Below are 461,373 nucleotides of genomic sequence, written 5' to 3'. Positions count from 1 at the left end.
CTCATGCCCAAATCGTACCACAAGGTAACTTGATTGCGGGGCGTTCAAGCTTATTGCAAACCGATGGCTGGACTTATGAAGATGCTGCTGAAGCACTCGATGTGGGCGTGCATGTGAATTGGCCACGAGCAGGGCTTAATAATGCTTGGTGGGAGCGCCGTTCAGCTGATGAGCAGCGTAAAGCCAATGCCGAGGCACTAAAAAAATTAAAGCGTGCCTTTACCGACGCGCGGGCTTATTTTGAAGCGAAAAAGGCCGGTCAGCTGAATGGCACAGATGTACGTTGGGAGGCTATGCTTGGGTTGTTTGCTGGTAGCAGCAAACTGTTTGTGCATGCCCATGACAAGCGCCAAATGGAACAAGCACTTGAATTTGCTAAAGAGCAAGGCTTTGACTTGGTATTGGTGGGCGCTCGTGATGCGTGGCGTATCGCAGACCAACTAGCGGCAGCTGACGTGACTGTTGTTTACGGCGAACCCTATGGTTTACCAAGCCGTCATGATGAAGCTTATGACCAGGCCTATAGTACGCCTGCATTATTAGCAGCAGCTGGCGTTGATTTTGCCTTGGCTTATTCTACGGGCTTCTGGGATGTGCGTAATTTAGCATTTGCCGCAGGTAATGCGGTAGCTTACGGTCTTGATAAAGAACAGGCGTTAGCAGCTATTACGATAAAACCAGCAGAAGTCATGGGCGTTGCGGATAAAATCGGCTCGTTGGAAGTTGGAAAACAAGCGTCATTGATTATTTCGCAGGGCGATGTCATGGATCATTTGGGGCAAAAAATTCAGCATATGTTTATTGATGGTGCTGAAGTAGATCTAAACAATCGACATAGACAGTTGTATCAGAAATATCAGCAAAAGCCTTGATTTTAAAGGGCTGATGCATAAAAAAGAGCTCCATCTCTAAAGCTGGAGCTCTTTTTATTTAAATAGCTGTTATGGGTGCGATAAAGTATTGTAATGTGCTGCGCAAGTTGGCAGTATCTTGCTATTCATAACAGTTGAAGAGGACGTGCAGATGCCTTTACATCGCCAATTTGCCAATGACGGCAAAGAACTCATTATTGCCATCAAAGGTAAATTTGACTTCAGTTTAGTGCAAGAATTTCGCCAATCCTATAGCGATATAGGTGACCAACAGCCCACCGTATTTATAGACCTGCGTGAAACTGAATATTTAGATAGCTCAGCGTTAGGAATGCTACTGAATATGCGCAAATCCCTTGGCAAGTCAGTCAAGTCTATCCATGTGATTAACTGTCGACCAGAAGTGCGTAATATTCTTGATATTTCGCGTTTTGATAAGCTTTTTGTAATTGAGTAAGCTCCTTGTATACCAAGGTTATGGCACCGTCCTTGTCAGCAACGAGTGAAATGAATAGCCGCACGAACTCAGCTGCAGCAGCTCCTTTGTGGGTACTGCAGGATGGGTCGGCTAATGCTCAGACCTTATTGCAGCGTTTACAGCAGTTGGGTTACCACGTGGAGGTCATTCAGCCAGCGCAGTTGTTAACAACAGAGGTTACTGTGGTTCCTTTGGTTGTTATCGTTAATGAAACGCACGAAGCATTGCTATCTGAGTGGTGGCAACAGGTATCCAGTTACCTGCGTAACTCGGCTTTATTAGTGTCAGATAGCCAGGCCTTGGTACAGAATCATGCACACAAATTTGCGTATGTAGCCTCTTATCACGATCTTGATGACGTGTTGCGGTTGAAAATTCAGTTATTAACTAACCAGAGTTGTTACCGCCAGCAAATAGTGGAGCTCAAACAGGCACTGTCTTGGCATAAGGCGCGGGTAGACCGAGAACATCAACTGGTTGAGCATATCTTTCAGAATGCTCTTAGTCGTAACTACCTAGATTATCCTCACGTAAATACTTATTTAACGCCGGTGTCCAAATTCAATGGCGATCTTTGCTTAATAGCTCCGGGGCCGTTGGGGAATTTGTACATGTTAATGGCGGATTTTACCGGTCATGGTTTAGCACCAGCAACAGGAGCCTTACCGTTGTCGCAGGCGTTTTTTGCGATGTCAGATCGCGGTGTTTCGGTCGCAGAGATGGTGACTGAATTTAACTTTCGGTTAAACCGGTTACTCCCTAATGACATGTTTTGTGCCGCAATTTTACTAGAATTATCAGCCAATGGTGAACGCGTCACTTATTGGAATGGTGGCATGCCAGCAGCCTTGGTCTGTGATCAAGCAGGAACCGTGTTACGGCGCCTAGATCCGCAGCATATGGCGCTAGGGGTGTTAGATGATGATGATTTTGATAGCCGTGTCACCACATTTAGAGCGGCACCACATAGTTCCATCGCCATGTTCACTGACGGTGTGATAGAGTTACTTGGCCATCAGCAAGAGTTTCTTGGGGCTGATGCGCTTGAAAAAATGCTAAGCCAGTATCCTAACACAGATCGCTTTAATGAGCTGGTCAACGAACTTGAACATTTTCGTGGCGAAACGCCATTACGCGATGACCTATCGTTAGCTATTCTTTATTGCCGTCCCACCGGTTTAGGTGAAGTTAAGCCAGAGCCGGATGTGCAAAGTTTACCTTTCAAATTAACTAGTGAGCTCCACCCTGAGCAGTTACGAAGCATTGATCCGGTCAGTAATTTAATGGCGGCGCTAAGCCAATTACCCCTATTACGACGGCATCGTACCACTATCTATCTGTTGTTAGCGGAAGCCTTTAATAACGCATTAGAGCATGGCTTATTGGGGTTAGACTCGGCACTGAAGAGCCAGCCAGAAGGGTTTGCTGAGTACTATCAACAACGTGCCGATAGGCTCAATGCACTTCAGCATGGCCGTATCATGGTCACTATAGAGCTTCAAGCGAGTACTAAGCAGCTCAAAATCACCGTGGCTGACAGTGGTGATGGCTTTATCGCACCCCCAAGTGAGCCCTGCGTTAGGGTGGCAACGGAACAGAGTTACGGGCGAGGATTAGAGCTATTACGACAGATGACAACTGATTTACAATGGAACCAGGCGCAGCGCGAAGTCTCTTTTACCTACAGCATGTAGTCGACAAGTTTGCATGGCTTTGGCAGTACATCTTATCCAAACTTAACCACCAGCGAATTTAACCTTGTAGCCCTGTTGTTCTAACCACTGTTTGGCGCGCTCACGCTGATCGCCTTGCAGTTCTATCGTGTCCTGCTTTACAGCACCGCCAACGCCGCAATGCTTCCGTAAGGCAGAAGCCATATTGGCCAACAATTCTGGCTGCTTGGGAAGATCTAGAATAACGGTTACCCCTTTACCTTTACGTCCTTTTGTTTGACGTTGCAAACGTAACGGATAATCGCTCGGTTGTACGCTAGTTTCATCGGCTTCTGGATTACTTTCAGCGGCTGTGTCCGTGAGTTTAAACCCCAGCCCCTGTAACTGATCTTGTAAACTACTCACCTTCACCTCGAACTTGTTACTAGTGAAAACTGCCAAGTTGATATATATTTTAGTTATAACGAATGCGGTTATAAAACCTTAAATGCTATGAGGTGTCTATGAAGTTACAACAGCTCCGCTATATTGTGGAGATATTAAACCACAACTTAAATGTTTCAGCGACCGCAGAAAGTTTGTATACCTCTCAGCCGGGTATTAGTAAACAGGTAAGAATGTTAGAAGACGAACTAGGAATTCAAATATTTGCCCGCAATGGCAAGCTGCTAGATGCCGTCACCCCAGCGGGCCAAGAAATTATCAAAATTGCACAGCAAATGTTAGCTCATACGGATGCCATCAAGGCAATTGCGGCAGAATACACCTTACCTAATCAAGGTAAGCTCCATATTGCCACAACCCATACCCAAGCTCGATATGCTCTGCCAACCATGATCAAAGCTTTTACCAAACGCTATCCGCAGGTAACTTTGCACATGCACCAAGGGTCGCCAGAACAAATTAGCGAGGCGGCAGCCAAGGGTAAAGCGGATTTTGCTATTGCGACCGAGGCGTTACACCTCTATCAAGACCTGATCATGTTGCCGTGTTATCACTGGAATCGCTCGATTATTGCCCCACCAGATCATCCTCTAGGGCAACTAGCAGAAGTGACCCTTACTGATTTAGGCAACTATCCCATCATTACCTATGTGCATGGTTTTACTGGGCGCTCCGAGTTGGATAAAGCATTTAATCAAGCGGGTATCAGACCCAACGTGGTATTCACGGCAACCGATGCCGACGTGATTAAAACCTACGTACGAATGGGCTTAGGAGTAGGCGTGGTAGCAAGTATGGCGGTAACTAAAGAGCAAGATAGTGATCTGATATGTTTACCAGCACAGCATTTATTTGCGCCTAGCACCACTAAAATAGGCTTTCGTAAAGGGACTTTTTTACGTAGCTACATGTACGATTTTTTGGAAGGTTTTGCGCCCCATTTGAGTCGCAGTAAAGTGGATGAGGCCATGCAAAAACGTTCACAAGAAGAAATAGATAGAATGTTTTTGCATACCCAGTTACCTACTTGGTAAAGCGTCTGTGCGCAGCATTAAGTGAATTCATGCTGCGCACTATTGAGCTAGTTAGGTTTGGTCATTAGCACTCGATGATATTTACCGCCAAACCGCCGCGAGCCGTCTCTTTGTATTTGGTTTTCATATCATTCCCAGTATCCCACATGGTTTTGATGACTTTATCCAAGGACACTTTATGATCACCGCTACCACGCAATGCCAACCGCGCCGCATTTATCGCTTTTATCGATCCCATTGCATTACGTTCAATACAAGGAACCTGCACTAAACCGCCGACCGGGTCACAGGTAAGCCCGAGGTTATGTTCCATGCCTATTTCTGCAGCATTTTCTACGGCACTTACGCCGCCACCCATGAGCTCGGCCAAAGCTCCGGCTGCCATCGAACATGCAACACCAACCTCGCCTTGGCAGCCCACCTCAGCGCCAGAAATAGAAGCGTTTTTCTTGTATAGAATGCCAATTGCCGCAGAAGTGAGTAAAAAGCGCACCACGGTTTCTTCATCCAAAGGGGTAATGAACTTGTCGGCATACTTCATCACCGCCGGAATAATTCCAGCTGCGCCATTGGTGGGCGCAGTCACGACTCGTCCGCCTGCTGCGTTTTCTTCATTCACCGCTAACGCAAATAAATCCACCCAGTCCATCGCTTGCATGGGGTCTGTTGATTTTTCATTCTTCAGACGTTGGTAGAGGCCCGGTGCACGCCGACGTACTTTCAAGCCCCCGGGTAAAATGCCTTCGGTGCGGATGCCGCGGTCGATGCAGGCATCCATGGTATGCCAAATGTGCATCAAGCCACTACGAATATCGGCCTCACTGCGAAATACTTTTTCGTTTGCCAACATCAGCGAACTAATCCTTAGCCCGTGTTCATGACATAGCTTGAGTAATTCATCACAACTATCAAATGGATACGGAATAGGTTTGCTTGATTGCTCAATAGCTTCTTCTAAGCTGTCGTCAAAGTCAGCATCTCGGACAATAAAACCACCACCAATAGAGTAGTAGAGATCTTTGTAGATCACCTCGTCTGCGCGATACAGCCGTAGTTCCATTGCGTTAGCATGACGTGGCATGGTTTTGCGACGATGGAAAACAATCGCCCCGGTAGCAGGGAACTTCACCGGATATTTGCCTAGTAAAGCCAATTCTTGAGTGGTTTCAGTTTGTTGTAAAAACTCATCAACTTTGGTGGTATCTACGGTTTCAGGTTGCTCTCCGGCTAAGCCAAGGATCACGGCTTTACCTGTGCCATGGCCTTTTCCGGTTTGCCCGAGTGAGCCAAATAGTTCCACCACAATGCCATCCGCTTGTTCGAGGCCTACGGCTTGTTCTGCAGCTAATAAAAACTCGTAAGCAGCCCGCATGGGGCCCACAGTATGAGAACTTGACGGGCCGATGCCAACTTTGTAGATATCAAACACGCTAATCATAAATAGGTTCCATTTTTAAAATTCAATCATTTAAAGGGCGATAGAATAACTTACGTTCAGGGTAAATGTGGTCTGCTAACTCACGTAACATACCTGCCGTGGCGCCCCAAATATTTCTTTGTTGATAGGGGATAAAGTATACCTGATCGTAAATAAAACGCTGTAGCCGATACACATAATGTTGATGTTGATGCAGTACATCTTGTAGCGGCACGGTAAAAATTTCCGCAACTTCGCGTTGCTCAGGTACAAAGGGTCGTTGGGGCGTGATCAAGCCAACATAGGGGCGGATCAGAAAATTACTAATGACTGGATAATCTTGTAGTTGCCCCACAATCGTTACATCGTCTGGGTGTAAGCCTATCTCTTCGTGACTTTCGCGTAAGGCGGTGGCCAATAAATCTTGGTCTTGAGGGTCTTGGCGGCCGCCAGGAAAGCTAATTTGTCCCGCGTGATTACGCAATTGCGCACTGCGCTGAGTTAAAACTACATGCAATTGGCCATGCTGTTCTAACAAGGGAATCAGCACCGCTGCCGGGCGCAGTCGTTTGAGCACGGGCCGCTGCACGGGCTGCCGGTGATGGAGCTGGAAACGCTGCAAAAACTGTTGCCGATTCATGCCTGTGCCTCTGGTTTTGGGAGAGCGCTTAAGACTGGCAAAATTCGCGCAACCTTATCAAAGGTTTCTTGATATTCGCTGGCGCATTCAGAGTCGGCAACTAAGCCGCCGCCGGCCCAGCAATGGATGGTACCGCTATGACTAATACCGGGCTGTGTATGAGTTGCTACTAAGGTGCGTATAGCAATACTGGTGTCAGCTTGGCCATGTTGTGAAAAATAACCAAAGCTACCGCAATAGTAACTGCGCCGATGAGGCTCTAACTCTTCAATAACTTCCATGGCGCGGATTTTGGGCGCGCCAGTAATAGAACCACCAGGAAAGCATTGTCCCAGTAGTTGCAGGCCTTGATTTGCCTGCGCTAACTTACCAACCACGGTGCTGACTAAGTGATGCACAGCAGGGTAAGACTCAATGGCGAATAAGCGAGGCACTTTGACCGAGCCTGGCAAACAACAGCGACTTAAATCGTTACGCAATAAATCGACAATCATGACGTTTTCTGCTCGATCTTTACTGGCTTGCTGTAGCTGGTCAGCTAAGAGCTGATCTTGAGCAGGGTCTGGATGACGTGGCCGAGTGCCTTTGATCGGTTTAGTCTCTACGTCACCCGCAGGTGAAATAGCTAAAAATCGCTCAGGCGATAGTGAGAGTAGAGCTCCCTCAGGCAACTGCATATAGGCAGAATAGGGAGCATTATTGTGGCTTCTTAAGGCTTGGTACGCAGCCCAAGTCGAGCCTTGAAAAGAAGCGCTAAAACGCTGAGCTAAATTCACCTGATAGCAGTCGCCAGCACGTAGATAAGCTTGTACTTGAGCAAATTTTGTCGCATAGCTAGTGGCGTCCATATTGGCTTGCCAGTCACCCGCCAACCAGAATGATGCTGGAGTTTGCTGTTGGCAATGTTGCTGTGCCGTTAGCCAGAAGTCGGTTAATTGCTGTACTTGGGCGGCTGGCGCTAGCAAGTAAGTATCACCACTACTGCGCTGTTGCATCAGGGCTTGGTGATAAACGCCAACACTCAGATCTGGTAGTTCAATATCTGCCGTTGCTAAGCTGGGCAACTGTTCTAAAGCGCGGCCACAGTCATAACTCCAGGCCCCAGCAAGGCCCCCTTGAAAGGGTAAAAAATCAGGACCAATATAGGCTGGTACTTGGGCTAGCGCTTGCGCCAATTGCTGCGGCCAAGCCTGGCTATTGGTTACAGTGGTCACCGGTTGACGAAAGATCATATCCCATTGCGCCTGAGCATTATCACAACTATCTAGCAAGAGTGCCCAAGGCTCGCTGGCGCAGTAGCTAAAAAGCTGCGCTAAGGTTAGTTTAATCGGAATTTTTACGGCAACTAACTTCAAACTGATAACTCCTGTAACTTATTCGCCGCTAGCATAGCATAAAGTCGTAGTCTGCAAGCATTAGCAAAACTGGTCAGAGCCGTGACAAAAGGCTATCATACCGTCAACTTTACGTTACCTGCCGCAACTCCGAAGAGTTCCTTGCCCGCGTTCTATTAAGCTAGCTCGAGCAAGGATCAGAGAGGTGGCTATTAGGTATCCCATCTAAGTGACAACCTGAGGTATCCATGGCTATTATTCGTCAGTCTGATTTTATTGAAAGCATTGAAGATGCGTTGCAATACATTTCTTATTACCATCCACTTGATTTTGTTCAGGCATTAGAAAAAGCCTATCACCGCGAACAAAGCGAAGCTGCCAAAAATGCCATCGCACAGGTGTTAACGAACTCCAGAATGTCAGCCCAAGGGCACCGTCCAATTTGCCAAGATACTGGTATTGTCACTTGCTTTGTGAAAGTTGGCATGGGAGTGCAATGGGACAAGACTGATATGACAGTACAGCAGATGGTGGATGAAGGCACACGCCGCGCTTACACTAATCCAGATAACCCATTACGTGCATCGATTGTGGCGGACCCAGCAGGCAAACGAAAAAATACTGGCGATAACACCCCGGCCGTAGTGCATATTGATATGGTTGCTGGCGATCACATCGAAGTGATGATTGCCGCCAAAGGGGGCGGTTCGGAAAACAAATCCAAAATGGTCATGCTCAATCCTAGCGATAACATCGCTGACTGGGTAGTGGAGACCATGCCTAAATTAGGCGCAGGTTGGTGTCCACCGGGTATGATTGGGCTAGGAATCGGTGGTACGGCAGAGAAATCTGCGGTGCTAGCTAAAGAAGCTCTGATGGATCCTGTTGATATTCAAGAGCTATTAGATCGCGGTGCGCAAACTGCCGAAGAAGAACTGCGCTTAGAAATTTATCATCGCGTGAACAAGTTAGGGATTGGTGCCCAAGGTTTAGGCGGTGTCACCACAGTGATGGATGTGAAGATTAAATCTGCACCAACTCATGCCGCATCAAAACCGGTGACCTTGATTCCGAACTGTGCAGCTACACGGCACGCACACTTTGTTTTAGATGGTTCTGGTCCGGCGGACTTACAACCACCTAAATTAGAAGACTGGCCAGATATTACCTTTGAGCTAGGTGATAACGTACGTCGCGTTAACTTAGATACCGTAACCCAAGCGGATATCGAAACATGGAAGACCGGTGAGACTGTGCTGTTGTCGGGTAAAATGTTAACTGGCCGCGACGCAGCACATAAGCGAATCAAAGATATGCTGGATCGCGGTGAGCAGCTACCCGTGGATTTCCGTAATAAGTTTATCTATTACGTGGGCCCTGTTGATCCGGTAGGTGATGAAGTAGTGGGGCCGGCTGGCCCAACTACAGCAACTCGCATGGATAAATTTACCGACATGATGCTAGAGCAGACCGGTATTCTAGGCATGATTGGTAAGGCTGAGCGTGGGCCAGCAACGGTTGCAAGTATTAAACAACACAAGGCAGTGTATTTGATGGCCGTGGGTGGTGCAGCTTACCTTGTTGCTAAGGCGATTAAAAAAGCAAGGGTAGTAGGCTTTGAAGATTTAGGAATGGAAGCCATTTATGAGTTTGACGTAGAAGATATGCCAGTGACGGTGGCAGTGGATAGTACCGGTGAAAATGCCCACGAGACTGGGCCAGCCATTTGGCGGGTAAAATTGGAAGCTGCCGATGCTTAACTTGCCGTTATGGCAGATACTAGCGAGTGTTGCTGGTATCGCGGCGATTGGCATGTTGTTAGCTTGGTTCGTCTGGGTGCCGCGTTTGCGCACCCAGCTGCGGCATCAACAACAGCACGCGCAGCAACAACTGGACTTTGCCCAGCAACAGTTGGCTCAACTGCAACAGCAGTTACAACAGCAACAAAGTGATGCGGAGCAGCGGTTAGCCAAGGCTGAGCAACAGCGTGAGTTAGCTCAGCAACAGGCTCATACTGCGCAAGCTGAGCTGGCCGCCTTAACGGCCGAGTTGCAAGCAAAACTTGCTAGTGCAAAAGAAAAGCAACAGCTGCTAGAAGACAGTGAAGAGCGCTTAAAACAGCAATTTGAGCGTTTGGCACAACAGATTTTTGAGCAAAAATCTGAGCGTTTACAGCACACAAGTAAGCAAACGCTAGAAACGACTCTGGCACCTTTTAAGCAGCAACTTGAGGCTTTTAAAACTCAGGTGAGCCAGCAATACGCTGATGAAATAAAGCAACGTTCTGCGTTATCAGAGCAGGTGAACTCGTTGCGTGAACTCAATCAGCAGATGGCGGCCGAAGCTGAGGCCTTAACTAAAGCATTAAAAGGTGATGTAAAAACTCAGGGTAACTGGGGCGAGGTTGTGCTTGAACGTATACTTACCCAATCAGGTTTACGCGAAGGCCATGAGTATGAAACCCAAAGTCATTATCGTGATGACGATGGTAAAAGTTTTAAACCTGATGTGATTGTGCACTTACCTCATGCCAAAGACGTAGTGATCGATTCAAAGGTCTCACTAGTTGCCTACGAGCGTTATTTTAACAGTGATGACGAGTTAGCCCGCGAACAGGCGCTGAACGAGCATGTCACGTCGCTACGAAATCACATTAAAGGCTTGGGTAAGAAGAATTATCAACAGTTAGACGGGGTTCGAACTCTTGATTACGTGTTGATGTTTATACCTATTGAACCTGCTTTTCTATTGGCTGTTGATAGAGATCCTGAGCTGATTCGACTGGCGCTAGACAACAATATTATGTTGGTAAGTCCAACCAATCTGTTGGTGGCATTAAGAACGGTTAACAATATTTGGCAATACGAGTATCAGAATCAAAATGCTCAGAAGATAGCTACAGATGCAGCAAAATTATACGACAAGTTTGTCGGTTTTATTGATGATATGCAGCGAATTGAAGGTAGTTTAGATGCTCTTCGTAAGCATTACGATGGAGCTATGAACAAACTTTCTACGGGGCGTGGCAACTTAGTAGGTAGGGTTGAACAATTCCGTAAGATGGGAGTGCAAACCAGTAAGCAACTTGATCCTAAATTACTACAAAACGAAACTACCGACGATAATGAGTGATGGTTCTATTTGTTGGATGTACAAAAAAGCCCGCTATAAGTAGCGGGCTTTTTATTTGTGACCGTATTAACGGTTAAACCAGAGAACCCCACAAATCGTACTCGTCTGCATGCTCAATGAGCACCTCAACACGGTCGCCAGGTTGTACGTTGTGTTCGCCATTGAGGTAGACCAAACCATCAATTTCAGGGGCGTCTGCATAACTACGGCCAATAGCACCTTCGTTATCAACCTCATCAATCAAAACGGTTAAAGTACGACCAATTTTAGCCTGTAACCTAGCTGCACTGATTTCTTGTTGCACTTGCATAAAACGTTCATAACGCTCTTGCTTAATATGTTCTGGCACTGGGTCAGGTAGATCATTAGCTTTGGCGCCTTCGACATCAGAGTAGGTGAAACAGCCCACTCGATCCAACTGTGCATCGCGCAAAAATTGGAGTAGCTCTTCAAATTCTTCGTCAGTTTCACCCGGAAAGCCAACGATAAAAGTGCTACGAATGGTTAAGTCTGGGCAGATTTTTCGCCAGTTTTGAATACGTTCAAGCGTGCGTTCTGCTGAACCTGGGCGCTTCATTAAGCGTAAAATACGCTTATTGGCATGTTGTAACGGAATATCCAAGTAAGGCAAAATTTTGCCCGCCGCCATCAGTGGAATCACATCGTCTACAGAAGGGTAGGGGTAGACGTAGTGCAACCGTACCCAGATGCCGAGTTTACCAAGGGCTTCGCACAGAGCAAGCATGCTGGTTTTAACCGGTTGGCCATCCCAAAAACCGGTCTTATGTTTTACATCCACGCCGTAAGCACTGGTATCTTGAGAGATCACCAGTAATTCTTTTACACCAGCATTTGCCAGTCGTTGGGCTTCGCTTAGTACATCACCGATAGGACGGCTGACTAAATCGCCACGCATGGATGGGATGATGCAGAAAGTGCAGCGATGATTACAGCCTTCTGAAATTTTTAAATAGGCGTAATGACGGGGAGTTAGCTTAACTCCAGTATCTGGAACTAAGTTCTCAAACGGAACTCGCTCAGGTGTTGGCACGTATTTATGCACATGCCCCATCACTTCTTCATAAGCATGCGGGCCGGTAATAGCTAGCACGTTAGGATGAACTTCACGAATCTCGTCATCTTTGGCACCGAGGCATCCGGTGACAATTACTTTGCCATTTTCAGCCAAGGCTTCACCGATAGCATCTAACGATTCTTGTACGGCTGAATCGATAAAGCCACAGGTATTAACGATAACAAGGTTGGCATTATTATAGCTGTTAACGATATCGTAGCCTTCGGTACGCAGCTGCGTAAGAATGCGCTCTGAATCGACCAAGTTTTTTGGACAGCCGAGGCTAACAAAGCCAATTTTTGCGCCAATATCATTGGCTGTTTCAGGGGTAAAGGTTTCAACACTCATGCCAACACTCTGCAAGTTTCATAAAATAGCCGCAGATTATAGCACCCACGGCTATTTGTTGCCTATGGCTACGAACTGATCCGATTAAACTTAATATGATCTACCCACAATGCAGTGGCACCACAGACTGCGACTGGAATCATGATTAAGTTAACTAGCGGAATGGTCGCTAAAAAAGCAACTATACAGCCAAAAGACAGGCTTTTTCCTTGGCGCGCACCCAGTTCTTGGCGCATTGCTTTGAAGCTTATCTTATGATTATCGAACGGGTAATCAGCGTATTGAATGGTCATCATCCAACCACTAAACAAAAACCAAAGAACCTGACCAATAATAGGCACAAATAGAAGCAGTAAGCCAAAGGCTAATGCTCGAGGTATAAAATAAATGATTTTCTGAAACTCGCGACCAATAATGCGCGGGATATCTTTAATCATACCGCTAACGCCGCCATCGACAGGGACAATCCCGGTAAGTTTATATTCTACTTTTTCAGCCAACAGGCTGTTAAAAGGAGAGGCGATAATATTAGCGACACTGGTAAAGGTGAGAGCAAAAATCAAGACCACGCCAATCACGATGAGTGGCCATAGTAAAATTTCTAACCAACGTAACCATTCGGGTAGCCAAGCCACCAATTGCGTAACACCGATACTGGTGTAGTGAAAGGTAGCGTAAATGGCCACAGAAAATAAGAGAATGTTAATGATTAGAGGAATAAGCACATAACGTCTTACTCCCGGCTGAAAAGCTAATTCAAATCCGCGCGCCACGTAGCTGGCACCAAAATCGCTGTAGGCAGTCATTCTTGATCCTTGAGTTGAATTATCCATTGCAGTATATCTTGCCCAATGGCCGTTCTATAGGTCAAATTGTAAGGTTAAGTTACAAGCTTGAAAATAAGTAAATAGATTACAAATAACAGGAATATTTGCTAAGGTTTTGCCTGTATCTTTAACGGGGCTATGTGCACTCATATGAGCTCACAATATAACGACAATAAATGCGCTTAAAATACATAAAACTAGTTGGTTTTAAATCTTTTGTTGATGCCACTAAAGTTCCTTTCCCACACCAGATGACTTGTGTGGTTGGCCCTAATGGTTGTGGCAAATCAAATGTCATCGATGCGGTGCGTTGGGTGCTGGGCGAGAGTTCGGCCAAAAATTTGCGTGGCGATGCCATGACGGACGTCATTTTCAATGGCTCAACGGCACGTAAACCGGTATCACAAGCTAGCGTTGAGTTGGTATTTGATAACAGCGCCGGACGGATACAAGGCGAATATGCAAATTACGCCGAGATTTCTGTTAAACGTCTAGTGACTCGCGATGGCCGCTCTGATTATTTTTTAAATGGGAGCAAATGTCGCCGTCGTGATATCACTGATTTATTTCTTGGTACCGGATTAGGTCCGCGTAGTTACGCGATTATTGAACAGGGCATGATTTCGCGCCTGATTGAGTCTAAGCCGCAAGAATTACGTGTTTTTCTTGAAGAAGCCGCCGGTATCTCTAAGTACAAAGAACGGCGTCGAGAGACTGAAACGCGCATGCAGCATACTCGCGACAATTTAGATCGCTTAAACGATGTCCGTGAAGAACTGGGCAGTCAATTAGACAAGCTGCAACGACAAGCCGCAGCAGCCCGCCGTTATAAAGAACTTAAACAGCAAGAGCGACGTTATAAAAGTGAGCTACAAGCATTACGTTGGTTAGCAACGGAGCGTCAAGCCGAACAGTTGCGTCTACAACAAGCTGAACAAACCACAGAATTAGAGCGCTGGTTAGCTGAGCAACGAGGTAGTGAGCGAGGCAGTACTGAGTTACGCGAGCAAACGGCACAGAGTAAACAGCAGTTAGAACAGGTACAACATCAGTTTTATCAACTAGGCAATGAGGTAACTCGGCTCGAGCAGCAGTTGCAACATCACCAGTTACAACGACAGCAACGACAACGTCAGCAACAACAGTTACAACAAGAATTAACGCAACTTTCAGAAACGCTGGCGCAGGATAACGATCAACAGCAGGTATTGGCCGCGCAATTACTTGAACTTGAACCTGAGCAAGCGCTAACTGACGAACAAGTAGTTGAAGCTCAGCTCCGATTTGAACAACATGAAGAAGCTTGGTTAGCTTGGCAAGATGATTATCAAGCAGCATTGAATCAGGCGCAGCACCAGCTGCAGCAACAACAGCAATTACATTTGCAACACGAACGCCAACGAGACCAAGTAGCTAAGTGTGCAGAAGCGATTGATGCGAATCAGCAGCAACAACAGCAACTGCTAGCTGAACTTGAGCACTATAACCTAGCCGCTATGGATCAACAGCGACAGCAGTTACAGCAGCAGATTAATGCAGCACAACAACAGGTTGCAGCATTATCAGAACAACTGAATGTGCACCAACAACAGTTTGAGCAAGTTGAACAGCAACGCCAGCAGCAGCAAACTCAGCAGCAACAAAACTTAGGCCTGCAAAGTGCCTTGCAACAAGCCCTCAAACAAGGCACGCATGAAGCGACCACCATGGACGTGCAACATTGGTTGCAGCAGCACCAATGCCCAGCGTTGGGGCAAGTACAACAATTACTGAAGGTTGAACAGAGCTGGCAGTTAGCGCTAGAACAACTGGTACAGCCCTGGCTGGGGGCATGGGTCATCACGCAGCCGTTGCCAGAGTGGCCTCTCTTCGCTGGTGCTCAAGTGGTACAGTTACAAGTAAAGCAGCCCCCAAAGGGGAGTGTGGCAGCGCTAGTAAGCGGACCTTTGCAACAATGGAGCTGGTTGCATTGCATTGCTGCCGTTGATGATGCGGCACAAGCGCAACAGTTGCTACAGCAAAACCAGTGGCTAGGTGCTATCAATCAAGCTGGGCAACTATGGTTAGCTGGAGGGTATCAAGCCAGCACAATGGATGCTGCTGCTAGTAAGCTCTTGCAGCAGCAACAGTTATTGCAGGTAGAAGCAGATCTAACTCAGTTACAACAGCAGTTACAAGATTCCAGCCTTCGTAAACAGCAACTTCAGGAGGAGTTAAAGCTCCGGCATCAGGAATTGGATCAGGCCAAACAGAATTTGCACCTCTATCAAGCGGATTTACGTTCGATAGACGAGCGTTTTCAATGGCAACAACATCAGCAGCAGCAATTAGAGCAACGTCTACAGCAAGCCAAACAGCAGCACCAACAGTTGCTACAACAGCTCGTTACCGGCCAGCAGCAACAGCAGCAATTAGCTGAGCAGTGTGAGCAAGCAAAGGAGCAGTTGCAGCCACTTGATGAGCAGCATTGGTTAACGCAACGCAATCACTTGCAACAACAACGTCAGCATTTACGTGAGACATTAACAGCCCTACAACAAAGGCAAATGACGCAAGCAAGTGAGGTACAACAACTGCGCCAACAATTAACGCATTATCAGCAGTTAGCTCAACGAGCACGACAGCAACAGCAACATCTCCAAGCGCAGTTACAGCAATTGAAGCACCCAGAACAGGATGACGATACTGACGTAGAAGTGTTAGCGCTAACGTTAGAAGAAACCTTAGCGCAACGCGAGTTGATTGACGAGCAACGACGGGACTTAGCTAATAAAGTGCATGAATACGAAGAGCAATTACGCCAGTTGACCAGCGGTGCTCAAGGAGTGCAGGCAAAGATTGAGCAAGTAAGGATGCGAGTACAAAGCACGCAAATGGAGCTAGCTGCAGTGCAAGAGCGTAGTCGCAGTATTTTAGCTGTATTAGCTGACTTGCAACAGTCACTTAAACCTATTCTTGAGGGGTTAGCTGAGGATGCTAATGAAACCGAGTGGCAAAGTAAGTTGGAACGCATCCAACAGGCTATCAGTCGCTTAGGTGCAATTAACTTGGCAGCTATCGAAGAAGCTGAGACACTAGCTGAGCGTAAGCAGTATTTGGATCAGCAGAATGATGACTTAGCGGCATCATTAGCAACGCTCGAGGGAGCTATTCGTACCATAGATAAAGAAACCCGACAACGATTTAAGGCAACCTATGATGCCGTGAATCATGGTTTACAAGAGCTGTTCCCAAAAGTGTTTGGCGGCGGGAATGCGTATCTTGAACTTACTGATGATGATTTACTTGAAACCGGAGTGACTATTATGGCGCGTCCCCCCGGTAAGAAAAATAGTACAATTCACCTGCTTTCTGGTGGTGAAAAGGCGTTAACAGCTTTATCATTAGTGTTTGCCATTTTTAGACTAAATCCAGCGCCATTTTGCTTGTTGGATGAAGTTGATGCACCTTTGGATGACGCCAACGTGGGACGCTTTTGTCGGTTGGTAGAAGAAATGTCGCAAAGTGTGCAGTTTATTTATATCAGTCATAATAAAGTCGCGATGGAAATGGCCTCGCATCTAGCCGGTGTTACCATGCAAGAACCCGGCGTATCGCGCTTAGTTGCTGTAGATATTGAACAAGCTGTAGCATTAACAGAGGCTTAGAGTACGATCCAATGCACCTGAGTGCGAGCAACATACAACAGGAATATCGACATAAATGAGTCACATGTTATGAATACAGTGCTGATTATTGGTGGTTCGTTATTAATTATTGCCATTATTGCTCATGGTATGTGGACCATTCGTAAGAATGAAAAACGCCAGCGTGAGCAAGTAGATGCTATTGCCAACAAACGGCGACAGGTGGATTCAGGGGGCTTTGATGATGATGGCGTAGGAGCGGTTCGGGTTATTGCTAGTGCTAGTGCTAACAAGAGCAAGACTACTGCGCCAACAAGCGGCGCCAAAGCGCGCCCCAGCGAAGCTAATAAACCAGCTCAAACCAATGAAACCACGCCGACTGTAACTCAGTCAGCAGCCGTGGTAGCGACGGCTGCCGAGGATGCGGCTATCCCTGCGATGGCGTCCGATACCTCGGCAATTCGTGCTACGGATGATGGATTACCTGAAGAGCTGCCTTTGGCGCCGATTCGGGCTGAACATGATGATTTGTTTGCGCGAGGTCAACAGCCAGCGAGCTCGGTTGCGGACAAAGCAACAGCCGCGGTTAAAAAATCCCGAGATTCAGCGCCGGCCGAAATACCGCAAAGTATGGAACTACCGTTACAACATAGTGAGCAGGAGCCGGTCCTAACTGAAGAACCAGAAGAAGTTATTGTGCTGCATGTGGTCGGTCATATTGAAGGCAGCGTGTTGTTGCAACAAATGACCGAGCTTGGATTTAAATATGGAGATTTCGATATTTTCCATCGGCACGTAGATACTGCTGGTACTGGCCCTGTGCTGTTTAGTTTGGCTAATATGTATAATCCCGGCACGTTTAACATAGACACCATAGAAACCTTTACCACAGGCGGGGTTGCCCTGTTCTTAGCGTTGCCGATAAAGAGTAATTCGATGACGGCCTTTACCATGATGCATAACGCCGCAGTCAAATTGGCAGCAGCTATCGATCAAGGCCAAGTGTTAGACGAGCACCGTAATCCGCTCACTCGTCAAGCGACACAGCACATTCATCAGCGCATTCGAGAGTTTGAACGCAAGCGCCTGATAAGTGGTAAAGCTTAAGCCAAATCAGCCCAAGACAGTGAGTTATGACCAACGATTTATTTGCTGACCAAGATGCTAGCAACCAGACTAGCGCAACCCATACACAACTGCGCTATCAGCAGCTGGTGCAACTTATCATGCGTTACAATCAAGAATACTATGAGTTGGATCAGCCGAGTGTTCCTGATGCTGAATACGATCGTCTATTTCGTGAGTTACAGCAATTAGAGGAGCTCCATCCAGAGCTAGCTAGCCCCAGTTCACCCACCCAAAAAGTAGGTGGAAAGGCCTTAACGGCTTTCACCCAAGTGACTCACGAAGTACCCATGTTAAGTTTGGATAATGCATTTGATAGCACCGAATTTATCGCTTTCGCTGAACGTGTGGCTGAACGATTAGATAGTGCAGAGGCAATCAGCTTTTGCTGCGAACCTAAACTTGATGGCGCTGCAGTAAGTATTTTATACGAGCAGGGCCAATTAGTTAGGGCCGCAACTCGTGGCGATGGTCAAACGGGTGAAGACATTACTGAAAACGTTAAAACCATCCGTAATGTACCGCTGCAACTACAAGGGGATTTTCCGCAGCGCTTAGAGGTACGTGGTGAAGTCTTTATGCCGCTAAAAGGCTTTAATTCATATAACCAGCAAGCGGCAGCTGCCAGTGAGAAAGTGTTTGCGAATCCGCGTAATGCGGCAGCTGGTAGTTTGCGGCAATTAGATTCCACTATTACGGCAAAGCGGCCACTCCATTTTTATGCCTATAGTATGGGTGTGGTCAGTGATGAGACACAACTCGCAGGCACTCACTTTGGGCGATTGCAGCAACTGCAGCAATGGGGTTTACCCATCAGTAATGAGATTAGAGTGGTTGCTGATGCCCATGGTGTTAATGCTTACTATCAAGATATTTTGCAACGTCGAGCTGAATTGAGATACGAAATTGATGGGGTTGTGATCAAGGTTGATGATATTGGTCAACAACAAAATTTAGGCTTTGTATCGCGCGCACCTCGTTGGGCAATTGCATGGAAATTTCCGGCTCAAGAAGAGCTGACGCAACTGTTAGGGGTGGATTTTCAAGTCGGGCGTACTGGTGCAATAACGCCGGTAGCAAGGCTTGAGCCTGTTACCGTGGCCGGCGTAGTGGTCGCCAATGCCACCCTGCATAACGCCGATGAAATAGCTCGACTTGATATCCATATTGGCGACACAGTGATTATTCGCCGAGCTGGTGATGTCATCCCGCAAGTGGTACAGGTGGTGTTAGATAGGCGTCCAGCCTCTGCCCAGTCAATTCAATTTCCACAGCACTGCCCGGTGTGCGGATCGCATATTGAACGTGCAGAAGGCGAAGCAGTTGCCCGTTGTACAGGTGGACTTATTTGTGCAGCACAGAGGCGTGAAGCCTTGAAACATTTTGCCTCCCGAAAAGCAATGGATATCGATGGACTTGGTGATAAGCTAATTGAGCAACTGGTCGACAAAGAGTGGGTGAAATCGCCCGCTGATTTGTACCGTTTAAATACTCGTGAATTAGCTTTCTTACCACGTATGGGAGAAAAATCGGCTGATAAAATAGTAGCCGCTATTGCCGCAAGTAAACTTACGACCTTAGCTCGATTTATTTATGCCCTTGGTATTAGAGAGGTAGGCGAGGCTACTGCGGCTAATTTAGTGGCTCACTTTGCGTCACTCGAGGCCTTGCAACAGGCTAGTTTAGAAGAGTTAGAGCAGGTTAGTGATGTTGGCCACGTGGTAGCAAACCATATTTTTCAGTTCTTTCGAGAGCCGCATAATCAAAAGGTGATTGACGAATTGCTTGAACTTGGCATTCATTGGCCGGCGGTGACTAAACTGAGTAGCAGCGAGGCTACATTGGCAGGTCATACTTACGTGTTAACTGGCACTTTGACCCAATTAACGCGTGACCAAGCTAAGCAAGCTTTGCAGGCGCGAGGAGCTAAAGTTGCGGGAAGTGTATCAGCAAAAACGACGGCAGTGATTGCAGGCGATAATGCGGGTTCAAAATTAACCAAAGCTGAGCAACTCGGTGTGAGTGTACTCAGCGAAGATGATTTAATTCAGTTAATACAGCCAGATTAACTTTGTGAGCTTAGCCGGGTGACATCAACAAACAGTTTAAGTTGTTGTCCCGGCTGAAGGTATTTACTGCGACTAATTTGGTTCCATTTTTCAATATCCTGAATACTGACATTAAAGCGCGAGGCAATGCGAGCAAGGGAATCACCGGCCCGAACTTTATATTGTACACTGCGGACTACACCGCTAGCTTTTTGTTGTTGCGGTAACCATACCACCAACGTTTTACCTGGGCGCAAAGGGTCGGTTGGCGCCATACCATTCCAGCTCGCCAACGAGCGTAAATTCACTTCGTATTCACGGCTGATATCCCACAAAGTATCTCCGCTGACCACAGTATGCTCTATTTTATAAGCTCCGCGTGTTTGTGCTTGGGTACTTGCTAAACGCTGATCTGCGGACAAGCTGTAATCGTCTAAATCGCGAGTGGCCACCGGCACTAATAAATGATCACCAGCGCGAATAATATGACCATTAATATTATTGGCTTGTTGAATGGCTTGGGCAGTGGTGTGATAACGTTTTGCAATCACCAATAAGCTCTCACCCTGCTTTACCTTGTGGCGTGTCCACTGCACTAGCTCACTAGCATCTGCGCTGTTTAGCCATTGTTGTAACGTTTCTGCTTGTGGTAGCGGTAATAATAAGCGATGCGGGCCGTTAGGGTCCGTGGCCCAACGATTATAGGCTGAGTTATAGTGATGGAGGGTGTCTAAATCTATACCGGCTTGCTCAGCTGCTTTGGCTAAATCGATTTGAGCGTTTGCTTCAACCACCGCCAAAAATGGCATGTTGGCAATCGGTAACCAGTGCTGTGCATACTCATCGTGATTGCGCAAAATATCAGCTAAGGCTAACAATTTGGGTACGTAAGCACGAGTTTCGCGAGGTAAGTCAAGGGCCCAAAAGTCAGTTGGTAAGCCTTGTTGTTTATTGCGACGAATAGCGCCCGCGACACGCCCTTCACCAGAATTGTAGGCGGCTAAAGCATGCAACCAGTCGCCATCAAAACGTTTTTGTAGTGCATCTAAATAATCTAAAGCAGCGTGGGTTGCAGCATAAACATCACGTCGACCGTCGTACCACCAATTGATCTCCAAGCCATAGTGGCGTGCAGTTCCTGGAATAAATTGCCAAATTCCAGCAGCTCGACCATGGGAGTATGCAAAGGGATCAAAGGCGCTTTCCACAATAGGGAGCAAAGCCAATTCTAATGGCATGCCACGCTTTTCAATTTCTTCCACAATCATGTACATAAAAGGTTCAGCGCGCTTAGCCACTCGCTCCATATACTGTGGATTATTCATGTACCAGTTGCGTTGGCTAATGAGTCGCTGATTTTCTGGAGCTTGCATGGTTAGCTGGCGGCGAATGCGCTGCCACAAATCGGCCTCTTGTTGTGGGCTTAGTTGCTCTAACTCAAACGTTGGCTGATCGGTAAATACCATCTGGGAACTTGTGGTGGTGACAGGCTCTGCAGGTTCTGCTACCTCATTGGCTAGGTCTGTGCTTACATTCACAGCAGAGCTAGCTGTTTTGTTATCAGCGGTAAGGCTACAACCTACAGTACTTACTGAGGTTAACGCGCAGAGTGTTAAGACCAGCCATTTATTCATCTTGTAGTTATTTCCATTGTTAATGCAGATTGCAGTTTACGGTATTAAAAGTTGTCTTTCCAGCGCCTTAATCGAGCAAATTCTGCGGCCGACTGAGCTCGCAGAAATGGATTGATTTCCAATTCTTTCCCTAGTTGGCTTGGTAAGCTGCTTAATCCTTGCTGGCGTTGCTGTTTAACCCATCGTTGGTGCATGAGCACTGCTTGATTCTCTGGTTCAGCTGCTCGCGCGAAGCGCAAATTTGCCTCGGTATATTCATGTGCACAATAGACGTTGGTACTAGCTGGTAGTTCAGCTAAAGACTGTAAAGATTGCTGAAATTGCTCAGCGGTACCTTCGAACATGCGTCCGCAACCAGCTGAGAAAAGGGTATCACCGCAGAATAAGTAACCTGGAGTATAAAAGCATAGGTGATCTAACGTATGGCCAGGTGTGGCAAAGACTTGCCATTGGTTATCAAGCTCAGGGAGACGGAAGAGCTCACCATCATGCAAAGGATCGGTAATGCAGGCAATTGGTGTGGTTAAAGGTGCTGCCATGGCTGGATCTGGGCCGAAGACTGGTATGGGCTGTCGCGGATAAGCCTCCAGCAAAGCTGCGATGCCATCGGTATGATCCCAATGATGATGGGTGATTAATATGGCTGCCAATGCCACTTGTTGTTCTGCAAGCCACGCAAGGACAGGCTCAGCGTCACCAGGGTCAACAATAACCGCAGCCGACCCCACCCGTGCTTGAATAGCCCAAATATAGTTATCATTAAAGGCTGGGATAGCTGAAACTAACATAAAGAATCTCCATCAGGTAAGTCGCATTAGATTACGCTTTCACCAGATTATCGCTTGAATAACTGTTTGATTAAAGTCTACTCTGAATGGAGCCTAACTTAGGAGTATCAATATGTGGTTTGAACCGGCGTTGCGACCTGATATCGCAGCAGGCCCGACTGATTGGCAGCAGCTTGTTCATGGCATTTGGCTGCGCGAACAAATCGAACAGCAACTAGATCCTCATTTGACCAAAATGTTTGGTTACCATTTTGTTCGTGTCGGCCAGTTAGCGCAGCAATTACAACTGACCCAAATACGCATCGGACACGAACTCCAAGTCGCTAAACAGTTGCCAGCAGAAGTACTGGCTGACACCAATCATTGGCCTTTTGCCGAACATAGTCTGGATGCCATTCTCATGGTTGCAGAGCTTGAATTTGAGCGTGATCCGCATCAAGTACTGCGAGAGATGAGTCGTAGTTTAATTGCAGATGGGTATCTGATATTGGTAGGGTTCAATCCTTTTAGTCCCGCATTATTGCCAGGTCTTTGGCCTGGGCGAGGTGATCGTTTTCCGTGGTGTGGACGTTATTTTAGCAAAGCGCGAATTAATGACTGGCTTGCGCTGTTAAACTTTGAAATAATCACCAGCGAGTATTTTGCTCCAAGTTTATTTATTGACCGTTTAAACCCAGCTAATAGTGTCTTGCAGCGTCTTTATCAGTGGTTTCCGCAACTGGGTAGCATGTATCTGGTGGTGGCGCGTAAGCGTGAAATGCCTTTGACGCTAACCCGCCAACGGGCACCCTTAAAAGCGAAACTTAAGCAGATGCCAGTGGCAAATAGAGTGGAGTAGTAATGGCAATTTTAGCGGCACTAATTATCGGTTTGAGTTTGGGATTGTTTGGTTCAGGCGGCTCTATCCTTACCGTCCCTGTGTTGTTGTATTTACTTGGTTTTGCTCCAGATATGGCGATTGCCGCATCTTTATTAATCGTTGGAGCGATCAGTTTGGGGGCATCGATACCGAACTTAACCAAACGTATTATTAGCTGGCGTCATGTGGCCTTTTTTGGTATCCCAGGAATGGTAGGAACCTATGCCGGTGCTTGGCTAGGCGGTTTGTTAAACCCAACCATTCAGTTGGTTACTTTTGCGATACTAATGCTGCTAGCAGCGGTCATGATGTGGCGTAAACGAGCTGTCGTAAATCCTGCGCCAGTAGCAATCAATCCTGTAAAAATCATCATTGAAGGCACCGTGGTTGGTATTATTACTGGCTTCGTCGGAGTAGGCGGTGGTTTCTTAATTGTGCCAGCCTTGGTCTTACTTGGCGGACTTAATTTAGTTGCTGCAGTGGCAACAAGCTTGGTGATTATTGCGCTAAAATCTTTTGTAGGCTTTTTCAAATATTACGAAATCCTAATAGCTAAGGGTTTTGAGTTCGATTGGCCAGCTATTACTGTGGTGATTATTGGCGGTATTGTTGGTAGTTATGCTGGCGGTTGGTTAGGAAAACGGATTGCCACTGCACCATTGCAAAAGGGGTTTGCTGTGTTTCTAGTGATCATGGCGGCTTTTGTGCTCTGGCAAAGTTTGTAGGTGACTGAAGCAACTGCTGTTTAGCAAAGATAACAGGGTTCAAAAGAACTCCAAAATAGCTGGTTAAACAATGTACATTATGGAGAAATGATCATGATTAATTCCCAAGATTTGTGTGCACAAGCTCGTGCTAATGTTAAAGAAATCGATGTCCATACCTTGCAACAAAAAATTGCCGAAGGTGCCCGAGTGATTGATGTGCGGGAACCTGCTGAGTATGCCGTTGGCCATATTCGCCAAGCGGTAAACATGCCACGAGGCGTGTTGGAAATGCAAATTAACCAGCATCCGGCTGTAGCTGGCTACGATGATGCCTTACAACGTATTGCAGCTGAACCCTTGTATTTAATTTGTCGTAGTGGTGGACGTTCGGCGCTGGCAGCAGAATCTTTGTTACGGATGGGATTTGATGCCGATAAGGTGATTTCAGTAGCAGGTGGCATGAATGCATGGGAGGAAGCTAAATATCCGCAAGTTGCTGGAGAGTAATAAACGTGAAGGCTTAGCAAAACCCGCGTAAACCCTCGCCCAATCGGGCGGGGATATAAGCGGGAAACGCGAAGCGTTTCTAGTCAGGTGTGGCCTGACTTTGTACATATTCTTTCAGCGTTTCAATCGTTGCACCACCTGCGCTACAGGCAAAATAGGAGCGCGACCAGAGCGCTGCGCTCTTGCTTTGCCGGGGTACGTGGGTATTGAGTCTACGTATCCGGCGAGATGAAACCGATTTCAGGTTGTTCACCATAACGCTGATCGCCAGTTTCGGTGGGTAGGCCATCAACAGATGAACATGATCTTCTTCACCGTCCATTTCCAGCAGGTTACATTCCAGTTTCTCGCAAGCAGACTCAAATGCTTCACGCAGCTGCTCAATCATAAAGCCATCGAACAGTTTTCGTCGGTACTTGGTGGTAAAGACCAGATGAACAACCAGCTTGGTGACGCTGTGACGTTTTCTAAGGTAATCTGATAGTAATTCTTTATGATGCACACTCACTTGAAGAATGACCTTACTCGCTTATAATAATTGAATCATATCAATGAGCGCTGAAATGTTAAAGGCCACGAAAGTACGCATTTATCCCACACCTGAGCAGGCGGAATTTTTAAACCGCCAGTTCGGTGCTGTGCGCTTTGCGTACAACAAGGCTTTGCACGTCATTAGCAGCCAGTACAAGCGTCACGGCCTGAAATTGAAGGCCAAAAAAGACCTCAAGCCGCTGTTGGCTGTTGCGAAGAAATCTCGCAAGTATCACTGGCTCAAAGATTTTGATTCGATTGCACTCCAGCAGGCATGTATCAATCTGGATAAAGCCTTTCAACATTTCTTTGATCCCAAACTGCCTTCTCGTTATCCCAAGTTCAAGCGTAAGCACGGCAGGCAGTCCAGCTATCATTGCATGAGCGTTGATTGTGGTGATGACTGGATTAAAGTGCCGAAGTTAAAGCAGCCCATTAAAGCGCGTATTCATCGCAAGGTTGAGGGAAAACTGAAAAGCATCACCCTGTCCCGCACCGTGACAGGTAAATACTATGCCTCGCTACTGCATGAAGATGGGCAAGAAGCTCCTGCGCCCATTCAAAGCCTGAATGCTGTTCAAGTTCTCGGATTGGATATGGGTTTAACACATATTGCCATAGATTCAAACGGCACGAAAAAACCGAATCCACGCTTTTTGAAGAAAGCCAGTGCCAATCTGCGCCTTAAACAAAAAGCCTTATCACGCTGCAAAAAAGGCAGCAAAGGTCGTGCAAAAGCCCGACTTAAACTCGCTAAGGCGCATCAGCGTCTGGCGAATGCTCGTGCTGATTTTCAGCACAAGCTGTCTCGACACGTTATTGACGAAAACCAAGCGGTAATTGTCGAGACACTGAAAGTCAAAAACATGCTGAAGAACAGGAAATTGTCCAAGCACATTGCCGATGCGAGTTGGTCAGGCTTGATCCAAAAGCTGGAATACAAGGCCAAAGAGCAAGGCAAGCATCTGGTTAAAATTGATCAATGGTTTGCCAGCTCAAAAACCTGCTCTTGCTGTGGACACAAGCTGGAATGCTTGTCACTGAACGTGCGTGACTGGCAGTGTCCATCCTGCTCAACACAGCGTGATCGGGACATCAATGCAGCCTTAAATATCAAGGCGCAAGGTATTTTAAAATTAAAGGCCGCAGGACTGTCGGTTTCTGCCAATGGAGGCAAGCGTCAATCTGGTCACGTACCAGTTGCTGCCTGAGAAGTTGGAAGCCTCGCCCGTGGCGCTTTAGCGCTTAGGGCGGGGAGCAGTCACCAATATAGGTTGCCAGCAGTGGGCAGAGCTACGCCTACGACGGCCACAACCGCCGTGTTAAGGTGGCGGGCGATGGTGATACCCGCTACTATCTCTACAGCCAGTCGGGGCAGCTGTTATTGAGCGAAGACAACGGCGTTCAAACGAACTACATTTACCTTGGCAATAGGCTTATCGCTGAGGACCGCCAGGCAACAACCACCTTTATCCATACAGATAGGTTGGGCAGCCCGGTCGCACGAACCAACAGCGCAGGAGGGGTAGAGAGTCGCCGGCATTACCAACCTTTTGGTGACACTTACGAAGCGCCAAGCGACGACATCGGCTACACTGGCCATAAGTACGATAATGACTTAGGCCTGAGTTATATGCAGGCACGATACTATGATCCAGTCATAGGGCGGTTTTACTCCAACGATCCGGTTGATGCGTTAGATCACTTAAGCACTCCAAATGGCATACACGGTTTTAACAGATATGCTTACGCCAACAATAATCCATACAAATATAAAGACCCCACAGGTAAGTCTTCGGAAGAAGCTAATATGTGGGCTAAGATGCTCGGTTTTTCATCTGCTGATCACGCTACAACAAAAATAAATGAATCGATTGAGTCAGGCCGACAGGCTATCGCGGATGTTACGCCTTCAAGAGGCACTGTTCATAATGTTGCAAACGGTGCATCTCTTACGCTGGTAGTGGCTGCTGCAACAACACCATGTAAAGCATTATGTGCAGGAGGATCATTATCTATTGATGTGGCAGTTGCCGCTGACCATTTAAGTCAAGGAGATATTAAAAGCGCTACTTTGACAATGTTGCCGGGGGTAACTGGTGAAGCTGTATCTGTGGCTCATAAAGCTACAAAAACAGCTGTTAATGTAGCAGAATCTGCTAAGCGAGGTGCTGCTACAAATATATTAACAAATCAAGCGGTAGGTGATACACAAGAACATCAAAATAAGAAAAAGGAAGATAAATAAATTGAAAGCACTAGTACTAATTACCATTTCATTTTTACTCTTTTTCTTGGGAGGTGTGTATGTTGCTGAAAGGACAATGTCAGAGGACTGGGTCTGGGCTGCAATATTGTTCTTGATTGGCTATCAGTGGGTTCATTTATTTATACTTAATAAGAATATGTACACTCTATATGTTGGAGAGCCATTATATGCTGACAGTCATAAATACAAATCATTACGAGTTTTTCACTTCGTAATAGGACTGATTATTTGCATACCCTCTTCATTAGTTTGAATCCAACGCCTCGCACTCGCGGGGCTTTGTTTTTTGCTCACATCAAGACAAGTCGTAGCTGTTCACGATCTTGCCCTGCTTACCGATATTCTTAGATTTTTGTATGCGTATCGTAGTTCATAGGTATTGTAAGCGAAAAACGATTCATCCATAGTATAGATGGATCTTTGAATTCACAGCCTCGCCCTTGCGAGGCTTTGGATTCAAAAACTATTTAGCTAGCATATACGTCAAAGGAAATACCATTAACAAACCAATAAAAACAACTCTTAAAGAAGTGCAAACCCAGAGTTTATCGCTCTGATAATATTCATATTTGAATATCCTAAAACCACCGTATATTGCATTTTTGCCACCATAGAAATTTTCAAACATTTCTTTCTTAACATAGCTTCTCGCCAAAACGAATAAAGTAGCACCAGTTACAATTAGAAGAAATGAAATTACTAAAAGCGCGATTTCTAAATAGTGCATTAGTTACCTCCTGTTTTGGCAAAGCCTTTGTCCTCCTCGATAGCGAATCCAACTATAGGCTTTTCAACTACTGCACCTGCATTTATACCAGCTCCAGCTTTAATACCAAACCCAGTTACATCACCATTGTTGTTTACTGATACTTGACCACCACCAACACCAGCCATTGCAGATATCTGATTGTCACTCAACCCATTTTGAACTCAAAGCGCAGAAAGTCAGTAAACCTAAATTCAGGTCAGTTGACTCAAATTTGAACTGTTTCGAAACCCTCATCAACAGCTAAATCGCTACCACTTGCGGCAGTGCGCGCTAATTCATCACAGCGTTCATTTTGTGGATGACCAGCGTGGCCCTTAACCCAGTTCCAGCGCACGTTATGACGAGCTGCCGCAGCATCTATTAAACGCCATAAATCAGCGTTTTTGACGGGTTTGCGATTGGCGGTTCGCCACCCATTGTTTTTCCACTTGTGAATCCACTCTTCAATGCCTTGTTTAAGGTATTGGCTATCCGTGGTTAGTACCACATCGCACGGTCGCTTTAACGCGTCTAAGCCGATAATCGCGGCTAACATTTCCATTCTATTGTTCGTGGTTAACCGAAATCCAGCAGCAAACTCTTTGCGATGTTTACCGTATTCAATAACCACGCCATAACCGCCAGGGCCAGGGTTACCTAAGCAGGAGCCATCCGTATATATATGCACTGTTTGCATGCTAAAACGTTATCTCTAAGTAATGATTTGAGGCGCAGTTTAGCAGACTTGACAAATAAATGCGTCATAGCAAAGTCAGTATACAGTTGTTAAACTCTAACGATTATTGTTGGTGTGCAGGATTGCTAGCAGTCTTCCACAGGTAAACGTCAGGTTTATCACTGGACAAGTGATATCAATTTAATTTGGAAAGAAGCACAAACTCTTATGCGGCAAATCGTTTTAGATACAGAAACTACTGGGTTACGCCCAGAAGAAGGCCACCGAATTATAGAAATTGGCGCCGTTGAAGTCATCAAGCGCAAGCTAACGGGGCGTACCTTTCATGTCTATATCAATCCGCAGCGGGTAGTTGAGCAAGAAGCGATTGATGTACACGGTATCACCAATGACTTTTTACAAGATAAACCGGTTTTTGCACAAATTGCGGAAGAGTTTATTGATTTCATCCAAGGTGCAGAATTGGTTATCCATAATGCCCCATTCGATGTGGGCTTTATGGATCATGAGTTTGCTTTATTGCGCAACGGCACGGGGAAAACTATCGACTATTGTAGCGTGCTCGATACCCTCAAGTTATCGCAACAGATGCGTCCTGGCCAACGCCACACTCTAGATGCTTTATGTCGTGCCTACGGGGTAGATAACTCAAACCGGACTTTTCACGGCGCTTTATTAGATGCTGAATTATTAGCGGATGTGTATTTGCTTATGACGGGTGGGCAAACCGCATTAGAGTTGCCCGGTAACCGAGCGAACGGAGAACTCAGTAGTGGTTGGACACCAGTGCTAAATAAACCCGCACTTAAGGTAGTGCAAGCATCAGCAGCAGAGCAACGGGCTCATCAACAAAGGTTAGCGTTAATCAATGACGCATTGTGGCAAGAATAGGCCATAGCAGAAGTAAGTGGTAGGGTAAATTGAACAAATTTTGCGGCTTTTGCATTTTTTTTAAGCAAACGATTCAAAAACACAAAAAAAGGGTTGACGGAACATTCCAGCACTCGTAATATTCGCTCCGCATTCAGGGGGACCCAGTCGGGTTGCCCAGAGTTAGGAAAGCGGAGCGGTAGTTCAGTTGGTTAGAATACCGGCCTGTCACGCCGGGGGTCGCGGGTTCGAGTCCCGTCCGCTCCGCCACTTTCCTGAAATTGGTTTTATACCGCTGCGGAGCGGTAGTTCAGTTGGTTAGAATACCGGCCTGTCACGCCGGGGGTCGCGGGTTCGAGTCCCGTCCGCTCCGCCATTTCAGACAAATTTCTTATTTTCTTTTGGAGTGTCGTGCGATGAGTTTGGCTGATGCCTGCTTGACGTGTGGGGCTTGCTGCGCGTCTTATCGTGTGTCTTTTTATTGGGGCGAAGCAACAGGCGCACCCCAAGGTCATGTTCCAAGCGAACTAACCGAATCTTTTCATCCTCATCTTCTTTGCATGCAAGGCACGAATCAACGTGAACCTCGTTGTATTGCCTTAGTTGGCGCTATCGGGGAGCAGGTTAGCTGCAGCATTTACCCTGATCGACCCAGTCCATGTCGAGAATTTGCTATGTCGATAGACGGTAGTAATCCCTACTGTGATAAAGCCCGCGCGAAGTATGGCCTGTTACCACTCATTTCGGTGCATGAAGTAGCCTAACAGGTTAAAACGCAAAGATTGTGCCACGAATAGCTCTTGAGCCTTACTCCTTAGGCAGGTACATTAGTACGGTTAAAGCATTTAACCACAAGGGAGATAAGATTATGCGCAAGAGCCTTATTGCTGTTGCTATCGGTGCGGCCATTTCAGTTGCCGCTTGTTCTGATAAAGACGCTAGCCAAACCACCGTTGAGTCAGCTAAAACTGAGCAGGTTGCGGCTAGTTCACTAAGCCAAAGCAATCCATTCTACGCTGCAAGTACACTTCCATATCAGGCTCCAGATTTTACCAAAATCCGTTTTGAGCATTATCAACCAGCATTTGAAGCTGGTATGGCAGAGCATAGTAAGGAAATTGAGGCTATTGCTAACAACAGCGCAGCACCAACTTTTGAAAACACCATCGTAGCTATGGAAAAAGCAGGTGCTTTATTAAGCCGAGTTTCTTCAGTTTTTTATAACGTTGCTGGATCGAATGGGAACGATGACACTCGGGCTTTGCAAGGCGAGCTCGCACCAAAAATGGCACAGCATCGCGACAATATTATGCTTAATCCAGCCTTGTTTGCTCGGGTTAAAGCAGTGTACGACAATCGAGCTGAACTAGAAGGCGAAGCGTTGCGCTTGGTTGAAGATACGTACAAAGGTTTCGTTCGTGCTGGTGCTGAACTAGACGCTGAGGCGCAAACCAAGATCCGTGCAATTAACTCTGAAATGTCTTCATTAACCACAGAGTTTCAGCGTAACCTGATGACGCTAGCTAACGAAAACTTGATCGTTGTTGATAGTGCTGACGAATTAGCTGGACTTAGCGAGAGTGAGATTCAAAGTCTGGCCGACGCTGCTGCGGCTGCTGGTCATGAAGGTAAATATGCCATTCGGATTACCAACACGACCCGTCAACCAGTGTTGGCATCATTAGAGAATCGTGAACTACGTCAGCGTATTTGGGAAGCTTCCGCTTATCGTGGTACTGGTAACACAGCGACAGATAACCGTCCTTTAGTAAAACGCTTGGCCGAATTACGTGCTCAAAAAGCTGAGCTACTTGGTTACGACACTTGGGGTGATTACGTATTAGAAACTAGCATGGCCGCTAAGCCAGCAGCAGCACAAGCTATGTTACGTGATTTGGTACCAGCAGTAGTGAGTAACGTGGCCGCTGAACAAGCTGCAATTCAAGAGATGATTGAGGCAGAAGGTGGCGATTTCGAAGTGCAGCCATGGGATTGGGCATATTATGCCGAAAAAGTTCGGGCAGAAAAATATGCTTTAGATGCTAACGAAGTGAAGCAATACTTTGAGTTTAATCGAGTGGTTGAAGATGGCGTGTTCTATGCTATGAATCAATTATTTGGTATTACTTTCGAAAAACTAGATAACATCCCAACTTATGGTGATGACATCATGGTTTACGAGGTTAAAGACGTTAATGGTGAAACATTAGGCCTGTTCTATGGCGACTGGTTTACTCGTGATGGCAAGCGCGGCGGAGCTTGGATGAGCTCATTCGTGTCTCAGTCACACTTATTAGATAGCAAGCCGGTTATTTTAAATAACCAGAACATCAAAAAAGCAGCCGAAGGCCCAACGCTGTTGAGTTTTGACGAAGTAAGCACCATGTTCCACGAAATGGGACACGCTTTGCACGGAATGTTCTCTGATGTCATGTATCCATCGTTGGCAGGTACGTCAGTATCACGTGACTACGTTGAATTTCCTTCAACTTTCCAAGAAGATTGGATGTTGAACGAGCAAGTATTAAATAACTTTGCTAAACATTACGAAACCGGTGAACCGATTCCTGCTGAATTACTTGATAAAGTGTTGGCTGCGAAAAACTTCAACATGGGTTATGACACCTTAGAATATATTGCGTCAGCCTTGTTGGATTTGGAATACCACACGCTATCAGCTGATGCTGCTAGCAGCATTGACGATGTGGCGGCGTTTGAAGCAGCCGCGCTTGAACGCAATGGTGTAGCAGTAGCTGCAGTACCACCGCGTTATAAGTCGACTTTCTTTGCGCACGTTTTTGCCGGTGGCTATTCAGCTGGTTACTACGCTTATATGTGGTCTGAAGTGTTAGCCGCTGATGCCTTTGCCTTTATGCAGCAAAACGGTGGTTTGACCCTAGAAAACGGTCAAGCATTCCGTGACACTATCCTTTCTAAAGGGAATAGCAAAGAGCCGATGCAGCAATACATCGATTTCCGTGGTCAAGAGCCTACCGTTGAAGCCTTATTACAACGCCGTGGCTTAACTGCTCCGAAAATTGATTAATAGCTGATTTCGTACAATAAAAGAGGACAGAGCTAGCTCTGTCCTCTTTTTTTTGGTATATAAGCAGGTAAATATTTTGTAACAGCGAGTTTTTGAATGCCTGATGTTTTGTTCGCCTCTCAGCCTATCTACGATCGCCAAGGCAAGGTTTATGCGCATGAGTTACTTTACCGTCACGAACATGGCATTACTGCCTTTGAAGTTGGCGACAGTGTGGCTACCAGTGAGGTGTTATTTAACCTTTGTACTGGCGTCTTAGACTATGTAGAACATCACAAGCAACCAGTTTGTATAAATGTATCCACGGATTTTCTGCTCTCTGGGCAATTTCTGCCGATTGCACCAGAACATGTCATTATTGAACTCGTAGAACGGTTAGAGCCAACAGCAGAAATTATTGAGGCAATAAAAAATTGGGTCGCTAAAGGGTTTCGGTTTGCTTTAGATGATTTTGAATTTCAACAAAGCTGGGATCCACTGCTTGAATTTGCTGCAATCATCAAGGTTGATATCGAGCGAACAGGATTAGAGCTGGCGCAGCAACGGTTGCAGCAGTTGCAGCATCTTGATGTATTGTGGCTAGCCGAGCGGATTGAAGATGAACTTACGCTTAATCAGTATCGTGAGCTTGGCTTTGATTTGTTTCAGGGATACTTCTTAGCTAGACCCAAACTGATTGAGGGCACAAAAGTGCCTTCGCCTGCAGCACAGCAATTAACCTTGTTGATTAATCAGCTGTTTGTCGATGAACCCGAGCTTTATGAGATCGTGGCAGCCTTACAAACCGACCCGGTGTTGGTCGTTAACTTGCTCCGAATCGCCAATAGTCCTTATTATGGTTTGACTCGCAAAATTGAATCACTTAAAGAAGTCGTCATGCTCTTGGGTTTAGAGCCGTTGCGAAAGTGGGTGTTGTTGATTTTATCCGTGCAAGGACATACGCCTGAACAAGCGAAATTAGTATTGACTCGGGCCTATATGTGTAGCGAGTTAGTTCGTGCTAAAGACCCTTTTAATCGACTTTCTGGGCCTGCTTTTTTAGCCGGTTTACTGTCTGGCTCTGATATTCTATTAGGGTTAGATAAAACTCAGTTTATTGAAGGTCTTAATATTGCTGATAATGTCCGCGATGCTGTCCTAAAAGGCAAAGGTGAGTTAGGCGTGGTGCTGGCGGCAGTAGAGCGCTTCGAGTACGACCTAGCGATGAAACGACCTTTGCAAAGGCAAGAACAACTGTTTGAAATTTATCAACAATGTCATTTCTTAGTAGAGCAGCTGCTAAGCCACGTTGGAGCTAGTCAATAACTCTATACTGGCAATATTCCCTACCAGTTACGACCCTTGTATAAGATGCAGGCGCTAGTGCACGGCGCCTGATCCTGCTATAATCCGCATCACTTTTTAGACCTGAACTGATGAATAGGAATCACTATGTCGATTGATAGTTCAAAGATTATCTACACAGAAACAGATGAAGCTCCTCGTTTAGCAACGTATTCGTTACTGCCGATTATTCGTGCGTTTACTGATGCTGCAGGAGTCGTGGTGGAAACTCGTGATATTTCTTTAGCGGGTCGAATCATTGCTAATTTTTCAGAATACTTAAAGCCAGAGCAGCGCATCAATGATGCTTTGGCAGAATTAGGCGAGTTAGCCAAAACTCCTGAAGCCAATATTATTAAATTGCCTAATATCAGTGCTTCTATTCCACAGTTAACTGCAGCTATTAAAGAATTACAAAGCCAAGGTTATGCGTTGCCGAATTACCCATTTGAGCCACAAACGGATGAAGAACGCGATATTAAAGCGCGTTATGACAAAATTAAAGGCTCAGCAGTAAATCCTGTCTTGCGTGAAGGTAATTCAGATCGTCGTGCTCCAGCATCGGTAAAAAACTATGCTAAAAAACATCCGCACCGCATGGGAAGTTGGAGTAAAGACTCCAAAACTCACGTGGCGCATATGCATGATGGTGATTTTTACAGTAGTGAGCAATCAACCACCTTTGCTGCCGCAGATGATTTGAAAATTATTCTAAATACTCCAGCTGGCCCAACAGTACTGAAAGAATCCGTTAAAGTGATGGCAGGCGAAGTTGTCGATGCGGCATGTATGAACGTGCAGGCATTACGCGAGTTTTTTGCCACTGAAACAGCAGCAGCAAAAGAACAAGGTGTGCTGTTATCTTTGCATTTGAAAGCGACCATGATGAAGGTGTCAGATCCCATCATGTTTGGCCATGCCGTAACTGTATTCTTCCAAGATGTGTTTGCTAAGCATGCGGATACCTTCAAGCAGCTAGGCGTAGATGCAACGAATGGCTTTGGTGATGTGTTAGCCAAGATCGCAGATTTACCAGCCGACCAACGCAGCGCTATAGAAGCGGATATCGCGGCAGTGTACAGCGAACAACCTAAGCTAGCTATGGTGAACTCAGATAAGGGTATTACTAACCTTCATGTGCCTAGTGATGTGATTATTGATGCATCGATGCCAGCGATGATTCGTGATGGCGGCAAGATGTGGGATGCGGATGGTAAAACCCAAGATACAAAAGCGATGATTCCTGATCGCTGTTATGCGGGTGTGTATCAAGCAACGATTGAATTCTGTCAGCAACATGGCGCATTTGATCCAGCCACTATGGGTACCGTTCCGAACGTAGGCCTGATGGCTCAAAAAGCGGAAGAGTACGGTTCACATGATAAAACTTTTGAAATTCCTGCCGACGGTACCGTTGTCGTAGTGAACCAAGCCGGTGAGCAAGTGTTTTCTCATGACGTGCAGAAAGGCGATATTTGGCGGATGTGCCAAGTAAAAGACGCGCCCATTCGTGACTGGGTTAAGTTGGCAGTCAATCGTTCACGCTTAAGTGGTATGCCTGCGGTATTCTGGTTGGATGCTGCACGAGCTCACGATGCTGAATTAATTAAAAAGGTAAATCAGTACCTGCAAGAGCATGATACAGATGGCCTCGATTTACGCATTATGGCACCTACAGAAGCGACCTTGCACACGCTGGCGCGTATGAAAGAAGGCAAGGACACGATTTCTGTTACTGGGAACGTATTGCGCGATTATTTGACTGACTTATTCCCGATTCTTGAGTTGGGAACCTCAGCTAAAATGTTGTCGATTGTACCCTTGATGAACGGCGGTGGTTTATTCGAAACTGGTGCAGGCGGATCAGCACCTAAACATGTGCAGCAGTTTGTAGAAGAAAACTACTTACGTTGGGATTCGCTAGGCGAGTTCTTGGCATTAGCAGCATCGTTAGAGCATTTAGCACAGCGTACTAACAATGATCGCGCGCAAGTGCTGGCTGATGCGTTGGATGCAGCAACTGCTAAGTTCTTAGAGAACGATAAATCACCAGCGCGTAAGTTAGGGCAGATTGATAATCGTGGTAGTCACTTCTATCTTGGCATGTATTGGGCTGAGGCATTAGCTGCACAAACCAAGGATGCAGCGTTAGCTGAGCGATTTGGTAAGTTGGCCGCGTTTTTAACTGAAAACGAAGCAACTATCGTGGCTGAATTAAATCAAGTGCAAGGTACACCGGTAGAAATCGGTGGCTACTATGAACCAAATGCTGATTTAGTTGCGAAGGCGATGCGCCCATCTGCAACGTTAAATGAAGCACTTGAGCGCTTGTAAGTCATAGCAAATAAGAGTCATGAAGAGCCCCGCACTAGTGTTTAGTGCGGGGCTTTTTTTATGGCTAAACATAGATTAATTTGTGATTATTGCGAGGCAAGGTGTTAATCTTGGTGCAAATCAATGACTAACAATGATAAGAGATATTGATTCATGAGCCTGTATCAACACCCTGTACTTGAGGCCTTTCTACGCCAGTTATACATTGCGAACTTAGTTGACGCTGAAGCAGTGATGCAATACACCAAGCAGCCAGGAGGGCATCGTGATCCCTCTACCTGGGATGTCATAGGCATCGAAGATGTGCAGGTGTTAAGTGCGTTGTTAAGCACTCCTGTATTAGCTGAACTCTGGGCAAAGCGGTTACGCCGAACGCCCGCTACCTTAGCTTACCCTGCTGTCGTGTATCGCTTTCGCGAAACCATGGATACTATCATTCCGCAGCGCAGCTTTCAGGACAAAACCGATACCACCAAGGATTGGTTTCGTTGTGCGTTTGAGGTGGCCGAGCGTTTTAAAAGAGTGTTTGAGCCCTTTGTGGAGTTTAAGTTAGGCTGTAAATTTAACGCAGTGACCAGCCCAGAGCACTTTATTGATCTACTTATCCAGTATGCAAGCTCGGGCGACAGTAACTTATTCGCAGAGTTTATAGCGCTTAATCCGCCTCGTAGCTTAGCTGATATAAAAGCTCACATTGAACAACTGGAGCACTACCTCCAAGGGCGTGTATTGGGGCAATCCCATGCTGTACGAACCGTAGTGAGACATGAGTTAGCAAGCGGCTGTATCGATAATGGCCGACAACGAGCTATTTTCACGTTTGTGGGGCCCAGTGGGGTAGGAAAAACAGAGTTAGCACGCAGCTACGCCCATGCATTGAGTGATGCTACCGGCTCGGGGTATCGCTTTCGTGAGTTTAGTATGGAAGCCTACGCTGACGACAAAGCATACATGAAATTGACAGGGTCTGGCTCGTATTATACTGACTCAGCGTTAGGTGACTTAACTCGCCACGTACAGTGTTATCCGCGTTCCGTGATTTTATTTGATGAAATCGAGAAAGCTCATCCTAGTGTGATTCAATCCATGCTTAGCATGTTAGATAGTGGTCGCATGACGGATATCACCTCGAATGAAGTGGCTGACTTTTCGCAGACGATTGTTATTTTTACTTCTAACCTAGGCCAAGCAGAATTTAATAAAGCCACTGGGATGGGAGAGTTAGATGTCTTTGATGTTCTGCGTCAAGCCAAACGTCCGGGCGATAGTCAGCCGGCCTTAACACCAGAATTAGTTGACCGATTAAAAAGCGGGGCAGCAATACGATTTAAGCCGCTCAGTGCCAGTACGCTCTTAGCCATTGCCGAACTGCGTGTGCGGGACTATTTGCAAGCAGGCTTCTCAGTGGTTGATTTAGATTTTACTGTGGATTTTTATGCGGCTTTACTGTTTGCGCAACTACCTAAACCCTCTGCTCGAGGTATTCAGGGTGTTGCCAATAATCTTTTGGCGGGTGCTAAGCGTGACATGTTTAGGCAGTTAACGAGCGCACAGTTACAACAGATTACTCAGTTGCAATTGCATTTAGATGAGAGCTGTTACGAACGTGTGCGCGGCAGCCACAAAGTATTATTAATCAATTGTCCAGCGGCACTGGTTGCACACCTTCAACAGCAGCTGCCGCGTTATGAATGGCAAGCGATATCACTGGTGGCTGCGTTAGAATTAAAACATCAAGTGAGTCAGTACGCTGCGGTATTAATTGCCGCCGGTGTGAGTGCTGATAGTTCTAGTGCCACACCCGAGCTGGCCGAGTTGGCTGCTGCTATTCGTCAATTACACAGATTTGCTGCTGGCGTACCCTTATTGATGGTGGCGGAACACACGATTGATGATGATGAATTTGACTTGCTCGATGAGGTGATTTCTGCTGCAAGCTTATTGGCAACCCCGACCCGATTGCAACGCCTGATTGAAGTTAATGCAAGGTTGCAGATTGGCCGACGGCAAGAACAGCGATTTGATTATGACTACCACCTGCAACTCGATGGTAGCCAACTAAAGATAAGTTTAGTAAATCCCAAGTTCACTACCAATGTTAGTTCTTCACGAGTTATCGCTGGGGTGCCAGGCTTGCTGCGCGAGCGGCCGGGCGTACGTTTAGCTGATGTGGTGGGATTGCAACGTGCTAAAGCCGAGTTACAACGGGTTTTAGGTTGGCTAAAACAACCCGAGTTGTTACAACGACGCCAGTTAGCTATGCCAGCAGGCATTGTGTTAACCGGCCCTCCAGGTACCGGAAAAACCATGTTAGCCAAGGCGGTAGCTGGCGAAACGGAATTACCATTTTTGAATATTAATACTCACGATTTAGTGAGTTCAGTACAACATGGTACCGCCACTAAAATTCAGCAGATTTTTGCTGCTGCGCGTGATATTGCGCCCTGCATTATCTTTATCGATGAGATAGATATGATTGCTGGCCGTCGTGACCGTGCTGGCGCAGACACCTCGGCGGTGAATACGTTACTGACCAATTTAGATGGCCTACAAGCTGCAGCAGAGCCGGTTTTTGTGATTGCTGCCACTAATTATCCCGAGCGTCTAGATCCAGCACTCCTGCGAGCTGGCAGATTAGATGAGCCAGTGCACTGTGATTTGCCAGATAGAGCTGCTCGGCAGGCTTTTTTTGAAATGTTTGCTCATCGTTATGGGGTGCAATTGAGCAGCGAGCAATTGGCCGATTTTGCTGAAATGACACAAGGTATGAGTGGAGCGCAGCTAGAAAAAGCAATGCGCTTATGTATGCTCACCGAACAGGTAGAACAACATGGCGCTGCTGGTCTTACTATTGCTCAACTGCGTAAGGCTGTAACTGCTGCACATTATGGGGCGCCGCTTACAAGCCTAGGTCAATCACCGCAAGAGAAAAAATTAGTCGCCTATCATGAGGCTGGTCATTTACTCGTATCCCGTCTATTGATGCCGCATTATGACGTGCCTTTTGCCACCATTGAACCGCGTAACAATGCGCTTGGTTTTGTTGTTACCCATAAAGATGCAACTTTAGCGGCAACTACCATGGCAGAGATCAAAGCGAAAATAGCCATGAGTATGGCTGGACGAGAAGCGGAAGCTTACGCTGATTTAGGTGGTGAAGCTAACACTGGAGCAGCGAGTGATATCAGTTATGCCACCCAATTAGCCGAAGCGGCAGTATGTCAATACGGTTTAGATGAGGTATTCGGACCGGTGACACCTGCGGCTTTGCAACAAGTGAAATTAACCGGAGCACAGGCTGACTTGGTAGCCGAACGGATTAAGTTTTGGGTGACCGAAGGGCAACAGCAAGCGGCTGCCCTATTAGCACAACAGCAAGAGTTGTTACATAAAATTGCCGCTGCGTTATATCGCAATGAGTCACTTTATGGCGATGAAATAGATGAGCTATTTGCTGATGCCTAGGTATAATAACCAACTACCCTTCATGGTATTTCAGCCCAGCATAGAGAGAACAGCATGAGCACAACTGAAGATAACATTGAGCAAAGTCCGTTAACGCAAACTTACTCAGCTAATGAGCAGACAGTTACTATTGATATTTATAAAGGTGAGAGTGGTTGGATTCTTGAAATTGTTGATGCCGACAATAATTCAACCCTGTGGGAAGATGAATTTGCAACAGATCAAGAAGCCCTTGATGAAGCCTTAGCCGCTTTGTCTGAAGAAGGTATCGACTGTTTTATTGGCCCAGCGTAAGCAGGCTTAAGTGCAGTAGCGCAAGAGGATGTTGACATGACATTAGCTTGCGCATACGGCACAATACCCCCCTTGTTTTTGTTTCGCAGCGGAATATGCCACCAGATATGACAGCACCTAGCTTTATTCATTTACGAGTTCACAGTGATTTTTCAATGATTGATGGGTTGGCTAAGGTCAAACCTATCTGTGAAGCTACCGTGGCTAAAGGAATGCCAGCTTTGGCATTAACCGATCAAATGAATATGTGTGGGCTAGTTCGCTTTTATCGTGCAGCCCACGATAAGGGATTAAAACCTATCGTTGGTTGCGATTTATGGGTATTGCCAGCCGGTTGGACTCCAGACAGCAAAGAACAGCCGTTCAGATTAACCGCTTTAGCAATGACGAATGAAGGGTATCAGCAACTGACTGTCTTAATTAGTCGTGGCTATTTGGCTGGGCATCGCTGCGGCAAGCCTTGTATTAATAAAGAATGGTTGGCTGATCATCAGCAGGGAATTTTGTTACTCTCGGGCGGCCGAGATGGCGATATTGGCCGTGCCTTGCTGGCCAATAAGCCGGCAGAGGCTGTCCAGCTGCTGGAGTTTTATTCGCAGCATTTTGCCGATCGTTTTTATCTAGAACTGGTACGAACTGGGCGTGCTGGCGAGAATGACTACATTCATGCCGCGGTTAATCTCGCAGCGCAGCACCAGGTGCCGGTGGTAGCCACCAACGAAGTCGTGTTTTTGCGAGCAGAAGATTTTAACGCACATGAAATCAGAGTTGCTGTATCTGACGGCTATGTACTGAACGACAAGCGTCGACCACGTAATTACAGTGCTGAGCAATACCTCAAGAGCCCAGCAGAAATGGCCGAACTATTTGCCGACATACCGGAAGCGTTAGCTAATACGGTGGAAATTGCAAAACGCTGTAATGTGACGGTAAAGCTTGATGAATATGTATTGCCTGAGTTTCCAACGGGTGGTATGGCCCCAGAAGATTTTTTAGTAAAAAAATCGCAGGAAGGTTTAGAACAACGTCTTATCGATTTGTTTCCGGATGAGCAAGAACGTGCAGTTAAACGCGTGGAATATGACCAGCGCTTAGAAACTGAACTTAAAGTTATCAATGATATGGGCTTTCCTGGTTACTTCTTGATCGTGATGGAGTTTATCCAGTGGTCTAAAGACAACAATATTCCGGTTGGCCCCGGCCGAGGTTCAGGCGCAGGCTCGTTAGTTGCCTATGCCTTAAAAATCACTGATTTAGACCCACTTGAATTAGATTTGCTGTTCGAACGATTTTTGAATCCAGAACGGGTATCCATGCCCGATTTTGATATTGACTTCTGTATGGATCGGCGTGATGAAGTTATTGATCATGTTGCTGATCTTTACGGACGTGAAGCCGTTTCTCAGATCATTACTTTTGGCACTATGGCCGCTAAGGCATCGATTCGAGACGTCGGTCGGGTGTTAGGTCATCCCTATGGTTTTGTTGATAAAATCACCAAGTTAGTACCTGGCGACCCGGGGATGACCCTAGCTAAAGCATTTGAAATTGAGCCGCGTTTAGCTGAAATGTATCAGCAAGATAATGATGTTCGCGACATCATTGATATGGCTAGGATTTTAGAAGGGGTCACCCGTAATGCCGGTAAGCATGCCGGTGGGGTTGTGATAGCGCCCAATAAAATCACCGATTTTGCACCATTATATTGCGATGAAGAGGGTAAACAGCCGGTTACTCAGTTTGATAAGAATGATGTAGAAGCAGCAGGTCTGGTTAAGTTCGACTTTTTAGGCTTGCGCACGCTAACCATTATTCAATGGGCATTAGATATGGTGAATGCCAATCGTGCTAAAGCTGGTCTTGAACCCATTGATATTGCTAAAATTCCGTTGGAAGATCCTGCTTGCTTCGCCTTGCTCAAGAAAGCCCAAACCACAGCGGTGTTTCAATTAGAATCAGCTGGCATGAAGCAACTGATCAAGAAGTTGTTGCCCGATAGCTTTGAAGACATTATTGCTTTGGTTGCGCTATTTCGGCCAGGCCCGTTACAGTCAGGCATGGTGGACAACTTTATTGACCGTAAACATGGCCGAGAAGAACTATCTTATCCTGACAAAGACTATCAGCACGAATCTCTGATTCCTATCTTGGAACCTACGTACGGGGTTATCCTTTATCAAGAGCAAGTGATGCAGATAGCGCAGGTGTTAGCCGGTTATTCACTAGGTGGTGCGGATTTACTACGCCGTGCTATGGGTAAGAAAAAACCAGAAGAAATGGCCAAACAACGTGCGGTGTTTGAAGAAGGCGCACGTAAAAATGGTATTGATGGTGAGCTAGCGATTAAGATCTTTGACTTGGTAGAAAAATTTGCCGGTTACGGTTTTAACAAATCGCACTCGGCCGCTTACGCCTTGGTTTCTTACCAAACGCTATGGATGAAAACCCATTATCCAGCAGAATTTATGGCCGCAGTGATGTCGGCCGATATGGATAATACCGACAAAATAGTAACGCTAGTAGATGAATGTGAAAACATGGGGCTCACCATTTTACCGCCCGATGTTAATGCTGGTCAGTACAAGTTTACGGTCGATCACGAGCAGCGTATTGTGTACGGCATTGGTGCCATAAAAGGGGTGGGTGAGGCTCCTATTGAAGCCATTTTACAGGCGCGCAATGAAGGTGGCGCCTTTACTGATCTGTTTGATTTTTGCTGCCGGGTTGATTTAAAAAAGCTGAATCGCCGAGTGCTCGAAAAACTTATTAAAGCTGGTGCAATGGATTCGCTTGGGCCTCATCGTGCAGCGCTGATGGCAACCTTAGAAAAAGCGATGCGTCAGGCTGAACAGCATGCGCGTGCCGAAGCCCAGGGGCAGGCCGATTTATTTGGGGTGCTAACCTCAGCTGTTGATGATGTGACCATTGAGCACGAGTTCGTGCAAGTACCGCCATGGCGTGAAGTGATTTGGTTGGAGGGCGAACGTGAGACTCTTGGACTATACTTAACTGGCCACCCGATTAATCGTTATCGGCGTGAGTTGCGTCATTACGTGCCCTGCGCATTAGCTGATGTGAAGCCAACTGGGCGAGATCAAACCACCACAGTAGCCGGGTTAGTAGTAGATGTGCGTACCATGTTAAATCGTCAGCAACAGCGTTGGGCTATTGTTACCTTACATGATAAAACCGCACGCTTTGATTTTCGGGTGTATGCGAAAGATTACGAAATTTATCAACACTTGCTCGAAAAAGATCAAATATTGGTGGTAAAAGGAGAGGTCAGCTTTGATGATTACTCGTCTGCCAATACAATGACAGCACGTGAAATTATGACCTTGGTAGGCATGCGCGAGCAGTATGCTAAGGCTTTGAAGCTAACGGTTCGGCAAGAACAGTTAGCTGGCGCTGGTTTGCAACGTCTAGTGGAATTGATTGAGCCTTATAAACAAGGTAGTTGCCCGCTATTGTTGCAATATCAGCAGCCTCAAGTGCAGGCGCAGTTTCATGCTGCCACTGAGTGGTATGTAACGCCCACGGACGAATTATTATACGAGTTGCAGCAGCAGCTTGGTAAGGATCATGTTGAACTCGAGTTTTAATGGCAAATAGGAGCCATAATGAGTCTTAAATTTTTAGATTTTGAACAGCCTATCGCTGAGCTACAAGCACAAATTGAAGAGCTGAAGGCGGTTGGCGCCAAGGGCGATTTTGATATTTCTATTGAAGAAGAAATTGCTAAATTACAAGAAAAGCGCGAACAGCTGGTAGCTAAAATCTTTGGCGATTTAGGTGCTTGGCAAGTAGCTCAATTAGCTCGGCATCCGTTACGGCCCTACACGTTGGATTATATTCAGCATATTTTTGAAGACTTTGATGAGCTTGCTGGCGATCGTACTTTTGCGAACGATGAGGCCATTGTTGGTGGTACAGCGCGTCTTAATGGTCAACCAGTGATGGTTATTGGTCATCAAAAAGGTCGTGAAACCAAAGAAAAAATCCGCCGTAATTTTGGTATGCCTAAGCCTGAAGGTTATCGTAAAGCATTGCGCTTAATGGAGATGGCTGAGCGCTTTAAAATGCCCATCATTACCTTCATTGATACCCCAGGTGCTTATCCTGGCATCGGTGCTGAAGAGCGCGGGCAGTCTGAAGCGATCGCTCGTAATCTAAAAGTCATGGCCAGATTAAATACTCCAATCATTTGTACCGTTATTGGTGAAGGTGGTTCTGGTGGCGCGTTAGCCATTGGTGTGGGTGATAAAGTAAATATGCTGCAATACTCTACTTATTCAGTGATTTCGCCAGAGGGGTGTGCTTCTATTTTGTGGAAGAGTGCAGAGAAAGCTCCACTAGCCGCTGAAGCTATGGGTGTCACAGCCCAACGGTCAAAAGAGTTAGGCTTAATCGACACTATTATTGAAGAACCTATCGGTGGCGCTCATCGTGACCATGTGCAAATGGCAGAGCGTTTAAAGCAACGCTTAGCAGACGATCTGCAAGCATTGCTAAATCTTGATAGTGCCGAGCGGTTAGAACAGCGTTATCAGAAGTTAATGTCATTTGGATACTGTTAAGCATAACCTATCGGATAGCTGGGCAGAGCAACTCTTCCAGCAGTTTAGCCACCAGTTAGTTGAATTGGCTTTAGAGCCAGGACAACAGCTGGTGGTTTGCCTTGGTGGCGGAGCTGATTCGCAAACCTTATTAGACCTCACCGATCGTTTTCGGCAAACGCATCCGGAATACACCTACCTAGCTATTCATTTAGATCATAGTTTTCATGAAAAATCAGCCGCTTGGGCCGCTGGTTTGGTGGCAGACTGCCAACAGCGGCAATTTCCGTTTATTTGCGAACCGCTTCAGGTTGATCTGGGGGCGCGTATTAGCAAAGAGGCAGCCGGCCGCAATGCACGTTATCAACGTCTGGTTGAATTAACTCAACCTGACGCAGTGCTGTTGTTGGGACAGCATCGCAATGACCAAATTGAAACCTTGTTCTTGCAGCTAAAACGAGGTGCCGGACCGAAAGGGCTGGCGGCCATGGCTAAATTCATGCAACGGCATCAACGCTATTGGTGGCGGCCACTGTTGGACATCAGTAAAGCCGAAATCTACCAGTATGCGCACGCTCGGCAATTGTTCTGGATTGAAGATGATACCAACTACGATGTGAGTATTGAGCGCAATTTTTTACGTCATCAAGTAGTGCCATTATTAGAACAGCGTTGGCCCCATTTTGGCGATGCTGTGCTCCGCAGCACTCAACTTTGTGCAGAAAACCAGCAACTGTTAGAACTATTACTAGCAGATCGGGTGGCACCTCATATAGATGCTCAAGGACGTTTAGCTAGTCGTTGGATGGTAGGGCAGAGCGCTGAGTTACAACGTGGTATTTTGCGCTTTTGGTTGCAACAACAACAAGCACCACTACCTTCTTTTGCACAGCTAGAACAGTTGCGTGAACAGATGCTTAACACAGATAATAATGCACGCCCTAAGGTGGGTTGGGCCGATTGTTTGGTGAGTCGTCACACTGCCGATACCAAAGATCGTTTATTAATTCTTACGCGGGTTAGCAAAAAACGCTAAGCAATCCCCGCAGCACAAGGATAGAGATGAACCAGCGCAAGGCTATTTATCTTGCTTTGATGGCCGTACTGTTATGGTCAACTGTGGCGACTGCGTTTAAATTAGCACTACGGGACTTGTCGCCGTTGCAGCTACTGACCATAGCCAGTATCACTAGTGTGGTTACCTTTGCGGCTATTTTAAGCATGCAAGGGCGTTGGCGAGAAACCTTGCGTTTAGGCCGACAACGTTGGTTATTCTATTTGGGCCTAGGGCTGATAAACCCAACAGCCTATTACTGGGTGTTATTTGCTGCCTATGACCAACTTCCTGCACAACAAGCACAAGCAATTAATTATACTTGGGCTATTACCATGAGCCTGCTTGCGGTGCCTTTCTTGCAACAACGTCTCACTCGCAAAGAACTGATTGCCATGTTATTGGCTTACGCTGGAGTCTTTCTAATTGCCACGGGTGGCCATTGGGATTTGCGTCAAACCAACTGGCTTGGCATCGGTTTAGCGTTAGCCAGCACCTTGTTGTGGGCTAGTTACTGGTTAATTAATACCAAAAATACCGATAAACCAGTACCAGCTTTATTTTGGTGTTTTGCGTTCGGTAGTCTATGGTTAGCCTTATTACATGTGGGCCAATGGTGGTGGCAACCGGCTACCAATAGTGTCGTTTGGCCTTGGTTTAGCACGGGCTTTTGGGCCGGAATATATGTCGGCTTATTTGAAATGGGAATCACCTTCTTCTTGTGGTTAACGGCCATGCGGTTAGCTACAAAAACCGCACAAATCTCAACTTTAATTTTTCTCAGTCCATTTGTTTCGTTAATATTAATTTACTTTGTGTTACACGAGACCATTCAAGTGACCACGCTTATCGGCTTGTCGTTAATTTGTGTGGGACTTTATCGCTTACGGGAGAGCTAAGTTTGGATATTTATGCGGAGTTTACGCTATTACTCGTGATTGCTTGCGGGTTCGGCTTAGTGGGAATGTTGTTAAAGCAACCGCTTATTGTCGCCTTTATCGTTGCAGGCATTGTGGTGGGGCCATCAGCTTTAGATTTGGTTCATCACCATGACCCGATTGCGTTGTTGGCAAGTGTAGGTATCACAGTTTTGTTATTTGTGGTGGGGTTAAAGCTCGATCTACATTTGATTAGGCATTTGGGACCAGTTGCATTAGCGACAGGGTTAGGACAGTTACTTTTTACTATCGTATTTGGTTGGGGGTTAGGAGTAGCCTTAGGTTTAGGCATACTAGAAGCCACATATGTTGCCGTAGCCCTGACATTTTCTAGCACCATCATTGTGGTAAAGCTATTAGCAGATAAGCGTGAAATTGACTCCCTTCATGGCCGAATTGCCATGGGTTTTTTGATTGTACAAGATATTGCCGTAGTGATTGCAATGATGGCCATGGGCAGCGGTGGTGCTGCTGATGCCGATATTGGTGTTGTATATATCATTGCGGAAATCGCCATAAAACTTGTCGTTGCTGTGATTGTCGTTGCCCTCGCAATGAAGTTTTTGTTGCCGCGTTTACTGCAACAAGTGGGTAAGTCACAAGAGTTATTGCTGCTATTTGCTATTGCTTGGGGCACTCTTCTAGCTGCAAGTGGCGAATACTTTGGATTTTCTAAAGAAGTTGGTGCCTTTCTAGCTGGGTTTTCATTAGCATCAACGTCCTACCGAGAAGCGATAGGAGCTAGATTAACGAGCATTCGTGATTTTCTACTACTGTTTTTCTTTATTGAATTAGGTAGTGCTTTAGATATGACAACACTTGGTGATGCTATTGTTCCGGCTATTGTGTTGTCACTTTTCGTGTTGATAGGAAATCCGCTCATCGTCATGGCTATCATGGGGTATATGGGGTATCGCAAGCGTACTGGGTTTATGGCTGGTCTAACTGTTGCTCAAATCAGTGAGTTTTCGATTATTTTCATTGCTATGGGAATTTCATTAGGGCACATCAATCAATCAGCTTTGGGCTTAGTGACCTTGGTTGGATTAGTGACCATCGCTGCGTCTACCTATATGATTTTGTATTCACGGCAGTTGTACTCAGTCTTTGAACCCTACTTAGGAGTGTTTGAGCGGGTAACGCCACATAGAGAGTTAGCTGATTCACAAGAAGACTTAGCCACGGGTAAGCAAGGCAAAGTTATTGTCTTCGGCGCCGGTCGTTACGGAGAAAAGTACGCTCTGAAGCTAGCTGAAAGCGGTATTGATGTGATTGCAGTGGACTTTGATCCTGAAGTGACTCGTTCGGTGAAACATCCCAACATAACTATGCGATATGGTGACGCTGCCGACCAAGAATTTATTGATTCGCTGCCATTGAAGACGACTCATGCGGTGGTTTGCACTATCCCTGATATTGAAACTCAACTGATGTTGATCGATGCTCTAAAGCAGCATCATTTTACAGGTAAAATTGTTATCGCTGCGCATCAACCCGGTACTCGGAGAGAGCTAGAACAGGCTGGGGTGAGCGAAATTTTCGTACCCTTGCATGATGCTGCAGAACACGCAGCAGAGAAAATGTTAACTGAACTAAAATAGCTCGAAGTAGGGCAAAGGGATATGCCCACCGACTCACACCAGCACATTGTTAACAACTGCTAACACATTGTTACTAACAGCTTAATAAATGATGCTTCATACTATATAGGTCGATAATTTCTTAATACGGAAGCAACATTCCATGGCATTTAAAAAACGAGCGCTGTTACCCCCGCTGATTATCATCATCGCTATTTTGTTGTTAGTGGCTTTAAGTATGCTGCGCCCGCAGCCGCCGCAACGCTCTATGGAGCGTCCTGCGGTATTGGTGGAGGTACTTGAAGCAAAACCTGAAACCATTAACTTTCAAGTGGCTGGGCAGGGCAATGTGATGCCCAAGCATATGACTAATATTGTCAGCCAAGTAAGTGGTCAAGTGGTTGAGGTTTCACCTAAGTTTGTCAATGGCGGCTTTTTTACCGCTGGCGAAGTGTTGATCAAGATAGACCCTGCCGATTACCAAGTAGCCTTACAAACAGCCCAAGCTAATTTAGCTCAAGCAAAAGCAGCTTTGGCAGAAGAAAGTGCACGTGCGAAAGTGGCTAAAGAAGAATGGGAATCGCTGCAAATGGGTGAAATCCCGGCACTAGGTATTCGTGAGCCGCAAGTAGCCAGTGCAGTAGCTGCCGTGCAATCAGCTGAAGCTGCGGTGGCAAAAGCCAAACGCGATTTAGAGCGGACCCAGATTAAAGCGCCTTTTGCAGGCATTATGCAAAATAAAGGGGTGGATATGGGGCAGTTCGTTAGCATGAACAGTCAAGTAGCTACGCTTTATGGTTCTGAAGTTGCCGAAATTCGAGTTCCTTTGAGCGATCGCGATCTTGCCTACTTAGATTTACCTGAAGCTAACCATAGTGGCGCTTATCCCGAAGTTTTACTTACTAGTAATGTAGCTGGTGAAGAATTCAATTGGCGCGGTTCCTTGGTGCGAAGCGAAGGTATCTTAGATAGTAATAGCCGAGTGATTTATGGTGTGGTAGAAGTGCCAGATCCATACAATCAAAGTGGCAATAGCCATGCAACGCCTTTGCGTTTTGGTCGTTTCGTACAGTTGAAAATTCAAGGTCTATCGGCTGAACAAGTGTTTGTGATACCGCGCCATGCCATGACTGTGAATGGCAAGATTTGGGTGGTTGATGACGAGCGACGGTTACAGTCGCGAACCGTTAACGTGCTTCGTAGTGAAGAAAACTCGCTGATTATCAATGAAGGTTTAGAAACCGGCGACCGAGTCATGCTCACGCAGGTACCTAATGCTTTGCCAAGTATGAAAGTACGCTTAGCGGGTGACCCGTTACCGGCACAGCAAGAAGCTCCGGTGGCTGAAACTGCTCAGGTAAAGGAGTAACACCATGAGTAGTCATTATGATGTAGACCCCAAGAAGGGCTTTATTGCTTGGTGGGCGAATAATAGTGTCGCCGCCAACTTATTGATGGCGCTGATTATCATCACCGGCTTATTTATGGTGGGGCAAGTGCGCAAGCAAATGTTCCCCGAAATTGAACTCAATATAATTAGTGTACAAGTACCCTTTCCTGGTGCGGCTCCGCAAGAAGTAGAGCAAGGCGTATTAGTGCGTATTGAAGATGCCATCGAAGATGTTAACGGCATTGAGCGTGTCACCTCTACGGCCCGTGAAGGTAGTGGTTCGGTCTCGATTGAAGTTGAAAGTGGCTACGATGTGCAGGTGGTTATGGATGAGGTGAAAATGCTCATCGATGCCATTCCAAGCTTTCCTCAACAGATTGAAAAACCAAATATTTATCGTATTCGTCCGCAACGCCAAGTGATCTGGATGAGTATCTATGGTGCTATGGATGAATATTCTCAGAAAGAGTTAGCCAAATCGATTCGTGACGAGCTCAAAGATATTGGTGGTATCACCAAGGTTGAGGTAGTGGGTGCACGCGATTATGAAATATCGATTGAAATTTCTGAGGCTGATTTACAACGTTATAACTTAACCTTCCAGGATGTTGTACAGGCGGTTAGAGGCACCTCGATTGATGTGGCTGGGGGCTCAATTCGTACTCCCAATGGCGATATTCTATTACGTGCTAATAACCAAGCCTACGTCGGAGATGAGTTTGAACGAATTACCTTAATTAATCGCCCTGATGGAACTCGCTTAACTCTTGGCGACATAGCTACCGTAAACGATGCTTTTATTGAAAGTAGACGTTTCACTCAATTCGATGGTGGCCCCGCAACCTTTATCCGGGTCGATTCAGTAGGTAATCAAAACGATTTAAAAATAGCTGAGGTGGTGCGCAACTACGCCGAACGTAAACAGAAAGAGTTACCACCCGATGTCAATATTGCACATTGGGGAGATGCCTCTTATTACCTACAGGATCGTTTAGATCTGATGATTGGTAATATGATTTCTGGCGGCTTTTTGGTGTTCATTATGCTGTCACTGTTTTTGCAACTGCGTCTCGCTTTTTGGGTGATGATTGGCATTCCCTTGTGTTTCTTAGGTACCATCGCACTAATGCCGTTACCCATGTTCGATATTTCTATCAACATGATTTCGTTGTTCGGTTTTATCTTAGTGCTGGGGATAGTGGTGGATGACGCCATTGTCATAGGCGAAAGTGCCTATTCGGAAATAGAAGCCAATGGGAAATCGATTGATAACGTGGTGGTAGGAGCCAAGAAAGTAGCTATGCCTGCAACCTTCGGGGTGCTCACAACTATGGTCGCTTTTATTCCGATGTTGATGGTAGAAGGCGGGATGGGGGCTATTTGGGAATCCATCGCTTGGGTCGTTATTCTGTGTCTAGCGTTTTCGTTAGTCGAATCTAAGCTGATTTTGCCAGCTCACATTGCCCATATGAAGTTTTCTAAAACGGCGACAGACAAGCAAAATGGTTTTCAGCGGGTACGAAATAAGATCTCAAACGGCTTAAAAGTGTTTGTAGATAAATACTATCGCCCGTTTTTAGCCAAGTGCCTTCATTATCGCTACACCACCTTAGCTAGTTTTATTGCTATGTTTATTTTGGCGATTGGCCTGATCTCAGGTGGCGTGGTGCGCTGGGTATTCTTCCCGAATATTCCGGGCGATTTCATTCAAGCACAAGTGCAGATGCAACCTGGCTCGTCTGAAGAAGCTACCATCAGCGCTTTACAACAAGTTGAGCAGGCGCTGCGCGCAGTTGATGCTCGTGCCGAGGATGAAGGTGGCATGGCTCTTGTTAAACACGTCAATACTTGGATGTCGGGAACCACTGGTGGTACCGTCATGACCGAGTTGGTGAAGGGCGATGACATTAACATTGATGGCTTTAAGTTCATTAATGACTGGCGCCAACAGGTACCAGAAATTGCTGGAGTTAAATCACTCAACTTTCAAGGTAGTGTTGGCGGTGGCGGTGGTTTTGATGTGGAATTTCAGCTAACTGGCGAAAATCTACAAGACTTATCGGCGGCTGCAACCCTACTTAAGCAAGAGTTGGGGCAGTTTGATGGGGTGTTCGACATTGAAGACACCTTTGGTGAGGGCAACGACGAAATCATTCTCGAGTTAAAGCCACTTGCGACAGCTATGGGTATCAGTCTGCAAGAACTAGCAGGACAGGTGCGCTATGCTTTCTATGGTGCTGAAGCGCAACGGATTCAGCGGGGCGATGAGGAAGTTCGAGTCATGGTTCGTTATCCGTTAGATGAACGTCAGTCGGTGGGTAATTTAGAGGACATGAAACTGCGCACCGCTGATGGGTCGTTAATTCCGTTCACTGAATTAGCCAACGTACGTTTTGCTAAAGGCTACAACACGATTACACGTATCAACCGTGAGCGGTCTGTAAACGTTCGAGCTCGTGTCGATAAAGACCGTGTAGAGCCGTTTCAGATTGTACGCCAAGTGATGGCCGAAAAACTGCCTCCGATTTTAGATCAATACCCAAGTGTGGGATATAAGCTAGAGGGGGCATCGCAAGATGAAGCCGAAGCAACTAATTCACTAGCAATTGGCTTTGCTCTAGCTCTATTTGCTATTTATGCCTTGATGGCAATTCCGTTGCGCTCATACAGTCAGCCGATGATCATCATGTCGGTGATTCCGTTTGGTATGGTCGGTGCGGTGGTGGGCCACTGGGTTATTGGCATGCCTATTTCGATTTTGAGCCTATTCGGTATCATTGCCTTGGCTGGGGTTGTGGTGAATGACTCCTTGGTTATGGTTGATTATGTGAACCGCGCGCGAGCGGATGGCGTGGCGTTGCGTAAGGCCGTTGCGGAAGCTGGCGCAGCGCGCTTCAGAGCGATTATCCTAACCTCGTTAACCACCTTCTTTGGTCTGTTACCTATTGTGTTAGAAACCAGTATGCAAGCTAAGCTGGTAATTCCAATGGCGATTTCATTGGCGTTCGGTATTTTGTTCGCTACCGTGATCACGCTTTTGTTAATTCCATGCTTGTACCTGATTCTTGATGATACCAAGCGTAACATGAGGACTATGTTGAGCTGGTATGGCTTGGCCAAACCACCGGCCCCAAAATCAGCACAACACAATAGTGTCACATAATGTTAAACTATTGGCCGTAAACTGATTCTTGTGCTGGCAACCGTTGTTGCCAGCACTTCAGCACAGGAAAGCCGGTCATGAACCTAGCGATTATTGATCTCGTCGCATTGTTGTTTTTTGTGTCGGTATGGGTAGGCTACACCCAGTTTGCCCGTATTCGCGCACGCAGTACCTATAGTCTTTCGCATATTCTGCGTCAACTCCGAGTTGACTGGATGCGCACCTTAACCCGTAAAGAACACCAAATCGCTGATGCTGCGCTGCTAGGTAATGTGGAGCGTACGGTGACTTTCTTTGCGTCCTCGACGGTACTGGTGTTGGCCGGTGTGCTGACCTTGTTAGCATCCGCTGACAAGGTGGTTGAGGTGATGCAATCCATTCCCTTTACGGCGCCAACTGCGCCTGACAAAGTTCAGTTTAAGCTGGCAACGCTGTCGTTAATTTTTGTCTGGGCATTTTTTAAGTTCACTTGGTCGATTAGGCAATTTGGCTTTGTCTCAGTACTGCTTGGTGCCGCGCCACAATATCGCAGCACTGAGTTTACTGACGAGCAACGTGAAACCTTTGCCCGCCAGGCCGCTAAGGTTTTAGATCAAGCCGGGCATGAATACAATAATGGGCTGCGTGCTTATTATTTTTCGTTAGCCTTTCTGTGTTGGTTTTTGCATCCCTACTTATTCATTGGGGCCACCACCGTGGTGATTTTTGTCTTGTACCGTCGCGAATATCGTTCACGCGTATTGCGGGCGTTATTAGCAACCAAAGGTTTAGAGCCAGGCCCCATTACGACAGATGGAGAATCATCGTGAGTTTTGACGTATTACGTTGGAGTGTGAGCGCCGCCTTAGCGGAGCGCCCAGATGCCCCGTTAGCAGCACTGTTTCAGGGGCCTGCGCAGGCGGATCCTATTCAGACCACTCAAACCCTAAGCAATGGCACTGACGTAGCCTTTTGGGATTATGGCGTGATTGCCGTGACCCCTCCAGCATCGGTAGCAGCAACTAAAGATGTGGTGATTTCTTGTGCGGTACATGGTGATGAAACTGCACCCATAGAAATGGTGCGGGATATGCTGCAGGATATCTTGTCTGAGCGTTTAGTGCCTAGCCAACGTGTCCTTTTTTTAATCGCCAACCCGGCGGCTATTTTAAATGACTCACGCTTTGTGGACGTCAATATGAACCGCTTATTCAGCGGTGCTCATAGCCAAGGTGATACAGCCGAGCATCAACGTGCCAGCGACATTGAGCGTTACGTGAGTCAGTTTTTTAAACTACAGCAACGTTATCACTACGATTTGCATACGGCTATCCGTGATTCAAAACATGAACAATTTGCGGTATATCCCTTTACCCATGGTGAGCCCTATAGCAAACAGCAACTGACCTTCTTGGCAGAGTGTGGCGTGGATACCATTTTGCTTAATCGGGCACCAACCACTACTTTTAGTTACTACAGTGTGCAGGCCCACAAGGCCCATGCGTTTACCGTGGAGTTAGGTAAGGTGCGTCCGTTTGGGCAGAACGATATGAGTAGATTTGCACAAGCTGATAGCGGTTTGCGTAAACTAATAAGTACAGAGGCGTTAGAACTCCCTGAATTTAGCCCGAGCCGACATCATGTTTATGACGTATGTAGAACCATTAATCGGCAAGCAGAACAGTTTGCTTTAAATTTTCCAGATAACGTAGCTAACTTTACTGAGTTTGCGCAGGGTCACCTGTTGGCTACCGATGGCGAGATAGAATACCGAGTGGAGCAGCCTGGCGAACGGATTATTTTTCCAAATGCGAACGTGGCGATTGGGCAACGGGCCTTACTTACCGTCGTTCCTATCGCTTTAGAGCAATTGAAACTGGTCTGATTTTGCAGTTTTCTGACGTCTCTTGTTTGCATGTCAGTTAACGTAAAGGTAAAGTGAGCGCAATTTTTCTTACAACGAGAAAGTTATGGCTAAAGATAACCAACATCAGTTAGATATTGTCACCCAACCGAAATTTATTGACGGTTCGGCGTTAACAATTCCAATGCTACAGATCTTGAAAGAAGATGGTAGCGTGCAAGCTGGGGCCGACGTGCCAGACATGAGCCAGGAACTAGCACTGAAGATTTTTGACACCATGCAGTTTATCCGCATTCTGGATGAGCGCATGATTGCAGCGCAACGCCAAGGACGTATCAGCTTCTATTTGTCGTCGCTAGGCGAAGAAGCTGCCAGCATTGGCTCGGCTGCGGCGCTGAGCGATAGCGACATGATCATGGGGCAATACCGTGAGCAGGGCGCGCTAGCGTTTCGAGGCTTTACTGTAGAGCAGTTTATGAATCAGCTGTTCTCGAACGAGCGAGACCTAGGCAAAGGGCGTCAGATGCCAGTGCATTATGGTACCGCCGCATTAAACTTTATGACCATTGCGTCCCCATTAGCCACTCAAATTCCACAGGCAACGGGTTATGCCTATGGCCAAAAAATGGATAAGAGCGGTAACTGCACCATTTGTTACTTTGGTGAAGGTGCTGCCTCAGAAGGTGATTTTCACGCTGCTTTAAACATGGCTGCCGTGTATAAAGTACCGGTTATCTTCTTCTGTCGTAACAATGGTTATGCGATTTCTACTCCGTCACAGGGCGAACAATATGCTGGCGATGGTATTGCACCGCGTGGTGTGGCCTATGGCATGAAGACCATCCGTGTGGATGGCAACGATTTGTTTGCAGTCTACCAAGCGACTAAGTTAGCGCGTGAACTAGCAGTTGAACACAACGAACCTGTGTTAATTGAGGGGATGAGCTATCGTATGGCCGGCCACTCAACGTCAGATGACCCAACCGGCTATCGTACTCGCGAAGAAGAGAACGCTTGGCGGGCGAAAGACCCGGTAGTGCGTTTCCAAAAATGGTTAGAGCAGCAGGGTTGGATCACCACCGAGCAGGCGCAGTCGAACTACGATGAGAAAAAAGCCGCGGTGTTGGCTGCATTGAAGGCTGCTGAAACTGTGCCAGTGCCGCATATCGATGAAATTATCGAAGATGTCTATGATACTCCTCCGAAACATTTGCAAGAGCAGCTAAAAGCGTTAAAAGCGCACATTCGCAAATACCCAGAGGCCTACCCAAAAACCGCATCGCGTATGGATGGAGGAGATAAGTAATGGCAAAAATGAACTTATTACAGGCCATTAATAATGCGCTTGATATTGCGATGGCTAGCAGCGATAAGGTTTACAGTTTTGGTGAAGATACCGGGGCCTTTGGTGGGGTATTCCGAGCTACTTCTGGCTTGACCGAGAAGTATGGCCGTCATCGCAACTTTAATACGCCGCTGGTGGAGCAAGGTATTATTGGTTTTGCCAACGGTCTTGCCTCGCAAGGCAGCTATGCCGTTGCTGAAATTCAGTTTGGTGATTATATTTTCCCAGCCTTTGATCAAATTGTGAACGAAGCAGCTAAGTTCCGCTATCGTTCAGGTAACGAGTTTAACGTGGGCGGTTTAACCATTCGTACGCCATACGGCGGCGGTATTGCCGGTGGTCATTACCATTCACAGTCTCCAGAAGCTTACTTTGCGCATACGCCGGGCCTGAAAATTGTTATGCCGCGTAACCCATACATGGCCAAAGGCTTATTACTGAGCGCTATTTTTGATCCTAATCCCGTCTTGTTCATGGAACCCAAACGGGTTTATCGTGCCTCTGTTGGCGAGGTGCCAGAAGAAGATTACCGGCTAGAATTAGGTAAAGCGGACGTTGTCAAAGAGGGTAAAGACATCACCCTGTTAGCTTGGGGTGCGCAAGTTGAAATGGCCGAGAAAGCTGCGGAAATGGCAGCTCAAGACGGTATTGATTGCGAAGTTATCGATTTGGTTAGCTTATTACCATGGGATGTTGACACAGTGGCAGCATCAGTGCGCAAAACCGGCCGGTTAGTGATCACCCAAGAGGCGCCTTTGACGGGTGGTTTTGCGAGTGAGGTAGCGGCCACGATTCAAGATCAGTGCTTCTTGTATTTGGAATCACCCATTGCGCGTGTCTGCGGATTGGATACTCCTTATCCGCTAAGCCATGAAAAAGAATACTTTGTCGATCACCTAAAAGTTTACGAAGCGATCAAAGCTTCGATGACCTATTAAGAGGCCCATGCTATGAGTAAAGATTTTATCTTACCAGACATCGGCGAAGGGATTGTCGAGTGCGAAATCGTTGAATGGTTGGTACAAGAAGGCGATAGCATCAAAGAAGATCAGCCGGTGGTTGATGTGATGACCGATAAAGCCTTGGTACAAATTCCCGCCAAAGAAGATGGCGTGGTGGCTAAGTTGTATTACGCCAAAGGTGATATTGCTAAGGTTCATGAACCATTGTTTGCCATTGCAGGCCATGCTGATAGTGAGTCAGCTAGTGCCGCTGAACCAGCGGTAGCAACAGAAGCACCAGAAGCAGCAGCATCTGCGACTGATAGCAGCAGCGTGACGGACTTTATTTTACCGGATATTGGTGAAGGTATTGTTGAGTGCGAAATCGTTGAATGGCAAGTGCAAGAGGGCGATGTCATTGAAGAAGATCAACCTGTGGTTGATGTGATGACAGATAAAGCTTTGGTACAAATTCCAGCGAAAGAATCAGGAGTGGTTGAGAAACTTTATTATCAACAAGGTGATATTGCTAAGGTACATCAGCCCTTGTTTGCTATTCGAGTAGCGGGCGGCGCAGCTGCACCAGTAGGCGCAAAGGCAGTAACTGCAGCGACCGCTGAGCTTGGTACTTCAGAGCAAAGCACTTCAGAACGCAGCACGACTGACAATAATGCGCCGGCACAACGTCCAGGCAAGGCTATCGCCAGCCCTGCTGTGCGACGTCGGGCCCGTGAGTTAGATATTGATATTAGCCAAGTGAAGGGCTCCGGCGCTAAAGGCCGAGTACTTAAGCAAGATGTAGAGGCCTTTGCCCAAGGTACTGAAAATGCTGCTGCCAGTGCAACAGTAAATGCAACCGCACAGCCAACAGCAACCTCGAGTCAGGCTGTAGGTGGTAAGCGAGTAGAAGCTATTCGAGGCGTTAAAGCCGCAATGGCTAAACAAATGATGCGTTCAGTGAGTACTATTCCGCACTTTACTTATGCGGATGAGTTTGACCTAACTGCAGTCATGGCGCTGCAAAAACAGTTAAAAGAGCGCTACGCTGATCAGGGTATTCGCATCACCATGATGCCGTTCTTCATTAAAGCTTTATCGCTGGCGTTAAAAGAGTTTCCGGTGATGAATGCCCAGGTCAACGATGACTGTACCGAAATCACTTATTTTGACGACCATAATATTGGCATGGCAGTAGATACTAAAATCGGTTTGCTGGTGCCTAATATTAAACAAGTACAGAATAAGAGCATCATTGATATTGCTAACGAAGTAACTCGATTAACCCAAGCCGCTCGTGAGGGCCGCGTCGCCCAAGAAGATATGAAAGGTGGAACTATCTCTATCTCAAATATCGGGGTGATTGGGGGCACAGTTGCAACGCCTATTATCAACAAGCCAGAAGCAGCAATTGTGGCCTTAGGTAAGGTGCAAGAATTGCCACGCTTTGATGCGCAAGGGCAAGTGGTTGCACGTAAAATCATGACGGCAAGTTGGTCAGGCGATCACCGTATTATCGATGGTGGAACTATTGCACGCTTTAATAAGCGTTGGCAGGAGTTTTTGGAAGATCCAACCAGCATGTTAGTGCATATGATCTAGCTGGTAGCGCCAGCTTATTCTGAAGACCTTTCCTAAAGGATAAGAGCCGGCCTAAAAGCCGGCTTTTATTTGGATAAAAATTAAACTAGAGTTAGCCAGGAAAGCTTGTGATAACTTATATTGGTTGTCAGCAATTAAAGATTTTGTCATCGTTGCCGATAACTCGCCATTAGATAATTAACCTTGTAACGGAATTCAAAAAAGGCGGACTATGGAATTTCCTGAGTCGATAAAGCAACAAACCTGCCGGGATTGTTTAAGCGGTAAAACGCTTGGTTTTGAAATCAAAATGGCATTTCAGCCGATTGTAGACTGGCACAAGCAGGCTATTGTAGCTTATGAAGCTTTAGTGCGAGGTCCTGAAGGGCAAGGTGCTGGCTGGGTGTTTGAACGCGTCAACGATGATAACCGCTATTACTTTGACCAAGCCTGTCGGGTTAAAGCTATTGAAACAGCTGCACGCTTAGGGTGCCAAGCCTATCTTAATATTAATTTCTTACCAAATGCCGTTTATAGTCCCGAGACCTGTATTAAAGCGACGATAGAAGCCGCCGATTTGTATGGTTTTGATTTAACTAAGCTGGTGTTTGAAGTCACCGAAAGCGAACAGATCATCGATAAAAATCATTTGCAGCGAATTTTTAATAGCTATTCTAAACGAGGCTTTAAGACGGCCATAGATGATTACGGTTCAGGCTATGCACGGATGGACTGGCTAGTGGATTTGCGGCCTGATATTCTAAAACTGGATATGCAGCTTATACGCGATATTGAACAGCATCCGGACAAACAAAAGATGGTCAAACAAGTGGTGCAACAATGCCTGCTACAAGGGACACAAGTGTTGGCGGAAGGTATTGAAACACGAGCGGAACTCGATTGTATTTTAGCTTTAGGGATTCACTTGGTGCAGGGCTATTATTTTGCGAAACCAGAGCTGGAACATTTAGCTAGCGTGCCTTTTTCTAGTCTTTAACTTGTCGAGTTATTCTCCATGAATCCAGTTCAGTTTTCTGGTTGGCGCCTAGGTTTAAAGCTGCTTAGCTTTGGCGTGCTTGGTTTAGTTGCTATGGCCGGCGCGCATGCCGCCTCGCTCAGTTCGACATCAACCTCACCATCGACACCATCAGCAGCGTTATTAGAACAGCCCCTAACAGCTAGCGCCATTGCCGAAAAGGCACTGGGGCAGTATGCGGTGCGTACGTGGAACACCCGTAATGGGCTCCCTCATAACTCAGTCAATAAAATAGCCCAAGCTAAAGATGGCAGTATCTGGCTTGCCACGTGGGAAGGCCCGGTACGCTATAACGGCCAGACTTTTCAAATCTATGCTGACACCGCAGAAACTAAGATGCCCGAAGCAGGCGCTCTTGATGTATCTATGTCACCTAACCAGCAGCTGATTCAAGTAGCGGGAACTCGCGGTGCGGTCGTGCGATTTGATGGGCAACGTTGGGATTACGTCAAAGTTGGTGATGGTTATATTTTTGAAACCTTGATCGATCAGCAACAACACTTTTGGGCAGCCTCGACCGCAGGTCTTTATCAGGTAGATAGTAGTGACCAAGGGCAACATAAATTGTATACCCAAACCGAAGGGCTACCAGCTGACTTTACCTTTCGTATTCACCAAGCCCCTCGTAGTTATCGCGAAAACGCCGGCGTATGGGCCGGAACGCGCTTAGGCCTCGCCTATTATCATGCTGCTACTGACAGCTTTGTCCAAGAGCCAAGTGTACCGGCTACTCAGGTGCGAGCCATGCTAACTTTGGCCAATGGGACGTTAGTGGTGGCAACTGATGAGGGCGTCTTTTTTCAACGTGCCTTAGGCGAGCCGTTTCAACCTTGGCCCGTGCCGATTAAAGATCGCGTCACCAGTTTAGTTGAAGGCCCCAATGGTTGCCTTTGGGTCGGTACCTTTACGCAGGGTTTAGGCAGGTTTTGTCTTAATTCTGAGCAGTGGTTATCGGTAGAAGATGGCTTACCGAACTCACACATCAACGATCTTTTTAAAGATCGAGATAATAATCTATGGATTGCTAGCCATGGTGGCTTGGTGCAGTTGCGCAATACTTTGTTCAGCAGCTATACCCAAACTGATGGTATCAAGGGTAATAATGTTCGCGCTATTGCCGAAGATGCGCAGGGGGCGATTTGGATTGGTACCAATGACGGTATCAGTCGGCAGCAGGGCGACCGCTTTGTCGCTGTTGCGGGGCAATCAGATACCAACAAAGTTTCAGTGTTAAGCCTGGCGCGTGGTTCGGAACAGTTGATGTATGTTGGTTCTTATACCAGCGGTTTGTTGCAATTAAGCCAGCAAGGATTGAGTGCCAGCTTAACCGCAGCAAATGGGCTTGATAGCAACGAAGTTAGAATCGTTAAGGTGTTACCTAGTGGACATCTGTTGTTGGGCACCCCAGAAGGACTCAAGTTAGTTGCCGCAGAGTTCGGCAAGTTAACTGTCTTGGATAGTTTAAATTCCGCGAACGGTTTGCCAGGTGATTTTATCTCATCTATTACCATCGACCCTAACGGTGGAATTTGGCTGGGTTCAACGCTCACACTCATGTATTTACGCCCACAGGTGGCCGATCCACTAGCCCAGCTAGCGACTACGCCATCGTTTAATTTGTGGCAGCCCGAGGCAGTAGATCTACCAGCTTTTACTGGTGCGCGTAACGTCTTTGCTGGCGTGGTCCACCAACAACGTTTATGGTTTGCGACAGATCATGGTTTAATCACGCGACCCTTAGCGAGTGACGACTGGCGCTGGTTGTCGCGTCGTGATGGGCTGCCCTTTGATAAGGCTTTTTCGATTAACTTTGATAGTAACCATCATCTTTGGTTAGGGAGTTCTCAGGGGATCGCACGCTTAAGCCGCCAGACCCTTGATGGTTGGTTGAATAGACGTATCACCAACATAAGTTACCAGCGCTTTTCAGAAGCTGATGGCATGGTTACGCGGCAACTGACTACCGGTGGGCCTGCCTCTTTAGTGAGTGACAGCAATCAGTTGTGGTTTGCCTCTGCACTTGGTGTGATTGCTGTGAATCCAGCCCAGGCGCAAGCGAATGATGCTGAGGGTAATAAGCCTGAGCCTGTATTGCTAGAAGCTATTAACGCGGATAAGCAACTGCTGCTAGCTCCGCAATACGATGCAGCGCAGTCTGTGGACGACCTACAATTAACCCCAACCACGAAGCGTATTACCTTTTCCTACGTCAGCATGACCTATGCTATGCCGGAGCAGTTAGAATATCAAACGCGCTTGGTTGGTTTTGATGATGACTGGATAAATCGTGGCAGCGCTACCGCAGTGGAATACACCTCGTTACCTCCGGGTAATTATCGCTTTGAGGTGCGTGCACGCTATCTAGGTGGGCAATGGAATGAACCCACGGGTATCAAGTTTAGCCAACAAGGGCGATTCTTTGATCAACGTAATGTGTGGTACGCATTGGTGGTACTGGCATTACTACTTGGTGGGGTATTAGGCTGGCGCTTGACCAGCAAGCGCTGAAGCTTGCTGGTTCATCAAGCTAATTATCGATTGGCAACCATACGACGCACTAGCCCGGGAGCAAAGCGTTGTAACCATGGCGCCAGTTTGGATACGCCTGAGCCCACCACCACCTCAGCTTGTTGCTTAGCGATGGCGGCTAACGAGCGTTTGGCACATTCTGCTGCTGAAATGCCCCCAGCATTATCAGGGTCAGCATGACCCAACGCTGAGCCGTCACCAGTAAGGGAATTGTGCGCCACTTGGGTGTTGATAAAACCAGGTAAAATAGAAGTGACCACCAAACCATGGCTGGTCATTTCAGCCCTTAACGAGTCCATAAAGCCAATCACCCCAAACTTAGCACCATTATAACCACTGCGGAGTTTGGTTCCGACTTTGCCGGCAACGCTAGATACCGTAACTATGTGTCCAGCCCGCCGTTCCACCATCCGCGGTAACACCAATTTGGTTAGCGCAATCACGGCAAAATAGTCAATTTCCATTAATTGCCGATAGACTTTTAAGTCGGTGTCTAGAATCAACGAACGTTGCGAAACACCGGCATTATTGATGAGGATATCGATAACTTGATCACCCAAGGCCGCCTGTGCTTGTGCCGCCGCATGCTCCGGCTGATTCAAATCAAGAGCCAAGATTTGGTGGCGCTCTGGATGAGCAAGTTGTTGCCGTACTTGCTCTAATACCTCAGCGCGACGCGAGGTTAAGATTAAATGAGCCCCAGCGTCGGCTAGCTGTTCAGCCATGGCTAAGCCGATGCCTGAGGAGGCACCGGTTAGCCACACGGTTTTACCTTGAAAGTAACTCATATCAGTTAGCCTGCAGGGTAAATGTAGTTAGCTTGAATACCTAGTGGGAAACCAATCATCCAGTAAATGATTAAAAAGGCGGACCATAGAATCAACAAAGTAAAGGTAAAGGGTAGCATCATAGCTACTAACGAACCGATACCAGTACCCTTCACATAGCGCTGACAATACAGCACCACTAACGGGAAGTAAGGCAATAACGGGGTAATAATATTACTAACCGAGTCACCTACACGATAGGCAGCCTGCGTTAAATCAGGTGAGTAACCTAATTGCATCAGCATAGGTACAAAAATTGGCGATAACAGCGCCCACTTCGCAGATGATGAGCCCAAGAATAGATTGATAAATGCTACCAGCATGATCAAGCCAACCATGGTGACTCCACCAGATAACTGCAGTGAACTTAAGAACTGGGCACCTTTGATAGAGAGCAGAGTTCCTAGGTTAGAATCGCCAAAGGCTTTAATGAATAACGCACAGAAGAATGCCATGACCATGTAGTAGGCCATGTCTTCCATCGATTTACTCATGGCTTTAATGACATCTTGTGAGTTTTTAAAGTTACCAGAGATATAGCCGTGCACTATGCCTGGTACGATAAAGAGCAAGAAAATCAACGGGACTATCATTTGCATCAGCGGTGCCGCAAAAGATGCTAACTCGCCAGTTGGATCTGCTAATGGAGTATTTTCTGCCGTGGCGGCAAAGAACAGGGCAACTAAGCCCAAAACCATGGTCAAGGTAGCAGCATAAAAAGCTTTACGGTCACGAGGCGTAACATCGTCTAGCACTGGCATATCTTCTTGATCACCATCAATTGTGGCGGTCTTCTTTAACCGTGGTTCAATCACTTTATCGGTTAAAAACCAACCCACAGCAACCACCACCAGCGATGATGCAGCGGTAAAGAAGTAGTTATTGAGCGGATTTAACTGAATAGAAGGGTCGTAAATTTGCGCAGCCGCTAAGGTATATCCCTGCAAGAGCGGATCGATAGCGGAAGGTACAAAGTTTGCGCTAAAGCCACCGGAAACCCCGGCAAAAGCTGCTGCAATACCAGCAAGAGGATGGCGTCCTGCAGCGTAGTAAATCACCCCGCCTAACGGAATAACCAACACATAACCGGCATCTACGGCGGTATGGCTGACAATTGCAATAAGAATGAGGACCGGTGTGAGCAGCATTTTTGGCGTGACATTAAGCATCAGTTTAATGGCTACGTTAATAAAACCACTGCGCTCAGCTACACCCACCCCAAGCATCGCAACCAAAACGACGCCTAAGGGCGCGAAACCCATAAAGGTATTGACCATGTTGGCGAGGAAGTCAGCCATTTTGTCGCCCGCCAGCAAGTTTGTGATTTCCACATTATTGCCCGTAAGCGGGTGGATAGCATTAAAGTTAATGCCAGCGAGCAGGTAACTGAGTACCCACACAATCACCAATAAGCCAAAAAACATGACGGCAGGATCAGGTAGTTTATTACCTACCCGTTCAACTTTGTCGAGAATGCGATTAAGCAAGGTAGACGATTCTTGCGAACCAGACATGAGAAAACCCCTTGTTGTATTGTTATTATGATTAAGACGAAAGTATCATACCCCATGTTCCTTCAACAACAAGATGAAAGTTATGATTTGTGGTACTGATGAGGCAGGGCGCGGCCCTATTGCCGGGCCTGTGGTGGCAGCAGCGGTTATTCTAGACCCTGCCAAGCCGATTGTGGGCATTAATGATTCGAAAAAGCTCTCGGAAAAAAAACGTGCAGCTTTGAGTCTCGAGATCAAAGAAAAAGCTTTGTATTGGGCGATAGCGCAATGTAGTGCTAGTGAAATTGATGACCTTAACATTTTGCAGGCTTCGCTGTTGGCGATGCAACGAGCCGTGGCAGGGCTGCCAGTTGCGCCAAGTATGGTGTTAGTGGATGGCAACCATGTACCGCAGTTACAGGTGCCAGCCCAGGCAGTGATTGGTGGGGATGGCTTACATGAATGTATTGGCGCTGCTTCGATTTTGGCCAAAGTAGAGCGCGACCGACAAATGTTGGAGTGGCACCAGCAGTTTCCTCACTATGATTTTGCCAAACATAAGGGCTACCCAACCCCTGCACATCTGGCAATCTTGCGTGAACAGGGGGCCTGCGTCATCCACCGTCGCAGCTTTGCGCCAGTAAAGCGCGTTTTGGGTAGTGTTAGTTAGACAAATTCTTACATTAAAAGAAATGCTTATAAAAAATCTATCGGCTTTTATTTACACAATACTAACACTTGACTATGTTTAATTTAGCTTCGGCTACATAAACTAAGGAGAGTGTGATGAAAATATCTGCAACTTATCAAGGGCTGCAGCAATCGTTAAAAGTGATGGCATGGGTTGCCTCTTTAACGTTACTTGCTGCGTGCTCTAGCGATAGCAAAGATGATGACCCAGTAACCCCACCACCGCCGCCGCCGCCACCACCGGCCAGTTATACTCTGGCTGGCACGGCAACGGGCTTGGCGGGCGCAGTTGAGCTCAGTGCTAACGACGAGAGTCTAACCGTAAGTGAAGATGGCGATTTTGCTTTTACCACCGAATGGGACGATGAAACTACAGTAGACCTAGCGGTAGTAGCAGCCCCAGACGGGCAAGTTTGTACGATTGATCCTGAACAAGTGACCTTTGCCGGAGAGGACATCACCGATTTAGCCTTAACCTGTGAAGACGAGGTGGTGGCTCCAACCTTTGCCATGCAATGTACAGTTGCTGGTAATAGTCGTGAACTAACACTCAACTACAGCATTAATGGAGAAGCCTACAGTCAAGCGCTTACTACCGGAGATGTGCAGTTAGAGCAGCCGGTCAGCCCAGGTGATCAGGTGCAATTAAGTGTGGATGAATTAGTTGGCCATACCTGTAGCGTTACGCCAGCGGAATTTACTGTAGGTGAAACAGCGCCTTCCATAGAGGTAACTTGTTCGACCTTTGGCTCTGTCTCCGTGTTGGTCACCGACTATCAAACAGCGATGCCAATTGCTGATGCTTCGGTAGAAGCTTATGTATTCAGCGGCGAGGCTGGTGCTGCAATTGAAGACGATAGCGCCTATTTGTTACTCGACAATGTGCAAACGAACAGCGAAGGACGAGTTACTATAAGTGGTGTCGGCTACCAAGAGCGCCTCGTGTTGCGCGCTGTTGCTGATGGTTTTGCTAGCCGTTCAGATGTAGCGCGCACCAGTACTGAAAACCCTATTACCAGTACCTCGGTAGCGATGATAGCCGTGGATGCTCAAGTTAATTTTGACGCCGCCGCAGCTACCATGGTGACGGTTACTGATTCACCGATGGCGGTTGATTTGCCAGCTAATGCGTTTGTTAATGCTGCCGGTGAAGTGGTGACCGGCGAGGTGACGGCGAAGTTGACTAATATCGATGCTTCATCGGATCCAGACATCATGCCCGGCGAGTATGAAGCCTATGATCCAGAGCAAGATGTGGTGCAACTGATTGAGTCGTTTGGTGCTATTGACGCTAGTTTTACTGATAGCAGTGGCGGGGCTATTAACCTTGCTGAGGGTACCCAAGCTACTATCCGCATCCCACTAGCGCAACGGGCGACAGCACCGCCGGCAACGATTCCGCTTATTCACTTCAATGAAGTCACGGGTATCTGGGAAGTTGAAGGCGAAGCAACCTTGCAAACCGATAGTAGTAGCGGCGATCAGTATTATGAAGGTGTGGTTGGACATTTCTCCACTTGGAATGCAGATGTGCTGTTTGATTCGATTCGAGTGAATGGTTGTGTTTTTGAAGAAGATGGTGTGACACCGCGTCGTAACGTTCGGATCCGTGCGGAAGGGGTGAATTATATCGGTCGCTCTTCGGCTTATACTAATGCTGAGGGTGATTATTCGATTCGGGTACGCCCCAATAGTCAAATCCTAATCTCAGTGGATGACGCCAGTGGCATCAGTACCACCTTCCCGTTAGTTACGGGTAGTGAAGATATGACCTTGCCAGAGTGCGTAGTCGCGGTGCCAGGAGCCATGCGGGTTACTTTAACTTGGGGCGAAAATCCACGTGATTTAGACACTCATTTTATGGGACCTACCGTGCCGAATGGCGAGGCCAGCACTGAACGTTTTCGTATCTACTACAGTAATCGTAATCAAACCATCAATGGTGTCACCATAGATTTAGATGTTGATGATACTTCGAGTTACGGGCCTGAAGTTACTACGGTACCAGCTTTCCCGTATCCTGGTATTTATCGCTATGCCGTGCATCATTACAGCGGCAGTGGCACTGTGTTCCAATCGCCTACGCGGGTAGAACTACAGGTGAACGGTGAGAACTACGTTTTCGCACCCAGCCAAGATGAAGATACCGATGGTACTAATGATACCTGGATCGCGTTTGATCTAGAGGTTGCTGAGGATGGCAGTGTTAGCGTGATTCGAGTGGACCAGTATGTACCTCGTGCTAACTCAGATATTGGCAATGATGGTGCTAATAGCATGATGTTGTTTCCTGAAAAGTCAGTAGACTAAGCGCTATTCTTTAGCACACAGAAAAGCCCGCATGCAGCCTTAATGGTGTATGCGGGCTTTGTTAATTGTGAGAACGGCTCTATAAACAGATGCGTTGAATTAACTCGCGCAATTGATTTTGTGCCGGAGCAATTTCATCAATGCGAATGTATTCATCAGGCTGATGGGCTTGGGCAATGCTGCCGGGGCCCATAATAATGGTCTGACAGCCTAACTCTTGCACAAACGGCGCTTCAGTACAGTAATTAGCTGGCTCCGCTTGGTTGCCAGTAAGTTGTTGTGCGAGCTGCACAATCTTTGAATCAGGCTCACAGCGATAGCCAGGAATCGGCTCATGCATGTGTTCTAAACAAATTGCGCCAGGATACTTAGCTTTTACTTCGGTTAAACGTTGGTCGATGATGCCGTATAAATCGCTGATATTCATGCCTGGCAGGGGGCGCATGTCGAGGTGTAATTCGCAACAAGCACAAATACGGTTAGCCGCATCACCGCCATGAATAGCGCCAAAATTTAGGGTCGGATAGGGCACCACAAAAGTACTATCATGATAGCGTTCGCGAAATTCTTGCTGTACGACACGTAATTCCGTGATCACATCGTGCATCACTTCAATGGCATTGATGCCCGCGGCAGGATTGGAACTATGTCCGGATTTGCCGGTAACCCTGATGGCCTCGGTTAGATGGCCTTTGTGGGCGGTGACTGGCACCATATTGGTCGGCTCACCAATCACCGCATAAGCGGGTTTTAAGTGGCCAAATGCATCGAGCTCACGAGCCCCGGCCATGGTGGTCTCTTCATCTGCCGTGGCGATAATATAGAGGGGCTGACGAAGCTTGGTTAAATCGATACCTCGTAGTGCTTCTAATACAAAAGCGAAAAAACCTTTCATATCAGCACTACCAAGCCCATATAAACGGCCGTCGGCTTCACGAAGTTTAAAAGGATCGTGAGTCCACCGACCTTCGTCCCAGGGCACTGTATCAGTATGACCAGCGAGCAGTAAGCCGCCGCTGTCGCAGCCGTCGGGTACGTAATGAGCCAACAAGTTAAATTTACCGGCCTGATGGTCGAGTTCATGCACATCGATTTGAAAACCAAGAGCTTCAAACCAACGGGCTAATTTTTCGATAACGGGCTTATTGCTGGTGTCCCAGCTGGTATCAAGACAGGAAACAGAAGGGATCGCAATAAGATCGCGATACATTTCTAAAAAACTAGGAAGCTGTGCCATAAATTGCTCCGTACGTCAGCATCATTCATGGACACAGCATACCTCATATTCTTAAAAAGGGTAGGGGCTAGGCTTAGAAGTGGTAGCTTGCTCGCAAGCGTAAGCCATCACCAAATTCATCATCCTGATAGCCGACACCAACCGACAGATTATTTTGGAGATAATAGTTCACCCCAACTTGATACTGATTGTCGGTACCAGCATCGCTGTAATCTACCCAACCCGCGCCAGCATAAACTTCAAATTGGTCAATACGTTGACGCAGAATGCCTTCAACGCCCCAAAAACTGCTATCTACGGGGCCCCAATCGACGTTACCAGCGCGTACGCCAAGATCAGCTGTTAAGCCTTGGCTTAACCAAAAATAACGGGCTAATTTGATGCCGAAGGCATCGTTGCTTCCGGCAGTATCGCTATCAAAATTACGGTAGTAACCACTCACGTAATAAGGACTGCTAAATTCATAACTACCTTGGGCAATGATGCTATCACCACCATCATGATTGGTGATACCAATGCTGCCATAGTTGTATGCCGAATAACGAGGACTCGTTTGGGCATTATTACTGCTCTGCGCAAAGCTAGCTGAGCTGGCCATAAGAGCCCCCGTTGCGACCATAGAAAGCATGATTTTATTTAGCAATTTCATCGTGATTCTCCTCACTTTTTTACTGCATTTTTGCTACACTACGAGCCTAACATTAGCAAGCGTAAGGTAACTTACCTAGTGGGTTTACTGAACCTTTACCCAGCCAGCCCCTTGGTTTTAAGTACTTTATTCGTTTAAATCTTGATGACACACCGCTTTGGATAAACAACCGATGAATTCAATACCGCACATTGATATGAGCCTGTATGGGCAAGACTTTGATGCATTTGCACAGCATGTTGGCGCTGGCTACGAGCAACATGGTTTTGTAGCTTTAACTAAACATGGTATCGAGCAACAGTTGATTGATGATGCACTCGATATTTGCCGTGATTTATTTGCGTTACCTGAAGCGGTGAAAAAACAGTACCATATTCCTGGCGGTGGCGGCGCACGTGGTTACACTCCATTTGGAACTGAGATTGCAAAAGATGCTAAACATGTAGATTTAAAAGAGTTCTGGCATGTTGGCCGGGAAATCGAAGGGGTTGCACCGTACAAGCAATTAACGCCGAACGTATGGCCACAAGAGCTTCCTGCTTTCAAAACCAAAATTTTAAAGCTTTATGAAGCACTCGATGCGTTGGGTTTACAGGTACTTGAAGCTTTAGCTGTGTATCTAAAACAGCCTCGAGATTTCTTTCACGATAAAGTAAATTTTGGTAACTCCATTTTACGTCCGTTGCACTACCCACCCATCATCGATGAGGGCACACCATCAGTGCGTGCAGGTGCTCATGAAGACATTAACGTGTTAACGCTACTGGTTGGCTCACGTGAACCTGGGTTAGAAGTCTTAGCCAAAGACGGTAGTTGGATTCCGGTGACCATCATCGAAGGCGCTATTATCTGTAACGTGGGTGATATGTTACAGCGTTTAACCAACGGGGTGTTGCCATCAACTACCCATCGCGTGGTGAATCCACCGGCACCATTCAGTGCAAAATCGCGTTACTCCATTCCATTCTTCTTGCACTTTAATCCGGATGTGATGATCACTCCGTTAGCAAGTTGTATTAGCGATGAAAACCCACAGCGATTTGAACCTATCAGCGCCGATGATTATTTGCTTGAGCGGCTGCGTGAAATTGGTTTAATTAAGTAAGCTAAATCTTAACGCTTGGGCATGAGTTGTGGTGTGAGTTTAATCTTAAATGGGAGTGGTAAGTTGATGTTGAAACGTATTGGAATAGGCTTAGTTGGGTTGCTCTTAGCAAGTTGTGCGCAGGTACAACAACCGCAGCCGTTTCAGTTGGCCGTAGCCCATATTAACGACCACCACTCGCACCTGGTGCCAAGACAGCGAACGGCTATCAGTTACAAAGGCGAAGACCACCGCTTGCAAAGTGGTGGTTTTGCCGCTGTGGCAGCTGCTATTGAAGACATTCGGAATAAACATCAGCATGTGTTAACCCTGCATGCGGGAGATGCTATTACCGGCACTTTGTTCTATACCCTGTTTAATGGTGAAGCAGATGCGGCACTCATGAACCATGTGTGCTTTGATGCTTTTGCCTTGGGTAACCACGAGTTTGATAGTGGTGACAAGGGCTTGAAAACCTTCTTGGATTTTTTAGCGATGAGCGACTGCAGCACGGTGGTGCTAGGTGCTAATGTTGAGCCAGAAGTAGGCGTCTCACCGCTTACGCCAAAAACGCGCTGGGACAGCTTTCAGCCTTATACGATTTTCAATGTTGGCGGCGAAAAAGTAGGTCTGATCGGGCTAGATATCGCTATCAAGACGAAAAACTCATCGCAACCCGATGCAACCACTACGTTTGCTGATGAATATACTACAGCCGCTTACTATGTTGCTGAATTGCAGCGGCTGGGGGTTGAAAAGATTGGCTTGTTAACTCACATTCAATATCGCAACGATTTGACCTTAGCTGAGAAGTTACCTGCTATTGATTTTATTGTCGGTGGTGATTCACACACCTTGCTTGGCGATTACGCACGTTTTGGTTTACCTAGTGTTGGCCCCTATCCGATGCAAACAGTGAATCTTGATGGTGACCCTGTGTGTGTCGTTCATGCGTGGGAATATAGCCAAGTGGTGGGTGAGTTAGTGATAGACTTTAACGGTGATCAAGTAGCGAGCTGTGGCGGTCAATCACACCTTTTATTAAGCCCAGATGCGCCCCATGCATTAGCCCAATTACCGCAATTTTGGGCAAAAGCAGGGGATAGCGAAGTAACTGAGCTGTTAAGCGGCTATCAGGTTCAGTTAGAAGAATTAACCATGCAGGTTATCGCTGACGTACCTGAACGCTTGTGTCTTAAGCGGATGGGTCCAGTACCCGCGCAATGTGGGTCAGGAACTTATTCAGATGCTCACCGCGTTGTCGCTGAGGCTTTTCTAGCAAGTGCGCCACAAGCTGATTTCGCTCTACAAAATGGCGGTGGCGTGCGTAACGAAATTAAATCGGGCCGTTTTACCGTTGCCGATGCCTATGGTCTTTTACCCTTCTCCAACACTTTGGTAGAAGTGCAGATTAGCGGGGCAGAACTGCATCAGGTACTCGAGCAAGCATTGGCTTATGCCGTCTCCGCTGGCGGCTCTGATGGTGCTTATCCGCATGGTGCGGGGGTAAGATTTGCGGTTGATATGAAGCAACCCGAAGGGCAGCGTGTTAGTCAGCTCGCTGTGCAAAATCGCCGCAGTAAGGCTTGGCAGCCAGTACAGCCAGAGCAAACTTATATCATGATCACCAACAGCTTTTTAGCCGGTGGTAATGATGGTTGGAAGTTGCTGGCTGATTTGCAAGCACAAGGCCGCGTTAACGATACTTACGTAAATTATGCGCAGTCTTTTGTAGACTGGGCGCGAGCACAACAAACCATTAAACGACCTAGCGAGCATAGTACTCTTAGCTACCAGCCGGTGCAGTAACATGCCGGTAACCGTATCTAATACAGCACGCTTTGATATTGTGGTGGTGGTGCTGGCGCTACTCACTGCTTTTGGTCCGCTCTCTATTGATATGTATTTACCAGCTTTCGGTGCTATCGCCGAAAGCTACAATACACCTACGAATCGTGTTGAGTTATCGCTAACGTCATTTTTTCTCGGCCTCTTTATTGGCCAGTTACTGTACGGAACAGCATCGGATCGGTTTGGTCGAAAACCGCCTCTTTATTTTGGCTTGGCGTTGTATATTGTTACCTCCCTTGCTTGTGCTTATGCGCCCAATCTTGAAAGCCTCATTGTGTTGCGATTTTTACAGGCGATAGGCTCTTGTGCAGGCATGGTTATTGCGCGAGCTATGGTGCGAGATTTGTATACGCCACAAGCTTCAGCCCAGGTGTTTTCGTTTTTGATTTTGGTGATGGGGATAGCACCGATCTTAGCGCCCTTGATGGGCGCTTATGTTACTGCTGCGTTTGGTTGGCAAGCTATTTTTATTATTGTGGCCGCGCTAGCGGTAGCGTGTTTGGCGATAGTTCATATTCGCTTGCCAGAAACACGTTTACCCAACCAAGCCGTACGAATTAGATCAAGTTTGCCCATTTATTGGGGCGTTCTGCGCGACCGCAGCTTTTTGCGTTATTCGTTAAGTGGTGGCATAGCCCAATCAGGCATGTTTGCCTACATCACCGCATCCCCCTTGGTGTTTATTGAACACTTTGGTTTGTCGCCCACCCATTATAGTTGGCTCTTTGGCTTAAATGCTGTAGGCATTATTGGGCTATCGCAATTGAATGCGTGGTTATTACGACGTCATGATTCTCGCAAAATTCTGAATAAATCACTGCCAGTATTGGGTTTGATTGCCTTAGTACTGTTTATCGCCGGGCATTATAACTGGGGCTTTTGGGGCGTTATTATCCCACTCTTTATGTACATCAGCACGCTAGGTATGGTGTTTCCAAATGCCATGGCAGGAGCGTTAGCAGAGCAGCAAGAGCGAGCCGGTTCGGCTTCTGCAGTAACCGGAAGTCTGCAATTCTTGATTGCTGGCATTATTTCTGCGTTGGTGAATGTGCTGGGACACTACGACCCGTTAGCTATGCTTTATATGATGGGAGCCTGCGGTCTTACTGCGGTGGTCATGTATCGAGTCTTACGCCGTCCAGCCTAAGGCTCTAGATAGGGATTGAAGCTATAGTTATCCAACGAAAAAGCCGCTCGAAAGTTCGCGCGGCTTTTTTATGGCTGGGTTGATATTTTCCCGACAACTTAAGGCGTGTAATAAGTAGGTGTTCCCCACCAGCCCACCGGTAGCTCTAAGCCAAATACCCAGATAAAGAAGAAACTTGCCCAACCTAATAAGAAAACAATCGTGTAAGGCAGCATCATCGCAATCATGGTCCCAATCCCGGTATCCTTTTTGTAGCGTACCGCGACCGCTAAAATAAGCCCGAAATAGCTCATCATAGGGGTGATGATGTTGGTGACCGAGTCACCAATTCGATAAGCTGCTTGAATGACCTCTGGAGCGTAGCCAATCAACATCAGCATAGGGACAAAAATCGGTGCTGTAATGGCCCACTGTGCCGATGCCGAGCCTAGCATCAGGTTGACGAACGCACACATCAGAATAAACAGAATAAACACCGCAGGGCCGGTTAATCCCACATCCTGTAAGAAGGTGGCACCTTTAATGGCAAGAATGCTACCAAAGTTAGTCCACCCGAAGAAGGCTACAAACTGCGCCGCAAAAAACACCAGCACAATGTACATGCCCATGGTACTCATGCTATCAGACATCGCATCAATCACATCGCGGTCTGTGCGCATGACGTTGGTGATACGGCCGTAAACAAAGCCAGGAATAGCAAAAGTGATAAAAATAAAGGTCACTATGCCTTTTAAGAAAGGTGAGCCAGCTACTTCGCCCGTTTCAGGGTGACGTAAAATGCCCCACTCAGGCACTATGGTTAAGGCCAACAAGCCGCCCAGTGCTAAAAAGCTTAAACCGGCTCCAATCAAACCACGTTTTTCTAGCTTAGAGAGTGGTTCAATCGTTTGTTCTTTAAGGTTGATAGTCGCTTCTTTCGGATCGTATTTACCTAGTTTAGGTTCGACGATTCTCTCAGTAACTAAGGTACCCATAATGGCAATTAAAAAGGTAGAAGCGAACATAAACATCCAGTTAGCTTCAGGGCCTACATAATAGTCAGGATCAATCAGGTTGGCAGCTTTGGTGGTGATACCAGCTAAGAGCGGGTCGACGGTACCAATCAGCAAGTTAGCGCTATAACCGGCAGATACGCCAGAGAAAGCTGCAGCCATACCAGCTAATGGATGGCGCCCGAGGGAATGGAAAATCATTGCGGCAAGCGGTACCAAGACCACGTAACCTAGCTCGGCTGCGGTATTAGAAATAACCCCAGAAAAGACCACAGCGACGGTAACGACGCGCGGATGAGCGTTCATGACGAGCCCTCGCATTGCTGCTGATAACAAGCCTGAACGTTCAGCAATACCTACCCCTAGTAATGCCACTAATACCGTACCTAATGGGGTAAAACCGGTAAAGTTGGTCACCAAACCAGTAACAATGCGTTGAATACCTTCGGCATTGAGTAAGCTCACCACCTCAATCTCGGCACCACCTGGACGGGGATCAAGAGCACTTAAGCCAAAATAACTGGCAATGCCGCTCAACAGCACAATACCAATGGCAAATAATGCAAAAAGGGTAATGGGGTGGGGCAGTAGGTTGCCCAAATATTCTACTGTATCGAGAAAACGCGTAAAGGCGCCTCTTTTAGTTGCTGTCGAGGATGCTTGCGGCATGCAATAAAAGCTCCTGTTGTTTGTACTTATAGTAGGTTTCGAATCGTTTCAAGCGCTGAATTGTACACATAAAAAAGGCCAATCGCGAGGATTGGCCTTTGATTGGTGCTATTTAAAGCACTCTGACCCTAATCAAGATTAGGCAGCGTCAGCGGCTTTATTCGCTTGAGCTAGGGCATAGTCACGTGCTGCTTTGCCGGCTAATAGGTCTTCGTGAGCAAAATCGTCCACGTTGATCACTCGTAAGCGACCTGCTTCAGCACGTTGTAGCAAGGCTACTTCATCGTCGTTTAATACGCCAAGCTGTTTACCTTGTTCAGCCACTTTATCCAAGAACATGAATGGCAGGCGGCGGTTATCCGCAGCTTTGCGTACTCGATCAAACAACTCTTCAGCAGCAATGATGTCACGCAAGGTTTGCTCTAAATAGCCAAACTGACCCTCTGGTGATAAGAACTGACCTGCGCCAAGACGTTCACGGCTTTCGTTTGGCTTCAGCAAGATTTTCGCCACTTTGCTATCCAGCTTATCCGATGGACGTTTCACCATGCGACCAAATGGATACATGACAGCTTTCATGACCGCACCAACACCACCAAAATTATCTAATAGCGCTAATTGGCTTTCTTGAAGCTTGTACAAGGTATCTTGCAGTGCCCAATGTAACAAAGGTAAATCAGCTTGCTGACGGCCTTCGTCTTCAAAACGCTTGAGTGTGGCAGACGCAATAAACAAGTAGCTCAACATATCGCCTAAGCGTGCAGAAATGCGTTGCTTACGCTTCAATGAACCACCTAAGACACCCATAGCTACGTCAGAAAGCAGCGCTAAGTTGGCACTGAAACGGTTCATTTGCTTGTAGTATTGAGCAGTACTATCACCGTATGGTGCGTTACTGAAGCGCCAGAAACCTAAACCAAGTACCAAAGAACGAACAAAGTTACTCATGCCAAAGCCAATGTGACCCCAGATAGCTTTATCAAAGCGTTCTAGACCAGCTTTGCCGGTCTCAGCTGAGGCTAGCATTTCTTCTAGTACATAAGGATGGCAGCGAATTGCACCTTGACCATAGATCATCAGGTTACGGGTAAGGATGTTTGCACCTTCTACCGTAATAGCTACCGGTACGCCTTGGTAACCGCGGCCTAAGTAGTTATTCGGACCTAAACAGATGGCTTTACCACCATGGACATCCATGGCGTCGTCCATACAGGCACGCAGTTTTTCTGTCATGTGATATTTAGCGATGGCTGAGATCACCGACGGCTTCTCGCCTAAATCAATACCCTTGGTAGAGAAACTGGTGACTGCATCCATCAAGTAGGCGTTACCAGCTAAACGAGCTAGTGCTTCTTGTACACCTTCCATTTTACCAACAGGTAAGCGGAATTGGCGGCGAATGTATGAATAAGCACCGGTTGCTAACGCGATAGATTTAACCCCACCAGCACTATTAGAAGGTAAAGTAATAGCACGGCCTACCGACAGACATTCAACCAACATGCGCCAGCCTTTACCGGCCATTTTTGGACCACCGATAATATAATCTAAGGGTACAAACACGTCTTCACCACGAATCGGACCATTCATGAATGGTACGTTGAGTGGGAAGTGACGGCGACCGATATCAACGCCAGCGGTATCACGCGGAATCAGAGCGGCAGTGATACCTAGCTCTTCTTTATCACCTAATAAATGCTCAGGGTCATACAGTTTGAACGCTAAGCCTAACACGGTAGCTACTGGAGCTAACGTAATGTAACGCTTATTAAAGTTAAGCTTAATACCAACGATTTCTTCACCGTTCCACTGGCCTTTACAGATAACTCCAGTGTCTGGAATAGATCCAGCATCTGAACCAGCCTCTGGGCTTGTTAGCGCAAAACATGGAATTTCTTGGCCATTCGCTAAGCGCGGCAAGTAATGGTCTTTTTGCTCCTTGGTGCCGTAATGTTGCAACAACTCACCTGGACCTAACGAGTTAGGAACACCTACGGTTGAAGCCAAGATAGTACTTACCCCAGCCAGTTTTTGTAACACTCGAGATTGCGCATAAGCTGAAAACTCTAAACCACCGTATTCTTTCTTGATGATCATCGCGAAGAATTTGTGATCTTTAAGATATTGCCACACATCTTCAGGCATGTCGGCTAGCTCATGAGTGGCTTCCCAGTCATTCAGCATTTTGCAAACTTCTTCACAAGGACCGTCAAGAAAAGCTTGTTCTTCTGCTGACAGTTCGGCTTTTTGAATGCTGTGCAGGTTCTTCCACTTTGGAGCACCACGGAATAATTCACCTTCCCACCAAGTAGTACCGGCATCGATAGCATCTTTCTCGGTTTCGGAGATTTCCGGCATCACTTTGCGGTACGCACCTAATAAGGCTTTTGACAAGACGCCACGACGAAACGCCGTAAAGTTAAGCGGAATTAAGATAATAGCTAGTAGCGTCCATAGCACTGGGCCGACAATATCGAACCAACTACCAATGGCAAACATACCCACCAAGCCTAAGCTGGTGGCTAGCAATGAACTGCGAAAATATAAAAAACCACCTAGTACCACTAGGGTGGCTATAACCCATAAGGCGACACTCATGTTTCGACTCCGTTATAATGTTAGAGGTCTGACCAGTAATGATACGACGAGGGTAGTCAATTTGATCACTATTTTCAAGTGAAATTAATGCCTGGCAGCGAACAAGCAGTTAAACTATTTAGTCAAGTATGGGTCTGATTGACTGTTAACAGCAGCCACTAGTTAAGCTACAGTGGGTAAACTGCTAGCAAGCAACGATGGGGAACACAACGATGGCGATTTTGCGCAAGCTGGGCTTACCGATTCACAGCAGCACTTTGAGCTACCTCTCTGCAGTTACTAGTATCGCTCTGTTGTTGTCGCTCTCGATGAGCGAGGCAGTGGCGGCAGAGCCAGACCTGTTGCAGCCTTACGAGGCTAGGTACGAGGTACATCGTGGCGGTAGTCAATATGGTGAAGCAGTGCGCGAACTCAGTTACGATGCTAATAAAAACACCTACAGTCTCTACACAGAAACTGAGATAAGTTTATTGTTTTTATCTGATCGGCGCCGGTTTTGGAGCGAATTTGTGCTGCACGAAGGCAAAGTGCAATCGCAATCCATGCAATACAAACGCACAGGTACCGGGCGCGATAAAGGCTTTGCTGGAACCTTTGATTGGTCGCAACAACAGATTATCGATCAGGCTACACAGCAGCCTCTAAGTCTGCCTTGGTTGGCGCAACGGATTGACGAAGCCTCACATATTGAGCAATTACGGTTAGATGTAGCCGAGGCTGATAATGGGGCTGAATTAACTTACCACGTATTGGATGAAAAAGGCCAAGCGGATGAGCTTATCTATGCAGTGCAGGCGCGTGAAACCTTGCGTTTACCCTACGGTGATATCGAGGCCATAAAAGTGGTGCGCGTGCGCGAGAACTCGCGGCGCGAAACGGACTATTGGTTAGCGCCTGAGTTGGATTATATGCTAGTGAAGATGACACAGCGCAAAGATGGTGACGAAGTTGCCTCGCTATTACTGAGGCAACTACTGAGGCAGTAAGAGAGATAGTAAGAAAGACAGTAAGAGAGGCAATCAGCTCTGTAAGCCATAAGCAACAGGGCAGATTAGTCTTCAGCGTAACCAGCCGGGCCTAATAACTGCCCATCCAGCACCGCACCTTCAGCGCTCAGATGCAACCTGCCGCTACAAAACCAATGCACCACTAACGGATAAATCGCATGCTCTTGCGTATGCACACGAGCTTGCAAATCAGCGGCGGTGTCATCAGCAAAAATAGGCACTTTTGCCTGCAAGATCACGGGTCCGCCATCTAACTCTTCAGTAACAAAGTGCACACTCACACCGTGTTCTTCATCACCAGCATCGAGCGCCCGTTGATGGGTGTTTACGCCCTTGTATTTAGGCAACAAAGAGGGATGAATATTAAGCATGCGACCATGGTAATGACGGGTAAAGTCAGCGGTAAGAATTCGCATAAAGCCAGCTAAAACCACTAAATCAGGCTGATAGCTATCTACCAACTGCTGTAACTGGGCATCGTAGAGTTCGCGCGTCGCAAACTCTCGATGAGATAGCACCGCCGTTGCAATGCCAGCAGCAGCGGCTTTTTCTAAGCCTGCCACTTCTGCTTTGTTGCTGATCACAGCGACCACTTGGCCAGCCACTTTGCCGGCCTGACAGGCCTCAACCAAGGCCTGCATGTTGGTGCCAGAACCACTGATTAAAACAACAATGCGCTTCATGAATTAATTTCTACTTGCGCTTCGTTGCCAACGCGAGCTGCAACTTCACCAATCTGCCAGGCATCTTCGCCATGCTCACGTAATAGTTGAATCGCTAACTCTGCTTGATCAGCCGCTACAGCAATGATTAAACCCACGCCGCAGTTAAAGGTACGATACATTTCTTTGGTGGTCACGTTACCTTGCTCTTGTAACCAGTTAAATACCAACGGCCACTGCCAGCTGCTACCATCGATGACCGCCTTCGCAGCATCTGGTAAGACGCGTGGGATATTCTCCCAGAAACCACCGCCCGTAATATGCGAAATAGCGTGAGCGTCAACCTGCTCCAACATGGCTAGTACAGATTTGACGTAGATTTTGGTAGGGGCTAATAAGTGCTCTGCTAATGGCTTGCCATCAAGCATGGTGGTGCTTGGGTCAGTCTCGCTTACAGCTAGAATTTTACGTACTAACGAGTAGCCATTGGAGTGGGCGCCAGAAGAAGCCAAGGCAATTAATGCATCACCTGGTGCGACTTTAGTGCCGTCAATAATACGGTCTTTTTCGACAACACCTACACAAAAGCCTGCAATGTCATAATCGCCATGCTCGTACATGCCAGGCATTTCCGCGGTTTCACCGCCAATCAAGGCACAACCAGCTTGCACACAGCCTTCACCAATACCAGTCACCACATCGGCTGCTACGTCTACATCGAGTTTACCGGTGGCATAATAGTCGAGGAAGAAGAGGGGCTCAGCACCTTGCACAATCAAATCGTTTACACACATAGCGACCAAATCGATACCTACGGTGTCATGCTTTTTAAGGTCGATAGCTAACCGTAATTTAGTGCCTACGCCATCGGTACCAGAAACTAAAACCGGCTGTTTGTATTTGGTGGGTAATTCGCACAAAGCCCCAAAACCACCAATGTTACCCATCACTTCTGGGCGCTTGGTACGTTTGGTGACGCCTTTAATGCGCTCAACTAAAGCATTACCTGCATCAATATCAACACCAGCATCTTTGTAACTTAAAGAAGGTTTTGTAGTACTCACGGGCGGTCCTCAGCGTAGCAGAATGAGCAACGGCTTGTTACTAGCCCTGAGCATAGCGCTCTCGAGCAGCAACAAGCGTTGCTAAAAATTTGCGCGTTAGTTTATCACTTTCGCCCGGAGGGTGCGACAGGATTATTGCGCGGTGATGGGCACCAAACGCTGTTTTTCAGCCGGGGTTAGGTCTTCCATAAAACCAATTTTAACCACCTGACCCTTGTTGTTATTGCTGGCATCAAGAGGCACATGAACATGTTCAGGCAGATTGAACATAGCCCCAGTAAGTGGATCTACAATCAACATGCCGGGTAAACCACCAAACAATAAATTACCAAAATACCAACCATCTAAACTTGCAGTGAACGTATAATCGCGACTGCTATAGCCTTGCATACTTACACTTAAGGTGTATTTTTCGCCTTGAAAATAGCCGGCTGATGAAGGCAGAGTTACAGTTGCTGGCGTAATACCTGAGTCGACGCGGATACCCTTGCTGTTAGTTAACACATAGGCAGCGCCACTTGGGGTTGAGTCGAAACTAACGGGGTAATCTGATTTACTTACAATACTTGAACAACCGGAAGCCATTACAGCCGCCAACATTGCCACCATCCACTTACTTTGATTCATTGCAAATATCCTTATTTTACTTATTTTTTTTGTTTGTTTATTGAGTGATTGTATTAGCGCTAACTTAAAGCGGATAATAGCGTTAACCAGACACTTAGTCGTGCTTCATTAAAAGCGCCGAGAATTTATCAGGTCGGCGTGTTTAATACAATAAGCCATATGAGCTAAATTGATGAAAAATATACAGAAATACAGTGTCGTTTTACGCCAAGCGACACGCGCCGATGTCGCACAACTGAGTCAGATAGAAACGTTGAGTTATACTACTGACCGAATCAGTGCGCGCAGTTTTAAGCGTTTTATCGACCAAGGTGTGGGCGATTTTCAGGTGCTTTGTGTCGATGACCAAGTGGTCGGTTACTTCATTGTGTTGTATCGCCAAGCTACCGAGCTTGCTCGCTTGTATTCCTTAGCGGTGCATCCAGAATTCCGTCGTCGTGGCTACGGTCGGCAGCTGTTGCAGGCAGCAGAAGATGCTGCCGATGAGCGCTTCTGCTTGTTTATGCGTCTGGAAGTAAAAGTAGACAACATGGCGGCTTTGCAGATGTATCACGCAGCCGGCTACTACGATATGGAAATCCGTGCTGAATATTACGAAGATGATAGCGATGCGGTGGTGCTACAAAAATTGTTACCGCAATTTAAGCGAAGTGATTTAGATCAAGAGCAGGCCCGCTTAGTCCCTTATCGCACCCAAACCACCGATTTTACCTGTGGCCCTGCTAGTCTTTTGATGGCTATGGCTTACTTTGATATCGCGTGTGCAGATGCTCATCATGAAGAGTTAGAAATCTGGCGCGAAGCAACGACCATTTTTATGACATCTGGGCATGGCGGTTGCGGTCCACATGGGCTGGCGCGGGCAGCGTTAAAGCGCGGTTTACAAGTAGAACTGCATGTTAGCGAAGCTGGCCCTTTGCTGTTAGATTCGGTGCGTAGTAGCGATAAGAAGCAAATCATGGCACGTATTCAAGAAGCCGATATCGCCGCTTTAGAACGAGAGCAAGTACCTATTGTTATTGGTGAATACCCAGTCGCACAACTCATGGCAGATTTACAGCAGGGTAAGTTAGTCATTGCTCTGATAAGTACTTATGTGTTCGATGAAAGCAAGGCCCCACACTGGGTGCTTATATGTGCCGCCGACGAGCATTATGTTTACATTAATGACCCAGACCAAGATACCTTTGCCTGGCAATCGCCCGCAGAACGGCAATACATTCCCATTCCTATCGCTACCTTTAAACGAGCCTTTGGTTTTGGTAAGCGTAAGCAGCGCGCAGCTGTGGTGCTGAGCCGCGCGCCGGGTTAATTGGGAGAGTAGTGATAAAGCTTAAGATTTGCTGCTAGCTTTGGGCTTTTTAACCGTCGCGTTTTTCATGGTTAAACTGTCATCAAGTGGCAGCGATATTAAGCCAGCGCCAGAGCGCAAGGTGACACGGTCGCTATGGCGCTCAAGTACCTTACCGTTAACTTCAAGCTTAAACCGAGGTGATAAAAACGTTGACGAAATCACCACATGGTCAGACTCGATATAGTTACCCATGCGATCGTTAAGGTAGAGTGCTAGGATCTCTTCAAAGCTCTGTTCTAGCGCGCCATGAACGGTGGTATGTTCGGTGTCGTTCATACCATCGGCGATATCGGCAAGAGGCAGGTGTAACGAGGTTTGATGAGTATAACGACCGCCCCAAACGCTGCCATCAGCTTGCGCAACCTCAACAATTAACGCCGTACCCATACGAAGCATTTCATCCTCATCGCGAACAACCAAAACAAAGGGATGAAAGCGTACCTCTGAGTTTGCATTGTGTTGCATGGCTTGCTTGGTCGCGGCTTGACTAAACATATCCGCCACTGGCAAGGGCAATTTGCCATAGAGCTGCTCAAGGTCAGCGTCGGTTTCAGCTTGGATCATGCCAATGTTAGCTAGCACACCCAGTGGCCCGAAGGCGACGCCAACCGCCACGCCGCCACCGCCAAAGCTCTGCACGTAGGCAATGTCTTTAGCTTCGTCGAGATGAACCTGCATATGGCTTGCAGTTTTTATGCTTTCATTGGTAAACAGCTGATAACTGATTTCTTGATTTGCATTTAAAGCAGGTGCCGGTGCTTGAAAGTAGGGAGCTGCAGTACAGCCAGCTAAAAATAATAGGCTGCTAAGCAATAAAAAGTGACGCACAAAGTTATCCTTTATTGTTGTTATTATCGACGGCGGCTAGAATACGAGAAAACAAATATCTAACGCAATATGGCGCAGATTTTTATTTACGTTGCTAGCACTTGAAATTGCTGACAGCAGCACCATATCAGTGATAGACTTTGACAAGTTAACCTTAGGGGCTGATCTGGATTCGACGGGATACACGAAACCCAAGGTGCATGCCGAGGTGAGGCTGGCCTCGTAAAAAGCCTCAACATAATAGTTGCAAACGACGACAACTACGCTTTAGCGGCTTAATAACCCGCTGAGTCCGACCCCTAGCGCTTTGTCTGTGAGACTAGGATCAGTCGGTTCACCCCAAAGCAGACTCGCGTGGAGGCTTCGCCCGTAGCCAAAGCGTTAAAACCAATCGGGATCGTCACCTTAAGTAGCCTGTTTGTCGGCGACTTGGTGATTAACTAAATGACAAACTAAGCATGTAGGACCGAGGATGTAGGTATTGCGGACGCGGGTTCAACTCCCGCCAGCTCCACCAATTCCAATAAAAAGCCGCTCATTCGAGCGGCTTTTTTGTTTTCGAGCGGCGGCAGCGCTCTGAGCAATAGATAACTTCCTCCCAGCAGCGTTCCCATTTTTTGCGCCAATTGAATGGGCGTTGGCAAACGGGGCAGACTTTGCTGGGTAAATGTTGCTTCTTAGTCACGAGCCAGCTCTATCAGGTAATCGGCGAGGGCGCCCATACCCGTAGCGGCAACACCGGCGCGCTGTTCAGCGGCTTGGTTATAATTGGTGTTGGTGTTTACGTCGTAGACAAACAACTCACCGGTAGCATTTTCTATGAACTCAATACCAGCCACGTCTATTTGATTCGCTTCTAAGAAGCCTTCAAGCTTGGCAATAATGTCGTGGTTGTTGAAGCGCTCGGTAATCGAGAACTTATGGGCTTGCTCGCCGGTTGGACAGAACTGATCTTCAATAGAGCAGTTATCCGCCGGGCAGAGTTCAAAGCCATCTTCGGTATTGACTTGAACTGTGTATAAAAACTTGCGGCCAATAAATTCGGCGCGGGTAATAAAGGGCTGTTGGGGCTGAATGTATTCTTGCAACAGCCAAATACCATCAAGGGGTTCATCAAGATCGGTACGGGCCAAATAGTTCTTCAGCGTTTCAACAGACTCAAACCGCTGTACGCCCAAACCTTTACCACCGCGGTTCGGTTTGATAATAAGCGGCCATTGGTTGAATGCTTGTGCTGCGGCAACAAGATGCTGTTTGCCAACCACAGCATGTGTTCGTGGCACCTTGAGACCGGCGCGTTGCAAGGCGGCATACTGTGATAATTTGCACACTTCAAACGCTAACACTTGGCTATTGTTAACAACAGTGCGGCCAAAGCTTTCCAGTCGTGTCAGTACCGCACGCGTTAACTCAGGGGCAAAGCGGTGACCACGGGTGTGTGAGGATGCACTCATACGGTTGTAATAAACCGCATCAGCAGGGGCTTCATCAAAAGCGACCGTGCCGGTATCTAAAAACCATTCCATGGCCGTGACTTCGCGCTTGGCAAATTCAGCTCGCAGCGGTACTAACCACTCGTCGTTTTCGTGCAGTATAACTATGTTGCGCATTTGGCTCCCGGTTACTCAATCTGGTGACATTTTGATGTGCTTATTACAGCTTATACCCGGGAAAACGATCAATTCGAAAAAGCTATAAGCCAGACCAAAGAGTTCTAGGTAAGCCAAGTTGCGCAATATAGCTGCAACAACTGGCCTGTTAGTAGGCTCAAGGCACAACAAGTCGCAGCATTATTTGGTCATAGCTTTCGTGGCGTTCCAATTCACGGCGCGCCATTGGCCGTGTTGCTTTTGCAAGACGCCGGTATTGTAGAATCGCTGGGTGGGTTCGGTGCTATCTACGGGAGTAAGAACCAAGGTGAAATTCACCAAGATGGCGTCGCCAAAGCGTTTAAATTCAAAGTCTTCACCGGTGTACCAAGCAGTAACTTCGCTTTCTGTAAGCGGCGGTGCTTCGCTGAAGCCTTGCGCGAGTTCAGGCCAGCCAAAACGTGTGCCGCTTGAACTGGTGTAGGTTAATTGTTCTGACCAAAAGGCACGGTGCGCAGCGCTATCATTCACACTGGCGCCATACAAAAAGGTTTCAATGGCTTCTTGCACTTCCTGTTGCACTTGCTCAGTTGCATTCGCTTGCGCTGTTGTTTGAGCAAACAGGGGCTGACTATACAAACAACCAAATACTAGGCTAATTATGAGCAGTTTTTTCATGATCTTGGTCCGATGATAGTGAATAAGGGTGGTTTTACTCTAATAGTTTTACACAAGTAACACTATCTTTTGCTCTCGATTTCCTTTCTGCGCTTTCTTTTGATGCACAAGAAGCGCTATGATCAGGCTACTCTTATCTGCCTAATTAAAAGAAGTAAAATTATGAGCCTACCCAATTGCCCAAAATGTAATTCAAGTTATGTTTACGAAGACCAAGCATTGTTGATTTGCCCCGAGTGTGCCTATGAGTGGAACCCGAATGAAGTGGCTGAAGAGACTACCGTTCAAGTGAAAGACGCCAATGGCACGCCGTTGGCCGAAGGCGACAAAGTGACGTTAATTAAAGACTTAAAAGTTAAAGGTTCGTCGTTGGTGTTGAAAGTGGGTACCAAGGCAACAATTAAGCGCTTTGCCGATGGCGACCATGACATCGATTGCAAGGTAGATGGCGCCGGCGACATGATGTTGAAATCGCAGTTTGTAAAACGCCAAAGCAGCTAGTAATCAATGAAGAGAAAACCATGAAAGTAGGCGTGTTTGACAGTGGGGTTGGCGGTTTAACCGTGGCTAAGTCGTTGCAGCAAAGTGGCTTGTTCAGCGAAATCACTTATTTTGGTGATACCGCTCGTGTTCCCTATGGCAACAAAGATAAGGCGACTGTCACGCGCTACGCACTTGAGGCTGTTGAGTTTTTTAACGGGGCCGATGTGGATTGCGTGGTGGTGGCCTGTAATACTGTCAGTGTAACAGCGCTAGAAGCTATGCAGCAGTTTTCTAATAAGCCTGTGTATGGGGTGCTAGAACCTGGTGTGATGGCATTGCAGCAATTAGGGACGGTGACCGAGCAGACCCGGGTATTAATTATTGCGACTCGTTCAACCATAGCCTCAGGTGCCTATCAACATCGTATTCAGGCGCTTGGGGTGGAGCAGATGGATGCTATTGCGACCCCGTTGTTTGTGCCGATTGTAGAAGAAGCTTTATTTGATGGGCCAATTTTGCAGGAGACCATGCGTCATTACTTCAGCTCTTTGACGAAGCCTGATGTGGTGTTATTGGGTTGCACGCATTTTCCGTTAATTGCTGAGCAAATTGCTCAGTACTTTGGTGGCGTGACCACCATTCACTCGGGTGAAGCTATGGTGGCTTGGTTACAACAACACCTTGAACTACCCAAACAGTACGCACAAACTCCCATCCGCATTTTAGCGTCAGAAAACGTTGAAGCAGTGAAGCGTACGGCCAAACATTGGGGCTTAATACTCTAGCTGGAAGCTGACCATTGAAAAGGGCTGTTAACCAAAGCGATAAAGTCATGCTCGGCGAGGGGGCGAGCAATCACGTAGCCCTGGGCTTTTTCACAGCCTAGCTGTTTTAACAAAGTAATGGCAGCGAAATCCTCAACTCCTTCTGCGGTCACCTTTAGCCCTAACGCATGCGCTAAGTCGATACTAGATTTAACAATTTTTAAGTTGCGGTCGTTGTTATTGATATCGAACACATAACTGCGATCGAGTTTGAGTTCGGCCACCGGAAATTTACTTAAATAGGAAATGGATGAATTGCCGGTACCAAAATCATCCACCGCACATTTGATTCCCAACTCGCTTAGTTGTGTGAGTACCTCTAGGGCCCGTTCAGAGTCGTCAATCAAGCCGGTTTCAGTGATTTCAAATTGCAAGCAATGGGCATCAATATCTTGCACTGCCTGTTTTACAAAACTAACAAAGCCTGCTTCAGTTAAATCGCGGGTGGATACATTGACACTCACATGCAGGCCACGCTGACAAAGTTGATGACGTTGCATACTGGCCACCGTTTGTCGAATCACCCAGCGAGTCACTTGTTTAATTAATCCAGATTCTTCAAACAGCGGAATAAACTTGGTGGGCGCAATGAGGCCAAGGGTTGGATGATTCCAACGTAGTAAAACTTCAACCCCAGTGATTTGCTCACTACTTAAATCAAGTTTGGGTTGATAAACCAGATAAAAATCGCGCATGCCATGTTCGTGAAATTCTTTAAGCAGACGTAAATCATCGGCATTAGGCTCAATCTCTGGCTGATATTCTAGCCAAGTATGGCCGGCTTTTCGTGCGATCGAAACCGCAGTTAGCGCTTGTCGTAACAGTTCATCGGCAGTTGGCGGTTTGACTAACATTTGTGCGGCGAGGCTTTGGGTGAAGTTGCTTGGATAGCGCGTAATACCAAATGCTAAAACCGGCTCAAAATCTAATGATTTGAATTGTAGCGGTTGCATGGCTAATTCAACGAGCCGTTCGTTGGTCAGCTCAGCCTCTGCTACAGCCGCAAATAAGCCAACGCCAAAATGAGCCGCAAAAATAAATCCTTGTTTTCGTAACCGTTCAGAAAATTCAATCAGGAGATCGTTGGCTACGGGGTAACTAAACACTGTGGTAATGGACTCTAAATTTGCAATTTTTATGACTACCACAGCAAAGGCAGCCGGTGATTCTTGGTGCAACCGCTGCTGCACTTTTTTACTGAAAGCCAAGCGGTTATATAAGCCGGTTACGATATCGTGTTCTGCATGATATTGTAATTTTAGATTGAGTTTGCGCCTAGCGTTAAGCTCTTTCTGGATGCGTAAGGTTTTAAAGCGAACTTGGCTTTTCAGTGAATAGCTCCATGCCCAACCAGCCCCAGCCAGCAGCAGTAATGCTCCGAGCAACCAAGCGACAGCTTTCAAATTATCTGTAAAAGTGCGGGGTTGCCATTCTAGTTGCGGTTGCCAGCGCTGGTAAATCTCGCGGTAGCGCCCGTCAATTTGTAATACCCCTAGTTGCTGATTGATAAAAGTCAGCATCTGTTGGTTGCCTTTTTTAACCCCAAAACTATAAGCGAGAGGCCAGAAGGGCGGGCTAGTTTGCTGCACGGGGAGCTGGTGATTGGCAATCAAATGTTTTGAGGTGGTAGTGACTTCAACGCAGGCATCGGCGCGCTGTTTAACCACTAATTGCAAGCAGTGAAGCTCATCTTCAGCGCGCACAAGGGTGAATGAATAATTAGTATCACGCAATTGTTGTTCGGCATAGGCACCCGCGGCAACCGCGACTCGTTTTCCTTCAAGTTGGGCAAAGCTACCGTAGCTGGCTGTTTCAGCGCCTGTACTAGCGCCTGAAAAAATGGCGTGAGCGACGTAATAAAAAGGCTCAGAAAAATCAAAGGTACTAGCACGAGCTGCTGATGGAATGAGGGCAACCACGTCGGCATCGCCTTGTTGCACTGCCGCTAGAGCATCTTCCCATTGCATTAAGTGTTGCTCGACAAGGATTCCTGTGTTCGCTACCAAGGCTTGCTCTAAATCAACAATAAAGCCTTGCGCCCCTTGTTCGGGGTGTTGCCATTGCAGCGGTGGGTAGTTTTCTGAGCCCACGAAGCGGATGGTGTGTAAGGGCTGCTCAGCAGCTGCTTGGACATAACTTGCGTGGATACCCAGCAAGCTTAAGCAGAAGCAGTAAAAGCAACCTTTGTGCATCGCTGTAGCCCATGGCCGCCTGCGGCCGAAAGTTAAGTAAGTGTTTCATTTAGAATGGCATAATTTTGATATTTTGCAATATCTTGTCAGGATGATTGTGGAATGAATGCGATGAGAGTTCAATGTGTAGATAGTTACAATCGCAATACGGTTGTTACTTGAAAGAAAGGTCTAACAGGGTTAAAACATGATCTATATCTTATGTATTAAACGTACTTTTGTTAATATGTGTACATACCTCGTATGTGTACTTCCGAGTATGTGCAATGAACAACATAGGCACCCAACAAAATATCCTGTATAAACGTTAAGCCGATAGCATTCGAAGTTGTAAAGCTATTCCTCTCTTTAGCTAAGGACCATGCATGCCACTTGATGACGATAAAGCCGCCCATATCTATGATTTGATAGCTGCCAAAGCAGCCCTGCCAGATATTTTGCAGGCTATCAGTGGCTATGTAGAGCAGCGCTTAGATCAGGCGATTGTGTCGATCATGCAATATGATGAAAGTGACGACAGTTTAAGTTTAATTGCAGGGGCGCAACTCACCACAGATTATTGGCAGGCGTTGCAGCATGTGAAAATTGGGCCTGAAGTTGGCACCTGTGGTAGTGCTGCATACTTACGTCGGCCGATAGTGACTGCAAATATCGCCAAAGATAAGCGTTGGATAGCTTTTGCTGGTTATGCGGCTGCTGAGGGGTTGCAGGCCTGCTGGTCGATTCCAGTGCTGAGTAATAGTGGTACTTTATTTGGTACTTTAGCAACCTATTATCGACAGCCGCGCGAACCTCAGCAAGCAGAGCTCGAGCTGATGCAGCGTGCCGCAGCCTTGGTGAGTTTAGCCTTTGAGCACCATTATCAAACACTGCAACACGAGTTAACCGATAAACGTTTCCGGTCGTTATTCACGCAGCATCCGGGAGCGGTATTTGAAGTAGATACGGACGGTTTTATTCTGGCTGCAAATCATCCGGTCGGGGGCATTAATCAGCAATCGTCACAACAAGCTATTGGTAAGCATTTTTTAGATTTAATTGATGCGAGCCAGCATGAAGCCGCAAAGCAGTCGTTTGCGCAAACCTTGCAAGGCAAAGCCAATAGTTATGAGCTGATGAATCCAAGCGAAGGTCAGCCGCAGTGGTTTGATATCACCAATTTACCCATCACTATTGCGGGTGCAGTGACTGGGGTGTTTTCGATTGTGCAAGATATCAGCCAACGTAAACACCAAGAACAGCAGTTAAATGTGTTGCAACGAGGTATTGCAAGCAGCCCCAATGGAGTGGTGTTAGCAGACGCACAAGCGCCTGGTATGCCACTGATTTATGTTAATCCAGCGTTTTGTAAATTAACGGGTTACACCGAAGCTGAGGTGTTAGGGCGTAATTGCCGGTTTTTACAAGGCAAGGATACCGACCCTGACAGCGTTAGCGCTATTCGCGATGCGATCCAACAGCATCGGGAGATACAGGTGACGTTACGTAATTATCGTAAAGACGGCACTGCATTTTGGAACCAACTATTGATTGGTCCGGTGTTTGATGTGAATGATCAATGCACTCATTACATAGGTATTCAGCAAGATATTACCCTCATTCGCGAGCAAGAAGACCTCATAGCTAGTCAGCGCACCCATGACTTCTTAACCGGTAGCGCCAATCGACAAACCTTTGAGGGTCGTTTAATTCAGGCTTGTAAGCTTAGTCAGAACGGGCGGTTACCGTTAGTTGTGATGTCTGTAGATCTTGACGGGTTCAGGCCTATTAATGATGCGTTAGGGCATGTTGTGGGGGATCAATTGTTATGTGCCGTGGCTGATAGAATACGGGGGTTATTAACCAAGGAAGACGTGTTAGCCCGCTTAGCCAGTGACGAGTTTGCCATCTTACTCACCGATGACGGTGCGCTAGAACGTGGTATTGAGCTGGCCGAAAAGTTACTTGAATTGTTATCTCAGCCGTTTGAGTTAGGCCCTCACAATGTGCACGTGAGCGCCAGTATTGGTATCGCTGATAATCAGGGGGTGACTGGCAAAGCGATAGAAATGATGCATCATGCTGACATGGCGATGTACGAGGCTAAGCGCCAAGGGCGTAACACCTGGCATTGGTATGATGGTAGCGATGCGCAACATGGTGCTGATTATGCACAATTGCGCCATGATCTGATGGAAGCTATTACTCAACAACAGTTTGTTCTGCATTACCAACCGATTTTGGCAGCGCAAAGTCAGACCGTAAGCTCTTACGAAGCCTTAATCAGGTGGCAGCATCCACGCCGTGGTTTGCTTTATCCGGGTGATTTTATTCCGCTCGCTGAACAAACCGGACAAATTGTTGCGATTGGACAGTGGGTGTTAGAGCAGGCAGCCAAAGATATTGCCGCTTTTAATCAGCAGTCGGTAGCGCAGCAGCCGGTAACAGTGGCGGTGAATATTTCGCCATTGCAGTTCCGCCGTCAGGGGTTCTATGAAGAACTCAAACGGGTACTTCGAGTATCTGGGCTGGCTCCAGAGTTGCTCGAATTAGAAGTGACAGAAAGTGTGTTAATGATGGGGGCTGACCGAACACGCGGTATTTTGAATGAAATATGCGAGCTTGGAGTACAGGTGTCTATTGATGATTTTGGTACGGGTTATTCAAGTTTCAGTTATTTACGTGATTTACCGGTGCACACGTTGAAGATTGATCGCAGCTTTATTCGTGATATTCCAGCTAATCAGCGCGATAGCGCTTTGGTGCAAGGGATGATTCAGATGGCTCATCAACTCAGCTTAAAGGTGGTGGTAGAGGGTATTGAAACGCTTGAACAATATGAATTTATGCGCCAACATGGCGCCGATTATTTACAAGGGTTTTATTTTGCGCGGCCAGCCCCGTTAACTTGGTAGCCTTGAGTTGGTCGTGATGGCTAGGGATTAACGTGCAGCTCAATGACTTTTATCAGGTGCTACAAGAGTACCGTGAATTTTGGCAATTCAAACCTTTCGCCTATCAACAATGGCCCTGGCAACACACTGATTTGACCGCCAGTTTAGCCCGGCTGCAGTTGCCAGAGATCGAGCTGATTGACAGTGACAAAGAGCGGCAACGGCAGTTTTTTAGTCCTTATTTTCCAGCAGTCTTCAGTTTACCTGAGCTCAGTCAAATACCTGCTCCGGTGGAAACGCCACCGTTACCATTTTGGTTAACCAACGGCATTGGTGGGCGCAAATTAGCGCAAATTGAAGCCTTTATCAGCCATTTGCCGCAATCTCAGTTACCTTTGCTAGAGTGGTGTGCAGGCAAGGGCCATTTGGGACGACTGGCTAGTTTTGTACAACAACGCCAAGTTGTCAGTGCCGAGTGGCAACAGAACCTGTGTGAGCAGGGGCAGAAGTTAGCGCAGCAATGGCAGTTACCCCAGCAATTTGTCCCAATTGATGTGCTGTCTGCGGCAGCGGCACAACTCTTGCAGCCGAACCAACATGCGGTAGCACTGCATGCATGCGGGCAACTCCATCTCAGCCTATTGCAACAGGCTGTTGCTCGCGAGACCGAGTTCATTAGCCTAGCACCTTGTTGTTACCATCTTATTCATGATTCACACTATCAGCCGCTATCGACGCAAGCCCAGAAGCAAAACCTGCACCTAGCTAAGTTTGATCTGCAACTCGCAGTGCAAGGGCAGGTTACCGCTGGGCAACGCATTACGCAGCTACGGCATACCGAAATGCAGTGGCGGATGGCTTACCATGCGCTCTACCAGGATCTGCAGCAGCAAGTTAACTATCGTCCGCTGGCCTCGGTGGGTAAGCATTGGTTTAGCGGCGAGTTTGCTGATTTTGCGCAGTGGGCGGCGGCTCAGCATCAGTGGCAGCTACCAGCTAAGGTCGATTGGCCATTCTATTTAGATCGTGGTCGACAGTTAGCTTTACATGTAGCCCGGTTAGATTTAGTGCGGCACGTATTTCGACGTCCGTTAGAGTTATGGCTGTTGCTAGATAGACTGGAATTCTTGCGTGAGCATGGCTATCAGGCTGAATTAAGCGCCTTTTGTGACTATCAGACAACGCCGCGTAACGGTTTAATCACGGCGCAAAAAATAGCTGCGAGTTAACTCGGAAAAATACTTGATGTAGATCAATATTTACTCTGCCAATTACTTCTATCATGACCTTAATAAAACCCCACAAGGAGTATGGTCATGAACCTTTTAAAAGAATTTTTTACTGATCCCGTTATCTTTTTCAGCTTTACTGGCTTAGCGATAGTGATTGGTATGTGTATATTTTATGCCATCTTCTTTATTACCAAAGCTGCAGCAGCCGAGGCTGAGCAAAACAAAAATCTTAAGCCAAAAGTTTAAGGCCCCAAAGATTGTCTTGTTGCTTGAGCCAGTGGTAGCCGTGCGCTAACGGATACCGCTGGCTTTTTTTATCTAAATGACGTTGTTACTTGCATCGCAGCGACTCGCACTGTATAAATAAACAGTATTCTATATAACGAGGAATTTCTTCAATGGCTGTAGTCACTCAATTTGTGGTTGTACGCGATGGGGCTGAGAAAATGACGTTTACTTCAAAAGCTGAAGCCGATGCTTATGACAAAATGCTAGATATGGTGGATCGTCTGATGCCGTTATTGGCAGCAAGCGGTGTTGTTACCGAAGAACAGCAACAAGAAGATTTAGCACTTTATATTGCGCAGCAGCGCGAACAAATGCTGGTGGCCTTAGGTGCTAAGAAACCGACCAAGCCTAAAGCTGTGAAAAAGTCCGAAGCAGCGTGATCTCCTGCTAGTCAAGTTACGTAGTGAGGTCTATAGTGCTCTTATCATGCAATGTTAAAAGGCCTTTCTATGTTAACTCGAGTTTCTTTCATTGCTGCAGCTGTTGCTGCGGCCTTTGCTACCCTATCAGTGGGCGCCATAGCGGCCGATCAACCAGCTCAAGCTAATCCTTATGCAGCACCGCAAAGCGCCTCTGCCACAGACTTTATTGAAGTTTTCGCAAAACTAAATGGCAAAACACCAGGCTATCGCAAAGGACATGCGCGCGGAGTCTGTGCTGCTGGTGAGTTTGTCCCAAGTGCAGCGGCCCGCCAACGTTTTGCTACCCCTCTATTTGCAGTGGATAAAGCACCACTCATCATGCGTTTTTCGATGGGCGGAGGCAATCCTAATGCTGATGAGCGTCGTGGTGCGCGTGGATTAGGTATTCAATTTCAATTAGATGATAATCAATTTCATCACATTGCAGGATTAACGGTACCACTCTTTGCGGGTAAGAACCCTCAGCAATTTTTAGGGCTATTGCAGTGGAGTGCCAAGATTCAAGCGGGTGAAGCAACCCCAGCTGATCTTCAAAAATACTTTGCAGCCAATCCAGAAATGCAAGCACAACGCGAGTGGTCGCAAGGTCGCCAGGCTTCTGCTGAGTATACCTCATCCAATTATTATGGCATTCATGCCTTTTTCGCCGATCAACCCAATGCCGCTGCGCAAGCGTTCCGCTGGCAACTAGAGCCGGTTGCGGGTGAGCAGCAATTAACGGCAGCAGAAGTTGAATCGCTCCCACCAAGCTTTCTTGATGAACGCTTAACCGAACGGCTGAAAAAAGATGGCAAGGTAGTATTTAATTGGGTTTGGACCTTAGCCGAACCGGGTGATGCGACCAATAACCCAGCGCAGCTTTGGCCGGCCGATAGAGAGCAGGTCACGGTAGGTACCATCACTGTAACTAGTAGTGGTTCTGATCAATGTGAACCGGTTAATTTTGATCCTATGCGGGTTGCTCTTGGCATCAGTCCTAGCGACGATCCTGTGCTACCGATCCGTTCAGTTGCTTACGCTATCTCGCAAGGGATGCGTCTAAATAATCAGTAACTTGGATTAGTCTTGGTTGCTTGAAGGTTGTTGCAAATCTTCAAGCAACTGCTTAAATACAGGGTCATAGCGCAGTAACTCACTCCCGACATGAATCAGTGTATCAGCTTGTTCTTTATTGAGTGATAAGCTGGTTGGGATCTGATTAATAAAGCCCCGCCGTTGCTCTTGTTGTACGCCATCAAAACTAATTTCGATAAAGTAAGGTTTAACCTGTTGGCCAGAGCTGGATAACTCATGACTCCAGCGGTCTATCGTGCGGCGCATTAAACTGATAGTAGCAGCGTTGTAGCGGTGCAATTGGGTGTCGGTTACAGCACCTATGGTAGGCTCAATATCGGGAATCTTGTTGGATTGTTCAATGTCATATTGCGGCTTAGTGGATGCATTCACTGAGATCACAACCAGATGTTTGGAAGGCTGGGCACCAAGGCGAGCTAAGAACTTCTCGATACCACCACCAATTTCAACCATTTCATAGAATGCCATGAGCCCTAAATTATCAGTGATACCACCATCAACAAGGTGAATATACTGACGTTCATCTTTGGCGGCATAACTGCGCATAGCTGTGATGGTGTCGTGCAGGTGGGGCGATAGTTTGGCCTCAGCAATATCTTCTTCATTAAGTTCGCGCAGGTAGTTCTGGATAGGGTTGAGGCAACCTTTGTGATTTTTCAAAACAACAGGGTTTAGCATCACAGGTACTGCAGATGAAGCAGTAACTGCTCGAGCAATAGGATAGTCAGCGATGTTAGAGCACAGCAGATCAAAATATTCTTGAATAAAAGAAAAGCGAATACCAGCGCCTAAATCACTCGCATTGATAACGATAAAAGGGGCATCTTGACGCTGTTGCAAATCAGCAAAGGTGGCGCCGCGGAACAACCGTTGTTCATAGATGCCCGTAGCAATATCAGTGCGTCCTCTATTGGAAAACCATAGCAATGGGCTAAGCACGCCATACACCCACTCGGTGACATAATCGCGGCGCAGAAAATCGTCTTCAAAATCGCTAAAGATTCGTTCGCCATGCAAGCCATAATAGGCTGCAGTAAAGCTGCCACCGGAGACGGAACTGATCATGTCAACTTCACTCAACAATGAGTGTTGTTGACCATCGAGTTCTAATGGGGTGTCGCGGAGGGCTTGTAACACCCCATAGGACAAAGCGGCGGCACGGCTACCGCCGCCAGAGAAAGACATAATGACTGTGACATCATCACGGCCTTTGTGACCACTGTTGTAGTCCAACATCGAATAGTTCTGTTGTCCATCACTGCTGGTTTGTGAGCTATTGTCGATGATGCCGTACGTCGCACAGCCGGAAGTCACCAAGCTTATCCCTAAAGCTAAGGTGATTTTAAAGCGAGAAGGAAACCTCAATCTGTGCACGTGATGTCCTTTGGCTAGATCCAATAATAAACAACTGTAAACTTAAGTTATAGCTAAATGTGAACAATATCTGTTCTATCTGGCAGCTACTGGTTATAATGCCACCTAAGGCAAAGCCTGGTAAAGCACCCAAAGCCAAACTAACGGCATAAATAAGAACAAAGAGGCAGCTGTGTTAAGTACCCGTTTTCAGCGAGGAACCTTTATGGTAGCAGTGAGTTGTTCACTGTTATTAGCTTTCTTTGCGATTGAGCACTTTCATAGCTTGCATTATCAACAACTCCGCCAACAGCAATTAAGTCAGGCGCAAACTCAATTAGTGAAGTTCCGAGCTAATTTAGAGGCTGAACTTAATGCCGCCTTGTATGCGAGTTGGGGCTTAGTTAATTACCTTACCTTAAATCCGCGCACTAGTCCGCAGCAATGGCAGCCGTTAGCCCAAGGTATAATAGAAAACCATCAGAATATCCGTAACCTAGCCATCGCTCCAGATAATATTGTCAACTTTGTCTATCCTCTAGCAGGCAACGAAGCTGTGCTTGGCGTTGATTACAGTAAACTTCCTGAGCAATTGGCGATGATTGACGCAGCTCGACAACAACGGCAAATGTTAATTGCGGGTCCCGTTGACTTGGTGCAAGGAGGACGTGGCGTTATTGCTCGAATTCCTGTTTTTTATCGCGCTGAGGATGGTACTGGCGAGCAATATTGGGGTAGTGTAGCCGTGGTTCTTGATTTAGATCAGTTGTTGCAGCGGCAGCAGCTGACGGAGTTAACCGCGCAGTATAAAATAGCCATGCGGGGTACCGATGGTAAAGGCGCTACTGGCGATATTTTTATGGGTAGTGAAGCCATCTATGCGCAGGCAGACTTTTATGATGCGGTGCAATTTTTAAATGGCTCTTGGTCGATTGCTATCCAGCTTGACTCGCAGCAATTGGGTTCGGTGTGGCAACAGCAGCGGGTTCGCCTAATCGGCTATCCGTATGTAACAGCTTTGTTTTTAATGCTGATGGCATTATTTAGATGGTACCGGCGCACCTACCAAGAGGCTATGTTAGATCCACTCACCGGGGTGGCTAATCGTCGCGCTTTAGATGAGCGTATGCAGGTACTCATGCAAGTGTATGAGCGGCACCAAATTAAGTTTGCCGTGATTGTGGTTGATCTTAATGGCTTTAAGTACGTAAACGATAGCTTCGGCCATCATGCTGGTGATTTGGTGTTACAGCACACCGCACAACGCTTGTTAGTCAATACCCGTGCCACAGATACGGTAGCGCGATTAGGTGGTGATGAGTTTGTACTGGTGTTGATGGGGATTGATAACGAACGTGTTGTTAGTCGGCAAGTCGATAAATTACGTGCAGCATTGAATCAACCCGTGGTGGTTAAAGAACAACAGATTGCGGTTTCTGCTAGTTTGGGATGTGCGTTGTTTCCTATGCACGGACAAACAGTAGAGGCCTTGCTGCAACATGCTGATAGTCAGATGTATAAAAATAAGCGGAAAGAATGACCTTAAGAACCCCATTGCGTACCGATAAAACCTTAGCCGAGCTTATTGAAGTTATCCCTGATGCAGCATTAATTGTTGATACTAGCGGGTGTATCGTGCTGGTTAATCGGATGCTAGTTAACATGTTTGGTTATCGGCGTCGTAAAGACATGGTGGGTCGGTCTATGAATATACTGCTGCCTGACCAAGTGCGCCAACATCATGATCAACACATGCGCTATTTTTTCGAACAGGGAAAAAATAGACCCATGGGGAAAGGCTTTAAATTTGCAGGCATCAAGGCAAATGGCGACACCATTTATGTTGATATTATGCTCAGCCATGTCGAGTTTGATGGTAAAGATTTTGCGATAGCTTTTATTCGCGATACCACCAGCAATAAAATCGTTGAAGATAGAATTAGACGAGAGCTTGAGCGCGAACGAAAGCTGGCTATGACTGACCATCTCACAGGGTTGGAAAATCGGCGCGCTTTTGTTGAGGAGCTCGAAGGCAACATTCAAAGCTTAGCAGAGCATGGCTGGCAATTTGCAGTCTGTTTTATTGACCTTGATGACTTTAAGTTGGTGAACGATAACTTAGGCCATCAGATTGGCGATGACGTTTTGCAAAAAGTTGCACATATTCTGAAAGCCAATTGTCGTGGCTCCGATTTAGTAGCACGTATTGGCGGTGATGAATTTGCCACGATTCATGCCGGTGCTAATTTGCAAGATGCTATGCACGTGTTAGAGCGGGTTCGCAGTAGCATAGTGCAGGAGTTATCAGCCGATAAAATACCTGTAACCTTGTCTATGGGGCTTTGCCATTGCTATGAGCAACAGCGCCATTACAGTGTGTCTGGTATTCTTAGCGCGGCTGATCAAGCTATGTACGAAGCCAAACAACAAGGCAAGAATCAAATCAAGATTGCATGCGTTGACGCTGATTTAGATTCTCAATAAAAGTGACTAAGTTTTTTACTGGCATAGGTCGCGCATACAAATAGCCTTGAAACTCTTCGCAGCCCTCACGTTTTAAGTAAGTAGCCTGTGCATGAGTTTCAACCCCCTCTGCTACAACACGCAGATGAAGCGCTTTGGCCATAGCTAGAATGGTGCGTACCAGCTTGGCATCTTGGCTATTGTTGGTAATATCTTGCACAAAGCTTTGATCAATTTTTACTTCTTTAATCGGTAGTAAACGCAACGTATTCAGTGATGAGTAGCCGGTACCAAAGTCATCTAGAGATACTTGTACGCCTTTGTCATGCAACACTTCAATCACCCGTTTAACCCCCTCTAAATTTATCAGTGCTGCGGTTTCGGTCAGTTCTAACTCAATCACCGACCAATCTCCGGGTAATTCAGCGAGGTTTTTGATAAAACGGTCACAGCTGCCACTGCCATTAAAATCAGTGGCTGATACGTTAAAAGAAACCCTTGGGATATGTTTGTAGAGGAGCTGATGCTCAAGTAACTCGCGGATGCCTGTTTGCATGACAAAATCGGTGATCTGACAAATTAAACCATGCTGCTCGGCCAGCGGGATGAATTGATCCGGCGGAACTAAGCCACGTTGTGGATGATGCCAGCGAACTAGCACTTCAACGCCGGTGATAGCTTGGGCATCGGTGCAAAATTGTGGCTGATAAACCAAACTTAATTGCCGCTGGCTAATGGCATGGCGTAAATCGTAGAGCAGGAGACTACGTTGATTAGCTAATTCGCCGTAGCTTGGGTCATACACCTTATATCGACCGGGGCCACGACTCTTGGCTTCATCCAGAGCTTTTCCTGCATGGTCGATTAACGCATCGCTATGCTCGCCGTCGCGCGGAAACAAGGCTACACCGACACTGCAACTAAGGCGCAAATCTGGCAGTGCGGCCAACTGAATGGTGGCAATCCGTTGTTGCAAATTATGGATGAGCGGCTCAACGGCATGGGGCCATAAGGCTTCAGGCAGGGCAATAGCAAATTCGTCACCATTAAAACGTGCAATAAAGGCCTGTTGATGACAACTGTCACGCAAAATTGCAGCAACTTCTTGCAGGTACTTGTCGCCCGCAGCCAAACCGGCATGAACATTAATTTGTTTAAAACCGTCAATATTCACCAACAGCACTGCTAGTACCAGTTCATGCTCACGAGCGTAGCTTAATTCGGTATTAAGTTCTTGGCCAAACATGTGGCGATTCAGTAACTTGGTGAGTTCATCGCGTTGGCTAATATTGCGTTCGCGTTGTAAGGCTTTGTAGGCAAGAAAATAGAGTAGCAACGCAGTGACGATAACATAGCCAAACCCTTTAAAGGTTTGTAACTCGGTAATGTAATCGCTGGCACCGGCTAGCGAAAAAACGAATTGGTCAGAAAAGCGAATCCATACCAAACCTAACACCAAGTAGATGGCAGCAATAACCCCAGCGGTTTGGCGTGGTGACATAGACGTCTCCTTGCGATGACGTGAACACAGCTATAGTGTGTTCTTTCAACATAGCAAGGAGTACGTTATTTTGCCAGTTAGATGAGCGAATAATCGCTTGTTTTTTAAGCGGCTATCGGTTTAAGTACTGCGCATGAAAGCGAAGATGATCCGCAATAAAGCTGGCGATAAAATAATAGCTATGATCGTAGCCTGCTTGATAACGCAAACTAGCCACGGCATCCTTAGGTAGGAGCTGTAAGGCTTGCGCTAAGGTTTCTGGAAGCAATTGCTCGGCTAAAAAATTATCGGCGCTGCCTTGATCCACCAAGAGCGGAGGGCAGTGTTTATAATGTTGTAATAGCTGCACAGCATCGTATTCGGCCCAGCTTTGGGTATCCTCACCTAAATACCCGCGCAGGGCTTTCTTACCCCATGGGCATTGGCTAGGATGACTAATAGGAGCAAATGCCGACACACTCTGATAACGTTCAGGGTTGCGCAGAGCAATCACCAATGCGCCATGGCCGCCCATAGAGTGGCCACTAATACTGCGTTGGCTGGTAAGCGGTAGGTGCTGCTCAAGCAAAGCTGGCAGTTCATCCACAATGTAATCGTACATCTGATAGTGTTGCTGCCAAGGAGCTTGGGTGGCGTTCACATAAAATCCTGCGCCTTTACCGAAGTCGTAAGCACCGTCAGGATCATCGGGCACCTCATCACCACGTGGGCTGGTATCTGGAATAATCAGAGCTATGCCAAGTTCAGCCGCAACGCGTTGGGCACCGGCTTTACTGCTAAAGTTCTCATCGGTACAAGTGAGCCCAGATAGCCAATAGAGTGCAGGTACGGCTTGGTGTTCTGCTTGCGGTGGTAAAAATACACTGAACTGCATCGCGCAGTTGAGCACCTTAGATTGGTGCTCAAAGCGTAATTGACGGCCACCGAAGCTTTTAACTTCGTTGACTTTATTTATCATAGTGAATAACCGTCCGAATCGATTTACCTTCATGCATCAAGTCAAAAGCTTCGTTGATATCTTCTAAGCCCATGGTATGGGTGATGAAAGTACTCAGCTCAAACTCGCCTTTAAGGTATCTTTCTACGTAATCAGGTAATTGACTACGACCTTTTACGCCACCAAAGGCGCTACCACGCCAGACCCGACCGGTAACTAACTGGAACGGGCGGGTGGAAATTTCTTCACCAGCACCAGCCACCCCAATAATCACTGATTCGCCCCAGCCTTTATGGCAGCATTCTAGCGCTGAGCGCATGACTTTGACGTTACCAATACATTCAAACGAGAAATCCACGCCGCCATCAGTCATTTCGACAATCACTTCTTGAATTGGACGGTCGTAGTCGCTTGGATTAATACAATCTGTGGCACCTAGCTTGCGCGCAATATCAAACTTAGATTCGTTAATATCAATGGCAATAATACGGCTGGCTTTCGCCATCACTGCGCCAATGATCACTGACAAACCAATCCCACCTAGACCAAACACAGCAACGGTATCGCCAGCTTGTACTTTGGCTGTATTCATTACTGCACCCATACCTGTGGTGACGCCGCAACCTAACAAACAAACCTCTTCGAGTGGGGCCTCTTTGTTTACTTTGGCTAACGCGATTTCTGGAACAACGGTGTACTCAGAAAACGTTGAAGTGCCCATATAGTGATAAATGGGTTGACCATCTTTAGAAAAACGAGTGGTGCCATCCGGCATTAAGCCTTTACCTTGGGTAGTACGAATGGCTTGGCAAAGATTGGTTTTACCTGATTTACAGAACTTACACTCACCGCACTCGGGGGTGTAAAGTGGAATCACGTGGTCACCCACAGCAACTGAGGTCACGCCTTCACCCACGGCTTCAACAACACCGCCACCCTCATGGCCTAAAATAGCAGGGAAAACGCCTTCAGGATCGGCTCCCGACAGGGTATAGGCATCCGTATGACAAACCCCAGTGGCAACAATGCGTACTAAAACTTCGCCTTTTTGTGGCGGCATTAAATCTACTTCTTCAATTTTTAATGGCTCGCCTGGTGCCCATGCAACCGCGGCGCGAGTTTTTATCATGTCCATACATCATCCTTTTGGGTAGAAAGTAAGTAACTGGTGTCACTATTGTAACGGCTACGCAGCAAAAAAGAAAAAGGCTCAAAAAAAAAGCCGCTCACAGAGAGCGGCTAAACACACTTACAACGCAGAACTTAATCAGCTAACGCCTTATAAAGGGTTGCCGTCAGCATCAAGTTTAGTTACTTCGCCTAAGTTAAGCGCACGTACATCGGCTTCGATTTTGCTTAAGTCACCCACGATGACCCAAGTTAAACCTTCTGGACGAATCACGTCTTTGGCTACTTGGCGAATGTTGTTCACCTCTAGGCTGTTAACACGCTCACCGTAGTTTTCCAACCACTGCATGTCTTTGCCTTTTTCTAGAGTGCTTACGATAGAGCCTAATAAAGCGCCTTTGGTTTCATAAGCTCCAGGCAATTTTGCCGTTTTGTTAGCTTTAACTTTAGCTAACTCTTCAGCCGTTGCTGGTTTGTCACCTTCGTATTGCTTCAGTTCTTTCACGATTTCTTGAATAGACTCTTTGGTCTTATCGGTCTGTACTGGAGCAATGGCTAGGAACATACCCGCCTCGTTATTGCCAATCCATGAGCTACGCGCACCGTACGACCAACCTTTGTCTTCACGAAGGTTCATGTTCAAACGGCTGGTGAAGCTACCACCGATGATGGTGTTCATCACGTCAATGGCTTCGGCATTATCAACTTTGTCTGATGGTGCTACATGACCAGCAAAGATGGTTGATTGTGGTGTGCCAGGTTGGTCAATCAAGAACACTCGATTCACTGATTGTGGCGCCACATCGCTAAATTGCTTGGTTGGCTTAGCCGTAGCTGGAGCCTGCCATGCAGCTAAATACTGCTCTAGCAAAGGTTTGATTTCAGCTTCAGTAGTAGCACCAACAATCACTAAACGAGCATTGTCAGGACGTAACCAAGTGCTGTGGTGAGCGACTAAATCATCTCGCGTGAGCGAGTTGATTGATTGCTCAGTACCAGAACCTGTAAGCGGTTGGCTGTAGGCATGGTTATCACCGAACAACAAGCTTGGCATGATACGTAGAGCTTGGCTGTTTGGTTGCGCTTTCTCACGTTTGATGGTTTCTAACCAGTTGCTGCGCTTACGATCGATTTCATCTTGGGCGAAGGTTGGGTTAAGTAGCATATCTGCGAACATATCTAAGCTTGGTGCTAAGTTCGAAGTTAATGCATCCATGCTGATGCGAGACGTATCTAAGCTAGCGCTTGCATAAAGGCTAGTACCTAGGCTTTCTAGCTGACGCGAAAACTCTAGCGCGTCACGGTTACTGGTGCCTTCACGCATCATACTCATGGCAAAGCTTGCAGTACCTACTTTATTACCAAAGTCAGAGGCATAGCCACTGTCAAAAATCAGGCTCATTTGTACGGTCGGGATGTCGTGACGTTCCGCCAGTGCAACTTCTAAGCCGTTAGACAAAGTGAAGGTGTTGAGTTCTGGCAAATCAAGCTCTGGCAATTCGCCAACTTCTGGTAATTTAGAACGATCAGCAATCTGTGCACCTGGGGTGTAACGAGGTTGTGGTACAACGTTTAACACAAAGGCACCATCAGTTAGCCAGCGCTGCATTGCACCTTGGATATCGGCTGCAGTAGCAGCTTGAATGGTTGCTAAGGACTTTTCAAATGCGCCTGGGTTGCCGTGGTAGACTTCACCAGCTGCCAAGATATCTGATTTACCGCCAAAGCCGCCAATACGCTCAGCACCGCGAACAAAGCCAGCTACTTGGCTAAACTTAACCCGCGCCAATTCTTCGGCGGTTGGGCCTTCAGTCATTAATTTGTTGAGTTCTTCATCGATGATAGCTTCGATTTTAGCTAATTCAACACCGGGCTTAGCATCGGCAATCAACATAATTTGACCGGCTAATAAGCGCTCGTAGTTAAAACCAGAAGCCATGCTCGCGATCTGCTCATCATACACAAGGCGTTGATACAAACGTGAGTTTTTGCCGCCGGCTAAAATATCTACCATCAGGCTCAGGTATTCTGAGTCATCAGTGCCCATTTCAGCAGTATTCCAAACTTTGTACAGGCGTGCAGCTGGCACGTTGTCTTCCATGGTGGCACGTTTGATACCTTCACGCTTTGCGACCCAGCTTTCTAGTTTCTGTAGTGGTTTACCGGCTGGAATATGGCCGAAAAATTCTTCCATTTTTTCTTTTGCGGTCGCTACATCGATATCACCAGCTAACACAACCACGGCGTTAGCAGCACCGTAATAGTCATTAAACCATTGGTGGACATCTTCTAAAGATGCGGCATTCAAGTCTTCCATCGAGCCAATCACTGACCACGAATAAGGGTGACCTTGAGGGAAAGTTTGTTCAGCTAAGAAACCAAAGACTTTGCCATACGGCTGTGCTTCGCCTTGGCGTTTTTCGTTTTGTACCACACCGCGTTGCTCATCAAGCTTCTCTTGGGTTACTGCACCTAACAGGTGCCCCATGCGGTCTGACTCCATCCATAATGCCATATCTAAAGCAGGCGTAGGCACGTTTTGGAAATAGTTGGTACGATCGTTGTTGGTGGTACCGTTCATGTCGGTAGCGCCAGCACGTTCAAATGGACCGAAATACTCATCATCGTAGTTTTCAGTACCGTTAAACATTAAATGCTCAAACAAGTGAGCAAACCCAGTTTGGCCTTGTTTTTCATCTTTTGAGCCAACTGCATACCAAACGTTAACAGCAACAATCGGTGCTTTACGATCGGTGTGTACAACCACCCGCAAACCATTGTCGAGCGTAAATGATTCGTAAGCGATATCTAAGTCAGGCAGATTTTGTTGCGCAGCTGCAACAGCTTGCTGACGGTTATTTTGAGTTTCAGCAGTAGTTTGACAGCCAGCTAACAATACTGTGGCTACCGCAACTGCAGTGAGGGTTTTGGTAAAACGCATAAGTTAATGTTCCCTGTTTGAGTCTATTGACCAGCCTATCATAGTCAACTTAGCAGGCAGTTGTAATCCATCAGCAGTGGGAAAAATGTAACAAGATTGGTCAAATTCTCTTAATTCAGTTACAACTTGCTAGGTTACAGCGCTTCCAATTAGCTGCCGAATCAAGGATAATTGCCGGCTGTGGTCGGGCAAAAAGAAAGAAAAACGCGTGGGAAAAACTACTATCATCGCCATCGCTGGCGCTTCTGCTTCAGGGAAAAGCCTCTTTGCATCAACAGTTTATCAAGAGTTGGTGGCAGAGTTAGGCGGTCAAGGTATTGCTATCTTAGCTGAAGATGCGTATTACCGTGACCAGAGTCATTTGAGCTTTGAGCAACGCCAACTAACCAACTATGACCATCCGTCGGCGTTTGAGCATGAATTGCTCGTTAAGCATCTAGAGCAATTGCGTGATGGTGAAGCGGTTCAAATGCCGCAGTATAGCTATAAAACCCACACCCGGGTGCCCGACACCATTAAAGTTAATCCGGGTAAAGTCATTATGGTAGAAGGTATTTTACTCCTAAATGACCCGAACTTACGGAAGTTGTTCGATATTTCAGTGTTTATGGATACCCCCCTTGATGTATGCCTACTGCGGCGCATGATTCGTGACGTAGAAGAGCGTGGCCGGACTATCCAGTCTGTTGCTGACCAGTACCAAGAAACCGTACGACCAGCCTTTTTCGAGTTTATTTTACCGTCGAAGCAGTTTGCTGATTTAGTCGTGACTCGCGGCGGTCAAAATGAAATCGCAATCGACCTAATTAAATCTAAAATTCGCCAGCTTTTGGCTGAATAAAAAACCACGGTCCTGATATTTATGAATAGTTTTCTCGGCATCGCCATCATTCTTTTTATTGCCTACTTATTCTCGTCTAATCGTAAACAGATCCGCTGGCGCACCGTGGGTGGAGCCTTTGCGATTCAATTAGCCTTAGGTGCTTTTGTGCTTTACGTGCCCTTCGGTCAAGACGTGCTGTATGCGGTGGCATCTGGGGTAGCTAACATCATTGCCTTTACCGATGCCGGTATAGACTTTATGTTTGGCGGTTTAGCCTCAGCTGATTTTGGCTTTGTATTCGCCATTCGAGTGTTGAGCGTGATTGTTTTCTTCTCCTCACTGATTTCAGTGCTCTATTACGTGGGCATCATGAAATGGATTATCAAAATTCTCGGCGGTAGCTTGCAGAAGATCATCGGCAGCAGCCGTCCCGAATCTATGTCGGCGGCGGCAAACGTGTTTGTCGGACAAACTGAAGCGCCGATGATGGTGCGCCCATTTATTGCCAGCATGACTAAATCTGAATTGTTTGCGGTGATGGTAGGCGGCATGGCCTCGGTATCAGGTTCGGTGCTAGCTGGTTATGCGGGGGTTGGGGTTGAGTTGAAATACTTGATTGCAGCGAGCTTCATGGCAGCGCCGGCGGGCTTGCTGATGGCAAAGATGATCATCCCAGAAACCGAGAAACCCCGTGAAGATCTCGATAGCATCATTGAAGGCGCTGACATTGAATGTGCCGATGATGAGGTTGAACAGCGTTCGGTTAACGTGATTGATGCAGCTGCTGCAGGTGCTTCTAGTGGTGTTCAGCTAGCTATAAACGTGGGCGCTATGTTGATTGCCTTTGTGGCATTAATTGCTTTAATCAATGGTCTGTTTGGTTGGGTTGGTGGCTGGTTCGGCTACCCTGAACTGTCGTTACAGCTAATCTTTGGTTATGTGTTTCAACCGGTGGCTTATATTTTAGGAGTAAGCTGGGATGAAGCCCAGTTGGCTGGTAGTTTTATTGGGCAAAAGTTAGTCATTAATGAATTTGTGGCTTATCTTGATTTTGTGAATTACCAAGATCAGTTAAGTGAGCATAGCCAAGTGATCATCACCTTTGTGCTTTGTGGCTTTGCTAACTTTAGCTCGATTGCGATTTTATTAGGTGGCTTGGGCGGTATGGCGCCCAGTCGTCGTCATGATATTGCACGCTTAGGCATGAAAGCACTGTTGGCCGCTACACTAGCGAACATGATGAGTGCAGCCATTGCTGGTTTCTTCTTTACCTTAGGCGCAGCTTAAGCAATTGCTGCGCTAGAGACGATAAGCTAGTACCAAAAAAGACCGCGAATAGCGGTCTTTTTTTATGGTCGTAACCCAGGTTTAGCCTATTTTTGTGGGTGCTTACGCATCACACCTTCTTGCATGGTAGATGCTACTAGCAACCCCTCACGCGTGAAAATCTGACCTCTTACTAACCCCCGAGCACCACAGGCACGAGGGCTATCAATGGCGTACAACAACCATTCATCCATCCGAAAATCTTGGTGAAACCACATGGAGTGGTCAATCGTTGCCATCTGTATGTAGGGCTGAGCAAAGCTATGGCCGTGTGGCTGCAATGCCGTAGGTAAGAAATTGAAATCAGAAGCATAGGCCAATAAGTATTTGTGCACCCGTGGGTCGTTTGGCATGTCGCCGTTAGCTTTCAGCCAAACATAGCGGCGCGGTTCGTCGACATGAGGTTTGAATGGATTATTGGCGGTGACAAAGCGCATTTCTATTGGCTTTTCACAAATAAATTTGTTGCGAATACTAGCTGGAATCAAGTCAGCGTGTTCACGATAAATATCTATATCAGATACTAACCCTTCAGGGCCTGGCACCTGCGGCATCGCATCTTGATGCTCAAAGCCAGGTTCGTCTATTTGAAATGACGCTGTCATATAAAAAATAGGTTTGCCAAACTGGATGGCTTGTACCCGCCGCGTGGAAAAACTCTTACCGTCACGAATGGCTTCGACATCATATACGATAGGTTTGTGCGCATCGCCTGGACGCAAAAAATAGCTATGTAAAGAATGGATTTTTCGGTCTTCAGGTAAGGTTTCTTTTGCTGCGGACAAAGCCTGCCCAATCACCTGACCGCCAAACACAGCACCAAATCCTAAATCTTGGCTTTGCCCCCGGTAAATGCCTTGTTCAATAGTTTCTAAACGTAAGAGGTTAAGCAAATCACTTAATACTTGGCTCATGGTTGGTTCTCTTCCTTAGCGAACTTGTTTAGCGCTTGATCACGAGATAGCTACCGCAACAACATCGGCCTGGCTATCAATCAAAGCGGGTGATTATAGCCCGCAGGGCAACAGGGTAAAAGTAGCTAATAAGCTAATTGAATGCTTTTGTCCGTGCGCTGTTTAGCTTGATACATGGCATTATCGGCATGCTGCAAGAGGTCTTCAAGAGTTTCGCCATGGTGGCCGTACAACGCAATCCCAATACTTGGAGTTACTAGAACGTGCTGTTGCGCTAGGACAAACGGCGAACCAAAGGCTTGATAAAGATGCTCAGCGACACTTTGAGCCGCACTGGCATGTTGAATACGATCAGCTAACACCACAAATTCATCACCGCCCATCCGCGCAACTAAATCGTGACTGCGTAAACTCTGCTGGAGGCGTTGGGCAGCTTGCTGGATCAGTCTATCGCCCCCAGCATGACCAAATCTATCGTTGATTTGTTTAAAATGATTTAAATCGAGGTACATCACTGCCAGTTGCGCATTAGTACGCAGGCGCTGCTGGGCTTGTTCAAAAAATGCACGGCGATTGGCAATACCAGTAAGGGCATCGGTAGAGGCTAACAGCTCAAGCTGTTGCAGCAGTCGTTCGCGTTCTTCTTCCATCTGTCGCTGCGCAGTAATATCACGTGCCACTGCAAGGCGCAGATCACGATCGACAAAATACCGAGCTGACCATTGAATCCATGCCACACTCTGGTCGGCGCGCAGGTAGCGATTAACAAAATGAGTTTGGGCTTCACCACCCATAATTTTCTGCGCCGCCGCGCGGGTGCGTTCATGGTCATCCGGATGAATAAAGTTAAACATGGATTGTCCCAACATGTGTTGGGGCGTTCGGCCAAACACGCGTTCAGCACCTTGGCTTAAGTAGACGAATTCACCGGCTCGATTTACCACACAAATGGCATCGAGTAACAAATCCATGTGTTCACTGAGTGCTTGAAACGCTTTGATATCGGTAGCCATAAATTCCTTTGTGAGGCATGCAAAGTAAGTGTGCACCAGTGTTCACACAAGTTACATGTTTATAGGGTATATTTTAGTCGAAGGCAACAGGGTGGTGGTTGATCTTTGTATGAGAAGGTTTCATAGTGAATATCAGTAGCTTAGTTTAAGTGCTTGCGCACTGACGTCGACTAGCGTATTTAATCATTTCAAGCTAGGCTTTTAGGATGTTGCAAAAATAACCAGCGAAGCCAACTGAATCGGGGCTTAGCGGTTTCTACAGATAAGGAGTGCCTCATGTCGAGTAACGACAGTTTTAACACCTTAAGTACCTTAGAAGTTAACGGTAAAACCTATCATTATCACAGTCTACCAAAGGCGGCAGCGCAACTCAGCGAGCTCGCAGATATCGACAAGTTACCTAACTCCATGAAGGTTTTGTTAGAGAACTTGTTACGCAATGAAGATGGCGAAACCGTAACTAAAACTGATATTGAAGCCATTGCTAAGTGGTTACATGAACGCAGCTCAGATCGTGAGATTCAGTACCGGCCAGCGCGGGTGCTCATGCAAGATTTTACTGGGGTACCAGCGGTGGTTGATTTGGCAGCAATGCGTGATGCTGTTGCTAAAGCGGGGCAGAACCCGAATCAGATCAATCCATTATCGGCGGTAGATTTGGTTATTGACCATTCGGTGATGGTAGATAAGTACGCCTCAGCAGAAGCCTTCAAACAGAACGTAAAAATAGAAATGGAACGCAACTTTGAGCGCTATCAGTTTTTACGTTGGGGCCAGCATGCGTTTGAGAATTTCCGTGTGGTACCGCCTGGCACCGGTATTTGCCATCAGGTGAATTTAGAATATTTAGCTAAAGTAGCTTGGACCAAGCAACAAGGCGATAAGACCTATGTGATGCCTGACACCCTAGTCGGAACCGACTCTCACACGACCATGATTAATGGTTTGGGGGTACTCGGTTGGGGCGTTGGTGGTATTGAAGCTGAAGCAGCTATGTTAGGTCAGCCTGTATCTATGCTGATTCCTGAGGTGGTTGGGTTTAAATTAACCGGACGCTTACCGGAAGGCGTTACCGCTACCGATTTAGTTCTTACCGTGACGCAAATGCTACGTAAACATGGCGTGGTCGGTAAGTTTGTTGAATTCTATGGTCCCGGTTTGGATCATTTGCCACTGGCTGACCGCGCGACTATTGGCAACATGGCGCCTGAATATGGTGCAACTTGTGGCTTTTTCCCGGTCGATCAAGAAACCTTGCGCTACTTGGAATTGTCAGGGCGTGATGCCGATACGATTGCTTTGGTTGAAGCTTATGCTAAAGCGCAAGGCATGTGGCGTGAAAGTGGTGATGAACCAAGTTTTACCGCCTCTTTGGAACTTGATTTAAGCACGGTAGCAGCGTCTTTAGCAGGGCCTAAACGGCCACAAGATAGAGTTGCTTTACCACAATTAGGTGCGGCTTTTGATTTGTTCTTAGAAAGTAATGGGCAAGCGAGCGAAACGGAAAAATCCCAACCTGTGGCAGGTACCGATTATGAACTTAGCCATGGCGATGTGGTGATTGCTGCTATTACATCTTGTACGAACACCTCTAACCCAAGTGTGATGATGGCGGCCGGTTTGGTGGCTAAAAAAGCCAGAGAGAAAGGTCTGCAACGCAAACCTTGGGTCAAATCATCGTTAGCGCCAGGCTCTAAAGTGGTCACTGACTACATTGCCAAAGCGGGATTAACCCAATATCTTGATGAACTTGGATTCAATTTGGTAGGCTACGGTTGTACCACTTGTATCGGTAACTCAGGTCCGTTACCAGATAATATTACTGATGCCATCCGTGCTGGCAATTTAACCGTAAGTTCGGTGCTATCGGGTAACCGAAACTTTGAAGGTCGGATCCACCAAGATGTAAAAGCAAACTGGTTAGCGTCACCACCTTTGGTGGTTGCTTATGCGCTAGCAGGCACTACCCGCATCGATTTAAGCAGTGAGCCCTTAGGGACAGATAACGACGGAAACCCAGTTTATCTGAAAGATATTTGGCCAACCAATCATGAAATTGCGCAGGCGGTGCAGTTAGTTGATGGTGATATGTTCCGCAAAGAATACGGCGAGGTATTCAAAGGTGATGAAGAGTGGCGTGCCATTCCTATTGGTGAGGGCGAAACTTATCAATGGAGCGATGATTCAACTTACGTGAAAAATCCGCCGTACTTTACTGCGATTGACCAGCCGTTGGCGGCTATTACGGACATCAACAAAGCGCGAGTTCTCGCTTTGTTTGGTGACTCTATTACTACGGATCATATTTCACCCGCGGGTTCAATTAAAGCTGATTCCCCGGCAGGTAAGTATTTACAAGAGCATGGCGTAAAACCAGCAGACTTTAACTCGTACGGTTCACGTCGCGGTAACCATGAGGTAATGATGCGCGGTACTTTTGCAAATATCCGCATTAAAAACCGTATGCTAGATGGCGTTGAAGGCGGATATACTCGTCATATTCCATCGGGCGAACAATTATCGATTTATGATGCTGCTATGCGTTATCAACAAGAACAGACACCTTTGGTGGTGCTAGCTGGCAAGGAATATGGAACCGGCTCTAGCCGTGACTGGGCTGCTAAAGGTACCACCTTGTTGGGCGTCAAAGCCGTTATTGCTGAGAGCTTTGAGCGTATTCATCGCTCTAACTTGGTTGGTATGGGCGTGTTACCCTTGCAGTTTGTAGATGGTGAAGGAGCGCAAGCTCACGGTTTAGATGGTACTGAGCAAATCAGCATCTTGGGCCTGAGCGATGAGCTAAAAGCCGGACAAATGCTAACTGTGCAAGCAGCAAAAGAAGATGGCAGCACGGTTGAGTTTAAGGTGAAATGTCGCATCGATACCAGTAACGAGCTGCAATACTATCGCAGTGGCGGTATTTTGCATTATGTTTTACGGCAGATGCTAGCGGCATAATAGCTAGCACCTGCAGTTAAGAAAGACGGTGGTAAGCGGCTCAAATATTGAGCGCGCGACCGCCGTCTACTTTTATGGATTCGCCAGTAACATAGGGGTTGTCGCGTAAAAAACGGACCGCTGCAAGCATGGGTTCGAGACCACCTTCAACGTTCAAAGGCGTTTGCGCCAATACTTTACGACGATGTTCTGAATCATGCTCGGGTAAAAATAAAATAGGCCCAGGCTGAATAGCATTGACTCGTATGTGCGGGGCTAAATGCTTGGCGAATGCCTGCGTGAGGTTGGCTAAACCAGCTTTTGCTGCACAGTAAGCAATATAGTCGGTGGCGGGGCTATCCACATAGATGTCGGTGATATTCAGCACCATAGCTTGCTGAGTTTGTCCCTGTCGTAATAATGGTGCTAGCTCACGTATAAGCAAATAGGGCGCTGCTGTGTGTACATTTAACACCGCCGTTAAATGATCTAACTGGTCATCCACAGTGGCGTTGTTGAAAAAGCACGACGCATTATTGACGAGCAAATCAAGTCGCTGGGTGTGTTGCTTAAGTTGCTCAGCTAACGCCAATACTTGGTTTAAGTCTGCTAAGTTGGCGGCTAAACCAACAGCTCCTAATTGTTCGAGCTCGGCAATACCGTCGCGCGAGGTATGATAGTGGGCGAAAACTTGGTAGCCCTCGGCAAGTAATGCTTTGGCTAAAGTAAAACCAAAGCGCCGGCCGGCCCCGGTAATCAAAGCAACGGGTGCTTGAGGAGGAGAGTTAGCTGGCATGGCGTTTTCCTTCATATAATTGCTGCCATTGGCGTTGTAAGTCTGGCACCACATCGGCTAGATAAGCCGGCACTTGTTGCCATACTTGCTGATGCGTTGCTGTGGTTGGTGCTTGCAGTTCACCTAATATATCTAAATCCATCGGCCGATCTTTATGGCTACAGTTTGGGTCGGTGCGGTCTCGACCTAAACTGGTTTCAATCGCATTAAACTGCTGCTTAAGTTGTTCGGGGTTATAACTGGTGCGTAATAGCAGCAACGCATTTAAGAATTCATGGTCGGTTTCAATCGCCACCGGCTGGGTATACAAGGCTGCCGAATACCAAGCCTCGCCTAGGGTGGTTAGCTGCTGCTTGGCTAATTTAAAATTCTGCTCAGGAGCTAAATTAGCCCCCATACTACAAAGATAGATTCGATTCATGCTAATCCTTACGTCACGATTGCTGTGAGCATACCCCAAGTTGCAATGATTTTCTGCACTTGCTAGCCTGTAACAAAGAGCTACGGGAAGGACGAGTGCCGCAACCAACAACCAAGCGCTTTATTATTGAGTTATTTTTCTCTATCACGCTGCTAGCGCTACTATTGTCGCTGATGCAGGCGGGACCCGCCAGTGCTAACTCCAAAGCTAGCCTGCTCGCTGAACCTAACGCCCTTGAGCTCACCAGTGTAGAGATGAGCAAAGAAGGTTATTTTGTGTTGCGTAGTAATACCGCTCCTGCAGCCACAACCTGGCAGTTAGAGCGGTGGTCCGCAGCACCTACCGCAACCCAGTTAAACAACCAACAACCGCTAACACTTTACCCTTGGCCGGCTAACACCCAACAACTGACCCTGTCTGGCTTTGCCAACGGCACTTACTATTTTCGCTTGCGAGCTAGCAATAACACCTACAGTAACGTGGTGAAGGTACAAGTAGATCACTATCCGTTATGGCAAGCCCTGAGCTTATTCAGTTTGGGATTAGGTTTGTTTGTGATAGTGGTGGTGGTGATTGCAAAGGGAGCCTATCGCTCCGCTAACGCTACCGAGGAGCCTTTATGAGCAGTGCTTATGCGCTCACTCCGCAACTCGGCTTAACTCTGGTAGTGCTATTTGGTTTGGGTTGGATAGCTTTCGGCTATTGGTTGGGGCGCAGCAATCATAGCCATGAAGATTTTGCCTTGGCCGGGCGACAAGTAGGGCTGGCTTTGGCTGCTGCTACCGCCATGGCTACTTGGGTGACTAGTAACACCACTCTGGTAGCACCGCAGTTAACCTATCAGTTTGGGGTGTGGGGCATGGTTGGCTATTCTTTTGCAGCGCTGGGCCTGTTGCTGTTTGCGCCCTTAGCAAAACGGATAAAGCAGCTCATGCCTGGTGGTTATACCGCTGGAGATTTTGTCCGCAGCCGCTACGGCAAGCCGGCTTGGTATCTATTCTTAGTCATTTCAGCAGTTTATGCTCTTGCCTGGTTGGTCAGTTTGGGCATGGCCGGAGGCATCCTGCTACAGGCCCTCAGCGGTCTTGATTACCATCTGGGGATGACAGCTATTTTGGTGATCTGCGTCGGTTACACCCTGTTTGGCGGTTTTAAAGCGGTGATAGCTACAGATTTTGTGCAAGCAGTCATCATTATTATCGGTGTGGTGGTGGTAGCAGGGCTATTGCTAACCCAAGTGAGCGTTACTAGCGTGCACGAACAGTTAACGCAGCAGCACCCGCAATTATTAGATCTGCTGTTCCCCGCAGCAATCATGTTTTTGTTTAATAATATTTTTTTCGGTTTGGGCGAGATTTTTCACTCAAACGTCTGGTGGACACGGGCACTATCATTCAAGAGTCAGGTTGGCGCTAAGGCGTTCCTATTGGGTGGCTTATTGTGGCTACCGATCCCCATAGTCACTGGCTTTATTGCCTTAGCGGCGCCACAGCTGGGCATTTTCCCGCCATCGGCCGATATGGTAGGCCCGATGGTAGCAGCGGCAGTATTGGGCAAAGTAGGGGCCGTGGTGGTATTTGTGGTGGTCTTTTCAGCCCTGGCCTCGAGCTTAGACTCCTTGCTTGCCGCTAGCGCAGATTTACTTACTCGTGATATCTATCAACAGCAGCTGCGCCCACAAGCCAATGATCAGCAATTATTAAAGTTTAATCGCTACAGTATTGTGGCCTTGGGTATTTTAACTTGGCTGCTTTGCTTACCTCAGCTAGCTACGTTGGGAGCACTGCTGAATTTTGCTGGCGCTTTTGTTGCCAGCACCATCATGCCGATTATTTTAGGGTTATATCAACCCAAGTTAACGGGCAGCTACGCTACTGCGGCCATGCTCCTTGGCACCTGTGCTGGTTTAGTAGGTTACCTGCTGATTGGTTTCTATGTGGCGGCGTTACTATCCTGTTTGATATCTAGCAGTATTTGTATGATTGGCGTGATACGCAGCCGCAGCCGATTTGATTGGCAGTTATTACAACAACGACAGGACTAAAGCATCATGTTGATAAGCGCAGAATGGTTACAAGGACTCATTTTAAGTTGCTTGGTGTTAGCCGCTGTGGCGCCCCTAGTACTCTTGTTGCTGTGGGTGCGCGATTGGCGTCAGCAAGGCCTGTGGTAGCCCCAGATTATCTTAAGTTAGGAAGCTAAATTTATGAATACAAATGATATTTCGTTTGAGCGTAAGCGGCCGGATGTGTACGGAGACGCTCATCCCAAGGCCTTGCTGAGGGCGATTCAAGAAGATGGCGATTATCTCTTGCAACTAGCCAACCAACACATAGTGACGGGCGATCAGCTCGATCAGAACACCATGAAGCAACTGTTTCGGCTGGCGGCAAAAATAGAAAGTAATCCGAAGCGGTTTAGCTCACCTTTGCAAAATAAGATCCTGATTAGTGCCTTTTATGAGCCTAGCACTCGTACGCGGTTAAGCTTTGAAAGCGCTTGGCACCGATTAGGTGGCGATATCATGTCGATTACCGATCGTTCTACAACGGGGATTGCCAAAGGTGAGGCTTTAGCTGACGTGGCTGAGATGTTTAATAACTACGGGGATTGTGTGGTGCTTAGAGACAACCAGCAATCGTCCTTGTATGAAATGATGGATGCGTTGCGCATCCCCATTATTAACGCTGGCAATGGCTTAGACGAGCATCCCACCCAAGCATTGGCTGATTTGTATGCCATCTTCAAGTGGCGCCCCGAGCTGTTGGATGCCAGTTCGGGGGCCCAAATTAAGATCGGTGTGATTGGGGTTCCTAATAAAATGCGCACGGTGCGTAGTTTGCTGAAAGGCCTCTCCGTATTTGCTCATGTGGTGAGTGAGTTGGTGATTATTCATGATGCCGCCAGCAGCGCTGAGCTTTTTGCGCCGGGGCAACGAGAGCAATTATCGCAACGTGGCATTAAGGTGACCACGAGTACCGAGCTCAACGATTGTTTACCTAGTCTCGATGTGGTTTACATCAATGCTATCTCGTGGGAGGGCGATACCTTTCATACCTACGGTGATGCTTTTCATTTACATGCTAAGTCGCCACTTAAAGCAGATGCGATTATTTTACATCCGTTAGCCCGCGGCGAAGAGCTTTCAACGGAGTTAGATCATACCCCGCACAATTGGTACTTTAGCCAAGCTCGAGGGGCAGTATTTTTACGTATGGCGTTGCTGACCTGTATGGTAGAGCGTGCTGAGCGAGTGATTGATGTTGTCTAACGCAAGGAGAGTTGTATGTGTGGAATAGCCGGAATTTTTAATCAGCATGGCCAAGCACCACAGCCGCAAACCTTGGTCAATATGGCAGCCATCATGCACCATCGTGGTCCTGATGGCTTTGGTTACCAAATTTTAAAAGATACGGGCGTAGGTTTTAGCCATGCGCGGTTGTCTATTATCGACCTCAATGAACAGCGTGGGCGCCAGCCATTTGTCTCTACAGACGGTAACTTGCTATTGGCTCATAATGGTGAATTCTATGATTTTAAAAGAATTCGAGCGGAATTAACTGCAGCAGGGGCTCGTTTTCAGAGTAAAAGTGATTCAGAAATTGTACTGCATCTCTACCAAGCCTATGGTTTAGCTGAAACGCTGACGCATTTGCGGGGCGAGTTTGCTTTTAGTTTGTACGATCAAACCGAAGATTGTCTCTATCTTGTGCGCGACCGCTTTGGCATCAAACCCTTGTATTACACCATGACAGAAACCGGTGTAGTGTTTGGATCTGAGTTAAAAGTGCTGTTTGCCCATCCTGAAGTAACTCGAGAGTTTTCCGACGAAGGCCTATATCACCAGTTAATTCAAGTGATGGTGCCAGGCACTACGGCCTTTCAAGGGGTCTATCAAGTGCCTCCGGGGCATGTGGTAAAAATCAAACGACGCCATGGGCAACTGGATATTTCTTCGCACTGCTATTGGGATGTGAATTTTCCGCTAGAGAGTGATTATCCTGGCGCTGAGGTGAACGAACAAGAATACATTGATGGGGTTCGCAAGCACTTGCTCGAGGCGGTTCAGCATCGTTTAACGGCAGATGTGCCGGTGGGATGCTATTTGTCAGGCGGGATTGATAGCTGTGCTATTTTAGGCTTATCAGCAGCCGCCAGTCAGCATCCGATTAAAGCTTTTACCATTGGGTTTGATGCCGACGCTTACGATGAAACGCCTATTGCTGAAGAAATGGCTGCAGCGACCGGTGCCGAACATCATATTATGCGGCTAAATAGCGATGATTTGTATGACCATTTTGTCGCCACCATCTGGCATACCGAACGTACCATTTATAATACCCTTGGGGTGGCTAAGTATCTTATGAGCCAGCAAGTTAATCAGGTGGGCTATAAGGTGGTATTAACAGGTGAGGGCTCTGATGAGTTGTTTGCCGGATATCCGGCGTTTCGTAAAGATATGTTCTTGCACGGGCTCGACCATCTCCCTGAGTCGGAGCGGCAAGCCTGGCAGCAGTTGTTAGAGAAAAATAATCAACTCTTTAAGGGTGCTATGTTAGCGCGTGAAGAATTCATTAGCCCTGCTTTCAACGCTAAAATGGGATTTACTCCGAGTTGTGTGCAGCCTTGGCTGAGTTGTGGTGAACAAGCTTTGCCATTAATCGCGGCTAAGAGAAGGCAGTACTTAGAAGATTATGACGCTGGTAAAGCTATTGCTGAGACCTTAGATGAAACCATGTTACAAGGTCGTCATCCACTGGATAGAGCACAATATGTGTGGATCAAGACCATGTTAGAAGGGCAGATTTTAACTTGGGGCGGAGACCGAGTTGATATGGCTCACTCGATGGAAGCACGGCCAGCGTTCTTAGATCATCATTTGGCGGAGTATGCATTCAAGGTACCGCCGCATTTGCGTATCAAAGGCAATAAAGAAAAGTATGTGTTGCGTGAAGCAATGAGGGGACTCCTGCCCGAGGTATTGTATAAGCGCGAGAAATTTGCCTTTATGGCGCCGCCGGCCCACACAGATCCAGCTAAATGGCAGGCGGTATTGAAGTTGGCGCAGCACTATTTATCAGCTGAAGCTATTGCGGAAGCAGGATTACTGGATTATCAACAGGTACAAGAAGTGTTTCAGCGACACGAATCAGAGCAGGTGCCTATCGATGAAAAAGTACAGTTAGATGCACTTATTAATCATCTGCTCGGGGTGCAGATCATGCATCATCACTTTATAAAAACTGATGTGCCAGCCCTAGCTCAGCAACGGGCAGATGAGCTAGGCTGGCATGCTTAAGCAGTTAGATTAGCGTACCAGTTGCAGCAATGCTTGAGCTAACTCGGTGTTGTCTAAATAGCCACGGAAGGCCTCCGCACCAGGGCCGGTTGCCATCACCGGAACATCAACCGCGGTGTGACCGGTGGTGGTCCAGCCGGTGCGAGTGTGTTCGCTAATGATTTGTACCAATACCTTACCTAGCGGATATTGCCGATCGCGGCCACGCAATGAGTCGTCAATCTGCACTTGCTCTAGCTGCTGCCATTGTTGTTCCGTTACCGGTAAGTTCAGGATTGGGGCTAGATAATCACGCCATTGCTCACGCGGTAGTTGCAATAATTGCTTGGTCATTTGCTCTAACGAAGCAGTAATGCCCATAACCTGTTCTGAATGCCATGCGTATTCACCGCCTTGGCCTAGGGTTAAACCACCGGTTGAATGGTCGGCAGTGATCACTAATAGGGTATTTGGGTGCTGCGCTAGGTACTCACGCACAACCTGCACTGCGGCAGCAAAATCGGCCATCTCATGCACCGCACAAGCGATATCGTTGGCATGCCCACACCAGTCAATCATGCTGCCTTCTACCATCAAGGCAAACGGCTTGTTGGTTTGCTGGCTTTGCTCGGTGAGTAAGCGTAATGCTTGGCTGGTCATGTGAGCAAGGCGGCCAGGCTTATCATCGATGGCGAAAGGTAAGGCTTTGTCAGCAAACAAGCCTAATACCGGCAGTTGCTGTTGTTGATCCAGTTCAGTGGCATCGGTAAGGATGCTCAAACCTTGCTGCTGCAACTGCGGCAGCCAGTTTTTATCATCCCGATGAAAATACTGATAGCCGCCACCTAATAACACATCAAAGCTCCAGCCACCGTTAGTGACTTGGCTGGCATAGCTATCGGCAATCTCGTTATATTGATTTCGTGAAGGGTGATGGGTAAAAAAGCTTGCTGGAGTGGCATGGTTGACTTGAACGGTAGCTACAGCACCTGTGCCCCAGCCATGTTCACGAGCTTTTTCCATCAGCGTTTGTTGTGGATTTTTTTTCGCATCAATTCCAATCGCGCCGTTGTAGCTTTTCACACCTGTAGCAAGGGCAGTTGCGCTTGCAGCTGAGTCGGTTACCCAAGTATCGTCATCAGGATAGGTAGTTGCCGCGCCAGTTAACAGGTCATCAAAAGGAGTTGCTGCTAGCTCACCGGCGCCAAGTTCACTCATGGCATAGCGATAGGCTGAAATGTATTCAAACCCCATACCATCACCAATCATGAAAATAATATTAGGTGCACCGGAGCTTGTAGCCGTTGCATTAGCTGCTGCGCTATTGCCGTCAGCTGCTGGCTGGTTAGCACATGCGCTGAGTACCAGGGCAGCGGCAATACTGCTGGCAAGGCGACCAAATTTAACCGCGGGGGCCGAAAACTTCATAACAACTCCTAAAAATAAAGCAGGTTTAATAGCAAAGCTTAAAACTTAGCTATGACAGCTTAATGACAAGCTAAGGTTCAATTACTGGGCGGTGCACTGGCGCTGCGTTCGCTTCCACACTTTCGGCAGCCAATCGTGGCTGTTATCGTCTATTACTGCTAACGGATACTGCGCACCGAGATGGTAGGTGGTATTGGCAGCCACCTCTAAACTAAAGGTCTGCGTGCGTGGTTGTTGCCGATAACGACGAAAGTCTTTGCTGGCAATCAATTCCATCAGCTCGATTTGATAGGTACCAGGACTTAATTGCACCACTGCCGTTTGTGCATCAATGCTACGGTTATTAATACGAGTAATTAGCACAGCATACAAGTCGTGTGCGGCTGGTGGTTGTTGAAATACGCTAATGCGTCCACACACCTTGCTTTGGTTAGTGGTAAGGTTGAGCTCATTAAACTGATGATCAACAATCAACCGCCAGCCGGGTATCAAGGTAGCTTGGGCTGGACCCGAGAGGGTGATACTTTGTTGTTGGCGCAGCACTTGTAGGGTGACCTGCTGCTGATGCTCCAAACTTTCGAGATAACCTAACACCGCGTCTAAACCAACCTCCGTCAACACTAAATCATCGACCTGTTGTACGACATCGCCTTGTTGCAAACCTAATTGAGCGGCCGTGCTGTTGCTACGCACCACCAACACGGTACCGTTGGTGCGCAACACCGCACCCCAATCAATATAGCTACGCGGCGGCTCCTGCAATAATACGGCTGGCTGTGAACCATAGAGCTTACTGGCGGCAATAGCGGCATCTCGTGCCTGTTGGCGAATCTGCTCTTCAGTTTGCTGCGCCGCTACAGCGCTAAAGCAAACTGCAAGTAACAAAGTGAGGGTAACTACAACCCAGCGATAATAAGCAGTCATCTTACCAAGCGTCCCTAGTCAACATGCTGTTACGAGCGGCTAAAAGTTGCTCAATGGTGGCGCTGTCGGCCTCTGCCAACACCGCTTGTTGAATTTGCCGATCCATGGTTTCTAGTTGATAGTCGGCAGCCAGCAGCATCGGTTGTTGTGAGCTTGCTGGAGCGGTCGCTGGGATCATTTGTTGATGGTAGGGTCCGGCTAACCAAAACCAGGCCAGTGTAGCCGCAGTCGGCAACAATAACCAGGGCCAGCGAGCTAAGGTAAGTTGGCGCCGGCGTGGCTTAGGCCAAGTCAGGTGCAAATCTGCGGTTTGCTGGGCCGACCATTGGCGCAGTTGTTGTTTCAGCTGTTGCTCTTCACGAGACGTCATCGGGGCCTCCTGTGGGTGCATCGGATTGTTGTGCTTGCCGCAATTTGTCTAGGGCGCGTTGATACCTTTTACGCACAGTAGCAGCAGTGGTATCAAACATGTCAGCTAATTCATTATGATTATAGTCTTCTACTAAGTATAACCATACTAAGCTGCGTTCGGCAGCAGTTAATACTGGCAGAATGTTTTCTAACTCACCAAAACTGTGCCAGTCGGCGGTTTGGCTGGGGTCTGAGTTAGTATCAAGCAGTTGCTGATAATCGCTGTCGAGGTCTAGATCAAGATGCTGCTTTCTGAGTTGTGCGAGGGCATAGTTTATTGCAGACTTTTTCAACCAGCCGCCAAAAGCTTGTGGCTCACGTAGTTGGGGTAGCTTTGCAAAGGCTTGCAGAAAGACTTCTTGCGCCCAATCTTTGGCTTGCTCACGGTCATGACACAAGCCAAACAGGGTTTGCAGTACGGGCCGTTGAAATTGCTCAAATAATCGCCGTTGGGCTTTGCTTTGGCCACGCTGGGCTGCTTGCACCAGCGTGACACTTACCGGTTGACCAAACCCTGTTGCGCTCATGGTTGTTACTTAAAATTGAATATCAGCATACACAGGGTCATGGTCAGAAGCTCGATAAGCAGATGGCGCATACCAATGAGCTTGGGTATCAGCGTAACTGTACTGCAGCGCAGTTGGCTCATCAGCGTTGATCGACCAGATACCTTGCATAACTACCCGCGGGTTCAATGCTGCTGATACCAGCAAATGATCAAGACTGCCTGCTTGAGCGTCATACACATAGCTGTATGCTGCTGCGTCAAAGCTATCCAAACGATTGTAGTAACCTTTGCTAAGCAGGGTGGTGATAGGGTCTTCTTTGGCGTATGCGTTAAAGTCACCGAGCAGCACTCGTAAGCTATGCCGGCTCAGCTCGGGGTGCTGGTCTAACGTATCAGCTAAGAGTTCAGCCGATTGGGTGCGCGTGGCATTCCAACAGGCTTGGCCATCGTCTTGATTCGCATCCGGGTGGCTACTATCTTTCGGGCAACTGCCCTTAGATTTAAAGTGGTTAACGGCAACTACTAGATTTTCGACCGTATTAAGTGGTGCAAAACGTTGAATCAGTGGTAACCGGCTACGGCTATCAAACGGAGCCTGATTGATGCTTACAACGGCTCCTTGAGGCTCTACTTTGTCGCTGCGGTAAAGCAAGCCATTGGTGATGGTATCGCTACCAAAACGCTCGTCACCTGCCTGAATAAAACGCCAAGGCTGACCTGTTTTAACTGCTAGCGCCTGGGTTAACTCAACAATAGCGCTGTGCTCAGCGTAGCCATCGTTCTCAATTTCCATTAAACCTATGATGTCAGCATTCATCGCTGCCAAGGCGGCCACAATTTTATCGTGTTGGCGTTTAAATTGTGCGGCAGTTTTAGCACCCCGTTGGGTAGGGAAAGTTTTTGCGTCGCCTTCGCCGTTAAAATAATTAAGGACGTTAAAAGCCGCCACTCGAATGGTGTTTTGGGCCGGTTGTGGCAGTGCCGCAGGGCGCGGATTACTAGCCTCAAACGTTAACTGAGTGGTTGGTTGCAAGCGGTACTGACGCTGATATTGGCTCATAATACCTACGGCACCCTTCAGAGTATCACCGCTGCGCAAGGTATTATCTGCACTTAACTCAGGCGCAGGGAAAGGTACTTGAGTAGGGTTCGGTGCCTGATTGTCATCAATCAGTAATTTCGCCAGTTGGTTTTGCTGTGCAAGTTGCTGGGCATCGGCTCCAGGAGCAACCACTTGGGTTGGGGTATAGAGGCGTTCATGGGCAACTTCAAATTGGCCATGGCGCGCTAACTGATAGTGTCCGTTAACTACTAAATCTTGGGCAAAGGCAACTAACATGCCCTCGTATTGCTCAAAACTATTCGCCTCAGCCTGAGGCAGCTGCAGAGCGATCGGTTCAGGTAACGTTTGTGGCGTACTACAGATGCTGACGTTGCTAACTTGCTGCAGTTGCGTTAATTGTTGCGCTTCAGCAACCACCCCGGTCACATAAACGAAACTACCTGCTGCAGCCGTTGCCGGTAACTCTTCAGTGGCAATAAAAAGTCCTTCAGCAGTAGCTGGGTCTTGATCTTGGTCGGCACTGATACTTTGGATAAAAAAACCACCCAGTTGCTCCGTTGCAGTCCAATCAGCGGTAATAATGCCCCGCGTGGTAACCATTTGACCAACCAGCGCAGAGCTGTCGCTGGACCCCTGAATGGTCGCAATGGGGGTGGTGTCAGCAAGGCAGGCAGGATTGGTTTCAGTATTGGCACAACTGGCCAGCATCAAGGCTAGTGGCGCAAGTGCAACCGCACGGATTAACTTCTTGGTTGGAATGTTAGCGCGAATTGAATTTTTGTTGTTCATAGCTTCCTACTTCAAGTATCTCGGCTGCATCTAGTTTTTCTGCATCCATCATGGTGGCAATTCGTTGCATCGCTGCCACCAATTGGGATTGTTCCCAATCAGCGAGCGCTTGAAACTTACCGATAAAGTTTTCTTGCAAAGGTCGCGGGGCATCAGCTAAACGGGCCTGACCTGCCGCTGTTAATGTTAATACCACGCGACGTTTATCTAACGTACTGCGTTCGCGGTGAATCAACTGCCGGTGTTCAAGACGGTCAATCACGTTACTTACGGTGGCTGGGCTTAAGGTAATATTCTGTGCAACTGAGCTGGCAGTTATCCCGGCGGGGCAGGCTGCTATCTCACGTAAAATCAGCAGTTGTGGCGCGGTCAGCCCGGTTGTTTTATTCAACTGCTTTGAATACAAATCAGTCGCGCGAATCACCTTGCGCAAAGCTAATAATAATTCTTCGTATTTTTCCATAGATATCTCTCCCTGACTAGCGTCTAGCGGAGCGATCGGTCCGTCTAATTTGTACCACTAAGCCTAATTTAGGATGATCAAAGTAATGGGTTTCGTGACTAATCACTCGGCGTAACTGTTCTAAGCGGTAACTTCGTAAGAACCAATCACTAGTACTTTCAGTTGCTGTTAGCTGTTGCAGTGCCTGCTCAACTTGCGCACTTAATTGACGTTGATTGAAGCGCACTGCTTGGGGTTCGCGCAGCTCTAACTGGCTGTCGATATGTAAATAGTTGCCTACCAAATAAATATGAAGCAAGCCATCAAGCTCCCACACCGCCTCAGTGCGTTGGTTGTCTGGCCGGGGCTGGCGCAATGGTGGCGGATTCGGCGTGCCCGTATCACTGTAATTTAATTGCAATTGTTGCTGGTTGGCTTGTTCTAGTAACCAGTTAAGTTCGGTGAATAATTGCTCGCTCGCCGGCGCAGTTGCTTCGCTTTCAGTCAGCGCGGCTTTAGGTTGCGATGGTAGGTCAGTAGCACTGACTACCGGTGGTAGTTGATAGCCCGAAGGTGCATACTCATGACCGTAATTTTTGCCACCAAACAGGCGTAGGCTGTAATTCTGATTACGAGTAAAGACCGGGGTGCGGTAGGTGACATGGAGTAAAGGTGTCCCCACTCGCCGACGTTCTAGTTGCTCACGCATCTCAGTTAACTGATGTTGGCTTGCATCGAGCAAAAAGGGGCGCGTTGCCGTATTGATATCGCCGTTATAACCGCTGATCACCTTGGTTGGTGCCTGCGCTAGGCTGCGGAGCATCAGCTCGGGCTGATACCAAGGCCGGCGCTGCTCTAAATCTAATTCAGCTTGCTGGGCACACCAGAGGCTTGGAGCGCGAATCGCAGAGCTTTCAGCTTCAGTTCCAGCTTCTGGGCAAACGGGCAAATCGAACAAGAGTGCCCAAAAATCAGGTGCGTAGTAGCTGCTTAACAAGTCATGCGTGGGGCGCAATTGGCGTGGTGCTAGCCACGGGAAGTTTTCACTGGTATCAGCATCGAGGTGTTTAAAAACTAAAACTTCGACTTCAAACCAGCGCCAGCTTTCGGGGTCACTTAGTTTACTTTGGGCAACCGCAGTGGGAGCTAACATGCTACTGGTGATCATGACCGCCAACGGCACCAGCCATGCTGCTACTGAGCCTAAGAGTTTTGCTTGGGGGCGAAGTGAATGGCTGCTACTTAGCCTAGTTAAAAGCCTCATTCTGTGCCTCGTAATAATTGCTCCAACAGAGACTCTACCAGTTTCAACCGTGCTTGAGTATCTTCAGTTTTCATAAGAATGCGTAAACGATTAGGACCGTCTAGTTTATAGACATTCGGTTGGCTTTGGATAAGCTCAATCAGTTGTGCTGGTTGTACCTTATTATCTGGGCCAAACTCCAAGCTAATTCCCTGTTGACTACCTTCTACTTTGCGCAGCCCCAGCAACGCAGCTTGGTTACGAATAGCCGTTACTCGTACTAAGTTTTTAACGGGTTCGGGCAGTAAACCAAAGCGGTCGATTAACTCAACTTGAATTTCATCTAACTCGCGTGAGCCGTTGGCGCTAGCAATACGCTTGTACAGGCTTAATCGAATATTCACATCGCCGATATAATCTTCTGGCAGCAACGCAGGAACACGTAACTCAATCTCTGCTTGGGCTTTTAACAATTGCTCAAGTGCTGGTTCTTTACCATCACGCATGGCTTGCACGGCCTGCTCGAGCATCTCCATGTATAAGGTAAAGCCGATGCTTTCAATTTGGCCACTTTGCTCGTCACCTAATAGTTCACCAGCGCCACGAATTTCCAAATCATGAGTAGCTAGCATAAAGCCAGCACCAAGATCTTCCAGCTGCGAAATAGCCTCTAGCCGTTTCAAGGCATCTTTGGTCATGCGTTTTGGATGCGGCGTTAACAAATAGGCATAAGCTTGATGATGGGAGCGCCCGACGCGACCACGTAACTGGTGCATCTGCGCCAAGCCCAAATGATCAGCGCGGTCCATAATGATGGTATTGGCCGTAGGCACATCAATGCCTGTTTCAACAATAGTGGTACAAACCAAGACATTGAAACGCTGATGATAAAAATCAGACATGATACGTTCAAGTTCACGCTCACGCATCTGTCCATGCGCCACAGTGATGCGTGCTTCGGGCACTAATTCTGCCAATTCGCGTGCAGTTTTTTCAATGGTTTCAACATTGTTGTGGAGGAAATATACTTGGCCTCCGCGCAAAATTTCGCGTAACACAGCCTCACGAATAGTGGGTTCATCATACTCGCGTACGAAGGTCTTAACGGCCAAACGTTTGGCGGGTGGGGTCGCAATAATGGATAAATCTCGCACCCCATGCATGGCCATATTTAAAGTTCTTGGAATTGGCGTTGCGGTTAAGGTAAGAATATCAACATCAGCACGTAAACGCTTAATCGCTTCTTTTTGCCGAACACCAAAGCGATGTTCTTCATCGACAATCAGCAAGCCAAGATCGTGAAAGGCCACATCGGCGCTCAGTAATTTGTGAGTGCCAATCACCAAATCAATCTTACCAGCGGCGAGGTCTGCTAGGATTTGTTTGGTTTGTTTGCTGGTTTTAAAACGTGACAGTACTTCTACGCGGATGGGCCAATCAGCAAAGCGATCTTTAAAGTTCTCAAAATGCTGTTGTGCCAACAGGGTCGTCGGCACTAATACTGCCACTTGCTTGCCATCGTTAACCGCAACAAAAGCAGCGCGCATGGCTACTTCTGTTTTACCGAAACCTACATCGCCACACACTAGACGATCCATAGCTCGGTCACTTTGCATGTCATCGAGCACGCCAGCGATCGCCTGTTGTTGATCGTCCGTTTCTTCAAACGGAAAACTCGCCGCAAACCGGCGATAATCGTCTTGGTTAAGCTGAAAAGCATAGCCTGGCTTGGCTTCGCGTCTAGCATAGACATCAAGCAACTCTGCGGCCACATCACGAATTTTTTCTGCCGCTTTGCGTTTGGCTTTTTCCCACTGGTCGTTGCCTAATTTGTGCAGTGGAGCTGACGCTTCTTCACCTCCGCTGTAACGGCTCAGAACATGGAGTGAGGCTACCGGAACATATAAAATGCTTTGTTGGGCATACTCAATAGTCACAAACTCGGTTGTGATACCACCAGCCTCTAGGGTTTTCAGCCCCTGATAACGACCTACACCATGATCAATGTGCACCACCGGTTGGCCGATACGTAACTCAGCTAAGTTACGCACCATATTCTCGGCGTTGATGCCAGTTTGTGACTCTTTGCGGCGACGCTGGCTAATGCGGTGCCCTAGCAACTCAGTTTCAGTAATAATGGCAAGTTGTTGGGCCGGGAGAAGAAACGAGTGCACGACCGGAGCAATGCTAATAGCTGTCTGCGCGCTGCCATCGACAAATTGTTGCAGATCGTCTACTTCCGCGAGCGCCAACTTAAGTGGTGCCAGTAGTTCTCGTAGGCTTTCACGGCGACCTGCAGATTCAACTAAAAATAGCACGCGGTACTGTTGCTGCTGTAGCTGGGTGAGCTTGTTGCGTAAGTTTTGCAGCGGGTCTTTGAGCTGGTGATTAACTGCGATATCGGCAAGGGCTTCGGTAGCAAAGTGCTGCGGCCCCGGCTGAGCTTTATCGCTGGGTACCATGGCACGCACCCGCGGCAATTGCTTAAATCTAGCATGTAGTTGATCGACCGTCATGAACACTTGATGCGGTGCCAACAATGGACGCAAGGGATCATAGCGGCGTTGTTCATAACGTTGCTGAATGTCATGCCAGAGGCTGTCTAAACTGCCTTGGATATCACCAAAAGTAACCAGCAGGGCATTGTCCGGTAGATAATCAAATAAGGTCGCCATCTGCTCAAAAAACAGCGGTTGGTAATACTCGATACCGCCCGGGAATTGTTTATTAGAGACCTGGTAATACACTGAATCGCGCTCATTTGAGGCATTAAACAAGTCGCGGTAGCGAGCCCGAAACCCCTCAATTGCGGTCTCGTTAGTAGGAAACTCGTGAGCCGGCAGTAAATTGATTGCGTCTATTTCGGTTGCCGACAGTTGGGTATCTGGATCAAACAGTCGAATAGAGTCTAATTCGTCGTCAAAAAAATCAAGCCGGTAGGGCTCATCACAGCCCATCGGGAATAAATCAAGGAGCGAGCCGCGCACGCAAAACTCACCATGCTCCATGACTTGCGCCACATGGCGGTATCCAGCCCGCTCTAAGCGTTGTCGTAGCTGGTGAATATCTAGCTGCTGCCCTTTGCCCAACTGCAATGTCTGACCGCTGACAAAATCTTTCGGTGCCACCCGGTGCAGCAAGGTATTGAGTGATACAATCAAAGCTCCGCGTTTGAGATCTGGCAATTGCGCGAGCACTTTGAGACGCTCAGAAATAATATCTTGGTGCGGTGAAAAGCTATCGTAAGGTAGGGTTTCCCAATCAGGAAACACCCACAAGTGATCACGCCAAGTTGGCGTAAAGTAGGCTATTTCTTGCTCGAGACGGTGCGCTTGTGGCGCATCAGGCGTCACTATCAAGACTGGACCGGGATGATTTTCAATAGTTTGGCCTAGGGCCATAGCAACGCTACTGCCATGTAACTCTTGCCAGGTAAGATCAATACTTGCTGAAGTTGGAGTAGGAGGGCTGAAAATTGATACCTGAGTCATGAATAAAATACGTCCGGATAGCCAACAATATAGGTTGTGATGAAGTATACCTGAACTTGCCGCTTGGATCAGTGGCGAGTTTTCTTTATGCTTGCATCGCGTTAATTTTTAGGAACATGCATGGGCCAGTCAGCAGCAATATACCTTGGGCTTCGTTATAGTCGTGCCAAGCACGGCAGTAAGTTCACCCGTTTTATTAATCGGTTTGCGTTTGCCGGGATTGTCGTGGGCGTCGCGGCACTCATCGTGGTGAGCTCGGTCATGAATGGTTTTGAACAGCAACTGAAACAACGTATTTTAGGTGTGGTGCCGCAACTCACAGTGAGCAGTGCTAATACTGCCGGCCTCTCCGCAACCGATGCTTTTATTCGGCAATTGCCAACACTACCGGGCGAGCGCGCGAAAGTGCCTCAGGTAAGTAGTGCTGGGGTGGTGCAAAGTGGCGGTCAACTGCGTCCGGTGCTTATTCAAGGGTTATTTCCTGAGGTGGATGGCGCCGCCGTGCAATGGCAACCGCTGCAACAGCACCTACAGTTCGGCGAGATAGAACGCTTGCAAGCAGGCAGTTATGGCGTTCTGATTGGTCAAGCCTTAGCGCAACAATTGGATGTCTGGCCCGGTGATAGTATCCGCGTGATTGCAGCGGCGGGTGGGGTATATACGCCCCTAGGCTTAATGCCAGCGCAACGGCAATTTACCATTGTTGGCATTGTAGCCATGCAATCAGAAGCCGATGGTCAGCTACTGGTGATGCACGGTAGCGATGCCGCACGGCTACTGCGTTTACCTGATTCACAGGTATCTAATGTGCGTTATTATTTCACCGATCCGTTTCAGGCGATTAACGCTGCCGAATACTTGCAGCAGCAGTTGGGGCCTGACTTTAATGTGCGAAGCTGGCGCTCTCAATACGGTGAACTGTTTGATGCCGTAAACATGGAAAAACGCATGGTCGGCTTGATGCTTGGGCTGATTATCGCCGTGGCTGCGTTTAATATTGTGTCAGCGCTGATGATGCTCATTCAAGATAAGCAGACCGATATTGCCATTCTGCAAACCATGGGCATGCGCAAAAGTGGTATCTATCAGATGTTCCTTATGCAGGGCCTTACCAATGGCGTGATTGGCAGCCTGCTGGGGCTTACAGCGGGGGTATTGCTGGCTGGTAATTTAAACCAAGTGTTGAGTTTATTACAGGTAGATTTGAGTTTTACCGGGCAAGCCGGCTTACCTGTGCTAATGCAACCGGAGCAAATTGTCACGATAGTGCTGGCTGCGTTGTTATTGACCTTGTTAGCAACGTTATATCCAGCTTGGCGCGCTAGCCAAACTCAACCAGCACGGGCGTTAACCTATGAATAACCAAGCCGATACCGCAGCTGCGGCGCTTAGAGAGGAAGTACAGATGTTAATGGAATGCCGTCAAGTAAGTCGCCATTATCAAGATGGAGACCGGCAATTACAGGTGTTGCAAGAGGTAGACTTAAAGATAGCTGCCGGTGATATGCTGGCCATTGTGGGTAGCTCAGGCTCTGGTAAATCTACCTTATTGCATTGTATGGGCGGCCTCGATCAAGTGAGTTCGGGCGAGATCCTCTATAAAAACCAAGCCATTCAGCAGTGGTCGAGTGCGCAACTAGCCGATTGGCGCAATCAGCAATTGGGCTTTATTTACCAGTTTCATCATTTGTTGCCAGAGTTTAATGCCCAAGAAAATGTGGCGATGCCACTGTTTATTGCTGGGGTGAAACGTGCCGAGGCACTCAAACAGGCCGCAGAATTGCTCGAACGAGTAGGGCTGCAGGCCCGTGCACGCCATCGTCCTAGCGAGCTATCGGGCGGTGAACGCCAGCGGGTAGCCATCGCGCGGGCGCTGGTGAATCGCCCCCAATTAGTTCTCGCTGATGAGCCCACAGGTAATTTGGATGATGCTACTGCAGCGAGTGTTTTTGCTTTGCTACAACAGCTTAATAAAGAGCTGGCAACGGCTTTTGTGTTGGTCACACATGATCAAAGTTTAGCGGCACAACTGCCACGCACTCTCCATTTGCAGCATGGTAAATTGGTCACGGCTAGCGCTTATGCTGCAGCGCAGCGAGAGACAAACTGATGCGAGCTTGGCAGTTAGCTTGGTTATTGGCGCGACGTTTTCGTGGTAAGCGTGAGCGCAGTGGTTTTGTTAGTTTTATCTCGGCGTCTTCGACGTTAGGGATAGCCCTTGGCTGTATGGTGTTTATCACTGGTCTAAGCGTGATGAACGGCTTTGAAGAGGTGTTACAGAAGCGTTTTTTGAGCTTGGTACCGCAAGTTGAATTTAGTGCGGTTAAGGGCCAGCTTAAAGACCCTCAGGGGATTATTGATTTAGCGCTAGCTCACCCTCAGGTAGCAAGTGCGCGAGCCGTTATTCGTAGCCAAGCATTGATCCAGCAAGGCACCGAGTTTGTCGGCGTGCAACTAGAAGGTATCGCTACGGAACAGCCCCATGCCATTGCGGATTACATGCCAGCTGCAACCTGGCAACAATTACAACAACAACCTCGTGGTGTCGTATTAGGTAGTCAACTAGCAGCTCGCTTAGGCGTCCAAACGGGCGATAAATTAGCCTTGATGGTGGCTCAGCAGGGCAGTTTCAAACAGCCTAAACGCCAAGCTTTAACCGTGGTGGGTACTTTTACCTTCGGTGGCCAAGTGGATCACCAATACGCCTATGTTGATTTAACCACTGCGCAAGCCCTGATGGGCTTCAGTGAGGGGGCACAAGCGGTTGAGTTAACGGTTACGGATATTTTTGCGGTGCAGCAAATCGCCACGCAGTTAGGCTATCAGATTGACGATTATGTGTATCTTGACCACTGGATGCGCTCGCAAGGGCATTTGTATCGCGATATTCAATTGGTGCGCTTGGTGATGTATTTGGTGTTGGTGTTAGTGTTAGCGGTGGCCTGCTTTAATATCGTCTCAACTCTGGTGATGACGGTGCAAGAAAAACAGCGCCACATAGGTATTTTACGGACCATGGGATTGCGCCGCGTGCGCATCATGCAGGTATTCATTTGGCAAGGCCTGCAAAATGGGGTGTTGGGGGTTAGCTTAGGCGTGCTGGCTGGGGTTGTACTGACGAGCTCATTACCCTACTTATTGCAGTGGTTTCAGCAGCTAACGGGGGATACCTTGCTGGCAAGTGACGTTTATTTTGTCACTAGTATTCCAGTGCAACTGCAAGGGATAGATATTGCCCTCGTGGCCTTGGTTGCTTTGCTGATGAGTGGTTTAGCAACGCTTTATCCGGCTTGGCAAGCATCGCGTACAGACATCGTTAAAGCTATTAGCGCAACTTAGTCTTCGCGCTAAGTCAAACAAGTTAATCAGGAGCGTTGGAATTATCCTGTTTGTCTTGTTTGTGCGTGCGCTCATGGGGACGCTGTGCGTGCGGTAAATGCTCAATTGCTCGCTCTTTGGCTGTTGCTAACATGCGTGCAGCACGAGCGCGCCACGCATTTACCACGGACTGTCGCCAAAGCAAACTGATACTAATATAACCGATAATACTGACCAGCACAGCCACAATAAAGCAGCCCAACAAAAAGGCCGGGCCAATAGTTCCTATGCTTTGCGCCAGCCAACCCCAGGACAATTCAAACGCAAAAGGCTGATTGCCTTGATCCAAAATCCAAGCCCCAAGCAAGTAGCAAAAGTAAAACAGCACCGGCATGGTGATTGGATTCGACACCCACACCAAAGCTACTGAAAGTGGTAAATTAACTCGCAATGGAATGGCCGCAGCAGCAGCTAGCAGCATTTGAAACGGCACCGGGATAAAGGCAAAGAATAAGCCCACTGCAAAAGCCCCGGCGGCGGAGCGTCGGTTTAAGTGCCAGAGGTTGGCATCATGCAGCAGACTTCCAAATATCTTCAAGCTACGACTATTCCGAATAGACTCATGGCTTGGCATGATGCGTTGAATAAATTTCTTCGGCATTTTTTCTCGTTCAGACCTGTTGGATCACCAACTAAGGTACAACATCCATGGATAGGTGGTTGTGCGCCGGGCTGTTTGGGTTTGCGATAAGCTTTACTTTAGGCAAACCGATAGCATTCTGGCAATGGTTATTAGCCTCAACTTTAGTCGTAGTGGCTACATTCTATTGGCCTGCACAGCGCCGGCATAGCATCTTGTTAGGGTGCCTATTGTGCGGTATTGGATGGGGCTCTGGCAATGCCTATTTCAGTCAAAACTGGCAAATACCCCCAAAGTGGCAGGGGCAACATGTAACCATAAACTTAGTGATTGAAGAGCTCCCACAACATGCTGAGGATTATTGGCGTTTGGCTGGAACCCTGACCGCGATTGATGGTGAAGCAGTACCATCAGGCTGGCTACAACCGAGTGTAAAAGTGCGTTTGAATTGGTATGAACCTACTGCAGAGCGTCTGCCTCAAGCTGGAGAAACTTGGCAATTGCAAGTCAAGCTGAGAGCTCCGCAAGGAGTTCGCAATGAAGGTGGTTTTCTTTACCATCGTTATTTACTGAGCCATGGTATTGTGGCGCTTGGCAGCATCAAGCAAGGCCACTATGTAGCTGGTAGAGCAAATTTACGACAACGCCTCTTTAATCGAATCGCACAGTTACAGTTAAGCCAAGGGGGCATTTTGGCTGCATTGTTGGTAGGCGAGCGGCAACTTATTCCTATCGAACAGTGGCAGGCTTATCAGCGCACCGGGTTAGCGCACCTGATTGCTATCTCAGGATTACATCTAAGTTTAGTTGCCGGATTTGTGCTGCTTAGTGCCAAGCAACTGGGGCGGCGGCTGGGGCAGCAGCGCAGTAGGCGTGAACGCTTGAGCTTAGTGTTACCGAGTGCTTGGTTGGCCTTATTAGTGGCGTTGGGCTATGCCTATTTGGCGGGGTTTGCTACCGCTACTACGCGCGCCTTTGCGATGTTGCTGGTGGTGTTATTACACAAACAAGCAGGCCTTTACACGCCGCCCTCGCGAGTGCTGCTGCGCGCGGTGGCGCTGGTATGTTTGGTGGAGCCATTAGCACCGTTGCAGCCTGGCTTTTGGTTATCGGTGCTGGCCGTTGCGAGTATTCTATTCATGCAGTGGCGCTGGCTGCCGGCTCAAGGTAAAGGTCGGGCAATAAGAATGCTCTGGCGGTTAGAGTGGGTGTTAACCTTGTTACTCTGGCCGCTTACTTTGGTCTGGTTTGGTGGTTTGCCGCTATTAGCTCCAGTAACAAACTTACTTTTGGTGCCTGTGTTCTCCTTGTGGGTGTTACCGTTAGCTTTACTGGCTCTGTTGGCGATGTTGCTACAACTTAGTTGGCTGAGCGAGTTGCTGTTGCGAATTGCGCAGTGGCCGATAGAGCTGGTTGAACCGGTACTTCTGTGGCTAGCACAGCAACCATGGCAATGGTTAGCAGCCGAACATTCCGCACCCCTGGAACTCTTGTTAGTGGGGTTAGTCTGTTGGTTTTTACCGTTAGCTTGGTATTGGCGTTTAACCAGTCTAGCCGCACTGCTATTGGTGTTAGCTATCCAACAGCAGTTGGTGCAGTACCAACAGCATTTGTGGGTGCATGTGTTGGATGTAGAGCAAGGCAGCGCCGTGGTTATCGAACGCCAAGGTTTTGCGCTCTTGGTTGACGTGGGCGCGCGCTGGCCTAGTGGTGGTGATATGGCAGAGCGGGTGCTACTGCCTTTTTTACAGCAGCGTAGATTAACCCCCGAACTGGCTTTTATCAGCCACACGGATAGTGATCATCGCGGCGGCAGCGCTACGGTCAAAGCTCGTTATCCGCAGGTGCGTTGGTTCGGCAGCAATGAAGGCAGTGCTTGTGTGGCTGGCCAACAGGGCCATTGGCGTGGTGTGCATTGGCAAGTACTGCACCCGCGCCAGCTGTCGGATAATCAACACAACGATCAGTCCTGCGTGTTGAAAATATCATACGGCGCTTTACAGATGTTACTCCCAGGGGATATCTCCACCCGTGCCGAACGCCAATTGCTAGCCCAGCTAGCACCAGTAGAAGCCGAGGTACTGGTGTTGGCCCATCATGGCAGCAATAGCTCCAGTGAGAGCTACTTTTTGCAGGCGGTTAAACCAAGTATCAGTATAGCCAGTAGAGGTCGAAATAACGCCTATGGGATGGTTAGCCCAGCGGTAAAAGAGCGGTTGCAGCAGTTACAGATCCCGTTGCTAGATACGGCCATGGGTGGGCAGATAAGCATCTATGCAGATAGTCAGCAGTGGTATGTACAACAGCCCTATGCCGCAGCTGTCAGGCCATGGTTTGACGCAGACAACTAGCCAGTTACTAGGTAAAACGGTTAGAATGGCGCTAATCTATGGCTAAATGATGGCTAAACTGTATATTACATGAGCACAGAAACTATCCCAGACGCTGTTAAACAGCGCACTTTTAAGCGCTTGTTAGCGTACATAAAACCTTATCGTGCAGCCTTTGCACTGTCGATTTTTGGCATGTTAGGTTACGCGGCAGTTGATACTTTTTTCTTCTCCCAGATAGAAACCCTGATTGATGATGGTTTAACCGAGCATAACCCTAAAATTTTGCTTTACGGTGCAATTTTTGTACCTTTGGTTTTTATAGGTCGTGGCTTATTTAACTTTATTTCGACCTACTTCCTGAATTGGGTTGGTTTTCGGGTTGTGACAACCATGCGACAACAGCTGTTTGACCATATGGTGAAGTTACCCGTTAGCTTTCACGACAACCACTCAACCGGCGAACTGCTGTCCAAAATTACTTACACGTCACAACAAGTCGCTGAGGCTAGTAGCCGTGCGGTGCTTGTCTTGATCCGTGATGGAGCCTTTGTGATCGGCTTGTTGAGCTTGATGTTTTATCATAGCTGGCAGCTTAGTTTAGTGTTTTTGGTGGTAGGACCGCTTATTGCTAAAGTGGTGTCCGTGGTTTCTAAACGTTTTCGGCAAGTATCGCGCCGTATTCAAACGGCGATGGGCAATGTCACCACCACGGCAGAACAGATGCTAAATGGGCATAAAGTGGTGGTGATGTACGAAGGCCAAAAACGCGAATCTAAACGCTTCAGTGATATTAATAATGTCACTCGTAATCAAAATATGAAGCTGATCACCTCGCAATCTCTAAGCACCTCGGTGATTCAGCTGATCGCCTCTTTTAGTTTGTCGATGGTGTTGGTGTTGGCCAGCTTTCCAGAGATGCTCACAGAGCTCTCGGCAGGTGCCTTTACTACTTTGTTAACGTCGATGATCATGCTACTGCGTCCGCTCAAACAATTAACCACTGTCAATAGTGATTTTCAACGAGGCATTGCTGCGGCGCAGAGTATCTTTGAAGTATTAGATGAGCGTCCAGAGCAAGATACCGGCAAGTTGGTGATAGAGCGAGCGCAAGGCAATATTCGTTTTGACGATGTACAGTTTGCATATGGCGATAGCGATGCGCCGGCCTTGGATCACGTTAGCTTTGAAGTGACGGCGGGTAAAACCTTGGCCCTGGTAGGGCGTTCGGGCAGTGGTAAGTCGACCATCTCGAACTTGCTGACACGTTTCTATACCCCGCAAGGGGGTAGGATCTTGCTCGATGGCGTGGATATTTACGACTACAAACTCAAATGTTTGCGGCGTCAGTTTGCGTTGGTATCTCAGCATGTGACTTTGTTTAACGATACCATCGCCAATAACATTGCCTATGGTGCGCGTAGTGAGGTAACCCCAGAACGTATCCGCGAAGTAGCAGAACAAGCCTTTATCACCGAATTTACGGATAACTTGCCACTTGGGTTAGATACCATGGTTGGTGAGAATGGCGTGATGTTATCTGGTGGTCAGCGTCAACGGATCGCTATAGCCCGCGCTTTGTTGCGTGATGCGCCGATTTTAATTTTAGATGAAGCGACATCGGCGTTAGATACCGAATCAGAACGACACATCCAAAAAGCACTGAGCCGGTTACAGCAGAATCGTACCTCGATCGTGATTGCACATCGGCTATCAACCATCGAAAATGCCGATGAGATTTTAGTGATGGAAGACGGCAAAGTTCTAGAGCGTGGCAGCCATGCCGAGCTTATTGAACGTCAAGGCGCTTATTATCAATTGCACAGCCTGCAGTTTAATGGAGGCGAGTTGTAATGGCGTTGCAGCGGGCCTGGTACCGGCCCCGCTTAACTTGGTGGCTCGTTTTGCTGCTGCCGTTACAGGCCTTATTTGTGCTTCTCAGTAACCTGCGCCGATGGAGCTATAAAATTGGCTTAAAGCGCGCTTATCGAGCGCCAGTTCCTGTCATTGTGGTAGGTAATATTAGTGTCGGCGGCACGGGTAAAACGCCCGTCACCCAAGCGCTAATTGCCTGGCTAAAAGACCAAGGCTGGCAGCCCGCGATCATTTCACGCGGTTACGGCGGACAAGGGCCGTTTCCCTTATTGCTGGATAGCAATATTGACCCCGCTATCAATGCTCGCAATAGTGGTGATGAGCCTTGGTTGTTAGCGCAGCGCTGCCAGGTACCGGTAGCCGTTGGCAGCAACCGTGAGCAGAGTATCAAGCTGTTACTTCAACAGCATCCCCAGATTAATCTTATCGTCAGCGATGATGGCTTGCAGCATTACGCCTTAGCTCGTGATCTTGAACTGGCTGTGATTGATGCTGAGCGCGGCCTTGGTAATGGTTGGCGCTTACCCATGGGGCCGTTACGGGAGCCACAGCACCGCTTACAGCAAGTAGATTTAGTGGTGCAGAATGGCACGGGTGAACATTGTTGGGGGTGGCCGTTTTCCTTACAAGCTGGTATCTGGCATCAAGTAGCGACTCAGCAGCCGATGCCATTACCGCCGCCACCTTACGTGGCTGTTGCTGGTATTGGTCATCCGCAACGCTTTTTTACCACCTTAAGGCAGCTTCGTATCGAGCCTGCAGCTTGCTATCCTTTTGCCGATCATTATGCTTATCAAGCTAGCGATTTTGCGTCCATGCCAGCTAACCATACGGTTTTAATGACGGAAAAGGATGCCGCTAAATGTCGCTCTTTCGCCACCGAGAATTGGTATTATTTGCCGGTACAAGCGAAGTTCGAACACGAGTTCTGGCTGCAATTGCAGCAGCTGCTAGCGCCTCTAGCAGCTCAACAGCAAGTCGCCATATCAACGGAAGCGAATGGATAGTTTGTAGGTTTTTGAGGAGTAGAGAATGGCTGTAGATGATAAGACATTAGCAATCTTGGCTTGCCCCTTGTGTAAGGGGCGCTTGGTTTGGCATGCGCCAAGCCAAGAATTGATTTGCCGTGGTGATAAATTAGCATTTCCTATTCGTAACAATATTCCCATGCTGTTGACGACCGCAGCACGCGAATTAACAGCGACTGATTTGGAGCAACTTCCCTCATGAGCTTTACAGTGATTATTCCGGCGCGGTACGCCTCCACTAGGTTACCGGGTAAGCCGTTGGCGATGATTGGTAATAAATTGATGATTCAGCGGGTATATGAGCGCGCTGCAGCAGCCGGTGCTGCGGAAGTGATTGTTGCCACCGATGATCAACGTATTGTGGATGCGGTTGAAGCGTTTGGTGGTCGCGCTATGTTAACCTCAAGTGCCCACAATTCGGGCACTGAGCGCATTGCTGAAGTGATCGAATATTTAGCGATTGCGGATGATCATGTGGTGGTTAATGTGCAAGGTGATGAGCCTTTTATACCGCCTGAGATAATCCGCCAAGTAGCAGACAATTTAGCCAACCAAAAGCAAGCACAGATGGCGACCTTAGCCGTGCCTATTCATAACTTGGAAGAAGTTACCAGCCCTCATGCAGTAAAGGTGGTCACTGATGTGAACGGTTATGCTTTGTACTTCAGTCGGGCACCAATTCCATACGAGCGCGATGGCTTATGCCGCGCACGCTTAGGTGAGCTTGCTGACTATCGTCGCCATATTGGCATTTATGCCTACCGGGCAGGCTTTGTTTGGCGTTATGTTGAGTGGGAGCCAAGCCCGCTTGAACAAATCGAGTCGTTAGAGCAATTACGAGTGCTTTGGTACGGTGAACGCATTCATGTTGCGGAAGCCATTGCGTCGCCGCCGGCTGGTATTGATACACCAGCCGACTTAGCACGAGCTAATCAGGAAGTAACTGACTAACTTTTATCTGCGCATGCTGGCACAAACGTTGCCAGCGCGCTCGCATACCTATCAAACGTGCATAGGCGTAAGGTACCAAGAACAAACTAGTGAGAGTCGAGAAGACCAAACCACCGATGATGGCGATCGCCATAGGTGCATAAGGAGGACCATCGCCACCAATTTGAGTGGTGCCGAAGGCTAACGGCAACAAACCTAATACCGTGGTTGAAACCGTCATTAATATGGGCCGCAAGCGGCTGACACTTCCCTCAATGATGGCTTCTTGCAGGCTTGCTCCGCTAGCCAGTAATTGGTTGATGCGGTCGACTAAGACAATGCCATTATTCACCACAATTCCCATCAGGATCAAAATCCCGATCATGGCCATCACGGAAATCGACTCTCCGGTGATGAGTAGCGCCCAAAACACTCCAACAATAGAGAATAAGAGCGAGGTTATGACCGCTGTCGGGAGCAGGATTGACTCGAACAACGCAGCCATAACAATGTAGATCAGAGCTACGGCAAGTAGGGTATTCACCAGCATAACGCTTTCGTTTTCACGTTGCCGTTCAAAGCTACCATCTAAACTCCACAAATAACCCTGCGGTAACTGCAACTGACTCAGAGCCGCCGTGATTTCATCACGTGCTTCGTTGGTGGTAAGGTCGGTTAGGTTTGCATCAATCGTTAATGACGTGCGGCGATCGGTACGACGAATTTGACCAAGTCGTGGCTGCTTCACCAAGGTTGCTATATCTTGCAAGGTGATAATCTTATTCTCGGTTTGTAAGATCGGCAGGTTGTAAAGCGCCGGTAGCGAATGCTCGAGTTCTTTGTCAAAGGCCACACGCATATCAATTTCGCCATTAGGATCGCCCCGATAGGAGCGTAGACGTTGTCCACGGAGGGCTGTTGCGACTGTCCTAGCAACCTCAGCAGAGCTTAATCCTAAATGATGTACCCGCTCGCGATCGATGGTAATCATCAATTCAAATTGGCCGGTTTCAAGTTCCGTTTGCACATCAGTTAACCCCTCAATAGCTCGCAGTTTTGGAACCATATCGGCGGCTAATCGTTGTAGTATCTCGGTGGATTGTCCGCTTAAGGTAACGCGTACCCCATCGCGACCACCACCAAAACCGAAGGTTGGTTCGCTGCGCAGTAATTTCGGCATGTCTTGACGAATTCGTGCCATTAAGTCAACCAGCTTTTCGTCCCGATTTTCTTTTAATAACAACGTAGAGACAGCGTAATCAGGGGTGTAATAACTGTAGACTGCATCAATATCAAAATCATTTTGATGAGCATAAAGATAGCTTTCTAATTGCGATACTTCGTCTTCAACTTCGCTAAGACTATACTGAGTATGGAGATTGTAATTAATAAACAAACGGTCATTAAAACCTTGAGGTCCTTCATCACCACTGACACCTGCAAACGGAATCAACACACTCACGAGTAATAAGACTGCCAATAACCCGGTCCAGATCGGGTGACGCCAACTCCACTCAAGTGCTTGGCGGTACCGTCGCGGTGGCTGGTGAGGTTTTACTTTGTTACGACTAAAGCGCCGCAACTTGGTAATCATTAACGGCACGAGCGTTTGCGAAAGTAATAATGAAGCCAGCAGCGATAGACAAATCGCAATAGCCGTGTGCTCTAGAAAAATGGTGATATCGGTTTTTTTGCCAAAGATATTGGGTAAAAACACAATAGCGGTGGTAAGTGTGCCAGCCACCACAGCTAAGGACACTTGTCCGACGCCATTGATGGTGGCTTGCTCGGCATCAGCTCCCTGTTCGTGTTCATGCTGAATGCTTTCGGTGATGACCACGGCGTTATCGACGAGCATCCCTACGGCTAACATAAGCCCCATCAAAGACAGAACGTTGAGTGAATAACCTAGAAAATACATACCGCCTAATGCAATACAGATGGCAATAGGCACACTCAAGACCACCACCAGGGTAGTTAAGAGATGACGTAAAAACGCGTAGAGCACCAGTAATGACAAAAAGGCGCCAAGTAGGCCAGCACTCACTAAATCGCTTAACGAGGTCGTGACACCTTTTGCGGTGTCGTCCATGACAAACAGGTTAATGCCATTAAATTGGGGGTCTTGGCGAATCTCATTAACAACCTTCATCACGCGGGCCGATACTTCAACTAAATTGGCATTGGATTCTTTAAAGACCTCCATGCCAATAGCATAACGTTGGTCAAGATGACGACCATCCACTTTACGAGGCATTTCGCGACCTATTTCAGCGATATCACGAAGCTTTAATCCTGGCCGAATCGGGAAATTGCCGATATCGTATTCGGTCTGAAATTCGCCAACTGGATTGACCAAAATGCGTTGGTGGTCAGTTTCGATAAAGCCAGCAGTGAGCGAGAAGTTAGCCCGTTGCAAGGCTGCTGTAATTTCTGCTGGATCAAGTTGATGAGCCAGTAATGATGACTGCTTCAAGCGAATAACAAGCTGCTGTGGATCAACCCCATAGAGAGTGACGCGCGATACCCCATCCACCCGCTCGATAGGCTTTCGTAGGCTACGGTCAAGCAGATCGTAAGCGTTGGAGAGGTCGCGGTGACTGCTGATACGCAACTGAAATACTGGCATATCTTCAGTATTGAATTGGAACACCACCACCCGGTCAACGTCTGCGGGAAACAGATGCTTGATGGCGTCGACTTTTTCGCGCGCCTCAATACTTTTAGTACGAAGGTCTTGCCCCCATTCAAACTGCAATAAAATTTGGGCGTTGTCCGACGTCGACGTTGAGCGCATGCGACTGACATTGCTGAGCGTTGCCAATGCCTCCTCGAGCGGACGAGTGATTAATCGTTCGACCTCTGCTGGGGTAGAGTTAGGATACGCCACTTGCACCACCACTTCGGGTATTTCGATGCCAGGAAATTTTTCCAAGGGTAACAGGCGTGAGCTTATCGCACCAAGAAGTAGCATGGATAGAAAGATCATACAGGTGGTAACGGGGCGCCGCAGCGCCCAACGAGCTAGTGCTGAACCTAGTTGGGCGGCAGTCATAAGTTAGCCTCCGCTGGCACTGATTTGCGCTCAACAAGGAGATAGAGGCAGGGAATAAATAGCAGAGTTAGAAGCGTTGAAAATAGCAAGCCGGCTATGACACTAATCGCCATGGGTGCACGAATCTCGGCGCCTTCACCTAATCCCAGAGCCAAGGGGAGTAACCCCAATACTGTGGTGAGCATGGTCATCAGAATAGGGCGAAGACGTTGCAGTGCAGCCGTATATACAGCTTCATAATGGGGCACACCAGCAGCACGTAACTGGTTGATACGGTCAACCAAGACAATCGCATTGTTGACCACAATACCGGCAAGCATGATTAAGCCAATAAAAACAAGGATACTTAATTCGGTTCCCATCATATATAAGCCAAGTACTGAGCCTGCGCCAGCGAGTGGTACAGTGAATAAGATAAACAATGGGTGTAATAATGACTCAAACTGCGAGGCCATCACTAAATACACCAAGAATACCGCTAGCACTAAAGCGAATTGTAATGAGGTAAAGGAGCGTTGCATGTCCTCGTTTTGTCCGGCAACGCGAGCCGTAATGGTGGGCGGCAGTTGTGAGTTACTCAACAGTTGCTGTGCTTGGGCGACAGCACTGCCAAGGTCGCCACCGTTTAGATTGGCTTCAACCAGTGCCGTGCGTTGCTGACCAATGCGGGTGATCTCGCTCGGACCTACTACTGGAACAATTTCGGCCACGGCTTGTAAGGTAGTTTCACGCTCGGCGCCGGGATTGATGATGAGTTGCTGCAAATCTTGCATCGAATTACGATCGGCGGATTGGCTGCGCACTAAGATATCAATTTTACGATCATCCAAGCTAAACTGACTGGCCACCCGTCCACCGATTTTGGTCGCTAGTAATTCTGACACTTCGGCGCTGGTTAGGCCGTATTGGCTGAGCTTGGCATGGTCAAAATAGATCGCAAGTTCTGGTTGACCATCGGTCATGTTGACTCGGATATCAGTAAATTGAGGATGCTGCTCTAAACGGCTCCCGAATTGTTGCGCGGCTTGCTGTAACAAAGCTAAGTCGTAACCGACAAACTCAATAGTGATGGGGCTTGCGAAGCTAAACAACTCAGGTGTACCGAATTTAGCCATCACCCCAGGCATGGCTTGAATTGCTTGGCGTAATTGCTGCTGCACTTGGTCTGTGTCACCAACATGTTGGTCAGCCATAACCACATTAAGTCGCCCCCACTGATTGCCACTTTGTCCGGGAGCAGCATTGAGTAGGCTCCCTGTACCGGCAATACTGTAGTAACGGTCAACCTTGCTATTGAGCGCTGTGGAGCTGGCAATCACTTGGCCAAGCTGTACTAGAACCTTGTCGGTTTCATAAATGGTTGCTCCGGGTGGTAATTCAACTTCAACAAAGAACTCACCTTGTGCCATTTTCGGTAATAATGCCACGGGTAAGCTAGGTATAAGGGTGTAGCAAGCACCGGCGCTGACAAGAATTAGGCCTAAGGTGATGCCTGTGCGCTTTAAAGCTAGCCCAAGAAGTTTTTGATAGCTACTTTCAAGTGCTCGATAGCTAGCATTGAATAATTGGAGTAAGGGGGTGGTGATAACCTTAAACATTTTGGCGATAGCCCGTGCAAAAACAACAGCTATGGTGATTAAGGCTAAGGGGACCCAGCGGAACAATAAATATATGGGTGTTTTGAGCCAAAAGCGCCAGCCCGTTGCATAGACAAAAGGCTCCGTCTTGAGGTTGGTTGCTGCTCGGTTGCGGCTTGATAACATGGGGATTAGAGTCAATGCTACCAATAACGATGCAGCCAACGAGAATGTCACCGTGAGAGCTTGATCACGAAATAGTTGGCCGGCAATGCCTTCAACGAATACCAGCGGGAAAAATACCGCCATGGTGGTTAAGGTGGACGCCACTATGGCACCTGCAACTTCTTGTGTACCTGTCTCTGCAGCAGTTTCCATATCGGTGTTTTGTTGGTGACGAGCAATGTTTTCCAGCACCACAATGGCGTTATCTACTAACATCCCAACCGCCAGGGCAATACCACCTAAGGACATCATGTTCAGTGATACTTGATATCCATAGAGTAAATTAAAGGTGGCAATAATAGAGATGGGAATGGCTAAACTAAGGACAATGGTTGGCCAAACCCGCTGCAGAAAGAGATAAATAATAACCATCGCGAGTAAACCACCAAACACTGCGGCAGTTTGAACTTCTGTAATGGCGGCGCTGATAAACACGGCTTGATCATAGATGGGCTTAATGCTGTATTGCTCGGGGATTAATTTAGCTTCTTTAAGCTGTTGTAGGTGAGCCTGAATGGCCTTTGATACTTGAACAGTATTAGCATCGCCTTCTTTATACAGCGACACTTCAACTGCTTCCTGGCCAGCAACTCGGCTGATGGCGTCACGCTCTTGGTAGCTGTTCTCAACCAGCGCAACATCCTTGAGGAGAATAGGGCGGTTATTGCGGGTGGTTAGGTAAATAGAGCGAATATCATCTAAGCTTCTGAATTGATTCAAAGTGCGTACTAAATATTCGGCCCGGTCGGCTTCGATCCGGCCTCCCGATAAGTTGATATTTTCTTCTCTTAAGCGTTGTGTGATCAATGTCATCGGGATCTGCATGGCGGCGGCTTGTCGCTCGTTCACAAGCACCTGTATTTCATCTTCTAAACCGCCACCTAGGCGTACCGATGCAACACCTTCAATGCCCTCTAATTGACGCTTTAAATCTTCTTCAGCATAGGTGCGCAGCTGCTTTAATGCAGATATGCTGGGTTCATCAGCAGTGCGACTCAAAGCTAGACGATAAACGGGCTCTTCACTTGGGTTGAAGCGCAACAATACTGGTTTGTCTAAATCGAGTGGTAAATCGACCCAGTCAAGCTTTTCGCGTACATCAAGACTCGCCATTTCCATGTCGGTGCCCCAACTAAACTCAAGCAAAACATCACTTTGACCGGCTCGCGAGATGGACTCAATTCGGCGGATTCCCTTGACCGTGCCAAGGGTTTCTTCAATCGGTTTACTCACCAATTGCTCAACTTCACTAGGTGCTCCGCCGGGGTAGTCGGTGCGGACAGTTAACGTTGGATAGGATAAATCTGGTAATAAGGTGACTGGAATTCGTCCCAGCGACACTAAGCCAAATAGCATCACCGCTAGGGTCAGCATGGTCATAGTAACAGGACGTTTTACCGCAAGTTTAACAAGACTCATGATTGTTGCTCGCTCCGAATCACTTCCACTAAGGCGGCATCTTTTAGGTTAGCTTGACCACTGATTACAATGGCTTCGCCTACCTCCAAGCCGTGGGTGATTTCAAAGTGAGTTTCATCTTCAAAACCAATTTGTACATCAACTTTATGAGCAATGCCATCCGTATCCACGGTAAACACACTATGTTGATTATCCAAGCTTTGTACCGCATAACGAGGCACAGTCACGGTGTTTTGCCGCGTTGCATAATTGAGATTAACATGGGCAAACATGCCTGGCTTTAACAGGTTATCCTGATTATCGACATGTAAGACCGCTTTAAAGGTGCCTGATAGCGTATCAACGATGGGACTAATTCGAGCTACAGTCGCGGTGATTTTTTGATTATTTAAGGCGGTCAATTGTAGTTGTGCTGTTTGCCCAACTTTCACTCGTTGTAATTCACGTTCTGGTAGGTAAACATTGCCTTGCAGAACATCTGCAGCAACAATGTGAAAGAGCTTTTGTTGTTCGTATTGACGTACTAGGTTGCCGGGTTTAACGTAACGAAAAGCAATGTAGCCACTGATAGGTGCTCGAATCTCGGTTTCTGCGAGATTTAATGCTGCCATGTCGTATTTAGCTTGTAATATCTCGGCTTGAAAGCGCAGTTTGTCATACGCATCGGCGCTGATCATGTCGCGCTCAGCCATATCCTTTACGCGTTTTAATTCTTGTTTGATGGAGTTTAGCTCGGCGCGAGCTTGGGCTACCTGAATTCGATATTCATCGTCACGCATGTGAGCGAGTAGTTGCCCGGCTTCAACATAATCACCTTCTTCAACCAAAATAGTTTCAATAATGCCCGTTGCTTTACTGGTGACATCAGCTTCATCGCGCGCTTCAAGGGTTGCTGTCGATTTAAAACTTGAGGTTATTTCTCCAGCCGTAACCGTCTGAGTGGCAACTGGAATACGTGCTACGTGAGCTTGTTGTAACTCCGCAGCGCTTTCGTTGTTAGCGCCGGCATCGCTACAGGCACTGATAGGTAGTGCTAGCAGTGACAGCAAGGCTACTGTGGCAAATCGATTAGTAGGTCTGTAGGTGTTCATCATCTTGTCCCGATTGAATGCGGTAATCGCTCGTTGTTATTAGTTACTGGTTTTTGGTCAGTAGACGTTGGTGTAACGACCAGGTACGAAGACAGATGCATAGAACGTGCCAATTTTTTCGCTAGTGTCTAAAAAAGTGGCTTAACCCTTTGTTTTAAAGGTCTTATACAGGTGCCTTGATGTTTTAGATGGAGACGAGACAGAAAAGGTTTATTGAGGAGAAAACAAAAAAAAGCACTCCTAAGAGTGCTTTTCACTAAAAAATGGCGAGTTCCACTGCGATGTTAGCGTTTCAGTGGTTTAAAATCGCGTTGTGCTGAACCTGTATATAATTGACGTGGACGTCCAATCTTCTGATTAGCTTCACCCATCATTTCATGCCAGTGTGAAATCCAACCGACAGTACGCGATAGGGCAAAAATAACCGTAAACATATTGGTTGGAATACCAATAGCTTTCAGGATGATACCTGAGTAGAAGTCTACGTTCGGGTACAGTTTCTTCTCAACAAAGTACGGGTCTTCAAGAGCAATACGCTCAAGTTCCATAGCGACGTCTAACAATGGATCTTGGATGTTTAACTCTTTGAGTACTTCGTGGGCACTTTCACGCATCACGGTAGCACGTGGGTCAAAGTTTTTGTAAACGCGGTGACCAAAGCCCATCAGACGGAATGGGTCGTTCTTATCTTTGGCTTTTTCAACGTACTTAGGAATGTTCTCAACAGAACCAATCTCACTCAACATGCGCAAGCAAGCTTCGTTGGCACCACCATGAGCTGGTCCCCACAAAGATGCGACACCCGCGGCAATACAAGCGTACGGGTTAGCGCCTGAAGAGCCGGCTAAACGTACGGTTGAGGTTGAAGCGTTTTGTTCATGGTCCGCATGCAAAGTGAAAATGCGATCCATAGCTTTGGCGATGGTCGGGCTGATTTTGTAATCTTCAGCCGGTACTGAGAACATCATATTCAAGAAGTTTTCAGCATAGCTCAGGTCGTTACGAGGGTACACGAACGGTTGGCCGATGCTAAATTTATAGGCCATCGCAGCAATCGTTGGCATTTTAGCGACCAAGCGATAGCCACTACGTAAGCGCGCTTGCTCGTCGTGAATATCGAGATCAGCATGATAAAACGAAGATAAAGCTCCGGTAACGGCACATAGCATAGCCATAGGGTGCGCATCACGACGGAAGCCGTTAAAGAAATTATGCAAACCTTGGTGAACCATGGTGTGCTTGGTGATGGTTTGCTTAAACGCATCATATTCTTCACGTGTTGGTGCTTCACCGTGCAGCAACATGTAACACACTTCGAGATAGTCCGCTTGAGTCGCTAGCTGATCAATAGGATATCCGCGATGCAGAAGAATGCCTTGCTCACCATCAATGTAGGTGATCTTTGATTCACAAGATCCTGTTGCTAGGAAGCCCGGGTCGAAGGTGAAAAAACCATGCTTGCCTAAAGTACGCACGTCAATTACATCATAGCCGGCTGTACCAGATAAAACTGGCAATTCAATGGATTGGCCGTCAATCTGCAGGGTGGCTTTACGATCAGCCATAAGGAAATCTCCTTGTTTAAGTCTGCTTCATCACTAAAAAGGGCGATAGAATTTACTAGATCTTAACCCTTCGTGTCAATTCAAACAGTTGTTTGAACCACATCTTTGTATTGATTTAGGTCAACACTGAGTGTCTTGCTAGGCAACACAACCGAGTATGATTACGCAACTGTGTGACAGTTAGATTATCGCCCATTAACTTTTTCGGTGCTAGCGGTGATCGATGCACCGGGTTTGTTCGTTTGCTTGCAGTTGGCAAGAGCGTCAACTGGGATCAGCCAAACGATGACAAAAAAATCCAACTGCTGTTATACGCTCATCCCTGTGCGAGCGGTATACTACTAAGGTCGGATTGTCATTTAGTGCTGGATTTTATTGTCTTGATCGAATCTGAATTAATTTGCGTTTTTAAGCAGAAAGCCGCTGTTTGATAATTGTAATTAAGTGTTATGGCTTATATACTTTGGCGGCGATCTCACAGGGTCCTCTAGTCAATGCTCGATTATGAGGATGTTTGAAGTTCCGAGCATGTTATCAATGCTTTTCTGTAAGGCACAACAATCGTGAAAAAACAAAGACCTGTAAATTTAGAACTAAGTACTATTAGATTTCCTGCTGCGGCAATCAGTTCCATTCTCCATCGCGTGTCTGGTGTTATCATGCTAGGCGGTGTTGGCTTTTTGGTCTGGGCGCTAGCTACATCATTGCAATCAGCTGAAGGCTTTGCGCTCGTGCAAGACCTGCTTACCGGCTTCGTTGCTAAGTTTATTGCTTGGGGTATTTTAACCGCCTTGGGGTATCACTTGTTAGCAGGTGTACGTCATATGGTTATGGACCTTGGTCACTGGGAAGAGCTGGATTCAGGCCGTATCAGTGCACAAGCCGTATTCGTTTTAGCAATCCTTGTTTCAGTACTGGTAGGGGTGTGGTTATGGTAAAGGCAGCTTCAACCTTCGGCCGTTCGGGCAGCCACGATTTTATTTTAATTCGTGCATCCGCCATCATCATGGCGTTGTACACCATCTTTATGGTGAGCTTCCTGGTGTCAGCCGACACGTTAACGTATGCAACTTGGACTAACTTATTCGCTAACTTAGGTATGAAAATCTTTACCATGTTGGCCTTAACCGCGGTGTTAATCCACGGCTGGATTGGGATCTTCCAAGTTTTAACTGACTACGTTAAAAACACCGGCTTACGAGCTTTTCTTCAATATGTGGTATGTGTTGCACTTATCGTTTACTGGTTAGCCGGTTTATTGGTAGTGTGGCCAGTGGAGGGTGTCTAAGTGAGCGTACAAACACTCGAATTTGATGCCGTAGTAATCGGCGCTGGCGGCGCTGGTATGCGCGCTGCTTTACAAATTTCTCAAGCGGGCATGACCTGTGCCTTGATGTCTAAAGTATTCCCAACTCGTTCGCATACAGTTTCAGCGCAAGGCGGTATCACCGTAGCGTTAGGAAACGCGCATGAAGATAATTGGGAATGGCACATGTTTGATACCGTGAAAGGGTCAGACTACATTGGTGACCAAGACGCTATCGAATACATGTGTAAAACAGGTCCAGAAGCCATTTTGGAACTAGAAAACATGGGCTTGCCTTTCTCGCGTTTCGAGAACGGTAAAGTTTATCAGCGTCCATTCGGTGGTCAATCAAAAGCCTTTGGTGGCGAGCAAGCCGCGCGTACAGCAGCTGCTGCCGACCGTACCGGTCACGCCTTATTGCATTTGCTCTATCAGCAAAACGTCAAAAATAAAACCACCGTTTTTTCTGAGTGGTATGCACTAGATTTAGTTAAAAACGAAGACGGTGCCATTGTTGGGGTGACCACCCTGAACATCGAAACTGGCGAAATCTTCTACGTTAAAGCTAAAGCTGTGGTGTTAGCAACGGGTGGTGCGGGTCGTATTTACGCATCAACCACCAATGCTCACATCAATACCGGTGACGGTGTAGGTATGGCATTACGCGCTGGCGTACCAGTGCAAGATATGGAAATGTGGCAGTTCCACCCAACGGGCATTGCCGGTGCCGGTACCCTAGTAACGGAAGGTTGCCGTGGTGAAGGTGGTTACTTGTTGAACAAAGATGGCGAGCGCTTTATGGAGCGTTATGCTCCGAATGCTAAAGATTTAGCATCGCGTGACGTGGTAGCTCGTTCAATGATGACGGAAATTCGTGAAGGCCGTGGTTGCGATGGTCCATTAGGGCCACACTTGAAACTGAAACTAGACCACTTAGGTCGTGATGTTTTAGAAAGCCGTTTACCAGGCGTTTGTGATTTGGCTAAAACCTTTGCTCACGTTGATCCTGCCGAAGAGCCGATTCCAGTTATCCCAACCTGTCATTACATGATGGGCGGTATTCCTACCGATGTTAACGGTCAAGCATTACAGATCGACGACCAAGGTAACGCTACACCAATTCATGGCTTATTTGCCTGTGGTGAGATTGCGTGCGTATCAGTACATGGTGCTAACCGTCTTGGTGGTAACTCGTTGTTAGACTTAGTGGTATTTGGTCGTGCAACGGGCTTACATTTGGCCGAAGCAATGGCATCATTGGGCGATGCGAAAGAAGCTCGTCAGGATGATATCGATGCTGCGTTGGCACGAGTTCGTCGTTGGGAAAACAACAAAGATGGCGAAGACCCGGTTCAAATTAAGAAAGATTTGCAGCGTTGCATGCAGTTAAACTTCTCGGTATTCCGCGAAGGTAAAGCGATGGCTGAAGGCTTAGAAGAATTGAAGCAGATTCGTGAGCGTCTGAAAAATGCACGTCTTGACGATACCAGTAAAGAATTCAACACCCAGCGCATTGAGTGCTTGGAGTTGGATAACTTAATGGAAACTGCCTATTCAACCGCAGTAGCAGCTAACTTCCGTACGGAAAGCCGTGGCGCGCACAGCCGTGCTGACTTCCCAGATCGCGATGATGACAACTGGTTGGTACATACCGTGTATCGCCCACAAGATGAATCTATTGTGAAGCGCGAAGTTAACATGCAGCCTAAGCTGCGCGAAGCATTCCCGCCGAAAGCGCGGACTTACTAAGGTTAGGTGAAACGATGAAGACGTTGAATATTTCAGTGTATCGTTACAACCCGGACGTTGATAACGCCCCGTACATGAAGGATTACTCCATTGAAGTGGAAGCTAATCGCGACATGATGGTGTTGGATTTATTATTGTTGCTGAAAGAGCAAGATCCAACGTTGGCGTTCCGTCGTTCATGCCGTGAAGGTGTATGTGGTTCTGACGGCCTCAACATGAATGGTAAAAACGGATTGGCTTGTATCACGCCATTGTCAGCTCTTAAAGGTGGCAACAAGAAAATCGTGATTCGTCCATTACCGGGCTTACCAGTGATTCGTGACTTGATTGTAGATATGAGCCAGTTCTATGCTCAATATGAGAAGATTAAGCCATATCTGATCAATGATGACAAAACTCCACCAGCGCGTGAGCGTCTGCAAACAATTGAAGAGCGTGCGAAATTAGATGGTCTGTACGAGTGCATCTTGTGTGCATGTTGTTCAACCTCTTGTCCGTCGTTCTGGTGGAATCCAGATAAGTTTATCGGTCCTGCTGGCTTGTTACATGCCTATCGGTTCTTGATTGATAGTCGTGATACTGCTACCGAGCAGCGTCTTGATGACTTAGATGATGCCTTCAGCGTATTCCGCTGCCATGGCATTATGAACTGTGTCAATGTATGCCCGAAAGGGTTGAACCCAACCAAGGCTATTGGACACATCAAATCCATGCTATTGAATCGTGCGATTTAACCATTTCGCATAGATTTGCTATAGTTGTGGCCGAGCTGTATCGAAATAGCCATCCAGCTTGGGTGGCTATTTTTTTGTAAAACGAGTGTGAAGGAACAGCGATGCAAGATGGCGTAATGCAAGCCTGGCTAGAATCCTCCCACCTAGCCGGTGGTAACATGGCGTATGTCGAAGAGTTGTTTGAGTTATATCTCGACGACCCGACGTCGGTGGGTGACGAGTGGCGCACTTTCTTTGATCAGCTGCCGCGTGAGGGCAGTGCTCAAGATACTAAGCACAGTACCATTCGTGACCAATTTCGTACCCTTGCCAAGAATAAATTGAAGCAAGCAGGCACTGCTGCCGCAGGGGCTCCTGATCAGAAGCAAGTGAAGGTCTTGCAGCTGATTAATGCGTATCGTTTTCGTGGCCATCAGCACGCCAACCTAGACCCGCTTGATTTGTGGAAACAAGAGCCGGTTGCGGACTTGTCGTTAGAGCACCACGAGCTTAGCAAAGACGATTTTGACAAAGAATTTAATGTAGGTTCGCTAGCCGTTGGTCAAGAGACCATGAAGCTGGGCGAAATCTACCAAGTGTTGAACGATATTTATTGTGGCTCAGTGGGTGCTGAATACATGCATATCGTGTCAACGGAAGAAAAACGTTGGATTCAGCAACGTCTTGAAGGCGTGCGTGGACGTCCTAAATTTGAGCAACAGCAGCAACGTAAACTGTTACAAGAGTTAACTGCGGCTGATGGCCTGGAAAAATACTTGGGCTCAAAATTCCCAGGCGCAAAGCGCTTCTCGTTAGAGGGTGGTGATGCTCTGGTGCCTATGCTTAAAGAGCTGATTCATCGCAGTGGCGAGCACGGTGGCAAAGAAGTTGTTATCGGTATGGCGCACCGCGGTCGTTTAAACGTGCTGGTGAATGTTTTAGGTAAAAAGCCTCAAGATCTATTTGATGAATTTGCTGGCAAGCATGCTATCAGCAAAGGCTCTGGTGACGTGAAATACCATTCAGGTTTTTCGTCAGATTTCGCTACTAAAGGTGGTGATGTGCACTTAGCCTTGGCATTTAACCCATCGCATTTAGAAATCGTTAACCCGGTGGTAATGGGCTCAGTGCGAGCACGGATGGATCGGTTAGGCGATAAAGATGGTGCCAAAGTGCTACCTATTACCATCCATGGTGACTCTGCCATCGCTGGCCAAGGTATCGTGCAAGAAACCTTCAATATGTCTCAAACCCGCGCCTACCAGGTGGGTGGTTCGATTCGTATTGTGGTGAACAACCAAGTCGGTTTCACCACATCTAAGCGTGAAGACACTCGTTCAACTCAGTATTGTACTGATATTGCGAAAATGGTGCAGGCGCCAATCTTCCACGTTAATTCAGATGACCCTGAAGCTGTGATTTTTGTGTCTCAGCTAGCGCTCGATTTCCGCAACACGTTCAAACGCGATGTGATGATCGATTTAGTTTGCTATCGTCGTCATGGCCACAATGAGGCCGATGAGCCGAGTGCAACGCAACCGCTAATGTATGCCAAGGTGAAGAAGCACCCAGTGCCTCGTGCTATTTACGCTGAGCGTTTGGTCAATGCAGGTATTGTGGCAGCGGATGAAGCCGAAAGTTTGATCAATAACTACCGCGACTTGCTTGATAAAGGTGAGATCGTCGTAGACGAATGGCGCGACATGAAGAGTCACTCATCAGACTGGAAGCCATATATTGGTAACGAGTGGGATGTTGATTACGACGCAAAAATTAGTCGCGAACAGCTAACTAAGCTTGGCGAGGCGATGAGTACTGTGCCAAAAGGCCACAAGCTGCATTCACGAGTTCAAAAGGTTTACGAAGAACGCGCTAAAATGGCTGCCGGCGAAAAACCAGCAGATTGGGGTTTTGCTGAAACCTTAGCTTATGCCAGCTTGGTGGACCAAGGAGTGCATATTCGTCTTACTGGGCAAGACTCAGGCCGCGGTACCTTCTTCCATCGGCATGCAGTATTGCATAACCAAAAAGATGCTAGCACCTTTATGCCGTTAAATAATATTCGGGAAGGCCAAGGCCAAATCGAAATTTATGACTCGGTATTATCAGAAGCAGCGGTGGTGGCGTTTGAATACGGTTATGCTACCGCAGAGCCAAAATCGTTGGTGATGTGGGAAGCTCAGTTTGGTGATTTCGCTAACGGCGCACAAGTTGTTATCGACCAGTTCTTAAGCTCAGGTGAACAAAAGTGGGGCCGCTTGTGTGGTTTGACTTTATTGTTACCACATGGCTACGAAGGACAAGGGCCAGAGCATAGTTCGGCGCGGTTAGAACGTTTCTTGCAACTGTCAGCAGATCATAACTGGTCGGTGTGTGTTCCTACCACACCTGCTCAGGTGTTCCATATGATTCGTCGACAGCAGTTACGTCCCGTGCGTCGTCCATTGATCGTGATGACACCGAAGTCGCTGTTACGGCATCCGCTAGCGGTATCTGAGCTTGAGGATATGACCAGTGGCGTGTTCCAAAATGCGATTGCTGAAATCGATTCTTTAGATCCGAAAAAAGTGAAACGCGTGGTACTCTGTTCCGGTAAGGTTTACTACGACTTGTTACAAGAGCGTCGTAAACGCGAGCAAACCGATGTAGCAATTATTCGGGTTGAGCAATTGTATCCGTTCCCAGCGGAAGAAATGGCTGAAATCATGAAAGATTATCAGCATGTAAAAGATTTTGTCTGGTGTCAGGAAGAGCCTCAGAACCAAGGTGCATGGTACAGTAGCCAGCACCATTTCTGGGCCGCAATTCCGAAGGGCGCTCAGTTAACGTATGCCGGTCGTGCTGCATCTGCTGCACCTGCGGTAGGCTATTTGTCTGAGCACAATAAACAGCAGCAACAATTAGTCGATGACGCGCTAACCATTAAATAGGTGATAATTGACCATGGCTATAGATATTAAAGTTCCACAATTACCAGAATCAGTTGCTGATGCAACTGTTGCTACTTGGCATGTTAAGCCAGGTGACAAAGTTTCACGTGACCAAAACCTTGTCGACATCGAAACCGACAAAGTGGTGTTAGAAGTCGTAGCAACGGATGACGGCGTGATGGGTGACATCATTGCTGAAGAAGGCACCACTGTAGGTGCTGACGAAGTTATCGGTAAGCTAGAAAAAGCTGATGGCAGCGCCGCTAAAGCAGAAAGTAAAGACGACAGCAAAGCTGATAAAGCTGAAACTAAGGCCGACCAGCCAGCTGCTAAACAAGCATCAGGTTCTGGTGAAAAGCTAGAAGTTAAAGTTCCTCAGTTGCCAGAGTCAGTTGCTGATGCGACCATCGCTACTTGGCACGTTAAGGCTGGTGATGCAGTAACTCGTGACCAAAACTTAGTGGATATCGAGACCGACAAAGTGGTGCTAGAAGTAGTAGCTCCTGCTGACGGGGTTCTGGCTGAAATTAAGTTTGACGAAGGTGCCACTGTAGGCGCTGATGACGTGATCGGTATTGTTGAAGCAGGCGCAAGCGCAGCTGCAGATTCAAGCAAAGCAGACACCGCTAAAGAAGAAGCTAGTGATAAAGGCGATAGCGAAGTTGCCGGGCCAGCAGTACGTCGTATGCTAGCTGAAAATGGCCTGCAAGTAGCTGATGTTAAAGGCACAGGTAAAGGCGGTCGTGTTACTAAAGAAGATGTTGAAAAACATCTGAAAGAAGGCAGCAAAAAAGCAGAGCCAGCGAAAGCAGCAAGTGCCCCAGCTGCGGTAGCATCGGGTGAGCGCGAACAAAAACGTGTGCCTATGACGCGTTTACGTAAAACCATCGCTAAGCGTTTGCTAGAAGCCAAAAATGCAACTGCCATGTTAACCACTTTTAATGAAGTTAACATGAAGCCAATCATGGACTTACGTTCAAAGTACAAAGATGAATTTGAGAAGCGCCATGATACCCGTTTAGGCTTTATGGGTTTCTATGTCAAAGCTGTTACTGAAGCGTTGAAGCGTTTCCCTGAAGTGAATGCATCGATTGATGGTGATGACATTGTTTATCACAATTATTTTGATATTAGCATCGCTGTATCTACACCGCGTGGCCTGGTAACTCCAGTTTTACGTGATACTGATAAGATGAGCATTGCTGATATTGAAAATGGCATTCGTGATCTGGCACTTAAGGGTCGTGATGGCAAACTAACTATGGAAGATATGCAAGGCGGTAATTTCACCATCACTAACGGTGGCGTATTCGGCTCATTGCTTTCAACTCCAATCTTGAACCCGCCGCAAAGCGCTATCTTGGGTATGCACAAAATCCAAGATCGTCCGATGGCGGTTGATGGTAAGGTAGAAATTCTACCTATGATGTACTTGGCGTTATCATACGACCACCGCATCATTGATGGTAAAGAATCCGTTGGCTTCTTAGTAACCATCAAAGAATTGTTAGAAGATCCACAGCGTTTATTGTTGGATATTTAACAAATAACACAGCCGCTTGATGTCAGTTACATGACAATGACACAAGCGGCTATTATTTTTCCGCACAAAACGTTAAAATGTGCGCGAAATTTTCGGGTAAGCAGCATGACGCTGCTTTTGTTGTTCAAACGAATCGGAAGATCATCATGAACTTGCATGAGTATCAGGCTAAACAACTCTTTAGAGAGTTCGGATTGCCAGTATCTGAAGGCTTTGCAGTAGACACTGCTGATGAAGCCGTAGAAGCTGCTAAAAAAATTGGTGGCGAGCGTTGGGTTGTTAAGGCGCAAGTACACGCAGGCGGCCGCGGTAAAGCGGGCGGCGTAAAATTGGTTTCTAGCTTAGACGAAGTACACGCATTTGCGAGTAACTGGTTAGGCAAAAACTTAGTGACTTATCAGACTGACGCAAACGGTCAGCCGGTTGCTAAAATTTTAGTAGAAAGCTTAACTGACATCGCCTCAGAACTTTACTTAGGTGCAGTTGTTGACCGCGCAACACGTAAAATTGTGTTCATGGCATCAACCGAAGGTGGCGTAGAAATCGAGAAAGTTGCAGAAGAAACTCCAGAGAAGATTCTTAAAGCAATCATCGACCCAACTGTTGGCGCACAGCCATACCAAGGTCGTGAACTTGGTTTCAAACTAGGCCTAAACCCAGAGCAAGTGAAGCAATTCACTAAAATCTTCTTGGGCTTAGCAAAGATGTTTGAACAGTACGATTTCGCATTGTTAGAAATCAACCCGTTAGTGATTACCGACCAAGGCAACTTGCATTGCTTAGACGGTAAAATCAACATCGATAGTAACGCCCTGTATCGTCAACCAAAAATCCGTGAAATGCACGATCCTTCACAAGAAGACGAGCGTGAAGCCCAAGCAGCTAAGTGGGAATTAAACTACGTAGCTCTAGATGGCAACATCGGCTGTATGGTTAACGGTGCTGGTTTGGCGATGGGTACGATGGATATCGTTAAACTTGCCGGCGGTCAGCCAGCAAACTTCTTGGATGTTGGTGGCGGCGCAACCAAAGAGCGCGTTACTGAAGCATTCAAAATCATCTTGTCTGACAACGCTGTTAAAGCTGTTTTAGTTAACATCTTCGGCGGTATCGTTCGTTGTGACATGATTGCTGAAGGCATCATGGGCGCAGTTGAAGAAGTTGGCGTGAAAGTACCTGTAGTAGTGCGTTTAGAAGGTAACAACGCAGAACTAGGTCGGCAGAAATTAGCAGAAAGTGGCCTCAACATCATTGCAGCAGAAAGTTTATCTGATGCAGCTGATAAAGTGGTTGCAGCGGCAGGAGGTCAATAATGTCTATCTTGATCGATAAAAACACCAAAGTCATCTGCCAGGGTTTTACTGGCGGTCAGGGTACATTCCACTCTGAGCAAGCGATTGCCTATGGTACGCAAATGGTTGGCGGTGTAACTCCAGGTAAAGGCGGTCAAACGCACTTGGGTTTACCGGTATTCAACACTGTACGCGAAGCTGTAGAAGCAACTGGCGCAACTGCTTCAGTTATCTACGTACCAGCTCCTTTCTGTAAAGATTCAATTGTTGAAGCTGCAGATGCTGGTATCGAGCTGATTGTATGTATCACCGAAGGTATTCCAACCATCGATATGCTGTACGTTAAAGAATATTTGACGCACAAAGGCGTTCGTATGATTGGTCCAAACTGCCCAGGCGTGATCACTCCAGGCGAATGTAAGATCGGTATTATGCCAGGTCACATTCACAAGCCAGGTAAAGTAGGTATCGTATCTCGTTCAGGTACCTTAACCTATGAAGCTGTTAAGCAAACAACGGACGAAGGTTTCGGCCAATCTACTTGCGTAGGTATTGGTGGTGACCCGATCCCAGGCTCAAACTTTATCGATATCTTAGCGATGTTCGAAAAAGATCCAGCAACTGAAGCTATCGTTATGATCGGTGAGATCGGCGGTACTGCTGAAGAAGAAGCTGCAGAGTACATCAAGCATAACGTAACCAAGCCAGTAGTATCTTACATTGCTGGTGTTACTGCTCCTCCAGGTAAGCGCATGGGTCATGCTGGTGCGATTATTTCTGGTGGTAAAGGTACTGCAGACGAAAAATTCGCAGCCTTAGAAGCAGCTGGTGTTAAAACCGTGCGTAGCCTTGCCGATATCGGTAAAGCTTTGCGTGAAAAAACGGGCTGGTAAGCTGTGCTTCGGCATCCTTGCTAACTTAAATAAAAGCCGCTCCATGGAGCGGCTTTTTTGTGCGTGCAAGATCATGGCTTTATCTACAAGGTGCATAAGGGTCGTGGTAAGGTGGGGGACAAGCTTACATTTCAATGTTTTTTCAATCGTCAAACCGGAGAGTTGCTGGAGCAGACTATGGTAAACCGTCTCAAATTAGTTGTTCTTTTTGCAATGGCACTCGTAGCGTTTGCCGGAAATTCGATTCTTAATCGCTATGCATTACTTGAGCCTGCCATAGATCCTGCTTCATTTCTTGTCATCAGAATTGTGGGTGGGGCTGTGATGTTGGTGCTGTTGGTGTGGTTACGTAGCCTCTTTCATCGGCCGCAAAAGCAATCACATAGTAAGGGCAGCTGGTGGGGCGCACTCACTCTAAGTTGGTATGCCATTGCTTTTTCTTATGCCTACATGGAGTTGCAAACAGGATTTGGTGCGTTAGTGTTATTTACCGCAGTGCAGTTAAGTATGTTAGCTATAACCCTCTATCAAGGCACGCGGCTAAGCCGCCGAGAGTTGTTGGGGGTGATCATTGCCTTTGGCGGCTTTGTGTATTTGCTGGTGCCTAGCATGCAGCTGCCGTCGTCACTCTTAGCTGCTGTGTTGATGGCTAGTGCCGGTGTGGCGTGGGGATTCTATTCAGTACATGGACGCGGGCGTGGTTTTCCGCTCGCCAATACTGCCTTTAATTTTGTCCGAGCTATTCCTTTTGTGTTGCTCGCCTTCTGGTGGCAAGCCCCAGATCTCATCGTATCCACCGATGGGGTGATGCTGGCCATGATTTCTGGAGCTATTACTTCAGGCGTTGGTTACGCTATCTGGTATTTAGTGCTCCCCCAAATAACTGTGACAACGGCCGCTATTGGACAATTGTTGGTGCCATTAATTGCTGCTCTAGGTGGCGTTTTATTTGCTCATGAAGCACTCACCATGCATTTGCTGATTGCAGCAGTTGCAATTCTCGGTGGCATCTTAGTGGTGGTGCTTAAACGTACTTAGATGTACTGAGACACACAGCAACCCATAGGCAAAAAAAAGCGACTCGTTAGAGTCGCTCAAGGGCTTAACACACAACAAATAGATACTAGAGTGAGGCTACTGCAGTTGCCGCTGCTGCTAAGGCAGTTGCTCGCGGTTCTTCACCTAGGTTGACGCCTTCCGCACGAATGATGTGAACATCAGTAATACCAACAAAAGCTAACGCTTGTTTTAAATAGCTTTCTTGATGATCCATGGCTGCTGCCTCACCTTGGCTGTAGATACCACCGCGGCCTGATGCGATGTAAACGGTTTTATTGTTAAGCAAGCCAACCGGACCCTGTTCGGTATACTTAAAGGTCACGCCAGCTTTTAAAATACGATCTAACCAAGCTTTCAGCTGAGTTGGGATAGTAAAGTTGTACATAGGAGCGCCGATGACTAACACGTCGGCTGCTTGTACCTCAGTAATCAATTGCTGAGTAAGAGCGTTGTCGCCGTCTAGTAATGTGCTTGCATCTAAATGAGGCACCGGCTGCGTAACTAAGTCACGGTACACCAACTGAGTAGGCGATTGCTTCGCACTCAGGTGCGCGACTATGTCGGCGCTTAGTTTACGGCTAACAGACTGATCAATAAAAATGCCTGAATCTATGTGTAGAATATTCATAACAACCTCTCAAAATTTTTTGCGCTGTAGGTTTGGGTATTAACTGATGATGAATATTCTACACTGTTCCATTTATGTCGGTAGCTAGGTATATTGGAAAGTATCGTTCCATATATGGAACAAGGTCGCAGTTAAGGGAAACTTATGGCATTACCTGATCTCACCAATTATTTAATCTTTGCCAAAGTGGTCGCAGCGGGCAGCGTCAGTGCCGGTGCCCGTGATCTGAAGATGCCAAAATCGACCGTGAGTCGGCGCTTAACAGAATTAGAAGAGCAGCAGGGGGTAAGGCTGCTGCATCGAAGTACACGCGGCCTTAAGCTAACCGATGTGGGCCAGGCTTTTCTGGTGCATTGTGAAACGCTAGTGGCAGCGGCCGAAGCGGCGCAACAAGTGACGCAACTGGTGATGGATACACCGCGAGGGGATATTCATGTGAGCTCTCCCTATGCTATTAGCCAAAGCATGCTGGTGGCGTTATTACCCGAATTTATGGCCTTGTATCCTGAAGTACGAGTGAATCTGATGGTGACTAATAAGCCTGTGAACCTGATTGATGAGGGCATTGATGTGGCGCTGCGGGTGCGCTCAAGTATTGAGGATTCATCGCTGATTGCAAGGCCGTTGGCTGATGCTCCCTTGACCCTTTATCGAAGCCCCACCTGCGGCGATGTTGCTGCGGTAGCTAAAGAGTTGCAGCACCCGTTAGATTTGGTGCATTTTCCACATTTAAGTTTGCATTACACCAGCGGTCAATATCGCTATGACTTAACCTCAGATACGGGTGATAAATTAGCCGTGAGTTTCCGACCTCGGCTAATCACCGACGATATGATTGTTCTCAGAGAGGCTGCAATTGCCGGGTTGGGAATGGTGGCGCTACCAAATTATTTGTGCCAGCAGGCGGTAGCTGCCGGGCAATTGGAACGCGTGCTACCCGATTGGTCATTGCCACTAGGTATTATGCATATGGTGTACCCTTACCGCCGAGGCTTACTGCCTGCGGTGCGGGTCTTTATAGATTTTTTGGCAGCGCGGCTGCCGGTGATTGCGAAACGTTCGTTAACAAATATTGATTGAGTTTTAGCGCCGCTTCACTACAATCATTTAAACAAGCGTTTAAGTTTTATCGAAAACGCACGACTAATAACGACTTCAGAACAACACAAGGCCCAGACGATGGATTTTTCTCCGAGTGCCAAGACCCTGCAATATCGGCAGCGGTTAATTGACTTTATGCGCGAGCATATTGAACCAATAGAAGCCAATTACCACAAAGAAAATCGCCGCTTGAACCCAGATGGGCAATGGCGTGATTGGCAAGTCGCCCCGATGATTCATGAGCTTAAACAACGTGCCAAAGCAGCTGGGCTATGGAATCTATTTTTGCCCGACGCGGAACTCGGGGCAGGATTAACGACCCTCGAGTATGCGCCGTTAGCTGAGGTGATGGGGCATAGTTTAATTGCACCGGAAATTTTCAACTGCAATGCACCTGATACCGGCAACATGGAGGTGTTGTATCATTTTGGTAGTGCCGCGCAAAAACAACAATGGCTAACGCCCTTGCTTGCCGGTGAGATTCGTTCGGTTTTTTGTATGACAGAACCGGATGTTGCCTCATCAGATGCAACTAACATGCAAACGCAAATTACCGCCGATGGTGATGATATCGTTATTCATGGGCGTAAATGGTGGTCTACTGGGTTAGGTCATCCACAGGCGAAGTTTGCCATAGTGATGGGCCTAACTAACCCTGAAGCACCTAAACATCAGCGCCATAGTATGGTCATTGTGCCGCTTGATACCCCTGGCGTCACCGTGGAACGAATGCTCCCTGCTTTTGGTGAGTATGATGCCCCATACGGTCATGGCGAAGTGCTTTTTGATCAAGTTCGAGTACCTAAGGCAAACTTAATTAGCAACTTGGGTGACGGGTTTAAGATAGCCCAAGGGCGGTTGGGGCCGGGCCGTATTCATCATTGCATGCGTGCCCTAGGGGCCGCCGAGAAGGCCCTTCAGTTATTTATGCAGCGAGGGGCTGAACGTATTGCGTTTGGCAAACCGCTGTTGCAGCTTGGTGGTAACTTAGAGCGGGTTGCCGATATGCGGATAGCTATTGATCAAGCGCGACTGCTGACCTTTTATGCAGCATGGAAAATAGATCAAGTTGGGGCGATGAAAGCCCTTGCTGAAATTTCTGCAATCAAGGTCGCGGCACCTAATGCCTTGCAGATGGTGGTAGATGAAACCATTCAATTATTTGGTGGCGCAGGTATGAGCCATGATGTGCCGCTAACTGCTTTGTTTGCCGTAGCGCGCGCCTTACGCATTGCTGATGGTCCAGATGCTGTGCATCGAGCAACCATTGCTAAAGTTGAATTAGCTAAGTATCGGGAGCGCTAAGTGCAACAAGAGCAACATGTGCAACAAGAGCAAGCATTAGAAGATAAAGCCGGTCAGGTTCGTCCCGGTGAAGAGCTACCTGAAGCTGAGCTACTAGCTTATTTACAGCAACATTTAGAGGGTCTAACTGGGCCGATGCAGGTGACCCAGTTTAGTGGTGGGGCTTCAAACTGGACTTACCGTCTAGCTTGCGCCAATGCCGATTTAATTTTGCGGCGGCCACCGGCTGGCATGAAAGCTAAATCAGCTCATGACATGGGCCGCGAGTTTCGTATTCAGCAAGCGCTGAAACCGGTTTATCCCTATGTGCCTACAATGCGCCATTATTGTGCAGATGAAAGCATTATTGGGGCCGATTTCTATATCATGGATCGGCTGCATGGCATTATTCCACGCAAAAATATGCCGCGCAATTTAGAGTTATCCACCGCGCAAACACGCACCTTATGCCAACGTGCGTTAGACTGCCTCATAGAATTACATCAAGTTGACATCCATGCGGCCGGCTTGACGGATCTTGCTAAAGGTGAAGGCTACACAGAGCGCCAAGTGAGTGGTTGGAGTGAGCGCTATCGCCGCGTTAAAACCTGGAATGTGCCATCGGGTAAAGGCATCATGCGGTGGCTAGCTGAACACATGCCAACCACCGAAACCATTTGTATGACCCATAATGACTTCCGCTTTGATAATTTGGTGCTTGATAGCCAAGAGCCCACCAACATCATTGGGGTGTTGGATTGGGAACTGGCGACTTTGGGTAATCCATTAATGGATATTGGCAACAGCTTAGCCTATTGGATTGAAGCCGATGACGATGCTATTGCCCGTTCTACCAGGCGTCAGCCAACGCATTTGCCGGGGATGTTTACCCGTCAGCAAGTGATTGATTACTACTGTGACAAAATGCAGCTTGATGCATCAGATTTCGCTTTTTACGAGGTGTTTGGGTTGTTTCGGTTAAGTGTGATAGCGCAACAAATCTATTATCGCTATCACCATGGTCAGACTCGTAATCCAGCTTTCAAGAATTTCTGGTTTTTGGTGAATTATTTGCATTGGCGCTGCCGCAAACGAATGAAACAAGGATAATGCATGCGTAGAACAATATTGATAACCGGCGCAAGCTCTGGATTAGGTGAGGGCATGGCCCGCGAATACGCTAAACAGGGGCGTGACCTCGCCCTATGTGCCCGCCGTACGGAACGTTTAGAGCAACTTAAAAGCGAAATAGCGCAACAGTATCCGAGCGTGAAAGTGTCCGTAAAAGCCTTGGATGTAAACGATCATGATGCAGTGTTTCAGGTGTTTAAAGAGTTTCAACAGGAATTTGGTAGCATCGATAGAGTGATCGTGAATGCAGGCATGGGTAAAGGTGCATCGCTAGGAACTGGCTATTTCTATGCCAATGTGCAAACCGCACAAACTAATTTTGTAGCTGCCTTAGCCCAATGTGAGGCGGCCTTAGAGATTTTCTATCAACAACAGCATGGCCATTTGGTGACCATTAGCTCTATTAGTGCGTTACGAGGTATGCCGCGCGCCATGACCGTTTATGCCGCTACTAAAGCTGGCTTATTGGCACTGACCGAAGGTATTCGCGCTGATTTAATTAGAACCAAATCAAAGGTTAAAGTAAGCGCTATTTTACCTGGGTTTATACGCTCTGAAATTAACGAAAAAGTTAAGAACACACCCTTTATGGTGGATACTGAAACGGGCTGTAAGGCTTTGGTGAAGGCGATTGAGCGAGAGCCGGTACAAGCTTATGTGCCCGGCTGGCCATGGGCGTTGATTGGCTTTTTAATGAAGCGTCTGCCGTTAAAGTGGGTGATGAAGTTAGGTTAACTCGTGTTAGCCCTAAGGCAGCGGGCAGTCGTCAGTGCGCTCGCTGCTTACCGCTAGGGTGAAGGGTTGACCTTGTTCATTACGATAAATCACGGAACTTTTTGCCAACTGTAAGTCACCACGGCTATGACTGTGATGAATGATGAGTTGGCCATGTTTAGCTAAGCTCACAGTCAGGCATTGGCCTCGCTCGGCAGTTGCGATACGTTGCCAATCGTTACTGATTGGTTGGCGTAGCCAGACTTCAAAGCCTTGCCATTGCTCACGTTTACCGCGTTGGCACTGGTAGACTTGAATTTCAGCGGCTACGGCAGACTGGTCGTTGGCTTTGAGTGGCAACACCTGCAAGGCTTCACAGGTGGCCGCGGTTGGCGGCTCCGGCTCAAAGACCCACCATTTGTATAACAATACCGACACGAACAGCACGGCCAAAGTGATCACTGCAGCAATCACCCATAACATCAGTCGGTTTGCAGCAGAACGTAATTTAGCCAGCATTGTTTATCCTTTTTTGCTCAATCAGTATTAACATCGCCAAATCTTGGGTGGCCATTATCCCAATCTTGTTGTGCTTGCTCAACCCGTGCAAGCTCGGTGCTGACAAAATTCCAGCGCATAAACAGATGTTGACCAAATGGCTCACCACCTAATACCAGCACTCGAGTATCTGCGGCAAGCTCTATTTCTAAATGGTCACGTTCACTGCCTAGATCCAATAATTGATGGGCAGTAATGGGCTGGGTTAGTTCACTGTCCACCAGATATAAGCTGCCACTCACGATATAGATAGCATGTTCAAACAAGGGGTTAAGTGACAAGCTTAGCACTGTGGTACGAGGGGTGGTTAGGCTTAATGCCAGGCTTGGGTGGAAACTCAGTGCAGGTGATTGCCAGCGCTGTTTCAGTAAACGGTCGTAATAGTCGCCAACAATTAGGGTGGCCGTGCATTCGCCTAGGGCAAACTGTGGTAAATCGCGATAGTGATCAAAGCGTGGGTAAGTTAACTCATCAGCTGGGGGTAAGGCTGACCATAATTGCAACCCATGCAACGGCTGGGTGGGATTATCTTGCGCTATTTCGGCATGACTGATACCGCGGCCTGAGGTCATTAGATTTAACTCACCTGGGCGCAATGCTTGTTGATAACCTAAGCTATCATAGTGCATGAGTTCGCCCGAATATAACCAAGTTATCGTCTGTAGCCCAATGTGCGGATGGGGCGGGATATTGAAATCCTGATAGGCGGGCGTTGTTAGAGGACCGAAATGGTCTAAAAAACACCAAGGACCAATCATTCTTAGCTCTGCTTGCGGCACCACCCGCTGCACTTGCAACTGAGCGGTTAATGGCTTGGTTTTGCTATGCAGGATCTTTAATACACCGCCGCCTGGATTAGAGTCACATTCTTGTAAGTGCTGATCGCTGGCGCTTCTACTCATGGGCTTTACTCGCAAAGGGTGGCTAATATCGATAGCCATCAGTATGGCATTGGCCACGACAATAGTCGAATATCCACCCAAGAGGCTTTATTCGGCATCCAAATTTAAGTAAGGTGAGGTCCTAACCTAAGGAGATAATCATGATTTATGCAATCTTGATTCTAGTCATCGGGTTTGCCGCTATGTTGAGCGGCGTATGGGAGCACAACCTGGTGACCATTATTATTGGTTTAGTCATGCAGGCAGGTGGTGCAATCGGATTTTTTATCAGTTGGCGCAAAGCCGCTAAGCAAGGACATATAAATAACAATGACAACTAGTATTGCGAAGCGAATTGCCGCATTGGCTGTAATTGTGGTGGGGCTGTTGTTACTGGTGCTAGCACCAGCTGGCGATGCCACCTCAAGTTATCGGATTGTTGGCCTGTTAGTGGCTGCTGCCGGTGGCGCTTGGCTAGGGGCACAACGACGAGATACCAGTAGGGTGACGGATGAACCTTATCAGCAGCCCGTATTGCGTTGGTATCAAGCACCGATTGTGTTGTTTCCCATTATCTTACTGATCGTGGCAGGCTTAGTTTATTTGGCCATGTAGTTGTGATGCCCGAGCTAAACTTGAGAAAAACAAAAACCTTTTCATGATTACTTTAGAGCCCAAATAGGGCTCATATCACAGGATGAATTATGGCGTTAACAACCCGATTAGTCATTTTGGCTGGTTTAATTGGCCTAATGTTTTATAACCTCAGTGACGAGCGCCTTGCCGCACTTATTATTGACTACCAGTTAGGCTGGTACAAGTTGGGCGTGCCACTTGCGTGGGGCTTGGTGTTGGGAGCCTTGCTGCAGTTGCTTGGGCTGAAGCAACTGCATAAATTTTTAGAGCCCATTACCTTTATTGCCGTATGTGTCATGACCGTCGGATTAACCGGCGCTGCTGCTATTTTCGGTGCTCATCAAACGGCGATCTTGATGTTGCCAGCACTACAAATAGCGACCATAGGTTTGGGCGTTTATCTATTTGCCTATAGCTATGCACGCTTTGCCGGGGCACGAGAATCGTCATCAACTGCCACAGGCAAGGATGAGTGATGCTATTGAACTGCGATATGGGCGAGAGTTTTGGCGCCTGGCAGATGGGCAATGACGCGGCAGTGATGCCATACATTGATATGGCCAATATCGCCTGTGGCTTTCATGCGGGTAGCCCGGCCATCATGGCTGAAACCGTAGCTTTGGCGAAACAGCACCAAGTATTGATTGGAGCGCATCCGGCGTATCCAGATCTAGAAGGGTTTGGGCGCCGTTCGATGAGTTTTCAGCAAAGCGAATTAGCCGCCATTTTAACCTATCAGATAGGGGCTATGGAGGCTATTTGTGCACAACAAGGGGAGACTTTAGCTTATGTTAAACCCCATGGCGCCTTGTATAACGATAAGCAAAGTCAACCGCATTTGTTTGAGACGGTCGTGCAAGTGCTAGCGGAGCGTAATCGTCATCGTCAGCAACCCTTGCGCTTAATGACCCTAGCGCCGTTAGTTTCGGCCGCAAACACCGCCGCTACTTGGCAGCAACAACTTGCTCACCGCTACCGCGTGCCGTTATGGTTTGAGGCTTTTGCCGATCGGCGTTATGAGGCCAACGGTCAGTTACGTGCGCGGCGCCATGCCGATGCAGTGTTACAGACCAGCGCTGAGATTCTCAGCCAAGCCCAAGCGCTAGCCCAGCAACACCCCATTAACGCCAGTGATGGCAGTAGCATTCAGTTGCAGGCTGATACCTTGTGTGTACATGGTGATAATGCTGAGTCTATAGCTACGGTAGCGGCTATTCGTAAAGCCCTGACCGAGGTCACGCGGTCAACCACAGGTACGACCGCAGTCAAGCCGCAATGACAGCAAGGTTATCAGACTCCCAGCAGCCCCTAGCACAGGTGGAAATAGCTGCCGCAGATGCCTTGTTGGTTCGTTTTGCGAACCGAATTGATCGCAAGATTAATGCGCAAGTATTAGCTTTGCGAGACGCACTGCAACAGCGACAGCAGAGCGGCCAGTGGCCTTGGCTGCTGGAGCTAGCGCCGGCTTATCATAGTCTGTTGGTACAGTTAGATATTCGTCACATCATGCCCGATGCTGCCCAATATCAGCTCCAGCAGCTGTTAGCACAGCCCGAGCTGGTGCTGCAGTTGCAGGCTGCAACGCCAGCTAGTAAGCCTGATACAATCCACCAGATTGACGTGTGTTACCACCCCGAATTAGCCGCTGATTTGCAAGCTATTGCCAGCGCTGCGAATTTGTCAGTAGCCGAAGTGATAGCTTTGCATACCCAACCCACCTATCATGTGTATGCATTGGGGTTTGCGCCACAATTTGCTTATTTAGGAGATGTGCCTGAACCACTGCGGATGCCGCGTTTAGCCACGCCTCGACAACAGGTCCCCGCCGGGAGCGTAGCTATTGCCAATCAGCAAACAGCGATTTATCCGCGCACCTCGCCAGGTGGCTGGCAATTGATTGGACGAGCAGTAAGCTGGCCCCAGTTGCAAGCAGGTGATCAAGTTCGCTTCCGTTCGATTAGTTTAAGCCACTATCAACAAGCGGCAGCAGCCATTCACTCAGCGAGCGCGCGCGAATGAGCTTACGCATACTGCAATCTGGGCCGCTAACCACCCTGCAAGATTTTGGCAGATTTGGCTATCTACACCAGGGTATCAGTGTGGGCGGGCCTCTTGATGAGCAAGCTTTTCTGTGGGCTAATAGGTTGTTAAATAACCACTTTAATGCGGCCCAGCTAGAAATTACCTTGGGTGGCTTTCGTGCAGAATTTACCGCGGCTACGGCGTGGGTTGTGACAGGGGCTGAGCTGCCTATGAGCCTGAACGGTCAACCAGTGCCGGCGCAGCAGGTTCAACTGGCAGCGGCTGGTGACGTCCTGACGGTCGCACCGGGCGGAGTTGGCTTACGCGCTTACTTAGCTGTTGCTGGCGGCTTCATCGCCACGCCCGTCTATGGCAGCGTTGCTACCGTGGTGCGTGATGGCTTAGGAGGATTGCAGCAACAGGGACAAGCAGTGCAAAGTGGCGATCAGATCGCTTACCCAACAGTGCCTGGTTATCGCACTCTGCTGGGGCGCCGCCCCGGGCGCAGCGTGGCGCCGCAGTTACCAACCGCAGCCACCGGTGCTCGCGACAAACCTGTTATTCTAGAGGTGATAGCTAGCGGACAATATGCGCAGTTTGAACCGGCGCAACAGCAACTCTTTACGGATCAGCTGTACCAAGTGACGCCAGCTCAAGACAGGATGGGGGTGCGTTTAGCCGCAGCCGAGCCTTTGCAGTGGTCACAGGCACAAATCATTTCTGAGCCGCTACCGGTCGGAGCTGTCCAAATTCCCCCCAACGGGCAACCGATTGTGATGCTCAAAGATCGGCAAACGCTGGGTGGTTATCCCAAACTAGCAACCCTAACGTGGCGGGCTCAGAACACGCTGGCGCAATTGCCAGCGGCTTCTGAAATACAATTTCGCTGGGTTAGCGCAACCGCGGCAGCGCGCCACTTGCAGCAGGTTTATCAATTCTTTCAGGTGCAGCGTTAGGCCTTGCACCTATGCTAAGAACCTGCGATCATAGCGGTCATTTTTTCAGGTCTATTTACTGGAGACAACGAATCCATGGCAGCAGATGCGCCCCGTAGTAATTTCATTCGTCAAATTATCGATCAAGACCTAGCTTCAGGAAAGCATAACCAGGTACATACAAGGTTTCCGCCAGAGCCAAATGGTTTTTTACATATCGGTCATGCCAAATCCATCGTGTTGAACTTTGGCATTGCTGAAGACTATCAAGGCACCTGTAACTTACGCTTTGATGACACCAATCCGCTGAAAGAAAAAGTGGATTATGTGCACTCGATTCAAGCCGATGTGCAATGGCTGGGATACCACTGGAATGGTAAACCACGTTACTCATCTGATTATTTTGAGCAATTACACGGTTATGCGGTAGAGCTGATTGAAAAGGGCTTGGCTTATTGTGATTTTTCGAGCCAAGAACAAATGCGAGAAATGCGTGGCACCCTGAAGCAGCCGGGTACCAATAGTCCTTATCGAGATACTAGCGTTGCAGAAAACCTGCAAATTTTCGCGGACATGACAGCGGGTAAGTATCAAGAAGGCGAAGTTTGTCTGCGTGCCAAAATCGATATGAGCTCACCTTTTATGTGCATGCGCGATCCGGTGATTTATCGGGTTCGGTTTGCTCATCATCACCAAACGGGTGACACCTGGTGTGTGTATCCTATGTACGATTTTACTCATTGTATTTCAGATGCTATTGAGGGGATCACCCATTCACTTTGTACCCTTGAGTTCCAAGATAACCGTCGCTTGTACGATTGGGTTTTGGATAACATCAGCATTGAATGCCACCCCCAGCAGATTGAGTTTTCGCGCTTAAACCTGCAATACACGGTGATGAGTAAACGTAAACTAAATCAATTGGTTGAAGAGCAACGAGTGAGTGGTTGGGATGACCCTCGTATGCCAACCATTGCTGGTATGCGTCGCCGCGGCTATACGCCGGCTTCTATCCGTGAGTTCTGTCACCGCATTGGTGTCACCAAAATGGATAATCAAGTAGAGATGAGCATGCTGGAGGCTTGTATTCGTGATGAGCTAAACCAGCATGCACCTCGTGCGATGGCGGTATTAGATCCGGTGCGTTTGGTGATTGAGAACTATCCGCAGGATCACGTTGAGCAACTGCAAGCGCCAAATCATCCGAATGATGACAGTATGGGCACTCGCACGGTACCTTTTGCGCGCGAAATATTGATTGAAGCAGATGATTTTCGTGAAGAAGCCAACAAAAAATACAAGCGTCTGGTGCTTGGAAAAGAAGTGCGGTTACGCAATGCCTATGTGATTAAAGCCGAGCGCGTTGAAAAAGACGAGCAGGGCAATATCACCACTATTTTCTGTAGCTACGATGCCGATACTTTAGGTCAAGATCCGGCCGATGGACGTAAAGTAAAAGGCGTTATCCATTGGGTTGCAGCGGCTCATGCTAAACCAGCTGAGTTTAGGTTGTACGATCGCTTGTTCCAAGTGCCAAACCCAGCAGCAGAAGAAGATTTTGCGGCCACGCTTAATCCACAATCTTTAGTGGTTAAACATGGCTTTGTGGAAGCCTCGTTAGCAGACGCTCAGGTAGAAAAAGCTTATCAGTTTGAACGTATTGGCTACTTCTGTGCCGATAGCAAAGATCATAGCTCTGAGCAGTTGGTCTTTAACCAAACGGTAGGTTTACGTGATACTTGGTCCGATGAAGGCGAGTAAGCTAATTTAGCAAAAAGTTAAATAGATTTGCGTTACCGCAACTTTTAATGCCACAATCCCTGCTAGTAAAATAGCAGGGATTGTTTGTTAATGCCGTTACCGAAAAACTCATACCCCGATTTAAGTGATGCCCAAGTACGTGAGCAGTTGCAATGGCTTGAGACCATTATGACGCGTTCAAAAATAGCGACTTGGAAGTTACATCGTCCCAGCATGAAGATGTTCATCAACTCGGTCCTAGCTGAGTTGTTAGGCCAGTCATGGCAGCGAGAACAAAGCTATCCTTTTGAGTTATTATTGGAAGCGATGCATGCAGAGTGTCGTCATTCGGCTGTGGCTGTGATGCAACAATTGTGGGCTGGCGATCTTGAGCATGCTGATGTGATCTTTCGGGTGACAGCTGCGAATGGTCAAGTGCGTACCATTCGCGACACAGTATCGGTGATTAGTCACGATCGGCAAGGGCAAGCTGAATGGCTCACCGGAGTCTGGATTGATATCACAGACACAGTGATGGCCCATCATCGCTTGGAGCGAATAGCTAGTACTGTCCCTGGGGTTATCTATCAGTTTTCTATGTATCCTGATGGGCGTATGTGTTTTCCTTACGCCAGTGCGGGTATCAAAGCTATTTATGGTGTTGATGCGGACGTTGTTAGCGCCGATGGCAGTGCCGTGTTTGAGGCCATTCATCCTGCCGATCGTGAACGAGTACGCAGTAGCATTCAGCAATCAGCCGAAAGTCTACAGCCTTGGTTTTGCGAGTATCGTATTATACGAGGAGAACAAACCCGTTGGGTGGCCGGTAACGCTATGCCAGAACTGGATGCCGAAGGCGTGTATCACTGGTTTGGTCAGATCGTGGATACCACGTTAGATAAACAACGTGAGTTAGAGCTGGAAGAAAGCCGAATCACCTTAAAACGAGCCCAAGAAATAGCCGAGTTGGGTTATTGGAAAGCGAATTTTGCGACCGGTGAGCTCTATTGGTCAGATAAAATTTATGAGATTTTTGGGCTCGATAAAGATACCGTAAAACCTAGTATTAGTTTGTTTCAGCAAGCTGTTCACCCAGACGATTTAGCGTTGGTGTTAGCCAGTGAGCAACAGGCAAAAAAATTCGGCACACACGATGTCGTGCATCGGATTGTTCGCACCGATGGCAGTGTTCGTTGGGTGCACGAGTTAGCTGACTATAACCAGTTTATCCATGAAGACATTCTGATCGGGACAGTGCGAGATATCACGGAACAAAAAATTTATGAGCAAGAGCTTGAACGCTTGTCCATTACTGATGAATTAACAGGGGTTTATAATCGGCGCTATTTTATGCAGCAACTTGAGCAGTTGGTAGTGCGCTTTACGCCTTCTACCCAAGCCGTTGTAGCTATCTTTGATATTGATTATTTTAAACAGATTAACGACAACTACGGGCACGCCGAAGGTGATGCGGTGTTATGTCGCTTAGCTCAATTCATGCAACAGCAATTACGCCCCGGTGATATCTTCGCTCGTACTGGCGGCGAGGAGTTTGGATTGTTACTGCACCGTACTAATGCGGCAGATGCCAAGCGTCGCCTTAATGCAATTCGAATCTTAGTCAATGAATTAGAATTTGTGCCTAGCACAGGGACAGAGCAGCCTTATCGAGTATCGGCAACCATTGGTTTAACCAACGTGCATGTGGATGACGACAAGGATAGTGTGTTGTATCGAGCCGATCACGCCCTTTATTTTGGTAAAAACAAAGGGCGTAATTGTGTTATTTGGGCTGACGACGAGGCTGATGCCGACGTTGGCTAGGTTGCTGGGCTGGCTTTTTAGGAGCCGGCCGACCTTTGTTTAAATCAACCGGTTGGTAGCCAGGCGCACTGATACGTTCAAGTTTTTGATCAATTAACCGCTCAATAGCCTTGAGTTGTTTCACTTCTTCCGGGCTCACTAAGCTTAAGGCATGGCCACTAGCACCAGCACGTGCCGTACGGCCAATACGATGCACGTAGTCTTCAGCAACGTTAGGTAAGTCGTAGTTTACTACCAGTGGTAGTAAATCGATATCAATACCACGTGCAGCTATATCGGTAGCAACTAATACCTGTACTCGATTATTTTTGAAGTCATCCAATGCTTTGGTACGGGCACCTTGGCTTTTATTGCCATGAATGGCGGCAGCCAAAAAGCCATGCCCATCCAATTGCTTCACTAATCGATTAGCACCGTGCTTGGTACGAGTGAAGACCAACACTTGCGGTGTATTGCGTTCACGCAAGAGTTGCGCCAACAATTGCGTCTTCTGGTTTTGTTCAACACCATAGATGGATTGTTCGACTCGCTCAGCCGTAGTGTTTGGAGGGGCGACAGAAACTTCTACAGGATCATTCACCAAACCTTTTGCTAGCGCTCTAATTTCGTCTGAAAACGTCGCTGAAAAAAGCAGGTTTTGGCGTTTTTTCGGTAAAATCCTTAAGATTTTCTTGATGTCATGAATGAAGCCCATGTCTAGCATACGGTCTGCTTCGTCTAACACCAAAATCTCAAGCTGATTAAATTTGACGGCATTTTGTTGAAATAAATCTAATAACCGACCTGGGGTAGCAATGAGGATATCGACGCCTTTGCGAAGTTTCATCATCTGTGGGTTGATACCCACGCCGCCAAACACTACGGCAGAGGATAAACTCAGATTTCGACCGTAAGTAGCTACGCTTTCTGCCACCTGAGCGGCAAGTTCACGCGTAGGGGTCAGAATTAAAGCACGCACATGGTTTGAGCGTGCGCGCTCACCATCTTTGAGTAATTCTAAGATAGGTAAAGTAAAACCAGCGGTTTTGCCGGTTCCTGTTTGTGCTGCAGCCATCACATCTTTGCCTGCTAACACAGGAGGTATGGCTTGTTGTTGGATGGGGGTAGGGCTGGTATAACCTTGTTCGTTAAGAACACTTAAAACTTCTGGCGCTAGGCCTAAATCAGAAAAACTCATCAACGGCTGTGGTCTCTTTTTGCGTGAGGATGCTACCAGTATTACACTGGTAGCATCGGTATCTAGGTAGGATTATTCGCTACTTTGATTGTTTTCGCAGGTATCTGGTGACTGACATTCACCATACAAATACAAGCTATGATTGGTCAGTTTAACGTTATGTGCGGTAGCAATATCACGTTGACGCTGTTCAATCATTTCATCTTCAAATTCAAAAACATGACCACAGGTTAAACAGACCAGATGGTCGTGGTGGTCTTTATTGCTTAGCTCAAACAGTGAGCGACCGCCTTCAAAATGGTGACGACTTACAATACCTGCATCATCAAATTGGTTGAGAACGCGATACACGGTAGCTAAACCTATCTCTTCGTTTTTCTCCAACAAGATCTTATACACGTCTTCAGCACTTACGTGCTGATTAGCCGGGTTTTTGAGTATCTCCAGCACTTTAATCCGTGGTGAAGTTACTTTTAGTCCGGCTTTTTTCAGTTGTAATTCGTCTTTGCTGCTCATGTCTCTACATCGCTTAGTTAGGCGAGTTGGTCTAAGCCCATCTCTGTACGGATTTGCGCACACCATTGTTGCACGCGCTCTTTAGTGAGTTCAGGCTGACGATCTTCGTCGATGCCTAACCCAACAAAGTGGTCATCATCAACTAAAGCACGTGAGGCGTCAAATTGATATCCTGCGGTCGACCAGTGGCCAATGATAATTCCGCCACGTGCCTCAACGATATCGCGCACGGTTCCCATGGCATCAAGAAAATACTCAGCGTAATCTTCTTGGTCGCCACAACCAAAAATAGCAATCAGTTTGTTGTTGAAATCAATTTCTTCTAATTCAGGGAAGAAATCGTCCCAATCACATTGGGCTTCGCCGTAGTACCATGTTGGAATACCGAACATTAACAGGTCGTATGAGGCGATGTCTTCTTTGCTGGATTTGGCAATATCAAATACATCAATTAGGTTCTTACCTAATTCTTTTTGAATCATCTGTGCAACAGCTTCGGTGTTACCGGTGTCACTTCCAAAGAAAATACCAACACTAGCCATAAATTCGTTACTACCTACTTAACTGTGTATTACATGCCCGCTTCCCAAAAGGCTTGAATAATGCCTTTTGCGATAAAGCCAGCACAACCTAAAAACAAAACTAACCAAACAAACCAGCGGCCATACTTGGGCACGTTGCCTTTATTTAAAACGTCTTGAATAGCTAAGCCGATCAGCAAAAACAAAACAGCAATGGCAAAATTCGTCGCAAGCGCTTCAATCAATTCGTAATGTTCTGACAACATAACAGCAACACCATTTCATTAGGCCGGAAAAATAAGCGCTGATTATAGCATGCAACCGGCTCAGGTGCGAGAATGTTGCTGGATAAATGCAAGCGCCAGACGGTTGAAAATACGTGGCTTTTCAGCATGCAGCCAATGCCCAGTACCTTCAATGATTTTCATCTCTATGTTACTGAAACGAGAACGAATTTCGTCCTCGTGTTGCGCTAATAAATAATCGGAATCGCCACCTTTGATAAACAAAATCGGGCCTTCATAGTGACCGTCGCGAACGGCGCCAGAAATCGCATCGTAGCAGGTGTCCAAGCGCTCTAACGGTAGCCGCCACTGATAGCCTGTGTCAGTGTGTCGCAGATTCTTTAGTAAAAACTGCCTTACGCCACGGCTGTCAATACTTTTAGCTAGCTGGCGATCGGCATCTTGACGGTTAGTCACGGCGTCTAAATCCACGCTAGTAAGAGCTTCCAGAATATGCCGATGGCGCGGATCATAAGCTACAGGAGAGATGTCCGCTGCTATGACACTAAGGGTTCTATCGGGATAAGTTAGAGCGAACTCCATCGCAATCTTACCGCCCATCGAATGCCCGACCACATGTATTTGGTGTAATTGCAAATGGTCTAAAGTGGCAGCGAGGGCTGCTGCCATGCTGGCATAATCCATCTTAGCAAATTCAGGAGAATCACCGTGGTTAGGAGCATCAACTAACAGCACTGGATAATGCTCGGCTAATTCTCTTGCTAAACTTTTTAAGTTATCTAAATCGCCGAACAAACCATGCAATAGCACCACGGGGGCCTGCTGCTTAGCTGCATCTGGTGACGGGCCGAGCTGTTCAAAATTAAGAATCTGTGCGTTACTCATGTTGAATTCCTGTACCCTTGGCGTTGCTTGGGTATAATAGCGTTTTGGTGAACCTTGTAAAACCACCCACAACTTAAAAGAAGCGAACGGGTAATGACAAAACGCATTGAAATTGATGACGAATTATACCGATTTATTGCCGGTCATACACTGCATATTGGCGAGAGTGCTTCGGCTATTTTACGGCGGCTGCTAAATTTACCTGCGGTAGTAGCTACCACCAGTACCACCGAGGCTGGTAGCGAACAGCCCACTGCAGCACCGGTAGTTGCTCAGCCACCAACCACACAACAAGCGATTGTGAACGCCAGTGAGCGCACGGAAAAGGTATCTACGCCAGCCGGTCGGCAGATTTTTGATGTGATGACCCGAGCCGATTTAGCCGGGCAACGCAGCGTTGTAGCACGCTTTCTCTATATTCTTAGTATGCTTTATAAATGCCACGCTAAGCAGTTTGACCAAGTGCTGCAGATTAGCGGTCGCGACCGCCAATATTTTGCGAAATCTGAAGCTGAATTAGCGGCCAGTGGCACCAGCACTAATCCCAAGCAGATTCCGGATGCACCTTATTACGTGGTGACTAATAATAACACCACCCGCAAGAAATCGATGTTAACGCAGGTGGCACTTGAGTTAGGTTACAGCGAGCAACAGGCAGAAAAAATCAGGGACTTTTTATAATGGCGATACATGCACGGGCCGGACAGCCCGCACAAGCAGAAGATTTGACCAATATTGCGCAGTTAGTTAGCGCATATTTTGTCAATGATGTGGACCCTCGCGATCCAGCGCAACAGGTAAAATTCGGTACTTCAGGGCATCGTGGTTGTGCCTTAGACTGCTCCTTTAATGAGGCACACATTCTAGCTATCAGCCAAGCCTTGGTGCGCTATCGTGAAGAGCAGGGGATTACTGGGCCATTATTGGTGGGGCGGGATACCCATGCTTTGTCTGAAGCCGCATTTATGACGGCCCTAGAAGTTTTTATTGGTAATGGCATTGAAGTACAGGTTCAAGCCGATGATGGCTACACGCCAACGCCGGTTATCAGTCATGCAATTTTGCGTTATAACCGCGGTCGTACTCGCGATCTAGCGGACGGAGTGGTGATTACTCCTTCGCACAATCCACCAACCGATGGCGGCTTCAAATACAATCCTCCACATGGTGGCCCTGCCGATACTGATGCAACTAAAGTCATTGAAAAATATGCGAATGCGTTATTATCATCGGAGCTTTTGGGCGTAGAAGCCGTGTCCTATGCTGAGGTACGAGCTAGTCGCTTACTGCAGCAAGTGGATTGGCGCCAGGCGTACATAGATAGTCTGCCTGAAGTGATTGATATGGAAGCTATCGCCAAGCAAAAGATTCGGATTGGCGTGGATGCGATGGGCGGTGCTGGCGCAAGTTATTGGGCCTTAATTGCAGAGCAATACGGCTTAGACATCGAGGTTCATAACGCCGCAGTAGATGCTAGTTTCCGGTTTATGAGCCTTGATAAAGACGGCAAAATTCGAATGGACTGTTCGTCTCCTTATGCTATGGCGTCCTTATTAAAATACAAAGATAACTATGATATCGCCGTAGGTAACGATCCTGATTATGATCGCCACGGTATAGTAACGCCCACCCATGGATTGATGAATCCTAACCACTATTTAGCTGTTGCGATTGATTATTTGTGTTCACAGCGCCAATGGTCGTCAACTCTGGCTATTGGTAAAACCTTGGTATCTAGTGCAATGATTGATCGTGTCGTCGCTGCGCATCAACGTGAGCTGCGCGAGATGCCGGTTGGGTTTAAATGGTTTGCGCAAGAATTGCATCAGGGCATCACGGCATTTGCCGGTGAAGAAAGTGCCGGTGCAACTTTTCTAGACAAGCAAGGGCAAGCTTGGACCACCGATAAAGACGGTATCATTTTAGCGCTATTGGCGGCTGAGATTTGTGCGGTAACAGGGCGTAACCCTAGCCAACATTACGATGAACTCTGTGCCAAGCATGGTACCAGTTATTATCAACGCGTGGATGTCAGTTCATCGAGCGAGCTGAATGCCGCTTTTGGTGATATTCGTGCCTATAAGCTAAAGATTGCTGAGCTAGCAGGTGACAGTGTGCTAGATATTACCACCAAAGCACCGGCCAACGGTGCCCTTATTGGCGGGGTTAAAGTCACCACAGCCAATGGGTGGTTTGCAGCTCGGCCATCAGGTACTGAGCCAGTGTATAAGATCTATTGTGAGAGCTTTGTCAGCGCTGAACATCTTGCTGAAATGACCAGCCAAGCTCAGCAACTGGTGCATAGCTGGCTGCAGGGTTAACGCCCCGCAGCAGCTTCGTCGTCTTGATACTCTTGCTCATCAGCTAAGCTGGTGAGCAATTCATCGGAGGTTTGGGTCGGGGTTAACATCGCGTAAGCACTGTGACTTTGGTCTTCAGGTTTGGCACGGCGAGTCACACGATAGAGTGAGTAGCCGCAGACAATACTGGTGAGCACCATAATCAATAAAAAGAAGTAATCTACCGCACCAAACTGCATCAATGCTGCCACCGATGGCGCGCCTATAATAGAACCCATGCCACCTACTTTAATGATGGCCCCAGTTGCACCAACCATTTGGTCTTTATCTAAAAAGTCGTTGGTGTGAGCCATGCCGAGAGAATAGAGTGGCAGGGCGCAAGCGCCAAACAAACCTACACATAAATAGATTAACCACACCGTTTCTGAACCCAATTGTGATAACACAAAGGCCATGATGGCGGCAGTACCAGCACAGGCAGCCATAATAAAGCGTCTATCGATGTGGTCTGATAACAAGCCTATTGGTGCCTGTGCCAACATGCCGCCTAAAATAAAGGCGGCCATAAATAACGACACTTGCCCTACGCTTAAGCCGATATAGGTGGCGTACATCGGGCCGATACCATAGAACATGGCATAACAAGCTTGCATGATAAAAGCACTGACCATGCCCAAAGGCACTACCTTCAATAATGAGCGAATGGGCACTTTCTTGGCTTCGTGGGTGGTTGGTTCAACAGTCACGCTGATTAAGATCGGGATCAACGCTAAGTTGATCAGCAGGGCAACAATCGCAAAGGCAAGGAACCCAGCCGGGTCAGCAACCCCGAGAATTAATTGCCCAGCCACTAAACCACCGTAAATAAGTACTAAATATACCGACAACAAGGTGCCACGGTTTTTATTGTCAGCCATGGTGTTAAGCCAGCTTTCCACGATCACAAAGATGGCAGAGATAGCAAAACCGGTCAAAAAGCGCATTAGGAACCAGACTACCGGATTAACCCAAATGGCTTGAATTAGAATTGAGGCAGCGGCTAAGGCTGCTAAGCCACCGAAAGCGCGAATGTAGCCAACCCGCCGAATATCTTTCGGGGCCCGCGTGGTGCCAAATAAGAAGCCGATAAAATACGCTGACATGATCACCCCGGTGGTGAGGGTGCCGAAGTCTTCAATGGTAGCGCGCAAACTCAACAAGGTGCTGGTCATGCCGGTACAAATACCAATTAGGGTAATGCTGGTCAGCAGAGAGCTAATAGCGCGCAGTTGTTGTTTTAACATGGCGGCAATCCTTGTGCGTTGCGGTGTATTTTTGGGCGGCAATGATGGAAAGTTTACCACGTTGTGAAAAATTCGGAAACGTCAAGAGGTTATCCACAGCTTGTTACTTGCTCCTGGTTCGTAGGCTGTTTATGATGCACCTATTGTTCTTATCTGAGGTTGCTATGATCGCTGCAGTGATGAAACCCCTATGGCTGGCATTGACGCTAGCACTGGTCTTAGTGGCAGCTACGCCAGCGCCGGTCCAGGCGGCACTTGAGTTGACCCGCATGTATCAGGCGGAAATCGCCGTGAATGACCAATCGGTGGCACAACGTAACCAAGCGTTGCGTGAAGCACTCACCTATACCTTATTAAAAGTTTCTGGCGACGAGCAGGTGTTATCCCACGACTTAGTGCAATCGGCATTGCAAAATGTGAGTAAATTTGTGGTGCAGTATGGTTATCGGCAAGCGCCTGCAGTAACCCAGCCAAAAAGTAACTCCAGTAACCTTAGTAATGATGATACAAGTCCAGCTCCAGCGCAGGAGTTACAGCTATGGGTACAATTTGACCAACCGCAAATAGACCGTTTGTTACAAGAAGCGGGTTCTGGCGTATGGAGTAATTTACGCCCGGAGTTGTTAATTTGGACCGTCTATGAAGACCTCAACTTACGGCGCCGGTTACTCGGTAGTGGCGATAATCACGAGGCTAGCGAGTTCATGCAGCAGTTGGTGACTCACGCACAGACTCGCGGTTTACCCATTAAGTTGCCCTTATTAGACCTAAATGACAGCATGTCAATAAGTGTGCTTGACGTGTGGGCACGGTTTGAGGATACCTTAGCTTTTGCCAGTAGTCGTTATAGCCCAGACGGAGTTATTACCGCTCGCGTATACCAAGCCGAACCAACCCCCAGCGATGCCGCAACTGCAGCAGCCGCCGAGTCAGCCCCGCAATGGGTACTTGATTGGGTCTTACAATTAGGCGAGCTGCGTTGGCGGGGCGAGGTGAGTAGTTCCGAACAAGTGCAATTAGCTCAGCTTTTTATTAGTGATGTAACGGCACAATTGGCACAAAGATACCGGATCAGTAGCCATGCAGGTAGCACCCAACAATGGCAACTACAGGTACAAAATGTCACCTCGTTAACGCAGGCTATCGCCGCCGAGCAATTCTTGTTAGCCTTACCGTCGGTGGCTAATGTGCAACTTGAGGCTTATGGCGATCACACCGCACAATTTAATTTATTGCTGCAAACCAATCCTGGCCAAATACTGCAGGCTATCGATCTATCCAAGCAGATGCGACCGGTTTCGGTGCCCGGGCAAGAGACTGAGCCAGCGCAGCCCAATTATCGCGAACGTTTCTTGGCTCCACAGAAGCCAGAACAACCACCAAAAACACCGCCGATGCCGGTGTATCGTTGGGTTGGTAACGAATGACGCAAGCCCAATTACCTCTTGCTATTCAGCTTCCTGATGATGAGACTTTTGCGACCTTTGTGGTGGGAGATAATCAGGATGCGCTAGCGCTGGCGCTTACGCACACCGACACCTTACTATACTTGTGGGGTGCTCATGGCGTGGGTAAGAGCCACTTATTACATGCCATCTGTGCAGAAACGCAAGAACCTTTAATGTACGTGTCGTTGCGCGAACTTTATGGGCAAGTGCAACCGCAGGTATTGCAAGGATTAGAGCGCTACAAGTTAATCTGTCTCGACGATATTGATAGCGTAAGCCATGATCCTGATTGGTGCTACGAGCTATTTGCCTTGTTGAATCGCTGTCGCGATCAACAAGTACAACAGCCGCAGCAGGCGTCGCGATTATTGGTGACGGCGCATGCCGGGCCTGCTGCATTAGAAGTGGCCTTGGCCGATGTGCATTCGCGGCTACAATGGGGTGTGGCACTGCAACTGAAAAGCTTAAGTGATGGCGACAAAGCGCAAGCGCTGCAGCTGCGAGCAAAAACCTTAGGCTTGCATTTAAGTGCAGATACTGCGCAATTTATGGTGCAGCGCTTGGGGCGTGATATGCGTACGTTGATGGCCTGCTTGAAGCAACTAGATAGAGCATCGATTGTCGCCAAACGGCGTCTAACCACGCCGTTTGTCAAACATGTCTTGGGTATTTAAGTTTGGTCTTTGAGTTTCTTCAGCCCTAAGCCCTGAGCTCGGCCTTGAGTGCGGGCGTAGCCGGTGCAGCCAACAAACGCAATACAAGTTAAAACAAGCTCTGCTACCGCTAGATATTTAGCCTCGGTAGCTACCCACAACAGCGTTAAACTATGTAAAAAATACCACATCAAAATGAAGTTGGCCCACGCATGCGTGTATGGTTTGCCGCGAATGATACCGGGCGCAGCAAACAGCAAGGGTAGTACCCAAAACAGCAACCGAAAGGTCAAACTGAGCTCGCTGGTTTGGGTGTAAAACAGTTGCCACAGCACCATAAACAATAATAATCCGATATAGCCAGTTAAAGCCATAACCCGAAACGTACGAATGGTTTCAGCAGAGGCAATAGGTTTACTGGAGTTAGCATCGTTCGTCATAGAATTCTCACCGTTGTTTGACCGTCAAGAGATGGGCTTAAGCCGCCGCTTTTAATGTAATAGCGAGGCTGGCAACGCGCCGGCCTAGCGCAATAGCACAGGCATATTCGTCCTTACTCAACGCCGTTGCAGCATGGCCAACATGGCTGGCACCGTAAGGTGAGCCACCGGTTTGGGTGGTTTGAATAGCCGGCTCAGTGTAAGGAATACCGCATAGCATCATGCCATGATGTAACAAAGGTACCGCCATCGCTAACAAGGTTGATTCTTGCCCACTATGCATACTACTGCCAGAGGTGAAAACCGCCGCAGGTTTGTCTTGTAAGCTACCTTTTAACCAAGCTCCGGCCGTGGTTTCCCAAAATTGCTGTAAATGTGCACTCATGTGACCAAAGCGAATAGGGCTACCTAAAATTAATCCGTCACATTGGTTAAGCTCGTCAGCGCTAAGCTCTAAATCACGTGCGCTGGCTGGCTCACCTGGTGCTGCGACCGTGCGGAGTAGGGCAACTGCACCCGTTTGTTCAACCCCAGCAGCAATCGCATCAGCGAGTAACTGAGTACTGCCATTACGGCTGTAATACAAAATAATAATCTGAGTTAGGTTGGCATCTGCCATGGCTGTCGTCCTTAGGCCAGTAGCTCAAGCACAGACTCAGGCGGACGCCCCAAGCGAGCTTGCTCAGCGCGTACTACGATGGGGCGCTCAATTAACTTAGGATGAGCTACCATAGCTTCAAGTAGAGCTTGCTCGTCGGTTTCTGCGGCCAGATTCAGCTCTTGATAAATGGCTTCTTTGGAGCGGATCAATTCCCGCGCCGAAACCATGCCGAGTTGCTTGACTAACGTAGCTAGCTGGCTTACCGTCAGCGGAGTTTTAAGGTACTCAACAACCTCAATCGATGCTCCTTGTTGCTCTAGCAACTGCAAGGTTTGTCGACTCTTCGAACAACGAGGATTGTGGTAGATGGTGACAGTAGTCATGTCTGAGTATCCTTTTGGCTAAAATCTACGTATAACAAGAATAAGAGTAAATTACGCAATAGCTTAAGGGAAAGCATATGGTTTGTCGATTATTGAAAGGCGCAGGACAACTGGCAGGTGTAACCTTGCTAGCACTCACGTTAACGGCCTGTAGCAACGAGCCTGAGGCTGATTTTCATTCAGATCAACATGGGCCAGAGCAATGGCAACAGCTGCAAGGACGTTACGTGGTAGTGAACTATTTTGCAGAATGGTGCGCGCCTTGTTTACGTGAGCTGCCTGAACTCAATGAGTTTCATCATTTGTACGGTGACCAAGTGAGCCTTTACGGGGTGAGTTTCGATGGCTTAGACAACGTTGAGCTAGCTGCCTTGCGTGAGCAATACAGTATTGAGTTTCCTCTCATTCAAAATCAGCCCTTGCCGAATTTGCCGTTCGCCACCCCGAATGCGTTACCAGCTACTTATATTGTCACCCCAGCGGGTGAAGTAAAAGGACCGTTATTAGGTGAGCAAACCATTCAATCGCTGAAAAATGCCACCGGTTTGAATTAATTACGGAGCTCGTCAACTTGCCGCTTCTGCTCCATGAGTTTATCGATGCGAGCTTGTAAGCGGCGTTTGTCGAGGTCGTGAGCATTTTGCTTGTGAGCGCTATGGAGATAATTAATCGATTGATCGAAAGCACCATGCAGCGCTGCCAAGTCTGCTTGCACTTCGTACATGCCACTAATATTGCCATTCAATCGATAGGCCGTAGAGAGTAAATCTAAACTTACGATATCTTGCGGATTGCGTTGTAAAAAATCACGCAGTAAATCGATAGCTAGTTGAAACTTGCGCGCTTTTACCGCGGCGTTGGCAAAGTTTAAGGTAATGGTACGTTCATTAGGCTGTCGCATATAGGCTTGCTCTAGCAATCTTAAAGCCTCGTCATAGCGTTCTTGCCCTAATAAAATATCCGTTTGCACATCAAGATAGAACGTATTGCGTGGGTCTGCTTGCAGCAAAGGTGCCAGCGTTGCGGCTGCTTGCTGGTGCTGATTGTTGTCGAGATACCAAATCGCCAAACCGTAGCGAGCTGCAGTTGCATACTCAGCAACATTAGAACTCATAGCTCGTTGCAATTCAGCTTCAGATTTTTGCCGTAAATGTCTGGTTTCGGCTCGTATTTTTGCTAACCAGAATTGCTGTTCATCGCGTTTAACCACTCTTGGCATTAGCGCTACTCGCTGCCGCGTGTCAGCCACCCGTGATTCAGTATAAGGGTGGGTTTGTAAAATCTCAGGTAGGCGCGTGGCGTAGCGATACTGCTCTGCTAAGCGGCCGAAGAAATCGGGCGCGCCGTTTGGATCAAAGCCCGCTCGCGCAAGAATATCGATACCTACCCGGTCGGCTTCTTGCTCAAATTGCCGGGTGTAGTTGATTTGTACCTGTTGCGCCCCAGCCGTGGTGGTGGTCATTGCCGCCATGCCTAGGGTAGGGTTAATCACTGCCAATAATAAAGACCCCAGAAAGGCTGACATAGTGGTGGCGGAATTAGCCTGCATACGCTCCATATTTCGCACTATGTGACGTTGCGAGACGTGGGCGATTTCGTGGCCTACTACCGCAGCTAATTCGGATTCAGTGCGGGCAGCAGCGATTAATCCGGTATGCACACCAATATGCCCACCAAAGAAGGCAAACGCGTTAATGGCGTCATTATTTACCCAGAAAAAAGTATAGGGGAAACGCACATTGTCGGTAACCCGAACCATACGGCTGCCCATATCATGCAGGTATTCATCTAATACAGGATCGTGAATAAGTGGCGCCGATGCACGTATTTGTCGCATGTAAAGATCACCATAAATAAGCTCACGCTCGATCGACATCACCCCTGCGCCAGCGGTACCTATCTCTGGCAGCCGGTCTTGGGCGCTAACTGGGGTCGAGGTGGTTGCCGATAAACTTAAAAGTAAGCTTAAAGCTATCGCACTGAAAGCCCCGGCACTCGTCTTGAGCGCTGCTTTAGGAGATGTCTTTGATTTGCTAGATAGTGCTAAATGACGCTTCAACTGCATGATTTCTTACCTTAAATGATGTAGCTATGAGTCTAGTTGACTGAAAAGGTTCCGTGAATTTCAGTTCAGCTACTGTAACTCTTAGCCCGACCCAGCTATCATGTGATATCTCACAAGCAACTGCAAACGCTAACAGGCTTTTTAGCAAGGAAACTTGAACATGTTGCAATACTTAAAAGACTGGTATACCCGCAAGTTCTCAGATCCTGATGCTGTTACCTTATTCCTATTATTAGTGACTAGTTTTGCTGTCATTATCTTTTTCGGGGATATCCTAGCCCCTATCATTGTTGCCTTAGTGTTAGCCTATTTGCTTGAATGGCCGGTGCAGCGGCTACTACAAACCGGATTGCCCCGGTTAACCTCGGTACTCGTGGTGTATACCGGCTTTATAGGTGTCTTTATCATCTTACTGCTGTTCATGGTGCCAGTGATTTGGCAACAAACGGTCACCTTAGTGGCCGAGCTGCCGCAAATGCTTAGCCAACTCAAAGTATTGCTTAACCGTCTACCGGAAATGTTTCCTGGCTACATTAGCGAGGCTAATATCAATCATTATGTGCAAAGCACCACCGAGAAACTGCTCGCGTTTGGTGAGAATTTACTCAGCCAATCCCTTAGCCGTCTCGTGGGCGCCATGGCACTCCTCATTTATTTGATTGTGGTGCCATTACTGGTGTTCTTTATGCTTAAGGACAAACGGCAGCTTTTGGATCACATCAACGCCATCTTGCCCAATAATCGCCGCCTTATTTCTCAAGTAAGTGATGAAATGAACCTACAGATCATGAATTACATTCGCGGTAAAGCCGTCGAGGTGGTGATAGTGGGTGTGGTGAGTTATTTATGTTTCACTTTATTTGATCTGCGCTATGCCTTGTTACTCGGGGTGTTGGTTGGTTTTTCAGTGCTCATTCCTTACATAGGTGCTGCCGTAGTTACCTTACCTGTGATGCTGGTGGCCTTGTTCCAGTTTGGCTGGAGTGCCATGTTTGCTTGGGTGATGATTACTTATCTGGTGATCCAGGCGCTCGACGGTAATGTGTTGGTGCCCTTGTTATTTTCTGAGGTGGTGAATCTTAATCCGGTTTACATCATTGCCGCAGTTTTAGTGTTTGGCGGATTTTGGGGATTCTGGGGTGTGTTTTTCGCGATTCCGCTAGCTAGTTTGGTGAAGGCGGTGATTACCGCCTTACGATCGCCGCCAACCGTGGCTACTGAAACAAAGTTAGCGGACCAAGAGGCTAACAGTTAGGCATCAGCTAAGTAGTCGAGGACCACTTGGTGATGATCTTTGGTTTTAAATTTATCAAAGACATGGGCGATAGTCCCATCTTGGTTAATCAAAAAGCTCATGCGGTGAAGGCCATCATAAACCTTACCCATGAACTTTTTTTCACCCCAAACGCCAAAGGCTTCGGCCACTTGATGATCTTCATCACTAAGTAAGGTGAAATTGAGCTGATCACGTTCGCTGAATTTTGCTAAACGAGTCGGCGCATCCGTGCTAATACCTACGACGGTGATGTTATGGGCGGCAAATTGTTGTTGGTGGTCGCGTAGTTGCTGGGCCTGCACTGTGCAACCTGGGGTCATGGCTTTTGGATAAAAATAGACTAAGACACGTTGTTGCTGCAGTAACTGCGCTAAGGCAACCTCGTTTTGTTGGGCATCAAGTAACGTAAATTGTGGGGCTTTTGCACCTGCCGCTAATGGCTTCATACTGCGCTCCTAGTTCATACATGAGTGAGATTACGATACTCATCATAAAAGATGCGCCGCAGGAGCGCAAAAGATCAATCAGCAAAGATGAACCAGCGCTTGTGTTTGAAGGGTGGTAAAAGTACCATGGAATTCAGAAAAAGATTAAGGGGTTTGTATGTTAACAGGCAGTATTGTTGCGCTGGTGACGCCATTTACGCAACAGGGCAATATTGATTACACAGAATTAGAAGCCTTAGTTAATTGGCATTGCGAGGCTGGTACCGATGGTATCGTTGCCATGGGTACCACCGGTGAAGCCGCGACTATGAGTCATGATGAACATGTCGATGTGGTCAGTGCAGTTGCTGAAATCGCCGCGGGGCGTATTGCAGTTATTGCTGGTAACGGCTCGAACTCTACCGCGGAAGCGGTCAATCTAACTGAGCGCATGAGCCATCTGCCTTTGGCCGGCTTTTTAAATGTGAATCCTTATTACAACAAGCCTTCGTTGCGCGGGCTTATTGCTCATTACACGGCTTGTACTCAAGCCAGCGATTTGCCACAGTTACTGTACAACGTGCCTGGGCGAACCGCGGCCGATTTGTTACCCGAACAAGTGGCTGAACTGGCTCAAATCCCGAATATTGTCGGTATCAAAGAAGCTACTGGTGATTTAACACGAGTGGCACAACTGGAAGAACTTTGCGGCAAAGATTTTATTTTATTGAGTGGTGACGATCCTACTGCCTGTGAATTCTTGTTGCGAGGTGGTCATGGGGTTATCAGTGTGACTGCGAACGTAGTGCCAGCCCAAATGAAACAGATGATTAGTGCGGCGGTAGCGGGCGAGCGCGAGCAAGCTGAGCGTATTGATAGTGAGTTGGCTGCATTGCATGAAGCGATGTTTGTGCAAGCAAACCCGATACCGGTGAAGTGGGCACTAGCCTTGATGGATAAATTACGCCCAGTTTATCGATTACCTATGACTGAGCCGGAACTTCCGCAGCAACAACATATCGAACACATACTAAAACAAGCTGGATTAATCAAAGCGGAGTAAGAATGAAATTAAAATTAATCGCCTTGGCCTGCTGCAGTGCAGCCATGGCTGCTGGATGCAGTTACACCCCAGCCGGGCAAGCGCAAGGATCGTTTGAATACACAAATGTGCAGCAACGCCCAGAATTACAAGCCGCTGATGGTTTAAACAAGCCGGTTAGCACTAACCGTTACGAAATCCCACCGGTACCTGCGAGTGAGCCTATTGGTACTGACGTCGATATTAATGCGCCAGTGGTAGTTTGGCCCTTAGCTGATGGCAGCCGGGTAGAAGAAACCGAGCAACTGCCACGCATTTACTTTGATGAGCTTGAGGGGATGACTAATATTTCTGATTACGTGTGGAACTCGGCATTGCAAGGGTTACAAGCGCGTAATATCGGAGTTGTAGCCACCCAAGATAAACAAGTGATTAGTACCGACTGGCTAACTACTCAGTATCAAATTGGTGAGAACGAAACGCCCTTGCAAGTTCAACGGCGCTTTAACTTAATCATGGAATCTGCGCCACACGGTCGCACTGCGTCCTTGTTGGTTGAAGTTGCAGAGCGGCAAGATAAGGGTCCAACTATTGGTGCGGTACTTGCCTCTAAACAAGATCGTGATGCCGCTGCAGGGTTGTTAAACCAAGTAGTTAGTGAAATTGCTATCATGCAATATCAAGGCGTCGGCAGCTTAACCGAAGACGGTACTTTAGCGATTGATGCAGGCTTTGATGATGAAGGCTCGCCAGCGATGGTATTGGGCGCTAGCTTTAACTTCAGTTGGACCTTAATGGCCAGCGTCGTAGAAGAATTGGGCTTTGAAATTGATGACTTAAATCAGTCTACGGGGCGTTATTATTTGGATTACGATAAAGACAAGTCAGGTGCTTCAAGCCTAGCTTTTTGGCGTAGTAGCAAAGAAGGCAAGTTAGATATTGCCAATGGTAGTTATGAGTTAAAAGTGACCGGTGATAGACGCCGTACCACTTTAACTTTCTTCACCAACGGCGAAGCTTTTAGCGCGGCTGAGTTAAATCGAATTTTTGCGCCTGTAGCTGCTGAAATTAAACGCCAAAGTGAATTATAATAGGCGCTTCTTACACCTGCTTGGAGACCTAGTTGCTCATGGAAAAACGTACTGAATTGTATCGCGGAAAAGCGAAAACTGTGTTTACCACGGATAACCCAGACCGCTTGATTCTTGAATTCCGCAATGACACCTCAGCTTTTGATGGTGAAAAAGTAGAGCAGCTAGACCGTAAAGGTATGGTCAATAATAAGTTTAACAACTTTATTATGAGCAAACTTGAGGCTGCTGGTATCCCCACTCAATTGGATAAGGTATTGAGCGATACTGAAACCCTAGTCAAAAAACTTACCATGATTCCGGTCGAGTGTGTGATTCGTAATTATGCTGCAGGTTCGTTAGTGCGTCGTCTTGGGGTTACCGAGGGGCAACAGCTAAATCCGCCCACTTTTGAGCAGTTTCTGAAGAATGATGCCTTGCATGATCCTATGATCAATGAATCGTTAGCGATAAGCTTTGGTTGGGCTACCGCCGAGCAATTAGCCAAAATGAAGGAATTAACCTTTAAAGTGAACCAAGTATTGCAAGCCTTGTTTGATGAGGCTGGCATGTTGTTGGTAGATTTTAAACTTGAATTTGGTGTTGATAGCGCTGGTAATATTGTCTTAGGCGACGAGTTTAGCCCTGATGGTTGTCGTTTATGGGATAAAGAAACCCGCAAAAAACTAGATAAAGATCGCTTCCGCCAAGGTTTAGGTGGGGTGGTTGAAGCTTACGAAGAAGTGGCATCACGTTTAGGTGTGCCACTGTAACTAAGCGTCTTTATCACTATCCCAATCGTCATCATGCCGCTGCGAGTGTTCTACTTTCGGCGGCATTTTCATAGGTGCGGTATGGCGTAACAGCATGATATTGCCAATGACAATACCAAAAACGATAAGTAAGGCTATCCAAACCATGCGCTGGCTCCTGTCACCTCTGGGCTACAGATGGTATCGACATACCGCTGTTTTAGTTCAGTTAACTGCGCCAAGATATAGCTTTTACCAGCAATATCAGCCTCAGTTATGACTTGTCGCAATAGCTCATTGCTTAATTGTTGTTGTGCGGCTGCAGCACATTCAACATGGCTGATGTGCCAAGGTTCAGCTGCCACCCCACCTTGATAACGAGCGTAGGGAAAGAAAAAGCCAAACTCTTGTGCATGGCTCTGTAGCCATTGCCACATGGAATAGCAGGGGCCGCCCTCTTGATACTCGTTAGCAACCAGCTGTAGCTTGCTCTGTTGAGCAGCAAAAGGGCGTGGGTCGTAGACATCTAAATCTGTGCCCCAATGATGGCGACTCGCGCCGGGTAGGGCAGAATAAAGCAAAATCGCCTCGACTTTTTCCCCAGGGCTTAAATGCTCGGTAGCTAGTTGTTCGCCACGGTCATTGTATATGGGGAGCTCACCATAAAATTTTCTATTCCAAATGCTTAGCTGTCGGTCGAAGTCACGAAAACTCGAAGCAACAGCAACTTCAATGCCGGCACTTGCCGCAGCCTTTTGCATGGCGGTAAAGGCAGCGGCCACCGGTGCTTGTAACAACACCTGCGGCGCATCAGGTAACGCCTCTAAGTGACTTGTTGTACGACCGGTAAGTTGCGCTGCCGTTAGCATAGAAGGTGCTCCAGAATGCGCTCATAAATATCTGTGAGAAGTTCCAGATCTTGTTCTTTAACACATTCGTTTACTTTATGGATGGTTGCGTTCACTGGGCCTAGTTCGATCACTTGGGCACCTGTTGGCGCAATAAAACGGCCATCTGAGGTACCACCAGCAGTAGATAACTCAGTCGTGCGCTCTGTGATTTCCGTGATCGCCATTTGGGTTGCTTCCAGTAAGCGTCCTGATTCGGTGAGAAAAGGCTCACCGTTTAGCTTCCATTGCAATGAGTAATCAAGGTCGTGCGCATCTAGAATGGCGATAACCCGTTGTTTTAAACTTGCGGCAGTGCTTTCAGTACTGAAACGGAAATTAAACTGCAGATGAAATTCACCAGGAATAACATTGCCGGCGCCGGTGCCAGCATGCAGATTGGAAATCTGAAAACTGGTGGGCGGAAAATACTGATTGCCGTCATCCCAATGTTCAGCACATAACTCGGCGATGGCAACAGCTGCTTTGTGTACCGGATTTTCGGCTAAATGGGGATAAGCCACATGACCTTGAATACCAAACACCACCAAATCACCAGTGAGACTACCGCGGCGGCCATTTTTAACCACGTCACCCACAAGGTTAGTACTCGAGGGTTCACCGACCAGACACCAGTCGATCTTCTCTTGTCTCGCTTCTAACGTCTCGATGACCTTGGGCGTGCCATTGATAAACGGGCCTTCCTCATCACTGGTCAGGAGAAACGCAATACTACCTTGATGATCCGGGTGTTTCTGCACAAAACGTTGGGTGGCTTTAACCATCGCCGCTAAACTGCCTTTCATGTCAGCAGCCCCACGGCCGTACAAATACCCCTCGTGGCGAGTAGCAGCAAAAGGCGGGAAGCGCCACGCATGTTCTGCTCCAGCTGGGACCACATCGGTATGCCCAGCAAAACAGAATAACGGAGCCTTGGTGCCGCGGCGGGCCCATAGGTTGGTGGTATCAGCGAACACCATAGACTCCAATTTGAACCCTAACGGTTGCAGGTAACTCCCAATAAGCTCCTGACAACCTTCATCGGCGGGAGTTACTGAGGGGCGCTGAATAAGCTCACAAGCTAATTCAATGGTACTCATGGGGTAAGCTCTAAAAATTGTTGCCAAGCAGTACTATTAAAACCAGTCAGGTAGCGGTCTTCTTGTGCTAGCAAAGGGCGTTTCATTAGTGTGGGATACTGCTGTAACAAGGCAACGATGGCGGCATTGTCGCCTTGTTTCACACTTTGTTGCTGGGCACTGGTTAATTCTCGCCAACTGGTACTGCGCTTATTGACTAAAGCATCAGCTCCCAGTTGCTGTAGCCAGGTACTTAAAGTAGTGCTAGCAACGGGTTCGACCCGCACATCGTGAAAACGATAGGTTATTTGGTGTTGTTCTAACCATTTGCGTGCTTTTCGCACGGTGTCACAATTGGTGATGCCATAGACAGAAAGGCTCATGGATAAGGTCTCTTGTTATAGTTTAGTGTTGCCAGTTATTCTACTATTGTAGTGTTCATCGCAGCATTGATCTACTATAACGATATTCTGGCAAAGGCGCTGTGAATTCTCCACAAATTATGTGGATAACTCTGTGGGTTAGCTGCTTTGAACTAAGTAAGCCATTGAAAATAATGGAAAAAGTTTTGTGGTTGAATAGTGACCAGTTTGTCTGAAGAATGATCTGTCAAGGTTTATCTAAAGTATTTTCACCAGCGACTTGGATGAACGCGGTGCGTTAACTCATTAGCATCAATAAGAGTATCCTGACTATGAGCCAATCCTTTTGGCAGAGTTTTAAAGATGGCCAAGCTTATGCTGCCATCTGGCCTAAACATTCAGTAGTAGCAGCCATGACGGAATCACGAGTGGTTCCAGCTGTTCGCTTAGCTGCGCGCTGGATGCCAGCCCTAGCTGTGCTGAACTTTGTGTTGCAGTGGCAGCTACAAGGGCTGGCGATGCAACCGCAAGGCATCGTCACCTCATTATTCATGCTGAGTTTGCCGTTTCAAGGCTGGTACTGGCTGGGTAAACGCGCCAACAGCAAGTTGGATGCGCGGTTACAGCATTGGTATTTAGATTTAACGCAAAAATTGCAGGTGCAGCCGCGGCCAGAGCCGCGCTATATGGATTTGGCTAAGCTGATCCGTAAAGCGCTGCAGGAGCTACCACCGGATCAGCATTAGCAATCTTAGAACTGAAAGGTAGACCAAATAGGGGCATGATCGGACGGTTTTTCGATGCCGCGCAATTCATAGTCAATCCCACTATCAATGCATTGCTCAGCTAACACTGCAGTGGCTAAGATTAAATCAATGCGTAACCCGCGGTTATCATCAAAGCCACGTGAGCGGTAATCAAACCAACTAAATTGATCCATGCTATCTGGATAGCGAGTGCGGAAGGTATCTACCAGCCCCCAATCTAGGACGCCATTAAGCCACTCGCGTTCTTCCGGTAAAAAACTGCACTTGCCGGTGCGTAACCAGCGCTTCGCATTATCGGCACCAATCCCGATATCACAATCTTGATGAGAGATATTCACATCCCCCATCACAACTAAAGGTTGGCTAGGATCTTGCGTGGCTAAGTATGCCATTAAATCGGCATAGAATTTTTCTTTAGCTGGAAACTTCAACGGATGGTCGCGGCTTTCGCCTTGCGGAAAATATCCATTTAAAATGCGAACACTACGACCTTCGTCGCTTTCATAGTCGCCCATAATCATGCGTCGTTGCGCATCCTCAGCGTCTCCAGCAAAGCCATACTGGACATTAGTGAGTGGTTTTTTACTGAGTAAGGCAACGCCATAGTGGCTTTTCTGGCCAAAGAAGACCACGTGATAGCCCATCGCTTCAACGTCTGCGAGCGGAAATTGTTCATCATGAACTTTGGTTTCTTGTAATCCGATAACATCGGGTTGGTGTTTGTCGATTAAAGCTTGTAGCTGGTGCAATCTGGCACGAAGACCGTTGATATTAAAAGAAATTAATTTCATCAAAAACTCTCATTTCGGTTCATTCTAAAAGTTATCGGCAAGCATAGCAGATTGCCGCAATCGGTGCGACAGTGGGCTGCCTTGGGGTATTAATTCAGGTATACTCGAAGCATAAATTATCAAAAATCATCAGGTTGTATTACAGGGCAGTGAATCATGGCAGGCGATTTAATTCGAGTACGAGCTGGACGACACGCGTGGCAGCAGATTAAAGAACAGGGATTGCGACAACAAGATATTGAGTTGTTGCTTGGTGCCTCTGGTGGGCCTAAGTGGTTTATTTTGCAAGGCTTAGATAGGTATTTCTTTGGTGATTTCTTTGCCGAGCGGCAGCGTCCACTGAATACCTTAGGAACTTCCGCTGGCGCTTGGCGTTTCGCCAGTTTAGGCCAGCAAGATCCTGTTGCTGCAAGTGACTTGTTTTGCCGCTTGTACCGAAGCCAAACTTACAGTGCTAAACCTGATGTTGCGGAAATCACGGAAGAGGCACGCAAGTTATTGCATGAGTACATTCCTGATGCCGCAGTGGCTGATATTTTACAACAAGATCGATTTCATCATCATTGGATCGTGACTCGTTGTCGTGGACTTACGGCGCACGAAGGCAAACGTCAACTGCTGGGATTATTAGGCTCGGCCGCCGCCAACAGCGTTAGCCGTAAGTGGTTGGGACGCTTTTATGAGCGGGTGGTTTTTCATCATCCGCATGCAACTGCTGAGTTTAGTCGCGCTTGGCGTGATATGCCGACGGTACATGTTCCGTTAAGCGAGCAAAATTTTAAACCAGCCTTGCTAGCAACGGGCTCCATTCCCATGGTCTTGGCTGGAGTAAAAGATATTATTGGGGCACCAGCAGGTACCTATCGCGATGGCGGTATTACCGACTATCATTTTGATGTCGATTTGTCTGCCGTACCTGGATTGGTGCTGTATCCGCATTTTCATCAACAGGTGGTACCAGGTTGGTTTGATAAGAACTTAGGCTGGCGGCGTACGCATGGTAGACAATGGCCTAATGTGATCTTAATCACGCCAACAGACGAATTCATTGCGTCATTACCTTATGGCAAAATTCCAGATCGTACAGATTTTGCTAAGTTGTCGGTTCCTGATCGTTTTGCTTATTGGCAGCAAGCAGTACAGCAGGGACAGCAACTAGCAGCACAGCTGCAGGAATGGATTGAAAGTGGTGAAATTCGCAATAAAGTGGCCTTGTGGTCTTAGGAGAACAGCCAATGAAATTTACAGGTAGCCCCAAATTTAGCCATCAACAACGGGATCGAATTGGTGTGCTTATCACCAATCTTGGTACTCCTGATGCGCCCGATACGCCATCACTGCGACGTTATCTACGCCAGTTTTTGTCGGATCCTCGTGTGGTTGAGGTACCTCGCTTATTATGGTGGTTGATTCTTAATTTAGTGATTTTGGTGATTCGCCCTAAGCGTTCGGCGGCCGCCTATAAAACTGTTTGGACCGAGCGTGGTTCGCCTTTACTGTTCCATACGCAAGATCAACAGCGAGCTTTGCAACAGGCGTTAGCGCGCGATTATGGTGACGATGTGTTGGTGGAATTTGCCATGCGTTATGGTAATCCAAGCATTCAGCAAGGTTTACAGTCGCTGTTTGAGCAAGGCGCAAGAAAACTGATGGTGTTGCCTTTGTATCCGCAATATTCGGCGGCAACTTCAGGCTCAACCTTTGATGCAATAGCGGCAGATTTTACCCAGCGGCGATGGTTACCAGATTTCAGGTTTATTGCGCATTATCACGATTACGCGCCTTATATCAAAGCAGTTGCTCAATCGATTGAGCGTTACTGGCAACACCATGGTAAGCCTGATAAGTTAGTCCTGAGCTATCATGGCGTTCCTTTAAAATACTTGCACCAAGGTGACCCTTACCATTGTGAGTGTCATAAAACATCGCGATTAATCGCTGAGCAACTTGGTTTAGGCAAGGACCAATACGTGACGACCTTTCAATCACGATTTGGTCGTGAAGAGTGGTTGCAGCCCTACACTGATGCTACCTTAAAAGCATTACCGGGGCAGGGGGTTAAGAACATTCATGTGGTTTGCCCTGGCTTCTCGGCTGATTGTCTTGAGACCATTGAAGAAATTGGCGAAGAGAATCGTGAGTATTTTATCGAAGCTGGCGGCGAAAATTATGCTTACATTCCAGCTCTGAATGCTGAACCTGAGCATATTGAAGCGCTAGCTCAGTTGGTACGCGATAACTTGGTCGGATGGCAGTTACATCACGACGAGAGCGCTCGAGCAGCCCGCGCAGAAGCCGTACAAGCGGCATTAAAAGAGAGTAAATCTGACGGTTAACAAGCCGGTTAAGGAGTTCATCATGACAGTTGATAATCACCAGCAACCAGCTGCAACGAACGATGACCATAACAGTAGTACGGATGAGCGGCATCGGGTGTATCAGGTGAGCGCTAATCGTGGCCGAGCTAAGCACAAAATGCGCTACGTTGAAAGCATGATAGCCGATGAGGATAGTGGTGATTGCCGGTTGTGTCGCGGTGCTTTGGCACCTAATGATGAGGACCAAGCAGCCACCACCAATACGGGTGATCAGGCTGATACAGACCTGACCGCGAAGCCACCGAAAGCACCATGAACGCAGCTAGCTCGGCACCTCAGCCGGCCGCTTATGCTACTCCATTACAAACGCTGAAACGGCAACATCCGGGCTTAAGCGGGGTGTTGCCGTTAGTCGCCGCGCCCGATGCTTTTGCTACCCGCGTGTGGTTGGCGCGCCAAGCTCAACATAGCCTTGATCTGCAATACTACATTTGGCGACATGATCGTACCGGTACCTTATTATTTGAAGAATTGCATGCTGCGGCCGACCGCGGGGTGCAAGTGCGGTTGCTGTTAGATGACCACAATACCGCTGGGCTAGATGCCATTTTGTTTGGCTTACAGCGCCATCCTAATATTCAGATCAAGCTGTTCAATCCACTCAAATTGCGGCGCCCACGTTGGCTCAACTATCTGCTTGAATTTCGGCGTTTAAACCGCCGCATGCATAACAAAGCTTTTATTGTCGATCAGCAGGTGTTAGTAAGCGGTGGGCGTAATATTGGCGATGAATATTTTGGCGCCACCGATGATCGTCTCTTTGCTGATTTAGATGCAGTCATGGTTGGCCCAGTCGTGGATCATGCCGTCAGCCAGTTTGAAAGTTATTGGCAATGCTCAGCAGCAGTACCTATCAATCAACTCATCACCTTAACCAAGCCACAGCAACTGAGCCTGCTGGCACAACGCGCGCACGAGGTGAGCCAAGATCCGAAGGCCCAGCATTACATGCAAGCGTTACGGGATTCTAATTTTGTGCAGCAGTTAATCCAACACCAGCTTGAGTTTGTCTGGTGTGATATCAAACTTGTGGCCGATGCGCCCAGTAAAATCATGGGGCGGGCGCGTGGGCGACAGTTGTTGAGTCAGCAGTTACAAGAAGTGATCGGGCAACCGCAGCAGCGGGTACGCTTGGTTTCGCCATATTTTGTCCCAACTGCAACTGGGGTTAAACTGCTCACAGAGATGGCAGCTCGTGGTGTTCATATTTCAATTCTAACCAATGCGCTAGAAGCAACCGATGTGGCAGTGGTGCATTCTGGTTATGCTAAGTGGCGTAAGCCGCTGCTGCGGGCAGGGATTGAATTATTTGAATTACAGCGAATTTCGCCGTTAGCCCGCAAAAAAGAACGTCAACTAAGACGGCAGCGGCTGAAGGGGAAAGAGCGGTTGGGTAGCTCAGCATCAAGCTTGCATGCAAAAACCTTCAGCGTCGATCAACAACGGGTGTTTTTAGGTTCGTTTAACTTTGACCCACGCTCTGCGCAATTGAACACTGAGCTAGGGTTTGTGATTCACAGTGAAGTTTTGGCGAAACGTATTGATGATGCCTTTGTTGAAACTGTACCCAACTACGCTTATAGGCTAGTGTTAGAACCACATGTCCATGCCCAGCGAGCGAAACTCGTTTGGCAAGAACGTCTGGGTAGTCAAATAAGTCAATATCATAGCGAACCAGGCACCTCTTGGTGGCGTCGGATGGGCATGAAGACCCTAGCGCTGCTGCCAATTGACTGGTTGCTTTAGCGAATACGGAGTAGCCGATTCGCCTTTCTTAAGCCAAGGAGTATGTATGCGATTAACCTTTTTAGGTGCAGCCGAAACGGTAACAGGCTCTAAGTATTTGCTCGAAACTGCCACCACGCGAGTGCTGATTGATTGTGGGATGTTTCAGGGGTACAAATGGCTACGGCGGCGCAATTGGCAGCCGCTACCATTAGGGATTAATCATGTTGACGGGGTCGTGCTTACTCATGCTCATCTCGATCACTCCGGCTTTTTACCCGTGTTGTATCGTGAAGGTTACCGTGGCCGAGTGTTTACTCATGCTGCTACTGCTGGCTTATGTGGCCTCTTATGGCCTGATAGCGGCAAGATCCAAGAAGAAGACGCAAAGTTCTATCAACGCCATAAGTTAAGCAAACACCAAAATCCAGAACCTTTGTACGATGAAGCCACAGCAGAAGCAGCCTTAACACTGCTTGAGCCGGTTGAGTTTCATCAGCCTTTTAGTATTGGCGATATTCAGTTCAGTTTACGACCAGCAGGACATATTCTTGGAGCTGCTAGTATCATTGCTGAGGCTGACGGCGTGCGGATTGGTTTTAGCGGAGATGTTGGGCGCCCTAACGATATATTAATGATGCCTCCAGAGCCCCTGCCTGAATTAGATGTCTTGTTATTAGAAGCAACCTATGGCGATCGTCGCCATGATCCGGAAGACCCTTGGCAACAGTTAACTGACGTCGTAAACGAAACCGCCAGCAGTGGTGGGGTGTTACTGATCCCAAGTTTTGCCGTAGGACGGGCTCAGTTGTTGCAGCATATGCTGATCACCCTGATGCAGCAAAAAAAGATCCCTCGGATGCCGATTTTCTTGGATAGTCCAATGGCTATCAATGCATCTGAGCTGTATCAACAATTTCATCAGTATCACCGCTTAACAGCCGAGCAATGCTATGCCGCTGCAGCAGGAGTTGAATACACCAGGCATGTAGAAGATTCGAAACTAATAGCACAGCAAACTGGGCCTCATATCATTATTGCTGGTAGTGGGATGGCTACTGGTGGGCGCATCTTGCATCATTTTAAACATTGGCTGGGGGATCATCGCGCAACCGTCTTGTTTTCTGGCCATCAGGCTGGCGGCACACGTGGTGCCAAAATGGTGCAGGGCGTTGAGCGTATCAAGCTGCACGGTGAGTGGCTGCCCGTGAAAGCTCGTATTCGGCAGCTTAACGGTTTGTCAGGGCACGCCGACTACAGTGAAATAGGTGATTGGCTGAAGGCCTCCAAGCTACCGCCACAGTTGCAGATCTTCTTGGTGCACGGTGAGCCTGATAGTCTTGAGGCCATGTCGGATTACCTCAAACAAGAAACCCCATTTGATATCAACGTGGCTGATTATATGGGCGTGCAGCACTTCAAGCGCTAAGCCTGCGGGCTTAGCGCAGTTTATACCAGCACCAGCACCAAGGCGGTGGTAAGCACCGCCAAGATAATATTCAACATCAGGCCTTCGCGTACCATATCTTTGATGGTGACTTGATTGGATGCAAATACAATCGAGTTTGGCGGTGTTGCAACGGGCAAACAGAAAGCACAGCTACAGGCAATCGTCGCAGGAATCATCAGCACTTCTGGGGGTAATTCTAAAGCGGTTGCAGTAGCAGCTAAGACCGGCATTAACAAAGTAGCGGTGGCGGTATTGGATGTCACTTCAGTTAAGAAGCTTACCGCCAAAGTTAAGGCTAGAATCAAGAGCCAGAGAGGCAAGCCTCCAAGCCCAACTAAAGCTTGTCCAATAATATCGCTCAGCCCGCTCGAAACAAACCCTTGGGCGAGCGCAATACCACCGGCAAACAGCAGCAAAATCCCCCATGGAATAGCCACCGCATCCTGCCATGTGAGCAACGGTGAGCCTTGCTTATCGGTCACAATAAAAAGTGCTAGTACTCCAGCGAAAGCGACCGTAGCATCGCCAACACCAGCCAGCCCTAGCCAATCGGTCCAACCACCGAAAGGAGCGGTACGGGTTATCCAGAGTACAATGACGGCGCCAAATATCCATAACACACGGCGTTCGTTACTTTGCATGGTTGGTAGGTTGGCTAAGTGGAGCGTAACGCTACCTCTGAGTGAGCGCGTTAACCACCAAGCAATGACAGGAATACCGATAATCACCAAGGGTAAGCCTATTTGTAGCCACCGTAAAAAGCCAAAGCTGGTGCCAGTATAGCTCTCGTAAACCGAAGCAAAAATTAAGTTGGGTGGGGTGCCGACAAGGGTAGCGACGCCACCTATTGAAGCTGAATAGGCTAATCCGAGTAACAACGCCCGCTGAAATTTATGATCATTCGCAGCCTCGGCCAATGCTAAAGCGACTGGCAAGAGCGCTAGCACGGCCGCCGTGTTAGAGATCCACATCGACAAAATAGCAGTAGCTAACATAAAGGCAAACACCATACGCCGCCCGCTGCTAGCGCCAAGACGCTTCACTAAACCAAGCGCGATGCGTTTATGCACACCGCTAACCTCAACTGCTTTGGCGAGCATGAAAGCACCCATAAACAGCAGAATGATGGGATTACCTAAGGCGGCTGAGACCTCATTGACGCTCGCGACACTGCCCAAAGGTAACAAAATAAAAGGTAGCAACGAGGTTACTGGTAATGGGAGGGCCTCGCTAATCCACCACCAAGCCACCCAAATGGTGGTGGCTAAGGTCCAAGCCGCTGGTGCCGGCATTTGCCCCCAGTATTGAGCTAAAAGATAGCTCACAAGTGCTGCTAACGGTCCCAGCCATAGTGGATTAATCCAAGATTTTAAGCTTTTTAGCATGGGCGAGGCTCGCTGGTTAAAGGTTATCTAGCTGGGTTTTTACGTGAATGACTAATTTAGCAGAAACTAAGTTTATTTGAAATTTTAACGCTTTACGCATAGGGTAAAAAGAAACAACGTACAGGAGAAAGGATTTATGTCCGCAACCAAAGCGAAGTGGAACTCCGCTATTTTGGCACCGGTCTTTATACCGGCTGTTGCCGTCATCGCCTTGTTAGTGATAGGCACTCTAAGTAATCCCGAGCTAGCTGGCGAGGTGTTCAGTGATGTGTTGGCCTGGATAACTGCTGATTTTGGCTGGTTCTACATGCTAGCGGTCGCTATTTTCTTAGTTTTTATTGTTGTGGTCGCTGTCTCCAAGTGGGGTCGAATCAAACTTGGGCCTGACCATGCAGAGCCTGAGTATAGTTTTGTGGCTTGGTTCGCCATGCTGTTCTCGGCTGGTTATGGCATAGCCTTGCTCTTTTTCGGGGTGGCTGAGCCCGTGCTGCATTACGCAAGCCCGCCGATGGGGGCACCAGAGACGGTCGATTCTGCTAAGCAAGCCATGCAAATAGCATACTTTCACTGGGGCTTTCATATTTGGGCTATATACGGCTTGGTTGGTTTGGTGTTAGCTTACTTCTCTTTTCGTCATGGTCTGCCGTTGTCGATGCGTTCTACTTTGTATCCACTCATCGGCGAGAAAATCCATGGTCCAGCTGGGCATGCAGTTGATACCTTTGCCATCTTAGGTACCATGTTTGGTATTGCTACCACCTTGGGTTTATCGGTGATTCAAATCAATGCGGGTTTGCACTATCTGTGGCCCGATATTCCGATCAATTCAACCGTGCAGATTATCGCTATTGCGGTGATCACTGTGTTTGCCATTTTATCGGTGGTAGCGGGTCTAGACAAAGGGGTTAAACGACTCTCCTACGTCAATATGGTGTTGGTGCTCTTCTTATTGTTATTTGTATTTTTTGCTGGGCCAACGGTCCATATCTTGGAGACCTATTTACAAAACACCGGGGCCTACCTGAACAATATTGTTGAGCGAACGTTCAACTTGCAGGCTTATTCACGGAGCGATTGGATTGGTAACTGGACCTTATTTATTTTTGGCTGGACCATTGCTTGGGCGCCATTCGTTGGTTTGTTTATTGCGCGAATTAGTCGTGGCCGAACCATCCGTCAGTTTGTGTTCGGGGTGATGTTTGTGCCTACGATGTTTACGTTCTTTTGGTTCAGCGTATTTGGTGATACCGCATTGAATTTAATTATGAACGAAGGTTACACAGCCTTGATTACTGAAGTGCAAAATGATGAAGCTATCGCATTATTCAAGTTATATGAACGCTTGCCGTGGACTAACATCTTGTCGTTTGCCACGGTGGTATTGATTGTTACTTTCTTTGTTACCTCGTCAGACTCGGGCTCGTTAGTGATCGACTCGTTGGCGTCCGGTGGACGTACCGACACGCCGGTATGGCAACGGGTATTCTGGGCCTCGTCAGAGGGAGTTGTGGCAGGGGTGTTATTACTTGCTGGAGGGCTAGGAGCGTTACAAACCGCAGCTATTGCCAGTGCTTTACCTTTTGCGGTGGTGATTCTTATTGCAGCGTTTGGTATGTGGCGTGCGTTGGTTATAGAGGGGCATCAGCATGCTAGCTTGAAAAGCGCAATGCGTACTCACCGTCGTGGGGTCCATGCAGGGCCATCCTATTGGAAGAAGCGCTTAGCCGGAGTCGTTGATTTCCCTAAACAACAAGCAGTGCGAGAGTTTATTGAGCACACAGTGATGGAAAGTTTAGGTGATGTTGCAAAAGAACTTAAAGGGCAGCAATGGCTGGCCGAGACTAGCTTTGATACCGAAAATATCCGGGCTATTTTTAGCGTACAAAAAGACGATGAAGTAGATTTTACCTACGAGGTGCGGATGCGTGCCTATCAACGCCCCCAATTCGCGGTAGATAAATCGAATGGTAAGGATCGTGAATATTATCGAGCTGAAGTGTTCCTGCGCCAAGGTGGACAAGCTTATGATTTATACGGTTATGAGCCGGGCGATATTATTAACGACGTGATTAATCAATTTGAAAACTACTTGCAGTTTATGCATATCTCACCAGGGAGCTTACCTTGGGATTTAGAGCAGCATGATGACGACTTGAAATCATCGTAGTGATAGCGCTGTCTTAACGCAAAAGCCCCGCCCAGTGTAGCTGAGTGGGGCTTTTTTTAGGCCATCACAAGTGCTTTAACAATCTTGCTTATGCGTGCTGAGCCAAATAAACTTTAAGCTCTTCTAACGGCATAGGCTTAGCATAGTAGAAACCCTGAATGTAGCCGCAGCCTAGCTGTTTGAGCATAGTAATTTGCGCTAGGGTTTCGACACCTTCAGCAATCACTTCCATATCAACCTGGGTGGCCATATTGATGACCCCAGCAGTGATCGCCTGATCACTTGCAGATTGGTCTATGTCTTGCACAAAAATACGGTCAATTTTAAGCTTGCTAACCGGGAGCTTCTTTAAGTAACTCAGCCCAGAAAAGCCTGTGCCAAAATCATCAATCGCAACTCGAATACCAACCTCTTTAAAGCGCTGCAGAACCTCGATGGTATGATTTGAGTTCTCCATAAGAATACTCTCAGTCAGTTCTAATTCGAGGAGATCGGCTGGAGTGCCCGTTTCTTCGAGAATTTGCTGTACCTGATCGAAAAAGTCAGCACGGTGAAATTGTAAAGCAGATAAGTTTACCGCAACTCGGATAGCGCCAAATTGTTGCATCTCGTGCACATCGGTGCAGGCTTTACGCAGCGCCCAACGCCCAGCTGGAATAATTTGTCCGGTAGACTCAGCCAGTGGAATAAACTCACCCGGTGAAATGAACCTGCCATCTGGAGTTATCCAACGCATCAAAGCCTCAACGGTAACCACGCGGCCGCTATGCAGATCAATAATAGGCTGGTAATGAAGCTGTAACGCATCATCATCAATCGCTTGCTGAAATTCACTCCGTAAAATAACGTTCGCTTGATAGTTATCATTGTTGGCGGCTTGATAAATCTGGAAGTGATTGCGGCCCTGTAATTTAGCCTGGCTCATGGCTATATCAGCTTGCTGAATCAATTCTAACGGCTGCTTTATCTTCCGAGTGTAATAGGTCACCCCAATACTCGCTGAAATGTAAATATTGTGGCCCTCGACATGGTAGGGTTCATCAATGACATCCATCAGCTGTTGAACTAGGCTTGTTACCGTGCTGGTATCCTCAATTTCGCTTATTACAGCAACAAACTCATCGCCGCTAAAGCGGCTGATAAAATGCGGAGCTTGAATAAGTTGCTGCAGGCGCTTGGCCGCCTGTTGCAAAATCGTGTCACCAACTTTGAGGCCAAGACTGTCGTTCACTGGCTTAAAGCCATCTAAATCGATGAACAATACTGCCAAAGTACCTGATGCATGCCCTTGTTGTTGACGCTGCACCAACCTTTGCAGGTGCTGCTCTAAACTGAAGCGGTTGGCTAAACCTGTCAGTGCATCATGGCTAGCCTGATAGGCGAGTTGCTCTTTATCTGCTACCTGTTCAGAGACATCATGCTGTACGCCCAAAAAGTGAGTAACATCACCTTGGTCATCACGAACAGGAGACAGGTATAATTCATTCCAGAAACTACTACCATCTTTGCGATAATTAAGTATTTGCGTACGAAAATCTCGTTTTTCACGCAGCGCTTGCGCGATTTCGGTAACCGTAAAAGGATCGGTCTGAGGGCCTTGTAACAGAGCACAGCTTTTCCCCACGATCTCGTGATAGGAATACCCTGTTATCTGTTGGAACACTTTGTTCACATAAACCACTGGGAACCCAATCACATTCGCATCTGCAATGACAATACCATTGACGCCACTATCAATGCCGCGACTAAGCAGCAGCCGTTGTTCAGCATCTTTTTTGGTTTGGGTAATATCTTTGGCGACCCCAAAGGTACCCAGTATGTGTTCGTTTATTTTGATGGGCAGGTTGGTCAGATCTAAGTCTATCTCTTGCCCATGCGCAGCTATGGCGGTGACCTCGTAGCGCTGACTATGGCCAGCTAGCACTTGTTCAAACAAAGCAGCAACCGATGGATGTTGACTGCTTGGTATCAGCTTTCTGTAATGCATACCAAGTAATCGTTCGCGAGGCAACTGCAACAGCTTGCAGAAAGCATCGTTCACCTGACTGAGGCAGCCATTAGTATCTAACGAAAAGGCTGGGTCTGGGTTGTTATCAAACAGCGAACGGTAGCGCTGTTCGCTTAAGCCGAGTGACAACTGCTGTTCACGCATCAGCCGGTTTTGCTGAAACATCAGCAAAAAGGCCATGCTAAACAATAGGCCCAAGGCCACAATGACGCTACGCATACCGGCAGCACGATTGAGGTCAGCAAAGCTATGTAAAGTAGCAGTTAGGGTTAAGTTTGGCCCGTGAGGTATCTCAAGTAACGTGGAAGCGAGCACCACTTCATTACCATGAGATGGCTTGCCCTCGTCAAAACTGCGCACAAAGCCACTACCCAGTTGCGTATAGATTTTAATTTCATCATCTGACACCCGCGTATCAGGGTTCATCATTCTGTTCAAATTAAGCGTAGTGAGTAGGTAGCCCGGCTGACTACTCACTCGATTTACCGGCACCAACAGCAGTGCTACAGCCGGCAGATCACGCTTGGCAAAACGTAGGGGAGGGATGAGATACTGAGTTTGTTGAGGTTGTTGTGCCAACCATTGTTGCACTTCTGCATCACGCAGAACTTCCGCTGCTAAGGCAAAACTATCATCGCGGTCAAAGCGCCAGAGCGGTTGTGCTTGGGCGTCGAGTAACGAAATCGATAAGATATGAGGGATATCCCGCATGTAGGCCTGCACATCTGATTGTTGCATATCAATCGCGAGCCGATCATCTGCGACCCGCCAGCGTTCAACCATACGCTCAAGTAGTTGGACATTGACATGGGCCATTTGAATCCGAGCTTTTGCAACCCGTTGTAGGCCATTATCAGCAGCTGTTTGAATTAACTGCAAATGGCTTTGCCCCATATAAAACCATGTTGAGCAGGTAATAAATACGGCTAAACCACCTAGAGTGGAGGCGGTGCGATTAGGCATTCGAATAGGGGGTGCTTGGCGATGACTGGCAAGTAAAAAGGCAATCCCAATGAGTAATAAAAGAATACCTGCAACCCCTGTAATATCGGGATGCGGGCCAAAAATCATAAAGCCGCGAGAATCAAAATGAGCGACTAAAATAATACTACTGGCAATGATCACCACCAACGCTAGGGTGCGCACCCACAGCCGCTGTACTATGCCGCGAGGATTGAGCATAAGCATGGTGCCAAGCAACATGAACAAGGCCACCATGGGGGTGTATAACACAGCTTCGTAGTTGGCTAGCCACGGCATAAACAATACGCGGTTTAAACTCGAGTGTACCAATAGACTATGGAGGGCGAAGCCAACAATCACCGCCCCTGCGGATATTTGTAGCCAACGTCGTGCCGTTAACAGCCCTAGTAGCGCCGCAGCAATGGCCACACAAATAGCTGCGGAGGTGTTAGAAAGCATGCGATCAAATAAGCCCGTGGGAGGGCTGATGAGGTTGGTCAACAACCCCCAAGCGCCGATGGTCGCAGTGGCGGCTAATCCAGTGAATAATGCTGCGGAAATCACCGCCGGATGGACTCTGAATGATGTCATAGTTGGCTGTTATCGTTTTCTTGTAATTCTTATGTAAACAGCACTATATGAGAACCAAGCGGACTTGGTCAACCGTTGTCACAGGGTTGATTCAGGATATTTTATGGGTGTAGGTAACAACTCAGCAACAAGCGGTCTTCGCCCGGGCCTAAAAAGTCAGCTAAATAGGCTTGTTCGGTAAATCCTAACTGCTGATACAGCCCAATGGCTGCGGCATTGTTGGGGGCCACGGTGAGCTTTACTTCACGATAACCCGCCGGCAGATGCTCAAGCCATGCTTGTAACAATTGTTTGCCTACGCCTTGTCCACGCCAAGCGGAGTTAACTAACACCGACATAATCCAGCAGCACTCGGGTTGTTGGTCGGGGGCGGCCATGATGTAACCCGCTAACTGCTCAGTCCTAGTCGATAGCCCGGTGCCCTCTGCGAGCCATTGCAAGTGCGGCCACTGCGCGATCGCTTGATAGAAGAGTGGGGCGGGATAAGCTTCGGCACCGTACTGGTCGTATTCTAGCGCAGCTAACTGCAGCACATCGGCTGCAGTTGCGATACGTACATTTAGGGCAGCCATTAGCGAGTAAATTGCACCGAGAAAGTCACAGGTACGCTGTAATCAATCCGTTTTAATCCGGCGATGTCGCGTAACTGATTAATCCCCTCGGCTAATTTAAACGCTTGAGTATCAATCATCAGCGGTTGTACGGTGGTTGCTAAAAAACGATTTTCCGCCAAGCGTGTGACCTGCAAGGTGGCATTCAGTTTCTCAGTCTCGCCGGCAATAAACACACTTAAGGGTAAGCTCAGAGGTAAGCTCTCGCCCACTTGTAAGCGCAACAGCGGGGCTTCTTCTACCGTAGCTGTGGCAGTCACAACCGTGTAATTGTCAGAGTCAAACAGGTGCTTCAGCATGCGTTCATTGCGAATGGGTATCAGTGTATCTAAGCTAACCACCGGGATTTCGATGCTTACTTGGCTGTCGAGCCACTGGCCTTGTAGGTCAGTAAAACGATGCACTTCTGCAACCACATCATTTTTGACCGAAACAAAATGTAGCTGTGATAACTCGCTATCTAATTGCCATTCACTTGCTTGTACCGCAGCGGTGGCACTTAATCCCAATAGGCTGCCGGCAGCAATCGTGTGCAGTGCCAACTGTTTAAATTTGGTAAAAGGTAATTGCAACATCATAAGCTCCTTGTTTCTGTAGAGGATATAGCTATATCAACATGTTATTATTACGCAATAAGTATTATGATTGTTCACCAGCACATTGTACGAGTAAATCAACGAGACCGCCATGCAAGTTGCAGACACTTTAAGCCAAGTTATCTCGGAATTTGAATTAACCGGTAACATCACCAAGCCCCTAATTGCGACTTTGATTTTAGTGTCGGCGATTTTATTGGTACGGGCGATATTGGCTAAGTTTATTCGCAAAAGTGTCAGTACCACCGAATTAAGGCGGCGTTGGTTAGTGCAAACGCGCAATGGTTTGTTGCTGTTGATGATGCTGGGCTTAATGCTGATCTGGGCGGAAGAATTACGCACCTTAGCCCTAGGTATTGTGGCTATTGCGGTGGCGTTTGTGGTGGCAACCAAAGAACTCATCATGTGCTTAACGGGCAGTTTAGTTAAGTCCGGCAGTAGTTCGTTTAGTATCGGCGATAGAATTCAAATCAAAGATTTTCGTGGCGATGTGATTGATCAAAACCTACTGGCGACCACCCTATTAGAAGTAGGGCCGGGCAAGCACAGTCACCAACGAACCGGGCGCATGATAGCTATCCCTAATTCGTTGTTTGTGTCGGAGCCGATCATTAATGAAAGCTACACCCATGATTTTGTCTTACATGTGTTTACCGTTCCTTTTAAACGTGAAGACAACTGGCGCGCAGCACAAGCTGCGTTTTTAGAATCGGCTAATCGGCATTGTGCTGATATCCTTGAGTTTGCCCGGCGCTATATGCAACGCATGAGTGATCATCGAGGCATAGATGTACCCTCAGTGGATCCGCGCGTTACCATCACGGCTCCCGTTGCTGGTGAAATACACTTAATTGTTCGGTTTCCGGCTAAAGCTGGAATGCGTAGCTATTTAGAACAAGCTATCTTGACGGAAGTGTTTGAGCACCATGATTTTACCAACAAGAATAGCACTGCTGAGATAAGTGTCAGCAAAAGTGGGCGCAGCAGCACCGAGACTGCTGCGGAAATCATCACGCCACCGCTTACTTAATCCGTATCAGCACTGGTAGCGAAATGTTGCTCGAACTCAGCTTGCGGCAGCGCTGGCGCGTACAAGTAGCCTTGCAGTAGGTCACAGCCTTTGGCGAGCAAATGATCTCGCTGAGCCGGCGTTTCCACCCCTTCGGCAACAATATTCATTGCTAAACTGTGAGCCAGCTGGATCATGGCTCCCACAATCGACGCCATGGATGGAATCACTAGCATGTCGCGGACAAAAGTAACGTCAATTTTGAGTGTCTCGAACGGCATTTCTGCTAAATACAATAATGATGAGTAGCCGGTACCAAAATCATCAATCGCAAAGTGAATGCCATGGTCACGTAGCTGCGCCATTTTTTCGGCGACAGCTTCGACATCATGTAGTAATAAACTTTCAGTCACTTCAAGTTTAAGTTTACTTGGGCAAACGCCGTAACGTTTAACCGTATTCAGCACTCGCTCAACAAAGTCGGGCTGCTGAAATTGCATGCCGCTGACGTTGATAGATAACACTAGGTTGCTCAGGGGCGTGCGGTATTGCCACTGTTTCAGCATAGCGCAAGCTTGTTCTAGCACCCAATGGCCCACCTGAATAATAAGCCCCGTTTCTTCTGCTAGCGGGATAAATTCAGCAGGGGATACAAATCCACGTTGTGGATGCTGCCACCGAAGAAGTGCCTCTGCGCCTACCCATGAGCCATCGGCATCCACTTGCGGTTGTAAAAACAAAGCTAATTGCTGTTTCTCGATAGCGTTACGTAAGTCGGCCTCAAGCTCTAAGCGCTGTTGCGCTTTTAATGAAAATTCGTTGTCGTAACATTCAATGCCTGTTTGTCGTTGCTTTGCATGCGCAAGGGCCAAGCTTGCTTGTTGCAGCGTCGTCTCCGGAGCCGTGAATGCATCAATGCGGGTTATCCCAACAGACACCGTGCTCAGATGGCTATAATGGCCCAATTGGTATTCTTCTTGAAGGTGATCTCGCAGCGCCTGAATTTTAGCAAAGGTAGCTTGTTGTTCTGCGACACGGGCATCGCGTTGGCGGCATGGAAGGACCACAGCAAAATCATTGGCGCCCAATCGCGCGACAAAATAATCGCCGTTGCTCCAATCAAGAATACGTTGCGCTACTTGTTGGAGAAGTACATCGCCATAGCTGCTTCCAAAACTGTTATTGAGAGCTTTAAATTTATCTAAATCATAGATTGCTAAAACGTGAGCTGCACCAGCGCTAGCATCTGGCTTGAGCTGCTGATTTAGAAGCTGTAAATGCTCGAGCAACAGCGCGCGATTAGCTAGGCCAGTTAAACTATCTTGGGTGGCCATCGTACGGATCATTTTTCTAGCTTCGCGTTGAGATTTTGCATGAGCGTAAAAGCGTTGGTCAACTTTACTACCAAGGGTAGCCGCAATCGTGGCTGCAATCAGACTAAACCAAACCACGTAGGCCAACCAATTATCGTGTTGATGGCCATGCATGGCTATTTCTTGGCTATAAAAACGGGCCGCTAACATCGCAGTGTAATGCATGCCGCTGATGGCTGCGGCGATGATGGCAGCAGGAAACAAGCGACTCACTAGACGCTGTAATTGGCCATCACGTTCAAAACGCAGCAGACCGCGGTAAGTTAACATGGCTACGATACCTAGGCTTAGTGCTACCACTAAGGAGGTGAGAAACCAAGTAATGTCATAGACTAACGAGCCATTAAAACGCATGGCTGCCATACCGATATAATGCATCGCACCAATCCCCAGCCCCAGCACCAGGCCAGCGCTAATGGTTCTGCCCGTAGTGGCCGTTTGGCGAGCATTATCATTGAGCGCCGGTAGTTGACTGTGCAGGGCGTAAGCATTGGCTAAAATAGCAGGTATCACTGAGAGGATGGTCAACCCAGTATCATGATGAATGGCCAGTGGAATTTGAAATGCCAGCATGCCAATAAAATGCATACTCCAGACTGCCATGCCAGCTATTGCGGCACTTATCCATAACCATAAGTTGCGATAAAAGGCATGGCGATAGCTTTTTGCTCGGCTGAGAGTTAACAACGACGTGTAGCTACCAACTAGGGCTGCTAGGTAGGACAACATTACCAAGCCTAAATGATGAGAACCGGGTATGGCGCTGTACTTGAATTGGCCGAGGTCGAAAAAATGGCTTAGGGCTTCGTGCATGTTGTTGTACATCCTTTGTTAGTCATCTTGATGAATAACGTAACCCATGCGACTTTAGTTTAATTGTCGACAATAAAATTGATTTCAACCTTGGAATTCCATTTCCAAGGGCGTAGAATAAGCTCAATTCAAAGATACTGTCGACAATCTATCGGGTAACGTCATGACAACCGAAGCTGCCACTATACATAGTCCTATCTGGCGTTCGCCGATCACTTCGGCCGATCGCGTCTTACATGAAATTCAACGGGCGATCGTAGCAGGTGACATTGCTGCGGGCAGTAAAATCAGCGAACCTGAATTGGCGCGGCGCTTTGATGTCAGCCGTGCGCCTTTGCGCGAGGCGTTAGCGCGACTAGAACGTTGCCACTTGATTGAACGAACGCCAAATGCTGGCTCTCGTGTCGTTACCTTATCGACCGCAGGGCTGCAAGCTTTATACCAAATTCGTGAAGAATTAGAGGGCTTAGCCTGTCGTTTGGCTGCCACCAACATGGATGAGCATGAAATTGAACAGCTGCGCCAGTTGCTAGACCAACACCTCACCAGCCAACGAGTACGCGAAGGTGAAAGCTATTATCAAGAGGCGGGCGATCTTGATTTTCATTATCGCATTATTATGGGTAGCAAAAATCCTTACCTCATCAATATGTTATGCGATGAATTGTACTTCTTAGTACGAATGTATCGAGTTCAATTAGGGATGAATGGTCCGCGCGTGTCACGTGCGTTTGACGAACACAAAGCTATTATTAATGCCATTGCTAATCGCGATGGTGAACTGGCGGATCTGCTGATGCGCCGCCACATCGCTGCCTCGCGTGGCAACATTGAATCTAAACTACAGCAATTGGGGAAATAACATGACTCAAGTACACAGTGCCGGCGCTAAGTTTCGCCAAGCCATTGCCGCCAACAAGCCGTTGCAAATTGTTGGCACCATCAATGCTTACACCGCCATGATGGCAGCACGGGTTGGCCATCAAGCACTTTATTTATCAGGTGCCGGCGTTGCCAATGCTTCATTTGGTTTACCTGATTTAGGTATGACGTCACTCAATGACGTGTGTGAAGATATTCGACGTATTACCGGCGCAACGGATGTGCCCTTATTAGTCGACGCTGATACGGGTTGGGGCGGAGCCTTTAATATTGCCCGTACGGTGAAAGAAATGACGCGCGCAGGTGCGGCAGGTTTTCATATTGAAGACCAAGTAGCGCAGAAACGTTGTGGCCATCGCCCAAACAAAGAGATCGTGTCACAAGCAGAGATGGTGGACCGCGTTAAAGCTGCGGTAGATGCTCGCATTGATGAGCAGTTCTACATCATGGCGCGTACCGATGCGTTTCAGCAAGAAGGCCTCGCCGCAGCGATTGAACGTGCACAAGCCTGTGTTGAAGCTGGTGCCGATGCGATTTTTGCTGAAGCAGTGCATACTTTAGAGCATTATCAAGCATTTACCGATGCGTTGAACGTACCTGTATTAGCCAATATCACCGAGTTTGGTGCAACACCGTTGTTTAGCAAAGATGAGCTAGCTGAGGTTGGTATTGAATTAGTGCTATACCCACTCAGTGCCTTCCGTGCCATGAACAAAGCAGCCTTAAATGTGTACGAAAGCATTTTAGCCAAAGGCCATCAGCAAGACGTAGTAGACAGCATGCAAACCCGCGCTGAACTGTATGATTTTCTGAATTATCACGCCTTTGAAGATAAATTAGATTCATTGTTTAAGAAGTAGAACAAGAGCGCTATTAGATATTAGATATTAGATATTAATAAGGAGTTAATCATGGTTGATAAGAAACTAACAGGGGCCGGATTGCGCGGTCAAGTAGCAGGTGAAACGGCACTTTGTACGGTAGGTAAAAGTGGCTCAGGCCTAACCTATTACGGCTATGACATTAAAGAATTAGCCGACAAAGTGAGTTTTGAAGAGGTCGCATACTTATTATCACGTGGCGAGTTACCGAACGCGACACAATTAGCTGAGTTTAAAGCGCGTCTTAAACAACAACGTGGACTGCCACAAGCATTGAAAGATGTGCTAGAGCGCATTCCAGCTGATGCTCATCCGATGGATGTGATGCGCACCGGCTGTTCGTTTCTAGGCAACATCGAACCTGAGCAAGATTTTAGCGAAGCAGATGCAAAAATTGAGCGGATGTTAGCCGCATTCCCTAGTATTTTGTTGTACTGGTATCGCTTTAGTCATGATGGCAAACGTATTGAAACTGCCACCGACGATGATTCCATTGGCGCGCATTTCCTTCATTTATTGCATGATAAAGCGCCGTCAAAATTACACACGGATGTCATGAATACCTCATTGATTCTGTATGCGGAGCATGAATTTAATGCTTCAACCTTTACTGCTCGGGTATGTGCTTCAACCCTTTCTGATATTTTCTCATGTGTTACCGGTGCGATTGGTTCGTTACGCGGTCCATTGCATGGTGGCGCAAACGAAGCCGCAATGGAGTTGATTGAGAATATGCAAAACGCTGATGACGCTGAGCAACAGCTGATGGGCATGTTAGAGCGTAAAGAGAAAATCATGGGCTTTGGTCACGCTATTTATCGCGAATTTGACCCACGCAACGATATCATTAAAGAGTGGTCAGAAAAGCTCTCGCAAGAGTTTGGTGATAGCCGCCTGTACGATGTATCTGTGCGTTGTGAAGAAGTGATGTGGCGCGAGAAGAAATTGTTCCCAAATGCCGATTTCTTCCATGCTTCGGCCTATCATTACATGGGCATCCCAACTAAATTGTTTACCCCAATCTTCGTGATGTCGCGGGTAAGTGGTTGGACTGCACACGTAAAAGAGCAACGTGCAAATAACCGTATTATTCGTCCTAGTGCCGACTATACTGGTCCTGCACCGCGCCCAGTTCCAGCGTTAGCCGACCGTTAAACCGGCGTACGCACCAGCTTAGTTGCTCCGGCAAACCTTCAGTGTGTCGGAGCACTTTTGTCCTATTCATCTAAGGGGACCGCCATGAATCAAGAATTTCGTCAACAGCTCCCAGGCACAACGTTACAATATTACGATACCCGTGCCGCGGTAGAAGCTATCGAACCAGGCGCATATGATCGCCTACCTTACACGTCTAAAATTTTAGCTGAGCAGTTAGTGCGTCGCTGCAACCCAGCGGACTTAACGGCCAGCCTTGAACAATTGATTTATCGCAAGCGCGATCTGGATTTTCCATGGTACCCAGCGCGGGTAGTATGCCACGATATTTTGGGCCAAACAGCGCTCGTTGATTTAGCTGGTTTACGTGATGCAATTGCCGCTAAAGGTGGCGACCCAGCTAAGGTTAACCCGGTGGTACCAACCCAGTTAATCGTGGACCACTCGCTAGCAGTAGAACATGCTGGCTTTGAGAAAGATGCCTTTGAAAAGAACCGAGAAATAGAAGACCGTCGTAATGACGACCGGTTTCATTTTATCAACTGGACTAAAACAGCCTTTAAAAACGTTGATGTTATCCCACCAGGGAACGGCATCATGCATCAGATCAACTTAGAAAAAATGTCGCCAGTTGTGCAAGTGCGTGACAACGTGGCTTTTCCTGACACCTGTGTCGGTACCGACAGTCACACCCCTATGGTCGATGCCTTAGGCGTCATTTCTGTTGGGGTAGGTGGCCTAGAAGCCGAGAGCGTGATGCTGGGACGAGCCTCTTACATGCGTCTACCCGACATTATTGGGGTAGAACTAACAGGCAAGCTTAAACCAGGCATCACTGGTACCGATTTGGTCTTAGCTATCACTCAGTTTTTGCGGAAAGAGCGCGTGGTAGGAGCCTACTTAGAGTTCTTTGGCGAAGGTGCTGATGCTTTGTCAGTAGGTGATCGGGCGACTATTTCAAATATGACGCCAGAATATGGTGCAACTGCAGCCATGTTCTACATTGACCAGCAAACCATTGATTATTTGAAGCTTACCGGTCGTGATGACAAGCAAGTTGAGCTAGTTGAACGCTTTGCCAAACACACGGGCTTGTGGGCGGATAGCATGAAGGCAGCCGAGTACGAGCGGGTATTAACCTTTGATTTAGCCGCTGTTGAGCGCAATTTAGCTGGGCCGTCTAACCCGCATGCGTTGCTACCTACGGCTGATTTGGCAGCACGTGGTATTGCGAAGCATATTGACCAGCCCGAAGCAGGTTTGATGCCAGATGGCGCAGTCATTATCGCGGCTATTACCAGCTGTACCAATACCAGCAACCCACGCAATATGATTGCGGCCGGCTTGATCGCACGCAATGCTAATAAACTAGGTTTAACCCGTAAGCCTTGGGTGAAAACCTCGTTGGCACCGGGCTCAAAAACGGTAAAAATGTACCTAGAAGATGCCAATTTATTGCCAGAACTCGAAACCTTAGGGTTTGGCGTCGTTGGTTTTGCCTGTACAACTTGTAATGGTATGAGTGGTGCTTTAGATCCAAATATCCAGCAAGAAATTATCGAGCGAGATTTATTTTCAACGGCGGTTCTATCTGGTAACCGTAATTTTGATGGCCGTATTCATCCATACGCCAAGCAAGCATTCTTAGCATCACCTCCGTTAGTTGTGGCTTATGCTATTGCCGGTACCATTCGTTTCGACATTGAGAAAGACGTTCTAGGTCTCGACCAGCAAGGTAACCCTGTTACCTTAAAGGATATTTGGCCAAGCGACGAAGAAATTGACGCCATTGTTAAACAAGCAGTTAAACCAGAACAGTTCCGGACGGTTTACGACCCTATGTTTAGTTTGAACGTTGATTATGGTGAGAAGACTGAACCGCTTTATAACTGGCGTCCACAGAGCACTTATATTCGCCGTCCTCCTTATTGGGAGGGGGCATTTGCTTCAGGGAACAGTTTAAAGGGCCTACGTCCGCTGGCTGTGTTAGGTGACAATATTACGACCGATCACCTATCGCCATCCAATGCGATTTTACCTGACAGCGCAGCCGGTGAATATTTAGCCAAGATGGGTTTGCCAGAAGAAGATTTTAATAGTTATGCAACTCACCGTGGTGACCATTTAACCGCACAGCGAGCAACATTTGCTAACCCTAAACTCTTTAATGAGATGGTCCGTAACGATCAAGGTGAAGTGATTCAAGGCTCTCTAGCACGAGTAGAGCCCGATGGCAAAGTGATGCGCATGTGGGAAGCCATTGAAACTTACATGGAGCGTAAGCAGCCATTGATTATTGTTGCTGGCGCTGATTATGGTCAAGGATCGTCACGAGACTGGGCTGCGAAAGGTGTTCGCTTAGCGGGTGTTGAGTGTATTGTGGCAGAGGGCTTTGAGCGTATCCACCGTACTAACTTAATTGGTATGGGAGTGTTACCGCTAGAATTTGCAGCGGGTACCACCCGTAACACTCTAGCTATTGATGGCACTGAAACCTTCGATGTGGAGGGCGAGGTGCAGCCGGGTGCGACTATGACTTTGGTGATTCATCGGGCCAACGGCGAAGTGGTAAAAGTACCTACCAAGTGTCGCTTAGATACTGCTGAAGAAGTGTCAATCTACTCAGCTGGCGGTGTTTTACAACGTTTTGCTCAAGACTTTTTAGCTGGTGAGGTTTAATCCTATGGCATTTGCTCCGCAACTAAAAATTGCCGCTACGTATATGCGTGGCGGCACCTCTAAAGGGGTCTTTTTTAAACTGGATGATTTGCCCCTAGCTGCGCAAACGCCGGGTCCAGCGCGTGATAAATTATTACTGCGTGTTATTGGTAGTCCAGATCCTTACGGTAAACACACCGATGGCATGGGCGGAGCTACTTCCAGTACTAGTAAAACGGTTATTTTATCCCGCAGTAGCCGAAGTGACCATGACGTTGATTATCTATTCGGACAGGTAGCTATCGACAAACCATTTATAGATTGGAGTGGTAACTGTGGCAACCTAACGGCAGCCGTAGGTTCGTTTGCAATTAGCAATGGTCTGGTTGATGCTGAACGAATTCCGTCTAACGGCATCTGTGTCGTTCGAATTTGGCAGGCAAATATTCAAAAAACCATCATTGCGCATGTGCCCATTACTGACGGTGAAGTGCAAGAAACCGGTGATTTTGAGCTGGATGGGGTCACTTTCCCAGCGGCAGAAGTGCAGGTTGAATTTATTGATCCTGCAGCTGATGAAGATGGTGCTGGTGGAGCAATGTTCCCCACGGGCAACTTGGTTGATGAGTTTGAAGTGCCAGGGCTTGGCAAGTTGCAAGCAACTTTTATTAATGCCGGTATCCCGACGATTTTTGTCAATGCCGCAGATATTGGTTACACCGGTACTGAATTACAAGGAGCCATCAACGAGAACGCTGAAGCCTTATTGATGTTTGAAAAACTGCGCGCTTACGGTGCGGTTAAAATGGGATTAATCGACTCTATTGAGGCTGCTGCGGCACGTCAGCACACTCCTAAGATTGCCTTTGTGGCTGCTCCGGCAGATTATGTTTCAGCCAGTGGTAAAGCAATTCATGCTGGTGATATTGATCTGTTGGTACGGGCTATGTCAATGGGTAAATTGCACCATGCCATGATGGGAACAGCAGCAGTTGCGATAGCTACTGCGGCAGCAGTGCCAGGTACCTTGGTTAATTTAGCGGCTGGTGGCGGAGACCGTAGCCAAGTTGTCTTTGGTCATCCATCAGGCACCTTACGAGTGGGAGCTGAAGCCACTCAGGTGAATGGTGAATGGACGGTTACCAAGGCTATTATGAGCCGCAGTGCACGGGTGCTGATGGAAGGCTGGGTGCGGGTACCACAAGACTAAAGCTACAATACCGAGGGTTATCGGTGTTACGCGGCTAGCCAGCAAGCGCAATTGGATTGTTGTTGGCTAGTCGCTTTTAGTTCATCTAAAGGCACGGATTCTGATACACTTTGACGGATATCTTCGTCTATTAAGGTGCTTTTTAACCTATGCAAATGAACCAATCATCGCCACGTGATGCCGTGCGTCTCAATAAATTCATCAGCGAAAGTGGTATGTGCTCACGCCGCGAGGCAGATCGCTTTATTGAGCAAGGCCAAGTGACACTTAATGGTCGTCCTGCGGTGGTGGGTGACAAGGTGGGGCCCAGCGACGAAGTACGAGTGAATGGCCGCCTAGTAGCAGCTCAAAATAAAGATAAGTTTGTTTTCATTGCGTTAAATAAGCCCGTTGGTATTGTAAGCACAACCGATTCAGCTGAGCCTAAGAATATCCAAAAATTTGTCGGCCACAAAGAGCGGATCTTTCCCATCGGTCGGTTAGATAAAGACTCGCAAGGGCTGATATTTCTTACCAGCAATGGCGATCTCGTTAACAAAATATTGCGTGCGGGTAACCGCCACGAAAAAGAGTACGTGGTGACGGTTCATAAGCCTATTACCGCCGATTTTATCAAGGGAATGGCTAACGGTGTACCTATTTTAGGAACCATGACCAAGCGTTGTAAGGTACAGCAACTGTCGTCGTTTGTGTTTCGGTTAACGTTAGTTGAGGGTATGAATCGACAGATTCGTCGGATGTGTGAATACTTCGGCTACGAGGTGCGCAAATTAGAGCGAACTCGCATTATGAACGTGCGTCTAGGCACTCTGCAAGTGGGTCAATGGCGTAATCTAAATGCTGCCGAGTTGGCTGATATTATGGCGGCCATTGAAGGCTCGACTGGATTAGCACCAGAGGGACATAAAAGTCGGCGCCCGAAGCCGCAGAAAGTCGCTTCAGCATCAGCGGGTTCGCGCTCAGAGCGTCAAGCATCTGTGGCCTCACGCAAGAACCGACGAGGTGGTCGTTATGATTAATATTCCAGCCAAGAATATGGGCAAGAAGTGCCCCTGCGGTGGCGGAAAATATGCCAATTGCTGTGGGCCTTTTCATACTGGCACCAAGTTGCCACGTACAGCAGAGCAACTGATGAGGTCTCGCTACAGTGCTTTTGCTCGCAACCTAGTGGAATATATTGCTGCTACTTGGCATCCCTCCACTCGACCAGAGCAGTTAGAACTCAGTGATAATCCGGTTTGGCTTCAGTTACAAATCATTGCTAGTGGTAGCCAAGGAAATCGTGGTTACGTGCACTTTATCGCTTATTTCGCAGCTGAAGATGGTATTGCAGAAATGGAAGAAGAGTCTGAATTTATTAGAGAACAGGGCCGCTGGTGGTACTTAAACGCTATTTCCGTTGAACACTAAAATAGCTTTGCCGCGGCGGTGATAAAACCAGCAGTGCAAAACAACCACATGCATTGCAACTGCTGGGAGATTTGGTCAAAAGTTAGAAACGTAAGTAAGTAACTTATACCGGCATAGGTTTGTTATCATTCAAGTTGAGTAAGCCACGTACGGCGCGATAGATAAACCACACGGCTGCGACCAATAGCACGATAAAACCAATGCCAAAGAAGGTAGTGACTAAACCAATGAGCGACCACACTAACATCCACCAAAAGGTGCGAATTTGCCAAGTAAAGTGTGACTCTAAGTAAGTGCCACGAACTTCAGCTCGTTTGATGTAGTTAATAATAATACCCACAATACTGGTGAAGCCAACAAAGCAAGATACTAATTGCAGAATATAAACGACCAGTGTCAGGGTTTTATTCTGGTCTTGGTCTACAGTATTATTGGCATGAACTGTTGTTGAATTCATTGTGGCTGCTGGTTCTGGGGCCGGTTGTCCTGTCGTGTTTGATTGCTCAGTCATAAGCTAAAACTCCTTGTTATAATGTTGTTACTGCGTTTGCAAGGATAACTAAACTGTTTAGAACAATCCAGCTTTTTTTCAAGTACCACAAAAGGTTGTGGTAACCTGCTGGCTGGCAGTGGCCGGCGGCATTAAATCTGCGTACTCTGCTCGTTCTTGGTATGGCTGTGCGAAGGCTTGCTGTAATCGAACAAATTGAGCGAGTGAACCTGTCTTTATGACCTCATTAATACAGTCTTCAATTAAATGGTTGCGCGGAATCAGAGCTGGATTAACCTCATTAAGTTGGCGCTGTAATTGATGCGTCGGAGTACTCGCAGTCGCGTGCAACCATTGCTGATGCCAGGTTAACCATGACGCACTATCACTAAACAGATGATTGCGTCGATTTGGCTCTGCATCCCCTAGGTAACGAAATGCGAGGGTGAAATCAATGTGCTGCTGTTGCATTATCGCAAGTAGCTGTTGAACTAATTTGCTGGCCTCTGGATGGTCTGGGCTGAGCCCGATTTTAGCGCTAAAGTAAGCTTGATAATACTGTTGGTACTTGTCACTAAAGCCCATGACCAGCTCGGTAGCTCTTTCTATGGTAGCAGCGATGGCTGCTTCTGGTTCAGGTGCATCGTTAGCGGTCATGATAGGTAGCAAGGTTTCGGCAAACCGAGCTAGGTTCCATTGTGCCATTGCAGGTTGATTGGCGTAGGCGTAGCGCCCTTGTTTATCAATAAAGCTAAACACTTGGTGTTCGTTGTAGGCTTCCATAAAGGCACAGGGGCCGTAGTCAATAGTGTCACCGACTAAGCTCATGTTATCTGTGTTCATAACGCCATGGATAAAACCCAAACTCATCCATCGTGCAATTAATTGTGCTTGGCTTTCGATAACTGCGTTAAGGAGCGCATCATAGCGAGCAAAACCAGGCGCATGTTGGAGTATAATCTCTGGGTAATGCCGTTCAATAAGGTAATCGGCAAAGCTTTTAAGCTTAGCCGCACTATTTAAATTTAAGACATATTGGGCGGTACCTACACGTAAATGGCTGCGCGCTACGCGTGCCAAAATTGCGCCGGGTTGGGCTTGTTCACGCTGTACCCAATCGCCTGTCGCGACTGCAGCCAACGCCCGCGTCGTAGGTACGCCTAAATGATGCATGGCTTCGCTAACTAAATATTCTCGTATCACTGGGCCGATGGCAGAGCGGCCATCGCCGCGGCGAGAGTAGGGGGTGCGGCCACTGCCTTTTAGCTGCAGATCAAAACGTTGTCCCTCAGGGGTCACGATTTCCGTCAGTAAAATGGCGCGGCCATCACCTAAATGCGGGTTAAAATGACCAAATTGATGACCACTGTAGGCGAGCGCATGGGGCTGGGCCCAGTCCGGCAGTTGGTTACCAGCAAAGAGTTGCAAGCCGGCTTCAGTCCCCCAAAAAGCTTCGGGTAAGCCGAGCTCAGCCGCTAATGACTGATTAAATGCTAGCCATTGTGGCGCCGATACTGGGCTGGGTGAGCAACTCGTCGAAAATTCGTTGGCTAGCTGACAATAACTGAGTTCGGTAGTAAATGACGCTGACATGATAGGCCTCTATCTATTAAAAAACCCGCGATGGTTTTGCCAACGCGGGTTCTAGCTTAGCGCATTGTCGATTTAGATTAAATCGAAGCGATCTGCATTCATTACTTTGGTCCAAGCTTTCACAAAGTCATGCACAAATTTTTCTTGTGCGTCATCTTGCGCATAAACCTCCGCATAACTCCGTAAGATTGAGTTAGAACCAAAGACTAAATCAACTCGTGTTGCGGAATACTTGGTAACTCCGGTAGCACGCTCCTTAATGTGGTAAAGATTCTTACCAGCGGGCTCCCATGTATAGGACATATCAGTTAAGGTAACAAAAAAGTCATTGCTTAAGACACCTTCACGGTCAGTAAATACGCCATGTTTGGTGCCACCAAAATTGGTACCTAGTACTCTCATGCCACCAACTAAAACCGTCATCTCCGGTGCTGTTAGGCCCATGAGTTGGGTGCGGTCTAACATGAGTTCTTCGGGTGCTACTGCGTAATCTTTTTTCACATAGTTACGATAGGCATCATGTACTGGCTCAAGCGGTTCGAAGCTTTCTGCATCAGTCATGTCATCGGTTGCATCGCCGCGACCTGGGGCAAAAGGTACCTTAATATCGACCCCCGCTGCATGTGCGGCTTGCTCAACCGCTGCAGTACCACCTAAGACAATAAGATCCGCTAAACTAATTGGTTTATGGAAGCCGGCTTGAATACTCTCGAGTACTTTTAGTACCTTCTGGAGACGTTCAGGCTCATTACCCTCCCAATCTTTTTGCGGTGCTAAACGAATTCGCGCACCATTAGCTCCACCACGATAATCCGAGCCGCGGAAGGTACGAGCACTATCCCAAGCCGTCGCAACCAGTTCACTTGTACTTAAGCCGCTATTAAGAAGTTGCTGTTTAAGATCGGCAATTTCGGTATCGTCGAGGCTGTAATCAACCGCAGGAATAGGATCTTGCCAGATCAAGTCTTCAGCCGGTACATCAGGGCCTAAGTAGCGAGATTTAGGTCCTAGATCTCGGTGCGTTAATTTAAACCAAGCACGGGCAAACACTTCAGAGAAGTATTCAGGATCGTTATAGAACCGCTCTGAAATCTTACGATAGTCAGGGTCCATTTTCATGGCCATGTCAGCATCCGTCATAATGGGGTTATAACGCTTGCTAGGGTCATGGGCATCAACTGGTTTATCTTCTTCTTTAATATTGATGGGTTCCCATTGCCAAGCACCAGCTGGGCTTTTCTTTAATTCCCAGTCATAGTTCAACAAGAGATAGAAGTAGCCGTTATCCCACTGCGTTGGATGGGTGGTCCAAGCCCCTTCAATGCCGCTGGTAATGGTATTTCCACTGTGACCTTTACCAGCTGGATTTTTCCAGCCCAAGCCTTGCTCAGTTACATCAGCCGCTTCAGGCTCTGCACCTAACTTCGTAGCATCGCCATTGCCGTGACATTTACCCACGGTATGCCCACCAGCGGTAAGAGCACAGGTTTCTTCATCGTTCATCGCCATCCGCGCAAATGTGCGGCGGACATCATGAGCCGTGCGTAATGGATCGGGCTTACCGTCAACCCCTTCAGGATTCACGTAAATTAATCCCATTTGTACTGCTGCTAGAGGGTTTTCTAAGCTATCACGGTCTTGATCGTCACTGTAACGTTGCGCCGTTTCAGCTAACCATTCTTTTTCAGAGCCCCAATAAATATCTTTCTCAGGATGCCAAATATCAGCGCGACCACCGGCAAAGCCATAGGATTTGAGCCCCATTGACTCGTAAGCCATGGTTCCTGCCAGAATCATAAGATCCGCCCACGACAATTTGTTGCCGTATTTTTTCTTGATGGGCCACAATAAGCGGCGTGCTTTATCTAGGTTAACGTTATCTGGCCAACTGTTTAAGGGGGCAAACCGCTGATTGCCGGTACCACCGCCACCACGACCATCCGCGGTACGATAAGTACCAGCCGAGTGCCATGCCATGCGGATCATAAGACCACCATAATGACCCCAGTCAGCTGGCCACCAATCCTGGCTGTCGGTCATGAGTGCTTTTAGATCATTTTTAACAGCTGCTAAGTCTAATTTTTTAAATTCTTCGGCATAATTAAAGTCTGCTCCCATCGGGTTAGTCTTGCTATCATGCTGATGCAAGATGTCGAGATTAAGAGCATTAGGCCACCACTCCATCACTGTTTTACTAGAGCTGGTATTGCCACCATGCATCACGGGGCATTTGCCACTGGAGGCTGATTTATTATCCATAGCTGTTCCTCTTCATTTTGAGCTGCAAAGAACTCTGACGAAATTAGGTCGTGGTGCATCTAAGTATCCGATAATACAAAGGATCAGCACCATTCACTGCACTTTATGACTATAGACTATAGCGCCCCACACACAAGTTAGATAGCTAGAATTATCGATGACTGAGATAGACTTTTTTGATGACAACTTAAGCACTTAGTCTCAGCGGTAACGAGCTAAAGCCCGTAGCAGGGTAGTTAGACCAGGTTGGCTGGCCGGCTAATTCTAGACAGGATACCTGCTCTAGCAAGATACGCGTAAATGTTTCTAGCTCCAGTTGGGCTAGGGGCTTACCGGGGCAGACATGAACTCCAGCACCATAAAGTAAGTTATGTTCGGCATTTTGCTGCGGATTGAACGTCAATGGCTGTGGAAATACGGCAGCATCCCGCTGTATTTCTGGCCACACTAGGGTTATCGGAGTACCTGAAGGAAGCTCTTGCTGAGCAAGTTGCACAGGACAACGAGTGCGTCGTCGATTACTTGGCAAGGGCGCATGAATACGTAGTATTTCATCAATACTTTCGCGCAGCGGTAAGTCGTTGTTGCGTAGCTGCTGTTGGAGCTGCGGATGTTGCGCCAAATAGCCGGTTATAATACCGACGCTGGCGGTAATGGTTGCTAATTCTCCTACCGTCCAGTTTCGAATTAAGCTGGTTAATTCGGCTAAACTAAGTGCTCGGCCGTGAATCCTTAATTCGGTGAGTTGACGCATCACCGTTGGTTGTGACTGCTGTTGAGCTAGCTTGGCTAATGTGGCTATATGTTGCTCAAATTCGGCCGCAAGCATCACCATAGCCGATTTATCTTGTTGGCGTTGCGCCTGCTGTTGGGCTTGTAACCAAGCCTGAATAAGCGGTTTGTAATCGTCTGGCCAACCCATAAAAAGCCATTGAATATCCAACGCAAAGGGACGAGCAAAAGCTGTGATAAAATCAATAGCCATACCATCTGCGTGGTCAATTAATGCTGTCACTTGGCGCTCTACCAAAGCAACACAAGAGGGCTGAAACTGAGCGATGGCAGTCGTTGAAAAAAAGGGCTCAATCAGTTGCCGATAGGTTTGATGCTGCTCATCATCCATGCCGTTCGGTACTGATATATGTTGCGATACCTGATTGCTAAAAAGCTGAGGCTTAGACAAGACTTGCATAGCATCAGCGTGACAGGTGACAGTTACTTCCGACGTTGCGGAGTAAGACATACTAAGCCTCCTTAATGATCGAGACTTCATTATCCGCATTACAGACTTGTTTACAAGTGAGCTTTTCGCATTTTGGTCAAACCAATTGACCTAGATCATGATCACAAACTTCTTTCTTTGCAAAGAGCAACCAACCACTTACCTAAAGCTTCAAGACCAATCCGCTTAGCTGCTCGATTTGGATAAACAAAGTAAAAGCTATCGTCAGTACGGATACTATGTAAAGGCAATTCGTACAAGCTATCGGCACGTTCAGCAGTACTGGTCATAAATTCATTGAGTAGGGCAATTCCTTGGCCATATTTAGCCGCTTCAACCGCTAATAAAACATGACTAAAGTGATGAATTTTAGTATGAGGTGGTAAGGGTTGCTGAACCGCAGCAAACCACCGTCGCCAATCCTCGCCGGGCTGGTTGGAACTGAATACAGATGCGGCCGACAATAATGGGAATTGCGTTAATAAATGAGGCTCTCGCAATTGCTGTGCCTCGCTCCAAAGGGGTTTGGCACAATAGGGTTTGAGTCTCTCATCGTATAAATGATATTGAGTAAAGCCGGATCGAGGTGGTTGAGTCGTAATAAAACAATCGGCAAACTGTGTATCAAAACGTCCGTCTTGAGTGAGCATTTGCAGTGATAGATCAATATTAGGATAACGCAGGCGAAAGTCATCTAATGCTGGAATCAGCCATTTGACCGCTAACGAGCCATGCAACGCTAGTTTTAGCTGCCGAGATTTTTGTTGCTTCATATCGATACTGGCGTGACTGATAGTATCAATGGCTGGTGCCACTTGTTGTAGATATTGCTCACCTAAAGCCGTAAGCAAGATATCTCGCCCTCTGCGGACAAATAATGGATGTCCGAGGAAATCCTCAAGCCCTTTTATTTGGTGGCTTACAGCACTCTGAGAGACATGCAAGCGCTGGGACGCCACAGAAAAGCTTTGCGCACGAGCCGCTTCAACAAAATAGTGAATAGCGCGTAAAGGGATACTCATTATCCAAAAATCTCATAGTTATTTTAATTAATATCATTATAAGTAATACCACCACGATAGTACAATCTAACAACAAACCAAAGCCTGTTAGTTAAAGAGGAGTTAATCGTGGATCGTTCGCTTGTTCTAGCCGTGTTGTTATTAATTTTTGGCAACAATATTGCGATTCTATCCGACTCTTTAATTAAGCTACTCGATGGCTTTGAAGCACCCTTTCAATTTGTGCTGCTGCGCCAATTAAGTGCAGCTTTGTTATTACTACCTGTGATGCTTTATTTACGACGACCGTTACTACCTCAAAAATTACGCTGGCATGCCACTCGTGCTCATATCTTCTTATTTGGCGCGGTATTTATGGTTATTTCACTAACGACCTTACCCTTGGCTACTGCGAATGCTATTTTTTATGCAGCACCACTGATTACAGTGGTATTTGCACGTGTTTTTTTCAAAGAAAGGGTTACGGTCTGGTCATTAGGTACGGCGGCGGTAGGTATGCTTGGCGTACTAGTTATTGTTAACCCTAGTGAAGGAAATATCTTTGTTTTGGCGGCGTTGGTGGTGGCTGCAAGTTTAGCTATAAATAATCTACTGATTAAGAAACTGCCGGTCGAACATAGCATCATTGATACTCTTTATCTGACTAACATACTTGGTATTCCTACCACCTTGGTGTTGACCCTTATTGAGGGGGCTACTTTTGATTGGTACTTATTTTGGTTAGCCATAGGATCGAGCTGCTTTGCGATGATTTATGCGGCAACATGTGTGTATGCATACCGAGCTGCCGATAGCAATAAAATTACCAGTGCGGAATATACAGGATTGATAGGTGCCGTTCTTTTAGGATTTGTGTTTTTTGCCGAGCAACCCGATTTACGTTTTTATCTAGGGAGTCTATTAATTGTTATTCCTCTAACACTACTCACTTGGCGTCAGGGAAAGTCGAGCTAGTAGGCATGAAGTTATGCTTGATAACTAATCTAAAAATAAAGCTTGAGCGTAATTGTGGTTGGATAAATCACACAAGAGCAAACAAGTATGAGTAAAGGGAATAACTGGGATTATCAGCTTGAACCTTCAGAATTATCACGAATTATCGAGATGGCATGGGAAGACCGAACTCCGTTTGAGGCAATCAAAACTCTATACGGTATGGATGAGCAAGCTGTTATCTCGCTCATGCGGCGGCAACTCAAACCTTCTAGTTTTAAATTGTGGCGTCAACGGGTTAGTGGTCGTGTCACTAAGCATGAGCGCTTACGAGACCCCGCTGTAAGCCGAGCTTACTGTCCGACTCAATATAAGCGTTAATGAGTGTTTATAAACCTGTTGGGTTGTTCTATTTTAGTTGGATTAAACCTTGATGGATAGCCTCATAAAGCTGGGTACTAAGGGGCTGATAACCATGTTTTAAATCAACTAACACATACAATGGGTCGGTCACCTTGGCTAAACTAAAGCTATCTTTTTTCAATTGAGTTTTCATTACTTTGAAAGTAGTTGTCAGCTCGTGATGCTGACGAAGCCGAATAAAGCGAGGTAACGCATATTCGGGTAAGTGCTTGCGGATGGTTTGAAAGAACTCTTGAGGATTGAACTCTCGACCTTGTGCTAGAACAAGACTAACCATCCCTGCTTTACCTTCGGCATGAGGTACTTTTACACCGTAGGCTACAGCTTCAATGATATCGGTAACACGAGCTATTTGTGCCTCAACTTCTGTGGTGGCAACGTTTTCTGACTTCCATCTGAAGGTTTCACCCGTTCTGTCGACAAAGGCAATATGGCGAAACCCTTGATGTCGAACGAGATCACCCGTATTGAACCAACAATCGCCAGGTTTAAAAACATCTACCAGTAATTTTTCAGCATTAGCTTGGGGGTTATTCGTGTAACCATCAAAGGGAGCTTTCGATGAGACCTTTGTTAGTAAAAGGCCAACGTCACCTTTAGCTACAGGTTGTAAATAGCCGAGATCATCTTGTATCGGTATTTCGCGTTCAAAATCAAATGCGACAACCGCATATGTCATGGGTGAAAAGCCAACAGTACGTTTTAAGTTGAAGGCATTAACAAAGCCAACATTGCCTTCGCTAGCACCGTATAGTTCGCAAATATGACGAATACCAAAACGTTGCTGTAACTCATCCCAGATTTCAGCTCTTATCCCGTTACCAATAATGGCACGAATATCATGCTGGTTATCACTGGCGTGGGGCGGCTGATTTAGTAAGTACCGGCACATTTCTCCCACATAAACAAAAACCGAGGCTTGAAAATCTTTGATATCCTGCCAAAACCCTGAGGCACTGAATCGTTCAGATAATGCCATCGAACTACCACTCATGACCACGGCACTTAATGCTATGGATAAAGCCGTATTATGATAAAGCGGCAGGGTGTTGTAGAGGGTATCTTGTTGTTTCAATCTCAGCGCCATATGGCCGAAGCCAATACCGGCTTTATACCAGCGAAAATGGGTCATGGCTGCAGCTTTAGGTAAACCAGTAGTGCCAGAAGTAAGTACATAAAAACAATGCTGAGCTAAAGTAATGGTCTCGGTTTGGCGTGGATTGTGTTGATGTTCAGGCTTAATTAAGGGCGTTAAATCAGTGGAAAAACAAGCTTGCGCGGCAGCGCTTAATTGGTTCCATTCCATTCTAGAATCAAGTGCACATTGAAGATCTAGGTTAAGAGTTGCGACTTCCTCGGCGTACGCACTTTGGCTGATTAATAACTTGGGCTGCAATACTTTAATACTATGTGCGAGAGTTTCTTGCCGCTGTTTTGAGTTAAGCATGCCAGCTATGGCCCCAAGCTTATTGATTGCAAATGCCCAAGCTAGCTGTGCAGCCGAATTATTAAAAAGTAACGCGACACAATCACCTTCCTTGATACCATAGGCAGCAAGAGCGTGGGCTAATTGATTAACCCAGCTGTTGAATTCTTCGTAAGTAAAGTTGCCTTCATGAGTCTTCAAAAAAATACGTTTGGGATATCGGCGAGCTGCTTGCTGTAGAAACCATCCCGTAGAGCCACGGTGATGTTTTTTAGCCCATGCTAATTTAACAAGAGTGCAGAAAAAAATCGGTAAACGAGGGATGAATTTAATCAAAGCCCCTAACATCATTTTCCATGAAATCGTGTTGTTATTATTTTTATCCATGGTTAAAGGTTTAATTAGTAGGATTAACTTTATATTAGCGCTAATACTAATGTTATTTCCATAGCTGGCCCGCGTAATTTTTGCTTAATAGTTGCCCTAGTGATCTGACTTAAATTGAAAGCCCTGCAGCTGATTCAGCTGCAGGGCTTTGCTTTTATCTGGTTCTTGTGGCTTGCGGGCCGGTTTTAAAACTTATTGCGACATAAGAAAACTAACAACATCATCAATCGCGATAGTTTGTTTTGCACCAGTTGTTCGGTTTTTGTATTCAATCAAACCTTCATCAAGGTTGCGTTCGCCAATCACTAATTGGTGAGGAATTCCAATCAACTCCATATCCGCAAACATAACGCCGGGTCTTTCCTTTCGGTCATCAAAAAGTACATCTACATGATGGGCTTGAAGGTCTTTATACAATTTTTCTGCAGTATCTTGTACTCGTGACGATTTGTGCATATTCATGGGTACGATTACTACTTGGAAAGGAGCTAGTGCCGTTGGCCATTTGATACCGAATTGATCATGGTTCTGTTCAATCGCTGCGGCAACAATTCGAGAAACTCCAATACCGTAGCATCCCATCATTAACGTTTCATGTTTACCGTTATCAGTAAGGACACCAACTTTCATTGCATCTGAGTATTTCTTCCCTAATTGGAAGATATGACCCACCTCAATACCTCGTTTAATCAGAAGGTTACCTTTACCACAGGGGCTAGGATCGCCTGTAACCACGTTGCGGATATCTGCTACCTCTGGTAGCGGAACATCACGATTCCAATTGATATTGAAGTAATGATAGCCATCATCGTTAGCGCCTGCAGCAAAATCTGCCATAACGGCAACACTGCGATCAATAATCAAGGGAATTGGAAGCCCAACAGGTCCAAGAGAGCCCGGGCCTGCGCCAATTGCAGCCACAATTTCTTCTTCATTTGCGAACACGAGCGGTGATGCGATCTGTGGCAGTTTTGCTGCTTTTATTTCATTTAACTGATGATCGCCACGTATCATAAGTGCAACTAGCGACCCCTCAGTACAGCCATGAACAATAAGAGTTTTTACGGTCTGTTCTATGGCGATACCAAACTCATCAACTAGGCTAGCAATAGTTTTAACGTTTGGGGTGGCGACTTTCTCCATAGCTGCGGTTGCTGCCGGTGGCTCGGCTAGAAGTGTTATAGCTTCGGCCATTTCAACGTTCGCGGCGTAATCAGAACTATCAGAGAATGCAATATCATCTTCACCAGAATCAGCCAATACGTGAAACTCGTGAGAGGAGTGACCGCCAATGGAGCCTGTATCAGCGATAACAGGGCGATAATCTAGGTTTAAACGCTCGAAGATACGACAGTAAGCAGCATGCATAGCATCGTAAGTTTCTTGAAGACTAGCTTGGTCCAAGTGGAAGGAATAAGCATCTTTCATGATAAATTCACGCGCCCGCATGACGCCAAAACGAGGTCTAATTTCATCTCGAAATTTAGTCTGGATCTGGAATAAGTTCATAGGCAATTGCTTATAACTATTGATTTCTTTTCGAACGAGTTCAGCAATGACTTCTTCGTGTGTGGGGCCCAGCACAAAATCACGATGACTACGATCTTTCAATCTAAGTAGTTCAGGACCATAATCTTCCCAGCGACCAGATTCTTGCCATAGATCAGCGGGTTGAACCATAGGCATTAACACTTCTAGCGCACCAACGCGTTCCATTTCTTCTCTGACTACATGCTCTACTTTACGTAAAACTCGTAAACCTGTTGGTGTCCAAGTATAAAGACCAGCAGCTACTTTGCGAATCATACCGGCGCGAAGCATTAATTGATGGCTAATAACTTCGGCATCAGCAGGTGTTTCTTTTAGTGTTCCAAGTAAGTATTGGCTAGTACGCATGTGTCCCTCAAAGTTCCAACTAGGAGCTAATTAAAGCGCTTATAGTAGTTAAGTAATGGATAGAATTCTACCAGCAGCGGGGCTAAGTCAAAAGGCTTTAGTGACGCTTAAGACTATATTTTGCTGTTGTTTGACCCGCCACTTAATATTTAAATCATAAAGCGCCATACCATAAATTTTCTCTTGATGAGCTGCTTTGTTATAAGCAGGACGTGGATCCTGTTCTAACACTTGCCCGATCAGTTCTTTTAGGTTTGGATAATCGTCAGCAAGTAAGGCTAGGTCTTGTATGGCTTGTTCACTGAAATGAGTCACTAATTCAGTAGTAGGGCGATTATCGGCAAAGCCACCTTGAGCATCGATAACACTATCAGCGTAGGGTAAATAGGGCTTAATATCGACCACCGGAGTTTCATCTACCCAATCCGCACCTTCAACGGTAATCCACGTGCTACCGCTGTGGTAATCAATGCTCAACAGTTTTACCACCGACATCCCCAGGCCATTGGGGCGATAGGTCGCTCTGGTGGCGAAAACGCCCTTACGTTGATTACCGCCTAATCGCGGTGGCCTCACCAACGGTTTCCAACCGCTTGCAACGGTCTGATGAAAAACAAAGATGACCCAAATATGAGAAAAATCGAGCAACCCTCGGCAGCAATCAGGCTGGCTATAAGGCCCTGTCAGTTCAATGGTAGTGGTAGCAGCGCGAACCAGTCCCGGTTGTCGAGGAACAGCAAATTTTTGTTGGTAGGGCGAATGTACCTTACCTATGATTTCTATTTGATGGTGTTTCATGAAGCTATGCTAGCCCCTTAAGGTAGGACTACTGAGGCTTGTGTTACTGGCACTCTAATTGCATCACTAGGTATGCTTATAAGTGCCAGTTCGGGCTTATCTATTTTAATAAAAACTGTTCTAAGCTGGCACCTTCGGCTAGCGCTTTTACGATAGCTTTTGGCATACGGCCTTGGCCCGTCCAGGTTTTACGTGCACCATGCTCATCAGTGTAAGCATACTTTGCTGGCTTAGGCGAGCGCGGCCGTTTTATTTGGGCAGAGGTGCCGGCAAAGGAAGTATCCATCAGATCTTCTGGAGATAAACCAGCATCGGCGATAGCAGCTTTTAATGCCGCTATTTTCTCAAGTCGTTCGGCTTCTTGTTGACGAAGTTCTGCTTCTTCTTGAATCCGATCGTCGATTATTTTCCCAAGCTTTAACTGAACTTCTTTTAACTCTTCAACCGATAACTCTTTTATTGCAGCTTTTAACCGTCGTCCGTGGGTTAATATAGAAATAAATTCACTCATTAAACGAAACTCTCTTTATTAAGTTATGAGGCGATATTACATACGAGTTTTATTACGACGACAATCTTATTTTCATGTCCGATTTCTCGGACATGAAAATTAAGCTGTTACATATTAGGATAATTAGGTCCACCTGTACCTTCAGGTGTCACCCAAGTAATATTTTGCGACGGATCTTTAATATCACATGTTTTGCAGTGAATACAATTCTGGGCATTTATCTTAAATACATCTTTACCATTTTCTTCTACCACTTCATAAACGCCAGCAGGGCAGTAGCGCTGAGCTGGCTCTGCGAATTTGGGCATATTCACATTCAATGGAATGCTCGAATCCTTAAGCTTTAAATGACAAGGCTGATCTTCTTCATGATTAGTATTCGATAAAAAAACGGATGATAATCTATCAAAGGTCAATTTGTTATCAGGCTTTTCGTACTCAATGACTTGGCATTCGCGCGCCAGTTTTAACTGCGCGTGATCTTCATGCTGATCTTTAATGTTGAATGGTAGCTTACCGCCAAACCAGTTCTGATCGATGGTGTTATATGCGCCACCAAGGTAAGTACCAAACTTATGAACGGCCGGACCAAAATTACGTGAGCGGTATAGCTCATCATATAACCAAGATTCTTTAAAACGAGATTCAAAATCTTTTAATTCGTGGTCTTCGGTATTGTTATGTAACGCATGAAAAATACTTTCGGCAGCTAACATCCCAGATTTCATTGCAGTGTGATTGCCTTTGATTTTGGCAAAATTAAGCGTGCCAGCATTGCAACCTATTAAAATGCCACCGGGAACCGTCATGCGCGGCAAGCTATGAAAGCCACCTTTAGTAATTGCTCTCGCTCCGTAAGAAACACGTTTACCTTGCTTCAGTGTGGCAGCAATCTTGGGATGCGTTTTAAATCGCTGAAACTCGTTAAAGGGACTTAGGTAGGGGTTTTTGTAGTTTAGATCGACAATCAAGCCTACATAAACCTGGCCATCTTCTGCATGGTAAAGGTAGCCTCCACCGGTTGCTTCGTCGGTGAGCGGCCAGCCGGTGCTATGCACAACTAACCCTGGTTGATGTTGCTCGGCTGGGATATCCCATATTTCTTTAAAACCAATCGCATAATGTTGTGGTGAGCAATCTTCGGCTAGTTTAAATTCTTGCTGTAACTGCTTACCTAGATGGCCACGGCTCCCCTCGGCAAAAACAGTATATTTAGCACGAAGCTCCATGCCGGGTTCAAATCCTGGTTTTTGTTCGCCGTTACTGTTAATGCCCATATCACCAGTAATTACACCAGCTACACGTTGCTCTTCAATGATGATGCTGGCCGCTGGAAATCCAGGGAATATTTCAACGCCCAATGCTTCGGCTTGTTCGGCTAACCAGCGACAAAGATTACCTATACTAGTAATGTAGTTACCATGGTTGTGGAATGTCTTAGGGACCATGAAAGACGGCAGTTCAGTTGCCTTTTCTGAGTTTTTGAAGAGCATGATTTGGTCGTGCGTGACTGGAGTATTCAGCGGCGCTCCCAATTCTTGCCAATTTGGCAATAACTCATTTAATGCGCGTGGTTCAAAAACGGCGCCTGATAAAATGTGAGCACCGACCTCAGAACCTTTTTCAACAACGCATATCATTAATTCTTGTTGTTTTTCTTTGGCTTGTTGGGCCAAGCGAATAGCACAACTCAATCCTGCTGGACCTGCTCCAACAATAACAACATCAAACTCCATACTTTCGCGTTGCATTTGCTACTCCTTTTATTAACTAGTGTGCTCAACCACGCTGTTGTATCTGAGCATCTAAAATACTTTGAACTTGTTCGGCTGGAACTGGACGAGAAAGGAAATATCCTTGCGCCGATACACAATCACGCTGTAATAAGAAATCTACTTGCTGCTGATTCTCTACACCTACGGCGCTAATTTCAATGGCTTTGTGCCGGCTAAATTTAATCATAGTGTCAGTAATCAAACTTTGTATTACATCATAGGGCAGCTTCTCAATGAGGGGTTGCCCGATTTTTAGTTGATGGGGAACGCATTTTTCCATCGCAGCAATTGAATCATAATTTAATCCAAGGCCATCAACGGTTAATCTAAATCCAAGTTTTTTAAGCGTTACTAATATCCCATCATCGAATTGTGCGTGAGAACAGTAAAGCTCTTCTCTAATCTCAATATAAACCAACTGAGCTGGTATATTAGTTCGTCTTAAGTTTTCCTTTAATAGCTCTGGTAATTCAGGTAGTGCTAACTGTTTGCCTGAGAGATTTATTCCAATTCTTAAGTCATGATACTCGCCATCACGCCATGTTTTAAATTGATTAAATATTTTTCTGAGAATAGTTTCCGTTAATCGTACAATCAAACCTGTATCTTCGACGAGTGGCAGAAAATATTCAGGAAATGCCAAGTCACCATCATGTTGGCGCCAACGCAAGAGTCCCTCTAGCGACACAATTTGATTACTACGAAGGTCAAAGATGGGTTGATAATGAACTTCCAATTTTTGTGACTCAATAGCTTCATGTAATTGTTCAAGTACGTATAACCGCTGACTTAATTCTGACTGCTGATCTTGGGTATAAATACATACGCCGCGATAACCAATTTGCTTAGCCTTATTTAGGGCAATATCAGCATGGCGTAATAGAGTTTCAGCATCGTAATTCGCATCATTGGCAAAGGCCATACCTATTGAAAATGAACTATAAATCTCATGGTTATTGATAAAAAACTGAGGTTCTATTTGTTTATTGACTAGGGTCGCAATTTCATGTGCCTTGTCATTACTATTCACATCGGCTTTAACTAACAAAAACTCATCACCACCTAACCGCGCCAAGTAACTTCCTGGCAGTGATAACCGTTCTAATCGATGAGCTACGCGTCGAAGTAATTCATCACCAATTTTGTGACCTAGGGCATTATTGATGTCTTTAAAATGATCGAGATTTAACTGCAATACTAGCGTATTGCCTAATTCTGCTTGTTGCTCGGCTAAGTGCTGTATTAAATAACGAATGAGTGCATTACGATTCGGTAATTCAGTTAAAGCATCGTGTTCAGACAAGAACTCTAGCCTCGCCTGAAGCTCATTTTTGGTTTGCAGATGAAGCTGCAATTCAGCAAGCTGGTTATTTAGCCGCTTGATATTTAATTCGCGCTTATTAATGGCATAAGCAGCTAAAAAACCAAGCCCCAGCAGGAATAAAGCAGCTAACGGCAAGTAAATAGGTCGAACAATATGAAGTTGCTCAAAACGCTCATGGCTTGGCCATAGGGTAAATAAGAAACGCGAGTCAGCGATTCTTATCGTAAATTCTTTTCCCCATAGATTGCGTAGCTCATCGTTAGCAGCGAAAGAAAAAATCGGTTGATTATCACGTACGACGCTAATTTGGTTACCTTCTTGAATATGGTGCCTGATGGTCGCACCAAATAGCTCTTGTAAATCAACCAATAGAACCATGAAATAGGACGTGGAACCATCTTTAAAAGGGACAATTAGCGCAAAATGGTGAGCATCGTTAGCGAGGTTTTTTCCATCCACGAATAGGGGCTGTAATTGACTTTGCTGAATATGAAGTCGATCTTCAGGGCTAACCAATAACTCGGTCTGCTGAGCTAAATGAGCATTCACCGAGCCGTATGTTTGGATAATTTTCAGCTCATCATCTACTAAGATAACGGCTTCAACCGATTTATAAAAGTCGGCTAAAATATCATTAATGGCTTGGCCAGGATCATCAACCACTGAAATAGACGGTTGCTGAAGCAATTCACCGGTGATTTCTGCGGTGTACATTAGCCTGATGAGACTAGCTCTGAGGTTGCTTTCAACACTTTGTGCATCGTCTTGGATACGTTGGTGAATGCGCGAATGATCATAACTCTCTAAGGTTAGCCATGCCAGCATGGTAACCCCGAGAGTGATAATTGCTACAATAAAGTAGGACCGCCAACCGCGCACTAACACTTACTCCTGTAGTTCAGGTCGGTTTACAAAGTACTGCAACGCGTCTGGGTTTGCGAGAGCGTCGGTATTTTTTACCGGTTCATTATGAATCACTTGACGTACCGCAAGTTCAACAATTTTACCACTGATCGTTCTTGGTATATCAGCTACTTGAGCAATAATCGCAGGAACATGACGTGGCGTAGCATGCGTCCGAATAGTCTGTCGTATTTGCTGTTGTAAGGCATCGTTGAGCTGTAACCCATCACGTAGACGCACAAACAGCACCACGCGCTCATCATCTTGCCAGCGTTGTCCCACAGCAATACTCTCTAAGACGGCTTCGACTTTTTCAACTTGTCGATAAATTTCAGCAGTACCTATGCGAACGCCACCAGGATTAAGGACAGCATCGGAGCGACCATAAATAATCACACCTTGGTGTTGGGTTATTTCGGCATAATCGCCATGTGCCCAGACTTGATTAAATCGTGCAAAATACGCGTTAAAATAGCGTTCTCCTTGGTTATCGTTCCAAAAACCAAGGGGCATGCAGGGAAAGCTGTTAAGACAAACTAATTCACCTTTTTCGCCTGTTACTGGGTTACCTTGCTCGTTAAATACCTGCACATCAAGAGCTAAACCACGACATTGCAGTTCACCACGATAGACGGGAAGAATAGGGTTGCCGAGTGCAAAACATGAAACGATATCAGTACCACCTGAAATGGACGACAAACAAAGATCAGCTTTGATATCTCGATAAACATAATCAAAGTTCTCCGGCGCCAACACCGAGCCGGTCGTTAAAATGGTTCGCAATTGAGTTAACGAATGCTGTTGTTTGGGCTGATAACCGGCTTTTTCTAGGGCTGATAGATATTTCGCACTAGTCCCAAATACGGTGATGCCTTCCTCGTCGGCCACTTGCCACAAATATGCAGGGCTAGGGGCAAAAGGAGAACCATCAAAAAGCACCAAGGTAGCGCCTTGAGCAAGACCAGAAACCAACCAGTTCCACATCATCCAGCCGCACGTGGTGAAGTAGAAGAAAACGTCATCGCGACGGATATCAGTATGGAGAGCATGCTCTTTTAGATGCTGTAAAAGTGTTCCACCAATACCATGCACGATACATTTAGGGACCCCCGTTGTGCCTGAGCTGAACATAATATAAAGCGGTGCATTGAACGGCATAGGTTCAAAGTGAAGGGTGTTGGCATCTTCTATCAGGTAATCATCCCAAGCGTCAAAACCAGGTGCCAAGGTTCGGTTTATTTCGGCAAAGGGGACAACAAGGGTGCGTTGTAAACTGGGCAATTGTTCTCTTATAGCGGCCACTTTTTCATGAATATCGATGGTTTTGCCGTTATAAAAGTAGCCATCAATGGTGATCAGCAGTTTAGGTGTGATCTGACCAAATCTATCCACGACACCTTGTACACCAAAATCAGGAGAGCATGATGACCACACAGCTCCGATACTGGTGGTTGCTAGCATCGCTACAACTGTTTCAATACAGTTAGGCATCATACCAGCAACGCGGTCGCCGGCAACGATACCGTCTTTACGCATAGCTGCTGCTAGCGCAGCGACCCTGTGATACAACTGTGCGTAGCTAAGTTGCTGCCGACTTCCATTTTCGCCGCGAAAAATAAGTGCAATGCGGTCGTCACGATAGCGTAAGAGGTTTTCTGCAAAATTAAGCGTGGCTTGAGGAAACCAAGAAGCGCCGGGGAGTTTATCGGCGTCTCTAACTATTATTTCGCCTGGTTCACCAATAACGTCACAATAATCCCATAGGCTGCGCCAAAAGGTGGGGCTATGAGCTACTGACCAGGCATGTAAATCATGATAGCTAGCCAGTTGGAGTTGTTGTTGGCGATTGATGGTGCGCATAAAATCAGTCATACGCGCCTGCTCAATTTGCTCGGCAGAAGGCTGCCACATAACTGAGTTCGACATTACTTGGTTTCCTGTTTTGCTAATTCAGCGAGTGCGACCTGTGAACGTGGACCATGATTTAAATGCTGACAAATAGTGGCGCCGGCTTCGACTAATTGATTAAGATTGATACCGGTATTAATACCCATACCTTCAAGCATATAAACTAAGTCTTCGGTAGCTAAGTTACCGCTAGCGCCTTTGGCATAAGGACAGCCACCTAAACCTGCCACGGCACTATCAAAGGTGCTTATTCCCATAGGTAGACAACTAGCGATGTTGGCGAGCGCTTGCCCGTAAGTATTATGAAAATGCAACGCTAAGTGCTGCATCGGCACTCGTTCAGCAACGGCTGCTAGCATCTGTTGGGCGTGCAATGGTGTCCCTACGCCAATAGTATCGCCAAGGGATATTTCGTAACAGCCAAGCTGCCAGAGTTGTTCGGCTACGGCGGCTACTTGCGAGATCTCAACGTGGCCTTGATAAGGACATCCGAGAACACAACTGACATAGCCACGAACACGGATGTTAGCTTGCCGAGCAGCTGCAATAACAGGTGCAAAACGCGCAAGGCTCTCTGCATTACTGCAATTAATATTTTTTTGACTAAAAGCTTCAGATGCCGCAGCGAAAACTGCTACTTCATCTACGCCTGCTGCAATTGCTGCTTCAAAGCCCTGTAAATTAGGTGTTAATGCTGCATAAGTGGTTGTTGGTAAGCGCTCAATGTTGGCAAAAACAGCCGCGCTGTCAGCCATCTGAGGAACCCATTTGGGGCTAACAAAGGCACCTGTTTCAATGTAAGTTAAACCACTTTTTGCTAATGCATTCACCAGTGCGACCTTTGCCTCAAGAGACACAGCAACTTCGTTCTGCAAACCATCTCTGGGGCCTACTTCAACTATTTTAACTTGCGTAGGTATTGTCATTTCTGTCTCCGCACCGTGAATCATAAATAGCTATTACTCTGAATCTGCTAAGCTCAACAGTTCAGCTCCATCGCTTACTAAATCACCCGCTTGATAGAAAACTTGTTCAACTACCCCAGCCTGAGGTGCGCGAATGGTATACTCCATTTTCATCGCTTCCATGATAATGAGCGCTTGGTCTGCTTCAACAGAGTCACCCGGCGCTACCATCACTTGCACCACAGTGCCGTTCATGGGAGCGGTTAAGTTACCAGCAGCAACCTCTTGTTGCAGGGTGTCGGCAATCAAATGCCGAGTAAATGGTAAGCAGGCACGTTCTGTCATCACCAGGATATCTTGGTTTGAGCGCATGATATGAGCGCTGAAACGGCGTCCATTCTGAGTGAAGTAATACTTATCCGCAATTTTTTCCACCAACCAATGATCGCTATCGTCAGTCGCTTGCCAGCCGGTGGCTGTTGCGGTCAGCTCAATATGGAGCAGGTCGTCAGCATAGCGCAATGCTAATGCGAACTGGCTAGGTTGATTCAGCCTAAATGACTGTTGCGATGTCCATGGGTTGGCTGGCGCTGAGGCTGTTTTTAAATCTACCATTTCCGCTAAAGTAGCCATGATTGCATATGGCTTAATAAGAGCATCATTATTTGGAAATAATTGAGTATGGTACTTCTCAATGAAGCGAGTTGTTAAATCAGCTTGAGCAAACTTCTGATGGCCAGCAATTTTACGTAAAAAATCGATATTAGTGCGAACCCCAGCAATTTGATAATCGTTTAGGGCTTGGATTAAGCGTCCTAATGCGATGGCTCGATCTTCACCCCAAACCACAAGTTTAGCAATCATAGGGTCATAATAAGAACTTACCTCATCACCTTCGACCACACCGCTATCGATACGTACGTATGCATTAGTGCTTGGTGGCTTTAAAACATGTAAGGTACCGGTGCTTGGCAAAAATTCATGGTCGGGGTCTTCGGCATAAATCCGGGCCTCAAAAGAGTGTCCGGTAATCTGGATTTGGTCTTGAGAAAGTGGGAGTGGAGCTCCGCCTGCTACCAGTAGCTGCCAAGCGACAAGGTCTTGGCCGGTCACCATTTCTGTTACCGGGTGCTCTACTTGCAACCGAGTATTCATCTCCATGAAATAGAACTTATTATCGGTATCGAGTAAAAATTCTACCGTACCAGCACCAACATAATCGATGGCCTGTGCAGCGCGAACTGCAGCTTCGCCCATTGCAATTCTGGTACTACTGCTGATAGATGGAGCAGGGGCTTCTTCGATGACTTTTTGATGGCGACGTTGTACTGAGCAATCACGCTCAGCTAGGTACACGGCATTACCATGCTCATCGCAGAACACCTGAATTTCCACATGTCGAGGATTACCGATAAATTTTTCAATCAACATCTTGTCGTTGCCAAACGCAGCTTGTGCTTCGCGTTTCGCAGAGCTTAATGCTTCGGCAAACTGATTGGCGCTTTCAACCACGCGCATCCCTTTACCACCGCCACCATACGCGGCTTTTAGTAGTACCGGGAAGCCGATTTTTTGTGCTTCTTCTTGTAATAACTCAAGGCCTTGTTCACTACCATGATAGCCTGGCACCAAAGGAACACCAGCTTCACTCATGATAGCTTTAGCGGCGCTTTTTGAGCCCATAGCTGCAATAGCACTAGTAGGGGGGCCGACAAAAATGAGTTGGTTGCTGGCGCACGCATCAGCAAAATCTTCATTTTCTGAGAGAAAACCATAGCCTGGGTGAATAGCATCAGCGCCGCTTAGCTTAGCCGCCGCAATGATTTTATCGATGACTAAGTAGCTTTCGGCACTGGGCGCAGGACCGAGATAAATGCTTTCATCAGCCATGTGTACGTGTTGGGCATGACGATCTGCATCAGAATAAACGGCAACGGTTCGGATACCCATACTGCGCGCTGTGCGGATAATACGGCAAGCGATTTCACCGCGGTTAGCAATTAGCAATTTGCGTAACATTGCAGATCCTTATTTATTTGTGGTTTTCCAATCAGGAGAACGCTTTTCTAAGAAAGCAGAAAGCCCTTCTTGACCTTCAGCAGAAACACGAATAGCAGCGATGGCCTCAATAGTTGTGGTGCGCGTATTCTCGTTCAGTGGCTGTTGATCTAATGTCAGTATTAGTTTTTTAGCTGCAGCTACGGCATGCGGACCATTACCTAGTAGTTGTTCAATGACAGGAGTAACTGCTTCCTCAAGATCATCAACCAGGCTATGTACTAGGCCCATTTGTTGCGCAACGTCAGCACTAAAACGTTCTGCGGTGAGCATAAAACGGCGTGCCTGACGAGTCCCGATAGCACGCATTACGTAGGGGCTTATTACCGCTGGAATAAGCCCGATTTTTACTTCGCTTAAACAAAAACTTGCGGTGGGAGTAGCCAGGCAGATGTCGCAGCAAGCGGCTAAACCTACAGCGCCACCAAAAGCAGCACCTTGAACTAGCGCAACCGTTGGCTGCGGAAGTTCATCTAACTCTTGCATAAGACGGGCTAACTCACTCGCATCTTTGATGTTTTCTGCGTAGTTCTTACTTGCCATGGAGCGCATCCAGGTAAGATCGGCTCCAGCAGAAAAGTTTTTTCCTTGCGCTTGCAATATCAACATTCTTACGTTGTTATTGCTACGTACCTGAGCTAATGCGTGTAGTAGCTCGGCTATCATGTTGTCATCAAAGGCATTGTGAACTGCGCCTCGGTTCAACGTGAGCCATGCTACTTGGTTTTTTTCTTCTAAAATGATGGATTGATAATTCATAGCAAGCTCCTACATGCGGAACACGCCGAACTTAGTGTCGGCAATAGGGGCGTTGTTCGCTGCGGCCAAACTTAGCGCCAAAACGGTACGAGTTTGGGCAGGATCAATGATCCCATCATCCCACAATCGTGCGGAAGCGTAATAAGGATGCCCTTGCTTTTCATAAGTTTCGATAATTGGCTGTTTTAATTCTTGTTCTTGTGCAGCCGTCATCGTTTGCCCAGAGCGAGCTAGGTTATCTTTGGTGACCTGAGCCATCACACCAGCGGCTTGTTCACCACCCATGACCGAAATTCGTGCATTTGGCCACATAAACATCAAGGTGGGGTCGTATGCTCGTCCACACATACCATAATTACCAGCACCGTAGCTCCCGCCAATTAAAATGGTGAATTTAGGAACTTGAGCGCAACTAACCGCGGTCACCATTTTCGCACCATGCTTAGCTATGCCTTCGGCTTCGTATTTTTTACCGACCATAAACCCAGTGATGTTTTGTAAGAAAACTAAGGGGATTTTACGCTGGGCACAGAGCTCGATAAAATGCGCGCCTTTTTGCGCTGATTCAGAAAACAGGATCCCGTTATTAGCAACGATCCCAACGGGGTAGCCGTGAATAGTCGCAAATCCAGTAACCAAGGTAGCACCGTAGTTTTGTTTGAACTCATCAAAATCAGAGCCATCGACAATACGCGCAATAACTTCTCGAACATCGTAGGGCTTACGTAAATCGGTGCCGACAATACCGTAAATTTCATCAGCTGAGTAACGCGGCTCAACAAAATCATGCTGCGGCAGAGGCGCCGCCGGCTGGTAATTGAGCCGTGCAATGGAACGTCGAGCGAGTGCTAACGCATGTTCATCGTTTTGTGCAAAATGGTCGGCAACCCCAGAAATACGGGTGTGTACATCAGCTCCGCCAAGCTCTTCGGCGCTTACTTCTTCGCCTGTCGCCGCTTTAACCAACGGCGGACCAGCTAAGAAAATGGTACCTTGTTCTTTCACGATAATACTTTCGTCAGCCATTGCTGGCACATAAGCACCACCGGCGGTGCATAGCCCCATCACAACCGCTACTTGAGGAATTCCTTTGGCTGACATATTGGCTTGATTAAAGAAAATACGGCCAAAGTGGTCACGATCAGGAAATACTTCATCTTGCCGTGGTAAATTAGCACCACCTGAATCGACGAGATAAATACAGGGGAGGCGACAACGCTCTGCGATTTCTTGCGCGCGTAAGTGTTTTTTCACGGTCAAAGGATAATAAGTACCACCTTTAACCGTGGCGTCATTGGCTACAATCATACATTGCACGCCAGCTACGCGTCCTATTCCAGCGACCACGCCAGCAGCAGGAACATAATCCTCATAACAATCCCAAGCAGCAAATTGGCCAATTTCTAGGAAAGGAGAGCCGCTATCCAAGAGTTTATCAATACGCTGGCGCGGAAGGAGCTTTCCGCGTGCAAGATGGCGCTCTTGATATTTTGCACCGCCACCTTGTTTGATCTGTTCAGCTTTCTCGTACAAGTCGTTAACCACGTCTTGCATCGCCCGCTGATTAGCGATAAACGTGGCATCTTTGGTATTTACACTGCTGCTTAATACAGTCACAACGGCAACTCCTGAGTAGGTTAAGCTGATTCGCTGAACAGTTCACGACCGATCAGCATGCGGCGAATTTCTGAGGTACCAGCGCCAATTTCGTAAAGCTTAGCATCTCTCAACAAACGTCCAGTTGGATACTCATTAATGTAGCCATTGCCACCTAATAGCTGAATTGCATCCAGTGCTAATTGGGTGGCTAACTCAGCTGAATATAAAATGGCGCCCGCAGCATCTTTACGAGTGGTTTCACCGCGATCACAAGCTTGGGCGACGGCATAGACGTAAGCTCGCGCAGCGTTGGTACGTGTGTACATATCGGCTACTTTGCCTTGTACTAGCTGAAACTCACCAATGGCTTTGCCAAATTGTTTACGATCGTGGGTATAAGGTACCACAACATCTAAGCAGGCCTGCATAATACCCAAGGGACCAGCGGCAAGAACAGCGCGCTCGTAATCGAGACCACTCATTAAAACTTCGACACCACCATCTAGTTCGCCCAAAATATTACTAGCTGGTACTTTGCAATCAGTAAATACAAGTTCACAGGTGTTTGAGCCACGCATTCCTAATTTATCTAGCTTTTGCGCCGTGCTAAATCCGGGGAAATCTTTTTCAATGATAAATGCGGTGATGCCTCGTGAGTTTTTCTCAGGCGAGGTTTTTGCATAAACGACTAGAACATCAGCATCGGGACCGTTGGTGATCCACATTTTGTTGCCGTTAAGGATATAGTCATCGCCCTGACGCTCTGCTTTTAATTTCATACTAACAACATCTGAACCCGCATTAGGTTCACTCATAGCAAGAGCACCGACGTGTTCGCCACTACAAAGCTTGGGCAAATATTTTTGTTTTTGCTCGGTGGTGCCATTACGGTAAATCTGATTGACGCATAAGTTAGAGTGAGCACCGTAGCTCAAGCCAACCGAGGCGGACGCCCGGCTGATTTCTTCCATGGCAATCACGTGCTCTAGATAACCCAAACCCGAACCACCGTATTCTTCTGCAACAGTCATACCAAGCAGGCCTAAATCACCGAACTTACGCCACAAGTCAGCAGGGAACTCATTACTTTCGTCGATGGCAGCAGCGCGTGGAGCGATTTCATCGCGGGCAAAGGCATTGACGCTCTCACGAATCATATCGGCCGTTTCGCCAAGGCCAAAATTAAATACAGTATACTGACTAATCATAAGGTCTCCTGATTACTACTTGGGTTCTGGTTAGCGGCTGTCTGTGCGTTAATTTCAGCTAATTCATCACGACAGCGTTGTTCTAAATTACTTAATTCAACAAGCAATACTTTGATGTCTTCGAGTTGCTGTTTGAGCGACATCTTCTTATCGTCAATCAGCTCTAGCACCGTATGTAACTGACGAGAACTACTATTTTCCATGTCATAGAGATCAAACAAGCGCTTGGTTTCCGCTAAGGAAAAGCCGAGTCGCTTACCACGCAAAATCAGTTTTAAGCGTACGCGATCTTTATTGCCGTAGAGGCGTGTTTGGCCTTGTCGCTCCGGTGCTAACAGACCTTGATCTTCATAAAAGCGAATGCTGCGCGTGGTAATATCAAATTCGCGCGCTAATTCACCAATGGTATAGGTTTGTGATGGCTTCATTTGTGCTTGCTTGTGTCCAGTGAGAGCGGTAAGCTTAAAACAAGTTAACGTTAACGTAAAGGTAAGAAACTACGAAAACTTCCGGTAGCAATAAAGTTACTGACGAGTTGGAGGGTTGATAAGGAGAAAATATGTCTGATGCAGTTGTGATTGTTGCCGCCAAGCGTACTCCAATGGGTGGTTTTCAAGGTAGTTTAGCTGACGTAAGTGCCCCACAACTTGGCGCTACAGCCATTCGAGCAGCCGTAGCTGCAAGTGGGTTAACTGCGGCCTCCATCGATGAAGTTATTATGGGGAATGTACTCCCGGCCGGTTTGGGACAGGCTCCAGCGCGACAAGCGACGCTCTTTGCAGAACTCCCTCGCAGTGCTGGCGCAACCACCATCAATAAAGTGTGTGGTTCAGGTTTGAAAGCAGTCATGTTAGGGCATGATATTATCCGCGCAGGCTCAGCGAAAACTGTTGTAGCCGGTGGCATGGAAAGTATGAGTAATGCGCCATACCTATTGAAAAAAGCCCGCACAGGCATGCGTATGGGACACGATGCTGTCTATGATCACATGATGTTAGATGGCTTAGAAGATGCATATGAAGGTAAAGCGATGGGGTGCTATGCGCAGGCCACTGCAGATGACTATGGTCTGGGCCGTGAGGCGATGGATGCGTTCGCTATTTCGTCATTAACCCGTGCCCAAGAAGCCATCAAAAGCGGTCGTTTTGATGATGAAATCACCCCCGTAACTTATTCAACCCGTAAGGGCGATGTAACCGTTAGTATTGACGAGCAGCCTGGTAAAGCAATGCCAGAGAAAATTCCAGGGTTGCGTCCAGCTTTTGCAGCGCAAGGAACTATTACTGCAGCTAACTCGAGTTCTATCTCTGACGGTGCTGCAGCATTGGTATTAATGTCAGAAAGTGATGCTAAGCAGCAGGGCTTAACCCCACTTGCCAGAATTGTTGGGCATGCCACTCATTCGCAAGCGCCTGCAGAATTTACTGTTGCGCCAATTGGAGCCATGAATAGCTTGTTAGCTAAGCTTAACTGGCAGGTTGAAGACGTTGACTTGTGGGAGATTAACGAAGCTTTTGCGATGGTGACCATGTTAGCCATCCAGCAAATGCAGTTAGACCCTGCCAAGGTTAACGTGAATGGCGGCGCCTGTGCGCTTGGGCATCCGATTGGTGCCAGTGGCGCGCGCTTACTGGTTACCTTGATCCATGCCTTGAAACAGCGCCAGTTATCAAAAGGAATAACGTCACTCTGTATTGGTGGCGGCGAAGCTGTCGCAGTGGCGGTTGAAGTATTCTAACCGCCACCATGGATTAGTTGGATGGGGTTGGCCTTGGCGACGAGGCCAACCAGACTGCGAATGCTAATACCGCAGCTCCGATGATGAGTCGTGGCCAAACCACAGCTTGCTGCCAGAATAGATAATTAATCAGCAGCCCAGCGGGTATCAGCATATTGTTCATGGTCGCAAGCTGCGCCACATTCACTCGTTTGGCAGCTATGTTCCAGGCCCAATAACCGAGGCCTGAAGCAACTAAACCAAGCCAGGCTAGAATAAGCCATTGTAGCGGTTGTTGCGGTACTAGCTGAAAGTTAGCAAAGCTAAGCATAGCAAGGCCGGTAACTAGCGTTGCACCGAAGAAAAACAGAGCAAATAGGTGCAACTGATTACGCTCATCACCAAGTTCTAAACGTTTGTAGAAAACTTGGCCAGCGGCAAAGCAAAGGTTAGCGGCTTGGATGAGTAAAAAGCCATACCAAAAAGAATCACTTAAGTCGTCGAAACGAATAATGGCAGCGCCAACTACTGCTATTGCGGTAGCAAGCCACCAACGCAGCGGTAACCGACGTCGTTGGTAGAGAAGCTCATCCAGTAAGGTGATATAGAGCGGCGTAAATATAGTAAACAGCAGTACTTCAGGCACGCTTAAGTACAGAAAGGCATGATACAGAAAGAGGTACATCACGCCTATTTGCAAGGCCCCGATAGCCGCTAGTTGACATTGCTTAACTAGATTAATGCGGCGGGGGCGCCATAGTGGAATAAATAATAAAAAGGCTAAGACCATGCGGATAAATACCGCAATATAACCATCAACTTGGCCAGCAAGGAATTCACCAATGAGTGAGAAACTTGCAGCCCATAATAGGGTGACAGCCCAAAGAATCCACATAGTTAACGACCTTGTTGTGGGTTGAGTAAGTTGGTTTGAGAATGAGTCATGTGACTACTCTCGCGATAGTATTGGGGTGAAATCCCCATGGTTTTTTTGAATAATCGTGAAAAATAATAGGGATCATCAAATCCTAACTGTTGACCAATTTGGCGAATAGAATAGGTGGTAGTATCCAGTAATTGGCAGGCTAATTTTACTTTTATTTGGTTGAAAAATCGCATCGGGCTGCTGCCAGTAATTTGTTTGAATTTTTTACTAAAATGATAGCGAGATAAGCCCGCAAACTCGGCAAATTCATCCAAGTTGATATCCCGATGGGAGTTGTCGTACATGAATCGCTCAAGGGCGCGTAGATCAAAGCCCGCGGGTATCTGCATGGCAGACGTGAGTCGCGGTAACTCGGCGATAATACGTTGTAATAAGCTTGCGGCAACGATCGCCGCAGAGAATTGATAGCGTTGTGTTTGTAAATTGAGCAAATCAGTAACGACAGGAATAAGCTGGCGCCAGCGACTCAAGGTTAGTACCGGTGATTGGGCTGAAAGCGATAGAAAATCAGAGCATTGGACGGCCGCAGAGCCGCGAAAATGAGCCCAGTAAATACTCCATGGTTGCTCATGGTCTGCAGCATAAGCATGCGCTTGCCCCGCCGGTAATAGCAGTAATTGACCGGCCTCTACGCTACCACTAGCGTTATGAGTACGGAACCAACCGCGACCGCGATGACAAAATATCAGCAGGTGATCGGTATGCTGCTGGCGTTCAACTTGATGCCCCAAGGCGTCAACGTAATGGCCATAAGCAACTGGATACAAATGTTTCGTCAGTGGATGTTGATCAAGTTGACGAGTCAGTTGCAAGGGTAACACTACCCGCGAACTTCCCGCTGGGAGTGGCCAGGTTGAAGGTTGGCTCATGATAAACTCCATAAATGACAATTTTGTCCATTATTGTGGCAAGATAGTCGATGTTAAAGCAACAAAAAAACCGCCAGAATGGAGTCATTAACCCCATTCCGCAGATTGCGAACAACGAGGTATGAACCATGTCGAAGAAAGTTCCTTTATATATTGATGGTGAATTTGTGCAATCACAAAGTAGCCAGTGGATTGATGTCACTAACCCAGCCACGCAGGAAGTGATTGCTCAAGCACCTTGCGCAACCCAAACTGAGATGGCTCAGGCTGTGGCCAGTGCCCAACAAGCTTTTCTAACGTGGAAAGAAGTTGCCGTGTCTGAGCGGGCCCGGGTGATGATGCGCTATCAGGCGTTACTGAAAGAACATCATGATGAAATCGCAGAGATTTTAGCAAGTGAAACAGGTAAAACCTTTGAAGATGCTAAAGGCGATGTGTGGCGAGGCATCGAAGTAGTTGAGCATGCTGCTAATATTCCATCGTTGCTGATGGGAGAGACTGTAGAAAATGTCGCACGCGGTATTGATACTTATAGCTTTACCCAACCTTTAGGGGTGTGTGCAGGTATCACGCCGTTTAACTTCCCAGCAATGATTCCGTTATGGATGTTTCCGTTAGCTATCGCTTGTGGTAACACGTTTATTTTGAAGCCATCTGAGCAAGATCCGTTAACCCCAACCCGACTTGTTGAATTGTTTGAGCAAGCTGGCGCTCCAAAAGGCGTATTGCAAGTTATCCATGGTGGTAAGGAGCAAGTAGATTTCTTACTTGATGAGCCGGCGGTGAAAGCTATTTCATTTGTAGGGTCGGTTGCTGTAGGACAGTATATCTATCGCCGTGGTACTGAAAACATGAAGCGCGTGCAGGCCTTTGCCGGTGCCAAAAATCACTGCGTGATTATGCCTGATGCTAATAAATCACAAGTGATTAGTAACCTTGTAGGAGCCTCAGTGGGCGCAGCCGGACAACGCTGCATGGCTATCTCGGTGGCTGTATTTGTAGGTTCTGCACGTGAGTGGATACCTGAAATTGCGGCTGAGTTAGCTAAAGTGAAACCCGGCGGTTGGGATGATCCAGATGCTGCTTATGGTCCGTTAATTAGCCCACAAGCAAAGCAGCGAGTAGAAAATTTCATTACCCAAGGGGTGAATGAAGGTGCCGAATTATTGGTTGATGGACGTAACTGTGACGTTGCTGGTTATCCACATGGTAACTGGGTAGGGCCAACGATGTTTGGCAAAGTCACCACGGACATGGAAATCTATAAGAACGAAATTTTTGGTCCGGTATTATGTGCAACGGAAGTAGACAGCTTGGATGAAGCTTTAGCTATGGTCAATGCCAACCCATACGGTAATGGAACGTCAATCTTTACCGCCAGTGGTGCCGCAGCGCGTAAATATCAACACAATGTTGAAGTAGGGCAAGTAGGTATTAATATTCCAATTCCAGTGCCATTACCCTTCTTCTCGTTTACTGGTTGGAAAGGCTCGTTCTTCGGTGATTTGCACGCTTATGGTAAACAGGGTGTGCGCTTCTATAGCGAAACTAAAACCATTACGGCGCGCTGGTTTGAGAGCGATATCGCCGACGTGAGTGGCCCCAATATGACGATTAACTTGAAGTAACAGGACAACGCCATGAATTTTAATTTAACCGACGATCAACAAGCTTTCGTTGATACGGCTAAAGCTTTTGCAGAAAAAGAGTTAGCACCTTATGCAGCGCAGTGGGATGAAGAATCCCACTTTCCTGTTGAGGTTTTTCGTAAGGCCGGCGAGATGGGTTTCATGGGCATGTATACCCCAGAAGCAGCCGGTGGTTTTGGCATGAGTCGGTTAGACTCTGCGTTAATTTTCGAACAACTAAGCATGGGCTGTACTGCAACTACGGCCATGATGACCATTCACAATATGGTGACATGGATGATCGGCTCTTTTGCACAACCTGAAGTGATTGAGCAATGGGTACCGGAACTGGTGATGGGCCATAAGCTGGGTTCTTATTGTTTGACAGAACCAGGTGCTGGCTCTGATGCTGCAAGTTTACGCACAACTGCCAAGAAGGACGGTGATGAATACGTTCTCAACGGTTCAAAAATGTTCATTTCTGGTGCTGGTAGTACGGATGTGTTGGTGGTGATGGCGCGTACTGGCGAAGCTGGGCCCAAAGGTATCTCGGCTTTTGTAGTACCAGCCGATGCAGCAGGTATAAGCTACGGTAAAAAAGAAGCCAAAATGGGATGGAATGCCCAGCCTACGCGTCTTGTTAGTTTTGAGGATGTACGGATCCCGGCGGCAAATTTGCTCGGCGCTGAGGGTGAAGGCTTCAAGTTTGCCATGATGGGGCTAGATGGTGGTCGTATTAATATCGCGGTATGTTCAGTAGGTACTGCCCAGGCGGCGTTAAATACGGCGACAGCCTATATGCATGAACGCACTCAGTTTGGTAAAGAGCTTGGACATTTTCAGGCGCTACAGTTTAAGTTAGCGGATATGGCTACTGAATTAGTAGCCGCTCGACAAATGGTGCGTTTGGCAGCCTTTAAAGTTGATGCTAATGATGCTGATAAAACGACCTATTGTGCGATGGCTAAGCGCTTTGCCACGGATGTTGGCTTCCAGGTTTGTAACGAAGCTCTGCAAATTCATGGTGGCTATGGCTACATTAAAGAATACCCATTAGAGCGGCATGTCAGGGATGTACGGGTGCATCAGATTCTTGAAGGTACCAATGAAATTATGCGAGTGATCATTGCTCGACGATTATTAGCCGATCTAGACCGAGCCATCCTTTAAGGGTGGCTTTGTTGTCTTAGAGGAGAGTGACATGAATTCAGTTGTCTTATTCGAGACGTTACCAGGACAAAACGGCAAGTCTATTGGCGTTGCGACATTAAATTCAGAAAAATCATTAAATGCGCTTAGCTTAGCGATGATTCAGTTGTTAATGCCACAACTCCAGCAGTGGGCTGACGATGATAGCATCGCTTGTGTGGTCTTACAGGGGGCCGGTGATAAAGCCTTTTGTGCCGGTGGCGACATCGTTGCAATGTATCATGCGATGCAGGCGAGTCCTGGAGTTTTGGTTGATGAAATTGCTGATTTCTTTAGTCAAGAATACCGTTTAGATTATGCTTTGCATACTTTTCCTAAGCCGCTTGTAGTATGGGGACACGGTATTGTCATGGGCGGTGGTATGGGGCTGATGAATGGTGCTAGCCATCGTATTGTAACCGAGCGGTCGTTGTTGGCGATGCCAGAGGTCACCATCGGTCTTTATCCAGATGTGGGTGCCACACACTTTTTAAATCAGATGCCAGCGGGCTGTGGTTTGTTTTTGGGGCTGACAGGCGCACACATGAATGCGACCGATGCTCTTTATTTAAATTTAGCGGATCATTTTATTGCTAGTGAGCATTATCCGCAGGTATTGACGCAATTACAGAGCATAAAGTGGGGTGACACCGCTGCTTTAAATCAGCAAAAAGTTACCGACGTGCTCTCTCAATTAGCCAAAGCTGCTGCGGCGTTGCGCCCAGCCGGACAGGTTGAAAAGCATCAGTTGCATTTGCAAAAGCTAACCCAAGGCAATGATATAGCCGCCATTGTGGCTGCTATTTTGGCTGATAACAACGACGATAAGTGGTTAACCCGGGCGCGTCAAAATTTAGCAGCGGGTTGTCCGATGACCGCCCATTTAGTATGGAATCAGTTACAGCATGGGGTTGATTTAAGCTTAGCTGATTGCTTCCGTCTCGAGTTAACCTTGTCGGTGCGGTGTGCCTTACAAGGTGATTTTGCCGAAGGCATTCGAGCTCTATTAATCGATAAAGATAAGCAGCCAAAATGGCGCCATGCAAGTGTTGCAGACGTGCCTGCTGAAGCAGTTGATGAGATGTTTACTGCGCCATGGCAAGGCCATCCGCATCCGTTGGCAGATCTTGGTTAAATAAGATAAAAATGATAAGAACGAGGTTGTTATGGCAACAGTAGGATTTATTGGTTTAGGCAATATGGGTGGCCCGATGGCTGCCAATCTAGTGAAGGGTGGCCATCAGGTTACTGTCTTTGATTTATCAGCAGCAGCTTTAACTGCAGCGGCCGCAGCCGGTTGTGCAACGGCTAGCAGTGCAAGCCAAGCAGCAGAGCAGGCTGAGTTTGTGATTACTATGCTGCCTGCAGACGCTCATGTAAAAGGCGTTTATTTAGGCGAGCAAGGCTTAATTAACCAGTTACCGGTAAATACGTTAGTTATTGATTGTAGTACTATTAGTTCTGCGACTGCGGTAGAAATTGGGACCGCCCTTCAGCAGCGCGGTATCGAATTTATTGATGCTCCCGTATCTGGTGGCGTAGGCGGTGCTAAAGCTGGCACCCTGACCTTTATTTGTGGAGGTAGTGAAGCAGCAGTGACACGTGCGCAGGCAGTTTTACAGCCGATGGGTAAAAATATTTTTCGAGCTGGTGAACTAGGCGCCGGACAGATTGCCAAGATCTGTAACAATATGCTGCTGTCAGTTTTAATGGTAGGTACCTCAGAGGCGCTACAATTGGGCATTGCACACGGTTTGGATGCCGCGGTTCTCTCCGAAATCATGTCGAAGAGCTCCGGCAGTAACTGGACTTTAGATGTATATAATCCATGCCCCGGAGTGATGGATAATGTGCCTTCTAGTCATGATTATCAGGGTGGCTTCTTAGTAGACTTGATGAGTAAAGACCTAGGTTTGGCGCAACAAGCTGCACTAGCCAGTGGTGCTGCTACGCCGATGGGTGCCTTAACCCATAATTTATATCGTAGCTGGTCTCAATTAGGCCACGGTCGTGAAGACTTCTCGAGTATCTTTAATTTTGTAAAAGCTAATAAAAAGTAATGGGAAAAGCATGAATATTTCTGCAAGTACAATTGTGATTACTGGAGGTGCCCAGGGGCTTGGGCGAGCTATGGCCGAGCATTTTGCGGCAGCTGGTGCCAAACTAGCGTTAATTGATATGAACGCTGAAACCTTGGCTGAAGCTTGTGAACTTTGCACCGCAAAAGGTGCGATGCAAGCGCAAGGCTATGTGGTTAACGTTACCGACGAAGCAGCTGTTGAACAAGTCTTCGAACAGATTGTCGCAGACTTTGGCGAGCTGAATGTACTGATCAACAATGCAGGTATTTTACGCGATGGTATGTTGGTTAAGTGCAAAGATGGCGAAATCACCCACAAAATGCCACTGCAACAGTTTCAATCAGTGTTAGATGTCAATCTTACTGGTAGCTTCCTCTGTGGACGTGAAGCCGCTGCCCATATGGCAAAGGCCGGCAACGGTGGGGTTATCATTAATATTTCAAGTGTGGCACGCTCTGGCAATATTGGACAGACCAACTACGCTGCAACTAAAGCTGGCGTCGTGGCGATGACAGTTACTTGGGCTCGTGAATTAGGTCGCTTTGGCATTCGCTGTGGTGCTATCGCTCCTGGCTTTATTGAAACGCCAATGACGGCACAAATGAAACCAGAAGCTATTGAACGCGCTCTGAGTATGGTACCTTTGCGCCGCTGGGGTCAGCCAGATGAGATTGCTCACAGTGCGCGGTATATTATAGAGAATGACTTTTTTAGCGGTCGTGTGATAGAAATAGACGGCGGAGTCAGATTATAAACGAGAAAAAATGCGAAAATTACCCCCATTAAATGCTCTAAAAGCTTTTGAAGCTGCAGCTCGGCACTTGAGTTTTACCCGCGCTGCCGATGAATTGTTTGTTACTCAAGCTGCGGTGAGTCATCAGGTGAAAGCGCTTGAAGAGTTTCTGGGGGTGCAGCTTTTTCTTAGGCGTAATCGGGCGTTATTACTAACGCCCGAGGGCCAAACTTATTACTTAGAACTAAAAGAACTCTTTGATCATTTAGTCCAAGCTACAGAGCGGGTGAAGTTCGCTAGCCAAAGAGGCTCGCTAACGATCTCGTTGCCGCCAAGTTTTGCCATCCTCTGGTTCGTTCCTAGGTTAAGTCGTTTTCGTGAGGCTTATCCTGATATTGATGTTCGTATTCGGGCCGTGGATGAAGTTGATGGCAGCCTGACTGATGACGTGGACGTGGCGATTTACTATGGTGCTGGGAAATGGCCAGGCCTACGTGCTTATAAACTTCATAATGAATATTTAATTCCGGTTTGTTCGCCGCTATTACTCACCGGCACCAAGCCATTGCGTGAGCCGCGCGATCTGCTTAACCATACTCTCTTGCACGACGAGACTCGTAACGCGTGGAAAGACTGGTTTAAATTAGTGGGTATTGACAAGAACAAAGGCGACAACGGTCCGATCTTTAGTCATTCTAATTTAGCGTTAAAGGCTGCGGTTCATGGGCAAGGCATTGCTTTGGCTAACAATGTTCTGGTGAAGCCAGAGATAGATGCAGGCCATCTTATTCAAATTTTCCCGGAAGCCTTACCCCGACAGAAATCATTTTACTTAGTTTGTCGTGACTCTCAGGCAGAAGTAGGTAAAATCGCCACCTTCCGTAACTGGTTATTGCAAGTTGTCGAAGAAGAAGAGGATAGTTATGAATAAAACGCAGCGAGTGGCCGTGCAGCGAGACAACCCGCATGGACACACCCGCATCGTTTTTGCTCATGGCGCAGGCGCCGGATTACAAAGTGATTTTATGCAATTTATGGCTCTAGGGCTGGCGTTGCAGGGCTTTGATGTGGTGCGCTTTAATTTTCCTTACTGGCAGCAGTTTATGGAGTCAGGGCGGCGTCGCCCCCCGAATCCTATGGCCGTGTTAGAGCATACAATGACGACAGTCATTGAACAGTTTGATGATGCTAAGCCATTGTTAGTGATGGGGAAATCGATGGGAGCTCGAGTGGCCTTTCGAATCGCCGATCAGGTTGCAGCGAAACATGCTGTTGCCCTTGGCTTTCCGTTTCATCCGGTGGGTAAGCCGGACCAGTTACGAGTGACAGATTTAGCTAATCATTGTGCCAGCAATCTCATTGTGCAAGGGACGCGTGATAGCTTTGGCAAGCCAGACGAGGTTGCCGGCTATTCTTTACCCGACAATGTCCAGATGCGCTGGATTGATGGTGGTGACCATAGCTTTGAAGCAACTAAACGCAGTGGTCTGGTGCGTGAGCACATGTGGCAACAAGCCATTGATGCAATTATAGAGAGTATTTGAGGTTTTTCATGACAGGAATTGTGGCTTATTGTCGGCCCGGATTTGAGAACGATTGTGCTGCAGAGCTGCAAGATAAAACAGCGATGCTCGGTATCTATGGCTATTGCCAAACACAACCTCAGCAAGGTTATGTGCTGTATGTTTGCCAACCCGAAGAAGCAGATCATCTAGCTAAAAAATTAAATCTAAAAGAATTGATGTTCACTCGTCAGTTTTTTGTGGTGTTGGTGCAGTTAAACGAACTACCTCTGCAAGATCGAGTCGGCGCTATTCAGGTGGCCTTGCTGGATGATGAACTGAGTGAAAAATTCCCTGGGGTAAAACCTGCGGGCGACATCCGAGTAGAAACGCCAGATACCAATGACGGCAAAGAACTATCTAAGTTTTGTCGTAAATTTACCGTGCCGTTGCGACAAGGACTACGCAAAATCGACTGGTTAACGGTTAAAGAAAGTGACCGCCGACCTACCTTGCACGCTTTCTTTTTAAGTAATCAGCAAGTACTTATAGGATATTCATACTCTTTTAATCAGTCGCCTTGGTTGATGGGAATTCCTCGATTACGCTCACCGAGCGATGCGCCGAGTCGTTCAACCCTCAAGCTAGACGAAGCTTTTCAAGTTTTTGTGCCAGAGCATGAGCGTGAAGAGCGCATTAGCTCCGGAATGAATGCAGTTGATCTAGGCGCTTCACCCGGCGGCTGGACCTACCAATTGGTGCGGCGCGGAATGATGGTTCAGGCGGTTGATAATGGGCCGATGGCACCGAGCTTATTGGAAACGGGGCAAGTAAAACATATTCAAGAAGATGGCTTTAAGTACCGTCCGAAAAAGAAGAATGTAACTTGGCTTGTTTGTGATATGGTCGAGAAACCTGCGCGAGTAGGTGAGTTGATGACCAGTTGGTTGATTGATGGTGACTGTAAAGAGACCATCTTCAATTTGAAGCTCCCGATGAAAAAGCGTTATGCCGCTGTTGCTGAATATCTGACACAGATAAAGCAAACTTTGGTTGAGCAGGGCAGTGGTAAATTTGAACTACAAGCCAAACAACTGTATCACGATCGCGAAGAAGTGACGGTTCATATCCGTTGGCTATAACAGCTTAGTAAACAGGCTTTAGCAAGAAAAAAGGCGAGGATAAGACCTCGCCTTTTTTGATCCTAATCGAATCCTTACAGACGCTCAATAACCGCTTGAGTAAAGTCCGTAGTACCACCGTTACCGCCTAAATCACGGGTAGTGCGGTCACCACTTGCAATCACGTCTGTAACAGCCGCTAGAATGCGCTTCGCTTTATCTTGCATACCTAGGTATTCAAGCATTTGAATAGCCGCAAGAATAACAGAAGTAGGGTTAGCTAGGTTTTGGCCGGCAATGTCTGGTGCTGAACCATGCACGGCTTCAAAAATAGCCGAGTTTTCGCCGATGTTAGCACCTGGCGCCATCCCTAAGCCACCCACTAAACCAGCACACAAATCAGACAAGATATCGCCAAATAAATTGGTTGTTACAATCACGTCAAACTGCTCTGGGTTCATGACCAACTTCATACATACTGCATCAACAATCATCTCGTCAGTTTGAATGCTTGGATATTGCGCCGCTACTTCGCGGGCAACTTTTAAAAACAAACCAGAGGTTGATTTCAAAATATTAGCTTTATGCACGATAGTGACTTTTTTGCGGCCTTCGCGTTGTGCTAACTCATAGGCAAAGCGAACAATACGTTCGGCACCAGTACGAGTGATTTTACTCATAGCTTGGGCTTCGCTACCATCATCGCTTACGACCTGGCCAAGGCCTGAATACATGCCTTCGGTATTTTCACGAACCGTTATGATGTCGATATTCTCGTAGCGAGCTTTCGTACCTTTAAATGAGATTACCGGACGAACGTTAGCATACAGATTAAATTGCTTACGCAAGCTTACGTTAATGGATGTAAAGCCTTCACCGACAGGCGTAGTCAATGGCCCTTTCAAGGTAGCCTTATTGCGAGCAATGGCATCAAGCGTTGCCTGCGGTAATAACTCGCCGGTCTTCTCTAAGGCCGCTAAGCCGGCATCAGCAAACTCATAGGTAAAGTCACAACCAGCTTGGTCGAGGATTTTCAGGGTTGCATCAATAATGTCTGGACCGATTCCATCGCCAGGAATCACAGTAATGGTGGTGCTCATTGGGGGTACCTTCTAAAAACTTTCGGTGAAACTTCTAAGACTAATACACTTGAATAAATTGGCGGGCATTATAGCAGATGTACTATTACACTGCGGTGGGGTAGATCATTAAAACGATTGATACTCACTATAAGCGTCAGCTCCCCATGCGATTAAAGCATCGTCCTTGAATAATAACGGAGTACATTCGTCACGGGTGGTAATGCCATCTGATTTAACGTGATGAGTTCGGTAAAAGAGTACCAAGACTTCGCCATCAGCAGTGGCCTTTGCTTCGCTAATATCTGGTGAACCTAACAGCCTGATCACATCACCTTTATCTGCGCCTAAATCTAAGCGACCAATTTGTTTTAGATTAAAAGTCTCACGTTCTTGCCAACTCATATTTTCAGGGTCAGCTTGATATAAATTTAACAGCAAGGCAGCTGCCGCAACATAAATGGCAAAGCCAATTAAAACCACTTTGAGCATTTTTGACACGAGCAGACTCCCTTGGTGTTAAGGTATGAAACAGTTATTACTTAATCAGTAACAACTCGATAGCAAGGATGATACACCGAACCCGGTAGCTTCATCCGGCTTTGCTCGACAAATGCTTGTAATAATACGTCGAGTTTCTTCATCATTTCTTTTTCGCCGTGAATTTCGAAAACCCCATGTTGACGAATAGCCCGAATGCCTTCGTCTTTGACGTTACCAGCAACAATGGCTGAGAATGCACGACGTAAGTCCGCAGCTAAGGCTTGCGGTTCTTGATCCGTATGAAGATTCAAGTTACGCACATTATCGTGATTAGGCACAAACGGACGTTGAAATGCTTCATCAATATGGAGCGTCCAGTTGAAGCAGTACGAATCGCCAGTTTCGCGACGATACTGTTTCACCGCCTGCGCACCTTGCGTCATCGCTTTAGCTACAGCTGCTGGGTCAGCAACGATAATCTGATAAAGCTTGCGTGCTTCATCACCCAAAGTTGCCGCAATAAAGTCGTCAATAGCTTCGAAGTAGCCACGGCTACTCTCTGGACCGGTAAGTACCAGCGGGAATACCTGCCGCTCGTTTTGCGGGTGCATCAGAATACCTAGAATATAGAGAAGTTCTTCAGCTGTACCGGCTCCACCTGGGAAAATAACGATACCATGAGCACAACGGACAAAGGCTTCTAAACGTTTTTCGATATCAGGTAGAATTACCAATTCGTTGACGATCGGGTTAGGCGGCTCAGCTGCAATTATGCCTGGCTCGGTGAAACCTAAATAACGACCATCAGCAATACGTTGCTTAGCATGGCCGATTGTGGCGCCTTTCATCGGACCCTTCATGGCACCTGGGCCACAGCCGGTACAAATATTCAAACTACGCAGGCCAAGCTCGTAACCTACTTCTTTGGTATATTTATATTCCACTTCGTTAATGGAGTGGCCACCCCAGCAAACAATCACATTTGGATCTAAGTTGGGCTGCACCACTTGCGCATTACGCAAAATATCAAAGACCACGTGCGTCAGCGTGTGGGTGTCGGCAGAGTCTAGAGTTTGGGCGTTGTAGCGTTCTCCAGTGAAGAGGATATCTCGTAAGACAGCTTCTACCAACTCCTGCATACCGATAATCAATTTGCCATCAACAAAAGCTTCAGCAGGTGGGTTTACTAATTCAAGTTGTACACCACGCTCACACTTGATCACATTGACATCAAAGTCTTTATATTTTTCAAAAATCTCTTCGCTACTATCAGTCGTACTTCCCGCATTTAATACAGCTAAACAACAATTACGAAAAAGTTTATATAATTGTTCGTCACTGGTTTGTTGTAAGCGGTTGATTTCTAGCTGTGACAGTAAGCTCATACTGCCACGGGGTGATATGGTAAATTTCATTCCTTTTCCTTTTCCTTTTTCGTTCTTATCATTACTGCCGGCTCAGGCGGACTGATGTTGGTGTGGTTTCGAAGTCGGATCGAAACGGATTAATGTCGAGTCCACCACGCCGGGTATAACGTGCATACACGGTTAATTGTTCGGGTTGTAGCTGCCGTTTAATGTCCATGAATATACGCTCAACACACTGTTCATGAAATTCATTGTGGTGCCGAAATGACACCAGATAACGGAGCAGCGCAGCTTGGTCGATTTGACGACCGCGATAGCTGATTAACACCGAACCCCAATCGGGTTGATTGGTAATCAAACAGTTCGATTTTAACAGGTGACTGTGTAAGATTTCTGACACCTGCTGCGTTTGTGCGTTCGGCTGCAATAATTCCGGGGCATAGTTGTAGGTATCGATAGTTATATCTTGGTTATCAATACATTGGCCGGGTAAATCGGCAAATGCCTGTTGCTGTGCTTGTTGCACCGTCATTAGTTTTACCTTGACTGGCGCTTGTGCGCAAGCCGATAAATCATGACTAAGCTGAGTTTCCACCTGTTGCCAACTGGCAAAACGACTATCGTTAAAGCTATTTAGATAGAGCTTGAACGATTTTGACTCAATTAAATTTGGACTATTACAAGCTACCCTGAATTCGGCTAAAGCTACCTGTGGCAGCCCCTGTTGATTTAGCCATGACAGTTCATAGCCATGCCAAATGTCGTCACCATGAAAGGGTAACGGCTGGGCTTCTGGTAAGCCGATTGGAGTACGGTTAAGCTGCCTTGGTACCGCTTGCAATAAGCTGGCATCGTAGGCGGTTGGGTACTGAGTGGGTTGCCCGAGATTTAAATGAGCTAGTGGTTGATTCATCGAATTAAATTACCTGTTACACTACTGTTTTTAACGCAGTCGGCCATTGTAGCCTTGGCGGTTGCTAGATGCTAGCAAAATCATTTACCGATAAAACTGATAGAGGGATCATTTGCCATGTTAATGACTACCGCGCTGGATAACTTGTTAGCGCAATATCAAAGTGCCTATGCACAGGCTGGACAACCGCTAGTGGTTGAAGCTAACCCAGATTGGCAGGCACCTATTTATCAGCAACCGCTACAGCAGGATTGGGTGCATTGGGTACCGGTAAAACAAACGCAGCCACTACTCTTTACTGATCTAGCCAATGCGCTCGAACAGCCGCTGCATGACTCGGTGGAAGCCTTTTACAGCCATTGGTATGCGGCCGATCTTGCCGTCACCTTTGCGGAACACCCGTTGCAGCTGCTGCAGAATCATGGCCCAGAAGATGCCGAGCGGTTGCAAGCGAATTTAGCCGGACATGTATTGATGAAACGTCGGTTGAAGCAACCCATTACACTTTTCATTGGTTTAGCAGAAGAGTCCGATGATTTATTAATTACGGTAGATAATGATAGCGGTGTGGTCGGGTTGGAGTTTGTTGGGCAACCACAACATCAACAGCTTGCACCATCTTTGCAAGAATTTATTCAACAATTATCGCCGCGAGTTGTAGACCAATTGATCTGAATCAAGTAATTTGGTGGTTGAAATTTATCCATAAAACGCATGGGGTTTTTCAATGAATCAAACTTATGACTCAGACAAGGTTAATCCAGCGCAATTACGTGATGGACAATTAACTTATTTGGTCGCCGAAGATTTAAAACTCGCAGCGTCATTGTTGTATCAAGCCTATTTTAATGACAGCTTGTTAATGTCGTTATTTCAAGCCGATAAGCCGGATTATGAGAAACGCTTGCGCGCAGCCATTCGCGAAGAGCTCACTGCCTTTTGGGAAGCTAAGCAGCCGATGGTAGGCGTCTTTGATGGCGAATCTTTAATTGGCGTGGCCTGTTTAACCCAGCCAGGGAAAAGTTTTGGTCCCGGTCGTTATTGGCATTGGCGGTTAAAGATGTTGTTGACAGCAGGCTATGTCAGTACCAAACAGCTGATAGAAAAAGAAACCATCATTCAACAACATATTGAAGGTGATGATTATCATATGCTGGCATTTATTGCTGTTAGTCCGCGTTATCAACAGCAAGGATGGGGGGATTTACTCGTGCGAGCGGCGCAATCGATGTTAGCGGACGAGCCGCAGTCACGCGGGATTGCCGTGTACGTGACCCAGCCCCAGCATCTCGCTCTGTTTTATCAGCATGGCTATCAAGACATTACCGAGCTAACGATAGGTCATGTGGTTGGTACTTTGCTGTTTCAGCCGCGAGCTGTCATTACAGAAACTGAACAAGAGGTTAGTCGTGCAGTTTAAATCGTTTGCTGAGTTTTATCCCTATTATTTAGCTGAGCATGCCAATCCCAAATGTCGAGCTATGCATTATATTGGCAGTAGCCTGGTGTTGGCGGTGTTGGCTTATGTTTTAATTACCCAGCAGTGGTGGGGATTAGTACTGGTGCCAGTAATAGGCTACGGCTTTGCTTGGCTTGGGCATTTTGTGTTTGAACACAATAAGCCGGCTACTTTCAAATATCCGGCTTACTCATTATTGGGTGACTGGGTTATGTACGGTCAGTTTTTGCAACGATTAGTAGGACTAAAACGCCAGTCAAGCTAATCGGGTAGACGGTAAGCTGGGGTGTTGACCTCAAGTAGGCGCAAGTTCAACATCACCAGTTCGCCTTCATAGCGGCTTTCGCCATCGCTGCTAAACGCAAACTGATAACTACTGCGCCACCCCCAATGGCGTTCAAACCGTGCTGGTCGTCCGGCCTGCCACGCAATATCTAGCAGTTGAAGTTGATGATTTTTACAATAGGCAGCGGCGTAACGTCGGGCCTGTTCAGCTTGGCGTCTCCCTTGCCAAAAGAGAAAAATAATAAACCCAATAAAAATCAGTAACATGGCATCACTTAACTGCATAACAAGCTTTCCTTGACGCGAATATTCATGAACGAGATTGCTTGATAATAAACTGCTGCCAGGCCGCAGCTACAGGAGCTGGCAACTCAGGTTGCTGCAGTAGCATCAATAGCTGCGTTCTGGTGCTAGGTACTCGCAACAAATCGCTGACGATACCAGCGAACAGCTCGCTAGACTGGCTCACCGCCAGACGTTGCATAAACTCAAGTAACAGCTCACCTTGGAGTAGGGGCCATAGGCGTGTCGCAAGAATAACCAACTCATCTGCGCTAGCGTGCGATAGTAATTCAGTCAGGGCTGCCACTAAAGGTAACTCCTTATCGAGAGCAGCGTCTGCTTTATGCGCAACACCAGCCAATGCCCGTAACGTCTGCAATCGCTGCGAGTTTGAAACATCGGCTAGCTTTGGTATCAACTGTTGATACAAGTAATCTGGTGCTTGGCAATGCTCGAGTGCTTCGGCGAGGGCCTTTTGTAAGGGTTCCGGATAATCTAGCCATTGCGCAGCAATGCTGGTGGTTAGATATTGGTCGCTTTCTAGACGCTGACAGACATCGTGGATGCCTTGCAAGCCAAGTTGCTGCCAACCCTCGCTGCTAGGGCTTAATAACTCGCTTTGGGCATGTTCATAATAAATTGAAGGAGGGCGCTGCCAGCGCTTACTTAATTGCGCATGTAAGGCTGCCCGTTTTACTTCAGCTGGAGTAAACAAATAGGCCGATTGCTGCAGTTGATGTTGCTGCTGCTCAGTTAATGCTCCGCTAATTTGCTGCCCCAACAAAGTAATGACTTGAGTCATAAAGTCTTGTTGTGCAGTTAAGCTGAGCAAACCTCGTTCATCGAGTGGCATACGTAAAAACCACAAGTAAGGCTCAACCTTGCTGGTCGCTAATTTAGGCCAAAACACCACAGCAAACCAAGCCTGATGTTGGGTTGGAAATGGGTAGGGCTGATGCTGTGCACAAATCGCTGTGAATTGTTCGGCGCCCATGGGCACCACCCGCCGTCCCATATCGTATACCACGAAATCACTTTGGCTCTGCTCAAGTAGGTCAGATAGGTAATTGATGGTCATTAAACTTGCAACCTAATCGTTTTTGCTGAAAGATGTCGCCATTATAACGATAAATCAGGTCGTGGAGGTAGTCATGGACCAACGTCAACGCGCTGCGCGCTTATTAGAACGAGTTGAAGCTGAGTTAAACTGTTTAGGATTATGGCAAAATCATCATCCACCTGCGCAAGATTTGGCGAGTACCGAGCCTTTTGCTATGGATACGCTAGATTTTCATCAGTGGCTGCAGTTTATTATGTTACCGCGGATGTGGGCTATTTTAGACTCTGAACATCCATTGCCGCAGAACATTGCCGTGAGCCCTATGGCGACGCATGTTTATCGTGATGAGTTAGACCACCATGATAGTTTAATCACGCTGTTACGCGAGTTTGATGTGCTTTTAAGTGGTACTGACCCGCTTGCGGATGATGTTTAATGAGCCAAGCTGTTTTACCGTTACCGGTATTATTCGAAGATGACGAGCTCATCGCTATTGATAAACCTAGTGGGTTGTTAGTGCATCGCAGTTGGATTGCGAAAGAGGCAACAGAGTTTGCGTTGCAGCGGGTTCGTGATCAAATTGGCCAGCGAGTTTATCCGGTTCATCGTTTGGACCGGCCAACCTCAGGTATTTTATTATTCGCTAAATCAGCCGCTAGTGCTCGCGTGATGACTGAGATCTTCAGTCAGCGTCAGGTTCAAAAAGGGTATCATGCAGTAGTCCGTGGCTATTTAGGAGATGGTATTCTTGATTATCCACTCAAAGAAGAGCTGGATAAAATAGCGGATGCCCAAGCTGATCCGAACAAAGCTGCACAGGCGGCGGTGACGGCGTACCGTTGCTTACGTCAGGTAGAATTACCATTTGCGGTAAGCAAACGTCATTCGACCACTCGCTATTCGTTGATGCATTTGTTACCACAAACGGGCAGAAAGCATCAGTTGCGCCGGCATATGTCCCATTTACGACATCCAATTATTGGAGATTCAAATCACGGTGATGGGCGGCATAACAGATTTTTTCGTGACCACTTTGGTCTGTCACGATTAATGCTTGCAGCCACCTCACTGCAGTTTCGGCACCCAATTACGGAACAGCCAGTTGTTATTGAGTTGGCTGTTCCGAAAGAGTTTGAGCTGATTTTTAATCAGCCGCCCGCAATAGCTCGTTAATACTTACCTTAGCGCGGGTTTGTGCATCGACTTTTTTCACGATGATGGCGGCATACAACCCATGAGTGCCGTCTTTACTTGGTAGTGTACCAGGCACTACCACCGCACCAGCAGGAACGCGACCATAATGAATCTCACCGGTTTCACGATCGTAAATACGGGTGCTTTGGCTGATGTAGACACCCATGGAGATAACGGCTCCAGTCTCTACAATAACGCCCTCGACAATCTCTGAGCGAGCCCCAATAAAACAATTATCTTCAATAATTGTTGGATTAGCTTGCAATGGTTCAAGCACACCACCAATTCCTACGCCACCTGACAAATGCACATTTTTACCAATTTGTGCACATGAACCTACGGTTGCCCATGTGTCTACCATGGTTCCGCTATCAACGTAAGCACCGATATTTACGTAAGAAGGCATTAACACTACGTTACGGCCGATATAAGCGCCTTTACGAACTTGTGCCGGAGGCACTACACGCATGCCTTCAGCACGAAAACGAGCTTCATCGTAACTGGCAAATTTGCTTGGTACTTTATCAAAGAACCGTGTTTCTCCGCCTTCCATGAGACCATTGTCGTTAGTGCGAAATGATAATAACACGGCTTTTTTCAACCATTGATGAACAACCCATTGGTTATCGATTTTTTCTGCAACTCGTAATTCACCCTTATCAATACTGTCAATCACGTGTGCTAGGTCATCGGCTAGGCCGGCGGGCATGTCGGTCGGGCTGATGTTAGCACGTTGCTCAAATGCAGCTTCAATGCGTTGTTGTAAGTCTTGCATGGTTTATTCCTTTCTTAGTTAATCATCTAAAGCAGTAATAATTTGTTCTCGTAACTGTTGTTTTTGTTCGTGAGTCAGCGCTTGGTTGCGGCGTGAGGTAACAATAAAAAGGTCTTCAGCTTGTTCGCCAACGGTGGTGATTTTAGCGGCCAAGATATTTAAATCTAGTGTTTGCATAACTTTTGCTACGCGCGCAACTAGGCCGGGTCGGTCGAGCGCAACTAGCTCAAACGCTGTACGGCGTGGATTGCGCTCACTGACAAAATCAACTTTGGTAACCACATTAAAATTGCGCAAGCGCCGGGGCAATCGACGTTGGCCGCTAGGTACTGGCTGGCGTTTGCGCAGCACATCGTGTAGTTGTTGTTTCAATGACTCGATATGGCGGCTATCGGTTAATGGTTGGCCATCATGTTGTAACACCACAAAGGTATCCATCACATAACCATCCCGAGTAGCTAAGATTTGGGCGTCGTGGATGCTTAAATTTTGGCTATCAAGCACGGCAGCAACTGCGGCAAAAAGGTGTTCATGTTCCAAATGGTAAATGAACAATTCGGTGGTGCCTTGATTATTCTCGTCACCTAACAAAATGAGAGGTAACTGTTCATCGGACTGCACCAACAAGATGTGCTGTGAATGCCAGGCAATTTGTTCTGGTTGATGACGTAAAAAATAGTCCGCGGTAAAGCGTCCCCACAACTCTTGAATTGCTTGCGCTTGAAATCCTGCACTAAGTAGTAGCCCCATAGCGTGGGCTTGATGCTGGTGAATGCGGTGACGCATTTCGGTGGCTGCATTAGGTTTATTTTGCGCTAAAAATTGTTTGGTTGCGTGATATAGATTCTCTAGTAGGGTTGCTTTCCAGTTGTTCCACAAGGTGCTATTGGTGGCACGAATATCGGCTACTGTAAGACAATACAAGTAATCTAAACGGGTACTGGTTTGCACCACTTCAGCGAATTGTTTCACCACCTCGGGATCATGGATATCACGCTTCTGCGCGGTTACAGACATCAACAAATGATGGCGAACCAACCATGCTACTAGGGCTCCATCATCAGGCGGGAGCTCGTGTTGTTGGGCGAAATTTAGAGCGTCGCGTTCACCTAATTCTGAGTGATCACCGCCACGCCCTTTGGCAATATCATGAAAAATAGCCGCTAAAAATAACAGCTCTGGCTTATCCATAGCCGCCATTCGTTCGGCACACAAAGGAAATTCATGTTGATACTCTGCACCACGATAGCGATGGATATTTCTCACCAAGCGATAGGTGTGTTCATCAACAGTATAGGCATGAAATAAATCAAACTGCATTTGCCCGACAATTTGTTGCCAAGGTGGCAAATAATGCGCCATCAACTGATGTTGATGCATCAGTCGAAAGGCAGTTCCAGCGCCATGTGGATGGCGTAATAGTGCTAAGAACAACTGGCGACATTGAGGGTCGCTGCTGAGCGGTTGGCGCAATTGCGTTCGGGCATGCCGAAGCAAGCGTACCGTATGAGCTTGAATATGACTAATACTTGGATGGTTGGCGATTACTAATAAAAATTCAAGTAAATGCCAAGGGGTATTAAATACGTGATCCTCGATAGCAGCGATACTTTGTCCAATTTGCTCAAACATGGGTTCAGGCTTAGTTACGCCTTGCTGCTGAGCCTTCTCTTGAGCCCATCGAGAGCAGGGTAAAGGTTGTCGCTGTAATTGCGCATGACTAGCTAAGATATCCTGCTCAAAAAACTGCAAGAGCATACTGTTGAGCTCATTAACCCCAACGACAGCGTTAAAGTAGTCTTTCATCATGGCCTCAACGCTGCGTTTGCCTGGCTCACCATATCCTAGCCGTGCTGCTACCCCGGGTTGATAGTCGAACAGTAATCGATCTTCAGCTTTGCCTGCTTCTAGATGCAAGGCAAAACGGATGCGGGCTAGTAAGTCGTGATAGTCGCGTAGCTCTAGAAGTTCTGCTGCGGTAATGTAGCCATGCTGCACTAAGCTCTCATCGGATTGGGTTTGAAAATGGCGTTTAGCGATCCAACCAATGGTTTGAATATCACGCAACCCACCAGGGCTACTTTTAACATTAGGCTCGAGATTATAAGAAGTGCCATGATAGTGCTGATGACGACTTTGTTGTTCAGCGAGTTTGGCTTGATAAAAAGCGCGACTAGTCCACGGAAATTGCTGTTGAATAAGCAGATTAAATTGCTGTGCGATAGGCTCATCGCCGGCGATCAAGCGCTGCTCTAACAGGCTGGTTGCAACTGTAACATCAGCTTCTGCTTGAGCAAGACACTCGGCGGTGTTACGCACACTGTGGCCAACTTCTAAGCGCAGATCCCATAGTAATTGAATGAGTTCACGTACGGCTTGCTGTTGGGCATCAGTCAAAGGTGATTGGTACAGAATAAGTAGGTCGATATCAGAATAGGGGTGCAACACTCCGCGACCATACCCGCCTACCGCGAATAGACACAATTGATCACTGGCGAGCCCAAATTGCTGCCAAAGCTGCTGTAGCATTGCATCCATAAATTGGCTGCGATGCTGTAGCAAAAAATCAATGTCGGCAGTAATGAAAGCTTCAGCTGACCAATGTTGGTAGCGTTCTAAGCAATCACGCCCGCTGGCAAGAGTAATAGTGGCGGGCCACTGAGGTGCTGGTGCAGGCGTCATCGCTGTTTCTCGCGTTAGGTTATTGCCAATCTTATTTAGTTGGCATGTTTGATCACTCGGGGGAGGTCTTCATCACTGCGCAAGGTCAATACTTCAACTCCATCCTCGGTAACCAGCAAGGTGTGTTCCCACTGTGCACTTAAACTGCGATCTTTAGTGAGTACTGTCCAGCCGTCACGCATCAATTTGGTGTGGCGTTTACCCGCATTCACCATAGGTTCAATGGTAAAGCACATGCCTGGTTGTAAAACATCACCCGTACCGGCGGTACCATAGTGCAAGATTTGTGGTTCTTCATGAAACACGGCGCCAATACCATGGCCGCAGTACTCACGCACAATAGAATAACCATGCTGCTCGGCATGTTTTTGAATGACTGCAGCGAAATCACCTGTCCGCAGACCAGGTTTCACCATGTGAATGGCTTGATAGAGACATTCTTGCGTCACGCGCATCAAGCGCTCTGCCAAAATACTTGGTTTACCTATCACAAACATCTTTGAGGTATCACCATGATAGCCATCTAACTTGACGGTGACATCTAAGTTCATGATGTCGCCGTCTTTGAGAGGCTTCTCGTTTGGAATGCCATGGCACACCACATGATTCAGTGAGGTGCATACCGATTTCGGAAAGCCATGATAGTTTAGCGGAGCTGGAATTGCCCCATGCGCAATGATGTAGTCGTGGCAAATTTGATCGATTTCTGCGGTCGTTACCCCAGCCTTGATGTGGGGTTCAATCATTTCTAATACGGCTGCTGCCAAACGACCTGCAGCGCGCATTTTTTCGATTTCTTCAGGGGTTTTAATTGAAATGCTCATGCTCATGTTTCAGTTAGCAAATGTGGATGATATTCTAGCAGTTTGTAGCGCTTCGGTGAAGCCTAAAACAGCCCTTAAATTGTTGCTAAATGGGGCTGCTTATGGTATAAAGCGCCCGCAATTTCAAATTGCATAACCATTAACTTAAACACACACATACATCGACACATAGCTCGGGGTGCTCGATGCAGCGATAAGACGATAGCTGCGGATGAGTCGAACTATGGGATGTATGGAGGCATAACCCCTTACAAAGGAAAATAATCATGGCAAACGTGTCTATGCGTGACATGCTGAAAGCTGGTGTACACTTCGGTCACCAAACTCGCTTCTGGAACCCAAAAATGAAGCCGTTCATTTTTGGCGCTCGTAACAAGATTCATATCATCAACTTAGAAAAAACTGTGCCTATGTTCAACGACGCGTTGAACTTTTTACAGCACGTTGCTAGCAACAAAGGCAAAGTGTTGTTTGTTGGTACCAAGCGCGCTGCTTCTGAATCAGTTCAAGAAGCCGCTATTAGCTGCAAACAGTTTTACGTAAATCACCGTTGGTTAGGTGGTATGTTGACGAACTGGAAAACCGTACGTCAATCAATCAAGCGTTTAAAAGAGCTTGAAACCATGAGCCAAGACGGTACTTTCGACAAGTTGACCAAAAAAGAAGCGTTGGTTAACACCCGTGAAATGGAAAAACTAGAGAAGAGCTTAGGCGGTATTAAAGATATGGCTGGCTTGCCAGACGTATTGTTTGTTATCGATGCAGATCACGAACACATCGCGATCAAAGAAGCTAACAACCTAGGTATTCCAGTTATTTCTGTGGTTGATACCAACTCAAACCCTGATGGCGTTGATTATGTCATTCCAGGTAACGACGACGCGATTCGTGCAGTACAACTGTACTTGAACGCTGCTGCAGCTGCTATCAACGATGCTCGTGGCGTTGTTGTTGAAGGTTCTGCAGACGATTTCGTTGAAGCTGAAACTGAATAATTTTAAGTCATCTGATTAGAGGACAAGTACATGGCTATTACAGCAGCTCTGGTTAAAGAACTGCGCGAGCGCACTGGCGCTGGCATGATGGATTGCAAAAAAGCATTGGAAGAGACCGGCGGCGATATCGAAGCGGCGATCGAAAACATGCGTAAAAGTGGTCAAGCGAAAGCTGCTAAAAAAGCAGGTCGCGTAGCCGCTGAAGGTGTAATCCTGACCAAAACTGAAGGCAACACCGGTACTTTGGTTGAGCTTAACTGCGAAACTGACTTCGTTGCACGTGACGAAAGCTTCTTAGCTTTCGGTGATAAAGTTATCAACGCGGCTTTTGCTAATAAAGAAACTGATGTTGATGCGCTTAAGGCTACAGCAATCGAAGGCGGCACCGTAGAAGAAGTACGTGAAGCTTTAGTTGCTAAAATTGGCGAGAACATGAACGTTCGCCGCGTGATGACCATCTCTGGTGCTGACGTGGTAGAAAGCTATGTTCACGGCGGCCGTATTGGTGTACTAGTTGCACTTACCGGTGGCGACAATGAGTTAGCTAAAGACATCGCTATGCATGTTGCAGCCAGCGCTCCACAGTTTGTGAAGCCTGAAGATGTATCAGCAGAAGTGGTTGAGAAAGAGCGCGCAATTCAACTAGATATCGCAATGCAAAGTGGTAAGCCACAAGACATCGCTGAGAAAATGGTTGAAGGTCGTATGCGTAAGTTCACTGGCGAGATCAGCTTAACTGGTCAGGCGTTCGTGAAAGATCCAGCGATTACTGTTGCTGATTTGCTGAAATCTAAAGGTGCCGACGTAGTTACTTTCGTACGTTACGAAGTAGGTGAAGGCATTGAGAAGAAATCAGAAGATTTCGCAGCTGAAGTACAAGCACAAATGGCAGCAGCAGCGAACAAGGCGTAATGCTAAGTTCTGTGGCTAAACTGTTAAGTTGTTAATGAAAACCGCATCATGGTTGGCATGATGCGGTTTTTTTATGAGTAACCTAGTTTGGTTGATAAACTAGATTCAGAATATCCAGTTAAAGTAACAAAAAGCGCTGGACCTAAGGCTGGAATAGCACAACAATAAACACCAATAAGATGGCTGATGAGTAGTACCTAGGCCTATCTCGCAGCTAACTTTAAGTATCTGTTAGTATAACGACCTGAACATGGAGCGAACCTATGACACCAAGTAGCAAACCGAGCTATCGCCGCGTTTTATTAAAATTGAGCGGTGAAGCCTTAATGGGAGATGAGTCTTTTGGTATTGATGCCAAAGTACTTGATCGCATGGCTCAGGAAATTAAAGAATTAGTAGAGCTTGGGGTGCAAGTTGGCTTGGTCATTGGTGGTGGCAACCTATTTCGTGGTGAAGGTTTAGCAAAGGCCGGAATGAATCGAGTTGTGGGCGACCACATGGGTATGTTAGCAACCGTAATGAATGGTTTAGCAATGCGTGATGCGTTGCATCGTGCTTTTGTTAATGCTCGCCTAATGTCGGCAATAGAGCTTAACGGTGTATGCGATAGCTACAACTGGGCCGATGCTATTAGTTTGCTCAAGTCTGGCCGTGTGGTGATTTTCTCTGCGGGTACCGGTAATCCATTCTTTACTACAGACTCGGCCGCTTGTTTACGTGGTATTGAGATCGAAGCAGATTTAGTACTTAAAGGAACTAAAGTGGATGGTGTCTATTCGGCAGACCCGGTTAAAGACCCCAATGCGCAACTGTACCGCCAGATCAGTTACGATGACGTGCTACAAAAACAACTTAAAGTAATGGATTTAGCGGCATTTACGCTAGCCCGTGACCACAATCTTCCTATTCGTGTCTTTAATATGAATAAGCCAGGTGCATTAAGAGCCGTGATTATGGGCGAAGAAGAAGGTACACTTATTGCTAGTGAAAGCATGCTTAACCCCGCATAATCAAGCGTACGAGCAAGACATAAGGAAACTACAACGTGATTAATGACATTAAGCAAGACGCTAAACAGCGTATGGAAAAAAGCGTAGATGCGCTACGTTCACAAATTTCAAAAGTGCGCACTGGGCGTGCTCATCCAAGTATTTTAGATGGTGTGATGGTACCTTACTACGGGGTAGATACTCCGTTAAAGCAATTGGCAAACATCACGGTAGAAGATTCACGTACGTTAGCTTTGACAGTGTTTGATAAGTCATCAGCAGGTGCGGTTGAAAAAGCCATCATGACCTCAGATTTAGGCCTAAACCCAGCTTCTGCTGGTACTGTCATTCGGGTGCCATTACCACCGTTAACCGAGGAGCGTCGTCGCGATTTAGTTAAAGTGGTTCGTAATGAAGCAGAGCAAGGGCGAGTTGCCATTCGTAACATTCGTCGTGATGCTAACAGCGATTTGAAAGACCTACTTAAAGAAAAAGAAATTAGCGAAGACGAAGAACGTCGCGCTACTGAAGAAATTCAAAAGTTGACAGATACTTATATCGCTAAAATTGATGAAGCCTTAGCGGAAAAAGAAAAAGATCTGATGGAAGTTTAAACTGTTGTTTCTATTCCACATTGGTGGAAAGCGCCGTGTCAGGTATACTCACACGGCGTTTTTTCTTGTATGGCGTTATTTATGACAATCACGGACGTTTCGAGTATTCAAATGCCTAAGCACGTGGCAATCATCATGGATGGTAACGGGCGTTGGGCGAAGTTGCGCGGCAAACACCGCACCTTTGGCCATAAAGCTGGAGCTGAAGCGGTGCGGCAAGCGGTGCAGTTTGCACGTAAAAAAGGTATTCAATCGTTAACTTTGTTTGCCTTCAGTAGTGAAAACTGGAATCGCCCGCAACAAGAGGTTTCAGTGTTAATGGAACTCTTTATGACGGTACTAAAGCGTGAAGTAAAGAAGTTACATAAACATAATGTACGCCTACGTATTATTGGCGACAAAAGTGCGTTTAGTGAGCGGTTACAGAAACAAATGGCGACAGCAGAGGCCATGACCGCAAATAATACCGCTTTGAATTTAAATATTGCAGCCAACTATGGCGGCCGTTGGGATATTACTGCGGCGGCAAGACAATTGGCGAGTAAGGTGCGAGATGGTGAATTGGACGCTGAGCAAATCACAACTGATTTATTAGCTGAGCAGTTACAATTAGCAGACCAACCCGAGCCAGATTTATTAATAAGAACAGGTGGCGAACACCGAATTAGCAATTTTCTGCTATGGCAATTAGCTTATGCGGAATTTTATTTTAGCCAAGTATTGTGGCCCGACTTTGATGATAAAGAATTTGCAGCAGCAATCGCTGACTTTAGTTGTCGCGAGCGTCGCTTTGGTATGACCAGCGAGCAACTGCAACGGGCTATTTTAGATACTGATGTGACAACCGGGGACAACCTTGCTTAAACAACGTTTACTGACTGCGCTGGTGCTTATACCAGTCGCCCTTTATGCGGTGTTTGCACTGCCATTAACAGGCTTTGCTGTGGCGGTGCTGATATTGATGACAGCTGGGGCGTGGGAATGGGCGCCATTGATGGGGGTCACCAAACGCCTAGGTCGTATCGCTTATACGCTCAGCGTGAGTGTTATTCTGGCGGCCTTGATGTGGTGGGTGCCGGTTGATCAAGTATGGCAGCAAGGCGAGTTAGCGCAGCCACTATACATCCTGATCGTGCTGGGCTGTGCTTGGTGGGTGTTGGCTTTAGTGTTGATATTAAATTATCCACGTAGTCGGCGAGTGTGGTCGCGTACGCGCTCCATCGTGGGCGTATTTGGTTGGTTAACACTGGTGCCTGCTTGGGCTGGCATGCTGGCTATCCGCTCTTTGAATTATGCTGAGCAGCCGTTGTTTGGCGGCTTTGCGGTGCTCTTTGTATTGTTACTGGTATGGGCCGCCGATGTTGGAGCCTATTTTGCTGGGGTTCGTTATGGGCGCAATAAACTGATGCCAGCGGTCAGCCCAGGTAAAACCATGGAAGGGCTTCTAGGTGGTATCACCTTGGCTTTTGTGGTGATGATGGTAGTAGCACATTGGTTAAAAGTGCCTGCCGAGCAATTCGCTGGTTACTATCTAGCTGGATTAGTCACTGTCGTTGCATCGGTGTTTGGTGATTTAAACGAAAGCATGTTTAAGCGCTGTGCAGGAGTAAAAGACAGCGGTAGTTTGTTGCCAGGGCACGGTGGTATTTTAGATCGCATTGATAGTTTAACTGCAGCGTTACCCGTCTTTGCTTTAGCTTACTTATTGTTATTGGCCTAGTATGCAATCTATTACGATTTTAGGTGCCACAGGCTCGATTGGTAAAAGTACCTTAGCTGTTATCAACGAGCATCCACAACGGTTTAATCTCTTTGCGGTGACCGCACATGCTAATGTCGCGGAGATGCTGAGTATTTGTACACGTTTTAACCCAACCTACGCGGTTATGGTCGATGAGCAGGCTGGTTTAGCGCTACGGCAGCAGCTGTTAGAACAACGTAGCAGCACGGAAGTACTTATCGGCGCTGCGGCCTTGCTTGATGTTGCTTCAGCTAGTGAAGTAGATACGGTAATGGCAGCTATTGTAGGTGCCGCCGGGCTATTGCCAACCTTGGCAGCAGTTAACGCTGGCAAACGTATTTTGCTGGCTAACAAAGAAGCCTTAGTGATGTCAGGGCAGCTGTTTATGGACGCTGTAGCTCGTTCTGGCGCAGAGTTGCTGCCCATCGATAGCGAACATAATGCAATCTTTCAGTGTTTGCCGACAGCAGCACAACAAGCTTTAGGTCAAGCTGATTTAGCCGCTCATGGGGTCAGTAAAATTTTGCTTACCGGCTCAGGTGGCCCCTTTAGAGAGCTACCCTTAGCCGAATTAGCCCAACAAACCCCAGCTGCAGCCTGTGCTCATCCCAATTGGAGTATGGGGCAGAAGATTTCTGTAGACTCCGCCACCATGCTCAATAAAGGATTAGAGTATATTGAAGCGCGCTGGTTGTTTAATTGTCAACGCGAGCAATTAGAAGTGGTGGTACATCCTCAGAGTGTTATTCATTCTATGGTAAGTTTTACCGACGGTTCAGTGATAGCACAACTAGGACAGCCGGATATGCGTACGCCAATTGCTTATGGTTTAAGTTATCCTGCACGTATCAGCAGCGGTGTTGCAGCACTTGATTTCTCCCAATTAAGCCAATTAACGTTCAGTACCGCCGAGGCCGCTCGTTATCCTTGTTTAGCCTTGGCTATTGAGGCTTGCTGGCAAGGGCAAGCCGCCACCACCATGCTTAATGCAGCAAACGAAATCGCAGTTGAAGCCTTCTTAGGTACTCAAATTGGCTTTACCGCTATTGCTGAGATTTGTGATAGGGTATTGAACGAAATAGCAGTGATTCCGGTTAGCTCAATTGACGATGTCATTGCCATAGATCAACAAGCGCGACAGGTTGCCCAGCGTTGGGTGGAGCATTATCGGTTATGTTAACAGTGGTTTGGTCGTTAGCAGCGTTTGTAGTAACGCTGGGTATCTTAGTTACTTTCCATGAATTTGGACATTTTTGGGTTGCACGACGTTGTGGGGTAAAAGTCTTAACCTTTTCGGTGGGGTTTGGTAAGCCACTATGGCAGCGGCAGGCTGCTGACGGTACTGTTTATCAAATCGGTGCTATTCCACTAGGTGGCTATGTACGAATGCTTGATGGGCGCGTTGATGAGGTGCCAGAGCACCAGCGTCATTTAAGTTTCAATGCTAAATCAGTACCACAACGAGCTGCCATTATAGCTGCAGGGCCATTAGCTAATTTTATCTTAGCTATCGTGGTGTTGTGGGTGATGTTTTTGCTGGGTGTGCAATCGGTCAAGCCCATTATTGGTGATGTACGTGAGCAGTCAATTGCAAGCCAAGTATCAATTCCGGTGCCAAGTGAAATTATTGCAGTTGATGGTCGCCGTACGGAAGATTGGCAACAAGTTAATTTAGCCTTTGCTAGTGCTTTAGGGCAGCAACAGGTGACTCTAACAGTGCAAGATGAGCGCTTGCGCGAGCGAGATTATGTATTGGATATCGCGGATTGGCGATTATCTGACCAACAAACGCCAACCTTTGTTGATTTAGGTTTGCAGCCGTACCAGCAACGTGTATCGTTAGTACTGAGTTATGTGGCAGACGAATCACCCGCAGCGCAAGCTGATTTGCGCGTTGGTGATAAAATTGTCGAGTTTGATGGAACTCCTGTAGTAGATTGGTCTCAAACCAGACAGCTGATTATGAGTTCGGCCGGGCAGCAAGTAATCCTAAGCGTTGAGCGCAATGGGCAACTACTCGCGTTACCGGTTACCATAGGCAGCCGCGAACTAGAACAAGAAAGTATTGGTTTTCTAGGAGTAGAGCCGACCGTTGCGCCTTATCCCGAAGAATATCGGTTTGTGCAACAGTATGGTTTCATAGATGGATTAGTAAAAGGCACCGAACGAACTTGGGAGCTCATTGTACTCAGTGTAAAAATGCTGGGTAAATTGGTTACCGGAGTAGTGTCAGTAAGCAACCTGAGCGGTCCAGTTGCGATCGCAGAGGGGGCAGGGACTTCGGCCAGTTATGGTCTGGTCTACTTTTTAGGGTTTCTTGCGCTTATTAGCGTTAACCTTGGGGTGATAAACTTAGTGCCATTACCCGTTTTAGACGGTGGGCACTTAGTCTTTCTTGCAGTAGAAGGAGTACGTGGTAAGCCCGTCTCTGAACGCGTGCAAGAAGTTTTTTACCGCATCGGTGGCGCGCTTATATTCGCGTTAATGGCAATTGCTATCAGTAATGATATTCTGCGATTGTCGCAATGAAACGACATGTACAACACAACAATTAAGTAGCACAGAATGACGTTGAAACAGCTGTTCTTGAGCGCCCTGGTAGCAGCGGCGGCTCTTCCTGCACATACTGCATACGCACAAAGTGCAACCCAAGGTTCTGAACCCAATGCTTCCGAGCAGAGTGCCAACAAAAATACCGAAACATTTGTCGTTGAAGATATCCGTGTAAGAGGATTACAACGAGTGGCCCTAGGTGCCGCGCTAACTTATATTCCTATTCGTTTAGGTGACACTGTTGATGCGAACGCAGTTCGTAACAGTATCCGCTCTCTTTATTCATCCACCCACTTTGATTACATTGAAGCGAAACGCGAAAATAACACGCTTATTTTTGAGGTGGTGGAGCGCCCAACCATCAGCTCGATAGAGTTTGAGGGAAACAAAGATATCAAGGATGAGCAGCTCACTCAGAGTCTTACTGATAGCGGGATTGTCGAGGGCGAGCAACTAGATCGTACCGTCATCGCAAGCATCGAAACAGGCCTTGAAGATTTCTTTCATAGTGTAGGTAAATACAACGCTAAGGTTGATGTAGAACTGGTAGAGCTTACCCGTAATCGAGTAAGCGTGCGGTTGAACTTTGATGAAGGCGAATCGGCCGAAATTAAACAAATCAATTTAGTGGGTAATAAAAGTTTTACTGATGAAGAGATACTCAATCAATTTGAGTTGAAAGACAGCTTGCCTTGGTGGAATTTTATCGGTGAAAACCGTTATCAAAAACAACAGTTATCAGGCGATTTAGAAGCACTAGAGAGTTTCTATAAAAACCGTGGTTATTTGGGCTTTCAGGTTAAGTCCGTTCAAGTAACGTTAACGCCAGATCGTAAAGGCGTGTATATCACTATGAACCTTGAAGAAGGTGAGGTATACAGCATTAACGAAGTACGAGTGATTGGTGACTTGAAAGGCCATGACGAGATGGTTGAAGCTTTCACCACCATCAAATCAGGTACGACGTACAACGCAGCACAAATAACAGCCCTAGAAGAGGCTATTGCTCGTTTCTATGGTCGTTTCGGCTATGCGTATCCTGAAGTTCGCGCTATTCCTGAAATTCAAGAGGGTAGCAACGAAGTTGACTTGATTTTCTCCGTCAACCCTGGCAAACGCGTCTACGTGAATAGAATTAACTTTATCGGTAACAATGTAACTGCGGATCAAGTTTTACGCCGAGAGATGCGTCAACTTGAAGGGGCTCCACTCAATGAGGCCCAAGTAGAGCAAAGTAAGGTTCGGTTAGAGCGTTTAGGCTTTTTTGAAACCGTAGAAACCAATACTACCAAAGTAGATGGTAGTGATGAGCGTGTAGATATTGATTTTGTGGTTAAAGAGCAGCCGTCAGGTTCATTTAACTTTAGCTTTGGTTACGGTGACTACTCAGGTCTACAAATCGGTGTTGGTGCGTCGCAAGAAAACTTCTTGGGCTCGGGTAACCGCGCTGCGATCAACGTAAACACTAATAAATATAATCGTACTGCAAGTGTTGCTTATACCGACCGCTACTTTACTAAAGATGGCGTGAGCTTAACCGGTAGCGTGTACATGAGCGAGTTTGATGCTGGTAAGTTAGATAACTACATTCGCTACAACAAGAAGCAATACGGTATTAGCGCTAACGTGGGCTTCCCCATTAGCGAAATCCAAAGTTTAAGCTTTGGCGCAACCTATCGTAGCGAAGAAATTAATGATGTTGAAAGTTACGAGCAGATCACGCGGTTTTATAAACCATATGTTGACAAACGTACTCCAAACAATGGGGTGGCTTTTGACATCTACGAACTTACCGCAGCTTGGAACCGAGTGACTTTAAACCGTGGTATGTTCCCGACAGCTGGGTCATCTAACTCGGTGTCAGTTGGCATGTCGGCGCCTTTGAGCGATGTTAATTACTTCCGTGTTAACTACGATTATCGCCAGTATTTCCCATTAACTGATACTCATAGTTTTGTGTTTATGACCCGGATGCGGTTAGGCTATGGTAACGGTTATGGCAAAGACGATAACGGCAACGAATATCTGTATCCATTCTATGAGAATTTCCGCATTGGTGGACGCGATAATTTACGTGGTTTTGAAGCTAACACCATTGGTCCGAAAGCTGTCTATCGTTATACTCAATCCATTCCTGGCTTGCCGCCGGTTGATGGTGGTCCAGTAACGAATCCGCTGCCCGAATACACGGATACCTTGGCGGTAAGCCAATACTCGGTGGGCGGTAATGCATTGTTCGTGGGTGGATTAGAATTAATTGTACCAACACCGTTTATTTCTGAAGAGAATAAGAATACAGTTCGTACAAGTTTCTACGTAGATGTGGGTAACGTATGGGATACCGAGTTTAATTACGACGATTATGCCAAATTGCAGCTTAATCCTAACTCGTACCCATTAGAGGATTTTAGTAAGCCTAACTCGTTCCGCGCATCTGCAGGTATTTCTGTGCAGTGGATTTCACCGATGGGGCCGTTGACCTTCTCGTTAGGGCGCCCACTGAAGTCAGAAGATGGTGATAAAACCCAGGTCTTCAGCTTTAATATCGGTACCACCTTCTAATTTGAAAAATTATAAAATATATCAAGGAGTTTTATTGTGAATACTTTAATGAAAACAGGTGTTGCAGCAGCGCTACTAGCTACCGCAGTTTTTGCTAATGCAGCAGAAGCACAACAAAAAGTTGGCGTGATTAACGTGCAAGAAGTATTGCAGAACCTGCCACAAGCTCGTGAACTTGAAACCCAAGTTCAAACTGAGTTTAAGAGCCGTATTGACGAAGTTTCTAAACTTGAAAATCAAATGCGCGAGTTACAAGAAAAGGCGCAACGTGATGCATCTATCATGTCTAATCAAGAACGCTTGAACATGCAGCGTGAAATGGAGATGTTAGAAACCACCTATCAGCTTAAAGTAAAAGCGGTACGTGAAGATATGGGTCGTCGTCAAAACGAATTACGCGACCAACTATTGATGGATATCATGCGCAACACTCAAGACGTAGCTACTGCGCAACAGTTTGATCTTGTTCTGCAGCGTTCAGCGTTAGCTTATGCTACTGAAGCATCTGACCTCACTGATGCTGTGATTAAAAAAATGACTGGTGGCAACTAAGGCTATGGCGAATCAGACATTGCTGTTACAGCAATTGGCTGAGGCGATTGAAGCTGAAGTACACGGTGATGGTGATATCAGCATCACTGGTGTCGCAACCCTTGCCTCGGCTAAGCCGGGGCAAATTGCCTTTTTAGCCAATGAAAAATATCGCTCGCAGCTAGACACTACCCAAGCCAGTGCCGTTATTGTGGCACCTAATGTGGAGTTACCAGCCGGTTTGGCGGCCCTGCGTACCCGTAATCCTTATGCTGGCTTTGCTAAAGTAGCGCAACTTTTAGATACCACACCAAAACCAGCTGACCATATTCATGCCTCTGCACAAATTCATCCAACCGCAAAGATTGGAGCAAATGTTGCTATTGGTGCTAACACCGTTATCGCTGAGCATGCGGTTATCGCAGATGATGTGGTGATTGGCGTAGGCTGCTATATTGGACCAAGAGTTGAAATTGGCCGGGCAACCCAATTATGGCAACACGTAGTGGTTTACCATGGCTGTGTGATTGGGGAGCATTGTCTCGTGCATGCAGGCACCATCATAGGTGCTGACGGTTTTGGTTGGGCCAATGAGCAAGGTAAATGGGTTAAGATCCCGCAACTAGGACGAGTAGTTATTGGTAACCGGGTAGATATTGGCGCTAGCACTACCATCGATCGCGGTGCGCTAGACGACACTATTATTAGTGATGGCTGTATTATCGATAATCAGTGCCAAATAGCGCACAATGTATTTATTGATGAAGACACAGCCATTGCAGGTTGTACTGTGTTGGCAGGGAGCTGCCGGATTGGTAAGCGCTGCTTAATTGGCGGCGCAACAGCCATCAATGGCCACATTGAAATTTGTGATGACGTGCAAATAAGTGGCTTCTCGATGGTGATTAAAGGTATTTCTGAGCCCGGCGTTTACGCCTCGGGTATCCCTGCTGCGCCTCATCGCGAATGGCGCCGGAACGGTGCTCGTTACCGTCAACTTGACGAGCTCTTTCAGCGGGTGAAGAAGTTAGAAAATCAGCTAGCTAGTGCTAGCGAGTAAGAGGACATTGTTTTGTCAGCAGATGGCGCTTTTGATATTAAAGAAATTTTAAGCTTGTTACCGCATCGGTATCCTTTTTTGTTGGTTGATAAAGTATTAGCTTGTGACCATCAAACCCGGATCCATGCGGTAAAAAACGTGAGTGTTAACGAGCCGATATTTACTGGACACTTTCCTGAAAATCCAATTTTTCCTGGGGTACTTATTTTAGAAGCCTTAGCCCAAGCGGCTGGATTACTTGGATTTAAGATAACGGCAAGCACGCCGGGCGCAAAAGATCTATACTTATTTGCTGGGGTGGATAACGCTCGTTTTAAAAAGCAGGTTCTGCCTGGTGACACTATGCATCTGCATGTTACCTTTGAGAAAGAACGCCGCGGTATTTGGGTGTTTAAAGGACGCGCCGAAGTTGACGGTGAGTTAGCCTGTAGTTGCGATATTATTTGTGCAAGAAGAGAAATTTAAGTGATTCATTCGACTGCGATTGTTGATAAAAGTGCAAAGCTTGGGGCCAATGTAGAAATTGGCCCTTACAGTATTATTGGTGCCGATGTAGAGATAGGTGATGGCACTGTGATTGGGCCCCATGTGGTAGTTAAAGGGCCAACCACTCTTGGTAAAAACAATCGCATTTTTCAATTCTCTTCGGTAGGTGAAGACTGCCAAGATAAAAAATATGCGGGCGAGCCAACTCGCTTAGTGATAGGTGATAACAACATTATTCGCGAATGTGTGACCATCCATCGCGGCACGGTGCAAGATCAAGGGTTAACCCAAATTGGTGATGACAATCTCTTAATGGCGTACGTTCATGTTGCTCATGATTGCATGGTTGGTGATCATGTTATTTTAGCTAATAACACCACGTTAGCAGGCCATGTTCATGTGGGTGACTGGGCCATTTTAGGTGGCTTTACTGGAGTTCATCAGTTTTGCCATATTGGGGCCCATGCTTTTACCGCAGTAAATTCTGTGGTGGTGCAGGATGTTCCGCCCTACGTGATGGCGCAGGGTCACAATGCGGTTCCTCGTACCATTAATAGCGAAGGATTAAAACGGCGTGGTTTCACCAGTGAACAAATTTTGAATATCAAACGTGCCTTTAAACTGCTGTATCGACAGGGGCTCACCGTAGCCGAGGCGGTTTCCCAGATGCAAGAATTGAATGCGGCAGAATTAGGTCCACTTATTGAATTTGTGCAACAAAGCCGCCGTGGCATTATTCGCTAACCTAATCAGCATGTTTCGATGATGAGTGAAATGGAAGTGACACAGTCAGCTCCTCTAATTGCAGTGATAGCAGGTGAGCATTCGGGCGATTTATTAGGTGCCGGAATGCTTGCAGAGTTGCGCGTCAAGTATCCTAACGCTGAATTTATTGGGGTAGGTGGTCCGTTAATGCAAGCGCAAGGGCTCACCAGTTTAGTACCCATGGATGATTTAGCTGTAATGGGAATCGCAGAAGTTCTGGGGCGTCTATGGACCCTACTAAAGCATCGCAAACTGCTGGTTCAGACCATGTTAGCACGACGCCCAGACGTGTTTATTGGGATTGATGCGCCTGATTTTAATCTCCCTATAGCTAAACAATTAAAGCAGCAGGGCATTGCTACCGTCCATTACGTTAGCCCGAGTGTTTGGGCGTGGCGCCAAGGGCGAATTAAAGGAATTAAAGCGGCGGTAGACCATGTTTTGTGTTTGTTGCCCTTTGAAAAACAGTTTTATGATCAGCACCAGTTAGCTGCTACTTTTGTTGGTCATCCACTTGCTGATAGTATTGCGCTGCATTCGGATAAGCAGCAAGCAAGAGCCGATTTAGATTTGCCTGAGCAAACTCGCATTATCGGGTTGCTACCGGGTAGTCGGAAAGGTGAGATAGCCAGATTAGGGCCACTGTTTTTGCAAACTGCGCAGCAGTTGCAGGAGCAACATCCGAATTGGTTGTTCATTGCTCCGATGATAAGTTCTGCGCGAGCCGAACAATTTAGTCAACTCATTGCTCGTTATTCACCACAGTTACGCATCCAACTGATTGATGGCCAAGCCCGTACCGCCATGGCGGCTGCTGACGGCTTGTTACTCACCTCAGGAACAGTCACCCTTGAAGCCATGCTTATTAAGCGTCCGATGGTGGTGGCATATCGATTTAATTGGTTAAGTTATCAGTTAATTAAACGCTTATTTAAAGCTAAGTATTTTAGTCTGCCAAATCTCTTGGCGGATCAAGCCTTGGTCCCTGAGTTTGCTCAACAGCAAGCAACGGTGGATAACTTAGCGCAAGCACTAGAGCAGCAGTTAGATCCTGCCAATCAAGCTATGTTGGCGCAAAAATTCACCCAGTTGCATCAACAGTTACAACAGCGGGCAAATCAAATCAGTGCTGCTGTGGTAGTAGATTTAATAGCACAATCCCCCAAACACCTTTCTAATAAATAGAAAGGTTTGCTGATTAAATTCCGATTATTATTCGATTAGTTGCCAGCTATACTTACTCCGTTATTAACTGTTAAAGCGGAGGATAAGCAGATGGGCTTATTAGTAGATGGAACATGGCAAGATAAGTGGTACGACACTGATAGTCATGAAGGCGCTTTCGAGCGCAGTGCAGCGCAATTTAGAAATTGGATCAGTAACGATCCGGATGCTGAATTTAAACCCGAATCAGGTCGCTACCATTTATACGTATCCTATGCTTGTCCGTGGGCACATCGAACCTTAATCTTTCGAAAGTTAAAGGGCTTAGAAGACCATATTAGCGTATCTGCGGTGCATCCATTGATGCTTGAAAATGGTTGGGAATTTAGCTCACAAGGGTTTGGCGATAATCCGTCCGAATCTTTACAAGATCCTTTATATCAACATAACTACCTGTATCAACTGTATTTACAAGCTAACCCTAAGTACAGCGGCAGAGTCACAGTGCCGGTATTGTGGGATAAGCAACGTAAAACGATAGTCAGTAATGAGTCTGCCGATATTATTCGGATGTTTAACTCTGCGTTTAATGAACTCACAGGAAATCAAATAGATTTTTATCCAGATGAGTTAGCTGAGCCGATTGATAGCATCAATGAACGGGTCTACGATCGTATCAACAATGGCGTGTATAAATGTGGTTTTGCGACTAAGGCTCCTGCGTACCAGCGTGCTTACCGAGAGCTTTTTGATGAACTTGATACGGTCGAGGGCATTTTAGCGCAACAACCGTTTCTAGCTGGTGACCAAATTACGGAAGCCGATTGGCGTTTGTTTACCACCTTAATTAGATTCGATGCTGTGTATTACAGTCACTTCAAAACCAACCGGCAGCGGCTTATTGATTATCCTAATCTGTGGGACTATGTACGGCAACTTTATCAAGTACCAGGGATTGCCGAGACGGTCTTAATGGATCATATCAAAACTCATTACTACAGCAGTCATACCATGATCAACCCAACCGGCATTGTCCCTGAAGGTCCGGAATTAGACTTTAATCAACCACATTCACGTGGTTCTGTGTTAGGAGCTTAACTATGGCGCACGTTATTACAGGTCGCTATCGCGGTATCCCAGCTCAAGACGGAGCTGGGGTTAAACTAACGCGGGTGATTAATCAGCCGCAACTACGGCATCAGGATCCTTTTTTAATGTTGGATGAGTTTCGTTCTGATAATCCCAATGATTATATTGCGGGATTTCCGCCGCATCCGCATCGTGGCTTTGTTACCCTCACTTACATGTTAGCAGGGCGGATGGAGCACAAGGATTCAAATGGCAACACAGGCGTGGTTGAAGCCGGCGGAGCCCAATGGATGAAGGCAGCACGCGGGATCATTCACGCCGAAATGCCAAAGCAAGAAGACGGCCTGATGTGGGGCTTTCAGTTATGGCTTAATCTACCCGCAGCACGTAAAATGGAGGCGGCTGATTGGGCTGATTACCCGCAACATAAGCTGGGCCTAATCGAGCGAGATAACTATGAAATTCGCGTGATTGCAGGTTCATATGAAGATACTGTAGGGCCCATTCAACAGCCGGAGCAAGAATTTTTGATGCTGGATGTACGCCTACAGCCGCAAGCGGAATTAGAGTTATCCTCGCAGCAGCAACAGACTCGACTCTTGTATGTCTACCAAGGGCAAGTTAGTCTGAATGGCTCGCAGCTAGAGCGCGGTGAGTTGGTCCGCTTGAATGCCACTGATAATCTACAGTTGCAGAGCTCTGAGTTAGCGGGTGTTGTTCTCTTAGCGGGCCAACCCATTGGTGAACCTATCAGCCAATATGGGCCTTTCGTGATGAATTCGCCGGCCGAAATTGAACAAGCGATTCGAGATTACCAAGCTGGACGTTTAACTGGTTAAGCTAGTATTGCCCGGCTATTGCTAAGGAGTAGAAAGCAAGATGATGCGAGTGATTGTACCTAACGCTGCGGGCGAACCCGAGATGATTCACCAGCAACGGCCCCAAGCTGGCGCCAACGAGGTGGTGATCAAGGTTGCCTACAGTGGCATGAACCGTGCTGATGTGATGCAGCTTGCAGGGCATTATCCACCGCCAGCTGGTGCTTCAGAGGTGTTGGGGTTGGAAGTTAGCGGCTGGATTGCTGAAGTTGGAGCCGGTGTTCAGCACTTTCAGCGCGGTCAATCGGTGTGCGCATTACTTAGTGGCGGCGGTTATGCCGAGTACGTGGCGGTGCCGGCTAATCAAGTACTACCTCTGCCAGCTGGGATGCAATTACCAGCGGCTGCTGGTATCAGTGAAGTTTTTGCCACGGCTTACTATAACTTGTATATGCTAGCAGCAGCACAGCCAGGCGAGCATATTTTATTACATGCCGGTGCAAGCGCAGTGGGGCAGGCAGGATTGCAACTAGCCCGTGAGTTTGGTAACCCGACGTTTGTTACTGTTAGCAGCCAAGCAAAGTTAGACCATTGTAAAGGTCTGGGGGCGGCACAAGGCTGGTTGCGCGGTGCTGGAGATTTTACCGAGGCGGTAAAAGCTTGGGGGGGCGCTGATATTATTTTAGACCCGGTGGTTGGTGATTATTTACCAGCCAATCAACGAGTGCTGCGTCAAGATGGTCGATTAGTTGTGATAGGGCTTATGGGCGGACGTTTGGCAGAGTTAGATGCCGCAAGGCTATTAATGAAACGCCAGCGGCTTATTGGCAGCACTTTAAGAAATCAGCCCAATCAAGTGAAAGCAAGAATTATGGCCGCCTTGTTTGACCACGTATGGCCGCTATTTGAAGCAGAAAAACTAACCGCCAATATTGATTCGATACTTCCTGTGGCACAGGTAGGCGAAGCCATCCAACGACTTAAGCATAATGACACTATGGGTAAGTTGGTGTTGGTTTGGTAGTTAATAATTGTTTGATGAAACCAGAAAGGAAAGTGGTGGAGGGGGCAGGATTCGAACCTGCGAAGGCTGAGCCGTCAGATTTACAGTCTGATCCCTTTGACCGCTCGGGAACCCCTCCACACGAGCGCTGCATGATAGCAGATTGAGCCTGCGTGTAAACCGTTAATAGGGTAAAATCTCGATACCTGTCTACAAATGAGCCTTAGTATTCATGATTCCAGCCGCAACAGAAGAACTAATAGAACAATTTTTAGACCGTTTATGGTTGCAGCAGGGCATCAGCAAACACACACGAGCAGCTTATCGCTCAGATATAGTGAATTGCTATAAATTTGTCCGCACTCGGCAGCGCAAAGATTTACTCACGTTGAGCGCTGTCGATCTCGAAGACTTTCTGTTGTGGCGACGCCAGCAAGGTTTTTCACCACGTAGCACTTCTCGTCTTCTGAGCGCTTTGAAGAAATTTTTTCAGTGGGCGGTGCAGCAGCAGCTATGTAGCACTGACCCAACTGCAAAGTTACAACGCCCAAAGCAACCTCAGGCTATCCCGCACAGCCTCTCAGAGCTTGAGGTTGAAGATCTGTTAAATGCTCCCGATACTAGTGATGTGATTCAACTGCGCGATAAGGCGATGCTAGAAATGCTTTATGCTACTGGCTTGCGCGTAACTGAATTGGTACAGTTAAATGTCGACCAAATAAGCCTGCAGCAAGAGCTAGTAAGAGTGATAGGTAAAGGTAACAAAGAACGTTTAGTGCCCCTTGGAGAAGTTGCGTTAGAATGGTTACAACGCTATTTTGCTGAGGCGCGTCCGGTGCTGTGTAAGCAACCCCATGATTGGGTTTTTGTTACGCGCCGAGGAGGGCCGTTAACGCGGCAGGCTTTCTGGTATCGAATTAAGTATTATGCGCAACAAGCAGAGATTCGGTCGCATTTATCGCCACATACGTTGCGCCATGCGTTCGCAACACATTTACTTAATCACGGAGCAGATCTGCGCGTGTTGCAAATGTTACTGGGCCATAGTGACTTGTCTACCACCCAAATTTACACTCATGTAGCACGCGAGCGATTGCAACAACTACATGCTACCCATCATCCACGAGCTTAATCTTTATGCAATTATCTTTTTCTTCGTTAAAACAGCTAACCGTTCCTATTGTTGCTGCGGCCTTAATCGCCTGCCAACCCGCTTCTAAAGCTAATTTAGGGAATAGTCAAGAGACCGAATTTAACACGGCCTATCTGGAGCAAATGGGGTTTGTTGTAGAGTCTCATCAAGCAGCACCCATGGGTGGACTAATCGAGGTCATTACCAATCAAGGATTGGTTTACACCAATATTGACGGGAGCCAGTTAATCAGTGGTCGTATCTATGATATTACCGCTGCTGAGCCCGTTAATTTGAGTGATTTATCACTCAATGCTATGCGGCAGCGTGATGTAACCACATGGGCTGATTCCACCATAGAGTATGCGGCACCGGATGTTAAGCATGTGGTGTACGTTTTTACCGATCCTAGTTGTGGTTATTGCCGGCAGTTACATGAACGACTAGAAGACTATCAAGCACTAGGTATTAGTGTGCGATATTTAGCTTGGCCGCGCACAGGTTTAACTGGCTCTGCTGCAAAGTTATTGGAACAAGCGTGGTGTGCAGACGATCAGCGTCAAGCATTAACTGCTATTAAGCAAGACCAAGCTCTACCGGCGGCTAATTGTGAAGCTCCCATAGCCGCTCACTATGCTTTGGGCCACAAATTTGGAGTGCGCGGTACACCCGCTTTTGTCCTGCCGTCTGGGCAGTTAGTTCCTGGGCTACTGCCGCCGCAGCAATTATTGGCGGAGCTTGAACGTTAAGATGGAAGCACAAATTCAACGTTATCCCAATATAGATACCGGAGACCTTCACACGCAGCTACCACCATTGCTGGCGCAGATAGTGGCGCGGCGGGGCGTCACTAGCTTGGCCGAACTAGAATTAAGTGCAAAAAGACTACCTCACTATCGATTGTTGAAGGGGGCAGAAGCAGCAGCCAAACGCTTGGCCGATGCACTAGAGCAACAACAACGAATCTGTATCTGTGGAGACTTTGATGCCGATGGTGCCACGTCAACAGCCTTGATGGTCTCTGTACTGCAGGCGTTAGGGGCGCAGCACGTATTTTATCTAGTCCCGAATAGATTCGCAGATGGTTATGGTTTATCGGTCTCGGTGGTGGAGCAAGCTCGGCAGCAAGGCGCCGAACTGATTGTGACGGTTGATAGCGGAATCTCTTGCCATGCTGGTATTATTGCCGCTAATAGATACGGTATTCCGGTGCTGGTGACGGATCACCATTTACCCGGTGCCAGCTTGCCTGCTGCTCAGGTGATTGTGAATCCCAATCAGCCTAGCTGTGCTTTCCCGAGTAAAAATATCGCTGGGGTCGGGGTAGCATTCTATGTGTTGTTAGCGCTTCGTGCTGAATTACGTATGCGGCAACAGCCTGCAGAGATAAACTTAGCAGCCTGGTTAGATTTGGTCGCCGTGGGGACGGTTGCTGATGTGGTTAAGCTAGACGGAGTTAATCGAATATTAGTACAGCAAGGTTTGCAGCGAATAAAAGCAGGGCATTGTCGTCCTGGTATTGCTGCTCTTCTGAGCGTAGCTGGACGTGATCAAACCCGGTTACAGGCGAGCGATTTAGGTTTTGCAATCGGGCCTCGAATTAATGCTGCCGGACGACTGGATGACATGGCAGCTGGTATTGAGTGCTTGCTGGCAGCTACCGACACCGCCGCACAATCTTTAGCCCAGCAGCTGGATAGTCTGAATCGAGAGCGACGAAGCATTGAAACAGAAATGCGGGAAGAGGCCGAGCACTATGTAGCTGAATTGGCAACCGATAATACTGAGTTGCCAGCGTTGTTAGTGTTATTTCAAGCGTCTTGGCATCAGGGGGTCATTGGAATAGTGGCGGGACGCGTAAAAGAGCAGTGTCATCGTCCAGTTATTGCCTTTGCACAAGCTGAAGATGGTTTACTTAAAGGATCAGCTCGGTCTATTGCAGGGCTGCATATAAGAGATTTACTGGAACGGGTACATACCCGTTATCCAGGCCTTATTGAACGTTTTGGTGGGCACGCAATGGCAGCTGGCTTGAGCATTCAGCAACAGCAGTTAGATGCGTTCACTAAGGCTGTAACTGAAGTGGCTTCTGAGTGGCTACAACCGCATCAATTACAAAGAGTTATCTGGTCTGACGGTGAGCTTGATGCAAGCTGCTTACAGCTTCCTTTTGTCCAGCAACTAGAGCAACTAGGGCCCTGGGGGCAAGGCTTCGCAGAGCCTTTATTCGATGGTGAATTTAAAGTGGTTAAACAGTACTTAGTAGGACAAAAACACCTAAAGTTAGTGCTGGAATCACCGCAACGAGTGACCATTGATGCGATAGCATTTCAAGTTGATACTAACCTGTGGCCAAATCCTGCGATTGAGCATATTCATGCTGCCTATCGTATTCAGCTAAATCATTTTCGTGGACAAACTTCGGTACAACTGCAACTAGAGCATTTTACTGCTTTACGGTAGAATATGCGCCCTTTGTTTATATTGATAAGTTTGGATTGCTGCACATGTTTGAAACAAATGCTACTTATGTTGCCATAAAAGATCTGCGCAAACGCAGTGAGTTGCTTCGGGGGTACCTTTGACTACGCTCATAAAGTAGAGCGTTTAGAGGAGGTAAGTCGCGAGTTAGAAGACCCAAACGTGTGGAGCAATCAAGAGCGAGCGCAAGCTCTGGGCAAAGAGCGTGCTAGCTTAGAACAGGTAGTTACAACGCTACAACGGCTTGCACAAGGGTTAGAAGACGTAGAGGGCTTGGTTGACCTAGCGGTTGAAGCTGATGACGAAGAAACCTATCAAGAAGCAGTTGCTGAACTTGAGCAATTAGAACAACAATTAGCGACGTTAGAGTTTCGGCGCATGTTTTCGGGTGAACAAGATACCGCCGATTGCTATGTGGATATTCAAGCAGGATCAGGCGGCACAGAAGCCCAAGATTGGGCGAATATGCTGTTGCGAATGTATTTGCGTTGGGCTGAGTCGCATCAGTTTAAAACAGAAATCACCGAGCTCTCGGAAGGAGAGGTGGCTGGCATAAAATCAGCAACGGTGCGTATTCAGGGTGAGTATGCCTACGGTTGGTTACGAACTGAAACCGGTGTTCATCGGTTAGTTCGTAAATCGCCATTTGACTCTGGTAATCGTCGCCATACCTCGTTCGCATCAGTGTTTGTGTATCCAGAAATTGATGATTCAATAGAAATTGAGATTAACCCGGCAGATTTGCGTATCGATACTTATCGAGCATCTGGCGCAGGTGGACAACACGTTAACCGAACCGATTCGGCAATTCGTATTACCCATGAGCCATCAGGTATTGTGGTGCAGTGTCAAAGCGATAGGTCGCAACATAAAAACCGTGATGCTGCAATGAAACAGTTACGAGCAAAGCTATACGAGATGGAGTTGCAAAAGCAATTGGCTGAGAAGCAAGCCCTTGAAGATACCAAATCGGATATTGGTTGGGGGAGTCAAATTCGCTCTTATGTACTTGATGATGCGCGTATTAAAGATTTACGTACAGGCGTCGAGAACCGTAATACTCAGGCTGTGCTAGACGGTGCTTTAGATCCATTTATTGAAGCCAGCTTAAAGTCTGGTTTATAACAACGATTCACTTTTAACGCTTTAGAATTCTATTGATTAGTTACAGGAAAAATAACCATGAACGATAAAACGCAGCAAGCACCTGAAGTTGATGTTAATGAACAGATTGCTCAGCGAAAGGCGAAATTAGCTGCTCTGCGTGAACAAGGTGTAGCGTTTCCTAATGATTTTCGTCGTGACAGTTTAGCGGCGGATTTACACGCGAACTATGATCACGTTGAAAAAGAGCAACTTGCTGCGCAAGGAGTTCGTGTGAGTATTGCTGGCCGGATGATGACTCGGCGGATTATGGGCAAGGCGAGCTTTGCCACTTTGCAAGACATGTCAGGCCAAATTCAAATTTATGTAGCGCGGGATAACTTGCCAGAAGGTTTCTATAACGAGCAATTCAAAAAGTGGGATCTTGGTGACATTATTGGAGCCACAGGCACTTTATTTATTACTGGAACTGGTGAATTAAGTGTGCAGGTTGATGATGTGCGTCTACTGACTAAAGCACTGCGCCCACTACCCGATAAGTTTCACGGCTTAGCGGATCAAGAGATGCGCTATCGCCAGCGCTATCTTGATTTGATTACTAATCAAGAGTCGCGTAAAACTTTTATTATTCGCTCCAAAGTAGTGGACTATATTCGTCGTTATTTAGGTGAACGCCAATTCTTGGAAGTTGAAACGCCGATGATGCAGACCATTCCTGGCGGGGCGGCGGCACGTCCGTTTGTAACTCATCATAACGCGTTAGATATGCAACTGTATTTGCGTATAGCACCAGAGCTTTATTTGAAGCGGTTGGTTGTCGGTGGCTTCGAAAAGGTTTTTGAAATCAATCGTAATTTCCGTAATGAAGGGCTATCTACGCGGCATAATCCAGAGTTTACCATGCTTGAGTTTTACTGGGCCTACGCCGATTATCAAGATTTGATGAACTTAACGGAAGACATGCTGCGTGGTATGGCAACTGACATCTTAGGTTCCGCGCAATTTGAAAGCGAAGGCGTGATGTATGATTTCAGCAAGCCGTTTGCACGCATGACAGTTAAAGAAGCTATTTTGGCCTATTTACCAGAAGCCTCTGAGCAACAACTTGATTCTTTAGAGCAAGCAACGCAGCTGGCGGAATCCCTCGGTATTAAAGTCAAATCGAACTGGGGCCTTGGTAAAGTTCAAATTGAGATTTTTGAAGAAGTAGCTGAACACCGTTTATTGCAGCCAACATTTATCACTGCCTACCCAGCTGAGGTATCGCCGTTGGCACGTCGTAATGATGCGGATCCATTCATTACAGATCGGTTCGAATTTTTTGTTGGTGGACGCGAATTAGCCAATGGATTTTCCGAGTTGAATGATGCTGAAGACCAAGCTGAGCGTTTCCGGGAGCAAGTGCAACAGAAAGAAGCTGGTGATGATGAGGCAATGTTCTATGATGAAGATTACGTAACTGCACTAGAGCATGGTTTACCGCCAACAGCAGGTGAGGGTATAGGTATTGATAGACTCGTTATGCTGTTGACCAACTCAGCATCTATCCGCGATGTATTATTATTCCCTCATATGCGCCCACGCAAAGGCTAAAAGCTAAGAATTAAGTGAATATGCTGTACGTTGTTAGCCCGCGAAGGGCTAACAACGCCACTCACCTAACGGCTAGGCAGAGCCTGTAACAAATCTGCTAATAGTTCATGTTTGTCCTCAATCCCCGCCGATAGTCGTAATAAATCCGAAGGACAAGGAGTACCAGCGCCTTCAACACTGGCTCGGTGCTCAATTAAACTCTCTACGCCGCCTAAGGATGTTGCACGCTTCCATAACTTGGTATTGGCGGCAACGTGAATAGCAGCGGCTTCACCGCCCTCTACCTGTATAGAAAGCATCCCACCAAAGCCCCCAGACATTTGTTTACAGGCGACTTCGTAGCCCGCAAAATTCGGTAATCCCGGATAAAGCACGGCTTTGATTTGTGGGTGTTGTTGTAATTGTTCAGCTAAGAATAAGGCATTCTCACAGGCGGCTTTTACACGTAGATGTAGCGTACGCATACCGCGCAGCAGTTGTGCAGCATCATGCGGGCTAGGAACAGCTCCTAGTTGCGCTCGAATACTCCGAATACGTTGCCAATAGGGATGATCAGCAGCTGTAATCAGTGCTCCAGCAATAACATCTGAATGACCATTTAAGTATTTGGTGGCTGAATGCATGACAATATCAGCACCTAGTGCTAGAGGCTGACTAAGAATAGGCGTTGCACAAGTTGAATCTACTGCAACCCAAGCGTCAGCCTGATGAGCTAAGGCCACAATTTCAGTAATATCGGAGATGGTCCAAAGTGGATTTCCCGGTGTTTCAAGCCATACTAATTTGGTTTTTCCCGGTTGCATAGCTTGCTTGACTAAGTGCAATTGGGTCATATCTACAAAGCTAAATTGTAATCCCCAATCTTTAGCAAAGTTCAGTAACCAATGACGCAAAGCCCAGTACATAATGTGTGGAACTATAACATGGTCACCTGGTTGTAAGGCCAGAAAAACTGAAGTAGCAGCAGCCATACCCGAGCTAAACAGCAGCGCTTGTTCGCCTTGCTCTAATTGGCAAAGTAGTTGTTCAACCGGTTTATAGGTCGGATTGTCAGCACGCGAATAAACATTACCAGTAGGGTAGCTGTTATCAGCGCCACGAATATAGGTTGTCGCTACGTGGATAGGAAGTACCACTCCTTGGCTTTCTTTATCAATAGTACCGAGAGCCTGGGCAACAGCGGTAGCCGAGCTATAGGGATATGAAAAACGGGTCGTTTTAATCGTCACTGGGTTACCTATGAGTTGTCATTTACTAACTAACCATAGCTTATCTGACTCTATTCAATTCGGCTATATGAATCACTCACTCGTTGCTATATCTAAAGCCACCGGGCAGCCCGGTGGCACGAACTAACAGCGCAGGAAGGGTAGAGAGTCGCCGGCATTACCAACCTTTTGGTGACACTTACGAAGCGCCAAGCGACGACATCGGCTACACTGGCCATAAGTACGATAATGACTCAGGCCTGAGTTATATGCAGGCACGATACTATGATCCAGTGATTGGGCGGTTTTATTCGAATGATCCTGTTGATTTCCTAGGACATGTGCAACACGGTAATCCGACGATGGGATTCAACCGTTATGCGTATGCCTATAATAATCCCTATAAGTACAAAGATCCGACTGGTAAAATTCCATTACTAATTCCTGTTATAATGTTTGTTGCTAAAGAAATTGCGGCAGAGGCAGCTAGTCAAGCAACAGGTGGTGCAACTGACTTTCTTTCTACAAGGCGTATGGCAACAAAAGGGGCCAAGAAGCTATATCTGACCTATACCAAAACTAATAAAAGAACTGGTGAAGTTTACTCAGGTAGAACAAGTGGTACTGGCGACCCTATGGAAATTTTGAAAAAAAGGGATGGTAACCATCACAAAAACAAAGATGGATTTGGACCAGCTGAACCGGATAAAGTATCTGAAAATAAAGATGCTATCCGAGGCAGAGAGCAGCGAAAAAAGAGTTTAACTAATTATGGCCAAAAAATTTAAAGAAGGGGATATTTTTGTTATTCCTATGAAAGGTGGTAATTACTGCTTCGGGAAAGTGTTAGCGAATACATGGGGCTTTTTCGATTTTTGTTCAAAAGAACCTATTTTTGACGAAGAGAAATTAAAGTCATCAAGTTATGCATTCCAGATATCCGTAGTTGACGCACCTTTAAAAAATGGACAGTGGAAAATTATCGCTAACATGGATTTAACCGAAGAAGAACGAGTTAAGAAATATTTCTATAAAATGGATAAGCTTAGTCATAAAGTATGGAAGACCCTTACTGGCATTGAAGAGATTCCGACTACTATTGAAGAGTGTTTATCCCTTGAGCTTTGCGCTGTTTATGATCCTGTTCATGTGCTTGAACGGCTTGAGTATTATTTTTCAGGCGAGGATGATCCTAGTATATTATATGATACCAAAATGCTAGAAGAGAAAGGCATATCTACTATGTAGAGAGTGTAAAAATATCTGTGTAAATGGCATTCTTAACAATATCGAAGAAGGATATCAGAATGCCAATATCAGACAAACTCATCGACCAGCTGCTTGACGGCTGTGATTCCCCAGAAGACATCTTAGGCGAAGCCGGCCTACTCAAACAGCTTACCAAGAAGGTGGCAGAGCGGGTGCTAGAGGCTGAAATGGAAGTTCATTTAGGCTACGCACCAAATGACTCAGCCGGCAACAACAGCGGCAACTCTCGTAATGGTAAAACCAAGAAAACTGTTCGTAGCATCAATGGCGATGTCGAACTAGATATTCCTCGTGACCGTAACGGTAGTTTTGAGCCCAAGTTAGTTCGCAAAGGCGAACGCCAGCTGAATGGATTTGATGAGCGCATCATAGCATTGTATGCGCGTGGCATGACTACTCGTGACATTCAAGCATACCTTGAAGAAGCCTATGGTGTTGAAGTCTCGCCGACGTTCATTTCTCAGGTGACCAACGCCGTCATGGACGAGGTCAAGGCCTGGCAGCATCGTCCGTTGGCAAAGCTGTACCCAGTTGTTTACCTTGATTGTCTAGTCGTTCGCAGCCGTGATTCTGGTGTTGTACAGAATAAGTCAGTGTACCTAGCGCTTGGCATCAACACTGACGGTGAAAAAGAGCTGCTCGGGCTGTGGATGGCTCAAACTGAAGGCGCTAAATTCTGGCTATCGGTAATGAACGAGCTGAAAAACCGTGGTGTAGACGATATCTTCATTGCCTGCTGCGATGGCCTTAAAGGCTTCCCAGAAGCCATTGAGGCGGTTTACCCGAAGACTCAAGTGCAACTGTGCATTGTGCACCAAATTCGCCACTCTCTGCGGTACGAAAACTGGAAACAGCGCAAGACTATTGTCGCTGATTTAAAACTCATTTATGGCGCGGCTACTCGCGCTGAAGCCGAGCAGGCACTAGAAAATTTCGCCTCGACATGGGACTCTGAGCATCCCACCATCAGTCGCTCATGGCGGGCAAACTGGGAGCGCTTAAGTGTGTTCTTCGACTACCCAGTTGAGATACGCAAGGCCATTTATACCACCAATGCCATTGAGTCGCTGAATGCGTCACTGCGCAAAATCACCAAAACTCGTCGGTCGTTCCCTAACGACGAAGCCGTCATGAAGGTGCTGTACTTGGCCTTGCATCAGGCTTCAAAAAAGTGGACTATGCCCATACGCAACTGGAAGCCAGCGATGGCACAGTTCGAGATTATATATCAGGATCGGATTTAACAGTGAAACCAGCCATTTACACAAAATCTTTTACAGTCTCTGATAAGGGGCAATATGCCCCTTATCACGGCGTTGTGAAATTTCTTAACAGTTTATTTCTATTGTTAATTTCTATTATTCAAGTTTCTTGTACTACAGCTACTCATTTATCTAATGAAGAAGCGATAATTGAAGAGGAAACCCAACCTTTTGTTTACCTTGCAGGAAATCATCAAAGCGATGTTGCGCGAAATATGTTGGTGAGCGAAAGTTACGGACCGGCTACGAATTCAATTTCATTCTGCGATGATCGCTTATTCGATACACTACATAATACCATCGAGGTTTCCTTTGATTGCCAACTTAGCAATTCAAGCAAGCGACTAATACTGCAAGCCTTAACCAATTACAACCGAGCGATTGTAGACTCATTGCATTCAACAACACTCTACCATTTCGCGTTTGAGAAACATCCAAAAATTTGTTTAAAGATCATAAGAGCAAATATAGGCTATAAATTCACTGGCTCGATAAGCGACTGTTTTACAATGTATTTTTCTACCAATGGACATTATAAAGGAGATAGCTCGTTAAACTCAAAAGCACTCGCAGCAATTAGTCATTTCAAAATCATTTCAGAAATTTACAAAAAATGGATTCATGAATCATTCCACTTTAGGTTTGCCACAAATAACATTGACGCTAAAAATACTGATTCTACACCATTGGCAGACAGACTGACCAACGAGTACATTGCACATTTAATGGAGTTGGACGTAGAAAGACGTTCTTTGGATGTAATCAAACGGCGAGACACGTCTTTAGCATCCAATATATCTTTTGAATACGGTTACTCTCTTCTGAAATTCGACGAAAAATGCAACACGGATTATAAACCTCCTTATAAAGTGGTAAAATCACCAACCGAGCTTAACTTTTATTATAGTCTTCTTGGTTCGGATTATGCTCTTTTTACTTACAATGAAATCATTAAACATAAAGATTTGCTTCCATCATATATCACCATGATTATGAGAACGTTATGGGCGAATGATAGTAGTCGATTCTTTTCATCTTTATTGTCTCAATGTGATTATGAACAAAGGTATGGCGAGTTGTGATCCGTACCAGTACTTTTGGACACCGAGCTAAGTGAGTAAAATCACTTAACGAGGTGAATCATGAAAGCAAATAAAACACGCAAAGTCCACACACAAGAATTTAAAGCAGAAGCCCTGAAATTAGCTGAAAGAATAGGCGTTGCAGCGGCGGCTAGAGAACTAAAAGTCTACGAATCCCAGCTGTACAGTTGGCGGACTGCGGCGCAAAAAAATCTAGCACGAGCGCCAGAGAAGCAGAGCAAGCCGCTGAAATTGCTCGATTAAAACGTCAATTAGCTGAACAGGCAGAGGACCTAGCCATATTAAAAAAGGCGGCTACCTACTTCGCGAAGAACCAAAAATAGCCAGATTTGAGTTTATTCTTGAGCACCAGCATCAATTCAGCTTAAAGCGGATGGTGAACGTGCTCAACGTATCGCGTAGTGGGTATTATGCCTGGCGGAAACATGGTCAGACAGTCAATCCTCGAGAGCAGCGTCAAATTGAGCGAGACGAGGCGATTAAGCAGGCATTTATTGACTCGAAAGAGCGCAGCGGCGCTCGGCGTATCCAAGTGGATTTGGCAGAGCTCGACATGACACCCGACATCAAAACTATTCGCAATAGTATGATACGCCAGGGCCTTGTACCTAAGGCTGCACGTAAATTTAAGGTCACCACGGACAGTAAGCACAATCAGCCTGTGGCGCCAAACTTGCTGGAGCAAGATTCTACGGCAAGTGCTCCGAATCAAAAGTGAGTTGGCGATATCACGTATTTATTCACTAGTGAGGGCTGGCTGTACCTAGCGGTAATCATCGATTTATATTCACGCTCGGTTGTTGGCTGGTCGATGAGTAACCGAAAGACCGCAACGTTGGTGTGTGATGCTCTGAAAATGGCTTTATTTCGCAGAGGTTTTCCCGAAGGGATCATTGTTCACAGCGACCGAGGTAGTCAATATTGTTCAAACGATTATCGAGATTTAATTAAAAAACATAGACTTACTCAGAGTATGAGCCGAAAAGGAAATTGTTGGGATAATGCCTGTGCCGAAAGCTTCTTTCACTCATTAAAGGTCGAAGCCTTGCAGGACGAGCCCATCATGGATCGAGAAAATATGCGCCGAGCAGTCTTTGAGTACATCGAAGTTGATTACAACAAGACAAGAAGGCATAGTGCTATTGGCTATCTCAGCCCAGAGAACTTTGAATTAAAAAATAGTGCTTAGCAAAGTGTCCACTTTTAGTGGTACGGATCAAAGCACAAGTTTCTCAGGTTATTCCTAGTAGCGGTGGTTGTAGTGGCCCTTCTGACGTGATCGTCATTTGTTAAATTTTTAGTGGAGGGGTACCCCCTCCACTCTTTTTGTGACATTGAGCTTATGAATCATTCTTTTAAGTCTATTTTTACTTTAATGACTATCCTAGTCATTGGGGGGTGTTCGTCTACTGTGGTACCTACACCTAAAGGTTATGAAACAATATATCACGTTGTGGATTTTAAAAATGGGGATGTCGTTGTCACTTCAGCCTTTCAGTCCGAGTCAAGAATGGAAATGACAGGTACAGTAGATCAAAGCTTAGACTTTGTTAAGTTACACTCTTTTAAAAACGATTGGGCAAACATAACATTCACTGTACATAAAGAAAATAGTCATTGCTCTTCTGATTATAGTGCGCTGAGCGCGAACTTGACGAAGACATTCTACAAAGGAATATTAAAGGCTGAAAATCTGGATATAACTATTAATTTCATGCCGTTGAAAAACTTTCTGATTGAAGAGCGCTTTTCGCCTGAAGATGCCTATAATTTCTATTATCCTGTTGATTTCTGCGATCCTGCTGTTTTTCCGAGAGGCGCTATTTACGCCGCCGGAAAAGTAGTTCATGAAGTTTTTCATATTATAGCTTTTCATAATAAAAATATGCATATATCTAGTGAGGACGAAGAAGAAAGAGCAAATATTTTGCAATTTTGTAATGGGGTTCTTTCCGAACATCATGTAGAGTTTTCAGAAGACTATTTTTCTTTGGATTTCGAATTAGAAAGATCGTCTATTATGGCTAATAATTTTAGTAGAACCTACAGAGATTCGGCAATTGGCCGCTTAAGTGCGATGGAGAAAGTACGAAATCATTTGACCTCTGACGTTTCTGATATTGATTTTTGTGAGAAAGAAGTCAGTAGGATTTTGGTTGATATTTAAGAGCAATATGTTGTTTGGCACAATCAGAAAGCTGCGCACGATAAGGTCTGAGCATTCTAGACACCTTTTATTCTCAAGGAGAAGCTAGGCCCTCTAAAGTAGCTAAGAAAGCTGACTGGGGTCTGTCGGTTTACAACGATTAGCTGAGAAAAACTTCATGGTATTTTCTCTCGACATTCGCGACTTTGACAGGCCCCCATCATTAAAACCACTCGCTGAATGAATTGAGCTGTTCAATTTCCAACGGATGCCACAAACTGCGAGGGTGGCAGATTATTTGAAGCCCGGTGAGGGCAACTCTTGTTATAGTCATCCCGCCAAGCTTCGATTTTTAATTTGTAACCGTAACAGCAACCACACCTAGGCATGTTTTTGCAGATGGCCTAATTTATCACCACGTTTCAACTAACGAGGTGATTTATGAGTCGTACCCATCGCAGCCATGCTCAGTGGCTTGAGCTGTTCGAAGCATTTGAGCAAAGCGGTCAAACCCAAGCAGCATTTTGTACAGAACGAGATTTAAACCCAGCATACTTTAGCAAGCGTCGTCGTGAGCTGCTCGAACAAAACGATAACGGTTTTGTGTAAGCGCAACAAGTGATGCAGACGAACCATCATTCACTGACGCTAAATTATGGCGGCCTAGCACTTACCTTGCCGCTGCACGTTGAGCCACATTGGTTGGCGCAGTTAGTGAAGTCGCTTGCTGCATGAAAATGTTCGTAGAACCTTCGGCGATTTATTTGTATAAGCAGCCGGTGGATTTTCGCAAAAGCATTAATGGTCTCAGTGCCATTGTCGAAGCTGAAATGGCGCTCCCAGTGTTTAGCGGTGCGCTCTTTGTATTTTGCAATCGCCAGCGCGACAAAGTCAAAGCACTGTACTGGGATAAAACCGGTTTTTGCTTGTGGTACAAACGCCTTGAAAAAAACAAGTTCAAGTGGCCGCGTAAGCTCAACGGCAGTGTATTAAACCTGTCACCACAGCAGTGGCAATGGCTACTCGAAGGCCTTGATATTACGCTAATGAAAGGCCATCAACCACTGCATTTTAGCAGCACAATATGATCCTAAATGGCCTTATAAGGATCCTGCATAACAGCTGATTATCGATCACCAATCGGTCTAAGAGAACCCCGTAAAATAGCGGTTCACAGCATATAAATGGGGTATAATGCGCCCCATGAAAACACACGATAACAAGCCACTTCCAGATGATATTGAGAGCCTGAAAAAGATGGTTCTCAAACTGCAATCTGAAAATCAAGGGTTGCAGCAAAAACTGCGCCACATGATGGAGCAATGGCAATTATCGCTACAAAAGCGCTTTGCCGCGAGTACGGAAAGTTTACCTGGTCAAGGCTCGTTGTTTAACGAACTTGAAGCATTGCTTGAACCTGAAGTAGATGAAATCGCCGCTGACGCAACCATTACTTACACGCGTAAGAAAACACGCCGGCCAAGCATTGATGCTTCATTGCCGCGTGAAGACGTGCTTCACGATATTCCTGACGAAGATAAAGTCTGCGATTGCTGTGGCCATGACTTGCACCGTATGGGTGAAGAAACCAGCGAAGAGCTTGAATTTATTCCGGCGACCATTAAAGTGCTGCGCCACGTGCGGCCGAAATACAGCTGCCGCTTATGCGAAAAGCACGGCACTGAAACGACCATTAAAATCGCACCGGTGCCGCTAAGCATTTTACCCAAGAGCATTGCCAGCCCAAGCTTACTTGCACAAATTATTAGTGCCAAGTTCCAGTTTGGCTTACCGCTTTATCGTCAAGAAGCCTTATTTAAGCAGTTCGGTATTGAACTGAATCGCCAAACCATGAGCCGTTGGCTCTTAAAAGTGAGTGACAAGCTCAGGCCGGTGCACCAGCGAATGCATGACATACTACTTGAGCAATCGATGCTGTGGGCGGATGACAAAACTGTAGGAACAGTTTTGGACAGCTCTGCTGGCCCCGCGAGGGGTGAATCACATGGATGTGATTCACAAACGACGGTGAATGTGCTCGATGTCGATAAATCCAAGTGTTACATGTGGGTGTATGGTTGTGGCACCGACAAACCTAAACCCGACGGATCACCCAATATCGTTTTGTACGACTACCAAGATGGTCGTGGCAGCTCACATCCAGTTCACTTTTTGCAAGGCTACCAAGGCCCGTTGCAAGTGGACGGTTATCAAGGCTATGAGAAAACCGATGCACAGCTTGCTGGTTGTTGGGCGCATGCACGGCGTAAGTTTATTGAAGCCAAGGCCGTACAAGGCAAGAATAAAACCGGTAAAGCTGACCAAGCGTTGAGTTTTATCCAAAAGCTCTATGGTATTGAACAGCGCATTCGCGACTACACCATTGAAGCCAAGCATGCAACCCGGCAAGAGCTGTCGCTGCCAATCATGAATAAACTTAAAGACTGGCTCGACAAGTCAGCACTTAGCGTCAATAACCAGTCGCTGCTCGGTAAAGCCATTCATTACACGCTCGGGCAATGGAGCAAGTTACAGGTATATTTAGCCAACGGTGCTGTCGCTATCGACAACAATCGTGCAGAACGCGCTATTAAACCGTTCGTTATTGGTCGCAAAGCTTGGCTGTTCTCAAAGTCACGCGGCGGTGCGCAAGCCAGCGCCATACTCTATAGCGTGGTTGAAACCGCCAAAGCCAACGGCCTCATGCCGGTGGATTACCTCATGGCTCTGTTCAAGCAATTGCCACTGATAAGCCATGGCGATGATCTGGACCATCTGCTACCTTGGAATATCTCATTAAGCGTTAATACGGCGGTAACGGAGTACAACTGATCAACCCTAGCGACAATTACTTGGCCGGTTAAATGGTCAACAAAATTGATCCACCCGAGAAAACCAATTACCGTTAATGTGTGCTATTAGTTACGCTTACCAATATACAACTCATAATGGTGATGGAACATTTAAGCAGTATAGAGGTAGCGGTCAAGATCATGGTGGAATACCAAGGCCAAATGTTAAGGAAAATAAGTTAAATACAAACCCTAATACTGGTGAACAATTTCCTAGTAAATCGGAAGTCCGCCCACCGAGAGAAGATGAAATTCCAAAAGGATAGAAAATGTGTTTAGCATAGAAGAGTTTAAGTCAGTAAATACAAATGTGAATGTATTTGATTATATTCATGCATTATTTAGCAATGAAAATGTTGCACCAGATTTAGTGTTGGCAATTGACTCTATTTTTAGACCAAAGTTTAAAGAAGTTCATGGGGTTCTTTTTGTCGAGGAGTTATATTCTTCTGATAAACATGAATCCTTGGAAAAAGCTAATAAAAGTAATGGCGAAATTTCATACTGGGTTAACCTAATTGACTTAACATCAGTATTTGAAGGAGTTGATTTCCAAGTGGTTTTATCCATAGCGGAAAAAATTAAAACTAGCTGGAACAAAGAGTTAAATAGGGATTATTGTGGGTACAATGCTCAGGCTTGTCTTATAAAAGAAGAGGAGTCGAGAGAAATATATTTGACTTTAGAGTTGAAAGAATAATAAGAGCTTTTTTGAATCCAAAACCGGGAGCTACCGCAGGTAATATAGTCGGTAACTCTACAAACGCTATTACTTCTGTGGCTGATACAGTTAATTCGAATTGTCAGAATAATGGAGGGTGTTAGTACATATGACAAAAAAGCAACTAATTCTCCAATATGTTTTTTATATTCCCATAGCAAGTGTTCTGGGGGTTGGGGCGATTACTTTACTATTTTATTATAGCTATGGCTGGAGCCTTGAATATGCATTTTCTTGGTTTAAAGTAGCTTCTGTTTTTATAGTTATTTTATTTTACATATTAAATCTAAATGTTCTGATTAAAGTCTTAAAAAAGAAAAATGGCATGTAGCTTAATATATTGAAGGCATAAACCTTTAAATCCAAAGCCTCGCACTCGCGGGGCTTTGTTTTTTCTGGCTCTGGTGGATTTAATTTTGTTTTCAAGGCTGCTGAGCGACTCAGTGAAAAAATCCGTTTGGTGCCAAATTCAATTGGGTGATCTGCTCAGGTGAAAAGCCGTGCCGAAGGAGTTCGAAGTCAATTATTTGCACTTGAGCCTTTTGGCCTTCGCCAATCAATTTATAGCAACTGCCACTCGCTGTAATGATTAATCTTTTGTTTGGAAAAATCTTTTCAACCTTTGAGGTACTGATATAGCTGCCCGGTGAAGGTAGTGTTCAGAATTCTGTGTCATTTCGATAATCTAAGCAAAAAGGACAATACTGCACTGAATCGCTTAACCAGCGTCAACGGCTCAGGTGCTGCGGCAAAGAGTTATAGCTCCTTTGATTACGACACACGAGGCAACATCACCAACAACAGCCATGTTGAGATGAGTTACAACCTAGCCAACCAGATGACCGCAGCGCTTGGCAAGAGCTATACCTAAGACGGCCACAACCGCCGCGTTAAGGTGGCGGGCGATGGTGATACCCGCTACTATCTCTACAGCCAGTCGGGGCAGCTGTTATTGAGTGAAGACAACGGCGTTCAAACGAACTACATTTACCTTGGCAATAGGCTTATCGCTGAAGACCGCCAGGCAACAACCACCTTTATCCATACAGATAGGTTGGGCAGCCCGGTGGCACGAACCAACAGCACAGGAAGGGTAGAGAGTCGCCGGCATTACCAACCTTTTGGTGACACTTACGAAGCGCCAAACGACGACATCGGATACACTGGCCATAAGTACGATAATGACTTAGGCCTGAGTATTACCGATGGAACAGTCGCTCATGAAGCTGGTCATCTAATGGGAATAGATGACAAGTATATAGACAGTAAACCGCTCCCTACGTACGAGAATAATATTATGGGTAATAAATCTGGTTCAGCAGATAGTCGAAATATTAAAGAAGCTATAAAGAGTGATGTGAACTGGAAAAAGGATGAGAGGTAAAGTTATGAAAGGTCTTTTTGCGTCAATTTTAATTTTGATGACTGCCTCTGCTTGTGCGAGCACTAAGCTGTATTCTTATTGTAATGTCTTCATCGGGACAGCTTGCTTTGGAATGAAATCTGGTGATGAGTATAAATATACTTCTCAAGTGGACTTTAGGATTTATGAAATAAAACTTAGTAGTGAAGATGAGGTTAATATTTATTCGGGGTATCACCCTGCTTCTTTTGATTATGAAGGAGCCTATCTTTCAAAAGAGAGAGTCAATGGTTATTTAGTTTCAGCGTTGAAAGTTGATAACCAACGTCATCGAATTTTGATTGAGCCAGTGGGAAAGAGAGCCCCGTCCGTTGACATTAACATTTCAATGTCTTCTGGTGATAAAGGGTTAATAATCGAGTTTATTAAAAGTTTTAGAAGCTGCACGAGAACAAAATTAGAAACTGCCTGTAAGGATGATATTTTACTCCAAAGTGTGGTGCTCTAATTATAAGACTCAGGATGTTAGCGCTCCAAACTGTAGAGCGAATGGTGAGGGAGGAGAAATTTGTGGTTAGACTAATCTTACTGATTTTTTTACTATCGTCGTCTACGGTCAAAGCTGACAATATTGAAGTGTTTTATAACGGGTTTTGGTCTCATAGCCCTTTTCCAACAACTTTAGAGCGTTTGCGTAAGACTTATTCTTTGCATTTTTCTATACATAGATATTCGATACCCGAAGAGTATTTAGATATTTTAGAAAAAGGCTTCCAACCTAACGAAGATAAATCTCTCTCTGTGGATTATGTATTCTACTTAATCGAGACTAATGACAGTGGTGAGATAGTGAAAGAATTGGCTGGTGGAAATAATATTTTATTTAATTTAACCAACAGTACTTTTAAGCGTTTAAGCGAAGTGGAGAAGAAGAAATTAAATAATTATATTAAGGATATAAGCTGCGACGATTCGGACTTCTTACCATACAAGAAGCTGTAAATATATTGTGAGTCGAAAAGCAGACAAAGCTCTTCAGCAAATTCGCCATCTTTACAGTGGCCAAGTGACTTTTTACCGTCGGGCGTGGTTCGAACAAGGTGATCTGGGTAATCTGCCATGTTGCCATATCGCGTCTGCCCCTGAGCCAGCAACTCACTGCTTAACTTCCGAGATTGGCTGTCGCGCTCGACTTCCTCAGACAGGGCGAGCACATCAAGATAAGTCATAACTATTCACTATTCAGATGAGACGGTGCAAGGTTTCGTGTCAATGCGATGCTTGGTGGCAAAAGCCATCAGTTTTGCAGTAAGGCATGAACACACCGCAACGTTAGTGTGTGATGCTCCGAAAAGTAAATTATTGTGACAAAGCTTGTGCCGAAAGCTTCTTTCACTCATTAAAAGTGGAAGCGCTTCAGGACGATCCCATCATAAATAAAAAAGCACAGCTCAGATAGAGTTGTGCTTTTTATCATTATTAAGTCGATGTGGTTAGTTAGCCGTGCTGGTGATTACCGTCAGCATGAACGTGACCATGGTCAAGTTCACTCGGATCTGCATCACGAACTTCCACTACTTCAACGTTAAAGGTTAGTTCAACGCCAGCTAGCGGATGGTTACCGTCAACAGTAACTTCTTCGTCAGCTACATCGACAATCATTACTGATTGCTCACCGTGGTCAGTACGTGCACGGAATTGCATACCAACGGCAACTTCATTATCACCAAACAGGCTCCGTGGAACTGTCTGAATAAGACCTTCGTGGCGTTCGCCATAAGCGTCAGCAGGGGCAATTTCTGCATCAAACTTATCACCAGAAACTTTGCCGGCTAAAGCGTCTTCTAGTCCTTTAATTAACATGCCACGGCCAAAGATAAACTGGAGTGGTTGACCTTCTTTTGATTGGTCTAGTACGTTTCCTTCTTTGGTTTTCACGGTGTAGTGAATACCAACAACTTTGTCCTGGCTAATTGATTGAGTCATGATTCATCCAAGTTATAAGGCAGTGGGTAAATTTCCAAAAGACTCGCGTCATCATCCTTCAGTCGTAATCGCGTAGATGCTTCAATATCATTGGGCAACACTGCTAATACGTCGAGTTGATGCTTGGCATGGCTCACTGCATTAATTACCGTGCCGGCACGCCGCCAATTGTCGCCAAGCTGCTGTTCTATGGTTGCTCCTGGAGCTGCCATTTCAGCTTGGCCACGAAGACGAAAAAGTGCACGCTTCTGCTTACCCAGATATTTCATCCGGGCTATGGTCTCTTGGCCGATATAACACCCCTTCGTAAAACTAATGCCATTTAATGCTTGAACATTAAGCATTTGGGGTACGTATTCCTGTATTGTACCTGAAAGTAGGGTAGCTCGGCCACGCTCTATTTCCAGGGTATGCCATAGTTTGCTTTCAGAGTTAGTAGGTAAGTCATCTTGCTTACTAACAATCAGAAACTGGTCTGGCTGGGAGCCTAATTGTAATGCCACCGCAGTTTCTGTAGGTGTAGCTGCTTGTAGCGAGTTACTACATAACGGATGTTGGAGCTGTTCCGCTAACCGCGCTGGTGCGGCAGTACCAAATAAACCATAAACACTTAGGTTAGTAGACTCATCGACAATGGTAGTTTGGCTAAACACGCCAAATTTCTGCAATTGAGCTAAAGAGGCCTGAAGTGCAGGTAACGTCGTAATAAGCAGTACACTTTCGTGCCAACGCGTCACGAATAAAGTACTAAGTGCTTTTCCTTTATTGTCACAATGAGCTGCGTATAACCAATTAGAGTCTCCAAGTTGGTTCATGTCACAGGTAAGCTGTCCCTGTAAAAACGTATCCGTTTGTGGTCCAGTTAGAGATACTACACCGTATTCTGGCAATGAAACCGTTACGTATTCTGGGGGAGCTTTGGTAAACTCTGTTGTTAACACGCTAATCACCTCGTTTTCCGCTATTAATGTCAAAGGTGGGGACGAATTATGATTATACAAGTACTTTTTATGGGTCAGAAGGAATCATCATGCAAAAACTTCAACAAAACGCCGAATCTTTAAAAAATAAAAACCGATTACGGTGGGCTTGTCGCCGAGGAATGCTAGAGCTTGATGTGCTATTTATGCCATTTGTAGAAGATGCTTACGATGACTTAGACGCTGCTCAGCAAGAAGCCTTTCGGCGTCTACTAACGTGCGATGATCCGGATCTCTTTGCTTGGTTTATGGGGCATCAAGAGTGTGAAGATAAAGAGTTAGCCGGCATGGTGGAGTTTATTCTGAGCCGAGTAAAAGTTTAGTGGCGCTGCTGCGGCTAGCCCTACAGCCTTGGCGTCGGTTTGCTGTGTCGACCCAGATTTGGGGAGTCGACACAGAGACCGGTAACTGGATGCAACTGGATGATTTAGATCAACGTCAGTGGCAGGCAGCAGCATTGAGTTGGGTCACACCTTGGTTTTTGCTAGTACGGCTACACCAAAGTGACCAACCGCACCAGCACCGATGGTGGTGGTGCTGGCAAGGCTGGGTCAGCGAGGCTGATTATCGACGATTATCGAGATGGCTGTTGCGGCGGCGTGAGTACAGTGGGTTGGGCATTCGGAAGTAACTCAGGATAGTCTAAGTTGTAATGCAAACCCCGGCTTTCATGACGTGCCATGGCGCAGCGCACGATGAGTTCTGCCACGGTAACCAAATTTCGCAATTCGAGTAGGTTATTACTAACTTTACAGTGGCTATAATATTCGTGAATTTCTTGCTGTAATAACTCAATTCGCCGCAATGCACGCTCTAAGCGCTTATTGGTGCGAACAATACCAACGTAATCCCACATAAATAGGCGCAATTCATGCCAGTTGTGTTGAATAATCACTTCTTCATCAGAATCACTGACTTTACTTTCATCCCAAGCAGGAAGTTGTGTTAATAATTCCATTTGATTAACACGTGCGGAAATGTCTTGTGCTGCCGAACGGGCGAAGACCAAGCATTCTAACAACGAATTACTAGCCATGCGGTTAGCACCATGAAGACCTGTGTAGGCGACTTCGCCGATAGCATATAAGTTATGGATATCAGTACGCGCATTTAAATCAGTCTTTACGCCACCACAGGTATAGTGTGCCGCTGGTACCACTGGCATCGGTTGCTGGGTAATATCAATCCCGAGACTTAGACACTTTTCATAAATATTCGGGAAGTGTTCGCGTATAAAAGCAGCTGGTTTGTGCGATATATCTAGATACATGCAATCTGCTCCGAGACGCTTCATTTCATAATCGATGGCTCTCGCCACCACATCGCGCGGCGCTAGTTCTGCGGCTTCATGAAAATCAGGCATGAACCTACTACCATCAGGGCGTTTTAGTACAGCGCCTTCGCCTCGTAAGGCTTCTGTCAGCAAGAAAGTCTGCGCGTTAGGGTGAAACAAGCAGGTTGGATGAAACTGATTGAATTCCATATTAGCGACTCGGCAGCCAGCTCGCCACGCCATAGCAATACCATCACCGCTAGCGACATCCGGATTACTGGTGTATTGATACACTTTCGAGGCACCGCCCGTAGCCAATGCCACAAACTTTGCGGCTATGGTTTCCACCTGTTCGGTAACTCGATTCCAGATATAGGCGCCATAACAGCGACCACTGCTACCACCGATATGCTTATCGGTAATTAAATCGATTGCATTGACGCGCTCGACGACCTGAATATTGGGATGTTTTTTAACTTCATCTACTAGGGTGGTTTGAACTGCTTTACCAGTTGCATCAGCAGCATGCAAAATACGGCGATGACTATGACCGCCTTCTTGGGTTAAATGAAAACGAGGTTGGCCTTGCTCATCAGCAACGCGGTCGAATCCGACTCCAAGTTCAATCAGCCACTGTAAACTTTGCTTCGCATGGCGAGTGGTAAACTCTACAGCTGCCGGTTCACATAAACCGGCGCCCGCAATCAACGTATCCTCAATGTGGCTTTCAATGCTATCATTCTCGTCAAAGACGGCAGCAATGCCTCCTTGCGCGTAATAGGTTGAACCTTCAGTGAGAGGGCCTTTAGATAAAACGATAACGCGAGTTTGAGCGGCTAACTGTAAAGCTAAAGTTAAACCTGCAGCACCGCTGCCAATAACTAGCACATCGCATTGATAATGAGCGTGTTGTTCCATAAAGTATATTGGATATCCGCGTGCAAGACGCTGTGTTGCCGAATAGATAAACCCGATTTTACTCTTTTGAATTTTTTTTGCGAACTTTTTACTCGGTGATAGGTCATAGCTACAGATAAGAAAAACGGGGCCTATCATCTGACGTACCAAGGGGTTGAGGAGAACAAGCTCGGATGAGCGATTTAGATACAGATAAAGCCCTGGTAGAACGAGTTCAACAAGGTGATCAACGAGCGTTTGATTTACTTGTTAAAAAATATCAGCACAAAGTGATGAGCCTAATAGCGCGGTACGTGAAGCAGCCTGCGGATGTGCCAGACGTAGCTCAAGAAACTTTTGTGAAAGCTTACCGAGCTTTGGCAAACTTTAGAGGTGATAGTGCTTTTTATACTTGGCTCTATCGAATTGCTGTAAACACCGCCAAAAATTATTTGGTATCGCAAGGGCGAAAACCTCCTGCGAGTGATGTAGATGCAGAAGAAGCAGAATATTATGAAGGAGCTGGTGCTCTCAAAGACGGAGCATCGCCCGAAAGTTTATTACTGACCGATGAGATTCGTGATGTGGTGATGCGGACCATCGATGGATTACCAGAGGACTTACGCCAAGCGATTCTCCTTCGTGAGATGGAAGGTTTAGGTTACGAAGAAATAGCGATTGAAATGGATTGCCCCATTGGTACTGTGCGGTCTCGAATTTTTCGGGCTCGTGAAGCAATAGACCAGCAGTTGCGGCCATTATTAGAGCGTTAAATATAAGTGCGCAAAATTACTGAGGAATAACTATGTCAGAGCGTCGTTTACAAACTACTTCAGCATTGTTAGATGGTCACACGAGTGATCTTGATGATGAAGTCAGTCCGTTCAGCGCTAATTTCGATGAGGTGTTAGGTGATCCAGAAGCTCATCGAGCATGGCAACGTTATGCCTTTATTGGGCAAGTCATTCGACACCAACAAAGCGACTGTTGGCAAGTAGATATTAGTGCCAAGGTGGCAAGTGCAGTCGCTGCAGAAACTACAGTGAATGTTGAGAAAAAATTAATAGAGCCGAACCTAACTCAAGGTGGTGCATCTGCCAAAGCAGCTATGCGCTGGTTAAAGCCAGCAGCAAGTGTTGCGATTGCGGCAAGTGTTGCGATTGTTGCGGTATTATCGGTACAGCAAACCGGTATCAATGGTCAACTTGAAGCAGAGATACTTGAGCCGACGACACCGGCTTTAGTAACTAACCCCTTTGGCGGTCGTAACCCAGTAAGTTTTAATACTGTGGTACCCAATCAACAGCCGAGTGCGGCAGAAGTTGCTGAGCAGCGCATGCTGTTAGAGGCTTATATGCTAGATCATCAACGACAGTTGAATATTTCGTTACAAGAACAGACGAAAAAAGCTGCGATTACAGAGACCCAACAACCTGAGCCACAAGCGCCACAGAATGATTAAACATGCCTTTGCTGTTGCTCTGCTTAGCGGAGCAACACTTTTGTTTATGCCCGCCGCGGCAATGGAACAACCTAACTTAAACTTAAACGAAGATGCAGTAACTCAAGCTGAGAATATAGGGCAGCACTGGTTTAATCGCATGGCGTCTGCATTACGCGAGTTAAATTTTCAGGCTACGTTAGTGCGTAGTCAGGGACAACGCATGCAGCCTTTACAATGGTCTCATGGTGTTTTAGAAGACGGTCTTGAAGTTGAGTTACTGCAACACCTCAATGGGGCAGACGTCAGAATTTTAAGGTTAGGTAATCAAACCTCTTATTATTTTCAGCCATCAGATCGCTCTTATTTTGTGCAAACAGATATCACACCGGGACTGTTGCCTCGAGCTTTTTATCAATCTTTTTCTCACATCAATGATCACTATCAAGTTGTTGCCGTTGAAGGACACCGAATTGTCGGCCGTATGGCTCAATATCTTCGTCTGGTGAGTAGAGACAACTATCGTTATCACTACGATTTATGGGTAGACAGTGAAACCGGTATGCTACTGCGTTTGCAAATGCTTACGCCACAACGCGAAGTCTTAGAAGAATTGCAACTGACTTCTATCGATCTTCCCGCCGCATCGCCGATTGCATTGCAAGCATTAGAGGGCGTTCAGCGGCCCCCAAGACTATATCACCACCAACAACAAGAGCCCTTACAATTTGGCCTCTATCCACAATGGTTACCGAGTGGCTTTAGCCATCAAGCTCAACATCATCGTCGTCTTTCCAACACCGGATTAGCTACCGATTACTTTCTGTTTAGTGATGGCTTAACTGAGGTATCGATTTATGTTACCGATGGCGATAGTCAGCGTTTACCGGGATTGGCGTTAGAGGGAGTCGACTCGCTCTTTAATACGCAAACGAATGGTTATGCGATAACGGTAGTGGGCAAGTTGCCGGTTGCAACTCTGCAGCGAATTGGCGAGAATATGGCTTTGGGTCAGCCTGATTAATGTAGGTACAAAACATGATTCGTGAACTAGCTGAAGTTATTGCAGTGGATGAGTCGAGCCTGTTAGTAGCTACCCAACTCAAAACCGGCTGCAGTGGTTGTGCACAACAAAACACCTGCGGTGCTGGAGTGATATCTAAAGCCTTTGCGGACCGCCGAGCACAGTTTCGGGTGGCTAAACCGATGGGCGATTTTCGTGTTGGCGAACAGTTAGAACTGCTCTTGCCAGAGCAAACCTTGACGCACTTTTCATTACTTATGTACGGCCTACCTATCGTTGTGTTAACTCTACTAGCAATGCTGCTAACTAAGTTTACCAGTTGGTCTGAAGGCTGGATCATTTTGACGGCATTTGCTGGGTTTGGATTGAGTTTTATCGGTCTTAAAAAATGGCTATCACAACGCGATATTCAGATTAACAAGCAGCTAAAAGTAGAACAAATCAGCTGATTTCTCCGAAAATCCTTTGTTACTCGCCGTATTATCAGTATGATCAGCGGTTAATTCGTATTCCTATTTTGTTTTTGCGGGGGCATTAATGCCAGATAAGGCGTTTAAGCAAGCAAATATTCGCAATTTTTCAATTATTGCGCACATTGACCACGGTAAATCAACGTTGTCTGATCGTCTCATCCAGCACTGTGGAGGCCTAACTGATCGTGAAATGGCCGCTCAAGTATTAGACTCGATGGACCTAGAACGAGAGCGTGGCATTACTATTAAAGCACAGAGTGTAACGTTACATTACACGGCACAAGATGGTGAAACCTATCAGTTAAACTTCATTGATACACCAGGACACGTAGATTTCACCTATGAGGTGTCGCGTAGCTTGGCTGGTTGTGAGGGTGCTTTGCTAGTGGTTGACGCAGCGCAGGGTGTAGAAGCGCAAACATTAGCAAACTGCTATACCGCAATTGAAATGGATCTTGAAGTTGTGCCGATTTTGAACAAGATCGATTTACCGCAAGCGGATCCACTGCGGGTAGCTGAAGAAATTGAAGATATTGTGGGTATCGAAGCGATTGATGCGGTGCAATGCTCCGCAAAAACTGGGATTGGTATTGAAGAAGTCCTTGAGCGAATTGTTCGTCAAATACCGCCACCACAAGGAGATCCAGATGCTCCGTTACAAGCGCTCATCATTGATTCATGGTTTGATAATTATCAAGGAGTAGTGTCTCTCGTTCGGGTGAAGAACGGGACGCTGCGGGCCGGTGATAAGATGAAAGTGATGTCTACCGGACAATCCTACCAGATCGATAAAGTTGGCTTTTTCTCACCGAAACCTACAGAAACAGGTATTCTACGCTGTGGTGAAGTAGGCTTTGTGATTGCCGGTATTAAGGAAATTCTTGGGGCGCCGGTGGGCGATACCTTAACCCTTGCTAAGCAACCAGCCGATGCAGCACTCCCAGGCTTTAAGAAAGTTAAGCCACAGGTGTACGCGGGCATGTTTCCCATTTCATCAGATGACTACGAAAACTTTCGAGATGCTCTAGCAAAACTATCTCTCAACGATGCTTCGTTGTTTTATGAACCGGAGAACTCGGCTGCGCTTGGCTTTGGTTTTAGGATAGGTTTCTTGGGCATGCTGCACATGGAAATTATCCAGGAGCGGTTAGAGCGAGAGTATGACATAGATCTTATTACGACTGCACCGACGGTGGTTTACAAGGTTCTAAAAAAAGACGGCAAAGAAGTTAACGTGGATAACCCAGCGAATTTGCCAGCGCTTAACGATATTGACATCATTTATGAACCCATTGTAGAAGCAAATATCTTGGTGCCTCAGGACTATTTAGGCAACGTGATTACTTTGTGTGTCGACAAACGCGGCGTGCAAACGAAAATGGCCTACCATGGCAAACAAGTTGCAGTAACCTACGAGTTACCTATGGCTGAAGTTGTGATGGACTTTTTTGACCGCTTAAAATCAACAAGCCGTGGGTACGCCTCACTCGATTATCAGTTTAAGCGCTTTCAAGAAGCCGATATGGTGCGAGTGGATGTGTTAATTAACGGTGACAAGGTTGACGCTTTAGCGATGATTACTCATCGCGATAATGCGCAAGGTCGTGGCCGTGAGTTAGTCGATAAGATGCGGGAACTGATTCCGCGCCAGATGTTTGATATTGCGATTCAGGCAGTTATTGGGACGCATGTTATCGCGCGCTCGACGGTAAAACAATTACGTAAAAACGTTATCGCTAAGTGTTATGGCGGGGATGTTAGTCGTAAGAAAAAATTACTGCAGAAGCAAAAAGAAGGTAAAAAACGGATGAAGCAACTAGGTAATGTTGAAGTTCCGCAAGAAGCTTTCTTAGCTGTACTCAAGGTTGGTAAATAAGACGACATTGGCGTCACGATAAGGAAAAAGCACGAATGGCCAATTTTTATTCGGTGTTGTTGACAATTGTCACCTTGGTGGCAGGTGCGCTCTGGTGGTATGACGCACGTTACAAAAAGCCAGTGCGCTTGCAACGTATTCAAGCTGAAGAGCAACGTTTGCAACAACAGTTGGATGAAGAGGCGCGAGCTCGGATTGCCCCTCAAGGGCGCTTAGCCGAGTTTGCGCAGTCGGTGTTTCCGGTGTTGTTCGTGATACTTATTCTACGTTCATTTATTTTTGAGCCGTTCAGAATACCTTCAGCGTCGATGATGCCAACCATGTTGGCCGGTGACTTTATCTTGGTACAAAAGTTTAGTTACAGCTTACGAGATCCTATTTTTCGTACCGAATTGATGAAAACTGGTACCCCACAACGGGGTGATATTGCGGTCTTTAAATACCCAGGTAACCCGCAACTGGATTACATTAAACGAATCATTGGTACGCCTGGCGATCGGATAATATATCGTAATAAAACGTTATATTTAGAGCCTGCATGTGTTGAGCAATCCAGTGAATGTCCACAAATGCAGGTGATTGAACGGGATGTGACGGCTCAGGATGAAGTTTATTTTAGCCGGTCTACACCTTTGGTGCGCTACCAAGAGCAGTTGGGTAATGTGACCCACGAAATTCTTATTGATCCAACTATTGCACCACGTACTCCGTATTTTTATCAGCAAGAAGGCACGGCTCCTGATGAATGGATAGTACCCGAAGGACACTATTTCTTTATGGGTGATAACCGTGATAATTCTGAAGATAGTAGATACTGGGGCTTTGTACCAGAGCATTATCTGGTAGGTCGTGCTACTTTTATTTGGATGAGTTTTGAGATGGACCGTAGCCGGAATAGCTGGCTACCGCAATGGGTTCCTACTGGCGTTCGCTGGCACAGACTCGGAACCGTGGAGTAATAAGTGAGTTTACCAAAACCACCTATTCATAAGTTAGAACAAGCGTTTGGTTATCGTTTTAATAATCGTGATCAGTTAGCGCAAGCCTTAACTCACCGTAGTGCGGCGGCGCAACACAACGAACGCCTGGAGTTTTTAGGCGACTCGGTGTTAGGAATTATTATTTCTGAGGCCCTGTTTGAACGCTTTCCGAAAATAGATGAAGGCGATTTAAGCCGAATGCGCGCCACTTTAGTTTGTGGTCGCTCATTAGCTAAGCTTGCCCAGCAATTTGAGCTTGGTAAATATCTGGTGCTGGGGCCAGGAGAAATGAAGAGCGGCGGCCATCGGCGTGAATCTATTCTTGCTGATGCAGTGGAGGCTTTGCTCGGTGCCATGTACCTAGAAAGCGATTTAGTGACCTGTCGTCAAGTTGTGCTGCGTTGGTTTGCTCCTCACTTAGCTGCGATAAAACCTGGCGTCAGCCATAAAGATCCCAAAACGCGATTACAAGAATTTTTACAGGGTCGGCAATGTGCATTGCCGCTTTACGAAGTTGTGGCGACCCAAGGCCAGGCGCACAATCAACAGTTTACCGTGAGTTGCCAAGTAGACGGTTTGGCAGAAGTGGTGCTTGGTACTGGTACCAGTAGACGCAAAGCTGAACAGAAGGCCGCGGCAGCAACGTTAGAGTTGCTACAACACCAGCAGGAACCTGTGTAATGGATGTGACTGAATATCAATCAGAGTCAGCTTTTGTCGCGATTGTAGGGCGTCCCAATGTGGGCAAATCTACCTTACTGAATCGTATTCTTGGACAAAAAATTAGTATCACTTCGAACAAGCCACAAACCACTCGACATCGAATTTTGGGTATCGAAACTGAAGGTGATAGACAAATAGTCTATGTTGACACGCCAGGATTGCATCAAGACGAGAAAAAGGCGATTAATCGACTCATGAATCGCGCTGCTGCAAGCTCTATGAGTGGTGTTGAAGTGGTTTTATTTGTGGTGGAAGCAAATCGCTGGACCACCGATGATGAGATGGTACTTAACAAACTTAAGAAATCTCAACGTCCTGTTATTTTGGTTGTGAACAAGATCGATCAGATAAAGGATAAAAGTAGTTTATTGCCACAGCTGCAACAATTAGCAGCGCGACATACATTTGCCGAGATTGTGCCTCTGTCTGCCGCTACTGGCGATCAAGTTGAGGCTTTACGTAGTTTAGTTCATCAATATGCCAAACCAGGTGTGCATCACTTTCCTGAAGATTATGTTACCGATCGATCATTGCGTTTTATGACCGCTGAAATAGTGCGTGAAAAACTCATGCGTTTTACCGGCGATGAATTGCCATACAGTACGACCGTTGAGATTGAACAATTTCGCACTGCAGAGAATGGTACCACCCATATTCATGCGTTGATTTTGGTCGAACGAGAGGGACAAAAGCGGATGATTATTGGCGCTGGTGGCAGTAAGTTAAAAACCATTGGTACTGAAGCGCGAAAAGATCTCGAGCCATTGATTGGTGGCAAAGTCCATTTGCAGCTCTGGGTTAAAGTAAAATCCGGCTGGGCTGATGATGAACGAGCACTCCGCAGCTTAGGGTATGGTGAGGATTAAGCCATGCAACCGGCATATGTGCTGCATCGCTGGCCTTATCAGGATAGCAGCCTACTGGTTGAATTATTTACGCTGCAGCACGGGCGATTTCGGGTTATTGCGAAGGGAGCTAAGCGGCCCAAAAGCCGCTGGCGAAGTATCCTTCAGCCCTTTACACCGTTGCTGGTTGAAACTCGCGGTAAACACGAATTACAAACGCTTGTTGATGCTGAAGCCAGTGCACCAGCCTTTGCGCTGCAGGGGGTTAACCTCTACAGCGGTTTTTACCTTAACGAGCTATTACAACGTCTGACATCAATCTATCAGCCGTTAGATGGGGTGTTTGATGACTATCAGCAAGCACTGCAGCTATTAACGCAGATGGCCCAAATAGAACCTGTCTTGCGTCGTTTTGAATGGCAACTACTGTGTCATTTAGGGCACGGTTTTGATTGGTTTTATGATACTCAGCAACAGCCTGTAGTAGCGAACAGCCATTACTTATTTGTGCCAGAAGCTGGTTTCAGTGCTGTTAGCGCAACACCTCACTCCTATGCCGGTAGCGATTTACTTAAATTAGCTGCTTTCGAATTAAACGATAGTAGGCTACTTAACGTATTCAAACGTTTAATGCGAGAAGCGCTCGCACCCTATTTAGGGCCCGCACCGCTTCGTAGTCGCGAATTATTCATACAGTTGCAAGTAGCGTCAAGCACGGCTAACCAGCCAGTGGTGGCGCCGCTGAGCACAGAAACACCCAAAGGATACACATCATGAGCTTGCAGCAATTTCCCATTTTGTTAGGGGTCAATATTGATCATGTCGCTACACTACGAAATGCTCGTGGCGTCAGTTATCCGGATCCGGTAACAGCAGCTGCGTTAGCAGAACAGGCTGGAGCCGATGGTATAACTATTCACTTGCGTGAAGATCGTCGTCATATCCATGATCGCGATGTTGAATTGCTCGCCCATACTCTGCAAACCAGAATGAACCTAGAAATGGCGATAACTGATGAAATGCTAGCCATTGCTGCAAAAGTTAAGCCGGCTTATAGCTGTTTAGTGCCCGAAAAACGTGCTGAGCTTACTACTGAGGGTGGTTTAGATGTAGCTGGCCAGCTTGCACGAGTAACTGATGCAGTAGCAAGTTTAGCAAGTCATGGCACTATCGCTTCTTTGTTTATTGATGCCGATAAAAAGCAAATTGATGCGGCCAAAGCTAGTGGTGCTCAAGTGATAGAGCTGCATACCGGGCATTACGCTGAACAAACGACTGAAGCAGGGCAACAACAAACGCTTCAGCAACTAAGAGACGCAGCTGATTATGCACATGGTCTTGGTTTACAAGTAAACGCAGGTCATGGTTTGCATTATCATAATAGCGCTGCAATAGCGGCAATTTTACCGTTAGTAGAGTTGAATATTGGGCATGCCATCATAGCTCGAGCGGTGCTGGTAGGATTGGATCAAGCCGTGCGTGACATGAAGCAGCTGTTGCAGCAAGCTCGCATGCAAGCTATCGCAGAGCTGAACTAAGGGATGGCGCAGTTTTATCGGCCAGGTCAAGGGCCGCAGCAGCGAAAACGCAAAGCTAAGCCAAAACCTGCAACTATTGCAGCAGCAGATGTGGTTGGGCTGGATCATTTTGGTCGCGGTGTCGTGCGTAGTGCGCAAGGGGTTAAATTTGTGGCTGGGGCCTTACCTGGCGAAGTTATCGACTACGTTGAGAGTAGCAAGTACGAGGCGGAACTTTTAGCGGTACAGCAATCTAGCCCTGAGCGGCAGCAACCGGCCTGTGAATTCTATCGGCAATGCGGTGGTTGTGACTTGCAGCATTTGAATGTAGCAGCACAACAGCAGCATAAGCAGCAAGTAGTCACTGAGTTATTGCATAAGTTTGCTGGCATTGATGTCACTGCACAGGCGTCACTGTGGCAACCGACACTTAGCGGCAGCCCGTGGAACTACCGTCGACGGGCTCGCTTAGCAGCTCATTATGATAAAAGTAAACGGCAGCTCACGTTGGGGTTTCGGGCCAGAAAAAGTAAAACCATCGTGCCGATTTCTGAGTGTGCTACGTTAGCGCTAGCGTTAAATAACTTGTTGGCTCCGTTGCGTGCGTGCTTAGCTGAGCTCAAACTGGTGCCGTTTTTGGGGCATGTAGAACTCCTTGAAACCACAGCTGAGCCGCTAGTGGTGTTGCGTTTAACTCGTTCGTTGGCAGCCGCCGATAGAGCGCATTTAGTGGCATTTTCAGAACACCATCAAGTGCGCATCGCATGGCAGGATGAACAGCAGGTACATTTGTTAGATACTGGGCCGCTTCCTCAATACGCAACTTGGCAGGCTAAACTGCAGTTTAACCCAGGTGACTTTTTACAAACTCACCGTGATTTAGCTGAGGCTATGGTAGCCCAAGCTCTGCAATGGCTTGAACCAGAATCTGGTGATACTATTTTGGAGTTATTTGCTGGTAGTGGCCATTTTACTATTCCGTTTGCTCGCAGTGGGGCTCAGGTAACGGCAATAGAGGGTGTACCTAGTATGGTCCGGCAATTACAGCACAACGCCCACCTGCATGGCGTAGCTGTGACTGCGGCGTGCAGCAACTTAGCCCAGCCCTGGGCGCAAAGTGCAGCAGCAAAGCTATTGCAAGGGCCATTCAACAAGGTGCTGCTGGACCCAGCTAGAGCTGGTGCCGCGCAAGCAGTACAAGAGTTAGTGCGGATGCAACCAGCGCAAATTCTGTATATTTCTTGTGCTCCGGATACCTTAGCGAGGGATGCCGCGACGCTGGTGCAAGGCGGTTATCAGTTAAAACAAGCACAACTGGTTGACATGTTTCCGCAGACCCATCACATTGAGGTTATGACACTATTCGAAAGGGAGTAAAGCCGTGGTTTTTGTGCGCAGTACCCATGTTGACAAACCGAGTCAAACGGGCGGGGATTGGTTAGCTCACGTTGACTCTAAGCAGCGCAAGCAAGCGTTAACTGAGCTTAGTCAACAGTTACAACAGCTGTTAGTGAAGCAACCTAAAGCTGCGCACATTGAACTGAAAGGTCAAGAAATGGTGGAGATCCTAGCTGGTTTAGGATTGGACCAAGAGACCCTAGTAGCGGCCTTACTCAGCCCTGCCTACGAACTGAAGCTACTGACACCGGAGCAAGTGACGGCGTGGGGTGGTGAGTCCTTATTGCAGCTGATGCAAGCAGTACAGCAGATGCAGAGCATTAGCGCCTTGCAACATTTTCAGCATGGTAAACCTAACGATGCGCAAATAGATAATGTACGCCGCATGTTGCTGGCGATGGTGGCAGACGTACGGGCAGTGTTAATTAAACTAGCTGAACGTATTTGTTTTTTAAGAGAAGTCAAAGGATTAGACGAAGAAACACGAGTTCTTGCCGCCAAGGAATGCCATGAAATTTACGCGCCACTAGCTAATCGATTAGGCATTGGTCAACTCAAGTGGGAACTAGAAGATCTCGCATTCAGGTACTTGCATCCAAACACCTACAAAGCTATTGCCAAACAGCTCTTAGAACGACGTATTGATCGTGAAACATATATTCATGATTTTGTGCATCAACTACAGCAGGCACTGCATGATGAAGGCGTAGAAGCTACCGTTTACGGGCGCCCTAAGCATATCTACTCGATTTGGCGAAAAATGCAGAAAAAGCATCTTAACTTTACCGAGTTGTATGACATCCGTGCCGTTAGGATCATTACCGCGTCGCTAAAAGACTGCTACGCCGCGTTGGGCGTAGTTCATAGTTTATGGCGTCATATTGGCTCTGAGTTTGATGATTATATTGCCACTCCTAAGGCTAACGGGTATCAATCGATTCACACCGTGGTGCTTGGGCCTGCTGATAAACATGTAGAAATACAAATTCGTACCCAAACCATGCATGATGATGCTGAACTTGGGGTTGCAGCCCACTGGATGTACAAAGAGGGGGCGGCAGTTAGTAAAGGGCAAGGCCTAGAAGAAAAGATCGCGTGGCTGCGCAAATTGTTAGCTTGGCATGATGATATGGCGGGCAACGATGAATTAGTGGCAGAAATTCGCTCTCAAGTATTTGAAGATAGGGTGTATGTATTTACTCCAAAAGGAGAAGTGATAGATTTACCTAACGGCGCAACGCCGTTAGATTTTGCCTATTACATCCATTCACAAGTTGGGCATCGCTGTGTTGGAGCCAAAGTGGATGGCCATATTGTACCTTTTACTTATGCGTTAAAAAATGGCGAGCGGGTAGAAATTCTTACGCAAAAGAATGCGCAACCGCGCCGCGATTGGCTCAATCCTACCAGTGGTTATCTACAAACCTCGCGTGCCCGGGCTAAAGTAGCCACTTATTTCAAAAAGCTTGATCGTGATAAAAATATTAAAGCAGGTAAAGAGCTACTCGAGCCAGAGCTAGCAAAACATGGCATTCCCCTGAGTGCTGCCGAGCAGGTTCTTGAGCGCTTTAATATGACGCACTTAGATGACTTAATTGCCGGCATCGGTGCGGGTGATGTGCGCTTGCAGCATGTGGTAAACCAACTTAAACCAGCCACAGATACAGCGGCCGAGCGCATCGAGCGACTCACAGCCAAACCTGCCAAGCAGCGCACTGGTAAACAGAGCGATGTCACTGTTGAAGGGATTGGTAATCTCCTCGTGCAATTTGCCAAATGCTGTCAACCGGTGCCAGGTGATAGTATTTTAGGCTTTGTAACTCAGGGGCGGGGCGTTTCAGTACACCGCAAGGATTGTGAGCAGTTGCAGCATCTTTTAGACCAACATCCTGAGCGTGCATTGGCGGTAAGCTGGAGTGAACAAAAGCAAGCTAACTATCGAGTTGATTTGCGCCTTATCGCAAATGATCGTCAAGGATTATTGCATGACATTACCAGCGTCTTAGCCAATGAACGTGCGAGCGTGGCGCAACTTGATTCGAAACGAGATGAAGCTAGTGCTTTAGCCAGTATTCGGGTTGGCGTGATGGTAGCGGACCAAGCAGGTTTGCAGCGCTTAGTCAGTCGTCTAAGCCAACTCAAAGGTGTGCATGAAGTGGTGCGAGTGCCAGCTTGATAGGCAAGGAGTAACATGAATTCATTTACAGGTGTGCAAGCCTTGGTAACCGTTATGCAACGGTTGCGCGATCCGGTTGGTGGGTGCCCATGGGATTTGCAGCAATCCATGGCCAGCCTCATTCCTTATACTTTGGAAGAAGCATACGAAGTTGCCGCCGCAATTACCGCGGGTGAACCAGCAGCGATAAAAGATGAACTAGGTGATTTATTGTTCCAGGTGGTGTTTTATGCACAGCTTGGCAAGGAACAGGAACTATTTGATTTAGACGCCATTGCTAAAGCTACAGCAGAGAAGCTCATGCGGCGACATCCACACGTGTTTGGTGAGCATCAAGCCCTCAGTGATGCCGAGATAAAAGCACAGTGGGAGCAGATAAAAAGTGAGGAGCGTGCTGAGCAAGGCCAAAGCGATAGTGTGTTTGATGGTATTGCAAATAATTTACCAAGTATTTTAATGGCTCAAAAACTGCAAAAACGGGCTGCGACTGTGGGTTTTGATTGGTCTGAGATGGCTCCCGTGATTGCTAAAATAAGGGAAGAATTAGCGGAAGTTGAAGACGAAATTAGAGCTAACGATAACGCAAAAATAGCTGCTGAGATTGGCGATTTGTTGTTTGCGGTGGTGAATTTGGCCCGCCACGCTCAGGTTAATCCTGAGCACGCATTACGCCTGACCAATCACAAGTTTAAACAGCGTTTTCAATGGATAGAAACGCAATTAGCCCAACAGCAAAGACGTCCTGAAGAGTTGAGTTTAGACGAGTTAGAAACCTATTGGCAACAAGCTAAACAACAGTTAAATCACGTTGAAAGTAAGAAATAATTTGTCGGCTATGGGCTACTCGGGTATACTGTTTTCCCGTCTTGAAGCATTTCCCTATCAACCTGACGACTTAGGTTTCGCATGACAACTAATTATATTTTCGTCACCGGCGGTGTTGTATCTTCGCTGGGCAAAGGTATTGCTGCAGCTTCATTGGCGGCAATTCTCGAAGCACGTGGCCTAAAGGTTACGATTCTTAAACTGGATCCTTACATTAATGTGGATCCTGGTACCATGAGTCCCATTCAGCACGGCGAAGTGTTTGTGACCGAAGACGGTGCCGAAACCGATCTGGATTTGGGACATTACGAACGATTTATTCGTACCCGAATGACCAAGAAAAACAACTTTACTGCTGGGCGCGTATACGAAGATATCATTCGACGCGAACGTCGTGGTGAGTTTCTTGGCGCTACCATTCAGGTTATTCCTCATATTACCAACGAAATCAAACGTCGTATTGTTGATGGAAGCAGCGACTATGATATCGCTATCATTGAAATCGGTGGCACCGTAGGTGATATTGAATCACAACCTTTTCTTGAAGCTATTCGCCAATTGGCCACTGAAGTGGGGCGCGATCGTACGTTATTTATGCACCTCACCTTGGTACCGTTTTTAGGTGCTGCTGGCGAAGTAAAAACTAAACCAACCCAACACTCGGTAAAAGAACTTCGCTCGATTGGTATTCAGCCGGACATTTTGGTGTGTCGTTCAGACCGTGCGTTACCTGCTACAGAACGGGCTAAAATTGCGCTATTTACCAATGTTGAAGAACGCGCTGTTATTGGCTTGAAAGATGTCGATAGCATTTATAAAATTCCGGCTATTCTGAAGTCGCAAGGCCTTGATGAAATCGTGACCCACAGGTTCCGATTAGACTGCCCAGAAGCAGATTTAGCTGAGTGGGAACAGGTGCTCTATCAAGAATCGAATCCTAGCGGTGAAGTGACCATTGGTTTTGTTGGAAAGTACATTGAGTTGCCTGACGCTTATAAATCGGTGAATGAAGCCTTAGCCCATGCCGGCTTAAAGAATCGTTTAACTGTGAACTTACGCTACATTGATGCGCAAGATATTGAAACTAAAGGTGTTGCTAAACTTGCTGATGTAGATGCCATCATTGTTCCGGGCGGTTTTGGTGAACGCGGAATACTAGGTAAGATCATGGCGGCCCAATACGCTCGTGAGCACAATATTCCTTATCTAGGCATTTGTTTGGGGATGCAGATTGCGCTGATTGAATACGCACGTAACGTTGCGGGTTTAACAGGCGCCAATAGCACTGAATTTGAAGCCGAGGCAAAACATCCGGTGGTAGGATTGATCACCGAGTGGATGGATGCCAAAGGTCAGAAAGAATTACGCAATAACAGTTCTGATTTAGGCGGTACCATGCGTTTGGGTGCGCAACCATGTAATTTAGTGCAGGGCACTAAGGCGCGGACATTATACGGAGCCGATGTGATTCAAGAGCGGCATCGCCATCGCTATGAAGTCAACGGTCATTATATCGAGCAATTAGAAGCGGCAGGCTTGAAAATATCAGGTTGGTCGCATGATAATCGCTTAGTAGAAATTATTGAAATTCCTACTCATCGCTGGTTTGTGGCAGCGCAATTCCATCCGGAATTCAACTCCACTCCACGTGATGGGCATCCATTATTCCGCGGTTTTATTGAAGCCGCAGGACAGTATCAAAAAGAGCGTCGCGCTTAAGCGTCGCGTGTTATGGCAAAGGAGTATTAAAGATCATGGCAGCAATTAGTAGTATTGTAGCTCGTGAAATCATGGACTCACGCGGCAACCCAACTATTGAAGCAGATGTTTATCTAGACAATGGTCATTGGGGGCGTGCCGCTGCCCCTAGTGGTGCATCAACTGGTTCTCGTGAAGCACTAGAGTTACGTGATGGTGACGCTCATAGATATTTAGGCAAAGGTGTGCAAACTGCCGTGCGAAACGTGGTGGAGCTTATAGCGCCAGCGTTACAAGGCATTGATGCAACGGAGCAAGCTCAAGTTGACCAAATCATGTTAGATTTGGATGGTACTGAGAATAAAGAAAAATTGGGTGCGAACGCTATTTTGGCCGTATCGCTAGCTGTTGCAAAGGCCGCTGCTAGTGCTAAAGGAATACCCTTGTACGCTCATATTGCTGAACTCAATGGTACTGCCGGCAAGTACAGCATGCCATTGCCGATGATGAATATTCTTAATGGCGGCGAACATGCTGATAACAATGTAGATATTCAAGAATTTATGATTCAACCCGTAGGTGCGAAGAATTTTGCTGAAGGGTTACGTATGGGAGCGGAAATCTTTCATGCGTTGAAAAAAGTCTTGCAGCAACGTGGCTTAAGCACAGCCGTGGGCGATGAGGGTGGTTTCGCGCCAAACTTAGCGTCTAACGAGGAAGCTTTAGCGGTGATTGTTGAAGCTGTTGCCAATGCTGGCTACGAGATGGGGCGTGATATCACCTTAGCCCTTGATTGTGCTGCATCAGAATTCTATCGCGATGGTCAGTATCATCTAAGTGGCGAGGGTAAATCATTCGATGCTGCTGGTTTTGCTGAGTATCTTGATGGCCTGTGTCAACGCTATCCGATTATTTCAATCGAAGATGGCTTGGATGAAAGCGATTGGGCTGGCTGGAAAGTCTTGACCGAACGTTTGGGTAGTAAAGTGCAGTTGGTAGGTGATGATTTGTTTGTAACTAATACTCGTATTCTTAAGCGTGGTATTGATGAACAGATCGCAAACTCGATTTTGATTAAGTTTAATCAAATTGGTAGTTTAACTGAAACCCTAGCGGCCATTCGAATGGCACATGAAGCGGGTTTCACCGCAGTTATTTCACATCGCTCAGGTGAAACTGAAGATGCTACAATTGCTGATTTGGCGGTGGGTACTGCGGCAGGACAAATCAAAACAGGTTCGCTCTGTCGTTCAGACCGAGTGGCTAAGTACAACCAGTTGTTGCGTATCGAGGCTGAGTTAGATGGTCAGGCTGCGTATCGTGGTCGTGCCGAAGTAAACGCAAGCTAGCACATGGGTTGTGGTCAGCGTTTAACTGTCGCAAGCTTGTGAACTCTGCCGATGAGCAATATGAACGAGAATCAACAAGCTGACATTTTCCAGGCGTTGCACGGTGGTTATGTTAATAGCCCCCAAGCCACGCCTGATCAATGGCCTGCGGCAGCTTTCGCTGAACTTTGTAACGCCTTGTACGAACGTGAATTGCAACAACTTGCACAGCAGTTGGGGCTAACGGTTCAGGGGTTACAAAAGCGTTTACGAAGTTTGCCTTACTACATTCAACAAGCGGCGCGTGGCATGTTACAGTGCGGCGCGCCGTTTGTGTTAGATCTCCAAAACGCCTCCTGGCAGACGCCACAAAAAACGAAGTTACAGACCGCGGCCAAGCAAACGACTAAACTTAGTAACTGGTTACACAAGCACGCCAAATTAGGCGATGCTGTGGTGATTCATGTGCAAACCCAACATCTACAAAAAGCTGTCTTAGATTCGCTTGATCGTCTTGATCTAGCCCAACAGCGAGTGCATTGTAATCATTGGGGATGGTTTGATTTACAGGGGCAATGGCTGGATCCATTACCAGCGCATGAAGCGGCAGCAACGGCGACGCAGGCGGTATTAATTTTGCCCGATAAGTATCATTTAGGGGCTGCTATGGGGGGCCATCAATGGGGCCATAAAGGCAAGTTAGATCCCCGCCCCTTGAGCTTACGTGAGGTACTGCTTGCCACCCGCATTCAGTGGCGGTAACAGCAGTTAGAATGCGCCCCAAAAGGCAACCACACCCGCAATCATCACAATCACTAAACTTAATTTGCGAAACAAAGATTCGGATAAGCGGCTACTGATACGGTGCCCTAGCCAAGAACCACTAACAGCACCAGCTAACAAACAGAATAAAATAGGCCATTGCTCTAATTGATAGCGTTGTTGCCAGCTAAAGCCAATCACATTAGTTAATGCAAGCAGTAAAAAGAACAAGGTTAGGGTGGCACGAAACGATACCCGGGCGAGACCGTAACTTGTAAGAAATAGCACCACGGGTGGTCCGCCTAAGGTTAAAGCGCCATTACTAAAACCACCGATGGTACCAGCTAATATTTGCTGCCACGCGGCTCCGTTACTTTGCCAGCGTAGGTTAAACCAAAACAACAGGGCGACCAGAATAACTCCACCAGCCATGATCTGTTGTAACAACTGTAAGTTGATTGCGGCTAATAGGTATTGTCCAGCAAGGCTTCCAAGCACGCCGCAGCCAAGCAACCAAGGCCACTGGCGCCACGCTATAGCATGTCGTAGTAACCAGCCTAAATAAAGTGCCATGGCTAGGTTAACTACCGACAGTAGTGGCGTGAGGGTAGAAAGCGGCAGCCAAAGCACCAATAAGGGCACGGCAATCAGCCCGGAGCCAAAGCCAGAAATGCCTTGCAAACAGGCTGCAACAAACATAATCATTAGGATTATCAGATATTCCATAGCTTTTTCATTGGGGTTAGCCGTAAAGGTCGATATACTACCAGAAATTATCTGACAACCTACTAGTTCTAACGGGTTATTCACGTTGCAGGTGGAGGCGAGGATGCGATTGCTAAAACTCACGTTTCTAGTGATTTTAATTGCGCTGCAATATCGTTTATGGTTTGGCAAAAACAGCCTGCCAGATTATTGGAATATGCAAGCAGATGTGCAACGACAGGCCGCTGCCAATGATAAGTTGCGGCAACGCAATCAATTGGTCGCAGCTGATATTGAAGACTTACGCGAAGGCCAAGTAGCGCTAGAAGAGCGCGCTCGCAACGAACTAGGACTGATAAAAAGCGATGAAACATTTTTCCGTTTGGTGCCAGTAAAAACACAACCATGATAGATCACATTCCAAGTATTGCTGCGATTGTTCCTGCGGCCGGTAGGGGCCAGCGGATGGCAAGCAAGATCCCTAAACAGTATCTGCAATTAGCTGGCAAAACGGTGCTAGAGCATAGTTTACATGCACTCACACAAGACTCACGGATCTCGAAGATCTATCTTGCTTTAAGTGCAGAGGATACATTTTTCAGTGCACTTCAGTTGCAGTTACCCATTCCAGTCATACCCGTAGTGGGGGGAGCTAGTAGAGCAGCCTCGGTATTAGCGGGGGTAGAACAAGCACGTCTCGATGGTGTGGCCTATGTGGTGGTGCACGATGCGGCTCGCCCATGTTTGCAAGCTGATGAATTATCCAAAGTTATCGATGTGGCGTTAATTCACCCTCAAGGCGCGCTGTTGGCATTGCCCGTAGCCGATACGATGAAGCGAAGTGATGCACATAACGCGGTGAGGCATTCAGTAAAACGCGAGCATTTGTGGCATGCACTGACACCACAGGTGTTTGCTTTGCAACCTTTACTCAATGCCTTAGTTAGTTTAGGGGTGGATCACCCAGAGCTTACTGACGAGGCCTCAGCGATCGAATTATCGGGTGGCAAGCCGCAGTTAGTGGCCGGTAGGCGCACCAATATTAAGGTGACGCAACCGGGTGATGAGCAGCTTGCCGACATGTACTTAAAGTTTTTTGCGACAGAACGTCAGGGGTAACTATGGGATTAGGTTCTATCCGCATTGGGCACGGTTATGATGTGCATAAATTTGGTGGCAGCGGACCATTAACATTGGGTGGTATTCAAGTACCCTACGAACAAGGTCTTCTCGCACATTCTGACGGTGATGTGGTACTTCATGCGATTGCTGATGCATTATTAGGTGCGGCTGCTTTGGGCGATATTGGTCAGCATTTTCCTGATACTGATGCCGCTTATGCGGGCGCTGATAGTGCGGGGCTTTTAAGCCAAGTTCTGCAACTGGTTAAACAGCAGGGCTATGGTGTGGGTAACCTTGATGTGACCGTGGTTGCTCAAGCACCTAAATTAGCTGATTATATCAACGCAATGCGTCAGCGCATTGCCGCTTTGTTAGAAGTCTCCGTAGGCGCGGTAAATGTGAAGGCAACCACCACCGAGAAGCTTGGTTTTGTTGGCCGTAAAGAGGGCATTGGCTGCCATGCAGTGGTGTTGCTACAAGGCCAAATTAATGACTGAGACTAGCTATGATTCATTACTAGGCCCTTATTTACACGGCGTGCCTAACAGCGGTGGGGTGATTAAAGCCGAACCCGAGCATTTTCAGGTGGTTGAAGAGCTCGAACTACCGCAGCAAGATCCACAGTTACAGCAAGGTGAGCATCAGTGGCTATGGGTGCGTAAACGTGGCGCAAATACCCCTTATGTGGCGGCCCAATTGGCTAAGTTTGCCGGCGTTAAAGAACGTGATGTGAGTTATTCAGGTCTAAAAGATCGACAAGCCATCACCGAGCAATGGTTTTCTATCCAATTGCCAGGCCAACAACTGTTACCCTGGCATGAGCTCGAACATCCCGAATTTAGTGTGCTGCAGGCGGTATTACAGCCGCGCAAACTTAAAACCGGTACTCATAAACGTAATCGTTTTACGATTCGTATAGAAGCTATCACGGATGCTGATGCCTTTAACCAACGTTGGCAACAGGTGTGTACGCAAGGGGTGCCTAACTACTATGGGCTGCAACGCTTTGGCAAAGATGGGCAAAACATCAGTAACGCAGTTGAGTGGTTAAGTGGGCGGTTACGCCGGCGCTTAAATAGAACTCAAATAGGTTTGTATCTATCCGCAGCTCGCTCATTTTTGTTTAATCAAGTGCTGGCAGAGCGAATTCGACACAACCTTCTGACTCCGTTAGAAGGTGAACCTATGCTCCTCAGCGGTAGTCAGTCATTTTTTATTGCCGAGCAGATTGATGCGGCACTGTTGGAGCGGTTGGCGTCCGGTGATATTGAACTTAGTGGACCGCTAATGGGTAGTGGCGAGCGTCAACAGATTAGTCAGGCGCAGGCAGCCGAGCTTGAACAGCGAGTTTTTGCTCAGTATCCAGAACTTCTTCAAGGCCTTGCGAAGCAACGTTTGGATGGTGGCCGCCGAGCATTGTTGTTGCGCCCACAGCAAGCACAATTAAATTGGTTAAGTGATACGGTGGCAGAAATTAGTTTTGCCTTACCTAAAGGATGCTTTGCAACTGCTCTAATACGCGAATTAGTTACAACGGAATAATTGGTAGGTACCTTAGTTATGATGAAATTATTAGTCAGTAATGACGATGGCGTCCATGCTCCTGGCATTCACGCCTTGCATGAGCGTTTAAAAGACATTGCCCAATGTCGCGTGATAGCTCCAGACCGCAACTGTAGTGGTGCTAGTAACTCTCTGACGTTGCATAATCCGCTGCGTATGCAACAGCTTGCTAATGGCTTCTACTCGCTTAATGGCACGCCAACGGATTGTGTCCATTTGGGTACGAATTCACCGCTAGCCGACGATGTCGACCTCGTGGTATCGGGGATTAATGATGGCCCTAATATGGGTGATGACGTACTCTATTCGGGAACCGTAGCTGCTGCAATGGAAGGACGTTTTATGGGATTGCCAGCCATTGCTGTGTCGATGGGCTCGCGTAGTGATGATTATTATGACACCGCAGCACGAGTAGTGGCAGATATCGTTAATAAAATGGCGGATGAGCCCCTAAGGTTGGATACTATTTTAAATATTAATGTGCCAGCTGTACCTTATGAGCAATTAAAAGGCATTAAAGTAACGCGGTTGGGGCGTCGTCATCGCGCTGAAACCATGGTGCAAAGTAAAGATCCATTTGGCCGTGATATCTTTTGGTATGGCCCTATTGGTGGTCATCAAGACGATGCGGAAGGCACTGATTTTCATGCCGTGCGTGAGGGTTACGTCTCTATTACCCCATTAAGTTTAGATATGACGGCGCGCAGCCACCAAACCACACTGTCAGATTGGTTAACTAAAACAAGCTCATGATTCAAAATTTTCAAGGGATGGCGCGCCGCTTGGTGGCCCAGCTAGAACGCGAAGGGATTCGTAATAAACCGGTGTTGGAGGTGATTGAAAAAACACCTCGTCACCTGTTTATGCCGCAATCGTTGGCGCACAAAGCATACGAAAACACGGCGCTACCGATTGGCAAGGGACAAACGATTTCGCAGCCACTGATGGTTGCGTCGATGACCCAGCTACTGATGCAGCATGATTGTAAAAAGGTGTTAGAAATAGGCACAGGGAGTGGCTACCAAACCGCAATCTTGGCCCAATTGGTGGCACAGGTTTGTTCAGTAGAACGCATCGCTGAACTGCAATACCAAGCGAAACGACGGCTCAAGCAACTGGAACTACATAACGTGAGTATGCGCCATGGTGATGGCTGGTTGGGCTGGCGCAGTAAAGCGCCGTTTGATGGCATTATTGTTACTGCGGCAGCGAGTGAGTTACCGCAACAGTTAATGGCCCAATTATCCGATGGTGGGGTGATGATTATTCCGGTTGGAACGGATAAACAACGGCTAATTGTGGTGCGTCGATTTGGCGATGTTTTTGAGCACAAGGAGTTAGGCGAAGTGAAATTTGTTCCCTTAGTACCAGGAGAGCCAGTATGAAGATTTTTGGCTGGCTGTACGACAAGGTATTAAGTTGGTCTCAGCATCGCCGAGCCCCAGCTATTTTGGCGGCTTTGAGTTTTTCTGAATCGGTGGTGTTTCCGATCCCGCCGGATGTGATGTTAGCACCGATGGCGATGACCCAACCTAAGCGCGCTTGGTTTTTTGCTGGGCTAACCACCATCGCCTCAGTCTTAGGCGGGATTGCGGGCTACTGGTTAGGTTATTGGGCGTTTGAGCCGCTGGTGATGCCGCTGGTGGAATGGGCTGGTTATCAAGATAAGTTAGCGAGAGTCACCGCCTGGTTTACCGAATATGGCTTTTGGATTATTTTCATTGCTGGATTCTCGCCCTTGCCGTATAAATTGTTTACGGTAACAGGGGGAATGCTACAAGTGATGTTTATTCCTTTTGTGTTGGGATCGCTGATTAGTCGCGGTTTGCGATTTTATTTGGTTGCTGCCTTGTTACGTACTGGTGGGCCAAAAATGGCGCTAAAACTGCGCACTTATGTAGACCGAATCGGTTGGGGAATGGTGTTAGTTGCCATCGCTGCGTATGTATGGACACGTTAAACAGATCATTGGTTTAAGTGCCTTGGTGGTGCTGTTTGGCTGCGCTGAGCCGCCACCACCAGCGCCCGTCAAGAAGCTTTATCATGGCCGCACTGTGCATGATTTTGAAGCGGCTAGTTTGGCCGCTGCTAGCTATCAAGTAGAGCGTGGTGACACGCTTTATTCTATTGCTTTTAGAGCTAACGTAGATGTGCGTGAGCTTGCTCAACTTAATAACATCAGTGAACCTTATCTCATTTTCCCTGGCCAAAGGCTGCGTTTAAAAGCCGTTGAAAAAAGCAGCAAAAGCGTTGCTAAGACATCACAGACAGGGTATCGTGATACCAAATTAGAACAAAAACAAAGCAAGCCTGTAACACCTAAAACTGCGGCAACGCCGGTTGCGAGCAAGCCTCCAGCCACCGTCATAAGTAGCCCAAGTAATGAGCCCTTTGCGAAGGAGGTTCAATGGCGCTGGCCCGCGACAGGAAAAGTGATTCGTGACTTTTCGACCGCTGAGGCTGGTAACAAAGGGCTAGACATTGGTGGTGATAGAGGTGCTCCTATTTATGCTGCTGCAGCGGGTAAAGTGGTGTACGCAGGCAATGCACTGAAAGGGTATGGGCAATTAATCATAGTGAAACATAACGATGATTATATTAGTGCCTATGCTCACAATCAGACCTTATTAGTACAAGAACAACAATGGGTCAAACAAGGTGAAGTGATTGCCGAGATGGGGGACACTGATGCCGCGCAAGTGATGTTGCATTTTGAAATTCGCTTTCGGGGTAAGTCAGTTAATCCTCGGCACTATTTGCCGCGGGGGTAATAATGAGTCGAAGCCAGGATGAGATTGATGACATTGACGAGCAAGAGCTTGCTGCAATGCAACAATCTGAGCAGGAAGATAACGACGATACGGAATTTGAAGAGATTATTGCAAACCGGTCTCATTATCTGAAAAAAATGGACGCAACTCAGATGTATCTGAGTGAGATCGGCTATTCGCCGTTGTTAACAGCCGAAGAAGAAGTGTATTTTTCGCGGCTAGCACGCAAGGGTGATGCCAAGGCTCGCTGTCGTATGATCGAGAGTAATCTGCGCTTAGTTGTCAAAATTGCACGACGCTATACGAATCGCGGACTAGCTTTACTCGACCTCGTTGAAGAAGGTAATTTAGGTTTGATCCGCGCGGTCGAAAAGTTTGATCCAGAGCGAGGCTTTCGTTTTTCTACCTACGCCACGTGGTGGATTCGACAAACAATCGAACGCGCCATCATGAACCAAACTCGTACCATTCGCCTACCCATTCATGTCGTGAAAGAGCTGAACAGCTACTTGCGCGCCTCGCGCGAGTTAGCACAAAGTTTGGATCATGAACCCACGGCAGAAGAAATTGCCGAAAAAATGAATGTTGATGTGGCTGATGTGAACCGGATGTTTCGCTTAAATGAGCGGATAGCTTCGGTTGATACCCCGATGGGGGGGAGCGATAACGATAAGTCTTTGGTTGAAATGCTAACGGCTGATGATGATCATGGCCCAGAAGGGTCATTGCAGGATGATGATACCAAACAACATATTTTAGCTTGGTTAGAAACCCTAAATGAAAAACAACGTGAGGTTCTGGCTCGACGCTTTGGCTTATTGGGTCACGAGCCGGCAACCCTTGAAGATGTTGGCCGTGAAATTGGCCTTACCCGCGAGCGGGTAAGACAAATTCAGGTAGAAGCCTTGCGCCGTTTGCGTGATATGTTGCGCCAGCAGGGCTTAAGTTTAGATTCGTTATTTCATCGTGAGTAACCGTTGTTGCCATTGCGCTAACCAGGTTAAAGCAGCAAGCGGAGTTAGCTGATTCACATCTAAGTCACGTAGCGCTTGCTCGAATTCACTAGGTGCCGACGAGCTTGCCTGTGCTGCTTTGATCTCGCGTTCCATCTGCGCAAATAAATCGGCTTGCTCGGTGTTACTTAAAGATTCGTTAACCATACTCTGTTGCAGTTGCTGACGAGCTTCTAGTTGTTGCAAATGCAACCGAGCTTGCTTTAATACGCTAGTGGGCAGGCCCGCTAACTGGGCAACTTGCACGCCAAAACTGCGACTCGCCGCACCTTCACTTACTTTGTGCTGAAACACAATATGCTCGTCATGTTCCGTCGCCTCAACATGCACATTAATGCACCCTGATTGCTGTCCAATGGTTTGAGTTAATTCAAAATAATGGGTAGCAAACAAGGTTAACGAGCGGTTGTTATCAGCGAGAGCTTCAGCGCAGGCCCAGGCTAAGGCTAAACCATCATAAGTAGAAGTACCGCGGCCTATTTCATCCATCAACACTAAACTTTGTGCTGTAGCATTGTGCAAAATATTAGCAGCTTCAGTCATTTCGACCATAAAGGTCGAACGGCCTGAAGCAAGATCGTCAGAGGCTCCAATTCGGGTGAAGATCCTATCGATAGGGCCAAAAACAGCTTCTTTAGCAGGCACAAAACAACCGCAATGAGCCATGATGGCTAAGAGTGCTGTTTGACGCATGTAGGTGGATTTACCACCCATATTGGGCCCGGTAATGAGCAGTAGACGCCGCTCAGGATTGAGTTCAACGTCATTCGCAATAAAAGGCTCTGTTTGCATGCGCTCAATCACTGGATGCCGTGCTTGTTGCAATCTAATTTGAGTTTGTTCTGATAATTGCGGACGTTGGTAGTTATGCGTCAATGCATGTTCAGCAAAGCCACGCAATACGTCTACTTCAGCGATACTTTGCGCTGTTTTTTGTAACGTCACCAAGTGCTCAGCTAGCTGCTCTAATAACTGTTCATAGAGCCATTTTTCACGTGCCAAAGCACGACTTTGACTATTAAGCACCTTGTCTTCGTAGGTTTTTAGTTCAGGAATGATGTACCGCTCGACATTTTTAAGGGTTTGCCGCCGTTGGTATTCTGCTGGGATCTGATTGCTGGCGGCGCGGCTAGCTTCGAGGTAATACCCATGAACCTTGTTAAAGCCAATCTTCAACGTATGAATGCCGGTACGCTGACGCTCTCGCGTTTCTATATGCTGCAAGACATCGGTAGCACCTTCAGCTAACTGACGATAATCATCGAGTTCGTCATCAAAATGGGGCGCAATAACGCCGCCATCTCGTATCAGAAGAGGTGGCGTAGCTACAATCGCGCGTTCTAGTAATGCCGTTAATTCCGGTAGTTCAGCTACGGCTTGTTGCCAGTGGGCTAACGCAGGTGAATCCAGCAATTGCTTTAATTTGGGCAAGCTTTGCAATGCTTGCCGCAATCGGGCGAGATCACGTGGGCGTGCGCTACGCAAGGCAATACGAGTAATGATCCGTTCAAGGTCACCAACCTGGCGTAAGACATGCTTCAGTTCAGCTAATTCGCTATGTTGTAAGCTAGCCACTGCGTCATAGCGCTGTTGCAAGAGTTGATGTTGTCGTAACGGCCGTTGCAGCCATCGTTGCAGCAATCGGCTGCCCATCGCAGTGCTGGTATTATCTAAAACATGATAGAGCGATGTTTTCTGTCCACTAAACGAGCGCACCAGTTCTAGATTTCGACGAGTGGCGGCATCTAACATAATCGCATCGGCTTGGCGCTCAGCCACAATCGCAGTAATGTGAGGAAGCGCTGCGCGTTGGGTGCTGCGCACATAACTTAAGATTGCACCGGCAGCCCCGATAGCAGCGGGTAGGTGACTTACCCCAAAACCATCTAAGTGAGCCACTTGAAATTGACGCAAGAGTTGTTCGATAGCACTGGTGGTTTCAAATTCCCAATCGGGGCGGCGGCGAATGCAACTGCAGGCCAGCTCTCGTTGGCTAAACTCATGGGTGTCTGGATACAGTACTTCAGCTGGTTGCAGTCGTTCTAATTCAGCTTGAAGCTGCTCACGGTCGGCGACCTCCAAAATGCTAAAACGACCGCTCGCCATATCTAAACAAGCAATTCCGATAGTTTCAGCGGGATGGATGGCGACCAGTAACTGCTCAGCATGATCCTTGAGCAGAGCCTCATCAGTAATGGTACCTGGAGTTAGTACTCTGACCACTTGACGCTCGACCGGACCTTTGCTGGTCGCAGGGTCTCCGATTTGCTCGCAAATTGCGACGGACTCGCCTAATTCGATAAGCCGCGCAAGATAACCTTCAGCGGCATGATAAGGTACCCCTGCCATCGGGATAGGTTGGCCATTGCTGGCACCGCGCTGGGTAAGAGAAATGTCGAGCAGTTCAGCTGCACGTTTGGCATCGGTGTAGAATAATTCGTAAAAATCCCCCATCCGATAGAATAATAAGCAATCGGTATGTTCTGCCTTAATGCGCAGATATTGCTGCATCATAGGCGTGTGTGCGGCGAGATCTTTTGTTATATTTTGGGCATCCGACATGCTTGTTATAATCCGTTCTAAAGTCGTGGTTAGCTGGCGTTTAAACTGAATATGTGTAGCCGCTTTGCGGCCCTCAAGGATAACTAAATGGTACCACAAAGCACAGTTAATTTAGCAGTAGAATTGGGCGCTTGGTTAGAGCAGCGTGGTTGGCGTTGTGTCACCGCTGAGTCGTGCACGGCCGGCGGAATTGGGTATGCTATTAGCACTGTTGCTGGTAGCTCAGCATGGTATGAAGGCGGCTTTATCACTTACAGCAATGCGATGAAGCAAAGCCAGTTAGGGGTAACTTCCTACACCTTAGCAAAATACGGTGCGGTGTCTGCCGAAACTGCAGCAGCAATGGCTCGCGGTGCTTTGACAGCCAGTGGGGCAGAGATGGCGGTAGCAGTAACAGGGGTCGCCGGGCCCGGTGGTGGGAGTACCGAAAAACCCGTAGGTTTGGTTTGGTTTGGCTTAGCTTGGCAGGGGGAATGTATTACTTGGCAGCAGGTCTTTCCTGGCGATCGGCAAGCGGTGCGATTAGCTACCATTAACGAAGCATTATTAAGTATTAAAAAAATAACTTGATACTGTATAAATTTACAGTACAATCATTTTAAAGCGATTAACAAACGGACACTAGCATGAGCAACGATAAACAAAAAGCACTCGACGCCGCCCTTGGTCAAATTGAACGCCAGTTTGGTAAAGGCTCTATTATGCGCCTTGGCGATAACCACGCGATGGATATTGAATCGGTTTCAACGGGTTCATTAACTCTAGATATTGCCTTGGGTATTGGTGGTTTACCGTATGGTCGTGTCGTAGAGATTTACGGACCAGAATCAAGTGGTAAAACGACATTAACTCTACAAGTAATTGCGGAAGCGCAAAAGCAAGGCAAAACCTGTGCGTTTGTTGATGCTGAACATGCGCTTGACCCCGTTTACGCTGGCAAGCTGGGCGTGAAGGTTGATGAATTACTCGTATCGCAACCTGATACGGGCGAACAAGCCCTAGAAATTTGTGACATGTTAGTCCGTTCAGGTGCCGTGGATGTGGTTATTGTAGACTCGGTAGCAGCGCTAACACCAAAAGCTGAGATTGAAGGTGAAATGGGTGACAGTCATATGGGCTTGCAAGCTCGGTTGATGTCGCAGGCGTTACGTAAACTCACAGCCAACATCAAGAAATCGAATAGTTTATGTATTTTCATTAACCAGATTCGAATGAAGATTGGGGTTATGTTTGGTAATCCAGAAACCACCACGGGCGGTAACGCACTTAAATTCTATGCATCGGTTCGATTAGATATTCGTCGTACGGGTTCGGTGAAAGAGGGCGATGAAGTTGTTGGTAACGAAACGCGCGTGAAGGTTGTAAAGAATAAAGTAGCGCCGCCATTTAAAGAAGCTAACTTCCAGATCATGTACGGCAGCGGTATTTCTAAAGAAGGCGAGTTGATTGATCTTGGCGTGAAACAGAAGATTGTTGATAAAGCAGGAGCTTGGTACAGCTACAAGGGCGATAAGATTGGTCAGGGTAAAGCTAATGCCATGAAGTTCTTGGTAGAAAACAAAGCGATTGCTGAAGATATTGAACAACAGATTCGTGAACAATTGTTAGCCAAGCCAGTTAAAGGTGAAAAGCCAGCAAAAGCCGATGATGCTGTTGACGTTATGCTGGATGATGATTTAATTTAAGGTTTTAGCAATAAAATTAGGAATAGCGTCATGAGTTATGCACAAGTTGCGTTAGCACTTGGCTCAGGTGCTGCACGAGGTTGGTCGCACATTGGTGTGATTAAAGCGCTGCAGGACATGGGAGTAGAAATAAACATGGTCGCAGGCACTTCAATCGGCTCCCTTGTGGGGGCCGGTTTTGCTTCTGGTCGCTTAACTGAGCTAGAAGAATGGGTGCGCGGCATGGGACGTTGGCAAGTTTTTAATCTCCTAGACTATGGGCTAAGTAACGGCGGCATTATTCATGGTGAAAAAGTTTTCAGCCATGCCCGTGAACGCTTTGGCGCAATAGATATTGAAGACATGCCGATTACTTACGGCGCAGTTGCTACCGATTTGTATACTGGAAGAGAGATTTGGTTACGCAAAGGTGACGTGTATGCAGCATCCCGAGCTTCTTGCGCTATGCCAGGTATGTTGGCCCCTTCTGCGGTTAATGGACGTTGGTTAGTTGATGGTGGGTTAGTGAATCCTGTACCAGTGTCCTTATGCCGTGCGCTTGGTGCTGACTTCGTCATTGCAGTGAATTTAAACTCACAGCTGAACACCAGCGCCATCGAAGCAAGATCCAAGTACGTAGCGCCTCCTAAAGATGGTGTTGAGCCCCAAGCGGATGTGCATGGGCATAATACTCCGGCTACGACCGAGGCAAGTCATCCTAAGCCGCAATCGGAACAAGACGAGGGTGAGGGTTTTTTCAATAGTTTTCTTTCCACTAGTCAGCACTATTGGGATGCGGTTAAAGAAAAGTTTACTGGCCCTTCGTACAAAGCTCCTGGTATGTTTGGGGTGATGGCAGGCTCTATCGATATCATGCAAGAGCGAATTACTAAAGCACGTTTGGCTGGTGATCCGCCCGATATCCTGATTCAGCCCAAATTAGGCCATATTGGTTTAATGCAGTTTGAAAGTGGTAACGATGCGATAGATATCGGCTATGAAACCACGATTAGAATGAAAGATTACATCATGTCTGAGTTGGAGCTTTTTGCCCAGCGACGCGGTTAGCGGTTCAAGTTTTTGAGCAGATATGAAAAAGCCAGCGTTTTAACGCTGGCTTTTTAGATTTGGAACCTTAGGTTCTATTATTTGTGTTCAGTAATGACGGCTTCCATTTTAGCGAAGGTTTGCTGTAAATCAGCACTTGGCTCAGCTGTCATTGAGCTAACAATCCATACCGCTAACGAGCTTAGGATAAAGCCAGGGATAATTTCGTAAACAAGGCTACTAAGCGTTGCTCCGTCAGCTAATACCGGTGCGTAAATCCAGAATAAGACAGTACCAGCACCCACCAGCATGCCGGCTAGGGCACCATGACGATTCATTCTGCGCCAGAACAAGCTCATAATAATGACTGGACCAAAGGCCGCGCCAAATCCTGCCCAAGCGTTAGCAACGAGACCTAGAATGGTATTTTCAGGATCCCATGCTAGCGCAATAGCCACCAATGAGACTAACAACACCGAAATACGGCCTACGGTTACTAGTTCTTTGTCACTGGCATCGCGGCGTAAGAAAGCTTTGTAAAAGTCTTCTGTAAGCGAGCTTGAGGTAACCAGCAGTTGCGATGAAATGGTACTCATAATAGCTGCAAGAATTGCAGCCAATAAGAAACCCGAAATTAATGGATGGAACAAGAATTGCGAGAAGATAATAAATATAGTCTCAGCGTCATTAAGTACCATTTTAGTTTCAGTAACATAGGCAATACCTACAAAGCCGGTAACCATAGCACCAACGATGGAAACAAACATCCAGCTGATACCAATTCGGCGTGCGGTAGGAATATCCTTCACTGAGCGGATCGCCATAAAACGGACGATGATGTGGGGTTGACCAAAATAGCCCAAGCCCCATGCTAGCAATGAGATGATACCCAGCCAGCTGAGCTGATTCACCAACGGGTCTTTTGCGGCATCTTTAAATAGTTCAAGGTAGTCAGGATTCATCGATTCGACGGTGTGAGTTACAGCGGTCATACCACCTAAATCGAAGATTGCCACGATTGGCACCAGTACCAAGGCGACAAACATGATGCACCCTTGCACAAAGTCAGTCATGGAAACCGCTAAAAACCCACCGAACAGGGTGTAGGCACAAACCACGCCGGCTGTTACCCATAAGCCTAAACTGTAGTCCAAGCCAAATGCGGCACTGGCAAAAAGTTTACCGCCGGCAACTAAGCTAGCCGAGGTATATAAGGTAAAGAAAACAATGATGACAATCGAAGAAAACACCCGTAAAAAGCGCTTACGGTCGTCAAAGCGATTGGCAAAGTAGTCCGGAATAGTGATGGAGTCGTTAGCAACTTCAGTGTAAGTGCGCAATCGCGGTGCCACGACGATGTAGTTTAAGTAGGCACCAATAAGTAAGCCTACGGCAATCCATAGTTGCGATACCCCAGACACATAGATAGCGCCTGGCAAACCCATCAGCATCCAGCCACTCATGTCTGAAGCACCAGCAGATAAAGCTGTTACTCCTGGGCCTAAACTGCGCCCCCCCAACATGTAGCCGGAAACATCGGCCGTCGACTTTTTATAGGCATAAACACCTATGCCCAACATAACGATGAAGTAGAGCGCTAGAGATATTAGCGTACCTGTTTCCAAAGTCTTACTCCTGTGTTGTTGTGTGTTTAAGCGCTTTGTTTAATAGTTCTGACTGCAACAGCATACGCGTTAGCTGATGTTGCGGATTATGGATAAGCGCTTCTGTCGTTCCAAACTCAATCATTTTACCACGATGCATTATTAAGATCTTGTCTGCAACATGTTTCACGATCTCCGGCGAATGAGAGACGAAAATGAATGAAATACCCATGTCTTCTTGAAGATCTAGGATAAGGTTAATGATTTGAGCTCTAATCGATGGGTCCAGTGCTACGAAGGCTTCATCAGCCACAATGATCTGTGGTTCGAGAATTATTGCTCGGGCAATGCACACCCGCTGTTGCTGCCCCGTGGATAGCATGTGCGGATAAAAATGATAATGATCGGGCAATAAGCCGACTTTGCTTAAGGTTTGTAGCACGTGTTCGGTTTGTTGTGCGAGGTTCCAATTGGTGTTGAATTTAAGTGCTTCTGAAAGCTGCTTACCTATGGTTAACTGCGGATTTAACGAGCGCATCGAATCTTGAAAAATCATTCGAATATCGCGGCAGCGCTGGCGGTAGTTATGGGGATCAAGACGTTTGCCGTGCAGCCAAATTTCGCCATTAGAGGGCACGTCCGCACCAGCAATCAGTTTTGCGATCGTCGATTTGCCAGAGCCTGTTTCTCCCATAATAGCAAGCGTTTCGCCTTTGTTGAGGCTAAAACTAATAGGCTCAAGAGCACAAATCCTGCGACCTGGTAGCCACCCTTGCTTTTGCTGGTAATACTTACAAATAGCATGTACCTCAAGCAATTTAGTCATCGCGATTGCCCTCAATTAACGGAAAGTGGCAGGCGTATTGATGTTGTCTACTTTTTTCTAAGCGTGGCTGATGAATACAAGCTTTACGAGCATACGGACAACGCGGGCCTAGGCGACAACCGATCGGCATGTGTTGTAAGGTTGGGATGGCGCCCGAAAGCGTTGGTAACCGTGTCTTTGCTGCGGAGGTTTGGTTGTAAAGACTCATCTCAAGCATAGCTCGAGTATAAGGATGATAGGGTTCAGTCATCAATTTTTCTGTTGGTCCTGTCTCCATCAACTGCCCGCAGTAGACTAAACTCATACGCTTACTTTCTGGAATAATCGAGGTTAAATCTTGAGTTATCATAAGAATCGACATGCCTTGTGAACTCAATTTGGCTAGCAAGCGATAAATTTGATTGCGAGTACCTGGCTCCATTGCGGTTGTGGGCTCGTCCGCAATAAGTAATTTAGGATTGTAGGCGATAGCCATGGCAATACTCACTTTTTGAGCGATGCCGTCGGATAATTCAAAGGGATAGCTGTTCATCACCGCGGCGTGATCCTTGATACCAACGCGATGCAGTAAGCGTTCTGCGCGTACGGTGCGGGAAGCTTTGCGGCGCAAATAGATACCTTTTAGCTCGCTGGCGGGGATGGTTTCACGCAGTTGGTCACCCACCTTACTGTTGGGATCTAAATAACTGCTGGGATTTTGGAAAATCATCGCCATGTCTCGCCCAGTTACTAGCCGGCGCAGGCTAGGACTTAACGCCAGCAGATCGTAATGACGCCACCAAAGACGGTCAGCGGTAATTTTCCAGCGCGGATTAATAAACCCCATAACGGCTTTAGCCAAGAGACTTTTACCAGAACCAGATTCGCCTACAAGGGTATGAATTTCGCCTTCAGCAACTTGCAGGCTAAATTTATCCAGCACTTTAACCAAGCCGGAGCTGGTCTGTAACTCAATGGTTAAGTTGCGAATATCAAGTAACGTTTGGCTCATGAATTACGTATCCGTTCTTGAATGGCGGCTCGCACACTATCTCCTAGCACATTGATAGAGAGCACGGTTAAAAACAAGGCCAAGCCGGGCAATACCATGGTCCAAGGCGATAAATAAACTTGATCTAAGCTACGTGCCAGCATGGTACCCCATTCTGGCGCCGGTGCCTGCACGCCAAGTCCCAAAAAGCCTAAGGCCGCAATATCTAGTATAGCGGTAGAGAGTGCAAAGGTGATTTGCATCACCACCACCGAGGTAATATTCGGAAAAATCACTCGAGTAAGCAGGTACCAGCGTGTGCAGCCATTGAGTTTTGACGCAACCACGTACTCTTTATTGCGCTCTTCATAAAAGGCATTGTGCACGCTATGAATAAATTGCGGAATCAACACTAAGGTGATAGCTATCATAACGTTATGTAGAGCAGGGCCTAGAATGGCAATAATCACTAGCGCTAACAGTAATGATGGAATGGATAGCAAGACATCTAATAAATGATTGAGGGTAGAAGATTGTACACCTTGGCTCATGCCTGCCCAAGCACCGATACTGATGCCAATCACTGCTGCCAACAAGGTAGCTAACATGGGATAACCAAGGCTGTAAACAGAACCATGCAGCACTCGGGAAAGTAAATCTCGACCTAAGTCGTCGGTGCCAAACAGAAATCTAATCTGTCCCTCGACGTGCCAAGCAGGAGGTTGCAGCACATGATCTGAAAATTGAGTTTCAGAACTGAATGGACTGATTAGCGGCGACAGCACCATCAGCACCATAATGCCGGCAATAATATAAAAAGCTACCATCGCAAAAGGATTAGCGGTGATGTGGAGCCATAATTGCCGCAGAGGGCTGGGCTCACGGTGTTGATAGTAAATACTAGTGTTCGGCATGTTGTTCTTTCCTTACCTGCGGATACCGCCATGCATGCAATAGCTCAACCAGCACATTAACTAGCAGAATTAAGCTTGCTAACACTAAAATACCAGCCTGCATAACCGGGTAATCGCGCTCATAAATGCTTTTGACTAACCAGCTGCCGAGGCCCGGCCAATTAAAAATAACTTCAGTAATGATGATGTTTGTCATTAACACACTAAATTGCAGGCCCAATTGGCGTACTACCGGTTGCAAGGCATTAGGAATAATGTGTCGGAATAAAATACGGCTATCAGCTAAACCACGAGCTCGTGCTGCTTTAATATAATTTTGTTGTAACACGTCGAGCATAGCATTGCGCATAATGCGAATGAGCATAGTCATCGGCATTAACGACAACACTAGAACCGGCAACCATAAGTGGGCTAGGGCATCAATAAATGCTGCTTGGCGGTATGACATATCACTGCGCCAAATATCCCAAAGAATCGAGCCGCTCTGTAATTCAATATTAAAAAGTGGATTAATTTGTCCTGAGATGGGACTCCAGCCCAGCTTAACAGCAAACAATAGAATAAAGAGTTGCGCTAACCAAAAGACCGGAATGGAATAAGTACTCAAACTCAATCCCATAATCACGCGATCTAGAGGTCCTCGTTGCTGTAATGCTGCATATATGCCGAGTGGCAAGCCTAGTAATAATGCCAGCGCCATGGCTAATAAACCAAGCTCAAGGGTTGCGCCAAACAGCGGTTGTAACTGAGCAAAAACGTCTGTTTGACTGGCTAGGGAGTTGCCCCATTGCCCGGCCAAAAGATGGTCAATAAACCCCATATATTGCTGCAAAATACCGCCATCAAAACCACGTGCGTCAACCGCTTGCTGGTAGGCATAGCTGTTCTGATCACGGATTCCGGTCATGTTGGTAAGGGGATCACCAGGAAACCAATAATTCAGTGCAAACACAAATAGGCTTAACAGCCACAGCGTAATGATAAAAAGAATGAGTCGGCGTAAACTATAACGGAGCATCGGTTAGCCTCCGTGCCTTGCGAAAACTTAGGCCGCCATACGGGGGTAACTCAACTCCTTGAATATCAGCGCGATGAGCCTGAAACCGTAATGAATTGGCAATGGGCACCAGCGGGGCTTGTTGCATGACGTAATTTTCGATTTGTTGGTAGAGTTGTTTACGTTGCTGCGGTTCCGTCTCAGTGATGGCCTCGACCAAGAGTTGATCAAATTCTGGATCGCACCACTGGGTCCGATTGTTACCACTGCGGGTTGCCGCACAACTCAAGATGGGGCGGAAAAAGTTATCCGGGTCGGCATTGTCAGCCACCCAGCCAATCAAAACGCTATCATGCTCTCCGCGAGCCAGCCGTTGCCGAAAGGTATTCCATTCGTAACTTACAATATCTGCCCGTACACCAATACGAGCTAAATCTGCTTGCATAAGTTCGCTCATACGCTGTGCATTAGGGTTGTAAGCACGTTGTACCGGCATCGCCCAAATATTCATGCTAAATCCGTTGGGGTAGCCCGCTTGTTGTAGTAGTTCAATGGCTTTAGCTGGATCGTAAGGATAGGCTTGAGGTTCAGCGCTATAAGCCCAAGAAGTCTCTGGTAGCATGCCACTGGCAAGCCGGGCTTTACCGCCGTATATGTTCTGGATAATGGCAGGACGATTAATCGCATGAGCTAAGGCTTGACGCACCAAAGGATTATCAAAGGGGGGGCGTTTGGTATTAAAGGCCCAAAACGACAAACTTGGGTTCACTGCGCTAGCTACTTCAATTTCAGCTTGCGTATCAAGCTGAGCTAATTCGTCAATCAGTGGATAAGGAATGACGTCGCATTCGCCGGTAAGGAGTTTCAACATCCGCTTATTGGCGTTGGGAGTAATCACATACACTAACTGAGTGATATGCGGCTGCGAGCGCCAATAGTCGGGATGGTTACGATAGCGAATCACAAAATCTTTACGAAATTCATCAAACACAAAGGGACCGGTGCCGATAGGAAGCCTATCGATATCGCTTGGTGTTCCTTGAGCGAGCAGCTGAGCACCGTATTCGGCTGCTAAGATCACGTTAAAATCAGTAGCTAAGTTGGCTAAAAATGAACTATCCGCTTGGTTCAACCAGAAATCAACGGTGTGATCATCGACGCGTTCTACTCGTTCAATTAAGCGCATTAAACCGCTCGAGCGAAAGAAGGGGTACCGACCTCCGCCAACGTTATGATAAGGATGTTGTTCGTTGAGCCAACGGTTGAAACTAAAAAGTACATCATCAGCGTTAAACGGACGACTGGGCTGGAACCATGCAGTTTGATGAAAAGCTACCTGCTGTCTGAGCTTAAAACGATACCTGGTACCTTGGTCGAAGGCTTGCCATTGGGTTGCTAACGCGGGAATAAATTGCTGTTGCTCAGCGTCATAATCAATCAGCCGATCGTAGAGTTGCGCCGAGGTTGCATCAACGGTGGTGCCGGAAGTACCTAACTGTGGATTAAAGCTCTCTGGATTACCCTCAGAACAATACACCAAGCCCTCACTTAACGGGGCCGGTAGTTGGTTATTGTCACTACATGCGCTTAAGATAAAAACGCTAGTAACTGCGGTAAGCAAACATACCGGTTTAAGAAACACGCTAACCTCAACTTTCTAGTAGTTGGTACTTTTTTAAGTAGCCACGTAATTGATGATAGGTTAAACCGAGTAATTCTGCGGTTTTCTTTTGATTAAATTGCGATTGCTGTAGCGCATGCTGCAATAGACTGACCTCAAAGTCAGCACTAACTTGTTTAAAATCGATGTTGCCGCAGTTAAAGTCGGGCAGGTTAGAGCCGGACATGTCTTTACTGCTAGGCGGCTCGGCGGTAGTGTCTGCAACATGATCAGCGCTTGCTGGTGGTTGCTGATCCGTTGCTGATGGCGTCGCACCGTGACCCATTCGATGGGCGGCAGCTTGCGGTCGATAAGGGCTGGCAAAGGGATCAATAATGATCTGCTGCACCGGAACTTGGCCGCTGCCGAGCCGATATACCGAGCGCTCCACCACATTCTTAAGTTCACGCACATTACCAGGCCAATGGTAATCGAGTAGCGTTCTGCGAGCTTGTTCAGTAAACCCACTGAACAACTCATAACCCAACTCGCGCGCCATTTGAATGGCAAAATGTTCAGCTAGCTGCAAAATATCTTCACGTCGCTCACGCAGCGGTGGCAGGGTAATCACGTCAAAAGCTAAGCGGTCGAGTAGGTCGGCGCGAAACTTACCTTGTGCAGCCAATATTGGCAAATCTTCATTAGTGGCAGCGATGAGCCGAACATCAACGCGCACTGTTTTACTGCCGCCAACCCGTTCAAATTCTCCATATTCAATCACCCGAAGTAACTTTTCTTGCACTAACGTGGAGGTGTTGGCCAACTCATCAAGGAATAGGCTACCCCCATCGGCGCGTTCAAAGCGGCCTTCGTGGCGCTTTTGTGCACCCGTAAAGGCGCCTACTTCGTGTCCGAATAATTCACTTTCGAGCAGACTTTCACTCAGCGCGGCACAATTAAGCTTGATGTAGTTTTGTTGCCAGCGTTTGGAGAGGTAATGCAGTCGCGCTGCTATTAGTTCTTTACCGGTACCGCGCTCACCGATGATGAGTACGGGCTTATCCAACGGTGCAACTTGCGATACATGTTCTAATACAGCAAGAAAACTATTGGCTTGGCCGAGTAAATTATCGGCATCGCGAAACCGGCTCATATCAGGCACCACTCATTATTGTTGTTATTGGTGAAATTCACTAATTATTAGTCTATTTGATAAATGCTGCAGGTCAAATTTAATTGGTGTCAGAATAATTTATCGTAATTATTCAATATGTTACTTGAAATCTAAAAAGTTGGCACGGTATCTGCATTACTTTTTACTGAGTAGACAAACTGACAATCCCACACTGATTTAACTAGTGATGAGTATTTTCGACAATTAATGAGGAATTAACAATGGGTATCTTTTCACGTTTTACAGATATCGTAAATTCAAACTTAAACGCATTATTGGATAAAGCTGAAGATCCAGAAAAAATGGTGCGTTTGATCATTCAAGAAATGGAAGACACCTTAGTTGAGGTGCGTTCAACTTCGGCCCGCTTAATTGCGGAAAAGAAAGACAGCGAGCGACAGTTGGCGCGTGTTCAAAATGAAGTCAACGAGTGGCAAAACAAAGCTGAATTGGCGTTAAGCAAAGATCGTGAAGATTTGGCTCGATTAGCGCTAACCGAGAAGCAAAAGGCCAGTGCTGAGGCGGCAAATTTGCAAGGCGATGTGAATCGTGTTGAAGAACACTTGCAACGCCTGAGCGAAGAAGTTGGCCAACTGCAAGAAAAACTAGCCGATGCCAAAGCTCGGCAGAAAACCATTATCATGCGGCAACGAGCGGCGAGCAGTCGCTTGGAAGTAAAAAAACGTATTGATAGCGGTAAAATCGATGATGCAATGCTACGCTTTGAGCGCTATGAAAGTAAGATCGATGACCTAGAATCGCAAGTTGAAGCTTATGATTTAGGTAAGAAAACGCTTCGTGATGAGTTTGCTCAATTAGAAGCAGATGACAAAATCACTGATGAGCTAGAAGCCCTAAAAGCAAAAGTAAAAGAACAAAAATCAGCGGACTAAGAGAGCCCGTTGATGCCTTTAGCTGGGCCGGGCTGGTGCGACAATAACGCATCTAACGGTTCAGCTTATTAACCAAATAAAACGAGATAAGACACAATGGATTTATTAGCTTCTTTAATTTCTGCGCCAATTATTATTTTTATGGTGATAGTGGCGCCTTTGTGGATCATCATGCACTATCGCAGCCAGCGTAAATTGAACGAAGGCCTATCGCAGCAGGAATTACTGCAATTGCAAGAGTTGGCCCATCAGGCCGAGCGTATGCAAGAGCGTATTAAAACGCTTGAAGCTATTCTTGATGCCGAGGCACCTCAATGGAGAAACCGAGTATGAGTGACCTAAGCAAACGGGGACCCTTAGCGCGCAGCAAAAAGGACGCCAAAATCTCGGGCGTTTGCGCAGGTATTGCCGAGTACTTCAATATTGAAGTTTGGTTGGTGCGATTGGTTGCAGCTTCTTTCCTTATTTTCAGTGGTACGTTAGCGGTTATCGTCTATTTTGTGGCCTATTTTATTATGGACGAGAAAAAAGCGGACGATAAAGCGGGCCATACTGTTGAAATAAAAACTAAGGTTTGGCAAGGAGGACAACCTCCGCAGCGAGCTTTTCATGAAATCGCGAAAGAGTTTAATGAACTTGAGCAAAGCCTGCAGCGGCTAGAAGGCTATGTCACCTCAAATGCTTACAAAATCGACCGCGAATTAAAGCAGCTGTAAGTTTTTCGTTACGCCTGAGTTTGATCCACATCAAAGTTCAGGATTGCCATAAGGCAGCCTCGCATGCACTCTTGTGGGCAACAACAAGAGGATGTTCTGCTTTATGTGCACCAATAATAAACACAAGCACTGGCAGCCAGCGACGGTCACTATCCATGGTGGTAAAGCCAAGGATGAACACGGTGCGCTGGTCAGCCCTTTATATCAAACAGCGACTTTTGCATTTGCCAATACTGCGCAGGGGTCAGCACGCTTTGCTGGTGAAGAGCCAGGTTATATTTACAGCCGGTTAGGCAATCCAACCATTACCGAACTAGAACAGCGAGTGGCAGCGCTAGAGGACTATCCTGCTGCCGCGGCAACAGCAACGGGAATGGGGGCAGTATCAGCGGCGATGCTGGCGTTTTTGCAACAGGGCGATCATGTGCTGGTGTCAGATGCTATCTACGGCTGCAGTTTTGCCTTGTTCTCGCATCTGTTTACCCGCTTCGGTATCGAGGTGAGCTTTGTCGACATGGCTGATTTAGCGCAGACGGCTGCAGCCATGCAAACGAACACCAAATTGGTCTTTCTCGAGTCGCCGGTTAATCCTCATCTGAAAGTGATTGATATTGCAGCGGTGGCAGCGATTGCCCATGCTGGTGACGCTAAGTTAGTGGTCGACAATACTTTTATGACTCCGTTACTACAGCAACCACGTCGACAAGGTGCTGATTTAGTCTTACATAGCGCCACTAAGTATTTGAATGGCCATGGCGATGTCGTGGCGGGCATCGTTTGTGGTAGTGCTGAAGATATTGAATTAATCAAACTAACCACCTTAAAAGATATGGGCGCGACCATGAGTCCGCACGATGCTTGGTTAATTTTGCGTGGTTTAAAAACCTTAGATGTGCGGATGCAACGTCACTGCGAAAATGCACAGCAGGTTGCTGAGTATCTGCGCGATCATGCTCAAGTGCGTGAGGTTTACTACCCTGGATTTGCTGATCATCCAGCTCAGCAATTGATGGGAACACAAATGCATGGTGCCGGTGCGGTGATCGCATTTGAATTATGCGGTGATATCAACACGGCACGACAATTTTTAGATAGCTTACAGCTGATTACAATTGCGGTGAGTTTAGGTGATGCAGAAACCCTCATTCAGCATCCCGCCTCAATGACCCACTCGCCCTATACACCAGAGGCAAGAGCGGCCGCCGGTATCACCGATACCTTAGTGCGGATATCCGTTGGATTAGAAGCTGTTAGCGATATTTTGTCTGACCTAGAGCAGGCGTTCACACAGTTAACTACAGGGGAGCACCAACATGGGTAAAACCAGTCAGTACGTGTCGCGCCAACCTGATGAGCACGGCATCATTGCTTGGAGCGATGAAGATAATGCGGTTTGGCATGATTTGGTTAAACGCCAATTAGAGATCATTCCAGGCAAAGCTTGCGATGAATTCATGCATGGTCTTGATTTATTGCAGTTGCCGCAAGATCGGATCCCACAATTGCACGAAATAAACCAAGTTTTAGAGGCAACAACCGGCTGGCAGGTTGCACAAGTACCAGCATTGATTCCTTTCGATGAGTTTTTTCGGTTATTAGCCAATAAACAGTTTCCGGTAGCCACTTTTATTCGTACCCGCGAAGAGTTCGACTACTTACAAGAGCCTGATATCTTTCACGAGATTTTTGGACATTGTCCGCTGTTAACAAATCCAGCGTTTGCTCACTTTACCCATCAGTACGGAAAACTTGGCCTTCATGCTAGCCCCAAAGAGCGGGTTTATTTAGCAAGGCTCTATTGGTTTACGGTAGAGTTTGGATTGCTTAATACCGCTGATGGCTTGCGTATTTATGGCGGTGGCATTTTATCGTCACCAGGTGAAACCGAATATGCCTTATACAGTGACCAACCAGAGCGTAAGCCTTTGGCACCGCTAGATGCGTTACGAACACCGTATCGTATTGATATCATGCAACCTATTTACTACACCTTAGAATCCACTCAACAGCTGTTTGATATTGCGCAGTTAGATATCATGGCATTGGTGCAAGAAGCGATGGAGCTTGGTTTGTTTGAGCCTAAATTTCCGCCTAAACCAAAAACTGAAGTGGCCTAAGTTGTTTTAAGAATTATTTTATTAATACAGTGAATTGAGGAAGTTATGTCTGATTTACACCAGCAAAAATGTGAAGCCTGTAACGCCAATGCACCTAAAGTTAGCGATGCAGAGTTAGCCGAATTAATGCGTGCAATTCCTGATTGGACACCGGTAGTTCGAGATGGCGTGATGCAATTAGAGCGGCAGTTTAAGTTTAAGAACTTCAAACTGGCGTTAGCCTTTACCAATCGGGTTGCTGATATTGCCGAAGCAGAGTTTCATCACCCAACCTTAATTACCGAATGGGGTAAAGTAACCGTGATATGGTGGACTCATGCTATTCAAGGCTTACACAAAAACGACTTTATTATGGCTGCCCGTACCGATACGGTCTTAGCCGAGTAAACCAGCCCAGCAGTCTTATTGTTGCGGCAGTACGCTAGATAAAAAGCTTGGTACTTATAGGGTACCAAGCTTTTTTTGTGTATACTTTGCTTTACATTTGCTCTAACGGTCGGCTTGCCACTATCGGGTTGCTGATCCTAGATCCACTGCGCATGAGTACATGCATCAATTGCAGTGACATTATCGCAACAACCATTACTACAACAGCGGGTAAATGATGCGGCTAGAAATTACGTGTGATGATCGCCTGGGTATTGCACAAGATGTGTTAGAAATTCTGCGCAATTATGAGATTGACTTGCGTGGGATTGAGGTAGATCCGAAAGGTAAGATCTTTCTAAACTTTCCGGAATTAGAGTTTAAAGATTTTCAGCATCTGATGCCTGAAATAAGGCGCATCGCTAATGTGAAAGATGTTAAAACGGTCGCTTTTATGCCCTCTGAGCGCGAACATTATGAATTCAAGCTGTTACTGAATATGCTGCCTGATCCTATTTTGTCACTCGATAGTCGTGGCGATATTGATATTGCGAATGACGCCGCGCAGCGTATTTTGGGTGATAGTGGTAAGACGCTGTTAGGAAGTAATATTAGTCATTGGATCAGCGGTTTTAACTTGCTGCGTTGGCTAGAGAAGCAACCGCAACAAGCCACGGTGCAGCAAATTAGTGTCAGTGGTGCAAAATATTTTGCCGATTTATTACCTATCTGGATCAGCGACGAGCAAGCCAAACAAAACTTTGCTGGCGCTGTGATGACCTGCAAACCACAGCCACTTGCCGAGCAATGGCAGCGTAATGTATCAGCGGACGCATTTAGTCAGCTGTTAGGCGAACACAGCAGTATGAAACGACTGATTAAAGAAGCGTCTCGGATGGCTGAATTAAATGTACCTTTGCTGATCCAAGGCGAAACTGGAGTGGGCAAAGAGTTGTTGGCTCGTGCCTGTCATCAGGCCAGTAAACGTGCTGAGCAACCCTTCTTGGCGATTAATTGTGCCGCGTTACCTGACAATGTCGCTGAAAGCGAACTCTTTGGTCACGGCAAGGGAAGCTTGGGGCCTTATACCGAAGCTAAAAAGGGTATTTTCGAGCAAGCCAACGGCGGTACTGTGCTGCTAGATGCAGTAAGTGAAATGTCCAATGGGCTGCAGGCTAAACTGTTACGCTTTATCCAAGATGGACGCTTTCGTCGAATTGGTGAAGAACAAGAAGTGACCGTAGATGTACGGATAATTTGTTCAGCCCAAGATGACTTGCTAGAGCAAGTAGAAAACGGTCGTTTTCGTGAAGACTTGTTTTATCGCCTTAATGTTTTGTCGTTGCACGTGCCCCCGTTACGAGAACGTAAAACAGATATTCCGTTATTAGCTGACCATTTTACCGTACAAGCATGTCAACGTTTGGGGCGGAGTTTGATTATGGTAAGCCGAGCGGCCCGGGAGCGACTACAACACTATGCATGGCCGGGTAATGTGCGCCAATTAGAGAATGTGCTGTTTCGTTCGATCTCTATGGCCGAGGGTGACAGCCTTGATGCTGATGATTTGCAATTGCCGAGTACCAGTAACTTGGCTGATGCGGTCACGGTAGATTTAGAAGAAGGTAGTTTAGATGAAGCGGTGAAAAAATTTGAAAGTACGATTTTGCGCCGACTTTATCCAAGCTATCCCAGTACTCGTCAATTAGCCAAAAAAGTAGGTCTTTCACATACGGCGGTAGCGAATAAATTACGCGAATACGGGATCGGAAAAAACCGTAAAAAGAAACCGTTGTAAACAAATCTTTACTTGGGATATCGGGTTTTGTATCAGAATGCTGACAGCAAGCCCGATAAAACTATCTATTCTTTGATCTGTATCAATAACTTTACAAAACTATTGGGTTGCTGCGTTGCAGCTAATATCACCTCGCTGCTAGCGTAAGTAGCTATTGTTGCGCATAGTAAAGACCTAATAAAAGCACGCTATGGCATAGTTAGTGATGCTTTATCTTCGAAACTCTAGAACAACAATCAAGGAACTAGCATGAGCGATATTCATTATAATCCACTGCAAACTGACGGCTTCGAATTCGTGGAGTACACAGCCCCTGATGCTGAAGGCATTGCTGCTTTAAAAGACCTGTTTGGCAAGTTGGGTTTTACTGAAGTTGCTAAACACAAACGCAAGCAAGTATGGTTGTTTAAGCAAAACGACATCAACTTTTTAATCAACGCCGAGCCAGGCGGTCAAGCGGAAGAGTTTGCCAAAGCGCACGGCCCGAGTGTGTGCGGCATGGCATGGCGAGTTAAAGACGCAGAACATGCAGTTGCCCATGCGGTAGCCAATGGTGCGAAGCCATTCCAACGTAATCTAGCAGCCGGAGAAGAAGACTTCCCAGCAGTTTATGGCATTGGTGCTAGTGTCTTATATTTTGTTGATAAATATGGCGAAAACAGCATCTATGCTACAGATTTTGATTTCTATGATAACTGGCAAGCGCAAATGCAAGAGCACGCTGCTGGACTTTATGAGGTTGACCACCTAACTCACAACGTGTTCCGCGGCAATATGGATACTTGGGCTGGTTTCTATGAGCGGATCGGTAACTTCCGTGAAATCCGTTATTTCGATATCGAAGGCAAGCTAACGGGTCTATTGAGCCGTGCGATGACAGCACCGTGCGGTAAAATTCGGATTCCAATCAACGAATCACATGATGATAAATCACAAATCGAAGAATACTTGCGCGAGTACAAAGGCGAAGGTATTCAGCATATTGCGTTAACCTCAGATAATATCTACAAGACAGTACGTGATCTGCGTGCCATTGGTATGGACTTTATGCCAACGCCAGATACTTACTATGCGAAAATTGATGAGCGCGTAGAAGGTCACGAAGAAAATGTTGATGAGTTGCACGAGCTGCAAATCCTCATTGATGGCGCGCCAATGAAAGACGGTATCTTACTGCAGATTTTCACTCAAACAGTGATTGGCCCGGTATTCTTTGAAATTATCCAACGTAAAGGTAACGAAGGCTTTGGTGAAGGTAACTTCAAAGCTCTGTTTGAATCTATCGAAGAAGATCAAATTCGTCGCGGGGTATTAAGCGATGCGTAAATGGATCAGCTTTCCGAAACAAGTAGGTACGGCTTCTAAGCAAGCTCATGCAGACTTTCCGGAGCAAGCGATCTATGAACGCGAAGTAGGGCGCAGTGGGTTCTTTGGACCCGCTACGCACTTTCATCATCGCCATGCGCCAACCGGTTGGAGTGAGTGGACCGGCGATCTGCGCCCACGCAACTTTGATTTTAATCAATTAACCCAAGTAGCCACTGAATCGCCGTGGCAGGTGCCCTTATTGTTACATAATGCGCAATGCAAATTCCGTATTTGGCACTGTTCGCAGAAGATGTCATTTTTAGTGCGTAACGCAGATGGTGATGAACTTTTGTTTATCCATGAAGGGCGCGGTGAATTATTTTGTGATTACGGCCATATCACTTTAGAAAAAGGTGATTACTTCTCGATTCCACGATCAACCTCATGGCGGTTAGAGCCCTTAGAACCCATGCAAATAGTGATGATTGAGGCGACTAACAGTTCCTATCAATTGCCTGAGAAAGGTTTGGTGGGTAATCACGCTATTTTTGATCCTGCTTGCTTGGATACGCCTGATATTGATGAGCAATTTAAAGCGCAATACAGCGAAGATAGTTGGCAAGTGCAAGTCAAAAGACACGAGCAAATCTCAGTCATTACCTATCCATTTAATCCGTTAGATGCAATTGGTTGGCATGGTGATTTGGCTCCAGTCAGAATTAACTGGCGTGATATTCGACCTTTAATGAGTCATCGCTATCACTTACCGCCATCAGCACATACCACTTTTGTCGCCGATGGTTTTGTGGTCTGTACTTTTGTGCCTCGGCCGATTGAATCCGATCCAGGCGCATTAAAAGTGCCGTTTTATCATAACAATGATGATTACGACGAAGTGCTCTTTTATCATGAAGGAGACTTCTTTAGTCGCGACAACATTGATAAAGGCATGGTGACTTTTCACCCCGCCGGGTTTACCCACGGTCCTCATCCAAAAGCGTTTCAGGCCGGCTTAGAATATCGTAAGAAATTTACTGATGAAGTAGCCGTGATGCTAGATACCCGCAACGCATTACAGATGGGCGACGTGTGCGCAAGTGTGGAAAACCCAGATTACGTATATAGCTGGAAAGCTAAAGACGAGCAAAAGGCAACTTAGACGATGAAATTTGCAACTTATAGAAATGGTACGCGCGATGGCCAATTGATGTTGGTTAGCCGCGACTTAAGCAAAGCCGTAGCAGTACCCGCGCTGGCTGCAACCTTACAAGAAGTATTGGACGACTGGGATGGCATTGCACCGCAATTAGAGAAGGTTTATCAAGCATTAAACGCTGGTGAGCTGAGTGATGCGCAAGCCTTTGATGAACATCTATGTGAATCGCCATTGCCACGTGCTTACCAATGGGCTGATGGTAGTGCCTATGTGAATCATGTGGAATTAGTACGTAAGGCTAGAAATGCGGAAATGCCACCAAGCTTTTGGACTGATCCTTTAATGTATCAAGGGGGCTCTGATGACTTCTTGGGCCCTAAAGACGAGATCAGCATGGCTGATACTGCTTGGGGAATAGATTTTGAAGGTGAAGTTGCAGTTATCACCGACGATGTCCCTATGGGGGTTAGTGCAAGCGAAGCAGGCGAATACATTCGCTTGTTAATGCTGGTGAATGATGTCTCGTTGCGTGGCTTGATTCCGAATGAACTAGGCAAAGGTTTTGGCTTTTTTCAATCGAAGCCATCATCAGCTTTTTCGCCAGTTGCCGTAACTCCCGATGAATTGGGCGCAAATTGGCGTGATAATAAGGTGCATTTGCCATTGTTGAGCTACTATAACAACAAGCCATTTGGTAAACCGAATGCGGGTGTCGACATGACCTTTGATTTCGCTCAGTTAGTTGCCCATGCAGCGAAAACTCGTCATCTCGGAGCTGGTGCTATTATCGGATCTGGTACTGTGTCTAATAAGCAGGGTACTGATCACGGTAGCGCAATCGATGAAGGTGGTGTGGGCTACAGCTGTATCGCTGAAGTACGCATGATAGAAACCATTCGCGATGGCCAGCCTAGTACCGGGTTTATGCAATTTGGTGACACCATCAAAATTGAAATGATTGATGCAGATGGGCACAGCATTTTTGGTAGTATCGACCAAGTTGTAGTGCAATACGACCCAGCTGCAGAATAACAGCGGAGTTAAGCATGGAACTCTACGGCTACTGGCGCTCAAGCGCCAGTTACCGGGCGCGGATTGCGCTCAACTACAAGCAAATTGACTATCATTATATTCCAGTGCATTTAATTAAAGAGGGTGGTCAGCAACACAAACAAGCTTACCGCCAGCTTAATCCTAATGGCTTGGTGCCTACCTTAGTCGATGGCAAGGTGATTTTGCATCAGTCGTTGGCGATCATGGAATATCTTGAAGATACTCATCCACAGCCTTCATTGTTGCCAGGTAATGCGCAGCAGCGGGGTGCTATTCGAGCACTAGCGCTGGATATTGCAAGTGAGTTGCAGCCGCTCATTAATCTGCGTGTTCAGCAGTATTTGAGCCAGCAATTAGAGGTTTCAGATAATGCTAAGCAAGCTTGGTTACAGCACTGGTTTAAACAAAGTTTTCAGGCGTTTGAACGGAACCTAGAAGAGGTAGCCGGTGTTTATTGTGTGGGCGACCAGTTCTCTATGGCTGATGTGTGTTTGGTACCGCAGGTGTATAGCGCCCAGCGGTTTGGCATAGCGTTAGATGATTATCCCATCATGATGGGAATTTATCAGCGTTTGCTTGAGTTACCGTTTGTTGCAGCGGCACACCCAAGTAAACAACCAGACGCCGAAGTTTAACTGATACTGTAACAGTTTTATCGCATCTTATTTATGCCCAGCTCGTATCTTGCTGGGCATTTTGCTTTAATGGGCTGATAACTCAGATTTCATTCTCAATGGCTAGGTTAACAAGGAAACAATAATGAAAACAAAAGTAGCAATTGCTATTGCCGCAGCCTTGCTTTCGGCTGCTTGTGCAACCACAAATCCTCCAACGTCATCAACTGCGACGCAGGTACCCCCAGCGGTGTTAGCTACAGCACCTAATAACCAGGCTCAAGCAGGGCAAGAGCTTACCTTAAAGCAAATTATGGCGGATCAAGATTGGGTGGCGCGGTCACCAGAAAATGCCTATTGGATGCTAGATGGCAGCGGTGTGCTGTATCAGCAAAAACGTGCCGGCTCACAGCTACGCGATTGGTTTCATCAGCCGCTAACTAAAGCTGCTCATCAAGTGCCTCTTGAGCGTCTGCATAACTATGCCTATAACGGTGGCGTTTATAATCAGGATCGTTCCCTGATTGCCTATACGTTTGAAGGTAATATCTTTGTTAAGCATGTAGTTAACGGAGAAACCAACCAGTTAACTCGAGATGAAGCGAGACAAAGCCAATTGCAGTTTTTAACGGACGGTCGGCTAGCTTATCGCCAAGGTAATGATTTTTTTGTGGTGGATGTTAATACCGGCAAAACAGAGCAGATTGCAAGCTTAGTTAGCCAAGATAAACCGCAAGCGAATCAAGCGCCAAAAGATTTCATTGCACGCGAGCAACAGCAACTGATCGAGTTCGTCCAAGTAGAACGTCAGCAGCGCGCTGAACGTTTTGCTCAGCAACAAGAATTACAACAAAAAAATCCCTCGTTAGCGCCTGAATCCTTTTATCTGGGTAAAGGAAAGCAACTGGTAGCAGCGAGTTTGTCGCCAGCCGGTGACAAAATGATTGTAGCTATTAGCGATCCGCAGCAATGGCGGGCTGATGGCGATATTATGCCAAACTATGTGACCGAAGACGGACGTGTGGCAGCAGAGTCGGTGCGCGCACGGGTAGCCGATGCTAAGCCGGTAGAGCATCAGTTGTTGGTGTTAGATTTAACCAGCGGTGAGCAAACCCAGCTAACTTATAATTCGTTGCCCGGTTGGAATGAAGATGTGTTGGCGGCAGTGCGAAAAGAAAACTATGCTGCTGAAGGAAAAACCTACAAATCCAAAGAACAGCCACGGCCGATTACTTTAATGCAAGATTGGGGTTGGCAAGCTGGCGCCGTTCGTTGGACCCATGATGGGCAGCATGCGGCAGTAATGCTAGAAGCTTGGGATAACAAGGACCGTTGGATTGCCAGCATTGATTTTGCAGGTAAAAAACTAGTGAATCAAGAACGCTTGCATGATGAAGCTTGGATTAACTACACCCATAATGAGTTTGGTTTCTTACCCAATAGCGATACCTTGTGGTTCCAGTCTGAAGCTGATGGTTATGCACATCTGTACGTCAAACCCTTAACTGGAAAGATCAAGCAGTTAACTCAGGGTAACTTTGTGACGGAAGACCCAACAGTGAGTCACACGGGTGATTATATTTATTTCAGTGCCAACCAACCGCATCCAGGCAACTACGAAGTTTTTCGGGTGAATACAGCAACCGCAGAACTTGAGCAGTTAACTCGCTTAGGTGGTATCAATAATTATGAATTAAGCCCCCAAGAAGATAAGTTACTAATCAAACACTCATCGGCCCTGCAGCCAGAAGAACTCTATGTACAAGCACTAGACGACTCGGCCCAGCCAAAGCGATTGACGACAACGGTCACTGAGAGCTTTATGGCCTTTGATTGGGTTGCGCCAGAAATTGTGCCGATACCATCGAGTCATGTTGATCATCCTATTTATACCAGGGTGTATTACCCCAAAGATTATGATGCAAATCGTGCTGAAAAATACCCGGCCGTAGTCTTTATTCACGGCGCCGGCTATTTACAAAATGCCCATGCTGGCTGGTCAGGTTATCAACGTGAATTTATGTTCCATACCTTTTTAACTCAACAAGGGTACGTGGTATTGGATTTAGATTATCGTGGTTCTAAAGGATATGGTCGTGATTGGCGTACAGCCATCTATCGGCAGATGGGAACACCTGAAGTTGAAGATTTGGTAGATGTTGTGAATTGGGCGGGCGCCAACGCAAATGTTGATATTGAACGCATGGGTACTTACGGTGGCTCGTACGGTGGCTTCTTAACTTTCATGGCATTGTTTAAAGAGCCAGGGTTATTCAAAGCCGGTTCAGCGTTACGACCTGTCAGTGATTGGGCTCATTACAACACAGGTTATACTTCGAACATTTTGAATTTACCGGATGATGATCCTATTGCGTATCGTCGTAGCTCGCCGCTTTATTTTACTGAAGGGCTTCAAGATGCGTTATTAATCAACTCACCTATGGTAGATGATAATGTCTTCTTTCAGGATAGTGTGCGCGTAGTTCAGCGTTTAATTGAGCATGAAAAAGAAAACTTTGAAACTGCTATTTTTCCGGTCGAGCCTCATGGTTTTCGTCAGCCTTCAAGCTGGTTAGATGAATACCGCCGGATCTTTAAGTTGTTTGAAGACAACTTAAAATGATTGAAGCAGGGCTAACCTAATGGGTTAGCCCGCTAGCTAAATCAAGAAAGCCAATAAAAAAGCCGCAATCGATAATGATTGCGGCTTTTTTTAGGTTTAAACGAATTTGGCTCCTAAAGAGCGTGTTCGCTACAGCCTTGTGACCTACTGTGTTTTACTCATTGGCGCAGTAATCACACTTTTAGCTTCGGCAAAACTCGCAACTCGAGCATCTTTCGTAAAAGCTATACGATGGCTGTTATCGGACGCCTTTAAGGGCTGATAATCACCATTACGAGCTACGGCAGCAGCCTTCGCCATAGCGGCGCTCGTCATCTTGCCTCGCACAGTGGTAGCTACAGGTGCTTTTGGTGCAGCCGGAGCTTCTACTTCAGCTTTAGCCGCTGCTTCTGCTTCAACTTGAGCTGGAGCTTCAACAGTTTTTGCTTCAGTAGGAGCTTCTACTTCAGCTTTGACCGGTACTTCTGTTTCAGCATGAGCTTCTACTTCAGCTTTAGCCGCTGCTTCTACTTCAACAGGAGCTTCTACTTCAGCTTTAACCGGAGCCTCTGTTTCAGCAGGTGCTTCTGCTTCAACAGGAGTTTCTACTTCTGTTTTAACCTGTGCTTCTGTCTCAGCTGGTGCCGATTCTACAGGAGCTTCTGCTTCGGTTTCAGCCACAGTTTCTGCTGGTGCTTCTGCTTTAGCAGGAACTTGTTCTTCGGTTGCAGCCAGTGTTTCTGTCTCAGCAACTGCTGCTTCCGCAGGAGTTTTTACTTCAGCTGTAGCTGCTTCTACAGGAGACTTTTCTTCTCTCGGAGCCGCTGCTTCAACTTGAGCTGTAGCTGCCTGCGCTTCTGCTTCAACAGGAGCTGCTGCAACCGCTGCTTCTGCGGTAGAATCAGTACCGTTATCAGCTTGCTGGGCTTGTTCGGCTTTACGACGTTGGCCCGCAGCGCGTTGATGACGCGGTGACCGACGGCTGCGATTGCGCGGCGCGCGTTCAGTTTCAGTCGCTTCGCTATCGCTAGCATCAGTTGTAGAGGTCGCTGACGTATCCGTTGTTTCAGTTGGGGTTGCAACATGGCCGTCATCAGCTTTTGCTGTGTCGGCTGCAGTCTTAGTACCACCGTCATGAGCTTGGTTATCGCCGCTAGGACTGGTCACGCTCGCTGTTGCAAGTTCAGCGTTTTGCGCTGCAGCAGCTTGAGTCGTGGTCGCTGCACCATCAACATCGCCAGTACTGATACGTACAGAACGCTCTAACTTACGACGTTGACGGCGTTGTTTTGGTGCTGCCGGCTTAGCTTCTGTTGGCGCTTCGTCATGATTAACAGCTTCTGCGGTAACCGCTTTGTTGACGTCAGTATTTGCTTGATCGTTGTTTTTATTGCGATTACGACCACCACGACTGCGACGATTACTACGCTCTTTTTGACCATCACTGGCTTTATCATCATTTGCTTTAGCGGCATCAGCTGGCTTATTGTCTTTGCTTTGCGTGGTTTTTGCCGCAGCATCTTTGCGCTCATCATCGGTGTCGCGTGAACGTGAGCGGTTATTGCGACGACGGTTATTGTTACCGCGATTATTACGACGGTTATTATTAGGACGGCGCTGTTGCTGTTGCTGCTGCTTTTGCTCAGCTTCGTCCGAGTCGCTGCTAAACAAGCTAGCTAACCATTTACCTAATCGTGACAATAAACCTGGGCCCGTAGCTTGTGCTACTTGGGCTGGGCTCGCAGCTGCAACTGTTGGTGCTGGTGCTGCCGGAGCCTGTAAGCCTTTTAAGGCAGGCTCTTCAAAGTTTGGCTTGTCTTTATTCAAGACAACTTCGGTGCTGGTGGTGTCTGGCTTCTCGATTAAGGTAAAGCTATTAGCTTCATCCACTTCATCGTTACGTAAACGCTTCACATCAAAATGGGGCGTTTCTAAATGAGGGTTAGGAATAACGAGCACAGAAACGGTATGGCGTTTTTCGATATCTACGATAGATTGGCGTTTTTCATTCAATAAATAAGTAGCTACCGTAACAGGCACCTGAGCTTGGATCTGAATGGTATTGTCTTTTAGGGCTTCTTCTTCAATCAAACGAAGAATAGATAATGCCAAGGATTCGGCCGAACGAATCGTGCCATGACCACTACAACGCGGACAAACATGGTTCGACGCTTCGCCAAGTGATGGGCGCAAACGTTGCCGTGACATTTCTAATAAACCAAAGCGTGAAATTCGAGTCACTTGGATGCGAGCGCGGTCTTGCTTTAAGCTATCGCGCAAACGATTTTCAACTTCACGTTGATGACGAGCAGGGGTCATATCAATAAAATCAATGACAACCAAACCACCGACATCGCGTAAACGCAGTTGTCGCGCGATTTCTTCAGCCGCTTCTAAGTTTGTTTGAAAAGCCGTTTCTTCAATATCGCCACCTTTAGTAGCGCGAGCAGAGTTGATATCAATCGAGGTAAGTGCTTCAGTTGGATCAATGACGATTGAACCGCCCGATGGCAACCGCACTTCGCGCTGGAAAGCTGATTCTATTTGGCTTTCAATCTGATAATGATTGAATAGCGGCACATCACCTTGATACATTTTAACGCGGCTGACAAAGTCAGGGCGGATTAAAGTGACATGATCACGAACCATATCGAAGACTTTCTGATTATCAATCAGAACTTCACCGATATCACGGCGCAAATAGTCGCGAATCGCACGGAAGACAACATTGCTTTCTTGGTGAATAAGGAACGGAGCAGGGCGTGCATTGGCTGCTTTTTCAATAGCATCCCAATGGTGTAGCAACACATTAAGGTCCCACTCAAGTTCTTCTTGCGACTTGCCAACGCCCGCAGTACGTACAATTAACCCCATGGATTCAGGTAAATTTAGGGCATCCAATGTGGCTTTTAATTCTGACCGTTCTTCACCTTCAATACGGCGCGAAATACCACCAGCACGTGGGTTGTTTGGCATTAACACCAGATAGCTACCGGCTAATGAGATAAATGTCGTTAGAGCTGCGCCTTTTTGACCGCGCTCTTCTTTATCTATCTGCACAATAACTTCTTGGCCTTCTTTAATAACATCTTTGATGTTAGGGCGGCCAGAGAAAGAGTAACCACTAGGAAAGTAAGTTTTGGCAATTTCTTTAAGGGGAAGGAAACCGTGGCGCTCGGCACCATAATCAACAAAGGCGGCTTCTAAACTGGGTTCAATTCGGGTAATTTTACCCTTATAAATATTGGCTTTCTTTTGTTCGTGACCAGGGCTTTCGATATCTAAATCGTACAAGCGTTGGCCATCTACGAGGGCAACACGCAATTCTTCTTGCTGTGTTGCATTGATCAGCATTCTTTTCATTAGTTGTGACTCTTTATAAGGCCACAACCCAGCACGACTGGCCTAAGCCATCGCCATTTCAGGTTTGAATTGTAGTTTGCCAAACTCATAACATATTGAGTTCTGGCTACTCCCGTTGTGTTGTTACATCAACACCAACGTGAGTTTTGCAATTGGTTACCAAGCCGAAATGCGCTTGTTATAAGTCGTACTGCGTTGCAGCACTGGTGTTACTAAAGTGATTCGATTCAGGGGCGGGCGCGCTGGTTTCAGCCTTTCGCTATAAATCAAAAAGGAGGACTAACCTATCTTCCGTGCCGCCAACTTCTCGAAACCCAATTGACCGATTTTCTTTATCGGATGCAATCTGGACTAAATCGTAAGCTGGGGTGGACTCGTTAGTACTAACGCAGCTCCGCTCAAATCACGCGTAAAAATATGTTTGCCTGTTTTACGAGCCATCAGAATTCAGCATGATGACCACGTACCGCGCTCAATCAACCGGTGCGGATTTTTCCGGTATCCGATTGTCGCATAAAAATTGGTGTAAATACAAGATGAACATTGTCAAGGGTTAGTGCTAAAATCCGCATCCTATGACAGAGACAAACCAAACCTCGCAGGTGCGCCTGCAAACAATCGATGCCGACTATGCCGGTCAGCGAATTGATAATTATCTTATTGCGCAGTTAAAAGGGGTACCCAAATCGTTGGTGTACCGAATTTTGCGCAAGGGAGAAGTGCGGGTAAATAAAAAACGAGCCAAGCCAGAATATAAGCTTCAAGCTGGGGATATCGTAAGAATTCCGCCTGTTCGAGTGGCCGAAGCAAACCCGTTACCATCAGTTCATTTAGACCGCGTGCAAGCATTGCAAGAACAGATCTTGTATGAGGACGATATTTTGTTGGTGATTAATAAGCCAGCAGGATTAGCCGTTCATGGTGGCTCGGGGTTGCAGTTTGGCCTGATTGAAAGTTTGCGGGCCTTGCGTCCCCAAGCTAAACAGCTAGAACTCGTACACCGGTTAGATCGTGATACCAGCGGCTGTATACTTATCGCTAAGCGCCGCTCGGCACTGCGCCATTTGCATGAACAATTGCGCAGCAAAACCATGGATAAACAATATTTAGCGCTGGTGCGCGGGCAATGGCAAGAGCATGTTAAGTTTATTGCTGCCCCCTTACAGAAAAATACCCTCAAGTCTGGTGAGCGAGTAGTTCGGGTTGACGCCGAAGGTAAGCCTTCTGAAACTCGATTTCGGGTGATTGAGCGCTTTGGGCAAAAAGCTAAAGCCCAAGTGCAGGCGAGTTGTACCTTGGTTGAGGCGTCACCAATCACTGGCCGTACCCACCAAATTCGGGTGCATGCCCTGCAAGCAGGGCACCCCATCGCCTACGATGATAAATACGGTGATCGTGAATTTGATCAACAACTGCAAGGCTGCGGGTTGAAGCGATTATTTTTGCATGCCCATCAGCTTAGTTTTCAGCATCCACAAACACTTAAAACGATCACAGTGAATGCGCCGTTGGATCATGAGTTGACGCAAACTTTGCGTGCCCTAGGTGGAACCAAATTCATATGAAGTACCCGTTAATCATAGTGGACTGGGACGGTACTGTAATGGACTCCGTTGCTCGTATCGTCGCCTCGATGCAAGCCAGCGCCAGAATTCTCGAATTACCGGTGCCGTCAGTGGCCGCAGTCAAAGATATTATTGGTATTAGTTTACAGCCAGCCATCGAAAAGCTATTTGGCCGTTTTACTACGGAGCAAATGGTGCGTTTTACCGATGTTTATCGGCAACAGTACGTGGTCGATTGCCAAACCCCGTCGCCACTTTTTGCGGGAGCATTAGCCACTTTGCAGCAGTTACGGGAGCAAGGCTATCAACTTGCGGTAGCAACCGGTAAAGCTCGTCAGGGCTTGGAACGGGCTTGGGATGAAACAGCTACGCGGCAATTATTTGATTTTTCGCGCTGTGCTGATGAAGCTAAATCCAAACCCGACCCAACCATGCTGGTTGATATTTTAACTGCCGCCAAACGTCAGCCCCACGAAGCCGTAATGATTGGGGATTCTATTCACGATATGCGCATGGCTGCTGCTGTTAATATGCCTCGTATTGGGGTGGGCTTTGGCGTGCATGATGCCGCTCAGTTACAACCTTATCAACCGCTCGCCATCATTTCGCAGTGGCCGGATTTGTTAGCGCACGTGTAAGGCAGTCAGACTGCAAGATCATCAAGCAAGTTTAAGTGAGACCCGATATGAACCTAGTCTTAGCCTCCACCTCACCTTTTAGAAAAGCACTCTTAGAAAAAATCATTCCTACCTTTACGGTTGCCGCACCAGAGGTGGATGAAACGCCGCTAGCCGGCGAAACAGCACCGGCGTTAGTAGAGCGCTTAGCCCAAGCAAAAGCCAAAGCGTTGGCGTCTCAGTATCCTCAGCATTGGTTGATTGGTTCTGATCAGGTCGCGGTGGTTAATGGTGAGATTGTTGGCAAACCTCACACGGTGGCTAATGCAATAAAACAGCTTCAAGCCGCGCAGGGTAAATCAGTAACTTTTTATACTGGGCTAGCTCTTTATGATAGCCATACCGGCGCTATGCAAAGTTGCGTAGAACCTTTTGTAGTTCACTTTCGCGAGTTGAGCTTAGCTGAAATTGAGGGCTATATTGCGCTGGAGCAGCCATTGCGCTGTGCCGGTAGCTTTAAAAGCGAAGGCTTAGGTATTAGCTTGTTTGAACGCTTAGAAGGGGATGACCCTAATAGTTTGATTGGTTTGCCATTACTGCGCTTGCTGCAGATGTTACGCCAGTGGGGTTATAATCCATTGACCAGTACATTTTAAAAATGCGAAAATCACTTGTGTTCACTAGGCGAATCCTTTAACATTCGCGCCCTATGCAGAAGGTTCGAGTACCGATTACGGTCGATCCGGTTAAAAGTGCCGGCAAACAAGTTTCTTATATCGGATTAGTTCCGGGGAAGAGTCTTGCGCGTTTGCAAGAGCTGTTATTAGAGCCGATGTCTGATGTTGATGTATCATTAAGTTTTGATACGGATGCACAAGGCATCAAACGGTTAACGGGTCATGCTGAAGTTACTGTGTGTGTTGCTTGTGAACGTTGTTCAGATGCAATGCAATGGCCAATTTCATGTGATTTTGTTTATGCTCCGATAACGAAGCGGCAAAAGGCCACCGAGATGCCGGAAGAGTACGAACCGATTGAGCTTGACGAGCTGGGCGAAATTAATCTGCATGCCTTGGTCGAAGATGAATTGATGTTGGCGTTACCCGTGGTCATTAAGCACGAAGAGCGCGAATGTCGGGTAGATAGTAAAGCAATGCAATGGGGCAAGATTGATGATGCTCCAGCAGCAAAAGATAATCCTTTTGCGGTATTGCAGGAATTAAAGCGTAAATAAACTTAGGAGATAGCGTAAATGGCTGTACAACAGAATCGGAAAAGTCGTTCGAAGCGCGACATGCGTCGTTCTCACGATGCACTGAGCGGCCCTACACTGTCGGTTGATTCTACCTCTGGTGAAACGCATCGTCGTCACCATGTAACAGCTGATGGTTTCTACAAAGGCCGTAAAGTAATTAACAAGTAATAGTGACGGAAGTGAGGCTATGGCCACACTGACACTAGCACTTGATGCAATGGGGGGCGATCATGGCCCCTCAGTTGTTATTAGCGCGCTTGCACAGGCGCTAACAACATTTCCTGAGGTTCACTTTATTGTCGTTGGCGATGAAGCAGAACTGACGCCTTTATTGCAACAGCAACAGCTGCTGCAACACCCTCAAATTACTCTCAAGCATGCCAGCCAAACGGTCACTATGACCGACAAGCCGGGCTACTCTCTGCGTGCTAAACCAGATTCATCCATGCGCGTTGCACTCGAATTAGTTGCTAATGAAACAGCGGCAGCCTGTGTGAGTGCCGGAAATACCGGCGCCTTGATGACCAAAGCCTACTTTACCTTAAAGACCTTGCCAGGCATTTTAAGGCCAGCCTTGATGTCGGCAATTCCACAACAGCAGGGTAAATTAGCTTTTATGCTTGATTTAGGTGCCAATCCTGTATGTGATTCAGACACCTTGTTTCAGTTTGGGGTGATGGGTGCCGAAGCCGCGCACCAGGTCTTAAAAATCGAGCGCCCACGGGTAGCTTTACTGAATATGGGTGAAGAAGAAATCAAAGGTAATGACGTGGTAAAAGCAACGGCTGCCTTGTTACAAGCTTCTGAACACATCGACTACATAGGTTTCATTGAAGGCGATGATTTATTTTCTGGCAAAGCAGATGTGATTGTTTGTGATGGTTTTGTCGGTAATATCGCGTTAAAAAGCTGCGAAGGGTTAGCTGATTTATTGCTCGATAATATCAAATCAAACATTAATGCTCACTGGCTAACTCGTTGGTTTGTTAAGCTTTTTTACCAGCGCCTGCAAAAATCATGGGATTGGCTGAAGCCCGACCACTATAATGGTGCAAGTCTGATAGGATTACGTGGCGTTGTGATTAAAAGCCACGGTGATGCCAATGCTCGTGCATTTTTTAGTGCCATTGAGCAAGCTGTGGAAGAAGCACAACGGGATCTACCTGGGCGAATTCGCGACCGAGTAGAGCAAGTTCTGTTAGCACAGGAATAAATGTTACATGCATGCAAAGATTGTAGGCACTGGGCATTATTTACCAGCTCAGCGTCTCACTAATGCAATGCTGGAAGAACGTGTAGACACCAGCCATGATTGGATTGTTGAGCGTACCGGTATTCATGAACGGCGCGTAGCTACTACCGCAGAAAGTGTGGTTACTATGGGGGCAGCAGCCGCTCGATTGGCTCTTCAACAAGCTCAAATGAGCGCTGATGATTTAGATCTTATCGTGGTGGCCACCACCTCTGGTGAACGAGCATTTCCTAGCGTAGGCTGTGAAATCCAAGCAGCACTCACGCACCGTAACGTACCCGCTTTTGATGTGGCTGCGGCCTGTTCAGGCTTTATTTTCGCTTTAAGTGTGGCGGATCAGTACATTCGTGCTGGTACTTATCAGCGAGTTTTAGTGATTGGTGCTGACGTGTTATCACGCTTATGCGATCCTGATGATCGCAATACTATTGTGCTGTTCGGTGATGGTGCCGGCGCCGTCGTGCTACAAGCTAGCGATAGCGCTGGGATTGTGTCGACCCATTTACATAGTGCCGGTGAATTTGCAGACTTGCTTGGTGCCAACCATCCGCGCCGTCATCAGCCAGAGGCGTTAAGCGAAGCCTGGATGTACATGAAAGGCAATGAGGTCTTTAAAGTAGCGGTAAACAAATTAAGTGAGCTGGTTGGCGAGACGCTAGCAGCGAATCAATTAACGGCTAGCCAATTAGACTGGTTAGTTCCTCATCAAGCCAATATGCGCATTATTAAAGCTACCGCAAAGAAGCTACAGATGCCCATGGAGCAAGTAGTAACGACCTTAAGTTACACCGGTAATACGTCGGCGGCATCGGTGCCAATAGCGCTGGATGTAGCAGTTCGCGATGGTCGTATCCAACGTGGGCAACGGCTACTGCTAGAAGCTTTTGGTGGCGGCTTTGCTTGGGGCTCAGCGTTAGTTGTGTATTGATTATCATCAGAATGAAATAAAAGGATAGCATGATGCGTGCTTATGTTTTTCCCGGTCAGGGGTCGCAAACTGTAGGTATGTTAGCAGAGCTTGCGGCTGAGTTTCCGCAGGTCGAGCAGACCTTTGCTGAAGCCAGTGACGTGCTTGGCTATGATTTGTGGCAGTTAACCCAGCATGGTCCGGCCGAGCAACTGAATGAAACGCAGCGCACTCAACCAGCGCTGTTGGCTGCTAGTGTGGCTTTGTATCGAGTGCTGGTAGCCCAAGGTGTGGCGGTGCCAGAATTCATGGCCGGACATAGTTTAGGTGAATACTCAGCGCTGGTTTGTGCTGGGGCGATAGAGTTTACTGATGCGGTTCAATTGGTGGCTCATCGTGGTGAGTACATGCAACAAGCAGTGCCAGCAGGAGTAGGTGGCATGGCAGCGATCATCGGGTTAGATGATGATGCTGTAATAGCTGCCTGCCGAGAAGCAGCTGGAGACGAGGTGGTGGCCGCAGTTAACTTTAACTCGCCAGGCCAGGTGGTTATTGCCGGCCATGCTGCGGCCGTAGAGCGTGCCTCGGCAGCCTGTAAAGAAGCAGGAGCAAAGCGAGCGTTACCGTTGCCCGTCAGTGTGCCATCCCATTGTCAACTGATGCAGCCGGCCGCCGAGCGTTTGGCAGTGGATTTAGCAGCGCTGACGCTGCATCAGCCGCAAGTACCGGTTATCAACAACGTTGACGTGGTAGCTCCGCGTGAACCCGATGCTATTCGTGATGCCCTAATTAGACAGTTGTATTCGCCGGTGCGCTGGACTGAGACTATCGAAAGTTTAGCAGCGCAAGGCGTGACTGAAGTGTACGAAGTGGGTCCAGGTAAAGTTTTAACGGGCTTGATTAAACGCATTGATAAAAATCTGCAGACAGACGCACTCAATACCATCGATAGTATGCAAAGCGTCATAAAAGGAAGCAACCATGAGTGAATTATTTAAATTAACGGGACAAGTGGCGTTAGTCACCGGCGCGAGTCGCGGTATTGGTAAGGCGATTGCTGAGCAATTAGTGGCGCAAGGTGTAACTGTGGTAGGTACCGCAACGACTACGGCCGGTGCAGAAGCTATTTCCAGTTACTTAGGTGAGCACGGGGTTGGCGTCGCATTAGATGTCACCTCAGATGAGAGCGTGGCTAGTATCCTAGCTTTCATTGATGAAACCTATGGTCAACTTGATATTTTGGTTAACAACGCCGGCATTACCAAAGATAATCTGCTGATGCGAATGAAAGAAGATGACTGGGATAGCGTTTTAGACACCAACTTAAAGTCTGTGTTTAGACTCAGTAAAGGGGTGCTACGCGGTATGATGAAACGTCGCCATGGTCGTATTATCAATATTTCTTCGGTGGTGGGTACCACGGGTAATCCGGGCCAGGTGAATTACTGTGCAGCCAAAGCTGGAGTCGTCGGCTTTACTAAATCATTAGCGCAAGAAATTGCGGCTCGCGGAATTACAGTAAATTGCGTGGCGCCAGGTTTTATTGATACTGATATGACAAAAGCGCTGACAGAAGATCAAAAACAAGCTATTTTTAGCAATATACCAGCAGCAAGACTGGGTAAACCAGAAGAAATAGCTGCAGCCGTGGTGTTCTTAGCATCACCGGGTGCAGCCTACATCACCGGTGAAACAATTCATGTTAACGGTGGCATGGCGATGGTGTAACAAGCCAGTTAGTTCAAGTAAAGTTGTGCTTAAGGGGTACGACCTCTCGGGTAAAGCGCAATTTTTGCTTTATTAATGGCGACGCATTCACTACACTAAGCCCAATTTTGAACGGGTGACCTAAATTTCAAGGGACATACAATGAGTAATATCGAAGATCGCGTAAAGAAAATTATTGTTGAACAACTGGGTGTTAAAGAAGAAGAAGTGAAACCAGAAGCTTCTTTTGAAAATGACCTAGGTGCTGACTCACTAGATATCGTTGAGTTAGTTATGGCTTTAGAAGAAGAGTTTGGTACTGAAATTCCAGACGAAGAAGCTGAAAAGCTGAAAACTGTGCAAGCAGCAATCGATTACGTGAACAATCACGCAAACGACTAAGTTCTAAGCAAGCGCAGAGGCGGAATGAAAATTCCGCCTTTTTTTTGCATGTGGATGAATGGCCAGCCCCTTACTCAAACTTCTCTAGACCGTGGTCTACAATTTGGTGACGGACACTTCACTACGTTAGTTATTCAGGCCGGTACGATCCAGGCTTGGTCGTCTCATTGGCAACGCCTTCAGTACGCCAGTCAGCAGTTACGGATGCAACTACCCAGCGCCGATGAAGTGCTGCACTTACTGCAGCAGATTGCCCAACAACATCCTCAGAGTGTCATCAAAATTATTATAACTCGTGGCGCCAGTGCTCGCGGTTATCGCTTAGATCACCAAGCAAGGGGCCACTGGTATGTGCAGCGTTCAGAGCTACCACCTTGGTCAGCACGCCCGTTACGAGTGGCGTTAGCGCATTTTAAGTTAGCGCAGCAGCCTATGTTAGCTGGTTTAAAAAGCTTAAACAGATTAGAGCAGGTGTTGCTTAGCGATGAATGCGAACAACGTGGTTTTGATGATTTATTAGTCACAGACACACAAGCGAACATTATTGAAGCAACCAGTAGTAATATCTTTTGGTATGATGGTAAGCAATGGTGCACACCGCGCTTAGAGCAAGCTGGAATTGCCGGTGTGGTAAGAAAACAATTGATTGATAAACAAATCATTGGCAAGGTAAAGCTTACTAAACTAAGGCCCGCAGAATTAGCGCAAGTAGAACAAATGTTCGTGTGTAATTGTGTGTTAGGGCCGCGGCCAATAGCCGCTATTGATGGCCGAATGCTAGCCATGCCAGAGTTACCAAAGGAACTTAATCAGTGGGATGTAAACGCCTCGTTATTACTAGCTTAATTGCTTGCCTACTTGTGCTTGCTGGGGGCATTGCTGCCTTTGGTTATGGTACTTGGTTGCTTAAACAACCCTTAGGTTTAGCAGATGACGTGTTGCTGGAAGTTAAGCCAGGTACCCATGCGCGTAGTCTGTTGCGCCAGTTACAACAACAAGGTGCGCAGCTTGAGGTCACTCCAAGTTATCTAGCAAGTCGCATCTTGGTTACTCCGCATCATTTACAAGCTGGGGTTTATGCGATTACGCCAACACATACCTTGCAGCAAGTATGGCAAGAGTTGCAAGCCGGTAAACAACATCAATTTCAAGTGAGTTTGATCGAGGGAATGACGTTGCAGCAAGTGTTGGCGCGGTTGCAAGCAAGTCCATATTTAGCCAGTGAGCCGTTGCAGCAATTGGCCGCGACCGACGGTGAGGCATTGTTAGCTTTGCTAGGACGTGAGCTTGGCCGCGATTATCAGCACCTGTTTGATGAGACTCCGGCAATGTTGGAAGGCTTATTTTTTCCGGAAACCTACCATTATCGCGCCTATACCTCTGCGCTTGATATTTTGCGGGCTGCGTACGATAAAATGCAGCAGCAATTAGCGCAAATTTGGCAGCAACGAGACGCTGATTTGCCCTATGCAAATGCTTATGAGTTGCTTATCATGGCATCCATTATTGAAAAAGAAACAGGGATCACTGGCGAACGAGCTACTGTTGCTTCGGTGTTCGTAAACCGTTTGCGTGCCGGCATGCGCTTGCAATCGGATCCAACAACAATCTACGGCATCACTGATTTTGATGGTAATTTAACCCGAGCTCATTTGCGCGAGCAGACTGCTTATAACACCTATCGGATTAAACGTTTACCACCAACGCCAATAGCTATGCCAAGTCGTGCAAGTCTGCTAGCAGCGGCCCATCCCGCCGCCACGGATTATTTTTATTTTGTTGCGGACGGCTCTGGTGGGCATGTTTTTTCCAAAACCTTAGCCGAGCACAACGCCGCGGTAAATCGCTATCAACGCCAACAACCCTAAGCTATAACGGAAAGCTATGAACGGAAAATTTATTGTAATTGAGGGCCTAGAAGGGGCCGGCAAGAGTACCGCAATAGCTTGTGTGATGGCTTATCTGCAGCAACACAAGCTGCAACCTGTAACGGTACGCGAGCCCGGTGGCACCCCGCTAGCTGAGGCAATACGAGATTTAGTGAAGCAGCAGTGGCAAGAACAACTCACTGCAGAAACCGAATTATTACTGATGTATGCCAGTCGTTCACAGTTGGTGGCTAATGTGATCAAACCGGCGTTAGCGCAACAACAGTGGGTGGTTGCTGACCGCCATGATCTGTCCTCACGGGCTTACCAAGGAGGGGGGCGTCAGTTAGGCGATGCTAAGCTTCAAGCATTAAAAACCCTTGTCTTAGGTGACTTTGCGCCAGACCTAACGTTACTCCTAGATATCGACCCTCAGGTGGGACTGCAGCGAGCACGCAGTCGTGGGGATTTAGATCGCATCGAGCAAGAGCATGTTAGTTTCTTCGAGCGAACGCGGCAACGCTATCTGGAGATAGCTGCAGCAGATCCTTCTATTAAGGTGATTGCTGCAGAGCAATCCATCGAGCAAGTGCAACAGCAAATCATTGCTGTACTTGATGAGTATCTTGTTCAGTTGGGGTTACGCTAGATGAGTGCGCCTTGGCTACGTTTACCTTGGCAGGAGCTGGTGCAGGCTCAACGCCAACAACAATTGAGTCATGCTCATTGCATTCCTTGGCAGCCAGCGTTAGGCACGGACGTGTTTATCGATGCCTTTATTGCGTTGCTACTATGCCAGCAGCCAAGCGGTAAGGCCTGTGGTACCTGTAAAAGTTGTTCGTTATACAAAGCGCATACTCATCCCGATTACCATCAGGTAGACGTTGCCGAAGGTAAAACGACCATCGGCGTTGATGCTATCAGAGCGCTGACCGAAGCGCTGCAAGGCACAGCAACCCAGCAAGGTAACAAGGTTGCTTGGATTCAGCATGCCGACAGGATGACTGTAGCGGCGGCGAATGCGTTATTAAAAACCTTAGAAGAGCCAACTGCCAACACCTATTTGATTTTGAGCCCAGAACGCACCAGTCAGTTATTACCGACGTTACGTAGCCGGATGCGACTCCATCGTTTTTCTGCACCGGCGCTACCAGATCTACAAGCATGGCTTGAGCACCAGTTACAGCAACCCTTGAGCAAGGCGCAGCAGCAATTGATGCAGCGTTATGCGCAGGCACCCTACACAGCATTGGCAAAGGTGCAAGCAGGCAACGATGACAGCGTAGCTGAGCTTGAACTCCTGCTACAAGTGCTGGCGGGTCAGGGCAGTTGGCCGCTACTGACTAAGAGCAATTGGTTGAACTATCTAGATGCCAGTGCCAAGCTGTTACAAGAGCTTATTCGAGTAAGCCAAAGATTACCTGAACAACGTTTGAACTATCCAGAGCTGCAGCAACAGCTAACCAGCTTATTGGGCGTCAAGGACTACTCGGTTCGTCAGCTAAACCAATGGCTGCACCTATGCTATACTTTGCGGCAGCAAATCGATCAGCAACCAGGCTTGAATGGCCCGTTATTATTACAACAACAGTGGTTATTATGGACTTAGAGCAGCGACCGATAGAATCACCTTTGGTGAAAAAACGCATTGTGTTGAATTCAGAGGCACAACTGCGCCGTTACTATATGCCTTTCATCAAAGGCGGAGGCATGTTTCTTAATACCGATGAGCCACTCGGTATAGGCGATGAGTTTTTGCTCGAAGTTCGCCTGTTCGGTGAGCACAACTCAGTGCTAGTTAAAAGCAAAGTTATATGGTTGGCGCCCTCTAAGCCTAGCCGCCCTGAACAACAAGGGGTAGGGGTGCAATTTGTTGACGATAAAGCCATGTTAAAAAACATGATTGAGTCAAAGTTAGCTGCCATCAGTGATACTGCACTAGCCACTGCTACCATGTAGCCCTTGTAGCTGATGGCTATTTGATTAAATAATAAACACACCGTTATAGGAGTCCTTGTGTTTATCGATTCACACTGTCATTTAGACAAAATTGATTTAGCCGACTTTGGTGGCGATTTCGCGCAACTGATAGACACGGCTCGCGCCGCCGACGTTGAACGTATGCTATGTATTGGCGTTACTCTCGAAGAGTTTCCCGCAATGGCCGAACTGGTGGCCGACTATGAAGATATCTACCTAAGCTGTGGTGTGCATCCCTTGTATGTCGCTAAACACCCTTTACAGCAGCATCTACTGCGTGATTTAGCCAAACACGAGCGAGTTGTAGCTATTGGTGAAACCGGCTTGGATTACTATTACGATGCCGACAGTAAAAAGGTACAGCAAGAGAGCTTTGCTTATCACATTGAGTTAGCTAACGAACTTCACAAGCCATTAATCATCCACACCCGCGATGCTCGTGAGGACACTTTAAGTATGTTAAAAGAGGGCGGTGCTGAGCGTTGTGGAGGTGTACTGCATTGCTTTACTGAATCGTTAGAGATGGCGCAGCGAGCCATTGATGAACTGGGCTTTTACATTTCAATTTCAGGCATCGCATCGTTTCGTAGTGCGACTGAGTTGCGTGAAGTGGTTCAAGCTATTCCGTTGCAACATCTATTAATAGAAACCGATAGCCCTTGGTTAGCGCCAGTACCACATCGGGGTAAACAGAATCATCCTGCGCTAGTTGCGGATGTGGCAAAGTGTGTTGCCGATATTAAAGGTTGCAGTTTAGCTGAAGTTGCGGCAGTGACTAAGAATAATTTTTTCAAGTTATTTCAAGGCGCTAATTAAGGATTGTGTAAAAATCCAGCTAAAAGTTAGCAAATGTAGAAAATTTGTCTACACTCAAATCATGAGTTCCTTTTAGTTTTAGCGCACGGCTCAATCCCTTGAGCCATTCCCCTTGCTCGGGACAACCTTGGATTGGTCCCGAGCATTTTTTTGTCTGCAATCTACTGCTTGCAAATCAAGTTAAGCAGTTAATTCACCGCGTAAATTAGTTTCTAGTAGAGTATTGATCTGGGCCTGACTTAAGTTTTGCGATAACAAATAATGTAACTTCGTCAGTGCTGCTTCAATGGTCATATCATGGCCACTGACCACTCCCACTTGGGCTAGGGCATTGCCCGTCGCATATCCCCCCATATTCACTTTACCTTTAAAGCATTGAGTACAATTAAGCACTACAGTACCCGCCGCAATAGCGCGTTCTAAGCTAGCAAGTAGAGCAGGATCTTGTGGTGCATTGCCAACCCCATAACTCTGCATGATAAGAGCTTTAACAGGCTGTTGTAGCATGTTGTCAAAGATCGCAGCGGATATGCCTGGGTAAAGGGTAACCACGCCAACTGGCTGAGGTGTTACTGCAGTTAAGCGCAACGGCTCATTCCCTAAGGCTTGGATTTTGCCCTCTCGGAGGGTGATTTGAATGCCGGCCTTCAATAACGGCGAAAAGTTGGGTGAGTCAAATGCGTTAAAGCCATTCGCATCGGCTTTGGTTGCTCGATTACCTCTGAACAGGGTGTTGTTAAAAAATAAACCAACTTCATGAATGGGATAATTAGCTGCTATGTACAAAGCATTTAATAAGTTGGTTTGACCGTCTGAGCGCAACGCCGCGAGCGGTATTTGCGAACCGGTAATAATCACCGGCTTAGCTAAATTTTCGAACATGAAGGAGAGGGCTGATGCGGTGTAGGCCATGGTATCGGTGCCATGGAGGATCACAAAGCCATCGTAAGCTTGGTAGTTGCGTTGAATGTCCTCAGCAATATGAAGCCAATCAGCGGGCGACATGTCAGACGAGTCCATTAGCGGCTGGTATTCGTGAATGGTGAAATTGGGCATTTCGTCACGAAAGAATTCCGGCATATTGTGTACGCATTCTGTTAAAAAGCCAGCCGCAGGGACGTATCCCTGGGCTGACTTTTGCATACCTATCGTGCCGCCGGTATAGGCAACATAAATATTTTTTTTAGTCATTTAGTTTAGTTTGCATAACTCACACAAAGCATACACACCGTTAGGGTCATTGAATTTAGAGGTTACTTCAACTTCTTCCCATAAGCTGTATAGCTGCGCTTTAAGTGGATTCTGCTCGGTGCTGCGTAGTTCGCTAGGAACTAACAAACTAGCTTGACCAAACAACTCTTGCATAAATTGCTCACGTGGACTCAGATCATTGCTCACGGTCACCACGTCGTAGTCACTGACACCAGCTCGGGTGGCCGCAGCGCTAATGGCATCATCAAGTTCACCTAATTGGTCAACTAAACCCAACTCTTTGGCTTTGCGCCCGGTCCAAATCCGCCCCTGAGCCACCTCGTGCACGGCATCGTAACTCATGTTGCGACTTTCGGCTACCATCCCAACAAAATCACGGTAGAACTTTTCGATGGAAACTTGCACTAGATAGCGGCCGTTATCATCGATACCACGAGTAATATCTAATACCGGCAAATCTGTGGTGTGGTAACCATCGTTGTACACGCCAAATTCGTTTAGCGCTTTTTCGATGGTAAAGAACATACCAAAAACGCCAATCGAACCAGTAATGGTGGTAGGAGTGGCCCAAATTTCATCGGCGCTAGCGGCAATCCAATAACCACCTGATGCAGCAACCGAGCTCATCGACGCGATGACCGGGATGCCAGCTTTTTTTAGTTCTAGCACTTCTTGGCGAATCACTTCAGAGGCAAAGCCACTACCGCCTGGGCTATCAATACGCAACACCACAGCTTTGGTATCTTCGTCTAGGCGTGCTTTACGCAATAGGGCAGCGGTACTATCTCCGCCAATACTACCAGGTTTGGCTTGGCCATCAGAAATAACACCACGAGCTACAACAATGGCAATTTCTGCCTTGTCTTTATGTTCGCTGCTGTCCTCTAACTGCTCCGCTTGACCGTTAAGAGCAGCTAAATATTGTTCGTGGTTGATTTGACGCCAGCTTTTTTCATCGTCATCAAGGCCGGTAATTCCAATCATTTCAGCACGGAATTGTTCACGACTGTAGAGAGCGTCAACTAATCCAGTATTCAGGGCTAGTTGCGCCATATCATTGTCATACTGAGTCAGAGCTTGACGGAAATCATCCATTTTGCCACTTAGCATCAATGGGCTGATTGAACGTAATTGGCTTAGGTCATCCATGTAGGTGTCCCACAACTCGTCATACAACTCTTTGTTTGCGGCTAGCGCTTCATCAGACATATCGTTGCGGGTGTAGGGTTCTACCGCCGACTTAAAGGCACCCACTTTAAAGACATGAGCAGTAATGTTGAACTTCTCTAAGAAATCTTTGAAGTAAAGGTTGTAGCCACCAAAACCTTCGAACATCATTGACCCGAGAGGGTTCAAATAAATGGTATCCGCATGGGCTGCCACATAATATTGGTTTTGAGTATAGCTATCGGCATAAGTTACTACAGGTTTGCCAGCACTGCGAAAATCAAGTAAGGCCTGGCCCAATGCTTGCATTTTGTTACTGCCGCCACCCGCGAAGTTACTCAGATTTAACTGAATACCACTGATGCGGTCATCCGTTTTAGCCTGTTCGATGCTTTCTAACACGTCAACGAGTAAGACTTCAGGAAGTTGACTCCCGCCACCGAAGGCTTCATTAAAGAATTGGTCCACGGGGTCAACCCAGGTTTTTTCTTCGACCAAAATTCCATTCAGTTGCAACACTAGCATGCCATTTTCAGGTACCTTAACTTGTTCTTCTTCAGCGACAAGTAGCCCTAAAACTAAAATTAAAACAAGAAAAAATACCGCATTGACAATCAACTTTCGGAAAAAGTTGACTAACCCAAATAGCTTTTTAAAGACTGAAGCAATCCCGCTCATATAGAATTATCCTACCTTAAATGAAGACTTACTAAGAAGATTACAGCAGATTATTTGGAGAAACTAGTCAGACAATGTAACAGAGCGTGATCATTTGTTAAGCTATGCATTATTAAGCGCTGCAGCTGCAGATAATTAACCTGAGGACACCATGCAAGCCATTGAATTATTAACGACTCGATCATCTATGCCGCGGTTAGTTGCACCTGGGCCAACTAATGAACAGTTACAAGTGATGTTTCAGGCCGCTTGCAGAGCACCTGATCACATGGCATTGATGCCGTATTCCTTTACGCTTTATCAAGAACAGGGGCGTGCTAAGTTGGGCGAAGTATTTGCCAGTGCCGCAAAGGCTCGCGAGCTTAATGAAACGCAAATAGCACAAGCCCAAGAACTACCGTTACGAGCACCCGTCGTGATTATGGTGGCAATGCGGGCGCAGCAACACGACAAAGTACCGCGCGATGAGCAACTGGCCAGCGCTGCCTGCGCCACCTTATTACTGCAACAAGCTGCATTCGCGCAAGGGTTAGGGGCCATCTGGCGTACTGGATGGTTAGCCGAAGATGAGGTGGTTAAAGCTCAACTTGGCTTAGCGCCAGCCGATGCTATCGTTGGTTTTTTATACGTTGGTACGCCAGCGGTCGCTACGCCCATCAAGCCTGATAAAGATTGGCAGAGTAAAGTTGAGATAGTGGAGTAATAACTTAGGCTCACAACGAACAACGCCGAGATATTGCTCGGCGTTGTGGTAACGGTTGCTACATGAACTGGTAGCCCAGTAGTGAATTAGAAGTCAGCGTTTTTCGGAGCCCGCGGGAACGGGATCACATCACGGATGTTACCCATACCAGTAACATAGGTGACCAAGCGCTCAAAGCCTAAGCCGAAGCCGGCATGAGGAACTGTGCCATAACGACGTAAATCACGGTACCAACCGTAGTGCTCAATCGGCAAGCCCATCTCTTGCATGCGCGTATCAAGGCGATCTAAGCGCTCTTCACGGGCGCTGCCACCTATAATTTCACCAATACCTGGCGCTAACACGTCCATGGCTGCGACGGTTTTGCCGTCATCATTTTGGCGCATGTAGAAGGCTTTGATGTCCTTCGGATAGTTCTTCAGAATAATAGGCGCACCTACATGTTCTTCAGCTAAATAACGCTCGTGCTCAGATTGTAAATCCATACCCCATTCAACGGCGTACTCAAACTTCTTGCCACAGTTTTGCAAGATTTCGACCGCAGTGGTGTAATCCATGTGCACGAACTTATTGCTCACCACATGCTGTAAGCGATTAAGGACATCTTTATCCACCCGTTGCTGGAAGAAGGCCATGTCATCGGCTCGTTCGCTTAATACCGCATTGATACAGTATTTCAGCATATCTTCAGCTAAGTCTGCGATCTCGTTAAGATCGGCAAATGCTAGCTCTGGCTCAACCATCCAGAATTCCGCCAAGTGCCGGCTGGTGTTTGAGTTCTCGGCACGGAACGTGGGGCCGAAGGTGTAGATTTTAGATAGTGCACAGGCGTATGTTTCACCGTTAAGCTGCCCTGATACGGTCAAAAAGGCTTCTTTACCAAAAAAATCCTTACTGAAATCAACATCACCTTGTTCAGTGCGTGGTAAGTTGAGTAAATCTAAGGTAGATACTCGAAACATCTCGCCAGCGCCTTCGGCATCTGAGGCGGTGATGATTGGCGTGGCAACCCATAGGTACCCACGTTCATGAAAGAAACGATGAATTGCTTGCGCTAAACAGTTGCGAACACGCATCACTGCACCGGTGATATTAGTACGTGGGCGTAAGTGAGCAAATTCACGCAAATATTCCATCGAGTGCGGTTTGGGCGACATCGGATAGGTGTCAGGATCTTCAACAAAGCCAAATACTTGTACGGCTGTGGCTTGCAACTCGAAAGATTGACCTTTGCCCGCAGATTCAGCCACCGTACCTGTCACCGCAACGCTACAACCGGTCGTGAGTTTTAACACGTCATTGTCGTAATTATCGAGTTGATTTGGAACTACAGCCTGAATTGGATCAAAACAAGAACCGTCATGCACATTGATAAAAGAAATTCCTGCTTTTGAATCGCGGCGGGTACGAACCCAACCACGAACAGTAACTTCTTCACCAACGGCAATTTTCCCCGATAAAACATCGACAATGGTAGCGCAGGACATGGGCCTAAAAACTCCGTTTGTTGAACAAATAAAAAGACAGTGAGTTAATACATCACAAATAGACCGTTATGTTACCTTGCTTTGCGTCAGACTCAAGCGAAAATCAACGCCTTTCTACCTGTTTCACAATTTCTTGCATGGCATGAGTTAAACAAGCAAGTTGTTCGGGGCTAATAACGAAGGGTGGCATGATGTACAGCAATTTACCGAAGGGTCGAATCCAAGCCCCATGAGCAACGGCAATACGCTGGGCTTCAGCAACATTTAAGGGGGCTTGCATTTCAACGACCCCAATAGCACCGAACACCCTGACCTCGGCAACGCAAGAGTATTGTACGAGATGCGCTAATTGTTGCTGCAGCGATTGCTCTATTTGAGCTACTTGTTGCTGCCATGACGACGCCAATAGGAGTTCAATGCTAGCACAAGCGACCGCACAGGCGAGTGGGTTAGCCATAAACGTCGGGCCATGCATAAAGGTACCGCCTGCGGGTCCATGACTGATGGTGGTAGCAATGTCAGTGGTGGTTAATACGGCCGCAAGCGTCATGTAACCACCGGTTAATGCTTTACCTAAGCACATAATATCGGGGCTAATCGCAGCATGTTCACAAGCAAACAGGGTGCCAGTACGGCCGAAGCCTGTAGCGATTTCATCGGCAATCAACAACACCTGATAGTGGTCACAGAGTTCTCTAATTTTGCGCAAATAATGCGGATGATAAAAACGCATGCCCCCAGCTCCTTGCACTATCGGTTCGAGGATAACCGCGGCCAGTTCTTGCTGATGTTGGTGTAACAGGTGCTCGATGGCGTCGGTCGCCGAGTCTTGCCACTGCTGCGTAGGGGTGATCTCAGGGCGGGGGGCAAATAATTGCTGACGTACACTATTTTGAAAGAGCCCATGCATACCATTTACGGGATCGCACACGGACATCGCCGCAAAGGTATCGCCATGATAACCACCGCGGATGGTAGCTAAACGATTTTTCTGCGGTTGTTGCCGTGCCACCCAGTATTGCACAGCCATTTTGATCGCAACCTCCACCGCAACTGAGCCTGAATCAGCAAGAAAAACCTGTTGCAATGGTGCTGGGGTAAGTTCCACTAGTTGTTTACAGAGAGCAATGGCTGGGGCGTGGGTAATCCCCCCAAACATCACATGGCTCATGTGCTGCAATTGGTCACTGACGGCTTGATTGAGCTGTGGATGATTGTAGCCATGGATTGCTGCCCACCACGAAGACATGCCATCAACCAAATGACGGCCGTCGCTGAGAATTAGCTCGCAGCCTGTCGCTGCTTCCACAGGATAGGTAGGCAGCGGCTTGGCAAATGAGGTGTAGGGATGCCAGATATGTTGCTGGTCAAAAAGTAAATCCGCCTGACTAATATTGGTCATTAAATCATCACTTGTTATTTTAACGGTAATTATTAAGTTGACAGTTTAAAATGTCGAAGTAGGCTATGCAATAAGTGAATGAGCTATTGGATATTAGAGCGAGAGTTATGGCAGCTAGTGATGCAGTGAGGCACGATTGGAGTGCAACCGAGTTAGAGCAGTTATTTGAATTGCCTTTTAATGATTTGCTGTTTCAGGCACAGCAAGTTCATCGGCGTCATTTTGACGCTAATGCAGTGCAGGTTAGTACCCTGTTATCAATCAAAACAGGCGCCTGTCCGGAAGATTGCAAATACTGTCCGCAAAGCGCCCATTACCGCACTGATGTCGACAAAGAACGGTTGTTGGCAGTGAAAAAGGTTTTAGCAGAGGCAGAGGCAGCAAAAGCAGCTGGAGCCAGCCGTTTTTGCATGGGAGCCGCTTGGCGTAATCCCAAAGATCGTGACATGCCATACTTAATTGACATGATTCAAGGGGTGAAGCAGCTTGGGTTAGAAACCTGCATGACGCTGGGGATGTTAACGCCCTTGCAAGCCAAGTCGCTACAACAAGCAGGGCTGGATTATTACAATCATAATTTAGATACCTCACCAGAATTCTACGGTGAAATCATAACCACACGTACCTACCAAGATCGCTTGGCCACGCTACAACATGTTCGTGATGCGGGCATGAAAGTCTGTGCCGGTGGCATTGTTGGCATGGGTGAGAGTCGGCATGATCGTGCTAGTCTGATTAGCCAATTGGCACAGTTACCCCAGCATCCTGAAAGCGTACCTATCAATATGTTGGTGAAAGTTAAAGGAACGCCTTTTGCAGAGCTGGAGGATCTTGATCCGTTTGAGTTTGTGCGCACCATTGCAGTGGCTCGAATTGCTTTACCAACCTCCTTTGTGCGTTTATCAGCTGGCCGAGAGTCGATGTCAGATACCATGCAAGCTTTATGTTTTATGGCTGGTGCTAACTCTATTTTTTATGGCGAGCGGTTATTGACTACGGCCAATCCGGGTACTGATAGCGATCAGGCCTTGTTTCAACGGCTTGGCATCAAACCGCTACAACATACCGATTATGCGGATGAAGTACACCAAAGCGTGATAGCCGATGCGATTCAAGAGCAACGCCAACCTACACTCTATTATCCGGCTAAATAGGAGTAGGTGGCGAGATGCATCGGCAGGTAACTGATGCGCTGCAACACGCAGCATGGCAGCGCCAACAGCAACAACGTTGGCGTCAACCGCAAGTGCGACCTCAAGGGGTGTTGCTAGCTAGTAATGATTATCTAGGTTTGAGCGAACACCCCCAAGTTATTGCTGCCTACCAGCAAGCGTTGCAGCAATATGGTACGGGTAGTGGTGGTTCGGCGTTAGTGTGCGGCACCCAATCGCCGCATCTTTATTTGCAGCAACAATTAGCTGACTGGTTGGAGCGCGATAATGTCTTACTGTTTAGCAGTGGCTTCGCGGCCAATTTTAGTACCTTGCTGCAGCTTGGCAAACTCTACCACAAAATCCATGCCGACCGCTTAGCGCATGCCTCGCTTATTGATGGCATGCGCGCTAGTGGGGTGCGCTGGCAGCGTTTTGCTCATAATCAGTTGGCGCCTTTGCTGCCTGAATTAACGGCGACAGATCAAGCGCACTTAGTCGTTACCGAGAGTGTCTTTAGTATGGACGGCGACAGTCCCTGTTTAGCACAACTGCGGCAAGTGGCGGAACATGCTGATCTTTATGTCGACGATGCGCATGGTCTCGGCGTGGTTGGTGCCGATGGTCGCAGCATTGGTGGGGTAATGAATCAACGCCAATTGCCGCTGCTGATGGTGACCTTTGGTAAGGCGCTAGGGGTAGGTGGTGCAGCAGTGTTAGCACCCACAGCTGTGATTGACTATCTTCATAATTTTGCCCGAGAGTACATTTATTCGACGGCAATAAGTGCGGCGCAAGCAGCAGCGGTGAGTGCCGCAATTAAGCTGGTGCAATCGTCAGAAGGCAGTTCGTTGCGCCAGCGCTTGCAAGAAAATATCGCCCATGTCTCTCGGCTCGCAGCTAAGTACGGCATCCCCCTCATGGCTGCCCCCAATACGGCCATTCAACTGGTGCCGGTGGGGACCGATAGCAAAGCATTGCAGCTGCAACAACAGTTACGCAATCGAGGTTTTGTTGTGGCGGCGATTCGTCCGCCCACGGTGCCGCCAGGGCAAGCTCGGCTAAGACTAACCCTAAGGGCCAGCCATACACCGGCGGTGCTGACGCAATTGATGCAGGAGCTAGCCCAATGTCTGCAGCATTAACGCCCTTGCCGAGCCTGGCCCTAACGGCGGGTAAGCAGCAAGTAGCGCAACGTTTTGGTCGAGCGGCTAAGTCGTATCAACAGCATAACGAGTTACAACAACGTTGTGCGCAGGAGTTACTTCAGTTGCTGCCAGCCAAGGTAGGACAAGTGATTGATTTAGGCTGCGGTCCCGCGGTAAATACCATGGCTTTGGTGGCCCGGAGCACCGGTTATCTCGGCGTAGATATTGCCCCAGAGATGATTGCAGAAGCACAGCGCCAGGTTCGTAGCGTTGAGCATCAACACACCGCAGTTAATTGGCTGATCGCCGACGCTGAATCTTTACCCTTGCCTGCTGCCAGTGTGGATACTATTTTTGCCAATTTATCGTTGCAATGGGTTGGCGATTTGGTAGCCACCATCAATCAATTTCATGGTCTGCTGCGTGCGCAAGGCTGTTTAGTCTTCAGTACCTTACTAGAGGGCTCGATGCAGCCCCTTGGAGCAGAGCTACAAGTCTTGCAAGGTGGGCAATGGAGTCACCGGCAATTCTATAGTGAAACCGAATTGCAGCAATTATTAGCCGCTTTACCCGGTTGGCAGCTTGAGTTTAAACGACTTCCAGTGACGATCATGAATGATTCGGTGCTGGCTATGTTGAAAGACTTACAGGGGATAGGGGCCACCTACCGTGGCGACGTCAATAGGTGGCAGCACCAGGCGCAGTTGCCGTCCGTGCTAAGTAAGTCTAAGTTACAGGCCCTGCAGGTTAACATGGCTAAGTATCGTAATGAGCAAGGCCGATTGCCTCTACATTGGCAAGTGGCGCTAGTAAAAATGACCAAGCAGACAGATTGATAAGAGCCAACCATGGATAAATTGTTTATCGCGGGAACCGATACAGACGCTGGCAAAACTGTGGTCAGCGTGACCTTGTTGCATGCACTACAAGCACAGGGCCGGCGTTGTCTCGCACTAAAACCGGTAGCAGCTGGCGCTACCTGGCGGCTGCATGAAGGCCAAGAACGGTGGATGAATGATGATGCCGAAGCTTTGCAGCAAGCGCTGGCAACAACGTCTCATCAGCAAACCTACGACCAAGTTAACCCTTATTGCTTTGCAGAACCTATCGCCCCCCATATCGCTGCCGAGCATGCGGAACAAGAGTTAGTGTTGGCTGATATTTTGCAGCATATCAGAACATTAGAACAGTTGCCGGCTGAAATCCTAGTGATTGAGGGAGCCGGTGGTTGGCTCGTTCCTCTTAATGCGCAGCAGAGCATGGCCGATATAGCGGTGCAGTCTGGTGCCCAAGTGATTTTGGTGGTCGGGTTAAAGCTGGGCTGTATCAATCACGCGCTACTCACTGCTGCTGCCATTAGTGCCAGTGGTGCTTATCTGGTTGGCTGGGTGGCGAACCAACCCCAGCCGCAGCCAATGGTGGAACAAGCCGCAAATATCGCCAGCTTAACGCAGCGCCTCTCTGCGCCTTGTTTAGGCGTTTTGCCCTATTGTCCGACTTGGCGCCAAGGACACTTGGTTGATTACTTAGCAACTAACCAATTACTGCAATCGCTGTTGGCAGCTAATTCGAGCTTGTCGCCTGCCAAGAAGGCATAGCCAGGATGCGGTCCTAACAGTTGCATGGTGTCGCCAGTAACTTTCAAGGCAGTGCCTTCTTTGATCGCTAATACCGGTGTTGCAGGATCAACCAGCATAAATTCAGCGAGACGTTGATCACGGGTTTCACCATGAAAGCCAGGGGCCTGATAGTCACTGTAATGGGGGTTTAATTGAAAAGGTACCAACTGCAAGGCCGTAAACGATGGCGGCTCGATGATCGGCATATCGTTGGTGGTACGAATAGTAAGCCCGGCAATGTTGGCGCCTGCACTCCAACCCGCATAAGGCACACCGGCAGCTACTTTATTAGCAATAAGCTTGAGTAAGTCATGTTGATAGAGCCGATTCAGTAACTGAAAAGTGTTTCCACCACCAATCATGATGGCGCTGGCTTCATACACGGCTTGTTGTGGATGACTAAAGCTCTCAATACCTTCTAGGGTAAAGGGTAAGTCCGCCAAGGCGGCCGCTACCTTGGCCGTGTAGGCGGTATCGCCCAAGCCAACCCCCGCATAGGGTATAAACAACACTTTACTGGCGCTGGCAAAATGCTCGCGTAGCCAAGCTTTGCTGTGCTCTAAATAATCCGTTTGGCCAGCTTTTGAGCTACTCATTAATAAAAGTTTTGAGTGATTTGCCATGTGAGTACTCCAACAGCGTTAAAAGATACGCTATAAGCTAACAGAATTGACTGAAAAAAGCAGTTAAAGACCTTGTTTTTAGATACTTTTAACCCTATAACAAGGCAACGTTCAGGCAATTTTGTACGGGTGTTCCGTAGGATTTTATTAGAGGTAAATTCAGTATGTTGCGGATTGCATTATTTCTAGCCACTAACCTTGCCATTTTGTTGGTTTTGGGTGTGGTCATGAATGTTCTTATGCCAGCTTTAGGTGTTGATACCTCGGGTTACAGCGGTTTGTTGATCTTTGCTGCGGTCTTCGGCTTTGGTGGCGCCTTTATCTCATTGGCGATGTCAAAGTGGATGGCGAAACGCGCTGTCGGTGCGCAGGTGATTAAACAGCCTCGCAATCAAACGGAGCAATGGTTATTACGAACCGTACAACGGCAAAGTCAACAGGCCGGAATTCCGATGCCAGAGGTGGCCATCTATGATTCGCCTGAGCCTAATGCATTCGCAACCGGAGCCAGTAAAAAAAGCTCGCTCGTTGCGGTAAGTACCGGGCTTATGCGCAATATGACCCAAGACGAAGTGGAAGCCGTACTAGCCCATGAGATCAGTCATATCGCCAATGGCGATATGGTTACTTTGACCCTCATTCAAGGGGTAGTGAACACCTTTGTCATTTTCTTTGCACGAGTAATTGCGAGTGTGATTGATAATGCAACCCGCAGTAATTCTCAGAATGGTCAAGGTTTAGGTGGTATTGCCTACTTTGCTATTGTGATGGTGTTAGAATTGGTCTTCGGTATTTTGGCCAGTATCATTGTCATGTGGTTTTCACGTCAGCGCGAGTTTCGGGCCGATGCTGGCGCTGCCAAACTCGTTGGTGCGCATAAAATGGTAGCAGCGCTGCGCCGCCTACAAGGTGCCCCAGAGTCAACTCTGGATGGCTCTATGATGGCTTTCGGTATTCAAACCAAACGCAGCTTTAGTGAATTATTTATGAGTCATCCACCGTTAGCTAAACGTATTCAAGCCTTACAACAAGGCCGTTAATCATCAATAGGAAAGAGAATGACCCATTGGAGTGCCCGTAGCTGGCGGGATAAACCAATTCAGCAGCAACCGCAGTATCCTTCGGCGCAACAATTGCAGCAGGTAGAACAGCAATTAAAAAGTTTTCCGCCGTTGGTTTTTGCCGAAGAAATTCGAGCCCTACGCAAACAGTTGGCCCAAGTGAGCTTGGGCCAGGGCTTTTTGCTGCAAGGTGGCGATTGTGCCGAGAGCTTCAGTGATTTCACCGCGCCGAAAATCCGCGACACCTTCAAGGTGATTCTACAGATGGCGATCGTCATGACCTTTGCTGGCTCATGCCCGGTGACCAAAGTTGCTCGCATGGCTGGCCAATATGCTAAACCGCGCTCTAGCGACACCGAGATCCAAGACGGCGTAGAACTGCCGATTTATCGCGGTGATATTATTAATGGGGTTGATTTTAACGAAGGCCAACGGATTGCTGATCCGCAACGGATGTTGCAGGCTTATCATCATTCAGCTGCAACTTTGAATTTATTGCGTGCTTTTGCGCAGGGTGGTCTTGCTGATTTGCACAAGGTGCATAAATGGAATATGAGCTTTGTGGCAGCTAATCCACTTAAAGAACAATACTTACAAGTAGCGGAACAAATTCAATCAGCGCTGAAGTTTATGGAAGTGTTGGGGATCACCTCGGCTACTAATGCCACCATTCACGAAACGCAGCTGTTCACTTCGCATGAGGCTTTGTTATTGCCGTACGAAGAAGCTTTAACCCGTACCGATACGCTTACTGGCTTGCCCTATGATTGTTCGGCTCACATGGTTTGGATAGGCGAGCGCACGCGTCAATTAGATCACGCTCACGTAGAGTTTATGCGTGGCATTCATAACCCAGTCGGTGTTAAAATAGGTCCAACCACCAAGCCTGATGATGTGATCCGATTGTTGGATGTGCTTAACCCAGATAATGAAGCCGGCCGGATGACTCTGATCACTCGGATGGGCGCTAATAATCTGGCCGAAGCATTGCCGCATCTGGTGCGCAAAGTAAAAGCCGAAGGCCGTCATGTGGTGTGGTCGAGCGATCCTATGCATGGCAACACGGTGAAGGCTGATAACGGTTTGAAAACTCGTAACTTTGATGCGATTCACCAAGAATTGCGACAGTTTTTTGCCGTGCATCAGGCGGAAGGCACTTACCCCGGTGGGGTGCATTTAGAAATGACGGGCGAAGACGTTACCGAGTGTACCGGCGGCGCATATCAAATCAGTGAAAAAGACTTAACACAGCGCTATCGTACCCAGTGCGACCCGCGGTTAAATGCTGATCAAGTGTTAGAGTTAGCCTTTTTAGTCGCTGATTCATTGAAAGAAGCGCGCCAAGGTCGCGGTTAAATTTTTTGACATTTTCGAGGTTAAAGCAGTATATGTCACAGGCACAAGTTGAGACTACAGAGCAAGTTACTGAATTTTTTAATAACTTATGGCAAGACTATATTAAGTTGACGCCATCTGCAGCAAAGGTTCATGAGGTACTGGGCAAAGGTCGTGAAATTATTAATGACCATGTTGCCTTTCGTACCTTTAATATCGCGCCAGTACGCTTAGCAACTTTGGCTCAGCACTTTGAGGCAATGGGCTATCGTGCTTGTGAAGATTATCATTTTGAGGCCAAAAAGTTGGTTGCTAAGCATTACGAGCATAGCAATCCGGCGCTACCTAAAATCTTCATTTCAGAGTTATTAGTGGAAGAATTCTCTGACTCGCTGCAAACCATTGTGCGCAATCTGGTTGCGCAAATTGATCCGGCAGCCGTGGCCAGCCCAGACTTCTTGTATTCGGGTGCCCATTGGCAAATCAGCAGTACTGACTACGAACAGCTCTTAGCTGAGAGTGAATATGCAGCTTGGATGGCGGCCTTTGGTTATCGCGCCAATCACTTCACCGTAAACGTGAATGAGTTACCTGATTATCAATCGCTCGAGCAAGTTAATCAAACTTTGAAAGAAGCGGGATTTAAACTGAATACTTCAGGCGGCGAGATTAAAGGTTCAAAAGAAGTGTTTTTAGAGCAGTCGTCAACGCTAGCAGACCATACGTTAGTGCGCTTTAGCGATATGGAAAAAACCATTCCTAGTTGCTTTTACGAGTTTGCTAAACGCTACGAAATAGCTCCTAACCGCCTTTATACCGGCTTTGTTGCTGCTTCTGCAGATAAAATCTTTGAAAGCACCAACGTGCGTGCCGAACAAGAAATGTAAAGCGTGATAAATAGCAAGACACCGGGTTAAAACCGGTGTCTTTCTATATTGGTCTCGGCCAAAATTTTAGCGGCGATCTCTTCTACCGAAAAGCGCGTTGAATCCAAAAATGGAATGGCTTCACGGCGGTACATTTTTTCTACTTCCTGCAATTCAAATCGACACTGCGGCAATGACGCATAGGTGCTTCCTTCACGGCGCTTGCTGCGTATTTCGTGTAACCGTTGTGGGTCTAAGGTTAAACCAAATATTTTATGACGATGGGGTTTTAACACCTTAGGTAGTTGCAAGTTTTCCATATTGTCATCTTCGGTTAACGGGTAGTTCGCCGCTTTAATGCCATAATGCAGGGCTAAGTAAAGGCTGGTAGGGGTTTTACCGGTACGAGAAACGCCCAGCAGAATGATATCAGCCTCGTCGTAATTCGCGACGTTACTACCATCATCGTTAGCTAGACTATAATTCACCGCATCAATCCGAAAATCGTAGTTTTCGCGTACGCCAGTATCTTCTTGAATACCATGGGTGCGATGGGTTTTGGGTTGGGCTGGAATCCCAAGCTCTTTACTGAGGGGAGTCACAAAATAATCTAAGAAGTCATAGCAACTGCCTTGGCTGGACATGATGATACGTTTAATGTCGATACTGACAAAGGTGTGAAAGATGACAGGACGTTCGCCAGAGTCTGCGTAAGCCTGATTAATTTTGTTGACCGCAGCTGTTGCTTTTGCTTCCGTATCAATAAAAGCAAGGGTTTTATGAACCACTTTTAAAGGAAACATCGACAGCATAGCGCGGCCAAAAGCCTCAGCGGTTAGCGCCGTACCGTCTGAGATGTAAAAGATTGTGCGCATAAAGGGCAAATTCCTAGCAGATAAAAGTACATAAGATGTTAACTTGTTGCCCCCCAGTGTGTAAAATATAAAGCCATTCGGACAGTTACAAAAATGTAACTGTGTCACGCCTAAAACCTCACGAGGAACTCAACGTGCAGAACAACGTACAAGACTATGTGCTTTGGTATGATCAGCTAGGAATGAATGATGTCGGCCGTGTTGGCGGTAAAAACGCTTCTTTAGGTGAAATGATTAGTCACCTAGCCGGAGCCGGGGTCGATGTGCCAAACGGATTTGCAACCACAGCAGAAGCTTTTAACGAGTTTCTCGAGCAAAGTGGGGTAAACGAACGTATTCACGCTATTTTAGATACGCTCGATACCGATGATGTTAAAGCCTTAGCCGAGGCGGGCAAGCAAATTCGCCAATGGGTGATAGAAACGCCATTCCAGCCTGAGTTAGATCAAGCGATTCGAGCTGCCTATCAGGAGCTGAGTGGTGGCAACGCAGAAGTTAGCTTTGCGGTGCGCAGCTCAGCTACAGCTGAAGATATGCCGGATGCCTCATTTGCCGGCCAGCAAGAAACCTTTCTAAACGTACGTGGTATTGATGCCATCATGGAAGCCATCAAACACGTGTTCGCATCGTTATTCAATGACCGCGCTATTTCTTATCGCGTACACCAAGGCTATGACCATCGCGGCGTTGCTCTGTCAGCCGGGATTCAACGTATGGTGCGCAGTGATATCGCTGCCTCTGGGGTAATGTTCTCGATTGATACTGAATCAGGTTTTGATCAAGTGGTCTTTATTACCTCATCTTATGGTTTAGGCGAAATGGTTGTGCAAGGTGCAGTCAACCCAGATGAGTTTTATGTGCATAAGCCTACCCTGAAAGCGGGTCGCAAAGCAGTGCTGCGCCGTAACCTTGGCAGCAAAAAAGTGCAGATGATTTACTCAGATGCCACCGCTCACGGTAAACAAGTGAGTATCGTTGACGTAGCACCTCAGCAAGCTCAACAATTTTCGATTAGCGATGCCGAAGTTGAAGCCCTAGCAAGACAAGCCGTTATCATCGAGCAGCATTACGGCCGTCCAATGGATATCGAATGGGCCAAAGATGGTATCGATGGCAAGCTCTACATTGTTCAAGCGCGCCCAGAAACGGTGCAGTCGAATAAAACCGGCCAAGCGCTAGAGCGCTATGCGCTGAAGACTAAAAGTAGTGTGGTGGCCGAAGGTCGTGCCATTGGTCAAAAAATTGGCGCTGGTGTGGCTCGCGTGCTCACCGATATTTCCGAAATGGATAAAGTGCAACCTGGTGATGTTTTAGTAACCGACATGACTGACCCAGATTGGGAACCTATTATGAAGCGGGCAGCGGCGATTGTAACCAATCGTGGTGGCCGTACCTGTCACGCAGCTATTATTGCGCGTGAGTTAGGTATTCCGGCAGTGGTGGGTTGTGGTGATGCCACCGATCGCATTGCCGCTGGTAGCGAAGTTACTGTGTCCTGTGCCGAAGGTGATACCGGTTACATTTATTCAGGCGCGTTAGATTTTGCCGTAACCACATCTGATGTAGGTGACATGCCAGCGTTGCCATTAAAAATCATGATGAACGTCGGTAACCCAGACCGCGCCTTTGACTTTGCTAGCTTGCCGCATGCGGGCGTTGGCTTGGCACGGTTAGAATTCATCATCAATCGAATGATTGGTGTGCATCCTAAAGCCTTGCTGAATTTTGATCAGCAAACGCCTGAATTACAAGAGCAAATTCGCGGCTATATGGCTGGTTACGAGAGCCCTCGTGAGTACTACGTGGGCAAGCTTACTGAGGGTATTGCGACCTTGGCAGCGGCATTCTCACCTGAGCGGGTGATTGTTCGTATGTCTGATTTTAAATCTAACGAATACGCTAATCTCGTTGGCGGCCGCCAGTATGAGCCGCACGAAGAAAACCCCATGCTTGGTTTCCGCGGGGCATCACGTTATATCTCAACGGAATTCCGTGAATGCTTTGCGATGGAGTGTGAAGCGATCAAACGAGTGCGCGATGAAATGGGCCTTACTAACGTTGAGGTGATGATCCCGTTTGTGCGTACCTTAGAGGAAGGCCGTAAAGTCATTGAACTCTTAGCCGAGCAAGGACTGGTGCAAGGTGAGCGTGGCTTACGAGTGATCATGATGTGTGAACTACCATCAAATGCCTTACTAGCGGATCAGTTCTTGGATATTTTTGATGGTTTCTCTATCGGTTCTAATGATTTAACTCAGTTAACTTTGGGCTTAGACCGAGATTCTGGTGTGATTGCTCATCTTTTTGATGAGCGCGATGAAGCGGTAAAAGCCATGCTAGCTATGGCTATTCAAGCGGCTAAGCGCAAAGGCAAATACGTGGGTATCTGTGGCCAAGGCCCTTCGGATCATGCGGATTTTGCTGCTTGGTTGGTTGAACAGGGGATAGATTCAGTGTCATTGAATCCTGATACTGTTGTCGAAACTTGGTTGTATCTAGCGGAACACCACGGTTAAGTAGGCCCCAATAGCCTTAATAAAGGAACAGTGCGCGTTATGGTTCAAGTAGTTAACGAGTTACCTAGTTATGCAGCCTATGAACGGCGTCAACAACGCATGCAAAGTGTTTATCAGGCCTACTTATTAGAACTAGAACGCGCCCAGTTTGACGGCGATATCGATGGCTCCTACAGTGGCCGCTTGATTGCGGCTACTGATAACAGCGTCTATCAACAATTGCCGCAAGCGGTGCTGTATCCTCGGACGCAAGCAGCACTGCAACAAGCCTTTCAACTGGCGCAGCAAGCTGCGTTCAGAAGTATTCAATTTACGCCTCGAGGCGGCGGTACTGGTACCAACGGGCAGTCGTTAACGGCTGGCATTGTTATCGATTTAAGCCGCTACTTTAATCAGGTGTTAGAGATTGACCCAGAACGGGCTTGGGTACGCTGTCAAAGCGGTGTGGTTAAAGATGCGTTAAACGACGCAGTGAGGCCGCACGGCTATTTTTTTAGTCCTGATTTATCTACCAGTAATCGCGCCACGATTGGCGGCATGATCAATACCGATGCCTCCGGACAAGGCTCACTAGTGTATGGTAAAACCAGTGATCACATCTTAGAATTGCGTGCAGTTTTACTTAATGGCGAGGTGCTACACACAGCGCCAATAAGCCTGCAACAAGCGCAAGAAAAAGCTCGTGGAGAGACCTTAGAAGCTGCCATTTATCGACAAGTTCTAGCGACTTGCGTTGATAAACGGGCCGCGATAGATGCAAAATTCCCGCCTTTAAATCGATTTTTAACCGGCTACGATCTCAAGCATTGCTATGATGAAGACCGACAACTCATTGACCTTTCAAGGCTTTTAGCCGGCTCTGAAGGAACGCTTGCGATCATCGTTGAGGCTAAACTGAACTTAACCTTGATTCCGCAGCACAAGGTGTTGGTTAATGTTAAGTATGATGATTTTCAATCGGCTCTGCGGCATGCCCCAGCCTTAGTGCAGGCGCGTGCTACTTCAGTGGAAACCATTGATAGCAACGTTTTAGATTTAGCCCGCAATGATATTATTTGGCATCAAGTTGCTAGCCAACTAGAAGATGTCGCCGATAAGCCGATGCGCGGCATTAATATGGTTGAATTTACTGCGGTTGCGAAAGCGGATATCGATGACAAAGTAGCGTCTCTTTGCCAGCAGCTTGAGCACTTGATCGCTAACCAACCAGAGCAGGGCATTATTGGCTATCAGGTTTGTGCCGATGGCAAGAGTATTCAAAATATTTATGCCATGCGCAAGAAAGCCGTCGGCCTGTTAGGGGCTACCAAAGGCCGCCGTAAACCTGTTGCGTTCGCCGAAGATACGGCAGTCCCGCCCGAGCATTTGGCTGACTTTATTTTAGAGTTTCGTGCCATTCTCGATCGCGAGCAACTGCATTATGGCATGTTTGGCCACGTAGATGCAGGGGTGTTGCATGTGCGTCCAGCGCTCGACATGACCAATCCCGATGACGAGCAGTTACTTAGAAAAATCAGTGATCAAGTAGCCGCACTAACCGCCAAGTACGGTGGCTTGATGTGGGGCGAACACGGTAAAGGCTACCGCTCTGAGTATGCGCCAAAGTTTTTTGGCGAAGAACTCTATCAAGAGCTACAGAAGCTTAAAGCTGTATTTGACCCTGATAACCGTCTTAATCCGGGCAAGATTTGTACCCCGTGGGGAACCTCAGCGAGTTTAGTATCCGTCGATGCTACCAAACGTGGTTTTTATGATCGACAAATTCCCATTCATGTGCAGGAGAGTTATCAGCCGGCGCTGAACTGTAATGGTAATGGCTTGTGCTTTAATTACGATGCCGATTCAGCGATGTGTCCGTCGTTTAAAGCTACCGGTGACAGACGTTTCTCACCTAAAGGCCGTGCCACGTTAATTCGTGAATGGCTGCGACTTAACGCCGAACACGGGTTTGATGCAAGCCAACCACCAGCTGCCAAATGGCACCCCATGAAAGCTGTTGCAGGGGCCTTTGCGGATGATTTTAATCACGAAGTAAAAGCTGCGATGGATAGCTGTCTAGCCTGTAAAGCTTGTGCTAGTCAGTGTCCGGTAAAAGTTGATGTGCCAGCGTTTCGGGCGCGGTTTCTAGAGTGGTATCATCATAAATATCGGCGTCCAGCTAAAGACTTCTTAGTGAAACAAGTTGAGTCGTTTGCCAGTGGCTTAGCGCGAGCGCCACGGCTAGCCAATTGGCTGACACACAATAGTTTCAGCAGATGGGTAACTAAGCGTTGGTTCGGCTATGTGGACGCACCTAAATTGTCGGTACCTACGCTCCATAAGCGTTGGCAACAACGCCAATGGTTGAGCATGGATGAGCAGCAATTGACCGCGCATGTGACTACCTTGACCAGCGCACAGCGCGACAACATTGTGGTTGTGGTACAAGACCCTTTTACTAGTTTTTATGAAGCAGAACTGGTGGAGGCATTTGGTACTTTAGCTAGCCATCTTGGCTTTCAGCCGATCTTGTTGCGCTTTGCCGGTAACGGTAAGGCCCAGCATGTAAAAGGCTATTTAAAAGATTTTGCTAAAACTGCCAACCGTGTAGCAAAACAGCTTAATCACGTCAGTCAACTGCAGTTACCCATGGTAGGTTTAGATGCATCTACCGTACTTTGTTTACACGACGAATACCGTAGCGTGCTCACTGAGCCGCTAAACTATCAGGTGCAATTGAGTCAAACTTGGTTGCTTGATGTACTACCTAGTAGGGTGGAGCGCGTAGCAGTAGCTACGCCTAACTTAGATTTGCAATTGCTCACCCACTGTACCGAGCAAACCGCCATGCCTAAGGCTGCCAGTGAATGGCAACAAATTTTTGCGCTATGGCAGATACCTTTAGCGATGGCTAATACGGGGTGTTGTGGTATGGCCGGAACCTTTGGCCATGAAAGCAATAATCAAGCTATTAGTACCAAGCTGTACGATTTGAGTTGGCGTAACAAGGTTGAGCGAGAGGTGGTAACCTTGGCGACGGGGTTTTCTTGTCGTAGTCAAGTAGAACGCCACAGCCCCAGCAAGCGGGCATTACACCCGCTGCAGTGGCTAGCAGCAAACTGCAGGTAATTAACCTGCAGTTTTAGCGGCTTTCGCGTCAGCGATAATTTCTTGTGCCATTTGATCCGCGATTTGTCCAGTTGGACGTTTCTCAGCTGCTGAACGGGCAAAGATCTTATCTAGCGTATCGTAGATGTCACGCACACGCTGGTCGGTTTCAGCGCGGCTCATGTTAGCAGCTTCGCTACAAACGTGAATCACACCACCGGCGTTAATAACGTAATCTGGTGCATACAGAATACCCATATCCATCACCACCTGGTCGTGGGCTGGCGTTGCTAACTGGTTGTTGGCGCTGCCAGCAATAACCTTGGCTTTGATTTGTTTCAGAGTGTCGTCATTTACGGTGGCACCTAGGGCACAAGGTGAATAGACATCAACATCTAATCCATAAATTTCGTCTAAACCGACAACAGTGGCATTAAGCTCTTGCGCTGCACGGGCACATGCTTCTTCATTAATATCGGTAACGAACAGCTGTGCGCCTTCTTTATGGCAATATTCAGCGAAATCGTAGCCTACCGCGCCCAAGCCTTGCACAGCAATTTTTAAGCCTTGTAGATTATCACTACCGAACTTATGTTTAGCTGCTGCTTTTAGGCCTAAATAGGTACCTAGTGCAGTGTGAGGTGATGGATCACCGGCTTTCTCTGCGGTTCCTGCGACAAAGTTAGTTTCTTCAGCAACGTAAGCAATATCGCTGGTGCGGATATTAACATCCTCAGCAGTGATATAGCGGCCACTTAAAGAATTAACGAAACGACCATAGGCACGCATTAACTCAGGCGTTTTAATGGTTTTAGCATCACCAATAATAACTGCTTTACCGCCGCCTAATGGCAAACCGGCCATCGCACTTTTATAAGTCATACCGCGCGATAAGCGCAGCACGTCGGTTAAGGCTTCAGCTGACGAGGCGTAGTTCCACAAGCGGGTACCGCCTAAGCTTGGACCTAAGGTGGTGTCGTGGATAGCAATAATCGCTTTTAAGCCGGTTTCTTTATCATGACAAAACACGACTTGTTCGTGTTGGTCGAACTCTTTGTGTTCGAATAGAGACATTCTAGGTAATCCTCGTTCATCCCAAAAATTGCGCGAACAATATCACTTTGCTAGGTATTTCACCAGTGAATTGCGGAAATAAAACGTTAACGTAAACGTAAACTTTTGCAACCAAATATTACCCAGTTGAAATGATTGCGTTTGTAACAAATCTGCGTAGTATTGTTAGGGTAGGTAGCCAGCACAACTCCGATCAGTGATAATCTGAGTTGCTAGTTCACCTAGTGAACGTCTAACAACAAATTGATAAAAACAGACAAAAGGACCAAGCAGTATGGCCGAACCATCAACCCCACAATCTCCGGACCAGTTAACCGACGAGCAACGTACCACTTGGGTACGTGAACATTTTCAAGCGGCCAATAAATTTCTCGCTGAACAAGGCATTATTACTGAGCGCGTGCTAACCAAAGAAAGTCGTTACATTGCCCCTATTGTGGCCGTGTGGAAATTCCAAACCCAAGACAAAAAAGAAGTTTGGGTGATTAATGGTGACGTACCCACAGATTTAGCCGCTGGCAAAAATGCCAAAGACGCGCGCGATGCAACGCGTCATTTTTCGTTGCAATGGCAAGTAAAAGCTGAAGTTGTAGCTCACCAAGCACAAGGCGATCGGCAACAGCTTAACTATGCTAACTACTTAGTGAACCGCGCTGAGCAGTTGTATGATGTGTTTGAAGACGAAAAATTATGGCAACAGCACGCTTAAGCGTGCTGTTCGTCGGTATCCTCGTCGCTCGCATCAACTAAGTAAAATACGCCCATCTGTATAAGCTCACTCAGCAGCTGCAAGGCTGCTGGGTGTTGCCAATCCAAGTTACTGGTTGTTGTTAACTCAGCTAATTCTAGATCTTGCCACTGTCCCGCTAAATATTCAGCAAAAGGCCGGTTGGTATCAGTTAAGGCAAGTTGCTCGCCGTTGCTGTAACAATGCCCATCGGGACCCAACAGAATACGAGCACCTGGCGTGCGACACAGCAGCAGGGGTTCTTGGTTAGCCAAGCAAAACTGTAATTCCTCTTCGCTCGGGGCAGCTTCAGGTTGAGGTAACGGACGCTTACTGGTGGATAATACCGCCATCAATGCGCTATCCCAATCCAACTGGGTAAGTTGGCTGAGGGCAAATTCACGCAAATGGTCTAAGCGACTTTGGCTCACTTGATAGGGAGCTCCGTAGTCATCGCTGTGGGGATCACGGTAACGAGCTAATTTGGCTGAACTATTTAAGAGGTGATCACAGACTGCAGTGGTTAATTCAGCGCTATTTTGTGCCCGAAATCCAACCGAGTAATTTAGGCTAGGTTCCAGAGCAATGCCTTCATGCGGGCAACCCGCAGGAATATAAAGCATATCACCCGGCTCTAATACAGCATCAATGAGTGCTGTAAAAGGTTGTGCGAGCTGTTTTAAATCTGGATGAGGGCAATGTTCTTCGGCGCCAACAACACGCTCGCCAACACGCCAATGGCGACGACCTTGCCCTTGAATGATGAAAACATCGTACTGGTCTAGATGCGGACCAACACCGCCACCTTCAGTAGCGAAACTAATCATCACATCGTCAATGCGCCAATCCGGTAAAAACCGAAACGGAGCTATCAGCTGTTGTACTTCAGGAATCCATTCATTTACGGATTGCACCAGTAAGGTCCAACCAGATTCACCAAACGCATCATAAGCCTCGAAAGGACCATGAACTACATTCCAGTTGCCTTGGTGATTCTCAATGATGCGCGAATCAACTGCTTCTTCGCAGGCTAAACCGGCTAGAATTTCTGCTTCCACCAAATCTTCAAAGTCAGCAAAAGCCGCGCGAAATAAACGCGGCCGTTGTTGCCAATCTTGCTGTAAGAATTCAGTTTTATTCAGATTTAACGTGAGTGCGGCGACATCACTCATGCGTCTAACTCGTCAACGAAAGCAATCGCACGACCAATGTAATTGGCAGGGCTGAGAAGCTTAAGGTCTGCTTTAACTTGCTCAGGCAAGGCTAAAGAGTCGATAAATGCGGCCATGGCGACCTGATCCACACGCTTACCGCGAGTGAGTTCTTTGAGTTTTTCGTACGGTTTTTCAATACCATAACGACGCATCACGGTTTGAATAGGCTCGGCTAAGAGCTCCCAGTTTTGATCTAATTCAGCCGCTAGTTGCGCCGTATTAACTTCTAATTTGCTGATGCCTTTCAAGCTCGCTTGATAAGCAATAAGTGCATAGGCAAAGCCAACTCCAAGGTTACGTAACACGGTAGAGTCGGTAAGATCACGTTGCCAACGGCTGATTGGAAGTTTAGCAGCCAAGTGTTGGAACACGGCATTAGCTAAGCCCAAGTTACCCTCAGAGTTTTCAAAATCAATGGGATTCACTTTGTGCGGCATGGTCGATGAACCCACTTCACCAGCAATAGTGCGCTGTTTAAAGTGGTTAAGAGCAATGTAACCCCAAACATCACGATCAAAATCAATCACAATGGTATTGAAGCGCGCTACGCAATCAAACAATTCAGCAATGTAATCGTGCGGTTCAATTTGGGTAGTATAAGCGTTAAAGGTTAAGCCAAGTGAGGTCACAAACTGTGCTGCAACTTGATGCCAATCAACATCCGGATAGGCCGCCAAATGAGCATTGTAATTACCTACCGCACCATTGATTTTGCCGAGTAATGGCACTTGTTGAAGCTGTACCAGCTGACGTTGTAAGCGCACATACACATTGGCCATTTCTTTACCCAAGGTGGTTGGGGTGGCTGGTTGACCGTGGGTACGCGCCATCATGGGAACACTTTTATGCTGCTGTGCTAACCCTTTAATGGCCTGAGTTAGTTCAGTCATAGCCGGCACCATCACAGTCGTTAGCGCTTCTTTAAGCATTAACGCGTGAGATAAGTTATTGATATCCTCAGAGGTGCAGGCAAAGTGAATAAATTCACTGACCGCTGCTAGTTCAGCGTGGTCTGCCACTTGCTCTTTAAGGAAGTACTCGACCGCTTTTACATCATGATTGGTGGTACGTTCGATTTCTTTGACACGTTCGGCATGCTGTTCGTTGAAGTTTGCTAACAACTGTTCTAGGAATTCGTTGGCACTAGCAGACAGCGCAGGGACTTCGGCAATGGCTGGGATAGCGGCTAACTGCTGCAACCAACGAACTTCTACAATCACGCGTTGGCGAATTAAACCGTATTCACTAAAGATGGGACGTAACGCAGCGGCTTTGCTGCCATAGCGACCATCTACGGGTGATAGGGCAGTTAATGCAGTTAAATTCATCATGCTTGGGGCTCCGAATGCTCACGAATATCGCGAAGTAATTGTTGGGCAACGCGAACCATACGCTGCCGCGAGAAAATAAATTGTCGACGTTTACCACCGTATTGACGCCATAATACTGTATTGCGAATAGCAGCCAACAGCAGGGCTCGGATCATGTGTTGGGCGCTAGGTTGTTGTAGTACATCCTGCTTGCCACTGATTTTTAATGGCGGCCCAAGAGGCGAGATAACATCGCTGTAAGTACCAGCCATACTGGTAATCACTGTATCGTCAGAGAACTGGAATTGATGCCGTTGGCGACCAATATGGGCTAAGCGCTCGCCTAAGGTCTTCAATGCAGCTGGATTTTTGTTGAGCTTGCGCTCCAGCGCTAGCACTCCGACCATGTAGCGGGTAAGTTCTACATCTTTATTCCGACTAGGCCCAATTTGCAGCAGCAGATACTCAAGTCCCAACTGCAAATCGGCCGGTTGCGGATACAAGTCAGTGAAGTCGGTAGGGTTTTGATTGAGTACGCTATCTAGCACGGTTTTGGCGAAATGGGGCTGGCGAAAACTACCAAACCGTGCCATTTGTTTCACTAACGCAATCGCTTGCGCAATGGCTGCAAGTGCAAGTACTCGGTGCTGCCATGCATTCACAGCAACACCTCGTGGTCAGCTAAACGAGCTTCAATAATGCCACCACCTAAACAAACCTCATCAGCATAAAATACGGCTGATTGGCCAGGGGTAACTGCTGCTACCGGTTGGTCAAATACCACTTGCATCCGGCCATCAGGAAGAGGCGTTACGGTACAAGGAATATCTTGCTGGCGATAACGGGTCTTCACCACACAGGTGAACGGCTGTTGCCGCTGCTCGCGGTCAACCCAATGCAGTTGCCCGGCAACTAAGCCTGTTGAATACAAGCGCGGATGATGTTTACCTTGGGCTACGACCAAGATGTTACGCTGTACATCTTTATCAACCACATACCAAGGCTCGTCGCCAGCATCTGCTAACCCACCTATGTGTAAGCCTTTACGCTGCCCTAAGGTGTGATACATCAAGCCTTCGTGCTGCCCTAAATGGTGCCCATCAACAGATTCAATGGGGCCGGGTTGAGCCGGCAAATACTGCTGCAAAAAATCTTTGAATTTGCGCTCGCCAATAAAACAAATTCCGGTAGAGTCTTTTTTGTCTGCGGTTACTAAACCTTGTTGTTCGGCAATTTTGCGTACTTCCGGCTTTTCTAGTTCCCCCACCGGAAACAGCGTTTGTGCAACATGGCTGTGGGCAAGAGTGTACAAAAAGTAACTTTGGTCTTTGTTGCTATCGAGCCCGCGTAACAGCTGAAATTTACCTTCATGTTCCCGGCGCCGCACATAGTGCCCAGTAGCAATGTAATCAGCACCCAATGCAACCGCAGCAAATTCTAAAAAGGCTTTGAATTTGATTTCTTTGTTGCACATGATGTCCGGGTTAGGGGTGCGGCCGGCACGATATTCCGCCAAAAAATACTCAAACACATTATCCCAGTATTCAGCGGCAAAATTAACGGTATGTAACGGTATGCCTAAGGTTGCACATACAGCTTCAGCATCGGCAAGATCACTGGCGGCGGCACAATACTCGTCGGTATCGTCTTCTTCCCAGTTTTTCATAAACAAGCCTTCTACCTGATAGCCTTGCTGCATTAGCAAGTAGGCAGAAACAGACGAATCCACACCGCCGGACATTCCGACGATAACTTTGTTACCGGCTGCAGGTTTTGCAGGGCTGGTAGGGACATGCAGGCTAGCTGACATCGTGGTGTTAGATCCTAACGTTATACAAGAAAATTAATGATGCTATTTTACCACACCGGAGGCTCTTCACGCCACTCACCTGGCTGCATTTGACGGAGCAAGAAGGGGCCAATACCGGCGCGAATAAGACGTAAGGTTGGCAAGCCTACAGCTGCGGTCATGCGGCGTACCTGGCGGTTGCGGCCTTCGGTGATTTTTAGGCACAACCAACTATCAGGTACACTTAGGCGTTCGCGCACAGGTGGGTTGCGCGGCCATAGGTTTTGCGGCTCTGGCATGACCATGACTTCTGCCGGCAGGGTCATCCCATCATTTAATTCTACGCCTTGGCGCAGTTGTTGTAACGCTTCAGCCGTTGGTTCGCCTTCTACCTGCACCCAATAGGTTTTCTGGAGTTTCTGGCTAGGGTGGCTTATCTTATGCTGTAACACGCCGTCATTAGTTAGTAACAATAGGCCTTCACTATCCTTGTCTAAGCGTCCAGCCGGATAGACATCGTTATGGGGGATTAAGCCCTTTAAGGTTTGTTCATCGGCGCTACCAGAAAATTGGGAAAGCACCCCGTAAGGCTTGTTTAAAAGCACTAGTTTCGGGTTGGCGGTGCGCGGTCGAGCCGCAGCGCCTGAGTTGGGAGTGCGCTTGCGTGAACGTCGACGAAAGGTTGCCGAAGCGGGTTTTGCGGTTGGCATAGGAATATCCATTACAGTACTTAAGGCTGATTAACGATATGGATTATCGCACATTTGCTAACAATTAGGCAGGTGGTTCGGCTATGGTATGGTGAGTTCTATTCACCTATAATGCATGCTTGATTCGAATAACAGGATCATTTCAGCACTTACAAGGAGAAAAATAACGTGGCTGATTACCCCAAAAATCCAAATTATGATGTTCCACCAGGTGATTTTGCTGCGGCGCTACGCGGTGAAAAAAGCTTTGCGATAGGTCAATTATTGCAACGTGCGTGGGATATCACTTTACGCTCATTACCGATGTTATTGATAGCAGGGGTGGTGGTTATTTTAATTAGTATGGTTGTTGGTAGCTTGGTGGAAGCACTGTTACCTACTAGCGATGTTGTGGTTGACGATTCTGGCGAAGTGAATTGGGCCAGTATTAGCTGGACCAACATCGTACTTTCAAACTTGATCAACCAAGCCATTCTAGCTCCTTTTGTTGCTATGCTAGTGCTTATTGGTTTACGTAACGGTGCTGATTTAAAAACGAACTTTGGCCAACTGAAGCAAGTTTTCGCGTCTACTCCACAATTGGTTTTGATTGTCATAGTGACCACTGCGATCATGGTAGTAGCGGCTGCTACTTTGGTCTTTTTAGGTTCATTCGTGAGTATGGTGCTAGGCTTTACGCTGATGGCATTAGTTTTGATCTATTTTCAAATCGCCTTTACCTTGGCCGTACCTTTGGTATTAGACCGCGGATTAAGCGCATGGCGAGCTATCATTGCGTCGCTACTAGTGATCAATAAGCAGATGTGGCGCGTATTAGGTTTATATTTGGTGATGTGGATTATTATGTTTATCTCTGCGTTACCGTTGGGCCTAGGCTTATTATTTACTATTCCTATGTTGTACAACCTAAATGGCGTGTTGTATCACACCCTGATTGGTTGTGCGGCAGCAGAAGGACAAGCTGAAGTGGTAGTGAATGACCATCAATAATGCTTGATCAACCACTTATGTTGGTTTTACGACAGCCCCATCTGCAGCGCCGATGGGGCTTTTGTTTAACAGACTGATAAACCTAAACATGGAGTTTTCATGCGTAAGTTATTTTGGATCCTAGTTGCAGTTGTGATAGCAGTCACAGTGTGGTTGCCAACACAATTGCATCAAGTTGCACCGAGCGCACAGCAGAGCAAGCAAACCGCAGCGCAGGCGCCGTTAAAGGTGCCAGTAGTCACCCAAGTACCAGATTTTAGTGGGTACGCAGATGTACGCGACAAGAAAAAAGCTTTCTTTGCCTTTTTAGCACCTTTGGTACAGGCAGAAAATGCCCAAATAGAACTCGACCGCGAGCGTATTTTGGCTTTGCAACAAAAATCCCAATGGAGCGCAAAAGAACAAGCTTGGTTGTTAAAAATAGCTGATGACTATGGTATTGATGGCGATATTGAGCAGGCCAACGAATTATTTGAGCTGTTATTGCGCCGTGTCGATTTGGTACCTGAAACACTGGTGTTAGTTCAAGCTGCGAATGAATCCGGTTGGGGAGCTTCTCGATTTGCGCAGGATGCTTTGAATTTATTCGGTCAATGGTGTTTTACCAAGGGCTGTGGCTTGGTGCCCGATGCCCGTGCCGATGAAGCCCGGCATGAAGTTCGCAAGTTTGCTTCAGTGAATGCCTCGGTGCGCAGTTATTTGCGTAATATCAACACTCATCCAGCGTACTTTGATTTACGTTCACTACGCGCTGAGCGACGTGCGCAAGGCCGCGATGTACGAGCTTTAGATTTAACGCCAGGGTTACTAAGTTATTCAGAACGCGGGGAAGAGTATATCGCTGAATTGAATGCTATGATTCGGGTAAATCGGCCAATCATTATGGATGTGTTAGCTAGTGGCAACGCCGCCGTAAACGACGACGCTGCCCCTCAGAATACGGATACTGTTAGTTCACCATCCGCACCTGAATAACACCAAGACTACTGGCCGCATTGCTAGTGCGGTCGGTGGTTTCGCCATCATCGCCATCGCCACGGTAATTTAGAAATGCGGTAGGAGTACTATGATCAAAGGCGGTATCACCATCTTGATTAGCTTCGCCGGTGGCAACAATATTCTTAAAGTCATACAGCTTAGCATCGGCTAAATGTGATGGTACTACGTTCTGTAGCGCACTGAACATACTTTCAATTCGGCCTGGATACTGTTTATCCCAGCTCTTAAGTAATTCTTTAATGACTTTACGCTGCAGGTTTTCTTGGCTGCCACACAAATTACACGGAATAATCGGAAAGGCCATTTGCGTAGCATACTTGCTGATATCTTTTTCGCTGGCATAAGCTAATGGACGAATCACTACGTGCTGACCATTGTCACTGACTAACTTAGGTGGCATTGATTTCATGGTGCCGCCATAAAACATATTCAGCATCATGGTTTCTAGCATATCATCACGGTGATGTCCTAGTGCGATCTTGGTGGCCCCCAACTCTGAGGCTACCCGATACAAAATACCACGACGTAGACGCGAACACAGCGAACAGGTGGTTTTGCCGGCCGGGATTTTTTCTTTTACGATACTGTAGGTATCTTCTTCAATAATGCGAAAATCCACGCCTTCGTTAGCTAAATACTCGGGTAAAATATGCTCCGGGAACCCCGGTTGCTTTTGATCTAAATTCACCGCAATAATGTCAAACTTGATCGGGGCAATACGCTGCAAAAAGCGCAAAATATCGAGCAAGGTGTAGCTATCTTTACCACCCGATAGGCAAACCATAACGCGATCGCCATCTTCGATCATATTAAAGTCGCTAATAGCTTCGCCCACTTTGCGACGTAAACGTTTTTGCAATTTGTTGAAGTTATACTGCTGCTTTTTCTCTTTGGCAGTATTGCTTGCTGCGCTCATAAGTACCCTGTGTTGCATTGGTCTAACAAAATTGGCGGCGATTATACCTCAACTGGTGACACAAATCCTTCCGGTTTTACTGCCAACAAATCACAATTAATGGTCTGAATAACATGTTCAGCAGTATTACCAAGTAGAGCGGCACTAAAACCGGTACGGCCAATGGTTCCAAGTACCACCAGTTCGGCATCTAGCTGCTCTGCAAGTTCTGGAATAACCTGTTCGGGCAAGCCCTCTAAGATATGTTGCGCGCTTTCAGGAATACCATAAGCGCGAGCGTGCTCGGCTAACGCGAGACGGTGATTTTCTTCAATAGCTTGCCGGTAGTTGGTGGTGTCAAACTCCGGGATTTCTGCGGCAATAGTGATGGGCGCGCCTGGGTAAGCATTGACCAAGTGAACTTCACTAGATAAACAGCCGGCAAACTTTTGTGCTGCTTCGGTTACCCGTTGATTCAGCGACTGATGATGTTGATGTTCACCGGTGGTGTGGATAGCGGCCAGTACTTTGCCTTGCTCTGGCCAGTCATGTTCTTTAACCAGCAGCACGTGGCAAGGTGCTTTACGCAACAAATGCCAATCCGTAGGGGTAAAAAATAAGGTAGCGAAGCCGTCCCGCACATGGGTTGCTTTTACAATCACATCATGTTGCCCCTGGATGGCGGTTTCGATAATGGCTTCAAAGGGACGGTTATGCCAGACTACTTTGATTTCGATCGCGATATCGCGAGTATTATAGTCTTCGAGTAAATCAGCTATCCAAGCTTTACGATCCGCAATCAAACTATCTCGCATCACATTGCGTTCATCAGCTGCAAGCATCGTGGTCATTTCATAGGAGAAATCATAAATGGATAGCATGATAGTCATGCGGGCACCACTTATTCGAGCAAGCTGTAGGGCTCGATTGAGGGCCTTTTGTTGTTGATGTTCAGGATCTAACACCACCAGAATATTAGCAACGCAACTCATAGCACTATCTCCATGCTGTCATGGCCGAGCTAGAACTCGGTATTCTTAACCTGCTTTGAGTTTAGCTAACAATAACTTAAACATCCATGTCATAACGCATGCTAATGTAATATTCCCAGTTGCCGTAGCGCAATGATGGCAGTCCAAGCTGCGTATAGGATCATAATGATCCCCATCAGTTGTTTGAAACCTTGTGATTTAAGAAACGCCTGCACCGCTTGACTGAACCAACCAAACGCGACCATCGCAGGCAAGGTGCCTAGGCCAAATAGCGCCATATAGAGTGCACCTTGGCTGGCAGATCCGCTTAAGGCTGCCCAACTGAGGGCGCTGTAAACTAACCCACAAGGTAACCAGCCCCAAAGCATGCCGGCCAAATAGAGTGCAGGCATGGATTGAGCTTGGCGAAATTTAACGGCAACCGGTTGTAACGCACGCCACAAGGGTACTCCTAGCTTTTCTAGGCGTTGCAACCCAAGCCACCAGCCGCCTAAATAAAGGCCCAAAACCAATAAAAAGAAGGCAGCAAGCAAGCGTAAGTAGACCAGTCCGTCGGGCATATTCTGCATGATTTGGCTGGCAGCCGCACCGATGATAGCTCCAGCGATAGTGTAGGAGCTAATACGCCCAGCATTGTAGGCTAACAGTCTAGGTAGGGAGGCGTTGCCACTGAGCGCTCCGGCAAGCCCGCCACACATCATTAAACAATGCCCGGCACCAGCTAAGCCCATCAGCAATGCTGCAACAGCATCAATCTGCATCTGGCTTATCCGATGGCTGTTGAGGCTTGGCAGCAGACGCAGCTTTGGGGCCGTCATCATCAAGCAAAACATTCATGCCTTGGCGCTCGAGATCTTCGAATTGGTCACTGCGCACAGCCCAAAAGAAGATACCTACGGCAATGATGACAAATAAAATCGCGATAGGAATAAGTACGTATAAACTATCCATAATTATCGATACAGCCTTAGTGAATTAAGCAACACAATAAGCGAGCTAACCGACATACCAATGGCGGCGATGTAGGGGGTTACCAGACCAAACATAGCAACTGGCAATATACCGACATTATAAACCAACGCCCAGATGATATTTTGTCGCAGGATGGTCCGGCTCTTAGCCGCGATGTCAACAAAGCTTAACACCGCACTAAATTGATTACGCATCAGTACTACATCAGCTGCCGTTCGCGCTAAATCAGCGGCATGGCCAAAGGTGACTGAAATATCAGCTTGGGCTAAAACTGGCCCATCATTGATGCCATCACCAATCATCATGACTGGATGCTGCTGTTGCGCCTCACTCACATAGGCGAGTTTATCTGCTGGTAGACAGTTAGCTTGTACTTCCGTGATTCCTAATTGTTGTGCTATTGGTAGCGCGAGCTCTAATCGATCACCGGTTAACATTACCACTTTGAAGCCGGCTTGTTGCAGACGGGCAACACCTATTTGTGCATCGCTGCGAAGCTGATCGCCAACCTGATACTCGGCCCACACCCCAGCCACACTGGCTAAGAATACCTGCGCCTGAGGTAAATGTGGCTGATATTTGGGATGCCACTGCTGAATAAAAGCTAAGCTGCCCAAACGTACCGATTGGTTCTGCCAAATACCTTGCAAGCCAGCACCAGTGATGGTTTCTACTTGGCTAACTTGGCATTTCGTGGTGGTTAACTGGCGTAACGGTTGTGCTAAAGGATGTTCACTGTAGTGCTCTAACGCCTGGGTTATGGCATGCAACTGATCACTCCCGTAGGGGCTACAAGGAGCAACGTAGCTTTCTTGTAGTTTAAACTCACCGCTAGTTAAGGTGCCGGTTTTATCAACAAACACCGTTTTGACTTGCTGCAGTACTTGCAATACATCAGCGTTGCGTAGCAGCACGCCGGATTTATTTAATTTATGAATAGCACCAGTTACAGCAGTTGGTGCGGCCAAGGCTAACGCGCAAGGGCAGGTGGCAACCAACACCGCTAGGGTTACCCAAAAGGCTTCAGCTGGATCAATCCAGGTCCAGATAAGAAACGTAAGTGCCGCCATAATAAGTACCTGCACGACAAACTGATTGGCTAGGCGTTCAGCTACTTGGGCTAGTTTAGGTTTGCGTGACAGCGCTAAATCTTGTAGGGCGATAATACTAGCCAACACGGTATCTTGTTGGATGGCGGTTACTTGTAATCTAGCCGTCTGCTGCTGGTTGATGCTACCAGCCAGCATGGTCTCACCCCTGTGCTTTTGTACCGGTCGACTTTCGCCCGTGAGGACACTTTCGTTCACTAATGCGGTGCCGTCCAACAGGGTACCATCAGCCGGTAGTGTATGGCCCGCGAGTACTCGAATCACATCATCTGGTTGTAACTGACTGACTGGAACGGTCTCAATCTCACCATCAGCGCGTTCACGATCCGCCACTGCTGGCAGTAATTTAATTAAATTGGCAGCAGCGCTGAGAGCTTTTTGTTTGGCTAATAATTCTAAATAACGTCCAACCAATAAGAAGAAGGTGAACATGGCTACGGATTCGAAATACACCTCACCTTGATGGGTGATGGTGGCATAAGCACTAGCCCCATAAGCACCAAGTAAGGCAATACTAACGGGAACGTCCATGTTGGGCCGCTGGGCTTGAATACTGCGCAGCGCGCTTAAATAAAAAGGTTGGGCGCTGTAGAGCAATACTGGCGTGGCGAATAACAAACTAATCCACCACATAAATTGCTTCAAGTTCTCGTCAAATTCCGACAGCACCCCAAAATAGAGGGCAACTGCTATCATCATCACTTGCATGGTGGCTAAACCAGCCACTCCAAGCCGATTAATAAAATAGCGTCGTTTACGTTTGAAATCTTGCTCTTGGGTGGCGGATTGAAAAGGTAGGGCGCGGTACCCTAATTGCGCAATTGCTTGTAGCAAGGTACTTAATTTAACCTGTGCTGGCACCCAAGTAATATGCACACGTTCAGTGGTTGCGTTCACTTGTGCTTGCACAACGCCGGCGATTCGAGCTAAGTGCTGTTCAATAAGCCAAGCACAAGCCGAGCAGGTCATACCTTCCACAGACAGTGTCATGCTGCGCGATTGATCGTCATGAGTACGAGTAAATTGTTGTTGTAATTGCTCGTCATCATAAGCGCTAAGTTGCTGCAGCTCTTCTGGCACCAATGGAATAGCGAGGGGATTACTGGTATCGCGATATTGATAAAAGTGCAGTAGGTTTTGTTGCGCAATGGTCTCTGCGACCGCCTGACAGCCATAACAACATACGGGGCGTTGTTGATTGGCGATAATCACTTGATAGCCACCATCATCAGGAAGTGGTTGCAAGCAGTGAAAACAAAGCCCCGGAGGGGCTTCGGGAAGCACTTTGCTCATGCGGTTAGACGCCGTAAGTTAATGGTTCAAGCACGATGGTGCGATAGGCTGGTAAATTCAATGATTGCGATAATCTCCAACTACCATCAAATGGCGTGATGGTGATGGTCCATTTACCGGCTTCAGTTGCGGGTAAATCACCTTTAAATACGCCTTGTGCGTCGGCTGTTAAAACTTGTGAAAAGTCTTTATCTGATTGCGTACTATGATAAAAATTAACCGTGAGTGCGGTTAATTGCTGCGGCTTATCGCCACGGTAGCGCAGGGTGAATTGCTGATCCACCTGATTAAAATCAAATTCAATGCCTAATGCTTGAGCCGCTTGTACACGCTCTACTTCAGCGTTAATGCCTCGTCCTTTCTTATAATAATCATCCACCACCATAGGATTGTCGCCATATCGAGCGGCAATGGTCAGGGTGATAATCATTGCAATAATCACTGAAAATGGCAGTGACATCAGAAACCAGGGCCAGAACTGCTTGTACCAAGGTTTTTCCATAGGTTAGACACCTCCACAAGGTGGTTAAAATAAAAAACCCCGCAGGAGCGGGGTTTTTCGATTAGTCCTGCGACAGCCCGTAAACGTACGCGCTAATAACGTGTATCTTATCCTCTCCTAGAATATCTTTCCAGGCAGGCATCACACCGTTACGACCGTGACGTAGGGTTTCTTCGATAGTTTCTTGTGAACCACCGTACAACCAAATGTTGTCAGTCAGGTTAGGTGCGCCTAAGGCGTAGTTACCTTTACCATCTTGACCATGACATGCGGAACAAATCACAAAGTTTGCTTTACCTGCCGCAGCAAGTTCAGGGTCAACTTTACGACCACTTAAACTTAATACGTAGTTGGCTAATTCTGTAATTTGTTTATCGCTAAACTGGCCTGCGTAAGCTGGCATAGCACCACGACGACCAGCAATCAAAGAATGCTTGATGGCATCTGGTGAACCGCCATATAACCAATCATCGTCTGTTAGGTTAGGGAAGCCTTTGCCACCCATCGCGTTAGAACCATGACATTGTGCGCAGTTTTGTAAAAACAAGCGCTGGCCAATCTCGGTTGCTTCCTCATCTTGCGCAAGCTCTTCAATTGGACGAGCTGATAATGCCGCAAAAATGGGGCCGTAGGTTTCATCTGCGTAATCCACTTCACGGTCATACTGTACGATTAGACCTGCTTCGCGATTAGCCTTGGTGGCTGCTCGAGACTCTTCTAATGACAATACTCCTTGGTTAGAGCTGGTCCAACCCAGTAAACCGGCAAAGTTACCCAAACCTGGAAACAACGCTAGGTAAACAAAACCCCAAACGATAGTAATCCAGAACAGAATCATCCACCAGCGCGGCAGTGGGTTATTGATCTCCACAATACCGTCGTACTCGTGGTCCATCAGTTCGCCTTCTTTGATGTGGGTATAATTTGACATGTTCCAACGCAACAGCCAGATAATACCAACCAAGAAGGCCAGTGTTAGCACGATTATCCATGCACTCCAGAAGCTACTCATTATTCTTAGACTCCTGTTTAGTACCCTTATTAGTAGTGGTTAATTCATCTTCGTCAAAGATTGAATTGGCAGCCTCATCAAAGCGCTTCTTGCTACCTTTGCTATAAGCCCACCAAACCACACCGATAAACAGTACGAAAACTAAAACGGTGTAAAAACTACGCCAAGTGATGTAGTCCATCTTACTTAGCCTGTGTCAAGCCAGTTCCTAGTACCTGCAAATATGCAATCAAGGCTTCCATTTCTGTTTTACCTTCAACTGCAGCTTTGGCACCGGCGATATCTTCGTCGGTATAAGGCACGCCGAACGAGCGGAATGTTTCAAGTTTCTTCGCAGTTAACTCACCGTCTAAGGTGTTTTCTGCTAACCACGGGAATGCAGGCATATTTGACTCAGGCACCACATCGCGAGGATTCATCAAGTGAACATAGTGCCACTCATCACTGTAACGTCCACCAACTCGCGCTAGATCTGGACCAGTACGCTTAGAACCCCACAAATGCGGATGCTCCCAAACGTGCTCACCAGCAAGTGAGTAGTGACCGTAACGTTCAGTTTCGGCACGGAAAGGACGAATCATTTGGCTATGGCAGTTGTTACAGCCTTCGCGAATATAAATGTCACGACCTTCCATTTCTAACGCGGTGTAGGGCTGAAGACCTAACACTGGCTCGTTAGTCTGCTTTTGAAACAGCAACGGGGTGATCTCCACTAAGCCACCGATAGAGATGGCAATAGTCATGAAAACGGCTAACCAGCCAACGCGCTTTTCAACAAATTCGTGTTTTACGTTCTTGCTCATAAGTCGACTCCTTACGCTGACTGAGGTGCAGTGTGTGCTGGAGCTGGCTCAACATCGAGAGTCTCGACGGTTGGAGAACCGGCACGGATGGTGCGATAGCAGTTAACTGCCATCAAGATCATCCCAGCAACAATGAACAGGCCACCGACAAAGCGAATGAACCAGAACGGATAAGAGGCTTCTACGCTCTCTACGAAGCTGTAGGTAAGAGTACCATCAGCTGCGTTTACTGCACGCCACATCAAGCCTTGCATCACCCCTGAAATCCATAGCGCAACAATGTAGAGAACCACACCAATGGTATGCAACCAGAAGTGTACGTTAATCCATTTTACGCTGTGCATTTGGGTTTGGCTCCAAAGGCGTGGAATCAGGTAATACAATGAACCGATAGTGATCATCGCTACCCAGCCTAAAGCACCAGAGTGTACGTGGCCTACCGTCCAGTCAGTGTAATGCGATAGGGCATTTACTGATTTGATTGCCATCATCGGACCTTCGAAGGTCGACATGCCGTAGAATGACAAAGAGACGATCAGGAAGCGTAAAATTGGATCGGTTTTCAGCTTATGCCAAGCACCTGACAAGGTCATGATACCGTTGATCATACCGCCCCAAGAAGGCACGAACAGAATCACCGACATCACCATACCTAACGACTGTGCCCAATCTGGCAACGCAGTGTAGTGTAAGTGGTGCGGGCCGGCCCAGATGTACAAAGAGATAAGGGCCCAGAAATGAACCACCGACAACCGGTACGAATACACCGGACGCTCAGCTTGTTTAGGAACGAAGTAGTACATCATACCTAAGAAGCCAGCCGTCAATAAAAAGCCTACCGCGTTGTGGCCATACCACCATTGCACCATCGCATCCACAGCACCTGAATAGAGGCTGTAAGATTTGGTTAGTGACACTGGTACTGCCATGCTGTTCACAATATGTAACACAGCGATAGTTACGATAAAGCCACCGTAGAACCAGTTAGCTACATAAATGTGCGAGGTACGGCGTTTGACCAAAGTACCAAAGAACACAATGATGTAGGCTACCCAAGAGAGGGCGATCAGAATGTCGATTGGCCATTCTAATTCAGCGTACTCTTTAGTAGAGGTTAAGCCTAGTGGTAACGTAATAACCGCCAAAACAATAACGGTTTGCCATGACCAAAATACAAAGGAAGCTAGCTTGTTCGAAAATAAAGCTGTCTTACAAGTCTTCTGGACAATGTAGAACGATGTTCCTATCAGGGCCGAAGTACCGAATGCGAAAATAACCGCATTAGTGTGCAACGGACGAAGACGAGAATACGTTAGCCAAGGGGTATCAAAATTTAGTTCAGGCCAGATCAGCTGAGCGGCAATAAATACGCCCAGTGACATGCCAATGATTCCCCAAATTACAGTCATCACAGCAAACTGCCGGACGACCTTTAGGTTATATTCAATTTGTTGTGGATTCGTATGGCTCATTTTTGGATTCCGCGTTGATGCTCTGATTTAAGGAGACAGAGTAACGTGATAATAATTAGTTGCTAGCAAGCTACTGAGTAAGTAGTTTGAGTAGCGATGCCATTTTACGGTCATTAACCAAAAAAATACAGGTCAAAACCGAGAAAAAATCAAGCCTTTCGGGCGTTTGGTGGAAATTTGACCAGTTAAAAATGCCCTTTAACCAAGGTGAATTATACCCGCATGAAAATTAAGGTCTTTATTTTCGTGGTTTGCAGCATGGTGTTCTTGTTTGGATGCCGCGACAAAGTGCCACAGGTTCAGCATAGCGCAGATACAAAAATCTTCCATCAAATTGATCCAGATCAACCTATGGTAGAGCAGCCGATCCTTATCCAATTAACCTTGCCAGAGCAGGTACAGCCGCAATTAAGTAAAGTTACGGGAGTGAATATGTATATGGGAGCGATTCCGTTAGTTTGGCAGCAACAAACGCAGACTCGCTGGCAGGCCGAGCTGTTATTGGGTGCTTGTGCTGAACCTCTGATGCAATGGCGGGTGACGGTGCCGCTAATAAATGGCGAACAACAGCTATCACCTTACGTATTCGAATTCAGCACCAAGCAACATTAATGCGCGGCACAAGCACAAGTTATTTTTAAGAAACTAATTGAAACAATTAAGCGATTCATAGCCAGCTTTTGCATGCTATATTGGCTTAGCGATAACGCAATAATCAAAGGATTAGACCTATGTCCATAGCCTTAATTTGGATAATCATTGGAGTTATTCTCATTCTATCAGAACTCATGCTAACCAGCGTCATTGCAGTGTTTCTGGGGATTGGGGCGATAGTTACTGGGCTGCTTTTGCATTGGGGGTTGATTGATCAAATCGCAACACAGTTTGCAGTTTTCGGAATTGTGAGCTTGGCTCTGTTATGGTTGGCGCGAGGCCGGATAAAACAGTGGTTTTCCGGTTATACGGCAGATGAGGACGAATCTAAACCGAATTTTCAACGCGATATCGGTGCTCGGGTTACGGTTGTGAAAGGGTTTCGTCATGGTGCCGGCCGGGTAACTCTTAATGGGGTGCAGTGGGATGCTTTTTCTGAAGATGAATTAGAAGCAGGTGATACCGCATGGGTGGTCGCCAATGAAGGTATCCAGTTGACGGTACAAAAAGAAAAGCTAAAACGAGCTGCAAGAACCGAATAACAAAAGCAGCTAACACTCATGGCGAACAATAGCCTAGTGATAAGAAAGTTTGCGGCGGTAAATCGATACTAGAATTAAAATTAACGAGCGAGATAACTACATGAACGAATCAATTATAAACGTCAATTCGGTACTAGCGCTTGGTTTTGCGCTGGCCGCCATCATCATTATTCTGAAATCGGCGCGCATTGTGCCGCAACGTTCTAATTTCGTCATTGAGCGCTTAGGAAAATACAACCGAACCTTAGATTCTGGTTTCCACTTCCTTATTCCTTTTATCGACAAAGTAGCCTACCAGCACACGTTAAAAGAAGAAGTGATTGACGTAGAACGCCAAGCCTGTGTTACCCGCGATAACATCCAAGTAGGCATTAATGGTGTCCTTTATATCCAAGTGGTTGATGCGCACAAGGCAAGTTATGGCATTAACGATTACCGTTATGCGGCGTCTCAGCTAGCACAAACGACCATGCGTTCTGTAATTGGCCAGACGGATCTTGATAAAACCTTTGAAGAGCGAGCGCAAATTAACGAAGTGGTAGTGCAAGCATTAGATGAAGCGGCTGCGCCATGGGGTATCAAAGTCTTAAGATATGAGATTTCTGATATTGAGTTGCCGATGAGTATTAAAGACGCATTAGAACAACAAATGCGGGCTGAACGTGAACGTCGAGCCGCTATTGCGAAATCTGAGGGTGAACGTCAAGCGATGATCAACGTTTCAGAAGGTCATAAGCAAGAAGTGATCAATTTGTCTGAGGCAGAAAAACAAAAGCAAATCAACGAAGCCGAAGGTCGTGCGCAAGAAATCGAGTTGATTGCCACTGCTACTGCGGAAGGTCTACGTAAAATTGCCGCAGCAATCCAAGAACCAGGCGGGCAGGATGCGGTTAGCTTGCGGGTTGCTGAACAATATGTGAAAGAGTTCGGTAATTTAGCGAAAGAAACAAACACCTTAATCTTGCCGGCACAGCTTGCAGATATTGGCGGTGCGGTGGCTGGTTTAACTGAAATCATCAAGAAAAAATAATTAGTTACATTTATAAAACTTTGGGCGTAAAGAAAAGGCCGTTCATCGAACATGAGCGGCCTTTTGTGATCAAATTTGTTCAAATAAGACTATTCGTAAACTGGCACAATTTTGTAAAGGACACAGGGAATGCGGTTGTTAACCAAAACCAGCTTAATAGTAAGCACCATTTTACTCTTGCAGGGGCTACCAGCTCAGGTACAAGCTCAGCAATGGGGTGGTGATCGTGCTGCAGTTGTATTAACGGAATCGATTGGTTTTGAACGCATTCAACGTCGTGTTGACGCCGTCGGTTATGCTGAAGCAGTGCGCTCAGTGGCGTTGTATCCCGCCGTTACCGATGAAGTTAAGGCGGTCAATTTCAAGCCGGGCGATCGGGTAGAACAGGGTGCGGTGTTGGTTCAACTAGACGATAGCCGTGAACAAATCGCCTTACAGCGAACGCAGATTCAGTTAGCAGATGCTGAACGCACCGTAGAGCGGCTGCAAAAAAGCCGCGCGCAAGGAGCTGTGCCTCAGAGTGAACTTGATGATGCTATCACAGCCCGCGACCTGCTTGAAATTACCTTGAAAGAAATTGCCGACGAAATTAACGACCGCCGCGTGATTGCTCCTTTTAGTGGCGTTGTTGGTATCACTGACGTTGAAGTTGGCGATCGCATTAATCCACAGACATTAATCACCACCATTGACCAGCGTGATCGACTTTTTGTTGATTTTCGCGCGCCCGAAGCAGCCATGGAAATGCTCATGAACCAGGCAGAATTGTTCGTGCGCCCATGGAATGCCCGAGAAGCCGCTTATCCGGCTGAAATTGTGGAGATTGACTCGCGGATCGATGCCGCCAACCGAACGTTACGGGTGCGGGCGGTGATGGATAACAGTAACGATCAGTTCCGGCCGGGGATGAGCTTTCGAGTGGCGCTAGAAATGCAAGGCGACAGTTATGCCGTGGTACCAGAAGCCGCGCTGATGTGGAGTGCCGACGGCGCCTATGTGTGGCTGAACAAAGATGGCAAGGCCACTCGTGTTGATGTGGATATTCGGCAGCGACTAGCTGGCCGTGCCTTAGTTGATGGGGCGTTACAGTTAGGTGACGAACTGGTGGTTGAGGGCGTTCAGGCATTACGTCCAGGCCAAGCCCTAAACCCACTGAATAAAGAGGCGGCACAGCCATGAAATGGACCCCGCAACTCAATGACCTCCCGTCGTTATCAATCCGCCGGCCGATTTTAGTTATTGTTCTTAATTTACTTATCATCATTGCGGGCTATGCGGCTATTAATGGCGTTGAAGTTCGCGAACTTCCTGATGTCGACCGACCGTTATTGACCGTTTCGGCAAGTTTCCCAGGTGCTGCACCAGAAACTGTCGATACTGAAGTTACCAGTCAGCTTGAGGGCGCTGTCGCTCGAGTGAGCGGTGTGAAGTCGATTCGAGCGTCAAGTGAAGAGGGTAGCTCACGCATTGTGGTTGAATTCAGACCTGGTGTGGATCTTGATGATGCCGCCAACGAAACCCGTGAATCTGTGAGTCGAGTACAGCGGATGTTGCCGGAAGAAGTTGAGAATGTTGCCATTATTAAAGCTGATAATGATTCTCAAGCTGTGGTAAACCTCTCCGTTTCTAGCTCTACGCTGGATCTTGAAACCCTCACCGAACGCGTCGAGACTGATATAGCTCCAGCTTTTTTAGGAGTTCCTGGTGTTGCCGATGTGCGTCTAAACGGCGATCGGGCGCGGGTGTTACGGGTTATTTTAGATCCGTTACGTTTAGCTAGTTATAACCTTGCCGTTACCGATGTTTCGCAAGTTTTACGACAAGCTCCGTTTGATGTACCCGCGGGTAGCTTAAAATCGACGGATCAACAACTTATCGTGCGAGCAGATGCTAGCTCAGTTACTGTTAAAGATGTTGAAGATATCGTTGTTCGTGGCGATACCCGAGTTGGTGATGTTGCTACGGTTTATTTTGGCCCAGCGGATGCTGGTAGTATGGTGCGCCTTGATGGTAAGCCTGTACTTGGGGTTGGTATTATTCGGCAGGCTCGCTCTAACACCATTGAGATCTCCGATGAAGTGTTGGCTCTCGTCGAAAAACTCAAGGTTCAGTTTCCTGAACTCGAAATTGAAGTCACCTCAGATGACGCCAAGTTTATCCGCAGCTCAGTAGAAGAAGTCTTTGTTTCTCTTGCTTTAACTATCTTATTGGTAGTTGCCACCTTGTGGGTGTTTATCGGTTCAGGCCGAGCAACCATTGTGCCTTCTTTAGCTATTCCGGTGGGCCTCATTGGTTCCATCGCAGTGATTTGGGCACTAGGTTTCTCCATCAATATTTTGACCTTGTTGGCGTTGGTGTTGGCAACGGGCTTGATTGTCGATGATGCCATCGTGGTATCCGAAAATATTCAACGACGCCGCACCATGGGGCTGGGCGCTCGCGCTGCCGCAGTGGTTGGTACTCGTGAAGTGTTCTTTGCGGTTATCGCTACGACTGCAGTATTAGTAGCGGTGTTCGTTCCCATTGCGTTTTTACCTTCGACAGCGGGGCGCTTATTCCGTGAATTTGGCGGGGTGTTAGCAGCCGCAGTCATTATCTCATCGTTTGTGGCGCTATCATTAGTACCAGCTTTGACCGCCCGGTTACCGCTCAAAGAAGAAAAACAAGCGAATAAGTTGCAGCAATGGGGCGGGAAGCTTCGTGATGGTTATGCCAAAACCCTTCATTTTGCATTAGATAAGGCTTGGTGGGTATTCATTGCTTGTACCTTGATTGCAATTTCGGCGGTATGGTCGTACAGCAATGTAGATAGTGAACTCATGCCATCAGAAGACCGTGGCACCATTCGTATCTTCGCCCGTGGCCCTGATGGTGTTGGGATTGATTTTATGGACCGCCAAGCGCGGCAAATGGAAGAAATTCTATTGCCATACGTCAACGGTGGCGATGTCGATAGTATCAATACAACCGTAGGGCAATGGGATCCAAACCTAGTGTTCATCACCGTACGTTTAACGGATTGGGAGCAGCGCGAGCGTTCGCAACAAGATATCATTAATGAAATAAACGGGCCGCTGACCAATATTCCTGGGGCTCCAGCTCGCGCCTTCGGTTCTAATAGCCTTAACCTGCGTGGCCAAGGTGGTGGTTTGCAAGTGGCGCTAACGGGTGAGGACTACCAAACCATTTTTGCAGCTGCGAAGAAATATACCGCACGCATTCAAAAAGATTTACCAGAGGTTGGTTTTCCGCGGATATCGTATCAGCCTACACAGCCGCAGTTACGGGTAAATATTGATCGCAAACGCGCAGAAGAGCTCGGGGTGCCGCTGAGTGACATCTCGACCACATTACGCGCCGCGATTAATGGCGATAATGTTGCCGATTTGAACGTGGGCGATCAGTCCGTACGGATCATTCTGCAAGCACAACGCAGCCTGATTAATGATCCATCCGATTTAATGAATCTTTATGTGGGATCATCAGCGTCAGGTTTAGTGCCTCTTTCAAGTATTGCGACCATTTCAGAAGAAGGTGTTGCGGCAGACCTTGGCCGACGCGCACAACGGCGTGCTATCGAGATTGACATGCAGTTACCAGAATCCATGCCAATCGAAGACGTGGTTGATAAACTAAGACAATTAGCAGCTGAAGAATTGCCGAGTGGGATTGGTTTAGTGATGTTAGGTGAGGCGGAAGCTTACGAAGAAACCGAACGGGAAGTAGCCTTAACTTACATCTTGGCCTTTGTTATCGTCTTTCTAGTACTAGCAGCGCAGTTTGAAAGTGTGAATAGTGCCGTAGTTGTTATGGCCACAGTACCTTTTGGCATAGCTGCAGCCTTGTTTGCGTTGTTTGTGACGGGTACCTCAATCAATATTTTCTCGCAAATCGGTTTAGTTATGTTGATTGGCTTAATCGCGAAGAACTCCATTTTGCTAGTTGAGTTTGCGGACCAACTGCGCGACCAAGGACAATCCGTGCGTGAGGCTGTCGAAAATGCTGCGGCAATTCGTTTGCGGCCGATTATGATGACCTTGGTATCTACCTTACTAGGCGCACTACCACTGATCCTTTCCATGGGTGCAGGGGCTGAGGCCCGTAATGCTATTGGATGGGTCGTGTTTGGTGGCTTGGCTTTTGCTGTGGTATTCACTTTATATTTAACGCCGGTTATGTACCTAGCTATTGCACGTTTCACCAAACCACGTGCTGATGAAAGTGATCGTCTGGCTGATGAAATGGAAAAAGCCGGGGAGTTGTAATCACTTAACGGCTCATTATCGGAAGTTTATAAAAGCCTCGCATTGATGCGGGGCTTTTTTTTGAATAGCGAAACCAAATCGATCAACACTAAGAAGCGCACACCAAGAAACCCAAATAACGCTACCGGTGCTAGATGAATTTTAGTTACAGGAAGATAAGTTACAGAGAGATAAGTTACAGAGAGATAAGTTACAGAGAGGTGAGTTGCTATCATTAAGTTTAATGAAGCTAAGGATGAGAGTTTTAATTAGCTACATTTGCCAGGGCAGCAAACTAATCTGAAAAGCTATGAAGTCTATGTGGGTAAAGAAGATTTAAATTCAGAACTAGCTAAGAATCTTGTAGAAATGTAAGTCATCACATCTCGTTAAAGATAATAATAATCATTGATTTAACATAATATACATTATACGCAATCATATAATCATGAAGAAGGCGGTAGATTTCTTTCCTTTGGCATTACCGCCTTATTCGGCGTTCAACAAGCTGCAAATGACCGATTTTGAAACCTTTGGTTACGGTTTTACGATAGCTTGCTGCTTGTCGGTTTTAGCTCTCTCACCTAGTATTCGTTATTGAAAATTTAACGACATCTCAATTTAAGGACGATTCATGAAAGCTTGGTTTAAGAATGTAATTGGCGTTGCTATGGCAGTGACTTGTAGCACTAGCTTGTTGTTTGCGCCTAGCGCTCAGGCTGATTTGTTTTATCAAATTAGTGGCAAGGATTTGACTCAACCATCTTATTTGTATGGCACCATGCATATGCTCTGTCAGGATGACTTCTACATAGATCCAAGCGTGACTGAAGCTTTTGCTAAAACTGAGCAACTGGTGCTAGAAATTGATTTAACGGATCCAGCCTTGGCGCAGGTCTTTCAACAGCATTCTGCGCAGCCCGATGCACAATATTTAAGAAAGTTTTTGAATGCTGAACAGCATCAACAGATGAATCAATACTTTGTTGATAATTTAGGCGCTGATTTAACTCAGATCGGCCACCTACGACCGTTTATTTTAACCAGCTTGCTCTTACCTATGCAGCTGAATTGTCAGCAACAGGCATCCTATGACGGTTATTTTGCTGAACAAGCGCAACTTGGTGGGCATACCATTGCTGAGCTAGAAACACCTTTGTTTCAATTAGATCTATTTAACCAAGTACCTGTTGCTGAACAAGTTAACTGGTTGTGGGACATGATTTCAGACCCTGCAAGTTCGCAAGCCGAGATGCAGAAACTTAACCAGCTCTATATCCAAGGTGACGCTGACAAATTATATGCCTATACCGTGGCTCAGCCTGAATTTGCTGAATATGAAGCGCTATTACTGAGTGACAGAAACCGTGACTGGGTGGTAAAACTACCGCAAATGATGGCTAGTAAGCCAAGTTTCATCGCGGTAGGTGCGGGTCATTTAGGCGGTGATCAGGGTGTGGTTGCCTTGTTGCGCGAGGCCGGTTATCAAGTACAGGCAATCAAAGTTGAACGCCCTACTACTAACTAACACTTAAAGTCTCTACAAATGCGTCGCAAATTCTAACAAACATGGTCAGTTACCCCTTATTTCGGCTATCATAGCTGTCTATAAAAGGAGAACGGCAAATTATGCGGATTGCGGCGCAAGCTTTACAACCAAATCTCACCGAATGGGCGGCACAACGTCCGGTTACTTCAGCTCCTAACCCTCTCATTGGGCAACAGCGAGCGCTTCATGCGATTGAGCAAGCGTTAAGTATTTGCGGTCGTTACGCCCATGGTTTTATTGTGACTCCAGCCGGCTTACGGGTCTTAGATGTGTTGGCCGAGTTACCTACGCAACAAGGCTGGCAAAGCGCTCATAGTCAATGCGACTGGCTTTATGTGGCTAATCCGGATTCAGCTAACCAGCCATTATGTATCGACGTAAATGCCGGCCAAGCAGATAGCTTTGTCATCAAGCTATGGGAATTTCTACAAGCCGCCGTGAATGTTCGACAACCCTTGCTTGAATATATGCTGGAAACCTTTACCAGTGAGCGGGTAAAGCACTATTTAGAGCTCATTTCAGACAAGACTTTTGACGATCTGCCCGGTGCTGAACTTGCTACTATATTGGTACGACAGCCGGCCCAGCCAGAGCCTTTTACTTATTGCGACAGAGTTACCGATGCGAGTTTGTTTGGTAGTATTCGACTTCAATCCGTTGAAGGAACCATTTCTTCAGATCTGCATTTAATTGAGCCCGGCGCCTTGCTGCGTGCTAATGGTGGCGTGCTGGCCATTGATGCCGAAGAGCTGTTCTTGCAGCCCGGCTTGTGGCGCAAATTAAAATACGTTCTGCGCACCAGTATGATGCATTGGCAAGCACCAGGCGACGCTCACATTGCAGCTTATTACCAGCCAGAACCTATTCCTGTGCAACTGAAAGTATTGTTATTAGGGGATCGTGATATTTACGCCCAATTACGCGAAGTAGACCGTGATTTTGATAACCTATTCCCTTATTTAGCGGACTTTTCATCTCATTATTCGCTAGCTCAAGCTCCCCTAGCCCCTTATTTTGACTATTTAGCTTATGTTGAGCGTGAGGCTGCGGTACGTCCATTAGCGCCTGATGCTATTGCGCCCTTGTTAAAGTTTGCGACTCGTTTGACTGATTTTCAAACAGAGTTAACACTAGACACTATCGCCTTAATGCAATTTTTGCGTGAAGCCAATGGCATTGCCGCCCAACAACAGCAGCAACAGATCTGTGCGGCACACCTTGAACAAGTGCTTGAACAACGCAAGCAGCGTGATGGCTACATCGCTGAGTTGAGTCGCCGCGCTATCTTAGAAGGTCAAGTCTACATTGAAACCTGTGGCCAGGTTATCGGCCAGATCAATGGATTAACCGTAGTTACTGCGGGTGGGTCTGAATTTGGTGAGCCAAGCCGGATTACGGCAACCGTGCATTACGGTGACGGCGATATTATTGACATCGACCGAAAATCAGAGCTCAGTGGTAGTATTCATACCAAAGGGGTGATGATTTTAAGTGCCTATATAGCCAATGTATTCGCTCGCAATGATGCTATGAGTCTGTCGGCTACCATTGTATTTGAGCAGTCTTATCACGAAGTTGATGGCGATAGTGCCTCTTTGGCTGAGCTTTGTTGTCTGCTGTCGGCACTAGCTGAGGCTCCTATTGAGCAAGGCTTAGCTATTACCGGCGCAGTCGATCAATTTGGTCGAGTACAAGCCATCGGCGCCGTCAACGAAAAGATAGAGGGTTATTTTGCGCTTTGCCAAGCGCGTGGACTAACCGGCAAACAAGGCGTCATCATTCCTCAAGCCAATTTAAGCCAGCTTAATCTTGATCATGAAGTGATTGCTGCGGTAGCTGCCGAAAAGTTTCATATTTATGCCGTTGAACACGTTACTGCAGCCTTAGAGTTATTGACCAACGAGCCGCAGAAACAACTATACGCTAAGATAGAACAACGACTTAGCGAACTACAGCATATAGAAAAACCCACGTCATGGTGGCAACGCTGGTTTTAAATAAGTAACAAATCGGACTTGTTAAGCGTACAAGTGTTCGCTAATCTGAGCGGGTATTTGCGAACACTTATTCTTTAGCTGTAATAAAGGTCTTTATGAAACAGTCTAGCTTCACCCGCGAAGAACTTCTGGCATGCGCCCATGGCGAAATGTTTGGTCCCGGCAATAGTCAGCTCCCTGCCCCGAATATGTTGATGATGGATCGGGTTTTAGAAATCACTGAAACCGGCGGCGCCTACAACAAAGGCTACATTCATGCCGAATTAGATATCACCCCAGATCTATGGTTTTTTGATTGCCACTTTATTGGTGATCCTGTTATGCCTGGTTGCTTGGGTTTGGATGCTATGTGGCAACTCACTGGCTTTTTCTTGGCCTGTTTAGGTGGGCCCGGTCGTGGTCGCGCGTTAGGTGTTGGCGAAGTGAAGTTTACCGGTCAGATTCTACCTACGGCGAAAAAAGTCACCTATCACATCGATATGAAGCGTGTGTTGAAACGTTCATTGTACATGGGTATTGCTGATGGTCGCGTCGAAGTGGATGGCAAAACTATCTATACTGCAAAAGATTTGAAAGTAGGCTTATTTACGGACACTTCTACCTTTTAATAGGTTCGTGTCTCGTCCTGCTAAAAGAAAGCCCGCTCATATGCGGGCTTATTTCATTCGGCTTTATTGTAGCTGTTTCTGATGAGGACGCATCAGCGGAACAGACCAACGCCACGAGCTTCCATCGCATCGCGCCAACCGCCTAGCCACTGAGATCGAACATCCTGATTTTGATAAGGACACAGTTCCTTAGAACGACCAGATACTCCGGCTTTGAACCCCTGTGCATGAGCACGTTCGAGGCGATCGCGTTTTTGTCGTTTCATATTTACCTTCCTCGTCCAATTGTCGTTTTTGATTTATGACAAGAGCATGACGTTTTTTTGACTGCTCTCCCTTTAATAGATAGCAACTTAATCAGGGAGTTCAACCTAAAAAAATGGCGTAATATCATGGTTACGGTTAAGTTCATGATATTACGCCAGTTTGTCAGATGGTTTTACTTAGAAGATTATTGCCAGTTAAATCTTGATTAAGCGACGAATAGTAATAAGGCCACCAATCAAGAACATAGCAATCAAGCCAAAAGGAGATGTGGCAGCGCCTTCACGTGTAATTACCTCATCCTCAGTAGAGCAACCTGTAACCTCGCCTGCGGCTGTATCCAGCTTCAGCGTCGCATAGACATTACGAGTGTAGGTCTCACCCTCTTCTGTGGTTTCTTCGATGGTCGTTAACGCGGTGGCCAAGATTTGATTATCTTCGTTGATATCGTCTGCCGACACTATGTAATAGTCCGCACTGCAACCAATAGCATCATTGAGGTTGATAAAACCAGCATCTGGATTATTTAAGTCATAAACAAAACCAACTCGACGGCGTTCGGCGTTCAGGGTGTAATCGATTTCACCTGAGCCCACCACTAAGCCTTGATTGTTGATAGCATTGGGATAGGTGCTTGAACCCTCGAAAAAGCCTGGTAACTCAGCGAAAGTTTCAGCTTCTACATCATAGATAAAGCCAATAGCGCGACGTACCCCTTGGATGGTACGAATCACAAAACCCGTTGCCTGATCTTCATCGTTGATGGCAGTCGCCGAGCCCCAAATGTATTCCTCATCTGTCGTGATCGCTTTAGTTTCCCCATTTTGGTAAACCACTGGCATTTTAATCCGGTTGCCCGGTTGTTCTACGTCGTTGTAGTAAGTCCAGCTTTGGCCTACCGCAATGCCGTTGTTGTTGACTGCATAAGCATAAGCAGACCAGTAGGCTCCATCATCTTCTGCACGCTCACGCAATGGCGGATACAGAGTTTCTGAAATAACTTGGCCTTGGTCATCAAGTTGCCACACAGCTGCATGCATATCGTAAAGAGAGCCATTAGCAGTAAAAGAGCCACCTAAGGCTGATTCGCGCTGAAAACCGTACCAAAGATTCCAAATACAGGTATAAACGGCGCGATTGGACGCTGGGGTAAAGTCTTCAATACAAGCATCTACCCGCTCTTGAGCAGCTGGGAATAACGCCACACTAGCGTTACCTACGGCTAAATTGGTGTCATTGATGGCAAAGATTTGTGCCTCACCACCTAAGTATTCCTGCTCTGGCGGCGCAATTAAGCTGTAATTAGTGCCATCAAACCACAAACCACGACTGATGTACTCACGCTCAGCAAAGTTTAACGTGATGGGGTCTGGCATCTCGCCACCCTCTTCAGCTGGTTCAGGTTGATACGTGTGATCAAAGCGAGTGTAAGGCGCAGATGCCCAACCTACTCTCACGTTATTGTTATTCAAACCTAAAAAGGCATGATCCGCTGATTTTTCTTGGCTTGATACGGCCCCGTCGGTACCGTTGAGTAAGCCATGGAACAGGATATCTTGACCGTTATAAGTTCCGGCAAAATCAGTAGCAATACGCAACTCAGCACTATTTGCATTCTCTCGATCAGCCAGCACTTGAACGAGTCCCCAATATTGGGCCTCAGTTAAGCTATCGGTGGCAGGATCAAAATCTTCATCTAAACCGATATAGCCTTTTAAGTTATCGGTCATAAGATCAAAATCAATCTCGGTGTTAGCTGAAAAGCGGCCATGTAAGGTGATCAAACCACTATCGTTGATATTGCGCGGAAAACTGGCCCGTACTTGACTGTGCGTTTCCGGGAGTACGGTATAGGTATAGCTATCGGCCATAGCTGCGGCACTAAAACTACTGCTTAATAAACCGGCTACTGCCAGCGTAAGTGCTTTGGTTTTAAACTGTTTCATAAGGAATTCAACGACTCTCTTGTTGTAAATTTTCTAATTCGTCCCAGCGCTCTAGCGCGGCCATAAGTTCTTGTTCTAATTCGCCTAATCGCTCTAATACCGGCGCAGTAACTGAATGCGGCTGAGTAAAAAAATCAGCCTGACTAGTTTGTTGTTGCAAGTGCTCTTGCTCCTGCTCTAAAGCTTCAATCCGTTGCGGTAATTGTTCTAATTCACGTTGCAGTTTGTAGGATAACTTTTTACGTGGCGCAGCTGAACCCTTGTTAGCAGATTCTTTACTTGCCGCAGTGCTGCTACTACTTACAGATGCTGCAGGCTGTGACTTGCTGGCAGCCGAATTAGTTCCCGCAGTTTGGCTTAAATAATGATTTACTTCGGTAAAGCCACCCACGATTTCGGTTACTTTACCCTCACCTTCAAATAACAGCACGCTTGTCGCCGTATTATCCACAAATTCACGATCGTGGCTGACCAAGATTACTGTCCCCTGATAATCTGCCACAATTTGTTCTAACAGCTCTAGAGTGTCGATATCTAGGTCGTTGGTTGGTTCATCCAAGATCAAAAAATTACTTGGGGTTAAAAACAGTTTGGCTAATAAAGCTCGGTTACGCTCTCCGCCAGATAAAGCTCTTACCGGCGTTCTGGCTTGTTTAGGTGAGAATAAGAAATCTTGTAAGTAGCTCAGAATATGTCGAGTTTTACCATTGTAGGTAACATCCTGCTTACCATCACCTACGTTTTCAGCAATGGTTAAATTAGGATCTAATTGCGCACGATGCTGATCAAAATAAGCGACTTGTAAGTGAGTCCCCAGCTTGATCTGCCCAGAATCAGCCGCTTGTTGTCCCAGCAAAACTTTAATCAAGGTACTCTTGCCACAACCATTCGGTCCTACCAAGGCAACCTTGTCACCGCGTTGTAAGGTAAACTCAAACTGGCGTAGGATGGTTTTATCACCGAACGCTAAATTAACATCACTGCCATCGAACACCAGCTTGCCTGATTTACTGGCTTCCTGCACAGCTAACTTGGCCGAACCTTGCTGTTCGCGGCGTTGAGCACGTTGTTTTCGGAGCTCTTTCAACGCCCTGACGCGGCCTTCATTGCGAGTCCGCCGTGCTTTAATGCCCTGACGGATCCAGGTCTCTTCTTGAGCCAGTTTTTTATCAAACTCAGCGTTGTGGGTTTCTTCAACTTCCAACTGATGTTGTTTAAGCTCTAAATAGGCATCGTAACTACCAGGATAACTATTTAATTGGCCCCGATCTAAATCAATAATACGAGTTGCTAGATTACGAATAAAGGCTCGGTCGTGGCTGATAAATAACACCGCCCCCCGAAAATCTTTAACCCGCTCTTCTAACCACCGCACCATTTCTACGTCGAGGTGGTTAGTAGGTTCATCTAACAGTAATAAATCAGGATTAACTACCAGTGCGCGGGCTAATGCTACCCGTCTTAGCCAACCGCCCGAGAGCGCCGCCATGGTGCTATCAGCAGGTAGTGCTAGCTGCGTTAACACTTGTTCTATGCGGGTTTGTAATTGCCAGCCATCGGCCGCTTCTAAAGCGGTCTGTAAGCGCGCCAAATCATTCATGATTTGGTCACTATCATGCTCTTGTTCGAGCTTTTGCAGAGTGTGGTGGTAATCTTTAAGTAAATCGCCCACCTCAGCTAAACCTTCAGCAACATAATCGTAGACGGACTGCTCTGAGTTTGCTGGTGGATCTTGCGGCAATCTAGCAACAACCGTATCACCGACCAATTGCACTGCGCCATCATCGAGCTGCACTTCGCCGTCGATAACCTTGAGTAGCGTCGATTTACCGGCACCGTTGCGGCCTACTAAACAGACCCGTTCGCCTGCTTCAATGGTTAGGTCGACATGGTCTAAAATGGCATCGTTGCCAAAGGCTAATTGCGCATTCTGAATTCTTACAATATTCATGCTATTAAAAAATCCTCAAGTGCTGTTGCAAACGGCCAACGTAACTCGGCATCGTCGCTAGCGCGCACTAGTACAGGGATCAACCAAGCGTACTCTGCTAGTAGCTCGGGTTGTTGAGTAATATCAACCACATGCAGACGCCAGCCCGTTGCTGGTGACTGAACAGCTTGCTGCATGGCTTGTTCAACGAGCAGCTTAGCTTGGTCACACAAAGGACAATGAGGTTTGCTAAGTAGATAATAGTCAGCCACTGTGGCGTACCTTGAACAAATGGTGAATGCCTTTGTGGCGCTCAAAATCAGCAGAAATAGAGCGCTTGGTTAGGTCTTCTGCAACCAAAAAGGCTTCAGCTAAAGCCTCGCTATCAAGCTTGAATTTACGTTTGTTGTTGGAAAACAAAATCACCCCGTCGTCTTTCAACAAGCGTGCTGCTAATTTCAATAATTGCACGTGATCACGTTGAACATCTAAAACATCATCCATCCGCTTAGAGTTTGAAAACGTGGGCGGATCGAGAAAAATCACGTCGTAGCGCTGCTGTGGCCGTTGTTCTCTAAGCCATGCAATACAATCAGCTTGAATAAACTGATGGGCGCGCGTGTTGAGTTTGTTGAGGTGGAAATTGCGTTCGCCCCAAGCCAAATAAGTTTTAGATAAATCGACTGAAACCACCTCTTTAGCACCGCCCATTGCGGCATGCACCGATGCTGAACAGGTGTAGGCAAACAAATTCAGAACACTCTTATCCGCACTGATCTTACCTAATTCTCGGCGTGCCCAACGATGATCTAAGAATAGCCCTGTGTCTAAATAGTCACTCAGATTCACCTCAAACTGCACGCCGTATTCATGCACTATCCGAACTAAGCCACGCGGGGTTTGTTTTTGATATTGCTGTTTACCAGCCTGCCGTTGCCGCACCTTTAAGGTCATGTTTTCAGCTTTAAAAGGCAACTCAGAGGCTAAGGTATCGATTAAAAACCATAATCTATCTTTAGCTACCGCCGGCGGAATGTCTTTCGGCGCTGCATATTCTTGAATCACAATACAATCATCGTAAACATCAACAGCGGCATTGTATTCTGGAAGGTCGGCATCATACAGACGCCATGCGTTAACCCCTTCTTTTGCCGCCCATTTTTCTAGTTTTTGGTAGTTTTTACGCAATCTATTGGCAAGGTCGTTAGATTGCGTTTGGGTAAATTCAGGTTGCTCTACGGTTAAGTCGTAAGTAGCCAATAAAGTCTCAATGGCACCATTAAACAACTTGTATTTGCGTTGACTACGTAACTTAAGACGCTTTAATAGAGTTTCATCACCGGCTAGAACCGCCACTTGCCAACCGGAAAACTGTTGCCGTAATTGCTGACCAAAACGACGATACAACAGCAAGGTTTCAACTTCTTCGCCAAGCCGCTCACCGTAAGGTGGATTACAAATAAGCAAAGGTGTGGTGTGTTGTTCTGCAGCATTTACGGCCGGTTCTGCATGCTCCGCATCCCCTACTTGCCAGTCACATACATGGCTTAATCCCAACCGTTCGGCATTTTGTCGGGCAATCCCCAGCATGCGCGGGTCATTGTCACGGCCATAAAACCTGGCGCTAGGCTCGGCGATAGCTTCGGCAAAACGCTGCTCCGCTTGCTCGCGCACTTGTAACCATAAGCTATGTTGATGCCCTAACCATGCTTGAAAGCCCCAATAGCTGCGCTGTAAACCAGGCGCTAACTGATAACGAATCATCGCCGCTTCAAGCAGTAAGGTGCCCGAACCACAGAATGGGTCCATGACTACGTCGGTTGTGGTATCAACACCCGCACGAATCACCACCGCCGCTGCTAAGGTTTCGCGTAACGGAGCAGCCCCCTGCTGTTGCCGATAGCCACGTTTATGCAGGCTCTCACCCGCTAAATCCAAATACCAGGTAAGCTTATCTTTTTGTAAATGAGCGTTAATGCGAACGTCAGGCTCTTTACTAACTGAAGGTCGTTGGTTTAATTGTTCTCTAAAGCGATCCACAATACCGTCTTTGACTAGCTGCGCACCAAATTGTGTGTGGCGGATATCTGGATGACGACCGCTGAAATCAATTAAGAACGTATCTTCAGGCGCAAAAACCTGTTCCCATTCAGTTTGGGCAACGGCCAATGGAATGTCTTGGGCTTGCTTGACGAAGCATTCACCCAATTTTAATAACACTCGATTCGCTAACCGAGTCCATAGGCACACTTGATAGGCCTGCTCTAAGGAGCAGTCGAACCAGCAGCCGCCAGCTGTTTGGCGCACTTGGGGAATACCCAACTGGTTCAGTTCATCAAACAATAAAGGCTCGAGACCTTTGGCGCAGGTTGCAAAAAGTTGCAGAGTTGCCGACATGAAAATAATCACTTATTAAGAAAGATAGAAACAGATTATACCGAAAGATGAGGCTGCTGTATTGCTCGATATGGACGTAAAAGCAGCAATCAAATCAATATCGGTTAATAACTAAGCGAACGATTCAATGGGGGCTTGCGTTTGCAGAACTAACTCTATACTATGCACTTCATCGGACGCGGGGTGGAGCAGTCTGGTAGCTCGTCGGGCTCATAACCCGAAGGTCGTAGGTTCAAATCCTGCCCCCGCAACCAACTCCTTACTTAATTTTTCCGACTATTCCCGGTCAACAATAATCCAATTCTTATCCAGCTGTTGCCCTGCTAAATAGGGTTGTGGTAACTGTTTCAGATACTCGATAAGAATATGCTGAATTTGATCTGGGCTGCTAAACACTATCTGACTGCCATCTAATCCGGCAAAATCACCACCGCCATTAGCGCGATAATTATTGGTTACGACCAAGACTGCTTCGGTTGCTATCTGATCGAGGATGGTGACGCGCTGACCTATGGGTTGACTCACATCAATCTGGTACTTGATGCCAGCAATCGTATCAAAATTATAAGAAGGCACTTGGCCTTCAACCCAACTGTATGGATCTTCGTTACTGCCTACTCTAAGCGCGGCTGCGCTGATTTCTAACCATTGCTGTAGTTGTGCCACCGATATTTTGACGACGTCCAATGTATTGGGATATCGATATAAATTACCCACATCACCGATGGTAACTGGGCCTGCATTGATAAAAGTAAACTGCTGTTGCGCGGCCTCTTCTGCCGAGGTTGCGGCAAAAAAAGGAGCCGCAGCACTCAATAGTGGCAACTGCTGCCATGGTTGTTCGGTACCAGTCGAAGATTCATCGGCCAAGCCATCTAGATAACGCTCCACATACCACCGCTGAGCATCATGTAAGAGTTGCATGGCGGACGTGGGCTGTAACCGTGATAATCGATGTGATAATGCTACCTCTGTATGACCAATGGGTTGCTTCATATAAGCCATAGTAGCTTCATCAGCCTCTGCTAATAATGCCTGAATACTCGTGTCTGGAGTTGCCGCCGCGGCTCGTAAATGACTCTTACTGCGGCTAACTTGCCAACCTTGTTGCTGCTGCCACTGTAAATAAAGATCTATCACGCCAAGGTACTCACCTTGTGCGCCAGGCTGCGATGCTGCCACACCATGAATGGTGCCGGCTTTGCTATCTACGTCTAGATTTAATTGGTAAGCATCAGTACCAGGAAACAACTCATGCTGATGGCCAAATGCGATTGCATCCACGCCGTCAATTTGCGCAAGCGACCAAACATCTTGCTCACTGCTATGGGTCTCGCGAGAATTTTTCGGCAAACCCGTATGAGCTGCGATAATGATCACCTCGGCTCCTTGTTGTTGGGCCTCTTGCACACTCCGTTGGGCTGCTTCATACATCCCCTCTACCGCAACCTGATGCTGTAAGTAATGGGCATCCCACTGCATGATTTGCGGTGGTAGTACCCCTATCACTGCAACTTTAACAGCGGGTAACCATGCCTGTGCAGGCTGCTTTTCTAACATCACCCAAGGCGCAATCTTTAATTTATTCTTGGCCGCTTCGGTCAAGGGTTTAAGATTGGCGCTAAGCAGCGGAAAATTTGCGCCTGCATAGGCTTGGGCGAGATAATCTAGACCGTAATTAAATTCATGATTGCCTAAGTTGGCCACATCAAACTGCAGGGCATTCATCACTTGAGTGAGTGGCAACGGCTGTTCGCTAGCTGCTGCGGTTACCATCCAGTCTGTCATTGGACTACCTTGGATAAGATCACCGTTATCAATTAACACATGCAAGTCTGCTTCCGCCCGAGCTTCTTCGATGACCTTGGCTAAGTATGCATAACCTGCTGCGACCGGTTGCTGGGTAAAATAATTCTTCCCCATAAATTGGCCATGAACATCGCTGGTACTGAGAACACGTAAATGGAGGCTAGGCGCAGCAGCACTGCTGCTGGCTGGTAGTGTTGGTGTGGCTAGCGCATTGCTCGGGGTTAACACAAGACTGATTGCACTGGCTAACAAAGTAACAGTTGCAGCAATATGACCGGGTAATTTCATAGGTTACAGACTCAATTAGCTTAACAACAGGAGTAAAATGACGCCTTTAGGCTAACCGCAGAGTATGACTACCGTCAGCATGAGTTTCATGAGGGCCTCGCTGTAAACGATTAATCATGACCTTGAACACATCAAACTGGCGTAATGTTTTCACATCGGATAACACAAATTCTGCTCCCAACACCATGCATTCAGCAAACTCACCATCTTGCTGCAACACCACACAGAGCCCTTGTTGCAGCCCTGAATTAAGCTGTACTAGCGCCCCGAGTTTTAGTTCTTGTTGGGTTTGTTCGGCGATTAAAGCTTCTTGAAAATACCAACTCTGAGGCAATTGTGGCCGCCCAAAACGCTGGATAATCAGTAAATTCAGTCCTGCGGCTTGTACCCAGTCTGAATTACAAGGTTGCTGAATGCTTGTCTCTATGAGTGAGCTAACTTCTTCTAAACACTCAGTAAACTCTTGAAATAATTGAGCTTCGTCGGTTGTTAAGCTCGCTTGCAAAGGATACAAAGGAATCAATCTACTGGCTTTATAAGGACATAGGTGTGGTGTGCCAGACTCAAGCTGGATACCTAGATGCTTTGTTGCTGGTTCACAGAACCATTGCCACTGAATATTTACGTGCACGTTCAACCTTGTCGTTATCGTTATTGCGAGTGAACTTTGGCTATGCTTTATACCATAAAGAAATATGAGATTGTTTACAAGTCGTTTACGATAGTGCGGATCAACTGCGGTCCATGGTAAATGAAGCCGGTGTACACTTGCACCAAGCTTGCTCCTGCGGCTAGTTTTGCTTGAGCTGCGGCCGCGCTATCGATGCCACCAACGGCAATGATAGGTAGCTTACCCTGGAGATGTTCTGCTAGTTGCTTAACTACGGCCGTGCTCGCATCAAATAACACTTTGCCACTCAAGCCCCCTGCCTCATCGGCATGCTTACAGCCGACTACCGCGTCCCTACTGAGAGTTGTGTTGGTCGCTATAACAGCATCTATCTGATGTTCTATTAAGGCAGCCGCCATCGCTGCAATGCCATCGTTATCAAGATCAGGCGCAATTTTTACTGCCAGTGGCACATAACGGCCGTGCTCGGTGGCGAGTTCTGCTTGAGTTTGTTTCAAGCTAGCCAGCAGTTGATGAAGCGCATCGCCATGTTGAAAGGCACGTAAGCCGGGCGTGTTTGGCGAGGATATATTGACCGTAATGTAGCTCGCAAAAGCGTAAACTTTGCGCATGCAATGCACATAATCGTGCACGGCATCAGCTTCTGCTGTAGCTTTATTCTTGCCTATATTAATCCCCAGCACCCCCTTGAACTTAGCTCTTTGTACTCGCTCAACTAAGTAATCAACGCCAAGGTTATTAAAACCCATGCGGTTGATAATGGCCTCACGTTCAGGGATCCGAAACAGACGTGGCTTGGGATTGCCTTCTTGCGGTTTTGGGGTAACTGTACCGACCTCGATAAAACCAAATCCCATTTGTGCAAAAGCATCAATGCACTCAGCGTTTTTATCAAGACCTGCAGCCAAACCTACAGGATTAGGAAATTCAATACCCATCACAGTGACGGGTTTAGCTTCTACTTGTTGTCGCCAAAACCACGCCAACGGGGTGTTGGCGTAGCGTTTAAGTAACCTCAAGGTCAAATCATGTGACTGTTCAGCATCTTTGCTGAACAGCCATTTACGCATGATCCCGTACATAGGCTTAAGCTGCCGACGTACAGTTTTGATTGAGTAACATCAGCTCTCGTAACGCAACGGAGAACTTAGCAAACTCATGAGTTTTGGTGGTGCGGAAATCTGATAGCATCACTAACCAACGGTCTACAAAGACTTTATTTGCATCTAACCAAGCAGCTAACACATCAAGGCTATCTTGCGCTTCGTCACTGCCTTTCAACACACTCATAGTTAATGAACGCTGTTGCCAATCCAACTCTTCGCGGAACGCGGCACGAGCTAGAGCCTGCCAGTGGTTATCAACCGGCTGACTGTTAATTTGCTCCAAGAACCAATGCAAGGACACTTGCGAGCCCAAATTAAAGTAGGCTTTCGCTACGCTAGCTTCGGTGCGACCTGTCTGTTTAGCCACGTCTGCAATATCCAGCGCCGAGAACAAGGTGGACAGAATAGCAACTTGTTTAGCAAGATCTGCTGGTACGCCTTGCGCTTGTAGCTTATCAATGTCTTTCTGAATAGCATCACGCTCGGCTGGAATAACGTAATCCAGCACATTCTCTCGCAAGTCATTAAAGCTGTCTTGATAGAAATCAATGTGCGCTTGAATGTTACCTAGTTCAGGATTTGGATGGCGCAAGAACCAACGTGTAGCACGACGCACAACCCGACGGATCTGGAATAACATGCTGTTCTGCACATCGGCAGGAATTTGGTTGTTACCTGCTTCAATGGCTTCCATTAGACCGCGCAAATTAAAGCATTCACGCGCAATCACGTAGGCGTTTGCTACTTCAGCAACAGTAGCCCCGGTCGCGTCTGCTTTGCGATAAACAAAGTTCGGTCCCATATCGTTGACAATATTATTGGCTAATCGCGTAGCAATAATCTGCGCCCGTAATGGGTGATTTTGCATTGCCTCGGCATAGGCTTCTTGCAACGGCTTAGGAAACGCATTAATCAGTGAACGCGCATGGAAAGGGTCATCCATAATAGCGTCATCGACCAATTGATCTTTCAATACCATCTTGCCATAGGCAGTGATCACGGCTAATTCAGGACGGGTTAAGCCCTTGTTAAGCGCCTGACGTTCTGCCAATTCATCATCATCCGGTAAAAACTCAAGTGCACGGTTAAGTTGCCCTTCACGTTCTAGGTGATGAATAAAGCGCTGCAATTCTTTGATCTGATCGGCACCACGAATCGCCGTAACCGAAATGGATTGCGATTGACGGAAGCAATCTTTAATCACGATTTGCGCCACTTCGTCGGTCATGTCGTACAGCAACTGATCGCGTTGCTTACGGGTCAAATCGCCGTTGGCAACCAAACCATTCAACAAGATCTTGATATTAACTTCATTATCCGAACAATCAACGCCACCTACGTTGTCAATCGCATCAGTATTGATACGACCGCCGTTACGAGCGTATTCAATACGTCCTAATTGGGTGAAACCTAGGTTACCGCCCTCGCCGACAATCTTAGTGCGCAGTTCGCCACCGTTCACCCGCACCGCATCGTTAGCACGATCACCAACGTCGCTGTCGCTTTCTTTGCTGCTCTTAACGTAAGTACCAATACCACCGTTCCAAAGTAAGTCGACGGGCAAAGTTAAGATGGTTTTAATCATCTCAGTTGGCGTCAACGACTTTTTCTGAGTGTTAAATAATTTTTTCATTTCTGGCGTTAATTCAATGGCTTTCGCACTGCGCAAGAAAATACCACCACCAGCAGAAATTAACGAACTGTCGTAATCGGCCCAGCTTGAACGCGGTAACTTGAACAGGCGCTCACGCTCGGCGTGACTGCTTGCCGCATCCGGATTTGGATCCACAAAAATGTGCATGTGGTTAAAGGCTGCAACTAAGCGCGTATGTTTGGATAACAACATACCGTTACCGAACACATCGCCAGCCATATCGCCGATACCTACTGCGGTAAAATCAGTGGTTTGGCAATCAATCCCAAGTTCACGGAAATGACGTTTCACAGATTCCCATGCACCACGAGCTGTGATCCCCATTTTCTTGTGGTCATAGCCTACAGAGCCACCAGAGGCAAAGGCGTCACCCAACCAGAACTTGTATTCCGCTGAAATACTGTTAGCAATGTCAGAGAAAGTCGCAGTTCCTTTGTCCGCCGCAACCACTAAATAAGTATCGTCTTCATCATGACGAACTACGTCTTTTGGCGGTACAACTTCACCGTTGACAATGTTGTCCGTGATATCCAACAAGGCGCGAATAAAGGTGCGATAACAGGCCTTACCTTCTTCGAAAAAGGCTTCCCGCTCTTCTGGTAAGTTCTTACAGAAGAAACCACCTTTGGCGCCAACCGGAACTATCACAGTGTTTTTAACCTGCTGGGCTTTTACCAAGCCAAGCACTTCTGTGCGGAAATCCTCACGGCGATCTGACCAGCGCAAGCCACCACGAGCAACTTTACCACCACGTAAATGCACCCCTTCTACGCGAGGTGAATACACAAAAATTTCGTACTTAGGTAGCGGCAATGGCATTTCAGGAATAAGTTCAGGCATAAACTTAACCGAAATATAGGGTTTTTCGTTACCTGAGGCATCAGCCTGGAAGAAGTTGGTGCGCAGAGCTGCCAAAATCAACTCAACGTAACGACGAATAATACGATCGTCATCGAGGTTGGCTACGTTTTCTAGCTCAGAAGCAATACGCGTTTCTAAGGCTTCGATTTTCTTCGCGCGGCTCTTCTCTTTCGGTTCAAACTTAGTATAGAACAGCTTAATGATCAATTTGGCAATCAGTGGGTATTTCCCAAAGGTACTTTCAATGTAGCTCTGGCTAAAGGTCGTACCAATTTGACGCATGTATTTAGCAAACATACGTAAAATAATCACTTGGCGACCTGTTAGACCGGCGCTTAGTACCAAACGGTTAAAGCCATCATCCTCATAGTGACCGTCCCAAACTTTCGCAAAGGCGTCTTGGAACAAATCACGGCTGGCTTCAAGGTCGAGCTTGACGTTATTGTGCAACATCTGGAAGTCTAACACCCAGAATAGATTGCCATCGGTCGTTTTAATCTGGTACGGGCTCTCACCAATGATCCGTAAACCGAAGTTTTCTAACATCGGCAACACATCAGACAAATGAATAGGCTCGTCTTTATGGAACAGTTTTAAGCGAATTTTTTTACTGGTTTCGTTCTCTTCGCGTGAACGATAAAACAGCATGCCTAGTTTGTGTTCGTCGTCTAGGGCTTCAATCTGCTGTAAATCGGCAATAGCAACCGATGGCAAGACGTCCTCTTTATAGGCCCGCGGAAACGCATTGGCATACTTTTTATTCAGCTCGTTAGCGCGACCTTCGCCGAAGGTGCTACTTAAAATGCGCTCGAAGTTATCTTCCCAAGTACGCGCTGCTTCAACTAAGTTTTGTTCAAGTTCTTTCACATCAATGTCCTGTACGTGCTCGCCAATGCGCACGGTATAATGAGTTCTAGCTAGGGAGGACTCAGAAAAATAGGTGGTAAAGTCAACTTCCGCAGTGCTGTGCAAAGAGGTTGCTAAAATCTGCTGGGTCTTTTGACGTAATAAGGTGTTGTAGCGTTCTTTCGGTACAAACACCATGCACGATGCAAAGCGACCAAAAATATCTCGACGGACAAACAACCGCGTCATATCGCGCTCTTGCATTTGCAACACGCCTAACCCTACTTCAAGTAAGTCGTCTTCATTTGCTTGTACAATCTCATCGCGCGGATAGGTTTCAAGAATATTCAATAACGCTTTTGCTGCGTGTGAGTTAGGCGCGAAACCTGAGGCTTCCATCACGCGTTTAATCTTATCGCCAACTAATGGAACGTCACGCGCACTGTTGTTATAAAAACTGCTGGAATACAGACCAATAAAACGATCTTCACCAATCACTTTGCCGTTGTCATCAAAGCGCTTAATGCCAATGTAGTCATTGTAAGCTGGACGGTGAACCTTAGACTTGGTATTGGTCTTTGTTACCAATAACAAACTATCGTCAAAGGTCATATCACGCGCTACTTCTGGTAAAGATGACACCAAGCGTTCTTTGTTAGTGGCACTTTTGCGCATCAAGCCAAGGCTGGATTCAGTTTGTTGGCGAATGATGTAGTCACCTTCAATCGGCACTAAGTCGTAACGACGATAGCCCATTAAGGTAAAGTTATCTTTGGCTAACCAACTTAAAAACCGCTGAGCTTCTTGCAGTTCTTGTTGGCTACCAGGGTAATTAATCTTGCTTAAGTCTGCGGCCAGTTCGGTCAGTTTGTTACGCATTGGCAACCAATCACCTACCGATACCGTCACTTCTTCCATCACTGCAGCTAATTCTTTCTTCAGGGTTTTGATAGCGTCGGCAGAGGCTTGACGATCCACTTCAATCAGAAATACCGTATCGACTTCGTTATCATCGTTACGAGTACCAGCCTTAAGCAGTTCGTTGATTTGGTTTTGCTCATTTCGTTTATGGCTAATTGGCAAATGCAGTAGCAAATGCGAGGTGATACCCAAACGCGTTAAAGCCATGCGAATGGAATCAACCATAAACGGCATATCTGATTGAATGATTTCAATGATGGTATGCGCAGATTCCCAGCCGTGGCGCGCCACTTCTGGGTTATAGATTTTAATTAAGGCTTTTTTACCGGGCGTGTATTCGTTGAAGCTGTGCCACAATCCCATCACCGCGCCGTACATGTCGCTGTCATTTCGCAGCGCCAGATCATCCGGTGAGATATTTCTATATAACCTCAACGCAAAATCTTTGATTAAGTCGGCTCGATCGGTAGCTCTGTGTTCAATCAGATCGGCCACCTTCTGCAAAATAACGGGGATCTGGCCTTCGCCAAACGCATTCATGCTAGTGTCCTTTTAACGTGATGAGATATAACGATGTGGTTGTACCCTCTGGCGCTGCCAACGGGTAAAATCACACAGCGAAATAATTCATATTATTGTCGGACATTTAGCTAGGTTATTCAATCATTATAAAGCACAAAAAACAGTGTTCAGACCACGAATTTCGTGGTCTGAACATGTTTATCCAAAAGCTTTGCATGATTATTACAAAGGCTGCGGCTAGGCCTGTATATCAGGAGCCAAACTACTGCTAATTTTTTCGGCCAAATCAGGCGCTAAATTTGGTAATTGTTGCAGCTCTTGCAGATGACCAAGCAGCAGCTCTTGACGTTGTTTATCAAACCGACGCCATTGGGTGAATGGCGTGATCAGCCGCGCTGCCACTTGAGGGTTTTTACTGTTCAAGTAACGGATCATGCTCGCAACTACTTGGTACCCTGCTCCATCAGCTTGATGAAAAGCCAGCAGATTGCGACTGAACGTAGCTAACAACGCATACACTCGATTTGGGTTATTGCGGTTAAAACGCGGATGTTCAACCAGCTCAGCTACCCGTGCAACAGTGCCCGCCACAGGTGCACTAGCTTGCACCGCAAACCATTTATCCAAGACCAAAGGATCATGTTGCCAGCGCAACTCAAATTGTTCTAATAAGTCGCTTGCACAAGCTAATTCTAAGTGGGTTGCAATTTGTAGTAACGCCTGCTGGCTCGTCATGTTGTCGGCATGGCTAAAAGCTTGGCTAATCTCATTATTGAAAGCTTCAGGATCGTTCAACGCCAAATAGTAGGCAGCTAGATGCGTGAGGCTGCGCTGCGCTATAGCCTCGGCGGTTAGTTCATAGGGTTGACCTTGCTGTTGTTGCCACCAGGTGGCTAATTGCTCCGCCAAGGCTGCCGCAATCGCTCGTTTTAATTGCTCACAAGCCAACCCAATCAAGGCAAGCGGAATATCCTGCGGATAATGCTCGGCTAATTCTTCCGCGGCCGGCGGGGTCAAGGCTAAAGCTTTTAGCGCAGGATCCAGTGGTGCTGCCAGAAGCTCTTGTAAAGCCATACTTACTTCCGGTGGCAAGCGGACTAACCCATCTTTAGCTACTGCTGCGGTGAGCAAGTCTAGATACATCTGTTGGGCAGCTTCCCAGCGCGTTACTTCTTGTTCTGCAGACCCCAACAGCACCGCTTTATCAGCAAAGCTTTGGTTGTATTCTAAGCGTACCGGCGCACTGAAGTTCTCTAATAAAGCCAGTATGGGGCGCTCGTGTAATCCGGTTATCGTCACTTCTGCCGTGGCCTCGGTGAGCTCAAATAAATAACTGCCCGATTCGTGCAGTTGCAGTTCTGGATGAGTTAATTCAAGACGTTCGCCGCGGCTTGAATAGGCACTTAGCAATACCGGGATATGTACTGGTTGTTTGGCGGTTTGCCCCGGCGTAGCTGGTGTGTGTTGTGCGAACCTAAGCCGAAGCTGCCCCGCCGTCTGAGCGCTCGCTGGAGTATAGTTTTCTGTTACTCTAACAACTGGAGTACCGGCTTGACTGTACCAGTTTTTAAACCGAGTTAAATCGCGTTGATTAGCCGCAGCCATCGCCGCAATAAAGTCATCACAGGTCACGGCTTGGCCATCGTGGCGCTCAATGTAACAACGCATGCCGGCTTGAAATCCCGCTTCACCAAGCAAAGTGTGTAGCATCCGGATAACCTCGGCCCCTTTGTTGTACACAGTTACTGTGTAAAAGTTATTCATTTCAATAACTTTGTCAGGTCGAATCGGATGCGCCATAGGGCTAGCATCTTCATTGAACTGATGACTTCGCATCACTCGGATAGCTTGGATCCGATTAACCGCCCGCGAGCCTAAATCGGAACTAAACTCTTGGTCACGAAAAACCGTTAGACCTTCTTTTAAGCTCAGTTGAAACCAGTCCCGACAGGTAATTCTATTACCGGTCCAATTATGAAAATACTCATGCCCGATAACCGATTCAACATTCAAAAAGTCTTGGTCAGTGGCGGTTGCAGCATCAGCTAACACATAACGTGAATTGAATACGTTAAGGCCTTTATTTTCCATGGCCCCCATATTGAAAAAGTCCACGGCGACAATCATGTAGATATCTAGATCGTACTCAAGCCCAAAACGTTGTTCGTCCCAGGCCATTGAGTTTTTTAGCGCCTGCATCGCATAATGGGCCCGTGCTAAATTGCCGGGGTCGACAAAGAGCTGCAGCAGCACTTGTTTACCAGAGCGAGTAATAAAATGGTCTTCCAGTAACTCAAAGTTGCCGGCTACTAAGGCAAACAAATAAGCTGGTTTAGGAAAGGGGTCGTGCCAGGTAACCCATTGCTGGCCAGCAGGAGTGGTACCTGAGGCCTGAGGATTACCGTTACTCAAGAGATAAGGATACTGTTGCTGATCGGCGTAAATGGTGGTGGTAAAAATCGCCAGCACATCTGGCCGGTCAAGATAATAAGTAATACGCCGAAAACCTTCAGCTTCGCATTGAGTACAAAAACTACCATTGGTCTGATACAAACCTTCAAGCGCGGTATTATTAGCAGGGTCAATTTCAGTGACCACTTCCAGCTCAAACGCTTGTTCAGGAACCTTTGTTAACACCAGTTGCTGGGTGTCAACCTGATAATCGTTGGCGTCTAAAAGTTCACCATTAATACTCACTTCAAGCAGCTTTAGTTGTTCGCCATCAAGGCATAGTGGCTGCTGTTGACGCTGCGGATGAACTTGCATGCGGTTGTGCACGCGGGTGTGATGAGGGTCGAGATAAAAGGTTAATTCAACAGTACTGATAGAAAAGTCCGGAGCACGATAATCGCTCCGGAACTTAGCTTGTTTCTCACTCATAGGGAGTACACACCTCGTTAGACTGTGGTTGGCTTGGCCGTTTGCTCCAGGCGCAAAATTTTAATACCGGTGTAACCGTAGAATAGCGCAATCAATGGGGTTATCCAGTTAAAGAACGCAAACGGGGCGTAAATCCATGGGCTGACACCGAGAGCCCCCATCATGAAGGCACCACAAGTGTTCCAAGGGATTAATGCAGAGGTTAAGGTGGCGCTGTCTTCTAAGGTACGAGACAACACTCGAGGGTCAAGCCCTCGCCGCTCAAATTCTTCGCGGTACATGCGCCCGGGTAAGACAATCGCCATGTATTGATCTGCGGTAAGTACGTTTGCGCCGAAACAAGTAAATAGCGTTGCTCCAATCAGACTTCCTACTGACTTCACATACCCTAAAATACCAACAACTAGGCGTTGCAATAGACCTAGTTTCTCCATAATGGCACCGAAGGTCATGGCACTTAAAATCAACCATACGGTATTCAACATGCTCGACATGCCGCCACCACTAAGAAGATCGTTCAGATCAGCTGAGCTGGTTTCAATCTTTACCCCATCAGTAAGTGCAAGCCAAACAATTTTCAGGGTCGCAACATAAGAATCGTCCCCTTCTGCGAGCTTATTGATCATTTCTGGTTGAAAAATAACCGCCCAAAGTCCGCCTAATAAGGCGCCAAAAAATACCGTGGGTAACGCTGGCTTGCGGGTGGCTGCTAGATATAACAAAACTAGCAAAGGCACTAACATTAACCAACCAATGTTAAAGGTATTTTGTAATTCTAGCTGCATTTTTTCTAGCTGAAGTAAGCTCACTGAAGTATCAGCGTTGAAGCCCAAGATTAGGAAAATAATCAAGGTAATGGCAAAGCCAGGTCCCGCCGTAAGCGCCATGTAACGAATGTGCGCAAACAATTCAGTGCCAGCCACAGCTGGCGCTAGATTAGTGGTATCTGACAAAGGTGACATTTTGTCACCAAAATAAGCGCCAGAAACAACGGCACCAGCGGTAATAGCTGGTGATAGGCCCATACCTGCCGCAACGCCCATTAAGGCTACCCCGATGGTGGCTGCGGTCGTCCATGAGCTGCCGATTGCTAACGAAATAATGCCACACATCAACGCACTAGCTGCATAGAACCAACTAGGATCGAGCAACTCTAAGCCGTAATAAATCATGCTAGGCACGGTGCCAGCTAAAAGCCAAGTACCAATAAGCGAACCCACGGCCAGAATAATCAAGAGCGCGCCAAGGGCTACCGAAATCCCCTCTTTGATGCCATCTTCGATTTGTTCCCAGCTAAAATGGTTGTAAAAGCCGATGGCAATTGCAACGCCGGCAGCTATCCAAAGTGCAATTTGGTTTGGTCCATAAGATGAATCTTCGCCAAAGAGATACACTGAACTGGCTAGCATAATAATCAATACCACGAGCGGCGTGGCAGCTTGCAGAACACTCGGCGAACGGGTTCCGTTAGATGGGGTGTGTTGCATAAATATTCTCTATTATTTTTATCGTCTACTCACGATTGCGTGAGCTAGGCTTATGTTCTAGTCAGGCTAATGATAAACCAGCTCGGACTAAGATCATATTCTTGTGTGCTGTCATCAGGCACAATCAAGCTACCATTCACCTATTTCTAGCCTCGGTCACTGCCCATTAAAAAAGCCGCAAAAAGCGGCTTTCTATTGGTATATCAATATATTAGCTTGTTTAGTTGGCAGCCATCTTAGCTTGGTCAACTAACCTAAACGCCAACTCGACTGTCTCTTCTAAGTAAGGATCTGGCGCCTCTAAATCGGTCGGAATTTCGTCAATCTTTTCTACCGGCTCCTGCCCTAAACGCTGTAAACGTTCATTAGCACGGGCAAGGTTACGAGCTTTATCGGCCGCTTCTTCCGCTTTTCTTTCTGCCAATACTAAGCTGACCCAAGTTTTCTCTTTTTCTTGTTGATACCGCTCGATATCAGCAAAAATATAATTAAACTCTGGGTTTCCTTGAATCTGTTCATCGAGTTGCTGCTGCAGCGTTTTAAAATCATAACCATGAATGCTATTGGTAGTTTGATATTTGGCTGGAGTAATTTGATCCCACGGTAACGCATTTTCTTGCGAACTCTCACCAAATTCTTCAGCATCAATAATGGACGGGTACTCTAAATCAGGTTGTACCCCCCGTAATTGTGTGCTGCCACCATTAATTCGATAAAACTTAGCCATGGTGTATTGAACGCTACCTAAGGGCTCGTCATAAAAATCAAACGGCCGTGCAATCCCACGATGTTGCTGCACGGTACCTTTACCATAGGTATTTTCACCCACAATCACCGCTCGGTTATAATCTTGCAGAGCGGCAGCAAAAATCTCTGAGGCAGACGCACTGTAGCGATCAACCATCACCACAAGAGGGCCGTTGTAGAAGGTTTTACCATCGCGGTCGCCATTGACTTCCTTCCGACCACTACCATCGGCAACTTGTACCACAGGACCTTGGTCAATAAATAGCCCTGTCAAACTGATAGCTTCAGCTAATGAACCGCCACCATTGCCACGTAAATCGATGATTAAGCTTTCTACGTTAGCCGCAGCAGCCTCTTCTAATAAAGCCACCACATCAGCGGTAAGATTATTGTAGAAGCCCGGAATGGTAATCAACGCGGTGGCCCGACCATCGTACTTATCATCCGTAGATTGCTTGATCTCAATCTTGGCAGCACGGTCTTCGAGTTTTACCTTATCGCGCACAATCATCACTTCTTTGGGCGTGGCACTGGCGCTTTGATTCGCTTTAAGTACTTGTAGTTTAACCGTAGTACCTTTGGGCCCTTTAATCAGCTCCACCACATCGTCAAGCCGCCAGCCAATCACGTCGACAAAGTCAGCATCTTCATCATCGCCCTGAGCTACGCCAACGATCTTGTCATCGACGGCCACCTGCCCGCTCTTATCAGCGGGTCCGCCTGGGACTAAACTGCGGATCACCGTGTAATCGTAATCCGCTTGCAGTACGGCCCCTATTCCCTCTAGGGAAAGGTTCATGTTCTGTTCAAACCGCTCTGAATTTACCGGTGACAAATAGCTGGTATGCGCCTCGACACTGCGTGCAAAGGCATTCATTACCGTTTGGAAGACATCTTCACTATTGGTTTGAGTTAATCGTTTTAGTGCGTTGTTATAGCGTTTACCAAGCGTTTCAACAACTTCAGGCCATTCTTTACCCGCCATGGTTAAGTTGAGCGCATCGTATTTAACTCGTTGACGCCACAGTTCATCTAACTCAGTTGCCGCTGCTGGCCAATCGGCATCTTCACGCTGAAAATGATACTTGTCACCCGTTATAGTGAAATCAAAGGGATGTTCTTCGTCTAACAAGGATAACGCATAAGAGTAGCGTTCAAAGCGCCGCTGCAAAGACTTCTGATAGAGCGAAAATGCGGGGCTAAGCTTGCCTGAATCAATCATGTCATCAAACAGCAACCGATATTCTTGGGCCTGTTCAATATCGCTAGCCAGTAAAAACATTTTATTGTAATCAAGCATTTCTAAATAACGCTCAAGAATCTGTTCTGAGAGTTCGTTATCCAGTTCCATTTGCTTGAAGTGATAGCGCGTAAAAAAGTTTTTCACACGTTGGCTAGCTACGCCATGCTGAGCTGCTGGTGCTAACTCAGGCAGTTCGTCCAATTGATGTGCCGGTGGCAAGGCAAGTGCTACTTGGCTTAACGATAAACCAATAAATACTGCGATCGCCTTTCGTGTGAACCCTTTTTTACTCATACTTACTACTCCTGCTTGGCAACAAATACTGCGGCAACGTTAACTTTGACCGTTAAGCCGTTTTGAAGTTGCACATGCACATCGTTTTTGTCTAGTTCAGTAATACTACCTGGGATAGGCGCAACGCCGGCTTTTACATGCACAGCCTGACCTACTTTAAGTGCAGCTACTGTCGTTGCAGCTAACTGTGGTTGTGCTGCTTTAGCCGTGTTATTTGCGTTGGTGCTGACACTTGCTGCAGCCGGCTTCCGCGCTGGACGCTTAGCACGTGCCTGTCGTGCAGCATTTGCTGGTGCGGCTTTTGGTGCTCGGCTACGAGGCTTCTTGTCTGCCTCTGCTTTACGTTTCGCTGCTGCACGCTCTGCTGCCGCCGCTTTGGATGCCGCTAACGTTTCTTCGGCATGTTGTTGATGCTGCTCTTCTACAATACCCGCTGGCTTACCATCTAGATCAACCCGTTCGACTCCAGCTTTTACGGTACGGAGGTAACGCCAGCTGTTGGTATAGTGGCGTAAAGCAATACGCAAACGCGTTTTGCTTACCGTCTCATCATCATCTAAACGTGCGGCAAGGTCATCAAACACTCCAATTTTTAGAGGTTTTGCATCTCCTTCAGCGTAAAAGCAGGCCGGAAACTTTGCCGCTAAATAAGCGATCACGTCTTTAGTTTTGGATAACTTACTTGCGGTTTGGTTTTCTTCAATATGGGTCATCTTCGTCAATATCCTGCTGGCGTACATCCGCCAGTTGCTCCGTTATATAAGCCTGCATCTCTTCACTGTCTAGCTCCAGCAAGGCTGGGTTTTCTATCCATTCAAAAAGTACACGGCGTACCACTTCTTCAAGCTGCGCTAAAGTGTCGGTTTCTTCACTAAAGTCGACAATATAGTGCAGCATTTCGTTTAATTGATCCGTTGCAGTTTCTTCGTCGCCTTCAAAAAACTGCATATCTTGCTGACTAACTAAATACGCATAAATATCAAATTCGTTATACATGGTTAGCCTTATGTTTCCGTAACCTAGGCGCTAGGTTGCAACTGTGACCAGTCTAAACTCTCAATGAATCGGCCTAACTCGGTTAATCCAGCCGCATCAGCTGGACTGAAGCGAGCCACACTAGGGCTATCAATATCTAACACCCCTACCACCTGATCCGCCACGATTAAAGGTACTACTACTTCTGAGTTAGAAGCAGTATCACAGGCGATATGTCCAGCGAATTGGTGGACATCTTCTACTAGTTGGGTTTGCCGTGTTGCGGCAGCCGTACCGCAAACGCCTTTGCCAAAGGCAATACGTAAGCAAGCTACTTTACCTTGAAATGGCCCCAACACCAACAACTCAGGCGCCCGCGTTAAATAAAAGCCGACCCAATTAACATCGGCTAAGGTCTCGTTAATAAGGGCTGACAGGTTGCTCAAGTTGGCAATCAGATCGGGTTCATCAGCGGTAATGGCTTTAGCTTGCTCAATTAACAGCTGATAATCTACAAGGGTTTGACTCATAACAGTGTTATTGCCTTAATTATCATTGAGTGAAAAGCTCGCAATGGTGCCAGCTCCAGTTAAATCAGCCTTCATCTCGCGCTTACTGCGTGTGACTAATTGCCCATCTGAGCCAATCCGAAATGGCTCATCCGATGGCCGGTAGCGCGCCTGATAGGCCATCACGAGTTGAATAGAATTAGCACGTTGCTCTTCGGAAAGCTTTGCACCATCGGGCCAACGGCCTAATTCAACGGCTTGCAACAAACGCTCAAAAGTTTCCGGGGTAATACTGGCGAGAAGTTCGTCAAACTGCATGACTAACGCTTCCTTTTTAAGAACAATAATCGAACGCGGTTAAGCACAAACCACACTAAGCCAACAATCATAGCACCATATGCTGCGCTCGACTGCCAACTCTCGGGATGAGGTTGCTGAATGAAAAAATACGTAAAGGCAGCAATTGCGATCAGCAGCGCAAGCATAGACTGGCCTAATATTTTATCTTTTTTAGCTTGTAATAAGCGCTCTAGCTCGCGATTACGTTGCTCCGGAGTTGCACCTGCCACCCGAAAATCACAATGGGGACAAGTGTCTGCTTTGTCGGACATGCGTTTGTTACATGACGGGCATTCTATTAACGCCATGGGTACCTCAATTTTCAGCAATCTAAGTAGGCAATATAAGGGATCTCAGAGTAAATTCAAGCATTGCCCAGAGTTTGCGGACAAATAAAAACCCGCCGCAGCGGGTTTTTACTCAATCAATGGTTACTTGTCAGATTGACTGCCATTTTTTTCGGCTTCAAAATCCTGCCAGTAAGCCTTCACCGTATCTTTCATCTCGCGTCTGAGTAACACCAAACCAAATAAGTTAGGTAGAGTCATCAACACAATTGCGACGTATGAAAGTGTCCACACTAAGGTGGTATCGGCAAATGAGGCGACAAAGAAGCCAGCCACGTACAGAATCCGATAAGGCATGACACCACGCTGTCCAACCAGGTAGACCACCGCCCTATCACCGTAATAGGACCAAGCAATGGCAGTAGAAAACGCAAACAGCAGCAAACTGATAGGCACAATGTATTCACCTGCATCACCTAAGAAGCCACGCCCAAAGGCCTTGGCGGTAAGTGCTGCTGAGTGAATCAATGAATCACCAAAAATTTGGATATCTTGTTTGCGTAAGGCGCCATTATCGATTCTAAGGACACCCGTGTATGGGTCTTCACCAGCTACAATAAAGCGCACGTTTTCTGCAACCGAGCGCGCATGCAAAATGGTAAAGCCATTACTCACAGGTTTACCATTAGCGACTTCAATCGTACCTGTGTACTTCTCAATAGTATTTTCAGAGGTACCATTTAAGTAATGGTATAAGGCTTGGCGATCCGCTTGAGTGGTATCGTCATAGTGGCCGGCCACGATTTCAAGGTCAGTACGAGAGAACTCATTTGTATGCTTCTCTGACCAAACCCCGGACGACAAGATCACCAAACCGGTTAAGGTACAGATAACTATGGTGTCGATAAAAGGTTCTAAAATGGACACCATGCCCTCAGATACAGGTTCGTCGGCTCGCGCTGCTGCGTGGGCAATCGGTGCTGAACCTTGCCCTGCCTCGTTTGAGAACAAGCCTCGGTTTACCCCGCGATTAAAGGCGTAAGCAAAGGTCGCACCTAAGAAGCCGCCAGTAGCTGCTGAGCCAGTAAAGGCATCGCTGAAAATGGCTGCAAACGAAGGCCCGATCTGATCTAAGTTGAAGAAGATAACACTTAGTGAACCTATGATATAAAGCACGCCCATGATGGGGACAATTTTCGAGGTCACCGCAGCGATACGTTTAATGCCACCGATGATAACCATGGCTAACATGATGGCCAAAATACCACCTGTTAACATAGGTTCAATACCAAACGAGGCTTGCATGCTTTGTGCAATGTTATTTACTTGCGGCATGTTACCAGTGCCGAAAGAGCTGATAATGGTGGCTATCGCAAAAATTACGGCCAACCATTTCATGTTCAAACGACGGTCCATAAAATACATGGGGCCACCGGCCATGGTGCCATCTTCCGTTTGTACCCGGTATTTGTGCGATAAAGTTACCTCAACAAATTTAGTGGTCATCCCCAAAAAGGCAGTGATCCACATCCAGAACAAAGCTGCTGGACCACCCAAAAAGATAGCTAGGGCCACACCACCGATATTACCAGTACCCACAGTACCCGATAATGCGGTTGCTAAAGCTTGAAAGTGCGAGGTATCACCTTGCGCACCCTTTTTATCAAATTTTCCCGTGACCACTTTCCAAGCATGCCCGAAAAAACGGATTTGTGGAAAGCCCAAGTAGAGCGTAAAAAACAAACCTACACCCAACAGAATATATGGGAAGTAGGCTGCCGAACCTAGATAGCTATCTAGTAGCAGTAAGAAATTATTAATTGCTTCCAAGGTGTCCCCCTAGCGTTATTATTGTTGTTGTTCGCTTTTAAGCTAGCTTGCGCGACTTAGTCGCGCAAGTTCTTTGCGATTGAATAAATCGCACTTAATACATCGGCACCTAACTGCTGGCTACGATTGGCAGACCAACCGAAATCAGCATCAGGTAAATCAGCATTATCTTTAAATGGCATTTCTAAGGTAAACGCTAAACAGTTAAAGCGTTCTGCCACCGCATTACTAGCTACGGTTAAGTTAGCTTCACCTGGTTTATCCACCTCATAGCCAAATTTAGTTTGAAACTCTGGCGTAATGTTCAGTAAGGTTTGCTTAAATTGCTCACCTAATTTATCCATCTGCTCAGTATAGCTTGGGATGCCTTCTGAACCGGCCAAAAAGTTATAGGGTAGATTTTCATCACCATGAATATCCAAATACAAGTCTACCCCACTTGCTGCCATAGCTTGCAGTACCAAATAAACCTCAGGGCTACGCTCTAGGCTTGGCTCTGCCCACTCACGGTTTAAATTTACGCCAACGGCATTGGTACGTAAATGACCACGCACACTACCATCTGGGTTCATGTTAGGCACAACATAAAAGACGTTGTCTTCTAATAACCGTCGCGCGGTTCCATCTTCATCATCCAGTAAGCGACTTAGCAGGCCTTCTACGAACCACTCGGCCATAGACTCACCAGGATGCTGACGTGCAGTAATCCAGATAGCCTTTTTATGGTCGTCCGGTTCGCCAATCACCAGCAGATTCATATCACGACCATCAAGAGTTTGGCCTAACAGCACATGTTGGCATTCAATACTTTGTTGCGCCCACTGTACCAAGTCTTGATGACGCTCATAGGAGTATGGTGTGAAGTATGCAAAATAAACGCTTTCTTGGTCCGGCGCGAAGCGGATCACCAGTTCTTTGCCGTTGTATTCGGTAGGTACCCGGAACCAGTTTTCGCGATCGTAGGATGCGACGGCACCGTAATCTTTCCAGCCATCAGGGTAAGCTGAAGTACCGGCGTTGGTGATGGTCATCACATGCTCAACACCGGGTTCACCGTAGAGCTTAAAATGGAACCATTGATAAAAATCTGATTGGTTATCTTTGCGAATTGCTAACTGAATATTGTCTACTGAATTAGCTTCGATAACCTCGATATTACCGCTATCAAATTGGGCCGTAATGAACATCGCGTTCCCCTTGTTTATAGTAAATAGCGTCTCTACAACCGGTCGTTGTATCGGTTGCGGACAAAATAAAAAGCGCCTATCGGAAGGCGCTTTTGCATCAGTGTATTTTTATTTAGGTAAGTTCAGCAGTTGCTGACCAGCCATTTGCTCAGCTACACGAACAACCTGACAGCTGTAGCCAAACTCATTGTCATACCAAACGTACAGAACCGCACGGTCTTGGTCAACAATGGTTGCTTGTGAATCAACCACACCCGCGTAACGAGAGCCAACTAAATCGGTCGAAACAATCTCAGTTGAAGCGGTGAAATCGATTTGCGCTTGCAACTCTGAATGCAATGCTTGGTCACGCAAGAAGGCATTCATTTCGTCTTTGCTGGTCGACTTGTTTAAGTTTAAGTTCATGATCGCCATAGATACGTTTGGCGTTGGCACTCGAATCGCATTCCCGGTTAATTTACCGGCTAACTCTGGCAGCGCTTTAGCAACAGCTTTGGCCGCACCGGTTTCGGTCAACACCATGTTTAATGGCGCTGAACGACCACGACGGTCAGCTTTATGATAGTTATCAATAAGGTTTTGGTCGTTGGTATATGAGTGCACTGTTTCAACGTGGCCATTGCGAATACCAAACTCATCATTAACTACTTTCAATACTGGCGTAATGGCGTTTGTGGTACAGCTGGCAGCGCTAACAATTAGATCTTCTGGCAAAATGTCGTCATGGTTCACACCATAAACCACATTCTTGATGCCGCCTTTGGCTGGTGCTGTTAACAAGACTTTTTTCACACCTTTTGATTTCAAGTGCAAGCCTAGGCCAGCTTCATCTTTCCAAATGCCGGTATTGTCGATCACGATGGCGTTATCGATTCCGTATTGGGTGTAATCAATTTGGTCTGGACCGTCTGAGTAAATCACTTTAATGCTGGTGCCGTTGGCTTTGATGGCACTGTTTTCGTGATCAACAGTAATAGAACCATTAAATGGACCGTGAATAGAATCGCGACGCAATAAACTGGCACGTTTTTCTAAATCACCGTCACGCCCACCACGCACAACAATAGCGCGTAAACGCATTTTATTATTGCTGCCGTTACGCTCAATTAATAACCGTGCTAGCAATCGACCAATCCGGCCAAAGCCATACAGCACCACGTCTTGCGCTGTAATTTCATCAGCTTTGTCGATGATGTCTGCGAGTTCGCGTTGCAGATAGGCTTCAATGCTGTCGCCCTTTCCCGCATCTTTGTGCAAATAATTGTAAGCTAACTTACCCAAATCAACGCGCGCTGGCGCCAATTGCATTTTGCTTAAAGCTTCAATGAATGGAAAGCTTTCGCGCAACCGTACTTTCACCCCTTCGTGGCGACGAATTAACCGATGCGCTTTGATGATGTTAATGGTGTCAACGTTTAATAACGAGCGGCCATAGACTAAGATCTCCACCCCGTAATTACGGTATAGACGACCAATTAAAGGCTGCATCATTTCTGCGTATTCTTGGCGTTCCTGCCAGCTCTGTAAAGTCAGATCCTGTTGCTGATCACTCATGAGGTTACCTTTATGTTGAGTAAATTTGACGGTTGCGTGAAAAATTGCTGGCTATTGTACTTAAAACCTGCGCCAAGCGCCAGAATCTATGTTACCTAAGGTTTAACGTGATATAATTCTTAAGCTTATCACTAAGGAGTACTGTCATGTTACGTCGTACTAAGATCGTTACCACGCTCGGTCCTGCCACCGATTCCCCTCACGTTTTAGAGTCTCTGATTAAAGCTGGCGCTAATGTGGTGCGTTTAAACTTTTCTCACGGTAACGCGGCTGATCATCAGCAACGTGCTGCGCAAGTTCGTGAGATTGCACAAAGCCTGGGCGTTCATGTGGCCATTTTAGGCGATCTACAAGGCCCGAAAATTCGTGTCGCAAAATTTGCAGATGGTGCGATTACGCTAGATGAAGGCGATGTTTTTGTACTGGATGCCGAACTCGACAAAAACGCTGGCACCCATCAGCGGGTTGGCATCGATTATAAACAACTCCCTGCAGATGTAGATGTTGGCGATATTTTGCTGCTCGACGATGGCCGTGTTCGGTTACAAGTTGAAGATGTTTCTGGCAATCAGGTCACCACCACTGTCTTGGTGGGGGGCAAATTATCGAATAATAAAGGCATCAACCGCTTAGGTGGAGGCCTGTCGGCAGCAGCACTGACTGATAAAGATTTAGAAGACATTAAAACCGCAGCAGCCATAGGCGTAGACTATCTTGCGGTATCCTTTCCTCGTACCGGCGCCGATATCAATCAAGCGCGGACGCTATTGCGCGCTGCCGGTGGTGATGGCTTGATTTGTGCCAAAATTGAACGTGCTGAAGCCGTGGCTTCCGATGCCGCACTAGATGACATTATTCGCGCTTCTGATGCCGTGATGGTGGCCCGTGGTGATTTAGGCGTTGAAATTGGCGATGCTCAATTAGTGGGTAAACAAAAGCGCATCATTGAGCGTTCACGCCAACTCAATAAAGTGGTGATTACAGCTACGCAGATGATGGAATCGATGATAGAAAACCCGATGCCAACGCGAGCTGAGGTGATGGATGTCGCTAACGCAGTGTTAGACGGCACCGATGCAGTGATGCTATCTGCCGAAACTGCCGCCGGTAAGCACCCAGTCGCTACGGTCAAGGCGATGGCAGAAATTTGCTTGGGCGCTGAAACTCATCCAAGTGTGGTGATTGACAATACTGATTTAGAAGAAACCTTTTCCAGCATCCAAGAAGCGACCGCCATCACCGCCATGTATGCGGCTACTCACTTAACTGGAGTCAAGGCGATTATTGCGCTTACAGAATCAGGCTCAACGGCAAAATTGATGTCACGTATTAATACCGCTCTGCCGATCTTTTCACTATCTCGGCATGCCAGCAGTCGAGCCCGTTGTGCGCTTTATCGTGGGGTCTACCCGATTAACTTTGACTCAACGCAAAGTGAACCCCATGAGTTAGTGCATGACGCGATTGAGCAGGTGAAAAAGCGTGGCCATTTAGTCAGTGGTGATTTGGTTATTTTAACCCACGGCGATGTGATGGAATCCGTTGGTTCTACCAATACCTGTAAAATTATCGAAGTACGGTAACTCGACGCTTGGTTTGGTATTAAATAGCGTCGCTGCTAACCTCAGCGGCGCTATTGGTAATAGCGGACAATGCCATCAATATCATCCAAATAGCCATCTATTTTTCTTAATAAATGACGTTTTTGCTTAGCATCCATGCTAGCGTAAATAGCTAGCACCAAATCCGTAGTTAACACCCTGTTGGCCTCAATACTTTGCTGCAACTCATCACTACGTAACTCTTGTGGTGAAAACATCAGTAACTTTAACTGTTGCTCAAAGTCTTGCTGTTGTGGGTAGTCGACTAACAGCAAAAACTGTGCTTGCCACTGCATGCTATAGAGCAACCACTGTTGTTGATTATCCACCCGTTGCGCTAGCCATTGACGCAATAACTGTCGTTGCTCGCTATTGACTGAGCCCAGCCAGGTTTTGACATTTTTCTCAGCCCGCTGTAAGCGCCGTTGCGGTTGGTCTTCTTGTTGACGCTCCTTAAACTCCTCTATTTGCTGCTGCTGACGTTGCTCCAAACTTTCTCGTAGTTGGGCTCGTTCAGTATCATTAAGGCGAGGTAGGAGTGACTGAGCATGCGGTTCTAATTGCTCTAAAATACGTTGCCAAGCTTGCCACACAGCCTCATAGCTGGTGTCTAAAAAGGCCGCATCCACTTCATCGTTGGCAATAGCGGTACGAATTTTTGCTAACTCCTGGTGATAACGAGGCATTTCTTCACGGGCGTGCCATTGATGCAAATCAGTAATCACCTGATCCACATCACGTTGCAATTCTGGCCGCAGTTCGACAATGCTACTCAGTTGCCATTCGATGATGGTATCGGCGAAGCGGTATCCTAACTGAGTTGAACAGCCTACCAGGAACGTCAGCATGGCTAGTAGGGTAAGCTTTTTCAACATAGGTTTTCAGCCTCAGGGGTTAAGAATGAGTTTTTTTATTCTATCCTTATAACTACGACTTACTTTAAGCTCTTTACCGTTTCGTAAAACGATGTGGTACTCACCATTTTGACGACTACAGAGCTTTTCTACGTGTTCCATATTAACAATGGCTGAGCGATGAATCCGTTGAAACCGTTGCGGGTTTAACTCTTCTTCAAGCTCTTTCATAGTGCGTCGTAGAATATGGGTTTCATTACTAGCGTGAATACACATGTAATCCCCCGCTGCATCTACCCACTCGATTGAGTTAATGGCTACGCGAGTTATTTCACCACTTTCTTTGATCGCAATATGCTCAGGATAGCGAGCCACGTTAACGTCATCACCACTGGCTAGACGTTTAAGAATATCTTCGCAATCTTCGCCAGTAGCATCAGCTAACAAATTAAGAATACGCTGCTGTTGCTGTTCTTGTTCACGTTGCTCGAGATTTTTTTCAATCCGTTTAATACTTTGTTCTAAGCGCTCGTGGTCAACAGGCTTTAACAGATAATCGATGGCTCGCACTTCAAAAGCTTTAATCGCATATTGATCGTAGGCTGTGACAAACACCACTAACGGCATCTTAAAACCACTAGCTTTAACCTCACGCAATAACTCAAAGCCATTCATACTCGGCATTTGAATATCTAAAAACACCAAATCAGGTTGTTCTTCGCCAATCATGGCCAGCGCTTGCCGCGCACTTTGGCACTCGGCTAACAATTCAATCTGGTCAAAGGCCTGTAATCGCACCACTAGCCCGCGGCGGGCCAACGACTCGTCATCAACTACTAAGGTGCGGATTTTTTGCGTCATGATTCAACCTGCTCAAATGGAATACGAATTTCTACGCGTAAGCCCTGCGGCTTATTCTCTGCTAATGTAAAGGAGTAATTCTTTCCATACAAGGCCTGTAAGCGTTCACGAGTATTGACTAACCCCACCCCGCCTTGTTTCATCATGTCTTTAATGGGCTTTTTACTTCCCGGTCCGTTATCTGCAACGCTAATCAGTAAATCCTCGCTAAACCTTTGTGCCTTAACGATAATTTCACCGCCATCTTCCATTTTAGCAATGGCGTATTTAATCGAGTTTTCAATTAAAGGTTGTAACATTAAACTAGGCACAAGCGCCTGTTTAACTTCGTCATCAATGTCTAAAGATACTTTTAGACGCTCATCAAAACGCACCTTCTCAATATCCAAATACAGCATCAAAGCCTCAATTTCGCGCTCGAGTGGTATTTTTTTAATGGGTTCGTTATCTAAGCTAAACCGAAGAAACAAACTTAGCTTTGACATCATCCGGTTAGCTAGCTCATTCTCTTTCACCAAAATGAGCGTGGAGATAGCGTTTAAAGTATTAAACAAAAAATGCGGATTTAATTGGTAGCGCAACATCTTTAACTGCGCTTGGTGCGCCATTGAGGTGGCTAGTAACGCTTTTTGTTTTTCTTCTTGCAGCATTTGGTAATACTTGATACCAAAATACAGGCCGCTCCAACTCAACATAATGTAAAATTTAGCGATAGTATTCTTAAAGTAAAACCAAGGGCTATCAGGCCTAAAACCGAACTTATAGATTTCCCAGTAAGTCGCGTTATCAATCACGGCCCACAAAGCCGCTGAAACATAGGAAGCAGCTAGCACCACCACGATCAACAGCCAGGGCGTAGCATCCCAAATACGTCGGTACAAATAACGTAACGGAACCGTAATCAGAAACCCCGCGTAAGCACCTAATAATAATATCAGGACGTAAATGTCGCGCATTTCATGCATTAACGAGCCAATATAATGCACTAAAGCATAACCACTCCAACCGGCTGCTTGTAGCACCCAGAAAAAGCGATTACGATCTTCAAGTAGCGATTTCCAAGTCTGGTTCATAACGCCCCTGTCACTGTATGTCATTGCCTCAATTATACCTATTTAGCAAGATAAAGCGGTGCTATTTATCGCACTGCTAGAGCTATATAGCGCCTATCCCTCGTGTTACTATAACGTCATTCATAGTTGGCTAGGCGTTGGCCGTACCATTGTTGGCAATTCATGAGGTGTGTATGTTGCAGTACCGAATTTGTGTAGATAATGCCGCCGCTCATCAATTTCGAGTGGCGCTAGATATTCCTGTCACTGGCCCGGGCGCCCTAACCTTGCGTCTACCGGCATGGATACCTGGCAGCTACATGATTCGCGATTTTGCCCGTAATCTAAGTAAAGTGACTGCGCATCAGGCCGGTCACGCCGTTGCCATCGACTTAGTGGATAAACAAAGTTGGCGTATTTTTCCGCAACAAGCTGGCACGGTAACCGTTGAATATCAGGTCTATGCTTTTGATTTATCCGTACGCAGTGCCTACCTAGATCAATTTTTTGGGTTTTATAATCACTCAAGTCTATGTCTAGAAGTGGTCGAACTGTCCGAGCAGCCCTGCCAAGTGGCAGTATCTGTACCTGAGGGTTGGCGTCTTGCAACAGGTATGCCACGCCTGTCTGGTAGCCATTTTGCTGCGGGTGAATTTCGCGCCGAAAATTATCAGGCACTGATAGACTATCCGGTGTTGATGGGCCCGCTTAATATTCATGAATTTATCGCCGGCGGCGTGAAGCACGCACTCGTCTTGGCCGGGCGTGAATTCGCCGATAGTGAACGTATTTGCGCAGATTTAGCCGCAATTTGCGAATACCAAATAGCCATGTTTGGCCATCAACCGCCGTTCCAACAGTACCTCTTTTTAACCATGGTGGTCGGGAAAGGTTTTGGCGGCCTCGAACACAGCAACTCAACAGCCCTGCTCTGCAGCCGTAAAGACTTAGCCAAACCCAATAAGGCTGCAATCGATAACGATTACCGTACCTTTTTAAGTTTATGCAGCCATGAATATTTTCATAGCTGGAACGTAAAAACCCTGAAGCCGCGCGAATTTCTGCCTTATCAATTGCAGCAAGAACAATACACCAAGCAGCTCTGGTTCTACGAAGGGATCACTTCGTATTATGACGACTATGTTTTGCACCAAGCGGGATTAATCGATCAAGCCACTTATCTCACTCTATTAGGTGACACTATTGCACGTGTTTATCGTGCCGCCGGGGTAACCAAGCAGTCGGTTGCAGAGTCTAGTTTTTATGCTTGGACTAAGTTTTACAAACAAGATGAGAACTCGCCCAATAGCATTGTCAGCTACTATGCTAAAGGGGCATTAATTGCCTTATGCCTGGATCTTAAGATCCGCTTATCTAGCCAGCATCAACTTAACCTAGGCTTGGTGCTGAAGGATTTTTGGCAAGCCTATGGGGCCACCTCACTAGGTACCGAAGAGACAACCTTTGTTGATTTTGTAGATCAGCAGTACGCCATTCAGTTGGCGGGGTTTATTGATGCTGCTGTGTATGACACCAGCGAACTACCTCTAGCCGAATTACTGGCGGAGTTTGGTGTGAGCCTGCTTACAGCCACCAGCGCCGATGACAATAGTGTGGTCGGTAAGGCTGTTACGCCAACACACTCAGTGTCTTTAGGCGCCAAGTACAAAGCCACTGGCGCCGGCTTAGAATTGCAAACAGTGTATGAGCACGAGGCAGCTCAGCAAGCAGGTTTAAGTGCCTTAGACAGGATTATTGCGATAGATAACTTGCAGGTCACTGATGCCACCCTAAAAGAGATGTTCGAGCGCTACCAACCAGGACAGACGGTAACGGTGCATGCTTTTCGGCGCGATGAGTTATTCAGTACTGAATTAACTTGGCAAGCGCCATTGCAATGCAACAAGGTACTCAAGGTAACCAACCCGCAGTTATTACAGGGGTGGTTACGCTGAAAAGCGCAGATGAACCATCACTCTGCTTGAAAATGCTCAAGGGCCAGGGCTGGATCTAAACGCTCATGGCCCCAGTTAATTCGCCAATCGAGGTGGGGGCCAGTAACTCGGCCGGTGGCACCAATATCAGCAATATGCTGGCCCTGCTCGATGTTATCACCCACTTTGACATGCAATTGATTGAGATGGATGTAAGTAGTGGTGATGCCAAATCCGTGATCAATAATCAAAGTACCGCCAGAATAAAATAAATCTGGCTCAGCTAACACCACTTTGCCTGGCCAAGGCGCTTGCACCGGAGTGCCGGTGGGGGCTGCAATATCCAACCCATAATGCGGGTTGCGTGGCGTTCCGTTAAAAATTCGCTGACTACCGTAAACACCACTAATCCGTCCTTGTGCTGGCATGATCAGCGGCTGCAAATAATCTTCACGGGTACTGTTTACGGTACGTGCCAACCAGACTTTCTCGGCTTCTTTACGAGTACGCTGTTGCTGCTCTGGGTTAGGAGTTACTGTGCGTTGGGGAACTCCATCAACGCGATCGATAGCATAATCGCGCGCGCTTATCTGTAATTCTAAGACATGCTGCTCACCGTTAGCATGTTGTACGGTAAGGGTTTGAGAGCCGTTTGTATCACGACCAAAACCAAACACCACATGGCCACTGTTACTGACACTTAGCGCTTGTTGATTTAACCAGACCTGACTAGTCGGTTGAGTTTTGCCTATGATGAGACCACCCGAGCGAAGGGCTCCGCGTAGTTGAATGCCCTTGCTGCTGGCTTGTCCTTTATTACTGTCGTTGATCGCCAACACCGCATGACTACTGTTGAGCTCGGCTAGGTTTGCTGAGCTAGCAGCAACCGGCTGCGTTGCTGCCAAAGCAAACATAGAAGCTACCGTCGCTAACGCCAGTAACAGCCGCTGCCTACCGAACTTAAGCATAACCAATTGCTCCTTTGCCAACCCCTTCAAATCCAGTCACTTTAACTGCACAATCGGGATGTTGCTGTTTTACCGCTTGGGCTAAATAGGTGGCAATACACTCGACCGTCGAATCTGTTGGGATCAGATAATTTTCCGCTACCGGCACGACGAGTTCAAACAGCCCTTGATCAGCCGTGTAGCTGTAGCCGATATGAGAGGCTGGAGTCACGTCCGTAGCGCTTGGTGATAACTGTAACTGCGCAAGCTCAACCACATCTTCAGTCGAGCCTAAGTAGATATCTTGCCACTTGGCTGCCCATTGCTGTTCTAGTGCTTCATCACGGTTGCCATCAAGGGCGATAAAGAGTCGCGAGCGGTGACCATGAGCAATCCGTTGGCAATTGCCGTCATGCTTTTTTAACCCGTGGGTGTAATGATAAAACGCCCCATCGATCTGTTCTGGTCTCAGTAATAATTCTAAACCTTGCACATTATCGGGTAATTCACGCTTAATTACCGCACGCAAATAATCAGTAACAGTGGCCATGGTAACAGCTTCTGCGTCAATGAAAGCAAAAGCATCAGCGGGACAAAACAAATGAATTGAAGCTTGTTGCGGGCGCAAAAAATCAACCCAATAACTATTACCATCGGCGTGATGATGCACTCGGGTAAACGGATGCTCAGCAGGCACAGCTAACTTATGATCAACGGCACCATCTATAATGCGTTTGATCTGTTTCTTTACCCGTCCAAAATCTAATACCATGGATTGCTCGTTAAGCGAGCCATCTAGAATAATATCAAC

Annotated in this window: 407 protein-coding genes, 4 tRNA genes, 1 other RNA gene and 2 pseudogenes (2 of these 414 running past the window's edge); 251 read left to right on the top strand and 163 right to left on the bottom strand. The window is 47.1% G+C overall.

All coding sequences use genetic code 11. From position 1 onward, the window contains the following. From AB8S08_RS08430 to AB8S08_RS08420, 3 genes are all read left to right on the top strand, one after another. A protein-coding gene (locus AB8S08_RS08430; RefSeq protein WP_153826755.1) for an amidohydrolase family protein crosses the window boundary here: on the top strand, nucleotides 1-872 show its 3' portion. Its footprint begins 415 nt before the window's first position; only the last 872 of its 1,287 coding nucleotides appear in the window; the start codon falls outside the window, past its left edge; it ends in the stop codon at nucleotides 870-872. Nucleotides 873-1,023: 151 nt separating this feature from the next. Then, the gene (locus tag AB8S08_RS08425) at nucleotides 1,024-1,329 is read left to right on the top strand and encodes an STAS domain-containing protein (RefSeq protein ID WP_110076222.1); all 306 of its coding nucleotides are present in this window, start codon (nucleotides 1,024-1,026) and stop codon (nucleotides 1,327-1,329) included. Nucleotides 1,330-1,379: 50 nt separating this feature from the next. Continuing rightward, entirely contained in the window at nucleotides 1,380-3,044 is a 1,665-nt protein-coding gene (locus tag AB8S08_RS08420; RefSeq protein ID WP_369742499.1) for a SpoIIE family protein phosphatase, read from the top strand. A 42-nt stretch (nucleotides 3,045-3,086) separates the two neighbouring features. Here AB8S08_RS08420 and AB8S08_RS08415 read toward each other — a convergent pair whose 3' ends face one another. Continuing rightward, nucleotides 3,087-3,428: a translation initiation factor gene (locus AB8S08_RS08415; protein ID WP_258306620.1), complete on the bottom strand. Its 342-nt coding sequence runs from the start codon at nucleotides 3,426-3,428 to the stop codon at nucleotides 3,087-3,089. Nucleotides 3,429-3,526: 98 nt separating this feature from the next. On the opposite strand from AB8S08_RS08415, the gene cysB reads away from it, so the two are divergent. Beyond that, nucleotides 3,527-4,501, top strand: coding sequence for an HTH-type transcriptional regulator CysB (cysB, locus tag AB8S08_RS08410; protein ID WP_110076224.1), 975 nt, complete (start codon nucleotides 3,527-3,529; stop codon nucleotides 4,499-4,501). 64 nt (nucleotides 4,502-4,565) lie between these two features. Here cysB and AB8S08_RS08405 read toward each other — a convergent pair whose 3' ends face one another. From AB8S08_RS08405 to pabB, 3 genes are read right to left on the bottom strand one after another with little or no spacing between them, the layout of a single operon-like run. Further along, nucleotides 4,566-5,939, bottom strand: a complete 1,374-nt coding sequence (locus AB8S08_RS08405) for an L-serine ammonia-lyase (RefSeq protein WP_110076225.1) — start codon at nucleotides 5,937-5,939, stop codon at nucleotides 4,566-4,568. Nucleotides 5,940-5,961: 22 nt separating this feature from the next. Then, nucleotides 5,962-6,558 carry a CoA pyrophosphatase gene (locus AB8S08_RS08400; protein WP_369742498.1) on the bottom strand — a complete coding sequence of 199 codons (597 nt, stop codon included), beginning with the start codon at nucleotides 6,556-6,558 and terminating at the stop codon, nucleotides 5,962-5,964. Then, complete coding sequence (pabB, locus tag AB8S08_RS08395; RefSeq protein WP_369744192.1) at nucleotides 6,555-7,919, bottom strand: aminodeoxychorismate synthase component I; 1,365 nt, start codon at nucleotides 7,917-7,919, stop codon at nucleotides 6,555-6,557. Before pabB ends, AB8S08_RS08400 begins: the two co-directional genes overlap by 4 nt. 221 nt (nucleotides 7,920-8,140) lie before the next feature. On the opposite strand from pabB, the gene AB8S08_RS08390 reads away from it, so the two are divergent. Both AB8S08_RS08390 and rmuC read left to right on the top strand, forming a co-directional pair. After that, a complete protein-coding gene (locus AB8S08_RS08390; protein WP_110076228.1) occupies nucleotides 8,141-9,652 on the top strand; it encodes a fumarate hydratase in 1,512 nt (503 codons plus the stop codon). Continuing rightward, nucleotides 9,645-11,024 carry a DNA recombination protein RmuC gene (gene rmuC / locus AB8S08_RS08385; RefSeq protein ID WP_369742497.1) on the top strand — a complete coding sequence of 460 codons (1,380 nt, stop codon included), beginning with the start codon at nucleotides 9,645-9,647 and terminating at the stop codon, nucleotides 11,022-11,024. Before AB8S08_RS08390 ends, rmuC begins: the two co-directional genes overlap by 8 nt. A 73-nt stretch (nucleotides 11,025-11,097) precedes the next feature. Here the strand turns inward: rmuC and rimO are convergent, their stop codons facing one another. Together rimO and cysZ are read right to left on the bottom strand one after the other, a co-directional pair. Then, on the bottom strand, nucleotides 11,098-12,447 hold the full coding sequence (rimO, locus tag AB8S08_RS08380) for a 30S ribosomal protein S12 methylthiotransferase RimO (protein ID WP_110076230.1): 1,350 nt from the start codon (nucleotides 12,445-12,447) through the stop codon (nucleotides 11,098-11,100). A gap of 68 nt (nucleotides 12,448-12,515) precedes the next feature. After that, complete coding sequence (cysZ, locus tag AB8S08_RS08375) at nucleotides 12,516-13,253, bottom strand: sulfate transporter CysZ (protein ID WP_369742496.1); 738 nt, start codon at nucleotides 13,251-13,253, stop codon at nucleotides 12,516-12,518. Between the two features lie 197 nt (nucleotides 13,254-13,450). Here cysZ and AB8S08_RS08370 point away from each other — a divergent pair, with 197 nt between their 5' ends. The 3 genes from AB8S08_RS08370 to ligA all read left to right on the top strand — a co-directional run bounded on the left by AB8S08_RS08370 (nucleotide 13,451) and on the right by ligA (nucleotide 20,094). Next, complete coding sequence (locus AB8S08_RS08370) at nucleotides 13,451-16,921, top strand: chromosome segregation SMC family protein (protein WP_369742495.1); 3,471 nt, start codon at nucleotides 13,451-13,453, stop codon at nucleotides 16,919-16,921. 69 nt (nucleotides 16,922-16,990) lie between these two features. Then, nucleotides 16,991-18,007 carry a cell division protein ZipA gene (gene zipA, locus AB8S08_RS08365; protein WP_369742494.1) on the top strand — a complete coding sequence of 339 codons (1,017 nt, stop codon included), beginning with the start codon at nucleotides 16,991-16,993 and terminating at the stop codon, nucleotides 18,005-18,007. 26 nt (nucleotides 18,008-18,033) lie between these two features. Continuing rightward, nucleotides 18,034-20,094 (top strand): NAD-dependent DNA ligase LigA, encoded by a 2,061-nt coding sequence (ligA, locus tag AB8S08_RS08360; RefSeq protein ID WP_369742493.1) that lies wholly within the window; start codon nucleotides 18,034-18,036, stop codon nucleotides 20,092-20,094. On the opposite strand, the gene AB8S08_RS08355 is transcribed toward ligA, so the two are convergent. Together AB8S08_RS08355 and gloB are read right to left on the bottom strand one after the other, a co-directional pair. Beyond that, the gene (locus tag AB8S08_RS08355) at nucleotides 20,091-21,707 is read right to left on the bottom strand and encodes a LysM peptidoglycan-binding domain-containing protein (protein ID WP_369742492.1); all 1,617 of its coding nucleotides are present in this window, start codon (nucleotides 21,705-21,707) and stop codon (nucleotides 20,091-20,093) included. The two genes, ligA and AB8S08_RS08355, sit on opposite strands and share 4 nt — an antisense overlap. Before the next feature lie 44 nt (nucleotides 21,708-21,751). Beyond that, entirely contained in the window at nucleotides 21,752-22,495 is a 744-nt protein-coding gene (gene gloB / locus AB8S08_RS08350) for a hydroxyacylglutathione hydrolase (RefSeq protein WP_369742491.1), read from the bottom strand. Between the two features lie 112 nt (nucleotides 22,496-22,607). On the opposite strand from gloB, the gene AB8S08_RS08345 reads away from it, so the two are divergent. From AB8S08_RS08345 to AB8S08_RS08335, 3 genes are all read left to right on the top strand, one after another. After that, nucleotides 22,608-23,333 carry a methyltransferase domain-containing protein gene (locus AB8S08_RS08345; protein ID WP_369742490.1) on the top strand — a complete coding sequence of 242 codons (726 nt, stop codon included), beginning with the start codon at nucleotides 22,608-22,610 and terminating at the stop codon, nucleotides 23,331-23,333. A 2-nt stretch (nucleotides 23,334-23,335) separates the two neighbouring features. Next, nucleotides 23,336-24,079, top strand: coding sequence for a sulfite exporter TauE/SafE family protein (locus tag AB8S08_RS08340; RefSeq protein WP_369742489.1), 744 nt, complete (start codon nucleotides 23,336-23,338; stop codon nucleotides 24,077-24,079). A 93-nt stretch (nucleotides 24,080-24,172) separates the two neighbouring features. Further along, the gene (locus AB8S08_RS08335) at nucleotides 24,173-24,568 is read left to right on the top strand and encodes a rhodanese-like domain-containing protein (protein ID WP_110076239.1); all 396 of its coding nucleotides are present in this window, start codon (nucleotides 24,173-24,175) and stop codon (nucleotides 24,566-24,568) included. Between the two features lie 79 nt (nucleotides 24,569-24,647). On the opposite strand, the gene tnpA is transcribed toward AB8S08_RS08335, so the two are convergent. Then, nucleotides 24,648-25,076, bottom strand: coding sequence for an IS200/IS605 family transposase (tnpA, locus tag AB8S08_RS08330; RefSeq protein WP_257119926.1), 429 nt, complete (start codon nucleotides 25,074-25,076; stop codon nucleotides 24,648-24,650). Between the two features lie 55 nt (nucleotides 25,077-25,131). On the opposite strand from tnpA, the gene AB8S08_RS08325 reads away from it, so the two are divergent. Both AB8S08_RS08325 and AB8S08_RS08320 read left to right on the top strand, forming a co-directional pair. Beyond that, the gene (locus AB8S08_RS08325; protein ID WP_369742488.1) at nucleotides 25,132-26,310 is read left to right on the top strand and encodes an RNA-guided endonuclease TnpB family protein; all 1,179 of its coding nucleotides are present in this window, start codon (nucleotides 25,132-25,134) and stop codon (nucleotides 26,308-26,310) included. A gap of 116 nt (nucleotides 26,311-26,426) precedes the next feature. Further along, nucleotides 26,427-27,347 carry an RHS repeat-associated core domain-containing protein gene (locus tag AB8S08_RS08320; protein WP_369742487.1) on the top strand — a complete coding sequence of 307 codons (921 nt, stop codon included), beginning with the start codon at nucleotides 26,427-26,429 and terminating at the stop codon, nucleotides 27,345-27,347. A gap of 484 nt (nucleotides 27,348-27,831) precedes the next feature. Here AB8S08_RS08320 and AB8S08_RS08315 read toward each other — a convergent pair whose 3' ends face one another. The 3 genes from AB8S08_RS08315 to rnhA form a co-directional block, all read right to left on the bottom strand. Beyond that, nucleotides 27,832-28,095 (bottom strand): hypothetical protein, encoded by a 264-nt coding sequence (locus tag AB8S08_RS08315; protein WP_369742486.1) that lies wholly within the window; start codon nucleotides 28,093-28,095, stop codon nucleotides 27,832-27,834. After that, nucleotides 28,095-28,262 (bottom strand): hypothetical protein, encoded by a 168-nt coding sequence (locus tag AB8S08_RS08310; protein WP_153826962.1) that lies wholly within the window; start codon nucleotides 28,260-28,262, stop codon nucleotides 28,095-28,097. Before AB8S08_RS08310 ends, AB8S08_RS08315 begins: the two co-directional genes overlap by 1 nt. An 80-nt stretch (nucleotides 28,263-28,342) precedes the next feature. Beyond that, entirely contained in the window at nucleotides 28,343-28,813 is a 471-nt protein-coding gene (gene rnhA / locus AB8S08_RS08305; protein ID WP_369742485.1) for a ribonuclease HI, read from the bottom strand. 207 nt (nucleotides 28,814-29,020) lie between these two features. Here rnhA and dnaQ point away from each other — a divergent pair, with 207 nt between their 5' ends. The 23 genes from dnaQ to AB8S08_RS08190 all read left to right on the top strand — a co-directional run bounded on the left by dnaQ (nucleotide 29,021) and on the right by AB8S08_RS08190 (nucleotide 62,077). Further along, nucleotides 29,021-29,704, top strand: a complete 684-nt coding sequence (gene dnaQ, locus AB8S08_RS08300; RefSeq protein ID WP_369742483.1) for a DNA polymerase III subunit epsilon — start codon at nucleotides 29,021-29,023, stop codon at nucleotides 29,702-29,704. Between the two features lie 172 nt (nucleotides 29,705-29,876). Next, a tRNA-Asp gene (locus AB8S08_RS08295) sits at nucleotides 29,877-29,953 on the top strand. A 29-nt stretch (nucleotides 29,954-29,982) separates the two neighbouring features. Further along, nucleotides 29,983-30,059 (top strand) — tRNA-Asp (locus tag AB8S08_RS08290). 40 nt (nucleotides 30,060-30,099) lie between these two features. Then, on the top strand, nucleotides 30,100-30,447 hold the full coding sequence (locus tag AB8S08_RS08285; protein WP_110075433.1) for a YkgJ family cysteine cluster protein: 348 nt from the start codon (nucleotides 30,100-30,102) through the stop codon (nucleotides 30,445-30,447). A gap of 104 nt (nucleotides 30,448-30,551) precedes the next feature. Next, on the top strand, nucleotides 30,552-32,729 hold the full coding sequence (locus tag AB8S08_RS08280) for a M3 family metallopeptidase (protein ID WP_369742482.1): 2,178 nt from the start codon (nucleotides 30,552-30,554) through the stop codon (nucleotides 32,727-32,729). Between the two features lie 96 nt (nucleotides 32,730-32,825). Next, on the top strand, nucleotides 32,826-34,034 hold the full coding sequence (locus tag AB8S08_RS08275; RefSeq protein ID WP_110075431.1) for an EAL and HDOD domain-containing protein: 1,209 nt from the start codon (nucleotides 32,826-32,828) through the stop codon (nucleotides 34,032-34,034). A 126-nt stretch (nucleotides 34,035-34,160) separates the two neighbouring features. Next, nucleotides 34,161-36,386 (top strand): NADP-dependent isocitrate dehydrogenase, encoded by a 2,226-nt coding sequence (locus AB8S08_RS08270; protein WP_313932121.1) that lies wholly within the window; start codon nucleotides 34,161-34,163, stop codon nucleotides 36,384-36,386. 153 nt (nucleotides 36,387-36,539) lie between these two features. Beyond that, nucleotides 36,540-39,851: an AAA family ATPase gene (locus AB8S08_RS08265; protein ID WP_369742480.1), complete on the top strand. Its 3,312-nt coding sequence runs from the start codon at nucleotides 36,540-36,542 to the stop codon at nucleotides 39,849-39,851. Nucleotides 39,852-39,905: 54 nt separating this feature from the next. Next, the gene (locus AB8S08_RS08260) at nucleotides 39,906-40,145 is read left to right on the top strand and encodes a hypothetical protein (protein WP_369742478.1); all 240 of its coding nucleotides are present in this window, start codon (nucleotides 39,906-39,908) and stop codon (nucleotides 40,143-40,145) included. Between the two features lie 107 nt (nucleotides 40,146-40,252). Beyond that, a complete protein-coding gene (gene dnaE / locus AB8S08_RS08255; protein WP_369744191.1) occupies nucleotides 40,253-43,747 on the top strand; it encodes a DNA polymerase III subunit alpha in 3,495 nt (1,164 codons plus the stop codon). Nucleotides 43,748-43,765: 18 nt separating this feature from the next. Beyond that, complete coding sequence (gene accA / locus AB8S08_RS08250) at nucleotides 43,766-44,722, top strand: acetyl-CoA carboxylase carboxyl transferase subunit alpha (RefSeq protein ID WP_110075427.1); 957 nt, start codon at nucleotides 43,766-43,768, stop codon at nucleotides 44,720-44,722. Beyond that, nucleotides 44,709-45,737 carry a tRNA lysidine(34) synthetase TilS gene (gene tilS / locus AB8S08_RS08245; RefSeq protein ID WP_369742477.1) on the top strand — a complete coding sequence of 343 codons (1,029 nt, stop codon included), beginning with the start codon at nucleotides 44,709-44,711 and terminating at the stop codon, nucleotides 45,735-45,737. Before accA ends, tilS begins: the two co-directional genes overlap by 14 nt. 26 nt (nucleotides 45,738-45,763) lie before the next feature. Further along, nucleotides 45,764-46,654 carry a DMT family transporter gene (locus AB8S08_RS08240; RefSeq protein ID WP_369742476.1) on the top strand — a complete coding sequence of 297 codons (891 nt, stop codon included), beginning with the start codon at nucleotides 45,764-45,766 and terminating at the stop codon, nucleotides 46,652-46,654. 2 nt (nucleotides 46,655-46,656) lie between these two features. Beyond that, nucleotides 46,657-48,294, top strand: a complete 1,638-nt coding sequence (locus AB8S08_RS08235; RefSeq protein WP_369742475.1) for a cation:proton antiporter — start codon at nucleotides 46,657-46,659, stop codon at nucleotides 48,292-48,294. Between the two features lie 142 nt (nucleotides 48,295-48,436). Further along, entirely contained in the window at nucleotides 48,437-49,642 is a 1,206-nt protein-coding gene (locus tag AB8S08_RS08230; protein WP_369742474.1) for an efflux RND transporter periplasmic adaptor subunit, read from the top strand. A 4-nt stretch (nucleotides 49,643-49,646) separates the two neighbouring features. Beyond that, a complete protein-coding gene (locus AB8S08_RS08225; protein WP_313932128.1) occupies nucleotides 49,647-52,826 on the top strand; it encodes an efflux RND transporter permease subunit in 3,180 nt (1,059 codons plus the stop codon). 77 nt (nucleotides 52,827-52,903) lie between these two features. Further along, entirely contained in the window at nucleotides 52,904-53,635 is a 732-nt protein-coding gene (locus tag AB8S08_RS08220) for a DUF599 domain-containing protein (protein WP_110075421.1), read from the top strand. Next, nucleotides 53,632-54,690: a succinylglutamate desuccinylase gene (astE, locus tag AB8S08_RS08215; RefSeq protein WP_369742472.1), complete on the top strand. Its 1,059-nt coding sequence runs from the start codon at nucleotides 53,632-53,634 to the stop codon at nucleotides 54,688-54,690. Before AB8S08_RS08220 ends, astE begins: the two co-directional genes overlap by 4 nt. A gap of 85 nt (nucleotides 54,691-54,775) precedes the next feature. After that, nucleotides 54,776-55,975 carry a thiamine pyrophosphate-dependent dehydrogenase E1 component subunit alpha gene (locus tag AB8S08_RS08210; protein WP_369742471.1) on the top strand — a complete coding sequence of 400 codons (1,200 nt, stop codon included), beginning with the start codon at nucleotides 54,776-54,778 and terminating at the stop codon, nucleotides 55,973-55,975. Then, nucleotides 55,975-56,952, top strand: coding sequence for an alpha-ketoacid dehydrogenase subunit beta (locus AB8S08_RS08205; protein WP_110075419.1), 978 nt, complete (start codon nucleotides 55,975-55,977; stop codon nucleotides 56,950-56,952). The genes AB8S08_RS08210 and AB8S08_RS08205 overlap by 1 nt, the downstream gene beginning before the upstream one ends. A 12-nt stretch (nucleotides 56,953-56,964) precedes the next feature. After that, entirely contained in the window at nucleotides 56,965-58,554 is a 1,590-nt protein-coding gene (locus tag AB8S08_RS08200; protein WP_369742470.1) for a dihydrolipoyllysine-residue acetyltransferase, read from the top strand. 211 nt (nucleotides 58,555-58,765) lie between these two features. Next, the gene (locus AB8S08_RS08195) at nucleotides 58,766-59,530 is read left to right on the top strand and encodes an EAL domain-containing protein (protein WP_369742469.1); all 765 of its coding nucleotides are present in this window, start codon (nucleotides 58,766-58,768) and stop codon (nucleotides 59,528-59,530) included. A gap of 18 nt (nucleotides 59,531-59,548) precedes the next feature. After that, nucleotides 59,549-62,077: a two-component regulator propeller domain-containing protein gene (locus AB8S08_RS08190; protein WP_369742468.1), complete on the top strand. Its 2,529-nt coding sequence runs from the start codon at nucleotides 59,549-59,551 to the stop codon at nucleotides 62,075-62,077. Nucleotides 62,078-62,100: 23 nt separating this feature from the next. Here AB8S08_RS08190 and AB8S08_RS08185 read toward each other — a convergent pair whose 3' ends face one another. After that, nucleotides 62,101-62,886, bottom strand: a complete 786-nt coding sequence (locus AB8S08_RS08185; RefSeq protein ID WP_369742467.1) for an SDR family oxidoreductase — start codon at nucleotides 62,884-62,886, stop codon at nucleotides 62,101-62,103. A gap of 5 nt (nucleotides 62,887-62,891) precedes the next feature. Next, nucleotides 62,892-64,439 carry an AbgT family transporter gene (locus tag AB8S08_RS08180; protein WP_369742466.1) on the bottom strand — a complete coding sequence of 516 codons (1,548 nt, stop codon included), beginning with the start codon at nucleotides 64,437-64,439 and terminating at the stop codon, nucleotides 62,892-62,894. Nucleotides 64,440-64,512: 73 nt separating this feature from the next. Between AB8S08_RS08180 and rnhB the strand changes: the two genes are divergently transcribed. After that, complete coding sequence (gene rnhB / locus AB8S08_RS08175) at nucleotides 64,513-65,088, top strand: ribonuclease HII (protein WP_257119957.1); 576 nt, start codon at nucleotides 64,513-64,515, stop codon at nucleotides 65,086-65,088. Between the two features lie 116 nt (nucleotides 65,089-65,204). Continuing rightward, nucleotides 65,205-67,418 (top strand): YfaP family protein, encoded by a 2,214-nt coding sequence (locus tag AB8S08_RS08170; protein ID WP_369742465.1) that lies wholly within the window; start codon nucleotides 65,205-65,207, stop codon nucleotides 67,416-67,418. Nucleotides 67,419-67,497: 79 nt separating this feature from the next. Here the strand turns inward: AB8S08_RS08170 and argE are convergent, their stop codons facing one another. Together argE and AB8S08_RS08160 are read right to left on the bottom strand one after the other, a co-directional pair. Beyond that, entirely contained in the window at nucleotides 67,498-68,655 is a 1,158-nt protein-coding gene (gene argE, locus AB8S08_RS08165) for an acetylornithine deacetylase (protein ID WP_369742464.1), read from the bottom strand. A gap of 73 nt (nucleotides 68,656-68,728) precedes the next feature. After that, a complete protein-coding gene (locus AB8S08_RS08160) occupies nucleotides 68,729-69,304 on the bottom strand; it encodes a hypothetical protein (protein ID WP_369742463.1) in 576 nt (191 codons plus the stop codon). Nucleotides 69,305-69,476: 172 nt separating this feature from the next. Here AB8S08_RS08160 and AB8S08_RS08155 point away from each other — a divergent pair, with 172 nt between their 5' ends. From AB8S08_RS08155 to AB8S08_RS08145, 3 genes are all read left to right on the top strand, one after another. Beyond that, nucleotides 69,477-70,409, top strand: a complete 933-nt coding sequence (locus AB8S08_RS08155; RefSeq protein WP_110075409.1) for an isopenicillin N synthase family oxygenase — start codon at nucleotides 69,477-69,479, stop codon at nucleotides 70,407-70,409. Between the two features lie 66 nt (nucleotides 70,410-70,475). Next, entirely contained in the window at nucleotides 70,476-72,197 is a 1,722-nt protein-coding gene (locus AB8S08_RS08150; RefSeq protein ID WP_369742462.1) for a 5'-nucleotidase C-terminal domain-containing protein, read from the top strand. Nucleotide 72,198: 1 nt separating this feature from the next. Continuing rightward, on the top strand, nucleotides 72,199-73,386 hold the full coding sequence (locus tag AB8S08_RS08145; RefSeq protein ID WP_110075407.1) for a multidrug effflux MFS transporter: 1,188 nt from the start codon (nucleotides 72,199-72,201) through the stop codon (nucleotides 73,384-73,386). 98 nt (nucleotides 73,387-73,484) lie between these two features. Here the strand turns inward: AB8S08_RS08145 and AB8S08_RS08140 are convergent, their stop codons facing one another. Together AB8S08_RS08140 and fadE are read right to left on the bottom strand one after the other, a co-directional pair. Then, on the bottom strand, nucleotides 73,485-75,047 hold the full coding sequence (locus tag AB8S08_RS08140; protein WP_110075406.1) for an AbgT family transporter: 1,563 nt from the start codon (nucleotides 75,045-75,047) through the stop codon (nucleotides 73,485-73,487). A 138-nt stretch (nucleotides 75,048-75,185) separates the two neighbouring features. Then, a complete protein-coding gene (gene fadE, locus AB8S08_RS08135) occupies nucleotides 75,186-77,645 on the bottom strand; it encodes an acyl-CoA dehydrogenase FadE (protein ID WP_153826983.1) in 2,460 nt (819 codons plus the stop codon). A gap of 197 nt (nucleotides 77,646-77,842) precedes the next feature. Here fadE and AB8S08_RS08130 point away from each other — a divergent pair, with 197 nt between their 5' ends. After that, a complete protein-coding gene (locus AB8S08_RS08130; RefSeq protein WP_369742461.1) occupies nucleotides 77,843-78,631 on the top strand; it encodes a DUF3108 domain-containing protein in 789 nt (262 codons plus the stop codon). A 65-nt stretch (nucleotides 78,632-78,696) separates the two neighbouring features. On the opposite strand, the gene purN is transcribed toward AB8S08_RS08130, so the two are convergent. From purN to AB8S08_RS08115, 3 genes are all read right to left on the bottom strand, one after another. Next, on the bottom strand, nucleotides 78,697-79,335 hold the full coding sequence (gene purN, locus AB8S08_RS08125; RefSeq protein WP_369742460.1) for a phosphoribosylglycinamide formyltransferase: 639 nt from the start codon (nucleotides 79,333-79,335) through the stop codon (nucleotides 78,697-78,699). After that, nucleotides 79,332-80,378 (bottom strand): phosphoribosylformylglycinamidine cyclo-ligase, encoded by a 1,047-nt coding sequence (gene purM / locus AB8S08_RS08120; protein WP_369742459.1) that lies wholly within the window; start codon nucleotides 80,376-80,378, stop codon nucleotides 79,332-79,334. Before purM ends, purN begins: the two co-directional genes overlap by 4 nt. A 132-nt stretch (nucleotides 80,379-80,510) precedes the next feature. Further along, on the bottom strand, nucleotides 80,511-81,005 hold the full coding sequence (locus AB8S08_RS08115; protein WP_369742458.1) for a hypothetical protein: 495 nt from the start codon (nucleotides 81,003-81,005) through the stop codon (nucleotides 80,511-80,513). Between the two features lie 172 nt (nucleotides 81,006-81,177). Here AB8S08_RS08115 and AB8S08_RS08110 point away from each other — a divergent pair, with 172 nt between their 5' ends. Further along, on the top strand, nucleotides 81,178-82,317 hold the full coding sequence (locus AB8S08_RS08110) for a peptidase C39 family protein (protein ID WP_369742457.1): 1,140 nt from the start codon (nucleotides 81,178-81,180) through the stop codon (nucleotides 82,315-82,317). Nucleotides 82,318-82,338: 21 nt separating this feature from the next. Here AB8S08_RS08110 and AB8S08_RS08105 read toward each other — a convergent pair whose 3' ends face one another. Next, nucleotides 82,339-83,187 carry a hypothetical protein gene (locus AB8S08_RS08105; RefSeq protein WP_110075399.1) on the bottom strand — a complete coding sequence of 283 codons (849 nt, stop codon included), beginning with the start codon at nucleotides 83,185-83,187 and terminating at the stop codon, nucleotides 82,339-82,341. A gap of 157 nt (nucleotides 83,188-83,344) precedes the next feature. On the opposite strand from AB8S08_RS08105, the gene ssrA reads away from it, so the two are divergent. After that, nucleotides 83,345-83,704: a transfer-messenger RNA gene (ssrA, locus tag AB8S08_RS08100) on the top strand. A gap of 18 nt (nucleotides 83,705-83,722) precedes the next feature. Here the strand turns inward: ssrA and AB8S08_RS08095 are convergent. The 3 genes from AB8S08_RS08095 to AB8S08_RS08085 all read right to left on the bottom strand — a co-directional run bounded on the left by AB8S08_RS08095 (nucleotide 83,723) and on the right by AB8S08_RS08085 (nucleotide 85,454). Beyond that, complete coding sequence (locus tag AB8S08_RS08095; protein ID WP_369742456.1) at nucleotides 83,723-83,872, bottom strand: DUF2256 domain-containing protein; 150 nt, start codon at nucleotides 83,870-83,872, stop codon at nucleotides 83,723-83,725. After that, entirely contained in the window at nucleotides 83,865-84,797 is a 933-nt protein-coding gene (locus AB8S08_RS08090) for a RimK family alpha-L-glutamate ligase (RefSeq protein WP_369742455.1), read from the bottom strand. The genes AB8S08_RS08095 and AB8S08_RS08090 overlap by 8 nt, the downstream gene beginning before the upstream one ends. 180 nt (nucleotides 84,798-84,977) lie before the next feature. Then, nucleotides 84,978-85,454: a nuclear transport factor 2 family protein gene (locus AB8S08_RS08085; RefSeq protein WP_369742454.1), complete on the bottom strand. Its 477-nt coding sequence runs from the start codon at nucleotides 85,452-85,454 to the stop codon at nucleotides 84,978-84,980. Between the two features lie 162 nt (nucleotides 85,455-85,616). Here AB8S08_RS08085 and AB8S08_RS08080 point away from each other — a divergent pair, with 162 nt between their 5' ends. Together AB8S08_RS08080 and murI are read left to right on the top strand one after the other, a co-directional pair. Next, nucleotides 85,617-85,955: a zinc ribbon domain-containing protein YjdM gene (locus tag AB8S08_RS08080; RefSeq protein ID WP_110075395.1), complete on the top strand. Its 339-nt coding sequence runs from the start codon at nucleotides 85,617-85,619 to the stop codon at nucleotides 85,953-85,955. A gap of 20 nt (nucleotides 85,956-85,975) precedes the next feature. Then, a complete protein-coding gene (gene murI, locus AB8S08_RS08075; protein ID WP_369742452.1) occupies nucleotides 85,976-86,722 on the top strand; it encodes a glutamate racemase in 747 nt (248 codons plus the stop codon). Here the strand turns inward: murI and AB8S08_RS08070 are convergent. Continuing rightward, nucleotides 86,719-88,953, bottom strand: a complete 2,235-nt coding sequence (locus AB8S08_RS08070) for a putative bifunctional diguanylate cyclase/phosphodiesterase (protein ID WP_369742451.1) — start codon at nucleotides 88,951-88,953, stop codon at nucleotides 86,719-86,721. The genes murI and AB8S08_RS08070 overlap by 4 nt on opposite strands. Nucleotides 88,954-89,318: 365 nt before the next feature. On the opposite strand from AB8S08_RS08070, the gene AB8S08_RS08065 reads away from it, so the two are divergent. From AB8S08_RS08065 to AB8S08_RS08045, 5 genes are all read left to right on the top strand, one after another. After that, complete coding sequence (locus tag AB8S08_RS08065) at nucleotides 89,319-91,847, top strand: EAL domain-containing protein (RefSeq protein ID WP_369742450.1); 2,529 nt, start codon at nucleotides 89,319-89,321, stop codon at nucleotides 91,845-91,847. Between the two features lie 32 nt (nucleotides 91,848-91,879). Then, nucleotides 91,880-93,055, top strand: a complete 1,176-nt coding sequence (locus tag AB8S08_RS08060) for a methyltransferase (protein WP_369742449.1) — start codon at nucleotides 91,880-91,882, stop codon at nucleotides 93,053-93,055. A gap of 87 nt (nucleotides 93,056-93,142) precedes the next feature. Further along, nucleotides 93,143-93,304, top strand: a complete 162-nt coding sequence (locus AB8S08_RS08055; RefSeq protein ID WP_110075390.1) for a DUF3149 domain-containing protein — start codon at nucleotides 93,143-93,145, stop codon at nucleotides 93,302-93,304. Between the two features lie 152 nt (nucleotides 93,305-93,456). Beyond that, on the top strand, nucleotides 93,457-93,726 hold the full coding sequence (locus AB8S08_RS08050) for a YebG family protein (RefSeq protein WP_369742448.1): 270 nt from the start codon (nucleotides 93,457-93,459) through the stop codon (nucleotides 93,724-93,726). Between the two features lie 69 nt (nucleotides 93,727-93,795). Beyond that, the gene (locus tag AB8S08_RS08045; protein WP_369742447.1) at nucleotides 93,796-94,821 is read left to right on the top strand and encodes a catalase family peroxidase; all 1,026 of its coding nucleotides are present in this window, start codon (nucleotides 93,796-93,798) and stop codon (nucleotides 94,819-94,821) included. A 6-nt stretch (nucleotides 94,822-94,827) separates the two neighbouring features. On the opposite strand, the gene AB8S08_RS08040 is transcribed toward AB8S08_RS08045, so the two are convergent. Beyond that, nucleotides 94,828-96,216, bottom strand: coding sequence for a patatin-like phospholipase family protein (locus AB8S08_RS08040; protein ID WP_369742446.1), 1,389 nt, complete (start codon nucleotides 96,214-96,216; stop codon nucleotides 94,828-94,830). Between the two features lie 205 nt (nucleotides 96,217-96,421). Between AB8S08_RS08040 and AB8S08_RS08035 the strand changes: the two genes are divergently transcribed. Together AB8S08_RS08035 and AB8S08_RS08030 are read left to right on the top strand one after the other, a co-directional pair. Beyond that, nucleotides 96,422-97,735, top strand: coding sequence for a diguanylate cyclase domain-containing protein (locus AB8S08_RS08035; protein ID WP_369742444.1), 1,314 nt, complete (start codon nucleotides 96,422-96,424; stop codon nucleotides 97,733-97,735). Continuing rightward, nucleotides 97,732-98,679 carry a diguanylate cyclase gene (locus AB8S08_RS08030; RefSeq protein WP_369742443.1) on the top strand — a complete coding sequence of 316 codons (948 nt, stop codon included), beginning with the start codon at nucleotides 97,732-97,734 and terminating at the stop codon, nucleotides 98,677-98,679. Before AB8S08_RS08035 ends, AB8S08_RS08030 begins: the two co-directional genes overlap by 4 nt. On the opposite strand, the gene AB8S08_RS08025 is transcribed toward AB8S08_RS08030, so the two are convergent. The 4 genes from AB8S08_RS08025 to AB8S08_RS08010 all read right to left on the bottom strand — a co-directional run bounded on the left by AB8S08_RS08025 (nucleotide 98,639) and on the right by AB8S08_RS08010 (nucleotide 105,165). Further along, nucleotides 98,639-100,159 (bottom strand): putative bifunctional diguanylate cyclase/phosphodiesterase, encoded by a 1,521-nt coding sequence (locus AB8S08_RS08025; protein ID WP_369742442.1) that lies wholly within the window; start codon nucleotides 100,157-100,159, stop codon nucleotides 98,639-98,641. The two genes, AB8S08_RS08030 and AB8S08_RS08025, sit on opposite strands and share 41 nt — an antisense overlap. Before the next feature lie 112 nt (nucleotides 100,160-100,271). Then, on the bottom strand, nucleotides 100,272-101,117 hold the full coding sequence (gene fghA, locus AB8S08_RS08020) for an S-formylglutathione hydrolase (RefSeq protein WP_369742441.1): 846 nt from the start codon (nucleotides 101,115-101,117) through the stop codon (nucleotides 100,272-100,274). Then, nucleotides 101,107-102,231 (bottom strand): S-(hydroxymethyl)glutathione dehydrogenase/class III alcohol dehydrogenase, encoded by a 1,125-nt coding sequence (locus AB8S08_RS08015; RefSeq protein WP_153826012.1) that lies wholly within the window; start codon nucleotides 102,229-102,231, stop codon nucleotides 101,107-101,109. The genes fghA and AB8S08_RS08015 overlap by 11 nt, the downstream gene beginning before the upstream one ends. Before the next feature lie 144 nt (nucleotides 102,232-102,375). Next, nucleotides 102,376-105,165 (bottom strand): M16 family metallopeptidase, encoded by a 2,790-nt coding sequence (locus tag AB8S08_RS08010; RefSeq protein ID WP_369742440.1) that lies wholly within the window; start codon nucleotides 105,163-105,165, stop codon nucleotides 102,376-102,378. Between the two features lie 208 nt (nucleotides 105,166-105,373). Here AB8S08_RS08010 and udk point away from each other — a divergent pair, with 208 nt between their 5' ends. Both udk and AB8S08_RS08000 read left to right on the top strand, forming a co-directional pair. After that, on the top strand, nucleotides 105,374-106,006 hold the full coding sequence (gene udk / locus AB8S08_RS08005; RefSeq protein WP_162014488.1) for a uridine kinase: 633 nt from the start codon (nucleotides 105,374-105,376) through the stop codon (nucleotides 106,004-106,006). A gap of 21 nt (nucleotides 106,007-106,027) precedes the next feature. Beyond that, nucleotides 106,028-107,275 (top strand): NupC/NupG family nucleoside CNT transporter, encoded by a 1,248-nt coding sequence (locus AB8S08_RS08000; protein ID WP_153826015.1) that lies wholly within the window; start codon nucleotides 106,028-106,030, stop codon nucleotides 107,273-107,275. 86 nt (nucleotides 107,276-107,361) lie between these two features. On the opposite strand, the gene tesB is transcribed toward AB8S08_RS08000, so the two are convergent. Together tesB and AB8S08_RS07990 are read right to left on the bottom strand one after the other, a co-directional pair. After that, entirely contained in the window at nucleotides 107,362-108,228 is an 867-nt protein-coding gene (gene tesB / locus AB8S08_RS07995) for an acyl-CoA thioesterase II (protein ID WP_369742439.1), read from the bottom strand. A 125-nt stretch (nucleotides 108,229-108,353) separates the two neighbouring features. After that, entirely contained in the window at nucleotides 108,354-109,241 is an 888-nt protein-coding gene (locus AB8S08_RS07990) for a diguanylate cyclase domain-containing protein (RefSeq protein ID WP_369742438.1), read from the bottom strand. A gap of 276 nt (nucleotides 109,242-109,517) precedes the next feature. Here AB8S08_RS07990 and acnA point away from each other — a divergent pair, with 276 nt between their 5' ends. Beyond that, nucleotides 109,518-112,199: an aconitate hydratase AcnA gene (acnA, locus tag AB8S08_RS07985; RefSeq protein WP_369742437.1), complete on the top strand. Its 2,682-nt coding sequence runs from the start codon at nucleotides 109,518-109,520 to the stop codon at nucleotides 112,197-112,199. A gap of 40 nt (nucleotides 112,200-112,239) precedes the next feature. Here the strand turns inward: acnA and AB8S08_RS07980 are convergent, their stop codons facing one another. After that, entirely contained in the window at nucleotides 112,240-112,974 is a 735-nt protein-coding gene (locus AB8S08_RS07980) for an SDR family oxidoreductase (protein ID WP_369742436.1), read from the bottom strand. After that, nucleotides 112,964-113,395 carry a 2-amino-4-hydroxy-6-hydroxymethyldihydropteridine diphosphokinase gene (locus tag AB8S08_RS07975; RefSeq protein ID WP_110075374.1) on the bottom strand — a complete coding sequence of 144 codons (432 nt, stop codon included), beginning with the start codon at nucleotides 113,393-113,395 and terminating at the stop codon, nucleotides 112,964-112,966. The genes AB8S08_RS07980 and AB8S08_RS07975 overlap by 11 nt, the downstream gene beginning before the upstream one ends. Nucleotides 113,396-113,490: 95 nt before the next feature. Between AB8S08_RS07975 and AB8S08_RS07970 the strand changes: the two genes are divergently transcribed. Genes AB8S08_RS07970 through asnB form a run of 5 tightly spaced genes read left to right on the top strand, consistent with a single transcriptional unit; the run spans nucleotide 113,491 to nucleotide 118,694 of the window. Beyond that, entirely contained in the window at nucleotides 113,491-114,018 is a 528-nt protein-coding gene (locus AB8S08_RS07970; protein ID WP_369742434.1) for a hypothetical protein, read from the top strand. Further along, entirely contained in the window at nucleotides 114,015-115,439 is a 1,425-nt protein-coding gene (locus tag AB8S08_RS07965) for an urea transporter (RefSeq protein ID WP_369742433.1), read from the top strand. The genes AB8S08_RS07970 and AB8S08_RS07965 overlap by 4 nt, the downstream gene beginning before the upstream one ends. 6 nt (nucleotides 115,440-115,445) lie before the next feature. Then, nucleotides 115,446-115,568 carry a hypothetical protein gene (locus AB8S08_RS07960; protein ID WP_257119960.1) on the top strand — a complete coding sequence of 41 codons (123 nt, stop codon included), beginning with the start codon at nucleotides 115,446-115,448 and terminating at the stop codon, nucleotides 115,566-115,568. A gap of 33 nt (nucleotides 115,569-115,601) precedes the next feature. Then, a complete protein-coding gene (locus AB8S08_RS07955; protein WP_369742432.1) occupies nucleotides 115,602-116,666 on the top strand; it encodes an aspartate carbamoyltransferase in 1,065 nt (354 codons plus the stop codon). A 15-nt stretch (nucleotides 116,667-116,681) separates the two neighbouring features. Next, complete coding sequence (asnB, locus tag AB8S08_RS07950; RefSeq protein ID WP_313932155.1) at nucleotides 116,682-118,694, top strand: asparagine synthase (glutamine-hydrolyzing); 2,013 nt, start codon at nucleotides 116,682-116,684, stop codon at nucleotides 118,692-118,694. Between the two features lie 9 nt (nucleotides 118,695-118,703). On the opposite strand, the gene AB8S08_RS07945 is transcribed toward asnB, so the two are convergent. The 8 genes from AB8S08_RS07945 to mfd form a co-directional block, all read right to left on the bottom strand. After that, the gene (locus AB8S08_RS07945) at nucleotides 118,704-120,101 is read right to left on the bottom strand and encodes an alkaline phosphatase (protein ID WP_369742431.1); all 1,398 of its coding nucleotides are present in this window, start codon (nucleotides 120,099-120,101) and stop codon (nucleotides 118,704-118,706) included. An 81-nt stretch (nucleotides 120,102-120,182) separates the two neighbouring features. Beyond that, nucleotides 120,183-121,025 carry a hypothetical protein gene (locus AB8S08_RS07940; protein ID WP_369742430.1) on the bottom strand — a complete coding sequence of 281 codons (843 nt, stop codon included), beginning with the start codon at nucleotides 121,023-121,025 and terminating at the stop codon, nucleotides 120,183-120,185. Between the two features lies 1 nt (nucleotide 121,026). Then, nucleotides 121,027-121,395, bottom strand: a complete 369-nt coding sequence (locus AB8S08_RS07935) for a hypothetical protein (protein ID WP_110075367.1) — start codon at nucleotides 121,393-121,395, stop codon at nucleotides 121,027-121,029. Then, nucleotides 121,382-121,963, bottom strand: a complete 582-nt coding sequence (locus AB8S08_RS07930) for an RNA polymerase sigma factor (RefSeq protein WP_369742429.1) — start codon at nucleotides 121,961-121,963, stop codon at nucleotides 121,382-121,384. The genes AB8S08_RS07935 and AB8S08_RS07930 overlap by 14 nt, the downstream gene beginning before the upstream one ends. A 9-nt stretch (nucleotides 121,964-121,972) precedes the next feature. Continuing rightward, entirely contained in the window at nucleotides 121,973-123,796 is a 1,824-nt protein-coding gene (locus AB8S08_RS07925) for an ExeM/NucH family extracellular endonuclease (protein WP_369742428.1), read from the bottom strand. Further along, entirely contained in the window at nucleotides 123,768-124,259 is a 492-nt protein-coding gene (locus tag AB8S08_RS07920) for a MarR family winged helix-turn-helix transcriptional regulator (RefSeq protein ID WP_110075364.1), read from the bottom strand. Before AB8S08_RS07920 ends, AB8S08_RS07925 begins: the two co-directional genes overlap by 29 nt. Nucleotides 124,260-124,275: 16 nt before the next feature. Further along, complete coding sequence (locus AB8S08_RS07915; RefSeq protein WP_369742427.1) at nucleotides 124,276-125,502, bottom strand: CsiV family protein; 1,227 nt, start codon at nucleotides 125,500-125,502, stop codon at nucleotides 124,276-124,278. Then, a complete protein-coding gene (gene mfd / locus AB8S08_RS07910; RefSeq protein ID WP_369742426.1) occupies nucleotides 125,499-128,972 on the bottom strand; it encodes a transcription-repair coupling factor in 3,474 nt (1,157 codons plus the stop codon). The genes AB8S08_RS07915 and mfd overlap by 4 nt, the downstream gene beginning before the upstream one ends. Nucleotides 128,973-129,092: 120 nt before the next feature. Here mfd and AB8S08_RS07905 point away from each other — a divergent pair, with 120 nt between their 5' ends. The 3 genes from AB8S08_RS07905 to AB8S08_RS07895 are packed head-to-tail and all read left to right on the top strand — an operon-like array spanning nucleotide 129,093 to nucleotide 132,311. Beyond that, the gene (locus AB8S08_RS07905) at nucleotides 129,093-130,334 is read left to right on the top strand and encodes a lipoprotein-releasing ABC transporter permease subunit (protein ID WP_369742425.1); all 1,242 of its coding nucleotides are present in this window, start codon (nucleotides 129,093-129,095) and stop codon (nucleotides 130,332-130,334) included. Further along, the gene (lolD, locus tag AB8S08_RS07900) at nucleotides 130,327-131,082 is read left to right on the top strand and encodes a lipoprotein-releasing ABC transporter ATP-binding protein LolD (protein ID WP_369742424.1); all 756 of its coding nucleotides are present in this window, start codon (nucleotides 130,327-130,329) and stop codon (nucleotides 131,080-131,082) included. Before AB8S08_RS07905 ends, lolD begins: the two co-directional genes overlap by 8 nt. Beyond that, nucleotides 131,082-132,311 carry a lipoprotein-releasing ABC transporter permease subunit gene (locus AB8S08_RS07895; RefSeq protein WP_369742423.1) on the top strand — a complete coding sequence of 410 codons (1,230 nt, stop codon included), beginning with the start codon at nucleotides 131,082-131,084 and terminating at the stop codon, nucleotides 132,309-132,311. The genes lolD and AB8S08_RS07895 overlap by 1 nt, the downstream gene beginning before the upstream one ends. A 142-nt stretch (nucleotides 132,312-132,453) precedes the next feature. On the opposite strand, the pseudogene AB8S08_RS07890 reads toward AB8S08_RS07895, so the two are convergent. Beyond that, nucleotides 132,454-132,951 (bottom strand): annotated as a pseudogene (locus AB8S08_RS07890) (DUF2062 domain-containing protein); the annotation flags it as partial. 47 nt (nucleotides 132,952-132,998) lie between these two features. Here AB8S08_RS07890 and AB8S08_RS07885 point away from each other — a divergent pair. The 5 genes from AB8S08_RS07885 to kdsB all read left to right on the top strand — a co-directional run bounded on the left by AB8S08_RS07885 (nucleotide 132,999) and on the right by kdsB (nucleotide 139,114). Beyond that, nucleotides 132,999-135,281 (top strand): DNA internalization-related competence protein ComEC/Rec2, encoded by a 2,283-nt coding sequence (locus tag AB8S08_RS07885; RefSeq protein ID WP_369742422.1) that lies wholly within the window; start codon nucleotides 132,999-133,001, stop codon nucleotides 135,279-135,281. Between the two features lie 69 nt (nucleotides 135,282-135,350). After that, nucleotides 135,351-137,114: a lipid A export permease/ATP-binding protein MsbA gene (gene msbA / locus AB8S08_RS07880; protein WP_369742421.1), complete on the top strand. Its 1,764-nt coding sequence runs from the start codon at nucleotides 135,351-135,353 to the stop codon at nucleotides 137,112-137,114. Further along, nucleotides 137,114-138,142 (top strand): tetraacyldisaccharide 4'-kinase, encoded by a 1,029-nt coding sequence (gene lpxK / locus AB8S08_RS07875; RefSeq protein ID WP_369742420.1) that lies wholly within the window; start codon nucleotides 137,114-137,116, stop codon nucleotides 138,140-138,142. Before msbA ends, lpxK begins: the two co-directional genes overlap by 1 nt. Before the next feature lie 25 nt (nucleotides 138,143-138,167). After that, nucleotides 138,168-138,365, top strand: a complete 198-nt coding sequence (locus tag AB8S08_RS07870; protein WP_369742419.1) for a Trm112 family protein — start codon at nucleotides 138,168-138,170, stop codon at nucleotides 138,363-138,365. Further along, entirely contained in the window at nucleotides 138,362-139,114 is a 753-nt protein-coding gene (kdsB, locus tag AB8S08_RS07865; protein ID WP_369742418.1) for a 3-deoxy-manno-octulosonate cytidylyltransferase, read from the top strand. The genes AB8S08_RS07870 and kdsB overlap by 4 nt, the downstream gene beginning before the upstream one ends. Here the strand turns inward: kdsB and AB8S08_RS07860 are convergent. The 4 genes from AB8S08_RS07860 to AB8S08_RS07845 form a co-directional block, all read right to left on the bottom strand. Then, nucleotides 139,092-142,148, bottom strand: a complete 3,057-nt coding sequence (locus AB8S08_RS07860; RefSeq protein ID WP_369742417.1) for an efflux RND transporter permease subunit — start codon at nucleotides 142,146-142,148, stop codon at nucleotides 139,092-139,094. The genes kdsB and AB8S08_RS07860 overlap by 23 nt on opposite strands. After that, nucleotides 142,145-145,369 carry an efflux RND transporter permease subunit gene (locus tag AB8S08_RS07855; RefSeq protein WP_369742415.1) on the bottom strand — a complete coding sequence of 1,075 codons (3,225 nt, stop codon included), beginning with the start codon at nucleotides 145,367-145,369 and terminating at the stop codon, nucleotides 142,145-142,147. The genes AB8S08_RS07860 and AB8S08_RS07855 overlap by 4 nt, the downstream gene beginning before the upstream one ends. Further along, on the bottom strand, nucleotides 145,366-146,463 hold the full coding sequence (locus tag AB8S08_RS07850; protein ID WP_369742414.1) for an efflux RND transporter periplasmic adaptor subunit: 1,098 nt from the start codon (nucleotides 146,461-146,463) through the stop codon (nucleotides 145,366-145,368). The genes AB8S08_RS07855 and AB8S08_RS07850 overlap by 4 nt, the downstream gene beginning before the upstream one ends. Before the next feature lie 281 nt (nucleotides 146,464-146,744). Continuing rightward, nucleotides 146,745-148,025 carry a citrate synthase gene (locus AB8S08_RS07845; RefSeq protein ID WP_110075343.1) on the bottom strand — a complete coding sequence of 427 codons (1,281 nt, stop codon included), beginning with the start codon at nucleotides 148,023-148,025 and terminating at the stop codon, nucleotides 146,745-146,747. Between the two features lie 563 nt (nucleotides 148,026-148,588). Here AB8S08_RS07845 and sdhC point away from each other — a divergent pair. The 9 genes from sdhC (at nucleotide 148,589) to AB8S08_RS07800 (ending at nucleotide 159,489) form a co-directional block, all read left to right on the top strand. After that, complete coding sequence (gene sdhC, locus AB8S08_RS07840) at nucleotides 148,589-148,963, top strand: succinate dehydrogenase, cytochrome b556 subunit (RefSeq protein ID WP_110075342.1); 375 nt, start codon at nucleotides 148,589-148,591, stop codon at nucleotides 148,961-148,963. Continuing rightward, the gene (gene sdhD, locus AB8S08_RS07835; protein ID WP_110075341.1) at nucleotides 148,957-149,313 is read left to right on the top strand and encodes a succinate dehydrogenase, hydrophobic membrane anchor protein; all 357 of its coding nucleotides are present in this window, start codon (nucleotides 148,957-148,959) and stop codon (nucleotides 149,311-149,313) included. Before sdhC ends, sdhD begins: the two co-directional genes overlap by 7 nt. Next, the gene (gene sdhA, locus AB8S08_RS07830; RefSeq protein WP_369742413.1) at nucleotides 149,314-151,080 is read left to right on the top strand and encodes a succinate dehydrogenase flavoprotein subunit; all 1,767 of its coding nucleotides are present in this window, start codon (nucleotides 149,314-149,316) and stop codon (nucleotides 151,078-151,080) included. A 14-nt stretch (nucleotides 151,081-151,094) separates the two neighbouring features. After that, nucleotides 151,095-151,814: a succinate dehydrogenase iron-sulfur subunit gene (locus tag AB8S08_RS07825; RefSeq protein WP_110075339.1), complete on the top strand. Its 720-nt coding sequence runs from the start codon at nucleotides 151,095-151,097 to the stop codon at nucleotides 151,812-151,814. A 101-nt stretch (nucleotides 151,815-151,915) separates the two neighbouring features. Continuing rightward, nucleotides 151,916-154,723 (top strand): 2-oxoglutarate dehydrogenase E1 component, encoded by a 2,808-nt coding sequence (gene sucA, locus AB8S08_RS07820; protein WP_369742412.1) that lies wholly within the window; start codon nucleotides 151,916-151,918, stop codon nucleotides 154,721-154,723. Between the two features lie 13 nt (nucleotides 154,724-154,736). Continuing rightward, nucleotides 154,737-156,266 (top strand): 2-oxoglutarate dehydrogenase complex dihydrolipoyllysine-residue succinyltransferase, encoded by a 1,530-nt coding sequence (gene odhB / locus AB8S08_RS07815; protein WP_369742411.1) that lies wholly within the window; start codon nucleotides 154,737-154,739, stop codon nucleotides 156,264-156,266. A gap of 146 nt (nucleotides 156,267-156,412) precedes the next feature. Beyond that, complete coding sequence (gene sucC / locus AB8S08_RS07810; protein ID WP_110075446.1) at nucleotides 156,413-157,579, top strand: ADP-forming succinate--CoA ligase subunit beta; 1,167 nt, start codon at nucleotides 156,413-156,415, stop codon at nucleotides 157,577-157,579. Then, nucleotides 157,579-158,451: a succinate--CoA ligase subunit alpha gene (sucD, locus tag AB8S08_RS07805; protein WP_110075336.1), complete on the top strand. Its 873-nt coding sequence runs from the start codon at nucleotides 157,579-157,581 to the stop codon at nucleotides 158,449-158,451. The genes sucC and sucD overlap by 1 nt, the downstream gene beginning before the upstream one ends. A gap of 177 nt (nucleotides 158,452-158,628) precedes the next feature. Further along, nucleotides 158,629-159,489, top strand: coding sequence for a DMT family transporter (locus tag AB8S08_RS07800; RefSeq protein ID WP_369742410.1), 861 nt, complete (start codon nucleotides 158,629-158,631; stop codon nucleotides 159,487-159,489). A gap of 85 nt (nucleotides 159,490-159,574) precedes the next feature. Here AB8S08_RS07800 and AB8S08_RS07795 read toward each other — a convergent pair whose 3' ends face one another. Next, nucleotides 159,575-160,138: an FMN-dependent NADH-azoreductase gene (locus tag AB8S08_RS07795; RefSeq protein ID WP_369742409.1), complete on the bottom strand. Its 564-nt coding sequence runs from the start codon at nucleotides 160,136-160,138 to the stop codon at nucleotides 159,575-159,577. 144 nt (nucleotides 160,139-160,282) lie between these two features. Here AB8S08_RS07795 and AB8S08_RS07790 point away from each other — a divergent pair, with 144 nt between their 5' ends. The 4 genes from AB8S08_RS07790 (at nucleotide 160,283) to AB8S08_RS07775 (ending at nucleotide 164,389) form a co-directional block, all read left to right on the top strand. After that, nucleotides 160,283-161,218 carry a LysR family transcriptional regulator gene (locus AB8S08_RS07790; RefSeq protein WP_369742408.1) on the top strand — a complete coding sequence of 312 codons (936 nt, stop codon included), beginning with the start codon at nucleotides 160,283-160,285 and terminating at the stop codon, nucleotides 161,216-161,218. A gap of 99 nt (nucleotides 161,219-161,317) precedes the next feature. Further along, nucleotides 161,318-162,544 carry an acyl-CoA dehydrogenase family protein gene (locus AB8S08_RS07785; RefSeq protein WP_313932174.1) on the top strand — a complete coding sequence of 409 codons (1,227 nt, stop codon included), beginning with the start codon at nucleotides 161,318-161,320 and terminating at the stop codon, nucleotides 162,542-162,544. After that, nucleotides 162,545-163,633: a phosphotransferase family protein gene (locus tag AB8S08_RS07780; protein ID WP_369742406.1), complete on the top strand. Its 1,089-nt coding sequence runs from the start codon at nucleotides 162,545-162,547 to the stop codon at nucleotides 163,631-163,633. A gap of 3 nt (nucleotides 163,634-163,636) precedes the next feature. Further along, nucleotides 163,637-164,389: an SDR family oxidoreductase gene (locus AB8S08_RS07775; protein WP_369742405.1), complete on the top strand. Its 753-nt coding sequence runs from the start codon at nucleotides 163,637-163,639 to the stop codon at nucleotides 164,387-164,389. 12 nt (nucleotides 164,390-164,401) lie between these two features. Here AB8S08_RS07775 and AB8S08_RS07770 read toward each other — a convergent pair whose 3' ends face one another. Continuing rightward, nucleotides 164,402-164,887 carry a hypothetical protein gene (locus AB8S08_RS07770; protein WP_369742404.1) on the bottom strand — a complete coding sequence of 162 codons (486 nt, stop codon included), beginning with the start codon at nucleotides 164,885-164,887 and terminating at the stop codon, nucleotides 164,402-164,404. 17 nt (nucleotides 164,888-164,904) lie between these two features. After that, nucleotides 164,905-165,828, bottom strand: a complete 924-nt coding sequence (locus tag AB8S08_RS07765; RefSeq protein WP_181394892.1) for a pirin family protein — start codon at nucleotides 165,826-165,828, stop codon at nucleotides 164,905-164,907. Between the two features lie 140 nt (nucleotides 165,829-165,968). On the opposite strand from AB8S08_RS07765, the gene AB8S08_RS07760 reads away from it, so the two are divergent. The 8 genes from AB8S08_RS07760 (at nucleotide 165,969) to AB8S08_RS07725 (ending at nucleotide 172,964) form a co-directional block, all read left to right on the top strand. Then, on the top strand, nucleotides 165,969-166,148 hold the full coding sequence (locus tag AB8S08_RS07760; protein ID WP_153826043.1) for a hypothetical protein: 180 nt from the start codon (nucleotides 165,969-165,971) through the stop codon (nucleotides 166,146-166,148). Further along, nucleotides 166,138-166,422, top strand: coding sequence for a hypothetical protein (locus AB8S08_RS07755; RefSeq protein ID WP_369742403.1), 285 nt, complete (start codon nucleotides 166,138-166,140; stop codon nucleotides 166,420-166,422). The genes AB8S08_RS07760 and AB8S08_RS07755 overlap by 11 nt, the downstream gene beginning before the upstream one ends. 89 nt (nucleotides 166,423-166,511) lie before the next feature. After that, complete coding sequence (locus AB8S08_RS07750) at nucleotides 166,512-166,919, top strand: hypothetical protein (protein ID WP_369742401.1); 408 nt, start codon at nucleotides 166,512-166,514, stop codon at nucleotides 166,917-166,919. Next, entirely contained in the window at nucleotides 166,919-167,722 is an 804-nt protein-coding gene (locus tag AB8S08_RS07745; RefSeq protein ID WP_369742400.1) for a 5-oxoprolinase subunit PxpA, read from the top strand. Before AB8S08_RS07750 ends, AB8S08_RS07745 begins: the two co-directional genes overlap by 1 nt. Continuing rightward, nucleotides 167,719-168,462 carry an allophanate hydrolase subunit 1 gene (locus tag AB8S08_RS07740; protein ID WP_369742399.1) on the top strand — a complete coding sequence of 248 codons (744 nt, stop codon included), beginning with the start codon at nucleotides 167,719-167,721 and terminating at the stop codon, nucleotides 168,460-168,462. The genes AB8S08_RS07745 and AB8S08_RS07740 overlap by 4 nt, the downstream gene beginning before the upstream one ends. After that, nucleotides 168,459-169,421 (top strand): biotin-dependent carboxyltransferase family protein, encoded by a 963-nt coding sequence (locus tag AB8S08_RS07735; RefSeq protein WP_369742397.1) that lies wholly within the window; start codon nucleotides 168,459-168,461, stop codon nucleotides 169,419-169,421. The genes AB8S08_RS07740 and AB8S08_RS07735 overlap by 4 nt, the downstream gene beginning before the upstream one ends. A gap of 75 nt (nucleotides 169,422-169,496) precedes the next feature. Continuing rightward, a complete protein-coding gene (gene glnS / locus AB8S08_RS07730) occupies nucleotides 169,497-171,161 on the top strand; it encodes a glutamine--tRNA ligase (protein ID WP_369742396.1) in 1,665 nt (554 codons plus the stop codon). A gap of 90 nt (nucleotides 171,162-171,251) precedes the next feature. Continuing rightward, on the top strand, nucleotides 171,252-172,964 hold the full coding sequence (locus AB8S08_RS07725) for a diguanylate cyclase domain-containing protein (protein ID WP_369742395.1): 1,713 nt from the start codon (nucleotides 171,252-171,254) through the stop codon (nucleotides 172,962-172,964). On the opposite strand, the gene AB8S08_RS07720 is transcribed toward AB8S08_RS07725, so the two are convergent. The 5 genes from AB8S08_RS07720 to AB8S08_RS07700 all read right to left on the bottom strand — a co-directional run bounded on the left by AB8S08_RS07720 (nucleotide 172,924) and on the right by AB8S08_RS07700 (nucleotide 176,308). After that, a complete protein-coding gene (locus AB8S08_RS07720) occupies nucleotides 172,924-174,141 on the bottom strand; it encodes a DEAD/DEAH box helicase (RefSeq protein ID WP_110075320.1) in 1,218 nt (405 codons plus the stop codon). The genes AB8S08_RS07725 and AB8S08_RS07720 overlap by 41 nt on opposite strands. 72 nt (nucleotides 174,142-174,213) lie before the next feature. Beyond that, nucleotides 174,214-174,657, bottom strand: a complete 444-nt coding sequence (fur, locus tag AB8S08_RS07715) for a ferric iron uptake transcriptional regulator (RefSeq protein WP_110075319.1) — start codon at nucleotides 174,655-174,657, stop codon at nucleotides 174,214-174,216. Between the two features lie 17 nt (nucleotides 174,658-174,674). Continuing rightward, complete coding sequence (gene fldA, locus AB8S08_RS07710; RefSeq protein ID WP_110075318.1) at nucleotides 174,675-175,199, bottom strand: flavodoxin FldA; 525 nt, start codon at nucleotides 175,197-175,199, stop codon at nucleotides 174,675-174,677. A 29-nt stretch (nucleotides 175,200-175,228) separates the two neighbouring features. After that, on the bottom strand, nucleotides 175,229-175,444 hold the full coding sequence (locus tag AB8S08_RS07705; protein ID WP_110075317.1) for a DUF2788 domain-containing protein: 216 nt from the start codon (nucleotides 175,442-175,444) through the stop codon (nucleotides 175,229-175,231). A 60-nt stretch (nucleotides 175,445-175,504) separates the two neighbouring features. Beyond that, nucleotides 175,505-176,308: an alpha/beta fold hydrolase gene (locus AB8S08_RS07700; protein ID WP_369742394.1), complete on the bottom strand. Its 804-nt coding sequence runs from the start codon at nucleotides 176,306-176,308 to the stop codon at nucleotides 175,505-175,507. Between the two features lie 93 nt (nucleotides 176,309-176,401). Between AB8S08_RS07700 and seqA the strand changes: the two genes are divergently transcribed. Next, nucleotides 176,402-176,989, top strand: coding sequence for a replication initiation negative regulator SeqA (gene seqA / locus AB8S08_RS07695; RefSeq protein ID WP_369742393.1), 588 nt, complete (start codon nucleotides 176,402-176,404; stop codon nucleotides 176,987-176,989). After that, a complete protein-coding gene (pgm, locus tag AB8S08_RS07690) occupies nucleotides 176,989-178,629 on the top strand; it encodes a phosphoglucomutase (alpha-D-glucose-1,6-bisphosphate-dependent) (RefSeq protein ID WP_369742392.1) in 1,641 nt (546 codons plus the stop codon). The genes seqA and pgm overlap by 1 nt, the downstream gene beginning before the upstream one ends. Here pgm and AB8S08_RS07685 read toward each other — a convergent pair. After that, entirely contained in the window at nucleotides 178,626-179,891 is a 1,266-nt protein-coding gene (locus AB8S08_RS07685; protein ID WP_110075313.1) for an MFS transporter, read from the bottom strand. The genes pgm and AB8S08_RS07685 overlap by 4 nt on opposite strands. 131 nt (nucleotides 179,892-180,022) lie before the next feature. Between AB8S08_RS07685 and AB8S08_RS07680 the strand changes: the two genes are divergently transcribed. Together AB8S08_RS07680 and hda are read left to right on the top strand one after the other, a co-directional pair. Next, the gene (locus AB8S08_RS07680; protein WP_369742391.1) at nucleotides 180,023-181,318 is read left to right on the top strand and encodes a DUF2066 domain-containing protein; all 1,296 of its coding nucleotides are present in this window, start codon (nucleotides 180,023-180,025) and stop codon (nucleotides 181,316-181,318) included. Next, nucleotides 181,315-182,013, top strand: coding sequence for a DnaA regulatory inactivator Hda (gene hda, locus AB8S08_RS07675; protein WP_110075311.1), 699 nt, complete (start codon nucleotides 181,315-181,317; stop codon nucleotides 182,011-182,013). Before AB8S08_RS07680 ends, hda begins: the two co-directional genes overlap by 4 nt. Here hda and AB8S08_RS07670 read toward each other — a convergent pair. From AB8S08_RS07670 to arsC, 3 genes are read right to left on the bottom strand one after another with little or no spacing between them, the layout of a single operon-like run. Further along, a complete protein-coding gene (locus AB8S08_RS07670; RefSeq protein WP_369742390.1) occupies nucleotides 182,010-182,432 on the bottom strand; it encodes a DUF2069 domain-containing protein in 423 nt (140 codons plus the stop codon). The genes hda and AB8S08_RS07670 overlap by 4 nt on opposite strands. A 37-nt stretch (nucleotides 182,433-182,469) precedes the next feature. Further along, nucleotides 182,470-183,051, bottom strand: coding sequence for a flavodoxin family protein (locus AB8S08_RS07665; RefSeq protein ID WP_110075310.1), 582 nt, complete (start codon nucleotides 183,049-183,051; stop codon nucleotides 182,470-182,472). Nucleotides 183,052-183,062: 11 nt separating this feature from the next. After that, the gene (arsC, locus tag AB8S08_RS07660; protein WP_369742389.1) at nucleotides 183,063-183,416 is read right to left on the bottom strand and encodes an arsenate reductase (glutaredoxin); all 354 of its coding nucleotides are present in this window, start codon (nucleotides 183,414-183,416) and stop codon (nucleotides 183,063-183,065) included. 77 nt (nucleotides 183,417-183,493) lie between these two features. Between arsC and AB8S08_RS07655 the strand changes: the two genes are divergently transcribed. Then, nucleotides 183,494-183,970 (top strand): TlpA disulfide reductase family protein, encoded by a 477-nt coding sequence (locus AB8S08_RS07655; RefSeq protein WP_313932187.1) that lies wholly within the window; start codon nucleotides 183,494-183,496, stop codon nucleotides 183,968-183,970. On the opposite strand, the gene AB8S08_RS07650 is transcribed toward AB8S08_RS07655, so the two are convergent. After that, nucleotides 183,967-185,481 (bottom strand): M48 family metalloprotease, encoded by a 1,515-nt coding sequence (locus AB8S08_RS07650; protein ID WP_369742388.1) that lies wholly within the window; start codon nucleotides 185,479-185,481, stop codon nucleotides 183,967-183,969. The two genes, AB8S08_RS07655 and AB8S08_RS07650, sit on opposite strands and share 4 nt — an antisense overlap. Before the next feature lie 160 nt (nucleotides 185,482-185,641). Between AB8S08_RS07650 and AB8S08_RS07645 the strand changes: the two genes are divergently transcribed. Continuing rightward, nucleotides 185,642-186,736 carry an AI-2E family transporter gene (locus AB8S08_RS07645; protein WP_369742387.1) on the top strand — a complete coding sequence of 365 codons (1,095 nt, stop codon included), beginning with the start codon at nucleotides 185,642-185,644 and terminating at the stop codon, nucleotides 186,734-186,736. On the opposite strand, the gene bcp is transcribed toward AB8S08_RS07645, so the two are convergent. Continuing rightward, on the bottom strand, nucleotides 186,733-187,203 hold the full coding sequence (gene bcp, locus AB8S08_RS07640) for a thioredoxin-dependent thiol peroxidase (protein WP_369742386.1): 471 nt from the start codon (nucleotides 187,201-187,203) through the stop codon (nucleotides 186,733-186,735). The genes AB8S08_RS07645 and bcp overlap by 4 nt on opposite strands. Before the next feature lie 157 nt (nucleotides 187,204-187,360). On the opposite strand from bcp, the gene dapA reads away from it, so the two are divergent. The 3 genes from dapA to purC are packed head-to-tail and all read left to right on the top strand — an operon-like array spanning nucleotide 187,361 to nucleotide 190,067. Further along, entirely contained in the window at nucleotides 187,361-188,245 is an 885-nt protein-coding gene (dapA, locus tag AB8S08_RS07635; RefSeq protein WP_369742385.1) for a 4-hydroxy-tetrahydrodipicolinate synthase, read from the top strand. Nucleotides 188,246-188,247: 2 nt separating this feature from the next. Then, nucleotides 188,248-189,315 (top strand): outer membrane protein assembly factor BamC, encoded by a 1,068-nt coding sequence (gene bamC / locus AB8S08_RS07630; RefSeq protein ID WP_110075303.1) that lies wholly within the window; start codon nucleotides 188,248-188,250, stop codon nucleotides 189,313-189,315. A 38-nt stretch (nucleotides 189,316-189,353) separates the two neighbouring features. Then, on the top strand, nucleotides 189,354-190,067 hold the full coding sequence (gene purC / locus AB8S08_RS07625; RefSeq protein ID WP_110075302.1) for a phosphoribosylaminoimidazolesuccinocarboxamide synthase: 714 nt from the start codon (nucleotides 189,354-189,356) through the stop codon (nucleotides 190,065-190,067). On the opposite strand, the gene AB8S08_RS07620 is transcribed toward purC, so the two are convergent. Genes AB8S08_RS07620 through AB8S08_RS07605 form a run of 4 tightly spaced genes read right to left on the bottom strand, consistent with a single transcriptional unit; the run spans nucleotide 190,068 to nucleotide 192,395 of the window. Beyond that, nucleotides 190,068-190,214, bottom strand: a complete 147-nt coding sequence (locus AB8S08_RS07620; RefSeq protein ID WP_110075301.1) for a DUF2897 family protein — start codon at nucleotides 190,212-190,214, stop codon at nucleotides 190,068-190,070. It abuts the gene before it with no gap. Beyond that, nucleotides 190,202-190,915, bottom strand: a complete 714-nt coding sequence (locus AB8S08_RS07615) for a M15 family metallopeptidase (protein WP_369742384.1) — start codon at nucleotides 190,913-190,915, stop codon at nucleotides 190,202-190,204. Before AB8S08_RS07615 ends, AB8S08_RS07620 begins: the two co-directional genes overlap by 13 nt. Beyond that, on the bottom strand, nucleotides 190,909-192,033 hold the full coding sequence (gene dapE, locus AB8S08_RS07610; protein ID WP_110075299.1) for a succinyl-diaminopimelate desuccinylase: 1,125 nt from the start codon (nucleotides 192,031-192,033) through the stop codon (nucleotides 190,909-190,911). The genes AB8S08_RS07615 and dapE overlap by 7 nt, the downstream gene beginning before the upstream one ends. Next, nucleotides 192,030-192,395 (bottom strand): ArsC family reductase, encoded by a 366-nt coding sequence (locus AB8S08_RS07605; protein ID WP_110075298.1) that lies wholly within the window; start codon nucleotides 192,393-192,395, stop codon nucleotides 192,030-192,032. Before AB8S08_RS07605 ends, dapE begins: the two co-directional genes overlap by 4 nt. 311 nt (nucleotides 192,396-192,706) lie before the next feature. Between AB8S08_RS07605 and yfbV the strand changes: the two genes are divergently transcribed. Continuing rightward, nucleotides 192,707-193,120: a terminus macrodomain insulation protein YfbV gene (gene yfbV / locus AB8S08_RS07600; protein ID WP_110075297.1), complete on the top strand. Its 414-nt coding sequence runs from the start codon at nucleotides 192,707-192,709 to the stop codon at nucleotides 193,118-193,120. Between the two features lie 5 nt (nucleotides 193,121-193,125). Here the strand turns inward: yfbV and xthA are convergent, their stop codons facing one another. Continuing rightward, nucleotides 193,126-193,932 carry an exodeoxyribonuclease III gene (gene xthA / locus AB8S08_RS07595; RefSeq protein ID WP_110075296.1) on the bottom strand — a complete coding sequence of 269 codons (807 nt, stop codon included), beginning with the start codon at nucleotides 193,930-193,932 and terminating at the stop codon, nucleotides 193,126-193,128. A 156-nt stretch (nucleotides 193,933-194,088) separates the two neighbouring features. Here xthA and AB8S08_RS07590 point away from each other — a divergent pair, with 156 nt between their 5' ends. Genes AB8S08_RS07590 through AB8S08_RS07570 form a run of 5 tightly spaced genes read left to right on the top strand, consistent with a single transcriptional unit; the run spans nucleotide 194,089 to nucleotide 199,464 of the window. Beyond that, entirely contained in the window at nucleotides 194,089-195,156 is a 1,068-nt protein-coding gene (locus AB8S08_RS07590; RefSeq protein ID WP_369742383.1) for an alpha/beta hydrolase, read from the top strand. Between the two features lie 11 nt (nucleotides 195,157-195,167). Further along, complete coding sequence (hemH, locus tag AB8S08_RS07585) at nucleotides 195,168-196,268, top strand: ferrochelatase (RefSeq protein ID WP_369742382.1); 1,101 nt, start codon at nucleotides 195,168-195,170, stop codon at nucleotides 196,266-196,268. 22 nt (nucleotides 196,269-196,290) lie between these two features. Next, on the top strand, nucleotides 196,291-196,566 hold the full coding sequence (locus AB8S08_RS07580) for a hypothetical protein (RefSeq protein ID WP_110075293.1): 276 nt from the start codon (nucleotides 196,291-196,293) through the stop codon (nucleotides 196,564-196,566). Then, nucleotides 196,563-198,056 carry a phospholipase D family protein gene (locus tag AB8S08_RS07575; protein WP_110075292.1) on the top strand — a complete coding sequence of 498 codons (1,494 nt, stop codon included), beginning with the start codon at nucleotides 196,563-196,565 and terminating at the stop codon, nucleotides 198,054-198,056. The genes AB8S08_RS07580 and AB8S08_RS07575 overlap by 4 nt, the downstream gene beginning before the upstream one ends. A gap of 46 nt (nucleotides 198,057-198,102) precedes the next feature. Then, nucleotides 198,103-199,464 (top strand): MBL fold metallo-hydrolase RNA specificity domain-containing protein, encoded by a 1,362-nt coding sequence (locus AB8S08_RS07570; protein ID WP_369742381.1) that lies wholly within the window; start codon nucleotides 198,103-198,105, stop codon nucleotides 199,462-199,464. A 20-nt stretch (nucleotides 199,465-199,484) separates the two neighbouring features. Here the strand turns inward: AB8S08_RS07570 and AB8S08_RS07565 are convergent, their stop codons facing one another. Then, the gene (locus tag AB8S08_RS07565) at nucleotides 199,485-200,870 is read right to left on the bottom strand and encodes a DASS family sodium-coupled anion symporter (RefSeq protein WP_369742379.1); all 1,386 of its coding nucleotides are present in this window, start codon (nucleotides 200,868-200,870) and stop codon (nucleotides 199,485-199,487) included. 136 nt (nucleotides 200,871-201,006) lie between these two features. Here AB8S08_RS07565 and AB8S08_RS07560 point away from each other — a divergent pair, with 136 nt between their 5' ends. Further along, nucleotides 201,007-203,037: a BCCT family transporter gene (locus tag AB8S08_RS07560; protein WP_110075290.1), complete on the top strand. Its 2,031-nt coding sequence runs from the start codon at nucleotides 201,007-201,009 to the stop codon at nucleotides 203,035-203,037. Between the two features lie 88 nt (nucleotides 203,038-203,125). Here AB8S08_RS07560 and AB8S08_RS07555 read toward each other — a convergent pair whose 3' ends face one another. The 3 genes from AB8S08_RS07555 to AB8S08_RS07545 form a co-directional block, all read right to left on the bottom strand. After that, a complete protein-coding gene (locus AB8S08_RS07555; RefSeq protein WP_369742378.1) occupies nucleotides 203,126-206,599 on the bottom strand; it encodes an EAL domain-containing protein in 3,474 nt (1,157 codons plus the stop codon). A gap of 101 nt (nucleotides 206,600-206,700) precedes the next feature. Continuing rightward, the gene (locus AB8S08_RS07550; protein ID WP_110075288.1) at nucleotides 206,701-207,171 is read right to left on the bottom strand and encodes an N-acetyltransferase; all 471 of its coding nucleotides are present in this window, start codon (nucleotides 207,169-207,171) and stop codon (nucleotides 206,701-206,703) included. After that, nucleotides 207,171-207,788 (bottom strand): YceI family protein, encoded by a 618-nt coding sequence (locus AB8S08_RS07545; protein ID WP_181394889.1) that lies wholly within the window; start codon nucleotides 207,786-207,788, stop codon nucleotides 207,171-207,173. The genes AB8S08_RS07550 and AB8S08_RS07545 overlap by 1 nt, the downstream gene beginning before the upstream one ends. A gap of 109 nt (nucleotides 207,789-207,897) precedes the next feature. Here AB8S08_RS07545 and AB8S08_RS07540 point away from each other — a divergent pair, with 109 nt between their 5' ends. Beyond that, nucleotides 207,898-208,836, top strand: coding sequence for a mechanosensitive ion channel domain-containing protein (locus tag AB8S08_RS07540; protein ID WP_369742377.1), 939 nt, complete (start codon nucleotides 207,898-207,900; stop codon nucleotides 208,834-208,836). On the opposite strand, the gene AB8S08_RS07535 is transcribed toward AB8S08_RS07540, so the two are convergent. After that, nucleotides 208,833-211,001 carry a putative bifunctional diguanylate cyclase/phosphodiesterase gene (locus tag AB8S08_RS07535; protein ID WP_369742376.1) on the bottom strand — a complete coding sequence of 723 codons (2,169 nt, stop codon included), beginning with the start codon at nucleotides 210,999-211,001 and terminating at the stop codon, nucleotides 208,833-208,835. The two genes, AB8S08_RS07540 and AB8S08_RS07535, sit on opposite strands and share 4 nt — an antisense overlap. Before the next feature lie 163 nt (nucleotides 211,002-211,164). Here AB8S08_RS07535 and AB8S08_RS07530 point away from each other — a divergent pair, with 163 nt between their 5' ends. From AB8S08_RS07530 to AB8S08_RS07500, 7 genes are all read left to right on the top strand, one after another. Next, nucleotides 211,165-211,863, top strand: coding sequence for a GntR family transcriptional regulator (locus tag AB8S08_RS07530; protein WP_110075284.1), 699 nt, complete (start codon nucleotides 211,165-211,167; stop codon nucleotides 211,861-211,863). A 1-nt stretch (nucleotide 211,864) separates the two neighbouring features. Then, nucleotides 211,865-212,743, top strand: a complete 879-nt coding sequence (gene prpB / locus AB8S08_RS07525; RefSeq protein ID WP_110075283.1) for a methylisocitrate lyase — start codon at nucleotides 211,865-211,867, stop codon at nucleotides 212,741-212,743. A 51-nt stretch (nucleotides 212,744-212,794) separates the two neighbouring features. Beyond that, nucleotides 212,795-213,919 (top strand): 2-methylcitrate synthase, encoded by a 1,125-nt coding sequence (gene prpC / locus AB8S08_RS07520; RefSeq protein ID WP_110075282.1) that lies wholly within the window; start codon nucleotides 212,795-212,797, stop codon nucleotides 213,917-213,919. A gap of 84 nt (nucleotides 213,920-214,003) precedes the next feature. Beyond that, a complete protein-coding gene (acnD, locus tag AB8S08_RS07515; RefSeq protein WP_369742375.1) occupies nucleotides 214,004-216,598 on the top strand; it encodes a Fe/S-dependent 2-methylisocitrate dehydratase AcnD in 2,595 nt (864 codons plus the stop codon). A gap of 4 nt (nucleotides 216,599-216,602) precedes the next feature. Then, entirely contained in the window at nucleotides 216,603-217,787 is a 1,185-nt protein-coding gene (gene prpF / locus AB8S08_RS07510) for a 2-methylaconitate cis-trans isomerase PrpF (RefSeq protein ID WP_369742374.1), read from the top strand. A gap of 149 nt (nucleotides 217,788-217,936) precedes the next feature. Then, nucleotides 217,937-218,806: a 23S rRNA pseudouridine(2604) synthase RluF gene (rluF, locus tag AB8S08_RS07505; protein ID WP_258306533.1), complete on the top strand. Its 870-nt coding sequence runs from the start codon at nucleotides 217,937-217,939 to the stop codon at nucleotides 218,804-218,806. Then, on the top strand, nucleotides 218,799-219,197 hold the full coding sequence (locus AB8S08_RS07500; protein WP_258306532.1) for a YchJ family protein: 399 nt from the start codon (nucleotides 218,799-218,801) through the stop codon (nucleotides 219,195-219,197). The genes rluF and AB8S08_RS07500 overlap by 8 nt, the downstream gene beginning before the upstream one ends. 103 nt (nucleotides 219,198-219,300) lie before the next feature. On the opposite strand, the gene AB8S08_RS07495 is transcribed toward AB8S08_RS07500, so the two are convergent. From AB8S08_RS07495 to AB8S08_RS07475, 5 genes are all read right to left on the bottom strand, one after another. Continuing rightward, on the bottom strand, nucleotides 219,301-219,708 hold the full coding sequence (locus tag AB8S08_RS07495) for a hypothetical protein (protein WP_258306530.1): 408 nt from the start codon (nucleotides 219,706-219,708) through the stop codon (nucleotides 219,301-219,303). 78 nt (nucleotides 219,709-219,786) lie between these two features. Next, complete coding sequence (locus tag AB8S08_RS07490; protein WP_369742372.1) at nucleotides 219,787-221,280, bottom strand: YdiU family protein; 1,494 nt, start codon at nucleotides 221,278-221,280, stop codon at nucleotides 219,787-219,789. A 72-nt stretch (nucleotides 221,281-221,352) separates the two neighbouring features. Continuing rightward, on the bottom strand, nucleotides 221,353-223,539 hold the full coding sequence (gene katG, locus AB8S08_RS07485) for a catalase/peroxidase HPI (RefSeq protein WP_369742371.1): 2,187 nt from the start codon (nucleotides 223,537-223,539) through the stop codon (nucleotides 221,353-221,355). A 187-nt stretch (nucleotides 223,540-223,726) separates the two neighbouring features. Continuing rightward, entirely contained in the window at nucleotides 223,727-224,782 is a 1,056-nt protein-coding gene (locus AB8S08_RS07480; protein WP_369742370.1) for a cytochrome P450, read from the bottom strand. Between the two features lie 101 nt (nucleotides 224,783-224,883). Further along, nucleotides 224,884-225,783 (bottom strand): LysR substrate-binding domain-containing protein, encoded by a 900-nt coding sequence (locus AB8S08_RS07475; RefSeq protein WP_369742369.1) that lies wholly within the window; start codon nucleotides 225,781-225,783, stop codon nucleotides 224,884-224,886. Nucleotides 225,784-225,891: 108 nt separating this feature from the next. Between AB8S08_RS07475 and AB8S08_RS07470 the strand changes: the two genes are divergently transcribed. Then, on the top strand, nucleotides 225,892-226,737 hold the full coding sequence (locus tag AB8S08_RS07470; protein WP_369742368.1) for a DMT family transporter: 846 nt from the start codon (nucleotides 225,892-225,894) through the stop codon (nucleotides 226,735-226,737). An 87-nt stretch (nucleotides 226,738-226,824) separates the two neighbouring features. Then, complete coding sequence (locus AB8S08_RS07465) at nucleotides 226,825-227,097, top strand: TIGR03643 family protein (RefSeq protein WP_369742367.1); 273 nt, start codon at nucleotides 226,825-226,827, stop codon at nucleotides 227,095-227,097. Between the two features lie 28 nt (nucleotides 227,098-227,125). Here AB8S08_RS07465 and AB8S08_RS07460 read toward each other — a convergent pair whose 3' ends face one another. From AB8S08_RS07460 to AB8S08_RS07400, 13 genes are all read right to left on the bottom strand, one after another. Further along, complete coding sequence (locus AB8S08_RS07460) at nucleotides 227,126-228,952, bottom strand: long-chain-acyl-CoA synthetase (RefSeq protein ID WP_369742366.1); 1,827 nt, start codon at nucleotides 228,950-228,952, stop codon at nucleotides 227,126-227,128. A gap of 192 nt (nucleotides 228,953-229,144) precedes the next feature. Beyond that, nucleotides 229,145-230,848 carry a proline--tRNA ligase gene (locus AB8S08_RS07455; RefSeq protein ID WP_369742365.1) on the bottom strand — a complete coding sequence of 568 codons (1,704 nt, stop codon included), beginning with the start codon at nucleotides 230,846-230,848 and terminating at the stop codon, nucleotides 229,145-229,147. Nucleotides 230,849-230,935: 87 nt separating this feature from the next. Then, nucleotides 230,936-231,646 carry a tRNA (N6-threonylcarbamoyladenosine(37)-N6)-methyltransferase TrmO gene (gene tsaA, locus AB8S08_RS07450; RefSeq protein ID WP_110075271.1) on the bottom strand — a complete coding sequence of 237 codons (711 nt, stop codon included), beginning with the start codon at nucleotides 231,644-231,646 and terminating at the stop codon, nucleotides 230,936-230,938. Nucleotides 231,647-231,746: 100 nt separating this feature from the next. After that, nucleotides 231,747-232,157, bottom strand: a complete 411-nt coding sequence (locus tag AB8S08_RS07445) for an H-NS family nucleoid-associated regulatory protein (RefSeq protein ID WP_369742364.1) — start codon at nucleotides 232,155-232,157, stop codon at nucleotides 231,747-231,749. A 107-nt stretch (nucleotides 232,158-232,264) separates the two neighbouring features. Continuing rightward, nucleotides 232,265-233,908, bottom strand: coding sequence for an electron transfer flavoprotein-ubiquinone oxidoreductase (locus AB8S08_RS07440; RefSeq protein ID WP_369742363.1), 1,644 nt, complete (start codon nucleotides 233,906-233,908; stop codon nucleotides 232,265-232,267). A 28-nt stretch (nucleotides 233,909-233,936) separates the two neighbouring features. Beyond that, on the bottom strand, nucleotides 233,937-236,141 hold the full coding sequence (locus tag AB8S08_RS07435; protein WP_369742362.1) for a putative bifunctional diguanylate cyclase/phosphodiesterase: 2,205 nt from the start codon (nucleotides 236,139-236,141) through the stop codon (nucleotides 233,937-233,939). Continuing rightward, on the bottom strand, nucleotides 236,142-238,085 hold the full coding sequence (locus AB8S08_RS07430; RefSeq protein WP_369742361.1) for an acetoacetate--CoA ligase: 1,944 nt from the start codon (nucleotides 238,083-238,085) through the stop codon (nucleotides 236,142-236,144). Next, the gene (locus AB8S08_RS07425; RefSeq protein ID WP_369742360.1) at nucleotides 238,085-238,993 is read right to left on the bottom strand and encodes a hydroxymethylglutaryl-CoA lyase; all 909 of its coding nucleotides are present in this window, start codon (nucleotides 238,991-238,993) and stop codon (nucleotides 238,085-238,087) included. Before AB8S08_RS07425 ends, AB8S08_RS07430 begins: the two co-directional genes overlap by 1 nt. A 33-nt stretch (nucleotides 238,994-239,026) precedes the next feature. Next, nucleotides 239,027-240,991, bottom strand: coding sequence for an acetyl-CoA carboxylase biotin carboxylase subunit (locus AB8S08_RS07420; protein ID WP_369742359.1), 1,965 nt, complete (start codon nucleotides 240,989-240,991; stop codon nucleotides 239,027-239,029). A gap of 9 nt (nucleotides 240,992-241,000) precedes the next feature. After that, nucleotides 241,001-241,789 carry an enoyl-CoA hydratase-related protein gene (locus AB8S08_RS07415; protein WP_369742358.1) on the bottom strand — a complete coding sequence of 263 codons (789 nt, stop codon included), beginning with the start codon at nucleotides 241,787-241,789 and terminating at the stop codon, nucleotides 241,001-241,003. Between the two features lie 9 nt (nucleotides 241,790-241,798). After that, the gene (locus AB8S08_RS07410) at nucleotides 241,799-243,406 is read right to left on the bottom strand and encodes a carboxyl transferase domain-containing protein (RefSeq protein WP_110075263.1); all 1,608 of its coding nucleotides are present in this window, start codon (nucleotides 243,404-243,406) and stop codon (nucleotides 241,799-241,801) included. Between the two features lie 20 nt (nucleotides 243,407-243,426). Continuing rightward, on the bottom strand, nucleotides 243,427-244,596 hold the full coding sequence (locus AB8S08_RS07405; protein ID WP_110075262.1) for an isovaleryl-CoA dehydrogenase: 1,170 nt from the start codon (nucleotides 244,594-244,596) through the stop codon (nucleotides 243,427-243,429). Then, entirely contained in the window at nucleotides 244,593-245,024 is a 432-nt protein-coding gene (locus AB8S08_RS07400) for a MerR family DNA-binding transcriptional regulator (RefSeq protein WP_110075261.1), read from the bottom strand. Before AB8S08_RS07400 ends, AB8S08_RS07405 begins: the two co-directional genes overlap by 4 nt. A gap of 131 nt (nucleotides 245,025-245,155) precedes the next feature. Between AB8S08_RS07400 and AB8S08_RS07395 the strand changes: the two genes are divergently transcribed. After that, complete coding sequence (locus AB8S08_RS07395) at nucleotides 245,156-246,334, top strand: acetyl-CoA C-acyltransferase (protein WP_153826103.1); 1,179 nt, start codon at nucleotides 245,156-245,158, stop codon at nucleotides 246,332-246,334. A 13-nt stretch (nucleotides 246,335-246,347) separates the two neighbouring features. On the opposite strand, the gene AB8S08_RS07390 is transcribed toward AB8S08_RS07395, so the two are convergent. Next, nucleotides 246,348-247,208 (bottom strand): EamA family transporter, encoded by an 861-nt coding sequence (locus AB8S08_RS07390; RefSeq protein ID WP_369742357.1) that lies wholly within the window; start codon nucleotides 247,206-247,208, stop codon nucleotides 246,348-246,350. Between the two features lie 2 nt (nucleotides 247,209-247,210). Then, a complete protein-coding gene (locus AB8S08_RS07385; protein WP_369742356.1) occupies nucleotides 247,211-248,128 on the bottom strand; it encodes an AraC family transcriptional regulator in 918 nt (305 codons plus the stop codon). Between the two features lie 128 nt (nucleotides 248,129-248,256). On the opposite strand from AB8S08_RS07385, the gene AB8S08_RS07380 reads away from it, so the two are divergent. From AB8S08_RS07380 to rlmM, 8 genes are read left to right on the top strand one after another with little or no spacing between them, the layout of a single operon-like run. Then, nucleotides 248,257-249,756, top strand: coding sequence for a CoA-acylating methylmalonate-semialdehyde dehydrogenase (locus AB8S08_RS07380; RefSeq protein WP_369742355.1), 1,500 nt, complete (start codon nucleotides 248,257-248,259; stop codon nucleotides 249,754-249,756). Between the two features lie 12 nt (nucleotides 249,757-249,768). Beyond that, nucleotides 249,769-250,926, top strand: coding sequence for an acyl-CoA dehydrogenase family protein (locus AB8S08_RS07375; protein ID WP_110075256.1), 1,158 nt, complete (start codon nucleotides 249,769-249,771; stop codon nucleotides 250,924-250,926). A gap of 31 nt (nucleotides 250,927-250,957) precedes the next feature. Beyond that, nucleotides 250,958-252,079 (top strand): enoyl-CoA hydratase/isomerase family protein, encoded by a 1,122-nt coding sequence (locus AB8S08_RS07370; protein ID WP_110075255.1) that lies wholly within the window; start codon nucleotides 250,958-250,960, stop codon nucleotides 252,077-252,079. Between the two features lie 31 nt (nucleotides 252,080-252,110). Continuing rightward, complete coding sequence (gene mmsB, locus AB8S08_RS07365; protein WP_369742354.1) at nucleotides 252,111-253,004, top strand: 3-hydroxyisobutyrate dehydrogenase; 894 nt, start codon at nucleotides 252,111-252,113, stop codon at nucleotides 253,002-253,004. 10 nt (nucleotides 253,005-253,014) lie between these two features. After that, nucleotides 253,015-253,779, top strand: coding sequence for an SDR family oxidoreductase (locus AB8S08_RS07360; RefSeq protein WP_110075253.1), 765 nt, complete (start codon nucleotides 253,015-253,017; stop codon nucleotides 253,777-253,779). Between the two features lie 10 nt (nucleotides 253,780-253,789). Beyond that, entirely contained in the window at nucleotides 253,790-254,689 is a 900-nt protein-coding gene (locus tag AB8S08_RS07355) for a transcriptional regulator GcvA (RefSeq protein WP_110075252.1), read from the top strand. Beyond that, nucleotides 254,682-255,302 (top strand): alpha/beta fold hydrolase, encoded by a 621-nt coding sequence (locus AB8S08_RS07350; protein WP_369742353.1) that lies wholly within the window; start codon nucleotides 254,682-254,684, stop codon nucleotides 255,300-255,302. Before AB8S08_RS07355 ends, AB8S08_RS07350 begins: the two co-directional genes overlap by 8 nt. Nucleotides 255,303-255,310: 8 nt before the next feature. Beyond that, nucleotides 255,311-256,402: a 23S rRNA (cytidine(2498)-2'-O)-methyltransferase RlmM gene (gene rlmM, locus AB8S08_RS07345; RefSeq protein ID WP_369742352.1), complete on the top strand. Its 1,092-nt coding sequence runs from the start codon at nucleotides 255,311-255,313 to the stop codon at nucleotides 256,400-256,402. Nucleotides 256,403-256,476: 74 nt separating this feature from the next. On the opposite strand, the gene AB8S08_RS07340 is transcribed toward rlmM, so the two are convergent. From AB8S08_RS07340 to queF, 4 genes are all read right to left on the bottom strand, one after another. After that, nucleotides 256,477-257,481 (bottom strand): isocitrate dehydrogenase, encoded by a 1,005-nt coding sequence (locus AB8S08_RS07340; RefSeq protein ID WP_110075249.1) that lies wholly within the window; start codon nucleotides 257,479-257,481, stop codon nucleotides 256,477-256,479. Between the two features lie 108 nt (nucleotides 257,482-257,589). Further along, the gene (locus AB8S08_RS07335; protein ID WP_110075248.1) at nucleotides 257,590-257,952 is read right to left on the bottom strand and encodes a DUF3192 domain-containing protein; all 363 of its coding nucleotides are present in this window, start codon (nucleotides 257,950-257,952) and stop codon (nucleotides 257,590-257,592) included. A 50-nt stretch (nucleotides 257,953-258,002) separates the two neighbouring features. After that, on the bottom strand, nucleotides 258,003-259,358 hold the full coding sequence (gene ppnN, locus AB8S08_RS07330; RefSeq protein ID WP_110075247.1) for a nucleotide 5'-monophosphate nucleosidase PpnN: 1,356 nt from the start codon (nucleotides 259,356-259,358) through the stop codon (nucleotides 258,003-258,005). Nucleotides 259,359-259,389: 31 nt separating this feature from the next. Continuing rightward, nucleotides 259,390-260,223 carry an NADPH-dependent 7-cyano-7-deazaguanine reductase QueF gene (queF, locus tag AB8S08_RS07325; RefSeq protein WP_110075246.1) on the bottom strand — a complete coding sequence of 278 codons (834 nt, stop codon included), beginning with the start codon at nucleotides 260,221-260,223 and terminating at the stop codon, nucleotides 259,390-259,392. A 117-nt stretch (nucleotides 260,224-260,340) separates the two neighbouring features. Between queF and syd the strand changes: the two genes are divergently transcribed. Genes syd through AB8S08_RS07310 form a run of 3 tightly spaced genes read left to right on the top strand, consistent with a single transcriptional unit; the run spans nucleotide 260,341 to nucleotide 261,947 of the window. Further along, nucleotides 260,341-260,898 (top strand): SecY-interacting protein, encoded by a 558-nt coding sequence (syd, locus tag AB8S08_RS07320; RefSeq protein WP_110075245.1) that lies wholly within the window; start codon nucleotides 260,341-260,343, stop codon nucleotides 260,896-260,898. A gap of 52 nt (nucleotides 260,899-260,950) precedes the next feature. After that, nucleotides 260,951-261,643, top strand: a complete 693-nt coding sequence (locus AB8S08_RS07315) for a GNAT family N-acetyltransferase (protein ID WP_110075244.1) — start codon at nucleotides 260,951-260,953, stop codon at nucleotides 261,641-261,643. Continuing rightward, nucleotides 261,567-261,947 carry an Mpo1-like protein gene (locus AB8S08_RS07310; protein ID WP_369742351.1) on the top strand — a complete coding sequence of 127 codons (381 nt, stop codon included), beginning with the start codon at nucleotides 261,567-261,569 and terminating at the stop codon, nucleotides 261,945-261,947. The genes AB8S08_RS07315 and AB8S08_RS07310 overlap by 77 nt, the downstream gene beginning before the upstream one ends. On the opposite strand, the gene AB8S08_RS07305 is transcribed toward AB8S08_RS07310, so the two are convergent. After that, the gene (locus AB8S08_RS07305; RefSeq protein ID WP_110075242.1) at nucleotides 261,944-262,252 is read right to left on the bottom strand and encodes a DUF3301 domain-containing protein; all 309 of its coding nucleotides are present in this window, start codon (nucleotides 262,250-262,252) and stop codon (nucleotides 261,944-261,946) included. The two genes, AB8S08_RS07310 and AB8S08_RS07305, sit on opposite strands and share 4 nt — an antisense overlap. A gap of 25 nt (nucleotides 262,253-262,277) precedes the next feature. Continuing rightward, the gene (locus AB8S08_RS07300; RefSeq protein ID WP_369742350.1) at nucleotides 262,278-263,327 is read right to left on the bottom strand and encodes a DUF3549 family protein; all 1,050 of its coding nucleotides are present in this window, start codon (nucleotides 263,325-263,327) and stop codon (nucleotides 262,278-262,280) included. Nucleotides 263,328-263,400: 73 nt separating this feature from the next. Here AB8S08_RS07300 and AB8S08_RS07295 point away from each other — a divergent pair, with 73 nt between their 5' ends. Beyond that, on the top strand, nucleotides 263,401-263,745 hold the full coding sequence (locus AB8S08_RS07295; RefSeq protein ID WP_110075240.1) for a YqcC family protein: 345 nt from the start codon (nucleotides 263,401-263,403) through the stop codon (nucleotides 263,743-263,745). After that, nucleotides 263,745-264,482: a tRNA pseudouridine(65) synthase TruC gene (gene truC / locus AB8S08_RS07290; protein WP_369742349.1), complete on the top strand. Its 738-nt coding sequence runs from the start codon at nucleotides 263,745-263,747 to the stop codon at nucleotides 264,480-264,482. The genes AB8S08_RS07295 and truC overlap by 1 nt, the downstream gene beginning before the upstream one ends. Here truC and dapD read toward each other — a convergent pair. Genes dapD through map form a run of 3 tightly spaced genes read right to left on the bottom strand, consistent with a single transcriptional unit; the run spans nucleotide 264,454 to nucleotide 268,784 of the window. After that, nucleotides 264,454-265,278 (bottom strand): 2,3,4,5-tetrahydropyridine-2,6-dicarboxylate N-succinyltransferase, encoded by an 825-nt coding sequence (dapD, locus tag AB8S08_RS07285; RefSeq protein ID WP_313932227.1) that lies wholly within the window; start codon nucleotides 265,276-265,278, stop codon nucleotides 264,454-264,456. The two genes, truC and dapD, sit on opposite strands and share 29 nt — an antisense overlap. Nucleotides 265,279-265,296: 18 nt before the next feature. Beyond that, entirely contained in the window at nucleotides 265,297-267,960 is a 2,664-nt protein-coding gene (gene glnD / locus AB8S08_RS07280; RefSeq protein ID WP_369742348.1) for a [protein-PII] uridylyltransferase, read from the bottom strand. A 35-nt stretch (nucleotides 267,961-267,995) separates the two neighbouring features. After that, nucleotides 267,996-268,784, bottom strand: coding sequence for a type I methionyl aminopeptidase (map, locus tag AB8S08_RS07275; protein WP_153826119.1), 789 nt, complete (start codon nucleotides 268,782-268,784; stop codon nucleotides 267,996-267,998). A 266-nt stretch (nucleotides 268,785-269,050) separates the two neighbouring features. On the opposite strand from map, the gene rpsB reads away from it, so the two are divergent. The 17 genes from rpsB to AB8S08_RS07190 all read left to right on the top strand — a co-directional run bounded on the left by rpsB (nucleotide 269,051) and on the right by AB8S08_RS07190 (nucleotide 286,087). Further along, nucleotides 269,051-269,779, top strand: coding sequence for a 30S ribosomal protein S2 (rpsB, locus tag AB8S08_RS07270; protein ID WP_110075235.1), 729 nt, complete (start codon nucleotides 269,051-269,053; stop codon nucleotides 269,777-269,779). Between the two features lie 30 nt (nucleotides 269,780-269,809). Beyond that, nucleotides 269,810-270,691, top strand: a complete 882-nt coding sequence (gene tsf, locus AB8S08_RS07265) for a translation elongation factor Ts (protein ID WP_110075234.1) — start codon at nucleotides 269,810-269,812, stop codon at nucleotides 270,689-270,691. 263 nt (nucleotides 270,692-270,954) lie between these two features. Further along, nucleotides 270,955-271,701 (top strand): UMP kinase, encoded by a 747-nt coding sequence (gene pyrH, locus AB8S08_RS07260; protein WP_110075233.1) that lies wholly within the window; start codon nucleotides 270,955-270,957, stop codon nucleotides 271,699-271,701. Nucleotides 271,702-271,772: 71 nt separating this feature from the next. Beyond that, on the top strand, nucleotides 271,773-272,294 hold the full coding sequence (gene frr, locus AB8S08_RS07255) for a ribosome recycling factor (RefSeq protein WP_153826139.1): 522 nt from the start codon (nucleotides 271,773-271,775) through the stop codon (nucleotides 272,292-272,294). Nucleotides 272,295-272,375: 81 nt separating this feature from the next. Further along, nucleotides 272,376-273,158, top strand: coding sequence for a polyprenyl diphosphate synthase (gene uppS, locus AB8S08_RS07250; protein WP_202912495.1), 783 nt, complete (start codon nucleotides 272,376-272,378; stop codon nucleotides 273,156-273,158). Beyond that, nucleotides 273,151-274,014, top strand: coding sequence for a phosphatidate cytidylyltransferase (locus AB8S08_RS07245; RefSeq protein WP_153826121.1), 864 nt, complete (start codon nucleotides 273,151-273,153; stop codon nucleotides 274,012-274,014). Before uppS ends, AB8S08_RS07245 begins: the two co-directional genes overlap by 8 nt. Nucleotide 274,015: 1 nt before the next feature. Beyond that, complete coding sequence (ispC, locus tag AB8S08_RS07240) at nucleotides 274,016-275,215, top strand: 1-deoxy-D-xylulose-5-phosphate reductoisomerase (protein WP_369742347.1); 1,200 nt, start codon at nucleotides 274,016-274,018, stop codon at nucleotides 275,213-275,215. Continuing rightward, nucleotides 275,209-276,564, top strand: a complete 1,356-nt coding sequence (gene rseP, locus AB8S08_RS07235) for a sigma E protease regulator RseP (RefSeq protein WP_369742346.1) — start codon at nucleotides 275,209-275,211, stop codon at nucleotides 276,562-276,564. Before ispC ends, rseP begins: the two co-directional genes overlap by 7 nt. Nucleotides 276,565-276,600: 36 nt before the next feature. Next, nucleotides 276,601-279,150 (top strand): outer membrane protein assembly factor BamA, encoded by a 2,550-nt coding sequence (gene bamA / locus AB8S08_RS07230; protein ID WP_369742344.1) that lies wholly within the window; start codon nucleotides 276,601-276,603, stop codon nucleotides 279,148-279,150. Between the two features lie 36 nt (nucleotides 279,151-279,186). Then, nucleotides 279,187-279,702, top strand: coding sequence for an OmpH family outer membrane protein (locus AB8S08_RS07225; RefSeq protein ID WP_153826124.1), 516 nt, complete (start codon nucleotides 279,187-279,189; stop codon nucleotides 279,700-279,702). A 4-nt stretch (nucleotides 279,703-279,706) separates the two neighbouring features. Continuing rightward, nucleotides 279,707-280,741, top strand: a complete 1,035-nt coding sequence (gene lpxD, locus AB8S08_RS07220) for a UDP-3-O-(3-hydroxymyristoyl)glucosamine N-acyltransferase (protein ID WP_369742342.1) — start codon at nucleotides 279,707-279,709, stop codon at nucleotides 280,739-280,741. Nucleotides 280,742-280,753: 12 nt separating this feature from the next. Then, nucleotides 280,754-281,206, top strand: a complete 453-nt coding sequence (fabZ, locus tag AB8S08_RS07215; RefSeq protein ID WP_369742341.1) for a 3-hydroxyacyl-ACP dehydratase FabZ — start codon at nucleotides 280,754-280,756, stop codon at nucleotides 281,204-281,206. Continuing rightward, nucleotides 281,207-281,971, top strand: a complete 765-nt coding sequence (gene lpxA / locus AB8S08_RS07210; protein WP_369742340.1) for an acyl-ACP--UDP-N-acetylglucosamine O-acyltransferase — start codon at nucleotides 281,207-281,209, stop codon at nucleotides 281,969-281,971. Between the two features lie 18 nt (nucleotides 281,972-281,989). Then, nucleotides 281,990-283,177 (top strand): lipid-A-disaccharide synthase, encoded by a 1,188-nt coding sequence (lpxB, locus tag AB8S08_RS07205; RefSeq protein ID WP_369742339.1) that lies wholly within the window; start codon nucleotides 281,990-281,992, stop codon nucleotides 283,175-283,177. Nucleotides 283,178-283,267: 90 nt separating this feature from the next. Beyond that, entirely contained in the window at nucleotides 283,268-284,254 is a 987-nt protein-coding gene (locus AB8S08_RS07200; RefSeq protein WP_369742338.1) for a glutathione S-transferase family protein, read from the top strand. Between the two features lie 2 nt (nucleotides 284,255-284,256). Then, on the top strand, nucleotides 284,257-285,084 hold the full coding sequence (locus AB8S08_RS07195) for a pirin family protein (protein WP_369742337.1): 828 nt from the start codon (nucleotides 284,257-284,259) through the stop codon (nucleotides 285,082-285,084). Between the two features lie 40 nt (nucleotides 285,085-285,124). After that, nucleotides 285,125-286,087: an NAD(P)H-quinone oxidoreductase gene (locus AB8S08_RS07190; protein ID WP_369742336.1), complete on the top strand. Its 963-nt coding sequence runs from the start codon at nucleotides 285,125-285,127 to the stop codon at nucleotides 286,085-286,087. A 33-nt stretch (nucleotides 286,088-286,120) separates the two neighbouring features. Here the strand turns inward: AB8S08_RS07190 and AB8S08_RS07185 are convergent. After that, nucleotides 286,121-286,205: transfer RNA gene (locus AB8S08_RS07185), tRNA-Tyr, on the bottom strand. Between the two features lie 93 nt (nucleotides 286,206-286,298). On the opposite strand from AB8S08_RS07185, the gene xerD reads away from it, so the two are divergent. The 5 genes from xerD (at nucleotide 286,299) to lysS (ending at nucleotide 292,376) form a co-directional block, all read left to right on the top strand. Then, on the top strand, nucleotides 286,299-287,198 hold the full coding sequence (gene xerD / locus AB8S08_RS07180; RefSeq protein ID WP_369742334.1) for a site-specific tyrosine recombinase XerD: 900 nt from the start codon (nucleotides 286,299-286,301) through the stop codon (nucleotides 287,196-287,198). Nucleotides 287,199-287,203: 5 nt separating this feature from the next. Next, nucleotides 287,204-287,947, top strand: a complete 744-nt coding sequence (locus AB8S08_RS07175) for a thioredoxin fold domain-containing protein (protein ID WP_369742333.1) — start codon at nucleotides 287,204-287,206, stop codon at nucleotides 287,945-287,947. A 1-nt stretch (nucleotide 287,948) separates the two neighbouring features. Next, nucleotides 287,949-289,661, top strand: coding sequence for a single-stranded-DNA-specific exonuclease RecJ (gene recJ, locus AB8S08_RS07170; protein ID WP_369742331.1), 1,713 nt, complete (start codon nucleotides 287,949-287,951; stop codon nucleotides 289,659-289,661). Between the two features lie 44 nt (nucleotides 289,662-289,705). Further along, nucleotides 289,706-290,804 (top strand): peptide chain release factor 2 gene (gene prfB / locus AB8S08_RS07165; RefSeq protein ID WP_369742330.1). Its coding sequence is split into 2 segments (ribosomal slippage): nucleotides 289,706-289,780 and nucleotides 289,782-290,804, totalling 1,098 coding nucleotides; the frame shifts between segments, so codons are not numbered across the junction. Between the two features lie 57 nt (nucleotides 290,805-290,861). Next, nucleotides 290,862-292,376 carry a lysine--tRNA ligase gene (gene lysS / locus AB8S08_RS07160; protein ID WP_369742329.1) on the top strand — a complete coding sequence of 505 codons (1,515 nt, stop codon included), beginning with the start codon at nucleotides 290,862-290,864 and terminating at the stop codon, nucleotides 292,374-292,376. Nucleotides 292,377-292,441: 65 nt separating this feature from the next. On the opposite strand, the gene AB8S08_RS07155 is transcribed toward lysS, so the two are convergent. Then, on the bottom strand, nucleotides 292,442-293,605 hold the full coding sequence (locus AB8S08_RS07155; protein ID WP_369742328.1) for a PLP-dependent aspartate aminotransferase family protein: 1,164 nt from the start codon (nucleotides 293,603-293,605) through the stop codon (nucleotides 292,442-292,444). 113 nt (nucleotides 293,606-293,718) lie between these two features. On the opposite strand from AB8S08_RS07155, the gene AB8S08_RS07150 reads away from it, so the two are divergent. The 16 genes and pseudogenes from AB8S08_RS07150 (at nucleotide 293,719) to AB8S08_RS07075 (ending at nucleotide 305,302) form a co-directional block, all read left to right on the top strand. After that, nucleotides 293,719-294,372: an RHS repeat-associated core domain-containing protein gene (locus AB8S08_RS07150; protein ID WP_369742327.1), complete on the top strand. Its 654-nt coding sequence runs from the start codon at nucleotides 293,719-293,721 to the stop codon at nucleotides 294,370-294,372. Next, a complete protein-coding gene (locus tag AB8S08_RS07145; RefSeq protein WP_153826133.1) occupies nucleotides 294,356-294,832 on the top strand; it encodes an immunity 26/phosphotriesterase HocA family protein in 477 nt (158 codons plus the stop codon). Before AB8S08_RS07150 ends, AB8S08_RS07145 begins: the two co-directional genes overlap by 17 nt. A 59-nt stretch (nucleotides 294,833-294,891) precedes the next feature. Beyond that, complete coding sequence (locus AB8S08_RS07140) at nucleotides 294,892-296,097, top strand: IS256 family transposase (protein ID WP_369742326.1); 1,206 nt, start codon at nucleotides 294,892-294,894, stop codon at nucleotides 296,095-296,097. Nucleotides 296,098-296,099: 2 nt separating this feature from the next. Continuing rightward, the gene (locus AB8S08_RS07135; protein ID WP_369742325.1) at nucleotides 296,100-297,197 is read left to right on the top strand and encodes a hypothetical protein; all 1,098 of its coding nucleotides are present in this window, start codon (nucleotides 296,100-296,102) and stop codon (nucleotides 297,195-297,197) included. Between the two features lie 60 nt (nucleotides 297,198-297,257). After that, nucleotides 297,258-298,407, top strand: a pseudogene (locus AB8S08_RS07130) (IS3 family transposase). 153 nt (nucleotides 298,408-298,560) lie between these two features. Then, nucleotides 298,561-299,385 carry a hypothetical protein gene (locus tag AB8S08_RS07125; RefSeq protein WP_369742324.1) on the top strand — a complete coding sequence of 275 codons (825 nt, stop codon included), beginning with the start codon at nucleotides 298,561-298,563 and terminating at the stop codon, nucleotides 299,383-299,385. 420 nt (nucleotides 299,386-299,805) lie between these two features. Next, nucleotides 299,806-299,973 carry a hypothetical protein gene (locus AB8S08_RS07120; protein ID WP_369742323.1) on the top strand — a complete coding sequence of 56 codons (168 nt, stop codon included), beginning with the start codon at nucleotides 299,806-299,808 and terminating at the stop codon, nucleotides 299,971-299,973. Nucleotides 299,974-300,095: 122 nt separating this feature from the next. Next, nucleotides 300,096-300,452 (top strand): IS66 family insertion sequence element accessory protein TnpB, encoded by a 357-nt coding sequence (gene tnpB / locus AB8S08_RS07115; RefSeq protein ID WP_369742322.1) that lies wholly within the window; start codon nucleotides 300,096-300,098, stop codon nucleotides 300,450-300,452. A 115-nt stretch (nucleotides 300,453-300,567) separates the two neighbouring features. Further along, the gene (locus AB8S08_RS07110; RefSeq protein WP_369742321.1) at nucleotides 300,568-302,196 is read left to right on the top strand and encodes an IS66 family transposase; all 1,629 of its coding nucleotides are present in this window, start codon (nucleotides 300,568-300,570) and stop codon (nucleotides 302,194-302,196) included. A 76-nt stretch (nucleotides 302,197-302,272) separates the two neighbouring features. Further along, a complete protein-coding gene (locus tag AB8S08_RS07105) occupies nucleotides 302,273-302,482 on the top strand; it encodes a polymorphic toxin type 24 domain-containing protein (protein ID WP_369742320.1) in 210 nt (69 codons plus the stop codon). Nucleotides 302,483-302,487: 5 nt separating this feature from the next. Further along, entirely contained in the window at nucleotides 302,488-302,916 is a 429-nt protein-coding gene (locus tag AB8S08_RS07100; protein ID WP_369742319.1) for a hypothetical protein, read from the top strand. Nucleotides 302,917-303,046: 130 nt separating this feature from the next. After that, nucleotides 303,047-303,268 (top strand): hypothetical protein, encoded by a 222-nt coding sequence (locus AB8S08_RS07095; RefSeq protein ID WP_146204074.1) that lies wholly within the window; start codon nucleotides 303,047-303,049, stop codon nucleotides 303,266-303,268. Nucleotides 303,269-303,592: 324 nt separating this feature from the next. Beyond that, nucleotides 303,593-303,808: a hypothetical protein gene (locus AB8S08_RS07090; protein ID WP_369742318.1), complete on the top strand. Its 216-nt coding sequence runs from the start codon at nucleotides 303,593-303,595 to the stop codon at nucleotides 303,806-303,808. 24 nt (nucleotides 303,809-303,832) lie between these two features. Continuing rightward, complete coding sequence (locus AB8S08_RS07085; protein ID WP_369742317.1) at nucleotides 303,833-304,321, top strand: hypothetical protein; 489 nt, start codon at nucleotides 303,833-303,835, stop codon at nucleotides 304,319-304,321. Nucleotides 304,322-304,325: 4 nt separating this feature from the next. Further along, the gene (locus tag AB8S08_RS07080; RefSeq protein ID WP_369742316.1) at nucleotides 304,326-304,808 is read left to right on the top strand and encodes a hypothetical protein; all 483 of its coding nucleotides are present in this window, start codon (nucleotides 304,326-304,328) and stop codon (nucleotides 304,806-304,808) included. Nucleotides 304,809-304,870: 62 nt separating this feature from the next. Continuing rightward, a complete protein-coding gene (locus AB8S08_RS07075; protein ID WP_369742315.1) occupies nucleotides 304,871-305,302 on the top strand; it encodes a hypothetical protein in 432 nt (143 codons plus the stop codon). A gap of 495 nt (nucleotides 305,303-305,797) precedes the next feature. On the opposite strand, the gene AB8S08_RS07070 is transcribed toward AB8S08_RS07075, so the two are convergent. Together AB8S08_RS07070 and ygfZ are read right to left on the bottom strand one after the other, a co-directional pair. Continuing rightward, on the bottom strand, nucleotides 305,798-306,286 hold the full coding sequence (locus AB8S08_RS07070; protein WP_369742314.1) for a peptidylprolyl isomerase: 489 nt from the start codon (nucleotides 306,284-306,286) through the stop codon (nucleotides 305,798-305,800). Further along, nucleotides 306,283-307,227 carry a tRNA-modifying protein YgfZ gene (ygfZ, locus tag AB8S08_RS07065; protein WP_257119964.1) on the bottom strand — a complete coding sequence of 315 codons (945 nt, stop codon included), beginning with the start codon at nucleotides 307,225-307,227 and terminating at the stop codon, nucleotides 306,283-306,285. Before ygfZ ends, AB8S08_RS07070 begins: the two co-directional genes overlap by 4 nt. A gap of 89 nt (nucleotides 307,228-307,316) precedes the next feature. Here ygfZ and AB8S08_RS07060 point away from each other — a divergent pair, with 89 nt between their 5' ends. Both AB8S08_RS07060 and AB8S08_RS07055 read left to right on the top strand, forming a co-directional pair. Further along, the gene (locus AB8S08_RS07060) at nucleotides 307,317-307,589 is read left to right on the top strand and encodes a succinate dehydrogenase assembly factor 2 (RefSeq protein ID WP_110075194.1); all 273 of its coding nucleotides are present in this window, start codon (nucleotides 307,317-307,319) and stop codon (nucleotides 307,587-307,589) included. 44 nt (nucleotides 307,590-307,633) lie between these two features. Then, on the top strand, nucleotides 307,634-307,897 hold the full coding sequence (locus AB8S08_RS07055; protein ID WP_153825716.1) for a hypothetical protein: 264 nt from the start codon (nucleotides 307,634-307,636) through the stop codon (nucleotides 307,895-307,897). On the opposite strand, the gene nadB is transcribed toward AB8S08_RS07055, so the two are convergent. Next, the gene (gene nadB / locus AB8S08_RS07050; RefSeq protein WP_369742313.1) at nucleotides 307,841-309,457 is read right to left on the bottom strand and encodes an L-aspartate oxidase; all 1,617 of its coding nucleotides are present in this window, start codon (nucleotides 309,455-309,457) and stop codon (nucleotides 307,841-307,843) included. The two genes, AB8S08_RS07055 and nadB, sit on opposite strands and share 57 nt — an antisense overlap. A 173-nt stretch (nucleotides 309,458-309,630) precedes the next feature. On the opposite strand from nadB, the gene rpoE reads away from it, so the two are divergent. The 16 genes from rpoE to AB8S08_RS06970 all read left to right on the top strand — a co-directional run bounded on the left by rpoE (nucleotide 309,631) and on the right by AB8S08_RS06970 (nucleotide 326,502). Beyond that, on the top strand, nucleotides 309,631-310,209 hold the full coding sequence (gene rpoE, locus AB8S08_RS07045; RefSeq protein ID WP_110075192.1) for an RNA polymerase sigma factor RpoE: 579 nt from the start codon (nucleotides 309,631-309,633) through the stop codon (nucleotides 310,207-310,209). Between the two features lie 32 nt (nucleotides 310,210-310,241). Next, entirely contained in the window at nucleotides 310,242-310,898 is a 657-nt protein-coding gene (locus AB8S08_RS07040) for an RseA family anti-sigma factor (RefSeq protein ID WP_110075191.1), read from the top strand. Continuing rightward, the gene (locus AB8S08_RS07035) at nucleotides 310,891-311,901 is read left to right on the top strand and encodes a MucB/RseB C-terminal domain-containing protein (RefSeq protein WP_313932242.1); all 1,011 of its coding nucleotides are present in this window, start codon (nucleotides 310,891-310,893) and stop codon (nucleotides 311,899-311,901) included. The genes AB8S08_RS07040 and AB8S08_RS07035 overlap by 8 nt, the downstream gene beginning before the upstream one ends. A 14-nt stretch (nucleotides 311,902-311,915) precedes the next feature. After that, entirely contained in the window at nucleotides 311,916-312,350 is a 435-nt protein-coding gene (locus AB8S08_RS07030; RefSeq protein WP_369742312.1) for a SoxR reducing system RseC family protein, read from the top strand. Nucleotides 312,351-312,438: 88 nt separating this feature from the next. Beyond that, nucleotides 312,439-314,250 (top strand): translation elongation factor 4, encoded by a 1,812-nt coding sequence (gene lepA, locus AB8S08_RS07025; RefSeq protein WP_369742310.1) that lies wholly within the window; start codon nucleotides 312,439-312,441, stop codon nucleotides 314,248-314,250. A gap of 35 nt (nucleotides 314,251-314,285) precedes the next feature. Next, nucleotides 314,286-315,209, top strand: coding sequence for a signal peptidase I (gene lepB / locus AB8S08_RS07020; protein WP_110075188.1), 924 nt, complete (start codon nucleotides 314,286-314,288; stop codon nucleotides 315,207-315,209). Between the two features lie 3 nt (nucleotides 315,210-315,212). After that, complete coding sequence (gene rnc, locus AB8S08_RS07015; RefSeq protein ID WP_110075187.1) at nucleotides 315,213-315,911, top strand: ribonuclease III; 699 nt, start codon at nucleotides 315,213-315,215, stop codon at nucleotides 315,909-315,911. Then, nucleotides 315,911-316,819, top strand: a complete 909-nt coding sequence (era, locus tag AB8S08_RS07010) for a GTPase Era (protein ID WP_369742309.1) — start codon at nucleotides 315,911-315,913, stop codon at nucleotides 316,817-316,819. Before rnc ends, era begins: the two co-directional genes overlap by 1 nt. 3 nt (nucleotides 316,820-316,822) lie before the next feature. Next, complete coding sequence (gene recO, locus AB8S08_RS07005) at nucleotides 316,823-317,575, top strand: DNA repair protein RecO (RefSeq protein ID WP_153825710.1); 753 nt, start codon at nucleotides 316,823-316,825, stop codon at nucleotides 317,573-317,575. Continuing rightward, on the top strand, nucleotides 317,572-318,336 hold the full coding sequence (pdxJ, locus tag AB8S08_RS07000; protein WP_110075184.1) for a pyridoxine 5'-phosphate synthase: 765 nt from the start codon (nucleotides 317,572-317,574) through the stop codon (nucleotides 318,334-318,336). The genes recO and pdxJ overlap by 4 nt, the downstream gene beginning before the upstream one ends. A gap of 3 nt (nucleotides 318,337-318,339) precedes the next feature. Further along, on the top strand, nucleotides 318,340-319,692 hold the full coding sequence (locus tag AB8S08_RS06995; protein WP_369742308.1) for a 23S rRNA (uracil(1939)-C(5))-methyltransferase RlmD: 1,353 nt from the start codon (nucleotides 318,340-318,342) through the stop codon (nucleotides 319,690-319,692). A gap of 4 nt (nucleotides 319,693-319,696) precedes the next feature. After that, on the top strand, nucleotides 319,697-321,889 hold the full coding sequence (relA, locus tag AB8S08_RS06990) for a GTP diphosphokinase (RefSeq protein ID WP_369742307.1): 2,193 nt from the start codon (nucleotides 319,697-319,699) through the stop codon (nucleotides 321,887-321,889). 15 nt (nucleotides 321,890-321,904) lie between these two features. Beyond that, nucleotides 321,905-322,714, top strand: a complete 810-nt coding sequence (gene mazG / locus AB8S08_RS06985) for a nucleoside triphosphate pyrophosphohydrolase (protein WP_369742306.1) — start codon at nucleotides 321,905-321,907, stop codon at nucleotides 322,712-322,714. Nucleotides 322,715-322,795: 81 nt separating this feature from the next. Continuing rightward, entirely contained in the window at nucleotides 322,796-324,433 is a 1,638-nt protein-coding gene (locus AB8S08_RS06980; RefSeq protein ID WP_369742305.1) for a CTP synthase, read from the top strand. 35 nt (nucleotides 324,434-324,468) lie between these two features. Continuing rightward, nucleotides 324,469-325,761 carry a phosphopyruvate hydratase gene (gene eno / locus AB8S08_RS06975; protein ID WP_369742304.1) on the top strand — a complete coding sequence of 431 codons (1,293 nt, stop codon included), beginning with the start codon at nucleotides 324,469-324,471 and terminating at the stop codon, nucleotides 325,759-325,761. A 60-nt stretch (nucleotides 325,762-325,821) separates the two neighbouring features. After that, a complete protein-coding gene (locus AB8S08_RS06970) occupies nucleotides 325,822-326,502 on the top strand; it encodes a hypothetical protein (protein WP_369742303.1) in 681 nt (226 codons plus the stop codon). A 6-nt stretch (nucleotides 326,503-326,508) separates the two neighbouring features. Here AB8S08_RS06970 and AB8S08_RS06965 read toward each other — a convergent pair whose 3' ends face one another. Next, entirely contained in the window at nucleotides 326,509-327,228 is a 720-nt protein-coding gene (locus AB8S08_RS06965; RefSeq protein ID WP_110075177.1) for a sulfite exporter TauE/SafE family protein, read from the bottom strand. A gap of 103 nt (nucleotides 327,229-327,331) precedes the next feature. Here AB8S08_RS06965 and ftsB point away from each other — a divergent pair, with 103 nt between their 5' ends. Genes ftsB through rpoS form a run of 9 tightly spaced genes read left to right on the top strand, consistent with a single transcriptional unit; the run spans nucleotide 327,332 to nucleotide 333,637 of the window. Further along, on the top strand, nucleotides 327,332-327,616 hold the full coding sequence (gene ftsB, locus AB8S08_RS06960; protein WP_110075176.1) for a cell division protein FtsB: 285 nt from the start codon (nucleotides 327,332-327,334) through the stop codon (nucleotides 327,614-327,616). Next, nucleotides 327,613-328,326, top strand: coding sequence for a 2-C-methyl-D-erythritol 4-phosphate cytidylyltransferase (gene ispD, locus AB8S08_RS06955; protein ID WP_369742301.1), 714 nt, complete (start codon nucleotides 327,613-327,615; stop codon nucleotides 328,324-328,326). Before ftsB ends, ispD begins: the two co-directional genes overlap by 4 nt. A gap of 2 nt (nucleotides 328,327-328,328) precedes the next feature. Next, nucleotides 328,329-328,826 (top strand): 2-C-methyl-D-erythritol 2,4-cyclodiphosphate synthase, encoded by a 498-nt coding sequence (ispF, locus tag AB8S08_RS06950; RefSeq protein WP_369742300.1) that lies wholly within the window; start codon nucleotides 328,329-328,331, stop codon nucleotides 328,824-328,826. Continuing rightward, nucleotides 328,819-329,871, top strand: coding sequence for a tRNA pseudouridine(13) synthase TruD (gene truD / locus AB8S08_RS06945; protein WP_162014475.1), 1,053 nt, complete (start codon nucleotides 328,819-328,821; stop codon nucleotides 329,869-329,871). The genes ispF and truD overlap by 8 nt, the downstream gene beginning before the upstream one ends. Before the next feature lie 18 nt (nucleotides 329,872-329,889). Next, complete coding sequence (surE, locus tag AB8S08_RS06940; RefSeq protein ID WP_369742299.1) at nucleotides 329,890-330,645, top strand: 5'/3'-nucleotidase SurE; 756 nt, start codon at nucleotides 329,890-329,892, stop codon at nucleotides 330,643-330,645. After that, complete coding sequence (locus AB8S08_RS06935) at nucleotides 330,642-331,277, top strand: protein-L-isoaspartate(D-aspartate) O-methyltransferase (protein ID WP_369742298.1); 636 nt, start codon at nucleotides 330,642-330,644, stop codon at nucleotides 331,275-331,277. Before surE ends, AB8S08_RS06935 begins: the two co-directional genes overlap by 4 nt. Continuing rightward, nucleotides 331,274-331,852 carry a YqaA family protein gene (locus AB8S08_RS06930; RefSeq protein ID WP_110075170.1) on the top strand — a complete coding sequence of 193 codons (579 nt, stop codon included), beginning with the start codon at nucleotides 331,274-331,276 and terminating at the stop codon, nucleotides 331,850-331,852. The genes AB8S08_RS06935 and AB8S08_RS06930 overlap by 4 nt, the downstream gene beginning before the upstream one ends. Beyond that, on the top strand, nucleotides 331,821-332,663 hold the full coding sequence (locus AB8S08_RS06925) for a peptidoglycan DD-metalloendopeptidase family protein (RefSeq protein ID WP_258306516.1): 843 nt from the start codon (nucleotides 331,821-331,823) through the stop codon (nucleotides 332,661-332,663). The genes AB8S08_RS06930 and AB8S08_RS06925 overlap by 32 nt, the downstream gene beginning before the upstream one ends. 2 nt (nucleotides 332,664-332,665) lie before the next feature. Further along, nucleotides 332,666-333,637, top strand: a complete 972-nt coding sequence (gene rpoS, locus AB8S08_RS06920; protein ID WP_110075168.1) for an RNA polymerase sigma factor RpoS — start codon at nucleotides 332,666-332,668, stop codon at nucleotides 333,635-333,637. Here the strand turns inward: rpoS and mutS are convergent. After that, nucleotides 333,620-336,238 (bottom strand): DNA mismatch repair protein MutS, encoded by a 2,619-nt coding sequence (gene mutS, locus AB8S08_RS06915; RefSeq protein WP_369742297.1) that lies wholly within the window; start codon nucleotides 336,236-336,238, stop codon nucleotides 333,620-333,622. The two genes, rpoS and mutS, sit on opposite strands and share 18 nt — an antisense overlap. 87 nt (nucleotides 336,239-336,325) lie before the next feature. Here mutS and AB8S08_RS06910 point away from each other — a divergent pair, with 87 nt between their 5' ends. Genes AB8S08_RS06910 through AB8S08_RS06900 form a run of 3 tightly spaced genes read left to right on the top strand, consistent with a single transcriptional unit; the run spans nucleotide 336,326 to nucleotide 338,970 of the window. Next, a complete protein-coding gene (locus tag AB8S08_RS06910; protein ID WP_110075166.1) occupies nucleotides 336,326-336,808 on the top strand; it encodes a CinA family protein in 483 nt (160 codons plus the stop codon). A 56-nt stretch (nucleotides 336,809-336,864) separates the two neighbouring features. After that, nucleotides 336,865-337,923, top strand: a complete 1,059-nt coding sequence (recA, locus tag AB8S08_RS06905) for a recombinase RecA (protein WP_369742296.1) — start codon at nucleotides 336,865-336,867, stop codon at nucleotides 337,921-337,923. Nucleotides 337,924-337,953: 30 nt separating this feature from the next. Beyond that, nucleotides 337,954-338,970: a patatin-like phospholipase family protein gene (locus tag AB8S08_RS06900; protein WP_110075164.1), complete on the top strand. Its 1,017-nt coding sequence runs from the start codon at nucleotides 337,954-337,956 to the stop codon at nucleotides 338,968-338,970. Nucleotides 338,971-339,047: 77 nt separating this feature from the next. On the opposite strand, the gene putP is transcribed toward AB8S08_RS06900, so the two are convergent. The 7 genes from putP to pspF are packed head-to-tail and all read right to left on the bottom strand — an operon-like array spanning nucleotide 339,048 to nucleotide 347,013. Beyond that, nucleotides 339,048-340,574 (bottom strand): sodium/proline symporter PutP, encoded by a 1,527-nt coding sequence (putP, locus tag AB8S08_RS06895; RefSeq protein WP_369742295.1) that lies wholly within the window; start codon nucleotides 340,572-340,574, stop codon nucleotides 339,048-339,050. A 4-nt stretch (nucleotides 340,575-340,578) separates the two neighbouring features. Further along, nucleotides 340,579-341,379 carry an ATP-binding cassette domain-containing protein gene (locus AB8S08_RS06890; protein WP_110075162.1) on the bottom strand — a complete coding sequence of 267 codons (801 nt, stop codon included), beginning with the start codon at nucleotides 341,377-341,379 and terminating at the stop codon, nucleotides 340,579-340,581. Then, on the bottom strand, nucleotides 341,372-342,370 hold the full coding sequence (locus AB8S08_RS06885; protein WP_110075161.1) for an oligopeptide/dipeptide ABC transporter ATP-binding protein: 999 nt from the start codon (nucleotides 342,368-342,370) through the stop codon (nucleotides 341,372-341,374). The genes AB8S08_RS06890 and AB8S08_RS06885 overlap by 8 nt, the downstream gene beginning before the upstream one ends. Beyond that, complete coding sequence (locus tag AB8S08_RS06880) at nucleotides 342,367-343,263, bottom strand: ABC transporter permease subunit (RefSeq protein ID WP_369742294.1); 897 nt, start codon at nucleotides 343,261-343,263, stop codon at nucleotides 342,367-342,369. The genes AB8S08_RS06885 and AB8S08_RS06880 overlap by 4 nt, the downstream gene beginning before the upstream one ends. Then, nucleotides 343,250-344,281 (bottom strand): ABC transporter permease subunit, encoded by a 1,032-nt coding sequence (locus AB8S08_RS06875; RefSeq protein ID WP_369742293.1) that lies wholly within the window; start codon nucleotides 344,279-344,281, stop codon nucleotides 343,250-343,252. The genes AB8S08_RS06880 and AB8S08_RS06875 overlap by 14 nt, the downstream gene beginning before the upstream one ends. Then, nucleotides 344,268-345,902 carry an ABC transporter substrate-binding protein gene (locus tag AB8S08_RS06870; protein ID WP_369742292.1) on the bottom strand — a complete coding sequence of 545 codons (1,635 nt, stop codon included), beginning with the start codon at nucleotides 345,900-345,902 and terminating at the stop codon, nucleotides 344,268-344,270. The genes AB8S08_RS06875 and AB8S08_RS06870 overlap by 14 nt, the downstream gene beginning before the upstream one ends. A 7-nt stretch (nucleotides 345,903-345,909) precedes the next feature. Beyond that, nucleotides 345,910-347,013 (bottom strand): phage shock protein operon transcriptional activator, encoded by a 1,104-nt coding sequence (gene pspF / locus AB8S08_RS06865; RefSeq protein WP_369742291.1) that lies wholly within the window; start codon nucleotides 347,011-347,013, stop codon nucleotides 345,910-345,912. 242 nt (nucleotides 347,014-347,255) lie between these two features. Between pspF and pspA the strand changes: the two genes are divergently transcribed. The 12 genes from pspA (at nucleotide 347,256) to AB8S08_RS06805 (ending at nucleotide 359,678) form a co-directional block, all read left to right on the top strand. Further along, nucleotides 347,256-347,927, top strand: a complete 672-nt coding sequence (gene pspA, locus AB8S08_RS06860; protein ID WP_110075157.1) for a phage shock protein PspA — start codon at nucleotides 347,256-347,258, stop codon at nucleotides 347,925-347,927. A 96-nt stretch (nucleotides 347,928-348,023) separates the two neighbouring features. Continuing rightward, nucleotides 348,024-348,260 (top strand): envelope stress response membrane protein PspB, encoded by a 237-nt coding sequence (pspB, locus tag AB8S08_RS06855; protein ID WP_110075156.1) that lies wholly within the window; start codon nucleotides 348,024-348,026, stop codon nucleotides 348,258-348,260. Beyond that, nucleotides 348,257-348,643, top strand: a complete 387-nt coding sequence (pspC, locus tag AB8S08_RS06850) for an envelope stress response membrane protein PspC (protein ID WP_369742290.1) — start codon at nucleotides 348,257-348,259, stop codon at nucleotides 348,641-348,643. The genes pspB and pspC overlap by 4 nt, the downstream gene beginning before the upstream one ends. Before the next feature lie 103 nt (nucleotides 348,644-348,746). Then, on the top strand, nucleotides 348,747-349,964 hold the full coding sequence (megL, locus tag AB8S08_RS06845; protein ID WP_369742289.1) for a methionine gamma-lyase: 1,218 nt from the start codon (nucleotides 348,747-348,749) through the stop codon (nucleotides 349,962-349,964). After that, nucleotides 349,957-350,760 (top strand): phenylalanine 4-monooxygenase, encoded by an 804-nt coding sequence (gene phhA / locus AB8S08_RS06840; protein WP_153825689.1) that lies wholly within the window; start codon nucleotides 349,957-349,959, stop codon nucleotides 350,758-350,760. Before megL ends, phhA begins: the two co-directional genes overlap by 8 nt. 45 nt (nucleotides 350,761-350,805) lie before the next feature. Then, nucleotides 350,806-351,147, top strand: a complete 342-nt coding sequence (locus AB8S08_RS06835; protein ID WP_369742288.1) for a 4a-hydroxytetrahydrobiopterin dehydratase — start codon at nucleotides 350,806-350,808, stop codon at nucleotides 351,145-351,147. Between the two features lie 217 nt (nucleotides 351,148-351,364). Continuing rightward, complete coding sequence (tyrR, locus tag AB8S08_RS06830; protein ID WP_369744190.1) at nucleotides 351,365-352,924, top strand: transcriptional regulator TyrR; 1,560 nt, start codon at nucleotides 351,365-351,367, stop codon at nucleotides 352,922-352,924. A gap of 249 nt (nucleotides 352,925-353,173) precedes the next feature. Beyond that, a complete protein-coding gene (gene hppD, locus AB8S08_RS06825) occupies nucleotides 353,174-354,250 on the top strand; it encodes a 4-hydroxyphenylpyruvate dioxygenase (RefSeq protein ID WP_110075151.1) in 1,077 nt (358 codons plus the stop codon). Continuing rightward, entirely contained in the window at nucleotides 354,243-355,391 is a 1,149-nt protein-coding gene (locus tag AB8S08_RS06820) for a homogentisate 1,2-dioxygenase (protein ID WP_369742287.1), read from the top strand. Before hppD ends, AB8S08_RS06820 begins: the two co-directional genes overlap by 8 nt. A 3-nt stretch (nucleotides 355,392-355,394) precedes the next feature. Next, a complete protein-coding gene (locus tag AB8S08_RS06815; RefSeq protein ID WP_110075149.1) occupies nucleotides 355,395-356,420 on the top strand; it encodes a fumarylacetoacetate hydrolase family protein in 1,026 nt (341 codons plus the stop codon). Between the two features lie 14 nt (nucleotides 356,421-356,434). Continuing rightward, nucleotides 356,435-357,076, top strand: a complete 642-nt coding sequence (maiA, locus tag AB8S08_RS06810; protein ID WP_313932268.1) for a maleylacetoacetate isomerase — start codon at nucleotides 356,435-356,437, stop codon at nucleotides 357,074-357,076. Nucleotides 357,077-357,200: 124 nt separating this feature from the next. After that, the gene (locus tag AB8S08_RS06805) at nucleotides 357,201-359,678 is read left to right on the top strand and encodes a prolyl oligopeptidase family serine peptidase (RefSeq protein ID WP_369742286.1); all 2,478 of its coding nucleotides are present in this window, start codon (nucleotides 357,201-357,203) and stop codon (nucleotides 359,676-359,678) included. 144 nt (nucleotides 359,679-359,822) lie between these two features. Here AB8S08_RS06805 and rne read toward each other — a convergent pair whose 3' ends face one another. Then, nucleotides 359,823-363,020 carry a ribonuclease E gene (rne, locus tag AB8S08_RS06800; protein ID WP_369742285.1) on the bottom strand — a complete coding sequence of 1,066 codons (3,198 nt, stop codon included), beginning with the start codon at nucleotides 363,018-363,020 and terminating at the stop codon, nucleotides 359,823-359,825. 575 nt (nucleotides 363,021-363,595) lie between these two features. Here rne and rluC point away from each other — a divergent pair. From rluC to AB8S08_RS06720, 16 genes are all read left to right on the top strand, one after another. After that, nucleotides 363,596-364,585: a 23S rRNA pseudouridine(955/2504/2580) synthase RluC gene (rluC, locus tag AB8S08_RS06795; protein ID WP_110075145.1), complete on the top strand. Its 990-nt coding sequence runs from the start codon at nucleotides 363,596-363,598 to the stop codon at nucleotides 364,583-364,585. Further along, a complete protein-coding gene (locus AB8S08_RS06790; RefSeq protein ID WP_153825681.1) occupies nucleotides 364,582-365,223 on the top strand; it encodes an HAD family hydrolase in 642 nt (213 codons plus the stop codon). The genes rluC and AB8S08_RS06790 overlap by 4 nt, the downstream gene beginning before the upstream one ends. Nucleotides 365,224-365,270: 47 nt before the next feature. Next, nucleotides 365,271-365,858: a nucleoside triphosphate pyrophosphatase gene (locus tag AB8S08_RS06785; protein ID WP_153825680.1), complete on the top strand. Its 588-nt coding sequence runs from the start codon at nucleotides 365,271-365,273 to the stop codon at nucleotides 365,856-365,858. Nucleotides 365,859-365,911: 53 nt separating this feature from the next. Continuing rightward, nucleotides 365,912-366,436: a 23S rRNA accumulation protein YceD gene (gene yceD, locus AB8S08_RS06780; protein WP_313932272.1), complete on the top strand. Its 525-nt coding sequence runs from the start codon at nucleotides 365,912-365,914 to the stop codon at nucleotides 366,434-366,436. Between the two features lie 18 nt (nucleotides 366,437-366,454). Then, nucleotides 366,455-366,625 carry a 50S ribosomal protein L32 gene (gene rpmF, locus AB8S08_RS06775; protein ID WP_026862145.1) on the top strand — a complete coding sequence of 57 codons (171 nt, stop codon included), beginning with the start codon at nucleotides 366,455-366,457 and terminating at the stop codon, nucleotides 366,623-366,625. A 19-nt stretch (nucleotides 366,626-366,644) separates the two neighbouring features. Continuing rightward, a complete protein-coding gene (gene plsX, locus AB8S08_RS06770) occupies nucleotides 366,645-367,670 on the top strand; it encodes a phosphate acyltransferase PlsX (protein WP_110075141.1) in 1,026 nt (341 codons plus the stop codon). A gap of 7 nt (nucleotides 367,671-367,677) precedes the next feature. Beyond that, nucleotides 367,678-368,637: a beta-ketoacyl-ACP synthase III gene (locus AB8S08_RS06765; RefSeq protein WP_110075140.1), complete on the top strand. Its 960-nt coding sequence runs from the start codon at nucleotides 367,678-367,680 to the stop codon at nucleotides 368,635-368,637. A gap of 29 nt (nucleotides 368,638-368,666) precedes the next feature. Further along, nucleotides 368,667-369,605, top strand: coding sequence for an ACP S-malonyltransferase (gene fabD, locus AB8S08_RS06760; protein WP_369742284.1), 939 nt, complete (start codon nucleotides 368,667-368,669; stop codon nucleotides 369,603-369,605). Further along, nucleotides 369,598-370,344, top strand: a complete 747-nt coding sequence (gene fabG / locus AB8S08_RS06755; RefSeq protein ID WP_369742283.1) for a 3-oxoacyl-ACP reductase FabG — start codon at nucleotides 369,598-369,600, stop codon at nucleotides 370,342-370,344. Before fabD ends, fabG begins: the two co-directional genes overlap by 8 nt. Nucleotides 370,345-370,485: 141 nt before the next feature. Then, complete coding sequence (gene acpP / locus AB8S08_RS06750) at nucleotides 370,486-370,725, top strand: acyl carrier protein (RefSeq protein ID WP_110075137.1); 240 nt, start codon at nucleotides 370,486-370,488, stop codon at nucleotides 370,723-370,725. 24 nt (nucleotides 370,726-370,749) lie between these two features. Continuing rightward, complete coding sequence (pabC, locus tag AB8S08_RS06745; protein WP_369742282.1) at nucleotides 370,750-371,571, top strand: aminodeoxychorismate lyase; 822 nt, start codon at nucleotides 370,750-370,752, stop codon at nucleotides 371,569-371,571. Then, nucleotides 371,538-372,593, top strand: a complete 1,056-nt coding sequence (gene mltG, locus AB8S08_RS06740) for an endolytic transglycosylase MltG (RefSeq protein WP_369742281.1) — start codon at nucleotides 371,538-371,540, stop codon at nucleotides 372,591-372,593. The genes pabC and mltG overlap by 34 nt, the downstream gene beginning before the upstream one ends. 16 nt (nucleotides 372,594-372,609) lie before the next feature. Beyond that, nucleotides 372,610-373,242: a dTMP kinase gene (tmk, locus tag AB8S08_RS06735; protein WP_153825676.1), complete on the top strand. Its 633-nt coding sequence runs from the start codon at nucleotides 372,610-372,612 to the stop codon at nucleotides 373,240-373,242. Beyond that, nucleotides 373,243-374,202 (top strand): hypothetical protein, encoded by a 960-nt coding sequence (locus AB8S08_RS06730; protein WP_369742280.1) that lies wholly within the window; start codon nucleotides 373,243-373,245, stop codon nucleotides 374,200-374,202. Next, on the top strand, nucleotides 374,193-374,552 hold the full coding sequence (locus AB8S08_RS06725; protein ID WP_162014472.1) for a PilZ domain-containing protein: 360 nt from the start codon (nucleotides 374,193-374,195) through the stop codon (nucleotides 374,550-374,552). The genes AB8S08_RS06730 and AB8S08_RS06725 overlap by 10 nt, the downstream gene beginning before the upstream one ends. A 57-nt stretch (nucleotides 374,553-374,609) precedes the next feature. Beyond that, nucleotides 374,610-375,389 (top strand): TatD family hydrolase, encoded by a 780-nt coding sequence (locus tag AB8S08_RS06720; RefSeq protein WP_110075131.1) that lies wholly within the window; start codon nucleotides 374,610-374,612, stop codon nucleotides 375,387-375,389. A 180-nt stretch (nucleotides 375,390-375,569) separates the two neighbouring features. Here the strand turns inward: AB8S08_RS06720 and ansA are convergent, their stop codons facing one another. Beyond that, a complete protein-coding gene (ansA, locus tag AB8S08_RS06715; protein ID WP_369742279.1) occupies nucleotides 375,570-376,580 on the bottom strand; it encodes an asparaginase in 1,011 nt (336 codons plus the stop codon). Then, nucleotides 376,581-378,446, bottom strand: coding sequence for a signal peptide peptidase SppA (gene sppA / locus AB8S08_RS06710; RefSeq protein WP_369742278.1), 1,866 nt, complete (start codon nucleotides 378,444-378,446; stop codon nucleotides 376,581-376,583). Between the two features lie 151 nt (nucleotides 378,447-378,597). Here sppA and AB8S08_RS06705 point away from each other — a divergent pair, with 151 nt between their 5' ends. After that, nucleotides 378,598-379,149 carry a nitroreductase family protein gene (locus AB8S08_RS06705; protein WP_369742277.1) on the top strand — a complete coding sequence of 184 codons (552 nt, stop codon included), beginning with the start codon at nucleotides 378,598-378,600 and terminating at the stop codon, nucleotides 379,147-379,149. 86 nt (nucleotides 379,150-379,235) lie between these two features. Here the strand turns inward: AB8S08_RS06705 and asnS are convergent, their stop codons facing one another. Together asnS and bioA are read right to left on the bottom strand one after the other, a co-directional pair. Then, on the bottom strand, nucleotides 379,236-380,636 hold the full coding sequence (asnS, locus tag AB8S08_RS06700) for an asparagine--tRNA ligase (RefSeq protein ID WP_369742276.1): 1,401 nt from the start codon (nucleotides 380,634-380,636) through the stop codon (nucleotides 379,236-379,238). 103 nt (nucleotides 380,637-380,739) lie between these two features. After that, the gene (gene bioA / locus AB8S08_RS06695) at nucleotides 380,740-382,038 is read right to left on the bottom strand and encodes an adenosylmethionine--8-amino-7-oxononanoate transaminase (protein WP_369742275.1); all 1,299 of its coding nucleotides are present in this window, start codon (nucleotides 382,036-382,038) and stop codon (nucleotides 380,740-380,742) included. Nucleotides 382,039-382,145: 107 nt separating this feature from the next. Here bioA and bioB point away from each other — a divergent pair, with 107 nt between their 5' ends. Genes bioB through bioD form a run of 4 tightly spaced genes read left to right on the top strand, consistent with a single transcriptional unit; the run spans nucleotide 382,146 to nucleotide 385,935 of the window. Continuing rightward, complete coding sequence (bioB, locus tag AB8S08_RS06690) at nucleotides 382,146-383,192, top strand: biotin synthase BioB (RefSeq protein WP_369742274.1); 1,047 nt, start codon at nucleotides 382,146-382,148, stop codon at nucleotides 383,190-383,192. A gap of 14 nt (nucleotides 383,193-383,206) precedes the next feature. Continuing rightward, complete coding sequence (locus tag AB8S08_RS06685) at nucleotides 383,207-384,334, top strand: aminotransferase class I/II-fold pyridoxal phosphate-dependent enzyme (protein WP_369742273.1); 1,128 nt, start codon at nucleotides 383,207-383,209, stop codon at nucleotides 384,332-384,334. After that, on the top strand, nucleotides 384,319-385,173 hold the full coding sequence (locus AB8S08_RS06680) for a methyltransferase domain-containing protein (protein WP_369742272.1): 855 nt from the start codon (nucleotides 384,319-384,321) through the stop codon (nucleotides 385,171-385,173). The genes AB8S08_RS06685 and AB8S08_RS06680 overlap by 16 nt, the downstream gene beginning before the upstream one ends. A 12-nt stretch (nucleotides 385,174-385,185) precedes the next feature. After that, the gene (gene bioD / locus AB8S08_RS06675) at nucleotides 385,186-385,935 is read left to right on the top strand and encodes a dethiobiotin synthase (RefSeq protein WP_369742271.1); all 750 of its coding nucleotides are present in this window, start codon (nucleotides 385,186-385,188) and stop codon (nucleotides 385,933-385,935) included. Here the strand turns inward: bioD and pepE are convergent. After that, complete coding sequence (gene pepE, locus AB8S08_RS06670; protein ID WP_369742270.1) at nucleotides 385,860-386,579, bottom strand: dipeptidase PepE; 720 nt, start codon at nucleotides 386,577-386,579, stop codon at nucleotides 385,860-385,862. The two genes, bioD and pepE, sit on opposite strands and share 76 nt — an antisense overlap. A 164-nt stretch (nucleotides 386,580-386,743) precedes the next feature. Between pepE and htpX the strand changes: the two genes are divergently transcribed. Genes htpX through AB8S08_RS06655 form a run of 3 tightly spaced genes read left to right on the top strand, consistent with a single transcriptional unit; the run spans nucleotide 386,744 to nucleotide 389,862 of the window. Further along, a complete protein-coding gene (gene htpX, locus AB8S08_RS06665; protein WP_369742269.1) occupies nucleotides 386,744-387,619 on the top strand; it encodes a protease HtpX in 876 nt (291 codons plus the stop codon). Between the two features lie 18 nt (nucleotides 387,620-387,637). Then, a complete protein-coding gene (locus AB8S08_RS06660; protein ID WP_369742268.1) occupies nucleotides 387,638-388,996 on the top strand; it encodes a class II 3-deoxy-7-phosphoheptulonate synthase in 1,359 nt (452 codons plus the stop codon). 32 nt (nucleotides 388,997-389,028) lie between these two features. Continuing rightward, on the top strand, nucleotides 389,029-389,862 hold the full coding sequence (locus tag AB8S08_RS06655; RefSeq protein ID WP_369742267.1) for a DUF1338 domain-containing protein: 834 nt from the start codon (nucleotides 389,029-389,031) through the stop codon (nucleotides 389,860-389,862). A 26-nt stretch (nucleotides 389,863-389,888) separates the two neighbouring features. Here the strand turns inward: AB8S08_RS06655 and AB8S08_RS06650 are convergent, their stop codons facing one another. Then, nucleotides 389,889-390,716 carry a pyruvate, water dikinase regulatory protein gene (locus tag AB8S08_RS06650; RefSeq protein WP_110075119.1) on the bottom strand — a complete coding sequence of 276 codons (828 nt, stop codon included), beginning with the start codon at nucleotides 390,714-390,716 and terminating at the stop codon, nucleotides 389,889-389,891. A 134-nt stretch (nucleotides 390,717-390,850) separates the two neighbouring features. Here AB8S08_RS06650 and ppsA point away from each other — a divergent pair, with 134 nt between their 5' ends. Together ppsA and AB8S08_RS06640 are read left to right on the top strand one after the other, a co-directional pair. Then, a complete protein-coding gene (ppsA, locus tag AB8S08_RS06645; protein ID WP_369742266.1) occupies nucleotides 390,851-393,232 on the top strand; it encodes a phosphoenolpyruvate synthase in 2,382 nt (793 codons plus the stop codon). 39 nt (nucleotides 393,233-393,271) lie between these two features. Then, nucleotides 393,272-396,340, top strand: coding sequence for an FAD-binding and (Fe-S)-binding domain-containing protein (locus tag AB8S08_RS06640; RefSeq protein WP_369742265.1), 3,069 nt, complete (start codon nucleotides 393,272-393,274; stop codon nucleotides 396,338-396,340). Here the strand turns inward: AB8S08_RS06640 and AB8S08_RS06635 are convergent, their stop codons facing one another. Then, nucleotides 396,341-397,393 carry a Glu/Leu/Phe/Val dehydrogenase dimerization domain-containing protein gene (locus AB8S08_RS06635; protein WP_369742264.1) on the bottom strand — a complete coding sequence of 351 codons (1,053 nt, stop codon included), beginning with the start codon at nucleotides 397,391-397,393 and terminating at the stop codon, nucleotides 396,341-396,343. A 274-nt stretch (nucleotides 397,394-397,667) separates the two neighbouring features. Here AB8S08_RS06635 and AB8S08_RS06630 point away from each other — a divergent pair, with 274 nt between their 5' ends. Then, nucleotides 397,668-398,102 (top strand): DUF4826 family protein, encoded by a 435-nt coding sequence (locus AB8S08_RS06630; RefSeq protein ID WP_110075117.1) that lies wholly within the window; start codon nucleotides 397,668-397,670, stop codon nucleotides 398,100-398,102. On the opposite strand, the gene AB8S08_RS06625 is transcribed toward AB8S08_RS06630, so the two are convergent. From AB8S08_RS06625 to AB8S08_RS06605, 5 genes are read right to left on the bottom strand one after another with little or no spacing between them, the layout of a single operon-like run. Then, nucleotides 398,099-399,292, bottom strand: coding sequence for a cupin domain-containing protein (locus AB8S08_RS06625; RefSeq protein WP_369742263.1), 1,194 nt, complete (start codon nucleotides 399,290-399,292; stop codon nucleotides 398,099-398,101). The genes AB8S08_RS06630 and AB8S08_RS06625 overlap by 4 nt on opposite strands. After that, complete coding sequence (gene purB / locus AB8S08_RS06620) at nucleotides 399,289-400,662, bottom strand: adenylosuccinate lyase (protein WP_110075204.1); 1,374 nt, start codon at nucleotides 400,660-400,662, stop codon at nucleotides 399,289-399,291. Before purB ends, AB8S08_RS06625 begins: the two co-directional genes overlap by 4 nt. Next, nucleotides 400,662-401,306 (bottom strand): high frequency lysogenization protein HflD, encoded by a 645-nt coding sequence (gene hflD, locus AB8S08_RS06615; RefSeq protein WP_153825657.1) that lies wholly within the window; start codon nucleotides 401,304-401,306, stop codon nucleotides 400,662-400,664. The genes purB and hflD overlap by 1 nt, the downstream gene beginning before the upstream one ends. Then, nucleotides 401,303-402,454: a tRNA 2-thiouridine(34) synthase MnmA gene (gene mnmA / locus AB8S08_RS06610; RefSeq protein ID WP_369742262.1), complete on the bottom strand. Its 1,152-nt coding sequence runs from the start codon at nucleotides 402,452-402,454 to the stop codon at nucleotides 401,303-401,305. Before mnmA ends, hflD begins: the two co-directional genes overlap by 4 nt. 47 nt (nucleotides 402,455-402,501) lie before the next feature. After that, nucleotides 402,502-403,143 (bottom strand): pseudouridine synthase, encoded by a 642-nt coding sequence (locus tag AB8S08_RS06605; protein ID WP_369742261.1) that lies wholly within the window; start codon nucleotides 403,141-403,143, stop codon nucleotides 402,502-402,504. 168 nt (nucleotides 403,144-403,311) lie between these two features. On the opposite strand from AB8S08_RS06605, the gene AB8S08_RS06600 reads away from it, so the two are divergent. Further along, nucleotides 403,312-404,133, top strand: coding sequence for a hypothetical protein (locus AB8S08_RS06600; protein WP_110075113.1), 822 nt, complete (start codon nucleotides 403,312-403,314; stop codon nucleotides 404,131-404,133). A gap of 99 nt (nucleotides 404,134-404,232) precedes the next feature. After that, on the top strand, nucleotides 404,233-405,108 hold the full coding sequence (locus AB8S08_RS06595; protein WP_369742260.1) for a glucosaminidase domain-containing protein: 876 nt from the start codon (nucleotides 404,233-404,235) through the stop codon (nucleotides 405,106-405,108). On the opposite strand, the gene ttcA is transcribed toward AB8S08_RS06595, so the two are convergent. The 10 genes from ttcA to ccoN all read right to left on the bottom strand — a co-directional run bounded on the left by ttcA (nucleotide 405,083) and on the right by ccoN (nucleotide 414,182). Further along, the gene (gene ttcA, locus AB8S08_RS06590; RefSeq protein WP_369742259.1) at nucleotides 405,083-406,048 is read right to left on the bottom strand and encodes a tRNA 2-thiocytidine(32) synthetase TtcA; all 966 of its coding nucleotides are present in this window, start codon (nucleotides 406,046-406,048) and stop codon (nucleotides 405,083-405,085) included. The genes AB8S08_RS06595 and ttcA overlap by 26 nt on opposite strands. 41 nt (nucleotides 406,049-406,089) lie before the next feature. Continuing rightward, entirely contained in the window at nucleotides 406,090-407,019 is a 930-nt protein-coding gene (uspE, locus tag AB8S08_RS06585; RefSeq protein WP_369742258.1) for a universal stress protein UspE, read from the bottom strand. A 101-nt stretch (nucleotides 407,020-407,120) separates the two neighbouring features. Next, complete coding sequence (locus AB8S08_RS06580; protein WP_313932294.1) at nucleotides 407,121-407,780, bottom strand: sulfite exporter TauE/SafE family protein; 660 nt, start codon at nucleotides 407,778-407,780, stop codon at nucleotides 407,121-407,123. Next, the gene (gene ccoS / locus AB8S08_RS06575) at nucleotides 407,770-407,970 is read right to left on the bottom strand and encodes a cbb3-type cytochrome oxidase assembly protein CcoS (protein ID WP_369742257.1); all 201 of its coding nucleotides are present in this window, start codon (nucleotides 407,968-407,970) and stop codon (nucleotides 407,770-407,772) included. Before ccoS ends, AB8S08_RS06580 begins: the two co-directional genes overlap by 11 nt. Before the next feature lie 2 nt (nucleotides 407,971-407,972). Then, nucleotides 407,973-410,393: a heavy metal translocating P-type ATPase gene (locus AB8S08_RS06570; RefSeq protein WP_369742256.1), complete on the bottom strand. Its 2,421-nt coding sequence runs from the start codon at nucleotides 410,391-410,393 to the stop codon at nucleotides 407,973-407,975. Between the two features lie 4 nt (nucleotides 410,394-410,397). Then, nucleotides 410,398-410,895, bottom strand: a complete 498-nt coding sequence (locus AB8S08_RS06565) for a FixH family protein (protein WP_369742255.1) — start codon at nucleotides 410,893-410,895, stop codon at nucleotides 410,398-410,400. A 61-nt stretch (nucleotides 410,896-410,956) separates the two neighbouring features. Beyond that, nucleotides 410,957-411,907: a cytochrome-c oxidase, cbb3-type subunit III gene (ccoP, locus tag AB8S08_RS06560; protein ID WP_369742254.1), complete on the bottom strand. Its 951-nt coding sequence runs from the start codon at nucleotides 411,905-411,907 to the stop codon at nucleotides 410,957-410,959. Next, on the bottom strand, nucleotides 411,900-412,088 hold the full coding sequence (locus AB8S08_RS06555; RefSeq protein WP_369742253.1) for a cbb3-type cytochrome oxidase subunit 3: 189 nt from the start codon (nucleotides 412,086-412,088) through the stop codon (nucleotides 411,900-411,902). The genes ccoP and AB8S08_RS06555 overlap by 8 nt, the downstream gene beginning before the upstream one ends. A 1-nt stretch (nucleotide 412,089) precedes the next feature. Further along, entirely contained in the window at nucleotides 412,090-412,710 is a 621-nt protein-coding gene (ccoO, locus tag AB8S08_RS06550) for a cytochrome-c oxidase, cbb3-type subunit II (RefSeq protein WP_110075104.1), read from the bottom strand. Nucleotides 412,711-412,721: 11 nt separating this feature from the next. Further along, the gene (gene ccoN, locus AB8S08_RS06545; RefSeq protein WP_369742252.1) at nucleotides 412,722-414,182 is read right to left on the bottom strand and encodes a cytochrome-c oxidase, cbb3-type subunit I; all 1,461 of its coding nucleotides are present in this window, start codon (nucleotides 414,180-414,182) and stop codon (nucleotides 412,722-412,724) included. A 222-nt stretch (nucleotides 414,183-414,404) separates the two neighbouring features. On the opposite strand from ccoN, the gene AB8S08_RS06540 reads away from it, so the two are divergent. From AB8S08_RS06540 to fabA, 8 genes are all read left to right on the top strand, one after another. Continuing rightward, complete coding sequence (locus tag AB8S08_RS06540) at nucleotides 414,405-414,794, top strand: hypothetical protein (protein WP_110075102.1); 390 nt, start codon at nucleotides 414,405-414,407, stop codon at nucleotides 414,792-414,794. Nucleotides 414,795-414,913: 119 nt separating this feature from the next. Then, entirely contained in the window at nucleotides 414,914-415,378 is a 465-nt protein-coding gene (locus AB8S08_RS06535; protein WP_369742251.1) for an NfeD family protein, read from the top strand. A 100-nt stretch (nucleotides 415,379-415,478) separates the two neighbouring features. After that, nucleotides 415,479-416,408: an SPFH domain-containing protein gene (locus AB8S08_RS06530; protein WP_110075100.1), complete on the top strand. Its 930-nt coding sequence runs from the start codon at nucleotides 415,479-415,481 to the stop codon at nucleotides 416,406-416,408. 129 nt (nucleotides 416,409-416,537) lie between these two features. Next, entirely contained in the window at nucleotides 416,538-417,587 is a 1,050-nt protein-coding gene (locus tag AB8S08_RS06525; protein ID WP_369742250.1) for an efflux RND transporter periplasmic adaptor subunit, read from the top strand. Continuing rightward, entirely contained in the window at nucleotides 417,584-420,673 is a 3,090-nt protein-coding gene (locus AB8S08_RS06520) for an efflux RND transporter permease subunit (protein ID WP_110075098.1), read from the top strand. Before AB8S08_RS06525 ends, AB8S08_RS06520 begins: the two co-directional genes overlap by 4 nt. A gap of 613 nt (nucleotides 420,674-421,286) precedes the next feature. Next, entirely contained in the window at nucleotides 421,287-422,180 is an 894-nt protein-coding gene (locus tag AB8S08_RS06515) for a TraB/GumN family protein (RefSeq protein ID WP_369742249.1), read from the top strand. Nucleotides 422,181-422,281: 101 nt separating this feature from the next. Next, nucleotides 422,282-424,198, top strand: coding sequence for an AAA family ATPase (locus AB8S08_RS06510; RefSeq protein WP_369742248.1), 1,917 nt, complete (start codon nucleotides 422,282-422,284; stop codon nucleotides 424,196-424,198). A 95-nt stretch (nucleotides 424,199-424,293) separates the two neighbouring features. Further along, complete coding sequence (gene fabA / locus AB8S08_RS06505) at nucleotides 424,294-424,806, top strand: 3-hydroxyacyl-[acyl-carrier-protein] dehydratase FabA (RefSeq protein ID WP_110075082.1); 513 nt, start codon at nucleotides 424,294-424,296, stop codon at nucleotides 424,804-424,806. A 92-nt stretch (nucleotides 424,807-424,898) separates the two neighbouring features. On the opposite strand, the gene rmf is transcribed toward fabA, so the two are convergent. The 5 genes from rmf to rlmKL form a co-directional block, all read right to left on the bottom strand. Next, a complete protein-coding gene (gene rmf / locus AB8S08_RS06500; RefSeq protein ID WP_153825644.1) occupies nucleotides 424,899-425,072 on the bottom strand; it encodes a ribosome modulation factor in 174 nt (57 codons plus the stop codon). A gap of 195 nt (nucleotides 425,073-425,267) precedes the next feature. Continuing rightward, entirely contained in the window at nucleotides 425,268-427,016 is a 1,749-nt protein-coding gene (locus AB8S08_RS06495) for a DUF3466 family protein (protein ID WP_369742247.1), read from the bottom strand. 7 nt (nucleotides 427,017-427,023) lie between these two features. Further along, complete coding sequence (locus AB8S08_RS06490) at nucleotides 427,024-428,967, bottom strand: ABC transporter ATP-binding protein (protein ID WP_369744170.1); 1,944 nt, start codon at nucleotides 428,965-428,967, stop codon at nucleotides 427,024-427,026. Next, nucleotides 428,964-429,218, bottom strand: a complete 255-nt coding sequence (locus tag AB8S08_RS06485; protein WP_110075078.1) for a glutaredoxin family protein — start codon at nucleotides 429,216-429,218, stop codon at nucleotides 428,964-428,966. The genes AB8S08_RS06490 and AB8S08_RS06485 overlap by 4 nt, the downstream gene beginning before the upstream one ends. Further along, on the bottom strand, nucleotides 429,211-431,343 hold the full coding sequence (gene rlmKL / locus AB8S08_RS06480) for a bifunctional 23S rRNA (guanine(2069)-N(7))-methyltransferase RlmK/23S rRNA (guanine(2445)-N(2))-methyltransferase RlmL (RefSeq protein ID WP_369744169.1): 2,133 nt from the start codon (nucleotides 431,341-431,343) through the stop codon (nucleotides 429,211-429,213). Before rlmKL ends, AB8S08_RS06485 begins: the two co-directional genes overlap by 8 nt. Before the next feature lie 177 nt (nucleotides 431,344-431,520). Here rlmKL and AB8S08_RS06475 point away from each other — a divergent pair. Beyond that, a tRNA-Met gene (locus AB8S08_RS06475) sits at nucleotides 431,521-431,597 on the top strand. Nucleotides 431,598-431,619: 22 nt separating this feature from the next. Here AB8S08_RS06475 and AB8S08_RS06470 read toward each other — a convergent pair. The 15 genes from AB8S08_RS06470 to AB8S08_RS06400 form a co-directional block, all read right to left on the bottom strand. Then, nucleotides 431,620-433,440 (bottom strand): 5'-nucleotidase C-terminal domain-containing protein, encoded by a 1,821-nt coding sequence (locus AB8S08_RS06470; protein WP_369744168.1) that lies wholly within the window; start codon nucleotides 433,438-433,440, stop codon nucleotides 431,620-431,622. A 46-nt stretch (nucleotides 433,441-433,486) separates the two neighbouring features. Next, nucleotides 433,487-434,071, bottom strand: a complete 585-nt coding sequence (locus tag AB8S08_RS06465; RefSeq protein WP_181394880.1) for a cell division protein ZapC domain-containing protein — start codon at nucleotides 434,069-434,071, stop codon at nucleotides 433,487-433,489. A gap of 74 nt (nucleotides 434,072-434,145) precedes the next feature. Then, entirely contained in the window at nucleotides 434,146-435,153 is a 1,008-nt protein-coding gene (locus tag AB8S08_RS06460; RefSeq protein ID WP_110075074.1) for a quinone-dependent dihydroorotate dehydrogenase, read from the bottom strand. Between the two features lie 4 nt (nucleotides 435,154-435,157). Then, nucleotides 435,158-439,999, bottom strand: coding sequence for an NAD-glutamate dehydrogenase (locus tag AB8S08_RS06455; RefSeq protein ID WP_369744167.1), 4,842 nt, complete (start codon nucleotides 439,997-439,999; stop codon nucleotides 435,158-435,160). Nucleotides 440,000-440,218: 219 nt separating this feature from the next. Further along, entirely contained in the window at nucleotides 440,219-442,861 is a 2,643-nt protein-coding gene (gene pepN, locus AB8S08_RS06450; RefSeq protein ID WP_369744166.1) for an aminopeptidase N, read from the bottom strand. Between the two features lie 17 nt (nucleotides 442,862-442,878). Next, nucleotides 442,879-444,348: a Na+/H+ antiporter NhaC gene (gene nhaC / locus AB8S08_RS06445; protein ID WP_369744165.1), complete on the bottom strand. Its 1,470-nt coding sequence runs from the start codon at nucleotides 444,346-444,348 to the stop codon at nucleotides 442,879-442,881. Between the two features lie 220 nt (nucleotides 444,349-444,568). Next, on the bottom strand, nucleotides 444,569-446,632 hold the full coding sequence (gene prc / locus AB8S08_RS06440) for a carboxy terminal-processing peptidase (protein WP_369744164.1): 2,064 nt from the start codon (nucleotides 446,630-446,632) through the stop codon (nucleotides 444,569-444,571). Nucleotides 446,633-446,637: 5 nt separating this feature from the next. Next, nucleotides 446,638-447,345, bottom strand: coding sequence for an RNA chaperone ProQ (proQ, locus tag AB8S08_RS06435; protein ID WP_110075069.1), 708 nt, complete (start codon nucleotides 447,343-447,345; stop codon nucleotides 446,638-446,640). Further along, complete coding sequence (locus AB8S08_RS06430) at nucleotides 447,332-447,628, bottom strand: hypothetical protein (RefSeq protein ID WP_110075068.1); 297 nt, start codon at nucleotides 447,626-447,628, stop codon at nucleotides 447,332-447,334. Before AB8S08_RS06430 ends, proQ begins: the two co-directional genes overlap by 14 nt. A 23-nt stretch (nucleotides 447,629-447,651) precedes the next feature. Then, on the bottom strand, nucleotides 447,652-448,137 hold the full coding sequence (locus tag AB8S08_RS06425; protein ID WP_110075067.1) for a GAF domain-containing protein: 486 nt from the start codon (nucleotides 448,135-448,137) through the stop codon (nucleotides 447,652-447,654). A 15-nt stretch (nucleotides 448,138-448,152) separates the two neighbouring features. Beyond that, nucleotides 448,153-448,434: a YeaC family protein gene (locus tag AB8S08_RS06420; protein ID WP_110075066.1), complete on the bottom strand. Its 282-nt coding sequence runs from the start codon at nucleotides 448,432-448,434 to the stop codon at nucleotides 448,153-448,155. Nucleotides 448,435-448,436: 2 nt separating this feature from the next. Next, complete coding sequence (locus AB8S08_RS06415; protein WP_228759429.1) at nucleotides 448,437-448,727, bottom strand: hypothetical protein; 291 nt, start codon at nucleotides 448,725-448,727, stop codon at nucleotides 448,437-448,439. Nucleotides 448,728-448,886: 159 nt separating this feature from the next. Further along, the gene (locus AB8S08_RS06410) at nucleotides 448,887-450,572 is read right to left on the bottom strand and encodes an alanine/glycine:cation symporter family protein (protein ID WP_369744163.1); all 1,686 of its coding nucleotides are present in this window, start codon (nucleotides 450,570-450,572) and stop codon (nucleotides 448,887-448,889) included. A 56-nt stretch (nucleotides 450,573-450,628) separates the two neighbouring features. Beyond that, nucleotides 450,629-451,759 (bottom strand): M14-type cytosolic carboxypeptidase, encoded by a 1,131-nt coding sequence (locus AB8S08_RS06405; RefSeq protein ID WP_110075063.1) that lies wholly within the window; start codon nucleotides 451,757-451,759, stop codon nucleotides 450,629-450,631. A 108-nt stretch (nucleotides 451,760-451,867) separates the two neighbouring features. Next, nucleotides 451,868-453,313 (bottom strand): glyceraldehyde-3-phosphate dehydrogenase, encoded by a 1,446-nt coding sequence (locus tag AB8S08_RS06400; RefSeq protein ID WP_110075062.1) that lies wholly within the window; start codon nucleotides 453,311-453,313, stop codon nucleotides 451,868-451,870. A gap of 146 nt (nucleotides 453,314-453,459) precedes the next feature. Here AB8S08_RS06400 and pyk point away from each other — a divergent pair, with 146 nt between their 5' ends. Continuing rightward, complete coding sequence (gene pyk, locus AB8S08_RS06395) at nucleotides 453,460-454,896, top strand: pyruvate kinase (RefSeq protein WP_110075061.1); 1,437 nt, start codon at nucleotides 453,460-453,462, stop codon at nucleotides 454,894-454,896. Nucleotides 454,897-454,946: 50 nt separating this feature from the next. Here the strand turns inward: pyk and AB8S08_RS06390 are convergent, their stop codons facing one another. Genes AB8S08_RS06390 through AB8S08_RS06380 form a run of 3 tightly spaced genes read right to left on the bottom strand, consistent with a single transcriptional unit; the run spans nucleotide 454,947 to nucleotide 457,702 of the window. Beyond that, nucleotides 454,947-455,789, bottom strand: coding sequence for a DUF6279 family lipoprotein (locus AB8S08_RS06390; RefSeq protein ID WP_369744162.1), 843 nt, complete (start codon nucleotides 455,787-455,789; stop codon nucleotides 454,947-454,949). Between the two features lie 12 nt (nucleotides 455,790-455,801). Next, complete coding sequence (locus AB8S08_RS06385; protein ID WP_110075059.1) at nucleotides 455,802-456,629, bottom strand: LytTR family DNA-binding domain-containing protein; 828 nt, start codon at nucleotides 456,627-456,629, stop codon at nucleotides 455,802-455,804. After that, nucleotides 456,626-457,702 (bottom strand): sensor histidine kinase, encoded by a 1,077-nt coding sequence (locus tag AB8S08_RS06380; protein ID WP_110075058.1) that lies wholly within the window; start codon nucleotides 457,700-457,702, stop codon nucleotides 456,626-456,628. Before AB8S08_RS06380 ends, AB8S08_RS06385 begins: the two co-directional genes overlap by 4 nt. A 173-nt stretch (nucleotides 457,703-457,875) precedes the next feature. On the opposite strand from AB8S08_RS06380, the gene AB8S08_RS06375 reads away from it, so the two are divergent. Then, nucleotides 457,876-459,636, top strand: coding sequence for a M61 family metallopeptidase (locus tag AB8S08_RS06375; protein ID WP_369744161.1), 1,761 nt, complete (start codon nucleotides 457,876-457,878; stop codon nucleotides 459,634-459,636). 17 nt (nucleotides 459,637-459,653) lie between these two features. On the opposite strand, the gene AB8S08_RS06370 is transcribed toward AB8S08_RS06375, so the two are convergent. Continuing rightward, nucleotides 459,654-460,583 carry a M23 family metallopeptidase gene (locus AB8S08_RS06370; protein WP_369744160.1) on the bottom strand — a complete coding sequence of 310 codons (930 nt, stop codon included), beginning with the start codon at nucleotides 460,581-460,583 and terminating at the stop codon, nucleotides 459,654-459,656. Next, on the bottom strand, nucleotides 460,576-461,373 hold the 3' portion of the coding sequence (locus AB8S08_RS06365) for a 6-carboxytetrahydropterin synthase (protein ID WP_110075056.1). It continues 84 nt past the right edge of the window; 798 of the gene's 882 nt are visible here — the last part of the coding sequence; its start codon lies off the right edge, out of view; the stop codon is at nucleotides 460,576-460,578. Before AB8S08_RS06365 ends, AB8S08_RS06370 begins: the two co-directional genes overlap by 8 nt.

Source organism: Pseudidiomarina sp. PP-1MA (assembly GCF_041200125.1).
GTDB lineage: Bacteria > Pseudomonadota > Gammaproteobacteria > Enterobacterales > Alteromonadaceae > Pseudidiomarina > Pseudidiomarina fusca.
The sequence above is the reverse complement of the archived record's forward strand: the minus strand, read 5'-3'. Positions and strand labels throughout refer to the sequence as shown.

What these genes read in the sequence shown, in the direction of transcription:
- AB8S08_RS08425 (WP_110076222.1), top strand. Translation starts at nt 1,024, where the DNA reads ATGCCTTTACATCGCCAATTTGCCAATGACGGCAAAGAACTCATTATT.
- AB8S08_RS08420 (WP_369742499.1), top strand. Translation starts at nt 1,380, where the DNA reads ATGAATAGCCGCACGAACTCAGCTGCAGCAGCTCCTTTGTGGGTACTG.
- cysB (WP_110076224.1), top strand. Translation starts at nt 3,527, where the DNA reads ATGAAGTTACAACAGCTCCGCTATATTGTGGAGATATTAAACCACAAC.
- AB8S08_RS08405 (WP_110076225.1), bottom strand. Translation starts at nt 5,939, where the DNA reads ATGATTAGCGTGTTTGATATCTACAAAGTTGGCATCGGCCCGTCAAGT.
- AB8S08_RS08400 (WP_369742498.1), bottom strand. Translation starts at nt 6,558, where the DNA reads ATGAATCGGCAACAGTTTTTGCAGCGTTTCCAGCTCCATCACCGGCAG.
- AB8S08_RS08390 (WP_110076228.1), top strand. Translation starts at nt 8,141, where the DNA reads ATGGCTATTATTCGTCAGTCTGATTTTATTGAAAGCATTGAAGATGCG.
- rmuC (WP_369742497.1), top strand. Translation starts at nt 9,645, where the DNA reads ATGCTTAACTTGCCGTTATGGCAGATACTAGCGAGTGTTGCTGGTATC.
- rimO (WP_110076230.1), bottom strand. Translation starts at nt 12,447, where the DNA reads ATGAGTGTTGAAACCTTTACCCCTGAAACAGCCAATGATATTGGCGCA.
- cysZ (WP_369742496.1), bottom strand. Translation starts at nt 13,253, where the DNA reads ATGACTGCCTACAGCGATTTTGGTGCCAGCTACGTGGCGCGCGGATTT.
- AB8S08_RS08370 (WP_369742495.1), top strand. Translation starts at nt 13,451, where the DNA reads ATGCGCTTAAAATACATAAAACTAGTTGGTTTTAAATCTTTTGTTGAT.
- zipA (WP_369742494.1), top strand. Translation starts at nt 16,991, where the DNA reads ATGAATACAGTGCTGATTATTGGTGGTTCGTTATTAATTATTGCCATT.
- ligA (WP_369742493.1), top strand. Translation starts at nt 18,034, where the DNA reads ATGACCAACGATTTATTTGCTGACCAAGATGCTAGCAACCAGACTAGC.
- AB8S08_RS08355 (WP_369742492.1), bottom strand. Translation starts at nt 21,707, where the DNA reads ATGAATAAATGGCTGGTCTTAACACTCTGCGCGTTAACCTCAGTAAGT.
- gloB (WP_369742491.1), bottom strand. Translation starts at nt 22,495, where the DNA reads ATGTTAGTTTCAGCTATCCCAGCCTTTAATGATAACTATATTTGGGCT.
- AB8S08_RS08345 (WP_369742490.1), top strand. Translation starts at nt 22,608, where the DNA reads ATGTGGTTTGAACCGGCGTTGCGACCTGATATCGCAGCAGGCCCGACT.
- AB8S08_RS08340 (WP_369742489.1), top strand. Translation starts at nt 23,336, where the DNA reads ATGGCAATTTTAGCGGCACTAATTATCGGTTTGAGTTTGGGATTGTTT.
- AB8S08_RS08335 (WP_110076239.1), top strand. Translation starts at nt 24,173, where the DNA reads ATGATTAATTCCCAAGATTTGTGTGCACAAGCTCGTGCTAATGTTAAA.
- AB8S08_RS08325 (WP_369742488.1), top strand. Translation starts at nt 25,132, where the DNA reads ATGTTAAAGGCCACGAAAGTACGCATTTATCCCACACCTGAGCAGGCG.
- AB8S08_RS08315 (WP_369742486.1), bottom strand. Translation starts at nt 28,095, where the DNA reads ATGCACTATTTAGAAATCGCGCTTTTAGTAATTTCATTTCTTCTAATT.
- AB8S08_RS08310 (WP_153826962.1), bottom strand. Translation starts at nt 28,262, where the DNA reads ATGGCTGGTGTTGGTGGTGGTCAAGTATCAGTAAACAACAATGGTGAT.
- rnhA (WP_369742485.1), bottom strand. Translation starts at nt 28,813, where the DNA reads ATGCAAACAGTGCATATATATACGGATGGCTCCTGCTTAGGTAACCCT.
- dnaQ (WP_369742483.1), top strand. Translation starts at nt 29,021, where the DNA reads ATGCGGCAAATCGTTTTAGATACAGAAACTACTGGGTTACGCCCAGAA.
- AB8S08_RS08285 (WP_110075433.1), top strand. Translation starts at nt 30,100, where the DNA reads ATGAGTTTGGCTGATGCCTGCTTGACGTGTGGGGCTTGCTGCGCGTCT.
- AB8S08_RS08280 (WP_369742482.1), top strand. Translation starts at nt 30,552, where the DNA reads ATGCGCAAGAGCCTTATTGCTGTTGCTATCGGTGCGGCCATTTCAGTT.
- AB8S08_RS08275 (WP_110075431.1), top strand. Translation starts at nt 32,826, where the DNA reads ATGCCTGATGTTTTGTTCGCCTCTCAGCCTATCTACGATCGCCAAGGC.
- AB8S08_RS08270 (WP_313932121.1), top strand. Translation starts at nt 34,161, where the DNA reads ATGTCGATTGATAGTTCAAAGATTATCTACACAGAAACAGATGAAGCT.
- AB8S08_RS08265 (WP_369742480.1), top strand. Translation starts at nt 36,540, where the DNA reads ATGAGCCTGTATCAACACCCTGTACTTGAGGCCTTTCTACGCCAGTTA.
- AB8S08_RS08260 (WP_369742478.1), top strand. Translation starts at nt 39,906, where the DNA reads ATGAGCACAACTGAAGATAACATTGAGCAAAGTCCGTTAACGCAAACT.
- dnaE (WP_369744191.1), top strand. Translation starts at nt 40,253, where the DNA reads ATGACAGCACCTAGCTTTATTCATTTACGAGTTCACAGTGATTTTTCA.
- accA (WP_110075427.1), top strand. Translation starts at nt 43,766, where the DNA reads ATGAGTCTTAAATTTTTAGATTTTGAACAGCCTATCGCTGAGCTACAA.
- AB8S08_RS08240 (WP_369742476.1), top strand. Translation starts at nt 45,764, where the DNA reads ATGAACCAGCGCAAGGCTATTTATCTTGCTTTGATGGCCGTACTGTTA.
- AB8S08_RS08230 (WP_369742474.1), top strand. Translation starts at nt 48,437, where the DNA reads ATGGCATTTAAAAAACGAGCGCTGTTACCCCCGCTGATTATCATCATC.
- AB8S08_RS08225 (WP_313932128.1), top strand. Translation starts at nt 49,647, where the DNA reads ATGAGTAGTCATTATGATGTAGACCCCAAGAAGGGCTTTATTGCTTGG.
- AB8S08_RS08220 (WP_110075421.1), top strand. Translation starts at nt 52,904, where the DNA reads ATGAACCTAGCGATTATTGATCTCGTCGCATTGTTGTTTTTTGTGTCG.
- AB8S08_RS08210 (WP_369742471.1), top strand. Translation starts at nt 54,776, where the DNA reads ATGGCTAAAGATAACCAACATCAGTTAGATATTGTCACCCAACCGAAA.
- AB8S08_RS08205 (WP_110075419.1), top strand. Translation starts at nt 55,975, where the DNA reads ATGGCAAAAATGAACTTATTACAGGCCATTAATAATGCGCTTGATATT.
- AB8S08_RS08200 (WP_369742470.1), top strand. Translation starts at nt 56,965, where the DNA reads ATGAGTAAAGATTTTATCTTACCAGACATCGGCGAAGGGATTGTCGAG.
- AB8S08_RS08195 (WP_369742469.1), top strand. Translation starts at nt 58,766, where the DNA reads ATGGAATTTCCTGAGTCGATAAAGCAACAAACCTGCCGGGATTGTTTA.
- AB8S08_RS08190 (WP_369742468.1), top strand. Translation starts at nt 59,549, where the DNA reads ATGAATCCAGTTCAGTTTTCTGGTTGGCGCCTAGGTTTAAAGCTGCTT.
- AB8S08_RS08185 (WP_369742467.1), bottom strand. Translation starts at nt 62,886, where the DNA reads ATGAGTTACTTTCAAGGTAAAACCGTGTGGCTAACCGGTGCCTCCTCA.
- AB8S08_RS08180 (WP_369742466.1), bottom strand. Translation starts at nt 64,439, where the DNA reads ATGTCTGGTTCGCAAGAATCGTCTACCTTGCTTAATCGCATTCTCGAC.
- rnhB (WP_257119957.1), top strand. Translation starts at nt 64,513, where the DNA reads ATGAAAGTTATGATTTGTGGTACTGATGAGGCAGGGCGCGGCCCTATT.
- AB8S08_RS08170 (WP_369742465.1), top strand. Translation starts at nt 65,205, where the DNA reads ATGAAAATATCTGCAACTTATCAAGGGCTGCAGCAATCGTTAAAAGTG.
- argE (WP_369742464.1), bottom strand. Translation starts at nt 68,655, where the DNA reads ATGGCACAGCTTCCTAGTTTTTTAGAAATGTATCGCGATCTTATTGCG.
- AB8S08_RS08160 (WP_369742463.1), bottom strand. Translation starts at nt 69,304, where the DNA reads ATGAAATTGCTAAATAAAATCATGCTTTCTATGGTCGCAACGGGGGCT.
- AB8S08_RS08155 (WP_110075409.1), top strand. Translation starts at nt 69,477, where the DNA reads ATGAATTCAATACCGCACATTGATATGAGCCTGTATGGGCAAGACTTT.
- AB8S08_RS08150 (WP_369742462.1), top strand. Translation starts at nt 70,476, where the DNA reads ATGTTGAAACGTATTGGAATAGGCTTAGTTGGGTTGCTCTTAGCAAGT.
- AB8S08_RS08145 (WP_110075407.1), top strand. Translation starts at nt 72,199, where the DNA reads ATGCCGGTAACCGTATCTAATACAGCACGCTTTGATATTGTGGTGGTG.
- AB8S08_RS08140 (WP_110075406.1), bottom strand. Translation starts at nt 75,047, where the DNA reads ATGCCGCAAGCATCCTCGACAGCAACTAAAAGAGGCGCCTTTACGCGT.
- fadE (WP_153826983.1), bottom strand. Translation starts at nt 77,645, where the DNA reads ATGAGTGTCGCCTTATGGGTTATAGCCACCCTAGTGGTACTAGGTGGT.
- AB8S08_RS08130 (WP_369742461.1), top strand. Translation starts at nt 77,843, where the DNA reads ATGGGGAACACAACGATGGCGATTTTGCGCAAGCTGGGCTTACCGATT.
- purN (WP_369742460.1), bottom strand. Translation starts at nt 79,335, where the DNA reads ATGAAGCGCATTGTTGTTTTAATCAGTGGTTCTGGCACCAACATGCAG.
- AB8S08_RS08115 (WP_369742458.1), bottom strand. Translation starts at nt 81,005, where the DNA reads ATGAATCAAAGTAAGTGGATGGTGGCAATGTTGGCGGCTGTAATGGCT.
- AB8S08_RS08110 (WP_369742457.1), top strand. Translation starts at nt 81,178, where the DNA reads ATGAAAAATATACAGAAATACAGTGTCGTTTTACGCCAAGCGACACGC.
- AB8S08_RS08090 (WP_369742455.1), bottom strand. Translation starts at nt 84,797, where the DNA reads ATGCGCAACATAGTTATACTGCACGAAAACGACGAGTGGTTAGTACCG.
- AB8S08_RS08085 (WP_369742454.1), bottom strand. Translation starts at nt 85,454, where the DNA reads ATGAAAAAACTGCTCATAATTAGCCTAGTATTTGGTTGTTTGTATAGT.
- AB8S08_RS08080 (WP_110075395.1), top strand. Translation starts at nt 85,617, where the DNA reads ATGAGCCTACCCAATTGCCCAAAATGTAATTCAAGTTATGTTTACGAA.
- murI (WP_369742452.1), top strand. Translation starts at nt 85,976, where the DNA reads ATGAAAGTAGGCGTGTTTGACAGTGGGGTTGGCGGTTTAACCGTGGCT.
- AB8S08_RS08070 (WP_369742451.1), bottom strand. Translation starts at nt 88,953, where the DNA reads ATGCACAAAGGTTGCTTTTACTGCTTCTGCTTAAGCTTGCTGGGTATC.
- AB8S08_RS08065 (WP_369742450.1), top strand. Translation starts at nt 89,319, where the DNA reads ATGCCACTTGATGACGATAAAGCCGCCCATATCTATGATTTGATAGCT.
- AB8S08_RS08055 (WP_110075390.1), top strand. Translation starts at nt 93,143, where the DNA reads ATGAACCTTTTAAAAGAATTTTTTACTGATCCCGTTATCTTTTTCAGC.
- AB8S08_RS08050 (WP_369742448.1), top strand. Translation starts at nt 93,457, where the DNA reads ATGGCTGTAGTCACTCAATTTGTGGTTGTACGCGATGGGGCTGAGAAA.
- AB8S08_RS08045 (WP_369742447.1), top strand. Translation starts at nt 93,796, where the DNA reads ATGTTAACTCGAGTTTCTTTCATTGCTGCAGCTGTTGCTGCGGCCTTT.
- AB8S08_RS08035 (WP_369742444.1), top strand. Translation starts at nt 96,422, where the DNA reads ATGGTAGCAGTGAGTTGTTCACTGTTATTAGCTTTCTTTGCGATTGAG.
- AB8S08_RS08030 (WP_369742443.1), top strand. Translation starts at nt 97,732, where the DNA reads ATGACCTTAAGAACCCCATTGCGTACCGATAAAACCTTAGCCGAGCTT.
- AB8S08_RS08025 (WP_369742442.1), bottom strand. Translation starts at nt 100,159, where the DNA reads ATGTCACCACGCCAAACCGCTGGGGTTATTGCTGCCATCTACTTGGTG.
- fghA (WP_369742441.1), bottom strand. Translation starts at nt 101,117, where the DNA reads ATGATAAATAAAGTCAACGAAGTTAAAAGCTTCGGTGGCCGTCAATTA.
- AB8S08_RS08015 (WP_153826012.1), bottom strand. Translation starts at nt 102,231, where the DNA reads ATGGACATGATAAAAACTCGCGCCGCGGTTGCATGGGCACCAGGCGAG.
- AB8S08_RS08010 (WP_369742440.1), bottom strand. Translation starts at nt 105,165, where the DNA reads ATGCGTTTTACCAAAACCCTCACTGCAGTTGCGGTAGCCACAGTATTG.
- AB8S08_RS08000 (WP_153826015.1), top strand. Translation starts at nt 106,028, where the DNA reads ATGAATAGTTTTCTCGGCATCGCCATCATTCTTTTTATTGCCTACTTA.
- tesB (WP_369742439.1), bottom strand. Translation starts at nt 108,228, where the DNA reads ATGAGCCAAGTATTAAGTGATTTGCTTAACCTCTTACGTTTAGAAACT.
- AB8S08_RS07990 (WP_369742438.1), bottom strand. Translation starts at nt 109,241, where the DNA reads ATGGCTACCGATATCAAAGCGTTTCAAGCACTCAGTGAACACATGGAT.
- acnA (WP_369742437.1), top strand. Translation starts at nt 109,518, where the DNA reads ATGTCGAGTAACGACAGTTTTAACACCTTAAGTACCTTAGAAGTTAAC.
- AB8S08_RS07980 (WP_369742436.1), bottom strand. Translation starts at nt 112,974, where the DNA reads ATGCCAGCTAACTCTCCTCCTCAAGCACCCGTTGCTTTGATTACCGGG.
- AB8S08_RS07975 (WP_110075374.1), bottom strand. Translation starts at nt 113,395, where the DNA reads ATGAATCGAATCTATCTTTGTAGTATGGGGGCTAATTTAGCTCCTGAG.
- AB8S08_RS07965 (WP_369742433.1), top strand. Translation starts at nt 114,015, where the DNA reads ATGAGCAGTGCTTATGCGCTCACTCCGCAACTCGGCTTAACTCTGGTA.
- AB8S08_RS07960 (WP_257119960.1), top strand. Translation starts at nt 115,446, where the DNA reads ATGTTGATAAGCGCAGAATGGTTACAAGGACTCATTTTAAGTTGCTTG.
- AB8S08_RS07955 (WP_369742432.1), top strand. Translation starts at nt 115,602, where the DNA reads ATGAATACAAATGATATTTCGTTTGAGCGTAAGCGGCCGGATGTGTAC.
- asnB (WP_313932155.1), top strand. Translation starts at nt 116,682, where the DNA reads ATGTGTGGAATAGCCGGAATTTTTAATCAGCATGGCCAAGCACCACAG.
- AB8S08_RS07945 (WP_369742431.1), bottom strand. Translation starts at nt 120,101, where the DNA reads ATGAAGTTTTCGGCCCCCGCGGTTAAATTTGGTCGCCTTGCCAGCAGT.
- AB8S08_RS07940 (WP_369742430.1), bottom strand. Translation starts at nt 121,025, where the DNA reads ATGACTGCTTATTATCGCTGGGTTGTAGTTACCCTCACTTTGTTACTT.
- AB8S08_RS07935 (WP_110075367.1), bottom strand. Translation starts at nt 121,395, where the DNA reads ATGACGTCTCGTGAAGAGCAACAGCTGAAACAACAACTGCGCCAATGG.
- AB8S08_RS07930 (WP_369742429.1), bottom strand. Translation starts at nt 121,963, where the DNA reads ATGAGCGCAACAGGGTTTGGTCAACCGGTAAGTGTCACGCTGGTGCAA.
- AB8S08_RS07925 (WP_369742428.1), bottom strand. Translation starts at nt 123,796, where the DNA reads ATGAACAACAAAAATTCAATTCGCGCTAACATTCCAACCAAGAAGTTA.
- AB8S08_RS07920 (WP_110075364.1), bottom strand. Translation starts at nt 124,259, where the DNA reads ATGGAAAAATACGAAGAATTATTATTAGCTTTGCGCAAGGTGATTCGC.
- AB8S08_RS07915 (WP_369742427.1), bottom strand. Translation starts at nt 125,502, where the DNA reads ATGAGGCTTTTAACTAGGCTAAGTAGCAGCCATTCACTTCGCCCCCAA.
- mfd (WP_369742426.1), bottom strand. Translation starts at nt 128,972, where the DNA reads ATGACTCAGGTATCAATTTTCAGCCCTCCTACTCCAACTTCAGCAAGT.
- AB8S08_RS07905 (WP_369742425.1), top strand. Translation starts at nt 129,093, where the DNA reads ATGGGCCAGTCAGCAGCAATATACCTTGGGCTTCGTTATAGTCGTGCC.
- lolD (WP_369742424.1), top strand. Translation starts at nt 130,327, where the DNA reads ATGAATAACCAAGCCGATACCGCAGCTGCGGCGCTTAGAGAGGAAGTA.
- AB8S08_RS07895 (WP_369742423.1), top strand. Translation starts at nt 131,082, where the DNA reads ATGCGAGCTTGGCAGTTAGCTTGGTTATTGGCGCGACGTTTTCGTGGT.
- AB8S08_RS07885 (WP_369742422.1), top strand. Translation starts at nt 132,999, where the DNA reads ATGGATAGGTGGTTGTGCGCCGGGCTGTTTGGGTTTGCGATAAGCTTT.
- msbA (WP_369742421.1), top strand. Translation starts at nt 135,351, where the DNA reads ATGAGCACAGAAACTATCCCAGACGCTGTTAAACAGCGCACTTTTAAG.
- lpxK (WP_369742420.1), top strand. Translation starts at nt 137,114, where the DNA reads ATGGCGTTGCAGCGGGCCTGGTACCGGCCCCGCTTAACTTGGTGGCTC.
- AB8S08_RS07870 (WP_369742419.1), top strand. Translation starts at nt 138,168, where the DNA reads ATGGCTGTAGATGATAAGACATTAGCAATCTTGGCTTGCCCCTTGTGT.
- kdsB (WP_369742418.1), top strand. Translation starts at nt 138,362, where the DNA reads ATGAGCTTTACAGTGATTATTCCGGCGCGGTACGCCTCCACTAGGTTA.
- AB8S08_RS07860 (WP_369742417.1), bottom strand. Translation starts at nt 142,148, where the DNA reads ATGACTGCCGCCCAACTAGGTTCAGCACTAGCTCGTTGGGCGCTGCGG.
- AB8S08_RS07855 (WP_369742415.1), bottom strand. Translation starts at nt 145,369, where the DNA reads ATGAGTCTTGTTAAACTTGCGGTAAAACGTCCTGTTACTATGACCATG.
- AB8S08_RS07850 (WP_369742414.1), bottom strand. Translation starts at nt 146,463, where the DNA reads ATGATGAACACCTACAGACCTACTAATCGATTTGCCACAGTAGCCTTG.
- AB8S08_RS07845 (WP_110075343.1), bottom strand. Translation starts at nt 148,025, where the DNA reads ATGGCTGATCGTAAAGCCACCCTGCAGATTGACGGCCAATCCATTGAA.
- sdhD (WP_110075341.1), top strand. Translation starts at nt 148,957, where the DNA reads ATGGTAAAGGCAGCTTCAACCTTCGGCCGTTCGGGCAGCCACGATTTT.
- AB8S08_RS07825 (WP_110075339.1), top strand. Translation starts at nt 151,095, where the DNA reads ATGAAGACGTTGAATATTTCAGTGTATCGTTACAACCCGGACGTTGAT.
- sucA (WP_369742412.1), top strand. Translation starts at nt 151,916, where the DNA reads ATGCAAGATGGCGTAATGCAAGCCTGGCTAGAATCCTCCCACCTAGCC.
- odhB (WP_369742411.1), top strand. Translation starts at nt 154,737, where the DNA reads ATGGCTATAGATATTAAAGTTCCACAATTACCAGAATCAGTTGCTGAT.
- sucC (WP_110075446.1), top strand. Translation starts at nt 156,413, where the DNA reads ATGAACTTGCATGAGTATCAGGCTAAACAACTCTTTAGAGAGTTCGGA.
- sucD (WP_110075336.1), top strand. Translation starts at nt 157,579, where the DNA reads ATGTCTATCTTGATCGATAAAAACACCAAAGTCATCTGCCAGGGTTTT.
- AB8S08_RS07800 (WP_369742410.1), top strand. Translation starts at nt 158,629, where the DNA reads ATGGTAAACCGTCTCAAATTAGTTGTTCTTTTTGCAATGGCACTCGTA.
- AB8S08_RS07795 (WP_369742409.1), bottom strand. Translation starts at nt 160,138, where the DNA reads ATGAATATTCTACACATAGATTCAGGCATTTTTATTGATCAGTCTGTT.
- AB8S08_RS07790 (WP_369742408.1), top strand. Translation starts at nt 160,283, where the DNA reads ATGGCATTACCTGATCTCACCAATTATTTAATCTTTGCCAAAGTGGTC.
- AB8S08_RS07785 (WP_313932174.1), top strand. Translation starts at nt 161,318, where the DNA reads ATGGATTTTTCTCCGAGTGCCAAGACCCTGCAATATCGGCAGCGGTTA.
- AB8S08_RS07775 (WP_369742405.1), top strand. Translation starts at nt 163,637, where the DNA reads ATGCGTAGAACAATATTGATAACCGGCGCAAGCTCTGGATTAGGTGAG.
- AB8S08_RS07770 (WP_369742404.1), bottom strand. Translation starts at nt 164,887, where the DNA reads ATGCTGGCTAAATTACGTTCTGCTGCAAACCGACTGATGTTATGGGTG.
- AB8S08_RS07765 (WP_181394892.1), bottom strand. Translation starts at nt 165,828, where the DNA reads ATGAGTAGAAGCGCCAGCGATCAGCACTTACAAGAATGTGACTCTAAT.
- AB8S08_RS07760 (WP_153826043.1), top strand. Translation starts at nt 165,969, where the DNA reads ATGATTTATGCAATCTTGATTCTAGTCATCGGGTTTGCCGCTATGTTG.
- AB8S08_RS07755 (WP_369742403.1), top strand. Translation starts at nt 166,138, where the DNA reads ATGACAACTAGTATTGCGAAGCGAATTGCCGCATTGGCTGTAATTGTG.
- AB8S08_RS07750 (WP_369742401.1), top strand. Translation starts at nt 166,512, where the DNA reads ATGGCGTTAACAACCCGATTAGTCATTTTGGCTGGTTTAATTGGCCTA.
- AB8S08_RS07745 (WP_369742400.1), top strand. Translation starts at nt 166,919, where the DNA reads ATGCTATTGAACTGCGATATGGGCGAGAGTTTTGGCGCCTGGCAGATG.
- AB8S08_RS07740 (WP_369742399.1), top strand. Translation starts at nt 167,719, where the DNA reads ATGACAGCAAGGTTATCAGACTCCCAGCAGCCCCTAGCACAGGTGGAA.
- AB8S08_RS07735 (WP_369742397.1), top strand. Translation starts at nt 168,459, where the DNA reads ATGAGCTTACGCATACTGCAATCTGGGCCGCTAACCACCCTGCAAGAT.
- glnS (WP_369742396.1), top strand. Translation starts at nt 169,497, where the DNA reads ATGGCAGCAGATGCGCCCCGTAGTAATTTCATTCGTCAAATTATCGAT.
- AB8S08_RS07725 (WP_369742395.1), top strand. Translation starts at nt 171,252, where the DNA reads ATGCCGTTACCGAAAAACTCATACCCCGATTTAAGTGATGCCCAAGTA.
- AB8S08_RS07720 (WP_110075320.1), bottom strand. Translation starts at nt 174,141, where the DNA reads ATGAGTTTTTCTGATTTAGGCCTAGCGCCAGAAGTTTTAAGTGTTCTT.
- fur (WP_110075319.1), bottom strand. Translation starts at nt 174,657, where the DNA reads ATGAGCAGCAAAGACGAATTACAACTGAAAAAAGCCGGACTAAAAGTA.
- fldA (WP_110075318.1), bottom strand. Translation starts at nt 175,199, where the DNA reads ATGGCTAGTGTTGGTATTTTCTTTGGAAGTGACACCGGTAACACCGAA.
- AB8S08_RS07705 (WP_110075317.1), bottom strand. Translation starts at nt 175,444, where the DNA reads ATGTTGTCAGAACATTACGAATTGATTGAAGCGCTTGCGACGAATTTT.
- AB8S08_RS07700 (WP_369742394.1), bottom strand. Translation starts at nt 176,308, where the DNA reads ATGAGTAACGCACAGATTCTTAATTTTGAACAGCTCGGCCCGTCACCA.
- seqA (WP_369742393.1), top strand. Translation starts at nt 176,402, where the DNA reads ATGACAAAACGCATTGAAATTGATGACGAATTATACCGATTTATTGCC.
- pgm (WP_369742392.1), top strand. Translation starts at nt 176,989, where the DNA reads ATGGCGATACATGCACGGGCCGGACAGCCCGCACAAGCAGAAGATTTG.
- AB8S08_RS07685 (WP_110075313.1), bottom strand. Translation starts at nt 179,891, where the DNA reads ATGTTAAAACAACAACTGCGCGCTATTAGCTCTCTGCTGACCAGCATT.
- AB8S08_RS07680 (WP_369742391.1), top strand. Translation starts at nt 180,023, where the DNA reads ATGATGCACCTATTGTTCTTATCTGAGGTTGCTATGATCGCTGCAGTG.
- hda (WP_110075311.1), top strand. Translation starts at nt 181,315, where the DNA reads ATGACGCAAGCCCAATTACCTCTTGCTATTCAGCTTCCTGATGATGAG.
- AB8S08_RS07670 (WP_369742390.1), bottom strand. Translation starts at nt 182,432, where the DNA reads ATGACGAACGATGCTAACTCCAGTAAACCTATTGCCTCTGCTGAAACC.
- AB8S08_RS07665 (WP_110075310.1), bottom strand. Translation starts at nt 183,051, where the DNA reads ATGGCAGATGCCAACCTAACTCAGATTATTATTTTGTATTACAGCCGT.
- arsC (WP_369742389.1), bottom strand. Translation starts at nt 183,416, where the DNA reads ATGACTACTGTCACCATCTACCACAATCCTCGTTGTTCGAAGAGTCGA.
- AB8S08_RS07655 (WP_313932187.1), top strand. Translation starts at nt 183,494, where the DNA reads ATGGTTTGTCGATTATTGAAAGGCGCAGGACAACTGGCAGGTGTAACC.
- AB8S08_RS07650 (WP_369742388.1), bottom strand. Translation starts at nt 185,481, where the DNA reads ATGCAGTTGAAGCGTCATTTAGCACTATCTAGCAAATCAAAGACATCT.
- AB8S08_RS07645 (WP_369742387.1), top strand. Translation starts at nt 185,642, where the DNA reads ATGTTGCAATACTTAAAAGACTGGTATACCCGCAAGTTCTCAGATCCT.
- bcp (WP_369742386.1), bottom strand. Translation starts at nt 187,203, where the DNA reads ATGAAGCCATTAGCGGCAGGTGCAAAAGCCCCACAATTTACGTTACTT.
- dapA (WP_369742385.1), top strand. Translation starts at nt 187,361, where the DNA reads ATGTTAACAGGCAGTATTGTTGCGCTGGTGACGCCATTTACGCAACAG.
- bamC (WP_110075303.1), top strand. Translation starts at nt 188,248, where the DNA reads ATGAAATTAAAATTAATCGCCTTGGCCTGCTGCAGTGCAGCCATGGCT.
- purC (WP_110075302.1), top strand. Translation starts at nt 189,354, where the DNA reads ATGGAAAAACGTACTGAATTGTATCGCGGAAAAGCGAAAACTGTGTTT.
- AB8S08_RS07620 (WP_110075301.1), bottom strand. Translation starts at nt 190,214, where the DNA reads ATGGTTTGGATAGCCTTACTTATCGTTTTTGGTATTGTCATTGGCAAT.
- AB8S08_RS07615 (WP_369742384.1), bottom strand. Translation starts at nt 190,915, where the DNA reads ATGCTAACGGCAGCGCAACTTACCGGTCGTACAACAAGTCACTTAGAG.
- dapE (WP_110075299.1), bottom strand. Translation starts at nt 192,033, where the DNA reads ATGAGTACCATTGAATTAGCTTGTGAGCTTATTCAGCGCCCCTCAGTA.
- AB8S08_RS07605 (WP_110075298.1), bottom strand. Translation starts at nt 192,395, where the DNA reads ATGAGCCTTTCTGTCTATGGCATCACCAATTGTGACACCGTGCGAAAA.
- yfbV (WP_110075297.1), top strand. Translation starts at nt 192,707, where the DNA reads ATGAGCCAATCCTTTTGGCAGAGTTTTAAAGATGGCCAAGCTTATGCT.
- xthA (WP_110075296.1), bottom strand. Translation starts at nt 193,932, where the DNA reads ATGAAATTAATTTCTTTTAATATCAACGGTCTTCGTGCCAGATTGCAC.
- AB8S08_RS07590 (WP_369742383.1), top strand. Translation starts at nt 194,089, where the DNA reads ATGGCAGGCGATTTAATTCGAGTACGAGCTGGACGACACGCGTGGCAG.
- hemH (WP_369742382.1), top strand. Translation starts at nt 195,168, where the DNA reads ATGAAATTTACAGGTAGCCCCAAATTTAGCCATCAACAACGGGATCGA.
- AB8S08_RS07580 (WP_110075293.1), top strand. Translation starts at nt 196,291, where the DNA reads ATGACAGTTGATAATCACCAGCAACCAGCTGCAACGAACGATGACCAT.
- AB8S08_RS07575 (WP_110075292.1), top strand. Translation starts at nt 196,563, where the DNA reads ATGAACGCAGCTAGCTCGGCACCTCAGCCGGCCGCTTATGCTACTCCA.
- AB8S08_RS07570 (WP_369742381.1), top strand. Translation starts at nt 198,103, where the DNA reads ATGCGATTAACCTTTTTAGGTGCAGCCGAAACGGTAACAGGCTCTAAG.
- AB8S08_RS07565 (WP_369742379.1), bottom strand. Translation starts at nt 200,870, where the DNA reads ATGCTAAAAAGCTTAAAATCTTGGATTAATCCACTATGGCTGGGACCG.
- AB8S08_RS07560 (WP_110075290.1), top strand. Translation starts at nt 201,007, where the DNA reads ATGTCCGCAACCAAAGCGAAGTGGAACTCCGCTATTTTGGCACCGGTC.
- AB8S08_RS07555 (WP_369742378.1), bottom strand. Translation starts at nt 206,599, where the DNA reads ATGACATCATTCAGAGTCCATCCGGCGGTGATTTCCGCAGCATTATTC.
- AB8S08_RS07550 (WP_110075288.1), bottom strand. Translation starts at nt 207,171, where the DNA reads ATGGCTGCCCTAAATGTACGTATCGCAACTGCAGCCGATGTGCTGCAG.
- AB8S08_RS07545 (WP_181394889.1), bottom strand. Translation starts at nt 207,788, where the DNA reads ATGATGTTGCAATTACCTTTTACCAAATTTAAACAGTTGGCACTGCAC.
- AB8S08_RS07540 (WP_369742377.1), top strand. Translation starts at nt 207,898, where the DNA reads ATGCAAGTTGCAGACACTTTAAGCCAAGTTATCTCGGAATTTGAATTA.
- AB8S08_RS07535 (WP_369742376.1), bottom strand. Translation starts at nt 211,001, where the DNA reads ATGCACGAAGCCCTAAGCCATTTTTTCGACCTCGGCCAATTCAAGTAC.
- AB8S08_RS07530 (WP_110075284.1), top strand. Translation starts at nt 211,165, where the DNA reads ATGACAACCGAAGCTGCCACTATACATAGTCCTATCTGGCGTTCGCCG.
- prpB (WP_110075283.1), top strand. Translation starts at nt 211,865, where the DNA reads ATGACTCAAGTACACAGTGCCGGCGCTAAGTTTCGCCAAGCCATTGCC.
- prpC (WP_110075282.1), top strand. Translation starts at nt 212,795, where the DNA reads ATGGTTGATAAGAAACTAACAGGGGCCGGATTGCGCGGTCAAGTAGCA.
- acnD (WP_369742375.1), top strand. Translation starts at nt 214,004, where the DNA reads ATGAATCAAGAATTTCGTCAACAGCTCCCAGGCACAACGTTACAATAT.
- prpF (WP_369742374.1), top strand. Translation starts at nt 216,603, where the DNA reads ATGGCATTTGCTCCGCAACTAAAAATTGCCGCTACGTATATGCGTGGC.
- rluF (WP_258306533.1), top strand. Translation starts at nt 217,937, where the DNA reads ATGCAAATGAACCAATCATCGCCACGTGATGCCGTGCGTCTCAATAAA.
- AB8S08_RS07500 (WP_258306532.1), top strand. Translation starts at nt 218,799, where the DNA reads ATGATTAATATTCCAGCCAAGAATATGGGCAAGAAGTGCCCCTGCGGT.
- AB8S08_RS07495 (WP_258306530.1), bottom strand. Translation starts at nt 219,708, where the DNA reads ATGACTGAGCAATCAAACACGACAGGACAACCGGCCCCAGAACCAGCA.
- AB8S08_RS07490 (WP_369742372.1), bottom strand. Translation starts at nt 221,280, where the DNA reads ATGTCAGCGTCATTTACTACCGAACTCAGTTATTGTCAGCTAGCCAAC.
- katG (WP_369742371.1), bottom strand. Translation starts at nt 223,539, where the DNA reads ATGGATAATAAATCAGCCTCCAGTGGCAAATGCCCCGTGATGCATGGT.
- AB8S08_RS07480 (WP_369742370.1), bottom strand. Translation starts at nt 224,782, where the DNA reads ATGTCTTACTCCGCAACGTCGGAAGTAACTGTCACCTGTCACGCTGAT.
- AB8S08_RS07475 (WP_369742369.1), bottom strand. Translation starts at nt 225,783, where the DNA reads ATGAGTATCCCTTTACGCGCTATTCACTATTTTGTTGAAGCGGCTCGT.
- AB8S08_RS07465 (WP_369742367.1), top strand. Translation starts at nt 226,825, where the DNA reads ATGAGTAAAGGGAATAACTGGGATTATCAGCTTGAACCTTCAGAATTA.
- AB8S08_RS07460 (WP_369742366.1), bottom strand. Translation starts at nt 228,952, where the DNA reads ATGGATAAAAATAATAACAACACGATTTCATGGAAAATGATGTTAGGG.
- AB8S08_RS07455 (WP_369742365.1), bottom strand. Translation starts at nt 230,848, where the DNA reads ATGCGTACTAGCCAATACTTACTTGGAACACTAAAAGAAACACCTGCT.
- tsaA (WP_110075271.1), bottom strand. Translation starts at nt 231,646, where the DNA reads ATGAAACACCATCAAATAGAAATCATAGGTAAGGTACATTCGCCCTAC.
- AB8S08_RS07445 (WP_369742364.1), bottom strand. Translation starts at nt 232,157, where the DNA reads ATGAGTGAATTTATTTCTATATTAACCCACGGACGACGGTTAAAAGCT.
- AB8S08_RS07440 (WP_369742363.1), bottom strand. Translation starts at nt 233,908, where the DNA reads ATGCAACGCGAAAGTATGGAGTTTGATGTTGTTATTGTTGGAGCAGGT.
- AB8S08_RS07430 (WP_369742361.1), bottom strand. Translation starts at nt 238,085, where the DNA reads ATGTCGAACTCAGTTATGTGGCAGCCTTCTGCCGAGCAAATTGAGCAG.
- AB8S08_RS07425 (WP_369742360.1), bottom strand. Translation starts at nt 238,993, where the DNA reads ATGACAATACCTACGCAAGTTAAAATAGTTGAAGTAGGCCCCAGAGAT.
- AB8S08_RS07420 (WP_369742359.1), bottom strand. Translation starts at nt 240,991, where the DNA reads ATGTTACGCAAATTGCTAATTGCTAACCGCGGTGAAATCGCTTGCCGT.
- AB8S08_RS07415 (WP_369742358.1), bottom strand. Translation starts at nt 241,789, where the DNA reads ATGAATTATCAATCCATCATTTTAGAAGAAAAAAACCAAGTAGCATGG.
- AB8S08_RS07405 (WP_110075262.1), bottom strand. Translation starts at nt 244,596, where the DNA reads ATGATTAGTCAGTATACTGTATTTAATTTTGGCCTTGGCGAAACGGCC.
- AB8S08_RS07400 (WP_110075261.1), bottom strand. Translation starts at nt 245,024, where the DNA reads ATGAAGCCATCACAAACCTATACCATTGGTGAATTAGCGCGCGAATTT.
- AB8S08_RS07395 (WP_153826103.1), top strand. Translation starts at nt 245,156, where the DNA reads ATGTCTGATGCAGTTGTGATTGTTGCCGCCAAGCGTACTCCAATGGGT.
- AB8S08_RS07390 (WP_369742357.1), bottom strand. Translation starts at nt 247,208, where the DNA reads ATGTGGATTCTTTGGGCTGTCACCCTATTATGGGCTGCAAGTTTCTCA.
- AB8S08_RS07385 (WP_369742356.1), bottom strand. Translation starts at nt 248,128, where the DNA reads ATGAGCCAACCTTCAACCTGGCCACTCCCAGCGGGAAGTTCGCGGGTA.
- AB8S08_RS07380 (WP_369742355.1), top strand. Translation starts at nt 248,257, where the DNA reads ATGTCGAAGAAAGTTCCTTTATATATTGATGGTGAATTTGTGCAATCA.
- AB8S08_RS07375 (WP_110075256.1), top strand. Translation starts at nt 249,769, where the DNA reads ATGAATTTTAATTTAACCGACGATCAACAAGCTTTCGTTGATACGGCT.
- AB8S08_RS07370 (WP_110075255.1), top strand. Translation starts at nt 250,958, where the DNA reads ATGAATTCAGTTGTCTTATTCGAGACGTTACCAGGACAAAACGGCAAG.
- mmsB (WP_369742354.1), top strand. Translation starts at nt 252,111, where the DNA reads ATGGCAACAGTAGGATTTATTGGTTTAGGCAATATGGGTGGCCCGATG.
- AB8S08_RS07360 (WP_110075253.1), top strand. Translation starts at nt 253,015, where the DNA reads ATGAATATTTCTGCAAGTACAATTGTGATTACTGGAGGTGCCCAGGGG.
- AB8S08_RS07355 (WP_110075252.1), top strand. Translation starts at nt 253,790, where the DNA reads ATGCGAAAATTACCCCCATTAAATGCTCTAAAAGCTTTTGAAGCTGCA.
- AB8S08_RS07350 (WP_369742353.1), top strand. Translation starts at nt 254,682, where the DNA reads ATGAATAAAACGCAGCGAGTGGCCGTGCAGCGAGACAACCCGCATGGA.
- rlmM (WP_369742352.1), top strand. Translation starts at nt 255,311, where the DNA reads ATGACAGGAATTGTGGCTTATTGTCGGCCCGGATTTGAGAACGATTGT.
- AB8S08_RS07340 (WP_110075249.1), bottom strand. Translation starts at nt 257,481, where the DNA reads ATGAGCACCACCATTACTGTGATTCCTGGCGATGGAATCGGTCCAGAC.
- AB8S08_RS07335 (WP_110075248.1), bottom strand. Translation starts at nt 257,952, where the DNA reads ATGCTCAAAGTGGTTTTAATTGGCTTTGCCATTTATGTTGCGGCAGCT.
- ppnN (WP_110075247.1), bottom strand. Translation starts at nt 259,358, where the DNA reads ATGAAATTTACCATATCACCCCGTGGCAGTATGAGCTTACTGTCACAG.
- queF (WP_110075246.1), bottom strand. Translation starts at nt 260,223, where the DNA reads ATGAATCAACCACTAGCTCATTTAAATCTCGGGCAACCCACTCAGTAC.
- syd (WP_110075245.1), top strand. Translation starts at nt 260,341, where the DNA reads ATGTTAATGACTACCGCGCTGGATAACTTGTTAGCGCAATATCAAAGT.
- AB8S08_RS07315 (WP_110075244.1), top strand. Translation starts at nt 260,951, where the DNA reads ATGAATCAAACTTATGACTCAGACAAGGTTAATCCAGCGCAATTACGT.
- AB8S08_RS07310 (WP_369742351.1), top strand. Translation starts at nt 261,567, where the DNA reads ATGTGGTTGGTACTTTGCTGTTTCAGCCGCGAGCTGTCATTACAGAAA.
- AB8S08_RS07305 (WP_110075242.1), bottom strand. Translation starts at nt 262,252, where the DNA reads ATGCAGTTAAGTGATGCCATGTTACTGATTTTTATTGGGTTTATTATT.
- AB8S08_RS07300 (WP_369742350.1), bottom strand. Translation starts at nt 263,327, where the DNA reads ATGACCATCAATTACCTATCTGACCTACTTGAGCAGAGCCAAAGTGAT.
- AB8S08_RS07295 (WP_110075240.1), top strand. Translation starts at nt 263,401, where the DNA reads ATGGACCAACGTCAACGCGCTGCGCGCTTATTAGAACGAGTTGAAGCT.
- truC (WP_369742349.1), top strand. Translation starts at nt 263,745, where the DNA reads ATGAGCCAAGCTGTTTTACCGTTACCGGTATTATTCGAAGATGACGAG.
- dapD (WP_313932227.1), bottom strand. Translation starts at nt 265,278, where the DNA reads ATGCAAGACTTACAACAACGCATTGAAGCTGCATTTGAGCAACGTGCT.
- glnD (WP_369742348.1), bottom strand. Translation starts at nt 267,960, where the DNA reads ATGACGCCTGCACCAGCACCTCAGTGGCCCGCCACTATTACTCTTGCC.
- map (WP_153826119.1), bottom strand. Translation starts at nt 268,784, where the DNA reads ATGAGCATTTCAATTAAAACCCCTGAAGAAATCGAAAAAATGCGCGCT.
- rpsB (WP_110075235.1), top strand. Translation starts at nt 269,051, where the DNA reads ATGGCAAACGTGTCTATGCGTGACATGCTGAAAGCTGGTGTACACTTC.
- tsf (WP_110075234.1), top strand. Translation starts at nt 269,810, where the DNA reads ATGGCTATTACAGCAGCTCTGGTTAAAGAACTGCGCGAGCGCACTGGC.
- pyrH (WP_110075233.1), top strand. Translation starts at nt 270,955, where the DNA reads ATGACACCAAGTAGCAAACCGAGCTATCGCCGCGTTTTATTAAAATTG.
- frr (WP_153826139.1), top strand. Translation starts at nt 271,773, where the DNA reads ATGGAAAAAAGCGTAGATGCGCTACGTTCACAAATTTCAAAAGTGCGC.
- uppS (WP_202912495.1), top strand. Translation starts at nt 272,376, where the DNA reads ATGACAATCACGGACGTTTCGAGTATTCAAATGCCTAAGCACGTGGCA.
- ispC (WP_369742347.1), top strand. Translation starts at nt 274,016, where the DNA reads ATGCAATCTATTACGATTTTAGGTGCCACAGGCTCGATTGGTAAAAGT.
- rseP (WP_369742346.1), top strand. Translation starts at nt 275,209, where the DNA reads ATGTTAACAGTGGTTTGGTCGTTAGCAGCGTTTGTAGTAACGCTGGGT.
- bamA (WP_369742344.1), top strand. Translation starts at nt 276,601, where the DNA reads ATGACGTTGAAACAGCTGTTCTTGAGCGCCCTGGTAGCAGCGGCGGCT.
- lpxD (WP_369742342.1), top strand. Translation starts at nt 279,707, where the DNA reads ATGGCGAATCAGACATTGCTGTTACAGCAATTGGCTGAGGCGATTGAA.
- lpxB (WP_369742339.1), top strand. Translation starts at nt 281,990, where the DNA reads ATGATGAGTGAAATGGAAGTGACACAGTCAGCTCCTCTAATTGCAGTG.
- AB8S08_RS07200 (WP_369742338.1), top strand. Translation starts at nt 283,268, where the DNA reads ATGGGCTTATTAGTAGATGGAACATGGCAAGATAAGTGGTACGACACT.
- AB8S08_RS07195 (WP_369742337.1), top strand. Translation starts at nt 284,257, where the DNA reads ATGGCGCACGTTATTACAGGTCGCTATCGCGGTATCCCAGCTCAAGAC.
- AB8S08_RS07190 (WP_369742336.1), top strand. Translation starts at nt 285,125, where the DNA reads ATGATGCGAGTGATTGTACCTAACGCTGCGGGCGAACCCGAGATGATT.
- xerD (WP_369742334.1), top strand. Translation starts at nt 286,299, where the DNA reads ATGATTCCAGCCGCAACAGAAGAACTAATAGAACAATTTTTAGACCGT.
- AB8S08_RS07175 (WP_369742333.1), top strand. Translation starts at nt 287,204, where the DNA reads ATGCAATTATCTTTTTCTTCGTTAAAACAGCTAACCGTTCCTATTGTT.
- recJ (WP_369742331.1), top strand. Translation starts at nt 287,949, where the DNA reads ATGGAAGCACAAATTCAACGTTATCCCAATATAGATACCGGAGACCTT.
- lysS (WP_369742329.1), top strand. Translation starts at nt 290,862, where the DNA reads ATGAACGATAAAACGCAGCAAGCACCTGAAGTTGATGTTAATGAACAG.
- AB8S08_RS07145 (WP_153826133.1), top strand. Translation starts at nt 294,356, where the DNA reads ATGGCCAAAAAATTTAAAGAAGGGGATATTTTTGTTATTCCTATGAAA.
- AB8S08_RS07140 (WP_369742326.1), top strand. Translation starts at nt 294,892, where the DNA reads ATGCCAATATCAGACAAACTCATCGACCAGCTGCTTGACGGCTGTGAT.
- AB8S08_RS07125 (WP_369742324.1), top strand. Translation starts at nt 298,561, where the DNA reads ATGAATCATTCTTTTAAGTCTATTTTTACTTTAATGACTATCCTAGTC.
- AB8S08_RS07120 (WP_369742323.1), top strand. Translation starts at nt 299,806, where the DNA reads ATGAGTCGTACCCATCGCAGCCATGCTCAGTGGCTTGAGCTGTTCGAA.
- tnpB (WP_369742322.1), top strand. Translation starts at nt 300,096, where the DNA reads ATGAAAATGTTCGTAGAACCTTCGGCGATTTATTTGTATAAGCAGCCG.
- AB8S08_RS07110 (WP_369742321.1), top strand. Translation starts at nt 300,568, where the DNA reads ATGAAAACACACGATAACAAGCCACTTCCAGATGATATTGAGAGCCTG.
- AB8S08_RS07105 (WP_369742320.1), top strand. Translation starts at nt 302,273, where the DNA reads ATGTGTGCTATTAGTTACGCTTACCAATATACAACTCATAATGGTGAT.
- AB8S08_RS07095 (WP_146204074.1), top strand. Translation starts at nt 303,047, where the DNA reads ATGACAAAAAAGCAACTAATTCTCCAATATGTTTTTTATATTCCCATA.
- AB8S08_RS07080 (WP_369742316.1), top strand. Translation starts at nt 304,326, where the DNA reads ATGAAAGGTCTTTTTGCGTCAATTTTAATTTTGATGACTGCCTCTGCT.
- AB8S08_RS07070 (WP_369742314.1), bottom strand. Translation starts at nt 306,286, where the DNA reads ATGACTCAATCAATTAGCCAGGACAAAGTTGTTGGTATTCACTACACC.
- AB8S08_RS07060 (WP_110075194.1), top strand. Translation starts at nt 307,317, where the DNA reads ATGCAAAAACTTCAACAAAACGCCGAATCTTTAAAAAATAAAAACCGA.
- nadB (WP_369742313.1), bottom strand. Translation starts at nt 309,457, where the DNA reads ATGGAACAACACGCTCATTATCAATGCGATGTGCTAGTTATTGGCAGC.
- rpoE (WP_110075192.1), top strand. Translation starts at nt 309,631, where the DNA reads ATGAGCGATTTAGATACAGATAAAGCCCTGGTAGAACGAGTTCAACAA.
- AB8S08_RS07040 (WP_110075191.1), top strand. Translation starts at nt 310,242, where the DNA reads ATGTCAGAGCGTCGTTTACAAACTACTTCAGCATTGTTAGATGGTCAC.
- AB8S08_RS07035 (WP_313932242.1), top strand. Translation starts at nt 310,891, where the DNA reads ATGATTAAACATGCCTTTGCTGTTGCTCTGCTTAGCGGAGCAACACTT.
- AB8S08_RS07030 (WP_369742312.1), top strand. Translation starts at nt 311,916, where the DNA reads ATGATTCGTGAACTAGCTGAAGTTATTGCAGTGGATGAGTCGAGCCTG.
- lepA (WP_369742310.1), top strand. Translation starts at nt 312,439, where the DNA reads ATGCCAGATAAGGCGTTTAAGCAAGCAAATATTCGCAATTTTTCAATT.
- lepB (WP_110075188.1), top strand. Translation starts at nt 314,286, where the DNA reads ATGGCCAATTTTTATTCGGTGTTGTTGACAATTGTCACCTTGGTGGCA.
- era (WP_369742309.1), top strand. Translation starts at nt 315,911, where the DNA reads ATGGATGTGACTGAATATCAATCAGAGTCAGCTTTTGTCGCGATTGTA.
- recO (WP_153825710.1), top strand. Translation starts at nt 316,823, where the DNA reads ATGCAACCGGCATATGTGCTGCATCGCTGGCCTTATCAGGATAGCAGC.
- pdxJ (WP_110075184.1), top strand. Translation starts at nt 317,572, where the DNA reads ATGAGCTTGCAGCAATTTCCCATTTTGTTAGGGGTCAATATTGATCAT.
- AB8S08_RS06995 (WP_369742308.1), top strand. Translation starts at nt 318,340, where the DNA reads ATGGCGCAGTTTTATCGGCCAGGTCAAGGGCCGCAGCAGCGAAAACGC.
- mazG (WP_369742306.1), top strand. Translation starts at nt 321,905, where the DNA reads ATGAATTCATTTACAGGTGTGCAAGCCTTGGTAACCGTTATGCAACGG.
- AB8S08_RS06980 (WP_369742305.1), top strand. Translation starts at nt 322,796, where the DNA reads ATGACAACTAATTATATTTTCGTCACCGGCGGTGTTGTATCTTCGCTG.
- eno (WP_369742304.1), top strand. Translation starts at nt 324,469, where the DNA reads ATGGCAGCAATTAGTAGTATTGTAGCTCGTGAAATCATGGACTCACGC.
- AB8S08_RS06970 (WP_369742303.1), top strand. Translation starts at nt 325,822, where the DNA reads ATGAACGAGAATCAACAAGCTGACATTTTCCAGGCGTTGCACGGTGGT.
- AB8S08_RS06965 (WP_110075177.1), bottom strand. Translation starts at nt 327,228, where the DNA reads ATGGAATATCTGATAATCCTAATGATTATGTTTGTTGCAGCCTGTTTG.
- ftsB (WP_110075176.1), top strand. Translation starts at nt 327,332, where the DNA reads ATGCGATTGCTAAAACTCACGTTTCTAGTGATTTTAATTGCGCTGCAA.
- ispD (WP_369742301.1), top strand. Translation starts at nt 327,613, where the DNA reads ATGATAGATCACATTCCAAGTATTGCTGCGATTGTTCCTGCGGCCGGT.
- ispF (WP_369742300.1), top strand. Translation starts at nt 328,329, where the DNA reads ATGGGATTAGGTTCTATCCGCATTGGGCACGGTTATGATGTGCATAAA.
- truD (WP_162014475.1), top strand. Translation starts at nt 328,819, where the DNA reads ATGACTGAGACTAGCTATGATTCATTACTAGGCCCTTATTTACACGGC.
- surE (WP_369742299.1), top strand. Translation starts at nt 329,890, where the DNA reads ATGATGAAATTATTAGTCAGTAATGACGATGGCGTCCATGCTCCTGGC.
- AB8S08_RS06935 (WP_369742298.1), top strand. Translation starts at nt 330,642, where the DNA reads ATGATTCAAAATTTTCAAGGGATGGCGCGCCGCTTGGTGGCCCAGCTA.
- AB8S08_RS06930 (WP_110075170.1), top strand. Translation starts at nt 331,274, where the DNA reads ATGAAGATTTTTGGCTGGCTGTACGACAAGGTATTAAGTTGGTCTCAG.
- rpoS (WP_110075168.1), top strand. Translation starts at nt 332,666, where the DNA reads ATGAGTCGAAGCCAGGATGAGATTGATGACATTGACGAGCAAGAGCTT.
- mutS (WP_369742297.1), bottom strand. Translation starts at nt 336,238, where the DNA reads ATGTCGGATGCCCAAAATATAACAAAAGATCTCGCCGCACACACGCCT.
- AB8S08_RS06910 (WP_110075166.1), top strand. Translation starts at nt 336,326, where the DNA reads ATGGTACCACAAAGCACAGTTAATTTAGCAGTAGAATTGGGCGCTTGG.
- recA (WP_369742296.1), top strand. Translation starts at nt 336,865, where the DNA reads ATGAGCAACGATAAACAAAAAGCACTCGACGCCGCCCTTGGTCAAATT.
- AB8S08_RS06900 (WP_110075164.1), top strand. Translation starts at nt 337,954, where the DNA reads ATGAGTTATGCACAAGTTGCGTTAGCACTTGGCTCAGGTGCTGCACGA.
- AB8S08_RS06890 (WP_110075162.1), bottom strand. Translation starts at nt 341,379, where the DNA reads ATGACTAAATTGCTTGAGGTACATGCTATTTGTAAGTATTACCAGCAA.
- AB8S08_RS06885 (WP_110075161.1), bottom strand. Translation starts at nt 342,370, where the DNA reads ATGAGCCAAACGTTACTTGATATTCGCAACTTAACCATTGAGTTACAG.
- AB8S08_RS06880 (WP_369742294.1), bottom strand. Translation starts at nt 343,263, where the DNA reads ATGCCGAACACTAGTATTTACTATCAACACCGTGAGCCCAGCCCTCTG.
- AB8S08_RS06875 (WP_369742293.1), bottom strand. Translation starts at nt 344,281, where the DNA reads ATGCTCCGTTATAGTTTACGCCGACTCATTCTTTTTATCATTACGCTG.
- pspF (WP_369742291.1), bottom strand. Translation starts at nt 347,013, where the DNA reads ATGAGCCGGTTTCGCGATGCCGATAATTTACTCGGCCAAGCCAATAGT.
- pspA (WP_110075157.1), top strand. Translation starts at nt 347,256, where the DNA reads ATGGGTATCTTTTCACGTTTTACAGATATCGTAAATTCAAACTTAAAC.
- pspB (WP_110075156.1), top strand. Translation starts at nt 348,024, where the DNA reads ATGGATTTATTAGCTTCTTTAATTTCTGCGCCAATTATTATTTTTATG.
- pspC (WP_369742290.1), top strand. Translation starts at nt 348,257, where the DNA reads ATGAGTGACCTAAGCAAACGGGGACCCTTAGCGCGCAGCAAAAAGGAC.
- megL (WP_369742289.1), top strand. Translation starts at nt 348,747, where the DNA reads ATGTGCACCAATAATAAACACAAGCACTGGCAGCCAGCGACGGTCACT.
- phhA (WP_153825689.1), top strand. Translation starts at nt 349,957, where the DNA reads ATGGGTAAAACCAGTCAGTACGTGTCGCGCCAACCTGATGAGCACGGC.
- AB8S08_RS06835 (WP_369742288.1), top strand. Translation starts at nt 350,806, where the DNA reads ATGTCTGATTTACACCAGCAAAAATGTGAAGCCTGTAACGCCAATGCA.
- tyrR (WP_369744190.1), top strand. Translation starts at nt 351,365, where the DNA reads ATGCGGCTAGAAATTACGTGTGATGATCGCCTGGGTATTGCACAAGAT.
- hppD (WP_110075151.1), top strand. Translation starts at nt 353,174, where the DNA reads ATGAGCGATATTCATTATAATCCACTGCAAACTGACGGCTTCGAATTC.
- AB8S08_RS06820 (WP_369742287.1), top strand. Translation starts at nt 354,243, where the DNA reads ATGCGTAAATGGATCAGCTTTCCGAAACAAGTAGGTACGGCTTCTAAG.
- AB8S08_RS06815 (WP_110075149.1), top strand. Translation starts at nt 355,395, where the DNA reads ATGAAATTTGCAACTTATAGAAATGGTACGCGCGATGGCCAATTGATG.
- maiA (WP_313932268.1), top strand. Translation starts at nt 356,435, where the DNA reads ATGGAACTCTACGGCTACTGGCGCTCAAGCGCCAGTTACCGGGCGCGG.
- AB8S08_RS06805 (WP_369742286.1), top strand. Translation starts at nt 357,201, where the DNA reads ATGAAAACAAAAGTAGCAATTGCTATTGCCGCAGCCTTGCTTTCGGCT.
- rne (WP_369742285.1), bottom strand. Translation starts at nt 363,020, where the DNA reads ATGAAAAGAATGCTGATCAATGCAACACAGCAAGAAGAATTGCGTGTT.
- rluC (WP_110075145.1), top strand. Translation starts at nt 363,596, where the DNA reads ATGACAGAGACAAACCAAACCTCGCAGGTGCGCCTGCAAACAATCGAT.
- AB8S08_RS06790 (WP_153825681.1), top strand. Translation starts at nt 364,582, where the DNA reads ATGAAGTACCCGTTAATCATAGTGGACTGGGACGGTACTGTAATGGAC.
- AB8S08_RS06785 (WP_153825680.1), top strand. Translation starts at nt 365,271, where the DNA reads ATGAACCTAGTCTTAGCCTCCACCTCACCTTTTAGAAAAGCACTCTTA.
- yceD (WP_313932272.1), top strand. Translation starts at nt 365,912, where the DNA reads ATGCAGAAGGTTCGAGTACCGATTACGGTCGATCCGGTTAAAAGTGCC.
- rpmF (WP_026862145.1), top strand. Translation starts at nt 366,455, where the DNA reads ATGGCTGTACAACAGAATCGGAAAAGTCGTTCGAAGCGCGACATGCGT.
- plsX (WP_110075141.1), top strand. Translation starts at nt 366,645, where the DNA reads ATGGCCACACTGACACTAGCACTTGATGCAATGGGGGGCGATCATGGC.
- AB8S08_RS06765 (WP_110075140.1), top strand. Translation starts at nt 367,678, where the DNA reads ATGCATGCAAAGATTGTAGGCACTGGGCATTATTTACCAGCTCAGCGT.
- fabD (WP_369742284.1), top strand. Translation starts at nt 368,667, where the DNA reads ATGATGCGTGCTTATGTTTTTCCCGGTCAGGGGTCGCAAACTGTAGGT.
- fabG (WP_369742283.1), top strand. Translation starts at nt 369,598, where the DNA reads ATGAGTGAATTATTTAAATTAACGGGACAAGTGGCGTTAGTCACCGGC.
- acpP (WP_110075137.1), top strand. Translation starts at nt 370,486, where the DNA reads ATGAGTAATATCGAAGATCGCGTAAAGAAAATTATTGTTGAACAACTG.
- pabC (WP_369742282.1), top strand. Translation starts at nt 370,750, where the DNA reads ATGAAAATTCCGCCTTTTTTTTGCATGTGGATGAATGGCCAGCCCCTT.
- tmk (WP_153825676.1), top strand. Translation starts at nt 372,610, where the DNA reads ATGAACGGAAAATTTATTGTAATTGAGGGCCTAGAAGGGGCCGGCAAG.
- AB8S08_RS06730 (WP_369742280.1), top strand. Translation starts at nt 373,243, where the DNA reads ATGAGTGCGCCTTGGCTACGTTTACCTTGGCAGGAGCTGGTGCAGGCT.
- AB8S08_RS06725 (WP_162014472.1), top strand. Translation starts at nt 374,193, where the DNA reads ATGGACTTAGAGCAGCGACCGATAGAATCACCTTTGGTGAAAAAACGC.
- ansA (WP_369742279.1), bottom strand. Translation starts at nt 376,580, where the DNA reads ATGACTAAAAAAAATATTTATGTTGCCTATACCGGCGGCACGATAGGT.
- sppA (WP_369742278.1), bottom strand. Translation starts at nt 378,446, where the DNA reads ATGAGCGGGATTGCTTCAGTCTTTAAAAAGCTATTTGGGTTAGTCAAC.
- AB8S08_RS06705 (WP_369742277.1), top strand. Translation starts at nt 378,598, where the DNA reads ATGCAAGCCATTGAATTATTAACGACTCGATCATCTATGCCGCGGTTA.
- asnS (WP_369742276.1), bottom strand. Translation starts at nt 380,636, where the DNA reads ATGTCCTGCGCTACCATTGTCGATGTTTTATCGGGGAAAATTGCCGTT.
- bioA (WP_369742275.1), bottom strand. Translation starts at nt 382,038, where the DNA reads ATGACCAATATTAGTCAGGCGGATTTACTTTTTGACCAGCAACATATC.
- bioB (WP_369742274.1), top strand. Translation starts at nt 382,146, where the DNA reads ATGGCAGCTAGTGATGCAGTGAGGCACGATTGGAGTGCAACCGAGTTA.
- AB8S08_RS06685 (WP_369742273.1), top strand. Translation starts at nt 383,207, where the DNA reads ATGCATCGGCAGGTAACTGATGCGCTGCAACACGCAGCATGGCAGCGC.
- AB8S08_RS06680 (WP_369742272.1), top strand. Translation starts at nt 384,319, where the DNA reads ATGTCTGCAGCATTAACGCCCTTGCCGAGCCTGGCCCTAACGGCGGGT.
- bioD (WP_369742271.1), top strand. Translation starts at nt 385,186, where the DNA reads ATGGATAAATTGTTTATCGCGGGAACCGATACAGACGCTGGCAAAACT.
- pepE (WP_369742270.1), bottom strand. Translation starts at nt 386,579, where the DNA reads ATGGCAAATCACTCAAAACTTTTATTAATGAGTAGCTCAAAAGCTGGC.
- htpX (WP_369742269.1), top strand. Translation starts at nt 386,744, where the DNA reads ATGTTGCGGATTGCATTATTTCTAGCCACTAACCTTGCCATTTTGTTG.
- AB8S08_RS06660 (WP_369742268.1), top strand. Translation starts at nt 387,638, where the DNA reads ATGACCCATTGGAGTGCCCGTAGCTGGCGGGATAAACCAATTCAGCAG.
- AB8S08_RS06655 (WP_369742267.1), top strand. Translation starts at nt 389,029, where the DNA reads ATGTCACAGGCACAAGTTGAGACTACAGAGCAAGTTACTGAATTTTTT.
- AB8S08_RS06650 (WP_110075119.1), bottom strand. Translation starts at nt 390,716, where the DNA reads ATGCGCACAATCTTTTACATCTCAGACGGTACGGCGCTAACCGCTGAG.
- AB8S08_RS06640 (WP_369742265.1), top strand. Translation starts at nt 393,272, where the DNA reads ATGGTTCAAGTAGTTAACGAGTTACCTAGTTATGCAGCCTATGAACGG.
- AB8S08_RS06635 (WP_369742264.1), bottom strand. Translation starts at nt 397,393, where the DNA reads ATGTCTCTATTCGAACACAAAGAGTTCGACCAACACGAACAAGTCGTG.
- AB8S08_RS06630 (WP_110075117.1), top strand. Translation starts at nt 397,668, where the DNA reads ATGGCCGAACCATCAACCCCACAATCTCCGGACCAGTTAACCGACGAG.
- AB8S08_RS06625 (WP_369742263.1), bottom strand. Translation starts at nt 399,292, where the DNA reads ATGAGTGATGTCGCCGCACTCACGTTAAATCTGAATAAAACTGAATTC.
- purB (WP_110075204.1), bottom strand. Translation starts at nt 400,662, where the DNA reads ATGAATTTAACTGCATTAACTGCCCTATCACCCGTAGATGGTCGCTAT.
- mnmA (WP_369742262.1), bottom strand. Translation starts at nt 402,454, where the DNA reads ATGTCAGCTAGCCTGCATGTCCCTACCAGCCCTGCAAAACCTGCAGCC.
- AB8S08_RS06605 (WP_369742261.1), bottom strand. Translation starts at nt 403,143, where the DNA reads ATGCCAACCGCAAAACCCGCTTCGGCAACCTTTCGTCGACGTTCACGC.
- AB8S08_RS06595 (WP_369742260.1), top strand. Translation starts at nt 404,233, where the DNA reads ATGCGTAAGTTATTTTGGATCCTAGTTGCAGTTGTGATAGCAGTCACA.
- ttcA (WP_369742259.1), bottom strand. Translation starts at nt 406,048, where the DNA reads ATGAGCGCAGCAAGCAATACTGCCAAAGAGAAAAAGCAGCAGTATAAC.
- uspE (WP_369742258.1), bottom strand. Translation starts at nt 407,019, where the DNA reads ATGAGTTGCGTTGCTAATATTCTGGTGGTGTTAGATCCTGAACATCAA.
- AB8S08_RS06580 (WP_313932294.1), bottom strand. Translation starts at nt 407,780, where the DNA reads ATGCAGATTGATGCTGTTGCAGCATTGCTGATGGGCTTAGCTGGTGCC.
- ccoS (WP_369742257.1), bottom strand. Translation starts at nt 407,970, where the DNA reads ATGGATAGTTTATACGTACTTATTCCTATCGCGATTTTATTTGTCATC.
- AB8S08_RS06570 (WP_369742256.1), bottom strand. Translation starts at nt 410,393, where the DNA reads ATGAGCAAAGTGCTTCCCGAAGCCCCTCCGGGGCTTTGTTTTCACTGC.
- AB8S08_RS06565 (WP_369742255.1), bottom strand. Translation starts at nt 410,895, where the DNA reads ATGGAAAAACCTTGGTACAAGCAGTTCTGGCCCTGGTTTCTGATGTCA.
- ccoP (WP_369742254.1), bottom strand. Translation starts at nt 411,907, where the DNA reads ATGAGTAGCTTCTGGAGTGCATGGATAATCGTGCTAACACTGGCCTTC.
- AB8S08_RS06555 (WP_369742253.1), bottom strand. Translation starts at nt 412,088, where the DNA reads ATGGACTACATCACTTGGCGTAGTTTTTACACCGTTTTAGTTTTCGTA.
- ccoO (WP_110075104.1), bottom strand. Translation starts at nt 412,710, where the DNA reads ATGAGCAAGAACGTAAAACACGAATTTGTTGAAAAGCGCGTTGGCTGG.
- ccoN (WP_369742252.1), bottom strand. Translation starts at nt 414,182, where the DNA reads ATGAGCCATACGAATCCACAACAAATTGAATATAACCTAAAGGTCGTC.
- AB8S08_RS06540 (WP_110075102.1), top strand. Translation starts at nt 414,405, where the DNA reads ATGAAAATTAAGGTCTTTATTTTCGTGGTTTGCAGCATGGTGTTCTTG.
- AB8S08_RS06535 (WP_369742251.1), top strand. Translation starts at nt 414,914, where the DNA reads ATGTCCATAGCCTTAATTTGGATAATCATTGGAGTTATTCTCATTCTA.
- AB8S08_RS06530 (WP_110075100.1), top strand. Translation starts at nt 415,479, where the DNA reads ATGAACGAATCAATTATAAACGTCAATTCGGTACTAGCGCTTGGTTTT.
- AB8S08_RS06525 (WP_369742250.1), top strand. Translation starts at nt 416,538, where the DNA reads ATGCGGTTGTTAACCAAAACCAGCTTAATAGTAAGCACCATTTTACTC.
- AB8S08_RS06520 (WP_110075098.1), top strand. Translation starts at nt 417,584, where the DNA reads ATGAAATGGACCCCGCAACTCAATGACCTCCCGTCGTTATCAATCCGC.
- AB8S08_RS06515 (WP_369742249.1), top strand. Translation starts at nt 421,287, where the DNA reads ATGAAAGCTTGGTTTAAGAATGTAATTGGCGTTGCTATGGCAGTGACT.
- AB8S08_RS06510 (WP_369742248.1), top strand. Translation starts at nt 422,282, where the DNA reads ATGCGGATTGCGGCGCAAGCTTTACAACCAAATCTCACCGAATGGGCG.
- fabA (WP_110075082.1), top strand. Translation starts at nt 424,294, where the DNA reads ATGAAACAGTCTAGCTTCACCCGCGAAGAACTTCTGGCATGCGCCCAT.
- rmf (WP_153825644.1), bottom strand. Translation starts at nt 425,072, where the DNA reads ATGAAACGACAAAAACGCGATCGCCTCGAACGTGCTCATGCACAGGGG.
- AB8S08_RS06495 (WP_369742247.1), bottom strand. Translation starts at nt 427,016, where the DNA reads ATGAAACAGTTTAAAACCAAAGCACTTACGCTGGCAGTAGCCGGTTTA.
- AB8S08_RS06490 (WP_369744170.1), bottom strand. Translation starts at nt 428,967, where the DNA reads ATGAATATTGTAAGAATTCAGAATGCGCAATTAGCCTTTGGCAACGAT.
- rlmKL (WP_369744169.1), bottom strand. Translation starts at nt 431,343, where the DNA reads ATGTCGGCAACTCTGCAACTTTTTGCAACCTGCGCCAAAGGTCTCGAG.
- AB8S08_RS06470 (WP_369744168.1), bottom strand. Translation starts at nt 433,440, where the DNA reads ATGAAATTACCCGGTCATATTGCTGCAACTGTTACTTTGTTAGCCAGT.
- AB8S08_RS06460 (WP_110075074.1), bottom strand. Translation starts at nt 435,153, where the DNA reads ATGTACGGGATCATGCGTAAATGGCTGTTCAGCAAAGATGCTGAACAG.
- AB8S08_RS06455 (WP_369744167.1), bottom strand. Translation starts at nt 439,999, where the DNA reads ATGAATGCGTTTGGCGAAGGCCAGATCCCCGTTATTTTGCAGAAGGTG.
- pepN (WP_369744166.1), bottom strand. Translation starts at nt 442,861, where the DNA reads ATGAGTGAGAAACAAGCTAAGTTCCGGAGCGATTATCGTGCTCCGGAC.
- nhaC (WP_369744165.1), bottom strand. Translation starts at nt 444,348, where the DNA reads ATGCAACACACCCCATCTAACGGAACCCGTTCGCCGAGTGTTCTGCAA.
- prc (WP_369744164.1), bottom strand. Translation starts at nt 446,632, where the DNA reads ATGAGTAAAAAAGGGTTCACACGAAAGGCGATCGCAGTATTTATTGGT.
- proQ (WP_110075069.1), bottom strand. Translation starts at nt 447,345, where the DNA reads ATGACCCATATTGAAGAAAACCAAACCGCAAGTAAGTTATCCAAAACT.
- AB8S08_RS06430 (WP_110075068.1), bottom strand. Translation starts at nt 447,628, where the DNA reads ATGTATAACGAATTTGATATTTATGCGTATTTAGTTAGTCAGCAAGAT.
- AB8S08_RS06425 (WP_110075067.1), bottom strand. Translation starts at nt 448,137, where the DNA reads ATGAGTCAAACCCTTGTAGATTATCAGCTGTTAATTGAGCAAGCTAAA.
- AB8S08_RS06420 (WP_110075066.1), bottom strand. Translation starts at nt 448,434, where the DNA reads ATGCAGTTTGACGAACTTCTCGCCAGTATTACCCCGGAAACTTTTGAG.
- AB8S08_RS06415 (WP_228759429.1), bottom strand. Translation starts at nt 448,727, where the DNA reads ATGTCCGACAAAGCAGACACTTGTCCCCATTGTGATTTTCGGGTGGCA.
- AB8S08_RS06405 (WP_110075063.1), bottom strand. Translation starts at nt 451,759, where the DNA reads ATGTTCATTACGGCCCAATTTGATAGCGGTAATATCGAGGTTATCGAA.
- AB8S08_RS06400 (WP_110075062.1), bottom strand. Translation starts at nt 453,313, where the DNA reads ATGAGTGATCAGCAACAGGATCTGACTTTACAGAGCTGGCAGGAACGC.
- pyk (WP_110075061.1), top strand. Translation starts at nt 453,460, where the DNA reads ATGTTACGTCGTACTAAGATCGTTACCACGCTCGGTCCTGCCACCGAT.
- AB8S08_RS06390 (WP_369744162.1), bottom strand. Translation starts at nt 455,789, where the DNA reads ATGTTGAAAAAGCTTACCCTACTAGCCATGCTGACGTTCCTGGTAGGC.
- AB8S08_RS06385 (WP_110075059.1), bottom strand. Translation starts at nt 456,629, where the DNA reads ATGACGCAAAAAATCCGCACCTTAGTAGTTGATGACGAGTCGTTGGCC.
- AB8S08_RS06380 (WP_110075058.1), bottom strand. Translation starts at nt 457,702, where the DNA reads ATGAACCAGACTTGGAAATCGCTACTTGAAGATCGTAATCGCTTTTTC.
- AB8S08_RS06375 (WP_369744161.1), top strand. Translation starts at nt 457,876, where the DNA reads ATGTTGCAGTACCGAATTTGTGTAGATAATGCCGCCGCTCATCAATTT.
- AB8S08_RS06370 (WP_369744160.1), bottom strand. Translation starts at nt 460,583, where the DNA reads ATGCTTAAGTTCGGTAGGCAGCGGCTGTTACTGGCGTTAGCGACGGTA.